The sequence below is a fragment of the Vibrio sp. THAF190c genome (assembly GCF_009363355.1).
In the GTDB taxonomy this organism is placed as follows: Bacteria; Pseudomonadota; Gammaproteobacteria; order Enterobacterales; family Vibrionaceae; genus Vibrio; species Vibrio fortis_A.
On record NZ_CP045339.1, the window covers coordinates 806,905 to 1,268,277 of the forward strand.

General features: G+C 45.2%; 413 protein-coding genes, 5 tRNA genes, 3 rRNA genes, 3 pseudogenes and 1 riboswitch (2 of these 425 cut by a window edge). Of the genes and pseudogenes, 229 read left to right on the forward strand and 195 right to left on the reverse strand.

The annotated features are described in order from the left end of the window. A protein-coding gene (locus tag FIV04_RS18600) for a helix-turn-helix transcriptional regulator (protein ID WP_152470062.1) crosses the window boundary here: on the forward strand, window positions 1-723 show its 3' portion. The gene continues 57 nt to the left of window position 1, outside the view; the window shows 723 of its 780 coding nt (coding positions 58-780); its start codon lies beyond the left edge, outside the window; the stop codon is at window positions 721-723. Window positions 724-834: 111 nt separating this feature from the next. Here the strand turns inward: FIV04_RS18600 and FIV04_RS18605 are convergent, their stop codons facing one another. The 5 genes from FIV04_RS18605 to FIV04_RS18625 all read right to left on the reverse strand — a co-directional run bounded on the left by FIV04_RS18605 (window position 835) and on the right by FIV04_RS18625 (window position 5,893). After that, complete coding sequence (locus FIV04_RS18605; protein WP_032553670.1) at window positions 835-1,569, reverse strand: PIG-L deacetylase family protein; 735 nt, start codon at window positions 1,567-1,569, stop codon at window positions 835-837. Between the two features lie 66 nt (window positions 1,570-1,635). Continuing rightward, window positions 1,636-2,640, reverse strand: a complete 1,005-nt coding sequence (locus FIV04_RS18610; protein WP_152470063.1) for an aldo/keto reductase — start codon at window positions 2,638-2,640, stop codon at window positions 1,636-1,638. An 11-nt stretch (window positions 2,641-2,651) separates the two neighbouring features. Further along, window positions 2,652-3,605 carry a Gfo/Idh/MocA family oxidoreductase gene (locus FIV04_RS18615; protein ID WP_128163205.1) on the reverse strand — a complete coding sequence of 318 codons (954 nt, stop codon included), beginning with the start codon at window positions 3,603-3,605 and terminating at the stop codon, window positions 2,652-2,654. Between the two features lie 30 nt (window positions 3,606-3,635). After that, window positions 3,636-4,559, reverse strand: coding sequence for a DUF1932 domain-containing protein (locus FIV04_RS18620; RefSeq protein ID WP_253895532.1), 924 nt, complete (start codon window positions 4,557-4,559; stop codon window positions 3,636-3,638). Between the two features lie 116 nt (window positions 4,560-4,675). After that, complete coding sequence (locus tag FIV04_RS18625; protein WP_150868301.1) at window positions 4,676-5,893, reverse strand: LysR family transcriptional regulator; 1,218 nt, start codon at window positions 5,891-5,893, stop codon at window positions 4,676-4,678. A gap of 424 nt (window positions 5,894-6,317) precedes the next feature. Here FIV04_RS18625 and FIV04_RS18630 point away from each other — a divergent pair, with 424 nt between their 5' ends. The 6 genes from FIV04_RS18630 to FIV04_RS18655 are packed head-to-tail and all read left to right on the forward strand — an operon-like array spanning window position 6,318 to window position 13,046. Continuing rightward, window positions 6,318-7,322 carry a DctP family TRAP transporter solute-binding subunit gene (locus FIV04_RS18630; RefSeq protein ID WP_032553664.1) on the forward strand — a complete coding sequence of 335 codons (1,005 nt, stop codon included), beginning with the start codon at window positions 6,318-6,320 and terminating at the stop codon, window positions 7,320-7,322. A gap of 60 nt (window positions 7,323-7,382) precedes the next feature. Continuing rightward, complete coding sequence (locus FIV04_RS18635) at window positions 7,383-7,883, forward strand: TRAP transporter small permease (protein WP_150868302.1); 501 nt, start codon at window positions 7,383-7,385, stop codon at window positions 7,881-7,883. Window positions 7,884-7,892: 9 nt separating this feature from the next. Then, window positions 7,893-9,158, forward strand: a complete 1,266-nt coding sequence (locus FIV04_RS18640; RefSeq protein ID WP_032553661.1) for a TRAP transporter large permease — start codon at window positions 7,893-7,895, stop codon at window positions 9,156-9,158. Window positions 9,159-9,167: 9 nt separating this feature from the next. Continuing rightward, complete coding sequence (locus tag FIV04_RS18645) at window positions 9,168-10,097, forward strand: AEC family transporter (protein WP_152470064.1); 930 nt, start codon at window positions 9,168-9,170, stop codon at window positions 10,095-10,097. A gap of 43 nt (window positions 10,098-10,140) precedes the next feature. After that, window positions 10,141-11,211 (forward strand): Gfo/Idh/MocA family protein, encoded by a 1,071-nt coding sequence (locus FIV04_RS18650; RefSeq protein WP_152470065.1) that lies wholly within the window; start codon window positions 10,141-10,143, stop codon window positions 11,209-11,211. An 11-nt stretch (window positions 11,212-11,222) separates the two neighbouring features. Continuing rightward, window positions 11,223-13,046 carry a bifunctional sugar phosphate isomerase/epimerase/4-hydroxyphenylpyruvate dioxygenase family protein gene (locus FIV04_RS18655; protein ID WP_152470066.1) on the forward strand — a complete coding sequence of 608 codons (1,824 nt, stop codon included), beginning with the start codon at window positions 11,223-11,225 and terminating at the stop codon, window positions 13,044-13,046. 97 nt (window positions 13,047-13,143) lie between these two features. Here the strand turns inward: FIV04_RS18655 and ahpF are convergent, their stop codons facing one another. The 15 genes from ahpF to FIV04_RS18725 all read right to left on the reverse strand — a co-directional run bounded on the left by ahpF (window position 13,144) and on the right by FIV04_RS18725 (window position 26,490). Continuing rightward, window positions 13,144-14,742 (reverse strand): alkyl hydroperoxide reductase subunit F, encoded by a 1,599-nt coding sequence (ahpF, locus tag FIV04_RS18660; protein ID WP_152470067.1) that lies wholly within the window; start codon window positions 14,740-14,742, stop codon window positions 13,144-13,146. A 281-nt stretch (window positions 14,743-15,023) separates the two neighbouring features. After that, window positions 15,024-15,581: an alkyl hydroperoxide reductase subunit C gene (gene ahpC / locus FIV04_RS18665; protein WP_032550722.1), complete on the reverse strand. Its 558-nt coding sequence runs from the start codon at window positions 15,579-15,581 to the stop codon at window positions 15,024-15,026. A gap of 267 nt (window positions 15,582-15,848) precedes the next feature. Then, window positions 15,849-16,370, reverse strand: a complete 522-nt coding sequence (locus FIV04_RS18670; protein ID WP_152470068.1) for a DUF3833 domain-containing protein — start codon at window positions 16,368-16,370, stop codon at window positions 15,849-15,851. Between the two features lie 15 nt (window positions 16,371-16,385). Beyond that, the gene (locus FIV04_RS26970) at window positions 16,386-16,946 is read right to left on the reverse strand and encodes a chalcone isomerase family protein (RefSeq protein WP_172974284.1); all 561 of its coding nucleotides are present in this window, start codon (window positions 16,944-16,946) and stop codon (window positions 16,386-16,388) included. 3 nt (window positions 16,947-16,949) lie between these two features. Then, a complete protein-coding gene (locus FIV04_RS26975) occupies window positions 16,950-17,474 on the reverse strand; it encodes a DUF2878 domain-containing protein (protein WP_172974285.1) in 525 nt (174 codons plus the stop codon). Then, window positions 17,452-18,732: a cyclopropane-fatty-acyl-phospholipid synthase family protein gene (locus FIV04_RS18680; protein WP_152470069.1), complete on the reverse strand. Its 1,281-nt coding sequence runs from the start codon at window positions 18,730-18,732 to the stop codon at window positions 17,452-17,454. The genes FIV04_RS26975 and FIV04_RS18680 overlap by 23 nt, the downstream gene beginning before the upstream one ends. 31 nt (window positions 18,733-18,763) lie before the next feature. Continuing rightward, on the reverse strand, window positions 18,764-19,657 hold the full coding sequence (locus tag FIV04_RS18685) for a DUF1365 domain-containing protein (RefSeq protein WP_152470070.1): 894 nt from the start codon (window positions 19,655-19,657) through the stop codon (window positions 18,764-18,766). After that, the gene (locus FIV04_RS18690) at window positions 19,654-20,907 is read right to left on the reverse strand and encodes an NAD(P)/FAD-dependent oxidoreductase (protein WP_152470071.1); all 1,254 of its coding nucleotides are present in this window, start codon (window positions 20,905-20,907) and stop codon (window positions 19,654-19,656) included. Before FIV04_RS18690 ends, FIV04_RS18685 begins: the two co-directional genes overlap by 4 nt. Before the next feature lie 2 nt (window positions 20,908-20,909). Then, a complete protein-coding gene (locus tag FIV04_RS18695) occupies window positions 20,910-21,623 on the reverse strand; it encodes an SDR family NAD(P)-dependent oxidoreductase (protein WP_152470072.1) in 714 nt (237 codons plus the stop codon). 1 nt (window position 21,624) lies between these two features. Further along, a complete protein-coding gene (locus FIV04_RS18700) occupies window positions 21,625-22,056 on the reverse strand; it encodes a nuclear transport factor 2 family protein (protein ID WP_152470073.1) in 432 nt (143 codons plus the stop codon). 28 nt (window positions 22,057-22,084) lie between these two features. Further along, entirely contained in the window at window positions 22,085-23,482 is a 1,398-nt protein-coding gene (gene phrB / locus FIV04_RS18705) for a deoxyribodipyrimidine photo-lyase (protein WP_152470074.1), read from the reverse strand. Then, on the reverse strand, window positions 23,479-24,426 hold the full coding sequence (locus FIV04_RS18710; RefSeq protein ID WP_152470075.1) for a DUF523 and DUF1722 domain-containing protein: 948 nt from the start codon (window positions 24,424-24,426) through the stop codon (window positions 23,479-23,481). The genes phrB and FIV04_RS18710 overlap by 4 nt, the downstream gene beginning before the upstream one ends. Before the next feature lie 72 nt (window positions 24,427-24,498). Next, on the reverse strand, window positions 24,499-25,215 hold the full coding sequence (locus FIV04_RS18715; RefSeq protein WP_152470076.1) for a ChrR family anti-sigma-E factor: 717 nt from the start codon (window positions 25,213-25,215) through the stop codon (window positions 24,499-24,501). Next, window positions 25,208-25,837, reverse strand: coding sequence for a sigma-70 family RNA polymerase sigma factor (locus tag FIV04_RS18720; RefSeq protein ID WP_032553635.1), 630 nt, complete (start codon window positions 25,835-25,837; stop codon window positions 25,208-25,210). Before FIV04_RS18720 ends, FIV04_RS18715 begins: the two co-directional genes overlap by 8 nt. An 83-nt stretch (window positions 25,838-25,920) precedes the next feature. Beyond that, window positions 25,921-26,490, reverse strand: a complete 570-nt coding sequence (locus FIV04_RS18725) for an LON peptidase substrate-binding domain-containing protein (RefSeq protein ID WP_152470077.1) — start codon at window positions 26,488-26,490, stop codon at window positions 25,921-25,923. Between the two features lie 297 nt (window positions 26,491-26,787). Here FIV04_RS18725 and FIV04_RS18730 point away from each other — a divergent pair, with 297 nt between their 5' ends. Next, the gene (locus FIV04_RS18730) at window positions 26,788-27,174 is read left to right on the forward strand and encodes a tautomerase family protein (protein WP_032553633.1); all 387 of its coding nucleotides are present in this window, start codon (window positions 26,788-26,790) and stop codon (window positions 27,172-27,174) included. Between the two features lie 26 nt (window positions 27,175-27,200). Here FIV04_RS18730 and FIV04_RS18735 read toward each other — a convergent pair whose 3' ends face one another. Beyond that, window positions 27,201-28,001 carry a DUF4344 domain-containing metallopeptidase gene (locus FIV04_RS18735; RefSeq protein WP_152470078.1) on the reverse strand — a complete coding sequence of 267 codons (801 nt, stop codon included), beginning with the start codon at window positions 27,999-28,001 and terminating at the stop codon, window positions 27,201-27,203. 178 nt (window positions 28,002-28,179) lie between these two features. Here FIV04_RS18735 and FIV04_RS18740 point away from each other — a divergent pair, with 178 nt between their 5' ends. Next, window positions 28,180-28,536: a YibL family ribosome-associated protein gene (locus FIV04_RS18740; RefSeq protein WP_032553629.1), complete on the forward strand. Its 357-nt coding sequence runs from the start codon at window positions 28,180-28,182 to the stop codon at window positions 28,534-28,536. 314 nt (window positions 28,537-28,850) lie between these two features. Further along, complete coding sequence (gene gltS / locus FIV04_RS18745; RefSeq protein ID WP_032553627.1) at window positions 28,851-30,077, forward strand: sodium/glutamate symporter; 1,227 nt, start codon at window positions 28,851-28,853, stop codon at window positions 30,075-30,077. Window positions 30,078-30,364: 287 nt separating this feature from the next. On the opposite strand, the gene norW is transcribed toward gltS, so the two are convergent. The 4 genes from norW to FIV04_RS18765 all read right to left on the reverse strand — a co-directional run bounded on the left by norW (window position 30,365) and on the right by FIV04_RS18765 (window position 35,151). Beyond that, the gene (gene norW, locus FIV04_RS18750) at window positions 30,365-31,528 is read right to left on the reverse strand and encodes an NADH:flavorubredoxin reductase NorW (RefSeq protein WP_152470079.1); all 1,164 of its coding nucleotides are present in this window, start codon (window positions 31,526-31,528) and stop codon (window positions 30,365-30,367) included. Between the two features lies 1 nt (window position 31,529). Then, window positions 31,530-33,047 (reverse strand): anaerobic nitric oxide reductase flavorubredoxin, encoded by a 1,518-nt coding sequence (gene norV, locus FIV04_RS18755; protein WP_152470080.1) that lies wholly within the window; start codon window positions 33,045-33,047, stop codon window positions 31,530-31,532. Between the two features lie 321 nt (window positions 33,048-33,368). Continuing rightward, window positions 33,369-34,025, reverse strand: a complete 657-nt coding sequence (locus FIV04_RS18760; protein WP_152470081.1) for an NAD(P)H-dependent oxidoreductase — start codon at window positions 34,023-34,025, stop codon at window positions 33,369-33,371. Between the two features lie 256 nt (window positions 34,026-34,281). After that, entirely contained in the window at window positions 34,282-35,151 is an 870-nt protein-coding gene (locus tag FIV04_RS18765; RefSeq protein WP_152470082.1) for a glycerol kinase, read from the reverse strand. 541 nt (window positions 35,152-35,692) lie between these two features. On the opposite strand from FIV04_RS18765, the gene FIV04_RS18770 reads away from it, so the two are divergent. The 3 genes from FIV04_RS18770 (at window position 35,693) to FIV04_RS18780 (ending at window position 39,461) form a co-directional block, all read left to right on the forward strand. Further along, window positions 35,693-37,585: a PTS mannitol transporter subunit IICBA gene (locus tag FIV04_RS18770; RefSeq protein ID WP_150868334.1), complete on the forward strand. Its 1,893-nt coding sequence runs from the start codon at window positions 35,693-35,695 to the stop codon at window positions 37,583-37,585. A gap of 140 nt (window positions 37,586-37,725) precedes the next feature. Beyond that, the gene (locus FIV04_RS18775) at window positions 37,726-38,874 is read left to right on the forward strand and encodes a mannitol-1-phosphate 5-dehydrogenase (RefSeq protein WP_150868336.1); all 1,149 of its coding nucleotides are present in this window, start codon (window positions 37,726-37,728) and stop codon (window positions 38,872-38,874) included. A 50-nt stretch (window positions 38,875-38,924) separates the two neighbouring features. Further along, window positions 38,925-39,461 carry an MltR family transcriptional regulator gene (locus tag FIV04_RS18780; RefSeq protein WP_191907534.1) on the forward strand — a complete coding sequence of 179 codons (537 nt, stop codon included), beginning with the start codon at window positions 38,925-38,927 and terminating at the stop codon, window positions 39,459-39,461. A 360-nt stretch (window positions 39,462-39,821) separates the two neighbouring features. On the opposite strand, the gene nagB is transcribed toward FIV04_RS18780, so the two are convergent. Further along, the gene (gene nagB, locus FIV04_RS18785; protein WP_032553615.1) at window positions 39,822-40,622 is read right to left on the reverse strand and encodes a glucosamine-6-phosphate deaminase; all 801 of its coding nucleotides are present in this window, start codon (window positions 40,620-40,622) and stop codon (window positions 39,822-39,824) included. Window positions 40,623-41,086: 464 nt separating this feature from the next. Further along, the gene (locus tag FIV04_RS18790) at window positions 41,087-41,440 is read right to left on the reverse strand and encodes a DUF413 domain-containing protein (protein ID WP_032553614.1); all 354 of its coding nucleotides are present in this window, start codon (window positions 41,438-41,440) and stop codon (window positions 41,087-41,089) included. A gap of 156 nt (window positions 41,441-41,596) precedes the next feature. Here FIV04_RS18790 and FIV04_RS18795 point away from each other — a divergent pair, with 156 nt between their 5' ends. Next, the gene (locus FIV04_RS18795) at window positions 41,597-42,487 is read left to right on the forward strand and encodes a LysR family transcriptional regulator (protein ID WP_150897003.1); all 891 of its coding nucleotides are present in this window, start codon (window positions 41,597-41,599) and stop codon (window positions 42,485-42,487) included. Window positions 42,488-42,615: 128 nt separating this feature from the next. Here FIV04_RS18795 and FIV04_RS18800 read toward each other — a convergent pair whose 3' ends face one another. Then, entirely contained in the window at window positions 42,616-42,819 is a 204-nt protein-coding gene (locus tag FIV04_RS18800; RefSeq protein WP_032553612.1) for a hypothetical protein, read from the reverse strand. A 230-nt stretch (window positions 42,820-43,049) separates the two neighbouring features. Between FIV04_RS18800 and FIV04_RS18805 the strand changes: the two genes are divergently transcribed. The 3 genes from FIV04_RS18805 to FIV04_RS18815 all read left to right on the forward strand — a co-directional run bounded on the left by FIV04_RS18805 (window position 43,050) and on the right by FIV04_RS18815 (window position 45,425). Then, window positions 43,050-44,441 (forward strand): DNA-3-methyladenine glycosylase 2 family protein, encoded by a 1,392-nt coding sequence (locus FIV04_RS18805; RefSeq protein WP_152470083.1) that lies wholly within the window; start codon window positions 43,050-43,052, stop codon window positions 44,439-44,441. A gap of 37 nt (window positions 44,442-44,478) precedes the next feature. Beyond that, complete coding sequence (locus FIV04_RS18810) at window positions 44,479-44,964, forward strand: methylated-DNA--[protein]-cysteine S-methyltransferase (RefSeq protein ID WP_152470084.1); 486 nt, start codon at window positions 44,479-44,481, stop codon at window positions 44,962-44,964. Window positions 44,965-45,053: 89 nt separating this feature from the next. Beyond that, window positions 45,054-45,425: a hypothetical protein gene (locus tag FIV04_RS18815; protein ID WP_150868344.1), complete on the forward strand. Its 372-nt coding sequence runs from the start codon at window positions 45,054-45,056 to the stop codon at window positions 45,423-45,425. A 94-nt stretch (window positions 45,426-45,519) separates the two neighbouring features. Here FIV04_RS18815 and nhaD read toward each other — a convergent pair whose 3' ends face one another. Next, entirely contained in the window at window positions 45,520-46,956 is a 1,437-nt protein-coding gene (gene nhaD / locus FIV04_RS18820; RefSeq protein WP_032553609.1) for a sodium:proton antiporter NhaD, read from the reverse strand. 166 nt (window positions 46,957-47,122) lie between these two features. Further along, complete coding sequence (locus FIV04_RS26980; RefSeq protein ID WP_172974274.1) at window positions 47,123-47,287, reverse strand: hypothetical protein; 165 nt, start codon at window positions 47,285-47,287, stop codon at window positions 47,123-47,125. A 536-nt stretch (window positions 47,288-47,823) separates the two neighbouring features. On the opposite strand from FIV04_RS26980, the gene FIV04_RS18825 reads away from it, so the two are divergent. From FIV04_RS18825 to FIV04_RS18840, 4 genes are all read left to right on the forward strand, one after another. Further along, window positions 47,824-48,561, forward strand: coding sequence for a nucleoside recognition domain-containing protein (locus FIV04_RS18825; RefSeq protein WP_032553607.1), 738 nt, complete (start codon window positions 47,824-47,826; stop codon window positions 48,559-48,561). Continuing rightward, a complete protein-coding gene (locus FIV04_RS18830; RefSeq protein ID WP_152470085.1) occupies window positions 48,561-49,028 on the forward strand; it encodes a YjiG family protein in 468 nt (155 codons plus the stop codon). The genes FIV04_RS18825 and FIV04_RS18830 overlap by 1 nt, the downstream gene beginning before the upstream one ends. A gap of 693 nt (window positions 49,029-49,721) precedes the next feature. After that, on the forward strand, window positions 49,722-50,108 hold the full coding sequence (locus FIV04_RS18835; RefSeq protein ID WP_152470086.1) for an MAPEG family protein: 387 nt from the start codon (window positions 49,722-49,724) through the stop codon (window positions 50,106-50,108). Between the two features lie 8 nt (window positions 50,109-50,116). Then, window positions 50,117-50,647, forward strand: a complete 531-nt coding sequence (locus FIV04_RS18840; protein WP_152470087.1) for a DNA mismatch repair protein — start codon at window positions 50,117-50,119, stop codon at window positions 50,645-50,647. Window positions 50,648-50,689: 42 nt separating this feature from the next. Here the strand turns inward: FIV04_RS18840 and FIV04_RS18845 are convergent, their stop codons facing one another. Further along, entirely contained in the window at window positions 50,690-51,316 is a 627-nt protein-coding gene (locus tag FIV04_RS18845; protein ID WP_152470088.1) for an START domain-containing protein, read from the reverse strand. A gap of 139 nt (window positions 51,317-51,455) precedes the next feature. Next, on the reverse strand, window positions 51,456-52,313 hold the full coding sequence (locus FIV04_RS18850) for a DUF2608 domain-containing protein (RefSeq protein ID WP_152470089.1): 858 nt from the start codon (window positions 52,311-52,313) through the stop codon (window positions 51,456-51,458). Window positions 52,314-52,644: 331 nt separating this feature from the next. Between FIV04_RS18850 and FIV04_RS18855 the strand changes: the two genes are divergently transcribed. Further along, on the forward strand, window positions 52,645-54,111 hold the full coding sequence (locus FIV04_RS18855; RefSeq protein WP_152470090.1) for a bifunctional NUDIX hydrolase/phosphatase PAP2 family protein: 1,467 nt from the start codon (window positions 52,645-52,647) through the stop codon (window positions 54,109-54,111). Window positions 54,112-54,199: 88 nt separating this feature from the next. Here the strand turns inward: FIV04_RS18855 and FIV04_RS18860 are convergent, their stop codons facing one another. Beyond that, complete coding sequence (locus tag FIV04_RS18860) at window positions 54,200-54,676, reverse strand: YHS domain-containing (seleno)protein (protein ID WP_152470091.1); 477 nt, start codon at window positions 54,674-54,676, stop codon at window positions 54,200-54,202. Window positions 54,677-54,786: 110 nt separating this feature from the next. On the opposite strand from FIV04_RS18860, the gene FIV04_RS18865 reads away from it, so the two are divergent. Next, window positions 54,787-55,611: an AraC family transcriptional regulator gene (locus tag FIV04_RS18865; RefSeq protein WP_152470092.1), complete on the forward strand. Its 825-nt coding sequence runs from the start codon at window positions 54,787-54,789 to the stop codon at window positions 55,609-55,611. An 84-nt stretch (window positions 55,612-55,695) separates the two neighbouring features. Here FIV04_RS18865 and FIV04_RS18870 read toward each other — a convergent pair whose 3' ends face one another. Both FIV04_RS18870 and FIV04_RS18875 read right to left on the reverse strand, forming a co-directional pair. Further along, a complete protein-coding gene (locus tag FIV04_RS18870; protein ID WP_152470093.1) occupies window positions 55,696-56,736 on the reverse strand; it encodes an acyltransferase in 1,041 nt (346 codons plus the stop codon). Between the two features lie 124 nt (window positions 56,737-56,860). Further along, on the reverse strand, window positions 56,861-57,817 hold the full coding sequence (locus tag FIV04_RS18875; RefSeq protein ID WP_152470094.1) for an AEC family transporter: 957 nt from the start codon (window positions 57,815-57,817) through the stop codon (window positions 56,861-56,863). Here FIV04_RS18875 and FIV04_RS18880 point away from each other — a divergent pair. The 3 genes from FIV04_RS18880 (at window position 57,790) to FIV04_RS18890 (ending at window position 59,596) form a co-directional block, all read left to right on the forward strand. Beyond that, window positions 57,790-58,035 (forward strand): hypothetical protein, encoded by a 246-nt coding sequence (locus FIV04_RS18880; protein WP_152470095.1) that lies wholly within the window; start codon window positions 57,790-57,792, stop codon window positions 58,033-58,035. The two genes, FIV04_RS18875 and FIV04_RS18880, sit on opposite strands and share 28 nt — an antisense overlap. Further along, the gene (locus FIV04_RS18885) at window positions 58,013-58,624 is read left to right on the forward strand and encodes a TetR/AcrR family transcriptional regulator (RefSeq protein WP_150868362.1); all 612 of its coding nucleotides are present in this window, start codon (window positions 58,013-58,015) and stop codon (window positions 58,622-58,624) included. The genes FIV04_RS18880 and FIV04_RS18885 overlap by 23 nt, the downstream gene beginning before the upstream one ends. A 126-nt stretch (window positions 58,625-58,750) precedes the next feature. Continuing rightward, window positions 58,751-59,596: an alpha/beta hydrolase gene (locus FIV04_RS18890; protein ID WP_150868364.1), complete on the forward strand. Its 846-nt coding sequence runs from the start codon at window positions 58,751-58,753 to the stop codon at window positions 59,594-59,596. Between the two features lie 123 nt (window positions 59,597-59,719). Here the strand turns inward: FIV04_RS18890 and FIV04_RS18895 are convergent, their stop codons facing one another. Together FIV04_RS18895 and FIV04_RS18900 are read right to left on the reverse strand one after the other, a co-directional pair. Further along, a complete protein-coding gene (locus tag FIV04_RS18895) occupies window positions 59,720-62,260 on the reverse strand; it encodes a glycosyl hydrolase family 18 protein (RefSeq protein WP_152470096.1) in 2,541 nt (846 codons plus the stop codon). Window positions 62,261-62,631: 371 nt separating this feature from the next. After that, entirely contained in the window at window positions 62,632-63,096 is a 465-nt protein-coding gene (locus FIV04_RS18900) for a DUF2850 domain-containing protein (protein WP_152470097.1), read from the reverse strand. A 326-nt stretch (window positions 63,097-63,422) separates the two neighbouring features. On the opposite strand from FIV04_RS18900, the gene FIV04_RS18905 reads away from it, so the two are divergent. Beyond that, complete coding sequence (locus tag FIV04_RS18905; RefSeq protein WP_032553586.1) at window positions 63,423-63,704, forward strand: pyrimidine/purine nucleoside phosphorylase; 282 nt, start codon at window positions 63,423-63,425, stop codon at window positions 63,702-63,704. Window positions 63,705-63,839: 135 nt separating this feature from the next. On the opposite strand, the gene FIV04_RS18910 is transcribed toward FIV04_RS18905, so the two are convergent. Then, a complete protein-coding gene (locus FIV04_RS18910; protein ID WP_152470098.1) occupies window positions 63,840-64,685 on the reverse strand; it encodes a pirin family protein in 846 nt (281 codons plus the stop codon). Window positions 64,686-64,941: 256 nt separating this feature from the next. Here FIV04_RS18910 and FIV04_RS18915 point away from each other — a divergent pair, with 256 nt between their 5' ends. Next, window positions 64,942-65,223 carry a hypothetical protein gene (locus FIV04_RS18915; RefSeq protein ID WP_150868374.1) on the forward strand — a complete coding sequence of 94 codons (282 nt, stop codon included), beginning with the start codon at window positions 64,942-64,944 and terminating at the stop codon, window positions 65,221-65,223. Here FIV04_RS18915 and FIV04_RS18920 read toward each other — a convergent pair. Next, window positions 65,220-66,377, reverse strand: a complete 1,158-nt coding sequence (locus FIV04_RS18920; protein ID WP_150868805.1) for a GGDEF domain-containing protein — start codon at window positions 66,375-66,377, stop codon at window positions 65,220-65,222. The two genes, FIV04_RS18915 and FIV04_RS18920, sit on opposite strands and share 4 nt — an antisense overlap. Before the next feature lie 281 nt (window positions 66,378-66,658). Here FIV04_RS18920 and FIV04_RS18925 point away from each other — a divergent pair, with 281 nt between their 5' ends. Continuing rightward, window positions 66,659-69,586, forward strand: a complete 2,928-nt coding sequence (locus tag FIV04_RS18925; protein WP_152470099.1) for an alkaline phosphatase family protein — start codon at window positions 66,659-66,661, stop codon at window positions 69,584-69,586. 40 nt (window positions 69,587-69,626) lie between these two features. On the opposite strand, the gene FIV04_RS18930 is transcribed toward FIV04_RS18925, so the two are convergent. The 5 genes from FIV04_RS18930 to FIV04_RS18950 form a co-directional block, all read right to left on the reverse strand. Then, on the reverse strand, window positions 69,627-70,097 hold the full coding sequence (locus FIV04_RS18930; RefSeq protein ID WP_152470100.1) for an N-acetyltransferase: 471 nt from the start codon (window positions 70,095-70,097) through the stop codon (window positions 69,627-69,629). A gap of 92 nt (window positions 70,098-70,189) precedes the next feature. Next, window positions 70,190-70,453 carry a YdcH family protein gene (locus FIV04_RS18935; RefSeq protein WP_032553577.1) on the reverse strand — a complete coding sequence of 88 codons (264 nt, stop codon included), beginning with the start codon at window positions 70,451-70,453 and terminating at the stop codon, window positions 70,190-70,192. A gap of 133 nt (window positions 70,454-70,586) precedes the next feature. Next, window positions 70,587-71,570, reverse strand: a complete 984-nt coding sequence (locus tag FIV04_RS18940) for a rhodanese-related sulfurtransferase (protein ID WP_150868379.1) — start codon at window positions 71,568-71,570, stop codon at window positions 70,587-70,589. Window positions 71,571-71,861: 291 nt separating this feature from the next. Continuing rightward, on the reverse strand, window positions 71,862-72,119 hold the full coding sequence (locus FIV04_RS18945; RefSeq protein ID WP_032553574.1) for a DUF2999 family protein: 258 nt from the start codon (window positions 72,117-72,119) through the stop codon (window positions 71,862-71,864). A gap of 105 nt (window positions 72,120-72,224) precedes the next feature. Further along, window positions 72,225-73,376, reverse strand: a complete 1,152-nt coding sequence (locus FIV04_RS18950; protein WP_152470101.1) for a PLP-dependent aminotransferase family protein — start codon at window positions 73,374-73,376, stop codon at window positions 72,225-72,227. A 116-nt stretch (window positions 73,377-73,492) separates the two neighbouring features. Between FIV04_RS18950 and FIV04_RS18955 the strand changes: the two genes are divergently transcribed. Together FIV04_RS18955 and FIV04_RS18960 are read left to right on the forward strand one after the other, a co-directional pair. After that, on the forward strand, window positions 73,493-74,362 hold the full coding sequence (locus FIV04_RS18955; protein WP_152470102.1) for a GyrI-like domain-containing protein: 870 nt from the start codon (window positions 73,493-73,495) through the stop codon (window positions 74,360-74,362). Between the two features lie 23 nt (window positions 74,363-74,385). Then, complete coding sequence (locus FIV04_RS18960; RefSeq protein ID WP_152470103.1) at window positions 74,386-74,634, forward strand: hypothetical protein; 249 nt, start codon at window positions 74,386-74,388, stop codon at window positions 74,632-74,634. 90 nt (window positions 74,635-74,724) lie between these two features. Here the strand turns inward: FIV04_RS18960 and lldD are convergent, their stop codons facing one another. Both lldD and FIV04_RS18970 read right to left on the reverse strand, forming a co-directional pair. Then, a complete protein-coding gene (gene lldD, locus FIV04_RS18965; protein ID WP_150868387.1) occupies window positions 74,725-75,867 on the reverse strand; it encodes an FMN-dependent L-lactate dehydrogenase LldD in 1,143 nt (380 codons plus the stop codon). Between the two features lie 238 nt (window positions 75,868-76,105). Next, window positions 76,106-77,800 (reverse strand): L-lactate permease, encoded by a 1,695-nt coding sequence (locus FIV04_RS18970; protein ID WP_152470104.1) that lies wholly within the window; start codon window positions 77,798-77,800, stop codon window positions 76,106-76,108. Window positions 77,801-77,983: 183 nt separating this feature from the next. On the opposite strand from FIV04_RS18970, the gene FIV04_RS18975 reads away from it, so the two are divergent. Both FIV04_RS18975 and FIV04_RS18980 read left to right on the forward strand, forming a co-directional pair. Beyond that, on the forward strand, window positions 77,984-78,892 hold the full coding sequence (locus FIV04_RS18975; RefSeq protein WP_032553566.1) for a LysR family transcriptional regulator: 909 nt from the start codon (window positions 77,984-77,986) through the stop codon (window positions 78,890-78,892). Between the two features lie 117 nt (window positions 78,893-79,009). Beyond that, complete coding sequence (locus tag FIV04_RS18980) at window positions 79,010-81,058, forward strand: prolyl oligopeptidase family protein (RefSeq protein ID WP_152470105.1); 2,049 nt, start codon at window positions 79,010-79,012, stop codon at window positions 81,056-81,058. Window positions 81,059-81,228: 170 nt separating this feature from the next. Here the strand turns inward: FIV04_RS18980 and FIV04_RS18985 are convergent, their stop codons facing one another. Both FIV04_RS18985 and FIV04_RS18990 read right to left on the reverse strand, forming a co-directional pair. Next, the gene (locus FIV04_RS18985; protein ID WP_152470106.1) at window positions 81,229-82,857 is read right to left on the reverse strand and encodes an ABC transporter ATP-binding protein; all 1,629 of its coding nucleotides are present in this window, start codon (window positions 82,855-82,857) and stop codon (window positions 81,229-81,231) included. Between the two features lie 13 nt (window positions 82,858-82,870). Then, the gene (locus FIV04_RS18990; RefSeq protein ID WP_032553561.1) at window positions 82,871-83,365 is read right to left on the reverse strand and encodes a hypothetical protein; all 495 of its coding nucleotides are present in this window, start codon (window positions 83,363-83,365) and stop codon (window positions 82,871-82,873) included. Between the two features lie 258 nt (window positions 83,366-83,623). On the opposite strand from FIV04_RS18990, the gene FIV04_RS18995 reads away from it, so the two are divergent. Continuing rightward, window positions 83,624-85,984, forward strand: coding sequence for a Lon protease family protein (locus FIV04_RS18995; RefSeq protein WP_152470107.1), 2,361 nt, complete (start codon window positions 83,624-83,626; stop codon window positions 85,982-85,984). A gap of 136 nt (window positions 85,985-86,120) precedes the next feature. Here FIV04_RS18995 and FIV04_RS19000 read toward each other — a convergent pair whose 3' ends face one another. Next, window positions 86,121-86,867, reverse strand: coding sequence for a flagellar brake protein (locus FIV04_RS19000; RefSeq protein ID WP_152470108.1), 747 nt, complete (start codon window positions 86,865-86,867; stop codon window positions 86,121-86,123). A 235-nt stretch (window positions 86,868-87,102) separates the two neighbouring features. On the opposite strand from FIV04_RS19000, the gene FIV04_RS19005 reads away from it, so the two are divergent. Genes FIV04_RS19005 through FIV04_RS19015 form a run of 3 tightly spaced genes read left to right on the forward strand, consistent with a single transcriptional unit; the run spans window position 87,103 to window position 89,648 of the window. After that, complete coding sequence (locus tag FIV04_RS19005; RefSeq protein ID WP_152470109.1) at window positions 87,103-87,387, forward strand: GNAT family N-acetyltransferase; 285 nt, start codon at window positions 87,103-87,105, stop codon at window positions 87,385-87,387. Between the two features lie 10 nt (window positions 87,388-87,397). Beyond that, the gene (locus FIV04_RS19010; RefSeq protein ID WP_253895450.1) at window positions 87,398-88,477 is read left to right on the forward strand and encodes an aminoglycoside phosphotransferase family protein; all 1,080 of its coding nucleotides are present in this window, start codon (window positions 87,398-87,400) and stop codon (window positions 88,475-88,477) included. Continuing rightward, the gene (locus FIV04_RS19015) at window positions 88,467-89,648 is read left to right on the forward strand and encodes an MFS transporter (protein ID WP_150897029.1); all 1,182 of its coding nucleotides are present in this window, start codon (window positions 88,467-88,469) and stop codon (window positions 89,646-89,648) included. The genes FIV04_RS19010 and FIV04_RS19015 overlap by 11 nt, the downstream gene beginning before the upstream one ends. Before the next feature lie 106 nt (window positions 89,649-89,754). Here the strand turns inward: FIV04_RS19015 and FIV04_RS19020 are convergent, their stop codons facing one another. The 7 genes from FIV04_RS19020 to FIV04_RS19055 all read right to left on the reverse strand — a co-directional run bounded on the left by FIV04_RS19020 (window position 89,755) and on the right by FIV04_RS19055 (window position 97,701). After that, window positions 89,755-91,101 carry an MATE family efflux transporter gene (locus FIV04_RS19020; protein WP_152470111.1) on the reverse strand — a complete coding sequence of 449 codons (1,347 nt, stop codon included), beginning with the start codon at window positions 91,099-91,101 and terminating at the stop codon, window positions 89,755-89,757. 86 nt (window positions 91,102-91,187) lie between these two features. Then, window positions 91,188-92,030, reverse strand: a complete 843-nt coding sequence (locus FIV04_RS19025) for a helix-turn-helix domain-containing protein (RefSeq protein ID WP_152470112.1) — start codon at window positions 92,028-92,030, stop codon at window positions 91,188-91,190. 275 nt (window positions 92,031-92,305) lie between these two features. Next, the gene (locus tag FIV04_RS19030; RefSeq protein WP_152470113.1) at window positions 92,306-93,223 is read right to left on the reverse strand and encodes a DMT family transporter; all 918 of its coding nucleotides are present in this window, start codon (window positions 93,221-93,223) and stop codon (window positions 92,306-92,308) included. A 313-nt stretch (window positions 93,224-93,536) separates the two neighbouring features. Further along, window positions 93,537-94,190, reverse strand: coding sequence for a hypothetical protein (locus FIV04_RS19035; RefSeq protein WP_152470114.1), 654 nt, complete (start codon window positions 94,188-94,190; stop codon window positions 93,537-93,539). 75 nt (window positions 94,191-94,265) lie between these two features. Further along, window positions 94,266-95,543: a hypothetical protein gene (locus FIV04_RS27195; protein ID WP_253895451.1), complete on the reverse strand. Its 1,278-nt coding sequence runs from the start codon at window positions 95,541-95,543 to the stop codon at window positions 94,266-94,268. Window positions 95,544-95,722: 179 nt separating this feature from the next. Continuing rightward, entirely contained in the window at window positions 95,723-96,658 is a 936-nt protein-coding gene (locus FIV04_RS19050) for a LysR family transcriptional regulator (RefSeq protein ID WP_152470115.1), read from the reverse strand. Between the two features lie 134 nt (window positions 96,659-96,792). Continuing rightward, on the reverse strand, window positions 96,793-97,701 hold the full coding sequence (locus FIV04_RS19055; RefSeq protein WP_152470116.1) for a DMT family transporter: 909 nt from the start codon (window positions 97,699-97,701) through the stop codon (window positions 96,793-96,795). A 125-nt stretch (window positions 97,702-97,826) separates the two neighbouring features. Between FIV04_RS19055 and FIV04_RS19060 the strand changes: the two genes are divergently transcribed. Further along, window positions 97,827-98,309: a MarR family winged helix-turn-helix transcriptional regulator gene (locus FIV04_RS19060; RefSeq protein ID WP_152470117.1), complete on the forward strand. Its 483-nt coding sequence runs from the start codon at window positions 97,827-97,829 to the stop codon at window positions 98,307-98,309. A 168-nt stretch (window positions 98,310-98,477) separates the two neighbouring features. Here FIV04_RS19060 and FIV04_RS19065 read toward each other — a convergent pair whose 3' ends face one another. Both FIV04_RS19065 and aceB read right to left on the reverse strand, forming a co-directional pair. After that, window positions 98,478-98,918 (reverse strand): heme-binding protein, encoded by a 441-nt coding sequence (locus FIV04_RS19065; protein ID WP_032553543.1) that lies wholly within the window; start codon window positions 98,916-98,918, stop codon window positions 98,478-98,480. A 92-nt stretch (window positions 98,919-99,010) separates the two neighbouring features. Then, entirely contained in the window at window positions 99,011-100,633 is a 1,623-nt protein-coding gene (gene aceB, locus FIV04_RS19070) for a malate synthase A (RefSeq protein ID WP_152470118.1), read from the reverse strand. A 314-nt stretch (window positions 100,634-100,947) separates the two neighbouring features. Here aceB and gcl point away from each other — a divergent pair, with 314 nt between their 5' ends. The 6 genes from gcl (at window position 100,948) to FIV04_RS19100 (ending at window position 108,572) form a co-directional block, all read left to right on the forward strand. Next, the gene (gene gcl, locus FIV04_RS19075; RefSeq protein ID WP_152470119.1) at window positions 100,948-102,720 is read left to right on the forward strand and encodes a glyoxylate carboligase; all 1,773 of its coding nucleotides are present in this window, start codon (window positions 100,948-100,950) and stop codon (window positions 102,718-102,720) included. Between the two features lie 89 nt (window positions 102,721-102,809). Next, window positions 102,810-103,586 (forward strand): hydroxypyruvate isomerase, encoded by a 777-nt coding sequence (hyi, locus tag FIV04_RS19080; RefSeq protein ID WP_032553538.1) that lies wholly within the window; start codon window positions 102,810-102,812, stop codon window positions 103,584-103,586. Between the two features lie 37 nt (window positions 103,587-103,623). Continuing rightward, window positions 103,624-104,520 carry a 2-hydroxy-3-oxopropionate reductase gene (locus tag FIV04_RS19085; RefSeq protein WP_152470120.1) on the forward strand — a complete coding sequence of 299 codons (897 nt, stop codon included), beginning with the start codon at window positions 103,624-103,626 and terminating at the stop codon, window positions 104,518-104,520. Between the two features lie 276 nt (window positions 104,521-104,796). Beyond that, window positions 104,797-106,107 (forward strand): glycerate kinase, encoded by a 1,311-nt coding sequence (locus tag FIV04_RS19090; RefSeq protein ID WP_152470121.1) that lies wholly within the window; start codon window positions 104,797-104,799, stop codon window positions 106,105-106,107. Window positions 106,108-106,241: 134 nt separating this feature from the next. Next, window positions 106,242-106,850: a TetR/AcrR family transcriptional regulator gene (locus FIV04_RS19095; protein WP_150868421.1), complete on the forward strand. Its 609-nt coding sequence runs from the start codon at window positions 106,242-106,244 to the stop codon at window positions 106,848-106,850. Window positions 106,851-107,135: 285 nt separating this feature from the next. Beyond that, the gene (locus tag FIV04_RS19100) at window positions 107,136-108,572 is read left to right on the forward strand and encodes an amidohydrolase (RefSeq protein WP_152470122.1); all 1,437 of its coding nucleotides are present in this window, start codon (window positions 107,136-107,138) and stop codon (window positions 108,570-108,572) included. A gap of 110 nt (window positions 108,573-108,682) precedes the next feature. Here FIV04_RS19100 and FIV04_RS19105 read toward each other — a convergent pair whose 3' ends face one another. The 6 genes from FIV04_RS19105 to uraH form a co-directional block, all read right to left on the reverse strand. Further along, window positions 108,683-111,079 (reverse strand): hypothetical protein, encoded by a 2,397-nt coding sequence (locus tag FIV04_RS19105; protein WP_152470123.1) that lies wholly within the window; start codon window positions 111,077-111,079, stop codon window positions 108,683-108,685. Window positions 111,080-111,208: 129 nt separating this feature from the next. Then, complete coding sequence (locus tag FIV04_RS19110) at window positions 111,209-112,447, reverse strand: alpha-xenorhabdolysin family binary toxin subunit A (RefSeq protein ID WP_152470124.1); 1,239 nt, start codon at window positions 112,445-112,447, stop codon at window positions 111,209-111,211. 728 nt (window positions 112,448-113,175) lie between these two features. Next, entirely contained in the window at window positions 113,176-114,540 is a 1,365-nt protein-coding gene (locus tag FIV04_RS19115; protein ID WP_152470125.1) for an 8-oxoguanine deaminase, read from the reverse strand. A 188-nt stretch (window positions 114,541-114,728) separates the two neighbouring features. Further along, a complete protein-coding gene (locus FIV04_RS19120; protein WP_225312938.1) occupies window positions 114,729-116,165 on the reverse strand; it encodes a solute carrier family 23 protein in 1,437 nt (478 codons plus the stop codon). A gap of 228 nt (window positions 116,166-116,393) precedes the next feature. Beyond that, window positions 116,394-117,737, reverse strand: a complete 1,344-nt coding sequence (locus FIV04_RS19125) for an NCS2 family permease (protein WP_032553527.1) — start codon at window positions 117,735-117,737, stop codon at window positions 116,394-116,396. A gap of 195 nt (window positions 117,738-117,932) precedes the next feature. After that, entirely contained in the window at window positions 117,933-118,286 is a 354-nt protein-coding gene (uraH, locus tag FIV04_RS19130) for a hydroxyisourate hydrolase (protein WP_150868435.1), read from the reverse strand. A gap of 397 nt (window positions 118,287-118,683) precedes the next feature. Here uraH and puuE point away from each other — a divergent pair, with 397 nt between their 5' ends. From puuE to FIV04_RS19160, 6 genes are all read left to right on the forward strand, one after another. Then, the gene (gene puuE, locus FIV04_RS19135) at window positions 118,684-119,598 is read left to right on the forward strand and encodes an allantoinase PuuE (protein ID WP_150868437.1); all 915 of its coding nucleotides are present in this window, start codon (window positions 118,684-118,686) and stop codon (window positions 119,596-119,598) included. Between the two features lie 77 nt (window positions 119,599-119,675). Further along, window positions 119,676-120,191 (forward strand): 2-oxo-4-hydroxy-4-carboxy-5-ureidoimidazoline decarboxylase, encoded by a 516-nt coding sequence (gene uraD, locus FIV04_RS19140; RefSeq protein WP_032553523.1) that lies wholly within the window; start codon window positions 119,676-119,678, stop codon window positions 120,189-120,191. A gap of 121 nt (window positions 120,192-120,312) precedes the next feature. After that, window positions 120,313-121,299, forward strand: a complete 987-nt coding sequence (gene alc, locus FIV04_RS19145) for an allantoicase (protein ID WP_032553522.1) — start codon at window positions 120,313-120,315, stop codon at window positions 121,297-121,299. 14 nt (window positions 121,300-121,313) lie between these two features. Next, a complete protein-coding gene (locus FIV04_RS19150; protein ID WP_032553521.1) occupies window positions 121,314-121,874 on the forward strand; it encodes an ureidoglycolate lyase in 561 nt (186 codons plus the stop codon). 14 nt (window positions 121,875-121,888) lie between these two features. Next, entirely contained in the window at window positions 121,889-123,220 is a 1,332-nt protein-coding gene (locus FIV04_RS19155) for a urate hydroxylase PuuD (protein ID WP_152470126.1), read from the forward strand. Between the two features lie 243 nt (window positions 123,221-123,463). Then, window positions 123,464-124,120, forward strand: a complete 657-nt coding sequence (locus FIV04_RS19160) for a hypothetical protein (RefSeq protein WP_367618263.1) — start codon at window positions 123,464-123,466, stop codon at window positions 124,118-124,120. 78 nt (window positions 124,121-124,198) lie between these two features. Here the strand turns inward: FIV04_RS19160 and FIV04_RS19165 are convergent, their stop codons facing one another. From FIV04_RS19165 to FIV04_RS19215, 11 genes are all read right to left on the reverse strand, one after another. Beyond that, complete coding sequence (locus tag FIV04_RS19165) at window positions 124,199-124,831, reverse strand: DUF3299 domain-containing protein (protein ID WP_152470127.1); 633 nt, start codon at window positions 124,829-124,831, stop codon at window positions 124,199-124,201. Between the two features lie 77 nt (window positions 124,832-124,908). Then, window positions 124,909-126,288, reverse strand: coding sequence for an amidohydrolase family protein (locus FIV04_RS19170; RefSeq protein ID WP_152470128.1), 1,380 nt, complete (start codon window positions 126,286-126,288; stop codon window positions 124,909-124,911). Between the two features lie 138 nt (window positions 126,289-126,426). Then, the gene (locus FIV04_RS19175) at window positions 126,427-127,305 is read right to left on the reverse strand and encodes an AEC family transporter (protein WP_152470129.1); all 879 of its coding nucleotides are present in this window, start codon (window positions 127,303-127,305) and stop codon (window positions 126,427-126,429) included. A gap of 274 nt (window positions 127,306-127,579) precedes the next feature. Beyond that, window positions 127,580-128,914: a guanine deaminase gene (guaD, locus tag FIV04_RS19180; RefSeq protein ID WP_150897046.1), complete on the reverse strand. Its 1,335-nt coding sequence runs from the start codon at window positions 128,912-128,914 to the stop codon at window positions 127,580-127,582. Between the two features lie 59 nt (window positions 128,915-128,973). After that, window positions 128,974-129,852: a xanthine dehydrogenase accessory protein XdhC gene (xdhC, locus tag FIV04_RS19185; RefSeq protein WP_152470130.1), complete on the reverse strand. Its 879-nt coding sequence runs from the start codon at window positions 129,850-129,852 to the stop codon at window positions 128,974-128,976. Between the two features lie 120 nt (window positions 129,853-129,972). Continuing rightward, window positions 129,973-132,363 carry a xanthine dehydrogenase molybdopterin binding subunit gene (gene xdhB, locus FIV04_RS19190; protein ID WP_152470131.1) on the reverse strand — a complete coding sequence of 797 codons (2,391 nt, stop codon included), beginning with the start codon at window positions 132,361-132,363 and terminating at the stop codon, window positions 129,973-129,975. Next, window positions 132,356-133,744 (reverse strand): xanthine dehydrogenase small subunit, encoded by a 1,389-nt coding sequence (gene xdhA, locus FIV04_RS19195; RefSeq protein WP_253895543.1) that lies wholly within the window; start codon window positions 133,742-133,744, stop codon window positions 132,356-132,358. Before xdhA ends, xdhB begins: the two co-directional genes overlap by 8 nt. Window positions 133,745-134,222: 478 nt before the next feature. Then, window positions 134,223-134,957, reverse strand: a complete 735-nt coding sequence (locus FIV04_RS19200) for a GntR family transcriptional regulator (RefSeq protein WP_032553512.1) — start codon at window positions 134,955-134,957, stop codon at window positions 134,223-134,225. Window positions 134,958-135,190: 233 nt separating this feature from the next. Then, entirely contained in the window at window positions 135,191-135,877 is a 687-nt protein-coding gene (locus tag FIV04_RS19205; RefSeq protein ID WP_152470132.1) for a DNA-3-methyladenine glycosylase I, read from the reverse strand. Window positions 135,878-135,942: 65 nt separating this feature from the next. Next, complete coding sequence (locus FIV04_RS19210; protein WP_152470671.1) at window positions 135,943-136,569, reverse strand: HD domain-containing protein; 627 nt, start codon at window positions 136,567-136,569, stop codon at window positions 135,943-135,945. A gap of 193 nt (window positions 136,570-136,762) precedes the next feature. Next, window positions 136,763-137,422: an HAD family phosphatase gene (locus FIV04_RS19215; protein ID WP_152470133.1), complete on the reverse strand. Its 660-nt coding sequence runs from the start codon at window positions 137,420-137,422 to the stop codon at window positions 136,763-136,765. 423 nt (window positions 137,423-137,845) lie between these two features. Here FIV04_RS19215 and FIV04_RS19220 point away from each other — a divergent pair, with 423 nt between their 5' ends. The 4 genes from FIV04_RS19220 (at window position 137,846) to trpS (ending at window position 142,437) form a co-directional block, all read left to right on the forward strand. Next, on the forward strand, window positions 137,846-139,174 hold the full coding sequence (locus FIV04_RS19220; RefSeq protein ID WP_150897051.1) for an anaerobic C4-dicarboxylate transporter: 1,329 nt from the start codon (window positions 137,846-137,848) through the stop codon (window positions 139,172-139,174). Window positions 139,175-139,404: 230 nt separating this feature from the next. Further along, window positions 139,405-139,869 carry a hypothetical protein gene (locus FIV04_RS19225; protein ID WP_152470134.1) on the forward strand — a complete coding sequence of 155 codons (465 nt, stop codon included), beginning with the start codon at window positions 139,405-139,407 and terminating at the stop codon, window positions 139,867-139,869. Between the two features lie 173 nt (window positions 139,870-140,042). After that, entirely contained in the window at window positions 140,043-141,140 is a 1,098-nt protein-coding gene (locus tag FIV04_RS19230) for a YadA C-terminal domain-containing protein (protein WP_152470135.1), read from the forward strand. A gap of 274 nt (window positions 141,141-141,414) precedes the next feature. Beyond that, a complete protein-coding gene (trpS, locus tag FIV04_RS19235) occupies window positions 141,415-142,437 on the forward strand; it encodes a tryptophan--tRNA ligase (RefSeq protein WP_152470136.1) in 1,023 nt (340 codons plus the stop codon). A gap of 110 nt (window positions 142,438-142,547) precedes the next feature. On the opposite strand, the gene FIV04_RS19240 is transcribed toward trpS, so the two are convergent. After that, window positions 142,548-143,195 carry a glutathione S-transferase family protein gene (locus FIV04_RS19240; RefSeq protein WP_152470137.1) on the reverse strand — a complete coding sequence of 216 codons (648 nt, stop codon included), beginning with the start codon at window positions 143,193-143,195 and terminating at the stop codon, window positions 142,548-142,550. Between the two features lie 115 nt (window positions 143,196-143,310). On the opposite strand from FIV04_RS19240, the gene FIV04_RS19245 reads away from it, so the two are divergent. Further along, window positions 143,311-144,147 (forward strand): LysR family transcriptional regulator, encoded by an 837-nt coding sequence (locus FIV04_RS19245; protein WP_152470138.1) that lies wholly within the window; start codon window positions 143,311-143,313, stop codon window positions 144,145-144,147. A gap of 32 nt (window positions 144,148-144,179) precedes the next feature. Here the strand turns inward: FIV04_RS19245 and FIV04_RS19250 are convergent, their stop codons facing one another. Then, complete coding sequence (locus FIV04_RS19250) at window positions 144,180-145,940, reverse strand: sigma-54-dependent Fis family transcriptional regulator (RefSeq protein WP_152470139.1); 1,761 nt, start codon at window positions 145,938-145,940, stop codon at window positions 144,180-144,182. A gap of 277 nt (window positions 145,941-146,217) precedes the next feature. On the opposite strand from FIV04_RS19250, the gene FIV04_RS19255 reads away from it, so the two are divergent. Continuing rightward, window positions 146,218-147,738, forward strand: coding sequence for an aldehyde dehydrogenase family protein (locus FIV04_RS19255; protein WP_152470140.1), 1,521 nt, complete (start codon window positions 146,218-146,220; stop codon window positions 147,736-147,738). Between the two features lie 156 nt (window positions 147,739-147,894). On the opposite strand, the gene FIV04_RS19260 is transcribed toward FIV04_RS19255, so the two are convergent. Next, window positions 147,895-148,641 carry a FadR/GntR family transcriptional regulator gene (locus FIV04_RS19260; RefSeq protein WP_152470141.1) on the reverse strand — a complete coding sequence of 249 codons (747 nt, stop codon included), beginning with the start codon at window positions 148,639-148,641 and terminating at the stop codon, window positions 147,895-147,897. A 237-nt stretch (window positions 148,642-148,878) separates the two neighbouring features. Between FIV04_RS19260 and FIV04_RS19265 the strand changes: the two genes are divergently transcribed. The 3 genes from FIV04_RS19265 to FIV04_RS19275 all read left to right on the forward strand — a co-directional run bounded on the left by FIV04_RS19265 (window position 148,879) and on the right by FIV04_RS19275 (window position 152,368). Continuing rightward, window positions 148,879-150,132, forward strand: coding sequence for an allantoate amidohydrolase (locus tag FIV04_RS19265; protein WP_152470142.1), 1,254 nt, complete (start codon window positions 148,879-148,881; stop codon window positions 150,130-150,132). Window positions 150,133-150,253: 121 nt separating this feature from the next. Then, entirely contained in the window at window positions 150,254-151,645 is a 1,392-nt protein-coding gene (locus FIV04_RS19270; protein ID WP_152470143.1) for a YfcC family protein, read from the forward strand. 21 nt (window positions 151,646-151,666) lie between these two features. Beyond that, on the forward strand, window positions 151,667-152,368 hold the full coding sequence (locus tag FIV04_RS19275; RefSeq protein ID WP_152470144.1) for a DUF1028 domain-containing protein: 702 nt from the start codon (window positions 151,667-151,669) through the stop codon (window positions 152,366-152,368). A gap of 85 nt (window positions 152,369-152,453) precedes the next feature. On the opposite strand, the gene FIV04_RS19280 is transcribed toward FIV04_RS19275, so the two are convergent. The 4 genes from FIV04_RS19280 to FIV04_RS19295 form a co-directional block, all read right to left on the reverse strand. Further along, window positions 152,454-153,191 (reverse strand): NUDIX domain-containing protein, encoded by a 738-nt coding sequence (locus FIV04_RS19280; protein WP_152470145.1) that lies wholly within the window; start codon window positions 153,189-153,191, stop codon window positions 152,454-152,456. Window positions 153,192-153,377: 186 nt separating this feature from the next. Further along, on the reverse strand, window positions 153,378-153,779 hold the full coding sequence (locus FIV04_RS19285) for a hypothetical protein (protein WP_152470146.1): 402 nt from the start codon (window positions 153,777-153,779) through the stop codon (window positions 153,378-153,380). A gap of 92 nt (window positions 153,780-153,871) precedes the next feature. Further along, a complete protein-coding gene (locus FIV04_RS19290) occupies window positions 153,872-154,195 on the reverse strand; it encodes a DUF4144 family protein (protein WP_152470147.1) in 324 nt (107 codons plus the stop codon). 140 nt (window positions 154,196-154,335) lie between these two features. Further along, the gene (locus FIV04_RS19295; RefSeq protein ID WP_152470148.1) at window positions 154,336-155,511 is read right to left on the reverse strand and encodes a quinone-dependent dihydroorotate dehydrogenase; all 1,176 of its coding nucleotides are present in this window, start codon (window positions 155,509-155,511) and stop codon (window positions 154,336-154,338) included. 126 nt (window positions 155,512-155,637) lie between these two features. Between FIV04_RS19295 and FIV04_RS19300 the strand changes: the two genes are divergently transcribed. Next, the gene (locus tag FIV04_RS19300; RefSeq protein WP_152470149.1) at window positions 155,638-156,282 is read left to right on the forward strand and encodes a hypothetical protein; all 645 of its coding nucleotides are present in this window, start codon (window positions 155,638-155,640) and stop codon (window positions 156,280-156,282) included. A 70-nt stretch (window positions 156,283-156,352) separates the two neighbouring features. Here FIV04_RS19300 and FIV04_RS19305 read toward each other — a convergent pair whose 3' ends face one another. Together FIV04_RS19305 and FIV04_RS19310 are read right to left on the reverse strand one after the other, a co-directional pair. Further along, complete coding sequence (locus FIV04_RS19305) at window positions 156,353-159,361, reverse strand: efflux RND transporter permease subunit (RefSeq protein WP_152470150.1); 3,009 nt, start codon at window positions 159,359-159,361, stop codon at window positions 156,353-156,355. Between the two features lie 2 nt (window positions 159,362-159,363). Beyond that, window positions 159,364-160,167, reverse strand: coding sequence for an efflux RND transporter periplasmic adaptor subunit (locus FIV04_RS19310; protein ID WP_152470151.1), 804 nt, complete (start codon window positions 160,165-160,167; stop codon window positions 159,364-159,366). Between the two features lie 198 nt (window positions 160,168-160,365). Between FIV04_RS19310 and FIV04_RS19315 the strand changes: the two genes are divergently transcribed. Together FIV04_RS19315 and FIV04_RS19320 are read left to right on the forward strand one after the other, a co-directional pair. After that, on the forward strand, window positions 160,366-161,055 hold the full coding sequence (locus FIV04_RS19315; RefSeq protein ID WP_150868486.1) for a response regulator transcription factor: 690 nt from the start codon (window positions 160,366-160,368) through the stop codon (window positions 161,053-161,055). A gap of 74 nt (window positions 161,056-161,129) precedes the next feature. Continuing rightward, window positions 161,130-162,383, forward strand: a complete 1,254-nt coding sequence (locus FIV04_RS19320; RefSeq protein ID WP_152470672.1) for a sensor histidine kinase KdpD — start codon at window positions 161,130-161,132, stop codon at window positions 162,381-162,383. A gap of 68 nt (window positions 162,384-162,451) precedes the next feature. On the opposite strand, the gene fghA is transcribed toward FIV04_RS19320, so the two are convergent. Both fghA and FIV04_RS19330 read right to left on the reverse strand, forming a co-directional pair. Then, window positions 162,452-163,291: an S-formylglutathione hydrolase gene (fghA, locus tag FIV04_RS19325; RefSeq protein WP_152470152.1), complete on the reverse strand. Its 840-nt coding sequence runs from the start codon at window positions 163,289-163,291 to the stop codon at window positions 162,452-162,454. A 182-nt stretch (window positions 163,292-163,473) separates the two neighbouring features. Beyond that, window positions 163,474-164,622 carry an S-(hydroxymethyl)glutathione dehydrogenase/class III alcohol dehydrogenase gene (locus FIV04_RS19330; RefSeq protein WP_152470153.1) on the reverse strand — a complete coding sequence of 383 codons (1,149 nt, stop codon included), beginning with the start codon at window positions 164,620-164,622 and terminating at the stop codon, window positions 163,474-163,476. 358 nt (window positions 164,623-164,980) lie between these two features. Between FIV04_RS19330 and FIV04_RS19335 the strand changes: the two genes are divergently transcribed. Further along, a complete protein-coding gene (locus FIV04_RS19335) occupies window positions 164,981-165,535 on the forward strand; it encodes an outer membrane beta-barrel protein (RefSeq protein ID WP_172974286.1) in 555 nt (184 codons plus the stop codon). A gap of 108 nt (window positions 165,536-165,643) precedes the next feature. Here FIV04_RS19335 and FIV04_RS19340 read toward each other — a convergent pair whose 3' ends face one another. Together FIV04_RS19340 and FIV04_RS19345 are read right to left on the reverse strand one after the other, a co-directional pair. After that, entirely contained in the window at window positions 165,644-166,666 is a 1,023-nt protein-coding gene (locus tag FIV04_RS19340; protein WP_172974287.1) for a GGDEF domain-containing protein, read from the reverse strand. 128 nt (window positions 166,667-166,794) lie between these two features. Further along, entirely contained in the window at window positions 166,795-167,409 is a 615-nt protein-coding gene (locus tag FIV04_RS19345; protein ID WP_152470156.1) for a hypothetical protein, read from the reverse strand. 256 nt (window positions 167,410-167,665) lie between these two features. On the opposite strand from FIV04_RS19345, the gene FIV04_RS19350 reads away from it, so the two are divergent. The 5 genes from FIV04_RS19350 to FIV04_RS19370 all read left to right on the forward strand — a co-directional run bounded on the left by FIV04_RS19350 (window position 167,666) and on the right by FIV04_RS19370 (window position 171,421). Continuing rightward, window positions 167,666-167,881: a hypothetical protein gene (locus FIV04_RS19350; protein ID WP_152470157.1), complete on the forward strand. Its 216-nt coding sequence runs from the start codon at window positions 167,666-167,668 to the stop codon at window positions 167,879-167,881. A 62-nt stretch (window positions 167,882-167,943) separates the two neighbouring features. Beyond that, window positions 167,944-168,696, forward strand: coding sequence for an EAL domain-containing protein (locus FIV04_RS19355; RefSeq protein WP_172974288.1), 753 nt, complete (start codon window positions 167,944-167,946; stop codon window positions 168,694-168,696). Between the two features lie 176 nt (window positions 168,697-168,872). After that, window positions 168,873-169,580 (forward strand): response regulator transcription factor, encoded by a 708-nt coding sequence (locus tag FIV04_RS19360; protein WP_152470159.1) that lies wholly within the window; start codon window positions 168,873-168,875, stop codon window positions 169,578-169,580. A gap of 13 nt (window positions 169,581-169,593) precedes the next feature. Continuing rightward, window positions 169,594-170,943, forward strand: a complete 1,350-nt coding sequence (locus tag FIV04_RS19365; RefSeq protein ID WP_152470160.1) for a HAMP domain-containing sensor histidine kinase — start codon at window positions 169,594-169,596, stop codon at window positions 170,941-170,943. 133 nt (window positions 170,944-171,076) lie between these two features. Continuing rightward, the gene (locus tag FIV04_RS19370) at window positions 171,077-171,421 is read left to right on the forward strand and encodes a multidrug efflux SMR transporter (protein WP_152470161.1); all 345 of its coding nucleotides are present in this window, start codon (window positions 171,077-171,079) and stop codon (window positions 171,419-171,421) included. A 60-nt stretch (window positions 171,422-171,481) separates the two neighbouring features. On the opposite strand, the gene FIV04_RS19375 is transcribed toward FIV04_RS19370, so the two are convergent. After that, window positions 171,482-172,402 (reverse strand): LysR substrate-binding domain-containing protein, encoded by a 921-nt coding sequence (locus FIV04_RS19375; protein WP_152470162.1) that lies wholly within the window; start codon window positions 172,400-172,402, stop codon window positions 171,482-171,484. A 113-nt stretch (window positions 172,403-172,515) separates the two neighbouring features. Between FIV04_RS19375 and FIV04_RS19380 the strand changes: the two genes are divergently transcribed. The 7 genes from FIV04_RS19380 (at window position 172,516) to FIV04_RS19410 (ending at window position 178,586) form a co-directional block, all read left to right on the forward strand. Next, window positions 172,516-172,998, forward strand: a complete 483-nt coding sequence (locus FIV04_RS19380) for a TRAP transporter small permease (protein WP_008079941.1) — start codon at window positions 172,516-172,518, stop codon at window positions 172,996-172,998. Window positions 172,999-173,000: 2 nt separating this feature from the next. Continuing rightward, window positions 173,001-174,299 carry a TRAP transporter large permease gene (locus FIV04_RS19385; RefSeq protein WP_152470163.1) on the forward strand — a complete coding sequence of 433 codons (1,299 nt, stop codon included), beginning with the start codon at window positions 173,001-173,003 and terminating at the stop codon, window positions 174,297-174,299. 13 nt (window positions 174,300-174,312) lie between these two features. Next, the gene (dctP, locus tag FIV04_RS19390) at window positions 174,313-175,338 is read left to right on the forward strand and encodes a TRAP transporter substrate-binding protein DctP (protein ID WP_152470164.1); all 1,026 of its coding nucleotides are present in this window, start codon (window positions 174,313-174,315) and stop codon (window positions 175,336-175,338) included. 65 nt (window positions 175,339-175,403) lie between these two features. Then, window positions 175,404-176,501: an FAD-binding oxidoreductase gene (locus FIV04_RS19395; RefSeq protein ID WP_152470165.1), complete on the forward strand. Its 1,098-nt coding sequence runs from the start codon at window positions 175,404-175,406 to the stop codon at window positions 176,499-176,501. After that, on the forward strand, window positions 176,485-176,784 hold the full coding sequence (locus tag FIV04_RS19400) for a (2Fe-2S)-binding protein (protein WP_150868498.1): 300 nt from the start codon (window positions 176,485-176,487) through the stop codon (window positions 176,782-176,784). Before FIV04_RS19395 ends, FIV04_RS19400 begins: the two co-directional genes overlap by 17 nt. Window positions 176,785-176,794: 10 nt before the next feature. Further along, a complete protein-coding gene (locus FIV04_RS19405; RefSeq protein WP_152470166.1) occupies window positions 176,795-178,246 on the forward strand; it encodes an NAD(P)/FAD-dependent oxidoreductase in 1,452 nt (483 codons plus the stop codon). Then, window positions 178,227-178,586, forward strand: coding sequence for a RidA family protein (locus tag FIV04_RS19410; RefSeq protein WP_152470167.1), 360 nt, complete (start codon window positions 178,227-178,229; stop codon window positions 178,584-178,586). The genes FIV04_RS19405 and FIV04_RS19410 overlap by 20 nt, the downstream gene beginning before the upstream one ends. 68 nt (window positions 178,587-178,654) lie before the next feature. Here the strand turns inward: FIV04_RS19410 and FIV04_RS19415 are convergent. Continuing rightward, a pseudogene (locus FIV04_RS19415) lies at window positions 178,655-178,855 on the reverse strand (murein tripeptide amidase MpaA); the annotation flags it as partial. Window positions 178,856-178,916: 61 nt separating this feature from the next. Between FIV04_RS19415 and FIV04_RS19420 the strand changes: the two are divergent. From FIV04_RS19420 to FIV04_RS19430, 3 genes and pseudogenes are all read left to right on the forward strand, one after another. Further along, a pseudogene (locus FIV04_RS19420) lies at window positions 178,917-179,141 on the forward strand (SMR family transporter); the annotation flags it as partial. 177 nt (window positions 179,142-179,318) lie between these two features. Next, entirely contained in the window at window positions 179,319-179,816 is a 498-nt protein-coding gene (locus FIV04_RS19425) for a hypothetical protein (protein WP_152470169.1), read from the forward strand. A gap of 223 nt (window positions 179,817-180,039) precedes the next feature. Continuing rightward, the gene (locus FIV04_RS19430) at window positions 180,040-180,540 is read left to right on the forward strand and encodes a hypothetical protein (protein WP_152470170.1); all 501 of its coding nucleotides are present in this window, start codon (window positions 180,040-180,042) and stop codon (window positions 180,538-180,540) included. A gap of 2 nt (window positions 180,541-180,542) precedes the next feature. On the opposite strand, the gene mpaA is transcribed toward FIV04_RS19430, so the two are convergent. Next, the gene (mpaA, locus tag FIV04_RS19435; RefSeq protein ID WP_152470171.1) at window positions 180,543-181,268 is read right to left on the reverse strand and encodes a murein tripeptide amidase MpaA; all 726 of its coding nucleotides are present in this window, start codon (window positions 181,266-181,268) and stop codon (window positions 180,543-180,545) included. Between the two features lie 121 nt (window positions 181,269-181,389). Between mpaA and FIV04_RS19440 the strand changes: the two genes are divergently transcribed. The 8 genes from FIV04_RS19440 to FIV04_RS19475 all read left to right on the forward strand — a co-directional run bounded on the left by FIV04_RS19440 (window position 181,390) and on the right by FIV04_RS19475 (window position 190,758). After that, the gene (locus FIV04_RS19440; RefSeq protein WP_152470172.1) at window positions 181,390-183,015 is read left to right on the forward strand and encodes an ABC transporter substrate-binding protein; all 1,626 of its coding nucleotides are present in this window, start codon (window positions 181,390-181,392) and stop codon (window positions 183,013-183,015) included. A gap of 165 nt (window positions 183,016-183,180) precedes the next feature. Then, window positions 183,181-184,065 carry a LysR substrate-binding domain-containing protein gene (locus FIV04_RS19445; protein WP_152470173.1) on the forward strand — a complete coding sequence of 295 codons (885 nt, stop codon included), beginning with the start codon at window positions 183,181-183,183 and terminating at the stop codon, window positions 184,063-184,065. 102 nt (window positions 184,066-184,167) lie between these two features. Further along, the gene (locus FIV04_RS19450; protein WP_152470174.1) at window positions 184,168-185,052 is read left to right on the forward strand and encodes a carbohydrate ABC transporter permease; all 885 of its coding nucleotides are present in this window, start codon (window positions 184,168-184,170) and stop codon (window positions 185,050-185,052) included. A gap of 24 nt (window positions 185,053-185,076) precedes the next feature. Next, complete coding sequence (locus tag FIV04_RS19455) at window positions 185,077-186,048, forward strand: carbohydrate ABC transporter permease (protein ID WP_152470175.1); 972 nt, start codon at window positions 185,077-185,079, stop codon at window positions 186,046-186,048. A 6-nt stretch (window positions 186,049-186,054) separates the two neighbouring features. Beyond that, the gene (locus FIV04_RS19460) at window positions 186,055-187,335 is read left to right on the forward strand and encodes an extracellular solute-binding protein (RefSeq protein ID WP_032553472.1); all 1,281 of its coding nucleotides are present in this window, start codon (window positions 186,055-186,057) and stop codon (window positions 187,333-187,335) included. Between the two features lie 107 nt (window positions 187,336-187,442). Further along, window positions 187,443-188,894 carry a CehA/McbA family metallohydrolase gene (locus FIV04_RS19465; RefSeq protein WP_152470176.1) on the forward strand — a complete coding sequence of 484 codons (1,452 nt, stop codon included), beginning with the start codon at window positions 187,443-187,445 and terminating at the stop codon, window positions 188,892-188,894. Beyond that, window positions 188,884-189,618: an HAD family hydrolase gene (locus FIV04_RS19470; RefSeq protein ID WP_152470673.1), complete on the forward strand. Its 735-nt coding sequence runs from the start codon at window positions 188,884-188,886 to the stop codon at window positions 189,616-189,618. The genes FIV04_RS19465 and FIV04_RS19470 overlap by 11 nt, the downstream gene beginning before the upstream one ends. Window positions 189,619-189,627: 9 nt before the next feature. Continuing rightward, on the forward strand, window positions 189,628-190,758 hold the full coding sequence (locus FIV04_RS19475) for an ABC transporter ATP-binding protein (protein ID WP_152470177.1): 1,131 nt from the start codon (window positions 189,628-189,630) through the stop codon (window positions 190,756-190,758). Between the two features lie 146 nt (window positions 190,759-190,904). Here FIV04_RS19475 and FIV04_RS19480 read toward each other — a convergent pair whose 3' ends face one another. Beyond that, window positions 190,905-191,645, reverse strand: a complete 741-nt coding sequence (locus FIV04_RS19480; protein WP_152470178.1) for an amino acid ABC transporter permease — start codon at window positions 191,643-191,645, stop codon at window positions 190,905-190,907. A 119-nt stretch (window positions 191,646-191,764) separates the two neighbouring features. Between FIV04_RS19480 and FIV04_RS19485 the strand changes: the two genes are divergently transcribed. Then, entirely contained in the window at window positions 191,765-192,541 is a 777-nt protein-coding gene (locus tag FIV04_RS19485; RefSeq protein ID WP_123305867.1) for a transporter substrate-binding domain-containing protein, read from the forward strand. Window positions 192,542-192,615: 74 nt separating this feature from the next. Here FIV04_RS19485 and FIV04_RS19490 read toward each other — a convergent pair whose 3' ends face one another. The 4 genes from FIV04_RS19490 to FIV04_RS19515 all read right to left on the reverse strand — a co-directional run bounded on the left by FIV04_RS19490 (window position 192,616) and on the right by FIV04_RS19515 (window position 198,262). Beyond that, window positions 192,616-194,043, reverse strand: coding sequence for a fructose-specific PTS transporter subunit EIIC (locus tag FIV04_RS19490; protein ID WP_152470179.1), 1,428 nt, complete (start codon window positions 194,041-194,043; stop codon window positions 192,616-192,618). Between the two features lie 13 nt (window positions 194,044-194,056). Then, window positions 194,057-194,497 (reverse strand): PTS sugar transporter subunit IIA, encoded by a 441-nt coding sequence (locus tag FIV04_RS19495; RefSeq protein ID WP_152470180.1) that lies wholly within the window; start codon window positions 194,495-194,497, stop codon window positions 194,057-194,059. Window positions 194,498-195,045: 548 nt separating this feature from the next. Beyond that, the gene (gene manA / locus FIV04_RS19510; RefSeq protein WP_152470181.1) at window positions 195,046-196,263 is read right to left on the reverse strand and encodes a mannose-6-phosphate isomerase, class I; all 1,218 of its coding nucleotides are present in this window, start codon (window positions 196,261-196,263) and stop codon (window positions 195,046-195,048) included. Window positions 196,264-196,357: 94 nt separating this feature from the next. Then, complete coding sequence (locus tag FIV04_RS19515) at window positions 196,358-198,262, reverse strand: fructose-specific PTS transporter subunit EIIC (RefSeq protein ID WP_152470182.1); 1,905 nt, start codon at window positions 198,260-198,262, stop codon at window positions 196,358-196,360. A 378-nt stretch (window positions 198,263-198,640) separates the two neighbouring features. Between FIV04_RS19515 and FIV04_RS19520 the strand changes: the two genes are divergently transcribed. Continuing rightward, window positions 198,641-199,480: a helix-turn-helix transcriptional regulator gene (locus FIV04_RS19520; RefSeq protein WP_152470183.1), complete on the forward strand. Its 840-nt coding sequence runs from the start codon at window positions 198,641-198,643 to the stop codon at window positions 199,478-199,480. A 16-nt stretch (window positions 199,481-199,496) separates the two neighbouring features. Here FIV04_RS19520 and FIV04_RS19525 read toward each other — a convergent pair whose 3' ends face one another. Further along, complete coding sequence (locus FIV04_RS19525; protein ID WP_032553861.1) at window positions 199,497-200,270, reverse strand: PTS sugar transporter subunit IIA; 774 nt, start codon at window positions 200,268-200,270, stop codon at window positions 199,497-199,499. Then, the gene (locus FIV04_RS19530; RefSeq protein WP_152470184.1) at window positions 200,270-200,578 is read right to left on the reverse strand and encodes a PTS fructose transporter subunit IIB; all 309 of its coding nucleotides are present in this window, start codon (window positions 200,576-200,578) and stop codon (window positions 200,270-200,272) included. Before FIV04_RS19530 ends, FIV04_RS19525 begins: the two co-directional genes overlap by 1 nt. Before the next feature lie 185 nt (window positions 200,579-200,763). On the opposite strand from FIV04_RS19530, the gene FIV04_RS19535 reads away from it, so the two are divergent. Beyond that, window positions 200,764-202,635 carry a fructose-specific PTS transporter subunit EIIC gene (locus FIV04_RS19535; RefSeq protein ID WP_152470185.1) on the forward strand — a complete coding sequence of 624 codons (1,872 nt, stop codon included), beginning with the start codon at window positions 200,764-200,766 and terminating at the stop codon, window positions 202,633-202,635. Window positions 202,636-202,695: 60 nt separating this feature from the next. Here the strand turns inward: FIV04_RS19535 and FIV04_RS19540 are convergent, their stop codons facing one another. Beyond that, the gene (locus FIV04_RS19540) at window positions 202,696-203,283 is read right to left on the reverse strand and encodes a TetR/AcrR family transcriptional regulator (RefSeq protein WP_152470186.1); all 588 of its coding nucleotides are present in this window, start codon (window positions 203,281-203,283) and stop codon (window positions 202,696-202,698) included. Between the two features lie 91 nt (window positions 203,284-203,374). Then, window positions 203,375-203,548 carry a hypothetical protein gene (locus tag FIV04_RS26985; protein ID WP_172974289.1) on the reverse strand — a complete coding sequence of 58 codons (174 nt, stop codon included), beginning with the start codon at window positions 203,546-203,548 and terminating at the stop codon, window positions 203,375-203,377. Window positions 203,549-203,889: 341 nt separating this feature from the next. Here FIV04_RS26985 and FIV04_RS19545 point away from each other — a divergent pair, with 341 nt between their 5' ends. Then, window positions 203,890-205,869 (forward strand): methyl-accepting chemotaxis protein, encoded by a 1,980-nt coding sequence (locus FIV04_RS19545; protein WP_152470187.1) that lies wholly within the window; start codon window positions 203,890-203,892, stop codon window positions 205,867-205,869. A gap of 86 nt (window positions 205,870-205,955) precedes the next feature. Here FIV04_RS19545 and FIV04_RS19550 read toward each other — a convergent pair whose 3' ends face one another. The 5 genes from FIV04_RS19550 to FIV04_RS19570 form a co-directional block, all read right to left on the reverse strand. Continuing rightward, complete coding sequence (locus FIV04_RS19550; RefSeq protein WP_032553459.1) at window positions 205,956-206,699, reverse strand: GntR family transcriptional regulator; 744 nt, start codon at window positions 206,697-206,699, stop codon at window positions 205,956-205,958. A 135-nt stretch (window positions 206,700-206,834) separates the two neighbouring features. Further along, window positions 206,835-208,055 (reverse strand): OFA family MFS transporter, encoded by a 1,221-nt coding sequence (locus FIV04_RS19555; RefSeq protein WP_152470188.1) that lies wholly within the window; start codon window positions 208,053-208,055, stop codon window positions 206,835-206,837. Window positions 208,056-208,119: 64 nt separating this feature from the next. Then, window positions 208,120-209,073: a PfkB family carbohydrate kinase gene (locus FIV04_RS19560; RefSeq protein ID WP_152470189.1), complete on the reverse strand. Its 954-nt coding sequence runs from the start codon at window positions 209,071-209,073 to the stop codon at window positions 208,120-208,122. Then, window positions 209,063-210,085, reverse strand: coding sequence for an ADP-ribosylglycohydrolase family protein (locus tag FIV04_RS19565; RefSeq protein ID WP_152470190.1), 1,023 nt, complete (start codon window positions 210,083-210,085; stop codon window positions 209,063-209,065). The genes FIV04_RS19560 and FIV04_RS19565 overlap by 11 nt, the downstream gene beginning before the upstream one ends. Before the next feature lie 86 nt (window positions 210,086-210,171). Next, window positions 210,172-211,470 (reverse strand): nucleoside permease, encoded by a 1,299-nt coding sequence (locus FIV04_RS19570; protein ID WP_152470191.1) that lies wholly within the window; start codon window positions 211,468-211,470, stop codon window positions 210,172-210,174. Window positions 211,471-211,828: 358 nt separating this feature from the next. Here FIV04_RS19570 and FIV04_RS19575 point away from each other — a divergent pair, with 358 nt between their 5' ends. After that, complete coding sequence (locus FIV04_RS19575; protein WP_152470192.1) at window positions 211,829-212,311, forward strand: hypothetical protein; 483 nt, start codon at window positions 211,829-211,831, stop codon at window positions 212,309-212,311. Between the two features lie 38 nt (window positions 212,312-212,349). Here FIV04_RS19575 and FIV04_RS19580 read toward each other — a convergent pair whose 3' ends face one another. Continuing rightward, window positions 212,350-212,616, reverse strand: coding sequence for a hypothetical protein (locus tag FIV04_RS19580; protein ID WP_152470193.1), 267 nt, complete (start codon window positions 212,614-212,616; stop codon window positions 212,350-212,352). A gap of 136 nt (window positions 212,617-212,752) precedes the next feature. Next, entirely contained in the window at window positions 212,753-214,168 is a 1,416-nt protein-coding gene (locus tag FIV04_RS19585) for a PLP-dependent aminotransferase family protein (protein WP_150897105.1), read from the reverse strand. A 119-nt stretch (window positions 214,169-214,287) separates the two neighbouring features. Here FIV04_RS19585 and FIV04_RS19590 point away from each other — a divergent pair, with 119 nt between their 5' ends. Further along, complete coding sequence (locus FIV04_RS19590; protein WP_152470194.1) at window positions 214,288-215,190, forward strand: DMT family transporter; 903 nt, start codon at window positions 214,288-214,290, stop codon at window positions 215,188-215,190. Between the two features lie 108 nt (window positions 215,191-215,298). Here FIV04_RS19590 and FIV04_RS19595 read toward each other — a convergent pair whose 3' ends face one another. Continuing rightward, window positions 215,299-215,727 (reverse strand): DUF3010 family protein, encoded by a 429-nt coding sequence (locus FIV04_RS19595; protein WP_032553447.1) that lies wholly within the window; start codon window positions 215,725-215,727, stop codon window positions 215,299-215,301. A gap of 240 nt (window positions 215,728-215,967) precedes the next feature. On the opposite strand from FIV04_RS19595, the gene FIV04_RS19600 reads away from it, so the two are divergent. Next, the gene (locus FIV04_RS19600; RefSeq protein ID WP_152470195.1) at window positions 215,968-217,605 is read left to right on the forward strand and encodes a methyl-accepting chemotaxis protein; all 1,638 of its coding nucleotides are present in this window, start codon (window positions 215,968-215,970) and stop codon (window positions 217,603-217,605) included. Between the two features lie 116 nt (window positions 217,606-217,721). On the opposite strand, the gene FIV04_RS19605 is transcribed toward FIV04_RS19600, so the two are convergent. Then, window positions 217,722-218,069: a DUF3316 domain-containing protein gene (locus FIV04_RS19605; RefSeq protein WP_152470196.1), complete on the reverse strand. Its 348-nt coding sequence runs from the start codon at window positions 218,067-218,069 to the stop codon at window positions 217,722-217,724. 260 nt (window positions 218,070-218,329) lie between these two features. On the opposite strand from FIV04_RS19605, the gene FIV04_RS19610 reads away from it, so the two are divergent. Continuing rightward, window positions 218,330-219,199: a LysR family transcriptional regulator gene (locus tag FIV04_RS19610; protein WP_152470197.1), complete on the forward strand. Its 870-nt coding sequence runs from the start codon at window positions 218,330-218,332 to the stop codon at window positions 219,197-219,199. Continuing rightward, the gene (locus tag FIV04_RS19615; RefSeq protein WP_152470198.1) at window positions 219,199-219,867 is read left to right on the forward strand and encodes an endonuclease III domain-containing protein; all 669 of its coding nucleotides are present in this window, start codon (window positions 219,199-219,201) and stop codon (window positions 219,865-219,867) included. The genes FIV04_RS19610 and FIV04_RS19615 overlap by 1 nt, the downstream gene beginning before the upstream one ends. Window positions 219,868-219,875: 8 nt before the next feature. Here FIV04_RS19615 and FIV04_RS19620 read toward each other — a convergent pair whose 3' ends face one another. Further along, complete coding sequence (locus FIV04_RS19620; protein WP_152470199.1) at window positions 219,876-221,537, reverse strand: methyl-accepting chemotaxis protein; 1,662 nt, start codon at window positions 221,535-221,537, stop codon at window positions 219,876-219,878. Between the two features lie 462 nt (window positions 221,538-221,999). Beyond that, window positions 222,000-222,365, reverse strand: coding sequence for an outer membrane protein assembly factor BamE (bamE, locus tag FIV04_RS19625; RefSeq protein WP_152470200.1), 366 nt, complete (start codon window positions 222,363-222,365; stop codon window positions 222,000-222,002). A gap of 442 nt (window positions 222,366-222,807) precedes the next feature. On the opposite strand from bamE, the gene FIV04_RS19630 reads away from it, so the two are divergent. After that, window positions 222,808-223,320 carry an RNA methyltransferase gene (locus FIV04_RS19630; RefSeq protein ID WP_152470201.1) on the forward strand — a complete coding sequence of 171 codons (513 nt, stop codon included), beginning with the start codon at window positions 222,808-222,810 and terminating at the stop codon, window positions 223,318-223,320. A 98-nt stretch (window positions 223,321-223,418) separates the two neighbouring features. Further along, complete coding sequence (locus FIV04_RS19635) at window positions 223,419-224,261, forward strand: SGNH/GDSL hydrolase family protein (RefSeq protein ID WP_152470202.1); 843 nt, start codon at window positions 223,419-223,421, stop codon at window positions 224,259-224,261. Between the two features lie 156 nt (window positions 224,262-224,417). Here the strand turns inward: FIV04_RS19635 and FIV04_RS19640 are convergent, their stop codons facing one another. Then, window positions 224,418-226,478 carry an alpha-amylase family glycosyl hydrolase gene (locus FIV04_RS19640; RefSeq protein WP_253895546.1) on the reverse strand — a complete coding sequence of 687 codons (2,061 nt, stop codon included), beginning with the start codon at window positions 226,476-226,478 and terminating at the stop codon, window positions 224,418-224,420. A 417-nt stretch (window positions 226,479-226,895) separates the two neighbouring features. Between FIV04_RS19640 and FIV04_RS19645 the strand changes: the two genes are divergently transcribed. The 7 genes from FIV04_RS19645 to phnE (FIV04_RS19675) all read left to right on the forward strand — a co-directional run bounded on the left by FIV04_RS19645 (window position 226,896) and on the right by phnE (FIV04_RS19675) (window position 235,542). Next, the gene (locus FIV04_RS19645) at window positions 226,896-228,860 is read left to right on the forward strand and encodes an ATP-binding protein (RefSeq protein ID WP_172974290.1); all 1,965 of its coding nucleotides are present in this window, start codon (window positions 226,896-226,898) and stop codon (window positions 228,858-228,860) included. Next, a complete protein-coding gene (locus FIV04_RS19650) occupies window positions 228,857-230,209 on the forward strand; it encodes a sigma-54 dependent transcriptional regulator (RefSeq protein WP_152470204.1) in 1,353 nt (450 codons plus the stop codon). Before FIV04_RS19645 ends, FIV04_RS19650 begins: the two co-directional genes overlap by 4 nt. Window positions 230,210-230,526: 317 nt before the next feature. Beyond that, window positions 230,527-231,747, forward strand: coding sequence for a glycerophosphodiester phosphodiesterase family protein (locus FIV04_RS19655; RefSeq protein ID WP_152470205.1), 1,221 nt, complete (start codon window positions 230,527-230,529; stop codon window positions 231,745-231,747). Window positions 231,748-232,027: 280 nt separating this feature from the next. After that, window positions 232,028-233,068 carry a phosphate/phosphite/phosphonate ABC transporter substrate-binding protein gene (gene phnD, locus FIV04_RS19660; RefSeq protein ID WP_032553435.1) on the forward strand — a complete coding sequence of 347 codons (1,041 nt, stop codon included), beginning with the start codon at window positions 232,028-232,030 and terminating at the stop codon, window positions 233,066-233,068. 106 nt (window positions 233,069-233,174) lie between these two features. After that, a complete protein-coding gene (gene phnC / locus FIV04_RS19665) occupies window positions 233,175-233,945 on the forward strand; it encodes a phosphonate ABC transporter ATP-binding protein (RefSeq protein ID WP_152470206.1) in 771 nt (256 codons plus the stop codon). After that, window positions 233,933-234,739, forward strand: coding sequence for a phosphonate ABC transporter, permease protein PhnE (gene phnE / locus FIV04_RS19670; protein WP_152470207.1), 807 nt, complete (start codon window positions 233,933-233,935; stop codon window positions 234,737-234,739). The genes phnC and phnE (FIV04_RS19670) overlap by 13 nt, the downstream gene beginning before the upstream one ends. Further along, window positions 234,739-235,542: a phosphonate ABC transporter, permease protein PhnE gene (gene phnE, locus FIV04_RS19675; protein ID WP_032553432.1), complete on the forward strand. Its 804-nt coding sequence runs from the start codon at window positions 234,739-234,741 to the stop codon at window positions 235,540-235,542. The genes phnE (FIV04_RS19670) and phnE (FIV04_RS19675) overlap by 1 nt, the downstream gene beginning before the upstream one ends. A gap of 210 nt (window positions 235,543-235,752) precedes the next feature. Here the strand turns inward: phnE (FIV04_RS19675) and FIV04_RS19680 are convergent, their stop codons facing one another. Both FIV04_RS19680 and raiA read right to left on the reverse strand, forming a co-directional pair. After that, the gene (locus FIV04_RS19680; RefSeq protein ID WP_150868545.1) at window positions 235,753-235,908 is read right to left on the reverse strand and encodes a DUF3012 domain-containing protein; all 156 of its coding nucleotides are present in this window, start codon (window positions 235,906-235,908) and stop codon (window positions 235,753-235,755) included. Window positions 235,909-236,107: 199 nt separating this feature from the next. Beyond that, window positions 236,108-236,464, reverse strand: a complete 357-nt coding sequence (raiA, locus tag FIV04_RS19685; RefSeq protein ID WP_152470208.1) for a ribosome-associated translation inhibitor RaiA — start codon at window positions 236,462-236,464, stop codon at window positions 236,108-236,110. 416 nt (window positions 236,465-236,880) lie between these two features. Between raiA and FIV04_RS19690 the strand changes: the two genes are divergently transcribed. Together FIV04_RS19690 and FIV04_RS19695 are read left to right on the forward strand one after the other, a co-directional pair. Beyond that, window positions 236,881-237,501, forward strand: a complete 621-nt coding sequence (locus FIV04_RS19690; RefSeq protein ID WP_152470209.1) for a hypothetical protein — start codon at window positions 236,881-236,883, stop codon at window positions 237,499-237,501. Between the two features lie 404 nt (window positions 237,502-237,905). Next, a complete protein-coding gene (locus tag FIV04_RS19695; RefSeq protein ID WP_152470210.1) occupies window positions 237,906-239,318 on the forward strand; it encodes a YfcC family protein in 1,413 nt (470 codons plus the stop codon). An 80-nt stretch (window positions 239,319-239,398) separates the two neighbouring features. On the opposite strand, the gene glgC is transcribed toward FIV04_RS19695, so the two are convergent. Further along, the gene (glgC, locus tag FIV04_RS19700) at window positions 239,399-240,616 is read right to left on the reverse strand and encodes a glucose-1-phosphate adenylyltransferase (protein ID WP_152470211.1); all 1,218 of its coding nucleotides are present in this window, start codon (window positions 240,614-240,616) and stop codon (window positions 239,399-239,401) included. A gap of 398 nt (window positions 240,617-241,014) precedes the next feature. Here glgC and ompW point away from each other — a divergent pair, with 398 nt between their 5' ends. The 5 genes from ompW (at window position 241,015) to FIV04_RS19725 (ending at window position 248,469) form a co-directional block, all read left to right on the forward strand. Next, entirely contained in the window at window positions 241,015-241,644 is a 630-nt protein-coding gene (gene ompW / locus FIV04_RS19705) for an outer membrane protein OmpW (protein WP_152470212.1), read from the forward strand. A gap of 288 nt (window positions 241,645-241,932) precedes the next feature. Continuing rightward, entirely contained in the window at window positions 241,933-243,678 is a 1,746-nt protein-coding gene (locus FIV04_RS19710; RefSeq protein ID WP_152470675.1) for a choice-of-anchor I family protein, read from the forward strand. Between the two features lie 215 nt (window positions 243,679-243,893). Further along, a complete protein-coding gene (locus FIV04_RS19715; RefSeq protein ID WP_032553426.1) occupies window positions 243,894-244,826 on the forward strand; it encodes a TAXI family TRAP transporter solute-binding subunit in 933 nt (310 codons plus the stop codon). 75 nt (window positions 244,827-244,901) lie between these two features. Then, on the forward strand, window positions 244,902-246,815 hold the full coding sequence (locus FIV04_RS19720; protein WP_152470213.1) for a TRAP transporter fused permease subunit: 1,914 nt from the start codon (window positions 244,902-244,904) through the stop codon (window positions 246,813-246,815). Window positions 246,816-247,500: 685 nt separating this feature from the next. Further along, entirely contained in the window at window positions 247,501-248,469 is a 969-nt protein-coding gene (locus FIV04_RS19725; protein ID WP_152470214.1) for a sensor domain-containing diguanylate cyclase, read from the forward strand. Between the two features lie 85 nt (window positions 248,470-248,554). On the opposite strand, the gene FIV04_RS19730 is transcribed toward FIV04_RS19725, so the two are convergent. Next, window positions 248,555-249,274, reverse strand: a complete 720-nt coding sequence (locus FIV04_RS19730) for an SDR family oxidoreductase (protein ID WP_032553424.1) — start codon at window positions 249,272-249,274, stop codon at window positions 248,555-248,557. A gap of 199 nt (window positions 249,275-249,473) precedes the next feature. On the opposite strand from FIV04_RS19730, the gene FIV04_RS19735 reads away from it, so the two are divergent. Then, a complete protein-coding gene (locus tag FIV04_RS19735; RefSeq protein WP_152470215.1) occupies window positions 249,474-250,379 on the forward strand; it encodes a LysR family transcriptional regulator in 906 nt (301 codons plus the stop codon). A gap of 81 nt (window positions 250,380-250,460) precedes the next feature. On the opposite strand, the gene FIV04_RS19740 is transcribed toward FIV04_RS19735, so the two are convergent. After that, the gene (locus FIV04_RS19740; protein WP_152470216.1) at window positions 250,461-250,799 is read right to left on the reverse strand and encodes a helix-turn-helix domain-containing protein; all 339 of its coding nucleotides are present in this window, start codon (window positions 250,797-250,799) and stop codon (window positions 250,461-250,463) included. Window positions 250,800-250,904: 105 nt separating this feature from the next. Here FIV04_RS19740 and FIV04_RS19745 point away from each other — a divergent pair, with 105 nt between their 5' ends. After that, entirely contained in the window at window positions 250,905-251,678 is a 774-nt protein-coding gene (locus FIV04_RS19745; RefSeq protein WP_152470217.1) for an SDR family NAD(P)-dependent oxidoreductase, read from the forward strand. Between the two features lie 138 nt (window positions 251,679-251,816). Further along, window positions 251,817-252,467: a cupin domain-containing protein gene (locus tag FIV04_RS19750; protein ID WP_150868557.1), complete on the forward strand. Its 651-nt coding sequence runs from the start codon at window positions 251,817-251,819 to the stop codon at window positions 252,465-252,467. A 121-nt stretch (window positions 252,468-252,588) separates the two neighbouring features. Here the strand turns inward: FIV04_RS19750 and FIV04_RS19755 are convergent, their stop codons facing one another. Then, entirely contained in the window at window positions 252,589-253,221 is a 633-nt protein-coding gene (locus tag FIV04_RS19755) for an NAD(P)-dependent oxidoreductase (protein WP_152470218.1), read from the reverse strand. Window positions 253,222-253,375: 154 nt separating this feature from the next. Here FIV04_RS19755 and FIV04_RS19760 point away from each other — a divergent pair, with 154 nt between their 5' ends. Then, window positions 253,376-254,269, forward strand: coding sequence for a LysR family transcriptional regulator (locus tag FIV04_RS19760; RefSeq protein WP_152470219.1), 894 nt, complete (start codon window positions 253,376-253,378; stop codon window positions 254,267-254,269). Window positions 254,270-254,403: 134 nt separating this feature from the next. Here the strand turns inward: FIV04_RS19760 and FIV04_RS19765 are convergent, their stop codons facing one another. Further along, window positions 254,404-255,252, reverse strand: coding sequence for a hypothetical protein (locus FIV04_RS19765; RefSeq protein WP_152470220.1), 849 nt, complete (start codon window positions 255,250-255,252; stop codon window positions 254,404-254,406). Window positions 255,253-255,502: 250 nt separating this feature from the next. Then, window positions 255,503-256,159, reverse strand: coding sequence for a 3,4-dihydroxy-2-butanone-4-phosphate synthase (gene ribB, locus FIV04_RS19770; RefSeq protein ID WP_152470221.1), 657 nt, complete (start codon window positions 256,157-256,159; stop codon window positions 255,503-255,505). 323 nt (window positions 256,160-256,482) lie between these two features. Next, a riboswitch (FMN riboswitch) is annotated at window positions 256,483-256,649 on the reverse strand. 409 nt (window positions 256,650-257,058) lie between these two features. On the opposite strand from ribB, the gene FIV04_RS19775 reads away from it, so the two are divergent. Then, window positions 257,059-257,814, forward strand: a complete 756-nt coding sequence (locus tag FIV04_RS19775) for a phosphatase PAP2 family protein (protein WP_152470222.1) — start codon at window positions 257,059-257,061, stop codon at window positions 257,812-257,814. A gap of 43 nt (window positions 257,815-257,857) precedes the next feature. On the opposite strand, the gene FIV04_RS19780 is transcribed toward FIV04_RS19775, so the two are convergent. From FIV04_RS19780 to FIV04_RS26990, 4 genes are all read right to left on the reverse strand, one after another. Further along, window positions 257,858-258,217, reverse strand: a complete 360-nt coding sequence (locus tag FIV04_RS19780) for an MmcQ/YjbR family DNA-binding protein (RefSeq protein ID WP_152470223.1) — start codon at window positions 258,215-258,217, stop codon at window positions 257,858-257,860. A 62-nt stretch (window positions 258,218-258,279) separates the two neighbouring features. Then, entirely contained in the window at window positions 258,280-259,005 is a 726-nt protein-coding gene (locus FIV04_RS19785; RefSeq protein WP_152470224.1) for a sulfite exporter TauE/SafE family protein, read from the reverse strand. Window positions 259,006-259,158: 153 nt separating this feature from the next. Further along, the gene (locus tag FIV04_RS19790; RefSeq protein ID WP_152470225.1) at window positions 259,159-260,379 is read right to left on the reverse strand and encodes an MFS transporter; all 1,221 of its coding nucleotides are present in this window, start codon (window positions 260,377-260,379) and stop codon (window positions 259,159-259,161) included. A 15-nt stretch (window positions 260,380-260,394) separates the two neighbouring features. Further along, the gene (locus tag FIV04_RS26990; protein ID WP_172974291.1) at window positions 260,395-260,616 is read right to left on the reverse strand and encodes a hypothetical protein; all 222 of its coding nucleotides are present in this window, start codon (window positions 260,614-260,616) and stop codon (window positions 260,395-260,397) included. 352 nt (window positions 260,617-260,968) lie between these two features. Here FIV04_RS26990 and FIV04_RS19795 point away from each other — a divergent pair, with 352 nt between their 5' ends. Further along, entirely contained in the window at window positions 260,969-261,589 is a 621-nt protein-coding gene (locus FIV04_RS19795) for a YitT family protein (protein ID WP_152470226.1), read from the forward strand. Between the two features lie 99 nt (window positions 261,590-261,688). Here FIV04_RS19795 and sigZ read toward each other — a convergent pair whose 3' ends face one another. Together sigZ and FIV04_RS19805 are read right to left on the reverse strand one after the other, a co-directional pair. Continuing rightward, window positions 261,689-262,273, reverse strand: a complete 585-nt coding sequence (gene sigZ / locus FIV04_RS19800) for an RNA polymerase sigma factor SigZ (RefSeq protein WP_150868567.1) — start codon at window positions 262,271-262,273, stop codon at window positions 261,689-261,691. After that, entirely contained in the window at window positions 262,260-262,553 is a 294-nt protein-coding gene (locus FIV04_RS19805; protein WP_032553409.1) for a helix-turn-helix transcriptional regulator, read from the reverse strand. The genes sigZ and FIV04_RS19805 overlap by 14 nt, the downstream gene beginning before the upstream one ends. A 234-nt stretch (window positions 262,554-262,787) precedes the next feature. Here FIV04_RS19805 and FIV04_RS19810 point away from each other — a divergent pair, with 234 nt between their 5' ends. Together FIV04_RS19810 and FIV04_RS19815 are read left to right on the forward strand one after the other, a co-directional pair. Further along, the gene (locus FIV04_RS19810; RefSeq protein ID WP_152470227.1) at window positions 262,788-263,873 is read left to right on the forward strand and encodes a permease; all 1,086 of its coding nucleotides are present in this window, start codon (window positions 262,788-262,790) and stop codon (window positions 263,871-263,873) included. A 313-nt stretch (window positions 263,874-264,186) separates the two neighbouring features. After that, a complete protein-coding gene (locus FIV04_RS19815; RefSeq protein ID WP_152470228.1) occupies window positions 264,187-264,489 on the forward strand; it encodes a hypothetical protein in 303 nt (100 codons plus the stop codon). 102 nt (window positions 264,490-264,591) lie between these two features. On the opposite strand, the gene trmY is transcribed toward FIV04_RS19815, so the two are convergent. Next, a complete protein-coding gene (gene trmY / locus FIV04_RS19820; protein WP_152470229.1) occupies window positions 264,592-265,191 on the reverse strand; it encodes a tRNA (pseudouridine(54)-N(1))-methyltransferase TrmY in 600 nt (199 codons plus the stop codon). A 244-nt stretch (window positions 265,192-265,435) separates the two neighbouring features. Between trmY and FIV04_RS19825 the strand changes: the two genes are divergently transcribed. The 11 genes from FIV04_RS19825 (at window position 265,436) to cqsA (ending at window position 274,857) form a co-directional block, all read left to right on the forward strand. Next, on the forward strand, window positions 265,436-265,960 hold the full coding sequence (locus tag FIV04_RS19825) for a DUF3087 domain-containing protein (protein ID WP_152470230.1): 525 nt from the start codon (window positions 265,436-265,438) through the stop codon (window positions 265,958-265,960). A 508-nt stretch (window positions 265,961-266,468) separates the two neighbouring features. Next, window positions 266,469-268,020, forward strand: a 16S ribosomal RNA gene (locus FIV04_RS19835). Between the two features lie 123 nt (window positions 268,021-268,143). After that, window positions 268,144-268,219 (forward strand) — tRNA-Glu (locus FIV04_RS19840). A 2-nt stretch (window positions 268,220-268,221) separates the two neighbouring features. Beyond that, window positions 268,222-268,297: transfer RNA gene (locus tag FIV04_RS19845), tRNA-Lys, on the forward strand. A gap of 29 nt (window positions 268,298-268,326) precedes the next feature. Then, a tRNA-Ala gene (locus tag FIV04_RS19850) sits at window positions 268,327-268,402 on the forward strand. Between the two features lie 41 nt (window positions 268,403-268,443). Beyond that, a tRNA-Val gene (locus FIV04_RS19855) sits at window positions 268,444-268,519 on the forward strand. 362 nt (window positions 268,520-268,881) lie between these two features. Beyond that, window positions 268,882-271,771, forward strand: a 23S ribosomal RNA gene (locus FIV04_RS19860). Window positions 271,772-271,864: 93 nt separating this feature from the next. Beyond that, window positions 271,865-271,980: ribosomal RNA gene (gene rrf / locus FIV04_RS19865) — 5S ribosomal RNA — on the forward strand. The 16S, 23S and 5S rRNA genes sit together here with 5 tRNA genes alongside, the layout of an rRNA operon. Window positions 271,981-272,064: 84 nt before the next feature. Next, window positions 272,065-272,155: transfer RNA gene (locus FIV04_RS19870), tRNA-Ser, on the forward strand. A gap of 214 nt (window positions 272,156-272,369) precedes the next feature. Beyond that, window positions 272,370-273,359 carry a zinc-dependent alcohol dehydrogenase family protein gene (locus FIV04_RS19875; protein WP_152470231.1) on the forward strand — a complete coding sequence of 330 codons (990 nt, stop codon included), beginning with the start codon at window positions 272,370-272,372 and terminating at the stop codon, window positions 273,357-273,359. Between the two features lie 316 nt (window positions 273,360-273,675). Further along, window positions 273,676-274,857: an alpha-hydroxyketone-type quorum-sensing autoinducer synthase gene (gene cqsA, locus FIV04_RS19880; RefSeq protein ID WP_152470232.1), complete on the forward strand. Its 1,182-nt coding sequence runs from the start codon at window positions 273,676-273,678 to the stop codon at window positions 274,855-274,857. Window positions 274,858-274,940: 83 nt separating this feature from the next. Here cqsA and FIV04_RS19885 read toward each other — a convergent pair whose 3' ends face one another. From FIV04_RS19885 to FIV04_RS19915, 7 genes are all read right to left on the reverse strand, one after another. Beyond that, window positions 274,941-276,986 carry a hybrid sensor histidine kinase/response regulator gene (locus FIV04_RS19885; RefSeq protein ID WP_152470233.1) on the reverse strand — a complete coding sequence of 682 codons (2,046 nt, stop codon included), beginning with the start codon at window positions 276,984-276,986 and terminating at the stop codon, window positions 274,941-274,943. 251 nt (window positions 276,987-277,237) lie between these two features. Beyond that, window positions 277,238-278,560, reverse strand: coding sequence for a CoA-disulfide reductase (locus FIV04_RS19890; protein WP_152470234.1), 1,323 nt, complete (start codon window positions 278,558-278,560; stop codon window positions 277,238-277,240). A 75-nt stretch (window positions 278,561-278,635) separates the two neighbouring features. Beyond that, a complete protein-coding gene (locus tag FIV04_RS19895; protein WP_032550165.1) occupies window positions 278,636-280,042 on the reverse strand; it encodes a cation:dicarboxylase symporter family transporter in 1,407 nt (468 codons plus the stop codon). A gap of 31 nt (window positions 280,043-280,073) precedes the next feature. After that, window positions 280,074-280,457: a RidA family protein gene (locus FIV04_RS19900; RefSeq protein ID WP_152470235.1), complete on the reverse strand. Its 384-nt coding sequence runs from the start codon at window positions 280,455-280,457 to the stop codon at window positions 280,074-280,076. A 25-nt stretch (window positions 280,458-280,482) separates the two neighbouring features. Continuing rightward, window positions 280,483-281,151 carry a transcriptional regulator gene (locus tag FIV04_RS19905; RefSeq protein WP_152470236.1) on the reverse strand — a complete coding sequence of 223 codons (669 nt, stop codon included), beginning with the start codon at window positions 281,149-281,151 and terminating at the stop codon, window positions 280,483-280,485. A gap of 479 nt (window positions 281,152-281,630) precedes the next feature. Further along, on the reverse strand, window positions 281,631-282,968 hold the full coding sequence (locus FIV04_RS19910; RefSeq protein WP_152470237.1) for an MATE family efflux transporter: 1,338 nt from the start codon (window positions 282,966-282,968) through the stop codon (window positions 281,631-281,633). A gap of 100 nt (window positions 282,969-283,068) precedes the next feature. Then, window positions 283,069-284,061 (reverse strand): AraC family transcriptional regulator, encoded by a 993-nt coding sequence (locus FIV04_RS19915; RefSeq protein ID WP_152470238.1) that lies wholly within the window; start codon window positions 284,059-284,061, stop codon window positions 283,069-283,071. A 120-nt stretch (window positions 284,062-284,181) separates the two neighbouring features. Here FIV04_RS19915 and FIV04_RS19920 point away from each other — a divergent pair, with 120 nt between their 5' ends. Further along, window positions 284,182-285,552: a serine hydrolase gene (locus FIV04_RS19920; RefSeq protein ID WP_152470239.1), complete on the forward strand. Its 1,371-nt coding sequence runs from the start codon at window positions 284,182-284,184 to the stop codon at window positions 285,550-285,552. A gap of 65 nt (window positions 285,553-285,617) precedes the next feature. Further along, window positions 285,618-286,403 carry a hypothetical protein gene (locus FIV04_RS19925; protein WP_152470240.1) on the forward strand — a complete coding sequence of 262 codons (786 nt, stop codon included), beginning with the start codon at window positions 285,618-285,620 and terminating at the stop codon, window positions 286,401-286,403. Window positions 286,404-286,468: 65 nt separating this feature from the next. Here FIV04_RS19925 and ppsA read toward each other — a convergent pair whose 3' ends face one another. Then, complete coding sequence (gene ppsA, locus FIV04_RS19930) at window positions 286,469-288,841, reverse strand: phosphoenolpyruvate synthase (RefSeq protein WP_152470241.1); 2,373 nt, start codon at window positions 288,839-288,841, stop codon at window positions 286,469-286,471. Window positions 288,842-289,019: 178 nt separating this feature from the next. Here ppsA and FIV04_RS19935 point away from each other — a divergent pair, with 178 nt between their 5' ends. From FIV04_RS19935 to FIV04_RS19975, 8 genes are all read left to right on the forward strand, one after another. Continuing rightward, window positions 289,020-289,853, forward strand: coding sequence for a pyruvate, water dikinase regulatory protein (locus tag FIV04_RS19935; protein ID WP_032550172.1), 834 nt, complete (start codon window positions 289,020-289,022; stop codon window positions 289,851-289,853). Window positions 289,854-290,498: 645 nt separating this feature from the next. Next, window positions 290,499-290,954: a hypothetical protein gene (locus tag FIV04_RS19945; protein ID WP_253895453.1), complete on the forward strand. Its 456-nt coding sequence runs from the start codon at window positions 290,499-290,501 to the stop codon at window positions 290,952-290,954. Window positions 290,955-290,963: 9 nt separating this feature from the next. Further along, window positions 290,964-291,464 carry a hypothetical protein gene (locus tag FIV04_RS19950; protein WP_152470244.1) on the forward strand — a complete coding sequence of 167 codons (501 nt, stop codon included), beginning with the start codon at window positions 290,964-290,966 and terminating at the stop codon, window positions 291,462-291,464. Window positions 291,465-291,503: 39 nt separating this feature from the next. Further along, window positions 291,504-291,914 (forward strand): hypothetical protein, encoded by a 411-nt coding sequence (locus FIV04_RS19955; RefSeq protein WP_152470245.1) that lies wholly within the window; start codon window positions 291,504-291,506, stop codon window positions 291,912-291,914. After that, complete coding sequence (locus FIV04_RS19960) at window positions 291,911-292,381, forward strand: hypothetical protein (protein ID WP_152470246.1); 471 nt, start codon at window positions 291,911-291,913, stop codon at window positions 292,379-292,381. Before FIV04_RS19955 ends, FIV04_RS19960 begins: the two co-directional genes overlap by 4 nt. A 189-nt stretch (window positions 292,382-292,570) precedes the next feature. After that, window positions 292,571-294,535: a CHASE3 domain-containing protein gene (locus FIV04_RS19965; RefSeq protein WP_152470247.1), complete on the forward strand. Its 1,965-nt coding sequence runs from the start codon at window positions 292,571-292,573 to the stop codon at window positions 294,533-294,535. Window positions 294,536-294,716: 181 nt separating this feature from the next. Next, window positions 294,717-295,523: an arylamine N-acetyltransferase gene (locus FIV04_RS19970; RefSeq protein ID WP_152470248.1), complete on the forward strand. Its 807-nt coding sequence runs from the start codon at window positions 294,717-294,719 to the stop codon at window positions 295,521-295,523. Window positions 295,524-295,525: 2 nt separating this feature from the next. Beyond that, a complete protein-coding gene (locus tag FIV04_RS19975; protein WP_152470249.1) occupies window positions 295,526-296,059 on the forward strand; it encodes an NADPH-dependent FMN reductase in 534 nt (177 codons plus the stop codon). Window positions 296,060-296,136: 77 nt separating this feature from the next. Here FIV04_RS19975 and grxB read toward each other — a convergent pair whose 3' ends face one another. From grxB to FIV04_RS19990, 3 genes are all read right to left on the reverse strand, one after another. Continuing rightward, window positions 296,137-296,769 carry a glutaredoxin 2 gene (gene grxB, locus FIV04_RS19980; RefSeq protein ID WP_032550180.1) on the reverse strand — a complete coding sequence of 211 codons (633 nt, stop codon included), beginning with the start codon at window positions 296,767-296,769 and terminating at the stop codon, window positions 296,137-296,139. Window positions 296,770-297,031: 262 nt separating this feature from the next. Continuing rightward, window positions 297,032-297,190: a hypothetical protein gene (locus FIV04_RS19985; protein WP_150868588.1), complete on the reverse strand. Its 159-nt coding sequence runs from the start codon at window positions 297,188-297,190 to the stop codon at window positions 297,032-297,034. A 159-nt stretch (window positions 297,191-297,349) separates the two neighbouring features. Beyond that, on the reverse strand, window positions 297,350-298,333 hold the full coding sequence (locus FIV04_RS19990) for a Gfo/Idh/MocA family protein (RefSeq protein ID WP_152470250.1): 984 nt from the start codon (window positions 298,331-298,333) through the stop codon (window positions 297,350-297,352). Between the two features lie 202 nt (window positions 298,334-298,535). On the opposite strand from FIV04_RS19990, the gene FIV04_RS19995 reads away from it, so the two are divergent. Next, window positions 298,536-299,018: a GNAT family N-acetyltransferase gene (locus FIV04_RS19995; protein ID WP_152470251.1), complete on the forward strand. Its 483-nt coding sequence runs from the start codon at window positions 298,536-298,538 to the stop codon at window positions 299,016-299,018. A gap of 119 nt (window positions 299,019-299,137) precedes the next feature. Beyond that, window positions 299,138-299,557, forward strand: a pseudogene (locus FIV04_RS20000) (murein L,D-transpeptidase family protein); the annotation flags it as partial. A gap of 19 nt (window positions 299,558-299,576) precedes the next feature. Here the strand turns inward: FIV04_RS20000 and FIV04_RS20005 are convergent. Together FIV04_RS20005 and FIV04_RS20010 are read right to left on the reverse strand one after the other, a co-directional pair. Continuing rightward, entirely contained in the window at window positions 299,577-300,293 is a 717-nt protein-coding gene (locus FIV04_RS20005; RefSeq protein WP_152470253.1) for a glycerophosphodiester phosphodiesterase family protein, read from the reverse strand. A gap of 190 nt (window positions 300,294-300,483) precedes the next feature. Continuing rightward, entirely contained in the window at window positions 300,484-301,086 is a 603-nt protein-coding gene (locus tag FIV04_RS20010) for a 2OG-Fe(II) oxygenase (RefSeq protein WP_152470254.1), read from the reverse strand. 250 nt (window positions 301,087-301,336) lie between these two features. Here FIV04_RS20010 and FIV04_RS20015 point away from each other — a divergent pair, with 250 nt between their 5' ends. Beyond that, window positions 301,337-302,119, forward strand: coding sequence for an MBL fold metallo-hydrolase (locus FIV04_RS20015; RefSeq protein ID WP_152470255.1), 783 nt, complete (start codon window positions 301,337-301,339; stop codon window positions 302,117-302,119). A gap of 122 nt (window positions 302,120-302,241) precedes the next feature. On the opposite strand, the gene FIV04_RS20020 is transcribed toward FIV04_RS20015, so the two are convergent. Further along, window positions 302,242-302,667, reverse strand: a complete 426-nt coding sequence (locus tag FIV04_RS20020; protein ID WP_032550185.1) for a RimK/LysX family protein — start codon at window positions 302,665-302,667, stop codon at window positions 302,242-302,244. 63 nt (window positions 302,668-302,730) lie between these two features. Further along, window positions 302,731-303,636 (reverse strand): 30S ribosomal protein S6--L-glutamate ligase, encoded by a 906-nt coding sequence (gene rimK / locus FIV04_RS20025; protein WP_032550186.1) that lies wholly within the window; start codon window positions 303,634-303,636, stop codon window positions 302,731-302,733. Between the two features lie 603 nt (window positions 303,637-304,239). Here rimK and FIV04_RS20030 point away from each other — a divergent pair. Further along, on the forward strand, window positions 304,240-305,997 hold the full coding sequence (locus FIV04_RS20030; protein ID WP_152470256.1) for an SgrR family transcriptional regulator: 1,758 nt from the start codon (window positions 304,240-304,242) through the stop codon (window positions 305,995-305,997). Here the strand turns inward: FIV04_RS20030 and FIV04_RS20035 are convergent, their stop codons facing one another. Further along, a complete protein-coding gene (locus FIV04_RS20035) occupies window positions 305,998-307,896 on the reverse strand; it encodes a methyl-accepting chemotaxis protein (RefSeq protein WP_301339527.1) in 1,899 nt (632 codons plus the stop codon). A gap of 317 nt (window positions 307,897-308,213) precedes the next feature. On the opposite strand from FIV04_RS20035, the gene FIV04_RS20040 reads away from it, so the two are divergent. From FIV04_RS20040 to FIV04_RS20055, 4 genes are all read left to right on the forward strand, one after another. Next, window positions 308,214-309,266: an MBL fold metallo-hydrolase gene (locus FIV04_RS20040; protein WP_152470257.1), complete on the forward strand. Its 1,053-nt coding sequence runs from the start codon at window positions 308,214-308,216 to the stop codon at window positions 309,264-309,266. Between the two features lie 197 nt (window positions 309,267-309,463). Continuing rightward, window positions 309,464-309,967 (forward strand): DUF6515 family protein, encoded by a 504-nt coding sequence (locus FIV04_RS20045; protein WP_152470258.1) that lies wholly within the window; start codon window positions 309,464-309,466, stop codon window positions 309,965-309,967. 99 nt (window positions 309,968-310,066) lie between these two features. Continuing rightward, window positions 310,067-311,443 (forward strand): Na+/H+ antiporter NhaC family protein, encoded by a 1,377-nt coding sequence (locus tag FIV04_RS20050; RefSeq protein ID WP_152470259.1) that lies wholly within the window; start codon window positions 310,067-310,069, stop codon window positions 311,441-311,443. Between the two features lie 138 nt (window positions 311,444-311,581). Beyond that, window positions 311,582-312,652 carry an AraC family transcriptional regulator gene (locus FIV04_RS20055; protein WP_152470260.1) on the forward strand — a complete coding sequence of 357 codons (1,071 nt, stop codon included), beginning with the start codon at window positions 311,582-311,584 and terminating at the stop codon, window positions 312,650-312,652. Between the two features lie 20 nt (window positions 312,653-312,672). Here the strand turns inward: FIV04_RS20055 and FIV04_RS20060 are convergent, their stop codons facing one another. The 3 genes from FIV04_RS20060 to FIV04_RS20070 all read right to left on the reverse strand — a co-directional run bounded on the left by FIV04_RS20060 (window position 312,673) and on the right by FIV04_RS20070 (window position 316,122). Continuing rightward, window positions 312,673-313,686: an alpha/beta fold hydrolase gene (locus tag FIV04_RS20060; RefSeq protein ID WP_152470261.1), complete on the reverse strand. Its 1,014-nt coding sequence runs from the start codon at window positions 313,684-313,686 to the stop codon at window positions 312,673-312,675. Window positions 313,687-313,805: 119 nt separating this feature from the next. Beyond that, the gene (locus FIV04_RS20065; protein ID WP_152470262.1) at window positions 313,806-314,195 is read right to left on the reverse strand and encodes a hypothetical protein; all 390 of its coding nucleotides are present in this window, start codon (window positions 314,193-314,195) and stop codon (window positions 313,806-313,808) included. A 214-nt stretch (window positions 314,196-314,409) separates the two neighbouring features. After that, a complete protein-coding gene (locus FIV04_RS20070) occupies window positions 314,410-316,122 on the reverse strand; it encodes an RluA family pseudouridine synthase (RefSeq protein ID WP_152470263.1) in 1,713 nt (570 codons plus the stop codon). Window positions 316,123-316,580: 458 nt separating this feature from the next. Between FIV04_RS20070 and FIV04_RS20080 the strand changes: the two genes are divergently transcribed. Further along, window positions 316,581-317,033 carry an NUDIX pyrophosphatase gene (locus tag FIV04_RS20080; protein WP_152470264.1) on the forward strand — a complete coding sequence of 151 codons (453 nt, stop codon included), beginning with the start codon at window positions 316,581-316,583 and terminating at the stop codon, window positions 317,031-317,033. Between the two features lie 29 nt (window positions 317,034-317,062). Here FIV04_RS20080 and FIV04_RS20085 read toward each other — a convergent pair whose 3' ends face one another. The 5 genes from FIV04_RS20085 to FIV04_RS20105 all read right to left on the reverse strand — a co-directional run bounded on the left by FIV04_RS20085 (window position 317,063) and on the right by FIV04_RS20105 (window position 320,638). After that, window positions 317,063-317,350 (reverse strand): putative quinol monooxygenase, encoded by a 288-nt coding sequence (locus FIV04_RS20085; RefSeq protein ID WP_152470265.1) that lies wholly within the window; start codon window positions 317,348-317,350, stop codon window positions 317,063-317,065. Between the two features lie 7 nt (window positions 317,351-317,357). Beyond that, window positions 317,358-317,804: a hypothetical protein gene (locus tag FIV04_RS20090; RefSeq protein WP_152470266.1), complete on the reverse strand. Its 447-nt coding sequence runs from the start codon at window positions 317,802-317,804 to the stop codon at window positions 317,358-317,360. Window positions 317,805-318,557: 753 nt separating this feature from the next. Further along, complete coding sequence (locus FIV04_RS20095) at window positions 318,558-319,415, reverse strand: hypothetical protein (RefSeq protein WP_152470267.1); 858 nt, start codon at window positions 319,413-319,415, stop codon at window positions 318,558-318,560. Then, window positions 319,416-320,270 (reverse strand): ABC transporter ATP-binding protein, encoded by an 855-nt coding sequence (locus FIV04_RS20100; protein WP_152470268.1) that lies wholly within the window; start codon window positions 320,268-320,270, stop codon window positions 319,416-319,418. Further along, window positions 320,267-320,638, reverse strand: a complete 372-nt coding sequence (locus FIV04_RS20105; protein WP_152470269.1) for a GntR family transcriptional regulator — start codon at window positions 320,636-320,638, stop codon at window positions 320,267-320,269. Before FIV04_RS20105 ends, FIV04_RS20100 begins: the two co-directional genes overlap by 4 nt. 166 nt (window positions 320,639-320,804) lie before the next feature. Between FIV04_RS20105 and FIV04_RS20110 the strand changes: the two genes are divergently transcribed. Further along, a complete protein-coding gene (locus FIV04_RS20110; RefSeq protein ID WP_152470270.1) occupies window positions 320,805-323,327 on the forward strand; it encodes an EAL domain-containing protein in 2,523 nt (840 codons plus the stop codon). Window positions 323,328-323,339: 12 nt separating this feature from the next. On the opposite strand, the gene FIV04_RS20115 is transcribed toward FIV04_RS20110, so the two are convergent. The 4 genes from FIV04_RS20115 to FIV04_RS20130 all read right to left on the reverse strand — a co-directional run bounded on the left by FIV04_RS20115 (window position 323,340) and on the right by FIV04_RS20130 (window position 329,118). Continuing rightward, a complete protein-coding gene (locus FIV04_RS20115) occupies window positions 323,340-325,082 on the reverse strand; it encodes an EAL domain-containing protein (protein WP_152470271.1) in 1,743 nt (580 codons plus the stop codon). 728 nt (window positions 325,083-325,810) lie between these two features. Then, window positions 325,811-326,293, reverse strand: a complete 483-nt coding sequence (locus tag FIV04_RS20120) for a type II secretion system protein (protein ID WP_152470272.1) — start codon at window positions 326,291-326,293, stop codon at window positions 325,811-325,813. Between the two features lie 246 nt (window positions 326,294-326,539). After that, a complete protein-coding gene (locus FIV04_RS20125) occupies window positions 326,540-328,486 on the reverse strand; it encodes a bifunctional diguanylate cyclase/phosphodiesterase (protein WP_152470273.1) in 1,947 nt (648 codons plus the stop codon). Between the two features lie 74 nt (window positions 328,487-328,560). Continuing rightward, window positions 328,561-329,118 carry a hypothetical protein gene (locus tag FIV04_RS20130; protein ID WP_152470274.1) on the reverse strand — a complete coding sequence of 186 codons (558 nt, stop codon included), beginning with the start codon at window positions 329,116-329,118 and terminating at the stop codon, window positions 328,561-328,563. 513 nt (window positions 329,119-329,631) lie between these two features. Here FIV04_RS20130 and FIV04_RS20135 point away from each other — a divergent pair. Then, complete coding sequence (locus FIV04_RS20135) at window positions 329,632-330,318, forward strand: response regulator transcription factor (RefSeq protein ID WP_032550209.1); 687 nt, start codon at window positions 329,632-329,634, stop codon at window positions 330,316-330,318. A gap of 31 nt (window positions 330,319-330,349) precedes the next feature. Beyond that, complete coding sequence (locus FIV04_RS20140) at window positions 330,350-331,675, forward strand: HAMP domain-containing sensor histidine kinase (RefSeq protein WP_152470677.1); 1,326 nt, start codon at window positions 330,350-330,352, stop codon at window positions 331,673-331,675. Between the two features lie 166 nt (window positions 331,676-331,841). On the opposite strand, the gene FIV04_RS20145 is transcribed toward FIV04_RS20140, so the two are convergent. Further along, a complete protein-coding gene (locus tag FIV04_RS20145; protein ID WP_152470275.1) occupies window positions 331,842-332,372 on the reverse strand; it encodes a GNAT family N-acetyltransferase in 531 nt (176 codons plus the stop codon). 225 nt (window positions 332,373-332,597) lie between these two features. Between FIV04_RS20145 and FIV04_RS20150 the strand changes: the two genes are divergently transcribed. The 5 genes from FIV04_RS20150 (at window position 332,598) to FIV04_RS20170 (ending at window position 337,272) form a co-directional block, all read left to right on the forward strand. Beyond that, entirely contained in the window at window positions 332,598-333,881 is a 1,284-nt protein-coding gene (locus tag FIV04_RS20150; protein WP_152470276.1) for an HD-GYP domain-containing protein, read from the forward strand. Window positions 333,882-333,998: 117 nt separating this feature from the next. Next, window positions 333,999-334,325 carry a hypothetical protein gene (locus FIV04_RS20155; RefSeq protein WP_152470277.1) on the forward strand — a complete coding sequence of 109 codons (327 nt, stop codon included), beginning with the start codon at window positions 333,999-334,001 and terminating at the stop codon, window positions 334,323-334,325. 605 nt (window positions 334,326-334,930) lie between these two features. Next, window positions 334,931-336,139, forward strand: coding sequence for a NupC/NupG family nucleoside CNT transporter (locus tag FIV04_RS20160; RefSeq protein WP_152470278.1), 1,209 nt, complete (start codon window positions 334,931-334,933; stop codon window positions 336,137-336,139). Between the two features lie 252 nt (window positions 336,140-336,391). Continuing rightward, the gene (locus tag FIV04_RS20165) at window positions 336,392-336,664 is read left to right on the forward strand and encodes a hypothetical protein (RefSeq protein WP_152470279.1); all 273 of its coding nucleotides are present in this window, start codon (window positions 336,392-336,394) and stop codon (window positions 336,662-336,664) included. Next, window positions 336,664-337,272 carry a trans-aconitate 2-methyltransferase gene (locus FIV04_RS20170; RefSeq protein WP_152470280.1) on the forward strand — a complete coding sequence of 203 codons (609 nt, stop codon included), beginning with the start codon at window positions 336,664-336,666 and terminating at the stop codon, window positions 337,270-337,272. Before FIV04_RS20165 ends, FIV04_RS20170 begins: the two co-directional genes overlap by 1 nt. A 110-nt stretch (window positions 337,273-337,382) precedes the next feature. Here the strand turns inward: FIV04_RS20170 and FIV04_RS20175 are convergent, their stop codons facing one another. Continuing rightward, complete coding sequence (locus tag FIV04_RS20175; protein ID WP_152470281.1) at window positions 337,383-338,528, reverse strand: DUF3541 domain-containing protein; 1,146 nt, start codon at window positions 338,526-338,528, stop codon at window positions 337,383-337,385. A gap of 312 nt (window positions 338,529-338,840) precedes the next feature. On the opposite strand from FIV04_RS20175, the gene FIV04_RS20180 reads away from it, so the two are divergent. After that, complete coding sequence (locus FIV04_RS20180; protein WP_152470282.1) at window positions 338,841-340,193, forward strand: diguanylate cyclase; 1,353 nt, start codon at window positions 338,841-338,843, stop codon at window positions 340,191-340,193. Window positions 340,194-340,343: 150 nt separating this feature from the next. Continuing rightward, window positions 340,344-341,945, forward strand: a complete 1,602-nt coding sequence (locus tag FIV04_RS20185; RefSeq protein ID WP_152470283.1) for a DEAD/DEAH box helicase — start codon at window positions 340,344-340,346, stop codon at window positions 341,943-341,945. Window positions 341,946-342,420: 475 nt separating this feature from the next. On the opposite strand, the gene FIV04_RS20190 is transcribed toward FIV04_RS20185, so the two are convergent. Continuing rightward, window positions 342,421-343,953: a DUF3612 domain-containing protein gene (locus FIV04_RS20190; protein WP_152470284.1), complete on the reverse strand. Its 1,533-nt coding sequence runs from the start codon at window positions 343,951-343,953 to the stop codon at window positions 342,421-342,423. A gap of 170 nt (window positions 343,954-344,123) precedes the next feature. Here FIV04_RS20190 and FIV04_RS20195 point away from each other — a divergent pair, with 170 nt between their 5' ends. Beyond that, a complete protein-coding gene (locus tag FIV04_RS20195; protein ID WP_150897190.1) occupies window positions 344,124-344,717 on the forward strand; it encodes a hypothetical protein in 594 nt (197 codons plus the stop codon). 195 nt (window positions 344,718-344,912) lie between these two features. On the opposite strand, the gene FIV04_RS20200 is transcribed toward FIV04_RS20195, so the two are convergent. The 6 genes from FIV04_RS20200 to FIV04_RS20225 all read right to left on the reverse strand — a co-directional run bounded on the left by FIV04_RS20200 (window position 344,913) and on the right by FIV04_RS20225 (window position 351,509). Beyond that, complete coding sequence (locus tag FIV04_RS20200) at window positions 344,913-345,929, reverse strand: GGDEF domain-containing protein (protein ID WP_152470285.1); 1,017 nt, start codon at window positions 345,927-345,929, stop codon at window positions 344,913-344,915. A gap of 300 nt (window positions 345,930-346,229) precedes the next feature. After that, a complete protein-coding gene (locus FIV04_RS20205) occupies window positions 346,230-346,442 on the reverse strand; it encodes a cold-shock protein (RefSeq protein WP_004740083.1) in 213 nt (70 codons plus the stop codon). Window positions 346,443-346,799: 357 nt separating this feature from the next. Then, the gene (locus FIV04_RS20210; RefSeq protein WP_152470286.1) at window positions 346,800-348,077 is read right to left on the reverse strand and encodes a cytosine deaminase; all 1,278 of its coding nucleotides are present in this window, start codon (window positions 348,075-348,077) and stop codon (window positions 346,800-346,802) included. A gap of 9 nt (window positions 348,078-348,086) precedes the next feature. Beyond that, complete coding sequence (gene codB, locus FIV04_RS20215; protein WP_032550224.1) at window positions 348,087-349,325, reverse strand: cytosine permease; 1,239 nt, start codon at window positions 349,323-349,325, stop codon at window positions 348,087-348,089. A 607-nt stretch (window positions 349,326-349,932) separates the two neighbouring features. Then, window positions 349,933-351,156 carry an HlyD family secretion protein gene (locus FIV04_RS20220; protein WP_152470287.1) on the reverse strand — a complete coding sequence of 408 codons (1,224 nt, stop codon included), beginning with the start codon at window positions 351,154-351,156 and terminating at the stop codon, window positions 349,933-349,935. Continuing rightward, the gene (locus tag FIV04_RS20225) at window positions 351,150-351,509 is read right to left on the reverse strand and encodes an MFS transporter (protein WP_152470288.1); all 360 of its coding nucleotides are present in this window, start codon (window positions 351,507-351,509) and stop codon (window positions 351,150-351,152) included. Before FIV04_RS20225 ends, FIV04_RS20220 begins: the two co-directional genes overlap by 7 nt. A gap of 156 nt (window positions 351,510-351,665) precedes the next feature. Here FIV04_RS20225 and FIV04_RS20230 point away from each other — a divergent pair, with 156 nt between their 5' ends. Continuing rightward, on the forward strand, window positions 351,666-352,673 hold the full coding sequence (locus FIV04_RS20230) for an AraC family transcriptional regulator (protein ID WP_152470289.1): 1,008 nt from the start codon (window positions 351,666-351,668) through the stop codon (window positions 352,671-352,673). A 12-nt stretch (window positions 352,674-352,685) separates the two neighbouring features. On the opposite strand, the gene FIV04_RS20235 is transcribed toward FIV04_RS20230, so the two are convergent. Beyond that, window positions 352,686-353,366, reverse strand: a complete 681-nt coding sequence (locus FIV04_RS20235; protein ID WP_152470290.1) for a pyridoxamine 5'-phosphate oxidase family protein — start codon at window positions 353,364-353,366, stop codon at window positions 352,686-352,688. A gap of 90 nt (window positions 353,367-353,456) precedes the next feature. Here FIV04_RS20235 and FIV04_RS20240 point away from each other — a divergent pair, with 90 nt between their 5' ends. Then, window positions 353,457-354,902: a PLP-dependent aminotransferase family protein gene (locus FIV04_RS20240; RefSeq protein ID WP_152470291.1), complete on the forward strand. Its 1,446-nt coding sequence runs from the start codon at window positions 353,457-353,459 to the stop codon at window positions 354,900-354,902. 36 nt (window positions 354,903-354,938) lie between these two features. On the opposite strand, the gene yjeH is transcribed toward FIV04_RS20240, so the two are convergent. Further along, a complete protein-coding gene (gene yjeH / locus FIV04_RS20245) occupies window positions 354,939-356,198 on the reverse strand; it encodes an L-methionine/branched-chain amino acid transporter (protein ID WP_152470292.1) in 1,260 nt (419 codons plus the stop codon). A 238-nt stretch (window positions 356,199-356,436) separates the two neighbouring features. Here yjeH and FIV04_RS20250 point away from each other — a divergent pair, with 238 nt between their 5' ends. The 3 genes from FIV04_RS20250 to FIV04_RS20260 all read left to right on the forward strand — a co-directional run bounded on the left by FIV04_RS20250 (window position 356,437) and on the right by FIV04_RS20260 (window position 358,540). Then, window positions 356,437-356,883 carry an Lrp/AsnC family transcriptional regulator gene (locus tag FIV04_RS20250; protein ID WP_032550377.1) on the forward strand — a complete coding sequence of 149 codons (447 nt, stop codon included), beginning with the start codon at window positions 356,437-356,439 and terminating at the stop codon, window positions 356,881-356,883. Between the two features lie 7 nt (window positions 356,884-356,890). After that, entirely contained in the window at window positions 356,891-357,838 is a 948-nt protein-coding gene (locus tag FIV04_RS20255) for a LysR family transcriptional regulator (RefSeq protein ID WP_152470293.1), read from the forward strand. Between the two features lie 87 nt (window positions 357,839-357,925). Continuing rightward, window positions 357,926-358,540: a LysE family translocator gene (locus tag FIV04_RS20260; RefSeq protein WP_150897201.1), complete on the forward strand. Its 615-nt coding sequence runs from the start codon at window positions 357,926-357,928 to the stop codon at window positions 358,538-358,540. Between the two features lie 83 nt (window positions 358,541-358,623). On the opposite strand, the gene FIV04_RS20265 is transcribed toward FIV04_RS20260, so the two are convergent. Then, on the reverse strand, window positions 358,624-359,805 hold the full coding sequence (locus tag FIV04_RS20265) for a carboxylesterase (RefSeq protein WP_152470294.1): 1,182 nt from the start codon (window positions 359,803-359,805) through the stop codon (window positions 358,624-358,626). Window positions 359,806-359,896: 91 nt separating this feature from the next. Further along, window positions 359,897-360,127: a hypothetical protein gene (locus FIV04_RS20270; protein WP_032550236.1), complete on the reverse strand. Its 231-nt coding sequence runs from the start codon at window positions 360,125-360,127 to the stop codon at window positions 359,897-359,899. Between the two features lie 279 nt (window positions 360,128-360,406). Here FIV04_RS20270 and hcp point away from each other — a divergent pair, with 279 nt between their 5' ends. Both hcp and FIV04_RS20280 read left to right on the forward strand, forming a co-directional pair. Next, window positions 360,407-362,068 carry a hydroxylamine reductase gene (gene hcp / locus FIV04_RS20275; RefSeq protein WP_150897204.1) on the forward strand — a complete coding sequence of 554 codons (1,662 nt, stop codon included), beginning with the start codon at window positions 360,407-360,409 and terminating at the stop codon, window positions 362,066-362,068. A gap of 94 nt (window positions 362,069-362,162) precedes the next feature. Next, window positions 362,163-363,212, forward strand: coding sequence for a hybrid-cluster NAD(P)-dependent oxidoreductase (locus tag FIV04_RS20280; RefSeq protein ID WP_152470295.1), 1,050 nt, complete (start codon window positions 362,163-362,165; stop codon window positions 363,210-363,212). A gap of 202 nt (window positions 363,213-363,414) precedes the next feature. On the opposite strand, the gene FIV04_RS20285 is transcribed toward FIV04_RS20280, so the two are convergent. Then, window positions 363,415-364,851 carry a glyceraldehyde-3-phosphate dehydrogenase gene (locus FIV04_RS20285; RefSeq protein ID WP_032550240.1) on the reverse strand — a complete coding sequence of 479 codons (1,437 nt, stop codon included), beginning with the start codon at window positions 364,849-364,851 and terminating at the stop codon, window positions 363,415-363,417. Between the two features lie 790 nt (window positions 364,852-365,641). On the opposite strand from FIV04_RS20285, the gene FIV04_RS20290 reads away from it, so the two are divergent. Beyond that, window positions 365,642-368,209 (forward strand): ATP-binding protein, encoded by a 2,568-nt coding sequence (locus FIV04_RS20290; protein WP_152470678.1) that lies wholly within the window; start codon window positions 365,642-365,644, stop codon window positions 368,207-368,209. A 39-nt stretch (window positions 368,210-368,248) separates the two neighbouring features. On the opposite strand, the gene FIV04_RS20295 is transcribed toward FIV04_RS20290, so the two are convergent. The 3 genes from FIV04_RS20295 to FIV04_RS20305 all read right to left on the reverse strand — a co-directional run bounded on the left by FIV04_RS20295 (window position 368,249) and on the right by FIV04_RS20305 (window position 369,698). Next, a complete protein-coding gene (locus tag FIV04_RS20295; RefSeq protein ID WP_152470296.1) occupies window positions 368,249-368,485 on the reverse strand; it encodes a hypothetical protein in 237 nt (78 codons plus the stop codon). Between the two features lie 165 nt (window positions 368,486-368,650). Further along, window positions 368,651-369,277: a D-Ala-D-Ala carboxypeptidase family metallohydrolase gene (locus FIV04_RS20300; protein WP_152470297.1), complete on the reverse strand. Its 627-nt coding sequence runs from the start codon at window positions 369,275-369,277 to the stop codon at window positions 368,651-368,653. A gap of 106 nt (window positions 369,278-369,383) precedes the next feature. Beyond that, window positions 369,384-369,698, reverse strand: coding sequence for a DUF496 family protein (locus FIV04_RS20305; protein ID WP_032550242.1), 315 nt, complete (start codon window positions 369,696-369,698; stop codon window positions 369,384-369,386). 195 nt (window positions 369,699-369,893) lie between these two features. On the opposite strand from FIV04_RS20305, the gene FIV04_RS20310 reads away from it, so the two are divergent. The 5 genes from FIV04_RS20310 (at window position 369,894) to luxQ (ending at window position 375,059) form a co-directional block, all read left to right on the forward strand. Further along, window positions 369,894-370,094, forward strand: coding sequence for a hypothetical protein (locus FIV04_RS20310; RefSeq protein ID WP_150897209.1), 201 nt, complete (start codon window positions 369,894-369,896; stop codon window positions 370,092-370,094). 60 nt (window positions 370,095-370,154) lie between these two features. Continuing rightward, window positions 370,155-370,808: a YceH family protein gene (locus FIV04_RS20315; protein WP_152470298.1), complete on the forward strand. Its 654-nt coding sequence runs from the start codon at window positions 370,155-370,157 to the stop codon at window positions 370,806-370,808. After that, window positions 370,809-371,132, forward strand: a complete 324-nt coding sequence (locus FIV04_RS20320) for a GIY-YIG nuclease family protein (RefSeq protein ID WP_152470299.1) — start codon at window positions 370,809-370,811, stop codon at window positions 371,130-371,132. It abuts the gene before it with no gap. A gap of 250 nt (window positions 371,133-371,382) precedes the next feature. Next, window positions 371,383-372,477 carry an autoinducer 2-binding periplasmic protein LuxP gene (locus FIV04_RS20325; protein WP_152470300.1) on the forward strand — a complete coding sequence of 365 codons (1,095 nt, stop codon included), beginning with the start codon at window positions 371,383-371,385 and terminating at the stop codon, window positions 372,475-372,477. Continuing rightward, complete coding sequence (luxQ, locus tag FIV04_RS20330) at window positions 372,477-375,059, forward strand: quorum-sensing autoinducer 2 sensor kinase/phosphatase LuxQ (protein WP_152470301.1); 2,583 nt, start codon at window positions 372,477-372,479, stop codon at window positions 375,057-375,059. The genes FIV04_RS20325 and luxQ overlap by 1 nt, the downstream gene beginning before the upstream one ends. Before the next feature lie 53 nt (window positions 375,060-375,112). On the opposite strand, the gene FIV04_RS20335 is transcribed toward luxQ, so the two are convergent. Beyond that, window positions 375,113-375,772: a PilZ domain-containing protein gene (locus tag FIV04_RS20335; protein ID WP_152470302.1), complete on the reverse strand. Its 660-nt coding sequence runs from the start codon at window positions 375,770-375,772 to the stop codon at window positions 375,113-375,115. A 248-nt stretch (window positions 375,773-376,020) separates the two neighbouring features. Between FIV04_RS20335 and FIV04_RS20340 the strand changes: the two genes are divergently transcribed. After that, window positions 376,021-376,365, forward strand: a complete 345-nt coding sequence (locus FIV04_RS20340; RefSeq protein ID WP_152470303.1) for a HopJ type III effector protein — start codon at window positions 376,021-376,023, stop codon at window positions 376,363-376,365. A gap of 76 nt (window positions 376,366-376,441) precedes the next feature. On the opposite strand, the gene FIV04_RS20345 is transcribed toward FIV04_RS20340, so the two are convergent. Next, window positions 376,442-376,750, reverse strand: a complete 309-nt coding sequence (locus tag FIV04_RS20345) for a DUF1289 domain-containing protein (RefSeq protein ID WP_032550252.1) — start codon at window positions 376,748-376,750, stop codon at window positions 376,442-376,444. 136 nt (window positions 376,751-376,886) lie between these two features. Here FIV04_RS20345 and yegD point away from each other — a divergent pair, with 136 nt between their 5' ends. The 4 genes from yegD (at window position 376,887) to FIV04_RS20365 (ending at window position 381,569) form a co-directional block, all read left to right on the forward strand. After that, window positions 376,887-378,239 carry a molecular chaperone gene (yegD, locus tag FIV04_RS20350; protein ID WP_152470304.1) on the forward strand — a complete coding sequence of 451 codons (1,353 nt, stop codon included), beginning with the start codon at window positions 376,887-376,889 and terminating at the stop codon, window positions 378,237-378,239. A 503-nt stretch (window positions 378,240-378,742) separates the two neighbouring features. Continuing rightward, window positions 378,743-379,807 (forward strand): porin, encoded by a 1,065-nt coding sequence (locus FIV04_RS20355; protein ID WP_152470305.1) that lies wholly within the window; start codon window positions 378,743-378,745, stop codon window positions 379,805-379,807. 258 nt (window positions 379,808-380,065) lie between these two features. Beyond that, window positions 380,066-380,698, forward strand: coding sequence for a fumarylacetoacetate hydrolase family protein (locus FIV04_RS20360; RefSeq protein WP_152470306.1), 633 nt, complete (start codon window positions 380,066-380,068; stop codon window positions 380,696-380,698). A 241-nt stretch (window positions 380,699-380,939) separates the two neighbouring features. Then, complete coding sequence (locus FIV04_RS20365; protein ID WP_152470307.1) at window positions 380,940-381,569, forward strand: LysE family translocator; 630 nt, start codon at window positions 380,940-380,942, stop codon at window positions 381,567-381,569. A 111-nt stretch (window positions 381,570-381,680) separates the two neighbouring features. Here the strand turns inward: FIV04_RS20365 and FIV04_RS20370 are convergent, their stop codons facing one another. After that, entirely contained in the window at window positions 381,681-383,423 is a 1,743-nt protein-coding gene (locus FIV04_RS20370; RefSeq protein WP_152470679.1) for a phospho-sugar mutase, read from the reverse strand. A 404-nt stretch (window positions 383,424-383,827) separates the two neighbouring features. Between FIV04_RS20370 and coxB the strand changes: the two genes are divergently transcribed. From coxB to FIV04_RS20390, 4 genes are read left to right on the forward strand one after another with little or no spacing between them, the layout of a single operon-like run. After that, the gene (coxB, locus tag FIV04_RS20375) at window positions 383,828-385,036 is read left to right on the forward strand and encodes a cytochrome c oxidase subunit II (protein ID WP_152470308.1); all 1,209 of its coding nucleotides are present in this window, start codon (window positions 383,828-383,830) and stop codon (window positions 385,034-385,036) included. Further along, window positions 385,033-386,679, forward strand: coding sequence for a cytochrome c oxidase subunit I (gene ctaD / locus FIV04_RS20380; protein ID WP_152470309.1), 1,647 nt, complete (start codon window positions 385,033-385,035; stop codon window positions 386,677-386,679). The genes coxB and ctaD overlap by 4 nt, the downstream gene beginning before the upstream one ends. Window positions 386,680-386,687: 8 nt before the next feature. Continuing rightward, the gene (locus FIV04_RS20385) at window positions 386,688-387,293 is read left to right on the forward strand and encodes a cytochrome c oxidase assembly protein (RefSeq protein WP_152470310.1); all 606 of its coding nucleotides are present in this window, start codon (window positions 386,688-386,690) and stop codon (window positions 387,291-387,293) included. Window positions 387,294-387,332: 39 nt separating this feature from the next. Further along, the gene (locus FIV04_RS20390) at window positions 387,333-388,217 is read left to right on the forward strand and encodes a cytochrome c oxidase subunit 3 (RefSeq protein WP_150868646.1); all 885 of its coding nucleotides are present in this window, start codon (window positions 387,333-387,335) and stop codon (window positions 388,215-388,217) included. A gap of 26 nt (window positions 388,218-388,243) precedes the next feature. Here the strand turns inward: FIV04_RS20390 and FIV04_RS20395 are convergent, their stop codons facing one another. Then, window positions 388,244-388,474 carry a DUF2909 domain-containing protein gene (locus tag FIV04_RS20395; protein WP_152470311.1) on the reverse strand — a complete coding sequence of 77 codons (231 nt, stop codon included), beginning with the start codon at window positions 388,472-388,474 and terminating at the stop codon, window positions 388,244-388,246. On the opposite strand from FIV04_RS20395, the gene FIV04_RS20400 reads away from it, so the two are divergent. The 9 genes from FIV04_RS20400 (at window position 388,473) to FIV04_RS20440 (ending at window position 395,454) form a co-directional block, all read left to right on the forward strand. Next, window positions 388,473-389,336, forward strand: a complete 864-nt coding sequence (locus tag FIV04_RS20400; protein WP_367618264.1) for an SURF1 family protein — start codon at window positions 388,473-388,475, stop codon at window positions 389,334-389,336. The two genes, FIV04_RS20395 and FIV04_RS20400, sit on opposite strands and share 2 nt — an antisense overlap. After that, the gene (locus FIV04_RS20405) at window positions 389,326-389,898 is read left to right on the forward strand and encodes a hypothetical protein (protein ID WP_152470313.1); all 573 of its coding nucleotides are present in this window, start codon (window positions 389,326-389,328) and stop codon (window positions 389,896-389,898) included. Before FIV04_RS20400 ends, FIV04_RS20405 begins: the two co-directional genes overlap by 11 nt. Window positions 389,899-389,950: 52 nt before the next feature. Then, on the forward strand, window positions 389,951-391,000 hold the full coding sequence (locus FIV04_RS20410; protein WP_152470314.1) for a heme A synthase: 1,050 nt from the start codon (window positions 389,951-389,953) through the stop codon (window positions 390,998-391,000). Beyond that, complete coding sequence (cyoE, locus tag FIV04_RS20415; RefSeq protein WP_152470315.1) at window positions 390,993-391,916, forward strand: heme o synthase; 924 nt, start codon at window positions 390,993-390,995, stop codon at window positions 391,914-391,916. The genes FIV04_RS20410 and cyoE overlap by 8 nt, the downstream gene beginning before the upstream one ends. Window positions 391,917-392,168: 252 nt before the next feature. Beyond that, complete coding sequence (locus FIV04_RS20420) at window positions 392,169-392,519, forward strand: helix-turn-helix transcriptional regulator (protein WP_150868652.1); 351 nt, start codon at window positions 392,169-392,171, stop codon at window positions 392,517-392,519. Window positions 392,520-392,617: 98 nt separating this feature from the next. Continuing rightward, window positions 392,618-393,289 (forward strand): DUF3313 domain-containing protein, encoded by a 672-nt coding sequence (locus FIV04_RS20425; RefSeq protein ID WP_152470316.1) that lies wholly within the window; start codon window positions 392,618-392,620, stop codon window positions 393,287-393,289. A 13-nt stretch (window positions 393,290-393,302) separates the two neighbouring features. Then, window positions 393,303-393,518: a DUF3820 family protein gene (locus FIV04_RS20430; RefSeq protein WP_032550272.1), complete on the forward strand. Its 216-nt coding sequence runs from the start codon at window positions 393,303-393,305 to the stop codon at window positions 393,516-393,518. 293 nt (window positions 393,519-393,811) lie between these two features. Further along, entirely contained in the window at window positions 393,812-394,864 is a 1,053-nt protein-coding gene (gene aroG, locus FIV04_RS20435; protein ID WP_150868654.1) for a 3-deoxy-7-phosphoheptulonate synthase AroG, read from the forward strand. A 176-nt stretch (window positions 394,865-395,040) separates the two neighbouring features. Then, window positions 395,041-395,454 (forward strand): hypothetical protein, encoded by a 414-nt coding sequence (locus FIV04_RS20440; protein ID WP_152470317.1) that lies wholly within the window; start codon window positions 395,041-395,043, stop codon window positions 395,452-395,454. A 104-nt stretch (window positions 395,455-395,558) separates the two neighbouring features. Here FIV04_RS20440 and FIV04_RS20445 read toward each other — a convergent pair whose 3' ends face one another. After that, on the reverse strand, window positions 395,559-396,674 hold the full coding sequence (locus FIV04_RS20445) for a mechanosensitive ion channel family protein (protein WP_152470318.1): 1,116 nt from the start codon (window positions 396,672-396,674) through the stop codon (window positions 395,559-395,561). A 269-nt stretch (window positions 396,675-396,943) separates the two neighbouring features. On the opposite strand from FIV04_RS20445, the gene FIV04_RS20450 reads away from it, so the two are divergent. Beyond that, complete coding sequence (locus tag FIV04_RS20450) at window positions 396,944-397,603, forward strand: TrkA family potassium uptake protein (protein WP_152470319.1); 660 nt, start codon at window positions 396,944-396,946, stop codon at window positions 397,601-397,603. Between the two features lie 8 nt (window positions 397,604-397,611). Further along, complete coding sequence (locus tag FIV04_RS20455) at window positions 397,612-398,979, forward strand: TrkH family potassium uptake protein (protein WP_152470320.1); 1,368 nt, start codon at window positions 397,612-397,614, stop codon at window positions 398,977-398,979. 70 nt (window positions 398,980-399,049) lie between these two features. Here FIV04_RS20455 and msrB read toward each other — a convergent pair whose 3' ends face one another. Then, complete coding sequence (msrB, locus tag FIV04_RS20460) at window positions 399,050-400,192, reverse strand: peptide-methionine (R)-S-oxide reductase MsrB (protein ID WP_152470321.1); 1,143 nt, start codon at window positions 400,190-400,192, stop codon at window positions 399,050-399,052. A gap of 218 nt (window positions 400,193-400,410) precedes the next feature. On the opposite strand from msrB, the gene FIV04_RS20465 reads away from it, so the two are divergent. Further along, entirely contained in the window at window positions 400,411-400,809 is a 399-nt protein-coding gene (locus tag FIV04_RS20465) for an OsmC family protein (RefSeq protein ID WP_032550279.1), read from the forward strand. Between the two features lie 86 nt (window positions 400,810-400,895). On the opposite strand, the gene FIV04_RS20470 is transcribed toward FIV04_RS20465, so the two are convergent. From FIV04_RS20470 to phnW, 4 genes are all read right to left on the reverse strand, one after another. Beyond that, window positions 400,896-401,975 carry an OmpA family protein gene (locus FIV04_RS20470; RefSeq protein ID WP_152470322.1) on the reverse strand — a complete coding sequence of 360 codons (1,080 nt, stop codon included), beginning with the start codon at window positions 401,973-401,975 and terminating at the stop codon, window positions 400,896-400,898. Window positions 401,976-402,374: 399 nt separating this feature from the next. Continuing rightward, window positions 402,375-403,193 (reverse strand): phosphonoacetaldehyde hydrolase, encoded by an 819-nt coding sequence (phnX, locus tag FIV04_RS20475; protein WP_152470323.1) that lies wholly within the window; start codon window positions 403,191-403,193, stop codon window positions 402,375-402,377. A gap of 77 nt (window positions 403,194-403,270) precedes the next feature. Beyond that, window positions 403,271-404,677, reverse strand: coding sequence for an aspartate aminotransferase family protein (locus tag FIV04_RS20480; protein ID WP_172974292.1), 1,407 nt, complete (start codon window positions 404,675-404,677; stop codon window positions 403,271-403,273). Beyond that, window positions 404,674-405,780 (reverse strand): 2-aminoethylphosphonate--pyruvate transaminase, encoded by a 1,107-nt coding sequence (gene phnW, locus FIV04_RS20485; protein ID WP_152470324.1) that lies wholly within the window; start codon window positions 405,778-405,780, stop codon window positions 404,674-404,676. Before phnW ends, FIV04_RS20480 begins: the two co-directional genes overlap by 4 nt. A 299-nt stretch (window positions 405,781-406,079) precedes the next feature. On the opposite strand from phnW, the gene FIV04_RS20490 reads away from it, so the two are divergent. The 12 genes from FIV04_RS20490 (at window position 406,080) to gntR (ending at window position 420,002) form a co-directional block, all read left to right on the forward strand. After that, window positions 406,080-407,090, forward strand: coding sequence for a putative 2-aminoethylphosphonate ABC transporter substrate-binding protein (locus FIV04_RS20490; protein WP_152470325.1), 1,011 nt, complete (start codon window positions 406,080-406,082; stop codon window positions 407,088-407,090). 141 nt (window positions 407,091-407,231) lie between these two features. After that, entirely contained in the window at window positions 407,232-408,653 is a 1,422-nt protein-coding gene (locus FIV04_RS20495) for an FAD-dependent oxidoreductase (RefSeq protein WP_152470326.1), read from the forward strand. Window positions 408,654-408,935: 282 nt separating this feature from the next. Then, entirely contained in the window at window positions 408,936-410,045 is a 1,110-nt protein-coding gene (locus tag FIV04_RS20500) for a putative 2-aminoethylphosphonate ABC transporter ATP-binding protein (RefSeq protein ID WP_152470327.1), read from the forward strand. Window positions 410,046-410,065: 20 nt separating this feature from the next. Further along, a complete protein-coding gene (locus FIV04_RS20505; protein WP_172974307.1) occupies window positions 410,066-411,775 on the forward strand; it encodes a putative 2-aminoethylphosphonate ABC transporter permease subunit in 1,710 nt (569 codons plus the stop codon). A gap of 77 nt (window positions 411,776-411,852) precedes the next feature. Beyond that, window positions 411,853-412,557: a phosphonate utilization transcriptional regulator PhnR gene (gene phnR / locus FIV04_RS20510; RefSeq protein WP_032550290.1), complete on the forward strand. Its 705-nt coding sequence runs from the start codon at window positions 411,853-411,855 to the stop codon at window positions 412,555-412,557. A 101-nt stretch (window positions 412,558-412,658) separates the two neighbouring features. Continuing rightward, window positions 412,659-413,561 (forward strand): EamA family transporter, encoded by a 903-nt coding sequence (locus FIV04_RS20515; protein WP_152470329.1) that lies wholly within the window; start codon window positions 412,659-412,661, stop codon window positions 413,559-413,561. A gap of 203 nt (window positions 413,562-413,764) precedes the next feature. Then, a complete protein-coding gene (locus FIV04_RS20520) occupies window positions 413,765-414,781 on the forward strand; it encodes a TRAP transporter substrate-binding protein (protein ID WP_032550292.1) in 1,017 nt (338 codons plus the stop codon). Between the two features lie 85 nt (window positions 414,782-414,866). Beyond that, a complete protein-coding gene (locus tag FIV04_RS20525; protein WP_032550293.1) occupies window positions 414,867-415,424 on the forward strand; it encodes a TRAP transporter small permease subunit in 558 nt (185 codons plus the stop codon). Then, a complete protein-coding gene (locus FIV04_RS20530; RefSeq protein ID WP_150868667.1) occupies window positions 415,417-416,739 on the forward strand; it encodes a TRAP transporter large permease subunit in 1,323 nt (440 codons plus the stop codon). The genes FIV04_RS20525 and FIV04_RS20530 overlap by 8 nt, the downstream gene beginning before the upstream one ends. A gap of 85 nt (window positions 416,740-416,824) precedes the next feature. Next, a complete protein-coding gene (locus FIV04_RS20535) occupies window positions 416,825-417,331 on the forward strand; it encodes a gluconokinase (RefSeq protein ID WP_152470330.1) in 507 nt (168 codons plus the stop codon). Between the two features lie 29 nt (window positions 417,332-417,360). Continuing rightward, complete coding sequence (gene gndA / locus FIV04_RS20540; protein ID WP_152470681.1) at window positions 417,361-418,854, forward strand: NADP-dependent phosphogluconate dehydrogenase; 1,494 nt, start codon at window positions 417,361-417,363, stop codon at window positions 418,852-418,854. A 146-nt stretch (window positions 418,855-419,000) separates the two neighbouring features. Then, the gene (gene gntR, locus FIV04_RS20545; RefSeq protein ID WP_152470331.1) at window positions 419,001-420,002 is read left to right on the forward strand and encodes a gluconate operon transcriptional repressor GntR; all 1,002 of its coding nucleotides are present in this window, start codon (window positions 419,001-419,003) and stop codon (window positions 420,000-420,002) included. Between the two features lie 97 nt (window positions 420,003-420,099). Here gntR and FIV04_RS20550 read toward each other — a convergent pair whose 3' ends face one another. From FIV04_RS20550 to FIV04_RS20560, 3 genes are all read right to left on the reverse strand, one after another. Then, window positions 420,100-420,885, reverse strand: coding sequence for a siderophore-interacting protein (locus FIV04_RS20550; RefSeq protein WP_152470332.1), 786 nt, complete (start codon window positions 420,883-420,885; stop codon window positions 420,100-420,102). A 227-nt stretch (window positions 420,886-421,112) separates the two neighbouring features. Further along, the gene (locus tag FIV04_RS20555) at window positions 421,113-422,591 is read right to left on the reverse strand and encodes a peptide MFS transporter (RefSeq protein WP_152470333.1); all 1,479 of its coding nucleotides are present in this window, start codon (window positions 422,589-422,591) and stop codon (window positions 421,113-421,115) included. A 410-nt stretch (window positions 422,592-423,001) separates the two neighbouring features. After that, window positions 423,002-424,372 carry an L-serine ammonia-lyase gene (locus FIV04_RS20560; protein WP_150897258.1) on the reverse strand — a complete coding sequence of 457 codons (1,371 nt, stop codon included), beginning with the start codon at window positions 424,370-424,372 and terminating at the stop codon, window positions 423,002-423,004. A 308-nt stretch (window positions 424,373-424,680) separates the two neighbouring features. Here FIV04_RS20560 and FIV04_RS20565 point away from each other — a divergent pair, with 308 nt between their 5' ends. Next, on the forward strand, window positions 424,681-425,544 hold the full coding sequence (locus FIV04_RS20565) for a YdcF family protein (RefSeq protein WP_152470334.1): 864 nt from the start codon (window positions 424,681-424,683) through the stop codon (window positions 425,542-425,544). A gap of 4 nt (window positions 425,545-425,548) precedes the next feature. Here the strand turns inward: FIV04_RS20565 and FIV04_RS20570 are convergent, their stop codons facing one another. After that, a complete protein-coding gene (locus FIV04_RS20570; protein WP_152470335.1) occupies window positions 425,549-426,238 on the reverse strand; it encodes a hypothetical protein in 690 nt (229 codons plus the stop codon). 227 nt (window positions 426,239-426,465) lie between these two features. Next, the gene (locus FIV04_RS20575) at window positions 426,466-426,720 is read right to left on the reverse strand and encodes a DUF333 domain-containing protein (protein ID WP_032550303.1); all 255 of its coding nucleotides are present in this window, start codon (window positions 426,718-426,720) and stop codon (window positions 426,466-426,468) included. Window positions 426,721-426,959: 239 nt separating this feature from the next. On the opposite strand from FIV04_RS20575, the gene FIV04_RS20580 reads away from it, so the two are divergent. From FIV04_RS20580 to FIV04_RS20595, 4 genes are all read left to right on the forward strand, one after another. Then, window positions 426,960-427,892, forward strand: coding sequence for an exopolyphosphatase (locus FIV04_RS20580; protein ID WP_152470336.1), 933 nt, complete (start codon window positions 426,960-426,962; stop codon window positions 427,890-427,892). Between the two features lie 197 nt (window positions 427,893-428,089). After that, window positions 428,090-428,608 (forward strand): NUDIX hydrolase, encoded by a 519-nt coding sequence (locus tag FIV04_RS20585; RefSeq protein ID WP_150897263.1) that lies wholly within the window; start codon window positions 428,090-428,092, stop codon window positions 428,606-428,608. A 324-nt stretch (window positions 428,609-428,932) separates the two neighbouring features. Further along, entirely contained in the window at window positions 428,933-429,439 is a 507-nt protein-coding gene (locus FIV04_RS20590; protein ID WP_152470337.1) for a DUF2059 domain-containing protein, read from the forward strand. Between the two features lie 83 nt (window positions 429,440-429,522). After that, window positions 429,523-430,128 carry a glutathione S-transferase family protein gene (locus FIV04_RS20595; RefSeq protein WP_152470338.1) on the forward strand — a complete coding sequence of 202 codons (606 nt, stop codon included), beginning with the start codon at window positions 429,523-429,525 and terminating at the stop codon, window positions 430,126-430,128. Window positions 430,129-430,133: 5 nt separating this feature from the next. Here FIV04_RS20595 and FIV04_RS20600 read toward each other — a convergent pair whose 3' ends face one another. Next, complete coding sequence (locus FIV04_RS20600) at window positions 430,134-431,033, reverse strand: LysR family transcriptional regulator (protein WP_152470339.1); 900 nt, start codon at window positions 431,031-431,033, stop codon at window positions 430,134-430,136. Between the two features lie 150 nt (window positions 431,034-431,183). On the opposite strand from FIV04_RS20600, the gene FIV04_RS20605 reads away from it, so the two are divergent. Beyond that, a complete protein-coding gene (locus tag FIV04_RS20605) occupies window positions 431,184-432,146 on the forward strand; it encodes an NAD(P)H-dependent oxidoreductase (RefSeq protein WP_152470340.1) in 963 nt (320 codons plus the stop codon). 380 nt (window positions 432,147-432,526) lie between these two features. Further along, window positions 432,527-433,900: a carbohydrate porin gene (locus tag FIV04_RS20610; protein WP_152470341.1), complete on the forward strand. Its 1,374-nt coding sequence runs from the start codon at window positions 432,527-432,529 to the stop codon at window positions 433,898-433,900. Between the two features lie 177 nt (window positions 433,901-434,077). Here FIV04_RS20610 and FIV04_RS20615 read toward each other — a convergent pair whose 3' ends face one another. Next, complete coding sequence (locus FIV04_RS20615; protein WP_152470342.1) at window positions 434,078-435,064, reverse strand: LacI family DNA-binding transcriptional regulator; 987 nt, start codon at window positions 435,062-435,064, stop codon at window positions 434,078-434,080. Between the two features lie 233 nt (window positions 435,065-435,297). On the opposite strand from FIV04_RS20615, the gene FIV04_RS20620 reads away from it, so the two are divergent. The 3 genes from FIV04_RS20620 to FIV04_RS20630 all read left to right on the forward strand — a co-directional run bounded on the left by FIV04_RS20620 (window position 435,298) and on the right by FIV04_RS20630 (window position 439,304). Beyond that, a complete protein-coding gene (locus FIV04_RS20620) occupies window positions 435,298-436,737 on the forward strand; it encodes a sucrose-specific PTS transporter subunit IIBC (protein WP_152470343.1) in 1,440 nt (479 codons plus the stop codon). Window positions 436,738-436,902: 165 nt separating this feature from the next. Further along, window positions 436,903-437,835 carry an aminoimidazole riboside kinase gene (locus FIV04_RS20625; RefSeq protein WP_152470682.1) on the forward strand — a complete coding sequence of 311 codons (933 nt, stop codon included), beginning with the start codon at window positions 436,903-436,905 and terminating at the stop codon, window positions 437,833-437,835. Between the two features lie 23 nt (window positions 437,836-437,858). Beyond that, window positions 437,859-439,304 (forward strand): sucrose-6-phosphate hydrolase, encoded by a 1,446-nt coding sequence (locus FIV04_RS20630; protein WP_152470344.1) that lies wholly within the window; start codon window positions 437,859-437,861, stop codon window positions 439,302-439,304. 109 nt (window positions 439,305-439,413) lie between these two features. On the opposite strand, the gene FIV04_RS20635 is transcribed toward FIV04_RS20630, so the two are convergent. After that, complete coding sequence (locus FIV04_RS20635; protein WP_152470345.1) at window positions 439,414-440,463, reverse strand: polysaccharide lyase family 7 protein; 1,050 nt, start codon at window positions 440,461-440,463, stop codon at window positions 439,414-439,416. Window positions 440,464-440,807: 344 nt separating this feature from the next. Between FIV04_RS20635 and FIV04_RS20640 the strand changes: the two genes are divergently transcribed. The 3 genes from FIV04_RS20640 to FIV04_RS20650 are packed head-to-tail and all read left to right on the forward strand — an operon-like array spanning window position 440,808 to window position 443,730. Next, complete coding sequence (locus FIV04_RS20640; RefSeq protein WP_152470346.1) at window positions 440,808-442,142, forward strand: dihydroorotase; 1,335 nt, start codon at window positions 440,808-440,810, stop codon at window positions 442,140-442,142. 36 nt (window positions 442,143-442,178) lie between these two features. Next, window positions 442,179-442,739, forward strand: coding sequence for a carbonate dehydratase (locus tag FIV04_RS20645; RefSeq protein ID WP_152470347.1), 561 nt, complete (start codon window positions 442,179-442,181; stop codon window positions 442,737-442,739). Continuing rightward, window positions 442,729-443,730 (forward strand): GTP-binding protein, encoded by a 1,002-nt coding sequence (locus FIV04_RS20650; protein WP_152470348.1) that lies wholly within the window; start codon window positions 442,729-442,731, stop codon window positions 443,728-443,730. Before FIV04_RS20645 ends, FIV04_RS20650 begins: the two co-directional genes overlap by 11 nt. 151 nt (window positions 443,731-443,881) lie before the next feature. Here FIV04_RS20650 and FIV04_RS20655 read toward each other — a convergent pair whose 3' ends face one another. Beyond that, entirely contained in the window at window positions 443,882-444,754 is an 873-nt protein-coding gene (locus tag FIV04_RS20655; RefSeq protein ID WP_150868685.1) for an aspartoacylase, read from the reverse strand. Between the two features lie 322 nt (window positions 444,755-445,076). On the opposite strand from FIV04_RS20655, the gene FIV04_RS20660 reads away from it, so the two are divergent. From FIV04_RS20660 to FIV04_RS20670, 3 genes are all read left to right on the forward strand, one after another. Then, window positions 445,077-446,840 carry an ABC transporter ATP-binding protein gene (locus FIV04_RS20660; protein WP_152470349.1) on the forward strand — a complete coding sequence of 588 codons (1,764 nt, stop codon included), beginning with the start codon at window positions 445,077-445,079 and terminating at the stop codon, window positions 446,838-446,840. Further along, window positions 446,834-448,618 (forward strand): ABC transporter ATP-binding protein, encoded by a 1,785-nt coding sequence (locus FIV04_RS20665; RefSeq protein WP_152470350.1) that lies wholly within the window; start codon window positions 446,834-446,836, stop codon window positions 448,616-448,618. Before FIV04_RS20660 ends, FIV04_RS20665 begins: the two co-directional genes overlap by 7 nt. Window positions 448,619-448,932: 314 nt before the next feature. Then, window positions 448,933-449,847 (forward strand): LysR family transcriptional regulator, encoded by a 915-nt coding sequence (locus tag FIV04_RS20670; RefSeq protein WP_152470351.1) that lies wholly within the window; start codon window positions 448,933-448,935, stop codon window positions 449,845-449,847. Window positions 449,848-449,878: 31 nt separating this feature from the next. Here FIV04_RS20670 and FIV04_RS20675 read toward each other — a convergent pair whose 3' ends face one another. Then, window positions 449,879-451,396: an arylsulfatase gene (locus FIV04_RS20675; protein WP_253895548.1), complete on the reverse strand. Its 1,518-nt coding sequence runs from the start codon at window positions 451,394-451,396 to the stop codon at window positions 449,879-449,881. Window positions 451,397-451,741: 345 nt separating this feature from the next. Here FIV04_RS20675 and FIV04_RS20680 point away from each other — a divergent pair, with 345 nt between their 5' ends. The 4 genes from FIV04_RS20680 to FIV04_RS20695 all read left to right on the forward strand — a co-directional run bounded on the left by FIV04_RS20680 (window position 451,742) and on the right by FIV04_RS20695 (window position 454,947). After that, on the forward strand, window positions 451,742-452,026 hold the full coding sequence (locus FIV04_RS20680; RefSeq protein ID WP_152470353.1) for a hypothetical protein: 285 nt from the start codon (window positions 451,742-451,744) through the stop codon (window positions 452,024-452,026). A gap of 51 nt (window positions 452,027-452,077) precedes the next feature. Continuing rightward, a complete protein-coding gene (locus tag FIV04_RS20685; protein WP_152470354.1) occupies window positions 452,078-452,500 on the forward strand; it encodes a hypothetical protein in 423 nt (140 codons plus the stop codon). A 201-nt stretch (window positions 452,501-452,701) separates the two neighbouring features. Beyond that, a complete protein-coding gene (locus FIV04_RS20690) occupies window positions 452,702-453,544 on the forward strand; it encodes a tetratricopeptide repeat protein (RefSeq protein ID WP_152470355.1) in 843 nt (280 codons plus the stop codon). 137 nt (window positions 453,545-453,681) lie between these two features. After that, window positions 453,682-454,947, forward strand: a complete 1,266-nt coding sequence (locus FIV04_RS20695) for a peptidoglycan DD-metalloendopeptidase family protein (RefSeq protein WP_152470356.1) — start codon at window positions 453,682-453,684, stop codon at window positions 454,945-454,947. Between the two features lie 73 nt (window positions 454,948-455,020). Here FIV04_RS20695 and FIV04_RS20700 read toward each other — a convergent pair whose 3' ends face one another. Then, window positions 455,021-455,341: a heavy metal-binding domain-containing protein gene (locus FIV04_RS20700; protein WP_032550331.1), complete on the reverse strand. Its 321-nt coding sequence runs from the start codon at window positions 455,339-455,341 to the stop codon at window positions 455,021-455,023. Between the two features lie 20 nt (window positions 455,342-455,361). Next, the gene (locus FIV04_RS20705) at window positions 455,362-456,267 is read right to left on the reverse strand and encodes a LysR substrate-binding domain-containing protein (RefSeq protein ID WP_152470357.1); all 906 of its coding nucleotides are present in this window, start codon (window positions 456,265-456,267) and stop codon (window positions 455,362-455,364) included. A 91-nt stretch (window positions 456,268-456,358) separates the two neighbouring features. Here FIV04_RS20705 and FIV04_RS20710 point away from each other — a divergent pair, with 91 nt between their 5' ends. Then, window positions 456,359-457,333: a DMT family transporter gene (locus FIV04_RS20710; RefSeq protein ID WP_152470358.1), complete on the forward strand. Its 975-nt coding sequence runs from the start codon at window positions 456,359-456,361 to the stop codon at window positions 457,331-457,333. On the opposite strand, the gene FIV04_RS20715 is transcribed toward FIV04_RS20710, so the two are convergent. Continuing rightward, window positions 457,305-460,208, reverse strand: coding sequence for an HD domain-containing phosphohydrolase (locus FIV04_RS20715; protein ID WP_152470359.1), 2,904 nt, complete (start codon window positions 460,206-460,208; stop codon window positions 457,305-457,307). The two genes, FIV04_RS20710 and FIV04_RS20715, sit on opposite strands and share 29 nt — an antisense overlap. Before the next feature lie 157 nt (window positions 460,209-460,365). Between FIV04_RS20715 and FIV04_RS20720 the strand changes: the two genes are divergently transcribed. Beyond that, the gene (locus tag FIV04_RS20720; protein WP_152470360.1) at window positions 460,366-461,112 is read left to right on the forward strand and encodes a phosphatase; all 747 of its coding nucleotides are present in this window, start codon (window positions 460,366-460,368) and stop codon (window positions 461,110-461,112) included. 130 nt (window positions 461,113-461,242) lie between these two features. Then, window positions 461,243-461,373, forward strand: the 5' portion of a protein-coding gene (locus FIV04_RS20725) for a cytochrome b562 (RefSeq protein ID WP_032550337.1). Its footprint extends 265 nt past the window's final position; only the first 131 of its 396 coding nucleotides appear in the window; its start codon is at window positions 461,243-461,245; its stop codon lies off the right edge, out of view.

Genomic DNA, 461,373 nt, shown 5'->3' on the forward strand with positions numbered 1-461,373 from the left:
AATGTGCGAGTCCACTCTCCAAGTATTATTCAGATCATGGCTGGGAGTAAGCGACTTTTTTGGAAAGACTCTGTTCAAGATCTCTCGAATACTGAGCTGTTGTTGTGTGAAGCCTCCGCTTCGTTGAGTTTTGAGAACCTGCCGCAGAAAGGGCGATTTCTATCTCGGGTATTTACGTTTCAATGCTCTCCAACCAAGGAAATGCTGGAACTGAGTTACGACAGAGCTTGTGAAGAAGTAGCGCCTTTTTTCCATTCTGATACGGCACTACAAAGTACGCTTAATGCGCTATTTTCGTTTCAATCCCAAACGATAAGTCATGAGACTCAGCGTTTTTGGGTGCTTGGTTTGTATCAGCAGTTGGCAGAAAAAGGCGTTTTACATCAACTTTTTCCAAGTATAAATACAAGCTTTCGTCAGCAGTTAAGTCGCTACTTAGCTCGCTCACCCAGTGATAAGCATGCTCTGGACGAAGTCGCGCAACAATTTGCCATGAGTCGTGCGACCATGATTCGTAAATTAAAACGAGAAGGCACTCAATTTCGTGAGGTGCTTACCGAAGTTCGCTTGGCTCATGCCTTGTATTTGATACAGAGTGGCTACAGCAATGTTGCTCAGTTAGCCTTGGCGTGTGGCTATCAATCTGAGGGGCGATTTAGCCAGCGTTTTAAGGACAAGTTTGGCCTAACGCCTACGGATTATTTCAGAACGATAACGGCTTAGTTTAGGTGCTTGCTGTGCTCAGCGAAGAGTAGGTGATTACCGATAATAAAAAGCCCCGCAGCGTTGCGGGGCTTTGCCTCGTTTATCGGTCGAGATAATTATTTAAAGGCTTCACAGCGAATCAACACACTGTGGGAAGATAGCTTGGAAGCCTTCAGCGTGTTGACAGCTTCTGCCGCCCGCTTGGCCACCTGAGTTACGTCTAAAGTGGTTGCCACGGTTTTCTGCTAGGTTCTCGTAGAAGGTCCATAGGTGCTCTTGACCTTGCATGCATTCAATGGCCGCTTTCTTGCTTTCCCATACTTCAGAGATATCTAGGAAGGTATTTGGTTTCCATTCCATCTGCTCACTTTGGTGCGGTTCGAATAAGTAAACCTGAGGTGCGCCGAGTACTTTCTCACCTGGGTTATGACCCCAAGCTTGTGCGATCATGCGGCACTGTAGAGTGATCTCAGTTGCGTACATGTGGTCTGTGTTGTACGGGTCCCATTTAGAGTGCGTCATGATGAACTCTGGTTGAATCTCACGGATCAGGTCGACGATTTGGTACTTACCTTCTTTGTCGATTTCCAGTGGGTAATCACCGAAGTCAAAGAAACGAATGTCACTTACGCCAAGCGCTGCCGCTGCTGCTGTCGCTTCTTCATGACGAATACGCTTAACGTCTTCAAGTGTCATGCCCTCTTGTTTCCATAGCTTTGCAGACTCGCCACGCTCACCGTATGAAAGACATGCAATGGTCACTTCGTAGCCCAGTTTTTGGTGAAGGGCGATGGCACCGCCACAACGCCATACAAAGTCTGCTGAATGGGCACTGATTACTAAAGCTGTTTTCTTTGTTGTCATGTTATTAATCCTTTATTTACTCTTGAGCTCTTCTTGATGAGCGTGTCTTCTATGTTCTTTATTCGGTTAAAATTGTTCGGTATCGATTTCGGCTTGTGTGGGCGCGTTGTAGCGACCGCCAACAAATGCCTTTTGCGGAACCGTGCGTTCAACCAGCTCTAGCAGGGCGTTCGAAACCGTGTAGTGCTGCGCGTTCAAGTTATCTTCTAGATGCTTAAAGTTAGTGGTGCCTGGTAATGCAATTGAGTGAGGTGCTTTAGCCAGCGTCCATGCCAAGGCAAATTGAGCCAGAGTTGGCGCTGGTAGTGATACATTCTCTTCAGCAAAAATCGGCAGCAGAGAAGCGAACTTGTTTACAGCCGACAAGTTAGCTTCAAAGTTTTCTGCATTAAATCTCGGCATCGCATTGCGAATATCACCATCGACAAATTGGTTGCTTTGCAGTTCGCCACTCAGGATGCCGCGCCCTACAGGGCTGAAAGATACAAAGGTACTTCCCAGCTCTTGGCATTTATCAATCACTGCGATCTCTGCGTTTCGTGACCACAATGAATACTCTGACTGAACCGCTGTTATCGGGTGGATTTGGTGTGCCTTTTCCAGCGTGGTTGCCGATACCTCAGATAGACCAAGGTGTTTGATTTTGCCTTCATCAACCAGTCTTGAAAGTTCACCAATACTCTCTTCAATCGGCACTGATTTATCCCAGCGGTGCAGATAGTAGAGGTCAATCACATCGGTATTGAGACGTTGCAGCGCCTCTTCACAGGTTTGACGAATGGTTTGTGGGCGACCATCAATTGCGCGTTTACCGTCAGGGCCTTTAAACATGCCGCACTTGCTGGCAAGGAAGAATTCATTGCGGCGATGACCTACTGCTTTAGCGAGTAGTTTCTCGTTGTTACCAAACCCATAAAGAGCTGCGGTATCCAGCATGTTGTAGCCAAGATCCAGCGCCTTATTAAGTAGCTTGATGCTGTACTCTTCACTTGGAGGTGTTCCGTATGCGTGAGAAACGTTCATACATCCAAGGGCAACTGGCGCGAGTGAGTGCTCACCTATAGTAATCATCGCCGGGCTCCTTACTCTTGCTCTAGCAGTTGTTCTAATGCGTGCAGTGTCTCCATAGCTGGTAGGCAACTTGCAACACTTGAGTTTGGTTCGCGGCCTGTACGAATCGCATCGAAGAACTCACGGTCGATCAGTTCGATGCCGTTGTTTGAAACCGCGACACCTTCCAGTGAAATCGGGTTCTCTTTGCCATCGAATAGATCGTCGTAGCGAGCGATGTAGGTGCCTTCGTCACAGATGTAGCGGAAGAAGGTGCCAAATGGACCGTCGTTATTGAATGAGAGTGATAGCGTACATAGCGCGCCAGATGGCGTTTTCATACCAATGCTCATGTCCATTGCGATATTTAGCTCTGGGTGAATCGGGCCTTGCAGTGCTTGAATCTTTGATGCCTTCTCACCGGTTTGGTATTGGAAAAGGTCAACAGTGTGACAAGCGTGATGCCATAGTAGGTGATCAGTCCAAGTGCGCGGTTCACCTTTGGCATTAGTGTTGGTGCGACGGAAGAAGTAAGTTTGAACATCCATTTGTTGAATGTTTAGCTCGCCAGCTGCGATCTTGTTGTGGATCCACTGGTGGCTTGGATTGAATCGGCGAGTGTGACCAGCCATAGCGACAACACCAGTTTTCTTTTGAGTCTCAACCACTTTGTAGCTGTCTTCAATGTTGTCTGCCATTGGGATTTCAACCAGAACATGCTTGCCAGCTTCCATACATGCGATAGCTTGCTCAGCATGCATTTGAGTTGGTGTTGCTAGAATCACAGCATCGACGTTGTCAGATTTCAGTGCTTCTTCAAGTGAAGAGAAACCTTGAGCTGTTTGATTGTAATCTGTGATGAGTTGATCAAGCTTGTCCGCTTCAGGGGCAACCATTGCTGTAACGGTAACGTCGTCGATATTACGCAGTGCCTCTAAATGTTTTTGGCCGAATGCACCCGTAGCGCCTACTACACACACTTTCATAATCATTCCTTTTGTATTCAAGCGATTAAACTATTGGATATTTTGTAATTTCGTTGCGGTCGATTCAGTATCCGCGACCTGCAGTTGTTCTATGATCTGGTCTGACAGTTGAGCTAGAGGTTGCTCTGACGCTTCGATGTTGAGTTCACCGAGCGATTGATGCCAGTTCATTGCACCCTCGACCATCGAGTGACTCATGCCTAACTCGTTTAATGTCGTAGCGACCTCTTTTAATTCTGCGTGGCGTCTCTGACCGTGGTTGAGCATGCGTTCCATGTGGTAACGACTTAGGTGACTCAGCTCTAACCCTGGGTAGGTGTGACTTAATGACTTGAGTACGTGATGTTCAACACCTGATTTACGAGCTGCCAGAACGCACTCTGTGGTTAGCGCCTCTAAGCCTTTGACCATGACTGAGCGCATCATTTTTATGCTTGATGCATCACCAACGTTTTCTGAGATAACCTCAACGTCGAAACCCAGCAGACCTAGGTATTCCGCGACCTTGTCGGCTTTTTGTCCGGATAGGTAGAGCGGAATATTAGGCTGTGATGTCAATACTGGCGCCATGATGGCAATGTCGATGTACTCAGCGCCTTGCGCTTTAACCAGTTTTGCCAGTTTTTGTTTGGTTTGTGGTGAACAAGAGTTGCAGTCGAGTACAACCTGTTTTTCAGTCAGAGAGCCTACGATCTGCTGCAGTGCTTGTTCAGCTTGGTCTGCGGTGACTAAAGAAAAAATAAATTGCGCACCGTGAATGGCTTCTTCAGGGCGAAATGTCCCTTGCACACCTTGGTCAATATATTCGAGAAGTTTATTTTCTCGGGTGAATACATTGTTTGTTTTTATATCAAAGGCGTTAATTATCTCTGGCGCTTTATTGTTCCAGCTTGAAATAAAGGTTTTGGCTGCTTCACCAAAACCAATAAACGCAATCCTACTGACTTTCACCATAACCACCTTTTTGTTCGTTAATTATCTTTGGCTATGGTCAAACACTATCATTTGGTATTGGGTGCGGATAATCAAATTAATTCAAAGGGTATTCAATTTTGAAAAAATTAGGGTTATTAAAGAGACATTTTTACCCCGTTTGTTCGCAATAATTTTAAGAAGTGAGTTTGTACAGAAGTGGCAAACCAGTTTTTACGTACCGTTAAACCAATGGGTCTGGATTGTTCTTCGCCTTCATAGGGAAGAGCAACTAAATGCCCCTCATCGAGATCGCGTCTGATTTGATGTTGAGAAAGAAGGGTTAATCGATCACTGCCCAGTAATAGCTCTTTGACTAGCATCTGAGAGCTTGCCTCAATCAAACGACTCGGTACTTCAAGTGAGGCCTTGGTAAACATATCTTCGAACATCTTGCGGGCGGGTGTTGCACTGGAGGAGACAACCCAGCTCGATTCTTGAAGTTCTTTGATACTGACTTTCTCTTTAGTCGCTAAAGGATGATCAGCTCGCGATAAAATGGTGTTCTTCGATTCAAATAGCGTTTCTTGGCGAATATCGGTACTAGGAACGGGAAAGCGCAGAGCGCCAATTAGAATATCAATTTCACCATATTTTAGATGGTTGAGGAGATCTTTATATGGGCCATCAATCACGTGTATTTGGCAGTCAGGATAAGCCTTGGAAAATTCATTAATGGTACTTGGAAGCAAGCAGGTTCTCGCGAGAGGTAAACAGCCTACTGTGATCACTGAACCGTGTCGGTTACTTAGTAGGTTTACTTCATCAAGCCCTTGTTTTATTTCAACAAAAGCAAGCTTGCTTGCCTTGTCTAGCGCCGCTCCTGCCTTCGAGAGGGCAATGCCAGTACTGGTCTTTTCAAACAGAGTAAACCCGAGTATTTCTTCAAGATCTTTTGATGCTCGATAGACTGATGATTGAGACACTTCAAGTAATCGGCTCGCCTCGGTAAAGCTTTGTCCGTTAGCGACAGCAACGAGCGCTTTTAGTTGAGTGGTGGTGATATTAAACAGATAACGCTGCACACTATTTTTACGTTGCTTTGTGGCAATCTTGAGCGCATTTGAGATGCCTTGGCTGATGTTTTCCAGCGCACGGTCAATTCGAAAAGCGAAAGCTTCGCCCTGTTTTGTTGGCGTCATACCATCACTGGTACGTTCAAATAGCTCACTATTCATACTCTTTTCAAGCTTAGAGATGGCTTGTGTAATTGCGGGTTGAGAGAGGAAAACCGTGTCAGATGCTTTGCTGATACTTCCTGTGTGAACGACTTCTGAGATCGCCCTAAGATGGCGCAAATTGGGGATATTAAACATACGGTTTCCTTACCACTGACTACCGGTTACAGTACGAAATATGAAATAAATCACACTTTGATGCTTTAGAGCTATAACTCTATTTATGATCTGGCTCGAAATAGCTGACGCCCTTATCAATGGACATATTAGTAACGGAATTCAAACGCTCTATGAAGTAGCGAACGATATATTGTTTCCAAAGTGTGACTTAATTCTCCAAAATTAACCAATTTGTAAAATATCAGATTTAACCATTTATTGATGGTGATTATGTTTATATTTTGGTTTTAAGTTTCTGATTTTATGTGTTTATTTATTATGGCTTTCGACCTTTTGATAACGAGGGTTATCTAATTTTTGAATAATGCTTTCAGTAAGTGAATTTTGTTTTGTTAATTCCTAGTGTTAGTTTTATCGGCAATGAAACAGGAGGTTCCATAGAATGAAAACTATAAAGACACTATCACTGGCTGTATCACTGGCATTTGCTGCAAACACATCAGCTGCGGATATCGATATCACAATAGGTCATGTCGACTCTCAGGATTGGACGATCTCTAAGAAAGGGGCCGCGACACAGGTATTCAAAAATATCGTAGAAGCGGAATCTGGTGGTCGTATTGCGGTTAACATCTACCCATCAGGTCAACTTGGTGGCGAAACAGAACTGCTTCAGTCAACGCAAGAGGGAATGCTGACCATGACGATGGTGTCTGGCGCTTACTCTAAATTGTGTAAAGAAGCCAATGTTCTTGAAATTCCTTACCTTTTCCCTTCAGCACCTGTTGCTTGGGAAGTGTTGGATGGCGAGTTTGGCCAACAACTTAATGAGCAATGTTTAAAACAGACAGGTCTGCGTAACCTGGCTTACGGTGAGACAGGCTTCCGTCACTTCACTAACTCGAAACGTGAAATCAAATCTCCTGATGACCTAAAAGGTCTGAAAATTCGTGTAATGACAACCCCGCTTTATGTTGAGTTGCTGAAATCTTTAGGCGCTGAGCCAACGCCTATTGCATTCCCGGAAGTACCAGCTGCTTTAACAACCGGTGTTATTGATGGTCAAGAAAACCCAGTGAGCGTTATTAGCGCGAATAAGTTCTACGAGCTGCAAGAGTACATCACACTGGATGGCCACGTTTATGGCACCGATTTTTTATTAATGAATGACGACTTTTACCAAGGTTTATCTGATGCAGACCGCGCGATCATCGACCGTGCAGCGCAAGTTGCAGGTACGGTTGGCCGAGCTGTTCAGCAGGTTAACTCTGCAGAAGGTCTAGAAACGCTAGGTAAGAAAGGCATGAAGATCACGTCATTGACAGCAGAGCAGCAGAAGCAATTCCGCGACAAAACTCAGCCTGCGGTAATCAAATGGCTTGAAGGCACTGTAGATTCGAAATGGATCGATGGCGCACTTCAAGCGGTTGAGACTGCAACGAAGTAACTCTGATGTTCGCAGCATTGATGGTCTCAATGCTGCGCTTTCCCAAGGAGATAGGGAACTATGATGGAACAATATAAAAAACTATTGGCATTCTGCGCAGGTTCGTCTCTGTTTGTACTGTTTGCAGTTATGCTGGTCACTACCATCTCGCGCTATTTTTTCAATACCTCAATTCTATGGGGTGAAGAGCTGTGTAAGTACTCAATGATCTACGGTGTGATGTTTGGTACGTCTCTCTGTTACCTAGAAGGGCTGCACATTAAATTTGCGGTTCTAGATTCAGTCAAGTCGGCCATTTTCCAAAAGGTATTGGCGATTGTAGTTGATATCGCAGTGCTAGTATCGGCGGGCATCATGACTTACTCAGGTTACCTATTCGTCATGAAACGCGGTGGTATCGAATCACCAGGTATTGGTTTGAATATGGCTTACTTCCAGTCTGCGTTAGTTGTTGGTGGTATCTGTCTGTTTGTTGCCGCTCTATTACGTCTCGCACAACACGTCACGCTCTCTCGACGCGCCAATGCGCCTGTCTCTTCTCTCACTCAAGGTGATGTATAAGGATCTACTATGCCATCAATAGCTTTAATGGGCGGTATGCTCGTATTTGGTGTTCCGTTAGTGTTTGCCATTATTTTGGCTATGTCGTTCTACGTAACGAGCACTCCAATCTCAATCAGCCTTGTTGCACAACGAATTTTTAGCGGATTAGATTCATACTCTATTCTGGCTGTTCCACTGTTTGTTCTGGCTGGTGAGCTGATGAACAAGAGTGGTATTACGAATCGTATTATCGATTTTGCTAACGCCTTGGTTGGACACTTCCGTGGTGGCTTAGCACAAGTAAATATTTGGTCTTCGGTGATGTTTGCGGGGATCTCAGGTTCCGCGGTAGCAGATACTTCTGCACTGGGCCGAGTGTTTATCCCTCAGATGGAAAAAGAGGGCTACAGCAAAGAGTTTTCATCGGCACTGACCGCAGCTTCTTCGGTGATTGGTCCTATGATCCCACCGAGCATTCCAGTGATCATCTACGCGCTTATCGCCAGTGGTGTCTCGGTTCCTGCTCTGTTCTTAGCGGGTATTGTTCCGGGTGTTTTGTCGGCGATTGCCCTGTCAGTGTTTGTTTTCTTTTATGCGACCAAGCATAAGATTGTGAATACCGGTGTGCGAACAAGCCGTCGTAAAGCGTTGGTTAAAGCCTTTGTACCGCTAACGATGCCAATCTTTATCCTTGGCTCGATTCTAATGGGTATCGTGACACCGACGGAAGCGGCCGCATTTGCTGCATTCTATGCGCTGTCGGTAGGTATGTTCATGTACAAATCAATCAAAGTCAGTGACTTACCTGAAGTGTTTATGCGCTCAATGCGTGACTCTTCTATCGTCTTGATTCTGATTGCCGTTGTCTCTGTAGCAAACTGGCTACTAACCTTCTCGCGTGTACCTCAATACATTAGCCAACAGGTGCTTAGCACGATCTCAGATCCGATTATGTTCCTAATCATGGTGAACCTAATCCTACTGGCGGTGGGCCTGTTCCTTGAAGGCATTGCAGCCATGCTAATCCTGATTCCAATCTTCCATCCGATTGCGATGAGCTTTGGTATCGACCCTGTTCACTTTGGCATTGTGGTTATCTTCAACCTAATGATTGGTTTGATTACACCACCAATGGGCATCTGTCTGTTTGTATCCAATACCATTTCCAAGGTCGGGATTGCTGCGATATCTAAGCAAGTGATTCCTCTATTCCTACTGGAAGTTGTGGTGCTGTTCTTCATCACTTTCGTACCACAAAGCGTGCTCTTCTTACCGAAGTTATTCGGCTACTAGAGAAAAACAATGTTTGTATTTGAAGTGTTGCTGCCACTGATTTTTATCGTGGCAGTAGGGTTCCTCACGACCAAAAAAGGCTTTTTTAGCCAACAATTCGTCGCTGAGGTGAGCAAGTTCGTGCTGTATGTATCGCTGCCAGCAGTGATCATCAGCAGCTTGAGTAGCATTGAGTTAGGGCAAGTCATCCACGTCAACTTCATGCTGGTGTACGCCATTGCGGGCTTGAGTGCGATGACCGTGGCGATATTGGTGAGCAAGGGCCTGCTTAAGTCCACTTGGACGGAAAGCTTTATCAATGGTCTGGGTAGCGGTATGCCAAACAGCGCGTTCGTTGGCTTTCCAGTGGTGCTATCACTGTACGACGGTCAGTTTATAGAAGCATTTTTAATGTGTGTTCTGATTGAGAATTTGGTGTTTATCCCGTTGAGTTTGATTTCACTGGAGTTTGCTCAAGGTCGTTCGTCAAGCATCAGTGAGCAGCTAAAGATTGTTGCGGGGCGTATTAGTCGCAACCCGATTATCTTAGCGATCAGCTTTGCCTTGATCGTGAATATCACGGGAATTCGCTTGCCAGAATTCGTGACTGAAGGGGTATCCATTTTTGCGAAAACATCGGTCGCATTGGCGCTATTTGCTATCGGTGGAGCGCTGGGGCAGTCACTGAGATTTGAACAGTTCAGACGAATCGCTTTTGTCTCTTCCATGAAGCTGGTGTTCTTCCCATTGGTGGTCGTTGCGCTGCTGATGACGCTACCCGTAGAGGGAGACCTCAAGTATGTCTTATTGATTTTTGCTGCGTCTCCTATGTTGTCTATCTACCCGATTTTAGGTGGGCTCTATCAACAACAACGCTTCTGTTTAAACACTCTAATTATAACGACGGTGGCCTCTGGACTCTCGCTGTCCGTCGTAATTGCTATCACAACATCATCATAAAAATAGACGCCTGTAGAGCGTGAATGAAAAATAAGGTCATAACATGGAACAAGTTAAAATTGCTGTCGCTGGGGCAGGTCTGATCGGGAAAACACACATCAAACTGGTTTCTGAAAACGCGCAATGTCAGTTGGCGTCGATTGTTGATCCTTCTCCGGGTGCCAAAGAGGTTGCGGAAGAGTATGGCGTTAAGGTTTATGCCAGCCTAGAAGAGCTGTTTGCACAAGACAAGCCGGACGGTGTGATCTTGGCGACACCAAATCGTCTGCATGCTATTCAAGCGCACGAGTGTATTAATGCTGGCGTGCCTGCCATTGTCGAGAAGCCTGTTACTGATTCGATCGAAGATGCCATTGAGCTTCTTAAACACGCAAATCGTGAAGAAGCAAAAATGCTGGTTGGTCACCACCGTGCTTACAGCCCACTGCTAGAGACAGCTAAGTCAATCATCGACAGCGGCGAACTGGGTAAGACGGTATCTATCATGGGCAGCGCGATGTTCTACAAACCTGATTACTACTACAACGAAGGCGAGTGGCGCAAAGTTAAAGGTGGCGGCCCGATCCTAATTAACATGATTCATGAGATTGGCAATCTACGTCATTTGGTTGGTGACATTGTTGGCGTTCAGGCTCTGAATTCAAGCGCGACCCGCGAGTTTGAAGTGGAAGACACAACTGCAATCTCGCTGCGATTTGCCAATGGCACACTGGGTTCATTCATGTTGTCTGATGCCTCGGCAAGCCCGCGTAGCTGGGAACAAACCTCGCAAGAAAACAAGACCTACGCGACTTACGAAACAGAAGATTGTTACCACGTGGCAGGTACCAACGGTTCGCTATCGATCCCGACAATGCAGATTAAGTCGTTTAAAGAGGGGGTGACGCCTTCTTGGTGGAATGCGATGGAAGAGCGCCAAGAGCCAGTAACGCGTGAAGATCCACTTAAGCGTCAACTTGAGCACTTCTGCGCTCTAATTCGTGGCGAAGAACAGACACCAAAAGTCAGCATTTACGATGGCCTGCAAAATCTGTTGGTGATCGACGCCATCATTAAAGCGACAGAAACGGAGCAATACGTTCCGGTTCAAGACGTTACTGCACTGGTTAATTAAGGGAGTTTAGGATGAAGTATTCAATCGCGACCGTTTGTCTATCTGGCACTCTTGAACAGAAGATGCATGCAGCGGCAAAAGCCGGTTTTCATGCCATCGAAATTTTTGAAAATGATTTAACTCAGTACCGTGGTTCTGCAGCCGATGTTAAACGCATCGCTGACAGCATGGGGCTTGAGATCTTGGTTCTACAACCTTTCCGAGATATGGAAGGGATGCCAAATGGCTTGCGCGAAAAGAAATACAAGATGATGGAGCGCAAGATGGATCTAGCGCATCAGCTGGGCACGAAACGCCTAATGATGTGCAGTAATGTCAATCCACTCTCGACCAATAATCTCGACCGTTGTGCTGAAGATCTGCACGCCCTAGCAGAACTTGCCAAGCGTGAAGATATGGAATTGGGCTACGAAGCTCTGGCATGGGGTCGTCACATTGCCGACTACGATGACGCTTGGAATTTGGTGAAGATGGTCGACCATCCGAATCTTGGTGTGGTTTTGGACACCTTTCACATGTTTGCGCGTGGCAATACGTTAGATACGCTGCGTGAAGATATTCCAGTGGAAAAGATTGCTTTGGTTCAGGTCGCTGATGCGCCAAAAATGCAGATGGATATTTTGCAATACAGCCGTCACTACCGATGCTTCCCAGGCCAAGGTGATTTCCCAGTGATCGACTTTGTGAAAACACTCAAAGATAAAGGTTACGATGATTACCTCTCTCATGAAGTGTTTAATGATGAGTTCCGTGCCTCTTCTCCGAAAGAGAAAGCGGTTGATGGCGTACGCTCGCTGAAATGGCTGGAAGATCAGACCAACAACTTGTTTGAGATGCCGAGCGTGTCTGATTTGAGCTTCATTGAATTTGCGGTAAAAGAGCGTGAAGACAATCCATTTACCGATGTGATTGAATCATTGGGCTTTAGCAAAACACACAGCCATAAGAGTAAGAATGTCGACCTATACCAAGTAGGTGATATTAACTTCGTCTTTAACTATGAGAAAAACAGCAACGCTCAGGCTTACTTAGAAGGTCATGGTGAATCTGTGTGTGCGCTAGGCGTATTAACCAAAGATTCAGATCGTTTGGTTGAACTGGCAAAGCGCTATAACAGCCCAGCAATTTTCCAAGCTCGTCAAGAGAATGAGTTGGATATTCCAACGCTTAAGAGTTCTAGCAATTTGATGATCCATCTTTTGGATGAGAACCAAGCAGACAAATTTTACGACGTGGATTTCAAGCCAGTAGAGCAGCAACCAGCTGCGAACGATAACTTGATTCGCGTTGACCACATTGGTCAGGTGGTGTCGCCGGAGACTTTGCTGTCGAATATGTTCTTCTATAAGTCGATCTTTGGCTTTGTTCCTGAAGAGAGCTTCGATCTTCCAGATATCAATGGCTTGATTACTAGCCGCACGATTAAGAGCCCGAACGAGAACATTAAGATCGCACTCAACAGCACCAGCGCGAAGCGCACTTCGGCTCAGCGATTCTTAAATGATTCCAATGGTGCGAGCATCAATCAGATTGCCATTGAGTGTCGAGACATCTTTAAAGCGGCGGCGAACCTATCGCCTATCTATCAATTGAAGATCCCGAATAACTACTACCTAGATATTCAGGCACAATTCGATCTGGAAGATGAGTCGATTGAACAGCTACAGCAAAACAACATTCTTTACACCGAAGATGATACGGGTGCGTTTTTCCACTTCTACACCAAGGAAGTGAACGGCCTGTTCTTTGAAGTGGTGCAGCGAGTGGGCGAGTATAAGAAATACGGTGAAACCAACGCCTTTATTCGTCTGGCTTCCCAGTCTTATCAGGATTAAAGAGAAGTTTTATAAACCAATTTTATTAATCATAAAAAAAGCCACCACTGAGTCCAGTGGTGGCTTTCTCTTTTGTTAGGCTTGCAGCGTTATTTGATTATGCTACTTCTGCCACTTTTTTAGCGACTGGCGCTGGGTTGCGAATTAGGTGGTCAAATGCACCTAGGCTCGCTTTTGCACCTTCACCCATCGCGATGATGATCTGCTTGTAAGGTACGGTTGTTACGTCACCTGCTGCAAATACACCCTTCATTGATGTTGCGCCGTGTGCGTCAATCTCGATCTCACCACGTGGTGATAGTTCAACCTTAGTGCCTTTCAACCACTCGCTGTTTGGCATTAGGCCGATTTGGACAAAGATACCTGCTAGGTCGATGCGCTTAATCTCATCAGTGTTGCGATCTTTGTACTCAAGACCCGTCACTCGGTTGCCATCGCCAAGCACTTGTGTCGTCTGTGCCATCTTGATGATTTCGATGTTTGGCGTTGCGTTCGCTTTGTCGATAAGTACTTGGTCAGCACGCAGTGTGTCTGCAAATTCAAGAACTGTTACGTGTTCAACGATGCCCGCTAGATCAATTGCTGCTTCAATACCTGAGTTACCACCACCGATAACGGCTGTTTTCTTGCCTTTGAACAGTGGACCGTCACAGTGTGGGCAGTACGCTACGCCTTTGTTGCGGTACTCTTGCTCACCCGGAACGTTCATTTCGCGCCAGCGTGCGCCTGTACTTGTGATTACGGTGCGAGCTCGAAGGGTTGCACCGCTCTCTAGCTCAACGTGGATGTAACCGTCTTCTGTATCCTCAGCGTCGATGATGTTAGCCGCGCGTTGCTCGGTCATCACCTCTACGCCGTACTCTTTTACGTGCTCTTCTAGGCTAGCTACCAGCTTAGGACCAGTGGTCGCTTTCACTGAGATGAAGTTTTCAATCGCCATTGTGTCCATTACTTGGCCACCAAAGCGGTCTGCAACCACACCTGTGCGAATGCCTTTACGTGCTGCGTAGATTGCTGCAGAAGAGCCAGCAGGACCACCGCCGACAACAAGAACGTCAAATGGTGCTTGCTTACTTAGGCTCGCCGCTTTTTTCTCAGCTGCGCCAGAATCTACTTTGTTTAGGATCTCAGCCAGAGACATACGGCCTTGGCCGAACAGTTCACCGTTGATGAATACGCTTGGTACCGCCATGATGTCGCGTGACTTCACTTCGTCTTGGAAGGCTGCGCCATCAATCATGGTTGTTTTGATTAGCGGGTTGATTGCTGACATCATGTTGAACGCTTGCACAACTTCAGGACAGTTTTGGCAAGAAAGCGAAATGAAGATTTCAACATTCAGTGGCTGACCAAGGTTTCTGATCTGTTCGATAACATCGTCTTCAAGCTTGATAGGGTGACCGCCACTGTGTAGCAGTGCCAATACCAATGAAGTGAACTCATGACCCATAGGTAGGCCAGCAAAACCGATGCTTGTGCCTTTCTCGGTGTTCAGCACTTGCATGATTGGCTTGCGATCACTCGCGCTATCGTCACGGATAACCACAACTTTGTCAGAAAGTTCTGAGATGTCGTTCGCCAGCTTCTCTAGTTTGCTTGCTGTTTCGCTTTCATCCAGGCTAAGAACGAGCTTAACGTCATTTTTTAGGAATTCTAAGTATGTTTGCAGTTGCTGCTTCATTGCTTGGTCTAACATGATATGCCTACTTTTCTTTTCTGTTCGGGGGCGCTCTTTTGCGCTGATGGAGCTATATTGCCTTGACCATCACAATTGGTAAATTCGGACGTTTCTATTAGTTTGGTAGGTAAAACCTATCGATAATTGGAAAAACTTATTAAAGCCATCAAGGCGACCCAAAGTATTGAATAAAAACAAAAAACCACATCGCATGGATGTGGTTTTGAGAATTAAAGCGGCGCGCCAAAGCCCTTTAGGAGGCAGGCTAAGGCACGCCTGTAGAACGGGTTAGCAGATGCTTAGATCTTACCTACTAGGTCTAGAGATGGCGCTAGAGTCTCTTCGCCTTCTTTCCATTTAGCTGGGCAAACTTCACCTGGGTTGTTTGCAACGTACTGAGCCGCTTTAACTTTGCGTAGTAGGTCTTCAGCGTCACGACCGATGCCTTCAGCAGTGATTTCCATTGCTTGGATAACACCTTCTGGGTCGATTAGGAACGTAGCGCGGTCTGCTAGGCCTTGACCTTCACGCATTACGTTGAAGTTGTTTGTGATAGTGCCAGTTTGGTCGCCTACCATGAAGTACTCGATAGTACCGATTTTGTCAGAAGTGTCGTGCCATGCTTTGTGAGAGAAGTGTGTGTCAGTTGATACTGAGTAAACTTCCACGCCACGAGACTGAAGCTCTGCGTATTTCTCTTGTAGGTCTACAAGTTCAGTAGGACATACGAAAGTAAAATCTGCTGGGTAGAAAAAGAATACTGCCCACTTACCTTTCACGTCTTGCTCTGAGATTTCTACGAATTCGCCGTTTTTGAATGCCGTTGCGTTGAATGGTTTGATTTCTGTGTTGATCATGATTTTACTCTCTTTAATTTGTTGTTTTGACGCTGCCTTGCGTCGATGGAGATATATTGCCTCGACAGGCTCAGAGGGTAAATTCGGACGTTTCTATTGTTCTAATAGGAGATAGCTATCAAGTATGAAAGGCAAAAGCTATTGAAAGGTAAATCTAGTGATAGGTAAGTTCAATCAGCGCTGTGAAGGTTGATTTGAGATGACGGAAACAGAAAGCCTCGACTCAAAGAGTGAGTCGAGGCTTGTGTAATCTGTTGCTATGGACGGCTAGCGTTTTTCGATAAACAGTATGACTTCGCCGACCTTGAAACCGAACTTGGACATTTCGGTTTTGTTGAACAGGCGCTTGTCGTCCATTAAAAACATCCAGTCATCTAGCGTGACTTCATACATTGAACCGTCGACTTCGATTTCTAGCGTGTATTTCCAGTAAAGGGCAGAGCCTTGAGTTTCACCATATGCTTCCCCTATTACGTCTCCTGCTGTGCCTGTGTAGGTGTTATCGCCAGTTTTAACCAGCTTCCAGACTCGAGTTGAACGTTCACCATCTGCGAAGCGAAACCACTCTTTGATTTCACCCTGTTCGCCTTGCCACTCTGCCACTAAATCCGCTTCAAAACGTCGCAGTAGATTACCAGAGCGATCGAGCACCATGCCATAAGCGATGAGGTCGCCGTCGAAGAACTGTTCGAGCTTGAGTTCAGGTGTGGTGCCCGTATGTTCGGATAAATTGGCAGAGCCACACCCTATTAGAAGAGAGCAAAGTAAAAGAAGCCATCCTGTTTTCATTCATTGTGTCCTGTTTTATTTATTGAGACCTAACAACTGCTGGCGGAGTTTCGGTTCCGACGTGTTTTCTGACAGCCAGATAGAGAGAAAGGCTTGTCCAAATTGGGTATCGGTAATGGTGCCGATAGGTTGTTCGTCGAAATAGAATTGGCTCTGCTGGTTTTCTGAAACGCGAATGGTCAGAGTGCTGCCCTGTTTTACGTTCGGCCACATTTCGTAGAGTGGAGCGATCCAGCTCTTAATTTTACTGTCTGAGTAGCCCAGTTTTTCCCACTGATCCTGCGTTGCATCGACTAGATCTTTGCTATCAATGTCGCGGTAGTATTCGATTTTCAGTGCTTGCTCTGAGCGAGTAGGTGTGGTGTACAGCTCAGCGTTGTAGAGGGTCCAAAAGAGATAAGTCATCTCTCCCTCGCCCTGCTTATTCAAATCACCGACGGGAGAGGCGTTAGCGGCGTTGTGGAAGATAAGTGCACTGCACGCAAACAGGGTTGCAAGCGCTGACAGTAAGTAACGCTTCCATTGCGAATGAGGGTGGCGCTGAGCTTTAGCACGACCCTGTGATGAATAAGCCATAAGTCACCTCGTTGTCTCCGCCATATTAGGCTTGTTTAGATACGAGTAGCCGACCACTAACAAGGGAATTACTAACCCCCAACTGACTGCAAGCGTGGATAACACCCACACATCTGGCCATGTGGACTGAAGCGCACCTGCCTTGATGCCGCCCCAGTAGCTACTAGTACCTCCTACGAAGCCGAGGAGAATGAGGATCACTTTCGGACATTTCATTAGCCAATTGAGGCTATGGTTAAAGCTGATTAAGAACATCACCCATAAGCAGGCGAGCCACACCGGGAACCAAGTTTGGTTAGCGATATTTGGGTGTGCTGAAAAGGCGCCAAGACCAATCATTAAGCTATCGAGAAGCAGACCGATTGGTAGCAAGAGTAAAACTCTGAGGTCGTCACGACGAGTGGGTGAAAGAAGAAAATGCAGCGCCACCAATAGTGGCGCTATAAAGACGGCTTGCTCGGTAAAGAAAGCACTGCTTACCCAAGTGGCTTGAAACAGAACAAGGTTAATAATCCAGAACCGTTTCATCTTTTGCTCCATAGTAGCGAGGCTTACGCGCCACAATGTGATGAGTGCTGATCACGCGTTCAAGGAAGGCGCCTTCGCAGTAGCAGAAATAGAAGGTCCACAATCGCTTGAACTCTTCTGAATACCCTAGGCTGTGCAGTTCATCCCAGCTCTGCTCAAACGCGACATTCCAATCGTTTAGCGTGCGCGCGTAGTGTAAGCCGATGTCGTCAATTTCTTGGACGACAAGATCGGTGCTCTGTGCAAGGTGACCCGTCATGACAGCAACAGAGGGTAGACAGCCGCCTGGGAAGATATATTTCTGAATGAAATCGACCCCTTTACGGTATTTCTCATAACGCCCATCTGCGATGGTGATCGCTTGTATCAACATCTTGCCTGTTGGCTTGAGAAGCTGAGAGCAGGTAGTAAAGAAGGTTTGTAGAAATTCATGACCAACCGCTTCAATCATCTCGATAGATACCAGCTTGTCGTATTGGCCTGATAGGTTGCGATAGTCCTCTTTAAGCAGAGTAATCTTGTCGCTTAGTCCAAGGGCCTCAATGCGCTGCTTGGCAAGTTCGTGCTGAGCATCAGAGATAGTCGTGGTTGTAACGTGGCAGCCGTAGTTTTGCGCCATAAATATCGCCAGTCCACCCCATCCAGTGCCTATCTCAACCACGCTGTCTTCTTCTGTTAACTCTAAGCGTTCACAAATGGTACGCATCTTATTTTGCTGAGCGTCTGCGAGCTGGGTAGCTTGTTCACTGTAAATGGCTGAAGAGTATTGCATTGATGGGTCTAGGAAGCGTTCGTAAAGCTCATTGCCAATATCGTAGTGAGCCAGGATGTTACGCTTCGAGCCTTGCTCTGTATTGGCGTTCTGCTTTCTCAAGAATAAGTTTTTAATCTTGGATAGCCACTGTGTCTTGTCATCTAGCTCGTCGAGTTGCTGTTGGTTGCGAGCCATGATTTGAATGACACGAGTTAGGTGTGGACTTGTCCATTTGCCGTCAATGTACGCCTCTGAAGCGCCAATACTGCCGTTGAGGACAACGTCTTTAAAGAAACTAGAATCGTGAATGACAATCTCGGCGTGAAGGTTGGCTTCTCGGTCACCAAATATTGAATGCTCATCTCCTTCGATGACTTCGAGCTGGGCTCCCTGTAAGCGTTCCAGAATAGTGAAAATAAGGCTTCGATACTTACAGTTTTTGTTCAGCACTGCGGTTTGAGGCTGCTGCTTGATGTTGTGATTTTGTTTGGCAAGCTGTTCCATGTAGACCTCGCTGAGAAAATTCTCGTCTTAGTTAATTCTTGTATTGTGGTGGCTTGGAAACTGAGTTTGGGTGCGAGATAAAGGGCACCTTTTTAATGAACAGTTTCAAAGCCTGATAATAAATGCCTAGCACAACCTTAGTGGTCATGGCCGGAGTTCGAATCAGTGTTTGTCGTATATCACTGGCTTTCATCGGTTGTTTTTCGAGTGCCAAAGTGGCGTCAAATACCTTCTTGTCTCCGGGATATTCCTCGTCCCTATGATTTTCAATGTGGACTAAAGTGCGGCGTGATGGAGGCTTGATCTTCCAATGGTACGTCATGTCTAAATCCATAAATGGTGACACGTGGAAGTCTTTCTTCGCCTTCAACTCTTGCTGCATGTCTATCAAATAATAGTGTCGTTCACGCCAAGGAGTGTTGCTTACCTCAGCCAGCATGTAACGGCACTCCAAATTTTCGTCAAAGCAAAAGAAGCAGTTGATTGGGCTAAAATAAATCCCGAAACAACGGCACTGTGCGAGCATGGTGACACGGTTGGATTCGCTCCATTGACCGCCCAGTGATTTCACTTTGAGAGCTATACGCTGCTTTAGAGTTTTTGGTTCAATGCTGTTTTGTGTTTTATAGCTATTTGACGTTTTATCATTGATTTGCGATTCATGATTGCCTAAAGACTCATCTCCGTTGAATGTCTTCTCCGGAACATAATCTGTCTCAACAAAGCGAATGGGGTTGAACCAACGGGTACCGAAGACCAAGCTACGCGCTGTTGTCTGCTCGATCTCATCCAAATCAAGTCCCATCATATACAGCTGATAGCTAAACTCGTGGGTAATGGCACCGAAACGGCGGTGCCTTACGTTGCCCCAGTAGATGCCACTGCGTTCGGTGTTTTCATCAAAGTGGCGAGTTACCGTGCTCATAGTTCTAGTCCAAAGCGTTTGGTCACGTCGAGTGCACTACGCACACCATCTTCATGGAAGCCGTTGTACCAGTACGCACCCGCAAAATGAGTGCGATTGTGCCCACACATGGTTTCACGCTGCTGCTGCGCTTGAACGGTATTGGAGTTAAGCACTGGGTGATGGTAGACAAACTGACGAATGATCTTATCTGGGTTAATGGCATCGCTCTGGTTGAGGGTGACACAGAAGGTGGAATCGTCTTCAATCCCTTGCAAAATGTTCATGTTGTAGGTGACACAGGCTGGTCGCTTGCTGTTGCCATCTAACATGTAGTTCCAACTCGCCCACGCTAGCTTGCGATCCGGTAGTAACTTAGTATCGGTGTGAAGCACCACTTCATTGCGGCTGTATGGGATTTCACCCAATACCGTTTTCTCTTGTTCAGTCGCGTCACCGAGTAGCGCCAGAGCTTGGTCAGAGTGACATGCGAAGATCACTTCATCAAAAATCTGTATGTCACCAGATTCAAATTCGATAGCGACTTCACTTTCATAGCGGGTCACCTGCTTGATGTGGCTGTTGAGCTGAACGGGTTTAGATAGGCGAGATAGAATAACATCGACGTAGGAGCGTGAACCTTTTGGAATCACATACCATTGCGGCCTATTGGTGATATCGAGTAACCCGTGGTTGAAAAAGAATTGGATAAAGAACTTAAGTTCGAATTGTTCCATCTCTTCTAGGCTGGTGGACCAAATAGCCGCACCCATAGGAAGTATGTAGTGTTGGCTGAAAAAGTCTGAAAAGCGGTAGTGATTTAGGAAATCGCCCAAGGTTTCATCTTCGGTAAACTGATGGTTTTGAAAGCGTTCCTTGCACAGTTTGTTGAATTTGATGATCTCAAGAATCAGGGTCCAAAACTGCGGCTTTAAGATGTTGCTGCGCTGAGCGAACAGTGAATTGATGCTGTGACCGTTGTACTCAAACTGAGTACCAGTGTTGTGAACACTGAAGCTCATCTCTGTTTCCTGACGATCGACGCCAAGCTGTTCGAGCAGCTTGTTGAAATTAGGATAGGTGCGGTCATTAAAAACAATGAAGCCAGTGTCGATAGAAAATGCCTTGCCTTGGTGTTCAATATCGACAGTGGCTGTGTGCCCGCCTACATAGTCATTTTTCTCAAAAACCGTGATGTCGTGGTGTTTATCTAATACGTGTGCGCAAGTGAGTCCGGAGATACCGGAGCCAATAATGGCAATCTTTTTCATTGTTATACCATCCTTGAGGCAAGCTTATGCCAAACCGACTTGGGTAAAAATCGCAAGCACTTCATGATGAAGATAAACCTGCGAGGAAAATCTACTTCGCTCTTTCCTTGTTCGAGTCCACTGATGATTCTTTGAACGGCTTGTTCGCTACTTATAATCATAGGCATAGCGAACGTATTTCGCTCGGTTAGTGGTGTATCTACGAAACCAGGATGAACGATAGAAACGTGAATATTGTGTGCTGCTAGGTCGACAGCCAGCGTTCTGCCTAAATAGGTCAATGCAGCCTTTGACGCTCCATAGGCTTCAGCTCTTGGTAATGGCAAAAAGCCTGCACTGGAGCTCACTAGAACGACTCTGCCCGCTGGCTTTATACATCTCAGCCAAGCCTCTAGGGCGTAGCCAATTGAGATCAGGTTAATGTTGATGACGCGTTCAAATAGCTTAGCGTCAAAGTTGACTGGGTCATCAATATACTCGCAATCCCCAGCGTTCAATATGACCATATCTAATGGTTCATCTGAAGTCAGGTCTGGGTAATTTTCGTAGTCCAGAAGATCAAAGCAAAGCGGATCAATATTATCTTGCTCATTGGTTAGCGAATCGAGCTTTTCTTGGCTACGACCACAAGCGATGACTGAATGTCCAAGTTGAGCGTATTTGATTGCTAGGTCTTGACCGATACCTGAGGTTGCGCCTGTGATAAGAATTCTCATGTTATTGACTCGCTCTGCGCTTGATGGACTTGATTGCACAGCCAAGAACTGGAATGTGCTCGTAAAGCATGGATCCCACGTCGAGATAGTCTCTGTGATAAATCACAAGGTCGTCTTTCATTTGAAGGTGAGAGTGTCCCTCAACGGTAATCGGCTTGCGTCCATTAAGCTGTTTGTGGGTAAATTCCATAGACCAGTAAACGGCGGCTTCTTCGCCAGACTCGAACGCACTGATGATCGTAAAGTTACAGCTGGCAACATTGGTGTAGATGTTCTCGAAGTAACGAGTTAGTGCGTCCAACCCGTTTACTTGATGAAGTGGATCTTTGAATTCAACCTGCTGGTGGTATACATCCTGTAATGCACCAAAGTCTTCAGTACCCAGCTGCCTATACATATCAAGAAAATTATCTAGCCATCGTGAATTTTCCATGGGTTCACTCTCACTTCCGTCTATCGTGCTATTTGTAAAAATCTAGGGCCCTTAACCGCGCTTCTTTGTGTTCAACGATAGGTCCCCAATAACGACTGTCATGTCCACTCTTGGTGATAAATGTGTGCGGAAAATGCACGTCTCTATCGGGAATGTTTTGCAGCTCTGGAAGATATTTACGGATGAAAACTCCTTTAGGATCAAACTTTTCACTCTGAGTTATCGGGTTGAAAATCCTAAAGTAAGGCTGCGCATCACAGCCGGTGCTTGCAGCCCACTGCCATCCGCCATTGTTGGCACTGTAATCACCATCAATCAGGTGCTCCATAAAGAAGCGCTCGCCCCATCGCCAATCAATCAACAAGTGCTTAGTTAAGAAGCTGGCGACGACCATTCGTAGACGGTTGTGCATCCACCCTGTTTCGAGTAGTTGGCGCATTGCTGCATCAACCAGTGGGTAACCGGTTTTCCCTTCACACCAGCGTTGGAAATCTTCTTGATTGTTGTGCCAGGTGAGTCCGTTGTATTTTTCTTGGAAGTTCTCGCCTTTCACTAACCTCGGATGGTGGAAGATCAGGTGTTTATAGAAGTCGCGCCAGATCAGCTCGTTGAGCCAAGAGAACTCAGCGCACTGGGTATCGACCAGAAGTTCTGGGTGTTCTTGAATCAATTGAATCGCCAACCAGCGAGGGCTAATCGCGCCAATGGCAAGATAAGGAGATAAGCCAGAGGTTCCCTTTATGGATGGAATGTCTCTATTGTTCGCGTATTGGTAGAGCTTTTCTGCAAGAAACTGAGGTACTACTTGACCTAGCACATCGTCGGCTAACGGCCAACGTGAAGAGTCTTCTCTCGGGAAATCAAAGTCGTATTCTCTCGAAAAGGTTTGTAGTTCTGGTTGCGGACTTTCTGAAGCAACCTTCGGATAGGGTGCGCAGTCTATACCAGAAGCTTGAACATACTTGAGCCACGCTTTTTTGAATGGGGTAAATACCTTAAACATCTCCCCCTGTTGATTGAGAACTCGTCCAACAGGAACAATGACGTCACAGTCAAAGGTGGTCAACGTGATGTCGAGGGCTCGTACTGCTTCATCTCTCTGTTGTTCGTCCACTTCTGGCTCAGAGTTAGCCAGTACTTGGGTGATGTTGTGCTCGAGGCAGTAGTTGGCTAGGGTGCTTGCTTGATCGTCAAAGTCGGAGGCTTTCAGGTGAACGAGCTCAATGCCAAATGACGCGAGTTGTTCTGATAGCAAGGTTAGGTGGCGGTATATGAAGTCAGCTTTGATCGGCGCTAAATGGTGTTGTTGCCACTGTTTAGGTGTAGAAATAAAAACGGCGTGGGTAGCGCCGTTTTCAATTGCAGAGACCAAAGCTGGATTGTCATGAACGCGTAGATCGCGTCGTATCCAGAGTAGAGTGCTCAATATCCGTATCTCAACTTAAGTTCTTGTGGGTGCGGGTTTAGATAAACCTGCGACTGTAAGTACTCGTTTGGGTACTCCATCAAATAGTGATTAATCAGCGTAAGTGGCACCAACAATGGGATAGTGCCTTCACGGAAATCGTTGATTTGTCGCGACAGCTCTTGCTTATGAGTGCTGCTAAGTTGCTTCTTGAAGTAACCTTGTAAGTGCTGAAGTGTGTTAGCATGCGTACCACGGTTAGCATGGTGTTGCAGTGCCGTCATTAGACCCTCAATATAGCGTTCAGCTAGCTCATTGATCTCTAAATCACTTTCACCCAATAGTTGGCCGAGTTCTTTGTAGCCTTCAACGTGGTGGCACATAACTAGGTATTTGTGAACGCTGTGGAACTGAATCAACTTGTGCTTAGTGATGCCTTCATCAACCAAGTCGAGCCATTTCTGGTACGTAAACACACGAGTCATGAAGTTTTCGCGAAGAATTGGGTCGTTCAAACGGCCGTTCTCTTCGATCGGCAACAATGGGTTATGATCCATTAGCTGCTTGGTAAACATACCAATGCCTGTCGATTCTGAGCCGCGACCGTGATGGTGATAGACCTTCACACGTTCCATACCGCAGGTCGGGCTTTTTTGACACACAATAAAGCCCGCAATGTGTTCGTTATTTTTTGCGTAGTTTTGCCCATATTCGATCAGCTCATTAGTGACATCACCAGTACCATCTGGGCGAGACACATGGATGACGTCGTCTAGCATTCTGGTCTGACGAATCGTTGGGCGAGGCGTTGGAAGCCCCACTCCCATTTCCGGGCACACTGGCTCTAACTCAACATAGTCAGCCAGATCGTCAGTGCAGAAACGAGAGCGTTTATGACCTGTATCGAATCTAACCTTGTGTCCTGCAACACAAGCGCTGATACCGATTTTTATTTTTTTGTCCATAGGTCAAATCCTTATAAACATTACTCAAGACGTTGTATATAAAATGGTATATTTATTAATGTTTTTCAATCACTAATAAATGAACTTGCCAATTGGGTTAAACAACTGACTCACACCTTTCGTAAAGTATAGAGCATCGCTTGAAACCGTTAGGCACACACAACCTTCCTTAGTAAAAGGTTGGTGCGTATGTTCACCATCTAACCAGATAAAATCGCCTTTATGATATTCGCCCATCTCGTCTTCAAAACTGCCTTCTAAAAGCAAGGTAATCTCAAAACCTTTGTGAGTGTGGCAAGGCACGGCGCCTTCTTTATCGATGTGCAGTAGGCTAGTGTGATGATCGCCATCTTCAAAGTCGAGACGTGCGCGGGAGATCTTGCCTAGATTGAGCCAATCTTTCCTCACCACTTGATTAAGTGCTCGTGGCAATTCAAATTCCGCGTCAGCGACTTTCACCAGCTGCGGTGAATGGTCTTCAGTAGCATCGATGCTAGCCAGCTGTTCATCAGCTGTGATCATATCGATAAGGCTCATGTCGAAGTCTGCTTGGATATCGTCATCGTTACCGTGAAGTACCGCATTGACCTGGTTCTCAATCAGCTCGTCAGCAATAACTTCTTCCGAGCCAAAGCTATCAGTTGCTGCAAGTTCGGTAAGGCGCATAACCTCAGCCTGGCACTGTTCACACATCTCTACATGGCTTGATACGATCAATGAGAGAGAATCAGGAAGTTCACCAGTGACGAAGTCTCTGAGTATTTCTGCTGTTGGGTGATGTTTAATCATGGTTCTGTTCCCCCATATGAAGCTTCAACTTGGCGAGTGCGAGTCTCAGTCTTGATTTCACTGTGCCGAGTGGCACTCCGAGTTGCTGCGCCAATTGTTCTTGAGACAGCTCTTGATAATAAACCCCTTCAACAATGGTTCGCTGCGCTGGAGGCAGCTTGTCTATTTGATTGCGTACATGGCGACTCATAAGATGGTCACTGTATTCGCTTTCATCATCGCTTGCTTCGGACAGTGCAGCATCGATCGGCCAGATATCGTCCGCGACATTCTGCTCTGCTTTGGCTTTCACTTTACGCAACATGTCAAAAGCAGCGTTGCGCATTACCGTATACACCCAAGTAGTTGCAGCGCCTTTCTCGCTATTGTAGAGATGCGCCTTTTTCCATACGTTAGTCATGGTGTCTTGTACCAGCTCGTTGGCGGAAGCTTCACTCCCCAGTTTGTTAATACCAAAACGTTTTATCTTGGGTGCGAAGAACTGAAACAGGCGCGTGAATGCCTGTTTGTCTCGATGAGATGCAACTAAAACTAGCCAGCTAGATAACTCTGGCGGCACTTTACTGTCTGGTACGATGACAGACTCCTTGGCTTTTTCGTTTTTTACTTTACCTAATTGCATAATAGACTAACCTTCATCCGGGTTTGAGCACATATACGGAGGAAAGTGATGATTAGATCAAACAAAAAGAAAAAAATTTTGAGCTAGTCGTTACCAGTAATTATTTGATTTAAAAAAGGAACCAAAGCTGGGAAGCTGGATGGCGAAGTGAAGCGCACTTTCTTCTCGATCGGAAGCGGCATCACCTCCAATAAACGTGCACAAATCCATTGTGGATCTTCGAAATTAGTGTGCGGGTAGAGTTCTCTGATCGCGTCGTGTTCTCTAAAAAGCTGAACTAGAAAATTACTGAATACTGGCGGAAGCTGACAATCCAGAGTCGGCCAATGAGGAAGTGTCTCAAAGTCTGCTTTCAAAAGGCCCGTGTCATCTCTTCGAGTGTTGAAGAGTCTAACCAATGACTCACCTTCCACATCGATTTCCAGTAACTTGTCGTCTGAGAGGTTGAAGTCGACGATTTTTACTTTAGTCCCCCAATCTTTAAGTGGACTGTTATTGCGGTTATCGTGGCTAGCTATGACAAAACCGTCTCCCTGAGCAGCGTGCGCTACCATGGTCAGATATTTTTGCTCGAAAATTCTCAGGCGTTGTCGACCGCCGGGGAGAATAAAGAGTGGCAATGGGAATATTGCGTAGTCGGTTTTTGTTTCCATAGAAAGTGTGCCCCAAAAAAATAAAAATGTATCAAACACCAAACTTTCTGTGATTCGTGAAGATTGGTTGTGATAGCTATACGCTACGCAATTTACTTTCGATCAAACTGCCACACGCTTCAGTTCATGAAGAGTTAAAGACAAATACGCTTTCTGTTAGAGCTGTCTAGAAAAACAACAATGGCACTCTCTATAGAGGGGAATTTTGAGTAGTATATGTAAGGCGGTTGATACCTATGCGTATCAAGTGAAAATTCGTTGAATGAGCTCAAATCATAGAAAACCCAAGGAATGGTCATGATTGTGATTTACGGAATCAAGGAACACATAAACCCAATCAAACAGCAGCTGTCGGACCTTTTACAGCTATGTTTAAATCGAGAGCTAGGCTTGCCAGATGACAAACGTGCCCACCGTTTTGTCCCGTTAGACAAAGAAGACTTCTTTTTTCCTCAAGGTCGTACCGAGGCTTACACTGTTATCGAGATCAACATGATGGAGGGGCGCACGGTCGAGACCAAAAAGCGCCTTATCAAAACGATCTTCAACGAAGCTGAGCGACAGTTGGGCTTATCACCGATTGATATCGAGATCACCATCAAGGAGCAGCCGTCACACTGCTGGGGCTTTCGCGGTATGACGGGTGATGAGGCTCAGGATTTAAAATACAAAATCAACGTTTGATGGTGCTCTTGCGAGAACGATAAATACTAAGCTTCTGGTTCTGCAACGCTTAGGTAACGATGCCAGTTTTCGCTCATGATTTGATAGTGCTCGACACAAAACTCTTTACGGTCTTTTAGATAGTCTTTTTCGACTTCATCAAGCAGGTTGCGGTGGCTGTCTGGATCGCTTCCGTACACCAAGCATAAAGTGGAGAAGTAGCGCTGTAGATCAAAGCTGTGTTCATCGATGTATTCGCCGAGGTCGTAATATTCAGGTCGATCTTCCGACTCATAAGCAAACAGGTCAGCGGCACTGATCGCAGCATCAGCTCCGTGTTCAACGTAATCAATCAATAACAGGGTCGCGAAGTTATCGGCCGCATCTTCTTCTTTTCCCAGAATCGGGATGTTTTGGTCAGCGATATAGGCGTGTGCCGCTTCGTGCAACAAGGTGTGAAGTACGGTGTCGACCGCGCCTGCTTCCGCTGTTTTGTCGTACTTCTCTTGATACTTGTTTTTCTCGAAATAGTTTACAGACTCAGAATAGAACTGATACGGCATGTGAATCGTATGCGTGCTGGGATCGTAAAGTGGGCCTTCTTCACCACCGTATTCGACCACAAGCGGAGAATTGAACGGGAAAAGCTGCTCAGAGAGGTCAACCAGAGTATCGTTTACGCCACTGTTTTCGATAGCCGTTTTTAGCTCAGATTCTAATGCGTTGGCTGGCGTTTGATATTTAATCGTTACGTTTTGAAGAGGCGTTGTTTCGGCTGACACATAAGTCGTGGCAAGTAATGCGCATGCGATACCACTGCTAATCACAGTCTTCCCAATGTTTTGCATAGTGCTGTCCTATTCTGGGGGCGTTTTAGTTGAGGATTTTGAGCCCATTGATCGTTTGTCAGTGTAGGCTATATTTAGCTTCGTGTGTATTTCGAAGATAAATTTCGGTTCGCGTTAACCCTTGTGCTATACTCCGCGCCCCAATCCGCATTGGCTTGCTTAATTTTAGGAAATTATTATGAGTGCTAAAAACGAACTTCAACAAATTAACAACCGTCTAGACAAGTGTCGCCACAAGTTAGCGGCTGCTAAGGCTCGTAATGATCGTCCAGTTGTTCGTCAATTTGAAGACGAAATCAAAAAGCTAACCAAGAAAATCGCACAGCTTAAACACAAGCAAAGCTACGATGTAAACAAAGAGCGTAAAGCACTGCTAGATATGCCTTTTAGCCGTGAAATTACTAAAGCTGAGCAAGCGGACATGGGTAAACTGAAAAAGTCTGTAAAGGGACTCGTAGTTGTTCACCCAATGACGAAGATCGGTAAAGAACTTCGTCTAGAGGTTATGACTGGTTACGCACCGAAAAAATTCTAATTACCTACGCTGGTAATGAAAGAGGAGCTATCAATAGCTCCTTTTTGCTTTTTTAGGTTTCCAGAACGATAGTTAACGTTAAAAGTTTCCAAATGTCATAGTGAATTTTTCGAGGTGATTGCGGTCACAAAATACCCTAGACCTCGCTTAAATTGACCTAGTACTAACATCTTGGTTGTCTTTCACACTATTGTGGAGCGTTTTCTAAACTCACTATCTCACCATTTGCATAAACACAGGTAGAGCAGCACCAAAACTACAGATAAAACTAGACTCATTAGGGAAGATGAGGAACGTAAAAATATAGAGGTGATATGAATCATTTAATTTCAATAGGGCCACTAGAATCTTTCCTAATCGCGATTAGCGTTTTGTTTCTAGGCCATTTTGTAAACGCAAAGCTCCCGGTTCTTAAAAAGTACAATATCCCAGAACCCATTGTCGGCGGCTTAATCGTAGCGCTTGCAATCACAGGCCTTCATTTCAACGGCATTGATCTAGAGTTCTCTCTACCGTTGCAAAACACATTCATGCTGATGTTTTTCGCAACCGTTGGTCTAGCTGCGAACTATACCCAGTTGATGAAAGGGGGCGCAAAGGTGTTCTTGTTCCTTGCTGTCGCGTCGGTGTACATCATTATTCAGAATGGTGTTGGCGTAACCTTGGCGACGGGGTTGGGGCTAGACCCACTGATGGGCCTCATCGCAGGTTCGATTACTCTATCTGGTGGACATGGAACGGGTGCGGCTTGGTCTCAAACCTTCGCTGATACTTACGGCATCGCTAATACGCTTGAAATCGCAATGGCATCGGCGACCTTTGGTTTGATCATCGGTGGTTTGATTGGTAGCCCAGTTGCACAGAAGCTTATCGATAAAAACAGCTTAGAGTCTGAGTACGGTACAGGCACTCATACCCATGAGCGTTTCCCTGAACTTGTGACGTACAACGAGTATGAAGAAGACAAAGTAACAGCCAAGAAGGTGATTGAAGTTCTGTTTATCCTTCTTATCTGTATTACTGGTGCTAAGTACTTAGAGCAGTGGGTATCGACCTTTGAAATCAAATGGCTGATGATTCCAGACTTTGTCTATGCGCTGTTTATCGGTGTGTTCATTACCAACGTATTTGAAGTCACTAAACTGCATAAAACAGACAGTGAAACGGTTGATATTCTAGGTACAGTGTCGCTTTCTCTGTTCTTAGCAATGGCATTGATGAGCCTAAAACTATGGAATATCTTTGACCTTGCAATCCCGTTCTTGGTGATCTTGAGTGTGCAAGCGGTCGTGCTGGGTTTGTTCTCGTACTTCGTAACATTCAAAGTGATGGGTTCAAACTATGATGCTGCGGTGATGTCGGGTGGCCACTGTGGCTTCGGCCTAGGTGCAACACCAACCGCGGTTATGAACATGGGCTCGCTGGTGAACCGATTTGGACCATCGCCACAAGCCTTCATGGTGGTGCCGATTGTGGGTGCGTTCTTCATCGACATCGTTAACTTGATCATCCTTCAAGGCTACATCTCGTTTATCGGTTAATGTAATAATTGCAGTCACTGTTTTAGACAGGCCTTTAAAAGAAAAGCTCCACGTTACGCGTGGAGCTTTTTTTGTAGGTCTGAACTTGGAGTTAGTAACAAAGTAAGGGATTGTTAAGTGCAGTGCTTACAGGCACTTACACCACAATATCGCCAGCCATGTTACCTTAGAACTTCATTAGATTTGTAACTCGGAATCGCTCTTCTTGAGTTAGTTGTGGGGCTGTTCGGCTTGGGTTTGAACAGCCCATTTTTTTATCTTCTTATTACTTATGTTGCTAGTTAGAGCTAGGCGATTTGTAGCTCGCGAAACAGGTTAAAGGAAGAAGATGAATCCTCACCGGTTACAACAAATCCCACTATTTTATCTTTGTCATCAAACGCTCGTGCAATGATGCCAGTTGGTTTGATGCTGGCCTCCCAACGCGCGTCTGTTGCGAACTTTCCAGAAAATAGGATCGGGTATTTAGGTGTTTTTACCTTGGTCATCATGTGCGGCAGTGCGAGTTTACTCGATTGACCAAGCAGTTGCTTCGCGAGCACGTTGGCCGACAAGATCGCTGGTTGTAAGTAAGCGCGTATTTGCCCTTCAATCTCGGCACAATCACCAATCGCATAGACATCAGCTGCGCTGGTCTGCAGCTGTTCATCCACCAAAATACCGCGTTGAGTCACGATACCCGCTTGCTGAGCCAACGCAATATTCGGTTTAAGCCCAGCAGCAACGATCACCTCATCAACTTCCAAGGATTGTTTCTGTTCATTGGCGGCCGATGTCGGAGACTCCAGCCACAATGTCTTGTTGGCTTCGTTATCCACTATTTCAGCTGCCTGCAAGTTGGTTTTAATTCGCACCCCTGCATCGTTTAGAGCGTTTTCCAATTCTCCAGCAATGAACCTAGGCAGCAAACTCGCCAGTAGTGATGGAGCAGGCTCTACAATAGTGACCTGTTTCCCTGATGATTGCAGATCGAGTGCGAGCTCGACTCCGATCAGTCCGCCACCGATGACCGCAACGCGATTAGCTGTTTGAAGCCTCTCGTGGCCTTGCGAGAACTCTTGCAAACTGTTCATGGTTAACAGCGAGGCTTTATGCTCTGCTAATGCTGGTGGCACAAAGGTATTCGCTCCGGTTGCCAGCACCAATTTGGAATAGCTATAGCGCTCGCCATGCTCAGTGATCAGCATGTGTTCGTCAGTATCCAGTGAGGTGACGCGCGTATTGGTGATCATGGATACACCATGCTTTTGCTCAAGCTGCTCTGCAGTATGTGTGACCAAATCACTTGGACACTGCTTTTCACTGAACACGTGCGACAGACTTGGTTTGTTGTACTCAACCCCCTGGTCTGCAGTGATGACCGTGATTGGCAGTCCGGTATCACTATTTCGTATCATTTTAATAGTTTGTAGGGCAGCGAAGCCGCTGCCGATAATAATGATGGGGGCCATGTTACACCTCTACAAACACTTCTTTGCCTAAGTGGCACTCTGGACACAGGAAGCTATCGGGTACCTGCTCCCAAGGTGTGCCAGGAGCGACATCTTGGTTGGGCTCGCCCTGTTTAGGATCGTAAACCCACTCACAAACCGTGCAGCGCCAGCAAGTACAGTCGTCGGCATGGGGAAGGCGCTGCTCTGTTTGCTCACCTTGTTCAGTTTGCTCAGACATAGGAGTGTCAACTTGCTCAGATGTAGGAGCTTCAGTTTGCGTGTCCGATGCTTCTAATCGAGTTACTTGCTGCTCGACGACTTTAGGCTGGTTGTACGATTCATCTTGGTTCCAGACCTCGGCCAGAGTTGCACCGTAATCAATACACTGACGCAGAGCATCGGTATCTGGCTTCCAATGGATGTGTTGTGGTGGGCTCACCTCAAAGTTTGCCTCACGCAAGCGATGGTCAATGCGCTTAACCGCACCACCAGTCCAGCCTGATGAGCCAAAGGCGGCGGCTTTTTTATCTGCAAAGCGCAGGCCATGCATCTCCTCTAGCAAGGCGGCGATCTGCGGCATCATCACGTTATTCATCGTCGAAGAGCCAATGAGCACGCCCTTAGAGCGGAAGATATTGGCGAGAATATCGTTTTTATCATGCTTCGAAATATTGAACACTTTAATCGCAGTGTCAGGGCTACCTTGACGAATACCCTTGGCGATAGCGTCGGCCATCATTCGAGTGTTGTTAGACATGGTGTCATAAACAATGGTGATGCGATCTTCTTTGTAGGCTTTCGACCACTCATAGTATTGCTCGACAATCTGCGTAGCGTTATCGCGCCAAATACAACCATGTGAAGTGGCGATCACATCGATCGGCACACCAAGGCTCAATACTTCTTCAATTTTGGCTTTTACCAGAGGGGCGAACGGCGTCAAGATGTTCGAGAAGTAGCGTAAACACTGTTCGTGTAGCTCTACTTGATCAAGTTGGTCGTTGAATAGGCGTTCGTCGCAGTAGTGCTGTCCAAAAGCGTCATTACTGAATAGCACTTCATCACCCGTGAGGTAGGTTGCCATAGAGTCAGGCCAGTGCAGCATTTTCATTTCAACGAAGATAAGCTGTTTACCGTTACCAATGTCTAGGGTATCGCCCGTTTTCACGGTGCGGAAGTTCCAGTCAGGCTGGTGGTGGTGGCCTACGATCGAGTTAACGCCCGCTTCAGTACAATAAACAGGTGTGTTAGGAATTTTAGCTAACAGCGCTGCGAGTGCTCCAGAGTGATCTTCTTCGGCGTGCTGACAGATGATGTAGTCGATCTCATTAAGGTCGATCTCCATCTCTAGGTTTGCGAGGAATTGATCTGTAAACCTGTGGTCTACGGTATCAACCAGCACGGTCTTCTCTTCACGAATCAAGTACGAGTTGTAACTTGTCCCTTTATTCATGTGGTACTCTTTGCCGTGGAAATGCTCTGTTTCCCAGTCGTGAATACCAACCCAGTGGACATTTGATTTAACGTGAATTGTCATAACGATAGTACCTTATATGAATGTTTCTAAGGTCTGTAGTGCATCAGTTGTGCCATGTTTTTAAGTCGTTGATAAATTTTGATTTATTAATTCTTTTGGTTCTATTTTGAGTCTAAATGACTCTGAGTGTTTTTGAGTCTAAATAAATGCTATATGTCTTTTAGACTTGGGGTGGGGATGCGATTTTTTCTTCATATAGCGTTAATGTATTTTGCCTTATTCTTTATTTCCTTTCTTCCAAATACAAAAAAGGCCAGACGTGTGTCTGGCCAAATAAAGCAGTGCAGTGTGCGATTTTTAATCGCGAGTCTTAAAGACGGATTATAGCGTCTCTACAACTTGTTCTAGTGCTAGGCGTGCCTTTGGTAGGCCGTGGTTGTAGTCTTCGCCATCTTTGTGGTAACCGATAGCCAGTGCAACGTCTACAACGTGACCTTCTAGCTCTTCAGCGAATTTCTCACCGATAAGTGCTGAATCCACACCTTCCATTGGAGTCGATGCAATACCTAGACGTGCTAGTGTGTGTAGGATGTTACCTAGAGCAATGTAAACCTGAGCTTTAGTCCAGTTGCCGTTGAAGCCTTCTTCGTCAGTATTCATGTCTGCGAATGCGTAAGCACCCATGAACATGTCGTACATGTCTGCAGGAAGGTGACCAGAACTTACTTCAGCGTCTACACGCTTAGCAAATTTCTCTTTTGTGAATTTAGGGTCGTGAGCAAAAAGAATTGTGTGAGATGCTTCTTTCGCATGCGGTTGGTTAAACTGGTGCATGTTCTCGAATGTATCATGGAAGCGTTGTTTTGCTTCGTCACTCTCAATGATGATGAATTTCCAAGGCTGAGAGTTAATAGAAGATGCAGATAGACGCAGCGCTTCTTTGATGATTTCCATATCTTCCGCAGAGATGCGTTTGTCAGCATTGTATTTTTTAGCAGTGTAGCGAGTGTTCAAATCTTTGATGATTGGATGAGTCATGTTGGCTCCTAGTATCTATATGAATAAATGTTTTAGGGTTTAATGTTCAGTAACGTCAACAATAAACGGACAACCTAACTGGTCATCGAACATGCCCCAATGATCGAGAATCTGCGGTAGCTCAAATCGATGGGTGTAAGATAAAGGAACTCTCGAAGGAGAAAAATAGCGAAGATCTCAAATGACTATGGACTATAGTGTCCATAATCATGTGAGCTATGTTGTGTTATGCGTGCTACAGAAAGCCGAAAGCGACTTAATAGGCCTTAATGCCGAATTGTCGTAGAAGCGGAGGGAGCACACTATCGAGGTTAGGAATATCTTCTGGGTAGATTTCTATTAGATCGAAGCCGTGCTCTTTATAGACTTTCTGTGTCGTTTCTTTTTGCTTGTTGTCTATGGCGCCTTTGTCACTTCCCCAAAACTGGATATAGACCTTGCCCGAGGGTAAATAGAAATCACTGACGATTTCGGTTGCGATAGGAAGCGGACGCTCATAAGCATGGACGACACCTGCCATATAAAGCCAGTTATCGATGATAAGCTCACCCTTTGAACGAACATAGTGCCCATCCAAGGTGCGATGCTTGGCTTCAAATTTTTGTCTAAAGCTAGAGAAAGAGACATCGGTTGAATGGCTTTCAGCATCTTTACCGAGAAACTCAACCACAGACTGTTTCAAGCGTTTGTTCTTCGCCACAGTATCGTGCCAAACCACAAAGGCGTTATTGGTGGCCTTGTCCTCTCTCTGTTCTCCGCCAACCTTTAGTCCGGTATTGGTAATGTGCCATCCATCGTCTTCACGGCGAATCCAGCCCAACTCATTGAGGAGTAGATTAATCTTTTTGGCACTTAACTGGAGGGACTGGCCCAGCTGCGTCGCTGTTAGGGTAGTTCCTGCTGTAGAAGCGGTATCGATCAATAGGTTTTGTGGCCAAACGATAAATTGCCCAAACTTTGTGTGATCGACATATTCGCCCCCAAACGCTTCACCACGTTCGGTCAATACCCATTTATCTCCACCACGCACAATATAACCAGCACTCTTTAATTGGCTAAAAAGAGTTTTAGGTTCTAGGTCTTTCAGCTTGGCAAGCGCTGATGTTGATAGCTTATCTGATGTCATAAAGGGCACTCTTGTGAACCGTCGGTATCTGAAGTGTTTAGCAATCCTCTTTATATCATTAATTGTAAAGAAGGAGAGTAGGAGTTCTGGTGAACTGTGGCACTAAATTTCAATTAGCGTTCAAAGTTACCCATACGCCAGTTGTGTAATTAAATTACATAAGTGGCAATTTAACTCACTTAGGTGCATATGAAATGAACTTGGTATGCTGTGTTTTTAATCTCTGAACTATGCTTAATTGAGCTCTCTTAATTAAAGTGTGATCATGATCGCTATTTATTTTTTGTTGCTCGAGGTTAAAGTGTGATCTATATCCTGTCTAATTGATATTTATTCTCATTAAGTTGGCGGTGTAATTTAGATTCAGCCTATTTTTGTGATCAAAGTCATTACTGATAACTCCTTGTTGTTTTTTGGGTGTGACCTAAATCACTAAATTGGCGTCAGCGTGCGTTTTAAAAATCTTGTGTTAGATTTTACTCAACTTTTGAGCACACACTTTCGGTCATTTGACCAACCAATACACAACGGGGTTCTACCTATGTTATCACCAGAAGCTAAGATCAAGGTTCAAAACTTTGGTCGATTCTTATCCAATATGGTAATGCCAAACATCGGCGCATTCATTGCGTGGGGTTTCATTACTGCACTATTCATTCCAACTGGTTGGCTTCCTAACGAAACGTTAGCGTCTATGGTTGGCCCGATGATCACTTACTTGCTTCCGCTACTTATCGGTTATACCGGTGGTAAAATGGTTGGCGGCGACCGTGGTGCGGTTGTAGGTGCTATCACAACTATGGGTGTTATCGTAGGTACGGACATTCCAATGTTCATGGGTGCGATGATTGTTGGCCCTCTAGGTGGTATCGCAATTAAGAAATTCGATGAAGCTGTTCACGGTAAAGTGAAAAGCGGCTTCGAAATGCTAGTGAACAACTTCTCTGCCGGTATCATCGGTATGATCTGTGCGATTATCGCTTTCCTAGCAATTGGTCCTGCAGTAAAAGTTCTTTCTGGCGGTCTAGCTGCTGGTGTTAACGCAATGGTTGAAGCTGGTGCACTTCCTCTAGCATCTATCTTCGTTGAGCCTGCGAAAATCCTATTCCTAAACAACGCAATCAACCACGGTATCTTCTCTCCTCTAGGTATTCAACAGTCTGAAGAGATCGGCCGTTCAATCTTCTTCCTAATCGAAGCGAACCCAGGTCCAGGTCTAGGTCTACTACTAGCTTACATGGTGTTTGGTAAAGGTAGCGCGAAGCAGTCTGCTGCGGGTGCATCTATCATCCACTTCCTAGGTGGTATCCACGAAATTTACTTCCCTTACGTTCTAATGAACCCACGTCTAATCTTAGCGGTAATCGCAGGTGGTATGGCTGGTGTATTCACGAACGTAATGTTCAGCTCGGGTCTAATCTCTCCAGCGTCTCCGGGTTCTATCTTCGCAATCCTACTGATGACACCAAAAGGTTCTTACATCGGTGTGATTCTATCGGTTATCGCAGCAACAGCAGTATCGTTCGTAGTCGCGTCAATTCTTCTAAAAACATCAGCGCAAGATGACAACGAAGATTCACTAGAGAAAGCATCAGCACAAATGAAAGACATGAAAGCGTCTTCTAAAGGTGCAACAACAGGTGCAGACATCAACCTAGCAGACGTGAAAGCAGTATACGTAGCATGTGATGCGGGTATGGGTTCAAGTGCAATGGGCGCAGGTCTACTTCGTAAGAAAGTAGATGCAGCGGGCCTAGATATCACAGTAACCAACTATGCGATTAACAACCTGCCAGCGGATTCACAAATTGTAATTACGCACAAAGATCTAACGGACCGTGCACGTAAAACAATTCCAGGTGCAATGCACATGTCTCTAAGCAACTTCCTAGATGGTGCGGTTTACGACAACTTGGTAGCAGAGCTTGTTGAGGCACAAAGCGGTGACGCAAAAGCAGCACCTGCAGCAGCGCCTGCGCAGGAAGAGTCAAAAGAAGAGGGTCTAGCACTAACTAGCGATGCAGTATTCCTTGGTCTTAAAGCGACAGACAAAAACCAAGCAATCAAGTTTGCCGGTGAGCAACTAGTAAAACTTGGCAACGTAGCACCTGAATATGTCGATGGCATGTTCGCTCGTGAGGAACTGGTTTCAACTTACCTAGGTGAGTCTATCGCAGTACCGCACGGCACGATTGAAGCAAAACAGCACGTACAAAAGACCGGCATCGTATTCTGTCAGTACCCAGAAGGTATTCAGTGGGGTGAAGACGAAGACGATATCGCGAAGATGGTAATTGGTATCGCGGCTCAAGGTGATGAGCACAACATGGTACTGATGGCTATCACGAATTCACTTGATGACGAAGAAGCAGTGGAACGCTTGCAGAACACCACTAACCCAGAAGATGTTCTGAAGATTCTAAACGGACAATAAGAAGCTTTAAGTCAAGCTCCTGAGTGAACCGAGGCCAGTCCCCCCTGGCCTCATTTTCCCAGTCTAGATAGCTCACGGTTTAGAAGTATGTTGTTGAACCGTCATCTATACAGATTACATAGTTAAAAGGTCTAAAAATTATGAAAGCGTTACATTTCGGTGCTGGTAATATCGGTCGTGGTTTCATTGGTAAGTTGCTTGCTGACGCAGGTCTTGAAGTCACGTTTGCAGACGTTAATGAGACTGTGGTTAATGCGCTAATCGAGCGTAAAGAATACCCAGTTAAGATTGTTGGCGAAGAGTGTGTTGTTGAAGTAGTTAAGAACGTAACAGCAGTAAACTCAGCGACAGGCGCAGTGGTTGACTGTATCGCTGAATCAGACCTAATCACAACGGCTGTTGGCCCTACTGTATTAAAGATCATCTCTAAGTCGATCGCACAGGGTATTGAGAAGCGTGCAGCTGCAGGTAACACTGCACCAATGAACATCATCGCGGCTGAGAACATGGTTCGTGGTACTAGCCAGCTTAAAGCGGCTGTGCTGGAGCACCTATCTGATGAGATGAAGGCGTTCACTGAAGAGAACATCGGTTTCGTTGATTCAGCGGTAGACCGTATCGTTCCGCCAGCAGAAGCGGGTGAAACAGATCCTCTAGCGGTAACTGTTGAAACGTTCAGCGAGTGGATTGTAGACGAGACTCAATTCAAAGGTGAGATTCCAAACATCCCAGGTATGGAATGCACAGATAACCTAATGGCGTTTGTTGAGCGTAAGCTATTTACGCTAAACACGGGTCACCTTGTTACGGCTTACCTTGGTGTACTTGCTGGTCTTGAGACAATTAAAGACTCTATCGAAAACGATGAGATCCGTGCGCAAGTAACAGCAACAATGGAAGAGAGTGGTGCGGTTCTAATCAAACGCTACGGCTTTGATCCAGAAGCTCACGCAGCTTACATCCAGAAGATTCTAGGTCGTTTTGCAAACCCATACCTTCGTGATGAAGTGGACCGTGTTGGCCGTCAACCAATCCGTAAACTGAGCCCACAAGATCGTCTAGTCAAACCATTGAACGGTACGCTAGAATACGGCTTACCAAATGAGAATTTGATTAAAGCGATTGCTGCGGCATTCCATTACAAGAACGAAGATGACCCTCAAGCGGTTGAACTTCAAGCAATGTTCGCAGAAAAAGGTTTTGCTGAGACATTAGCACATTATTCTGAGCTGAATATCGACTCAGAAGTTGTTAAACTAGCGGAACAAGCTTACCAAGCATTGAAATGATAAATCATCAAAGTGCCACTCCTGTGGCACTTTCTTATTACAGAGCCGTTATGCCGATACATCCTAGCCATGAAACAGAACTTCTAGAAGCACTTGCAGAGGCGACTACAGCCAATGCTTGTTTTATGGCGGCTTACGATGCTCTGGATGATACGGTCGATGCGGTTCTAAAAGGCATTTTCCAGAAAGATGACACAGCAGTGAAGTTTGTTGTCGAGCCTCTTCTTAATAGCGGAGGCCCGCTAGGCGAAATCATGGTTCGCGCGAAACTGCTGCTGGGTTTGGGTGTGATCAGCAAAGAAGTCTATGATGATCTGGAGATTTTTGTCACTTTGAAAGAGTGGGCGAAAATTCAAGGTGATGAGGTTTCATTTACTGACCCTAATGTTCTGTTTGAGTTGAATAAAACCCACGCTATTCAAAAGATCATGCCAATTGAATACGATGCTGAAATGGTTGAGTCGATGTCTGGTCCAATGCTCGATATGTTCATGGGTCGTCATAATCAAAAAGTTCAGTCGACTATCGTTTTGGCGATTACGGATCTCATCAACACTCTTTGCCGCGATAACGCATTGATTGTTTAGTCACATTCTGCATTTCAGCTGTCTATTTTCTGTGTTTTAACTAACTTTCTTCTTAGTTTTAACTACCTAATTGCACTGCTTTCCCTTTCTTTGAGTATTAGCCTTTGAGTGTAGTCAGCTCGGCTTAGATCAACCTTCCCCTATGGGTTGCCAACTTGAGTTAGGGAAAGCTCGCTTTCTTCATTATCTCTCTGTTTTAGAAATTCTTTTCCTTTTGACTACCGTATTCGACGTTCGCCAATTTGTTCCCCGCTATTATCATGAAGGCCAGTATTTGAGTTATCGATAGGCGTTACTTAATGAAATAGCAGGCACAAAAAAAGCCACCGAAGTGGCTTTTTATTTCAACAAGACCTCAGATTATAGGTCTTGGATGTTCTCAGCTTCTAGCTCTTGGAAGTAGCGTAGAGTCTTAACTTTTAGCTCTTGTTGAGCTGGCTCATCAGCAACGATGATAGCTTTACGGTGCATTTGTAGCGCTGTAACCGTCCACATGTGGTTTACAGAACCTTCGATAGCAACTTGTAGAGCTTGTGCTTTGTTGTGACCCATAGTCAGGATCATTACTTCTTCAGCGTCTAGTAGAGTCGCAACACCGATAGTTAGTGCGTATTTTGGCACTTGGTTGATGTCGTTGTCGAAGAAGCGAGAGTTCGCGATGCGAGTCTCTTCAGTTAGCGTCTTGATACGAGTACGAGAAGCTAGAGAAGAACCTGGTTCGTTGAATGCGATGTGACCGTCGATGCCGATGCCGCCCATGAACAGGTTGATTTTACCGTAAGAACGGATTTTTTCTTCGTAAGCTGCACAGTGAGCGTCGATGTCTTCTGCTTGGCCGTCTAGTAGGTTGATGTTCTCTTCTTGAATATCAACGTGGTTGAAGAAGTTTGTGTACATGAAAGTACGGTAAGACTCAGGGTGGTTAGGATCGATACCTACGTACTCATCCATGTTGAAAGTAACAACGTTTTTAAAGCTAACTTCACCCGCGTTGTATAGCGCGATTAGCTCTTTGTAAGTCGTTAGTGGTGTGCCACCAGTAGGTAGACCAAGAACGAATGGACGATCAGCTGTTGGGTTGAATGCTTTGATTGCGTCAACGATGTGACGAGCTGCCCATTTACCTACTTGTGCCGCGTTGTTTAAAGGAATAAGTCTCATTTTTGTAGCCCCTAAGATAAATAATTTATAGTGTGCTGAAACATTAATTCGCATTATAAAATAAGTGATCTGTTTCTGCCATTGTTTTAGGTCAAATTTTTAGTTTTTTAATGATATCTGTGACAGTAAGTCTCAAAATTGCACAATATGTATAGGGATATTTATCTTCGTTAAACAAGCTTCATCTGCTTGTCACAAAAGGAATTTTTGATGGAGTTGAGAGCTGTGAATTAGTGTGAATCTGGAGATATGAAAACGGTAAATTTTTTTGGATTGAAGATGGCGTTAATGAGTAGTGGATCTTGAAGGGAAAGCGTAGATGTGCAAAAGCCTGACAGCGAGCTTAATAACGCTATCATTATGAAATTTATAAAAATATTGTAAAGGTAGCCTTATTCGCTACACTTGTAGAAGGTGTGTTAGGAAGTAAGCTCAAGGCGCAAAAGCACCTTGAGCTCAGAAGATTAATCTTCCAACACTAACTCGCTGTCGTACTCTTCTCTTGGCACTTCGCCACGTTTGCAGCCATTAAGAGTGTGGAAGCGACGACGCCCGCGAGCAAGCTGGATGTATTTCAACCAAACACGCTCTAACTTAGACTTCGCCTTGTGAGGGTGCGATAACACTTTCACAAAGTGTTTTTCTTCAGCGTTGATCGGTGCAAGTTCACCGGATTCAAGTGCTAGCATGGTATCACCAAACAAGGTTAGGATTTCTTCTTCGACAAGAGTAAAATCACCTGACTTAGCAAACCCTCTTGGGAATTTATTGGTGTCATAAAAACGTTTTTTTCCGTGTCGGAATTCGGTCTCAGACATAACAGCCTCAGTAATGTGGTTGGATTGAAATTAGTGTTTTTGTTGCTCACGCGAAAATATTGTTAAAAGGCAAAAATGGAAAACAAAACGTTTTTGCCCTTACGATAAACAATCCTAGATCTGCTAGTTAGCAGATTTATTACAGAGATGTATTTGATGGATGTGAAAGTATTTAGAACCTTTCTAGAGGTTGCAAGGGTGCGCCATTTCGGTCGTGCCGCTGAAAACTTGTATTTAACTCAAGCGGCCGTGAGTGCCCGTATCAAGCAGCTTGAAGGCTATTTTGATACTCAGCTTTTTATACGCGATCGCAACAATATTAAGCTGACTTCCTCTGGTGAGCGTTTAATTGGTTATGCAGAAGTGATGGTCTCAACCCTTCAACAGGCTAAGTTTGAGCTCTCGTTGGAAAGTGGTAAGGCGCTGCAATTAACCTTGGGCGGTACACCAAATATCTGGGATGCGTACTTACAGAACTGTTTGAGTGTAGTGACAGACTCTTTCGGTGGTTACGGCTTTATGGCTGAAGTCATGGGTCGTGAGCAACTTAACCGCAATCTGCTAGAGCGCACGCTAGATATGGCTTTCGCTTTTGATCAGATTAAAGCTGAGGAGCTAAACTGTAAAAAGGTCGCGGATTTAGTTCTAGTCTTGGTGTCGACCGAGCCTGATGATCTTGAGAGCGTATTCCAAAATAAATATGTATATGTTGATTGGGGCACTCGCTTTGGTTCAGAGCATGCTGAGCGTCATCCAAAAGTTCCCGCTCCTTACTTGCGCACGTCAACAGCGCGTATTGCTTTGGACTTTATCCTCGAAAAAGGCGGCAGTGCTTACCTGCCAGTATCTTTGGTTGAGCCGTTCATTGAATCAGGGCAGCTACATAAGGTGAAAGGTGTAGAAGACTGGTATCGTCCTATTTACCTGAGCTACCGCAAATCGAGCACCTCTGTGGATGCAATCATGCAGGTGGAAGAGTTGGTGAAAGAGATTGATCCATCGACAGCTTACACATTGCAGCAAGCAGCAGACACAGCACCTGAGTAATCATCGTTGTTAATAACAATTGTTGATTGGTGAAAGCGAGTATCAAGCTAAATACAAAGAAATAATGGCTCCCGATTGGGAGCCATTATAGTTTTAAGCCAGCGAAGGCGAGTGACACATGTGAGATGTCATAAATTCATTAAGTTCTCAATGGACTCTTCTAACGAGTGAGACATGTAAGAGTGGATTTGATGACCGTCAGTGGCGTCGATCTCAATCATTGAGATGCCGCTCTGGGAAGTATCTTCGAGAAAGCCAAGAGACTGTTCGACAGACTGACAGGTGAGAACTTGCTTGTTCTTGAGAACAATGCGACAGGTGTGCAGATCCATAGCCAATTATTCCTTTTTATTCAGCCAGCCTCGGCATCTTATGCGCCAAGTGACAGCTGTGACGTTGCGAGAGAAACCTTTCTTTCTTTTTAAGGGTAGTTGAACTATGTGAAAAGCAAATTAAAAAATTCAATTTATTGCATATTCAGTTCCGGAAATGGCTAGCGTTCGCTCCGCTTGGCGGTACACTTTGATTTATCACTTGACGTTATAGGTTTAAAGGTAGGTATATGGAAGGCAAGATTCATCAATACAGCGATCTCAGCAGTGCTCAGTGTCAACAAGCGCGCCTGGCTAGAGATGCTCGTTTTGATGGTCTGTTTTTTATTGCGGTGAAAACAACGGGTATATTCTGTCGCCCTATCTGCCCAGCTTCACCACCGAAAGAGCAAAACGTTGAGTATTTCTCGAACCAAGCACAAGCATTGCAAGCGGGTTATCGCCCTTGTTTACGTTGCCGTCCCGATAGCGCCCCTTTTTCACCGGCATGGAAGGGCGTTGAGACTACTTTTCTGCGAGCGCAAAAGCTGATTGAAGAGGGTGGTTTAGCTGAGGGGAGCAGTGCGGCGCTTTGTGCTCGCTTGGGTATCTCCGATCGTTATCTACGAAGCTTATTTAGTAAGTACATGGGCGTGTCACCTAAGCAGTATGCGATCTATAACCAGCTTATGTTCGCGAAGCAGCTACTTCACAACAGTCAAATGAGTATTACCGATATCGGGTTTGCTTGCGGGTTTAATAGCACACGCCGTTTCAATGATGCCTTTGTTAAGGTAATGAAGTTGTCGCCATCGCAGATCCGAAAGTCTGGATCTGACAACGCGACGACTAACACTGTGCGCTTACCGATTAAGGGCTCGATTAATTGGTCTCATATGCTGAACTTTTATCGCAAACGTATGATTGAGGGTGTTGAAGAAGTTGGTGAGGATTATTACAAGCGCACAGTGACTATCAATGAAGCCACTGGCTGGTTTCGTATTCACTGCGCTAAAAATAGTAAGCAAGCAGGCAGTGTGTTGGAAGTGGAGTTTGAACTTAGCCAGATGAATCAGCTGCGCAATCTGATCCGCCAGATCCGTCGTATGTTTGATCTCGATGTCGACATTAATCGCGTTGAAGCGCACCTAGATAATGTAGATTCTACTCTAATTAAAGAACCCGGCATTCGCATTCCAGGTGTATGGTCGCCTTGGGAAGCGGGTGTGCGTGCGATTTTAGGGCAGCAGGTTTCGGTTAAAGCTGCTATCGGTCAGTTGAATTTATTGGCTACACAGCTATCACCGAAAGAAGGAACTCTCTACTTTCCAACCCCTGAACAAGTGTCGCAAGCTGACATCAGTTTTCTAAGAATGCCGCAGAGTCGTAAAGACACCTTGCACCGATTTGCGGCTTACATGGTTGAAAACCAGCATCAACACCCAAGTAAATGGCTTGATCTGAAAGGGATTGGACCATGGACAGTACAATATGCATTGTTGAGAGGGTTGAGCGAACCGGATCACCTGCTCACTGGCGATTTGATCGTGAAGAAATTTATTGATCAACACGCTAATATCACAGCGAACAAAGTCTCACCATGGGGCAGCTATGCGACATTCCATTGCTGGAGCCATTTCTAAACATTGCGGTTTAGTACTGAGACGAGGATAAATGACAATGATTAAACGATTTACTTACTACACTAGTCCGCTAGGGATTGTGACGATACAAGGCTGCGATGATGGGTTATTGGGTGTTTGGTTTGAAACTCATACCACTAAGCCAGAAGAGCTTGGCTTACAAGATGATGCGTTCCCACTGTTTACAGAAACTAAACGCCAACTCGATGACTATTTTTCTGGAAAACTGAACCATTTCTCAATACCTGTCGCGGCTGAGGGGACGCCATTTCAGCAGTCGGTTTGGCAAGCGTTAATGCGTATTCCTTTCGGTGAAACATGGAGTTACCAGCAGCTTGCTGATGAGATTGGTAATCCAAAAGCGGTTAGAGCTGTGGGTTTGGCTAACGGAAAAAATCCGGTTTCCATCATAGTACCGTGTCATCGTGTGATCGGTAAAAACGGCAAACTAACAGGCTATGCTGGTGGTGTTGAGAGAAAGTCAGCGCTGCTGAAATTAGAAGGTAATCTATCAATAAGTTGAATAAATGCTCTTATTGTTTTCTGGTGTTTCTATAATTCCGTGCTTATCATTTACAAATTACGGAAGAAATATAAAAGCAGAAAACCTCTATGAACCGACAAATGATTACGGCGATTGGGTGTAGCAGCGTTTTATTGACTGGGTGTTTGAGCGAAACAACGAAACCATTTGAGGTCCCTCAATTGGTCCTTTTCAGCGGTATGTACGAAAACCCAGAGAATGAGAGCTATTTGATCTTTGAATCGGGTAAAGTGCGCTACCAAACCATGGATACTAGCGTCACACGCGACTACAGCGTAGATGACGACTTGATAAGCATCGAACTGAACTCAGCGAGCAGCAAAATGGGGCCTGGCTTGGTGATGCGTATTCACAATGATGGCAAAAAACTGACTTGTAACGGTTGTCCAGGCATGCAGCTGAGCAACGTTTGGACACGCGTTCCTGAGTCAAAACAATAATCCGCCGAGTAGCCATTGAACTCACTCGGCGGTCATTTCTATTTCACGCGCTTTAATCCATTTTGACCCTGCCAATAACAGATCACTTTGGGTGTCAAAATAGGCTTGAGTTCATCGCGAGATGCACGGCAATACTCAGTGCATAACCAATTGCGATAACAGGCATCCACTTAAGATGACCAAAGAAGGTATACTTGCCGTGTGCTGCGCCCATCAACGCCACACCTGCGGCGCTGCCAATTGAAAGCAAGCTCCCTCCTACCCCTGCGGTTAATGTAATCAGAAGCCAGTTACCGATCGACATGGTCGGCTCCATAGAGAGCACCGCAAACATCACCGGAATGTTATCGACAATCGCAGACAGTACTCCCACCATAATATTGGCCCAAATCGGGTTCCATTGGCTGTACATGACGCCAGACGCTAACTCTAAGTATCCAAGTAGGCTTAGGCCGCCAACACACATTACAACGCCATAGAAGAACAGTAGGGTGTCCCACTCGGCGTGCGAAACGCGTCGGAATACATCAAAGGGGACCACTGAACCTAAACGCTTGAGTGCCGCTTCGTCGTGGTTTGCAATCGCAATTGCTTTCTTCTTGGCTAACGATTTAGGTAAGGTTTTGCGTAGGAAAAAGCCAAAGAACTGCAGGTAAGCTAATCCCATCATCATGCCGATGACCGGAGGGAAGTGAATAACAGCGTGGAAAGCCACAGCGGTTGCAATGGTCATGATGAATAGGAATACAATTCGTTTGGCACCGCGTTTAAGCTCCACGTGCTGGTGAACGGTGTCTGGCTGTGTGGTCGGAACAAAGTAAGACATGATCAACGCTGGCGCGAGATAGTTGACCGCCGACGGAATAAACAGCGGCATAAACTCGGAGAAGCTCACGTAGCCCGCTTGCCAAACCATGAGTGTCGTAATGTCACCAAATGGGCTAAATGCGCCGCCCGCATTAGCTGCAATGACGATATTAACGCAGGCGAGGTTAACAAACTTCGGATTCGAACCTGCGACTTTGAGCACCACGGCACACATCAGTAACGCCGTGGTTAGGTTGTCGGCAATCGGAGAAATGAAGAACGACAGAATGCCCGTAAGCCAAAACAGTGAACGGTAGTTGAACCCTTTACCCACCATCCAAGCCTGCAGTGCATCAAACAGGCGACGCTCTTCCATAGCGCTGATATAAGTCATGGCCACCAATAAGAACAGTAGTAACTCGGCATATTCCAACAGGTTGTGCTCTAGTGCTTGCTGAGCCACTTCGATTTGTTGGTAATTTTGATAGGTTAAGCCAATCGCAATCCAGATAAGACCAGCCGCGAGCAGGACCGGTTTAGACTTTCTCAATTGAAGGTATTCTTCCATCATCACAAAGACATAAGCGATGACGAAAATGGCAAGACACAGATAGCCGATGGAAGATTGCGTGAGGTTGAGCGAATGAGCTGCGCCTACCTCACTGGCAAAAGATAAAGAGGGAAGAATCGCCAAGAAAAAGGCGAAAATCTTTGTGCCTGCCATAATTTACGCTCCATGTAATTAGCTGAATCAGTACGCGTAAAAGCGTAGACCCAATTATTCGAGCGTAGTGTGATAGAACTCTTACTAATTCAATTGGTTAATGTTTGAAGTCATAAAAAGAAAAAGCTCTATCAACGATGGTTGATAGAGCTTGATCTTAATCGGCCTAAGCAGCGTTACATTCAAAGATAACGGCTTGGTCGACGGCACACACTTCTACTGGCCAGCCGTAAGACTGGTATTCTAGTGCAAGTTTGTCAGCAACAACGCGTGAAACGGTCGCACTGATCCACATGCCTTTGCCCATTACTTGGTACTTTAATGTTCTCATTTCCATAACAACCACTGCTCTCTTTCCTTCCGATTGGCTGATCGCAGTCTATAGCAGCTATCAAGGCTGAAATTTCGCATTCAGCTCAGATCTTTTCTATTAAAGCTCAGGTTTTGCTGTGCCTGATTTACCTAATTATCAGTATGAAATACTGTTGATTTTTGAACTAATATCACTAACTAAGTGACTGTATTTAATAACAAAGATAAATAGGGTGAAAATAAGCGTAAGAGATCTCTCACATCACTTTCAGAGATAATTAGAATGGGATGTTATATATTTTGAGGGATTGATATTTTTAGTGGGTGAATGTTGAGTTTTTGCGTTTTTATAAGGATTGGTTTTGTACTCTAAATATTAAATTATTAATGGTTCTAATGTCTATATTTAAAGCTTAATCACAGTTCTAAATGTTGCTTGATCTGTGATTGGTAATATTATCGACTAATTGATTTTGGTCATTAATCTCTACTGCATAAGTTTGCACTATCTATACGTGTTCTGTTCCACATAAAACAAGATGTATAGAGGCGATTATGACTAATCCTGTTCAAACCGATCGCAAAGTGACGATTGGTTGTTATATAGCTCTCGCATTCGCGATAGTGTTCTTTTCCGGGCTGCTCAAATCTAACGAGTGGTATGGTGTTTTTGATTTTACTACTCTAAACGGTTCATTCGGCAAGGTCGCTTATGATGTTAGCGAGACGGCTGATGGCGTTCAAGCCGCGACAACTTCCTTGCGAGGTAAAGGCGGTAGCGGCGCGCGTGATGGCTTCATTTTTGCGTTAACTTTGATTCCTACCGTGATGTTCGCGCTAGGGATGATCAATGTTCTTGAACATTACGGTGCGTTAGATGCTGCACGTAAACTGTTAACGCCTCTGCTGCGTCCACTGATGGGCATTCCGGGTAACTCAGGCTTGGCGCTGATCGCGTCTTTGCAAAGTACCGATGCCGGGGCCGCTATGACAAGGCAGCTCAAAGACGAAGGGCACCTGACCAAGCGTGAAACTGACGTCTTTACCATGTTCCAATTTACTGCGGGTGCTGCCATTGTGAACTTCTTCTCCTCTGGCGCCGTGCTCTTTACCCTAACCACTATCGATGGCTCACTTGCGGTCTCATCTTCTATCGGCCTTGCTGTTGCGGTGATGTTTGTCTTCAAGTTTGTCGGTGCCAACCTATTCCGTATTTATCTGAACATCACAGAAGGTAAAGAAGATAAATCGGACTCAAGTAAAAAACAGAATATGACTGAGGAGGCAGCGTAATGAGCGAAGTAAAAGCAAAGAAACCTATGGTGACGGATATTTTCGTTGAAGGCGCTAAAAAAGGCTGGGTGATCGCGACCACTTCGACGTTACCAAACGTGTTAATGGCGTTTGTAATTATCAAAGCGTTGCAAATCACTGGTGCACTCGATCTGATGGGCAGTGTGTTCGCCCCTATCATGGCTGTGTTCGACCTGCCGGGTGAAGCCGCTGCAGTACTCATCGGAGCTTGGATGTCGATGGGTGGCGCTGTAGGCGTTGTCATTACCCTATTTGACCAAGGCATCTTAAATGGTACCCATATCGCGATCTTAGCCCCTGCGATCTACCTAATGGGCTCTCAGGTGCAGTACATGGGACGTATCATGGGTCCTATCGGTACTGAAGGGCGTTACATTCCAGTGATGATTGCTATCTCGGTGCTGAATGCGTTTGGTGCGATGTTAGTGATGAATGTGCTTTTATAGCCACTTCATTGTTAGAGGCTGAAAGAGATTATCGACGGTTGAACACGATAAATAACGAAGTGCGACACTGGCGATGTTGCTTTGGTTTCTAAGATTCTGGTTTCTAAGATATTGCTCTGGTCTCTAAAAAGATAAACCCCGCTTGGTTTTCACCAAACGGGGTCTGTTCTTTTTCGTAGCCGTCCTGCTACCAACGTTGTTTCTTATTTATATTTAAATAAGGTAACGTATGCTCCCTGCATCGTTCCTTGACTTGGTTAACTCCATTAACCTATCCAATTCATCGCCTTCCTAGCGGTGTCCTTGACCTTATCATCCTGATAAGCAACTCTTCCTAGAGTACAACTTCCTTGCTGATAACCCATCCTGTGTTATCAAATCTTCTTCCTGAAGATACCTAATCCGTTAGGCTTTTTCCTGTTCCTGCCAACTCCCTGTCGACAACTTAATTAAACACCCTAGTGACTTCACTCGCAATGGAGGAAATTTATAATTTAGCTCAATAAATAGAAAGAATTGTGCGCTGATCATTAGAAAACAATAAGTTGAGTTTGTTTTTTGAGTATATTCTGCGAAGCTTATTTGAGATCTCTCACAGCGGTTGTGAGAGATCTCTTACAAACTGACGAGCAAGCTTGGTACCTCTCTAAGTTGCTCATTATCTATTGTTATCGCTTAGGAAAAGGAAACACCATGGTTACAGCGTTATACGCCTCTTTACTCGCCCTTATTATGCTTTGGTTAGCCATTGAAGTGATCAAGCAGAGAAGGAAGAATCAGGTCGCCCATGCAGATGGTGGTGTTGAATCGCTGCAAATCGCTCGCTCTGCGCAGAGTAATGCGATGGACTATATCCCGATAACTGTGATTCTAATGGCATTGTTAGAGTTCAATGGTGCCAATATCTGGTTGATTCATATTATCGGCATCGCTTTTATCGCCGGTCGTATTATTCACGGTAAAAGTATTCTGGCGCGCAGTCTAAAAGGTAGAAAGCGAGGCATGTATTTAACCTTTGGCAGCATGGTGTCTCTGGTTGTCCTAAACTTGATTTATCTTCCATTTGATAAACTCATGTAAGGATTGCCATGGCGTTACGCCTACCTCCACCATGGATGATTGTTTTAACTGGCTTGGTGCTCAATATTCTGGCCATTGTGGTGTCGAGTCTAGTACTCGACAAAATGGTGGTTGAGCAGGCCCAATATCGTGAGCGTCAGCAGGGTAACATCTACTCTATTCAGCTGGCGTGGAACACCATAGAGACCTTAGAACGTAAGCGCGAATCCATGCTGTTACACATGGACATCAGCACCTCATCCAACTCTGCGGTCACACCTGAGTTGGAGGAAGCGATGCGAGGTCAGCTAGGTGTGTGGGTGAGTGGGGATGTTCCCGAGATCACCGTCGAAAACCTTCCTCAAATCATGATGATGATTAATCAAGCTCAGCAATCTCAACGAACGCGCATTGACGATTTCTATCTTGATAATCTAACCCTATCTGAGCTTCTTCAGGCCCTTGAAGAGCAAATGACGTTATATAAAAACATCGCCCTTTTTCTGCAGATCTTTGGCTTGGCTTTGATTCTTGCTCGCGACTTGGCGAGGCGTAATTAAAGCAGTGGCTAGTAAATTCTCTGACGAATGAAAAACAACACTCTATTGGCTCAAATTGGGGTGCTGTTTCCCTTGGTACTTTGGTAACTGATTTTTGAGTTTTTGAAAGGTGCTAAAGGCGTTGTTCGCCGACAAGCGATTCATTAGCCAATCAGGCAGTATCCCACCTGCGTTTGCATAGGCGGTGTAGTTGATGTGTGTGAAACCGTTAGTGAGTGGCTGCAGAGTCCAGATAGCATCCACATCGCGAATACGAATATACCCAGATTCGTTTGCAAGGTAGTTCGACGCGTCTTTGATAGTCAGGGTAAATTGACCCTCTTCCACTTCGTATTTGGAGTAGGTAACCATGTCTCTATCACGGGCTGGCCAAGGGGCTTTGAATTGCGTATAGACAATGTTTTCGTTAGAAGAGATCTGCATCAGAACTTCACTGTGCGATACATTATCGATCCAGTTGGGCACATTGTCGCTGTCTTCAAGCAATAACAGGAATCCAGAGTAGCTGGTCTCGACTTGCATTTGAGCTCGTACTTCTACTAAGCCATTGCCGTGGTCGCGTTTATGGATTGTTATACCATCTTCACTTTTTACAAAAGTCCAAGGTGTGGCAAAAGCTAGCGTTGAATAGGCGAAAAGGCCAACGGCAATGATCCGAAGTAGTGTCATTCTTCTTCCTGAAAAACAGAGACTTATTAAGGAAGAGTATAGGATAAACTTGGCTGGAATCGCGAGGGTTTGGTGGTAGCAGATAAAGAAAAAGGTCGTGGAGCTCCGCGCCCCACGACCCTAAATGTAGCGGTCTAGATTATTGCCCCAAACACGCTTCCCCAAGTCGAGCTGGGGCAATTTTATCAAGAACTACATTTAATTCTTTCCAATCACTGGCCATTTTGTCTGCCTGCTCTTGAGTCAGAACAGAGCCATACTGTTTCATACGATCGTGTTCCACTTTGGTGTAGTGGAAGATTGTCATGTCGACAGAAGCATCATCTTTATAGGCTTTTTCCATATTGACGATGTTCTTTTTGCTGTCATCGATAAAGACAACACTGCTAAAGCTTTGGTCTGTCTTGTCTAGGATGTACTCCAGCATCGTGCCTTTGTTCATACCTGTCGTCATCATGATGCCGTTGATGTAGCTCAGAGGACGTTTTGGATTATCGATATAGATAGGCAGTTCGTCAGAGCCTTTCTCTTTCAATGCAGTACGTGTCATGTCGTATTGAGCACGAGCCATTTCACGTTCCGTTGCATAGCGGTAATTTGGTGAGCGTGATGTCAGTGCCATCACAGTCAGACCTTTGTCTTGCCAACCTTTTACGGTTGCAGGTGCGTCGTTTTCAATGACTTTCATTGGAACTAGTTCGTAAAGTAGACCGATAGAGTCTTCAAATAGACAGCCTACTTTGTCTTCCGCTGACGGTTTTACGTCTAACTTGCCGCGTTGCCATTGGTACCAAATGTCACCACCGATATCGCTTGTCGATGTAAGAAGCGTGTTGTCGATATCGATAACGATCAGCGGGCTTTCACCTTTCGCCGTAAGTTGACTGACTTTCTCTGCGACATCCTGGAATTTGTCTGTTTCTTTTACAGTAACGTCTGCATAAGCGTTACCAGCAATAGAGAGCGCACACAGAGCAGCGAGTTGTTTTAGTTTCATTATGTTTTCCTTTAACTCTAGTTCCCTTCCGAAAGGCACCACTGATAGCCTTAAATATTTCGGAAGCTGTGAAATGTTATAACATAACAATCACGATTCACTTCAGTATCAACAATTTTTGCAGTAAAAAACGTTGGTTCGATCACATTGGGATGGTTAGAAGGAAGGAAAGCAGTGTTTTAAGTGCGCAAGCAATTAACCAATAGGAATGGTGAACAAGTTCCAATGTTGTTTTGGTTCAGATAATAGAACTGATTCTTATTTTAACTGGATATTGAAGCAACAACATTCATAATGACGGCCATATTATTACAATTATGGGCGCCTTATTTTGCAACATGCGTTACTGCCACTTTTAGTCTTCATCAGCGTACTCAGTTCGTCGGTCTTTGCTCAACAAAACCAAGACTCGCAACCGATTAAGCCTTATCAACCCAAAGGCGCGACCTGTGTTATTCATAATGGAGAAGGTCAAGTCGTTCTGGTTCAAGATTACCTGACGCGCACGCTTTCATTGCCAGGCGGGTATATCGATAGTGATGAGACCTTTCAAGCTGCCGCGAAACGAGAAACGTACGAAGAGACAGGGATAAACGTCGATGTGGGTGAGCCGCTCGATATTGATGACAATCGAGTTGTCTTTGCTTGTCAGCCCAAGGGGAGCATTGGTTATATAGAACCCGCTATCGAGAATCGTTTTGGTGCTGAAATCATCCCGGCTCTTAACTCTAAGCATTTTGGCAAAGAAATCCGTCAGGTTTATTTTGCTCCTTTAACGCCAGCTGTCGTCGATAAGTACCGTTATCCAACGGATATCGACGCTCTAAAATCTTGGATCGAGACGAGCCACATCAGTGCTTTTCATGTGCTTGATGACTTGACCGATGGAGCAAGTGAGCTTCATACCAAGCAATTGCCGTTTATGGGCTCTTTCCAAGCTTGGGCTAAGTCGATGCCTATCATTCCTAGCTTGCTCACTTTTGGTAATGGTTTAGGTGAAGGGGCATTTGCGGTTGGATTGTTGGTACTGTTATTACTGCTGTTGCCTTTACGCTATGGTCTGACGTTTGCTTTTGCTTTGTTGGCGACGGCTTATTCGGTCAATCTCCTAAAAATGGGTTTCGCAATCCCACGTCCTTTCTATTTACTTCCAAGTTTGCAGCAAGCCCAAGCCAGCGGATTTAGTTTTCCTAGCGGCCACACAACTCAAGCGGCGGCAGTTGTTGGGCTGTTACTTGGTTGGATAACAAAGCGAGGTGAGCAGCATGGCTATATCAGTTTAAGTACAGCGATAGTTAGTTGGTTTGCACTGTCGCTTATTGCCGGCGCTGCTAGGGTTTGGTTGGGTGTTCATTACCCGACAGACATTGTCGTTGGAATCGGCTTAGGCGGCTTGATTGCTGTAATATCGCTGAAGGTTTACCTGTTTGGATATGCTAATCAGAAGCGTTTAATTGAATCAAAACGTTTGTGGCTGCTGTTATTGGTGGTCTATTTCTTTGGTACCTTGCAGTTGCTGCAACCCCTTTACGTGTTCTCATGGTTTGCTGCACTTGGGTTGTTCATTGCATTGTTGGTGCGTAGCGACCGATCGGAAACTTTGAAATTTAACCCTTGGCAACAGATTATTGCTTCGATAGTCGGTGTTGCGGTGATTGCGGGAACGAGCCTGTCTTTAGTCTCGCCTTCAACAACCAGTATCATGCTATTAGCCGTAAACGCACTGGCTATCTTGATTGGGATGCTCTGGATCTTGATTGGTGCACCTTATCTCACGCGACGCTTTAAGCGTGGATAAAGAGAGACGCTGATCGATATGGAAACAAAAAACGGAAGAGTCATACTCTTCCGTTTTTATTTAAGGGCAGGGAAACGGCAGTGCTCTTTTAAAGCTTGCTAGCCTCAACGGTCTTGATCGTTGTCCAGTTAGTGTTGGCATCTTGAATAAAGACTTGAGTATCTTCCAACCAACGCTTTTGAACGGATTTATCTAAGTTCAAGTAGAGCTTACCGTCTTCAATTTTCCATGCGTTAGGGTCTGTTTCGAATTTCTTACCCATTGCTACACCAAATGCACAGTAGCCGCCGTATTGAGGTGCATACGCTTGTGGATTTGCGCGGAATTGGTCGCGGTTTTCGCTGCTTGCAAACTGGTAAATGGCATTTTTATAAGTGGCCGTATATTCAGGTGAACCTTGTACTGCGCCTGCATCCGTAAAGTAGGCTACAGGATCATAACCTTTAATCGCCAAATCATTGCTATCGACGCTCATGTCGATATCTGCTGCCATCACTGAAAAACTTGCGCCAATGAGTGCTGCTGCAAGAGTGAATTTTTTACCTGCTGATTTGATAGGTGACATAGCGTATTCCTTGTCTCTGTTTGGTTAGCTTGTATGAATAAATTAGCGGACTTGTCCGGTCTATAGAGAGACAAAAGACCTAAAAAGTAAGCGAATCGTTCGGAGATGCTATGGACCTGTTGTCACAACTGATGGAATATTTTTCGATACGCACTGGTGTGTTTTACTCCGGCCGTCTTTGCGGGGTGTCATCTTTTAATGGAGAGCAAGGCACACAGGGGCATTTGCATGTCTTGACCCGAGGGGAACTCGTGTTAGCCCGAAATGGCGGTGAGCCTAAACAGCTTTCTGAACCCTGTATTGTGTATCTACCAAACAATACCTCGCATGCAATAGAAGGCGTTGGGGAGGGAGCAGAATTGGTATGTGCTAACGTCGAGTATCGCTCCGGACAGACAAACCCCCTGCTGTCTGCGTTGCCAGAGGTGATCGTGATTCCCTTTAAAAGTGCCCCGAATTTGAGCCATGTAATTGATGCGCTGTTTCGCGAGTCGACGCAGCAATCTTCGGGTCAGCAATATTTGATGGATAGGTTGAGTGATGCCTTAATGGCGCTGATTTTTCGACACCTTATAGAGGAGCAGAAGATCAACAGAGGGGTCTTTTCGGCACTTGCTAACCCGCGTTTAGCCTCCGTGGTTTCTGCTATACATCAGCTTCCCGCTCGTCACTATTCTGTGGCGGAGATGGCCTCTCTCGCTGCTATGTCTCGCACTCAGTTTATTGAAACATTCAAACGAGAAGTCGGGGAGACTCCGGGGGATTATGTCCAGAAATGGCGAGTGTCCGTTGCTCAGTCGTTGTTGTTGCAAAAGAAACCCATCAATTGGGTCGCTGATGAGGTGGGTTACACAAGCTATTCGGGGTTCTCACGCGCTTTCCAGCATGTGGCAGGTGTATCGCCAAGGCAATGGCTGAAAGAGAGCTCAGATTGATGAAAAGTGCGTTTGAAAAGGAAAACCCGCTCGTTGATTACATTGAGCGGGTCTGTTTTTGAATAGGTTACACCAGACAATAAATCAGCGAAGCAGCACACGACGCAAAGGGCTTTTTTCAAGCGCGACGACTAAGCCGAAGCTGAGAATTATCGTCATGCTGTAAGTGAGAATATCTTTAGACAAGCCTGTAATACCGAGCATTCCGCAGATATTAAACATCACGATGATCAGAAGTAGGTGGCTCACATAAATACCAAGCATGCGGCTGGAAATAGCCTGAATCCAACGCTTGTCACCAACGGTTGGGTTTGCAAGCAACCACATAAATACGCCAGCACCCCACAATGCGGTACCCGCTAAGAAATCATTGATGTTGAATGCGACATCATATCCCATCAACCAAGCTGCCTCGGCAAAGTGGATTGCCATTCCTAATACGGCCATCGCGATGGATTGCATCGAAGTGAGTCGCCAACTGTTTTGTCGAATCATAAAGCCAACGGCGACTAACAGTGTGCTAAAGAAAGGACCGTTGCGTGTGAAAATCGGCGCTTCCAATTCAGTCAAAGGTGCGTAGCTACCCGCCAAGATGCCATAGAGGTATAACACCAGCGCCAAAGGCAAAATAGCTTTGGTTAGCTTCATTTCGATCAGTACCGCGAGAATGGAGACGGCACAAATCAGTGCTGGAATGAACCATAAGTGCACTAAACCACCTTCGAATAAGCTATTCAGTGGTGTCGACATCAGGAAGCCCCAGTAGCCTTCTCGCTCAGCTAGGTAGCCAACTTCCATTACTTTACCGAGATTGAACGGCATCAATAAGCTGATGATGCTCCAAGCTAACCAAACCTTGAGAAGAGGCTTGGAATAACTCGTCAATGTCTCCCATGGCGAGCGCATGAGCTTAGGTTGAATGAGGTAACCCGAAATTAGGAAGAACAGCGGAACGGCAAAACGAGCCGCTTGGTTGAGGGTATAACCTACCCATGGAACCTCATCGATTAATGCATAAGAGAGGGCCATTTGGCAGTGTAAGCCGATGATCGCCAAAATAGCCACGACACGGCCTAACTCTAGGCTGGCGATATGTGTAGACGGTTTTGAACTAGCGGTAGACATAACAAGACTCTTAGAAAAATTTTCCAAGAAGTTAGCAGTGTTCTTGGGTCTTGCTCTAGCTTTAAATCAAAAGAAAGTGTGGTTTTTACCCAGTCAAAACCTGTTTATTTGAAGCGACTCGCAGCTATATTAATCCAGTTGCTTTCAAGGTGAATATACCCAAGGTGCAAGTGATTAGTGACATCACTGTTGTCAGTGCAATGATATTGGCAGCCAAGGTTGAATTTCCTCCCATTGCTCGCGCCATCACATAGCTAGCGGCGGCGGTTGGGGCTGCGCTCATCAGGAAGATCAGCCCGAGATCTTGCTCTTTAAAGCCAAAAAATAGCGCCGCGAGGGTAATGGTGAGTGGCGCAAGCACCAATTTATAGCTGGTGGCAAACCAAGTTGAGGCTTGGTCTTTCTTTAGAGAGCCGATATCTAACGACCCACCAGTACATAAAAGCGCCAGTGGCAGCGTCATATTGGCAAAGTACTGACCGGCATCAGACACCATTTTAGGGACGGGAATCGATAACGCATAGAACACGACTCCGAGTGCGATGGCGATGATCAAAGGGTTCTTGGTCAGGGTTTTCACGATAACTTGTACCGCTTGTTGACCGGACTCTTGGCCTTTTGGCGTTAGGGCAACTACAGCTTGAATGTTGTAGAGCACAGTTAAAGAGGCGACATAAATCGCAGCCAGTGCGACGCCGTCGTTACCGTAGATATTTGCCACATAGGCTAAACCTATGATGGCGGTGTTTGCTCTAAAGCCCCCTTGCACGATCACACCTTGATCTTTTGGCTCCGAAAAAGCTAAGCGAGTCGACAGCGTAGTAAATAGGAAGAATAGGAAGTTAGCGAGGACTCCGAATACCACCAACTTGCCGCTGGCAGCGAAGTCATGATCAGACTGAACGATACTTAAGAACAACATTGCAGGTAGGGTGACCTGAAAAACCACTTTTGAAGCGACGTCGATAAAGTTCTCATTGATCAATCCAATGCGCTTGAGCATGACGCCGAGCACCAACATCAGACAGATAGGCCCAGTGATCGAGGCGGAAAATGCAAATTGTTGCCAAAGAGAAGTCATGTGCAGTCCTTGCAGGAGGTGGAAAAAGAGCAAATGCAGCGTTAAGCGACGATGAATTTAAACGCATTGAGTACTGTTGCATTTTTCCACAAATCGAAGTGACACAGAAATTAAATTTTGAGCAGAACCAAATAATAATTGCAAAAAAGAACGAACGTGCTAAAAATAACAAGTCTCAATTTGATGTGATGAATGATGAGCAAAGGAAAAATTACTAAAGAGCATATATTAAGTCATGCATTTGCCCTAGCGAGCGAGAATGGTTTGGAAAGTCTGACCATTGGCGAGCTGGCGAAGCAATGCGGCATGTCGAAAAGTGGTCTTTTTGCTCATTTCAATTCTAAAGAGAACATGCAGTTAGCGGTACTTGAATACTCGAATCAAGTGTTCACAGAACGCGTCATCATGCCCGCTCGTGAACTGGGTGATGGCGATATTGAGGCGAAACTTAAACAATTACTCGACAACTGGCTTGGCTGGAATCACTCCTTTCAAGGCAGTTGTATGTTTATCGATGCATGGAAAGATGTAGGCAGTGACAAGTCGGTTATCCAACAAGCGTTGCAGAAAACCATCGCAGTCTGGATTGACTACCTGACGATTCAGATAACCAAAGCTATCGATAACCAGCAATTTCGAGCTGACTTAGAACCGAAACAGGCGATCTTTGAGTTGTATGGCTTGTACTTAAGCGCAAATTTATTTTACTCGCTGCATGGTCAGGAGGCGAGCCATAGCCACTTTTGGAGTGGAGTAGAGCGCTTAATCGCGAGTTGGAAGCGCGAAATCGTTACGGTAAGTCGTTAAAAAGAATACAGACAAACTGGCTCCCAATGTATGGGTGCCATTTTTTAGAATAACAAAAAGCACGGTCGTTCTTTTTCGGCTGAGCTAATAGGCCAACTCACTATAGAGTGGACAAAAGGAACGGTCATGAGTGACAAAATTTATTTCAATACCTCAACAAAATTCAGCATTAAACGCAGCCTGATTGGTGCGACAACTAACTTGCACTACATTCTTGCGCCAAGCCACGCCAAGAAAACCGCGCGTAAGCTGCTGCTAACGCCTGTGCGTTCAGAGCCGAAAAATAGTGAGCCACAAGGTTTGATTAAAGGTGAAGTTGCAACCCGCGACGGTGTGCTGAAAACCTATACACTTGGTAGTGGCCCAGTTTGGGTACTGACGCATGGTTGGTCGGGTACTGCGAGTCAGTTCTACCCTCTAATGGAACACATTGCGGCCAAAGGTTTTACCGCGCTTGCTTACGATCACCCCGCTCACGGCGGTAGTGATGGTGTTTATGGTCACATTCCTGCATTTGTGAACGGCTTGGAAGCGATTCTAGATACTGTCGAAGACGTTGCCGGTTTGGTTGGACACAGTATGGGTACCGCTTCGGCTCTAGAGTGTAAACATGCGAAGCTTGAGAACAAACCACTGCTTCTGATAGCACCAGTACTGGATTATTTAGACAACTTGTTCGGCAGCGTGGCTCGTTCAGGTTACTCCATGAAGTTGTTTGAAGCGGTGGTGGGTGAAGTTGAAGAGCAGTTTAACTACCCAATCCAATCGGTTGACCCTTACGGTAAACTGGCACTTCGCCAATCGAATACGATTATCGTGCATGATGAAAAAGATAAGTTCACCAAGTACTCTGTCTCTGAACGCGCTGCAAACGAGATGGAGCGAGTGACTTTGGTAACCACGCAAGGTCAAGGGCATGGTCGAGTGATGAAGTGTCCACAAGTCTTTGAAAGCTTCGACGCATTGATTTAATCGCGTCGCTCTAGATAAATGTTGTGAAGAAGGCCAATCTGCGATGAGATTGGCCTTTGGTTTTAATTAGGCTTGGGTTTTAATTGAGCCTAGGTTTTAGCTGAATTTGGGTTTTAAATGATCTTAGTTAGCACAGCTTGCTGGGCCAATCTCTTTCCAAACACCCCATTGACCAGATTGTGAAGGATCGTCTCCTTTCGTCCACCATTTTGCTTCCCAAAGTGTATTGCCTTGAGTTACTTGGTCGCCACCATTGTAGATGGTGTTTGCATCCCAAGCATTGCTACATGTGCCGCCGCCCGTTGTTTTCTTAAGAACCTTCACCGACGCTGAAGCCATAGAGGTTTCGCTCCCATCACTGACTGTAACAGAGAAGTTCAGTAGTGTGTTTTGAGTGTACTCAGCGGCAACGAAACTGACAGAGGCACCTTGAACCGTTGCGTTAAGCTCTGCGGGTACATCCCAAGTGAAGCTCAATGTATCGTTGTCCGCATCGGTTGAACCCGATGCATCCACGACCACAACATCGCCAGCATTGACTTCAGCCGGTGCAGAGATAGCAGCGACCGGAGCTGTGTTCACTGGACCAGTGTTCTTCGGTGTTACCGTCACAACCACAGTGTCTGTCGAAGTTGCGCCTTCGTTGTCCGTTACAGTAAGGCTAAAGGTGAGCGTCTCTTGTTGCGCCACTTCAGCAACATCGAAGCTTGCAACAGCGGCATTAGCGTTAGTCAGTGTTACTGCTGTACCGCTCACTTGAGACCAAGCGTAACTCGCAATGGTGCCATCGCTATCTTTTGAAGCGCTGCCATCTAGAGAAACAGAAGCTGGGCCTTCAACTGATTGGTCTGCACCTGCCGATGCGGTTGGTTTGCGGTTAACTGGGTCTGTCGTACCACCGGCTAAACCTTCGTGCATCGCATTTAAGATATCGCCATTGTCTGCATCAATCTCCCAAGAGAAAAGACCAGCTAAGCCAAGGCTACGCACATAAGCCCCTTTCGCTTTCACAGAGCGGTCGTCATCAAAGGTGATCAGCTTACCTGAGGTACGGTTCCAGACGTAAGGTGCTTCCGCTTGCTCGTCGTAGCCGTACTCAAAGCCATTAATGCCTTGATTGTTTGCCCCAAGCATATTGGCTTTAATGCCTTTGTAGTCGATAACGCCATCTTCCCAAACACCTTGTGCAGTGCTGCCCTTAAGCTTACCGTTACCCACGCCTGTCATTGGATCAGTCGGATCGCTCAGAGTCGATGGAATTACACCTTCCCAACCTCGACCATACATCGCTGTACCAACCACCAATTTGTTCGCAGGAACGCCTTGAGCCAGTAGTAACTGAATACCATTGTCTGTGGTGTAAGCTGGCCCTTTGTACGGTTCGCCATTTTCATCGATGCCACTGCCATCACATTGGCCAGGACGCATGAAGTTGCCACAGTTGAGTGCAGTTTGATGACCTAGCACGTTGTTCCAGCCGCCGTAGAAGTCGTAGGTCATTGCGAAGATGTAATCCATGTACTGAATCGCTTCGCCGTAGTTCACGTCTTCAATTTTGTCGTAACCAACACCAATCGCAGATGTGAGCTCGTAGGTACGTCCTGTTTCAGCTTCGAGCTCGTCTAGCATTGCGCGTAGCTCAGCCATTAAAGCAATGTAAGCAGGACCATCGTTCACTGGGTCGCCCAAATCAGCGGCAGCACCGCCACCACCTGGGAATTCCCAGTCGATATCGACACCGTCGTAGAACTTCCAGGTGTTTAAGAATTTTTTAACAGAAGCGACGAAAGTGTCTCGGTTGGCTTTGGTCGTAAAATCAAAGAAAGGATCAGACAGAGTCCAGCCACCGATAGAAGGGATGATTTTCAAGTCTGGATTGCGCTGTTTCAGAGCCATCATCATCGCGTAGTTGCCTTTGATAGGCGTGCTGTATTCATGGCCCGCTTGGTTAAAGCTTTTTTGGAATGCGGCCCAAGGGTCGTGAATTACTACCTCATAATCATTGACGCCTTTACACGCTGTCATGAGCGCGTTGAAGCTGTTGCCGCCGACAGATTTCACTGACTCGTTCGGACCACAGATTGGGATAAAGCCGTAAAGGATGTGGGTCAGATTATCAGCAGGTATGTTGTCGACAGTATAGTCTCGACCATAAATGCCCCATTCAACAAAGTAAGTACCCACTACCGTATTAGGATCAGTGTTGTAAGTCTTATTGTTTGGGTCAATGTTCATAGCGAGTGGAGCAAGGTGAGAACCATCGGTATCGGCAATGGTGATTTGTGCTGGTGCACTTTTGCTACACCCTGTTGCATCACAAGCCTCAATTTCCATCTGATACAAGCCACCTTGGCCGTATTCAAATGACGCGGTGGTTTGACTGCCAGTGATCGCGCCCGTCGCCACTTTTACGCCGTCAAAGTAGATGTTGTAAGTGTCGCCAGAGGTGCCACTCCATTGGTTAAACTTAACCGCGATCTTGGCTTTGTCGTGGTATTTAACCATGTCGTTGTAGCCAGAGGTTGTCTCCATCGCAAGTTCAATCTTAGAGAACTGCAGGTTATTGGAACCATACATATCAATGCTTGGTGCGGTAGGTGCGGCCAGTGCGGTGCCTGATAGCGCTAGTGCTATACCGGTCGCACACGTGTTTAAACGAATCATATTTTTCTCACTCCTTGAATGTGGTTGAAGTACCTAGCGATCAGTTAAATCGGTCGTTACTTCATGTCAGCCCCTAAGGTGGGGCGTCGAGTTCAGTATTCGAGAGAGTTTTAATTTCATAAGTGAAAATAAATCCGTTTTCGATGGACAACGAAAAAATCACAACTTGTTACAAAGTTGTTGCGCAGCGGGTGAGAGGTCGAGTCCATGTTTTATAAAATTATTGCAGCTAGTGGAAAAGTCTCATAGGTGAGCTTTTACGACACGACGTGATGCAATATTTTGAAGTTACATGTTTTTATGTTGAAAAATGGAAGTGATGTGGTGTTTTTGAAAGCCACTCATTGCTAAGTGCTAAACGGAAAAATGGCCTATTTGCTGAATTGTTCGGCCAAAGATGCGCGTCTTTGCTGCACGGCGCTGCTGTTTAGAGGGATAGCCGTGTGCTCGTATCCTTCTTTTACAAACTGTTGTGTTGGAATCTCGGGTACTAGACGTTTCAATTGCGGTGAATTGAAGGTACCACTTATCGCATACACGGTTTCGCCTGATCCGGTATTGATGGTGATGGTTTTGCCATTGAACTTGAAGTTGGTACTGATCAGGCGATGGTTCATGACCACACCTTGCTCTGATAGAGAGAGAACATCGGTGTCATAAGGGGGCGCACCTACCTCAATCCATGTGCCGTAGACATTGCTCGGATCGATAAACTTCTGATGAGTTTGATAAGCGGTATAACTGGCAAAGACGGCTGCGATAAGTCCGGCCAATAAAAGCAGATAAAACAGCGCCTGAGTCAATAAGTCCCTGCTTTTCGAATCCTTTTGTCCCATTTTGATGGCTGTTTCCTTCATCTACCAAAGGACGATTTTATTTATTGAATACTCAGTTTGCAATCAAAGTTGTCAAAGTTAGAAGCAGGATCGACATTGTGAAGCAAACTCACACTTCGGGTTAGCAGCCGTTTGCTTCAAGCTAAAACCAGTTTGCTACCTAAGACGATACTGGTGCGAGTTGATTGAACACTCAAAAGCACTAACTTATGACGATTAATTGCTTGTAGGAAACGGGTGAATTAGTTAAAACAATCAAGCACGTAAATTTGGTGATGAGGCATTTGATAAGCTCACGCCGTTCTGAATAAAGACAAGGAAGTACAATGATTAAAGAAAATACCTATTTCGATGGTGGCGTTAAGTCTCTTGGTTTTTCACAAGAAGGTGAAGACGTTAGTGTAGGTGTGATGCAAGCGGGTGAGTTTACGTTTGGTACCGCTGCCCCAGAAAGAATGACAGTAGTAAAAGGTGCGCTAACGATTAAACGTGTTGGTGAAGACGATTGGTCGACGTTTAAATCTGGTGATTCGTTTGAAGTGGCGGGTGACTCTTCGTTCGACGTTAAGGTAGCAGAAGCAACAGCTTACCTTTGTGAGTACCTGTAACGTTATTGGTTGCTGAGTTCTCTTAACGACCAAGAAAAAAGCCACGCTCTAAGTGAGCGTGGCGAATCAGTGAACGATATTCTTGGCAGTGGATAACGTCACGTTTAGCAGCCTTCCAACGAGAAGACAAAATTCTTAATAGGTTTCAAAGACACCATTGTTAAAGTCATGGATAGTCTGTTCTATCTCTTCCATGCTATTCATCACAAACGGTCCATAGTGAACAACGGGTTCATGAATGGGCTCTCCTGAAAAAATCAGTATACCAGATTCCTCGTTCGCGCTTATCGCCAGAATTTCAGCCTTACTCAATAACGCCAATTGTCCTGCAACCAAAGCTTGTGATCCCAAATCAACCGAACCTTTATAAACATAAACAAACGCGTTGTGATGGCGCTCTGTTGTGAGTGTCAGAGCTTGTCCTGATTGTGCTCGCCAGTCTGAAACATTGAGCGGTACCCCGGTGGTTTGAAGAGGTCCTGCTAACGGAGCGCCTTCAATTGATGTATTTCCGGCAATCAGACGCAGCAGTCCAACCTCTTGGCTACGGAACTCAGTCACTGCGTCACTCTGAAAATCATGGTATTGAGCAGGCTTCATTTTGTCGCGAGCGGGCTGGTTAATCCAAATTTGGAACCCGTGCAGTGAACCCTCTTCCATCATCGGCATTTCACTGTGAATAACACCGCGACCTGCCGCCATCCACTGAGCACCGCCACTGCGAAGCTCACCAACATTGCCCATGTGGTCCTTGTGTTGGAAGTGACCTTGAAGCATGTAAGTCAGAGTCTCGATGCCGCGGTGTGGGTGAGGTGGAAAGCCGCCTACATAATCTTTACTCTCGTCAGATTTGAGTTCATCAATCATTAAGAAAGGTGAAAAGTTAGCGTTGTTAAAACCCGCTGCTCGTTGGATCTTCACACCATCGCCGTCGGACGTTGCCTGAGCATTCATGATTTGGGTAATACGTCGATTTTCCATGGTTGTTGTCTCCAAACGTTTCAATACCCATAGTCTAAGCAGGATGCCCTGCTTCAAACAGAGAGCAAAATTGAAGAGCTTGTTTGAAAAATTCGAACAAGTGAAAAGGGCCGCAACATGAAGACCCAAAGGAACTGAAAGGGGTTTTAAACACTAGAGGCTAGGGCTAATGTGATATTCGTTCACTTGAATATCAGAAAATTCGCGATTACTGACTATACTTACAATAAGGGATAGTCTAGCCAAGGAGGCGACGATGGCTGTGCAATCTAAACACAACGATAGAAGTGGCCGAGTTGGTTTTGAGAACGACTTCACCACTGACCAACGTCAGCGTTTTACTGAGGTGGCAAACGCGGCATTTCGACGTAGAAAAAAGAAAGAAGAGCTTGATAGACCCTTCTTTCAATCAGCGAAAAACGCGGCTTTGAAACCCGTTCTAAAACCAAAGAAAATGAGCCCGAGTAAACAACGCCAAGTCGTTTGGATAGTGATTATCGGACTTGTTAGCTTATGGGCTATGTATATGGCTGGTTAGCTGGATTGTTGGTGTAATGCGGTGACATTACTTGGTATTGTCTCTACGGATTTGCACGGCTCAAAACACTTCATGTCTTCAATTAAAGGCGTTGTCAGGTCGTCTTGATAATAAGCGAAACGGTTTTTTCCAGAGTGTTTGGCAAAGTACATTGCTTTGTCTGCACAGCGCGTCAATTCAGCAAGATCTTTAGCATCAGTCGGGTACATCGCAACACCAATACTCAAAGTGAGTTTGCCGACTTGATTATTGGTTAAATTCTCGTTTTCAAATAGGCCGCTGATTCTCTGCAAAATACCATCCAAGTCCTGCTTGCTTCTTACATCATAAAGCATCAATACAAATTCATCGCCAGCGAAACGGGCAATCGAGTAATCGTGTTTATGAGTCGATCTGTCTTTGTTACGGACATTGTTTTTCAGGCGCTGGGCGAAATGCTGCAACACACTGTCGCCGACGTCATGTCCAAAGCTGTCATTGATGGTCTTGAAGTTATCAATATCTAAAAACACCAAAGCAGTGACACTGTTGTTGGGGTTGACGGTGTTGAGTTTCTCAATTGCCCAACGTTCAAAACTCCAACGGTTAGCCAGCCCAGTGAGTTGATCTCGATAAGCGAGGTCCTCAATCCCTTCTTGATATAGACGCTGAATATAACCAACGGCCTTGGTGTAGTAATAAGAGGAGACATGGCATACGGCACTCATGGTTACCAAACTAAGTGAAAATCGGTGAGTGCTGTTAAACGGTAGTGCGAACTTATGAGGTATCAGCGCCATTAAGCCACTAAGAAACAGTAAGAAGGTGACGCTGAGAATTAACCCCATGCGAAACTCGTTAATAAAGATCACTGCGGCCAAAATCGGATAGAGCCAAAGCATTCGCTCTGGGATGGTTCCGCTATAGAGAAACAGCACCACACCTTGAACCAGCAATACACAGCTCAGCAAGATCTCACAATAGTGCGGCTCTTGGACCTTTTTTATGTAGATGGCGTTAATAACGGCAATAACGGCGAACATCATTTCAAAGACGGACAGGGTGTAATAGCCATCTTGAAAATAAGCCCAGGTATAGAAAATGAATAACGCTGCAGAGGTAAGCGAGAAGGAGTAAACGATTTTCTGTTTTCGAGTCGAACGAATATCGGCCATCTCTTCTAAGTGTCTTCCGACCAACTTGTTCATTTTGGGTGCCGTAGTGGAAATCAATGTCCTAATCTTAGGTTAAATTGCTCCAATAAATGATACAAATAACAGCTAATTGTGTGATTAGTCTCTAAGTTTCATATAAATAAATCAGCAATTAAGTATTAATCTGCTCAATAACAGACAGCCTGTCATTTTTTCTCGTCGCAAACTAAGGTTGACTAATGAGTATGGAATGAAACAATACGCCGGTTTTATAAATCGATTGCTAAATCAAAGGATACCCAATGAATAAGCTTTTTCGTTCTCACTGTTCAGCGGCATTACTAAGTGCATTACCACTTAGTTTGGTGGCGGGAAGTGTGCATGCGCAACTTTCAGAAACGCCTGTGATTGGTGGTGTCTTCAGTTCAAGTGAAGTTTTGAAAAACCAGGTCGTTTCTGGTTTGAGTTACTCGGCAACTCTGACTCGTGATGCGGCTCTGTTTACTATCGCTGGTGTGACGTTAGATGCTTACATATTGGCGCTTCCTTTGGATGCGAAAACCAAGGCGCGCGTGATTGCTCAGTTATCAAATCCTGCTTATTCAATTCCGTTGGGGTACTTTCTTTATAGCTATTACGACCGCTACGCGGGCATTGGTAATGAAGATGTGTTCAAAGAGTATCTGGCGACGATTTACGACGAAACTACGCTAAAGGGGTTTGAGCATAGCTTGTACCACTTTGGTGATGCACCTGCAGAGAAAGAAGTACATTCTGAGAATCACCAACATCCTGATACTTCAACAGAAGCGACGGGACACCATGAGGGGATTCGAGTTGATGATAAGTTCATTGCCAATATGGTGGTGATCTACGATGCATTATTCGATATCGGTGTGTGGCGAGACATGGACACCTTGCCAGATAGCTATACCTATTTGACGGATAGTGAAGAAGATCTGGCGATCATCAATAAAATCCAACCAATAGTCGTGGGTTTGATTGATAAGGCTGCGAAAGGCATGGAGCCAAGCGACATTCGTTCAGCATTGATGACCATCGTTGAAGATGGCAAGCCTGAAAATGCCGATAAGCCAAACAACAAGGCGCAAGCGCTGACAGTTACCCTGATCGATTTTATTCGTCTCAACTTGCTTAAGGCCTATCGCCAGTTTGTCTTCAAAGATGAGAGAACCGAAGCGCTCGATGATTGGATGCAGCAAGCCTTCGACGACAATCCACAAGATTTGATTGAGTTTCTCTCTTCGCAACAAAACCGTCGCTTTGCGGTACAAGTGACCGTTGATGGTTTGCAGCAAGGTTTGATTGAGGGCTTGGTTGATCCTAGTGCGCCGTTTATCTCGGTTGCGAATCAGCATCATCAAAATCGTGAGCAGTATAAACCTAAGCTCGAACCGGTGATTGAACCGCCGCATGTGCAGCAGGTGAGCTTTATGGCGCAACTGACTGAACAAGCGTATCAAGACCAACACTACCTGCCTTTCTTTAAGAAGCTATATAGCGAACATAAAACCAATATTAGTCGAGTGGGCGTATCATCGACGCCGACCATCAGTGTTCGCAATCTACCGATCATCAAAACCGGAGCACGTGTCTCAGGTGAAGGCGGTACAGGGGTGCCGAACTTTCATTTTGTTGATCGAGACATCGACCGTGCTTACTATTTCTTTGGTAATGATGCGCTGCAGTTAGATGTGTTAATGGCGGACAATAAGGTGCAAACCATGTTTGACCGCCTTAACTACCTAAAAACATTAAATTGTAACGCTCAATACGATTGGAATGCACATACCACATACGATGGCCTAGTGAATCTTGGTTTTGGTGAATCTCTGCGTGACTACGGTGAGAAGCGCTGTTTGAAAGAACTAGAACAGCGTGCGGATGTAGAGCTGACTTTAACGGAAATGCGCCAAGCGTTAATCGAAGATATCCAATCTCACGAAAGGATTTCAGGCTTTGATCTTTTCACTAAGCTTGCCAAAAAAGCACAGGTTGAACAGGCGATATCCCAATACGCTGAGTTAGATGGGCAAGGCATGCCAGATTACACCTTGATCTATAACCCTTGGCCGGATCATTTTGCGCACTTCACGGGCCCATTCAGCGATGAGATCTTAATGCCGACCGGTGAACTTAACCGTTTGGATTACTGGCTGACACAAGTTGAGAATACCTACAAAGCAGCAGGCGTGTATTCGCGAACTCTTTGGGGTATGGCCGGAGACCACGGTTTAACACCGGTATTCTACGCACTGAACCCTGAGAAACAGGTACTAGAAGCTTTACAGCAAGAGCTTGATTACCCAATCGTGGTTGAGAAGATTTCGTCCGATGAAGGGGAAGGGCCGAAGATCACTAACGCCCTTAATTACCCAAGCCTTAAGGCGGTGGATGTAGTCGTCGCTTCTACCGCTGGTGGTAACTTTATGATGGACTTCTTCAACTCACAGCAAGGCTGGAAGGTTCAACCTGTTTATCAAGAGCTGACCGATTGGGCTCCACTAGCCTCGGCTAAAGGCACCAGTATCGATATCATTGATCAGATAGCGAAACGTCTGCCTGAATCGCTAGACTATATGGTCGTGCGCGAGGACACTTGTAATGCGGATAGTTGCTCGGTACGAGTGATTGGTAATCGTGACAAACAGCGTTTGGATGAGCTGATCACCCGTGAAGGGAACAAGCTATTCTATGAATCATTAGAATCTGGCCAGCGTCCGAAGCTTCTGAATACTCAGCAACTTAACCCTTACCTTCCTCAACCTACGGATTCTGAGTTTGCGGTTTATTCTCGTCTCGTTGATAAGTGTTTGAATCGCGCCGTTAAGTCTCAACTTACGACTTGGTGCAGCGCTAACGAATGGACACAATTGACTCGCTTTACGCCAAGGCCTGACTCAGTAAACCAGTTAGCTAATATCTATTTGGAAGACAGAGCCGGTACCGTGAACCTGTTCCCGAAAGAGGGAATTGGTTACAACACTAAGGTTCCAGGGAGACACGCTGGTGAAGATTATCTGGAAAAAGACGCTTTCATTGGCTTCTGGGGAGAGCCAATTGGCGAAAACTCAACCCCACTGACTATCGAAGCGAATGGCTCACTGGCACCGACCTTGTTTGAATACCTAACCGGTGAGCGGGTGGTGGCTGGAGAAGATGGTTGGGGCTTTCCATCTCTAATCGATAAGCTTGATATTCGAAAGTAATCGGTTGAAAAGCTTTCTGAGACGGTCTTCAGAACTGTCTCTACTTGGTGACACAAAGCGCTAGGCTGACAAAGTCCGCTTCGCTGTCATCGGTTATCTGATAGCCCAACCTTTGGTAGAAAGCGATCGCTTGCTGATTGCGCCTAAAACTCGAAAGGGTGATGGTTTCACGCTCTTCTTTAATGGTGAGCTCTTGGATATCTCTCATTACTCGATACCCTAGCTTTCGATTTTGGTACTGAGGGAACACGATCAACAAATGCACGTGATAGGCTTGCTGGTAAGGTTTGTAGCAGACTAATCCGACTCGCTCATCTTGGTCGTGTATCCAATAAAACCAGTCTGGTTGATAGTCATTGTTTATCCGCTGCCTCTGAAATTCATCATCCCATCCAAAGACGGCTTCAACATGGGAATAAAGCGCCTCTTTTATCACCGAAAACTGCTTCTCGGCTTCTGAAGGAAGAATGGGGGAGTAGTGTAATGGAAGTGATTCGACACCTTGTCTCATTGTTGAAAGAACATCCCTGTATCTGTGTAGCTATGTATCTATCTATGTAGTTACGAACCTATGTGTCGCTGTGACTTGAATTCGATTTCTTGTTATTTGGATTCTTCAGCAAGCTGATGGTGGCGAGATAGCTGCTTGTAGAGTGTGTCTTTCAGTTCCATGCGTTCTACTTTTAGATTGTGCATGTTGTCGTCATCGATTGGGCTACCAGAAACTTCAAGTTCGCGAATGGTGTAGTCGAGTTCGTGGTATTTCTGCATGTTATTTTTGAACTTCGGGTCGTCGTGGTTAAGCTGAACGATATCGAGTTTGAATTCAGGGAAGTCTAGGATAAAAGCGTGGTTTTCATTGAGCATTCTAGTGTCCTCATTAATGTATTTGCTTACCAGTATAGAAGCATAACCATTAAAGAAATGTGTCACTGAACGCAAAGCTCGAAAGCAATAAAAAAGGGCACCAAAAGTGCCCTATCTATCTCAAAAATAACAATTATTTATTGTTCGCTCGCTGTTGAGCTTTCTTTTCAAGTTTTTGCTGTTTTCTCTGTTCGATCAACTGTGCAGCATCACCACCGACGTGAGTTTCACCGCGAGCAGCAGAAAGCTGTACCTGCTTTTCACGCTCTCTAAAGCGTTGCTTCTGTTCTTCTGTGTGTTTGTCGATACACTTAGGGCAGCTTACGCCTTTTTCGAAATCAGCAGACTGCTTGTCTTCTTCAGTGATTGGTAAGCGACACGCGTTACACACGTCGTAGCCACTCTTTTCTAGCTGGTGGTTAACCGCAACACGGCCATCAAACACGTAGCAGTCACCTTCCCACATGCTCTCTTCTTCAGGCACTTCCTCAAGGTATTTTAGGATGCCGCCTTCAAGATGGTACACCTCTTCAAAGCCTTGCTCTTTCATGTAAGCCGTCGACTTTTCGCAACGAATACCACCGGTACAGAACATCGCTACCTTTTTGTGTTTAGCAGGATCTAGGTTGTCCTCAACGTATTGTGGGAACTCACGGAAAGTTTCTGTGTTTGGGTTCACTGCGTTTTTGAAGGTGCCGATATCGACTTCGTAATCGTTACGAGTATCGACCAGTACTACATCAGGATCTGAGATCAGTTCATTCCAGTCTTTTGGTTTCACATATGTGCCCACAACATGGCGAGGGTCAATGCCCTCAACACCCATGGTCACGATCTCTTTCTTGAGCTTAACTTTAGTGCGGTTGAACGGCTGTTGCTCGTTGAACGACTCTTTATAGACAACATCTGCTAGACGTTCATCAAGCTTGAACCAAGCAAGCAGCGCATCGATTGACTCGCGCGAGCCCGCAACTGTGCCGTTAATGCCTTCTTGGGCAAGCAGCAGAGTGCCACGGATTTGGTTGTCGAGAAGCAGTTGAGTAAGTGGTTGGCGGATATCTTGATAATCATCCAGTGCGACAAACTTGTAGAGTGCGCATACAACATATTGAGACATGATTTTTCCTTTCGCGAGCTGGAGCGTAATTCCAGAGCAATCTCACTTGTCAGTGAGGGATTTATAAATAGTTTTCGGCGTGAGTATAGCTAAGCTTGTCGAGCACAAAAACCAACCAAAGATAGGGCTATATAGCACTGCAATTCGTGTGGTTTTGATGTTTCTTCAGTTTGCCGAATGAATTGTCCCTAAATAAGTCATGTCGTTTTCGTGGATAACAGCAACAAAAAACGCGCCCAATAAGTTACGTAATAACCTGTTGGGCGCGTTTTGTATTGGGTGAAAGCTCTATTAGCCTTGCTTGTTTAGCTGCTCTTTTGCTGCTTCTACTTTTGAGAAGTCTAGGCCAAGCTCTTCTACTGCTTCTTTGATAAGTGCAGGGTTTTGCATTACTTGACCCATAAGAAGTTGTAGCTTCTCTTGAGGCAAGCCAAGCTGGCTAATGGTTGCCATTGCAGCTAGCGGGTTTTCAGTCAACGTCTTGAAAATGCTGTTGATCTGCTCATCACCGATGTTGTTCTCTTTTAATAGCGCAATAATTGGGTTCATTACCTTACCTTTAAACTAGCGACTGTTAATTTGGGGGCATTTTAGCACTGGCTGCCATTAGGATGAAACAGCAATTGCCCCAATCGTCATCAACTCTTCTAGAAGTTAGCTAATCGCCGCTAAGCCTTCTGCTAAGCGAGACACTGCTTCTCGCAGTTCATCTGGATTCGCATTAGTGAAGTTAAGACGCAATGCCGCTTTGGCACCATTTGCATCTGGGTAGAACACAGGGCTTGGTACCACCGCTACGCCGTTACCAAGTAGGCTCTTAGCCAGTTCAAACGTATCGCACTCTGGAATCTCAACCCAAATGAACATGCCACCATCAACAGGTTTTAATACACAACCTTGAGGCAGCTTCTGTTCTAGTTCAGAGAACAGCACCTCGTAGCGAGATTTGTATAGGTTGCGGATGTTCTCCATGTGCAGGCCAAAATCTTGGTGCTTAAGAAGACCAAGCAAAAGCGCTTGCATTGGCACACTTGAGTGCAGGTCAGCGCCTTGTTTAACCTTGATAAGTGGTTCAAGGTAGCTGCGTTTGCCAGTTACCGCGCCGATACGTAGACCTGGAGAAGCAATCTTAGAGAATGAACGCAGTACGATTGAGTGATCTGGGCAGAATGACGACACAAGTGGCAGCTCAGAACCCGTAAAACGCAGTTCACGATAAGGTGCATCTTCAATGAAAGCGACGTTGTATTGTTCACAAAGCGCAGCGACTTGTTGGCGGCTCTCTAGAGTCCAACATACGCCAGTTGGGTTATGGAAATCCGGTACCGCGTAGAACATTTTCGGTGCTTGTTGTTTGAAGCAGGTTTCGAGCTCGTCTAGGTTTGGTCCGAACTCAGTTTGAGAAACAGTCACAATGTTCGCTTGTACTAAACCGAATACTTGCATTGCACCTAGGTAGCTTGGTGCTTCCATCACAACCGTATCACCCGGATCAACATAAGCACGAGCGATCAGATCCAAGCCTTGTTGTGAGCCTGTACAGATCATCGCAGTGTGTGATTCTGGCAATTGGTAAGCATCGCTAAGATGATCGATAAGCGGGCCGTAACCTGCGGTTGAACCGTATTGAAAAACTTCTGGCATGTTCGCCAAGTTTTCTAGGGTTGGCTTCATCAGCTCAATCGGAAATGTTTGTTCATCTGGCAGACCGCCGGCCAACGAGATGACGTTTTTATCGCTCGCGGCGGCAAGAATCTCGCGAATATAGGAAGACTGGATTTGTTGTAATGATTTTGCGATTTCCATGTGTAGTTATCTCGTTGTGTCTGCTTTTTTTGTTTATCCAGTGATATTACATGGCATTGAAAAAATCGATGTGTCCATATATGCTCTTAAATATGTCCATTTATGCTATTTAGAGAATGTCACGCCAACACATATCCAGAATCAATGATGTGCTCTTCTACATTCACCAAGACATCAGTAAGGAACTCCCTGCTAAAGAATTGGCGGAAGTCGCCGCTTATTCGGAGCAGCATTTTCACCGAATCTTTAAGAGTGTGGTGGGAGAGTCGATTCATCAATACATCCGTCGTACCCGAATGGAGTATGCGGCGAATCAATTGATGTTTGATACCAGCTCTTCTGTTGCTGAGATAGCCAACAAGTGTGGTTTTAGCTCGCTCTCGTCGTTCAGCCGAGCATTTAAGGCGACCTTTCATATGGCGCCGGGGGAGTGGAGAAAGCACGATCTTCAGACAGCAGAAAAGCCCTATCTCAAAGATGCTGAGATTGCAGCGGGTTACCATCGTGTCGCACAAAGAGAACTGCCTGCTCCTAAGATTATGGAGGTGGCACCGCGTTTGGCGGCTTACGTTAGGCATACTGGATACAATCGTTCGATACGTAATGCTTGGCTTATCTTAAAGGCGTGGGCGAATGCTGAAGAGCGCGATTTTAGTCGCCAATTTGGACTGCATCACTCGAACCCTGCGTGGGTTGAAATGGATCAATGTCGTTATGTTGCCTGTATTGCGATTGATGAGCCAATTAAATATCGCAGTGTCGTTAATCAGATGGTGATACCGGGTGGTTTACATGCGGTGTTTCGTCTTACAGGTATTTATGGTGAACTGTTGCCTCAGATCAGTCAGGTTCTAGAGCAGTGGTTGCCAAGTTCAGGCTTTAAGCAGCGTTCGACACCGGCGTACGTTCACTATCATCAAAACCACTTTCTCAACAGTGAAGAAGCCTTTGAATTGGACTTCTATCTTCCTGTCAGTTTTTACTAATTTCAATTCGTTAAGGAAACGCGATGTATCTTGTTCTTTACTGTCACAACATCGGCAGCACCGACTTTTCATTTTTTGAAACAGAAGATTTTGACCCAGATGAGGGTTACTTAGTCCGTGGTAAATGGCCGAATGAGAAGGCGTTTCGTGACTACCTGAAAACGGAGTTTGGTGATATGAGTGACTACAAGGTGATTGATTTGATTGCCCAAGGTGCTCAGGCAGAAACGTTAGATGCGAAGGCGCTTGCAGATCTCGCTGAACAACTGTGATCGTCCAAGTTACAGGTATAAAAAAGGCCACACTCCGGAGGTAGAGGTGGCCCAAATGTTTTCTTAGGCTTCCGTCTTACTTATTGTCGCTTACTTGGTCAAGTTAACCAGTGAATCGCGGGTAAGATCTTTTATTGTTTTCGCGCCTGTTAGCGTCATCGCTACACGCATTTCTTTGTCGTAAAGGTCAAGAAGGTTCTCAACACCAGCTTGGCCTTGTGCTGCTAGTGCGTACACAAATGAACGACCTAGTAGAGTACAGTCTGCACCCAGTGCCATCATACGAACTACATCAAGACCAGTACGGATACCAGAATCGACCAGAATCTTAGTGTCACCTTTTACTGCATCGGCAATCGCAGGTAGGGCTTTTGCACTTGAAAGTACGCCGTCAAGCTGACGACCACCATGGTTTGAAACCACGATACCATCGGCACCAAAGCGAACTGCGTCTTTTGCATCTTCTTCGTCAAGGATACCTTTGATCACCATTGGGCCATCCCAGAAGTCACGAATCCATTCGAGATCCTTCCACGAGATAGATGGGTCAAAGTTATCACCTAACCAGCCGATGTAATCTTCTAGCTTGGTTGGTGTGCCACGGTAAGTGGAGATATTTCCAAGGTCGTGTGGTTTACCAAATACACCCACATCGAATGCCCAGCTTGGATGACGCATTGATTGGAAAATGCGACGTACAGCTGCGTTCGGGCCGCTCATGCCTGAGTGCATATCACGGTAGCGAGCGCCTGGTACTGGCATATCTACAGTGAACACGAGAGTGGTTACGCCTGCCGCTTTTGCGCGCTCTAGAACGTTCTTCATGAAGCCACGATCTTTAAGTACGTAAAGTTGGAACCACATAGGACGTTCAATCTTAGGTGCCACTTCCTCGATTGGACAAACCGATACTGTCGACATCGTAAATGGGATGCCTTTGTTGTCTGCTGCTTTAGCCGCTTGAACTTCACCGCGACGAGCGTACATACCTGTTAGACCAACTGGAGCAAGTGCGATAGGCATCGCCAGTTTTTCACCGAACAGTTCAGTGTCTAAACTCAGTTCCGACATGTCATTAAGAACACGTTGCTTAAGCGCGATTTCAGCTAGGTCTGCTGTGTTGCGGTGCAGAGTGTGCTCGCCGTAAGAACCACCATCAATGTAATGGAAAAGGAATGGAGGTAGCTTAGATTTGGCAGCAGCTCGGTAGTCTGTAGATGCGGAGATAATCATAATCTTTATCCTAAGGTTAGGGTTCGCCTCTCTTCAAAGGCTTACTCTGTCGAATGTGGTGCCAGTTGGAACAGGCGTTTGGAAATAAAATGGCGTCAACGTACACAGTAATTGCTAGGTTGCTGGCTTCCAGAAGGTGCGTAGTCAACGAGTAACCAGTACAAACGTTCGCGGTGTCGGGGAATGAACGCTGACGCCAAGTTGGGTGGCGGTGATATGAACACCGCCGAATTTAAGCTTAACGCATTAGAGCGTCAGTCACGTTGAATCCGTAGATAACCACAAGACCAATGATGCCTGTCATTACTAGGTAGTAGAACGTTGGGATAACTGTCTTACGTAGTGTTGCACCTTCGCGGCCTAGTAGACCTACTGTTGCTGATGCTGCAACCACGTTGTGAATCGCAATCATGTTACCTGCTGCAGCACCTACTGCTTGTAGAGCAACAACTACCGCACTCGAGATAGTCAGCGTTTGAGCTACTTCGAACTGGAATTGGCTAAACATCATGTTCGATACTGTGTTTGAACCCGCGATGAAAGCGCCCAGAGCACCTACTGTTGCACTCAATGCAGGGAAAGCAGAGCCTACAAGGTCAGCGGCGAAGTTTGCTGTTGTTACAGGCATACTCGCTAGGTCAGCTGCATTCACACCAGAGTTGATGAAGATACGAACCATAGGGATAGTGAACACCAGTACGAAACCTGCACCAATCAGTGTTTTACTTGATTCACCGAATGCTTTCGCTAGTGGCGCAGCGCTACGGCCTTGAATCAGAACAGCAACCAGAGCAACGAATACTAGGATACCGCCCGGTAGATAAAGAGGCTGAATCGCAGTGCTCACGCCAGTTTCACCAAGAATGTTGCTGAACGATAGGCTAACGCTCTTCAGGAAGCCTTTGAACTCAGGACTAACACGGCTAGCAACAAGAGTTACTGCAAGTAGTACGTATGGAGCCCAAGCGCGAGCCATGCTCATCTTCTGTGTGCCTTTGTTCTCATCAAGGTCGATTTTTAGAGAACCTAGCCATTCAGCTGGCCACTTGTCTTCGCTCTCGAAGTCCCACTTTGATTTTGGTACTAGGAAGCCACGTTTTGCTGCTGTAACAACAATTGCAAGACCAACCAGACCGCCAATTAGAGATGGGAACTCAGCACCTAGGAACACGCCTGTTAGTGCGTAAGGGATGGTGAATGCTGCACCTGCAAATAGTGCGAACGGTAGAATGTCTAGGCCTTCAGTCCAGCTCTTGTTCTTACCGAAGAAGCGAGTCAGCATCATTGCCATTAGTACAGGAATCATCACACCTACAGTTGCGTGAATCATCGCAACGCTTGATGTGATTTGTTGTAGGTAAGCGTCCCATGTTGAGCCATGAGCCGCTAGGCTTTCACCGATGTTATGTGTATCTAGACCCTTATTTACACCAACGATGATAGGCGTACCTACCGCACCGAAAGATACTGGTGTAGATTGGATCATCATACCCATTAGTACCGCTGCAAGCGCAGGGAAACCGATAGCAACCAGTAGAGGTGCCGCGATAGCTGCTGGAGTACCAAAGCCAGATGCGCCCTCAATGAAAGAACCGAAACACCAAGCGATGATGATGGCTTGTACACGACGGTCTGCTGAGATGTCAGTGAATCCGTTACGAATTGTTGTAATGGCTCCGGTGTGCTTCAAAGTGTTAAGTAAGAAGATAGCGCCGAACACAATCCAGAGAACCGATACAGTGATACCAAAACCTTGGAATACAGATGCCAACACACGAGTGCTCGACATGTCCCAACCAAATAGTGCGATAAGTACGGTTAGACCAAAGGCCACCGGCATCGCTTTCTTCGCTGGCCAATTTAGGCCAACCAGCAAGATAGCTGCCATAACTATTGGCGAAAATGCCAATAGAGCTAATAGAGTTTCATTCATGGGTACTTCCTCGTCCTTGCCTCAATCCATTTAGGTTTGAAGTGACTTACACGTTATTGTTTTTTGTTATTACAACGGCAGTGGTTGTAATGGGTTTGTTAATTTGGCGTGAATTTACCCCTTTATTTTTTATAGATATAGGGAAATAATGAAAATAATTAATTCCAAAATTGGCATAATAACATGCGTGCAGACGACTTAATCCTGTTTTCACAGGTAGTAGAAATGGGCTCATTTAGTAAGGTTGCAGAGCAAAATAACCTTACAAATTCGGTAGTTAGCAAGAGAATCGCTCGTTTAGAGGAAGAGATAGGTGTTCAATTATTATATCGCACAACGCGCAAATTAACGCTGACTGAGGCGGGCAAGGCGATCTTGCATGGGGCCAAAAATGTGAAGCAGGCAACCCAAGAGGCTATGGACGCTGTTTCAGGCTTTGGTGAAAATGTCAGCGGTCACATCAAAATGTCTGTCCCGAGTATTTCTGGTGATTTGATATTGGCCGACGCTGTGGCGGAGTTTTGTAACATGCATCCGGGTCTAACTGTCGATATGTCACTCGATAATCGCTTTGTTGATCTGGTGAATGATGGCTTCGACCTCGTGATTCGTACCGGATATCTGGAAGATTCAAGCTTGATTGCGCGCCATATTCTAGACTCGCAATGGGTAGTATGTGCTTCGCCCTCTTATATTGCTCGCAATGGTAAACCACTCATCCCGACTGATTTAGTCAAACACAACTGCTTGCAATACGCCTACCAAACAACCGGCGCAAGTGAGTGGCAGTTCATTCGAGAAGGACAAGGTGATAACAAGTACATAGTGCGCGTTTCAGGCTCGTTCTCCACCGACAACGCGACGGCTTTGAGAAAGGCTGCGCTGGGTGGGCACGGCATTGCCTACGTGCCGCGCTGTTTGGTGTATCACGATATCCGAAATGGCCAGTTGGTGGATTTGTTCCCAGATATCGTTGGTAAAAAACTGGGCATCTACGCGGTTTACCCTTTTACCCGTCAACCTCCGAATAAGATCAAGATGTTGATTGAGCATATTCGTGCCCGCTATTTGGCAATTTCGCACTACTTTTAATCAGTTGGTCTTTAGTTGAGGTTACGTTTTGGTGCAATTGGTTACTTGATTTAGCCGCTTCAATTCGTCATCTTATTTGCGAATTATTATCATTTGAAATCTAAGGAAGAGGGAAGAATGAACAACAACGCCTACCCACATACAAAGCAGCAGAGCGTCTCTGACGACTACTTTGGTACGCAAGTAAAGGATCCTTATCGCTGGTTGGAGGGTGATACCAGTGAAGAAACGGCTGCTTGGGTAGAGTCGCAAAATGCTCTTACCTTTGGTTATCTGTCTGATATCCCTTTTCGAGATGCACTGCGTGAGCGTATTGCTAAGGCACAGGACTACAAGAAGAGTTCTCAACCTTTTGTACGCGGCGAGTATACCTACTTCTATAAGAATGATGGGTTACAAAACCATAGCATTCTTTATCGCAGCAAGGATGGCAGCGAGCCAGAAGTTTTCTTAGATCCAAACACATTCTCGCAAGACGGCACTACTTCATTAGGCTCAGTGTCATTTTCCAAAGATTATAGCTTGGTGGCTTATAGCATCTCTGAAGGCGGCAGTGACTGGCGCAAGATTTTTGTAATTGATGTAGAAACCAAGCAGCAGTTAGAGCCAGAAATTGTTGATGCAAAGTTCACAGGCGTATCTTGGCTTGGTAATGAGGGCTTTTATTACTCTAGCTACGACAAACCCGATGGTAGCCACCTTTCTGCGCGAACTGAGCAGCATAAGCTCTATTATCACGAGCTAGGAACGCCTCAGAGCAGCGATAAGGTGGTATTTGGTGCCAAACCAGAACAAGCGCATCGTTACGTCCATGGATACACCACAGAAGACGACAACTACCTGATCATTTTGGCTCAAGAGTCGACATCGGGTAATCGTATGTTCTACATCGATTTACGTAGCGAGTCGCAATCAATCCACACAGTGGTCGATCACGTCGACAGTGATACCCATTTGATTGATAACCAGGGTAGCCAATTCATTCTATACACCAACCTTGATGCGCCAAACGGTCGTGTGGTGAGCCTAGATACTGAGACTCAGCAATGGAATGATATTATCCCGGAGCGAGAGCAACCGCTGGATATCACAACCGGTGGCGGTTACTTGTTGGCACACTACATGGTGGATGTGCTGTCGAAGTATGAGCAGTTTGATTACCAAGGTAACAAGGTGCGTGATATCGAATTGCCAGCGCAAGGAGCGGCAAGTGGACTCGGTGGTGAGCGAGAGCAAAAAGAGCTTTACTACACCTTTACCAACTATGTGACGCCGCCAACCATCTTCTCGTTTGATGTAGAGACGGGCGAATCTAAAGTGTTTGAAAAATCGCAAGCGCCGTTTGAGAGTGAACAGTACCAGTCAGAGCAAGTGTTCTACAGCTCAAAAGATGGCACACGAGTGCCGATGCTTATCTCTTACAAAAAGGGGACTAAGCTCGATGGCTCTGCACCAACGATTTTGTATGGCTATGGCGGCTTTAATGTCTGTCTCCCTCCTTCGTTCTCTGGCAATGTCGCGAGCTGGCTAGAGCTTGGTGGTATCTATGCTGTGCCTAACCTGCGTGGTGGCGGTGAATATGGTAAAGCGTGGCACAATGCTGGCACACAGCAGCAGAAACAGAACGTGTTTGATGATTTCATTGCAGCGGCTGAGTTCTTGATTGAGAACAACTACACGAGTTCCAGCAAATTAGCGATTCGAGGCGGCTCTAACGGTGGCTTGTTAGTTGGAGCTTGTATGACACAGCGCCCTGAGTTGTTCCAAGTGGCTCTGCCTGCAGTTGGTGTACTAGATATGCTGCGCTACCACACCTTTACTTCAGGTGAGGGCTGGGCTTATGACTACGGCACGTCTGAGCAAAGCAAAGATATGTTTGAGTACCTACTGGGATATTCACCGGTTCATAATGTTAAAGAGGGGCAATCTTACCCGGCTACATTGGTGACAACGGCGGACCACGATGATCGTGTTGTCCCTGCGCACTCCTACAAGTTTATCTCTGAGCTGCAGCTTAAACACCAAGGTGAGCAACCCGTGATGATTCGCATTGATGTGAATGCGGGCCACGGCGCAGGTATGCCGCTCAACAAAGCGATTGATCTATCGGCAGATACTTATGCCTTTACTCTGTGGAATATGGGGATTAAGGAGTTGAGCGTTTAGCCATCGCTCATTCTTTTGGTGTAAAAAAGAGGTACAAAAAAAGTCGCATCCGTGCGACTTTTTTCATTTTTGGCGGCCAAACCAATTTGCTATATCCACTCTGTAGCAATCCATTAATGCAAATTTTCAGAATGTATTTATATGACGTTGTTAATGTGAATTAGTTCCACTTACGCAGCATCTTTTTTTGGTTTTTCATCAAGATCGAACGATGCATCGATGAGTTTCTGCGTGTATTCATGCTGTGGATTTTGGAAAATGTCTTCCGCTGTACCTTGCTCCATTACTTCACCTTTCTGCATCACTAATACGCGATCGGATAGGGCTTTTACCACCGACAAGTCATGACTGATGAACAAGAAGCCAATATTGTGTTTGGCTTGAATGTCTTTCAGAAGATCAATCACGGTTAGCTGTACTGAACGGTCAAGTGCCGACGTTGGCTCATCCAACAAGATGAACGAAGGCTCAAGGATAAGCGCTCGTGCAATCGCGATACGTTGACGTTGTCCGCCCGAGAATTCATGTGGATAACGGTTGATTGAACTCGGTTCTAAGCGAACTTCAAGTAGTGCTTTACGTGCACGTTCCAAACGCTCTTTCTTAGTCAGATGAGGCTGGTGAACAGTCAATCCCTCAGTGATGATCTCACCGACCGTCATACGTGGTGATAACGAGCCATATGGGTCTTGGAACACCATCTGCACATCTTTCTTAAGGTTGTGGCGCTCTTTATCCGTTAACAGACTCACGTCTTGGCCTTTGTAAACAATACGGCCAGTAGATGGTAGAAGACCGATTAGAGCACGACCCAAGGTCGACTTACCTGAACCTGACTCACCAACAATACCTAAGGTTTCACCCTGCTTAAGCTTAAGCGAGATGCCTTTCACAGCCTCAAAGTATTGGCAACGGCTTTTAATAAAGTGCGGCTTAACGAGGAACTTAACGCGAATATCGTCCGCTTCCAGTAGTTGTGGCGCTGACTCTTCAATCGGTGTTTTTGAACCTTTTGGTACTGAGTTGATCAGCATGCGAGTGTATTCGTGTCTTGGTGCTTCAAACAGCGGGACAGTCTCGCCTTCTTCGACCAATTCACCCTTACACATTACTAATACGCGATCAGCGAAGTGTTTTACTACACCTAAATCGTGGGTAATGAACAGGATCGCCATACCCATCTTGGCTTGGATCTCTTTGATAAGAGACAGCACTTCGGCCTGTACCGTTACATCTAGTGCGGTTGTCGGCTCATCGGCGATAAGAATGTCTGGCTCATTAATCAGCGCCATCGCGATCATGATACGTTGCAGTTGACCGCCTGAAAATTCGTGTGGGTATTTAGTGTAGGCTTGGCTTGGATTCGGTAGGTGCACCAGATCAAATAGCTCCAAAACACGTTCTTTGGCTTGCGCTTTTGATACGTTGCGGTGACACATGATGGCTTCAGCCACTTGAATGCCGACACGTAGGTAAGGGTTTAGCGACGTCATCGGCTCTTGGAAAATCATGCCGATACGATCACCACGTACCGCTTGCATCTCACGCTCAGATTTATCGAGAATCGATTCGCCTTCAAACTCGATGTACGACTCTGGGTGGATGATAGCGTTATCAGGTAAGAGGCTCATGAGAGCATTAGAGGATACGGATTTACCAGAACCGGACTCACCCACAATTGCGAGGGTTTCGCTTGGGTTGAGCGTGAAGTTAATGCCCTTTACCGCATCAATGATTCCATCATTGGTTTTAAAACTCACGGAAAGGTTATTGACCTTAAGGATGGCTTTGTCTGACATGATACGTCCTTATTCAGTTTAAGACATTAGGTGATGGGTAGGTGTCGTGGGTCGACTTCAATTGTCCAAAGTAGTGATGCGCTCTTTGAAGTTGCTCTAGCTCTAGCATCCAGTGAGCGTTGCGTTGTGCGCTGCAAAAAGCGATCAAATGTCTGAGGAGTTCTTCGCTCTGCTGTTCCAGTAGCGAATGAGTACGCTTGATCAGAGAGTTATCTTCTAAAGAAATGAACTGCATCAAGGCGTAAGTTTGATTCAATGTGTCAAAGGCATCTTGCTGCTGACCCAGCTTATTGAGGATTTCTGCTTGAGAAATACTGGCGTCGCGCAGTCCTGTCAGTAAACAAGCGAACTGACAAGGTTTGACATCGTTTTGGAAAGCGGCATTTTGAATATGGTGTGGAAGCGAACTCAGAACATCGCCGTACAGACGTTGAGCTTCTGGCCAATGGCCCTGCTCCATGAGTTGTTCCGCTTTAAGGTAGTGCATCCAGCATCGTTCTAAATCCATCTTCTCAGCCTCTAAATTATAAGACCAAAGAATGTTAATGATATTTATTATCAAATGCAAACAAAAACCATTTGGTTTTGTTTCAAATGTTAAATCATTTTAGTGTCACTGATTCCTGTTAGTTTCATTGATTTACAACGAAATCGTTCGTTATTTGTTCAGTTGAACCGTGATGTAGCGTAAGTCACTAAATTTAGAAGAAATTACATCTACACTTATTTGAACTATACCCATAAGAAAAGGATTAAGGAGGCGGCGATGGCGATTCAAAGACTCAACTCAGAGCAACTGTATCAGGTAGCTGAACTTGAAAAGTTGCCTTGTAAGTCGACCAAGGAACTGGCTCCCATTGATGAGATAGTTGGACAAGAACGCGCGCAGAAAGCGGTCGAGTTCGCTATGTCGATCAAGGAAAAGGGTTACAACATTTATGCGATTGGCCGCAATGGCCTTGGTAAGCGCACCATGATCTTGCGTTACCTTAATCGTCACCCACAAGAGCCTGACCAGCTGTTCGACTGGTGTTATGTCGCGAACTTCGACGATATTCGTACCCCAAAAGTACTCAAGTTACCGAGCGGTGTGGGCACTAGCCTGAAGCAAGACATCGAAAAGCTGATGCGTAAGCTCCTAAAAGCGATGCCGTTGGCGTTTGATAACGAGATGTACTTTGGCCGCGCAGATACGCTGAAGAACCAACTTGCAAGCAAACAGCAGGTGGCACTTGAGGCGATCAGTCTAGAAGCGAAAGAGAAGGGTATTAACCTGACTATTACCTCGAAAGGTGATTATCAGTTTGTGGCGATGAACGGTGAAGAGCTGCACACGGAGGAGACCTTCGACCAACTCTCTGTTGAAGAGCAAGAACAGTTCGACAAGAGTATTGATGCACTCGAAGTAGGGTTGCGCACCATCTCTAGAGAGCTCACTGAGCTAGAGGAGACCTACACTGAGAAGATCCAGAAACTTAATGACGACACCACTCGTGATGTAATCACTCACTTTATCAAACAGTTGAAGCAGGATTACAGCAAGTATCCAGAGATCAAAAAGTACCTCACGGCACTGCGCAAAGACATCGTCGAGAATGCGGAAATCTTCCTAGAAGAGAGCAATGAGCAGGCTGAGATCGCCACAGCTTCTTTAGATAAAAAGCTACCTCGTCGCTACAAAGTCAACGTACTGGTCAGCCAGAAAGAGCAGCAACTGCCAATTGTTGTCGAAGACAACCCAAACTACCACTCGTTGTTTGGTTATGTTGAAACGGCGACGTTCAAGGGGACGGTATTTACGGATTTCTCTTTGATTCGTGCTGGTAGCTTACATCGTGCGAATGGTGGTGTGTTGCTGATGGATGCGGTGAAGGTGCTGGAGCAGCCTTATGTTTGGGATGGTCTCAAGCGTGCGCTTCGTTCTCGTCAGTTGAGCCTGACTTCGCTAGAGAAAGAGGTCACCTTAACAGGTGCGGTTTCGCTTGATCCTGAGCCAATCCCATTGGATGTGAAGATCATTCTGTTCGGTGATTACCGCACTTACCAACTGCTTCAGCATTACGATGCGGAGTTTGGTGAGTTATTCCGCGTGACCGCTGATTTCGAAGATGAAATGAAACGCACCGCGGATTCAGAACTGCATTATGCACGCTTCATTTCGAGTATTGTTCATGACAACGGCATGCTGCATTGTGACCGCAAAGCGATTGCTCGCATCATTGAACACAGCTCACGTCAGGCCGGTGATCAGAGCAAGCTGTCTCTACACTCGGCTCATATCGCGAATCTGTTGCGTGAGTCCAACTATGTAGCCAAAGGCTCAAACTCGAATCTGATTCGTGCAGGTCACGTTGAACAAGCATTGGCAAATCAGCAGCTGCGTGTAGGTCGATTGCAAGACAGCGTCATGGAGACCTTCACCAATGGCACCACTCTGATGCGTGTTGAAGGAGAAGCCGTCGGACAAGTTAATGCGTTGTCGGTGCTGAGTACGACCGACCACATGTTCGGCGCGCCAAACCGCATCACAGCGACGACTGCTTACGGTGATGGCGAGGTGATCGATATTGAGCGAAACGTTGATCTTGGTGGCAGCATCCACTCGAAAGGGGTGATGATCTTGTCGGCTTACCTCTCTTCTGTGTTTGGTAAAACCGCAAAAGTGCCACTAACCACCAACATCACCTTCGAGCAGTCGTATGGCGGGGTTGATGGAGACAGTGCGAGTATGGCCGAGTTCTGTGCCGTTGTGTCTGCTTTCTCAAAACAACCTAACCGTCAAGACATCGCGATTACGGGCTCGATGAACCAGTTTGGTGAATCGCAGCCTATTGGTGGCGTGAACGAGAAAATCGAAGGCTTCTTCGATGTGTGTGAAATCAAAGGGCGCAGTAATACCCAAGGCGTCATTATTCCGCGTTCTAACGTTCACAATCTGATGCTACGTAGCGATATCGTGAAGGCGGTAGAGAAATGTGAGTTTAACATCTGGGCTATTGAGCATGTGACTGAAGCGATCGAGCTGTTTACGGGTAAACCTGCAGGTGAGCCAAGTGACGAAGGTAGCTATCCGATTGATACCATCTTTGGTATTGCTCAAGCGAAACTCAATGCGCTGAGAAAATAGCGAGATAGATACAAGCAAAAGGTTAGTCTAGCTTGTGTCATCGTCCTTAACGAAAACAGCCATCAAATACGATGGCTGTTTTTATTTAGGTATACGTTTGGAAGCTTGGCACTTGGAAGATTGGTGCTTTGAGAGCTTAGCCTTGTCTTAGGCGTAATTTCGTCCCATCAAACTTCAGTTTGCTCAGCAGGTTGCGTGCATTAGCGCGTCCAACCTCGTCAAATTCGACACCATATCGGGCATAGTGGGTTGATTTTTGAAGGTTACAGATCACCCCTTTCAATGGCGGTAGTAAAGGACCATTGTAGTTGTCTGGCGAGATCTCAATCGAAACACGCTCAGCTACCTGAAGGTTTCTTGAGGTCGGTGACGTGACAAATCGACACCCACTCTTTGAAAGGTCGCGGATTTCACAATCAGTGCGTTGATCATTGATATTGATCTTACCAGCTAGGTTGACCTCATAACGAGTCTCTTTACGCAGTTGTGTTACCTGCATAGTACTTGGCGTTGACAAGATCAGTAGTGGGAAGGGTTCACCGATGTTGTGGTGAATCTGACTTCTAAAGTGGATCAGTGCGCCTTCACCTCGAAGAGAGTATGCGCGAACGGTCATCCAGAAGCCCTCTTGAAAGAAAAAGCCAAGATCGTCTGATGAGACTTCAGGAACTTCAATCAAGATGCAGTTTTCACTGTGGGTGCCAATGAATTTGGTGGTGGCTAAGAATTTACTGCCAACTGGGGTAGTTATGTTGAGAGTCAGTTCACTGCCGTGCTCAATCATCGCCAACGCATCCGTGCTGTTGATGGTTGATACGGTGCGATTTCGCGGATCTTGCAGTGATTGGTTCGGCTCCACAGGTCTCTTTAGTGGTGCGTTCATTGTGTTTTCTCCATGCGCCAACATGCGTTGTCTGACAATAGACGGTTCTTACGTGCTAGATTTAGGTAAGTGAGGTGATTGGATATTGAATCTGGTGTGGCTGTGTCCATTTCAGATTTATTTGTAATTCCCACTACATCGTTTTATTTATATGCACGTGCGTTAGTCTATTAACATCAATCCAAGACTTCAATTGTTTATCGTTTAGCATGTCGAATATTTATAGGAGTTGAGAATGCAGGCAATAAAATGGGATCAGGAAGCCCAAAAAATAACGGTAGAGCTAGCTCCCGAACAGTATGCTGTGGTGAAATACCAGCAACAAGGACAGGTGCTTCACATTACCTCAACTCGCGTTCCGGATGAGCTACAAGGGCAGGGCATGGGCAAAGTGATGATGGAAGCGGTACTTCCAGAGATCGAAAAGGCGGGCTTTAAAATTGTCCCTGTCTGCAGTTATGTTGTGCACTACATGGCAAGGCAAAAACAGTGGTCTCATCTACTTGCGGATGAGGCATAACGAGAAAAGTATGTCTTGTTCAACCACAGATTCAACCACAGATTCTACAACACGATTGTACAATGCTATTGCCCACTCTATTCATGGTTCTGAGCGCCACCAAGTCGAAGTGATTCAGCGCTTATGGGGAGGCTACGGAGAGCTAGTTCGCTTGCACTTCCCAGATGCAACGGAGGTAGCCAGTGTTATCGTCAAACATGTCGCACTGCCGGATAAAACCGAACATCCTAAGGGATGGAATACTCAGCTTTCACACCAGAGAAAAGTAAAGTCATATCAGGTTGAAACCTCTTGGTATCAAGGGTTTACTCAAGAATATGATCCACATTGCCCTGTTCCTGTTGGTTTGCAATGTCAACAAACTGAGGGTGAGTGGCTGATTGTTATGCAAGACCTCAAGACGCTCGGCTTCCCAAACATATCCAACTTTGATGTACTAGCGAGTGAAGTCGAGGGTTACAGTCTTGAAGAGGTGCAGCAGCGCAATGCTTGTTTGCGCTGGCTTGCGCATTTCCACGCGAAACATATCAACATAAACCCGAGTGATGTATCGAGTTTGTGGGAAACTGGCACCTATTGGCATTTAGCAACGCGACCGGATGAACTGAGTGTATTGGTTGATCAAGCTCTCAAGAGAAACGCTGAGAAGATTGATCATAAGTTGAAAGAGTGCCCTTACCCAACATTAGTGCATGGTGACGCCAAGCTAGCCAACTTCTGTTTTGATGTTGAAAATAAAAATGCGGCAGCAGTCGATTTTCAATATGTAGGGCTTGGCTGTGCCATGAAAGATGTGGCGCTGTTTATGAGCAGTGCGATTAGGCCAAGAGATTGTGCAGAGCTAGAGATCGAGGTGTTAAATGTCTATTTTGAGCAGCTTACTCACGCATTGGCACTCTATCAGCCACAATTAAATGCAGTGCAAGTCGAAGCGGCTTGGCGCCCTATGTTTGCAACCGCATGGGCCGATTTTCAACGCTTCGTTAAGGGTTGGAGCCCAAATCACTGGAAGATTAACCCATATACTGAGCAGCTAACGAAAAAAGCACTCAGTGAGATGAACGAACAGGAGTTTGTTGATGTTCGATAAAACTGCAAGTTGGAAGACGCCGCAGAACTTTTTATTGCTGATTTCGATTATTGTCCCGATCGCGTTTTCTAGCTGGATGGCGTTGTTGAACAACTTTGTTGTTGAGCGAGCTAACTTCGACGGTGCCGATATTGGGTTACTTCAGAGTGTGCGTGAAATCCCAGGCTTTCTTGCGTTTACGGTTGTGTTTGTGTTGGCCTTTATTCGCGAGCAGCGATTCATGTTGGTCTCACTGGCAATGCTGACAGTAGGCACCGCAATCACGGGATTGTTTCCAACATTGACGGGGCTTCTGCTAACAACGATTTTAATGTCGACGGGCTTTCACTACTTTGAAACACTGAAGCAATCGCTATCACTGCAATGGCTGAGTAAAGAAGAAGCGCCAGAGATGCTGGGTAAGATGATCTCAGTCGGTGCGCTGGCTTCTCTTGTTACCTACGGCTCAATTTGGGTGATGCTGGAGCAACTGAAGCTCGATTTTGTATGGGTTTACGGCATTACCGGTGGGATAGGCTTCTTACTCGTATTGGTAATGACCTTTGGTTTTCCTGAATTTAAAACTGAGACTCAGCAGAACAAAAAGTTGGTACTGCGTAAGCGCTACTGGCTCTACTATGCACTGACTTTTATGAGCGGAGCTCGTCGACAGATCTTCACTGTATTTGCTGGGTTCTTGATGGTAGAGAAGTTTGGCTATTCTGCAGCCGATGTGACGCTACTGTTCTTGATTAACTATCTATTCAACTTCTTATTTGCAAAACGTATTGGTAAGTTCATCGGAGTCGTTGGTGAGCGCAAAGCCCTGATGTTTGAATATGTTGGCTTGATTGGCGTGTTCGTCGGCTATGGCTTGGTGCAGAGCGCTGAGTGGGCTGCTGCGCTGTACGTGATTGATCATCTGTTCTTTGCATTGGCATTGGCGATTAAAACCTACTTCCAGAAGATCGCAGATCCAGCAGATATGGCTTCAACGGCAGGGGTTTCTTTCACTATCAACCACATCGCAGCCGTTGTTATCCCGGTGGTATTCGGTGTTATCTGGCTAGCTTCTCCAGCAACTGTTTTCTTTATTGGTGCTGCGATGGCGGGTGTCTCTTTGCTACTGTCTCTGAACATTCCTAAGATTCCGGAAGATGGTAATGAGGTACGTTACTTTAGCTGGCGATAGCAATAGATTGCTTTGATGAAGTTTGAATAAAACAAAAGCTCCAATGTCGCCATTGGAGCTTTTTTGTATTTGCCATGAATTAAAGGCGTTCACCTTAATTGATTGTTTATATTAATTGCTCTTTTAGTGAGTTTGAGAAGCGCTTTTTGTAGCTGCGTAACATACTGAAACTGCAGACCGCTGTCAGGGTTTCTGCAAACAAAATACTCGCCCAGATCCCTTGCTCGGGAAATAACTTAGGTAACACCAGAATGCCTATTGCAACGAACACAAAACCACGTCCAAGCGATATCAAAGTGGCTTGTTTTGGTTGCGCGGTTGCTTGGAATAGGTTTGCAATCACTAAGTTGATGCCCATTAGTGGCACACCAAAGAAGAAAAAGGTTAAAGCCGTTGCTGACAGCTCAATCAAGTCACTGGACTCTCCTAGGTAAAGCGCTGCGATTTCTGGAGCGAATAGGAAAACGATGAGCATAAAAGCTAAGCCACTGCCTACAGCACTCTTTAGACCCAACATGAAAATATCGTCTATTCGTTTGGGTTGGTTGGCGCCGTGATTAAAGCTGATGATTGGCTGACATGCTTGAGCGATACCGACCATCACAAACAGCGCAAAGACTCCAATGTTGGCAGTTAAACCGTAGGCGATAATATGACTCTCGCCAAACTGATCCAATAACACATAGTTGAACAACAAAATGGTCATTGCAGCCGTCACTTCAATGAAGAAGGTAGGCGTACCTATTTTGAGGATACTAGGCAATTTATTAAAGCCAATCCCTGTTAGGCTCAGATTTAAGGTGCCTTGTTTACGCACAAAATGGGTCAGTAGGATACAAGCGATAACACCTTGTGCGATCGCAGTGCCGTAGGCCGCCCCTTTCATGCCCCAGCCCCATTCTAAGACGAAGAAATAGTCTAAGACGAGGTTCACTATCGCACCAATCGACATCGCATAGGTGGCGAGTTTTGGGTTGGTATCATTACGGACAAAACAGGACATGACCCATGCGAGTGAATACAACACAAAGAATTGCAGCATTACTGATAGGTAGTCATGAGTCAGTTCCGCCATGTAACCAGAAGCGCCCATCAGCGCAATAATTTCATCCAACCAATAGAGAGCGGTGCTCACTGTGACGGTACTAAAGACTGCTGTGATCAGCATAGACTGATTAAACAGGGTTTGTCCTGATTTGAGATTGCCCTTGCCGACTTCAATCGACATTAAAGCGGCACCGCCAATACCGACCATCATGGCGATAGCGGTAAATATAGAGAAAGCAGGAATGGTTAAAGCTATGGCACCTAAGCCGTCAGCGCCCACGCCCTGTCCGACGAACCAAGCGTCCCCCATGATGAATAGAGACTTGATCACCATGCCAGTTAATGCCGGCCAAAGGTATTGATAAAAGGATTTAGAGACTGGATCAGTTTTTAAATTGATGGCCATTAAAAAAAGCTCGCGACAAAAGGGTGTTAACAATAAACGAGCATTATCGGAACTTAATTAGACGTGAAAAAGGGATTATCTGCGTATTATGTTGCACTATCTGCACATCGGGTTCGAAATTCTGCAGGCGACTCATTCATTTGTCCACGATAAAAGCGGCTGAAATAAGCGGGATCTTCATAGCCGAGTTCAAAGGCAATGGTCTTAATTGTTTTGGTTGAAAAGATCAGTTCACGGTTCGCCTCTAATATGATTCGGTCGTGAATTAATTGAGTGACTGTTTTCCCGCGCTCTGCCTTAACGATTTCGTTTATGCGCTTGTTGGTTATCGACAAGGCTTGAGCATAAAACTCGCAGGTTTTGTGTGACGTGTAATTCTGCTCAATCAGATCGATCACCTTGTTCACTCGGGTGTCACGCACCTCGCCCTTCAATGATGATTGAGTAGCAAATCGTAATATGTAGCGCAAAAAGCTATTGATGAGAGATTCCACTAAGTCCCAATCGCAATCTTCACGCTCACACTCTTCTTTCAGCATATTGAAGATAGGAAGTAGGTAGCGGTTTCCTTCTTCATCGCAATCAAGATAGGGAGGACGACTGTGGTGCATGGCGAAAACACTATCCACCAATTGCGTACTGCGGTGATTGGTTTCTACAAAGCCGGGAGTAAAAAGCAGCATACGAGCATGTTCCCCAACGGATTCCGAGCGGTGCACTTGACCGGGAGCGATGGTAAATATACGCCCGACCTTATTGTCGTAATCGACGAAATCAATGCTCTGACTGCCCAAGCCATCGACACACCAAACAAGCTCCCAATACTCGTGCCGGTGAGGCTCAAGGAAAGCTTCATCACTTTTCGTTAGCTCGGTAACACGACACGGTTGACCTTTAACAAGCCGCATGTGCTTTATGGGATTTTTCATGACGTTCCTTGGTTGAAAGGCTAGGGCAAGTCGGTGGATATTATGGATATTATGGATTCTAATGTAGTCGATTGTGATTTTTAAGTCATGTACTCGCTAAGTCTTGAGGCTGTTTTTGGACTGAGCGAATGGAATGTTGAGGAAAGCAGTTCGGCGATCTGAAGCGAGTCTTTGAAGAGTTCCATTGAGAAAATTCAACCAAAAATAAAACCCTAGAAGCTTATCAAGGCATCTAGGGTTTTCACATTTTGTTGCTGCGTTGTTTAGAGGTTCGCTTAGTTATTGCTCACTGTATTCAGTGAAGAGCGAAGTTTGAAGATACTCTTTGGTGCCTTGGTCAGCAAGATACCACCAAGCAGAGGAATCATCATAACCAGAGATTGCTCAGACAGCATTTCACCATTGACGTAGCAAGAGATCAGTAGCGCAACCACTGGGAAAATTAGGAAACAGATTGAAGCTTGGAACGGTGTCGACACTTGCCCCAGTTTGAAGTAAGCCACAATGCCACCGACACTTGCTACAAAACCTAAGTAGACAACGGCAGAGATTGAGTCCCAAGTAAATGCTGACACATCGACGTTTTCGCCAACAGCAGACACTACGAATAAGAAAATAGCAGCGATGAAGCTTGGTACTGCGTTGTAAGTCAGTACTTCAATGTCTTTACAATGCTTCTGAACCAATACGTACATGACTGAGTGAATCGCAACCGCTAGACCAAGAGATACAGTACCAATTAGGTAGTCTTCACCGCCCATTTGCATCTCATTCCCTAGGATTAGACATAGGCTGATTACGGCTGTGATAAGACCAAAAATCTGGTGCTTAGCAAGGCGCAAACCTAGGAACAGACCCGACATCAACATCACGGCGACAGGCATGTTGGCAAAGATAATGGAAGCGAGACCTGAAGAGATGTACTGCTCACCATAGATCATTAGGGTAAACGGAATTGCAAAGTACATCAGAGCGACAATTAAGATCCATTGACGCTTGCCTTTTGGAAACAGCAAAGGCTGGTTGAATACTTTGGCTAGTACGGCTAGCAGAGGTGCCGCCAAAAGGAAACGCAGTGCCGTAGCAAAGATTGGTGGGATAGAGTGCAAAGCAACTTCCATCGCGAACCAAGTGGTGCCCCAAATAAGACACACAGACAAAAAGAGCAAAACAGTAAAAGACTTCGAATTCATGGTGACTTCCTAATACTTATAATTGTAAATCATAGGCTTGTGCCGCCTAATTGATGTGCCACAGTATAAGGAGCTCGCGAGAGAAAAAGTTTGCCTTTTTATCTCTAATTTGTAACTTTTGTGAAATATTTTTCCTATTATTGCTTTGTTTTTGGAAAATATTTTCACTCAAGTAAGTTAATGTAATGTCATTGTTCTTTGTGAGGGTATGTTGAGTGTTTGAATGGAAAAATCCCCTTTATCCAAGATACGAAAATAAAGGGGTGAGAGTTACCAAATGAAACGGTAAAAAGGTTCAAATCTCAACAGGGTTCTAGAACCTTAAGTTAAACCCCAGTTCTACGCTGCCATCAGAGCGAAACACATCTCCAGGACTGACTCGTTTTTGCCCAAAGGTGTATTTCACATAAGGCTCTACCCACTTAGGTTTTAAAGTGAAAGTGATGTCTTGGCTGTTGTAATAGCTTTTTGTTCCCGTTAATTGGCGATCATGGCTGAAAGAGTAGGAAAAGCTCATGTGATCGGAAGGTGAATAGCTCGTACCGATGGTGTTCTTCCATTCGCGATTGGCATTATGAAGATCAGCAAGCGAGAATTTTCGCCACTCATGCGAGGTATTGGCAAACAACATGATATTTTCTGATATTGCTGTCCCACCAAAGAGTCCAACGTCATAAATATCAATAAGATCTGCACGACCATAGCTGACAAAGGCTTCAGTATAGAACTGGCCGAGTACTACGCCATAGCCTGTTCCAAGCTCTAGGTAGCCTTCACTGTCGATCTCTGCATTTATATTGATGGCATCTGTCGCTTGAATCACGCCAGATACAGTGCCGACCCATGTATCGCCAGCTTTGGCGGTTTGAAAGCTGAGGCTTGGTTCGTGATAGCTTAATTGTTGTAGCTGGTGGTCATTGGCGGAAACACTAAGCGTTACCAGCATAGCCAAAGATAGTCGTTTCATGTCACTCTCAACGCAGATTCAAACAAAAAGGAGCCACTTATAAAGCGGCTCCTTTGCTTCTGTTTACTGTTTCATTTAGCCGCGGCTTACACGGTCTTTTACAGCTTGTTTGATTTGTTGACGTTGCTCTTGAGAAAGCGATTGAACCTTTTGTTTTAGTTCTGCTTTTTGCTGTGCACTCTCTACTTCAGGTAAATTTGCATCAGGAGCAGGAACAAATGTCCAAGAACCATCACCACGGAAGATTTCAAGTTTGTTGCCATTCTCACCAGTGATAGTAATCATGCGGTCTTGTGGGTTTACTGCTGGGTTAAGTTCTACTTTCACTACACCATGTGCTTCTGTTGAAACGTAGATCTTATTGACTTGACCGTTTCGGTTGCGCTCTACGTGACCTAAGCCATTGCCATTAGCATCTACAACATGGTCATCTTCCGTGATGCTCGCAATTGTCTGTCCATCAACAACTAGCGCACCATCAATTACAGCGATGTCTTTACCGATAGGGTTCTCTACGTCATCGTAGATTGGAAAGTCAGGTGTACCTGCTGGGATAAAAGTCCAAGAGCCGTCGCCACGGAAGAGCTCTAGTTTGTTGCCATTCTCACCAGTAATCGTGATCATGCGGTCTTCTGGATTTACAGCCGGGTTCAGTTCAATTTTAACTTCGCCGTATACATTAGTTGATACGTAGATCTTGTTAACTTGTCCATTACGGTTGCGCTCAACGTGGCCAATCCCGTTGCCGTCTGCATCCACAATACGATCTTGGTCATTAATGCTTGCTACAGTTTCACCATTTACAACCAATTCACCATCAATAACAGCGATATCTTTACCAATTGGGTTCTCTACGTCATCGTAAATTGGTAGGTCTGGGTGACCTGCAGGGATGAATGTCCAAGAGCCGTCACCACGGAAAATCTCTAGCTTGTTACCATTTTCGCCAGTGATAGTCACCATGCGATCTTCTGGGTTGACTGCTGGGTTTAGCTCAACTTTCACTGTGCCGTAAGTGTCGGTGTGAGCATAGATCTCGTTTACTTGACCGTTGCGGTTACGCTCGACATGGCCCAGTGCATTACCGTCTGCATCGACGATTCTGTCGTTGCCATCGATAGAAGCAACAGTTTCACCATCAATTAGGAGCTGTTCGTCGATAACGATGATGTCTTTTGCAATTGGAGTGCTTGGATCATCAAATTCTGGGTTGTCAGGATTTTCTGGGGCAATCTCAACTGGGTTTGTTGGAGCTGGCGTTACTTGACCACCATCGTTGCTACTTGAACCAGAAGAAGAACAGCCAGCTAGGAAAGAAGCGGCGATTAGGGTACTCAGTAATTTTAGTTTCATGGATCTACTCTCAAAATAGTTAAGGAACTCGTGGTGCGTCTTGCAGTTTTAATGGCGTTCCTAGCCGATGAGAGAAGTATATGGAGTGGACAAAAAAGCCTCTAATCGCTTGATGGAATAGAGGCTTTAACGTTCGGTTATTAATGAGAGAGCAGAAACAGCGTGATAACTCAGGGTTATTATTGAATTTTTTGAGAATCGCCGTTCAGCAGATTCTCGAGGATCTTTTTCAGCCACAGTGTTGTTGGACTATTGCGGTTTTTGTGGTGGTAGTAGGCGCACATCGTTGGTTGTACATCTTTGCTGTCGAACAACAGGTTGATGGCTCTCAGTGATGTCTTTTGTTCAATCTCTAAGAACTTAGAGGCAGGGAAAAGCATGTCGGAGTTACGCACCACGTCGATTACTGCAGACGGCAGTTCAGAGCGGAAACCAATATTGGCCTTGTGACCCTTAATCTTCAGTATTTTCTCAGCCAGTGACTGGTGCGAGTTCCAGTCGACCGCGATAACAGAGGCCAGCTCGAAATTCACACCATCCTTTACCTCGATGAAATCGCCTTGATAAGGGTGGTCTTCGCGTACGTAACCTTTAAACGTATCTTGTGCAATGCGCTGTTGAAGTAGCTCTTTGGGTGCGTGGTTGATCTCATAGTTCAAGCCAATATGAACCTCATCATTGATGATGTCGGTCATGGTCGTGCCTGACCAGTTAAGAAGCTGAACCTGCACATGTGGGGCTTGCGCGCGAATCGCTTTAAAAAGTTTGCTAGAGAGGGAGCTAAGCAGATACGGCGAGAGTGCAACTTTAATTATGCCCTGCAGTTCTGCGGGGTTGAACTCGTTACTGTTGTTTAACGCACACGACAGTTCGTCCAGTATCGGAGAGATACTTTCTGCGAGCAGATTGGCATGTTCAGTCGCTCGTAAGCCGTGATGTGTTTTAACGAACAGTTCATCATCAAAATGATCACGCAGGCGCTGGAGAGCTTTACTTACTGCGGGTTGAGAGACAAAAAGGCGCTCTGATGCTTTTCTCATGTTACGCTCTTGGTGCAGTATGATGAAAGTTCTCAGAAGGTTGAGATCGAGATTCGCGAATAAGTCTTTTGCCATTTTGCCCCCTAACGTCACGTGTACTCTTTAATCATAAGACGACGATTCAGGTAGGACAAATTGAAACTTTGTATAGAGAAGAGACCAAATAAATAAAACCCGTGTGAAACGGGTTTTATTTAAGTTTGAAGGGGTTATCTTGCTTTTAGCGGCTTGTTCGGTGCGGGTACCGTTTTAGGCTGTCGAATCGCAAGGATGACTTGAGGGAGTAGTGACATCACAATCATACCTGTCATTAGCGAGTACTGAGCGGCAGTGAATGACTCACCCATCAGCAACATACCCATTACGATACCTGCGACTGGGTTAGCAATACCACCAAAGGTAAAGTCGACCACTGACATACGCTGCAGAAGCCAAACGTACATGCCGTAACCCAGTGCCGTATTCAAACCAATTACCCATAGCAGACCCATAAAGTTACGCGAATCGAAGTGGGTTACCGCGTTGACGTAAGGTTGCGGGTCGATGAAAGCGTGAACTGCTGAAGCTACAGACAAGATCACACCACCAAGAATCAATTGCCAAGTCAGTACTTTCCACCAATGCATGCGATCGCCGAGTGATTTAGTAATGCTGCTGCCCACAATGATACACATGATAGCGGCAAACATAGCACCTAACCCGATAGGGCTGAGCGAGATTTGACTTGGATTGAACAGCATCCATGCCAGTGAAATTAGACCGACACCCGACAGAGCTTGAATCAGGTTAGGGCGCTGCTTTTTAACAACCCAATGGAAAATCATTGCGAATACAGGCACTGAGATCATACCCACGCCTGAAATGGCAGAAGGCAAGGTGAGAGCCATAACAAAGATCAGACCGAAGAAGGTCGCAATATTGATTAAACCTAGTGTGAAAATGATCTGCCACTCGCCTTTTTTAGGTAGAGTAGGTTTCACGGCAAGCAATAATAACCCTGCAGGCAAAGCACGCAGAGCACCAAGTAGTAATGGTGGCCACTCCTGTAGCGTAAACTGCGTCACTGCATAAGTTGTACCCCAGAAGAAGGCGGGGATCATTGCTAATAATATATTCATCTAAAATATCTTTACGTTAAGATAACTCTTGGTGTGAAGAGTATACCCATAACTAGTGGTTGTAAAGTATCTTTATGTTAAACTAGTTTGAAGCAACTAAGACTAATAACGGAGCGTGATTGCAAATGGATGCTATTGACCGCGTGGTAGAACAATGGGCAAAGGAAAAGCCCGACCTAGAGACAGAGCCGATGGCGATTATGGGCCGAGTAATGCGTATCGCCAAATACATGGAGACACAAGTTGCCGACCTTCATAAACAATACGATATGAAGCTGGGCGAGTTTGATGTATTAGCGACGTTACGACGCTCTGGTAAGCCTTATCGACTCACCCCATCAGAGCTGATTGGTTCAATGATGTTGACCTCTGGTGCAATGACTAACCGCCTAGATAAGTTAGAAGCCAAAGGGCTTATCAGCCGCGAGCACAGCAAAGAAGATCGTCGCAGCGTGAGTGTTAAGCTCACAAGAAATGGCCTGACCCTGATTGATGAAATGATGACGGAACATGTGGAAATGCAGAAGAAGTTGGTGAAAACCCTCACTGCGAGTCAGAAGAAGAATACCAATCAACTGCTGAAAACATGGCTAAGTGCATACGAATAAGCTCTCTGGCACTTCACTATTGATGGCCGTTTAACTGTTTATAGCTGATTAAATATTGGTGTTTAACAAATGCCGCCAAGTTAAAACGAAAAACCGAAGCTCAGTGCTTCGGTTTTTTTATTGATTGTAGATACCCGTTTAAAGGTAACTCAATAAGTCGGTACTCCATTAGGCTTGCAGCATCTCATCGCTGTAAAGGTCTGCACAGCCAATTCCATTAATCGCGCAGCTTTCGTCGATATCCGAGATATCACCACTGACACCAATGGCACCGAGCACGGTTCGATCTTTATCTCTGATGAGTAGCCCCCCGGGTACAGGCACCATGTTCCCGTGTGCGAGTACGTTTACTGCGGAGATAAATGCTGGTCTGTTATCAGCATCTTGGGCGAGTTTTCTGGAAGAGCAGCCGAGTGCGAGTGCTCCCCAAGCTTTAGCAATGGCGATGTCTGGTCGCATCATGCTAGAGCCATCCTGACGTTGCAGGGAGATGAGTTTGCCGCCGCTGTCTAAAACCGCAACGGTTAGAGGCTCAGTATGGATCTTTCTGCCTGCTTTAAAGGTTCCATCTATGATGGTTAACGCTTGTTGTAGAGTCAAACTTCCCATGTTATCTCCTGTTTTTCAGGGGCTTAAACCAACTTGTTCCCGAGTCGTTTAAGGATTAAAGCGACACAAGTTCAAGTTGGCCAAGCGTCAGGTCAAGACGCTTGCAGTAGCCCATAGCTGGGTAAAGTTAGGAAGGCGGCGAACGCTTCTGCTGTAGACAGTTGATAGAAGAGATCGGCTGTCTCTTCGAATCGACCTGCAGCATAGCGAGCTTCTCCGACTTCTTGTTTAATGGTGTCTAGCTCTTGGTATAGCCAAGAGTGGAAGAGTTCTTTAGTAAAGGTTTGGCCATCGTCTAACGTGACGCCGTGGTGAATCCATTGCCAAATATTGGCTCTAGAGATCTCAGCCGTAGCAGCGTCTTCCATCAGTCCATAAATTGGCACGCAACCATGGCCTTGAATCCATGCTTCGATGTAGTAGAGAGCGATACGAATGTTCTTACGCACGCCTGCTTCGTCGCGGGTTCCCTCACAAGGCTTCAGCAGAAGCTCTGCACTGATCTCATGTTGTGGGCTTTGGAAGTCGATTTGGTTGACCTTACCATTTAGATGTTTGTCGAACTCAGACATCGCAAGGTCAACCAGTGCTGGGTGCGCGACCCAAGTCCCGTCATGACCGTTTTTAGATTCTCGCTGCTTGTCTTCAATAACCTTGGCGGTAACGCGCTCCATCTCGGCAGGATCTTTCGCTGGAATAAATGCCGACATGCCGCCCATCGCAAGTGCACCGCGAGCATGACAGGTTCTCACTAGCAGTTGGCTGTAGGCGTTAAGAAACTCTTGATCCATACCGATACCGTGACGATCTGGCAGAATACGGTCTTGGTGGTTCTTTAATGTTTTGATGTAGCTGAAAATGTAGTCCCAACGGCCACAGTTCATTGCAACAATGTGGTCACGCATCGCATAAAGAATTTCATCCATTTGGAATACAGCTGGAAGTGTTTCTATCAATACCGTTGCTCGAATCGTGCCTTTTGGTGCTTTGAAATATTGCTCGGTGAAGCTGAAGATATCATCCCACCATTGCGCTTCTTCCATGCTTTCAAGCTTTGGAATGTAGTAATAAACACCTAAGCCTTGCTCTGCACGTGATTGATAGTTGTGAAAAAAGTAGAGAGCGAAATCCATTAAGCAGCCAGCTATCGGTTGGTTGTTAAACTGGATAGACTGCTCTGGAAGGTGAATACCACGTGGGCGCGCGATCAACAGCGCAGGGTTATTCACCAGTTGGTAGTTCTTTTGTTTCTTTTCATCGTAGTAACTGATAGTGCCAAGGTTGGCATCTCTAAGGTTGATTTGACCGTCGACCATGTTCTCCCAAGTCGGAGATGAAGCGTCTTCAAAGCAACACATGAAAACTTTAGCGCCGGAGTTAAGCGCATTGATGACCATCTTACGTTCAATAGGACCGGTGATCTCAACGCGGCGGTCTAATAGTTCTGGTGGCGGTGTCGCGACTTTCCACGTTTTGTCGTCACGAATCGCTGCCGTATCGTCTCTGAAATCAGGCAATGCACCCGCATCGAATTGGGCTTGTTTAGCTTCGCGGTCAGTTAGCAGGTTTTGACGGCGCTCTCCAAACTTTTTCACCAGTGCTTCTAAGAAGATCAAAGCATCTTTAGACAGGATCTTTTTGTACTCAGCGTTGTCCATATTGCCAAGTACCTGCATACACAAAGCCTCTTCTCTCTCTTTTACGTCATTCATCATTGTCTGTCTCCTTTGAACAATACGATGTCATTTTGTATACAAAATTCCATTTTTAAGTTTATTTATATGGCAAAAACTGTAAACAATCAAAGCCTATTTAACATTTAATTATCATTCGAGATATTTGCAATTTATTTTTATGTAAAGATATTTTATGTAAAGCAATGAATTGTAAGCTTTTCGGGGTTAGTGCTCACTTAAAACGCGCGTTTGATGTAACAAAAATGTTTCAGATTGGACTTGATAAATGCTGAGAATGGCTCATAGTACACAAAAGTTTATTTAATTGTATACAATCTGAACTGGAGGTTCGAATGGCAATTATGAAAGCGATTGAAGCAGCGGTTGAAGTGCTTAAACGTGAAGGAGTAGACATCGCATTTGGTGTACCGGGCGCAGCGATTAACCCTATGTATGCGGCGATGAAAAAGCTTGGTGGTATTGATCACGTTCTAGCTCGTCATGTAGAAGGCGCTTCGCATATGGCAGAAGGATACACACGCACCAATCAGGATAATATTGGTGTCTGTATCGGTACTTCTGGCCCTGCGGGAACGGATATGATTACCGGTCTATATTCAGCCTCGGCTGACTCTATTCCTATCTTATGTATTACAGGTCAGGCTCCGCGAGCTAGGCTGCACAAAGAGGACTTTCAAGCGGTAGATATTGAATCGATCGCTCAGCCTGTCACTAAGTGGGCGACGACGGTACTCGAACCTGCACAAGTGCCTCGCGCGTTTCAAAAAGCCTTTCATTTGATGCGCTCCGGCCGACCGGGTCCAGTTCTTATTGATTTGCCGTTAGATGTTCAGTTGGCGGAAATTGAGTTCGATATTGATTCTTATGAACCGCTAGAGCCATACAAGCCAACGGCAACCAGACAACAAGTCGAGAAAGCACTCGCCATGATGGCGGAAGCGGAGAAGCCATTGATTGTTTCTGGTGGCGGCGTGATCAACGCAGGCGCCTCTGAACTTCTTCAGCAGTTTGCTGAGATCACTGGTGTTCCTGTTATACCAACGCTAATGGGTTGGGGTTCGATTCCAGACGACCATGAATTGATGGCCGGTATGGTAGGGCTACAAACCTCCCACCGTTACGGTAATGAAACCATGCTTAACTCGGATTTTGTATTCGGTGTTGGTAACCGCTGGGCAAACCGTCATACCGGCTCTGTGGATGTGTACACCGAAGGCCGAAAATTCGTGCATGTTGATATTGAACCAACTCAAATTGGTCGAGTGTTCTGCCCTGATCTAGGCATTGTTTCTGACGCTAAATCTGCACTAGAGCTGATGGTTGAAGTCGCTCGAGAGTGGCGCGACGCAGGCAAGTTGCCAAATCGAAGTGATTGGGTGGAGGAATGTCAGCAGCGTAAGGCCACCATGCTACGCAAAACCAATTTCGAAGAAGCACCGATGAAGCCAATGCGTGTTTATGAAGAGATGAACAAAGCTTTTGGCCGCGACACTTGTTACGTGAGTACGATAGGTCTTTCGCAAATTGCGGCGGCCCAGTTCCTACACGTGTACAAACCGCGCCACTGGATCAACTGTGGTCAGGCTGGCCCGTTAGGTTGGACAACACCTGCGGCCTTAGGTGTTCGAGCTGCCGATCCGAATCGTGACATTGTGGCTATCTCCGGTGACTACGATTTCCAATTCATGATTGAAGAGTTGGCGGTAGGTGCACAGTTTAATCTGCCTTATATCCATGTACTGGTGAACAACTCTTACCTAGGTCTGATTCGTCAGGCTCAACGTCAGTTTGATATCGATTACTGTGTACAGCTGGCATTTGATAACCAGAATGCGCCAGAGCTTGAAGGCTACGGCGTGGACCATGTTGCCGTTGTAGAAGGTTTGGGCTGTAAGGCGATTCGAGTTCGCGAACCAGAGCAAATTGCGCCGGCGTTTGAACAAGCTAAAGCGCTTATGAACAAGCATAAAGTGCCAGTAGTTGTTGAATTAATTCTTGAGCGAGTGACCAACATTTCGATGGGTGTTGAGATCAATGCCATCAACGAGTTTGAGCCGCTAGCGGAGACTCGCGAAGACGCACCGACTGCGCTTGCGCACAAATAATGTGTTTCCGTTAAGCCGATAGTCGCTTAACGGAACGTCAATGGGCACAGGCTTAGTGCCCAAAGAATACAGATAAGAAGGACAGAGTAATGGCGAAATTTGCGGCTAATTTGTCAATGTTATTCACTGAAGTGGATTTTATGGATCGTTTTGAAGCGGCTGCCGACGCAGGGTTTCAAGGCGTCGAATATCTATTCCCATATGCTTTTGATGCGCAAGCGATCAAACAGAAGTTGGTTGAGAACAACCTAGAACAGGTGCTGTTTAACTTGCCGGCTGGTGATTGGGAGGCGGGTGATCGCGGTATTGCGGTTGACCCAGCAAGAGTTGAAGAGTTCCAAGCGGGCGTGCCGAAAGCAATAGAGTACGCCAAAGCGCTAGGTTGCAAACAGGTGAACTGCTTAGCGGGAATTGTGCCGCAAGGGGTAACTCCGCAAGATGCGCACTCTGCGTTCGTGATTAACCTTCACTATGCGGCAAACGCACTGGCGGCTGAAGGAATAAGTTTAGTGATTGAAGCGATCAACACGCGCGACATTCCGGGTTTCTTCCTCAACACCACGGAACAGGCGAAAGCGATCATTAAAGAAGTCGGGAGCGACAACCTCTCGATTCAATACGACATCTACCACATGCAGATTATGGAAGGCGATCTTACGCCAACTATGCAGCAGAACATTGGTCAGATAGCTCACGTCCAATTGGCTGACAATCCAGGTCGTCATGAGCCGGGAACGGGGGAGATCAACTACCCATTTGTGCTCAACTACCTAGATGAACTGGGCTACCAAGGTTGGGTTGGCTGTGAGTACAAACCGAAAACAACCACTACAGAAGGCCTTGGTTGGCTGCACCAGTACCGTTAATTGTGTCTGGTTATCATAAAACGTTAAGGAGAACAACATGTCTAAAATTGCATTTATTGGTACAGGTATCATGGGCAAACCAATGGCGAGCAACCTTCAAAAAGCTGGCCACGAAATCCTTCTTTCAGACCATTTCAACCCAGCATCTGCTGATCTTGTCGCTGCTGGTGCAACGGTTTATCACTCACCTGCGGAAGTGGCAGAGCAGGCCGATGTGATCATTCTAATGGTGCCAAACACACCTCAAGTTGAAGATGTTCTGTTTGGTGATAACGGCGTAGAGCAAGGCCTTACTGCAGGTGGTGCGGCTGGAAAGTTGGTGATTGATATGAGCTCGATCTCGCCTATCGCCACCAAAGCGATCGCTGCTCGTATTAACGAGGGCGGCGCGTCCTATCTTGATGCTCCGGTATCAGGGGGCGAAGTGGGTGCTATCAATGCGACGCTGACTATCATGGTTGGTGGTGAGCAGGCTGCTTTTGATAAGGCGCGACCTCTATTTGAAGTGATGGGCAAGAACATTACCTTGGTGGGTGATAATGGCGCAGGCCAAACGTGTAAAGTCGCTAACCAAATTATCGTAGCGCTAAACATTGAAGCGGTCTCTGAGGCATTGGTATTTGCCTCTAAAGCGGGGGCCGATCCTGCTCGCGTGCGTCAGGCGCTATTGGGTGGTTTTGCTAACTCTAAGATTTTGGAAGTGCATGGTGAGCGCATGGTGGAAGGAACCTTTGACCCAGGCTTTAGAATCTCGCTTCATCAGAAAGACCTTAATCTTGCACTGACTGGCGCCGAAGAGTTGGGTGTATCACTACCGAATACGGCGACCGCTCAGCAGCTATTTGGTGAGTGTGCTGATATGGGCGGTGAAGGTTGGGATCACTCAGCACTAATTCAAGCCATTGAAAAACGTTCGGATCACTCAATCCGATAGTACCCAATCTAGGGTAAATCTATTCGTTACTCTGGTATTGAATGCATGGTTCATGAAACCAGAGTAACGAACTTAGGCTACCACTTCTCCAGGGTGGGTGGCCGACCCCACAGGCTCAAGCAGTTTGTTTATAAATCGCGTAGTTTCGTCTCCTTTTATGCGCGTTCCTAATATAAGGCAGAGGTTGAAGTTGTTCCTTTCCAACTTATTTCTTAGCAGGCACCTGTGTCCTTGTATTAGGGTTCTTTTTTTATTCCGTCGACTAAGGAGTGGCTGATGGACATCGATGCTAAACAGTTTTTACATACCCTTTTCTCTAGCGCAGTTAATGAAGCGCTACCGCGAAACCACATCGAACCTTTTCTTTCTGAATCTATTTTTTATCGCTCCTCCAATCAGGCTGGACGTACGGTGGTGATCGGTGCGGGTAAAGCGGCTGCGTCGATGGCAGCAGAGTTAGAAGCTGTATGGCGCGATAAGAAAAAGTACGACCTCGCACTTCGAGAGCTTGAAGGTCTAGTGGTTACTCGTTACGAACATACCGCACCTTGTGAGCATATTGAAGTCATCGAAGCGGCGCACCCAGTACCCGATGAAATGGGGCTAGAGGTGAGCCAGCGAATGCTAAAATTGGTCAAGAACTTAAGTGCTGATGACACAGTGATCTGCTTATTGTCAGGCGGAGGTTCGGCATTACTGAGTCTACCCGGTGGTGATATCACTCTTGCTGAGAAGCAGCAGATCAACAAAGCTCTGCTTAAGTCTGGCGCAGCAATTGATGAGATGAACTGTGTACGTAAACACCTATCGCTGATCAAAGGCGGGCGTCTTGCCAAAGCGGCCTACCCTGCAAGAGTAGTTTCATTGGCTATCTCAGATGTACCCGGTGATGACATCAGTGTGATTGCATCGGGTCCAACCGTTCCAGATACTACGACTCGCTTTGATGCACTCGCCATCTTAGAGCGTTATCGAATAGATATGCCAACATCAGTATTTGAGTGGCTCAACAATCCAGAATCGGAGACCATCAAACCTGACGACTCATGTTGGAAGAGCGCTGAACACCATATTATCGCGACCCCGATGTCAGCGTTAGAGTCTGCCGCTGCGGAAGCTGAAGGGTTAGGAGTTCCTGCGTATATTTTAAGTGATTGTATTGAGGGCGAAGCGAGGGAAGTCGCTAAGGTGCATGCTGCGCTGGCGAAACAAGTGGCTAGTCGACAGCACCCTTTCAAGACGCCTTGCGTATTACTTTCAGGTGGAGAAACGACGGTAACCGTAAAGGGTAATGGTCGAGGCGGGCGTAACTGTGAGTTTTTGCTAAGTCTATTCAATGAACTCAAAGGGCATGACAACATCTACGCACTGGCGGCGGACACCGACGGTATTGATGGGGTTGAAGATAACGCAGGAGCTTGGATAACGCCGAATACGTGGCAACAGAGTGAGGCACTGTCTTTGAAAGCGGAAACTTATTTAGATGCGAATAACAGTTATGACTTCTTTGACAAGGTTGCTGTGTTACTAACAACGGGGCCGACACTGACCAATGTAAACGACTTTCGAGCGATTTTGATACTTTAAAGTTAACCTCCCTCTCATTTATTAAAATATGTGAACCAATCGATTGGCCGTCTCATGCACAATAAAGGGGCGGTCAAAGTTATTTGTATCGTATAGGACACTAAAGCTAAATCAATCGGTTGTAGGGATATGATATGTCTAAGATCAGGCAGAAGAACCAAGACTTAATCATTCAAGTTGCGTGTGAGCAGTTCGCGATGCACGGTTATGCCGCGACCAAAATGGTTGATATTGCCAAAGCTGCTGATATTCCAAAGCCTAACGTATTCTATTACTTCAGTTCAAAAGACAAGCTTTACAACGCGGTATTGGAGTCGGTGACGCAACCCTTGTTGGAAGCCTCTCGTCCAATTGAAGAGCTCGATGATCCTGTCGAAGCTCTGTCTCAGTACATTCAAACCAAGTTAATCATCTCTCGTGATCACCCGCACGCCTCCAAAGTGTTTGCCAATGAAGTGATGTCGGGCGCCAAAGTATTACCAAAAGAGATTGGTGATGAGCTTTATAAACAATCCCAGATGATCATCGACAAGTTTGCTACTTGGTCTGCACAAGGGCTGATGGACAACGTGCCTGCACATCACCTAATGTTCACTATCTGGGCCGCGACTCAAACCTACGCTGATTTCGGCTGGCAGATTTGTAGTGTGATGAAAAAAGACCAACTCGATGACCAAGATTACGAAGACGCAGCTAAATTCATCACACAGTTGGTGATAAAAGGGTGTGGCGTAAAAAGCTAAGCTGTTTCAGTTTCATACAAGGCCTGCAATTGCAGGTCTTTTTCATATCGGTTCCAATATATTCAATTGCAGTGATTGCGCCTCGTATTTCCATAATTGTGACTTCGTGTGCAATAACGGATTTCAGTATCGGCTCGACTCGATTTAGTATGTCGTTTTATTTAATGGCAAGGTTGTCTTTGCTATCAAAAGTGAAAGTAGCAAAATCTCACGGGCAAGCTACTTTGACTTTATTAAGGAAGCATCTGCTCCCGATAAATGAACGCACAACTCAAAGGTACACGCATGACTCTCAAAAGCTTGGCTTACACAATTAGCGCCGTTCTTTTAACTGGCTGTGGTTCGACTATAGCGACGAACGATTACAACGCAGACTTAATGATTACCAATGGCCAAGTCTTGACGATTAACGCGACTAAGGACGTGATTGACGACGGGGTTGTTGTGGTGAAAGACGACCAGATCATCGCGGTTGGTAGTGAGGAGCTATTGACCCAGTATCGAGCGGAGAAAGTAATCGATGCTCAAGATGGTATCGTCATGCCTGGTATGGTCAATGCTCACAACCACCTTCCTATGATTGCATTTCGCGGATTGGGAGAAGAGGGGATCTCAAATCGCTTATTTGCCTACTTCTTTCCTCTCGAAGCGGAAAAACTAAGTCGTGAGCTCATCTACAATGCCACTAAACTCGGCAGCATCGAATTAGCGCAAAGTGGTGTTACAACCTATGCCGACATGTATTACCACATGGATGAAATGGCAAAGGCAACCAAAGAGGTAGGTCTACGAGCTGTTTTGGGTGAAACAGTGATTAAATTCCCGGTGGTTGATGCGAAAGAACCTTATGGAGGCATTGACTACGCAAAAGGATTTATCGAGGAGTACAAGAACGATGATTTGATCACACCTGCTTACGCGCCCCATGCCGTCTACACAGTGAGCAAAGATAAACTGCAAGAAATCAATAGATTATCGGCTCAATACGATGTGCCAGTGTTGATTCACGTTGCGGAATTTCCCAATGAAGAAAAGCGTATTAAAGATGAAACCACAGCCAATTCACCGGTGGAGTACATGGATGAAATCGGCGTACTCGATGAGCGTGTCGTGATTGCTCACGGTATTCATTTGTCTGAGAACGATCAGAGGCTTTTAAAACAGGCTGACGCTGGCATCTCTTACAATCCGATGGCGAATGCTAAAGGAGCGACGGGAATTGCGCCGGCATGGGATATGTACCGCGCTGACATGCGAATAGGCTTGGGTACCGACGGCCCAATGAGCTCTAACCAAGTGGATATCATGCGTACTCTGAGTTATGCAGCAAACATGCAGCGCTTGAAGCACTCAGACCGCACTATCATGATTCCTGAACAGGTGATCGAGATGGCAACTCTGGGCGGTGCAAAAACTCTGCATATGGAAGACCAAATTGGTTCACTAGAGGTGGGGAAAAAAGCCGATATCGTGATTGTAGAGACGCAATCCGCGAACATGATGCCGAGCTATGACCCATACGCGACCTTGGTTTACCAAGCGAACCCAAGCAACATCGACACCACGATCGTTAATGGTCAAATCGTGATGGAAAACCGCGTGATGCAGACAGTACAACTGGATGAAATCCGTCAAAGCGTTGATGAATTCGAAGCTGATATTGCTGAGTTTGCAAAGGAGTTAGCGAAGAAGGCGATCAAGTCAAAGAGTTTGATGGATTAGGGCATAACCCTGAACCTTAAATTGAACAAAACAAGGCCGACATTATGTCGGCCTTTTTATTAAGTTCTTGTGCGGCAACCAAAGCCTGTCTGGTTAAAGATGTGCTTTGGTTAGTGAGAACAACTGTTGCCATTGGGGATGCCACTACCTAGGAATTCAACGCGAATTTGTTCGACATCTTTTAGGTAGTGGTTATTGGTTTGATCCGTTTTATCAAAGTTGTTGAGTGTGATATTCCAAGACGAGAATGGCGTTGGTTGGAAATACGCATACTCGAACTTATTCGCCACAGAGCCATCGGTGATTATGCTTACGTCATTGGTCGTTGGGTCATCAAGGCGATAGTAGAATGCGCGCGATACTGGGTTAGAGCTGAATTGATAGTCCTGATTTTCGTATCGGTCAGCATAGTTACCTGAGCTAGAGACTCGCAAGTTGAGTTGTTTGCCGTAAGGTAAGTTTTCCCCCTCAAGGAACACACGCACCGTTGAAAGCCTAACGCGATCAAATGCGCAGAGTTGAACTTGCTCTAGTGGTATCGTGAAGTTCAATTCACCGGTGTTAGCAAAGCTCTCTAGCTGTTCTGGACTAGAAATGGTGTAGTTATCGATGGTGAAGTCTTGTGGTGCTGGCTGGAATGAAGACAGGGCATTCACATACTCACTTTCGATAGAGGCCAAGTCGAACTGGTAGTTTAGATAGCTCTTATTGAGAGAAGGGGTGATCTCACTTGGCTTCAATGCCCAGTATTCGTATGCCTGAACATAGTTCGATAGCGCAACGTACATCGGACGTTTGAAGTGCATTAAAACGCGAGAAAGTTCACGCTCAACGGAATCAAAGCTATCGCTGTCTAACTGATAACCCTCAATGGCAGTATTCAGTCGTTGTTGCTGATTGGTGGTGACATTATTGGTTAAAAGTAGGTCGACCAATTTAGCTTGCTCGTGAGCAAAATTGAGTTGTGTGATGTTAATAGCTTTGCCGAGTAACACCTGTTTTTCGAGCTCTAGCAGATATTGTCTTGCGCCTTTGATTCCCAAGCTGTCCGCATACCTGAGGTTGCTGCGAATCTCGGTGATCATCAGATCCCATGCAAGATTGCTCTCGTTGAGTGTTGGGATATTAAAGTTAAATCCATCCATCGCTTCCGATACCTTTTGGAATTTGATGGCGGATTTAACATCGTTTGTCAGCTGCGAAATACCAGAAATCGTTTTGGTTACGCTATCAATAATGCCAGTGACGGACTTGATGTTGGTAACGAGATTTTTTGCCTTTTCTAGCGCTTCAGGTGTTTTTGCTAGCTGCTCGGTTAAGTCATTTACCCCTGAGAGGTTACCAGTGAACACGCCACTGACCGCACTTCCGATTTCCGCTATCGCCTTGAATATCGCTAAAGCGGCATTGAGTTGTTGCTGGGTTTTCCAGTTCTCTACACCAACCAAATAAGTGGTTCGGGCATCAAGAGTAACGAGTTCTTGAGCTTTGTACTGAGCATCAATTTCAGTCAGGCTATCGCCAATCTTATCAATGTTGGATTGAGTTTGAGTGATGATCGAACCTTGAGCTCTAAGAACATCTTCAATGTTAGCAAGTGCTAACTTAGATGCCTCGATCTTGTCCTCAATAACGGTGTTTCTGTCTTGGATAATGTCCCATTGAGCTTGATAGGCGATCATGGCATTTAGATACGCTTCATACTTGTCTTGGTATAAGACTTTGTCCAGATACGGGACGTAGTTGCTCTCTTTAGTACTGAAGCTAATAAACTGTTTGAAAGCGACAGTTTGTAGGTAAAGGTCTGAAAGAATTGGGTCATCTTCAACCACTGAACCGGCGTGGCGCAAACTCTGTTCAATCCAGTTGATAAGGTCGAGGCTAAGCTCGGGATTGGTATCGAATAGTGTGGCAGCCATATCGAAAGAGCGGTTAACAATATCGGTGAAAGGGTCGGTTGCCAGTTTCATTTGTCCTGTAGTGTTGGAATCGATGGTGGTTCTTCGATAGTGCGAACCGGCCAGTACCACAGACGTGCCATTGCCTTCTTCACCAGAAACCGCATCTCGAGTAATACTGCCATCACTTTGGAAAGCTAATACGTTTATTGGCGTTTCTATCTCTCCTGCGATGACGGAAACGGATGCCGCAGAGCCTTGTTGTCCAAGTACAAAGGTTGGGGTGCCTGAACCAACAATCTTACGAGCAAAAATGAGGATGTTTTGGTTGTTGACGACTAAGTTGAAGTTCTCTGGAACCTCAATAGTATCTGCGAAGACGACGATTTTTGAAGGTTTGGTAACGTAAAGGTTCTGCTGTGCGATCCAATCACTAAGGTTAATATGTAAATCTGATGTAGAGCGAGATAATACGCCCACCTCAGAATAGGCTGATTGAACCCATGTTGGATATTCAGTGGAGTTTGCCAAGTTATTTAGCTCAAGCCAATCACTCGCAAAGGCTTGTTGAGAAAATGAAAGAGAAATAATAATAGGTAGAAGTCTCATAGAAAAATCCTGTCGAAAATGAGTATTACCAAATTTGGGATGAAAGAAGCCGCACCTTATTGCTATAAGGCGTGGCTCTATTATTTGGTTTTATTTATTAGGTCTTTGTTTTATCGAACTGGAAGTCGACTATTCCATCTTCTGAATATAGGCGTTGTTTGCAAATGCTTTGGCTTTCTCACTGATATTATTCCAGTTCATTTCAGCAACCGATGTATTGGCTAGAGCCCCGATTGCACCAAGCATTGCATCATCTTTCATTATGTCGGCATTATTCTGAGCTTCATCTAACGCAGCAAGTAGCGATGTGAAATCTGAATTCATTTTCTGCCAGTTAAGTTTCAATTCATTAATATGTGGAATGGCATTTTCAATCTGCTGAGAGATTATATCGATGCTTTCTGATGAACGGTGGTAAGAGTTATATATTTTCTGGGTATACGTTAATTGATCTTGTAGATCATCTACTTCTTTTTGTAGTTCATTGCGAAGCTTACGTGCCTTCTCTGCTTTATCACCGTAAACACCCATGATAGGCACCGCCACCATAGGGAACCATGCATAAGTTACCGCAGTAGAGGCGACAGTAACGTAGTGAGTGTAGTCTTTATTGAGCTGGGCAATACGCGCATTAATATCATTGACTCGCTGTTGCAGCGCGCTGCCATCATCACTGAGGTAACCATTGTGTGTGCCTTCCAATACATCCAATTGCAGCTTTTGAGTGTCTAGCGTGGCCGAGAACTCCAATAGGTTGTCGCCAACATCAGACACTTCTTGTTGGTATCTCATAGAAAAGTTTTGCAGGCTCTTTAGATAAGCTATCGCCATTTTTCTGTTGAGCTCAACGGCTTCAATATCTTCCGGTAGCGGTGAGAAGGCTTTAGCTAACATCTCGTTGAGCGCGTTGCTCAATGGGTTAAGCATGTAGTCTTTGATTTGTGCGTAGTTAGACAAGCTCAATGAGAGGTTAACAATGCTTGGGTAGAGGTCTTTTTTCCAATAGAAAGCAGTATCGTGAATATTAGAGTACTGCTCAACGAGTGCTTGGAAATTGGAGAAGGGAATATCATTGGGAATACCTAGCGTCGATTTCATGCTCGCTTCTGTTACGGGTAGTGCCAACGCGCCTTCGACATAAGCTTGGATCTGATACCACTCTTGCTGTTTTAAAATAAAGTTATCGGTATCCAAATCGATAAAGACGCCATTCTCGCCGATGATCGTATCGTAAGTCACCTGCGGTAGGTTTTGTTCTGCTGACGCTTGATTTGTTTGAATTGGAGCTGCTTGAGAAGTGAGAGCAAAAGAGGAAAGTAGCCCAATTGAGATCGAAGATAATACAAGTGTCTTAGTCATTTTTTTCATTTCTTAACCCTGCTTAATCTGTTATTAGATTTATTCAAAGACAATAATACCCCTACCATATCGATGGCATTTTTAAATACTTATAAGGTGTTATTGAATAATTTTCTGTTGTTATTACTTGTAGTAATTATGTGGTTTTTTAATCTCGCTCCTTTAATGTGAATATTGTTTTTATAAGAAGCGCTCAATCTATAGCAGATTTATAATGAAAAGTTCTATTTAGATCACATATTTGAATTCACATTGATTGTTTGTTGATCTATTGAATTAAATGATATTTAAGTCATTTGTTCTGCTGTTTTCTCTCAGGCTAGGTATATTAAGGATTTGAGAGGATTTTATTCTATGCATTTATGCTTTAAGTGATAAATCTATAATTATTTGTATTTTTGTACTTATTACTAAATCTGTTGGTGAATTTTATAGATTTATAATTAGAACGATCGTTTTAAACTTGATCTGTGCCAAATAATGAGTGTGTTATATATTAACAAAACTTTGAATTAGCATCTGTTAAATTAGGTAGGATTTAATTAGATTATTATTTTATTTCCATTATTAAGACGATAACCATTCAAAAAGATATAAAAGGAGAACGACTGAACGCGAGGATATAGCTAGAAATGAGGGAGAAATTAAAGACAGCAGCTGATGATGTTGAAGTAAGGTGTATATGTCCGCTGCCCATCACAGCCATGCATTTCGACTGTGATGGACGAAGAGTGACGCTAGTGGTTGTTCATCGCTAGCTTACCAAGTCTCATTGCGGCGGCGTGGTGGCGGTGCATGAGATGTTCCATATCGACACCTATCACTGCGCCATCGTTGACACGCCATTGTCCGGCTATCATCACTTTATCTGCTTGTTGGGCACCACACAAAAGCAGTGCGGCGAGCGGATCGTGACTGCCAGAGAAACGAATATCATCAAGCTTGAACATAGCGATATCGGCTTGTTTGCCAACCTCAAGAGTACCGATATCGGTACGGCCCATTGCGCGTGCAGACCCCGATGTTGCCCAGCGAAGTGCATCAAAGTGCGAGACATTGGCAGAGCCATACTGCAGTCTTTGCAGATACATCGCCATTCGCACTTCGGCAATCATATTGGAGCCGTCGTTTGAAGCAGAACCATCCACACCGAGACCGACTTTCACCCCAGCGGCTTCAAGGTCGTTGTTCTTACATATGCCTGAAGCAAGCATCATGTTCGATGTTGGGCAATGGCTGATACCAACGCCAGCCGCCCCTAGCCGTTTTATCTCTTCTGGGTTGAAGTGGATACCGTGAGCTAACCAAGTTCGGTCATTGAGCCAGCCCACATCTTCGAGATAATCAACCGGACGCAAGCCAAACTTCTCAATACAGAAATCTTCTTCATCAAGGGTCTCGCATAGGTGAGTGTGCATCATCACACCTTCACTTTCGCTAATTCGAGCGGTCTCCCTCATTAAATCTGTGGTGACCGAGAATGGTGAACATGGCGCAAGGGCAATTTGAATCATCGCGCCTTCATCCCGCTGGTGGTAATCACGGATCAAGCGTTGGCTATCGTCGATGATGGTTTGCTCAGTCTGGATGGTGTGCCTTGGAGGTAGTCCTCCTTCATCTTCGCCTAAACTCATTGAACCGCGGGTAAAGATAGCTCGAACACCGAGCTTTTCTGCGGCTTCGACTTGCAGATCAATCGCGTGTTCAAGCCCGTTAGGAAGCAGGTAATGGTGATCGGAAGCAGTGGTGCAGCCAGACATCATCAGCTCGACCAAAGCCAGCTCAGTGGCAAGGCTCATCATTTCAGCATCAAGGTTTGCCCAAACTGGGTACAAACTTTTCAGCCAATGAAAAAGCTCTTTGTTGAGTGCGCCTGGGTAGGCACGAGTGAGGGTTTGATAGAAATGATGGTGGGCGTTAATCAGCCCTGGAGTGACAACATGACACGAGGCATCAACACTATAGTCGACAGGGGTAGTCGGTTCTTGATGTTTGCCTACTAACTCGACAATGGTATTGCCTCTGACGACGAGTCCGCCTTGTGCATCGGTATTTGTGCCAGTGTAGATTGCGAGTGGATTCTTAATCCAGATGGTTTCCATTCATAATAGTCCTTAGCCATCTCAGCCTTTTCAGGGAAGAGGGTCTTTGGTTTTGTATTGTTAACGATAAGGGTTTATAGAGCAGCGCGTTTCTTCAACCCACTGCTGTATGCTTCTTTAACTGATGTAAGTCTTCGTACTTCTCATTAAGTCAGTTAAGCCTGAAATCACTAGCGAATGTAAGGCGTTTAGTTTGCCTTAACTTCTGTTGTTTCAGTTTGTTCTTTTTGCTGTAGTTCTGCGTTCTCTTCAAGTTCTGCCTGTTCTAGCATTTCAGCTTGCTCTTGCATCTCTAGCTCAACTTGAGCTTGGCTTTCGGCGAGTGCTTCTTGCTCTTCAGCTCGTGAAGATTTAGGAAGAATCAGGTTCAGTAAAACCGTCATGATTGTCCCGGTCGTAATGCCAGAGTGTAGGAAGTTCGCTAAATCATGAGGTAAGTGCTGTAGCAGTCGTGGTTCGAACGTTACCGCAAGCCCAGAAGCCAAACCAACACAGATCACTAGCGCGTTTCGTTTGGTGTCTGCAGCTTTTATCAACATACGAATACCCGCGTAAGCAATCATGCCGAACATAACAAAACCCACGCCCCCTAATACTGGTTTAGGAATCGTGACGGCAATGGCAGCGAGTTTCGGGAACAGACCACCGAGGATCAGCAAACCACCCGTTGCCGCAACCACATAGCGACTGGCAACCCCAGTAATACCAACGATACCTACATTCTGGCTGAACGAAGCGAGCGGCATAGCGGTGAGAATTGAAGAAAGCGTACTACCAAGCCCATCGCCTAAAAGACCACGTTTTAGATCTTTACCACTGACTTGGGTTTGACAGTTGTTGCCGAGCGCCATGAAGTCACCCGTAGCTTCAGCAATCACCACGATGTACACCAAGCTCATGCTAATGATGGCGCTCATTGAGAATGTGAAGCCGTATTTGAAAGGCTCAGGGCCGCCAATCCAAGCAGCAGAGCTAATTTGGTCTAGGTTTACCATGCCAAGTGATAGTGCCACGATGTAACCGCCAGCAAGGCCGATTACGATCGCTGAAGCAGCGACTGCGCCTTTACAGTAAACAGAAACGCAAACCACAATGCCTAAAGAGACCAGCGCCAAAAAAAGCTTCGGTAACGTGGCAAATTGTTCACTATTGGCAGGCGAGTCTCCGACCCAATTCATGGCAACCGGTAAAATGGTTAGTCCGATAAGAGTAACCACTACACCACTTACCACGGTAGGGAACAGTTTCCTCACCTTATCCATGTAAAAGCTGGCTGCAATCACCACGAAGGAGCCGATCAGGGCTGAGCCCATAATTGCACTTACGCCACCTTCATTACCAATAGAGATCGCGACACCGAGAAAGGCGAAGCTAGATCCCATCACTACGGGTAAGCGAATACCAATAGGGCCAAAGCCTAGACACTGGGCGACCGTGACGATCCCTGATGCCAGCAAGGCCGCGTTAATGAGCGAGACGATTTCCGTGTTGGGCAAACCAATGGATGCGCCAACAATCAGTGGTACTGCAACGATGCCGCCAATAGAGGCCAGCATATGTTGCAGAGCAAGTAGGAGGGTGAGCCCGTGAGGGGGTCTTTCATTTAGGGTATACAGAAGTTTCATTTGATATTCCTCTGCTTGTGTTTAGGTTCACAAGCGAATGACAGTCAAACAATGACTTCTACAAACTGCGTAGGGTCATAAAAAAGGTGCACGGAGGGAGCGCGTATGAACACGCCGTGGATTCCGTACAGTTAGCTTTCTTAAAAATTGATAGGAACGCTTGGCTTGATTGATAAACCAAGCGTTCAAGGTGCGTGACTCAATGGCGGTTAACTAACGAACCGAAAATTAGCCAATGAACACCAATTTAGCGATGAAGATAGCCGCTAAGAAGTACATCGAGATAGAGACATCTTTGGTTTTGCCTGTTGCCAGCTTTAATACCGTGTAAGTGATAAAGCCAAGCGCAATACCATTCGCGATTGAGAATGTGAGTGGCATCATTAACGCAGTGATTGCAGCTGGTGCACCGTTAGTGAAGTCTTTCCAATCAACGTGCTGCATGCTGCTCATCATTACAAAGGCTACGTAGATCAGTGCGCCTGACGTCGCGTAAGCCGGGATCATGCCAGCAAGTGGTGATAGGAAGATCGCAGCTAGGAACAGCGCGCCAACCACAATAGCTGAAAGTCCAGTACGAGCACCTGCTGCAACACCAGCAGCACTCTCGACGTAACTGGTTACTGGTGGACAACCCACACAAGCACCGGCAACACTCGAAATACTGTCGGCTTTTAGTGCCTTGCTCAAACCTTCAATCTTGCCTGTTTCTGGGTTAGTTAGGTGTGCACGCTCCGCAACACCCATTAATGTACCCGCGGTGTCGAACATGTTTACAAAGAGGAAGGCTAAGATAACGCTGATCATAGAAACGTTCAGTGCACCTGCGATGTCCATTGCCATAAAGGTTGGCGCTAAGCTTGGTGGTGCAGCGAAGAAGCCGTTGTATTGCACTAGGCCCAGCATCATGCCGATAAGCGTTACGCTCAAAATACCAATCAGTACTGCACCAAACACTTTACGCTCACTCAGTACCGCGATAATAAGGAATGCGATAGCAGCAAGCAGAGCTTCTGGTTTGGTGAAATCACCTAATGAAACCAAAGTTGCTGGGTTTTCGACGACAATGCCCGCGGTTTTAAGACCAATCAGACCCAAGAACAGACCAACACCAGCGGTCATGGAGTAGCGTAAACTCTCTGGAATGCTCTCTATGATCCATTGACGAACCTTGTAGAAGCTCATCCCGACAAATAGCACACCAGAGATAAATACCGCCCCAAGCGCTACCTCCCAGCTGTAACCCATTTCACTCACCACGGTGAATGAGAAGAAGGCGTTGAGGCCCATACCCGGTGCAAGGCCCACTGGCCAGTTCGCAAACAGTCCCATTAACAGACAGCCAATCGCTGCACCAATACAGGTTGCAACGAACACCGCGCCAGAATCCATGCCAGATGCCGCCATGATCTGTGGGTTAACGAAGATAATGTAAGCCATGGTTGCGAAAGTGGTCACGCCACCAACCAATTCATTTTTTACACTGCTTCCGTGGGCCTTAATTTTAAAAAACTTCTCTAAAATTCCGTTATTCGCATCTTGGTTGAGTATTTCAGTTTTACTCTCACTCATGTCAGCAAGTCCTTTTATGTTGTGATCCATGTATTGAATACAGCAAGATTTCAATATTAAGGTTTCATGTGTTTAAGGTGATTTCTCTTTTTTGGGCACGAACAAGCCTGACCAAGCTCGCTGACAGTAGTGGCCAGCGAAGGCCTAGCAAAAATTAAGTGCGGCTAAATTTCCTTTATTTGTAGTTTCTTGAGCTTAACTTCCGCGATATGTCGAGAAGCTGTAAGGGGATACTAAAAGAGGGACGTGGTAATGCGCATCCGGATCATCGAGTCCGAAGCGAATCACGACATCGTCTAAGAAAGGCACGCCATCAAGTTCGACGCCTTTGCTTTTGTAGTAATCTGCTACATAGAACACCAACTGATACTTGCCTGGGAGGAAGTTGTTACCAGCAAGAATTGGTGCATCGGTTCTACCGTCGGAGTTGGTCACAACCGTTGCCAATTTTTCAGTTGAGTCTTCATTTACCTTGTAAAGCTCTACCTTGATCTCTGCTCCAGGTAGGCCGTGGGTGGTATCTAAAACGTGTGTTGTTAATCTTCCCATAATCCTTCACGGCGCGTTGACGCGTCCTGTCCTTATTCTGTTTTTCATCTGCGATGTTTATCTGACAAAACGTTTGCTTGCTCACTTTGTCAGCACTAACTATGAACGAACTGTATACAATTAGTAAAGTCAATTGTAGAAAAAATGTTAACTTTAAGTCGGTTTTTTGATGCACCAAGTCTGTGCGTTATCAATAAAAACTTGCACCATGATTATTTAAACTGTTGTTATTAAAGGGTTGTTGTTGCTAAATTTAACTTTAATAACGAAATCTTTACATTAAGATAAATTATTGTATACAATGAATGTATGGGGTGAGGTTGCTCGTTGTTTCTAACTCATAGAGGAAAGCTGTGGGTGAGCGACTAAACCAAACACTAATGTTAGGAGTACTTGGATGAATAAGGATTATTCAAGAGATTTGATCGGGTATGGAGCTACCCCTCCAAATCCTCAATGGCCGGGTAATGCGCGTGTCGCGGTCTCCTTTGTATTGAACTACGAAGAAGGCGGTGAACGTTGTCTATTGCACGGTGATGATGAGTCAGAAGCATTTCTCTCAGAGATCCCATCAGCACAACCGATCAAGGGTGAACGTCACATCAGTATGGAATCGATCTACGAGTATGGTAGTCGAGCTGGGGTGTGGCGCGTACTTCGCCTATTTGATGAATATGAAATCCCATTAACTGTCTTTGCTGTCGCTATGGCCATCGAACGTCATCCAGATGTCGCCAAAGCGATGATGGAAGCAGGCCATGAGATTTGTAGCCACGGCTACCGTTGGATTGACTATCAATACATTGATGAGTCTGAAGAGCGCGACCATATGGTGAAAGCGATAGAGATCATCCAGCAAGTGACAGGCCAACGTCCACTCGGCTGGTACACAGGCCGAACGGGTCCAAATACGCGTCGACTTGTCGCAGAAGAGGGTGGTTTTTTATACGACTCTGATGCCTACGATGACGATCTACCATACTGGCATACCGAGACTGGGCGCCCTCAACTGGTGATCCCTTACACCCTAGATGTGAACGATATGCGTTTTTCGACAGCGCAGGGCTTTAACTCTGGTGAACAGTTTTTCCAATACCTAAAAGACACCTTTGACGCCCTTTATATGGAAGGTGAAACCGCACCGAAAATGATGTCGGTTGGGCTTCACTGTCGATTGGTCGGGCGTCCGGGTCGAATCATGGCACTGAGACGTTTTCTAGATTACGTAAAACAACATGACAGCGTGTGGCTATGTCGTCGTATCGATATTGCCAATCACTGGCATGAACACCATCCGTATAAAGCGGGATAGTGGACTAGGAAAAGCAGTAACAACTCACAACGATAAAAACAACACAAGCAAAGAGAGCAATAGCAAGGAGGCTAACAGTGACAGTATTTCGATCATGCCAACCCACAAAAATGGCTCGCGATGAATTTGTCGCCCATTTTGCAGATGTGTACGAGCACAGCCCTTGGGTGGCCGAAGCAGTGTATGACCAAGGCTTAAATGCAGAGGATGATCATATCGAGAATCTTCATTTGAAGATGGCATCCACGCTTTTGCAAGCCGACCACGGCAAGCAGTTGGCTTTGATCAATGCTCACCCAGACTTAGCCGGTCGAGCAGCAGTAAATGGCGAACTCACAGAGTCGTCTACTAAGGAACAAGCGGGGGCGGGCATCGATAAATGCAGCGCCGAAGAATTTGAAAAATTCACTTCTTACAACAACAGCTACAAAAGTCGCTTCAACTTCCCTTTTATCATGGCGGTAAAGGGAGCCAATCGTTACCAAATTCTTGAGTCGTTCGAGATGCGATTAGGAAATGATAGTGAAACTGAGTTTGCTACGGCGATACAAGAGATCAACAAGATCGCAATGTTTCGTCTCTGGGATATGTAGGTTAACGGAGTTAGCAGCTATTTCAGAATCACTTAATGCGTCGGATGCTGAGCAGTCAGCGACTGAACCTTTAAGTTCTCATTTTATTATTACTTGATTAATTTCATAGGATTACACGGACATGACCCATAAATTTGAACAGTACATAAACCTAGCAGACGAAAAACTCGGTGCGGAAGCGATCTTCGCCACGGACGATTTCTTTGCCGACAAAAGCCGCCTACTCAGCCACGCAGCACCAGTATGGAAAGATGACCTATACGATGACAACGGTAAATGGATGGACGGTTGGGAAAGCCGCCGTAAGCGTGGAGAAGGTTATGATTACTGTGTGATTCGTCTTGGTCTAGCAGGTACGATTGCGGGCGTTGATATTGATACTTCATTCTTCACAGGTAACTTTCCGCCTTCTGCATCGATTGATGCATGCTATTCACCACAAGGCGAACCAACAGACTCTACTGAATGGCAAGAGATCCTCCCTTCTATTGGCCTGCAAGGCGACCACCATCACCTTGAAGAGATTGAAAGTGACCAAGTATTTACTCACCTGCGTCTAAACATCTATCCAGATGGCGGTGTTGCGCGCCTTCGTGTTTACGGTCGCCCGAGCGTTGATTGGGATGCGATTGATGCACAACAGCAAATTGACCTTGCAGCGGTTGAACATGGCGGACGCGCACTAGCATGTAGTGATGAGCACTACGGTAATAAAGCGAACATTCTTGGCCCTGGCCGCGGTGAAAACATGGGCGATGGCTGGGAAACAGCACGTCGTCGTACACCGGGTAACGACTGGGTGATTGTTGCGTTAGGCCACCCGGGCAACATTGAACGTATCGTTGTTGATACTGCGCACTTTAAAGGTAACTTCCCAGACAGTTGTTCAATTCAAGCAGCGTATGTGAAAGGTGGTACCGACGACCAAGTAGAGACGCAAAGTCTATTCTGGCGTGAGCTTCTACCGGCGCAAAAACTGTCTGCCCACAATATTCATGAATTCATTTCCGAGGTGAACGATCTTGGTGCGGTGACACACGTACGTGCCAACATCTTCCCAGATGGCGGTATCAGCCGTTTACGTCTATTTGGTACCAAAGCGAAATAGGTAAGGAAAAGAGTATGAGTAATGGAATACGTCGTTTAGTGATCGAACCGTTAACCAAACAAGCGTTTGCTGAGTTTGGTGATGTTATCGAGTCTGATAACAGTGATTTTTTCATGATCAACAATGGGTCAACTCGTCGCTACCACAAGCTTGCGGCAACGGATGTGCAAGATCAAGGTGGAGAAGCCATCATCAGCATCTTCCAGGCCACTCCGCTGAAGTACCCATTGACTATCGAGATGCTAGAGCGTCATCCACTTGGCTCTCAGGCATTCGTTCCATTACTTGGTCAACCCTATTTAATTGTTGTCGCGCCAAAGGGCGAAAATCCGACATTAGCCAGCTGCCGAGCGTTTCTCAGCAATGGTCGCCAAGGAGTGAACTATCACAAAGGTGTGTGGCACCACCCCGTTCTCGCGCTTACCGATCAAGACCAGTTCTTGATCGTGGACAGAGGCGGTGAAGGCCATAACTGTGATGAAGTTTATTTTGATAGCGACCTCGTGGCACTGCACTTGGAAGACCTGCCGACGGACAACAATAAGGAAGAGCAGCGCGTTGAAAATGCGCTGTGATACAGGAGTTTATTATGGATCCGCATATTACAGAATGGTTGAATTTGGCGATTCGCTGGATTCACATGATCGTTGGTGTCGCATGGATCGGCGCATCATTTTACTTTGTTTGGCTTGAAAACAACCTTAATCGAGTCAACCCCAAAACAGGCCTATCTGGTGACTTATGGGCAATTCACGGTGGTGGTATCTATCACCTTGAAAAGTACAAGCTTGCGCCACCAGAGATGCCTGAACACCTTCACTGGTTTAAATGGGAAGCTTACTTCACTTGGATCACAGGTGTGTGTCTACTTGGAGTTGTCTACTACCTTAACGCCGAGATTTACCTGATCGCACCGGGCTCAGGCCTTGATTCGACTACCGCAATCGCGATTGGTATTGGTTCTTTTGTCGCTGGTTGGTTTATTTACGACCTGTTGTGTGACTCTCCATTAGGTAAGACGCCAGTACTGCTTGGTATTGTATTGTTCGTCCTGCTGGTGGCCGCGACTTACGGCTTGACCCAAGTGTTCAGCGGCCGTGGTGCTTACATTCATGTGGGCGCGATCATCGGTACCATCATGGTGGGTAACGTATTCCGCGTTATCATGCCTGCACAGCGCAACTTAGTGAAAGCGATTGAAGAGAAGCGCGAACCTGATCCAGCACTTCCAGCGAAAGGCTTACTGCGTTCTCGTCATAACAACTACATGACACTACCAGTGTTGTTCATCATGATCAGTAACCACTTCCCGAGCACGTATGGTTCGGAGTACAACTGGTTGATTCTAGCTGGTTTGGCGGTATTCAGTATCTTGGTTCGCCACTACTTTAATACCCGACATGGCAGTCAGAAGTTTGCTTGGACAGTACCAGTAGCCGCACTCGGTATGATCACGCTTGCGTTCGTGACCTCACCGTACGCGAAAAAGCAGATGACACCGACACCAGTCGCGAAAGCGCCCGTGGTTGAGCAGGTGCAAAGCAGTGCAGAAGCTACACCAGTCGTGGAAGAAATTGCGGCAGGAGTTGTGGAATCTGATAATGGCGCTCAAGTTCAGCAAACAGCTGCCACTAGTGCTCCAGCATCTTCGGACGCAGGTATTCGCTTTGAGACCATCAACCAAGTCATTCAAGAGCGCTGTTCGGTGTGTCACTCAGCTTCACCGACTCATGCTGCCTTTGCCGCCGCACCAGCCGGGGTCATATTGGATACACCTGAAGAGATCAAAGCCAACGTACCGAGAATCATTGCTCAAACCGTAACAACGAAAGTCATGCCACTTGGAAACCTCACCCAAATGACAGATGACGAACGTACTCTTATCGGTGATTGGGCAGCACAAGGAGCCAAACTTCAATAGCAGCATCCTTTACCTAAGAGCGTGAGTCTTAGGTGAGGCTTGGGGAGAGTTTGGTTATACGGGCACGCGCCAAACTCGTCCCACCCTGTTTCCCCGGTTCCTATACCGGGGCTTTTTGTATGCTTTCCCAAGCGTTGGTTCTTTTTTGAAGGTATTTCCCTTTTTTGACGCGCTGCTTACATTCTTCAAGCAATTGATATTTACTATCGAAACTCTCTTATTCATATAGGCAAGTGTCTAATTATGAAGCATTTCTTTGAAAGTGAGTTGATGCTCTCTAGCTCACTCAACTTTGTTCTATTGTCCGTTGGGCTGACTCTTCTGCTGCATATCCCAATTTGGTGTGGGTTCAACCTGAGCCGACGTAAATGGAAACTGATGGATTATTTATGGCCGTTTCTGGCAGGGATAGGCATGCTTGGCGCTGTCTCAGAGATTCGGGCTAAGGTTGCCGGTGATTGGGTAGAAACTGAACAGACAAGAGCTGTGGTGATTCTAGAATCTATTCAGCAGTTCTCTCTTGATCGATTGCGCGGTGATGTATGTTCGGGTCAGCCGTCGGCCAATGATCAAGCCGAATACCATCAAGCCTGTATGTGGTACCTCACAACCGCGAAGACCTTTAAAGATGTTGATTTCTCTCTGCTGCCGAGCGCTTCTACATTAATGGTTCCAGCACCTGATATTGCGTTACTAGAGAGCGACTCTGTATGGGTGAGTGGGATGCTGAATCAATACGAGAAGCAGAAAAATCAATACATCAAAACAAGGGAAGCGCAGCTTAAACAGCCAATAGAAAGCCTTTTCTGGTATGTGAGTCCTTACTTAGTCTGTTTTGCGATTGCATTGCGCCTGACTAAAGTGACGGCAGAGCTTAAGTTAGATAAAGCCTCTACATAGTGCTTTCGTGTATTGTAGTGATGAAAAAAGAGCCCATTGAAGGCTCTTTTTACGTATTGGGCTCAAAATCCAAATTGGTTAATGGTAGTTCACTACCATGGATGCGGTGAGATTGTACCCCATTGTCAGATCAGTATCGCCATCAACAAGGTAGACGCTACTGGTCTCCAGTTTTGATGAAATGACACCCTCGACCCAAACGGGATATTGAACCGTCTCTACTTGATAGCCTTGCGGGTATGAAACTCTCACGATTTGGTTTGCAGGGGGAGGTGGCATATGAATGCATGCACCTGCGGTGGGTACTAGTAGAAACTCGGTGGCAACGAGAGGCGCGGAAAATTCAATGGGCACGAGAAAGCCAGGAATGCGAACTCTTTGTCCATCGTAATGGGTCGTGACAGTATGGGCCGCGCGTTGTTGGTTTTCTATGTATTGTTGTCGCAGTTTAAAAAGTTCGTCGGCATCTAAGCCCTCGGATTTTAGCTTCTCTTTTAGAGCGGTAATCTTATTGGCAGATTCCGAGTCATTGTACTGACTTAACGTGAATATCTGCTGCAAGGTTTGTTTTTGTTGATAGGTGATTTCCGGCAAAGTCACTTGGCTGGAAATGGGTTCAGGCCTTAAATCTTGCCAATCGAGCTGAGTGGCTTCACCTGCAGAACTGCCAAACGAAGCTATCGACATCATGAGTATAAATAGTCTATTCAAATCACTGCTCCATCCATTGATGCGTGAAAAGGATAAGTGGCTCACCGCTTGGTATCGCAGTAAGCCACATGATCCCGCTAAAGCGTGTTTTTGTAGATAACGCCGTCTTTCATGATCAGTTTGATCGACTCTGGTGAATCTGGTCGTTTATCTGCTCCGAACCATTTGTCACCGGTACCGACTATGGAGAAGTCCTCCAACGGGTTGCCTTCAAGCAGTAAGATGTCGGCATAAGCACCGGATTCAATCACTCCTAACTTCGCTTCTGGGTACGGGTTCATAAAGTCCCCCGTTAAGGTCGCAATTTCACCACCAACGGAAGTGAGTGTTTTCAATGACTCATAAGGGCCGAAGAAATCATTGTTGAGTTTCTTCTCGTAAGCGATTTGGATGTTACACGCATCAACAGAGCCAACACAGTCAGTCTGGAAGCCTCTAGGTGCTGGACACTTCTTCATATTTGGGATGTAGTCTTTAAACGCCGCAGAAGCGGATTTGGCTTTGGCTAAGCTTGATGCAACGCTCTTAACTGCTGGAATCTCAAGAAGGTTAGGGTCGAACGCGGTAAGGTTTGTAGTGATGTATGCTCCTTTTTCTTTCATTAAGTCTGAGATTTCACAATCAAACATAAATCCGTGCTCGATGGATTTCACCCCTGCATTCAATGCGCCCAGAATGGCCTCTTTTCGATACGAGTGTGCCATTACATAGCTGCCATAGGTATCCGCTACTTGTACAGCAGCGCCAATCTCTTCAGGAGATCCCGCTAATAGTTGCCAAGGGTCAAATGCCGATACAACACCACCGGATTGCATGTATTTCAACTGAGTTGCGCCCATACGGAAGTTGTTACGCGCATACTTTTTCACATCGGCTACGCTATCAACCTCTTGCGCCATATTAAGCCTACTGAAGTTGGTCTCTTCACCGACAGGTGCTGTAAAGTTGGCAAAGTCAGCATGGCCGCCGCGAGTCCCTAAGAATGCGCCAGAAGGGTAGAAGCGTGGGCCGACAATCTGTCCTGAATCTATTGCTCGTCTCAAGCCACCATTAGCACCACCGGCATCACGTACCGTGGTAAAGCCTTGCATCAAGTACATCTCCGCCATACGCGTTCCGTGTATGGCGAAATCTTCCCATGTGGTGTTGGATTCCATAGTCGGTAGACTTGGTCCCATAAGCATGAGGTGGGCGTGATTCTCAATAAATCCGGGAGTGAGAGTTTTTCCTGTACCATCGATGATCACTGCATCATCACGTACTTTGATTGCCATTGCGGAGATGGATGCAATCTTGTTGCCTTCAACCAAAACAAAATGGTCTTCATACAGTTTGTTCTCGGTGCCGTTAAAAACATCGACGTTTTCAAAAAGTGTTTGGGGAAGTTGAACACTCTCTTCAGCCAAGACAAACGATGAAACTAGCGCAATAGAGGAAGCCAATATCGTTTTCTTCATTTTTATATCCTTATAATTAACACATGCCGGATGGCGATAAATTAATCACTGTAAGTCTAGGATACGAAATGAAATACTGCCGTGATTATTGGTTATTCACGAGCTAAGTCTCTTATAGCAAAGTGTTTCAACGGATTCTCACTCAAACGACAGGGCAAACGTCAGCAATATTGGTAGGGTCACGATACTTAAGAAGTTGCCAAACAGCACCATAGAGGCAACCTTAGGTGGCTCGACGTTGAAGCGTTCAGCAAACAAGTAGTTCATTACCGCTGGTGGCAGCATGGTGAACAGAACCATCATTTGAAGCTGCAGGGTTGGTAGCGGGATAAAGAAGTAGATAATGCCGAAGGCGATGGCTCCGGTGAACAGAGATTGCGCCGTGCATAGCAAACCCACCTTGAGGCCGCTAAGCCTTAGGTTGACCATTTGTGAGCCAAGAGATAACAGCATGATAGGCACGGCTGCTTGCCCAAGTAGCGATGTTGCTTCGTAAAGCGGATTCCAAACTGCGACGCCAGATAAGTTGAGCGTCATTGCTACGGCAGCAGCGAGGAAAATCGGCATCTTGAAGATCTGTTTTAGTGGGTTCCCTTCACTTAACAGCGCCAAACCCAAACTAATATGGATGCAGGCTGAAACCACGAACAGCAGTACTGCTGGAGCGAGCGCGGTGTCACCAAAGGTATAGGTGAACAATGGGATAGCAAGGTTACCGCTGTTGCGAAACATGTGCGGTGGTGCCCAAGCTTTGAAGTTGAGTTTAAAGATCTTACAGATTGGAATCATTAACACTGCAGGTACTAATACAGCAACTAATGAGGCAGTAATCAGTGGTACTTGCTCAGTATCGAGCGGCATGGTGGTGAGTGAGGCAAATACCAAAGCCGGGATACACACGTCCATATTGATGCGGTTGATAGGCTTAAAGTCCGGCTTGAGCCAACGGCCCACGGCAAAGCCAGCAGCAGCGAGCGCAAAAACGGGAAACAGAATGCCAACAACCTGCTCAAACATAGAATTCCTTTTCTAAGCGACGGGTAAATTTAAGGGGTGCTCAACATGGATTAGGAAGGCTGAGCGATTTGTATAATCGTCTTAAGTTACCAACATAAATCGCTTACGTCGCGGTCATTTAGCACACAGTAGAGATTTAATTATTGTTATTTGATGAGGATGCAAAAAAGACCAGAGGCTGGGGGGCGACTGGTCTTAGAAGGCTAAGCGAATCTGGACGGATTATTAACAACGATTGTCGTTGTTGCCTAGCGGGTGTTACTCGCTTTTAAGCCTAACTGACGAGTTTTTTATATTCTTTGAAATTAGCGTCGTACGCCTTTTCACCGTAGATGTATGTCTCGCTGACGGTTCTGTCATCTCCAAGACTCATCAATACAAACAACTTCTCTTCAAGCTTGGTTGCTTGCTCCATTCTAAAGCGCATTAGCTGAGTCGCGTGCATATCTAGAACCACGAAATCTGCCTCTTTGCCCACTTCCAGGTTACCGATTTTGTCTTCTAGGTGAAGGGAGCGTGCACCACCTAATGTGGCTAAGAATAGTGATTTCGCTGGGTGCAATTTCTTATGTTGAAGCTGCATGATCTTGTACGCTTCACTCATGGTTTGCAGAATAGAGAAGCTAGTACCTGCGCCGACATCGGTACCCATACCAACACGGATTCCGTGCTCTTCCATTTCAGGCAGTCTGAACAGACCTGAACCCAAGAATAGGTTTGAGGTTGGACAGAAAGCGATAGCAGATTCAGTATCGGCTAAACGCTTACACTCGCAATCAGACAAGTGAATGCCGTGTGCAAAAACTGAGCGTTTGTGCAGCAAGCCATAGTGGTCGTATACATCAAGGTAGCTGTCACGTTCAGGGAATAGAGCCTTCACCCACTCAATCTCTTTCTCGTTCTCTGAAAGGTGAGTGTGCATGTACACATCTGGATACTCTTCTAACAGTTTACCGACGGTTGCCAGTTGCTCCGGGGTACTCGTTGGTGCAAAACGAGGCGTCACTGCATACAGCAAGCGGCCACGGTTGTGCCACTTGTCGATCAGCTCTTTTGAGTCGGCATAGCCTGATTCTGGTGTATCGGTTAGGTAATCTGGTGCGTTGCGATCCATCAGCACCTTACCCGCGATCATACGTAGGTTACGTTTCTCAGCTTCTTCAAAGAACACGTTGACCGACTCTTTATGAACGGTGCCGAACACCAACGCTGTTGTGGTACCGTTGCTCGCCAGCTCGTCTAGGAATAGCTTAGCTACTTTGTGTGCGTAAACTGGATTCTTAAAGCGTTTCTCTTCTGGAAAGGTGTAGTTCTCAAGCCAGTCGAGCAGCTGTTCACCATACGATGCAATCATACCGGTTTGCGGGTAGTGGATATGAGTATCGATAAATCCCGAGGTGATCAGCTTATCTTTGTACTCTTTGACATCGAGGGTTTTCGGCTGACGAGCAAGCACATCATCGGCATTACCCAAATCAACCACATGGCCATTCTCAACCACTAAAATACCGTCTTCAAAATACTCATATGATTCTTCTAAACCGACATCCTTTGGGTCGGCCACGCTATGAAGAATACTGGCGCGATAAGCTTTGCGTTGCGTTGTCATGTTTACTTCCTTTTAATGCCCTCCAGTCACGTTATGGCGACTGGAGTCTGCGATTTGTGTTAGGCGATTTTCTCTTCCAGAGGGTGTTCGTCTACATCGCTTGTTTGCTTGGGATCGTTACGATCCTCAGTTTGATAATGTTGGGTAGGGCGCTTCTGTTCAAGCGCTTGTCCCTGATAGTGTGCGATTAGTTCACCGGCAACCGATACCGCGATTTCTGCAGGATGTTTTCCATTCACAGCGCTGATACCAATCGGACAAATCATGGTGTTGATCTGCTCTTGGCTATAGCCGCGTTGTTCCAAGCGGAAATCGAACTTCTTGCGTTTTGTTAGTGAGCCAATCATGCCGAAGTAACGACTGTCTTCGCGGTCAATGATGGCTTTAGCAAGGTCGAAATCGAGCTGGTGGTTGTGGGTCATCACTAGGTAGTAACTGTTTGGTGGCATCTGTTTCACTTCACCAACTGGGTCGTCAGTGACAAGCTTTTTAACGCCTTGAGGTAAGGTTTCTGGGAACACTTCTTCGCGTTCATCAATCCACGTTACGCGGAAAGGCAGAGTGGCGACAATGTGCAATAGCGCCTTAGCCACATGGCCAGCACCAAATAGCACCAAGTGATTCTGTTGAGTACCAATCGGCTCGAAGCTCAGAGTAGCCATTCCGCCACAACATTGGCCAAGGCGAGCACCAAGGTTGAAGCGTTCGACTTTGAGGGACTTTTCGCTGGCGATCAGCATCTCGCGCGCCATCTTAGTCGCAACATGTTCAAGGTGGCCACCGCCAATGGTCGCAATGATGCGATCGCGAGTGACCAGCATTTTTGTTCCGGCATCACGAGGCACAGAACCTCGATCTTCAAGAACCGTCACCATGACACACGGCTCGTAGTTCTCTTCCAATTTTGCCAGTTCGTGAATCCAATTATCCTTAAACATACTTCCTCCAAAAGCTCCAGCTTGATGCTTCTTACGCCAGTCTAAAGAGCTCCCTGCTCAATACTGCGGACTGGCGAGTGTCCTTGTTACTTGTTTGTCACAGCTTGATGATGTTAATCACTACGCCGTCTCTTGCTCAGTGTCGACCGACGTCTTCGCGGGCTCTGAAACAGCTTGAACGGCCATCAGAATGCGCTCTGGTGTCGCGGGTGTATTCAGCTTCGGAATTGCCCCATCGACGGCGACTGAGTTAATGGCATCTTTGAGTGCGCTCCATACCGACATCCCTAGCATAAACGGTGGTTCACCAACCGCTTTCGAGTTGAAGACGGTGTCTTCTGGGTTACTGCGGTTCTCCAATAGATGCGTTCTAAAATCGATCGGCATATCGGCAATCGCTGGGATCTTGTAACTTGCAGGGCCATTGGTCATTAGGCGGCCTTGCTCATTCCATACCAACTCTTCGGTGGTGAGCCAGCCAGCGCCCTGAACGAAGCCCCCTTCTACTTGACCGATATCGATAGCAGGGTTCAATGAAGCCCCGACATCGTGCAAGATATCGACGCGCAGAATTTTGTTCTCACCTGTCAGCGTATCAATGATCACTTCAGAACACGACGCGCCGTAGGCGTAGTAGTAGAACGGACGGCCGCGCGCTTTCTCGTGATCGTAATAGATCTTCGGTGTGCGGTAGAAGCCAGTGCTGGAGAGCGAGATTTGGTTAAACCAAGCCAGTTCGACAAACGCGTTGAAGGTCATGATCTCGTCGCGGATCTGTACCATACCGTTCTTGAACACCACTTCTTCTTGCGAGACTTTGAAGTGCGAGGCTGCAAAGTCGATCAGTCGTTGCTTAATCGTTATTGCGGCGTTCTGCGCGGCCTTACCATTGAGGTCGGCGCCCGATGAGGCCGCGGTTGGTGATGTGTTCGGAACTTTGTCTGTGTTTGTAGCGGTGATCTGGATACGTTCGACATCGACTTGGAACTCCTCTGCAACGATTTGCGCCACTTTGATGTTCAAGCCTTGGCCCATTTCCGTACCGCCGTGATTCAAATGAATACTGCCATCGGTGTAGATATGGATAAGCGCACCAGCTTGGTTCAAGAAAGTTGCGGTAAACGAGATGCCGAATTTCACCGGAGTGATTGCCAAGCCCTTTTTCAAGATAGGGCTCTGCTTGTTGAACTCATCAATTTCTTTACGGCGAGCGTGGTAGTCACTGCTGCGTTCAAGCTGTTCGGTTATCTCAGGAAGAAAGTTGTCTTCAACGGTTTGGTAGTAATGGGTCACGTTACGGCCTTCTTCGCCGTAATAGTTCGCCTTACGTACTTCCAATGGATCTTTTTTCAGGTAACGAGCGATCTCATCCATGATGTGTTCAATTGTCATCATGCCTTGAGGGCCGCCGAAACCACGGTAAGCGGTGTTAGATGCTGTGTTGGTTTTGCAGCGGTGTCCTACCACGGTTGCATCGCCAAGGTAGTAGGCGTTGTCTGAGTGGAACATCGCACGGTCAACAATCGAGCTTGAAAGGTCAGGTGAGTAGCCACAGTTACCCGCTACGGTAATATCGGCACCTTGAATCACGCCGTTGTCATCAAAACCGACCGTGTATTGGTTGTAGAATGGATGGCGTTTGCCCGTCTGCTGCATATCTTCGTTACGCAGTAGGCGCATTTTAGTTGGTCGACCTGTTAGGCTGGCGACGACTGCAGCGATACACGCAGGAGATGCCGCTTGAGTCTCTTTACCACCAAAGCCACCACCCATGCGGCGCATATCAATCACTACTTTGTGCATTGGCACACCAAGCACTTCTGCAACCAATTTTTGTACTTCGGTCGGGTTTTGTGTCGAGGTGTAAACAATCATCCCGCCGTCTTCAGTCGGCATCACGCTGCTGACTTGAGTCTCAAGATAAAAGTGCTCTTGACCGCCGATCTCAAGATCACCAGATATCACATGTTTGGCTTTGGCAAGCGCCGCTTTCGAGTCACCACGTTGCTGTGTGTGGCTCTCTGTGACGAAGTGCTCTTTAGCTAAGGCTTCTTTCACATCGAGAATCGCTGGCAGCTCTTCGTATTCAATGATGGCGGCGTGCGCTGCTTTGCGTGCCGTTTCAAGATCGTTGGCCGCCACAGCAATCACTGGCTGGCCGTAGAATTCGACTTTTCCATCGGCGAGTAGAGGATCGCCAGGAAGGATGGCACCGATATCCAGTTCACCCGGTACATCTTTAGCCTGAATCGCGATGGCGACGCCTTCAAATTCGTAACACGGCGAGACGTCGATCTTGGTGATTTTTGCATGCGCTTGAGTACTAAGGCGCGCGTAGACGTGCAGTTGGTTTGGAAACTCTAAACGGTCATCGATGTAGACCGCTTCGCCCGTTACTTGCTTTGGTGCACTGTCGTGTTTAACGCTTTTACCCACGCCAGTTTTAAGATCTTGTTTTGCGATAGTCACCATCTCTTCGTGGGTCATCGCCTGTTTGTTTTTGTTAGACATAAGACGTTACCCTTGTTTCGATTTGATTGTGCTTGTTCTGCTGTTCAATGAAGTAACGGCGCAACATATTGGCTGCCGACAATGAGCGGTACTCTTGGCTCGCTCGAAAATCAGAGAGTGGCTCGAAGTCTTGATACAGTTCTTGCATCGCTTCTTTAATTGTAGCGTCTGTCCAAGGGCTGCCTAATAACGTATTTTCACAACGAGCGGCGCGCTTAGGCGTTGCAGCCATACCACCAAAGGCGATGCGAGCATGCGTTACCTTGCCTTCTTCCACCTGAATGTCGAAGGCGCCACACACGGCTGAGATGTCATCATCTAGACGTTTTGAGAGTTTGTAAGCGCGGAAGTTATCGCTGCTTGGTTTAGGTATGATGATCTGCTCGATAAATTCACTCTCTTTCTGAGCAGTGACTTTATAGCTGATAAAGTAGTCCTCGATCGGCATGGTGCGCGACTCATCACCACAACGCAGTTTGATCTTGGCATCTAACGCAATCAGTAGCGGAGGCGTATCACCGATAGGAGAAGCATTGGCTACGTTGCCGCCAATAGTGCCTTGGTTACGTACTTGCAGTGAAGCAAAGCGGTGAAGCAGTTCGCCAAAGTCTGGGTAGTGCTTTTTCAGCAGTGAATAAGCATCGCTGATCGGAAGGTTGGCACCGATGATAAGGTCAGTGTCGGTCTCTTCACACAGCTTCATGTCTTCGACAAGGTTGACGCTGATAAGGGTTTCAATCTCACGGTGAAACTGCGTGACTTCCAGTGCTAGGTCGGTGCCGCCTGCAACCAGCTTAGCTTTCGGATGAGCGATATACAGTTTCGCAAGTTCATCAATACTTTTTGGAGAGAATGCGGTGAGATGACCTAAACGAAGGTTTGCTTCAGTGCCTTGAATGCTCTCTAACTTTTCAATGGTTTTGCGTTCAAGTTCAGCGAATTGGTCGATAAGAGGCTGGTCTGTAGACAAAGACATCGCAGCATCAACAATCGGTCGGTAACCCGTACAGCGACATAAATTGCCTGCTAGAGACTCCATTACATCTTCTTTGCTAGCGTTAGGCTTGTTCTTGCCAAGCGCGAACATCGACATAATGAATCCCGGTGTACAGTAACCACACTGTGAGCCATGAAAATCCACAACCGCTTGTTGTACAGGGTGTAACGAGCGATCTCGGTTCTGTAGATCTTCGACGGTAATTAGTTGCTTGCCGTGTAGAGCTGAAACGAACGTTAAGCATGAGTTTACCGAGCGATACTGTAATTGCCCGTCTACCACTTCACCTAACACCACAGTACACGCACCGCAATCGCCAGAACCGCAACCCTCTTTGGTACCTGTCTTCTTGACGTTAGTACGCAGGTAATTAAGTACGGTCATATTCGGCGACAGATTGTCTTCGTGTCTTATTTCCTGATTGAGCAAAAAAGTAATCAAGAGACCTCCTTGTATATCGACATATTCCATGTGTAATTTTTTTGACTTCTTGGTCAATAATTATCCATCCTGACCCTGTGGTCAACTATTTATTTACAAAAATGCAACAAAGAGGTTTTGGGTAAGATTGTATACAATAACTTTTTGATTTTAATTCGTTGTTTTTAATTGAGTAAATTTGGAAATTGAGGATTTAACAGGGTGAATGAATTTGCTTCTATGTATACAAATAATGTTTGGATAATTGGAGGGTTTTGGTGAGTATTCGGTCGTGGCTTTGGGGCAAAATCCGATAAGAAAGCGAACAAAAAGCACAGAAAATGAGTTGTGAGAGAGTATGACCTTTGGTTTCAGGCATGAAAAAAGCGAGTATAGAACTCGCTTTTAAAGAGGATTTTAAGTTGTTTAGCAAGCGTTCGAACTAGGACTTGCTCTTGAGAAGATCAGAGAAAACCACATGCAGATCGCTAGAGGCGGTGCTGCTGTCTAGGTTGAGCTTAGAGCGAATATGGCTCAAGTGTTCACGCATCAAATCAACCGCTTGCTCTTCATCACCGGATTCGATGGCATCAAGTAACTGCTCGTGTTCGTCTTGAGAACAGTTTGAATGAGTACCTGTTTCGTACTGGGCGATCAACAGGGAGGTTTGTGAAACTAAGCTACGTTGGAAAGCCAGTAGCGGCGCGTTTTCTGCCATTTCAGCAAGTTTGATATGGAACTCGCCAGACAGTCGTAGGCCAGAACCGTAATCACCCTGTTCAAAGGCGCAGTTCTCTTTCGCGACCAATTTTCTGCATTCGTCGATCTGAGCTTTGGTGGCATTCTTAACCGCAAGTTCAGTGATGGCCAATTCCATCACTTCACGTGCTTTGAAAATCTGTTTTGCTTCATCGACCGTTGGTGCGGCAATCACGGCGCCTCGGTTTGGACGAATCACCACAACTTGTTCTAACGATAGACGCAGTAAGGCACGACGGATGATGGTGCGGCTTACACCGAAGATTTCTGCTAATGCTTCTTCGCTCAGTTTGGTGGCTGGTGGCAGCCTTTGTTCTAATATCGCATCGAAGATATGGCAGTAAACAACGTCATCTTGGGTTTGACCCGTTACTTTCGTTTTTACACCTTTTGAGACAGAGTTTTTGAGAGCTGTCATAGAGATAAAGGCCCTTGTTTAGTCGAGTAGGGATTGTTGAGCATATTGCACTGGTATTAATCTATATTGTATACACTTATCCATACAATGCTACCGCCAGAGGCCAATAGGTTAGAGAGTTTGCGCATATCTGATAACAATTGAGACACAGTTTTCATCTTGCTTGAAAAACTGTGCCACCGAGTATGAAATCTTACCAATATGATTTGTCGAAGTAGAGGTTAGCTGTGCTGTTAAACGCGGTTATCTCCGCCACTGTAGGCAACAATTTGGCTTATCTCACTCAAGCTTCTTCCTGATTGTTGTTGCCACTCGTTAAACGCGTTACTTGCGGCTTGTTGAGCGCGTTTGGTGTTGCGTCCGCTATCGATAACACCAGTTGTGCGCAGGTGTGCTTCAACATCGGTCGATAAGATAAACGTATCTTTACCCATTTGACGCAGGGTGTAGGCACCTGTGTTACCGCCGAGTCGTTTACCGTGCTTTTTAAGGTGATCCCAAAGTTCGGTAATGCGCTCTGATGGCCACTCTGCAACCATTTGAGCGAAGCTGCCGTATTCACGCTGAGCGTTGCGGATCATCATCGCGTTCGCAGGGATCGTCATGACTTTGGTTAGGTGGCGAATAATGCGTGGGTCTTGTGCTTTTTGCTCCCACATTTCATTGGGTAGCATCAGCATTTTCTCAACATCGAACTCAAAGAATACCTCTTCGAATTGAGGCCATTTTTTCCTCACCACACTCCAAGAAATACCACACTGAAACACTTTTTCTGTAAAGGCCGCAAGCCAGCGATCATCACCGATCTGCATCAGTTCATCGTGGGTCAGTGGCTTGCGAACGATCTTCTCAAGTTCAGTTTCGCCACCCTTACGGTGAGCTGCTCTTTGATAAATGGTTTCAAACTTTTCTTGGGTCATGACGGATTCCAAATTACTTCGAGTTTTTAATGATATGGGGACTAATCTACAGATGAAAAGGGGTGCTACACCTCACTCGCCAATTGATCGAGGAATCCTCGCATATAGTTGGTGCGACGTTCAGCTTCTTGTTTAGCCGATTCGGTATTCATGGTCTGTGCGAGCTTGAACAGCTTCACGTAGAAGTGGTCAACGCTGAAGTGTTTATCATCTAAATCGCGCTCTTCAGCGAACGGATCTTCATGGTTATAGAGCTCAGCATCAAAGCTCTGACCGACAAACAAGCAGCGAGCAATGCCAATCGCGCCAAGAGAGTCCAGGCGGTCGGCATCTTGAACGATCTGCGCTTCAACGGTTTCTGGCGTGATATTCGCGCTATAACTATGGGTAACAATTGCATGGTGAATCGCATCTAAATGATGAGCGGGGTAGTTAATTGACTTGAGAAATGCGATTGCTTTGTCGGCCGCGACTTTTGAACTTGTCGCTCGCTCGGGGTGATTCTTCGGGAAGGTAAAACAGTCATGCAGATAGGCTGCAGGTAACACAACTTCAAGCTCTGCTTGTTCTTGGGCACACAAGGATTTTGCTGTTTTGACGACACGCTTGATGTGGCTGATGTCATGAGCGGCATCTTGGGTCATCTCTTGCTTTGCAAAGTTAAGCATCTGATCTTCAAACTGTTCGAGCACGTTCGGTTCTTTTTCTGATTGGTATTGAGTTGTCATGCTAATCATTTCTGACTCTGTTTCACAGCCAATCTTTTGGGCTTTGTACTGAAGCTCTAGTTTCTGAGGTTTGAATTTATCGAGTTCGGTTTTTTAAACACCAGATACAACAAAGCCGACTCAAGGCCGGCTTCAAAGTACGTTTGGTTGAAGGCTTCTAGGCTGCTTCTTTTTGCAGTTGAGCCAGCACATCATGTAGTGATGGGCTAATGGTGTGGCCGAGTGCTTTCACGTCTTCACATGGCTCGACCAAATCCGGGATCTGGAAGCTGATCATATTCGCGGCCATAGAAGCGCGGATGCCGTTGTTGGAATCTTCAAATGCCAGACATGATTCTGGCTCGACACCAAGACGTTCTGCCGCTAACAGGTAGATCTCTGGGTGTGGCTTGCCATTCGTTACCTCACAGCCAGTGCTTAGAGAAGTAAAGTAAGAATCTAACCCTGCTAATTCAAGTTTCTTCTTGGCGATATCCAGTTGAGTCGATGTGGCAACTGCAGCTGGAATGTTGTTCGACTTCAACCACTCTAGGAGTTCAATCACGCCCTCTTTCACTGGAATCGCTTGGTTCTTCACGATCGCGCTGTAGCGAGTACGCCACTCATTGTTGAGGGCTGGGTAGTCGAGGTCTTCACCATAACCGTTACGAAAAATTTGCTCGATGGTTTTAGCATTGCAGCCGATGATGCCGAGGTAAACATCTTTCAGGAAAGGGACCCCTTGTGCTTGGCAGGCTTCTTCGAATATCTGCATACACAGGCGCTCGGTATCGAGAAGTAGGCCATCCATATCAAAAATTGCTGCTTGGAATTTCATAGTTGCGGTTCTTGTACCATCGTCTTTGCTGAGGGCGGCTATTTTGACATACCCCAATAACTTAGGCGAGTTAAAGCTCTGTGAATAAACGTTCCAAACTATGACAACTCGGCTTAAGTTCTCCCTTAATCACCCAGAAAATTCATATGCATATCATTGCTTTAATAACGATTGGATCTGATGGGTGAATTTTATAGATTCCCGGGTTCTAAAAGAAACAATCAACATCAGCGTGCATAACAAATTGACCTTGTGATGAAGAGAAATGATCACAATCTAGATACTTATTGCTCTGTTATCGTGACCATAATCTGATAAAAAACAATCCGTTAGAATGGTCAATCAGAGTGTGACCTAGTAATAAGTAAATCATTGAACATACAGAGAAAATATCCCTATTCCATGTTTTAGGTAGGGTAGCTTATGTTGTATTTTGAGTTTCTATTTTTGCTAGTCGTCCTCTATATCGGTTCTCGATATGGCGGTATTGGTTTAGGTGTTGTTTCTGGTATTGGCTTGGTGATTGAAGTCTTCATTTTTAAGATGCCACCAACCTCTCCACCAGTCACTGTAATGCTGATTATTCTTGCAGTTGTGACCTGTGCTTCCATCTTAGAAGCCGCAGGTGGTTTGAAATACATGTTGCAAGTAGCGGAGAGGGTGCTAAGAAAGAACCCGAAACGCGTGACTTTGATAGCGCCATTTGTGACTTACTCGATGACATTTCTATTGGGTACTGGCCATGCGGTTTACTCAATTATGCCGATCATCGGTGATGTGGCGCTTAAAAATGGCATCCGTCCAGAGCGTCCAATGGCATCTGCTTCTGTAGCTTCACAATTGGCGATTACCGCGTCTCCAATCTCTGCAGCAGTGGTTTACTATTTAGCGCAGCTGTCTGATATTCAGCACTCGATTACTTTATTGTCTATCTTGCTTGTGACCGTACCTGCAACCTTGTTTGGTACGCTGTTGCTGTCTCTGTACAGCTTGAAGCGCGGTAAGGAGCTAAATGACGATCCTGATTACCAAGCGCGACTAAAAGATCCAGAGTGGAAAAAGCGCATTGAAAGCACCACTGCGACTTCTTTAGATGAAGTGCTACCAACGTCGGCTCGCAACGCAGTATTGATCTTCCTACTTTCAATTGTGGTGATCGTAATTGTGGCGATGGTACCTGAGATCAGAACCATTGTAGACGGTGAAAAGCCAATCAAGATGTCGGTAATCATCCAAATGATGATGCTCTGCTTCGGCGGTATTATCTTGCTGGCGACCAAAACTGACCCGCGTGACGTCCCAAATGGTGTGGTATTTAAATCAGGCATGGTAGCGGCGATCGCTATCTTTGGTATCGCTTGGATGTCAGATACTTACTTCCAATACGCGATGCCTCAGTTCAAGTCGGGCATCGTTGAGATGGTAACTAACTACCCATGGACGTTCGCACTGGCGCTATTCATTGTATCTGTCGTGGTTAACTCACAAGCTGCAACCGCACGTATGATGCTACCTGTAGGTTTAGGACTAGGGTTAGACCCAGCTTTACTTATCGGCTTGATGCCAGCGGTATATGGTTACTTCTTCATTCCTAACTACCCATCAGATATCGCAACGGTCAACTTCGATGTTTCTGGTACCACAAAGATTGGTAAGTGGTACTTCAACCACTCATTCATGTCTGTCGGTTTGATTGGTGTCGTCGGTGCGTGTTGTCTAGGCTACGTGTTAGCTAAGGTGTTCATCGGCTGATATAAATATCAATGAGTTAAAAAGAAAAACAGCGCTGATTAAGGCGCTGTTTTCGTTAAATGGTGGTCTAAATTAGAGAGCTCGCTGTTATATAAAGGCTAAAAAGAAACTCGGAGAGTGGCTGTTCTACGCCTAGTTTCTATTATTAGTTTGACCATGTTGAATTAGTGTCTAACATAAGGCATTGATTTTTAGATAAACATTATTTCATTTGTAAAGTTGGTACCCATATGGCTCGTATTAGTTCAGAGCAACGAGAACTTAATCGTCAGAAGTACGATAGTGTGATATTTGATATCTTCATTGCAGAGGGGTGGCATGAAATTACTTTCGGTCGTATTTCTAAAGAGCTTGGCATCTCACCTTCTTCTCTCCAACGATATTACCCGACAAGAATAGACTTTAGCAAAGCGCTTCAAGGCAAGATCTTCCCATTGGTTGTCGGTCAGCTTGACTTATCTTCCCCAAGTTCATTTGTCGCATCATGGGAGGCTGCACTTGAAGAGGGAGGTGTATTTTCTTCTATGATCTTAATGCTAATTCAAAACTCTACATCAACTCGCTCAAGCCCACATAGTGTACTAGGTATAAAGAAGCTAACTAACGCTTTATCTCAACATATGAGTCAAGGTGAGGCTGAAGAAGCAATAAAGCGCGTTTTAGGATTATCTGTTTTATTCTTTTTAAATCAATAGATTAATTTAATGGGTGTAATTTATCGTAAATAATATGGAAAAAGATCTTGCATTAATGCGTATATATACCCCATAATCCTCGCATCGAAACGGAACGTCATGTTGTGGCCAGTGATTGGCTTTTTTTAAAACTCTAAAGCGTATAATTACGCATTAATTTTATAGGTATCAAAATGAAAAAGACAATTCTAGCAACGGTTATTGCATCTGCTTCTTTCGGTGTATTGGCTACCGACTTGGGTGTGCCGACAATCGAACCTATCGAAGTTCCTCTAGCTGAGAAAGTTGAAATGGCAAACCAAGCTTTCGAAAAGTTGGGAGTTAACGCTTCACTCGAAATCGACAAGAATGGACAAGTTCACTACACATTTAACAATGCAACAACTGGTGAGCAACGCACAGTTACACTATCTAATATGTCTGAAGATCAAATTCAAACAGTTAAAGATGCTACTAAGCAGGGTGTAAAAGATTCACTTGTTGGCATTGACCCACAAGACCCAGAGTTAGGTGTTGACCCTATCGAAGATTTCATTCCTGTTGAACCGATTCAACCAATTGCTGGAAATCCAGATGCAATTCGTGAATATGCAACTGAAGCTGGCAAATCGAAGCTTGATAACTTTAAAAAGAATGCAACAGACTCGGAAAAAGCAAATGCGATGGCTACTGTTGCTGAAAACAATGGTTACGACTTCAATGCATACGAGAATGCAAATGGCGACGTAGTTCTGACTTTGACAGATAAAGAAACTGGAGAGCAAGTTGGCTTTACAGAAGAACAATTTAAAGAGCACATGACCGCTAAGCAAGCTGAACGCGCAGCTGAGCGAAAAGTAGAAGATGAAATGCCAATCGGTGGCGAGCACGGTACTAAGGTTCGTAATGCAGTTGAAAAGCTTGCTGAATCAGGACAGAACCTAAAAGAATCTGGTGAAAACCTGCGTCAGTCTGGTGTTGTCGCTGCTGCAACATTGGAAGAGCTGGAAGCTGGTCAAATGTTCTTGTTCAATGAAGTTGACCGTTTAGATAGCAAAATTGACGGTGTAGCTGCTATGAACCAAGCTGCTTTGGCTGCTCGTCCGTACCTATCTTCAGACCAAACTTCTTCTTTCGGTGTTGGTGTTGGTGGTGCAGGCTCTGAAGGTGCTGTTGCTCTCGGTTATGCTCACCGTATTAATGCGAACTGGACTGCAAATGCTAACGTAGCATACAACACTGGCGATAGCGCAGAAGCATCTTACGGTGCAGGCGTTTCCTACGCTTGGTAATAGATTACCTATAAAACAATAGTTTTAGCCCCTCGAAAGAGGGGTTTTTTGTTTTAACTATTAATGTAATGACTCAGACATTTGTATTTATAAGATGTTGTTGTTAGATTGAATGAATGCAAACGAATCCTACACCTTCATCATTCATTATCTGGTGGCGCTCTAATTAGAGCGGCGCGGGATTCTTACATTCTTAAGCTGCTGGTAGGTAGCTAAGAATGTCATCTCTTTTTGTATCTCCAGTAGCGGTTTATTTTTACTAGGAGATACTATTATGAAAACCAATCAACACACTGATACAAGAGATATTATCCTTACTGGTGACAGAGCCACAGGCCCTCTGCACTTGGGCCATTACGTGGGTTCACTCAAGCAGCGTGTAGCTCTGCAATCACAGCATGAGCAGACGATTCTGGTCGCAGACATGCAAGGCTTAACGGATAACGCGCATAACCCAAGTAAAGTATCTTCCAACATTCTAAACGTGGTGGCTGATTATCTAGCTGTTGGCATTGACCCTTCGCAAACCACCATCTGTCTTCAGTCACAAGTTCCTGCGCTTGCAGAGCTGACCATGTACTACAGCAATCTTGTATCTATCAGTCGATTAGAACGCAATCCTACAGTGAAAAGTGAGATTCAAAACAAGGGCTTTGAACGCTCTATTCCGGCAGGTTTCTTAACTTACCCAATCTCTCAAGCGGCCGACATTACAGGTTTCAACGCCACATTAGTCCCTGTAGGAGACGACCAACTGCCGATGTTAGAGCAAACCAATGAGATCGTGAGAAAGGTAAACGGCTTAGCAGGACGCACCATTTTGAATGAGTGCCGACCTCTGCTCAGTAATGCTCCGCGCTTACCTAGTACTGATGGTAAAAACAAGATGTCGAAGTCGATGGGTAATGCCATCAATTTGGGCGCGAGTGAGAAAGAGATCTCTACAGCCGTGAAATCAATGTACACCGACCCTAATCATCTAAGAGTGGAAGACCCGGGTACCGTAGAAGGGAATGTGGTGTTCACCTATCTTGATGCGTTCCACCCAGATAAGAATGACGTAGAGCAGCTTAAAGAGCACTATCGACGTGGTGGGCTAGGTGATGGCACGATCAAGAAAGTCTTGGAAGAGTGTCTACAAGAGATGCTTCGCCCAATTAGAGATCGCAGGGCCGAGTACCTTAATGACAAGGCTCAGCTGTTGGAAATCTTATCTATCGGCAGTCAGCGTTCGAGAGAAAAAACAGCCAAAGTTCTGTTCGACGTGAAGGATGTATTTGGGCTCAATATCTTCTGAAAGTCTCAAAGGTATCTTGATGCAATATTGAAAACTTGCTGCGTTGGCGGGTTGCGACCAAAACCAATGAGGCTCACACCGAGCCTCATTAAATTCAATCTTTTCAAGTCCTAAACCGGCTCTCCTGCTTCATCCTCTTCGACAATGTCTGTCTCTAGGCTTGCTTCTTTTAACCATCTAACAATGGCAGGGCTATTGAGTACACGCTCTTGGTAGCGAGTCGCAGCTTCTGAAAGTTCAATACCATAAGTTCTGAACCTTAGAGCAAGAGGTGCATACATGGCATCAGCGATAGACCACTCGCCGAAGAGCCAGCCATCAGGGTATTTTTCGCCTTGTTCGGACCACAGGGTATCCACTCTCTCAATATCTTTCTTCGCTGCCTCGCTTAACACCACTTTTCTACGCGCTCGACAGTTCATCGGTAGCTCTTCTCTTAGAGCAAAAAAACCAGAGTGCATCTCTGCGGATATCGCTCGGGCATGGGCACGTTCTGATGCAGACTGTGGCCACGCTGCACCATCGAGATGCGCTTCGTTGATGTATTCTAAGATGGCAAACGAATCCCACACTGTAATGTTGTCATCGACCAGTGTTGGTACTTTTGCAGTTGGAGTGACCTCAGAAAGCGTCTCGTAGAATTCTGGCGTGAATAGTGTCAGTTTGGTGATCTCGGCGTCGAGGTTGTGCTGAGCTAAAATCAACCAAGCACGAAGTGACCAGCTGGAGTAGTTTTGATTAGCGATGAAGAGTTTCATAAAGGCTTCCTTGCGTTAAGTTTGTCTGACTATCAGCTTAAGAGATTGTATTGCGCGCCACTAACGGATAATTTTGATGTAATACATTAATAAAAACGATGGGTACCAAATCGATATGGATATTGATGCGCTAAGGGGCTTTCTCGCCTTTGTCGAAACCAGCAGTTTCACTCGAGCTGCCAAACAGATAAACCGCACCCAGTCTGCATTTAGCGCTCAGATGCGCAAGTTAGAGGAAGAGCTCAACGTCACCTTGTTCCAAAAAGAGGGACGTAACTTGGTGCTAACCGAAGCTGGTTTAGCACTGCGTTCTCATGCTGAACAACTCGTGGCGTTACATAACACGGCGCTAAAACAGGTGAAATGTTACGAGAACAAGCAGCCGCTGCGACTGGGCTGTCCTGAAGATTACAACGACACCTTGCTGCCCAAATTTATTGAGGTGTTGATGGAAGCTGAGCCCACCTGTTCGATTCAGATATTCAGCCAACCAAGCATTACGCTACGTGAATGGCTTGATGATGGACGACTCGACGCGGCGATTGTTACGCGCGCACCTGATAGCGAAGAGGGTTACTGGCTCGCCAATGATGTTGGGGTGTGGATCGCGAGCCAAGTCTTTGATTTCGATGCTCATGAATCGCTGCCGTTGGCGCTGTTTCAAACCGATTGTAAGTACCACGCAGCCGCAGTGAATGGATTAACTAAGCAAGGCACTGCTTATCGATTACTCGCTTGCAGCAATACAGCATCAGCTCAAAGCGCCATCGTGAGAGCTGGCTTAGCTGTCGGGGCGATGGGTAAATTGAGCGTGCCACCGGAGCTTAGAGTTCTTGAAAACATGCCCTCACTGCCTGCTGTAGAGATAGCTCTGATATTGGGTACTCAACACCATCCTCTGTTAGACAAAGATCTTTTAAATCGACTGGGCGATCTCAACCTTTCTCATTAAGGCTATCAGAGCTCTCAACTCTACATAAGCGACTATTGCAAAATGCCCAGTCGCTTAAGCTTGCGATAAATGGTATTACGACTAATACCAAGCACCCGAGACGTTTTACTGATGTTGCCTTGGTTCGCTTGATAGGTTTGAACTAAGGTTTCTTCCACTGTGCTTTGCAGATCGTTATTAGATGGCGCTTGTGTGCAGGTGATAGGGCTTTGATTTGCCAGTTGCTCAGCTAGCTGTAAAGGAACATGCTCTAGTTTTAGTTGCGGCTCACCGCTCGACATTAAAGCGGATACCTTGAGTAGATTATCCAGTTCACGAATGTTGCCCGGCCACGGATAGGAGCAAAACAGAGACATCAGGTGCGAACAGATAGTTTGTTCTGACTCTGCATATTTGCGATAGATGGCTTTAATCAACTCCTGTTTATCTTGTCTTTGACTGAGGCTTGGCAGGGTGAATATCAAACCATTGAGACGATAGTAAAGATCTTGTCTGAATTGACCTGTTTCGATGAGCTGGTTCAAGTCTTTGTGGGTCGCTGCAATGATCTGGCAATCCACTTGATAGCTTTGGTTAGAACCAACTGGCACTACCGATTTATCCTGCAAGACATGAAGTAAACGACACTGAGCTTCTAACGGCATATCTGCTATCTCATCCAAGAATAAGATCCCTTTGTCAGCTTGACGGATCTTACCTTGGAAACCTTGTTTGTTTGCGCCAGTAAAAGCCCCCGGCGCATAACCAAACAGCTCAGACTCAATCAAATCTTTCGGTAGCGCACCACAATTTACTGCTACCAAAGGACTGTTGCTGCGTTGACTCTGCTTGTGCAGTGCTTTTACAAACTCGCCTTTACCAACACCAGTTTCCCCCAGTATCAGAAGGCTGATGCCTTTGTCTATGACTTTACTGGCTTGTTGCCACGCTTGTTCTATCTGTTGATCGCCATGGTGTAACTCGCATGAGGCAGTGATTGCGCGGCTGCGTTTTGGTGAGGGCGTGTTGAGGCTCTTTTTCTCAAACACAAAAGATGATTCAGATCGATTGAAGAGCTGATCAATGCTTTCACCAAGTATCGAGCCTTGCTCTAAAAGTTGTGAGGCGACTTGGTTGTGTGCCAATACTTCTCCCGCCTCGTTGGCGATAACAATGCCTTGCCAACCGCTATGCAGCAGTGACTTTTCACATGCGAGGTCGATGCGAGTGGATCCTTGGGGAATGTGATTAAGCAGTTGGTTCTCTACTAACTGCACCATATTCTGCACTAAGAACTGTACTGAGCTGTCGTATTGTTGCTGCTCACTGGTGATATCTAAAATGCCGACCATCTGCCCTTGATGATCAAAAATAGGGTTCGCTGAGCAGCTGATAAAACGATGCTGATGAATAAAGTGTTGTTCACCAATAATCGTCACGGGCTTGGCTTCAATCAATGCAGTGCCAATGGCATTGGTGCCCTTGAGTTGTTCCTTCCAGCAGGCACCAGAGCTCAATGCAATACTGGTGAGCTTCTCTTCAAAGCGCTTCTGCCCCCAACTCGCCAGTATCACCCCATCGGTATCAGTCAATATGAGCCGACTGTCACTACGGGCAAAAGTCTGGTTAAACAGCGGTAGGGCCATGCGCTGCACGGTTTCGATGAGCTGCGATGAGTGAAAACGACGCTCTTTGAGCATCGCATTAGGCAGTCGGATGTCGTCGGGTAGCTTTCTGGGTTTTAATCCCGCCTCAGTGCTGCGGTGCCAAGATGAAGTAAGCCACTCTGAAGGATTTGTGTGTTGAATCTGCATAACTGTTCCATGTTGTCACAGTAAAGGTGTACCAATTTGGAACAGTTGAACACTGGAGCAATCTCCGTACGACGATTCAATTCCAACTCACCACTGGTTGTAAACGTTTGGTAATCATAGTTTTACAAATTATTAACAACAAGATTTTCGATGTTGGCGTGTGACTTGCGTTGTTAGGTATGTGAACAAAACACGAAATGACAGTGTTTTAAACAGAAACCATGAACATGACATGGCGAATATTCAAATACTTAGACAATCACAGAAGGATCTCACTATGATTTACGCACAGCCTGGTAGTGACAATGCAGTAGTCAATTTTAAGGCTCAGTACGACAACTTTATTGGAGGGGAGTGGGTAAAGCCTACGTCTGGTGAATACTTTGATAATAGTTCTCCGGTCAATGGACAAGTTTACTGCCAAGTAGCGCGCTCGAAAGAAGCGGACATCTCGTTAGCACTAGACGCAGCACATGCAGCGCGTGCAAGTTGGGCGGCGACCAGTGTTGCTGAACGCTCGAACATCCTACTTAAAATTGCCGACCGAATTGAAGCGAACCTAGAAGAGTTGGCCGTTGCAGAGACTTGGGAAAACGGTAAGCCAGTGCGAGAAACGTTGGCTGCGGATCTCCCTTTAGTTGTCGATCACTTCCGTTACTTCGCTGGCTGTATTCGCGCGCAAGAAGGCAGTGCAGCCGAGCTTGATTCAAACACCGCTAGCTACCATTTCCCAGAGCCAATTGGTGTAGTCGGTCAGATCATTCCTTGGAACTTCCCAATCTTAATGGCGGCTTGGAAACTGGCTCCTGCACTGGCCGCAGGTTGTTGTGTGGTGATGAAGCCTGCCGAGCAAACACCAACATCTATCTTGGTTATGATGGAGAAGATCGCTGACCTTCTACCAGCAGGCGTAGTCAACATCGTTAATGGTTTCGGTAGTGAAGCGGGGCAAGCCCTAGCGACTAGCGATCGTATTGCTAAGTTAGCATTTACAGGCTCAACTGAGGTTGGTCACCATATTCTAAAATGTGCGGCTGAAAGTTTGATCCCATCAACGGTAGAGCTGGGCGGTAAGTCTCCAAACATCTACTTCCCAGACATCTTTGATCATGAAGATGAATACCTAGATAAGTGTGTTGAAGGTATGCTGTTGGCGTTCTTTAACCAAGGTGAGGTATGTACCTGTCCTTCGCGTGTGCTGATTCATGAATCGGTATACGACAAGTTTATCGCTAAAGTGGTCGAGCGTGCTCAAACCATCAAGCAAGGCAACCCACTAGATACTGACACTCAGGTTGGCGCACAAGCCTCTCAAGAGCAGTTCGATAAGATTCTGAGCTATTTAGAGATTGGCCGCCAAGAGGGTGCGAAAGTGCTAACTGGTGGTGAAATCGCGCAGCAACCGGACGATCTTGGTAGCGGCTATTACATCCAGCCAACGATGCTGGCGGGCAACAACAAGATGCGTGTCTTCCAAGAAGAGATCTTTGGCCCTGTTATCGCGGTCACTACCTTTAAAGATGAAGCAGAAGCGCTAGAGATTGCTAACGATACCGAATATGGCTTGGGTGCAGGTGTATGGACGCGTGATGCCAACCTTGCTTACCGCATGGGTCGTAATATCGAAGCAGGCCGTATTTGGGTGAACTGTTACCACGCCTACCCAGCACACGCGGCGTTTGGTGGTTACAAGAAGTCAGGTATCGGTCGTGAAACGCATAAGATGATGCTCGATCACTACCAAAACACCAAGAACCTACTGATCAGCTACGATACTAATCCGCTAGGCTTCTTCTAAAATAGATATTCTCTAGAACGCTTTATAAAGTATTCACTAGCAACGAGTTGGCTAAAACAATCTAAGTAAAGTGAAAAGTAAAACGCCAAGCTCTTATGAGCTTGGCGTTTTTTTAGTGTGTGTGAGATGTACTAGGTAAGTTGAACGTGCTCGGGCTTATTTTTCGGCGATAAAGCTGTTAGCGATTTGCGCTTCTTGTTTAATCATAAGTTGATGTGCTGTCAGCATGTGTTGCTGCATGATTTGTTTCGCTTTTACTGCATCACTTTTGCTCAGAGCTTGCACAAGGTCGCGTTGGCTTTGCACGCCGGTACGCCACAGTTTGTGGTTTCCTGGTTCGTAAAGCTTGTGATAAATCGTCAGCTCAGTGAGCATTTGCGCGGTAAAACGTACCACAAACTTTAATAGCTCATTATCTGAATAGCTCGCCAGTAAGCTGTGGAACTCTAGCGATGCGATATGGTGTTCGCGCTCTTGATAGATATCTTCTGGTGGTGTTTGATACTTGTCGATTTGGTCGCTCAGTGCCTGCAGTTGTGATGTGCTCAATCTCCCCGCGAGGGAAGCCGCAATCTCCGGCTCAAGCGACAAACGCATTTGGTACAAATCTGATATCGAAGTGTTCTTAAAAAACAGGTAGTTACTTAAGAGTGACTGCGCTTTGTTTTCGCTCATCTCACTCACGAACACACCGCCATTCGGGCCGGTTTTGGTCGACAAAATACCTTGCGCTTCCAAGATTCGCATACTTTCACGAACCGTTCCTTTTGAAGCGTCAAACTTCTCCATAACCTCAAGCTCGTTAGGTAAACGATCCCCTGGCTGAAGTGCTTGCTCGACGATCCAGTTCTTGATCGATTCTGCTAATTCTTGTGTTCTACGTCTCTTCGCGCTTTTTGCCACATTATCCTCGCTGGGGTGTTATCCGTACCTATTGAATTCTGACGGAATTCCTCTGAATGTCACCTGTTTTCTTGCCCTAAAAACCCCGGAAAAATCGGAGTGTTGAGTTATGAAACACTCCGATTATTGATCGAATCTTAGTCACAAAATATTTATTCATCATGATAAATAGCTTTAATTTGATATTTATCATGATAAATTGCCTGGGTGTACATGATCAGAATGGAATGATTTTAGATGGGTAAATTCGAAGAAACCGCCAGCTTAACGTGGGAATGGCTAGAGTCTATTGCTCAATGTAGCCAAACATCCGATCCCGATAACGAAGGGGTTACGCGTTTATGTGCGTCTAAAGAGCATGAAGAGGCAAACCGAAAGCTGCATGACTGGATGACAATGTCTGGTATGGAAGTTCGAATGGACAACGCGGCAAACTTAATTGGTCGTTACCCAAGTGCTAACCCAGATGCTAAAACACTGATCTTTGGCTCACACCAAGATACGGTGCCTAACGGGGGTAAATATGATGGGATCCTTGGCGTAATACTGCCAATCGCACTGGTTAATTACTTTCACAACAACCAGTTAGAGTTCCCGTTTCATATTGATGTGATTGCTTTTAGTGACGAAGAGGGCACGCGCTTTCAATCGACATTGTTAGGCTCAAAAGCGATTTCAGGCATCTTCGACCCTGCGATGTTGACAGCTGAAGACGCAAACGGCGTAAGCATGCGAGATGCTTTGGTGTCTTTTGGTTGTAACCCAGACCTCATTAGTGAAGACGCTTATGAGAAAGACAATGTGCTTGGCTTTGTTGAACTGCACATTGAGCAAGGTCCGCAGTTAGAGCAAGCCAACTTGCCTGTAGGGGTAGTGACGGCAATGACTGGGATTGAGCGCCACACCTTGTCGATCATTGGCAAAGCGAGCCATGCGGGCACAGTACCGATGAACCTACGCCAAGATGCGTTGGTAGGCGCTGCTCAAGTGATCCACATGTTTGATCAGCTTTGTAAGCGAGAAGAAGACCTAGTCGGTGTTGTAGGCAAAATTGCTAACTATCCGAATGGCGTCAATGTTATCCCTCAACAAACAGACATTACCATTGAGCTTCGTTCACCAAATGACGCTTCTCGTGTTAAAGCGCGAGAAGAGATGTTGGCAGATATCGATAGCCTGATGAATCAATACAACTTGACTTACCGTCATGAACAGACTTATGAGCAATCAGCCGTTACCTGTGCCGATTCTCTATCGTCAGTTTTAAGTAACGCGGTAAGTTTGTCGGGTATCACACCGAAACACCTATACAGCGGCGCAGGTCATGACGGCTTGGCTGTGAGTAAGCTTACCGATATTGCGATGCTGTTTATGCGTTGTACTGATGGCATTAGCCACCACCCAGACGAAGCCATTCTTCAACAAGATTTGGTTGCTGCAGTCGAAGTGTTAAACCACTTCTGTCTATTGATGAAAGCAGAGCAAAAATAAACGATTTGAGATTTTGGTAGCAGTCTTTAACGGTATCTGAACAAAGTTCTGGTTATTGCCTGCTACAAATACCACAGAGCGCAGCTCTCAGGCGCTCCCTATACTAAGGAGATATTTGGTTATGGATATGACAGAGAAAATGGAAACAGCAGAGAAGAGGGCATGGTATAAAAACGTACCAGACCCGATGGTTCTTATCTTTTTTATACTGGTAGCCACTTACCTTCTTACTTTTATCGTGCCGGCTGGTGAGTTTGAGCGCGTTGTCGTTGATGGCAGAACAACGGTTGTTGCTGGTTCATTTACTTATATTGAAGGTGTTCCATCGGTACATTTCTTCGATATCTTCGTCTCTATTCCTAAAGGATTGATTAGCGCAGCACCTTACTTGTTCATTGTGTTTATCGCAGGCGGTCTATTCCATATTTTGCAACGCACAGGCGCATTAGAAAATGCCATTGGTGTGGCTGTAAACAAAGCTGGAATTAAAAACCGTAACCTAATCATTACGATAGGCACGTTCATCTATGGTTTCTTTGGTGTAGCGGTTGGCTTTGAAAACAACATCGCTTTAGTGCCAGTTGCGGTCCTGATCTCAGCAGCGGTTGGATACTCGAGCTTAGTGGGCACTGTGATGGCAGTAGGTGGTATCGGCGTGGGTTTTGCTCTGTCACCGATTAACCCGTACACGGTTGGTGTTGCACAAGGTATCGCCGAGCTTCCAATCTTCTCTGGTGCTTGGTTACGTATTGTTATGGTGCTTTCTTCTTTGGCATTACTGTCTTACTACATTTGTTCTCGTGTGACTAAAATGGAGTTCAAAGAGCCTGAAACAGCTGGTGGCCTGAGCAAAGACATCTCTGAATACCAACTCAATAAGAAAGACAAAATGACCTTGGGCGTTTTTCTTATTGGCTTAGGTATCATGCTTTACGGAGTGTTTGCGAATGGTTGGTACATCAACGAGATCGCGGGTCTTTTCTTATTGATGGCGATTGCGATTGGTATCGTGAACGGCTTGGGTGCAAACGCTATTGTGAAGCAGATGATGGAAGGCGCGTCGGGCGTTACCTCTGGTGCGTTGGTAATCGGTGTTGCTGCCTCTATTCAAGTGATCCTTAACCAAGCCTCAATTATCGATACCATCGTTAATGCACTGAGTTCATTGATTCAAGATATGCCAATCGCGTTAGCGGCTATTGTGGCGAGTGTGGTTCAAGGTATCATCAACTTATTCATTCCTGGTGGTTCTGGTCAGGCGATGGTGACCATGCCGATCATGATCCCGGTTGCTGACTTAGCCGGTATGAGTCGCCAGCTGATGGTTACTGCATTCCAAGTAGGTGATGGCCTAACAAACCTTATTGTACCAACCTCTGGCGGCACACTAGCGATGCTTGCGCTGGGTCGAGTCTCTTACGAGCAGTGGTTGAAAGCGATTGTGCCATTTATGTTGGTGGTTTATGCCCTATGTTGGGTGGCGCTGTTCATTGGACAAATGATTGGTTACTAGTTTCTTTGGTGTTGAACATCTATGACAATTTCACTTATTCACGTTAACCCAAATACCGGCTTGTCGGCTTCTATCTCTGCGACAGGAGGTGTGTCAGTCGGCGGCTATGTGAACCATAGCTGGCGAGGCGTTGGGGCGTGTGCAACTCAAGGGTTATATACTAACCCTTGGTATGCAGACAAAGCGCGTGAGTTATTTATTCTCGGTAAGACGGCTAATCAGGTTGTCGAGTCTTTAAAAGCAGGCGATGCCGAATATTCAAAACGCCAATGTATGGTGATGGATAAAAATGGCGACAGCGCTTTCATTCATGGTGATGACAACATCCCTTACGTTGGCTCGATTGCTTACCCTACGATTGCCGTTGCTGGAAACATGCTAGAAAGTGACAAGGTTTTACAGGCCTTTTCAGACAGCTTTATCGCTCAAACGACGCAGAATCTAAGCTCAATCTTAGAAGGTGGTGCGCCTGTTTATAGAGATAACTATGAAGCAGAGCTACCAGAAATATTGATAACAGCATTGGAAGCCGCGTTGCAAGTGGGAGGAGACAAGCGAGGAACCTTTTCCGCATCACTCCGAGTAGAAAGCCTGACTAAAGCGCCGATTGATATTCGTGTTGATTGGGCTGATGGGTGCTTAATTAGTGAATTGCGAAAAGTACTGGGGCGTGTCCGCGAGGCAGGCTTTCAAGATTTTCTAAACAATCTACCAAACCAGTAAGGATGAAGGTTCAATCGAAATAAAAGCCAAGTGAGTTTCAAACCACTTGGCTTTTTTGTTTCGCAATCTTTGAGACGACTGTGCGTTAGTGCTTCGAAAAGAAGATCTCAGGCTTGTACGTAGGACCTTGGTTGCCTTCTAGCTGAGTCAGCTCCAAACCTTGCTTGCCCACCAAAGATTCAACCATATGACGGTTGAACGGGAAGTTGCTCATATCGTTGATAAACTCTTGGATATCGACCCATTTGGCTTCTGCAATTTCATCCGTGTCTTGAATCTCAATCTCTTGAGTCTGAGCAACGAGGTGGCAAACAAAGTAGAGGTTTGATTTGCCAAACTGATATGGATGGCGCGTTGCCATACCCACCACTGATACGAACTTGGCTTCGATGCCCGTCTCTTCAAATGTTTCTCGAACCACAGACTCTTCAATACCCTCGCCAAGCTCAATGTGGCCACCTGGTAGTTTGTAGCCCTTCATACCGTGCTCTTTGATCATCAGCACTTGGTCATGCTCATTGGTGATTAACGCACCAGCACCCAAAGTATGGGTTGGGATGAAAGGTACAAACTCAACGATTTCGGATTTGTGGATCAGCGTAATCTCATCCTCTAGACAGTTATGGAACACAAAGCCTAATTCAGTTGCGACTGGGATAAGATGCGACAGGGAAATAGGCAGACTAATCCAAATAATGCCTTTGTTATTTTGCTTTGAAAATTCAGTGATCTGGTTCAGTTCGGCATTGAATGTGTTCGCATCATGAGGGACGCTTGCTGGGTCGATGATGATGCCGTTAAATTTGTCGAGCGTAAATTCCACGGGTGATCCTCTATTGTTTTGATTTATTGAGAGTCTTTATAGAGGGAGCTTATAACAGATGTAGAGCTTATGACACCCGAAAAGCCAGTGACTCGAAGATTGCTTGGGAAAGCGGTAGGTAAGAAACAAAAACTGCGCTTGGAAACCAGAGCGCAGTCTTAAAGTCGGAGTTACTTAAGTTCGTATCTAACGAACGTAGTTCGCATCAACGCTGACATACCAGTGTTGAAACTTACCGTCAGATTTTTCAATCCACAAATCGTTGGTGTAGCTCTCTATTTTGCCGTTTACCGTTAACTTGAATGTGTTTTCGTCAAACTCACCCAATTTCACAAACTGATCGGTTGTGATTAGGAACGGGTCCATGTCGTCGACGTTGCTGATGTCTGAAACCACATAGTAATGATAGGTAAATGGCTTGGTCGCGTCATTTGGGTTACTGCGATAAGCGACCAACTTGAACGGTTCTGTCAGTGGAAGGTCGAGCGTTTGCTTGTCAATGGTGGCTGGAATTGGAATGAATAGCCAAGCGGTAAACAGGCCACTGAGCAGCACCATCAAAAAGAAAAGGGTTTTAATTGCTTTCATAGCAACCTTCAAAAATAGGGTGGATATAAGTGGGCTATGGTAGCCCGCAGTGCTGAAGATGCAAGTCCTCAAGTAGTGTATCGACCCGTTGCTTAACCTAGCTCAAACGCGAGCGACTCAATCGCCTCTTCGATGGTAACAAAATGTATTTTGGTCAAGCATACCTGAACCTTGTGAAACTCATGAGCACGAATCAGTTGGGTTACATCTTCTAAAGAGTATATACCTTGTTGGCGTTCTAGAAGTTCAGTCGTGGTGTAGGTGAGGAGGGAATAAGCATGCCCTTTGGCATCGATAATACAATCTTGTTCACCGACGATGAGATCATGACTTTCTGATTGCAGTTGTTCGAGCGACGCGATGTAAAGCAGTTCGTGGTCGCCATCTAGTTTGATAAATGCAGGCCAATTAATCATAGAGCAAGTATTCTATTTTATATCGAAGAAATCATCCTAATCCAACATTGGCGAGACAGCAAACCTTTGATAGTGATTCACCGTGTATTTGAAAAGACTCCAAAGAGGGGCAGGCAGTAGCCCCTCTCTGAAGTTTAAGGTTAAGCGACGTCTTTAACCTCTTCTTGCAATGGCTGTTGCTTTAGTTTTGGTAGAGGGTTGCGTGACCCCACCGCATCTTCAATAGAATTAAATCCATCCGCTTCCAATAGCTTAACAAGACCACGGTTGATTTCATTGATGCTCTGAGGACCGTCAAATATCATGGTGGTAATCATGTGCAGCAAGCTAGCGCCAGAGGTGATTTTCTCGTATGCATCTTTGGCGGTGAATACGCCACCCACACCGATAATCGTCAATTGGCCTCGGGTTCTGCGGTAGACATGACGAATAACATTGGTAGAGATACGCTGAAGTGGTAAACCACTCATTGCGCCTTTGTGATAAGGCAATTCATCTTTAACGTACTCTTGGTTATGAGATGGTTTTGCAAGGTTAGTGAGAACGACGCCATCAATCTTGTATTCAACACAAGTGTCAACAATCACATTGATCTCATCCAGCTCTAAATCTGCTGCAAGCTTGACGTAAACTGGTCGCCCTTCAACACGGTTTTCGTTCACAGCTGCCAATAGTGCACCGAGTTTTTCAGGATCTACAAAAGGTTCGCCATCTTGAGTATTTGGGCAACTGATATTGATCGTGAAGTAGTCGCCAATATCTTTGAACGCACGCAATGTTTTCACGTAATCATCGATAGAATCTTGCAGGTCAAACTCAGGTGTGATGTTTGACTTCGCCGCGTTAATACCGACACGTAGTGGTCCAAAGTCTGTGCCTCGCAGGCGTGAAGAGATCTTCTCTGCGCCTTGGTTATTAAGGCCGTACCATACTAAGATGGACTTAGACTTCAACATTCGGAACAGTCGTTTACCTGGGTTACCCGGACAAACTTCGCCTGTGAATGATCCCAATTCAGCTAAACCAAAGCCGATAGATGGGTAGATGCTGGTTAATTCCCCGTCCTTGTCAAAGCCGGCAGATAAACCAACTGGGTTTCTATATTCAATGCCATCTACTGTCGTGTTAAGACTTTTGTGGTCGTAATTGAAAAATAGAGATGTGAGGGAGCGGGTCAGGGAATATTTGCCTAAAAACACACCGACACGCTTAAACATGTAGTGTGCATCCTCTGGATCCATTAGAAATATAATAGGGCGGGCAATGCGGTACACAACTTTGAGCAAAAGGTTACGTATTCCTACGAGGGTACTCATTTCTTCTCTCTCCTAGATATTGGTTATTATAAAAATGAGGGGCTATATTTCACGCCGCCACAAATCTTAATGGTAATCATTCTCATTATCATCTATATTCTACCCAATGTGTGATGAGAGGCGACAATGAGAAAGATATTAGACCAGTTAGTACAGAGGAAGCCGGCGCAGAGTAAAGCACCTGAAAAATCTGAGCCACGAGCGCATTGGCAGCGCAGTGGCCATATCTATTATTTGCTTGATACTTTGAAACTCAGCTATGAGAGTCATTGTGGGCGAGTCACTTATGAGAAAATCAATGTAGACTCGTTGCATGATCTTTGTGATGAGCTTGTTCGTGGTCGTCAGATAGCGCCACGAGAGACGGCTCATGTTCCAGAGCTTTTTAGTCTTTCTGTATGCGGAGTTTGCTGGGAAGAACTGGGAACTCAAATACGCACTAAAGCGATTCCTGAGGCGGCTTGTCTACGTTTTGAAAACATTGAATACAGCGCATCTGAAGCTAAGTTTCAAATGGTTGATCGGATGACAGATGATGGCGTCACTCCACTCGCACATCAATTTGGTTTTGATAAAGCGATACGCCGCGTGAACAACATTTCAGTGGGTGAATTCATCCAGTTTCTGAAAAAATGCAATACGCACATTCCAGGTCACTTAGTGAATAAACTGGCCATTCGCAGTGAAAACTTCGATTCAGTTTTTACATTGACGGAATCGCACCTTCTTGACCAAGTCTTGGAACAAGGGCCATTGCTCAATGTTAAATAGATTTTGGTCATATGAGCAGTTTTAACCCTCATGTCGATAACAATATCAACATGAGGGTGTAGCCTTATGTCTAAGCTTTAGTTTTCGAAAAACACAGCGCATACATAGCAGGTATCACCAGAAGGACCACTGGCAGTGAGAACAACAAGCCGTAGCCTAGCGTGAGTGACATTGGTCCCATGAACACATCAGTGCCGCCCAGGCCATAAGCCAGAGGTAATAACCCTGCGACAGTCGTCAATGATGTCATCACGATAGGGCGCAGACGGCTGGTGGCAGCTTGTACTACAGCATCGATAGCCGCCAGACCTTGGTCTCTTAGCTCGTTGATACGATTAATCAAAACCAGTGAGTTATTGACCACAACCCCAGTCATTCCCAATACCCCAATCAATCCAAACAGCGACATTGGCTGCATGTGTACTACCAGCGCCATCAACGAAGCCATGATCGCAAATGGAATCACCACCATGATCAGCAGTGGTTGCAGCAGTGAGTTGAACATCACCGCAAGCACACAGTAGATTGCCAGCATAGCGGCTGGGAACACCACCATAAATCCACTCATGGTTTCATTGGTGCTCTCCGCTTCGCCTCCAACATCGATAGTCACACTCGCTGGGTATTGCCCTGCCAATTCAGTGAGTAGCTCTGAAGAGAGAGCGACTGGGCTGATATTCTCATCTGATAGCGCCGCCGATACCGTCACTTCACGCTCACCGTTATAGTGCTTAATTAAACGTGGAATCTGAATCTGCTCGACCTTGGCTAAGCGGCTTAGTGGGACTTGGTCACCGTCCGATGTGTAGATCTTGGTTGTCTTGAGCTTTTCGATATCTCGGAACTTTTCGTCAAGTACCACGCGGATATCCACCTCTTGATCACCAAGCCACGTCGATGTTACTCGGTTGCCATCAAAGCCTACGCGTAGGGCATTAGACAGATCCGTCACAGTTAGATTGTATTTCGCCAACCAGTGGTATTGCGGCACGATGTTCAGCTGTGGATCTTTTAGTGATTCACTGTGATTGATGCTGGTGACGCCTTGATAGCTCTTAAGCCAATTCATCACTAATTCAACGGTTTGATTACGCTCATCCTCTGTCCCGCCTAGTACTCGCACTTCGACAGGCTCACCCGGAGGTGGGCCACCGGCATCGACTGAAAATTTAATGAACATCTCATCAGATAAGGCGCTGAGTTGCTCAGTCAGTGACGCAATGATCTGTTCGGCAGAGCGATCGCGTTGGTCAAAATTGGTTAGGTTAATGACACCTTGAGACACTGGCGAAGAATAGGTCATCTCGTAGCTGACCAGTTCACTCTCTGGTAAAGCCTCAATGGCCTGTTCGATTTGTTGATGTGCACTTCGAACTTGATCCAGCGGTGTGCCTGCTTGGATTTCGGTATACACATCAATGTATTTACCCGCTTCAGTAGGGAAGATGTCTACCTTCAATGTCGAAACCAAAACAGCAGAGCCCGCGCAGGTCGCAAACGCAGCGACAATCACCGTCTTTTTGTATTTGAGTACGATGTTGAGTAAGGCTTGATATTGATTGGTCACCCACTCCAAGCGGTCTTTCTGTTCGGTCTCTTTTTTGTCCGCTTGCGCGGTTGAAAGGTGAGCTGGCAAAGTCAGGGTACATTCAATGAATGAAAACAGCAGCGCAGCGATCACCGTCATTGGAATCACAGCAACAGCTTTACCCATGGTGCCGAGAATGAACATCATTGGGATGAACACCAGCGCGGTAGTGATCAAACTCGCCATTAAAGGCTTGATGACTTTGATGGTGCCCGATACGGCAGCATCAACACCTTGCTTACCTGCTTCTTTTTCTTGGAAGATGCTTTCAGCAATGATCACCGAGTCATCAACGATGATACCGATAACCAGTAACAGGGCCGCTAAGGTAATGCTGTCTAGGTTAAGTCCCAAAATCGGCAATACGATCATCACGCCGAGTACGCAGAAAGGAATCGAAACCGATACCCAGAACGCCACGCGACGTTGCAGGATCAGGCTCAATATCAATAATACAAGCACTAAGCCGATCGCGCCGTTGGTTGCAACGATGGAGAACTTCTCATTCATATCCTTGCCAAGGTCGAGCCCGGTTTGGAAAATGAATTGCTCACCAATACGCTCGCGCTCTTTGTCTAAAACAGCTTCAATGATAGCGATGGTTGAGATGACGTCGGCACTGCCGCTGTTGGTGATTGAGAAAATCACCGCTGCTTTACCGTTCATTACCGGGTCTTCAGTCGCACGTGCAAAGGTATCAAACACGGTCGCGACATCGGATACTCGGATCACTTGTCCTGAATCGAGCGCTTTGATGACGATGTTTTCCACGTCGCTCGTTGACTCAACCTTAGTCATGGTGACGATCTTCTGCTCTTGGCTCCAAGACTCAACAAAGCCGCCTGATTGCGACAGGTTATGCTGCTCAATTGCGCTGCTGACTTGGTCGAAACTCAGTTTGTAGCGACGTGCTTTCTCTGGATCAACTTCAACCCAAAACTCGCGGTCATTGAAGCCTGACATCGTAATCGAGCCAACACCGCTTAGATTGTTGATCTTCTTTTCCAGTTGATACGCATAGTGCTGGAGTGAAGCCTCATCAAAATTGCTCTCTGATAGGCTAACACCAAAATGATACACATCGAGCGAAGAGGTTTTTTGCTGAGTCACAACAGGTGGCGCATCGATGTCTTTTGGCAGATTGCCTACGCGGTCAACGGCTTGTTGGATATCACGCAAAATGACAGTCGCGTCTTCACCGGGTTGGTACTCGACCTCGATGTAAGAGCGCCCCTCAGACGACTCAGATATGAAATAGGCGATACCATCAACAGAGCGTAGCTCTTTCTCTATTGGATTGGTGATGTTGAGCTCGACATCTTGCGCGGTCGCACCAGGATAGAAGGTCTCTATCTCGGCGGTATCCATAGCGACATCAGGATACTCTTGCAGGTTAAGCTGAGTGAGCGATACCGCCCCCGTAAATAGCACCATCACTGTGATGATGCGCGCTAAGAACTGGCGATTAGCAAAATACGCTAAGAAGTTCATGGTTACATGCCTTTGCTTAAACTAGGGTTAACGAAAGCGGTGTTCTGTTCGCTCAAAGAGAGGTCGGTCGATGCATACACAGACATGCCTGGCTTGAAGCTGTGAGCTTGGTTATCTACTTCAACAAACACTGGATAGGTGAGATTGTGCATCTCGACACCGATACGCTTCACTTGGGCTTCAGTCTTTTGTAGTGGGTTGGTTTCTGACCATACGAGAATGGTTTGGCCTACCGAAAAGTCTTTTAGGTCGTATTCACTCGCCATGAACGACAAGGTCACGGTGTCGATGTTCACCACTTCATACAGCAGTTCACCTTCATTTACCCATGCTCCAGACTGAGCCGCTTTGTTAGAGATATAGCCCGGCAGTTGGGCATTGATTTGCGTGCTCTCTAAGTCGATTTTCGACTGTTGGTAATCGATTTGAGCAACCGAAACAGAAGCTGATGCACTCAAGAACTCAGCGCGTGCAGTATCCAGCTCTCCAATCGATAAACTGTTCTTCTTAATCAAGGTTTGATAGCGCTGATAGGTCGCTTCTCTTAACGCAAGGTCGGCTTTAGCAAGGGCCAGATTTGCTTTGGCTTTGTTAACGATAAATTGAAAATCATCCGCTTTGATGTGAGCCAGTTGCTGGTCTTGAGCCACAATGTCACCGACTTCTAGGTCAGACATTTCAACTACGCCGGGTACTTCTGCAACCACGCTTTGTTTGTTTAAACCCTGAACATGGCCGATCAGCTCTGTTGCTTGGGTTGTTGATGCACTCAACAGTGCCAATAGAGTCAATAATTCAGTTTTCATGCTTCTACTCCACATTTTGATAACATCATTGTGAGGAGCGAACTGTCGAATTTAAGTCGAAGTCATAATCAAAAAAGAGGGAAAGTTTGGTTGATATCTCAAGGCTGATTATCGAATGTTTTGTTATTTAATTCGGGCAATTAGACATAAATTCGACTTATTTTGGATTAAGCTTTAGCTTTGAATAGGAGTTAACCGATGCTAGAGCGAAGCCGTATTCTTGTTGTAGAAGACAATATTGAACTGCAAGGCATTATTGCTGATTTTCTTGAAGTAAAAGAAGCGGTTGCTGATTTTGCATCCGATGGCGAGCAGGGCTTTGAATTGGCTCTGCATCACGACTTCGATGCCATTATTCTGGATGTGATGCTGCCTAAACTCGACGGTATGCAGGTTGCTTCTAAGCTTCGTCAAAGCGGTGTGAGTACGCCAATCTTGATGCTGACAGCCCTCAACGGACAGCAAGACCTATTAAGCAGCTTTGACTCTGGTGCTGATGATTTCGTGACTAAGCCTTTTCAGTTCCCCGAGTTAGAGGCAAGGCTCAGTGCTTTGATTAAACGTAATAGAGGGTTAGTCGCGCAAAAGACCTTAAGCTTTGGTGATGTGACGATTGATGAGAAAGCACATACCGCCTCACGACAAGGACAACTACTTTCATTAACGCCAATCATGTTTCAGATTCTGAGAGAATTAGTGAAAGCTCAAGGCGATGTGGTGACACGAGAAGCGTTAATTCATCTGCTTTGGGGAGACGATATTCCTGATAAAGATGTGCTGCGTAGTCACATTTACCTTTTGCGTAATGCGTTAGATAAACCGTTTGAAACTCCAATACTCAAGACAATCCCAAAGCATGGCTTTCAACTTGTTCTAACCAAATCTTAATATATTGAGCGAACGGTGTAATGAAGATTAGAACCAAACTTGGAAACTCAATTGAAGATGTAAGAATCCGCGCGATGCGGACCTTTGCGCTGATCGCTTTTGTCTCTTCTTTCGCTGTATTTTTAGTGTTCTCGCTCCGATTAGTGTGGCAAGAAGAGGCGCAAATTGAGCGTCATCTGAGGTCATTTAGAGGTGTGGCAGAACAGTTTTATGCAGCATCACCCACCTCTACTTTAAAGTTATCGGAGTATGTGACTGTCTACTACGGTGAAGAGGGGCTAACCGAGCAGTTGAAGCAACTCACCCCCATGAAATTAGATACGGTCGATAGACACCGTTTTGAGATCCATCTTTCCGAAGAGCGAGTGATAGTGCCGGGCGTGATTGTCTACTATTTCGCTTTTGAGCATCAGGGGAGCACTATCCCGACCTATATTGCGATCAGTTCATTCGAAATGGATCTTTGGGATGATAGTTGGGGCGTTCTGATGGTGATCGCGACACTACTGATGCTGTTTCTGATTATCGTGTTGCGCATCACTCTAAAGCGCGTGTTTGATCAGCTAGCGATGCCGATCACTAATCTCAGTCAACAGCTATTGAGTCATGACCAAGGATTCTCTGTATCAAAGAATTCGGTCGATGAATTGCAGCAGCTCACCGAGCACCTTAATAGCTACTCTGAAATGAAAGACCGCTTAGCTAAGCAGGAGCTGATGTTTGCCAAGTATGCCAGTCATGAGCTTAAAACGCCCATCGCGATCGTACTAGGTGCAGCAGAACTGCAGGCGATGAAGCCTAATGACATCGAATTTCAAGCCAAACAGCGTGAACGCATATTAAGTGCTGCCAATGGTATGAGTACAACCGTTGAGGTGCTGTTGAATATTGTGAAGCAGGAAAATGCCTCAATGGATTCGACATTGACTCCAGTCACTCAAGCGAATATCGACTTGTCAAAGTATCAAGCAATGTTGCCAGAAACAGTAGCATTGAACCTAGATGTTGCACCGCATACTCAGCTCAACATGCCGCTGCCAATTATCAATATGGTGCTCAAGAACTACATTGAAAATGCGATTCGATTTACTCAGCAGGGCAGTATTGATGTGACAATCAGTTCGGATGAAATTTCTGTGTCGGATACAGGCACAGGGTTACAGAACAACGCCAAAGTAGAGCACGGATTAGGACTGGTGATCGTTAGCCGAATAGGTGAAAGTTACGGTTGGACGTCAAGCCTTGTTAACCACTGCGATTTATCTGAATCGGCTCAATCAACTGGTTGCAAAGCCACTTTTACAAAGAACATCACACAGCCTGAATAAAAAATGCCAGTCGGGATATGACTGGCATTTAGATAGTTTACAGCGCTGGATTGGAAATTTGTAGGTGACTACTGTTTCAGATAAGCGGCATGGAACTCAATATGCTCATCAATGAAGCTTGAGATGAAGTAGTAGCTGTGGTCATAACCAGGCTGCATACGCAGATCTAAATCCGAGTTTGTTACTTTCGCTGCTTCAATTAGCTGCTCTGGTTTTAGCTGTTCAACCAAGAAATTATCGGCTTCGCCTTGATCAACCAACATAGGCAAAACTGTGCCCTTGGTTTTTAGAAGCTCAGACGCATCGTATTGTCGCCACTCTTCAATATTTAAACCTAAGTACTGGCTAAATGCCTTTTGTCCCCAAGGGCATTGCATTGGGTTGCTAATCGGGCTAAATGCAGAGATAGAGCGGTAGTTCTCTTGGTTTTTAATGCCAATGGTTAAGGCTCCATGACCACCCATGCTGTGACCCGAGATAGACTTAACGGTCGTCACAGGGAAGAAAGACTCGATAAGCGCTGGAAGCTCAGTTACCACGTAATCGTACATATGGTAATGCGCGTCCCATGGTGCATTAGTTGCATTCAGGTAAAAACCCGCACCTTGACCCATGTCGTACGCTTCGTCATCAGCAACGCCTTCGCCGCGAGGGCTGGTATCAGGAGCTACTATCGCAATTCCTTGTTCTGCTGCCGCTTTAAATGCGCCCGCTTTCTGCATGAAATTTTCGTCAGTACAAGTTAGGCCTGATAGCCAGTATAGAACAGGCACTGGGTTCTCTTTGCTTGCGTTTGGCGGTAGGAAAATAGCGAAACGCATATTGCAGTTCAGCGTCGCCGAGAAATGTGTGTATTGCTTGTGCCAACCACCAGCAACCTTGGCTTGGCTAATATTTTCGATAGTCATTAAATTGTGCTCCGTTCGGTTGTTGGTCTGGAGAATCATTAAAATTTTGCTCTTTGTTAAAGGACGTCTTGATTCGCGAATTAAGCTCATAAATCGACTCTTAACAAAGGTAATTCACCACTTCCCGGGCGAAAAGTGGTGAAGGCAATGTGTTGGCTCTCAAGCGAGAGCCAAGCTAGGTATTATCTATCCATGTGTAGAACAGTACGGATAGACTCACCTTTGTGCATTAGGTCGAATGCGTCGTTTACTTCGTCAAGGGTCATTGTGTGAGTGATGAACTCTTGAAGACCAAACTCACCCGCCATGTAACGGTTTACGATTTCTGGAAGCTCAGAACGGCCTTTAACGCCACCGAAAGCAGAACCACGCCATACACGACCTGTTACTAGTTGGAATGGACGAGTAGAGATCTCTTGGCCTGCACCAGCAACACCGATGATTACAGATTCGCCCCAACCTTTGTGACAACACTCAAGTGCTTGACGCATTACGTTTACGTTACCGATACACTCGAATGAGTACTCAACACCACCGTCTGTCATCTCAACGATAACGTCTTGAATTGGCTTGTCAAAGTTCATTGGGTTGATGCAGTCAGTCGCGCCAAGCTGTTTTGCTAGCTCGAATTTGCTCTCGTTGATATCAACACCGATGATGCGGTCAGCACCAGCCATGCGAGCACCAATGATTGCAGAAAGACCGATACCGCCTAGGCCGAATACAGCAACGTTGTCGCCTTTTTCAACTTTCGCAGTGTTCAGTACCGCACCCATACCTGTTGTTACACCACAACCTAGAAGACAAACTTCTTCAAGTGGCGCTTCTTTGTTTACTTTCGCTAGTGAGATTTCAGGAAGAACCGTGTACTCAGAGAAAGTAGAACAACCCATGTAGTGGTAGATAGTCTCACCGTTGATAGAGAAACGGCTTGTACCATCTGGCATTAGACCTTTACCTTGAGTTTCACGAACAGCTTGGCAAAGGTTGGTTTTACCAGACTTACAGAACTTACACTCGCCACATTCTGCTGTGTAAAGTGGGATAACGTGGTCACCAACTTCAACGCTTGTTACGCCTTCGCCAACCATTTCAACGATACCGCCACCTTCGTGACCAAGGATAGAAGGGAAGATACCTTCTGGATCGTCACCTGATAGTGTGAATGCGTCAGTGTGACAAACACCAGTAGCAACGATACGAACAAGAACTTCGCCTGCCTTTGGCAGTTCAACATCAACAGTTTCGCGCTTTAGAGGCTCACCTGCTTTCCAAGCGACCATAGCTTTAGATTGAATATGAGTTTGACCAGGTTTGATTTCGATAGTCATTGGATGCTTCCTATTTATGTCATTACAGCGGACTTTTTGATTCTCAATATGCTCAACGTATTAAGCGTAGTTGAGCATGTTTGTTTCCGCTCTCTCGTTTTGTTGAGCCTAGTATAGAGGTGGCCCCTTGGTTTGATAATCCCTCTAAATTGAAAATGATTATTACAAATAAGTAATAATAAAGAGTGGGTGACTTTACTGATTCGTATATTTGTATTTATTGTAATTGCCAAAATTTACTTATGTTACAGCGTCTTACTAACATTGTTTTCGAAGGTTGGTACTCTACTTCTTGAAATTAATACCTATGCTGGTGGCTTTGTTTCCGCAGCAGTTTTTTAGAATATTTGAGGTAACTATGAAGAAGAGTCTATTGGGTTTGATGTTGTTGGCTGCATCGGGAGCAGCAGTGGCTAATGATGGCTTCTATATTGGTGCGGCATACTCTCAGTTGAGCTACGGCACAGTGGTTTTTTCTGAGCAAACAGATAGCGATAATGGTTTCGCAGCGAACTTGGGCTATGACTTCGCTTTTGGTCGAGTTTTTACCTTGGGTGCGGAAGTTGAATATAAAGATCTAGGCGGTGTGGTTGAAAAAAGCAGTATGGGCAACTCAACGGTTGAGGCAGACCTATCGGCTTCATCAATTGGCATCAACGTATTACCTAAATTCTACATCGGTGATCGTTTTTATCTTCTTGGTAAGTTGGGTATGCACAGTGTGGATTACTCAATGAAAGTAACAACAATGGGCAAAACCACGCCAGTCGACAAATCTGCAACCGAAGTGAGCTTTGGTGGTGGCCTTGGTTATCACTTTGGTAACTTCACCGCACAAACAACTTATGAAGCGATGACTGTAGATACGACAAGCCTAGGTGCTATCAACATCGGTATGCAGTATCACTTCTAGGTAGTCAACACTCCCTAGCATAACGCGAGACATTTTGTGTCTCGCGATTTTTAGAATAACTCTACTCGCATCAAGATTGGGATAATATCGGCTATCTAGGGCGTATTGTTAAGAGAGCAAGCTTGTTTGGTTTTTGAAAATACTCGAAGGCCCACGACTGCGTGCCATCATAAGATTGCCTTCGGCTTCGTACCAAACGTGTTCGATGGTGTTGAACTTGCTGAGCTCCGCGATACCAGCACTCAGTGTCAATTTTACTTTTTGGTCGTTAACGGAAAATAGCGTGGATGAAATAGTCTGCTGAATATCGTTAACCAGTTGATACTCATTGACCGAACTTTCACGAAAGCTATCGCCTTTGACGAGCACAACAAAACGCCCTTCGCCTAAATAGTAAAGGTAGTCCTGATTAATAATGGTGTAGGCTCTTTGCACTACTTCTTTGATGAGCCTATCTGAATAGGCGTACCCATACTTGCTGCTCACCTTCTTTAGATTATCGATATCAAACATGATGAACGCGTTGTAGTTAGTGAAATCATTGTTCAAAGTTTGCAATAGTGAGTTGCGACTGAGTGCTCCAGTAAGCAGATCGTGGCTACCCAAATAGCGTGCATACAAATTAGAGCCCTCACGCTCTTTCTCGTACTTACGACTTACCGCAGTCACAACCAAGTAAACACACAGGAAGTTCACGACAGATAAAATGTACTCGTGCTTATTGTAAAGCGCGATTTCATGTAAAAGTATCGACAGTTGAACGAATAGCAGCGCGATGGAATAGGTCAGTGAGTTTCTGCTGCCCAAAAGCAAGTAAAAAAGAAGTGGCACACTACACGACCAGATATAGATCCCCTCTTCGATAGGCTTATCGTATTCAGCAAAGCAGATAGCAGCAGCGATGAAAAACACATGGATATGCGCATGTAGGGGGAGCTTTTTGTGGTCTTTTATTTGATAGAGTGTGTAAGCGCCTAAGAAAATGTAACACACCTCAATAATCGAGAGGGCATAAGACTTGTTGGGAAACACAAAACTATTACCTATCGACATCGGAACAGCCATGAGCATTAGGGTCACACATAGCGCGCTCAACACCTGTTTACGCATGGTTTCGTTGGAATCAATCATTAGATCTCTCTGGAGAAGATGGCAAGATTTGAGATGATTGAATTGTATCTTAGTCAGTATTTTGGGTCGTAGCATGTTTTGTAATGGTGTGTATGCAAGGCTGAGTATCACAGCCTTTGCTTTACTATTTACATTGTAAACTGAATACCGAAGTTAAACGTGGTTTCAGAATGCGTTCGTTTCGCTGTCTCGACTCCGGCTACTAAACCGAACACACTACCGAATTGGAAGACATTGTTCATTTTGAATGCTTCTTTACTTACATCTAGGAAGTCATGCTGGTAAGAAAGATCAATTAACCAGTGTTTAGCCGCTTGAAAGCGAGCTCCTGAACGACAGTAAACCGCTTGTTCACTGAAAGAGTCACTGTAATTACTGTCTGCGCGGTAGTTTACGACTCCACATGAAGTTGGAATCGAAAGTCGCTCATTCAGCACGGCATTGTAACCCGCGCCTAGCTTCCATGAGTCGACTTCTGAGCTAACTCGGGTAACAAAGTCTGCTTCACCTTCAAGATAAATTGACTCCGTTAATGACAGTCCTGCATTTAGGTAGAGGCCGCCAAGTGACTTGTCTTCGTCGTTAGAGTACTTGTCATCTAAATAGTCAGCAAGGGCGCCGCTCTCGAACGTAGAGTGTTTATAGCCAAATCCAATGTACGTTAATTCTTGGACAATATTGCTACTGGCGAAGCTAGGTGTTATTAACCCAGCGGAGAGAAAACAAATAATTAGATTACGCATTATATTAGCCTTGAAATATAGAATATCAGCTAAATACTAAATGGATTTTATATTCCAATCGACAAATGAGATGTAAGTTTTGTAATGACTTTTCTTCCTCGTTTCTCTTAATTAATCTATTCAATTACTCGACTTACCTTTGCTTACGTTATTGACAGCTCGTTACTGTAGGATTACTCAATAGTAAACAAAATCAATCAGTTGGTGTTTTGTCACGAACTGCCTTTTATCGTAGTTATTCTTTGGGAGTCTATCAGTGAATAAACACAAGATGATCGCTCCAATAGCGATGCTGTTAGAACTGGGCTTTACGATGTTAGCTGTCTATTTATTCTTCGGCGGATCTATGGCGTTGTCTGTTTTGTCAGGTATCAGTGCATGTGGGTGTTTGTGGTATCTAAAAGCATACAAAAAGCAGCATGGTTATCGCTATAAAACAGATATCGATATTGGTGATGATGCGGAAGTATAGAGGGATAAGTCGTGATAACTAACCATCCAACGGAGAGCTTTATATCCGTTCATCAGAGAGTGTTGCAACTGATTAAGAGAGACTGCAATGGTATCTACTATGCAGAACTAGGAGAGCTGAGGTTTGATAGTGTATTTCAGCCTATTGTCGACTCTGAACGTGAAATATACGCTTTCGAAGCGCTTGTCAGGATAAAAAATACCGCAGAAGAGGTAATGATCAACCCTGGTGAATACTTTAACTTACTGATAAATAATACAGAAGAGCTGCTTTTTACCACAACACTCTGCTCTATGATTCACATCAGGAACTTTTCGCAGTCCGGTTTTCGTACTAAGAAAATTTTCTTGAACACGCCTCCTATTGTTTTTGAGAGCTTGTCTAATTGCAGAGAGGCGATCGATCTCCTTTTACGCGCTCTACAGTCTATTGGTATTCAAACTGAACAAGTTGTCTATGAAATTATGGAGTTCGAAGGTGTCGATTTGACGGCGACACTGTCTGGAAAAGAGAACTTGAGGCGAAATGGAATATTGATAGCCATTGATGACTACGGGTGCGAATTTGCTACGGCTGAACGGGTGATATCTGTTGAACCTGACTATTTGAAAGTCGACAGAAGCATTGTTCAACAAGTCGAGTCAGATGATTTTGATGCTCTGCTAACCGCATTAAAGCTTGGGAAAGGTGCAAATGCTAAGGTGATTGCTGAAGGAGTCGAAACGAAACAAACATTTGAATGTTGTAAGTCTCTTGGGATTGAGTTATTCCAAGGCTACTATTTTGAACCTCCCCGAATGCTTAAGCCAAAATAATATATCAGGGTATATTACCTATTATGTAAATTTATTTTAACTTGTTAATGGTCTCTAAATTAATAGGTTATAACAGTTTTGTAAGTTATGTATTTACACCGTACTTTCTATGTCACTTTCCATTACAATCGCTGCGTATATTTTTATCAGTAAGCTTTATTTGTTTAGGTGAGATTTTGAGTAAAGGTAAGATTCTGATCGTTGAGGATGATTTGGAGATTTGTCGCTTGGTCCAGATGTATCTTGAAGCTGACGATTACCAAGTAAGTACAATCAACGACGGCGCCGAAGCGTTACAAGCTATTCAAGACATTGATCCTGACCTGATTTTATTAGACTTGATGCTTCCAGGGCTAAGTGGAGCTGATATTTGCGTCAAAGCTAAACAGTTCTTCAAAGGGATGATCATGGTTCTCACCGCTTCTGAAGAAGAGATGAGCGAAGTAAGCTTACTGAGATTTGGCGCCGATGATTACATGACCAAACCAGTAAGAGGTCATGTATTGCTAGCTAGAATTGAAGCATTACTACGAAGAAAAGAGGGGCGAGTTCTAAGAGCTTTAAAACCAGAGTATGTCTCTCATAACACCCCTTCAAATACCTTTCATATTGATGAGATTAACAAAACCGTAAATTGCCAAGGGCATAACCTTCAATTGACTGCTGCCCAGTTTGAAATTTTTCAGATCCTGATGGAAAACAAAGGAAAAATCGTCAGTCGAGAACAGTGTTGTCAGCTATTTAGAGGTGTCGAGTATGGGTTTAATGATCGCTCAATCGATATGCGCATATCCGGTCTACGTAAGAAGTTAGCACATGCACAGTGTGCGGGCACCATGATTCGAACCATTCGCAATAAAGGGTATATGCTTGTTGATTCGTGAACGATTTTCTAGCATGTTTTTCCGACTGTATATGGGTATTGCGATATCCATCGTTTTGATTGTTGGTTTTACATTCAGTGTCGGAGAAAACTATCTCTACAAAACTAATGCCGAAGCTTTCCTGCGTGACGCGCACTTGTACCTTGAGAAGTACAGCTTTACCTCTCAGAAGGCCACTGGTCTTTATAATGATCTTCAACAACAGAGAAAAATCCACTCTTATACCGTTGAGTTAGAGCTATTGTCTCAATGGGACGGTTCGCCGCCTTGTAAAGATTGTACAGAGGTTTCGAGGATTGATGGCTCCCCGATATACGAGAGCGAACAATATTACACATCTGTGATGACTATTCCCGGCAGTGTTGAGCACTTGGTCTTCTCAAAAGACAAAAACTATTTCGCCTATACCACGCCGTGGTTTCAAACTACCTCCGTCCTATTTTTGTTGTCGTTGGTGTGCGGGATCATTCCTATTTTTATCTTTGCTATCTACCTCCCAACCCGCCAGCTTCAGCATCAATCTCAAGAGTTTTTGGCGACTCAAACCCTGTTCGGTGATGGTAACTTTTCGAAACGCGCTGATTCTGATGTACCCAATCCAGTAGGGAGTGTGGCCAAGAACTTCAATCGAATGGCAGATGAGATAGAGAGCCGATTGGTACAAAGCCAAGTGTTTGCTCAAGCTATTCCCCATGAGGTGAGAACCCCTCTAAGCCGGATCCAGTTGGTGAGTGACCTCATCCGGATGAAGAATCCTTCGATTGATCCCAAGCTGCTTGATGATATTGATATGTATATTGAAGATATTAATACTCTGACTGAAGACATCATCAAATTGTCGCGACTTACTTCTAAAGAGTCCTCTTTCTATGAAGCGCGAAAGACAGAGCTCGAACTGGTTAGTTTCGTCGGTACGAGGTTAAACGCATTGCCTCACGGGATAATTGCCGTCGAATGTGATTTTGTCGATGAAGCGGCCATCATATGTGATCACACCATGGCTCGTTTGGTGGTTGATAATCTCATCAAAAATGCCCTGAAGTACGCCCATAGTAGGGTACTGGTAAGCATTCAAAAGCAAGGCTGTGAGATTCGAATGTCGGTAGAAGATGATGGCCCAGGGATACCGTCAGAGAGGCGGGATGAGATTTTCGTTCCTTTTTCTCGATTAGATAAAAGCCGCACGTCTCAAACGGGTGGCTTTGGGCTAGGTCTCGCAATTACAGATGCTGCTGCCAAGCGTTCTGGTTGGCATATTGAGGTAGGTGAGAGCCGCTATTCGGGCGCCCAGTTTACGTTCTTGATTCCGTGTCGTAACGAGCGAAGTGACGTTCCACAAGTACTAGTGACTACTGGCTGTTAGCTTCAGTTACGACTAGTGACAAAATCTAACTAGATTGGTTAATTTAGCTAATCAAAGACAACATCAAAACGACATATAATGTGGGTAGCCTTACCCGCATTTACTTTCCATTGTTGTATGTATGGAGCCTTTTATGCTGTTGTCACTTCCCCCTGCGATTATGCTGTCGCTTGCGATTGTACTTGAGGTCATCGCTACCTCGCTTCTTCCGAAAACCAATCAATTCACCTCAATACCTACGTCAATCGCTGTGCTAGTTGGTTACGGCAGTGCTTTCTATCTACTATCACTCACAGTGCAAACCATGTCTTTGGGTGTGGCGTATGCGATTTGGTGTGGTGCGGGCATCGTACTCGTTGCAGCCCTATCTTGGCTTGTCTACGGCCAAAAACTCGATATCTACGCAGTTATCGGTATCGCCTTAATTTTGGCTGGCGTGGTGATCATCAACCTGTTTTCTAGCTCGGTGAGTCATTAGTTGATGTTTGATACTTTGATTGACGATTACGTGTATTTGGTACCGCAGTGTTAAATCTATTTAATCAAAAACCGACACAAATGAGTTCACACTCTGCTGAATGTTTTCTGCGAACAATTTGGCTAACTCAGACATCGGTTTGTGTGCTGGCGTGAGAATAGCATGATCGAATGTCACTACTGGGGAGAAAGGGCGAAAGACAACTTTCCCTTGCTCACCTTTATAGAGCTTATAACTCGCGGCACTTATTGGATCACAGATACAAGCACATAACTGTTGTTCGACAAACTCAAAGCCAGAAATGTAGTTTTGCAGCTCGAACCTAGGGCGATAGGCGGCATTATGCTCTTCAAACAACGCGCGTAAGTGCTCACTTGCAGCGTGACGAGTAAAAAGAGTCGCAAGTGGGAAGTCATCGAGGTCGTTCGGAGTAATCGTCTGTTTCTTGGCAAGAGGATGATCAATGTGCAAGGCACAGACGCCTTGTAAGTGAATCGGTTCTACATGGAATGAGTCTCTATCTTTGGGTAACTCTGAGTAGCCGATATCGTATTGTTGGGAAGCAATCCAATCTTGAACCATGGTTGAGCTACGCATCATCATGGATACCTCAACCTCAGGCCTGTCTTTTACAAACTCCGCAATAACGTGAGGCATAAAGAATAATGCGGCGGCTGGCATGCAGGCGATCCTCAATTTGCCTCGCGTTAGGTTTTTCACTTCTGCCATTAACTGAGTCGCGCGTGAAAGCCGCTCTAGAATCGCATCGCTCTCTTCAAGTAAAAAATACGCCTCAGGGTTCGGCACTAGTCGACCTTTATGTCGTTCGAATAATGCAAAGCCAAGTTCTTTCTCTAATCCGACCAGCATTGCGCTGATCGCCGGCTGTGTTCGGCACAACGTTTTGGCCGCTAAGGTCACGGATCCAGAGCGCATCACGGTGCGAAAGGTTTCTAGCTGTTTTATAGAAAGGTTATTCATACGAGCCTATAAGAAAAAGTTATCAGATTAGAGAAATTTTAAATTTGTTTTTATTGCTTGTCATCATTAAATTAACGAGGTGTTTACAAATAAAACAATAAGGAAATAACAACGTGGAGCAAAAGTTTAGATATCTACTCACTTTCCTGATTGCATCTGTGGCATTGATGCAGTTTGTTCAGGTAGTGACACGATATGTCTTTGAAGTCCCAATTATGGGGCTTGAAGAGTCGATGGTTATTCCGACCTTATGGCTCTACATGCTTGGTGCGGTGAATGCGTCTAGGGAAGATACGCAAATCCGTGCAAATGTACTGGAAATATTTATCAAGACAGAGCGAGGTCATCAAATATTAGCCCTTATCAGTGAAACGATCAGCTTGGTGATTTCGAGTTGGTTGACCTACTGGGCTTGGGACTACGTCAAGTATGCGTGGCGGGTTTGGAAAGAGAGCCCAACGCTTTATATCCCAACTTTTTATCACGAGTGCTCGGTCTTTATCGGCTTACTCCTGATAACCCTCTTTATTGCAATGCACGTGGTCAAGTTGATTCGTCAACTGATGTCTCCTTCCTATCAAGTAAATAAGGTCTAATTATGGTTGAAGTAGCTCTGTTGGCAGTAGCCGTCTTGGTCATACTGCTGACCTTTGGTGTGCCGTTACCGTTCTGTTTTGGTGGTGCGTTAATGGTGATGGTTTTTATCGGCGATATGTCGATGAAAGGCAATATGATGTGGGGAGCAGGTCAGCTGATGAACCCTGTTCTGCTAGCTATTCCGCTATTTGTTCTGGCAGGAACTATCATGAGCAGGAGCGGCATTGCCGCCAGTTTACTCGGATTTGTGAACGTGTTCGTCGGTCATATTCGCGGCGGTCTAGGGATTGTTGCATCCTTCAGTTGTGCAATCATTGGTGCCATTTCTGGTAGTGGGTTAACCGGTGTCGCGGCTATTGGTCCTTTGTTAATCCCTGAGATGGAAAAGCGCGGGTATCCAAGAGCGTATGCGACCGCACTGATTGCAAACTCGTCCATTTTGGGACTGTTGATTCCGCCAAGCGTAACCATGATTGTCTACGGTTGGGTAACGGATACCTCTATTCTCGCCTGTTTCCTAGCAACGCTTGGCCCTGGTTTATTAGTGACCTTCAACTTCGCATTAATCAATATGTACAAAGCGCGCAAGTTCCCATTGATTTTGGATAATAAGCCGTCGATGTCAGAGTTGATTAAGCAAACCTCTAGCAAGACGTTTAATGCCGTACCGGCTTTATTAATGCCGGTAATCATCTTAGGTGGAATCTATGGTGGCGTGATGACGCCGACTGAGGCCGCAGCTGTAGCCGTTATCTATGCTGTTCCAGTGGGTTTTCTTATCTACAAAGGCTTGAGCTGGAAAACACTGCTTATCTCGGGGAAAGAATCAGCAACGGCGGTCGGGTCAATCATGTTCATGATTTTGTTCAGTTTGATTCTTAGCCAGATGTTCGTGGTTGAGGATATTCCTCAGCAACTGGTCGAAGCGATTTTCGGTATCACTGAAAACAAAGTCCTGCTGCTTATTTTTATCAACATTTTGTTGTTCTTAGTAGGAATGGTGGTCAATGACCTGACTGCAATCATTCTTATCGCTCCGCTATTACTACCTCTGATGACCGCTATTGGCATCAGCCCGATTCAGTTTGCAGCAATCATGGGTGTGAATACAGCAATGGGTGGTGTTACTCCACCATACGCGTCGATTCTATACCTAGGTGCACGTATCGGTAACGTTAAATTCTCCGAAGTAGTTGGCCCCGCAATGTCGCTGATACTACTTGGTTATCTACCTGTAGTGATTCTTACCTCTTTCTGGTCAGAACTATCACTCTTCCTCCCTACTGTGTTTGGTTACTAAAAGGAAATTACCAATGACAAAAACAAGTAAGTTTGCTCCTACTAAAGCACTGAAAAAATACACGTTGCTTGCTTCTCTTATCGCAGCTGCAGCGACGGTTATCCCTGCACAAGCGACGACGCTGAAAATCAGCCATGTTCGCCCACAAGGTACTGTAGTTGATAACGATATCAAACAACTCAGCGATGAACTGAAAGCGGCAACGGATGGCGATCTTAAGCTTCGAGTTTATGCAGCAAACGCTTTAGGTGACTACACCTTAGTTCAGGAACGTATCTCTGTTGGTGCGATTGACATGGCACTACAGCCTGCATCGACTTCAACGGATCGTAAAATGCAGATTGGCTTGCTACCTTTCCTTGCCAATAACTGGGAAGAGGCACAAAACATCTACGGTAGCGGAGCACCAGTCAGAACCGCAATGGAAGAGTTATTTGCTAAACAAGACATCACACTACTTGCTGCTTACCCAGTTTATTTTGGTGGTATTTCACTGAATCGTAATGCGGTTGAAGCGGGTAACCCTGATGTGAGTAAAGGCATTAAGCTTCGCGTTCCACCAATCAAGAGCTTCCAGCTACTTGCTGACAATGTAGGTTATATCGGCTCGCCACTACCGTTTTCCGAAGCCTTTACTGCAGTACAAACTGGGGTGGTAGATGGAGTGATTGGCTCTGGAGCCGAAGGTTATTATGCCTCGTTCCGTGACGTAACTAAAACGTACATTCCACTCAATACTCACTTTGAAATCTGGTATCTGATGATTAACTCAGAGCGTTTAGATGACCTTAATGAAAACGAGAAAAACGCCTTGGTGTCGGCGGCGGCTGAGTTTGAATCTCGACGCTGGGGAGCGGCGCAAATAGACCAGAAAGCTAACGAGCAAAAACTAGTTGATGCCGGCGCGACAATCGTCGAAATGACTCCGGTACAGCTGAAATTGACGGCGGATAAGGTTCGTACAACCGTATGGCCTCAGATCATTAATGATATTGGTTCTGACTGGAGCCAACCAATTCTAGACAAAGCGCTTAATTAAACTAAGCGCACCTCCAAGTAGGGGCGTTGTTGCGCCCCTTATTACAAAAGTCTGAAGAGAACGATATGAAACCGGATTACATAATTGTCGGTGGAGGCGTCGTGGGCTGCGCAGTGGCTTACGGACTGCTCAAAGCTGGCCACAAGGTAACAGTACTCGATGGTGGAGATGAGGCGCATCGTGCATCACGAGGGAATTTTGGCTTGGTGTGGCTATCGAGTAAAGGTTTAGGTGCCCCTCATTATGCCGCGTGGACACGTCGCTCAGTGGGGCTATGGCGCGAGCTGGCTGATGAGCTTGAAGAGATGACGGGTGAAGAACTCAATCTTGTTCAAAACGGGGGGTACGACTTTCATTTTTGCCAGCAAGAGATGGCAGAGAAAGCCAAGCAGTATGAGGTGCTTCGACAACAACTGGGTACGGATCATCCCTACGAAGTCTGGGATAGAGATCGTCTTATTGCTGAAGAACCAGACATTGGTGAAGAAGTTGTTGGTGCTATTTATGGCCCGGAAGATGGGCATGTGAATCCGTTAAATCTGCTTCGTGCTTACACTAAAGCAATCAATGAGTTAGGCGCAAATGTTGTCACTGGCGTTACTGTGTCAGAGATAAGCAAAAACGACTCACAGCGATTCGACGTCATACTGCAAGATGGAACGCGTTACAACAGCGCTAAAGTGGTTTTGTCTGCAGGTTTAGGATCGGCGGAACTGGGCTCTAAGCTTGGCTTTGTTGCACCAATTAGCGCACAAAAAGGTCAAGTTCTGATTACCGAAAAGCTACCTCCAAGACTGAAGCGTGCTTCAGGGATCATCAGACAGGTTAATGAAGGCGGTATTCAGATTGGAGACTCTAAGGAGAACGCTGGTTTTGATGATAGCGATACCTTAGACGTGACGGCGGCGATAGCTGAACGCGCGATTGCGGTTTATCCGTTTTTAGCCCAGACAAAGTTGGTTCGTAGCTGGGGAGCAATTCGCATTATATCTCCCGATGGCTTACCGATATATCAACAGTCGAAAACCAACTCAGGCGCTTATCTCATTAGTTGTCATAGTGGTATTACATTAGCCGCAGCGCACAGTTTTTTGCTCCCAGCTTGGCTAGAAGAAGCAGCGGATGCACCAACTTTGGAGTTATTCAGTGAAGACAGGTTCTAAGTTTCAACGAATGGTTGCGACAGAAAGGTCGCAACAGACGGTGGAGTTTTTTTGGGAAGGCAAGTCATACACAGCCTTTGCCGGTGACACCATTGCGGCTGCATTGTTGGCTGCAGGTGTTGACCATACTCGAGAGTCTCCACAGTCGGGAGCCCCCCGCGCCCCGTTTTGCATGATGGGTAGTTGCTTTGAGTGTCGTGTTCAAGTCAATGGTGAGCACAATGTCCAAGCATGTATGAATGTAATAGAAGATGGCATGACGATTTGCCGTCAGACAAATTAGTGGTGAATTCATGCAAGACGAAATAAAAAAACAAGTCGATGTATGTGTCATTGGTGCTGGCCCAGCTGGAATGAGCGCGGCAGTGAGGTGCGCAGAAGCAGGTGCCAATGTGGTTGTGATTGATGAACAGCCGGTCCCGGGAGGTCAAATATATCGAGCGCAGAAAGAACAAGGGCATCCTAACGGCTCTATCTTTGGCCCCGACTATCAACATGGTTCAAGCATAATCAAAGCCTTTAATCGAGCGCCGCTGACCCATATTACCAGAGCGACACTGTGGCGAGTCGACAGTGAAAACTGCGTCTACTGGAGCCAAAATGGTGTAGCCAATAAAACCGTAGCGAAACAAATCATCATTGCGACTGGGGCAACGGAAAGGCCATTTCCATTTGTCGGTTGGACTTTACCGGGAGCGATGACCGCGGGTGCATGTCAGATTATGATGAAAACCTCGGGCTTAGTTCCAACCAATGCTGTGCTTGTCGGTACTGGGCCACTCATCTATTTGCTCGCGGCACAGATGATCGATGCGGGCTCGCCTCCTAAAGCGATTGTTGATACCCAACAATCTAGCAGTTACGTCGAAGCAATTCGCTATTCGGGCGGAGCTTTAAAAGGTCGCAAGGTACTTTTCAAAGGTCTTAAACTGTTGGCTAAAATCCGCCGTGCTGGAGTTAAACGCTACACCGGTGCCACCGACATAGCCGCTTATGGAGAGCAAGCTGTCGAGCGACTCACTTTCACTGCTCAAGGACAGCCACACGCCTTAAATACCGATACTTTGCTCTTTCACATTGGCGTTGTTCCTAATGTTCAGCTCACGAGAGCAATGGGATTAGAGCACGAATGGGATCCGCTACAGATCTGTTGGCGACCAAAGGTTGATCAATACCACCAAAGCTCTCGCCAAGGTGTTTTTGTTGCTGGTGATGGCAGCGGCATTGGTGGAGCAATGGCTGCGCAATACCAAGGTCAGCTTGCTGCAGTTAGTGCTTTAATGTCACTTGAAAGTGATGGGGAAATGTCACTGACTGAAGAACGAGACAAGCTTAGATCATTGATTCATAAAGAGATTGGAGTGCGACCGTTTTTGGACGCACTGTACACGCCACCTAAGCAGGCACTGACACCAAGCGATCAGACTATCGTTTGCCGTTGTGAGGAAGTCACAGCAGGACAAATTCGTCGTCAGGTAGAGAGAGGTGCGCACGGGATCAATCAAATCAAAACCTATACACGTTGTGGTATGGGGCCTTGTCAGGGGCGCTATTGCGGTACCACGGTGGCTCATATTATCCAAGAGGAAGCAGGGATTCCGATGGAGAAGGTGGGCTATTACCGCCTGAGAAACCCGATTAAACCACTCAAACTGGGTGAGTTGGCTAGCTTGACCCCAATCGGCGAATCATTCATGCACAAATATAGAAATAAAGGAACACAAAATGACTCACATCCAGCGTAATCACACCAATCAAAGAATGAGCAAAATCGTTATTCATAATGATACTGTCTATCTTTGTGGTCAGGTCGGTGTGAAAGGCACCAGCGTTGCTGAACAAACCGCAGAGGCGTTATCCCGAGTTGAAAGCCTGCTAATTGAAGCGGGTAGTGATAAAGATCATGTGTTACAAACCACGGTTTGGTTGGCAGACATGCAGGACTTTGCGGAAATGAACCATGTCTGGGACGAGTGGTTTAAACCTGGTTTTGCTCCTGCGAGAGCATGTGGTGAAGCGAAGTTGGCAAGCCCTGAACTAAAAGTAGAGCTATTAGTTACAGCTGCCTTAAAGCAGACTAACTAAAGATAGCTATGTAATAGTACATCGCTCTAAAGGATTGTCTCTTAGGGCGATGTTTTATCCTTTAACATTCACATGGATTTCATCTCTAAAACCGCCACAAACGCATCCAAATACTCTTCTATAGCGAAGTTTGCTGAAACGGGCGGCAGTTCCACGGTTGTACACGGCAGGTTTCTTTCTTCACACCATGTGCCGAATGATCCCGGGGTTTCGTAATCGACATCTTCGACAACTGGTAGCTTGAACTGCTTTCCTAACCAAGAGGAGAGTGGTTTGTAGCCAAGAGTTTAAAGAGCGCTACCAAGAACAGCTCGACGCTCGCGACTTCGCTTCTACCTTCTATCATTCGCGGTACAAACCATGTCACTTGGTGTCGCATACGCAATTTGGTGTGGTGCGGGCATCGTGCTCGTCGCAGCCTTGTCTTGGCTTGTCCACGGCCAAAAGCTCGATATCTACGCAGTCATCGGTATCGCCTTGATTTTGGTTGGCGTGGTGATTGTCAACCTGTTTTCTAGTTCGGTGAGTCATTCAGACAGTTTCTATATGTTTTAGTTAGTGCTATGCCAATACAGTTCGATTTATCATTTTGAAAAAGTTTAACCTTTTTTTGACTTCAAGCTTTTGAACAGCAAAAAAGCTCCCCTTGCATGAATGGCATAATTGTTTAATCACACGCACTAGAGCTTAGAGCTCTAGACTACAATTGGTTTTGTTATAAATAGGAATGAAATGTCTTATTCAGAAATAGAGTGCGCAATTGAACAGTATGCTAAAGCTTATGAAAGACTTCAAGATTTGCAGGAAAGAGAGTCTTCTATTCCAAAGGGAGACCAAAAGACGGGAAGCATAGGTGAATATTATGCTTATCGTTATTTGTCATCTGCTTTTCCTGATAGCGAGCTAACATATGGTTCCCACAGTGAGAAAGGTTGGGATATTCATGTATCAGGAGTTGATATCAAGGTACAAGTCAAAACGGTCTCAGCATACTCAAAAACACGGACTATATCTCCAATTCATAGTGGATGGGATGTATTACATATTGTCTATGTTAACAAGGCACTTAGACCTGAAGGATTTTGGATCATTGAAGACAGTCGTTTAGTCAGTGGAAAATCACAATTGAAAGGTAAAAAGTGTAGACATCCAACGAACCCAAACCAAGTAGGTTCAAAAGATATTCCATTTGGTGAGAATCGTATTGATGAGCTTCTAATAGCGTTTTAGGTTTGGCGGTTTTCCGACAAACGAATTGTCGACGTGGTCGCTGTTAAAGTAAACCATACCTATCTTTGAGAGCTTTTGTTTAGTTATAAGCGATTAAAGCAACTTATGAGATTAATATTGAGTGTTTATATAGACACTTTGTGTCTCGATAGGGTTTGTTATCGTTTTTCTGTGTAAAGTAAAATAGACAAACTTATTATAAATGAAAGGAATCAGGGTAGAAATGCCAACAGGTGAAGTTGCAGGCTCTTTATTTCAGGATGCGTTATCTATCGCAACAACTTTAAGAGTAGAAGAAAACGAATGTATAAACATCGCCACTATTACTTACTTAGAACTATTAAATAAAGGTTACGTCCCTGAACTCATTGTCGGAAGCGTTGAATGTGGTGGGCATCATATATTTAAATGCCCTGCTCATTTCGACCAAACTCACTTGGTAGAAAAGAGTGAGTTTGATGGACACTTATGGGTTGAATGTGACAACTATATTATAGATATAGCTTTCCTTTTTACAGTAAGAAAGTCTCCAACTCTTCAGAAGTTCCTTTTTTCAAAAGGGACAGACCTAAGGCGTTTAAGCATATGCAAGCCAATAAACAAAGGTAGAACCCCTGACGGATTGAGTTACGACAAACGGTGCGTAATTATTGAACCTGAACTTATCACTACCTTAGAGTTAGGTGCACAAAATTGGCTCAATGGTTCAAAGAGGTTTGTTTAATCTCATGTTTTGTTTTTTCGGATGATTACTTTAAACCCCAACACCGCCACAAACGCATCCAAATACTCTTCTATCGCGAAGTCCGCCGAAACGGGTGGCAGTTCCACTGTTATACACGGCAGGTTTTTCTCTTCGCACCATGTGCCAAATGAGCCTGGGGTTTCGTAATCGACATCTTCGACAACTGGTAGGTTGAACTGCTGGCCTAACCAAGAGGCAAGTTCTGATTGTGCTGGGTCGTCAATGAGGGCGAGTGGTTCATGGAAAGAGATGACGAACTTAGGCTTCCGCTTTTCGATGAGGTTTATCAGCGATTGTACTTCTGGCTCAAGGCGGTTCTGCTGTCCGGTACTCACTTTTACATCTCTAACTGGAGTGTTTGAGCTCCAGCGATATACAGTGCCATCTTCTTTCCAATTTTGAGTCGGGAAGGCGCGGTTTAAGTCTACTTGATTAGCGTTAGCACGAGTGCCCAGTTGATTACCGTCTGGGTTCATCGACAAGATCACGTCGTGCCTTAGGTTGGCAGCTGGCAAACTTCTTAACGCACACGATAAGCCCGCGATAGACGCGGTTTCATCGCCGTGGGTGCCCGCTAAAATTAGCCCGCGAGCGTCGCTTTTGATTTGGGCAGGGAAATAGAGCAAAGGAGCCCCTAATATAGAACTTCCATACGTCAGCGGCTTTATTGAAAACGCAGCTCTTTCCGTTCTTGGAATTAAACTCACCTTAATCTCCTGATTGATCAAGTACTATCTATTAGATAAATACAACCGTCAAAACTCGTCAACTGTCGCATTGTTAATTTTATTACTCTGCTTCAAAGATAGGCTAGGAGAGCAAAAACATATGGATTTTAAGAAACAGTCAACGGCTTTACTCATCTCATCTTTATTGACCCCTTTTATAGCTGTAACAGCCGCAGCAGATACTCTACCTGCTGGAACCACTCTGGCTAAGGAACAACATTTAGTACGCGCCAATGATGCAGAAGCAGCGACGCTCGATCCTGCCAAAGCTGAGGGCTTACCGGAAATGCACATTTTACGAGACTTGTTTGAAGGTTTAGTGATTCAAGACCGCGATGGCAATATTACTCCGGGCGTTGCTGAGTCTTGGGAAACTGAGGACAACAAAACCTTTGTGTTCCATTTGCGTAAAGACGCCAAGTGGTCGAACGGCGATCCAGTCACGGCAGACGATTTTGTATATGCGTTAAGACGTGCTGTGGACCCTAAAACTGCATCACCGAATGTGTGGTATTTAAAGCTCACCAAAATCAACAATATTGCTGATGTAGCCGAAGGCAAAAAGCCGCTAGATGCATTGGGCGTGTCTGCTGTTGGTAAGCACACGCTTCGCTTCGAACTTGATAGCAAAGTCCCTTATTTTGTGGCGATGACAGGCCACACTTCGATGATGCCTGTTCACGAGGCCAATCTAGAAAACAGTGATAAACCTTGGAGCGATCCAAAGCAGTTTGTCGGCAATGGTGCTTTCCTTCTGGATGAGTGGGTGGTCAATGAACGTGTGGAACTGAAGAAGAACCCAAACTACTGGGATAGTGATGATACGCACTTAAATCAGGTGACATACATTCCGTTTGAAAACCAGAATGCATCGATTAATCGCTATGCGGTAGGTGAGGTCGACATCACTTCAGATGTACCAACACATATGGCACAGAAACTACAAAAAGAGTATCAGCAAGCGTATACCGCAGTTCCTCTGCTGTGTACTTATTACTATGCGTTTAACACCACGCGTGCACCATTTGATGACGTGCGAGTCCGTCAGGCTGTCTCCTATTCGATCATGCGTGATGTTGTCACAAATGGTGTCACACAAGTGGGCAACTTGCCTGCCTATACCTTTGCTCATGAGTACACCGCAGGCTTCGATGCCACTCAACCGGAGTACAGTCAGTGGACGCAAAAACAGCGTGATGAGAAAGCACAACAACTGCTGAAAGAGGCGGGATACGATGCGTCTAACCCATTGGATTTTAAGCTACTCTACAACACCAGTGAGTCTAACAAGTCGATTGCAGTGGCGATTGCATCAATGTTGAAAAACAACTTGGGTGCTAAAGTTGAGTTAGAAAACCAAGAGTGGAAATCTTACTTGGTGTCTCGCAGGCAGGGTGACTTTGATGTGATGCGCGCCTCTTGGTGTGGTGACTATAACGAAGCCTCTACGTTCCTAAGCCTGCTGCGTTCTGGTTCATCGGGTAACTTTGCGCGTTACAGCAGTGAAGCTTATGACCAAGCGATGGAGAGTGCGCTGTCGGCAACTACTGAACAAGAGCGTCAAACCTTCTATGACCAAGCAGAACAATCGCTAGCGGTCGATATGCCAATTGCTCCAATCTACTACTACATGCAAGCGCGATTGGTTCGACCAACCGTGGGTGGCTTTGCCAAGAATAATGTAGAAGGACGTATTTACTCGAAAGATCTCTACATTAAGCAGTAAGTTCGTGTCCGTTTAAACATTGGCACGAATGTATGACATTTAGAAAAGGGACGTTGATCATAATTTTCTGATCAACGTCCCTTCGTCATTAATCTGTAACGCGAACTGCAAAAAACTGAAACCTGATTGAAGTAATTTTCACTTTTATTTCAATTAGGTGAAGCCATGTTACCCCCTCTTCGCGCCCTTGTAGCATTCGAAGCAGTTGCCCGCCTTGGCTCAATTGGTGCGGCGGCGCGCGAGTTGTGTGTTACTCAAGCAGCGGTAAGCCAACAACTCAAAAGCCTAGAGACCTTTTTCGATACCACACTGTTTGAACGTAGCTCAAAGGGCGTACGTTTAACCTCGGCTGCGCAGCAGTATCAACCGATTGTTTCGGGATCACTTGCTCACCTAAAGCTGCAAACACAAATCTTATTTGGCGAGAAAGAGACCGACGTACTGAGCCTACGCGTCAATCACACCTTCTGCCATAACTGGCTACTGCCACGGCTTGCCTCTTTCTATCAAAAATACCCCTTTATTCGTTTGGATATTCAGCTGGTGGACTGGCCGTCGACCACGCCTTGTCAGAACGTTGATATCGAACTGACCAACGGCAAAGTCGAGAGCGAAGACACCCATTTTGAACGACTTTTCCAAGAGCATTGGCAATTGGTTTGCAGCCCAGAGTTTAAAGAGCGCTACCAAGAGCAGCTCGATGCCCACGATTTTGCTTCATTGCCAACAGTGCAAGTGAAAGGCTATCGAGAGAACTGGTTGCAGTGGCTTAGCCATAATCAGTTTGAGATGTCACTGCCGCAAGTTCAGCTAGAAATTAGTAACTCACTACACGCGCTAGAGGCGGTTAAGCAGGGCGTTGGTGTGCTGCTGGTGAGGTCGTTGGCGGTTACTGAACTGCTTAAGAAAGGGGAGGTGGTGCTCGCCAGTGACGCCTTTATGCCTGCTGAATCTGCCCACTACTTGATTACCAAGCATAGTCGAAGTGCCAAGGTGAATTTCTTCTGTGATTGGCTCTATCACCAAATTGAAAGTGCGGAACCTGAGTAAAGGTTTTCTTATGAGTGGCCATAAAAAAAATGAGGGGCGCTCTTACTAACCTGTCACATAAAACGCTTAGCTTAAGCACATACAAACAAGGATGAGGTCACCATGAGTGCTTTCTCACAACACATGACAAATCGACTGAAAGTGCTGCTGTTTACAGCGCCACTGTTAGTTCCACTGTTTACTTTTTGGTTAGTGCCGTTTGGCTACTCCATTTATATCAGCTTCACCGACTGGGATTATATTTCGTCAGATTACGACTTTGTTGGGCTCGAAAATTACCAATACATGGTGGAAGACTTTGAGTTTCTGCAAGCAGCGATGAACACCTTCTGGTTCTCACTTGGTGTCGTCGTGCCAACTATTCTATTGGGTCTTGTGTTTGCCATGTTGCTGCACAAAAACTTCAAAGGCAGCCAGTTTTATCGCGCGGTGATCTTCTCCCCTTGGATCACGCCAACGGTCGCGGTGTCGATAGTTTGGTCTTGGGTATTTGAGACCAAATCTGGCCTAGCGAACCATCTATTACAGTCGATGGGCTTTAACGCGATCCCATGGTTAGAGAGCGGAAATACTGCCCTAGTTGCGGTGATTATCGTAACAGTGTGGCAGGCGATTGGCTGGACGATGTTGTTCTACATTAGCGCCCTCAACAAGATCCCAGAGTCGCTTTATGAGGCGTCTTTGATTGATGGCTGTAGCAGCCTAACGCGCTTTTTAAAAATAACCTTACCGCTTATCTCGCCAACCACGTTCTTCTTAGTGGTCGTCAACATTATCACGGCGATGCAGGCGTTCGATCAGTTCCAGATCCTAACCCAAGGCGGGCCGGGCGGAGAGACACGCACCTTACTTTACCTCTTCTATCAACAAGCGTTTGAGCGCTATGAGATGGGACCAGCTGCAGCGACTTCCTTGGTGATTTTCCTCATCACAGGCCTGCTCGCACTGCTCAATACCTATATGGGCAAACGCTGGGTGTATTACTAAACCGGATTTGAAAAGGACAACATCATGACCACGCAAACATTAGATGCGAATCCGGTGATTCGCGCAACCAGACCACTAAAAGGCAGTAGTGCGAGAGCGCAGCGTTCTTCAGTGGCAATTAAAACTGAGAAACAACAATCGAGTACGGCGCCTGCAACTCGAGTTAATGCGCAGTCTATGGCGGCATTGAGTAAGCACCTGTTCTTGATGGTGTGCGGCACCATCATGGTATTCCCATTCTTGTGGATGCTGTCGGGCTCGCTGAAAAGCAATGATGAGATCTTCGCGAACCCATTAGATCTTATTCCTTCGCAGTTCCGTTGGGAGACATTCATTGAGACGTTCCAGAGCGCGCCTTTTGGTTTGTACATCTTCAATAGCTTTAGTGTGGCTCTGTTCACTACGTTATTGGTGATCATCAATTCGGCGATGTTTGCTTACGCCCTGACTCAGCTGAAGTTTCGCTCTAAAACTTTGCTCTACTTTGTGGTGATGGGGTGTTACATGCTGCCGGGTGCCGTGACCTACATCCCTTCTTACATCACCTTGGCCAAGCTAGGACTTTTGGATTCTCACATGGGGTTGATTGCGTCTAACGCAGCCTCAGTATTTGGTGTGTTCTACCTGCGCCAAGTGTTTATCAAGGTGCATCCATCCTTGGTTGAAGCGGCGCGTATCGATGGCGCAGGCGAGTTAAAAATCCTTTGGGCGATAGTGCTACCGCAGTGCCGAGCGGCAGTGGCAACACTATTCCTTATCACCTTTATCACCAACTACAACAGTTACATGTGGCCGAGTCTGGTTATCACCACTCAGGAATTGAACCTGATTGCGACTGGTATTCGTCACTACTTTATCGCTGAAGGCAACTACGGTTTGAACTGGTCGCAGATCATGGCGGCGAGCACCATTGCTGTAATGCCTTTGTTGATTCTATTCGTCATCTGTCAAAAGACGATTCTTTCAGGTATCGCCGATAACGGCGTAAAAGAGTAAACGGAAATGAAACTAAAAACTCTCGCACTAGTGTGTGCTGGCGCAGCAAGCGCTTCTATGTTCTCTAGCAGTGTTCTTGCAGCAACAGAGGTTAACTTCTGGTATTCCGGTGGTACTAAGCCTCAACAAATGATGACTAAGCTTATTGAGGAGTTCAATGCGAGCCAAGATGAGTACGTTGTTAAGCCAGCTCTACAAGGTAACTACACGGAAACTTACCAAAAGCTGCAAGCAGGTTTGGCGTCTCGAACGGCTCCTGAACTGGTTCTTCTTGATTCTGGTCGTGCAGAAGCGATGCATGGGCGTGGATTGAGCCGTGACTTAACGCCATTCATGGATGAAGAGTTTAACTTCTCTGATTTCATTGGTGCGTTCAAAGATCAAGTGACGGCAGATGATGGCACCGTGATTGGCTTGCCGGCTTACGGTACTACACAAGTGTTCTACTACAACAAGCAAGTGCTGGCTGAGCATGGTTTTACTGAGCAAGACCTAGCAACTTGGCAAGGTGTAGCAAAAGTGGCTGAGAAAGTGACGCAGCGTGACGACAAAGGCAACACCACTTTCTATGGTTGGGAGCCGATGTGGGGCCAAGACAACATGATCGATGCCGCATTCTCTAATGGCGCCAAGATCATCAGTGATGACGGTAAGAAAGTGCTGATCGACTCTCCAGAATGGGTTGAGGTATGGGACAGCTTCCGTCAATGGATTCACGATGATCAGATCATGCGTATTCACTACGGCGGTCAAGGTTGGGAATACTGGTACAAGACTATCGATGACGTGATGAAAGACAACGCGCTTGGCTACACCGGCTCTTCTGGTGACCAAGGTGATTTGGACTTCACTAAGCTTGCAGCGACCACTCAACCGGGTTGGGGCAACCACCCATCAGCGCCACAAGCAGGCGCGCTGGTTTACGTGATGCCAAAGGGTACAGACGACAAAGCAGCGAAAGGTGCATTTGAGTTTGTTGAGTTCTACACCAATGCGAAGAACACAGCAGCTTGGTCAATGTTTACCGGTTACATCCCAGTACGTAACAGTGTATCTGAGGTGCCAGAGTATCAAGCATTCACTCAAGACAACCCACAAGCTCTGATTCCATTGAAGCAGGCGAATACGGCAACTAAAGACTTCCTTGACCCAACCAACGGCAAGATCATGGATGCTCTGAAAGTAGCGGCGGATCAAATCCAAATTCAGAACGTGCCAGCAGAAAAAGCGCTAAAACAAGCTGCGAAAAAGGCGCAACGTGCTTTGGATAGAGCGAATCGTTCATAACGTCGGGTTCAAGACATCCCGTATCTAAAACAGTAGCCCATCAATGTGGTGGGCTATCATCTCATCGCTCTTTGTGATGTTTAATGTAGAGCAACTTGGTGAAAGCAATGAACCAATTTCAGGGTGAACTCTCTTTTGGCAGAGTGCGAATTCCCTTTCATGTCCCAGCGGATGTTGATGCTGTCAAGATTACCGGAACGACGGTAACCAAAGGCTTCTTATACGCTGCCGCTTACGATGCCAATCAAAACTTTCGTGGAAAGGTACTGTTTGAAAAAGACCATAAGTCTCTGGTGATTCAACGACAGGCATCAGGTTTAGGTGCGATTGACGGCCCACTAGAGTCTGGTGAGTGGTTTGTCGAGCTGTACAACCTTGAAGGTGAGTTTCGTCGTGAGCGAGCGATGCAATATCAGGTCGATATCGCCTTTCCTGAATCATCGAACGGTGAAGAGCTGGATCTTCAATCGGTGGTGACTCCGTCACACCAGATCGAATTTGATTACAGCCAGATGCTGAGTGCAGAGTCGCGTTGGTATCGTGGTGATCTTCATGCCCACACTCAGCTTTCTGATGGGCATAACACGCTAAGTGCCGGGAAAGAGATTGTTGAGTCGCAAGGCCTAGATTTTTTCTTTATTACCGAACACAACATATGCCAGCCGAAACTGCCACTTTCAAAGCAGTGCCTGTTTCTGCCTGCATTAGAAGTCACAACCGATCTTGGGCATTTCAATGTTCATGGTCCAAGCCATTCTTTGGATCTAACAAAGGTTGAACATACGAGTCGAGCCACTATGGAAGCGGGGCTACAGCTTGCTAAAAGTGGACACAGTTCCCTTGGCATTAATCACCCGATGATGAAGCCGTGGCATTGGCACTACGATGAAGTACTGCTGAGCCAAGTCTCGACCTTTGAAGTGTGTTGTGACCCAACTTGGTCAACGTCTCCAAAAGCGACTGAAGATGCCTTAATGGTACTTAATGAGATGTGGAACTGCGGCCAGCGTATTACCGCGATTGGTGGCAGCGATTCACACCTAGAACCTCACGAGCGCAACCCAAAAGCGACCGAGCCTTCCATTTACGGCGACCCTTCAACTTTCGTGTATAGCCACGGCTTGAGTGGAGAAGGGATTTTGGCAGGTCTGCGTAATGGACAAGTGTACCTAGAGCGCCGTTGCGGTCTGAAATTCGATATCAACCTCGGCGATCTGCTGCCAGGTGAAGACAGCAAGGGTCAAGCACTGACCTATCGATTATCCGTTCGCGACACGGAACATGACTATTACGCAGAGTGCGTGGTCGATGGCAAAGTGATCGAAAAAATCGACCTCACGGATGAAAAGCAAAGCCTTTTCGTTGAAGCGGGCTATCACTGGTGTCGTATCGATATTCGACGAGGTTCATCGTCTCAATATGGCTCAACATCATCAGAAAACGGTGAATTTGAAGGCTGTATCAACGCTGTCTTTGATGGCACACAACCACAATTTAACCAACCTCTAGTCGACACTTGGGGTGAACTTATGGAGCGAGTAAATAGTGATGAAGTTTAGAGCACTATTGTTTGATAAAGACGGCACCCTATTGGAATTCCACAAGATGTGGCTCAACGTTTCTCGTGGTGCAAGTGAGCAAGTAAAAGCCTTCAGTGATAACCACCAAGGTAATCAAACTGTCACGGTTACTGAGTTACTCTTGGCTATCGGAGTTGAGGGCGATGTGGTTGATAACTATGGACTATTGGCTTCTAACCCAGTTGAAGATACTGCGATTGCATGGTTCAAAATGTTAGAGCCTTCGGTATCTCTGACTGAGTTCACTCAAATCACTAAAGCGGCTTTCAACAACCAAGTTGAAGAGAACCCAGAGTGGGTTGAAGCACTGCCTGGTGTAACGGAAAAGCTGACGTCGCTCAAGCAGCAAGGTATGTATTTGGGCGTGGCAACGGCTGACACCAAAGACTCGACTGTTTATACGTTAGAGCAATCTGGCCTGAGCGAGCTGTTAGATTACGTCGGCTACTCTGATGGCGATATTGAGCCTAAGCCAGCACCCGCATTGTTGAATGCGTTCTGCGAGCAGTGTGGTATCGAGCCGCATGAAGTGATCATGTTTGGTGATACGGTATCGGATATGGAATTTGGTCGAAATGCTGGTGCTAAGAACGTGGGTGTACTAACTGGCACGGCAAATCACGCCGAACTAGAGCCAATGGCTGACTTGGTGATTCATTCGGTTGCCAACTTCGATCCTCAAGAATTTAACGAATTGATTTAAGGACTGGTTATGGCTGAAGTAACCTTGAGAGGCGTTGAGAAGACCTACCCAAACGGCTTTAAAGCGGTACACGGTGTTGATCTCAATATTCAAGAAGGCGAGTTTATGGTGTTTGTTGGGCCGTCTGGCTGTGCCAAGTCCACCACACTTCGTATGATCGCTGGGTTAGAAGATATCTCAGAAGGTGATGTCTACATTGGCGATAAACGCGTTAATGATCTTCCTCCTAAAGATCGTGGTATCTCGATGGTATTTCAGAACTACGCGCTTTACCCGCACATGTCGGTCTACGACAATATGGCCTTTGGATTAAAGCAGCAAAAACTGCCAAAGCACGAGATCGACGAGCGTATTTCAGAGGCGGCGAAAACGTTGGATATTGAGCATCTATTGAATAACAAGCCGGGTGAGATGTCGGGTGGCCAGCGTCAACGTGTGGCGCTGGGTCGTGCCATGGTGCGTAAGCCGGATGTGTTCTTGTTCGACGAACCACTCTCTAACTTGGATGCCAAGCTGCGAGTTTCGACGCGAGTGAGTATTGCTCAACTGCACGACAACCTAAAACAGGAAGGTCAAAACGCTACCATGATCTACGTGACGCACGATCAAGTGGAAGCGATGACTTTGGGCGACCGCATCTGTGTATTGAATCAAGGTGAGATCATGCAGGTCGATACGCCAATGAATCTTTATCATCATCCTGCAAACAAGTTTGTGGCGGGGTTCATTGGCTCGCCAGCGATGAACATCATCAAGGCTCGTATTGATGAGATAGACGGCGTGATGAACGTATTGTCAGAGAGTGGCGTTCGTTGGGAACTACCTCAAGATAAACAAGCCGTTGCGCGTGCAAAAAAGGGTGAATGGGTTTGGTTCGGCGTTCGTCCTGAACACATCAGCCTTGCGAATCACGATGCGCCGCTATCTGAGGTGAATACTCAAAACCATCGCTTGGGTGTTGTTGAGTCTATGGGTAATGAGTTGTATCTCTATTTCCAACTTGGTCATGACAAAATGGTGGCAAGGGTGCCTTTTGATGCTGACCGCACAGCGGAAAGCGGACAAGAGACATTGCTTCATTTCAATACCTCACAGTGTCACCTGTTTGACCTAGAGACAGAAGAAGCACTGATTGAATAACTTGATGTGTCGAAGAGTCAAAATAAAGAAATCCCCGCTCAGATGAGTGGGGATTTTTCTTAGGGGGGAGTATCAACAGGAGCTCGGGACTGTGCTCGAGGCTTTTTTGTTGGAGATAGCTAAACACTCTTGAGGGTTAGAACCATTTAATGGCTCGGAATTGCAATTCTTTTTTCTAGCCAACGAACCGCTTGTGATACGACCAAAATAAGAACAAGGTACTCCAAAACCAGAAACGTATAGATCTCTAAAGGTAAATATTCGTTCACCACCAGCTCATTTGCTCGTCTTGTTAAATCACTCAAACCAATCACACTCACTAGCGAACTCATCTTGAGGATATAAACAAACTGATTGCCCAAGGGCGGCAGTATCTGACGGAATGCCTGTGGTAGGATAACCAATCGCATTTTTTGCCAATAGGTCAATCCCAAGGATTCGGCCGCTTCATGTTGGCCACGATTAATCGCTTGAATCCCGCCACGGAACACTTCTGCCATAAAGGCGCTCTCGGCAATGGTCAATGCGATTACCCCTGCCCAGAAGTGGTTCAAAGAGACATCGAGTAATGTCGGCATTCCGTAATACACCCACAATAACAATACCAATACAGGGATAGAACGCATCACCTCTACGTAAAGTCGATTAATCCCCCTGAGTATTGGAGAACTGGAAAGCGCTGGAAAGGCGACCAATAGACCCAAAGCCATCGCAAAAAACATACTCAACAACGAAACCTGAATAGTCTCGCTAAAACCAGCTACCAAAAACTGAATGTTAGTTCGCCCCTGCTCCGTTGACGGGTCGAGTACATACCATCCCCATTGGTAGTCTGAACATCCTGTCAGAAACAGCAGAGAAACTAGCGATAAGTGACGATAGTTCACATTTACTCCCAAAAACTCCATTTGTTATTGCCATGTTAACAACCAAATCTGTTTAATGGTTAATAATTAAGAAGAATATCTCATCACTTAGAAATCAGCATTCTTTGAAGGAATAAAAAATGAAGAAAAGCTTAATTGCATTAGGAATGTGCTTACTTGCTTTTACACAAATTGCACATGCACAAAGTCGTTTGCAGGAGATACTGGATGCCGGAGTTCTTCGCGTTGGTACAACGGGAGATTGGAACCCAATGACAATGAAGGATCCAGCGACCAATAGCTACCGTGGCTTTGATATCGATGTCACGACTGAGTTGGCTAAAGACTTAGGCGTTAAAGTGGAATACGTTGCGACAGACTGGAAAACCTTGGTGAATGGCATCACAGCCAACAAATACGACGTGACCGGAAGCGCATCGCTCAACATGTCTCGTGCAAAAGTCGCTGGGTACAGCCAACCCTATTTCTATCTGGCTTTCGTCCCTGTCGTGCAAAAGAAAGACCTAGGGAAGTTCTCCGACTGGAGTGACTTTGACAAAGCAGAAATCAAAGTTGCTGCCACACTCGGCACAGTACAAGAAAAAATGGTGAAGGACTTCTTCCCATCGGCACAACACATCGTGATTGAAGCGCCAGCACGGGATTTCCAAGAGCTTTTAGCTCGCCGCGCCGATGTCTCAGTGACTTCAAACGTAGAGGCTGCAACCTTAGTAGAGAAGTTTAAACAACTTGCGATAGTACCGGTGAAAGAGCCACGGAAACCAACTCCAATTGCGATGCTACTACCACAAGATGATCAGGTTTGGATTAACTACATTAACCACTGGGTTGAATTGAAAAAGACGCAAGGTTTCTTCAAGCAAACCGCTGAGAAGTGGGGACTGAAGAGCATGTAACGAGCTCATAGAGAAGAGAAAATAGAGCCCTTAGGGGGGAGGGCTCTAGAGTTAGGAGCTAACTTGACGTTGGGTTATGCGACGACCAGTGTTGCAGCTTTCTTCATCGCTTCCTTAGTTGAACACTCAGTCACGTTCGCGTTGGCAAAACGGTGAGCGTCTTTCACTTGAATATCGTGAGCCAAGATAACCAGTTTCGCATTTGCTACATCTAGGTCAGTGATGCGGTTTTGAATGCCATTTTGACCTTGTGTTTCTACCTTAATCTTCAGACCTGCAGCCGCACCAGCCTTCTCTAGTGCTTTGGCAGCCATGAAGGTGTGTGCAACGCCTGAAGGGCAGCAAGTGACAGCTACGATGTCGTACTCGCCTTCGCCTGCTACTGGAGCGGTTTGAGCTTGTACTGGTGCAGCTTCAACAGTGTCTTCTTCTGTTTCAACGACTACTGGTTTCCAGAAGCCAACGATAACCGCTGTGGTTAGTGAGCCTAGTGCAATACCAACTACGTACATTGGGATGTTGCTTGAAACTGGCGCTGTGATTAGGCCGCCCCACGGTGCGTGAAGTAGGATGTCCGTCATGAAGCCGAACACACAGCCAACGATACCACCGGCAACGATTGAAGGAAGCACACGCATTGGGTCGTTCGCTGCGAATGGGATAGCACCTTCAGAGATACCGATAGAGCCCATGATTGCTGCAGCTTTACCTGCTTCTTGTTCTTGTTTAGAGAACTTGTTTTTGAATAGGAAAGTTGCCAATGCCATACCTAGTGGCGGTGTACAAATCGCGATGCCTACGCCGCCCATCAACCATGGTTGTGTGTCTACTTGAGTTTGAGCGAATAGGGTTGCCACTTTGTTGATAGGGCCACCCATATCGAACGCTGTCATACCACCAAGGATTGTGCCCAGAACCATCTTAGATGCACCGGCCATTGACGCTAGGAACTCGTTCATTGAAGCCATGAACAGTTTGATTGGCTCACCGATGCCCCACAATACGATACCTGCAGAGATTAGCGTACCAACAAGCGGGTAGATGAAGTAAGCACCTAGTGCTGTCATGTTGGTAGAAAGTGGGATCTTCTTAAGTTGAAGCACCACGCCACCTGCGATGAAGCCAGCTACGATACAGCCAAGGAAGCCGCCGCCCATGTCTGCCATGATGCCAGAAGAGATCATTGCTGGTGCTAGTGCTGGTTTATCAGCAATTGAGTAACCAATAAAGCCGCCAAGAATGATTGGGAAAAGAACAAGGCCCTTGATACCGATGTTAGAGATGTCTGCCAGCAAGCCATCAGCTGGAACGGCACCTTTACCCGATGCCATGACTGCTAGAGCTAATAAAACACCACCGGCTACAATGAAAGGTAGCATGTGTGATGTGCCGAAAAGCAGGTGGCCTTTCATGGTACTAAGGAGTTTTTTATAGTCGCTACTGCTATTTCTGTTATTAGAATTGCTACTGGTATTCGTAGCTTGATTTGCTAGGGTGCTCATAATTATCTACGCCTTATGAATTAATTAAAATATTAAGGATTTGATGTTCATCTTTTGCGTTATGGATATTTTGGATAAATTCATCACTGAATTTTCCAAATAGTTCTTGTAGTACATAAATATGATGGTCAGCACCGTTATCTGGTGAAGCAATCATAAAAAATACGGTTGGATTAATGCCGTCTTCATCGCCATACTCAATACCTTCGCGCTTAACACCGACCGCAATTGCAGGCTCTGTTACTGCCTTGCTTTTCGAGTGTGGGTAAGCGATGCCGTCCATTGAAGTGATGCTTTGAGATTCACGAATTTCAATGTCTGCCAAAAAGGCTTCTTTACTGCTGATTCGGTTATTCTCAAATAACATGCCTGCCAATTCTTCAAACAGTTCTTTTTTATTATTCGATTGAAGGTTGTTATTAATTAAGTTGACGTTGGTTAGCTGTGTGATCATTTATTAACTCATTCACTATTGAAGTTCTTGAATTAAAATTAATGGATTAACCTGATTCGCGAAATAGCAAATAAAAGCCCTTCACTGTACATTTGTACCAAGCAAAATTAAGTGTGATTTGCATCATTCATCCAGTGTGAGATGGGTCATATTTGATGGTGTATTTCGGTGTTGAAATAACTTTCTGTAGGAAGAAAAGAGCTGTAGAAACCAAAAAACTGTAGAAACAAAAATGCCCCGCAAAAGCAGGGCATGAAGAGTGTGTTGTGAGTTATTAGGGCGTGTTGACCTTTCGTGGTTGAATTTTGTTCGAGATAAAAGCGTTTTAATCGCGGCGAGGGAGAAGTAGCCTAGTCATTCTAAGCAAATCTCTCTCAACAAAGAGTAAAACGCTTTTAGCCGAACCCTTCGGGCAGCGTTTGCTGGTCATTTCTACTGCGTTATCGGCTTCTCATGTAGGCTAGCTAAACATCAAAACCTCTGCCTTGTATAAATACCCAGCAACTCGCTGCAAAAACCAGCTCGAAAGATCAACACGCCCTAAAGAGCTAGCTGTAAGCACGCGCTACTCGGCCAACACAATCCAGTTTGTAACTCTCAGCATAAGCAGGAATGAACACCGATTGGCCTTTCTCTATCACGCAGGTTTCGCCACATGAGTGAGTGAGCACCATGGATTCGTCGAGTGGCAGTAGGATCTCTGCGCCTTCGGTCGTGATCTTACGTTGATGTGAGTTTTGTACGATAGAGAACTTAAAATCCTCGACTGGAATTTCGTACTCCATCACATCACCTTGCTCAATCGGGCTTAGCAGTAATCTATCCGCAGGCTTTTCATTGAATCGAGTACAAGAAACCAGTTCATTCACGTCCATGTACTTAGGCGTTAATCCTGCACGCAGCACGTTGTCTGAGTTCGCCATGATTTCTAGACCTGTGCCTTTGATGTAAGCGTGGGGCGTTTCGGCATCAAGGTACATGGCTTGCCCCGGCTTTAGGGTAATCACATTCAATAACAGCGGAGCGAATAAGCCGACATCACCAGGGTATTGAGCTTCAAGCTCTGAAATCAATTGGAATACACGTTTATCAGAAAGCTTAGCCTTCATCAGTAGCATGGTTAACGCCATGCCTTTTTGCTCACCTTCCAGAGACAACAAGCTTGCAAAGAAACAGGCTAATCCATTGGGCGTTTGGTCGCCTGCGAGATCGTTGACCATCGAATGCAACTCTGGAATATCGAGGTAATGAAAATGCTCTAGGATCTCGCTTATCGATCTGAAACCATTCATCGCCGTGTAGTCGGTTAGGGCATATACCAATTCTGGCTTGTGGTTGGGATCCTTGTAGTTACGGTTGCCCGCTGTCATCGGAATGCCTTGCTGCTCTTCTAGTGCATATCCCGATTCCGCTTGTTGCTTGTTTGGGTGAACTTGGACAGACAGCGCTTTCTCTGCTGCTAACACCTTGAAAAGATATGGGAGTTCACCAAATCGACTCGCCACTTTCTCGCTTAAAAATAGGTTTAGGTTCTTAGAAATCAAGCTCGACAGTGTGGTCTGTTGCCCGTTGTCGTTCACCATTGAGCAACCATTTGGATGAGCGCCCATCCAGATCTCTGCTTGTGGCTCACCAGACTGGTTATCAATACCAAACAGTTGGTTGAACGAAGAAGGGCTACCCCATGCGTAGTTTTGAATCACGTTGGTCATCGGGTAGAAAAAGCGTTGTACGAACGAATCGTTCGCTAAAGAAAAATCAGACATCGAAATCACCATGAAAGGAAACATGGCTTGAGCTCTACTCGGTCTAATGAAATGTGAGAGTAGAGTGGGCTCAAGCCATTGGATTTGAAAGGGCTTAAGCCGTTGCTGTTGCTAGCTTGGCTTTGCGTAGATTTTTAAGCGCGATACAAGTAACCGCAGTTACGCTCGCACCAGATGCCATGCACACCAGTGCTAGCAGTGGGTAGTTCATTGCGCCAAGTAGAGCGACCACTGGACCACCGTGAGCAACGCTGTTGGTGATACCAAACGAGAACGCCATAACTGCAGCAGTCATTGAGCCAAGCACGTTGGCTGGGATAACTGACATTGGATCTTGAGCCGCGAATGGAATCGCACCTTCAGAGATACCCACCAAGCCCATCGCACCTGCTGCTTTACCTGCTTCAATTTCAGAAGATTCGAACAGGTCAAACTTACGGCCGATTCTGGTTGCGATAGCCATACCAAGTGGAGCCACAGGGATTGCACATGCCATTGCACCCATGAATTGAGTTTGACCGCTGGCAATCATGCCAACTGAGAATAGGAACGCCACCTTGTTGAATGGGCCACCCATATCAAAGCCAGCCATGCCACCCAGTACGATGCCAAGTAGCACCACATTACCTGTGCTCATGCTGGTTAGCAGTGCAGTAAGCGCATCCATCAATCCAGCAATTGGAGCACCGATTACGAAGATGAACAGACCTGCGATGAATAGAGAGCCAGTGATCGGAGCGATCATGATAGGCACAAGTGGTTGAACGAATTTGTGGTAGTTAAACGAGGTAATCCATTTAACGAAGTAACCCACTAACAGGCCTGCGATGATTGCGCCAATGAAGCCTGTGCCTGCGTCAGCGCCATAGAAAGAACCGTTGTTGGCAATCCAGCCACCGATAAGGCCAGGGGTTAGAGCAGGGCGGTCAGCAATCGCATAAGCAATGTAGCCGGCCAAGATCGGGATCATCAGGGTGAAGGCAACCACGCCCACTTCTAGGATTTGGTTCCACATGCTACCAGCAGGAATTGCCATGCCAGATTCGCTTGGCTCACCACCAATCGCTAGGGCTAGGGCAATCAATAGACCGCCCGTCACTACGAATGGAATCATGTGTGATACGCCATTCATCAAGTAACGGTAAAGGTCTGAACGCGCTTGTGAGGCTTTTTCGGCAACGGATTGATTGGTCGGCGCTTGTTCTGCTTGGTAGCTTGGCGCGTTGAGTGCTTGTTTAATCAAGCCTTGCGCGTCTTTGATTGGTGCTTTTACGTTGGTGCAGATAACGCGTTTGCCGGCAAAACGAGCCATGTCGACCTGCTTGTCACAAGCCACGACAATCGCGTCTGCACGTTCAATCTCTTCTTGAGTTGGGCTGTTTTTAACGCCGATAGAGCCGTTAGTTTCGACCTTAACATCGTAGCCAAGTGCTGCTGCGCCTTTCTCTAACGCCTCTGCTGCCAAATAGGTGTGCGCCACGCCAGCCGGGCAACCTGTGACACCAATGATGAAGCCTTGGGTTTCTGTCGTTTCTTCGGTTTGAACTGGCTCTGGTTTCGTCAGTAGTAGTTCCAATGCCGTTTGCTCGGAGTCGGCATTCATGAAGTTTTCAATAAAACCTTCTTCAATCAGTTTTGAAGAAAGTTCAGCCAATACTTCGATGTGGTGATTGTCGCCGCCATCGGGAGAGGCAATCATAAAGAACAGTTTTGAAGGTTGACCGTCATCGGCGCCGTAGTCGATGCCTTGTTTGTGCACGCCGATAACAACAGCAGGTTTGATTACAGCGCTGCTTTTTGCGTGTGGTAGGGCGATGCCTTCTTCAAAGCCGGTATTACCTTGCTCTTCACGCGCTTTAATATCGGCAAGAAACTGTGCTTTGTCTGAAATTCGACCTTGTGCGTACAGCACGTCTATCAGCTCTTTAAATACGTCTTCTTTGGAATTAGCGCTAAGCGAAAGCTTAATCAAATCTTGATTGATCAATTTTGTGATCATAATGGACCCCTACTCTTTTTTATTTTGTTAGGGATATTCTGAAATTGATTGCTTGCCTTCTGTAGTGAAGAAAAAACGCATTTACTGGATGATTGTTGCCTTCTAAATGGAGTGTGATTTTGATCGTTTAGGAGCACCATTTTAGGTGCGTATTGACAGCCTTTATGAGGTAATAAGGCTTTTATTGATAAGGGATTAGGGTGATTTTCTCATCGTGATAACGGTGTTCAAAATCTGGATTCAGACTGGATATTTATTTCCACTACTGGATTTTTGTAACATAGATCTCAGATTGTGATTTTGCTCAATAGCGCTATGTTTCACTAAGGAGTATATCTATTCCCGTAGCGTTATTGCTGCTTTTAAGAGTTCGAATAAATGATATTTCATGACCTAATCTCGTCGGTATTAAATGAGCGAGAACCATTTCATAACATCTGGTTTGCGGGGGATTTTCACACGCCTTCAGCATTCAGTTATCAGGTGAACTTTCCGCGTTTAGAGCTGGTGCTGGACGGTGAGTATATTAATGAAATGGAGAGTCATGATCGTAAGATCACCAACGTTGTCGCGAAAGCTGGGGATGCGATTTTCATCCCGCCTAACTGTTGGAACAAGCCGAATTGGGATACTGATTGTTCGGTGCTGAGCATGCTGTTTGGGCGTCGTCAGCTGGGTTTAAGCTTGGTGAGTAAGCGCAAAGGCGAAGAGAGTTTCTACGATATTCAAAAGCATAGTATTCAGACTCGTTCTGGTTTTGCCATTGACAATATTCTTGAGGCGCTTAGTTCATTAGCACGCGAGAGTAACAAACAACCGATGGATGAGTTATTGCTGCAAGCGCTGTTGCAATACAGCAAGACGATGTTAGATGCGCCCGTCGAGAAGTCTCACAGTCGAGTACAGGATGTGTATCAGGGTATTTGTATCTATATTCAAGAGAACTTCCACCGTCAGATCACCCGTGACAGCATCGCCTCGCGCTTTAGTATTTCCTCCAACCATTTGTCGCGAATGTTCCGCCAACAAGGCCATATGACATTAGCCGAGTACATCACTCGTGTCCGAGTCGACCGCGCCAAGTTCATGCTCAAGAAGTATAACTTTAAGCTCAATGAAGTCTCTGTGCGTTGTGGTTTTAAAGATGTGAACTATTTCTGCCGAGTTTTTAAAAATCGTACAGGAAGGACGCCGAGCGAATATCGTAGCTCTGTCTAATTCGGGGATTGAGTGCTTACAGTAAACGAGAAGTGAGGTACATCAGCAAGGCTTGCAGGTCGATGCTGCTTTTGGTTTTTTGCAAACGTTCGGTGATCTGATCATTGAGTAGGTTGCGTGTCAGATTGGTCGCTGCAATGATTTGCTCTCTCTGTGGTTTGGTCGGCATTACGAGTGCTATCGCGACATATACTTGTCCAATCTTGGATGCCCAATCAATCTGATCTTCGCTAACAATCACAGCTATCGACATTCTCTGGCAGTGCTCAAACATTACATGAGGCAGTGCAATTCCCGGTGCTACACAGGTCGAAGAACGCTCTTCTCGTCGAATGAATGACAGAATCAGTTCATCCGGATTCTCTGGGTAGATAAGATGCGCTAGGCCTTTCAAACACTCGAATTTGGTGAGCTGAGTTTGCGCTTTGGCGTGATGCCAATCAACCTCACACGGTGGGCTTATCTGAGGGAAGCGCTGCATCAAATCCGTAGAGAACTCATGATTTACCTGAGATCCAACCAAGACATAGTGCTCGGCAATCACATCTTTGAGAACAAAGCACGCCAACTCCGCATCAAGTCCGACTGCAGTAATTTGAACCAGATCGCCTTTAAGCAGCCCCACTTGTAGTAGAGCCACAGACTTAGAGAGATCCGCTGCACGACCCTGAGTGATGTTGATGATACGAATAGAGCTTTTGAACTTGCGAGCAAGACGGCACAGAGGTTGGGCTGCGTGCGCACTGGCAGAGGCGTTGTCGACAAAAAACGTCAGTTGATATTCTGGGATCATGAACAGTTGCGACAGTGTTTGATGAAGACCTTCTCTACGCTGAGCAACACGTCTTCCATCGCAATACGCACGGTCTTATCGGCATCGAAGCGATTCGGTTGTTCTATTTCGATATCAGAGACGATCAGCACACGGTCGGCTTGGGCAATATCATGCGCGCTGAGTTGGTTTTCGACGCCCATTGCTCCTTGTGTCTCGACCTTGATCGAAACATTAAATTTAGGCGCTGTTTTGGTCAGTGCATCTGCAGCCATGTAGGTATGGGCAATGCCTGTAGGGCACGCAGTTACCGCTACAATTCTCATGATGGTTCTCTGTGTAGATGAAGAAAGCCCTTAAATATTAGAGGGAGTTGTGTGGAATTCAAAAGTCTCACTTCACACTCTGATTTCTTAGTTACAAAAATCCAGTTAATGCATGTTTAGTGCTATATGATTGGGTGGTTTTGACCGCTAACCTAACCTTATATATTCAGTAATATCGAGCCGCTATGGACATCACACATTTCATTGAATCTGATACGATCTGCTTGGATCTCAAAGCAGCGACCAAACAGCAAGTGTTTGAAGAGCTGGTGGAGATGCTCGATGGCGCCGGTAAGCTTTCGAATAAACAACTCTTCCTTGAAGAACTGTGGGCGCGAGAATCAATAGGCAACACAGGCTTTGATGATGGTATCGCGATTCCTCATGCCAAGAGCAGCTCCGTATCTAAGCCTGCGATTGCGATTGGTATCAGCCGTCAAGGGATCGACTACGGAGCGGAAACTGGGGAGTGTTCAGACGTCTTCTTTATGCTCGCCTCTCCAGACAATAACGATGAACATCACATCGAAGTTCTGGCGCAAGTCTCCACCAAGTTCATTGAGGATGGCTTTGTTACAAAATTGAAGGCGGCAGAGTCAGCTGATGATGTCATCATGCTGTTTTCAGATATCGATACCAACTCCTCTTCTTTAAATACTGCGTATCAATCTATCGACGATCAGCTACTCGTCAGCAGTCCTTATACTCAAGCTCTCAACCGCGTTAAAGAGCACTTACTATACGGTACCTCTCATATGATCCCGTTTGTGGTAGCGGGTGGGGTGTTGTTGTCGCTTTCAGTCATGTTGACTGGGCAGGCAGCACTACCGCAGTCTGGCTTCCTGGCCGATGTCGCGCAAATGGGTGTTGCAGGTTTGACTTTGTTCACCGTGGTGCTCGGCGGATACATTGCCTATTCGATGGCTGATAAACCGGGCTTGGCTCCAGGCATGATCGGATCTTGGGTGGCGGTAGAGCAATATCAAACCGGCTTTCTAGGCGCGATTATCGTGGGTTTTGTCGCGGGGTATACCGTTCAATTGCTGAAACGGATAAAGCTGCCTGAAAGCATGACTGCATTGAGTGCAATCTTTATCTATCCGCTCGTCGGAACCTTTGTGACCTGTGGTGTGGTGATGTGGGGCATAGGTTCGCATATCGCCTCGTTTATGACGGAGATGAACCTGATGCTGACCGAAATGGCAGGGTCTGGCAAAGTATTGTTGGGTGCAGTACTCGGTGGGATGACAGCCTTCGATATGGGAGGGCCGATCAATAAGGTCGCCACTTTGTTTGCCCAAACACAAGTCAATACTCAGCCTTGGCTAATGGGTGGTGTTGGTATCGCAATTTGTACGCCTCCGCTTGGCATGGCATTGGCGACTTTCCTTTCGCCGAAAAAATTCAAACGTGATGAGCGTGAAGCAGGAAAAGCGGCGGGCATCATGGGTATGATTGGTATTAGCGAAGGGGCGATACCATTCGCTGCCGCCGATCCAGCGCGTGTGCTTCCAGCAGTTATTGCGGGGGGCATTGTGGGCAATGTGATTGGTTTTATGTTCCATGTGGTCAATCATGCGCCTTGGGGTGGCTGGATTGTTTTGCCAGTCGTTGATGGAAAAATCGCGTATGTTGCGGGCACTCTAGCGGGTTCTCTTACAACCGCTCTGGTTGTGATCTTATTAAAGAAAACCGTCGATGAAGACGATCAAGGTTATACTCATCAGGAGCTTGGTGGCTCTGTCACGGAAGAGGGTGTAGCCGATGTGTTGGCTGTCACTTCTTGCCCATCTGGTGTTGCTCATACCTTCCTTGCTGCTAAGTCTTTAGAGAAAGCGGCTCAGCAATTAGGCGTTCGAATTAAAGTAGAGACACAAGGTGCGAACGGGATTGGCAACCGAATTACGCAAAAGGACATCGACCGCGCGCGATTAGTGATTTTCGCTCATGATGTGGCGATTAAAGAGGTGGAACGATTCCGAGGTAAGAAGATTGTCGATGTTGGCACCAAAGATGCGATGCTTAACGGACAAGGGCTAATTCTTCGTAAGGTGTGATTGACTGGCAGATTGGCTCTTTGGTATTAGAGCCAATCCCACCGAAGTTATTAAATCACTCTATTTGAAAGGATGGTACTTAAAGATATCTTCAACCATGGTATTGAGCAGATCCAAGTCATCACAAGTTTTTGCGTAAGTACGCAAGCCTGCGATTTGTACCTGTACATGGCGAGCAAGCTGCTTGGCATCACGGCTCTGGTCTACTTCACCAAGTTTCTGCGCTTCAACAACCAGTTTGGCAAACTCACCTTCCATAACCACTAGGCACTTCTTCGCTTCATCCAGTAGCTCTTGGTGTTCGTTGGTCAGCTCTGCAACCGTTTTGGAAAGCATGCACATCCCATTGGGCGCACTCTGTTTGGACTCAACGACCGCGCGTCGAACAAAGCTCTCAAGTGCTTTTAGTGGCGAGCTGTTTTCTTCACGAGCACGCTTTAAGTTCGCTTTACCTAATTCGGTATAGCGAGCTAATGTCTCTTTAAACAGACCCTCTTTACTACCGAAGGTCGCGTAGATGCTACCTGGTCTCATGTCGATCACGTCTTGCAGGTTACGCATTGACGTGGCGTGAAAGCCTTTTTCCCAATAGAGATTGGTGGCTTTGTCGATCACTTCTTGTCTATCGAATTTCGCTGTATTTGCCATTGGGTAACCTTAAAGACTTTGAACACATGTTCAACATTTTAAGCATGGTCGGCGTGAGAGTAAAGGATCTCACGATCTGTAGCAGTGGCTATTAGCTATCAACCACTTCAACGGTTTTGTGTTCGGCTCCGTAATAGGTGCCTTCATCGATGGTGTACATCAAGGTTTCGCTGCACTCTGGGCATTCGAACTCTTCGTTGGGCTCAATAGCTTCATCTTCAATCCAGTCCCAACCAACATGCTCTTCACAAGAAGGACACTTCATACGTTTGCCTCGTTTATAGTTCATCAATTTTGTCAGCGGCGCATTATACCCATTCGGATCTCCACCGCAATACGCACCAATATAATGCAACTTGTTGTTTATTTGGGCATATACTTATTGTGTTGTATGTCACTTATAGACTTATTAGGTAGTGCCGAGCCTCTAGAAACCAGATAAAGCCCTATGTTTTATGAGCTTAGCTGTTATTTTTACCGGGTGATATCTCAGGGTGGCACATTTATTGATTAATTTGATAATTAAATGATCTCGGTAAAGGTGTACCAAGTAAGAAGTGTGCCACAGTCGGGATATAAAGATTCGTCAGCTGCTAGGAAAGGTTTATGAAACTAACGGACATGTCGTTCAAGCAAAAAATATTTGCCCTACTTATTCTACCCATACTTGGGTTTCTGTGGCTCAGTGCTTCAGCTATATCGCAAAGCGTCAACACATCGCAAGAGATGCAGACCCTTAATCAATTAACTCGCCTTTCTGTGGTGTACAGTGAACTGGTACACGAGCTTCAGAAAGAGCGCGGTATGACGGCTGGCTTCTTGGGAGCTAAAGGCACCAAGTTTGGCAAAGAGCTTAGCGATCAACGCAATCTAACGAACCAAAAGCGTTCTGCCCGTAACGACTTTTGGCAATCACAACACGTGGAATTGCCAGAGATCACACAACTTAATCAAACAATTTCTCAAGGCCTCAATCAAATTACAGACATTCGTCGTCAGGTTGATGCACAAACTATCCCTTTAGGGCAGGCGCTTGCTTATTACACCCAGCTTAACGCTAAGTTATTGAGTGTGTCTTCTTTGATTGCTGATCTAAGCAGTGATTCGGTGATCACTCGTGAGACCATCGCTTACTACAACTTCCTGCAAGGTAAAGAGAGAGCGGGTATCGAGCGTGCCGTTTTGAGCAATACCTTCTCTAAAGATGAGTTTGGTGATGGCATGTTGGTGAAGTTCATCTCACTGGTGACGCAGCAAGATACTTATTTCTCTAACTTTAGAGAGCTGAGCACACCACAAAATGTGGCGTTTTTTGAGCAGCAACTTAATGATAAAGCGGTTGATGAAGTAAAACGCTTAAGAGAAGTCGCTAAATCGACCATGAGTGGGTTTGATACAGACCCAGTCTATTGGTTTGCTCAATCAACAGGTCGCATCGTTAAGCTGAAACAGACAGAAAATCACCTTGCAGATTCATTGATTAACCTCACCGAACACAAAGCTCAGCAAGCGCAAACACAGATGTTGTTCAGTATTGCGCTGTTCGCGGTTGTGTCCTTGGTTGCTCTGTTCGTGGGCATCAAAGTGGTGAGAGACCTAACAACGCGAGTCAGTAATCTAACGTCGGTGATGGCAAGTGTTCGCGATAGCAATGATCTAACAGTGCGCGCTAAATACGAAGGAAGCAGCGAGCTTGGTCAAATTGCAGCGTCTTTGAATTCGACCTTAGAGAAGTTTAAAGACGTGATGGATCAGCTGTCTCACTCAAGTATGTCGTTGGCTTCTGCGGCAGAAGAGACGTCACAGACTTGTGATTACAACTCTCATGCATTGGTCGAGCAACAAGATCAAATTGGTTTAATCGCAACGGCAACGGAGGAGCTGTCAGCGACGGTTAATGAGGTGGCAGATAAGACTCAGCAAACGGCGGCTTCAGCACAAACGGCTGACCAGCAATCTAAGGTTGGTTTAGAAACGGTTCAAAATTCTTACCACTCAATCGAGCATCTGGCTAATGAGATTAATGGCTTAGCAGATAAGATCGCACACCTTAATGAGAGCAGCAGCAACATCAACAGTGTTATTGATGTGATTAAATCGGTCGCTGAACAAACGAACTTGTTAGCACTGAATGCAGCGATTGAGGCGGCTCGTGCTGGCGAGCAAGGTCGTGGTTTTGCGGTTGTTGCGGATGAAGTAAGAACATTGGCGCAGCGCACTCAAGAGTCGACGGCTGAGATCGAAGGCTTTGTAACAGCCCTACAAACCGATGTTCAAAGCGCATTTGACGTCATTGATAACAGCCAAAAAATGTCGCAAAAAGCGGTAGAAGATTCGCGTGATGTAGAGCAAAGCCTGCAAAGTATTTCCGATTCGGTCGGCGAGATATTCAGTATGGCAGAGCAGATTGCAACGGCTACTGAAGAACAAGCGGTTGTGACGCAAGATATCGCCAAGAATGTTATCTCTGTGGAACAGAAATCGACAGAATCAACCACAGGTGCCACTCAGATTGCCGTTACGGCTCGTGATCAGGCTGAGCTTGCGTCATCACTGAAAACGTTGTCTAACGTGTTTAAGCGATAGAGATTACTTGAAACATAGAGCATCAAGATAAAGAAAAGGCCCGTGATTCGTTAAGTCTCACGGGCCTTTTTCTATTTTGGATTAGGTTAGTCTTCGCTGACAAATACGTACATGTCACCACGACAATGGTTGATGCTGTACTCGATCGGCACACCTTGTTTGTCGTAAGCGGTCTGCTCGATGAGGAGTACTGGGACGTTATTGTCGATTGCTAACTTTTCCAGCGACTCTTGAGTCGGCATTTGCGCCGATACGCGACTCTGAGTTTTCGTTGGAGAGATGTCTTGGCTACGGAAATAGTCGTATAGCGAAAGCTGAATCTCATCTGGGTTCTTAATCAAGTGAGCAGGGACGTAAGACTCTTCAATCGAGACGGCTTGCTCGTCAATGTAACGAACGCGCTTAAGTAAAAAGACCTGTTCATTTTCTTTAATGGAAAGCTTGCTAGCAATCTCTGAAGAGCACTCAATGACATCTTTCTTGATCCACAAAGTGTCTGGTTTTTTGCCTTTTAAAACAGCCTGCTGCGAGAAGCCCGTCGCTTCTTTACCTGAGTATTCAACAGTTTCACTGATCATTGTGCCTAAGCCGCGCGAACGAACTATCACGCCCTCTTTGTCCAATACATCGAGTGCTTTTCTTACCGTAATACGAGATACGCCTAATCTGTCGCTGAACTCACGCTCGGTTGGAATAAAGTCTCCGCCTTTCAGAAGTTTTTGCTCAGTCGCCAGTTTGACTGATTCCGCAATCTTCAGGTAAAGCGGTGATTTATCTTTTTGCTCGATTCGGTTTTGAATGAGAGTTAGCAAAGGCTGGTAGGTGCTCATAAAGGTCTGTTTTCACTTTTATATTTGATAGAAGTATACCTGATTTGCGAAGCGCAGAAAAAGAAATGAACAATCTAAGGTGAAACCTGGATTCACCCTAGATTGTGAGTGCGAGCGAGATGTTCTCGTTGCCGATTACACTGTTGCATTCAGTGCCTTGGGTGTAAGGCTGTTAGCGGATATCGGCTTAACCTGAAAAGTGAGAACTACAGCGACAGAGACGAGCACCGCGCAAATGCCAAACGCTAAAGTGTAGCTGCCATACCAGTCAACAGAGATAGCCGCGAGCATTGGGCCGATAAAGCCGCCAATCCCCCATGCTGTGTAAAGCACGCCATAGTTTGCACCGAAGTTCTTTAAGCCATAGAGATCCGCCATGATCGATGGAAATACCGCTAACAAAGTGCCGTAACCTATGCCCGCTAAAGCAGCGCCGAACATCAGTGTCTGGCTGGAAACGAATTGGCTGAAAGCGAGCATATTGATGCTTTGCAGAGCTAAGGCAATCGCGAGCGTTTTGAGACCACCAATTCTGTCACTGAGTACACCAGAGACAAACCTGCCTGCAGAATTGAAGATGGAAAGGGTCACCACCAAATACGCTCCCTGCATGATGTTTGCTCGCTGCGCCGCAATAGAGGTGATGTGAGCGATGATCATTAAACCCGCTGCTGCTCCAAACGCATAGGTTAGCCATAGTAAGTAAAACTGCTTGGTAGCGAGCATTTCACGCCAAGCGTAGTTGTTTTGACTAACCGCTTGGTTCTTTTGAACCGTTTTTCCTTGCGCTTGATAGTCGGCTGGTGGATTGGTAATCGAGCAAGCCAACGGGAAGGCAATTATAATCAGCCCCATACCGAGATATCTAAGGCTGAGTTCCAAGCCATAAATGCCTATTAAATAACTGGTGAGTGGTGCCAAATAAATGGCTGCCAATCCGAAAGCGGTGGCGAGCAGGCCATTGACCATCCCTTTCTGAGACGAGTGGAACCATTTCATCGCCGTTGGGTTTAGGCAGGCGTACGCAAAACCGATACCACCGCCTGTGATCACACCAAAGCTCAAGTTAAGATTGATAGGAGTTAACGAAAGGCTGGCCAATACCATGCCAAGGCCAGCAAATAAGGTACCCGTCATTAACACTCGCTTGGGGCCTATTTTGTCCTGAATACGTCCGGCGATGAGTAAGGCAATCGACAACGTAATGATGGTGATAGTGTAGGGCATTGAGGCTTGGGTGTTGTTCCAGCCTTGTTCAACCAACGCATTTTTGAACACGCTCCATGTATAGAGCACACCAATACAGAGATTGATCCCGCAGCTAGCGAGTAAGATCTTTTTTGCTTTATTGTTCATGTTAATGACCAGAAGGGTATAAAAAAGGCTCAGCGAAACTGAGCCTTGTGAGTTGGATTTAGGCTTAATACTGCTCGAGGTATTGGGTGATTTGATTGACGTTAGGAGCACAGTCGCCCCCAACATGGCTCACCACATATGAAGCGACCGCGTTGCCGAGTAGAATGGCATCGGCCAGTTCCCAACCAGAGGCTAGCCCTGCAAGTACACCACCTGCGTGAGTGTCACCTGCACCGATTGTGTCGACGACAGTTGCTCTAAATGGCGCTACGTTGCCATAGCCTTCGGCTGTCGCGAATAGCGCACCATCACTATCGATACGTAAAATCAGTGGACACTCGTAGTTGCGGTACCACCCCTCTACAAAGGCATTAACCTCTTGCATACCGAGTATTTCGGCCTCTTGGCGATTTAATGAAACAATCGGTTTGAGTGCGATGAGTCGCTTAAACAGCGTTGGAGGCACGTCGCCAAGACGCGGACCGAAATCGATGAATAGGTCGATAGTGCTTGGCAGCGTTTCAAGCCATGAGATGAGTTGTTCACCGCATGCCGAAGAGAGCTGATACCCAGAGAGATAAATAATGGCATCATCTTCAAGGGATAGCTGATTGAGTGTTTCAGCGCTCCAGTTATTCTCTACGCCACTTACCGATAAGAAGGTTCTCTCACCATCAGGCTCGACAAGAGCCAGACACCAACCATTGTCTCCAGAGCTGTCTTTTAGGCTACGGTGAATGCCCTTTTCAGCCATGGAAGCTGTGATGATGTCTGCCCATTGACCCTGACCGATCGGTAGCGCGTTGGTTGATTCAACATCGAGTTGTTTAAGGGCGATTGCGATGTTCAATGCACAGCCGCCAACATGGATGCCTTTTTCTGTGAGTTCTACGTCGGTTCCGCGCTCTGGCAGGGCGGGGGTTTCGGTTACGATGTCTACCACTGCCGCGCCAATCAAACACAGTTGACGCTTGTTTTTAAGTGTTGGAATAAGCGAAATAAGTGCGTTATGAGGCATACTCTTTCTCCTTAATTTCTCTTAGTCGCGAGAAGGTTGCAGCGTAGCCAGTAAAGTCGAGCTGGTTTTCGTCATCAAGTTGTTGCTTGAGTTCGCTATCAATTGCTTGAATACCATTCAACGCACCACAGATCGCTGTTGCCATTGCTCCGATAGTATCGGTATCACCACCTAGGTTGGCACATAAGATGGCACAGCGGTTAGGATCAGTTTGCGCCAGTTCAACCATGGCAATAGCTGCAGGCACCGACTCAATCGTGCTCACGCCAGCGCCTACTAAGTTGTAAATCTTCTCCATGCGCTCTTCAATACCACTATTCTCAGAAGCCACCATAAGTGCGAGTTCAATTCGAGCACCCATGGAAGCACTGAATGTGGTGACGTTCTTAGTTTGAGCAGCATTGGCAATCGTAGGTAACTGGTCTTTAATCGCATTCCAGCTATGGCCTTCAATTGCTTTCGATACTGCCCAAGCGATAGCAACCGCACCAGCAATCGCAACATCCGATTTGTGTGTTGGGCTTGAGGCCAGTGCTACTTGATCAATGAAAGTGTCCAAGCTGGTGGTTGGGACTAAACAGCCCATTGGTGATACACGCATGGCTGCGCCATTGGTCACGCCATTGTTCTCTAGCTCGTCAATTGATGTGCCTTCTTTGATAGCGCGCATCGCTGCTTTTGAGCTTGGACCAAAGATGTTCTTATTGAAAGCATCAAACCCTTCTGCCCAGCTTAGAACGTTACGGGCAATAATGTCTGGGTTGATCTCGCCATCACACTCAATGATCGCATCTGCTAGAGCAAGCGCCATAGAGGTGTCATCGGTAAATTGGCAAGCATCAAAATAACAAGCGGCGTTGTTTTCTGCTGGGCCCGGTAAGAAGCGGTCAATCCAACCGAAGTGTGCTTTCACTCGGCTGCGTGGCCATAGCTCAGAAGGCATTCCCATCGAGTCGCCCAGTGCCTGACCATAAAAAGTACCCAGAATTCTGTCTTGTTTTGAAATGTTCATCTTACTTTACCAAAAATAGGTTATCTAAAAGCTACTCAGCCTCTAGTGATAAGGAAGGCTAGGATAGAGGCTGAGCAGGTATAAAATTATGCTTGAGCTTTTTCCGCTTGGGTCTGCTCGGATAGGTTATTACCCGCTTGATTGTCTATCTCGATCTCTTTGATATCGCCGTTTGGTTCACGGAAGAAGTACATGAAGATGACCAAGATGATGGCGATCATGATGGCACCGAAGCCCCACATACCTGCCCAGTCAAACGTGAGTCCATTTTGTGGTTCGTCGTAGGCAAACATTTTCTCCATCAGCACACCACCTAAGCGATAACCCAATAGACTACCGATGCCTTGGCAACCCAAAGTGATAAGACCTTGTGCCGCGGTACGCATGTGAGCGGGTGCTTTTTTGTCTACGTAAATGTAAGCGGTCACGAAGTAGAAGTCGTAGCTCACGCCGTGTAGCAAAATGCCGGCAAATAGCAGTGAGTATAGGTACCACGTTTCTGCACTACCGTAGACGAAGAAGCCGTAACGGACTGCTGCAGTGAAGAGACCAAGAAGTAATACCTTCTTAATACCATAACGTTTAGTAAAGAAGGGTAGAGCCAGCATGAAGAAGATTTCAGAGAACTGGCCTAGGGTCATCCAACCCGTTGCGTTGCTCATACCGACTTCAGTTAGGTAGCCGTTTGCAAAGATGTAGTAGAACGCCAATGGCATGCTGAACATGAAAGAACAAACAAAGAAAGCTAAGAAGTTTTTGTCTTTCAACAACACGATAGCATCAAGGCCAAGCATCACTTTAAGGCTTAATTTGCCAGTGCTCTTTGGTGGTGTATCAGGCAGCGTGAGTGCGAAGATACCAAGAGCAGCAGAAGCTAGCGCTGTCAGAATCAATGGGATGTTGCTCGATGAGATATCGCCGTAGCCCAACCATCCAGGAAGGAAACCGATCGCAATACCAGAAGCAATCCAACCGATGGTACCCATTACACGGATACGCGGGAAGTCACGCTCTACATCTTCTACATTCGAGAAAGCGATACTGTTGGTGAGCGCTATCGTTGGCATGTAAGTCAGTGAGTACAACAACAGAAGTGGGAAGAAGGTAGCGAACTCAGTTTGTTGCGCGGCCAAGTACATGAGTACTGCACCCGCAATCAACATAACAGAAAGTACTTTCTGCGCAGCGAAGAAGCGGTCAGTGATAGATCCAACAAGGATCGGTGACAGGATCGCAGCAATTGCCGTACAAGCATAAGACCATGCGATCTCCGTTGGGGTAAATCCATTGGTATTAAGTATTTGCCATAGGGGAACAAACCATGCGCCCCAGATAAACCATTCAATGAACATCATTGAAGAGAGTTTGATGTTTGTGAGTTTCATTATTTTGTCCTTTGGTACTGTAGGGTACGCATTGATGGTATTTTAAACTGTAATACCAATACAATACCAGGTGGGTTGTTTTGTGATCTATTTATCGCAATCGTTGACGATCTTTTGTCTCTTTGATCTTAGGTTAAGCCGCGCTCGGTGGTCATTTATTCGCTAACTGGTCGTTTTTCAAAGGAAAGTTTGCCTAGCTCTGACAATTAGATTGCTTGAGGCCTTAGAGTCTCTCGCGCTTTAAGTTGTTGCATAAGCTATTGGCTCTGTTGGTCTCTCTTTACTTCTCATTTTATTTTCCTTCAGAAGCCGTTATTGCAATCTGTAATTGAACGATGTTTTATATTTTGGAGGAAGAATGAAGTACTTTGTGGTCCCCGCTGTTATGTTGTCAGGCTTTGCGGTGAGTGCAGCGTTTGCGCTGAGTGATGACGTTGAACACTTTGTGAGTTTAGGTGTACTCGATGGCTATACCGCGTTGAGCGAGTCGGAGTTTACGCCTGCGGTCGGTTATCATGCCTTGATCGACGATAGGCATCGTTGGGGGTTAGGAGTGGCGCACAGTATGAAGTCAGACTACACGACTACGACTGGCTCTTATGATTATGTCTATAACCTCGACTCAAAGTGGGCAATTTTTGGAGGCGTATCGACAGGTTATAGCTTCGCCAAAAGGGATGATGGCGTGTTGGCTGGAGGTCAGTTTGGCTCAACTTTCGAACCGGTGGAGAACATGAAAATGGAACTCGGCTACCGAATTCACGACACATTGGAAAACTGGAAAGACAGAGATATGTCGCGAATTGAAGGGATCTACTTCGGATTTAGCATGAAAGTGTAATTACTGGCGACAAACTGGGTCGCCTGAAGGAGGGGCCTTTAAGGAACGTCGATACAGGAAAAGTTTACCGTAGTGGTTTGCATCTGCTCTTCAATGCGGTTGCTGATTCGCATTACCTGTGTTTCTTTACCCTGTGTCTGGCACAAACTAGTTGCTGTGAGCATTGCATCACTCTGAGAGAGGGACGACTTTTCAACATCATAGGTTTTACTGACGGCGATCTCATATTGAGTAGGGCTGTTGCCGTTACTGAAGGCTGTTGAAGAGGCGAAAAAACACCATGAAAGTAATGCGAGCCGGAACATAATAATCCTCTGTACGACGTTATTGACCGGCAAATTTTAATGGTGGCTTCACTCACTAGGGAGTAAGGCAGTTTAATGCTTATACATGGATAACGCTTAAACTGGCTTACGCGTAGATCAACTTATGTTCGTTCTATTAATCCAATTGTTTGGCAATCAATCTCGCCATTATCTCAACTCCTTCTCGCCACTCTTTGGTCTCTTCTAGGTTGGCAACACTGAATCGAACACAATGTTTGTATTGATCATTTGTACCGAAAACCGTTCCCGGCAGAATACCCAATTTGTGCTCTAAACAGTCTAAATAGAGCTCATAACTGTCGAACGAATCGGGCAAGGTTAACCAAATCAGAAACGCGCCTTCCGTGCGGGATAGGTGATAGCGCCCTTTGACTTGCGGGTATTGGTTTAGTGACTCCGTGAGCGCTGTATGAAACTGTTTATAGTTGGTTTGATAGAGGCGCTTCATCTTAGCGATATGACTACGATATCGACCTGAAGTTAAGAATTGCCCAACGGCAGACTGCATTAGATTCGAGCTGCCCATGTTGTCGCACAGAAGAAACTTTTCAATCTGTGGTTGATATTGTCCTGAGAGTAGCCAACCGATGCGTAATCTAGAATCGAGTGTTTTTGATAGTGAGCTCACATAGATCACGCGACCATCTTTATCGAGCTCTTTTAGGCTTGGCAGCGGTGCATCGTAGGCTAGGCTGCCAAATACATCATCTTCAATAATGGGAAGTTGTTTTGTGATTTCTAATAGCGCCTTTCTGTTGTTCAAAGGCATGCGAGAACCGGTTGGATTAGCAAAGTTGGGCGTTACCAGTACCGTTTTTACCGGCCACTTCTCAATTGCATCTTGTAGGGCGCTAATATCAATCCCGGAATGAACGCTAGTCGGGATCTCCAGTGCTTTAAGTCCTAATGACTCCAGCAGCAGTAAGTTACCAAAGTAACATGGTGACTCGACTGCCACGACGTCGCCCGGTTCGGTTAGTGCTCTCAGTGCGAGGCTAATCGCTTGTTGAGCACCATGCGTGATGGCAATCTCATTGGCGCTGGCAGGGACGCCAATGTCTTGGGTGATCTTAAGGATCTGTTTCACCAACTGGTCATCGCCGGGCGGCAACTGGTAGTAACCGGGTAACTGAGTTTGAAGACGGCTATGTCGGCCTATTTCGGCATAAAGGCTGCGTATTGCTGGGTTATTGACATTAGGGTGTGCGGAGCCAGTGAGGAGTTTGAGCTTGCCATCTGGGCGTGACAGCACGGAGCGAGTGACTGATAACAGATCCACCTTTTGTGGGCGGCTGTTTTTTTTGAGAGTAACGAGTTCGAGTTCCTGCACTCGATAACCAGATTTAGGTACAGAATAGATGAGTCCTGTCGCTTCCAGCTCTTGGTAGGCTCTAATGACCGTGTTTTTGCTCATGTTAAGTTGTGTGCTCAGCTGGCGAATGGAAGGGAGACGATCATGAACGTGTAAAATCCCATCCTCTATCTGATTCTTAATGTGTTGCTCTACTGCCAAGTACTTATTGATACCCACCTAATTCTCCCTAACCGCAAAAATCTGTAACCATCTAAAACATTCAAACTGTATCTTTAATCTGTATCTGTACCCAACTAAGGTAACAGTATTGTTGAATCGTTGACCAGAGTTTTGTCGTGTTGATTAAATTTATCCCCTTTGTTTTCGTTATTTTATGGTCGTCCGGCTTTGTCGGTGCGCGGTTTGGTTTGCAGTATGCGGAGCCTGCGACCTTGCTGTCTCTGCGTATGATCACCAATGTCTTGTTGTTCGTGCTTTTGCTTGCACTGCTCAAACGCAAAATGCCTCGTGGCAGTGCGTTCTTTCATAGTTGCGTGGTTGGCATACTGATTCATGGCTTCTATCTTGGTGGGACTTATCTAGCGATTGATATGGGCATGCCTGCTGGATTAAGCGCGCTTCTGGTTGGTCTACAGCCAATACTAACTGCCATTATGATTGTGACGTTTACTGTTGAACGCTTTAATTGGGCTCAATGGTTGGGTTTGGTACTCGGCTTTTCTGGCATTAGCTTGGTGCTGATGGGCAACATCGAGTGGCAGTCGGATACTCATAAAACAGAAGCGGTGTTGTTGTGTGTTCTTGCCTTGGTGGGCATTACGTTCGGTACGCTTTATCAGAAACGTTTCTGCCAAGGTGTGGATATGGTAGGCAGTGCGATGGTGCAGTATTTTGCATCAGCCATTTTGTTTGTGCCTTATGCGATGAGTTTTGAGACTATGCAGGTCAACTGGACCGTGGAATTTTCATTAACCATGGTTTGGCTAGTCGTTGTGTTGTCTTGTGTGGCGATTCTGCTGCTGCTCTACATGGTGGAACATGGTGCTGCGTCCAGTGTAGCTTCTGTGTTTTACCTTGTACCTCCAACAACGGCTATTCAAGCTTGGTTGATGTTCGGTGAGTCTTTTGATTTTTACGGTGCACTAGGCTTTGCGTTGGCTGCGATTGCGGTTTACTTAGTGGTTAAAAAGCCAAACTTATCATTGGGATTGAAGAGAAAGGTTCAAGTGAGACTGTAGACAAAGCGACCAAAGAAGAATGGATAGTATGCACCAACTAAAAGAGCCCGTCGTGGGCTCTTTTAGTTTCTAAGGTCGACCCAGGGGTAAACCTTTAAGAGGTTAGCGTTACGCTTTTCTCATTAAGCAAGCGTAAGCTGTTGTGAATGGCGCTTCTTGGTACTGCTTTAGGCCAGTCTCTTTGAACTTCATCATCAGTGGGTTGTGCTTTAGGCTCTCTTTGATTGCTGCTGGTGCTACAACTTCCACATCTAGGCCATCAATCAGTTGGATAGCCGCTTCTAGTTTGAAGCCGTGACCACCACCTGCAAATTTGCCTTTAGTTTGACGTTGGCGAATTACAACCTTCTCAACTTGGTAATCTTCCATCAGTTTTGCGAAAGAGAACTGGAAGTCTTTCATTTTTTGCGTGTCATTTGCGTCGCTGATTGCGACTTTAGAAACGCGGCAATCAGGGATGTTGAACACACCATCTGAAAGAGAAAGTAGACAAATGATCGCATCATTACCTTTGATTTCAACGCCACAAATTTTCATGTTTTTACCTATTGATTTAACAGCCGTACATTATGGGTTGAATTGCCTCATATCGCCAGTGAATTGCGGGAATTAGGTGTTGTTATTTGGTTTGCGTGTTTACATCTGGATGAGTTGTAAGCGAACGAATTTGCGACAACGTTTGCTATGAGACGAACTTCACAAATTCGTGGCGCGAATTAATCCGTATGCGATATATTATATGAATATCATTAAATATCGTACGGTTTAAGAGGACCAATGAGCATCAATAACCTTTCTATCCGCAGCAAGATCGCAATTCCGCTGCTGGTGATCGTCGCCGTTTTTTCTGCAGTCACCATTCTAAATGTGATTAAGTCGAACCAACAGGCCGCGATCAATCACGAACTTAACAATGTCGTGCAACCTGTATTGGAGAATCTAGAAGACGGCTATCGCGATATCTACCAGGTTATCTCTGCGGCACAAGGACTTTTGCTAGCGAAAGATCAGGCGTCGATCGATTACCAGACGTTTGAGTTCAAAGACAATGCTTATAAAGCTGTTCCACGCTTTGAGAGCGTACAGAAGCTGTATGATGCAGGCGTCCTCGATCGCTCGTCTCGAAACGAGTTGACCAAATTGGTCTCTTCAATGAGCCGTTGGGTTGATCTTCATGAGCCCATGTTTGCGGATCCAGCAAATGCCCACGCTTACAATCGCGAATTTACGCCTGTGCTTGATGCCGAGTTTGAAACTATCCGCAACCAGCTTTGGTCTGTTCGTTCGTTAATCGAGAAGAAACAAGCTGAGCTGCGCCAACAAGCGAATGATTCGATTGAATCCAGCAAGATTGTTATCGAAGTCGGTATGGGGGTCGCGATTCTGGCCGCATGTTTTGCACTGTGGTTATCAAACCGTTTTATCGTTAAACCGATTCAAGATGTTGAGAAAGCGATGAGCGAAATCGCGTCTGGTGATGGTGACTTGTCTCAGCGTATGAAGGTTGAAGGCAGTGATGAAATTGCGCGCCTGAGTGCTGCATTCAATGAATTTGTTGGCAAAATCCATGTAACGGTTGAGCAAGTTATCTTTGCTTCAAACGCGGTTCGTTCAGAGATGGAAAACATTAAATCTTTGACTCAGAGCGTAGCGGAGTTCTCGGCTAACCAGCAGCAAGAGAGTGAAGTGGTTGCAGCGGCGGTACATGAAATGCAAGCAACCAGTGCCGCGGTAAGTGGTAACGCTCTGGATGCTGCAACCGCAAGTAATACTGCGACGCGCGAAGTTGAATCAACGAACAGCACTCTAGCGTTAACTGTCGGTTCGATTGAACGCTTGGCAAGTGACATTGAGAATGCAAGTGGCGTGGTACATAACCTTGATACGGATGTGAAAAGCATCGCTTCGATTCTGGGTGTTATCAAAGGTATTGCCGAACAAACCAACCTCTTGGCTCTGAACGCAGCGATTGAAGCGGCACGTGCAGGCGAGCAAGGGCGCGGTTTTGCTGTGGTTGCAGACGAAGTTCGTGCGCTGGCAAGCAAGACACAAGACAGTACAGGTGAGATTGAATCGATGATTGAACGCCTTGAACAAGGTGCGAAGCAAGCTGTTAGCGTGATGAATGAGAGTAAAGAGAGTGGTGAGAAAACCATTACTCAAGCAGAAACTGCAGCAACGTCACTGGCTGAAATTAGCAGTTCAATTGGAATGATGAACGAGATGAACACTCAGATTGCAACGGCAGCTTCTCAGCAATCTCATGTGTCTGAAGAGGTGAATCAAAACGTTCAACGCATTGCTGAAAGTACCGCTCAGATGGTTGAAATGGCAAGCAGTGCTGAGAATGCATGTATGGCTCTGGCAGAGCAGTGTGAATCACTCGACCGATTAGTATCTCAGTTTGAAGTGTAGTTGTTGAAGAGACTTAACTGATAACAGATTAAGCGACCTGTTATGAAGGCCTAAACTAAAAAAGCCCGCACTTACTTTTCAGTAAATGCGGGCTTTCCTATTTAGTCTCAACAAACTTAGCTGCTGCGACCGTCTTTATAGGTGTAGCGATAATCGACAGTGATAGCCGCTTGATAATGCACATCACCACTCATATTGGTGATTTTCTTCACTTCCATATTGGCATCATCAATCTTAAACGAATTATATTTGGTCGTGTTTCTAAACTGAGGCAGTTCTCTTGAAAGTTCAAAAGAACTCTTTGTGCTTAACTCTTCCATAAGGTTAGCTCCTGCATCGTATGCTTCCGCTTCGGTAACAAATGTATCTGACTTAAGCGTTGTTTCTAGAATTGCTGTTTTAGTTGCTGCAAACGCTGTTGTGCTTAGAACAAGTGTTGATGCAAGTACGATTAATTTCTTCATAGGAATACCTTACTTTTTGTGAACACCAATGTTTCGGTGCAAAGCCAAGATACCAACGAAGTGGTAGGACAAGTGTCAGGGGAGATGCTGTATTTGTAAGACAAAAGTAAGGGTTGTTGGTCAATGTCAGAGGAGCGTCCGAGCAATAAATAGGCGATTGAAAAGCGGGTTATCGATAGTGTCGATGCGTGAATCAAGATGACTTAAATGGGTTAATTCAATAGACTTAGCAGTAGATAACATCAATAACAGGTAATCGTATGGCGAATTGGGAAGGGGTAAGTGAGTTTGTAGCAGTGGCTGAGCGAGAGAGCTTTACTGGAGCTGCAAGTAAACTATCGACCTCTGTTGCACAAATAAGCCGTCGTGTCGCCAGCTTGGAAGAGCGACTAGCCGTTAAATTGCTCAATCGAACCACACGTAAAGTGTCTCTCACTGAAGCGGGTCAGCTCTACTATCAACAATGTAAGCAATTGGTGGAAGGGCTGGAGTTAGCAGAGCTTGCAGTAACGCAGATGCAATCGACCCCCAAAGGTCTTTTGAAAGTCACAGCGCCTGTCACTTATGGTGAACGTCAGCTTGCGCCTTTGCTGCATCAGTTTTTGACTCAGTACCCTCAAGTAGAGCTTGAGTTGATGCTAACTAATCAAAAGTTAGATCTCATTGATTCAGGGGTCGACGTTGCTATTCGTTTAGGACGACTGGAAGATTCTAGCCTGGTTGCCAAACGCCTATCTCAGAGACAGCTCTATGTCTGTGCAAGCCCTGAGTACGTTGAGCATTATGGCGAACCACATACTTTATCTGAGCTTGCTAATCATCAGTGTTTGGTTGGTGGCTTCGAGCATTGGCGATTTAAAGAAAATGACCAGCCACGATCGGTACGTGTTAATGGTCGAATTAAATGTAACAGCGGTTTAACACTTCTCGATGCCGCGAAGCAGAGCATTGGTTTAGTGCAGCTGCCTGAATACTATGTTAGCGATGATCTAGAATCGGGAGAGCTGGTGGAAGTGCTGTCGGATTTCCGAGATGACAAAGAGGGGATCTGGGCGCTCTATCCTCAAAACCGTAACCTCTCTTCTAAAGTTCGCCTGCTGGTGGACTTTCTCGCTGAGAATCTAGATTGATGAAAACTCGCCAAGTCACGGAACAAGACTCGAGATTAATTCGAGACGTGTTTCGTGGTCTTGAAGAGCATTATGGTTGGTTTGACTGGTGGCCGACCAGCGATCCTTATCAGATCATGATGGGGGCGATTCTGGTTCAAAATACGAATTGGAAGAATGCTGAAAAGGCGCTCGATAACTTAGGTGAAACGATCACGCCACAACAGGTTGCCGCAATGGAACTTGATACGCTGGCACAAGCCATTCGTTCCAGTGGTTACTACAATCAAAAGGCTCTAAAGCTGAAGGCAATGACGCAGTGGTTTGCTCAATACGACTACGATATACAAACTGTACGGGCTCAAGAAACGGACGTTTTGAGACAGCAACTGCTTGCGGTGAAAGGCATTGGTGGAGAAACGGCAGACGCAATTTTGGTTTATGCCATTAAAAAGGCATCATTCGTGATTGATGCGTACGCGAGAAGAATCTTTGAGCGAAACGGTTTGGATGTTCCTAAGTCTTATGAGAGGTTTCATGATTTGATGGAAGCTGTGATTCCACCTGATACTAAGACCTACGGCTATTACCATGGCTTACTGGTCGAGCATGGTCAGCAGTTTTGCCACCCCAAGCCCAAATGTGAAAAATGCCCCTTAGCTATTCGCTGCAAAGGGGCACTGCTTTAGATAGTTGACTAAACAGTGAATCGATCGACTAAGTGGTACAACTCGTTTGCACGATCATTCAGGTTCTGGCTGCCAGCACGGTTTTCATTGGCTAGTGTTGCCGATTGAGAACTTGAGTCAGAGATAACTACCACGCGTTGGGAAATCTCTTGGCCAACAATATTTTGTTCTTCGGTTGCAGTGGCGATAAGCGAGTTCATGTCCATGATGGTATCAATCGACTCCTGAATTCGCGCCAGCGCCTCAGCAGCTGCGTTCGCTTCTTCTACCGTTTGAGCACTGCGGTTTTGGCTAGAATCCATCGCTTTAACTGCGGCATCCGAGGCTGCTTTCAATTGTTCGATCATGGTGTGGATTTCACCGGTACTCTCTTGAGTGCGGCTTGCAAGCTTACGTACTTCATCAGCAACCACAGCAAAGCCGCGACCCTGTTCCCCTGCACGCGCCGCTTCGATAGCCGCGTTCAATGCTAGTAGGTTCGTTTGTTCTGCAATGTCTTGGATAACTGCGAGAGAAGATGAGATGTTTTGTACATCACCTTCAAGCTGAGATACGACAGTGTTCGCTTCGGATACCTCAGAAGCCAAGCCAGCCACAGACTCTGCTGCCGCGTTTACAATCTCTTGTGCTTCACGTGCGTTGTTTTCTGCCTGCTTCGCGGAATTCGCCGCTTGGCTCGCGTTGCTTGAGATCTCTTGAGCGGTGGTTGTCATTTCTGTCATCGCGGTAGCAACTTGTTCAGTCTCTTCACGTTGACCGTTTGCCAGTTCATCTACTTGAGCAGCACGAGCTGACATACTATTGGTTTCGTTTACCACTTGTTGGCCAACATCACTCACGCTGCGAATAATGGTTTGAAGGCTTGCAACAAAGGCATTGAAGTTGTCACTTAGGCGAGCAAACTCAGGGGCTTTGAATGGTTCCATACGAGCAGTCAAATCGGCCTCACCACTTGCGAACGAGCTGATAGATCGATCCAGCTGTTCGATTGGCTTCATAATGGTTCGGTTAATACCTACAGCGAAGACAGCAACGATCGCAGCGATCAGGCCACAGAACAAGCTGATCGCTGTGATCGTGCTCTGAAGTGCTTGGTTAGAACTCGCTTCCATTTCAGCGATAACGGCATCAATGTCATCGGTGTAGAAACCCGTGCCGAGCATTAAGTCCCACTGAGGAATGAAGACGGAGTAGCTTAGCTTTGGTAGCGCTTCGGTCTCGCCTAATTTAGGGAAGTAGTAAGTGGTAAATTGTCCGCTCTTCGAGTTTCGGATCAGGTCTTGAATCAGGTAGTTGCCCTTTTTATCCTGCAGATTGAAGTAGTTTTTCCCAATACCATCGGTACTTTGGCCAACCACAACACGCACACCTTTGGAGTCGTAACCAAAGATGTAACCTGACTCGCCATACTCGAGCTGACGTAGAGTCGGTAGGGCCTCTTCTAGTGTCGCTCCTCGTTGTAAGAAGGGGGCGATCGATGATTCAGCCATTTGCAGATAAGACTTCAACTCTTTCTGCTTCATTTCCATCATATTGGTGCGAGTAGAGTTGACCTGCTCAGCGGTGAGTTCGGTTGTCTTTAGATAGCTTACATAGATCATCCCTAGTGTCATAAAGAGTAAAGGGATAAAAGACAAAATATAGAGGCGGTTTTTGATGGTTAGACTCATAAAGACTTCCTACTGCAGAGATATTGTTTTTTATTAGGTCACAAGACCGATTGAACAGATGAGCTTTGCGACACACTGCTCAAAAAATGGTACATATCGTTTTACAGTATTTGTCTGTTTAAAAAATGTAAATGCGCCATTGGTCTAAACGTTACGTTTGCATAGTTTTGTTCTATAAATTTGACAGCGGTTAACTTTTTGCTGAATGTGTGAGCAACATGTCACAAGAAATTGCGGGAAGTAAGGGAAAAAATGAAGAACTATTGGTAGAGCTTTTGTGAATAGATAAGCATATTTACGTGCGTATGCTCATAGCATAAGAGTTGATATAGATGCAGTGTGAACGGTTTATTTGAGTGAATTAAATGACCTTTTTCACTGTAGTTAAAATGATAGATAAAAATAATAAGAGCCAATAACTGTTATTGACTCTTAATTAAGCCAGCTGACGTTGTCGTCTAATTATAGTAAGCCAGTTTTAGTTTCAGTGCTTTGTTCGCTATATGTGTAGTCTGAAACTTTGCCTTTGTTATCCAGAGTGATGTAAAGCACCTGAGTTTCTGAATCGACACCAGAGAACAGGAACCCAACAAATGGGATGAAAGATGCTGGATTGCTAGATGCACTTGAATAGGTATAAGTCAGCTGCTTAGAGCCATCTGAAGAGAAACCTGTCGATGTTGGTTCGCCTAGCATGTCGATTAGTTGCTGTTCAGTCGTTTGGCCTTTCTCAACCTTGCTGATGGTCTCGTTGTCCATCTTAGTACCTTGTGAAGCACACGCTGTTAACATAACAGCTAGTAAAAGTGCAGAAGCTTTTTTAAACATAAATACCTCTCTGTGAATGTTTCGGGTACTTTCTTAAAAAATATAAAGTGCTTCAAGATACGAGAAATACAGAATAATCCATAAAATAATTTGAATATATTACTTGTAGTGTTGTATTGCCTTTTCATTTTATTTGTGAGTTTTGGTATTTATAACTTGAGTGATCAACAGTTGAGCACTTATCGTTTAATAAGTGTTCTTTATTAATCCGTTTGTTATTTATTGTATGGGTATGGAAAATGATTATTACAATTGAATAGTTAAGGTAAATGATTGGATTCGTGTAATTAAATTTAATCAGTAAACTGTTTGTTGTTTATTTGAGCATTTACCATAAATGCGACAAGGCTAAGAATGGCTTTTGATAGAGGTTGCGCTTTGCTAGAATGCGGCGCTCTGTGACAATCTAGTCACGCCGTTATTGATTTAAGTGAGTACATTCATGAAGAAAAGCCAGGTGACGATTGGTTTAACGAATCCTAAAAGCCCAACCAATGTTGGCGCTGTAATGCGAGCTGCAGGCTGTTATCAAGTGGATGAAGTTAAATACACTGGTCAACGTTATGAAAAAGCAGCCAAATTTCATACTGATACCAAGAGTGCAACTCGCAATATTCCACTGGTCGGGGTTGATTCATTTCTCAATGATCTTGATCCAGAGACAAAGATTGTGTGTGTTGAACTAGCAGAAGGCGCGACGCCGTTACCAAGGTTTCAACACCCAGAGAACGCTATCTACATCTTTGGTCCAGAAGACGGTTCGATTTCTCAAGACGTTGCAGATCGCGCTGATCATGTTGTGTATGTACCGACGGTTGGTTGTATGAACTTAGCGGCAACGGTGAATGTACTTCTTTACGATAGATTGGCTAAGTCTGATGATATGGACGAAAGCAACGAACTTATTAAAAAGAGCCGAGATAACCGCAATCACCTTCTAGTGAAAGAAAAATAGCAACAACTCGAGCTATTGTTGATTCATGTGTTATCTAAGTGATTTCCTAGCGGGTATGATGTGGTCACACTCTTCTCCGATGAAAGGCTAGATAACACATGGAAGATGAACAACTTCTTACGGCTTTAAAACACCAACCTGTCCTTGACCTCTATTCGCTCTATCAATCCCTCGAGCACAGAGGGACCTTATACTCATTGCTTGAAAAACTCGCTTCACTCAAAGACCAACACGCACTCGATACTCAGTTAAGCCCTTTGAAACCGCATATTGAAAAGGTTTTGGCGCAGTTTGACGACCAAACACCGGATGCTGTGATCTTGGAAGCCGTGATCAGACAATCTGAAATTCAACAGCGAGGACACAGCATGAGCCGCTATGTATTGACGTCGGATAACCACCGTCATTTTGCACCCGAAGCGGATTTGGTGGTATTTGGAGATTCGATTACTGAGTGGGCACCTTGGGCTGATATCTTCCGAGACGTATCTATGGTGAATCGAGGTTTAGCCGGAGATACAACCGCAGGCATGCTAAGACGAATAGACACGACCTTGAACGTTAACCCCAAGCTGATCTGCTTTATGGCGGGTATAAACGACCTTGCTCAAGGCTTCTCTGTCGATCAAGCTTTCGCAAACTATGTCGAGATCGTAGACACATGGCTCAAGCAAGGGATTAAGGTCGTTGTTCAATCAACGTTGTTTGTTGGTGAGAGTCTTCAAGGGTTGAATACCCAAGTTGAAGAACTGAACAGTCTGCTAAAAAGCTATTGCTATGAGAATGGTGTCCAGTTCTTAGATGTGAACGAAGTTTTGGCGCCCAATGGCGTGCTATTGGATGATTTCAGCTGCGATGACCTGCACCTGAATGCCAATGCTTATCAACAATGGTCGAGCCTACTTGTACCGGTTGTGCATCAATCATTATCCAGCGATTAAGCAGAAAACCTTAATTGTTAGCACATAAAAAAATCGGCTAACTCATGATGGCGGGGAACCATATTTGAGTTAGCCGATTCGTTTAATCAGCGTTACTAGCCAGTGATTAGCCAGCTAAATAGGCGCTAATACGTGTCGTCGATGCTGTTGTTGAGACTAGGGACACTTTGAAGCCATAACTTGCAGTGGCTTACCTGCATCGTCAAACTTCAAGCTCCAAACATACTTCCCGCCTTCACGGATGGTAACAGCGGTATCTTTACCATAACCGCCTTTGGTTAGCGCCGTCTCTTGGCCTAGTTTGATATTCAGACCATCAGCTGTGTACTGCGGAGACCAAGATTTAGACGCGTATTGCATGCGGTAGCTACCCGGTTTCTCTTTAGTTACAACTTGATAGGTATTGTCTCCGCGATAGGTAAAGGCTCTGCCTTCTTTGTGTTTCCAGCCAGAGTCAGCGAAGTTGCCTACAACGTATAGCTTGCTGCTTACTGGGCCCGCTTCAGATACGACAGGGTTATCACACTGAGCCATAAAGCCTTGGCCAGAGGTTGGCGCGCTCGCCATCGCCGCAGCGACAGGTCCTGCAGCACTTGGTTTATCTACGCTCAAGAATCGACCTTCAAATGGTGCTAGCTCAATTTGGTAGCTGTCACCGGATGCGGCGATTTTGTCTTGAGTGAGCAGGTCGCTCAGTCCAGCGTCAGAGCCATATTGTTTCTTAGTGAGCTCTAGTGTGTATGGCTTGTCAGTGACGTTAATGGCATAGATGATAGCTTCGTTGCCGGCACCTTTGTGGTCGACGTAAACGGATTCGTTAGCAAGTAGGTGAGTTCGCTTACCTTGAGACAGTGCCGGGTGGTCCTGGCGAAGTGTCATCAGAGTTGTCACATATTGCTTGAGATCTTGTTCGCGAGCATTAAGGTCAGCTGTTACACCTTCCACTTTACCGCTAGTACGCGCCACGTGGTCATCACACAGTCCTGGAATAGCACAATCTTCCCATACTTTGTCAGCAAATCCATCTAGCTGATCACCAATTTCATCACCGTAGTAAGTGGTGATTGGGCCTGTGTAAGCGGCTTGGAATGAGAAAGCTGCTTTGTATCGTTGCCAGTATTCATCATCTTCTGGTGAAGCGATATCGCCACGTTGCAGTAAGTCACCAAAGCGCACTAAGTCGTGGTTACCAATCATAAGGTTTGGTTTTGCGTGGTCTGGGTAAAGTGAGTGTAATGACATGCCTTCTGCTAGCCACTCACCGCCTTTGCCACCAACACCGGCTTCGTTTACAGCAAGCGTCTCTGTTAAGCGGTAACGCACAGGGAAGTCAAACGCAGAGCAGAGTGCCGGAGAGCTGTTAGTACCATAGCCTGTTTCGATAATGCGGTTTTCTCCCGCCCAAATTTCAGCAACCATGTAGCCCAGTGGATTAACGGTTTCACCCTCTGAGTTTACGTATTCAACTTCTGCAGAGGCGACATCGACACTCTCACGAATTTCCGCCCATGCGTCTTTTGGTACTTGATACGCTTGGTCAAGACGCCAGCCATCAATCTTAAGTTCTTTGATCCAGTAAGTCGCGACCTCTTTGTAGAACTCTAAACTCTCTGGGTAAGCGACAGGGTTGTTCTCGCCTTGTGGTAGTTTACCAGTAGGTGAGGGCGCAACATTACCTTTATGGTGACCGAATACGCCATCAAAGAATACGTATAAGCCGCGAGCGTGCGCCTCTTCTACTAGCTGTTTAGCTTGCTCTAACGTACCGAATCGTGGGTCGATACTGAAATAGTCAGTGGCGAAGTAGCCCGTTGCATCGAGTCTATCTGCCCAGTGATCTTGTCCAGCAACAGGCTCAGAATTGAAGATAGGTGTTAGCCAAATACCATTCATTCCCAGCGATTGAATGTAATCGAGTGAGTCGATGATGCCCTGAATATCACCTTTATGGTGGCTAGTGCCGTAACCGGTGCCATGACCGATAGAGTCATCGCCATTCACAAAGCTTTCGACCATTACTTGGTAGATACGCAGGTCGTTGATTTCTGCGCTGTGTGTGGTTTGACATTGGTAGGCATTGAGGTCGACCTGCTCAGAGGTCTCGGTTGTAGACTGGCATCCAGCTAAGAGTGCGAAAGAAACCGCTAAAGCCGTCGTAGTTAGGGTGCGTTTCACGTTCAAGTCCTTATTATTGTGTTTTGGTTCATTATTGACCAAGTGAAACAGAGGCAAATCATCCATAAATCAAAGGGCTGAGGATGAGAAAAAGGGCTGAGAGATCTCAGTCACAATAAATTTACATTTCACCACCCGGAATATGATTTGGTGCAAAATTATTCACCGATAAAAGGTATGCAGTTGAGTAAAAATAGTTTGTTTGAACGCTTTTCAAATAACCCTCGACCTAACACAATTTTGGTTCTGTCTACGAGGTCACTTTCTGTTATCGCAAAATGCACAGTCTGTACTTTATAAAAGAATTGTTATGGTGTTTTATGTGAAATGTTAATGATTGTGGGCGGTTTCATTGTTTCTCTAAAACAATACGCTTGGTTGGCGTGGCTTATTTAACATCCTAACTCTTTGAATCATTGACGCTTACTGTGGATTGTTCGATAAGAAAGAGTAAAGAATGTGAGTAGTGATTCTTCCCAATTTGTAGACGATGAATTTCGCTTTGAACCCACGTTGCGGGCGAAGTTTTCACGTCGAAGGTGGTTCAATTGGAAAGGCATTGAACTGCGTTTGGTGTTGGCTTTAGCGATGCTGTCGATGACGACGATCTTTCTTTCGGTCTTTTCTAGTTTCACTTTTGATATTCTCAATCAGCGCCTTGTTGAGCTTAAAGAGCAAGAGATCCCTGCGCTCGACAATGCGGCTCGTCTGAATGACAGAGTCAGAGAAGTCATCACAACCTCTTCCCAACTCAGTGGTGCTGAATCCAACCTAGAGCGTGAACAAGCGATGCTGCGAATTGAACAAGCCATTTCGGAGATGAAAAGCATCATGGTTCAATTTCCCGACTACCACTCTTACTTTAAAGATTTGATCTCGCAAGTCCACAATAGCTTGAGCTTGCTCTATCAGAGTGAAATAGAGTCGCAGCAGCTCAACAAAGAGTTACGTAACCTGCTGGAAGGTTTTTATCCCCTGCTTCAACAAGCCAGTGACGCACTCGATGATCTCCCTCAATCAAGTAAGCAGCAGATTGATTTCGCCCAACTAAAGGCACTGCTCTATTATCAATTGGGTTTGGTCGAGAAGCTCTACAACGATTCAAGTTTTAATGAACTGGACTACACCGGATACCGCCTAGAGCAGGTCGGTGAAGAGTGGTGGGGCATTTGGGCGAGTGGCGATCTAAGGAGTGAATTTCCTGAGCTGGATGAGCAATTGATGGTGATCTACAGCTTGGCCTCTAATACAAGCACTCTGTACGAGCTAAAAAATAAGGCGCTCGATCACCGTTATCAAGAGATGTACTTTCTACAAAATAGCCGAGAGCACCTAAACCAACTCACGGTTCAGATTGAAAGCCACACCAGCAAGGTGAATGGCAATATCGATCAATCCATTCAACAAGCTCAACAGTCTCTGCTTTCAAATCAGCGACTGTCTCTGTTTCTCTCCCTATTTAGCGTATTAGCCGCAGCGGCGATATCTTGGTTCTATGTGCGAAAGAGTGTTTTAGAGCGCCTCTTGCAGCTAAAAGACAACATGTTTGCTATCTCTACTGGGCATCTGGATACCGAAGTTGCGATTCGTGGTCGCGATGAAGTGACGCAAATGGCCAAGTATTTAAGAGTGTTCCAAACCACCGCTAAGGTTGTGAAACAGACCAATCGTAAGCTCGAAGCTGAGGTTATCGAGCGCACTATTGCTGAAGAGAAATTGCGCGTGACCCAAGATGAGCTGATTCAAGCAGGTAAGCTTGCGGCTTTGGGGCAGTTGAGTGTCGGCATTACACATGAAATCAATCAACCTCTGACTGCAGTAAACAGCCATGTTCGCAGTGCACAGTTGTGGTTGGAAAAAGAACGTCCGGATAAGGCGGCGAACAACCTGCAGAAGATCGAGACATTACTAGAGAAAGTCGCAGCTATCACCCGTCACCTGAAAGCATTTTCGCGTAAGAGCGATGGCAAGCTAACCAGTGTTGTACTGAACGATGTGATTAGCGATGCGATTGACTTGTTTGAGACTCGCCAAAGCGGAGTCAACATTGAGTATTCACCACATCGGTCATTGTTGGTTAGAGCCAATAGCATCCGCTTAGAACAAGTCTTGGTGAATCTAATTAGCAATGCGTTAGATGCTATCGAGCACAAAGAACATCCTAAGTTGACCATTTCTACTTCTGAGCACTCAGAGACCATCGAAGTATCAGTTAAAGACAACGGTTTAGGTATTCCTCAAGAGGATCTCCCGCACTTGTTTGACCCATTTTATTCACGAAAAAGCTCAGGAAAAGGGCTCGGACTTGGTTTGTCCATTGCTTACAACATCATAAAAGACTTTGGTGGTTCGATTCACGTGGAATCTCAAGAACACCAAGGTACAACTTTCATCGTCACTCTACCAAAAGGCACACACTCATGACCCAAGACAACCACATTATTTTGATTGATGACGAACTGGACGTTGTCGAAGCGGTGAGTGAAATGCTTGAGCTCGAAGGGTTCAACGTCACCAGTTATACCGACCCTAACCTGGCACTCAAGTCGTTGAAGGGAAGCAGCCAGTCTGTGGTGTTGAGTGATGTTCGAATGCCGAAAATCGATGGGTTGAGTTTGGTTAGCGCGATTCAACACCGAGCACCGAACGTACAAGTGTTATTGATGAGTGGTCACGGTGACATACCTATGGCGATTGAAGCGATGAAGCTGGGGGCGTTTGATTTCTTAGAAAAACCACTAGATACCAGTGAGTTGGTAGAGAAGCTCAATCTCGCACTAGCCCAATGTCAGAGCAGCAGCTCTCAAACCTTTGGTGAGAGTGAAGAGAGTGACCTACCAATCGAGTCTGTCGTTATCGGTCAATCAAAGGGCATGGAGAGTATTCGCAAACAGGTTCTCGCTTTAGCACACACAGGTGTGGATACCATAATTAATGGTGAAACGGGTACTGGTAAAGAGGTGATAGCAAGCGCGCTTCATCAATTTAGCCGACGAAAAGCCAAACCGTTTGTAGCGATTAACTGTGGCGGTATGACAGAGAGCATCATTGAGAGTGAGTTGTTTGGCCACGAGGCAGGGTCGTTCACCAGTGCCAATAAGAAACGCATTGGCAAAATAGAGCAGGCGAGTGGTGGAACCCTATTCCTTGATGAAATCGAAAGTATGCCTATCGCGGTGCAAATCAAATTGCTGCGAGTGATTCAGGAGCGAACCATTGAGCGTGTTGGCGGGAATGAACTGATCCCTGTTGATATTGTTGTGGTTGCGGCAAGCAAAGCCGATCTCGCTAGCCTGAGTGAGTCGGGTGAGTTTAGAGCCGATCTTTTCTATCGCTTGAATATCGCTAGTCTGAATCTGCCGGCTCTACGCCATCGTAAAGAGGACATTCAACTGCTGTTTCGACACTTTGTTGTTCAAGCTAGCCACAAATATAAGACTCGTCCCTCGACAATTTATCCTGAGCAGATCCAGCAGTTGTGTCGACATGAGTGGCCGGGCAACGTGCGTGAGCTCCGTAATGTCGCAGACCGTTTTGTGTTGGGTATTGTGGGTGATGGTTTCGATCTGCAATCGCCAAGCTGTGAATCGACCAGTGGTGAATTTGCATTTGAGAAACAGATGGAGCAGTACGAGCGTAACGTGTTAACAGAAGCTTTGATAGAGAGCGCTGGCAACATCAACGATGTGTCTAACAAGCTTAACTTACCGCGTAAAACCTTGTATCGAAAGATGAAAAAGCATCAGCTTGATAAAGAGAGTTTCAAAATATAGTTCGTTCTAAACATAGTCAGGGTGAAAAGGATAAAACTGATAAGACAGTAATGACCCATTTAATTAATCAATAAATTAATATCCACTTCAAGTGTTTGTAATATAAGGTTTTTAACATTTGGCACAATGCCTGCACTAAACCATTGCGGCTTAAAGCCATTGCTGCGTATAAGCATTATGGTTTAAGCCGCAGGCAGGCTATCAGTCTCCGTATTGCATCCGTATCTTTTATTGATGAGCGGAAGCGTTAAGGTGGAGACTGAATGGCCAAATTAAGGAAAGTAAAAAATAATTGCTTGTTGCAAGGAGATACAAACATGAAGCAAATTCTGAAAGGTTCAATTGCTTTAATACTCGGCGTGAGTTCGATGACAGCATGGGCAGCACAAGAGTCTGCCAACCTTGGACCTCGTCCCCTCTTTTTAATCAACAATATGGACGAAGGACCGCTGAAAACTAAGCTATTGAGTTGTAGTGAAGGGCCTTTCCAACGCAGTGACTTCTCGATTGGTCACCGTGGTGCGCCAATGCAGTTCCCGGAACATACTAAAGAGTCTTATCTCGCTGCGATTCAAATGGGTGCTGGCATCTTGGAATGTGATGTGACCTTTACCAAAGACAAAGAGCTAGTCTGCCGTCACTCACAAAACGATCTGCATACTACGACGGACGTGTTGGCTCATCCAGAGCTTGCGAAGAAATGTACGGTTCCATTTAAACCAGCTAACCCTGCAACGGGTGAAGACGCTCAGGTGGAGTGTCGCACTACAGACTTTACCTTGGCGGAGTTTAAGACTCTTAAAGGGAAAATGGACGGTGCGAACCCTAAAGCAACCACGGTTGAAGAGTACATGAATGGCACGCCTGGCTGGAGAACTGATCTTTATAGCCAAAGCGGTACCCTGATGACCCATGCTGAGAGTGCAGCGCTGTTCAAGCAACATGGCGTGAAGGTGACACCGGAGCTGAAATCAGCAGCGGTAGAGATGCCATTCAATGGCTTTAGCCAAGAGATGTATGCTCAAAAGCTGGTGGATGAAGTCAAGGCTGCTGGCTTTGATGCGTCTGAAGCCTACCTACAGTCATTCAACCTGGATGACGTTAAATATTGGATCAAAGAGAACCCTAAGTTTGGTGAACAAGCGGTGTATCTGGACGATCGTGTGTATGAACAAGCGGACTTCGTCGCTTCGATTGAGAACATGAAAGAGCTACAAAAAGCAGGTGTAAACATCATCGCACCGCCGTTGTTTGCTCTAGTTGAGCTTGATAAAGACAACCAAATCGTGGCGTCTGACTACGCTAAACTGGCGAAGCAAGCTGACTTGGACATCATTGCTTGGACACTTGAGCGTTCAGGTCCACTGGCACAAGGTGGTGGTTGGTATTACCAAAGCGTCAAGCAAGGCATCAACAACGATGGCGATATGATGAAGATGCTAGACGCACTAGCGCAAGACGTTGAAGTGTTGGGTGTATTCAGTGACTGGCCTGCAACGACGACTTATTACGCTAACTGCATGGCACCAAAAGCCTAAGTGAGTTGGTGAGATGGGCGGTATGAAGTGAACTGCCTGTCTCTATGATTGGACAATCTCAATCTATTTTTTAAGAGCCTTCGGGCTCTTTTTTTGGCTTGATAACTGTGGGACAAAAGTGACCCAAATTCATATCAATAGCTTGGACACAAATGACTCAAATCTAATCACCTAAAATGAGATTTGTTTTAAGTTGTTGAAAATAAATAAAATAATAGTTGGCACAAAGGGTGCAATAAGAGGTTCGACCCTCAACAAAAAGTAAAAGTAAGGTTTGAATATGAAAATCAGTGTTAAAGGACTGTTAATCGCTAGCTCCCTACTACTTCCTTCAATGGCTATGGCAAACGACTGCTCTAGCCGTGGTGTGTTAGACGATCGATACTGTGATGAAAACCAAGATTTAGTGGCAGACTCGCCTAAAAATCCAGATGAGTGGAACGATCCGAGTACGCTCGTGTTTACCTACACTCCTGTAGAAGACCCAGCCTTGTATAAAGATGCATTTGCTGATTTCCAAGCGCACCTAAGTAAGATCACAGGTAAGCGCGTGATTTACTACACCGTGCACTCAAACTCTGCACAAGTGGAAGCGATGCGCTCTGGTCGTCTGCACGTTGCAGGTTTCTCGACAGGTCCAACCGGCTACGCGGTTAACCTAGCGGGTTATGTACCAATCGCGGTGAAAGGTGATGAGTCAGGCTTCCAAGGTTACAACCTAATCACTATCGTGCGTAAAGACAGCGGCATCAAGACGATGGCTGATCTGAAAGGCAAAAAGGTTGCGCATACTTCTGCGTCATCAAACTCTGGCAACCTTGCACCACGTGCACTTTTCCCTGCAAAAGGCTTAGTACCAGACCAAGACTACAAGGTGCTTTACTCGGGTAAGCATGACCAATCTATTTTGGGTGTATACAACGGAGACTACGATGCAGCACCTGTCGCCTCTGATGTTTACGACCGCATGGTTGCAGCAGGACGTGTAGATGCGTCTGAGCTTAAAATTATCTACCGCAGTCCACGTTTCCCAACATCAGCATTTGGCTACGCTTACAACCTGAAACCAGAGCTTGTTGACAAGATCAACGAAGCGTTCTTTAGCTACCGCTTTACACCAGAAATGAGCGCTGCATTCAAAGGCGCCGACCGTTTCTCTCCTATCTCTTACAAAGAAGAGTGGGGTGTGATTCGTGACATTGCTCATGCAACCGGTACTGCTTACACCAAAGCGGGTCTGAAAAAGCTTGCGGAAAAAGATGCGGCGAAACGCGCGAAGAAAAAAGCAGCTGAGCTCGCGAAACAAGCAAACAGTCAGTAACTCCTCTCTAATACCCTTTTCACTTATTCACTGAATAAGTTGTTTTAAGTCGATGCCCTCACGGGTAGGGCATCGCTCATTTTAAATTTGCACAAGGAAACGCAGTATGGCCGTAGCTAGCTATGACGGAATTAAGATCAACGACCTGTATCACGAATACGTAGCAGGAAAGCCGATCCTTAAAGGAATTAACATTGATATCGATGAACCAGGGATCATCGCCATCATTGGCCCATCAGGTACGGGTAAAAGTACACTGCTTCGTTGTATCAACCGTCTAAATGATCCAAGTAAGGGTGAGATTATCTTTGATGGTTCTGACCTGACAAAACTGCAGGGACAAGCGCTGCGTAAACAGCGTCGCCACATCGGTATGGTTTTTCAAGAGTACAACTTAGTAGAGCGATTGACTGTTATTGAGAACGTATTGAGTGGCCGCTTAGGCTACATGACGGCTTGGAATGCGTGGCGTCGTAACTACTCTTCACAAGACCTTGCAAAAGCCTTCGAACTACTAGAATTTGTTGGCCTTCAAGACTTCGCTAATCAGCGTGCAGACAGCTTATCTGGCGGTCAAAGACAGCGTGTGGGTATTGCTCGTGCTGTTATGCAAGACCCATACATCTTATTGGCTGATGAACCAACGTCATCTCTTGACCCTAAAACAGCGGTAGAAATCATGGAGTTGATGGAAACCTTCGCACAGCAGAAAAACATCCCGGTACTAGTCAACATTCACGATGTGAGCCTAGCGAAGCGTTATGCGAAACGCATCATAGGTATGTGTAACGGTAAGGTGCATTACGATGGCAGCCCTGAAGGTATCTCAGAAGATGACCTTAAGATCATCTACGGAGGTGAGTCATGGCTGGATTAACCACAAACTCATCGACATCGCAGACTCAATATCAGAATCCGTTTAAGGCATCGTGGACAAACCGTGCGATTGTGGTGGCGATCGTCGCTTACCTTTTCTATAGCTTTTCGACCTTGGGTTTGACCTTTGACCGACTAATTATCGGTTTTGGCGAAAGTGAGCGTTTACTATCGCGCATGTTTCCGCCCGATTTTTCACGCACAAACTTACTGTTAAGTGGTTTGGCGGAGAGCTTGCAGATCGCGATTATTTCGAGCTTCTTCGGCATCGTTATCTCTCTATTCTTGGGCTTGTTAGCTGCGAGAAACATGATGCCATCGATTGTATCAACGCCAATTCGAGGCTTTATCGCGCTATGTCGCTCTTTCCACCCAGTAATCATTGCGATTCTATTCGTAAAAGCCGTGGGTTTCGGCGCATTGGCAGGGATCCTAACTCTCGTGTTCGCTTCAATTGGCTTCATTGCCAAGTTGTTTGCAGAAGCGATTGAAGAGATCTCTTTCAAACCAGTCGAAGCTATTAAAGCGACTGGGGCAAGCTTTGTGAGTGTGATTCTATACGCGGTAATGCCGCAAGTGTTCACTCGCTTTATCGGCTTTGCTAGCTACCAGCTCGACTCGAATTTACGTAACTCGACCATGGTTGGCATCGTTGGTGCGGGTGGTTTGGGTGGGACACTGTTCTCGGCATTCCAGCGCTTCGATTACGATTTTGTCGCGGCTATTTTGATCACCATTATCGCTTTGATTCTTGTAGGTGAGTTTCTTTCCAACATCGTTAGGAGAATTTTCTGATGACAACAGCATCTATTGATAGAGAGTGGCAGCGATTTACTCCTAATGAACGCATCGCTCGATTTGCCATTTATCTGAGTTTGGTGAGCGCGATTGTGTGGTCTTGGCAAACCGTGGAAGTGATTCCTGAGTTTTTGTATGACGCGCCTGCGCAGTTTGCGGATATGTTTCAACGGATGCTACCGATGGATTATGGGTTTTATCCAACGACCATTCATGATGCGATGATCGAGACGCTGCACATCGCAACGCTCGGCACACTGTTTACTCTTATTTTTGCGATACCTTTAGCGCTGTTGAATGCGCCAAATATTACGCCAAACAAAAGCTTGAATTGGATTGCTCAGTTCTTTCTAGTGTCTTCACGCTCAGTGAACTCATTAGTTTGGGCTCTGCTATTCATCGCCCTGTTTGGCCCCGGTGTTCTTGCAGGCATTATGGCAATTGCCGTCCGCAGTGTAGGCTTTGTAGGGAAGCTGTTAGCGGAAGCCATTGCCGAAGTGAACATGGGGCCAATTGAAGCCTTACGTGCGACTGGTGCGTCTTGGATGAGTGTTCTATTAAAAGGCTATTGGCCACAAGTCATGCCCGCTTTCTACTCGATTGTTCTGTTCCGTTGGGATATTAACGTTCGTGAATCTGCCGTGCTTGGCTTGGTAGGTGCGGGTGGTATCGGTGTGGTACTGAATGATGCTCAAAACTTGTTTGAGTGGCAGAAGGTATCAATGGTACTGGTGAGTATTTTTGCGGTCGTGATTATCGCGGAAGCCGTCGTGATTCATATTCGTAACAAACTGATCTAATAACGTATTCCCTAACGTAAAACTGTGTGATTGAGAGCTTTTGTCTAGCAATATTAAGCTCAAACGACCCTAGGAGTCTCGGTCTTCCTAGGGTCGTTTTTTTAGATTCATTTTCAGCGTTTTGTCCGTCCTGCTAGCTTTGTTCGAGTGCGATAAGCTTTGTTCTGGTGAGATAAGCTTTAATGCAAGCGGCTATCCTGATGACTGGTATTAGAATACGCAGTGCTTAGCAAAGTCTCCGGCTTCGTTTGCAGTCCAGTCGCCTTTTGGTTTCTCTTTCATATCGGTACACCAAGCTTCACTGCCGACCTCTGTACAGGCCATCAGTTGGCTTGCTAAGAAAAGTACCAGTGCGATCTTTTTCATAATAAACATCCTTTTATTGCATTGTTCCATAACGATAGTGGACTCCATACTACTTGCAATTTGTGATATCACCAACACTTTGTATGGTTTAAATTTTTGAGGCTATTTTCTTTCTCGATCAAAAAAGCCAGCACGTTGGCTGGCTCTTAATATTCTGTTTTCCTTATCCATTCACCTTATAAGATGAAAGAGTGCCGAGTTAAACTAGCTTCATCTCTTGAATGATGTCAGACGCGATTTCTGGCTTAGTGCTGGTCGGTTTAGCGTGAAGATCGGCTTTCAATTGCCCTTTTCTGTTACTCAGACCTGCTTCAAGTTTCTTGATTGCTGCGGTTACGGCAGGATACATAATATCGTCTGTCGCTTTGGCTGTTACACGCACACCTTCGTAATTTGTGAATACCTCAACTTGATGTTGGTTATGCTCTTTAGTGATGATGATGTCGCAGCTGATCAGTGATGGAAAGTGGTTAGCAATCTTATCGAACTTGCCTTCGATGTCTTTGCGTGAGTCGTCGTTAATTGATACGTGATGTGTTTGAACGTTTACTTTCATAAATCATACCTTTCCAATGACTGTGTCATTTAAACGTAGCAAACATCCGTTAGATTAACCAACAGCGGAAATACACATGTGTGATTGAGTTCAGTGTTATCAAATAATCTGTTGTTTGGCTCTTGAAACTCACCAAAACCGTGCGCATATTATGTCTCGTGATTTTGATACATGTTTAATTTTGCATCATGCCTGACGAATTACTCTAATTTGGTTCTCTGCCGCAGTAATTTATCCCTTCAAGCTAATTACTCCCAATATTAGTCACTTTTTATACAACTGCTTACTTTGCTCTTATTTCGAGCTCGAAAACCTTCAATCAATATCACAGCTCTTGATATTTCCCTCAGCAATCTGTTGACTCGTACTTTATGCGGTTTATCGTAGGCGCACTGTTCATTAAGGAGCTTCTGACTATGTCTATGCCGTTAAAACTTGCTGCACTCGCAGCTTCTATGTCCGTGTCATTTAATCTGTTTGCTGCCCCAGTAGAATTTCAAGCAATCCCTGAAATCATGCAAAAGTTTGAGACTGCTGAGTTGTACGTGAAAAAATCAGTCACCCTTGGTCGCTTACCTGCGGAGTCTGAAATTGGCGCGGATTTCCCGACTTATGTGTCAGACGGTAAGGGAGGTTATAGCTTGGAAACCAATAATGTCATGACAGATGGTGTTGTGATTGCAAGTATGCCTAAGCCGATTGTAGACGATGTTTATAATCAATGGTTGGTGCCAAAAGAGACTTGGGTAAGCAGTTATGGTGAACTGCCAACTTCAACCACAGAATTTAAGCCGTTCAAGCGTATTAAAACCATCAAAGCGATTAAAATTGATGCAGAGATGCTAAAGCTAATGGGCAGTGAAGATGGCACAACAGCGATCATCAAAGTGAGCTGGGATGATAAAGGCATGAAGGTGTATAAGGATGGTTTCCTAGCCGACTACGAATATGGAATCGCACCTCATGAAATGGCAGAGAATTATGAGTTGGTAAAGAGCGACGAATTGGTAGAGAGCGATGAACTAGCGCCGAAATAAAAGAGATTTCCTCTACTTTGAAGCCTCGCTCTAGCGGGGCTTTTTTGTATCGAGATAAAAGTTAGATGTATATCACATTTTATCCCATTTTACCGCTCGTTATGCTATTATGCGCCGCTTGTCTTTGTAATTGATAAATTACGCATTACTTACGCGGTCAATTCCGCCTTTATGGGTAATGTCCTCATTCAGTTTAGCTATCAGGCTGAACGTCTGCATTCTGCTCGGACGCAAGAAAGTAGCTCAGACTACTTCATTCATGTGCATTGAGAGCCCCATCTATCAAAGACCTTTATTAAACACTCCGCATTAGCGCTAACTTTGTTGGCGTGAAGGGTTTTGTTTTTCCAAAAAATAATCCTTGCTGCTAGGCGTTGCTAGTAGCTGACAAGTAAGGAGCTTATATGACATCTACGGTATCTTCATCCGTACCTGTATCTGCTGATGAAAAAGAGGTGAACCACCCGTTTTTATCTCTGGTCATCATGGTTATCGTTGCAGCGATTGCAACCTACTTTATCCCAGCAGGTGAATTTGAACGTGTAGTAATGAACGGTCGAACGGTCATAGACCCAGATAGCTATACACTACTTAGCAGTAACCCAACGACATTAGCCTCATTTTTCGAATCATTTTTTAAAGGCTTCAAGTCTGCCTCTGGCGTAATGGGCGTTGTAGTATTTGTGGGTGGTGCCTTCGGTATCATCAAGCATATGGGTTTACTCGATGCATCCGTTGTTGCTTTAACCAGTAAGTTGAAAAAGCAGGGTTTGTACGTGATCGCGCCAGTGATCATGAGCGCGATCTTTTTCAACGTGACCTTCACAGGTATGCGTGAGCTTGACGTTATCTTCATCTCATTGATGATCCCTATCTGTATCAAGCTTGGCTATGATGCGATTACGGCACTTGGCGTGGTTCTTTTGGCTAGCTGTGCAGGCTTTGCTGCAGCATTAGCGAACCCATTCTTTACCGGCATTGCACATACGATTGCAGAGCTGCCAATGTATTCAGGCATGTGGTACCGCTTTATTGTCGGTATGTTTATGCTCCTTACAGGTGCTTGGTATGTTTTGAACTACGCACGTAAGGTAAAGCAAGACCCAACCAAAGGGCTACTGCATGGTACGGGTTACCACTACGAGTCTAACGTTGAAGCGAAAACCCTAACCACGCGCGAAAAGCTGGCTGGTGTGGCGTTCCTAGGTGTGTTTGCTTATATGATTTACGGCACACTGACCATGGGCTTCGGTTTTACTGAAATCGCGGGTGCTTTTGTCGCAATGGCTATTATTCCGGGTTTGGTTGCTGGCCTTTCGCCGAATAAGATCTGTGAATATTGGACACGCGGCGTGAGCGATGTTCTTGTGGCTGTATTGATCATCTTCTTTGCTCGTTCGGTGTTGACGATCATGGAAGACGCTAAGATTGTCGATTCTATTATCTACTACCTAGCGCAAATCATCTCGGGTAGCTCGAAGCTGGTGGCGGCCGCAGGTATCTACTTTTCGCAAGCCGTGATCAACCTGTTCATCCCATCGGGCAGTGGTCAAGCGGTGATTACCATGCCAATCATTATTCCTCTAGCGGATATTGGTGAGGTAACACGCCAAGTGGCGGCGCTTGCCTCTCAATTGGGTGACGGTATTTCAAATTACATCTACCCAACCAACGGCGGCTTGCTGGCGGTACTGGCGATTGCAAAAGTACCTTACTCGAAGTGGGTTCGCTTTTTCCTACCGCTGTTCCTATTTTGGTCGGTGGGTGCTCTGATTTCTGTGGTTATTGCTCAGATGATTGAATTGGGGCCGTTTTAATCGGGTCTGATTTGATAGACAAAAGGCAGCTTAATCGCTGCCTTTTTCGTGTTTGAAGTACTTTGTTTACATTTTATGATCTAGTCAAAACGAAACGAGGAAGGCACTACAATTACACCCTCTTTTGAAATATGGAATCGCTCAGCATCGGCTTTACTATCGACGCCGATTACGGTTCCAGCGGGCACTTTAACGTGCTTGTCGATGATGCAGTTCTGAATGTGGCAGTTCTTACCAATCTCCACATTCTCAAACAGGATGCTATCGATAACAATGGCTGCATTCTCGACTTTCACCTTTGGAAAGAAGATAGAGTTCTGAGCAGACCCGCCTTCAATCACCACACCATTGGCAATCATTGAGTTGATAAAGATGCCTTGGTTGCCCTCGACAGAAGCTATGGTTCGAGCTGGGGGAAGCTGCGGTTCATAGGTTCGAATCGCCCAATCCGGTTGATAAAGGTCGATAGGGGATACTGGCTTAAGTAAATCCATGTTGGATTGGTAGTAGGAGTCAATTGTACCGACATCTCTCCAGTATGCGTCCTGGGTGACTCGACCCTCTTCGCTACCAAATTTATAGGCATAAACACTCTGATTGTTCACGAGTTTTGGGATGATATCTTTACCAAAGTCGTGGCTCGAATTTGGATCTTCCGCATCGTCTAATAGAGCTCGAGTCAGTACCTCTTTATCAAAGATGTAGATACCCATCGAAGCCATACTTCTCGTCGGCCTACCCGGAACACAGGCTGGGTATCTTGGTTTTTCGGTGAAGTTTTGAATCTGATGAGACTCATCAATCTCCATCACCCCAAATTCTTTCGCTTCATCAATCGACACTTCCATACACGCTACCGTTAGATCCGCTTCGGTCTGCTTGTGCTGCTTTAACATCGGCGCATAGTCCATGCGGTAGATGTGATCACCAGATAGCACCACAACGTGTTTCGCTTCACTGCGAGAGAGTAGGTACAAGTTTTGATAGATGGCATCAGCCGTGCCGCTGTACCAGCTGTCTCCGGTGCGCATTTGAGGGGGAACATTGGTGATGAACTCGCCAAGCTCTGGGTTGAGTACCGACCAGCCATCACGCAGGTGTTTCTGTAAAGAGTGGGACTTGTATTGAGTTAACACCAGTATTTGTCGCAAACCAGAATGTAAACAGTTTGCTAACGTGAAGTCGATGATTCGATATTTGCCACCAAACGGGACAGCGGGCTTGGCGCGGTTATCTGTAAGTGGGGAAAGCCGAGAACCTACGCCGCCTGCGAGGACGATAGTTAGAGTGTCTTGCATGTCAGAACCTCAATGTATTTATGATTATGCCAAGACTATTGCAAGCATTACGCCATATGTAAGTTGTTGAATTTTAGAGGTGAAAGCAGGTTGATAGGGTTTTGTGCACCAATACGGAACAGGTGATGGTAGCAAGGTGTGTTTTTGCACCAATATAGTGCACAAATCTAGCGAGCATAATTAATTAACAAAATGACGCACGGAAAAGTCGCATTACAAAAGTGTCAATAAATTGGGTGAATAGAGTGATCGAGGTTAAATAAATTTATATAAATACTCATAACTTTTCACAAATTGATTTCCATCAATAATGTGGGGTTATTGTGTGATACCTTGCACGCAAAATAAGAAATGATTACTGACTCATCAATAAGTAAGCCCTACAAAAGGAAATAATAATGAAAAAAACAGTATGTGGTATTGCGGTTCTTTCAGCCCTTATGTCTGCTAACGTTCTTGCTCACAGCGAAGGCGATTTCATCGTTCGTGCAGGCGCTGCAACGGTATCTCCAAACGATAGCAGTGGTGCAGTAGCTGGCAACTCAAGTATTGAATTTGGTGTTGATTCGGATACTCAACTTGGCCTAACGCTTGGTTACATGTTTACTGATAACATCAGCTTCGAAGTACTAGCAGCAACACCGTTCTCTCACAATATTTCTGCGACTGGTCTTGGTGAAATTGCTGATACTAAGCACCTTCCACCTACATTCATGGTTCAATACTACTTTGGTACTGCAGAGAGCGATTTCCGCCCATACGTGGGTGCGGGTATCAACTACACAGTATTCTTCGATGAAGGTTCTAAAATTGCTGGCCTAAGCGATGTATCTTTGGACGACTCTTGGGGCCTAGCAGCAAACGTGGGTATGGACTACATGATCAATGATGATTGGTTCCTAAACGCATCAGTTTGGTACGCAGACATTGGTACTACAGCGAAATACAACCTAGGTGGTACAAATTACTCTACTGACGTAGATATCGACCCATGGGTATTCATGATCGGTGGTGGTTACAAATTCTAATTTGACGCGCTTTTTAAGTCGTTATGATTAGTCCATCGCTTTAACTTTAAGCGCTCAAGCACCAGCCAGCTTGGGCGTTTTTTTGTTTGGTCGTTACTGAATAAATATATAACTGATCTATCAATGTAACCTTTTGGTAACCTTGCTGTCTGCGTTCTGTCATACAAGCCCTCTAGGATTGCGATTCTCGCTCATGGAGGATATATGAAAAAGCACGTGTCAAAACTCACTGGATTTAATCTCAATACCACTCAACTTTTCACTTCGGTCTCTGTTTCGCTTGCGCTGATGGGCTGTTCGCAATCAACCCCAAATCAAGATGCTGCCTTCTCGGCGCCTGCTTCTTTTGGTTATCAGTGCCAGACTCCGACGTCATCAACTTCGACTTCGGGTGAAGTGACAGGGCTTCGCCTTATCGGAACGTCAGTTGCCAATGCTCCTTTTGACACGTCTGCGGCTGAGATTGTGAGCTACGATGCGTGTACCGATAAGCTGTACGTTGTAAATGCACAAGCGAAAAAGGTTGATGTACTCGCTTTAGATGACAGTGGTAAGCCGACCAGCGAGGGTTCGATTGATCTACAGTCAGCTGCTCAGGCTTCTGGTATCAATATTGGCGCAGCAAATAGTGTCTCTACACACAACGGTTTAGTTGCGGTTGCTATTGAAAACGCGGACAAGCAGGCAAATGGCTTAGTCGCACTTTATCGCTCAGATACATTGGAACTTATCACTACGTACGGTACGGGCACTTTGCCGGATATGGTGAGCTTTTCAAAAGATGGTCGTTACATAGCAACCGCTAACGAAGGCGAACCGAACGCGGATTACACCATCGACCCTGAGGGTAGCGTGACACTTATCGATCTGCTCAACGGCCCACTAGATGCAGTGGTTACGCAGATTGATTTCAAAGACTTCAACCAAGGTCAAACGCGCCATGGCGAATTGAGTGACAAGGTTCGTATTTCTGCCCCGAATGCGACCGTAGCTCAAGACCTTGAGCCGGAATACCTGACTTTCTCTGACAACGGCAAGCTTTATGTTGCGCTGCAAGAGAACAACGCACTAGCTGCGATCGACGTTGAATCTGCAAGCGTTGATGCCATCTTCGGACTGGGCGGTAAGTCATGGGCTGAATTTGAGATTGATGCTTCTAATAAAGACAAGAAGCTCGGTCACTTCAAAAGCTATGAGATGCTAGAAGGTTTGTACATGCCCGACAGCATTGCGAGTTACAGCGTGAATGGTGAAACTTACACCCTGACCGCCAATGAAGGGGATGGTCGAGAATACGGCATCGATACGACACAAAAAAAGTGTGATGAGCTTGGTTATAAATGGGATGGTGATGACTACCAAAGCACTGCCGAGTATACGACTGAAGAAGACTTCTGTATCGCTTATGTCGATGAAGTTCGTGGTAAAAAGCTGGATGTTGCGGATGATCACCCATTGGCTGAAGCTCTTAAAGACAACAAACAACTGGCTCGTCTAAAAGTAATTAAGCCACAACAAACGTTGCAAGCTGATCAAAAAGTTCAAGCGTTTGGTTCTCGTTCATTCTCTATCTGGAATGAAGCTGGCGAGTTGGTGTTTGATAGCGGTGACGACTTTGCAAAAATCGTTTATCAACAACAACCAGAACATTTTAATAGTACCAATGACAACAACATGAGTGGCGATGATCGCAGTGACGATAAAGGTGTTGAGCCTGAAGCCATTGAAGTGGCTAACATCAATGGTAAGCACTATGCCTTTATCGGCCTAGAGCGTCATGGCGGTATTATGGTTTACGACGTTACCGAACCGAAAGCTAGCCGTTTCATTAGTTACCTTAACAATCGCGATTTCTCACAACCTGTATGTACCGAGGTTGATGAAGATGGGGATTGTGACAACGATACTTATAACTCTAAGGCTGGGGATTTAGGTCCTGAGTCTATCAAGTACTTCAGTCGTTCAGGCCAACATTTCATTGCAGTAGGTAACGAAGTGAGTGGTACAACATCGGTATTTCAAATCGAGTTTTAATCTCAAATTGTTATATTTGTTGAAAATAGAAGGGTGAGCTGAGGCTTGCCCTTTTTTATTGATAAGTGATCGATTTAACACTTGCTTCACATTTGCACTGTAATTTATTGCACAATATTCGGTCGCAGAGTAATGTTTTAAACGGTTCAAAAAACGATCGGTAAATAAAATCTGTAGCTAGGTTTAGATCTAATTACGGTTTAATAATCAAGGAGATGATTGTGCTTAAACGTAATTTATTAGTGGCTTTATTCGCGATTCTGCCTGCAATGGCAAGTGCCGAAAACTACTCAATCGGTACCGGTGGTCAAAGTGGTATCTACTATCCATTCGGCGGTGCGCTGGCTAAAGTTTGGTCTGAAAATGTGCCAGATGTGAATGCTAAAGCGGAAGTCACCGCAGCTTCAGTCGAGAATACGATTAAGGTAGTTCGTGGCGATATGATCGCAGGTATCGCTATGGGTAACGTTGTTCTGGATGCATACAACGGCGAGGGCAAGTTCCCGAAAAAAATGCCAGTGAAAACGCTGTTCGCTCTATACCCAAACCTAGTGCATACCATCACTCTTAAAGATTCGGGTATTGACTCTCTATCACAACTAAAAGGTAAGCGTGTTTCTCTAGGTGCGCCTGCAAGTGGCACGGCGGTAACGTCGGCAGCACTCCTTGAGTCAATGGGTATTGATGTTAAAAAAGACATCGATGCGGTTTACCTAAACTACTCAGAAACAACCAACGCATTGGCGAATGGTCAAATTGATGTTGGCTTTATCGTTGGTGGCCAAGGCGTAGGTGCGGTGACTCAGATTGCTCTGACTCATGACATTAAGGTGCTGTCTATCTCGGACGAAGAGAGCGCAAACTTCATGAAGCAGTACCCAGCTTACAGCGCTTATGACATCCCAGCGGGTGTTTACAATAAGGTTGACCCTGTATCAACGCTTAGCGTGTGGAATGTGTTGGTGGTTAACGCGAACATGAGCGATGACATGGCGTACAACCTAACTAAGGCTGCATTTGAGAACATTGGTGATATTCGTAAAGTGGTGAAAATGGCAGAAATGACAACACCAGAGAATGCATCTCGACTACAAGGCGTACCACTACACGCTGGTGCTCAAAAGTACCTAGATTCTGTTAGCAAGTAACTGAACTACCTCAGGGTAAGTGATCTCTCACTTACCCTTTTTTTATCAATTCGTTCTTATCCAGCAGGCATTAATATGGATATTACCCCTGATAATCAACACCCTTCTTCACAACCGCTTCCGTATGAAAAACTGGTTAATGTTATGGGCTACCTGACACTGGTTGTTGCGGTGGCATTGTCTGTTTTTCAAATTTGGCAGGGTGTTAGCTCAACCATTTCCGCGACCTATTTCAGACCTATCCACTTGTGTTGGGTGTTGGTATTGATCTTCCTTCACTATCCATTGATCGCTAATCGTGAGAACAAATTCTTTGTGGTCGGTAAGCTGATCGATGTCATCCTGTGTGGCGTGGTGGTATTTGCAGGATACCGCTTGTGGATCTTCGACTACAACGACATCAACCATCTATTCTATGGCCTTCAGTTTGCCGACATGTTTGCAGGTTGTACTTTGCTAGCATTGCTATTGGAAGGGTGTCGACGCACCGTAGGTTGGGTGATGGTGTTCATTGCGGCTCTGTTTCTTGCGTACAGTGCATTGGGCGATATGTTGCCAAGTGGTTTTGCGATTAAGGCATACAGCTTACAAGAGCTGATCCAGTTCCAGATTTATTCTGCGAATGGCGTATTTGGCTCGGCCCTCGGTATTGCAGCGACAACGGTATTCATCTTCGTGTTGTTTGGTGCTTTTCTTGAAGTCACGGGCGCGGGTAAGTTCTTTATCGATCTCGCATTCTCGATTGCAGGTAAATACCGTGGCGGCCCTGCGAAAGCAGCAGTATTGGCTTCGGCAGGTTTAGGTTCTATTTCAGGATCTGCGATTGCAAACACAGTGACGACTGGCTCTATCACTATTCCGATGATGAAGAAGCTTGGATATAAACCAGAGCAAGCCGCGGGTATTGAAGCTGCTGCCTCAACGGGTGGGCAGATCATGCCACCGATCATGGGGGCGGGTGCGTTCGTAATGGCGCAGTTTACCGGTGTGCCTTATAGCGAAATCATGATCGCCTCGATTGCACCGGCGATTCTCTACTTCTTCTGTACTCTGCTCTACGTTCACCTGATGGCGTGCAAACTGAATCTGCAAGCCGTGAGCAAAACCGAAGCTGTAATTGCAGTAATGAAAGATGGTGCGCACCACCTGATTCCACTCACTCTTATTACCGTGTTGCTTATGATGGCGTATTCACCACTGCTGGTGGGTGTTGCGGGTTGTAGTGCGATTCTCATGACGGCGGCACTTCGTAAGCACAGCCGTATCGGTTTGAAGAAGTTCATCGAAGGCATGAAGAATGGTGCGTTAATGGCGTTACCAATTTCTGCTGCTTGTGGTGCTGCTGGCATCATCGTTGGTGTGGTAGGGCAGACCGGTATCGGCTTGCAGTTCACTCAGTTTGTGATGGACTTTTCTGGCGGCTACATGCTTATCGCACTGGGCTTAATCAGTTTAGTAGCTTTAGTGCTCGGAATGGGTCTACCAGTTACGGCGGCATACATCGTACTTGCAGTTATGGCGGTACCAATGCTGACAGACTTTGGTTTGCCTCTGTTAACGGCTCACCTCATCGTATTCTGGTTGTCACAGACTTCTAACGTAACACCACCGATAGCACTTGCTGCCTTTGCTGGTGCAGGTGTTGCAAACGCGAATCCAATGAAGTCATCGGTAGAGGCGTTTAAGCTTGCCGGTGGTCTGTTCATCATCCCAATCATGATGGCATACACTAGTATCGTAAATCCGAACGATGGCATGCCAGCTCTGCTATTTTCTATCGTTCAAACGCTGACGATCATTGTCGCCATCGCTATTGCGATTGAGGGTTATCTGATTCGCTCACTGAACGTGGTTGAGCGCTTAGTGGCATTGCTTGCCATTCCACTGTTGCTCCTCAATCCATTCGGCTTAGGTCCTCTTGGTATCGTCATTATCATTGGCCTAATAGTGATTCAATGGCGCAGCCGCGAGGTCGCTCAACAAGCGTAACCTGTATTAACGCTATATAAATATGAGAAAGGGATCTGAATATTCAGATCCCTTTTTCAATGTCTGTTTATAAAGGCTGTTGTTTGTAAAATGCAGAATTAGATTAAATACAATCAGCTTTAGGTGTTAGATTTGAAAATAGAGTGATAAGCACTTAGGATAAAATTATCTAAGCAGGTTACTGTTTTTATTAAAGTTACTGTATCTGCATAATGAAGAATTAAATTAGTACAGATATTGGACAGGTGACCATGTTGAGAGTGTTTTTAGTAAGTTTGCTGATAGCTATAGGTTACCAAGCATTTTGGTACCTATGCAGAACGTTGGGTTTTGAATGGCACACAGTATGGAATCTACCTGGCTTTTTATTTGTGGCAGGTTCTATGCCTTGGTCGTTACCTGCAGTTAACAACATAATTGAGTTGAATCATTGGGTTGGACACACTGCACGCCATATTTTGGTCTTGGCTTTGGTTTGTATTGGCTTTGCAATCAATATAACAGGCTTATTTTTCTGTGTAACAAAAATCCGTAATCTAGTGAGTTCTAAATTTCGCCAAAGTACTTAGACTTTATTGTTTAAAGTTTGAGACTGTATAGATTAAAGGTTTTTCTAATCATAACTATCCATTTCTCTACTCTTTGATTTTGGGCTATTATTTTCTTGATAATACGAAGGATACGTATGACGGGGAAAATGGACATCTCTCTACCCAATGACTTCTTTGAATCGGTCTTGAATTCACTTCTTGAGCAAATCGCGATTATTGATGGCTCAGGAAGCATTGTGTTTGTTAATCAGAGTTGGAAAGATTTTGGTGCCGAGAACGATGGCGATAAAGAGATTATTTGGGAAGGCACCAATTATCTCGCTTGCTGTGGCTCATCAAGCGAGGATGGTGAACCGTCAGTCAAAACGGGGATCGAGAACGTGATCTCTGGAAAGATACCTAACTTCTTGCACGAATACCCTTGTCATAGCCCAGATACACAGCGATGGTTCTTAATGAGAGTCACGCCTTTAACCGAAAGCCACCTTCCTTACTTCGTCATTACCCATCAAAACATTACCGATAGAAAACAAGCTGAAATCATGGTGACGTTAGCGTCAGAGAAAGATCCGTTAACCGGTATTGCGAATCGCAGAAAGTTCGATTTGTTTGCGAACGAGCATTGGACAATTAACCTAAGAGACTCCACCCCAGTATCGATAATCATGATTGATATCGATTTGTTCAAAAAGATCAACGACACCTGTGGTCATACATTTGGTGATCAATGCTTGGTAAAAGTCGCGAACGTACTGGAACAGGCGTGCCGACGACCAACCGATTTGTGTGCGAGGTATGGCGGTGAGGAGTTCATTGTGTTCTTGGGGAATACCTCGCAGCAAGGTGCAAGAAAAGTGGCTGAGTGGATCATCTTTAATCTTCGTAATATGAAGTTGTTCGAAGACGTCGACATAGATATGCCGTACCTAAGCGTCAGTATTGGTATAACCACAAGTACCCCAGATGGTGATACTCGGTTACGTGATGTGATTCATGAAGCAGACGACTGTCTGTACCAAGCGAAACGCAACGGTAGAGACAGAATAGAGAGCAGTTCTGATGGAGACATAAAAACGTGTTTTCAACAAACAAACCGCAAATAAAAAGGGACCTGTAATCTATTTCTAGTTACAGGTCCCTTCTTTATTCAACGTCAATTATGACGTGATGTTTGTTGTCGCGTGAAGCTTATGGCTCTTGCTTAGTTGGTGCTAGAGCGATTTCACGGATACATACGTTTTGTGGTTGTTGGTAAGCGAATGATACTGCGCGAGCAATGTCGTCAGCTGCTAGTACGCCACCCATTTGCTCTTTCCACTCACCGTAACCATCTTTGATCTCTTGAGATGTTGTGTGAGAAAGAAGCTCAGTTTCCACCGCACCTGGTGCAATTGTTGTTACACGAACGTTTGCTGCAGCGACTTCTTCACGTACGTTTTCAGAGATAGCGTGTACAGCGAACTTAGTACCACAGTAAGCTGCGTGGTTAGGGAATGTTTTCTTACCCGCAATTGAGCTGATGTTGATGATTGTGCCGCTGTTACGCTCTTTCATTGGTGCAAGAACAGCTTGCATGCCGTTTAGAAGGCCAAGCACGTTCACATCGAACATACGTTTCCACTCAGATGCGTCTTGAGTATCGATTTGGCCTAGAAGCATTGCGCCAGCGTTGTTGATTAGTGCGTCAACAGGGCCGAACTTCTCTTCACCTTGTGCAATAGCAGCTTCAAATGATGCTTGGTCAGTTACGTCTACTTTTACTGCTAGAGAGTTTGGTAGGTTTAGCGCTTCAAGACGGTCAATACGACGAGCCAAAAGCAGCAGAGGGTGACCTTCATCGCTTAGACGACGAGCGATTGCTTCACCAATACCTGAACTAGCACCTGTGATTACGATTAGTTTTTTCATGTTTATTTCCTCTGTACCTTTATGTCGTCGTGTGACGACGTATTGTCTAAGTGCATTTGAAACAAGGCGTTATTGACGTGTTTCGTTGCGGTGGGGGTATATTAAGGAAAACAGCATTGTTGATATATAGCGCTTTACTTGAAACACTGTTGTCATACTGCAACAATAAAAGAATCTGTGTTCTGACTGAATCGCGACTATGCTCAATCAAATTAACCTGTCTGATATTCGTTCATTTGTTCTCATTGCACGCTTAGGCAATTTCACTAAAGCGGCAGAAGAGTTAGATGTCTCTCGTTCCCATGTCTCTCGCCAAGTAAGCAGCCTAGAAAAGCAGATGGGCGTGACCTTATTCATTCGTACTACTCGAACGCTGCGTCTAACTCATGCTGGTGAAGAGCTTTACCAACGCTGTGAGCAAGCCTTAGATAATATAGACCAAGCCTTGATTGCTGCTGTTGATGATGTTGAAGAAGTGCGTGGTGATATCAAAGTGAACTGCGTTGGTGGGTATCTTGGTGAGGTGATCATTGCCGACCTTGTGAATGAGTTCATGCAGCTTTATCCAGATATCAGTATCAGTTTAGATTTCAGTAGCCACCGTGTGGATCTTATTGAAGACGCCTTTGACATCGCCTTTCGCATGGGGAGCTTGGAAGATGCAGGCTTTATTGCCCGTAAGCTACTCGATATCGAAATGGGTACTCTTGCCAGCCCTGCCTACTTTGAACGCAAAGGTAAACCGGTTCACCCAAAAGAACTCACACAGCATGACTGTTTAACGGGCTCGGTTCGTAGATGGAGCTTTCAAGCTCTGGAAGACAGCAAGAAAACCGTAGATGTTCATGTGAATGGGCGTTTGCAGTGCAAGAATGGTCGAGTATTAGTTCAAGGGGCGATGGCGGGCAACGGCATTATTCGTGTGCCTACTATTTACTGTTTGGAAGAGCTGAACAACCAGCAGCTAGTTCAAGTGTTTGATGAGTGGGTTGTACCGAGCGTGGACTTTTCTGCAATCTATCATCGTGACCGCTACCAGCCGAGCCGAATCCGCACCTTTATAGATTTCGTTAAGAATCGTTTTGAAGAGATGTCGGTGAGCTAGGGATCACACCATCTATTTGAGGCTGCTGGCTGCCGTTTGCTAATAGATGGTTAGAATGCGCCAGCAGCATTGAGAACAGAGCTACATTTCATCTATTTCATTTTGTAGCTGTTCTAATTGCTCCAGAATAACTAAGAACTTCTCACCAAAAGGTGTGACTTGATATTCTACGCGCGGAGGTATCTCATTGAACATCTGCTTTTCTAGAATTCCAAACTCTACATTTCGCTTCAAACACTCATTGAGTACTTTAGTCGATAAGCCTTCGACAGAACGCACCATTTCACCCGGTCGATTGATGCCATTCGTCAGCAATTGATAAACCGTAAGCGACCATTTACAGCCATAGATGGTTTCTACCATGCGCGCCGAGCGTTCTGGAGCCGATTTTCTAGAAAAAAAGTTTTCCTGATTTTTCATAAAGATGTACCAAAAAGTACCTACCTAACCGATTTGTACTTACTATTCATAGTGTTAGTTCGAGGCCTAAGATTACCACGTTCACATGACTTAGGAGATAACAAAATGAACTTCACTAAAAAAGGTATTGCTGTCGTTATTGGTGGAACAAGTGGGATGGGCTTTGAAACAGCAAAGCAGCTTGCGGCTCAAAATATCCACGTGTTGGTGGTCGGAAACAACGCGACCAAGTTAGATAACGCGGTATCAGAGCTTAAAGCAATCGGTCATGCTTCAGGCTGGCAAGCTAACCTCTATGACGATGAAAGCACAGCTCGCCTTATCGAGCATTTAGCTTCGATAGAAGAAGGTATTGGTTATTTAGTCAATGCTGCGGGTTACTTTAACCCTCAGGCATTTGTCGATCACCAACCGTCAGATTACGACCAATACATGCAACTCAACAAAGCTACTTTCTTTATTACGCAAGCGGTCACTAAGAAGATGGTCCAGTCGGGTGGCGGTGGCGGCAATATTGTGAACGTTGGATCTATGTGGGCGAAACAAGCGATCAAAGCCACGCCATCTTCCGCTTACTCAATGGCGAAAGCGGGTTTGCATTCGTTAACACAACACATGGCGATGGAGCTCGCTGAACATAATATCCGAGTGAATGCGGTATCACCTGCTGTGGTTAAAACGCCTATCTACGAATCATTTATTATCCCAGAAGAGGTGGATGAGGCACTTGAAGGCTTCAATGAGTTCCACCCAATTGGTCGAGTAGGTTTACCACAGGACATCGCTAACAGCATTTCATTCTTGTTGTCTGACAGTTCCGATTGGGTAACTGGAGCGATTTGGGATGTCGATGGCGGCGTGATTGCAGGGCGTAACTGATAGGGCGAATTTTTAGAGGTGGCGATATACCGAACAAAATCGGAAATGGCCACCTCTTCAGTTATTCGCGTACAATGAAAGCAGTTAAATAAATCGCTACAAAACAATAATAACGATAGCAAGAGTAAGGTCACCATCATGTTAAACATGGATTTTTCGAAACGGTTAGTGATTGAAACTGACCCTATGGAATGGGTAGCAAGCCCTGCCAAAGGCGTGTGGCGAAAGCCACTAGAGCGCGAAGCCAAAGAGTCGGGCCACACGACCAGTGTGGTTAAGTACGATCCTGAATCCTCTTTTTCTGAACACCCTCACCCCAAAGGTGAAGAGATCTTTGTGTTAGAAGGTGTATTCTCCGATGAAACTGGAGACTTCCCCGCAGGCACCTATATTCGTAACCCTCCTGGTAGTGCTCACTCTCCATCAAGCAAGAATGGCTGCACGATTTTGGTCAAATTAAATCAGTTCGACGATAGGGATTTGGCTCAGGTGAGAGTCGATACCAACCATACCGAGTGGTTACCGGGTATTGGTGGCTTGCAAGTAATGCCGCTGCACGAGTTTGAACATGAGCATGTCGCTTTGGTTAAGTGGCCTGTTGGTGAACGCTTTCAGCCGCACCGTCATTTTGGCGGCGAAGAGATCTTCGTGCTATCTGGGACTTTTCAAGATGAGCATGGCGTATATCCAAAACATACTTGGATGCGCAGCCCACACATGAGTGAGCACTTTCCATTTGTAGAAGAAGAGACAGTGATTTTGGTTAAAACAGGCCATCTTCCTCTGTAAGTATTGTTCTATAAAGACTCTTTGCTAGAGCAGATACAAAGATTCCCGCTTGATACTGTTAGATGAGTAACAAGCGGGAGTTAGGCAAGGTTAGGCTTTGAGTATTTACAACCAATAGGCTTTAGTAAGCGACACCGATTCTTTTATTGATGTGTTCGCCGCCTTCAAGAACATCAAGCATCGCAATAGCGTAATCTGATACTGAAATCTTGCTGTTGCCTTCTGCATCCGTTAGCAGTTGATCACCACCAATGCGATATTGAGATGTTGTTTCACCTGGGAAAATCTCCGCAGCTGGGCTCACAAAAGTCCACTGTACATCGCTGTTTGATTCTTTGAATACTTCCAGCGCTTCACCTTGAGCGAGAGCTTCCGCTTTGTACTCTTCAGGGAAGTCCGGCACCGTAACTAAAGTAACGTTTGGTGCAACTTCCAACGAGCCTGCGCCGCCGACCCACATTAAACGACGACCGCTCGGCAACTCTGATAGTAGTTTTTCTGCACTCTGTTTTACCAACTCATGGTTACCAAGTGCACGCCCGCCAATTGAGGCAATCACCACATCAACATCAGACGTCACATCGTTGATTTTCGCTTGTGGATCTTGCAGATCGAAAGTACGCGCTTCGATGCCTTGCTGTTCCACTTTGCTTGTATCTCTCGCAATCGCGACAACTTCATGACCACGTGATGCGGCTTCTTGAGCTATGTGGCTACCAATCCAACCTGTTGCGCCTAATACTGCAATTTTCATAATGATTCTCCGTTAATTAATTCTGTGTTTCGACAACCATTGCAGTCTAATAGCTTGCTTAGATGTGATAAATATCGCCAGTTGATGTAGATTGTATCTATATAGGTTACTAATTGGCTCAAGTTCAGTGAAATGAGGTACGAGGGAGTTCACATTGGATAGATTAAATGCGATGCGCAGTTTTGTAGAAGTTGCAAACTGTTCGAGTTTTACTCAAGCCGCTGACCACTTGGGTATGAGTCGGCTTCAGGTTTCGAGGCATGTTCAAGAGATTGAAAACTGGTTGAAACAAAGACTATTACACCGAACGACTCGCAAAGTCAGTTTAACCACAGTGGGCGAGGCGGCGTTGATTCGATGTGAGCGCATCCTACACGAAGCTGCTGAGTTGGAGGTCAGTGCGCTTAATATGACAGATCAATTGTCGGGCGTGATTCGGATATCGGCTCCGATTGCACTGACTCAACATCTACTGCTTGATGTGGTCGAAGCCTTCACAGAACTTCATCCACAGGTGACGATTGAGTTGTTCGCTTCAGATCGCTTTACACAGCTGGTGGATGAGCGGATTGATATCGCGCTTCGTTACACTGACTCCCCAGACGAGAGCCTCATCGCGCGTAAGTTGATGAAGATTGATTCGGTGATATGTGCCGCGCCTAGTTATCTTGAGCTGAACGCACCGATTGAAACCATATCAGATCTTAAAGACCACAACTGCTTTCGTCACTTAGACGTGTCAAAGTGGCAGTTTGTAAAAGACAATCAGCAGCATTCGGTTGATGTATCAGGAACGATCACAGCTAACGATGTTGGGGTCTTGGTTCAAGCCACTTGTCGTGGTAAAGGGATCGCAAGGTTACCATGTGACATCGCCAACCCAATAATTGAACGGGGTCAACTGGTTCCGATTTTGACTGAGTATGTGGTACCAACAAGTACCTTGTGGGCTGTGTATCTTTCGCGAAGCTACCAACTGCCAGTGGTGCGTCAGTTCATTGATTTTGTGGCCGACACCTGGTCGCAGGACATTGCTCGACCGAGTTAGTTTGCCGTCATGCTCGTTAATCTGCTCTGCACATGGATCACTCTACAAAAACAAAAATCCGATACCAAAAGTGATATCGGATACGAACTCAATGTGGGGAGTTCTATAGGACGACGACTTTGAATGTGCTGCCTTTACACGGAACCGTGTACACCTTGATGGTCGTCTGCCAGCCTCAATGAAATCTCTGGAAGAGGTAGATAAAGCGTCTCAGTCATTCGAGACAAGATCTGGTCATACACTTGCGCGATAATGGTGGATATGTCGCTGGTTAACTCATACATAGCTGTGGCTGTGATCACGCGTTGCTCGCTGTCATGTATATCAGCAAGTGTCTGTAAAGCACGTGCTCCCGTTGGAGAGCCTAAGCTCAAAGGACAGATCAGCGCCAAGCGGTTTAAGTGTCTATGAATTTGATCGGCGTAGAACTTAGCACGTAGAAACTCATCTTGTTTATCCATATCAGGAATACACATTCTTAGCTTAGTGAGTGTCTCCATGGCATCCAAAACCTGTAGCCACTCCATGTGGTAATCATCAACCAGTTCAGTCTGCTCCGATTCCGTCAACCAAGTGATCATTAATTCATCCATCAACAACATATTGTGACGAATGGTTTTTCCATGAATGAACTGGTTTCGTACCAAGCTTCGAGTTTGCCAATCGTTATGCATCGCCTTAATTTTGAGCTGATAAATACGGTACATCGGGCGCCCATCAAATGGACTTTTTTGGATGAGCCTGTTTGATGCGGTGATCATGGATTGATACAGAGTGTTTACTCGTTGTACCGATTCAGTCGATAGCTTACAGGTCAGCGCATAATGAGTCGCCGCGCGGTGTTTTCTCGAAAGCTGCAACAGTTCTCGAAGCAAGACTAAGGTTTCGAATTTTTGATCGTTTGATTTTTGGCGTTTCTGTGAGTAGTGAAACAGAGCATAAACTGAAGCCAAAACCACGATAGTTGAAATAAGCATAAACATAACGCACTCCTTGTATGTGAATACCTCCTTAGTGGTATGCGCTAAGCGTGCCAAAATAGAAAGTTATTAATATTCAATAACTTAAGTTTTGGTGCGTATGCGGGGTTGTCTAACTTGGTGCAATTTAGCCCTAAAATAGGGAGAGTTTGATGAGATATATTTGGATATCAATGAAATAGGTGGTCGTTATAAACGAAAAAGCCCCACTCACAGAGCAGGGCTTGAATTGAACTTTAACGTGTTGTTTCGTTTATGCCAGTTTTAGGTCGAACTGGTTACGGTAAGCAACCATGTCTTCGATAGTCAATACAGGCATGTTGTGCAGTTTGCCAAAAGCAACGATCTCTGGCGCTTTCGCCATTGTGCCGTCTGGGTTAGTCACTTCACATAGTACGCCTGCAGAAGGCAGACCAGCCATTTGCATCAGGTCAACGGTACCTTCAGTGTGACCACGACGAGCCAAGACACCACCTTTACGAGCGCGCAGTGGGAATACGTGACCTGGGCGCGCTAAGTCACTTGGTTTTGCACTTGGGTTAGCGGCAGTTTTGATCGTGGTTACGCGGTCAGCTGCAGAAACGCCAGTAGTTACACCTACTTTCGCTTCGATAGTCACTGTGAAAGCGGTCTGGTTAGCGCTGTTGTTATCAACAACCATTGGCGGTAGGTCAAGTTGGTTTGCTTGTTCATCAGTTAGGCACAAGCAAACAATGCCGCTACATTCGCGGATCATCAGCGCCATCTGCTCATTGGTTAGGTGTTCTACTGAGTAGATGATGTCGCCTTCGTTTTCACGATCTTCATCGTCAAGTAGAAGTACGCCGCGACCTTCGCGTAGTGCTTGTAGTGCGTTTTCAACACGCTCAATTGGTTCGCCAAATTCGGCCAAAATTGAAGACTGATTCATGGTTTAACTCCTAAAATATCACCAGAATCAGGGCTTGTATGAGGGATGACAACCAAACGACGTCGCGAGCTATCACCAATACCAATCGTAGTAAATAATTGCTCACCCTAGCTTGTTAAAATGCTCGATAACTGCGTTAGAATTTTTGATTGTAGAATAACTACTTATCGAAACTCTCTGTTGAAAAAAGCTGCCTTGTTCTCAAGCCTTTTTCCTGCGCAATTTTTGATCACTTAATTACTGTGATTGGTATAAGACAGATCGTCGTTCGCATGGTTTTATCAAAAACGAAATGCACCAACTCAATAGTATGAGTGGTGTGTTTCCATTCTCTCTCATCCGGACTATAACCGTCGGCTCTGGCATCTCACCAGATCTGCTGACCTCGACGAATCGAGCGCTCGCGGGCTTATCTATAGTTTTGCTACGTACATAGTGTTACTAAGGACATACCGCCGGTGGGGAATTTCGCCCCGCCCTGAGAATAAAAAATAAATTTGATTGGCTTTTGAGCTTGGTTTCAAAAGCACAGGAATGGTAATCCTTTCATGGGCATATGAAAAGGATAGTCCGCAAACTTTACGCAATTAGCGAACAGTTTGCTGATTAATTACCCGTTTTCACGACATAAGTGTGTTCTACTGCAAAATTGATCACAGAGTAAATCACAGGATAAATAGGTAATAACGGCTATGTTTGCGGGGAAAAGAGATAATGGTTAAAAGCGTGTAGTTAATTGCATTCGGTGTGAATGTGGATGAGTGGAATAATACGCCCAAGACATTGAATTTAGGCCATTTATAGAAATATCACAGCTTACTAAGCTTTCTGACAAAAATTTGATATTGAGGGTGATAAGGTGAGCTAGCATTCGATTTTTTCAACGTTAGCCTACTTCTATGAAACTCATCTTCTCCAATAAATCCAAGGGCTTATTACTTCTCGCTCTGAGCCTATATTGTCTATTGCCATTCTTTTTATTTGGTTCTGATTTTAACTTCTCGAACAAGGTAGATGAGTTTGTCGGTGCGCTGATCACTTATGTTACGTATTCTGCAGGTAGTCAGGGATTCCTTATCACTTTGCTAGTGCTCGGTATTATGCTCTTGAGACTGCGTTTACCCGCTTCTAAGTTGGTCAGTGTTGGAGTTCAAATGGTGTTCTTGCTTGGTTTGAGCTTTGCCGCCAAGACTTACCTTAAACACGTGACCGAGAGTCCAAGGCCCTATGCTGTGTATTTAGCGGAGCAACAGGTCGTTGATTTACCAGAAGCATTTTATGAGTTGCCACTGCTCGCTAAGAATGACGCGATCGTGCAGATGTCGAGCGTGGTCAGTGATTGGCGAACGATTCATTGGCTCGGCGAAACAGACTATTCATTTCCTTCTGGGCATATGATCTTTGTTGGTATTTGCGTGGCGTTTTTTGGTGGTTTATTTTGGCAGGCGCGCAAGTTTATGTGGGTAGGTGCGTTGTTAATTTGGGCTGGAGGCGTGGCATATAGTCGCGTTTGGTTGGGTATGCATAGGCCAATTGATTTAGCAGCCTCGATTGCTTTTGCAGGTTTACTATATGGCTTAGTACCCGTGATATCAGCGAACAAGATAGAGCCCTATCTTCCAAGTTGGTTTAAGTCATTTAGGGCATTTGGTTAGCTGAAAGCGGTGAAAGTTCAGTGATGAAGTCAGTTGTGATTCATCACTGATTCAAGCCAAGTTCAGCCTGTTTCTTCTTAGTTAGCCCGAGAGAGACAATCTTATGTGACTGAACGAGATAATATTTGAGCTCTTCGATATCGAGCTGAGTGTCAGTACACTGGATCCATTTCATCCCGCGAGAAGCAAAGTAGGGCGCAGGTCGATAACCGGGGGCGTCTTTTAAGAAGTCATAATTTTGATTAGAGGCTTTAAAAATACAAGCAGGCTGATCATCTGGACCCCATCCACCAATCGCAAACACCTTTCCACCCACTTTCCAAACATGAGAATTGTTCCACTGCATCACATACGTGGTCGCGGGTAACGCTTTGCAGAATTCATTAAATTGTTCGTAATTCATTGAGTCATCCTTTCCTAAGATCTGCTTTCATTATTGTCATCGACGCTTTGCCGTTCGACAAGTTAACCCGCTAATCCTTGCCATATTGCTGTGACTCCACTAATTGAGCAGAGCAAAAGTGCCCCGATTCGAATTTGTTCTTTAGGCAGAGTTTGTGTAGTCATCAACGCCAGTTTATAGCCTAACCAAGCTGCTGGGAGCAGTGGTAAGGTAATAACCAAATGATGCAACGTAAAAAAGCCAATTGGGATCTGAACAACCAGCGAGATAATTGAGCTGAATACGAAGAAGGCAGACAGATTACCACGCAGTTGATTGGCATCTTGGTGTTGCAGCAATAGCGCCATTGGGGGACCACCAATGCCTGAACTGGTACCAAAGAAGCCAGAGAAGAATCCTGCAATGCCCATTTTCGCTGGTGTCGGCTCTAATCTGAATGGAAGTAGGCTCACGATGACAGCAAACACAACCAGCAGGCCTAGCCATAAAGATAAGACACTGGTTGATACCATCACCAACAGTGCACCGCCTGCGAGTGAACCCGGAATTCGACCTAGCAGCGCCACCTTGAGACCACCAATCGAAATATTGCTACGGTGCTTCATGGCATTGAAGATAGAGATAAACAAACCGACTAAACAGATTGGGGCAGGGACATAATCTGGTGAAACAAGAAATAGTAACGGAGCCGCGACAATAGCTAAGCCAAAACCGATAGCGGTTTGAACGAAAGAGCCAACAAAAATGAGTGCCATTGCGATAATGACTGTCTGATCGAACAGTTCCATGTGCTATCAATCTGCGAATTGGATAAGAAGATAAATACTATAAATTAAAATAGCGTTGCCTGTCCCATATGTCGGCAAAATTTCTGTTAAAAGAGTAGCTTGTTGAGACGGATAGAAAAACGGCCACTCACTAAGAGCAGCCGTTTACTTTCATTAAGCCATTGCCAACTTAAGACGTTCAATTGGCTTATCATTAATTGGTAAATGGATAAGCGCAGCAGCAAAAGCTAGCACGACTGTCGACCACCAAATTGGTTCGTATGAGCCGTAATAATCGTAAATTCGACCGCCAACCCAAGCGCCCAAGAAGCTGCCGACTTGGTGAGTGAAAAATACCAAACCATACAGAGTCGATAGGTAACGCGCACCGAAGATCTGTCTTACTAGACCTGAGGTAAGTGGCACTGTACCCAACCAACAGAAACCAATCGCAGCACCAAAAATCGCTGCTGTAGATTCTGTTACTGGCAGAGTCACAAATGCGCCAATAACTACTGTTCGCACTAGATAAAGAGCCGACATCACATGACGCTTGCTGAATTTATCGCCCATCACGCCCCAGAAGTAAGAGCCGAAGATGTTAAAAATACCGACATACGCAAGAGCCATAGCTGCGCTACTAGCGGGTAGATCTTTGTCCGCCAAGTAACTTGGTAAGTGAGTTGCAATAAACATCACGTGGAAACCACAAACAAAGAAGCCCGCGTGGATAAGCCAGTATCCTTTGTGCGCAAAGGCTTCAGACAATGCTTGTTTCAGTGTCTGTGAGTTTTCTGCATTAGCAGTTTGTGTTTTTGCTGCGTTTTTCGACTTAGGAGCCCGCATGAACAGAGCAAACGAAATCATTAAGCAGCATAGTAATGCGAATACTTGCATTGCCGACTGCCAATCAAACTCGTTAAGCATGTACTGCGCACCGGGAATCACTGCGAACATACCAAATGAACCTGCAGCGGTTGTTAAACCAAAGGCTTTTGCAGCGTGTTCCGCAGGGACGACTTTTGCGACAGCACCAAGAACAATCACATAACTTGTAGCACTCAAACCTAGACCGATCAGCGCACCTAGAGAGATGTATAGCATGCTCGATTCGGTAGAGATGGAAGTAAGAACCAGACCTACGCCATAAGCACATGCGCCCGCGATGATAATGCGTCGAGCGCCCCATTTGTCGGCAGCCATACCAACAAACGGCTGAAAAACACCAAACAACAGGTTTTGCAGTGCGATCGCAAAGCTAAAGAACTCACGACCCGTGTTGAAGTGCTCGGAAATAGGCATCATGAAAATGCCGAACGATTGTCTGATCCCTAGACTGATGATTAATGTGCCGATCCCAAGCCATACCAGTAAGGGAAAGCGGAAAATACTCATTCTAATACTCTTAAATTAATGATGATGTGAGTGATGTGCAGACATGTCATGTTCACCCATGTCGTGGTGGTGTTCGTGCCCAGAATGCTCATGCGCAGACTGCTGGTGGCACCCACTGCTTACAGCGTGCTGAGCCAAAAGATCGATCAATGGTTGGCTATGATGAACCACCACTAAACTGATGACCAAAAACAGAGTCATTCTGGCTAGCTGGGCAAAAAGAGATTGTGAAAACATAAGGGTTTTACATGCGCTCAATGTTGTAAGAAGGCGCGCATCTTAAAGAGAGTCTGCACATGAGACAAATGACGATTTGTGATTCAATCTATGCGTTTTGTGCATAGATGAGAGAACGATAAATTTGCTTAGTGAAGTCGAGTCTTTAAGCCTGTCGGCTTGTTACATAGAGTGATATATAACGCTTTGTAATCAATGGCTATTTATTGGGTTGTAAACAAAACAATACGATTTGAGTTACATCGATCACACTCTATAAACTCGACATATTCCTTAAAAATCGTGACCCTAGTGCCGAAATCGCTTCAGGATGAGCGAGAAAAGTTTCGGAATTTAAGGGAGAGTCATCCAAATGGACAAAGATCATAACCTCAGAGAGAACCTACTTGCATTAACCCTAGGTAGTGCATTGGTGTCGCTCGGTGTTATCTTTTTCAATCAAGTAGGGTTGCTGACTGGTGGTACTGCAGGGTTAGCTATCTTCATTACCAAGATCACAGAGCTTAGCTTTGGTCAGGTTTTCTTCGCGCTTAACTTACCTTTTTATATTTTATCTGTTACCCGTATGGGCTGGCGCTTTACGATCAATACCTTTATTGCTGTATCTATCGTTTCGTTCGCAGTTGATCATCTGTATCACGTTATTCAGATTGCAGAGATCAACAAGGTGTACGCAGCCATGCTTGGTGGCGGACTCATCGGTACAGGTATGCTGGTCATCTTTAGGCATAAGATGAGCCTAGGTGGCTTCAATATCTTGGCGTTGTACCTTCAAGAACGTTTTGGTATTCGCGCAGGTAAGGTTCAAATGGGATTGGACTGTACTATTGTTATCCTGTCATTGTTTATCGTCGACATTTCTTTGATTCTTCTGTCGGTAGTAGGTGCGGTGGTTACTAATCTGATTTTGGCTATGAATCATAAGCCGGGTCGCTACCAACCAGCGGCGCCACAGCCTGCAAGCAGTAATTAAACTGAATGCCTCAAACAGAAAAAGCCAGCGAGATTGCTGGCTTTTTCGTTTTCTACGTCTTGTTCTTAGGTGTATCTATACGTTGAATTAGAATTGTGATTAACACTTTCCACAACTGCTGTCTGGTTTTAGGTCACAGTCAATAACACTACCATGCTTATCTAAAGATAGGTGACAGCACTCTTCAAACAACTTCTTAAGTTCTTCTCGGCTTCTCTGCACTTGCGACTTAATGGTCGAATAGCTCTTGTTTTGGCTTAGAGCGAGCTCTTTCTGACTTTGTCCCTCAATATCGACCGCAAGCAGAAGTGATGCATTTTTCTCCGGAAGTGCTTGAATAAAGGGTTCAATGCACTGCGCTAGTTGCTGCTTAAATTCAGAGTTCTGATCAAGCTCTGCAAACCATAGTTCTTCCGCATCTATGTTGCTGTCACGTTGATCGCGAGCACGCTTGCGATAGAAATCAATGATGGTGCGATTTGCTAACTGAAACAGCCAAGCCTTGATACTGTCGGACTCTTTTACTGTCTCCAGGTTCTGGTATGTTTTCAGCAAGATCTCCTGCAGTAGATCATCCACATCATCTGGCTGGCTGACTTTTGAATGCAAGAAAGCCTTCAGCGCCTGTTGATACTCAGCCCAAACTTGTTCGAGACTCAGGCTCGCGACACTAGCACTGGTCATTGGCGCAACACTCATCTTTTAAGAAGTCGATAACACCATCAAGGCATTCATACTCTGCGACACAGAAAAGTGTGCGTCCCTCACGCCTTTGACTGATGAGTCCAGCTGATGCAAGGCTAGAGATATGGTGAGAAAGAGTGGACCCCGGGATGCCGAGCTCCTCTTGCAAGCCACCAACAGCGATACCGTGATAACCCGCTTTTACAACAGTCTTGTAGATAGATAAGCGAATAGGGTGGCCTAGCTCTTTTAATGCTTTAGCTACAGTTTCTAAGTTCATGATGGCTCCTCAAAATTTAATTCGATAATAGTCGAAATGAAGAACCATTTCAAACTACATCAGCTAGTTCTCACTAAGTCATTGATCTTCAATCGTTGGAAAATTTATTTCGATATTTGTCGAAATAATACTTGATCATTAATTTTATATTTCTATAATTCGAGAATATTCGAAATAAAGCGGGGTGAAGAAATCCAAATCTTCATTCTGTTAGTGCTCAACTTGGAGTTAATTATGAACAACGAAATACTCACCATGGCGAAAGAAGCCTTAGACATGTTTGCTTTCTTAGCAACCGAACTGATCATCCTTTTCTTAGCGATTAGCTACATTGTTGGTGTACTGCAGGAGTTTCTGACACCAGAAAAGATTCAGTCGATTCTAAGCTCACGCAAGGGTAAAGGTTATGTTGTCGCGGCACTGCTTGGTGCAATCACACCATTCTGTTCTTGCTCAACCATTCCTTTCCTTAAAGGTTTGCTTAGAGCGCGAGCGGGTTTTGGCCCAATGATGGTGTTCTTGTTTGGCAGCCCACTGCTTAACCCAGTGATCATTGGTCTATTTGTGGTGACCTTTGGTTGGAAAGTGGCGTTGTTCTACTTTGCGATTGCAATGGCAGTATCTGTTGTCGCGGGTTACGTTCTTGAGAAGCTTGGCTTTGAACGTTACGTGAAACCAGAAGCGTACGAATCAGCTGGCGCGTCAAGCTGTGGAACAACTTGCGGAGATTCAGCACCGAAAGTTGAGAAAAAAGAGTCGTCTTGCGGAACATCTTCATGCGGTGAACCGGCACCAGTAATGGCAAAAGAGACAGCATGCTGTGGCACCAAAGAAGAACCAAAAGTAGAAGTATCATGCTGCTCTGCAGATGGTACGGCAACTGCGAAAGTTGTAGAGAAGAAAGAACCAAGCCGTTGGATGCGAATCTGGCTATCGACTTGGAAAGACTTTAAACAAGTGTTCCCTTATCTAATGATGGGTATTGCGATTGGTTCATTCATCTATGGCTTTATCCCAACAGACTTGATTGCTGAGTATGCAGGTGAAGGCAAGTGGTACGCGATTCCTATCGCAGCGGTAATTGGTATTCCACTATACATCCGTGCAGAGGCCGTAATTCCTTTGAGTGCAGCTCTCGTACAGAAAGGTATGGCACTTGGTTCAGTAATGGCATTGATTATTGGCAGTGCGGGTGCAAGTTTGACCGAAGTGATTCTACTGAAATCTATCTTCAAGAATCAGATGATTGCAGCGTTCCTATTCGTGATTCTTAGCATGGCGATTGGCGCGGGTTACCTATACACATTTATGTTTGGTTAACGAGTTAGCTTAAATAAAAACATAACTGTCGAGATATAAAATCAATGTCGAAAGAGCTCACCAAGGTGGGCTCTTTTTTATGCTCAAGAAAGGTTATTTCTAGTCAAAATAAGCTTGCTCTATGTTTTCAACCAATTGAGATGGAATACTTGCGTCAAGCTGTATTGAACGGGAAATGACTTTACTCACCTCAATGTTGTCTCGAATCAAATCGGCGTTCTGTTTAGCGATTCGAACTCCCTTCTAAAGCTACACTTTATGTAGCAGTGCATTTTGTGCTTAGTTAGCTAGCGGTTTAGAGATAGGAGGAACTATGTTCGCAATACACAGGGAGTATGAGTTAAAGAACCAGCAAGATTGTCATGCACACATTCAGGTAAATCCAACAGGCAATCTAGAATTTGAAATTTTGGAATCTCATGAGCACCACAATACCGACTTCAACCATCTATCATTTGAATTTGAGGAAGGTAACATCAAAGTGCTAGGGCAAGATCAAGGTGGTAAGCATTGTGATTGGCAGCTGCTATTAGCAGAGAAAGATGCAAAAGAGTTGAATCATCTTGTTGTACTCGCGACGGAGCAGTATGAGACGCTAATGCGAGACTTGTTTTGAAAGCTTGTATCGATATGAACTGTATCAGTGAATTATCAACATGCTTAAAGTCAAAGCCCGGTGAAATACCGGGCTTTGTTATATGAAGGTATTGTAACGACGTTAGAAACCGCGGATATCCAATTCGTTATTAATCAACACAACACATTGGGAAGCAAACAGCATGTTAGGGCCTAGACTGATTTTCTCTGTCCCTAAGCGTTTTAAGCTGTTGTAACTCTTCTTTGGCATTGGGATGTGGTCAGTCAATAAGAAGCAAGGATTGTCTGCAATCTCGGCATCGCGGATAAATTCGCCTTTCTTATCCATCATATAAAGCTGGTGGTCTTCGGACAGTTCTTTTACTAGCTTCTCGAAACTGATAGTTCGAACGGTAATCCCCGGCTCAACTTGACGAGTCTCCTCTTTACCCATGCCTTGAGACGCATCAACAGCACGAACAACGGCGGCTAAGAGTGCGCTCTCGTGGAAACCACCAATATTGGTGATGGCGTTTGAATCTACGGTAATAGTACGAGAAAAGTCTTTGGTACTTTCCAACACAAGATGAACGGTAACATCTTCACGATGAGATTGAGCAACGAAGATGGTGTTCATCAACGTGTGTGCCAATATTTCTGTATGAGCTTCTTGACCAACGCCTTCTAAAATCAATTTGCTTTCAGTTGGTGCTGCACGAGCACGCAATACGAATGAACGCATGAAATGTACCTTTCTAGTTATACGGAACGAATCGAGTTCTCTAAGCCCGTATCAATGATTAACTAACTTGTCGCGGTATGTAACTCCTTTCTCTAAGCTAAGTCAATTAGCCAGAGCAGTTTTAAGTACCTTTATTGTTTTTATACGTAGTAAATAGATGGTTAACACATTTAAACATCTAACCAGTTGAGAACGTGTTAGGAGAAATAGAGAATGGCCATCATCTGATATCAAGGAGTTATCAATGGAACTGCAGAAAATCAATAAAGAAGAATATAGAAAGAAGATGAACGTACTGCTAATTGGATTAGTAGCGTCTCTTGCGATTAGTGCGATTGGGTTCGGTGCACTTTTAATTGAGCTGTTTGGTGTTAAGGAGAGCATTGCTGGCGAATCGACAGGTAACTTTCACTTAAACCTGTTTGGGGTCGTTCTGGCGATTGCGTTAAATGCCTTTATTGCATCGAAGATCAAAACCCACCCTTACCTTAATGAGGCCGTGTATGTTTGGAACTTAAAACAGATACACAACCAGATATATAGAAAGCTGAAGAAGATTAAAGCAGCGGCGGATGAGGGTAATCGAAACGCACTTACCGTTCTTTACTTCTACTATGTGACGCAAAAGCAAGTCTATGAACTTGATAACAACACACTTACAATGAATTCGGTTGATTCTTCGATAGATCATATAAAGAAAGAAGCAGAAAAATGGAGCTTTGAACTGAGTCTGTCTGATTTTAGAAAAGAATTAGTGGCCGAATTTTAGTTGTAGAGAGCGTTTTCGGTGGATGTATAGCCAAAATTAATGGCTTTTGAATTAAAAATAATCATGTAAGCACTTTTTTCGATTTTTTATTAAAAAAGGGGTTGCCAAGTTTTAGATGATCTCTATAATGCCGCCTCACTGACACGGCAGACGCCACAAGGCTTCAGTAGTAATCAGTAAGACGAAAATTCGAAAGAAATTAATTTTCAAAAAAGTGTTTGACACTGAAGATTAAATCGCTAGAATGCACGTCCGCTTTGAGAGGTTTCTTTGTAAAAAGAAAGTTTCAATAAGCAAAAGCTCTTTAACAATTTAAACCTATCAATCTGTGTGGGCACTCGTTGATGAATATCACTAAGTTTGTTTTCGCTTTTAAAAGCAAAGGCAAACAGATTCTTCGGAATCAAAATGATTTCAATGAACTGAGTGACCAATTAAGACTTCGGTCTTAGCACAGTCAATTCACTATCGTTAGATAGAATCAGTATTCATTGAGTCACAAAATCTTAAATTGAAGAGTTTGATCATGGCTCAGATTGAACGCTGGCGGCAGGCCTAACACATGCAAGTCGAGCGGAAACGAGTTATCTGAACCTTCGGGGAACGATAACGGCGTCGAGCGGCGGACGGGTGAGTAATGCCTGGGAAATTGCCCTGATGTGGGGGATAACCATTGGAAACGATGGCTAATACCGCATAATAGCTTCGGCTCAAAGAGGGGGACCTTCGGGCCTCTCGCGTCAGGATATGCCCAGGTGGGATTAGCTAGTTGGTGAGGTAAGGGCTCACCAAGGCGACGATCCCTAGCTGGTCTGAGAGGATGATCAGCCACACTGGAACTGAGACACGGTCCAGACTCCTACGGGAGGCAGCAGTGGGGAATATTGCACAATGGGCGCAAGCCTGATGCAGCCATGCCGCGTGTATGAAGAAGGCCTTCGGGTTGTAAAGTACTTTCAGCAGTGAGGAAGGGGGTGTCGTTAATAGCGGCATTTCTTGACGTTAGCTGCAGAAGAAGCACCGGCTAACTCCGTGCCAGCAGCCGCGGTAATACGGAGGGTGCGAGCGTTAATCGGAATTACTGGGCGTAAAGCGCATGCAGGTGGTTTGTTAAGTCAGATGTGAAAGCCCGGGGCTCAACCTCGGAACTGCATTTGAAACTGGCAAACTAGAGTACTGTAGAGGGGGGTGGAATTTCAGGTGTAGCGGTGAAATGCGTAGAGATCTGAAGGAATACCAGTGGCGAAGGCGGCCCCCTGGACAGATACTGACACTCAGATGCGAAAGCGTGGGGAGCAAACAGGATTAGATACCCTGGTAGTCCACGCCGTAAACGATGTCTACTTGGAGGTTGTGGCCTTGAGCCGTGGCTTTCGGAGCTAACGCGTTAAGTAGACCGCCTGGGGAGTACGGTCGCAAGATTAAAACTCAAATGAATTGACGGGGGCCCGCACAAGCGGTGGAGCATGTGGTTTAATTCGATGCAACGCGAAGAACCTTACCTACTCTTGACATCCAGAGAACTTTCCAGAGATGGATTGGTGCCTTCGGGAACTCTGAGACAGGTGCTGCATGGCTGTCGTCAGCTCGTGTTGTGAAATGTTGGGTTAAGTCCCGCAACGAGCGCAACCCTTATCCTTGTTTGCCAGCGAGTAATGTCGGGAACTCCAGGAGACTGCCGGTGATAAACCGGAGGAAGGTGGGGACGACGTCAAGTCATCATGGCCCTTACGAGTAGGGCTACACACGTGCTACAATGGCGCATACAGAGGGCAGCCAACTCGCGAGAGTGAGCGAATCCCAAAAAGTGCGTCGTAGTCCGGATTGGAGTCTGCAACTCGACTCCATGAAGTCGGAATCGCTAGTAATCGTAGATCAGAATGCTACGGTGAATACGTTCCCGGGCCTTGTACACACCGCCCGTCACACCATGGGAGTGGGCTGCAAAAGAAGTGGGTAGTTTAACCTTCGGGAGGACGCTCACCACTTTGTGGTTCATGACTGGGGTGAAGTCGTAACAAGGTAGCCCTAGGGGAACCTGGGGCTGGATCACCTCCTTATACGAAGATGTTCACGATAAGTGTCCACACAGATTGATATGGTTTAGAAAGTAAAAGAGACGAAGATATCCCAATATCTTCAACCAATTTGGTTCTGCTTTTTAAAGTGGAAACAAACTTAGTGTCCCGTTCGTCTAGAGGCCTAGGACACCGCCCTTTCACGGCGGTAACAGGGGTTCGACTCCCCTACGGGATACCATTGGGTCGTTAGCTCAGTTGGTAGAGCAGTTGACTTTTAATCAATTGGTCGCAGGTTCGAATCCTGCACGACCCACCATTTCTTCTTTTAGAAATGACTCTCAAGTTGGGGCTATAGCTCAGCTGGGAGAGCGCCTGCCTTGCACGCAGGAGGTCAGCAGTTCGATCCTGCTTAGCTCCACCATTCTTGAGGAATTCTTCTCCACGAGGAATTAAAACTAATGTGGGCGATTAGCTCAGTTGGGAGAGCACCTGCCTTACAAGCAGGGGGTCACTGGTTCGAGCCCGGTATCGCCCACCATCTTTAAGTGCATTAGCGATAGTGCTTTTAAAAATGGTTTTCATTAGCTAGTCATTAGCGAAAGAAACTTGCTCTTTAACAATTTGGAAAGCTGACTGATTTAAATAACAAGTTATTTAAATCAAATTAAAAGTTCTCAATGTTTTCTTTTAACTAAGAAAACACAACACAAACACATTCAAGTGTCTTGGCTTTTTGTTTTCACTTTTAAAAAGTGAAAATAAAGGGCAAAAATTGAGTCCGGCAAACACGTAATAAGAACTAACCCTTCTTATTGCAACCAAAAACCTTGGTTGCTGTTTTGTCTTCACTTTTTAAAAGTGAAAGCAAATGCCATACATAAAGACCTCTTCGGGTTGTATGGTTAAGTGACTAAGCGTACACGGTGGATGCCTTGGCAGTCAGAGGCGATGAAGGACGTATTAACTTGCGATAAGCCCAGATTAGGTAGTAAAAACCATTTGAGTCTGGGATTTCCGAATGGGGAAACCCACTTACATAAGTAAGTATCTTGTTGTGAATACATAGCAGCAAGAGGCAAACCGGGGGAACTGAAACATCTAAGTACCCCGAGGAAGAGAAATCAACCGAGATTCCGAAAGTAGCGGCGAGCGAAATTGGATTAGCCCTTAAGCTTTTAATGATGCAGGTGAAGAGTCTGGAAAGTCTCGCAATAAAGGGTGATAGCCCCGTAACCGACACATCATAATCAGTGAAATCGAGTAGGGCGGGACACGTGATATCCTGTCTGAATATGGGGGGACCATCCTCCAAGGCTAAATACTACTGACTGACCGATAGTGAACCAGTACCGTGAGGGAAAGGCGAAAAGAACCCCTGTGAGGGGTGAAATAGAACCTGAAACCGTGTACGTACAAGCAGTAGGAGCACCTTCGTGGTGTGACTGCGTACCTTTTGTATAATGGGTCAGCGACTTATATTCAGTGGCAAGGTTAACCGTTTAGGGGAGCCGTAGGGAAACCGAGTCTTAACTGGGCGTTCAGTCTCTGGATATAGACCCGAAACCAGGTGATCTAGCCATGGGCAGGTTGAAGGTTGAGTAACATCAACTGGAGGACCGAACCGACTAATGTTGAAAAATTAGCGGATGACTTGTGGCTAGGGGTGAAAGGCCAATCAAACCTGGAGATAGCTGGTTCTCCCCGAAAGCTATTTAGGTAGCGCCTCGGACGAATACTACTGGGGGTAGAGCACTGTTAAGGCTAGGGGGTCATCCCGACTTACCAACCCTTTGCAAACTCCGAATACCAGTAAGTACTATCCGGGAGACACACGGCGGGTGCTAACGTCCGTCGTGGAGAGGGAAACAACCCAGACCGCCAGCTAAGGTCCCAAAGTATAGCTAAGTGGGAAACGATGTGGGAAGGCTCAGACAGCCAGGATGTTGGCTTAGAAGCAGCCATCATTTAAAGAAAGCGTAATAGCTCACTGGTCGAGTCGGCCTGCGCGGAAGATGTAACGGGGCTAAGCTATACACCGAAGCTGCGGCTGCACATTTTAGTGTGCGGGGTAGGGGAGCGTTCTGTAAGCCGTTGAAGGTGGTCTGTAAGGGCTGCTGGAGGTATCAGAAGTGCGAATGCTGACATGAGTAACGATAAAGGGAGTGAAAAACTCCCTCGCCGGAAGACCAAGGGTTCCTGTCCAACGTTAATCGGGGCAGGGTAAGTCGACCCCTAAGGCGAGGCCGAAAGGCGTAGTCGATGGGAAACGGGTTAATATTCCCGTACTTCTTACAATTGCGATGGGGGGACGGAGAAGGCTAGGTGGGCCTGGCGACGGTTGTCCAGGTTCAAGTACGTAGGCGGAAGAGTTAGGTAAATCCGGCTCTTCATTAACGCTGAGATACGATGTCGAGCCACTACGGTGGTGAAGTCATTGATGCCATGCTTCCAGGAAAAGCCTCTAAGCTTCAGATTGTAAGGAATCGTACCCCAAACCGACACAGGTGGTCGGGTAGAGAATACCAAGGCGCTTGAGAGAACTCGGGTGAAGGAACTAGGCAAAATGGTACCGTAACTTCGGGAGAAGGTACGCTCTTATCGGTGAAGTCCCTTGCGGATGGAGCTGACGAGAGTCGCAGATACCAGGTGGCTGCAACTGTTTATTAAAAACACAGCACTGTGCAAAATCGTAAGATGACGTATACGGTGTGACGCCTGCCCGGTGCCGGAAGGTTAATTGATGGGGTTAGACTTCGGTCGAAGCTCTTGATCGAAGCCCCGGTAAACGGCGGCCGTAACTATAACGGTCCTAAGGTAGCGAAATTCCTTGTCGGGTAAGTTCCGACCTGCACGAATGGCGTAATGATGGCCACGCTGTCTCCACCCGAGACTCAGTGAAATTGAAATCGCTGTGAAGATGCAGTGTACCCGCGGCTAGACGGAAAGACCCCGTGAACCTTTACTACAGCTTGGCACTGAACATTGACCCTACATGTGTAGGATAGGTGGGAGACTTTGAAACCGCGTCGCTAGATGTGGTGGAGTCGTCCTTGAAATACCACCCTTGTAGTGTTGATGTTCTAACGTTGGTCCCTGAATCGGGATTACGGACAGTGCCTGGTGGGTAGTTTGACTGGGGCGGTCTCCTCCCAAAGAGTAACGGAGGAGCACGAAGGTGGGCTAATCACGGTTGGACATCGTGAGGTTAGTGCAATGGCATAAGCCCGCTTGACTGCGAGAATGACAATTCGAGCAGGTGCGAAAGCAGGTCATAGTGATCCGGTGGTTCTGAATGGAAGGGCCATCGCTCAACGGATAAAAGGTACTCCGGGGATAACAGGCTGATACCGCCCAAGAGTTCATATCGACGGCGGTGTTTGGCACCTCGATGTCGGCTCATCACATCCTGGGGCTGAAGTCGGTCCCAAGGGTATGGCTGTTCGCCATTTAAAGTGGTACGCGAGCTGGGTTTAGAACGTCGTGAGACAGTTCGGTCCCTATCTGCCGTGGGCGTTGGAAGATTGAAGGGGGCTGCTCCTAGTACGAGAGGACCGGAGTGGACGAACCTCTGGTGTTCGGGTTGTCATGCCAATGGCATTGCCCGGTAGCTAAGTTCGGAATCGATAACCGCTGAAAGCATCTAAGCGGGAAGCGAGCCCTGAGATGAGTCTTCCCTGGCGCTTTAAGCGTCCTAAAGGGTTGTTCAAGACTAGAACGTTGATAGGCAGGGTGTGTAAGCGCTGTGAGGCGTTGAGCTAACCTGTACTAATTGCCCGTGAGGCTTAACCATACAACACCCAAGGGGTTTTGATGGACTCAAAGATACAAACGCTTGAATGAGTTTGAAGAGAACAGAAACAGCTTTCCGAATTTTAAGAATTTGCTTGGCGACCATAGCGTTGTGGACCCACCTGATTCCATGTCGAACTCAGAAGTGAAACGCAATAGCGTCGATGGTAGTGTGGGGCTTCCCCATGTGAGAGTAGAACATCGCCAGGCTTACTTTACGTTTTCAGTTTTAAAAAACTGAAAGCAAAACTAGAAACAGCACACAAGTAAGACTGATTTTAGTAACAATTTGTTGGAGGGATGGCTGAGTGGTCGAAAGCACCGGTCTTGAAAACCGGCAACCGTTAATAGCGGTTCTAGGGTTCAAATCCCTATCCCTCCACCACCATTGAAAAGCCCGCTGAGAAATCAGCGGGCTTTTTTCATTTCTGTCGTATCTTAAACAATACCTAACTCTCATTATCGTTTCGCTCTTTGTCCTTCCATTCTTAACGAAAACTTAAAACTGATTCTGTGTCTTGTCGTCTTATAAACCACACAGTGCTGCCTATACTAGTTGCGTACAAACAACATAAAGCAATGGATAGGGGTTCTACGGTATGAAAGCGACAGTAATTCGTAAGTTTGGCGGCGCAGAGGTATTTGAAGTAGCAGATATTGAAAAGCCACAGGTTAAGGCTGGTCATCTATTGGTTAAGGTGGTGGCTTCTAGCGTAAACACCGTAGATATGATGCTACGTGAAATGGGTGAAGCGCTTCCCTTCCATCCTCAACTACCAGGTGTTCTCGGTATGGACTTTGCTGGCACTGTAGAAGCTGTTGGTGAAGGTGTTATAGGTTATGCGGTTGGAGATGAGGTATATGGATGCGCTGGCGGTTTAGGTGACCTACAGGGCTCATTGGCAGAGTTTATGTTAGCTGACGCCAATCTTGTTGCTCACAAGCCAAAGAACATCTCTATGCGTGAAGCTGCTGCCATTCCACTAGTAGGTATTACCGCTTATGAGGGACTAATACGAGCTGGTGTCACTGCAGGGCAGAAAGTTCTTGTGCATGGTGGGGCAGGCGGTGTTGGACATATTGCACTTCAATTAGCAAAACACTTCGGAACGGATGTTTATGCTACCGGTACTCAGGGTGTCAAGAACGACCTGATTGCTAAACTTGGCGCTACTCCTATCGATTACAGAAACGAGACAGTGGCAGATTACGTTGCCAAGCATACTGATGGTGTTGGTTTTGATTTGGTGTTTGACTCGGTTGGTGGTTTGAACCTCAATAACTCCATTGAAGCGACTAAGTTTAATGGCCAGATCGCGACAACAGTCTCGATGAATGAACTCGACCTCACTATGGTTCATCTAAAGGGTTTGTCGTTGCATGTTGTGTTCATGCTAATCCCGATGATCCACAACGTTGGTCGACCTGAGCACCACAAGATCTTAAAAGCTATTGCCGATATTGTCGAAGCCGGCGAGCTTACCCCGGTTGTCGATAGTCAACGCTTCACATTAGAAGAAGCAGGTGCTGCGCACGAACGTTTAGCCAGCGGTCAGGTTACCGGCAAGGTGGTTGTTGATATCTCATAATAGTGTGCTCGACCAGTAGTCTTCAACCAATTTACTATCTGAAAATGCTTTGAATTAATGCTCACGTTGTTACACCGCAGCGTGAGCATCATCATTTTGCGAGCTTGAAAAACATCGTGAATCTTTGATTTTTAGTACACCCGAGTAAAGGGTGTATTCCCGAATCCTAATGACTGTTCCCCCTCCTTAAATCCTTAAATTCCGAGTTTGCAAGTCGCTGCAAAAATATGCAACTCACCACTTAACAGGTGCGTTTTTTTCTTCAATATACAGCTGTCAGCGCTGGCGTTTTTCTGTATTACGAAGAGAACTTACTATGAGTGATAATTCTAAAACAAAACCATTACCTTCCTTTGTTGAGGAACGCCTTAACGACTTTATTCAAGATCTGATTACGCCAAACATGAATCAAAAGCACTTGGTACTGGGGAAACGCCCAGGGCCGGGCTCTGTTGTGATGCAAAGCAATGATTACTTAGCTTTGTCAAATCACCCAGAGATCCAGCAAGCACATAGAGACGCAATTAAAAACGATGGTCAAAGCGTCGTTATGTCTTCGATCTTTTTGCAAGATGAAGACTCTAAACCCGAGTTTGAGCAACAATTAGCTGAGCTAGTCGGAATGGAGAGTTGTTTGTTGTCTCAATCAGGTTGGGCGGCGAACATCGGTTTATTGCAGACGATATGTGCTGAAAACACGCCTGTCTATATCGATCACTATGCGCATATGTCGCTCTGGGAGGGTATACGTGCAGCCAATGCGGTTGCTCGCCCATTTCGACACAATAACATGACTCATCTACGCAAACAGCTTCAACGCCATGGCGCAGGTGTAATTGTGGTCGACTCTGTCTACAGCACTATTGGTACTGTTGCTCCTCTCGCTGACATCTACGAAATGGCTCAAGAGTTTGGCTGCGCATTAATTGTCGATGAGTCCCATTCACTAGGAACTCATGGGAAACAAGGAGCTGGTTTGGTGCATGAACTCGGACTGACTGAGCAGGTTGATTTTATTACGGTCAGTTTGGCTAAAGCTTTCGCTTATCGGGCTGGTGCTATTCTTGGTCCTAAATCAATGGCGGATTCACTGCCTTTTGTCGCGTTTCCTGCGATATTCAGCTCGACGGTTTTGCCTGAGGAAGTAAGTCGTTTAGAGAAGACACTGCAGGTTATTAAAAGTGCTGACGAGAGGCGTGACCGCTTATTTGAGCGCTCTACATTATTGAAACATGGCTTGTCTAAGATAGGGTTCAGTATTCGCAGTGGTTCTCAGATTATTGCATTGGAATGTGGGGATGAACGAAATACCGAAAGAGTTAGAGACTTCTTAGAAAACAACGATGTGTTTGGCGCGGTATTTTGCCGGCCTGCAACCGCGAAAAATAACAACATCATCCGCTTTTCTGTGAATTCTGACTTGAGTATGAGCGACATTGATCATGTGTTGACGGTTTGCCAACAGGCATTCAATCACAAGAATCTACAGTTTGCGTAGACGAAAACGGCACTCAATTAAGATAGGGTAGTCGTAAATACACAAATAGAGCTCAGTGAAATACTGAGCTCTTATTCAAGTGTTTAAACCCAGTTGGCAATCTTATCGAACAGACGGTTTTTATCCGCGGGCTTAACAATAAAGTCGGACATTCCTGATTCGCCAATCTGCTCAAGCGTGACTGGGGAACTGTCGCCCGTGTGTGCAATGATAGGAATCTTTGAATAAGCTTTGTTGGATCCTCGGATACGTCGAGATGCTTCAACACCATTCATGACTGGCATCTCAATGTCCATAAGGATTAGATCTACATTACTGTTGTCTAGGGCATCCAACGCCTGCTGACCGTCTTCTTTTTCGATGACTTCAAAGCCTTGTTTGGCGATAAGCATTGCAGTAAATCTGCGTAGTGACTCATTGTCGTCAACCACCATAATCGTGCCTTTCTTAGAGGTCTTAAGCGGTTCGAAGTTAGAATGTGGCGACAGTGTTTCGCTATCGAAAAACAGGCCGTCGACGGTTGATTTTGTATTGAGCAACCAAGCTTGGGTTTCTATCCATTTTACGTTAGGTAGCATAGAGTCGATTTGCTGGGTTGTTGATTGTTCATAAAGATAAGCAACTCGCGCCTCAGTAAATGACAGCAGTGACTCAATTGCTTTTAGCTGCTTGGGTTGTTTAACGAGTGCTTCAGAGTCAACAAAGATAACGTCAAACTCAAATTCATACTCTTTGCGATTCAGCGCTGATGCTGGGTTGATCACAGTTAAATCGAAGCCCATAAATCGGCTAATCTCAGTCATTCTTGTGGTCAGAATGTTTTGTTCGCAAATCATTAATACTGATTTCAGTTTGGTCAGCTCACTCTGGATCTCGGCCACAGTATTTGAACCTATCAATGGGAACGAAAGCGTGAACTGAGACCATTCTCCGAGTTCGGACTGGCACTGAATATCACCACCAAAAGCTTTCATCACTTTTTGGCAAAATGGCAACCCCAACCCATAGCTACCCGACTTACCTGTGGTGTAGAAGTCTTGGAAAATATTGCGCATGACCTCATTAGAGATACCAGAGCCGTTGTCCGTTACTGTTACGCTGTTGGTTCTGCCCTCATTATACATCGAGACATGGATATGAAATTCATCCGAACTACGGTGGTGGAAAGCATTCTTAAACAAGTTATACATCACATACTTGAATAAGGTGTCACTACCAAGAAATTCGAAATCACCTTGTACATTTAACGAGATAGCCTTTCTGTCAGTCGAGCGCTTGTAACTGAAGCTTTCGATCGCCTCGGTCACTACATTTTTCGCTGAGTGTTTCTTAAACGTTGAACGTGATATACGGTTCTCGTCAATTGACGTTAATAGAAGGTCTATCGTCTCGTTACCACTGCGAATGATGTTCATCGCATCGTCGCTGACTTTCTTAAGTAATACGACGTCGTCATGTTTTAAGGTGTACTGACCTTGTGTTTCCTGCTTCGGATTAGGAAGTACCGATTGAATAACATCAATCGAAGTGAGCAAACCACTGAGTGGGTTACGCATTTCGTGGGCAATACCAGCACCAAAAGATTTAGCAAGAGAGACTCTCGCTTCGTGTTCTACTTGGTTGCGAACATAGAACAAGTTACCGAACAGGTAGATGAACAAGAAGATAGGAACATGCGTCCAGTCCATAGTGATATCAAGGTGAAACCCTTGTGCTACCCATGCACACAAGCTTGCTAACCCAATTCCTGCAAAAGTTTGAGCGAACATGACTCTGGTGATGTGAACTAGCAGGATATGCAGGAATATTGCTGCCATGAACGACATTACCCACACGTTCGACCAACTGTTCATCAGCAACATGTAAAAGAAGAAGCCGGGTAAACAGATTGTTGTGACGACTTGATAGTACGCCGGGAGGTACTTTCTCCAGCGAAATGGGAAGCGATGTCGGTATATGATGCCGAAGAACAGTGTTGAGCAGAACACGCGCAATGGCAGGTTTTCATAGGGCTGCGGAAACATTAACTCCCAGACTATGTAATAGACTGGGAAGCCGACAAAGCCCATCCACCCGACAAGGGTCAGGTTTGGTTCAGCGTATTGATAAACCTTGCGAATAGCATCCATATTGAATATTTAGTTACCTAGCCTAAGACGTATAAGATTACTGATTTTATTTTTATATTTTCTTGGTGATTATATATCACTTGTTGTTTGTAAGCTTTTAAAGTTCGATCAAATATTGCACTAAGTCAGATTGTGGTACGAATTGATAGTTCCAATTTTGTTGAGAGCGTATAAACAAAAAAGCAGCCTGTGGTGGCTGCTTTGGATAAAGGTCAGAGATTGGACCAAGCTTGGTAGAGTGTAAACACAGATTACTTAGCTACATTGCCTGCCACGTTTAGCGCATCCCAAGTTCGTGCGAATGGAGGGGCGTAACAGAAGTCCATGTAGCCGATTTGTTGGGTGGTCATCTTCGCTGTGATCGCAACAGCTAACGCATTGATGCGGCCTACTGCGCCTTTTTTACCGACAATCTCGCCACCGAGTAAAACCTTGGTCTCTGGATGGTAAACCAGCTTCACCTTGATGTCTTCTTGCCCTGGGTAGTAATCGGTTTGGTTTTTATCTGAAATGGTTGACGTCTTCACCTCTAGATCGTGTTCTTTTGCTAGAAGTTCAGATACGCCTGTGCATGCTAGTTCGTAGTCCAACACTTTCAAACAAGATGAACCAAGGAAGCCATCCATATAAGTATCTTTACCTGCCAACTTGTCTGCCATCATACGTGCTTGTTTGTTCGCTGTGGTTGCGAGTGGGACATAAACAGGTTTTCCTAAAGCCATATGGTGAACGACCGCACAGTCGCCGACAGCGTGGATATAAGCGTCTTCAGTGGCACCGAATTCATTCACCAACAACGCTCCGTTGGCAGCTTTTGGTAATTCGAATGCTTCGGTATTTGGTTTAAAGCCAAGTGACATGATCACCACGTCAGCCTCAACACTGCCGTCGTCAGTTTCGATGAGGTAACCACCTTGCTCTGCACCGCGAATCGCAGAGACGCTGCAACTCGTTTTAAGTTCAGCGCCAGATTCACGAATCGCGCCTTCTACCACTTCAATCATATCTGGGCTAAATTGACGGCTCATCACATGCTGCTCACGCTCAATGATGGTCACTTGTTTACCTAATAGATGTGCGGCATCGAATACCTCAAGCCCAATAAAGCCTCCACCAATTACGCAAACGCGTTGTTTACTGTTGTCCTTAAGTGCTTCTTTTACCGCCAAGCCATCTTCCATGCTGGTTAGCGTGTATACGTGCTCTGAGTTAAACTCGCCGAACGATGGCACTATTGGACGCGCGCCCGTCGCAATCACCAACATATCATAATCGATGGTGCTTTCTTCTCCTTGGTGACGAACTTTAATCTGCTTTTCAATGCGGTCGAGTGCGATCATTTCAGTTTCAATGCGTACGTCTAAACCAGATTTAATTGCCTGTTCTGGCGTTCGAGAAATCATCCGCTCGGTGTCATCAAACATACCACCCGCGAAGTAAGGTAAGCCACACGCTCCGAACGAGATGTAATTGCGCTTATCCAAGACAATCACCTCATCAGATGGTTGATTACGTTTGTACTTTGCCGCGAAACTCATACCAGCAGCACTACCGCCTATAACAACAACTTTCATATTTACTACCTAAAAACCTGAATTCAGGGAGACAAAAGAGCACCCATGTTGAGTGCTCTTGATAAATGCTAAGAATTACACTGCTGCTTCTTTTGTTACTGTAGCAGCGGCATCAGCGTTGTATTGTTCAGTGTTTAGCGAGCCATTCTTCTTCGCGGTTAGAACACCAGACAACATAGAGCCTGAGATATTAAGCGCAGTACGTGCCATATCGATTAGTGCTTCAATAGAAACCAGAATCGCGACGACCGTAATGTCTAGACCCATGATGGTAAGTACCGCCACAGCTGCGAACGTTGCACCGCCACCAACACCTGCGATACCGAATGAAGCAATCGCGATAACTGCAATCAACTGTAGGATGAAGCCTAGGTCAACTGGCATCCCCATCACTTGTGCTGCCATAATTGCAAGCATTGCTGGGTAGATACCTGCACAGCCGTTCTGACCGATACTGGTACCGAATGTCGCTGACATGTTTGCTGTTTCTTCGTCGACACCTAGGCGTTGAGTTTGAGTTTCAACGTTGAGTGGGATAGCCGCCATACTTGAACGAGAACCAAAGCCGAATACCAATACAGGCCAGATTTTCTTCATGAACTTAGCAGGAGATAGGCCGAACATTGATACCATCACGAAGTGGATAGCGAACATCACGCCAATTGCTACGTAACTTGCTAGTAGGAAGCGACCCATCTCTGCCAGTGCAAACAAGTCGTTGGTCATCATGAACGTGGTCATCAGAGCGAATACACCGTAAGGCGTCAGCTTTAAGATTTCACGCACCATTGAAAGTACCACTTCTTTTGCAGAGTTGATGAAATCAACGAAGTTTTGCACTTTCTCAGGCTTACGATTTTTCACTTGCAGGATACAGTAGCCAAGGAACATACCGAACAGCACTGTCGATAGTGTTGACGTACGCTCTGATCCAGTCAGCATGTCGAAAATGTTGGTTGGGATGATAGACAACGCCATACCCGACAAACCGCTACTTGCCATAGCGTCTTGTGTTGCGACTAATGAGTTTCCACGTGCCTCAATAGCGCTGTTGGTGCCAATAGTGCTCACTAGCGCATTAGCATCGATACCAAATAGGTAAATGCTTGCGATACCTACTGCCGCTGAAATGGCACAAGTGAAAAGTAGAATACCGATGATTTTTGGTGCGATGCGTGACAGGGCACCACCACCTTCTACGTTCATGATCGAAGAGATCATCGCCACGAATACCAGTGGGATAACGATCATTTGTAGCAGTTTGATGTAGCCTTTACCGAACACTGAAATCAGTTCAGCAAAACCAGCCGTTGCTGCATTGCCGACACCAAACACCAGTTGAATCGCCCCACCGAATAACAAACCCGCTGCCAGTGCGCTTAATACGCGGAAGTTGAAACTTTTTTTCTGTTTCTTAAAGTTCGAAAGTAGTGCGTAGAACCCGAAGAACAGTATGCTTAATCCTAAAAATGAAACGCTCATGAGAATCTCCTATTGACCCCATTAAATTCGATTATTTTTTGTATGCGATGGCTTCAACTTCAACCAGGGCGTCTTTTGGTAATCTTGCTGCTTCAACACAAGAGCGAGCAGGTGCGTTCTCGGTGTCAAACACTTCGGTATACACCTCATTAAAAGCAACGAAGTTCTCCATATCTGACAAAAAACACGTCGTCTTCAATACTGTCTCGAGGCTGGCCCCACTTGCTTCTAGAACGGCTTTTAAGTTTTCTAGAGACTGACGAGCTTGTTCTTTAATGCCGCCCTCAACAAACTGCATGGTTTCAGGAACCAGTGGTAGTTGGCCTGAGGTGTAAACCATCTCTCCGTAAGCCGTTCCTTGAGAGTAAGGACCGATAGCTGCAGGTGCTTGTTCAGTGGTAATGATCTGTTTCACGATATAACTCCTAACTTATTAATTTTTATTCTGATTTAAATTCACGGATAAACTTGTAGACGGCCTGACGGCTTATCCCAAGTTGTTCGGATACTTGCGTGGTGGTTTCTTTTAATTCAAAGACACCGTTATCGAATAGGTTGCGAACAATGGCTTTGTTGTAGCCTTTTGTTGAGACGGTTTCGTCTTGATCGACTTCTTGAATCGCGGCGCTGAGAGCCTGTTGAATAACATCGTTGGCGTTGTTGCTGAATGTTTCGCTTACCAAGGTCTGAGGCGCGTTACACTGAGGCATCAAGGTCTTAACGATCTCTGGAAATGGGAATGACAAGTTCATGTTGATACAAAGCATGCCAATCGGCTTTTTATTTGGACCAGCTAGTATGCATGTCGTTGATTTTAGTAAAGAACCATCTGCTGCATTGGTGAAGTAGCTTCTTGGCGACACTTCTCCAGTTTTCTCGAATGTGCTCCACATACGTAAGCCTAAGTCAGTAATAGGCGAGCCGATTTCTCGGCCGGTATGGTGACCGTTGACGATCTTAACCACTGAATTTTCGAGGCTTTCAAAAGAGTGGATCACCACCTCGCAGTAAGGACCAATTAGGTCGGCGATTGTGTCCGCTAAGCGAAAGTAATTGCTCAAACACTCTCTATCTTCATCACTGAATCGAACTTGTTTTACACTCATCATTTCGGTTTACATTTTTGAACTCAATGACTGAAAGCTACTCCTTTAGTGGTAATTGGGCAATCCTGAGTAAACTTCTGTAAACCGAGAAAATGTGATGTAAATTCCAACAATATTTCCGTTATTAGTTGGCTTTGTGGGCGATATTTGAACAAGGTCACTAGAAAATGGAGATATGAGTTTAATTTCGTAAACCATATCAAAGTTTAATTATTTAAAACCAAAGATTGCGTTTTTGAAGGCTTTAATGATCTAGGACAACTTCTAATGAGCGCTGAAAAAACAGACCGATTTATTGAGTAAATGCATGATATAAATGCATTTATTATGCAAATAGAATGAGGGTTAATGTTAGGTGATCAAATTGAAGTTCAGAGCGTTTGGACTCTCAAAAAACGCTATTGATAGGGCAGGAATTTAGTCGTAGATATAAAAAAGCAGCCGAGGTGGCTGCTTTGTAATTGTGGAGAAGGTTAAGTGTATTATTCGGCTGCCAGCTTTAATTCAACTTGTTTAAGTGCGCGTTGAGATAGCAACCAAGCACAGGTTCCGGCAAACACATTACCGACCATGGCACCCCAGAACAGACCTTCAATTCCCGCTACTTGAGAGCCAATCCATAAACAAGGCAAGAAGAAAGCAAACAGACGCAGAGCTGAAATCGTCAGCGCGGTGTACGACTTACCTAGTGCGTTTGATACCGATACCATCAACATACAAATACCAAGAGGGCAAAGGCTGATTGGGACAATCATGAGGTGGTAGTTCAAGATTGTTGTTACATCACTATCGGTGGTCATTAACCCAGCTAATCCGTTTGAGAACAACCAAGTAACGAGTGCAATCACGACCTGAAAACCAAGCACAAAGCTAGCAGCTATCTTGATTAAGCTGCGAATGTCAGTCAGGTTCTTTTCACCTAGCATACGACCAACCATTGGTGGCATCGACATGGTTAGAGCCAGAACAGAAACGATAGAGAAAAACTCAAAGCGTGAGCCCAATGCCCAAGCCGCAACTGCAGCGGTACCGTAACTTGCTAGTAGTTTGGTTGCCAACATTGAGGATACTGGGGGTAGCAATTGGCTGATCATTGCAGGGCCCATAATATGACCAATAGAACGAACACTTTTGCCAATGTCCAAGTCTTGCCAATCGAAAGTGAGCCAGTGTTTCTTGGTTACCTTAGGTGCCACAATCAGAATACCCACGCCAAAGGCGATGATCGTTGAGATCGCCGCACCATTGATACCCAAGTCCAGAGTGAAAATGAAGATAGGATCGAGCACAAGGTTAATCAAACTGGTGGCAATCATCATAGTACCTGGAAGCATGGTATTGCCATTGGCACGACAGACGCTATAGAAGAAGTACAGCATTGCACCTGTCCACGAGCTGACGAGCCAGTAGATCCAGTAAGAATCAATGATTGGGAATACCGACTCTGGAGCGTCCAACAACTGCAAAATAGGACCGCGTATTAGGTAAATGATCACCGAAAATAGCGCGACACCCACACCGCCCATTGCAACAACCAGTCCCCCCAGTTGTTTTGCATAGCGTGTCTTTTTAGCACCAATTGCACGAGCTATCACGGCAGTGGTTGCGATCCCCAACCCGACTTGAATACCGATGATGATCATCTGTATTGGTAGCGTAAAGCCTTGAGCAGCAAGGGGCAAAACACCCAGTTGACCGATAAAAGCACTGTCTACAAGTTGGAAGCTCATTAGTGATAGTACGCCGAACAGCATCGGCCAGGTCATGGTAAAAAGTTGCCTGCTCAGGGAAGGAGAGGGTGTCGCAGTTGTTGAATTCATATCAGTCTTTGCATTATTGAGGGGACGGCTGTTCACCGTTCAATGTAGATTTGGCTAAAGGATAGCGTAATGTCTTGCGGATACCAATACGCGGTATTGTCTATTCTGTGTTGCGATAATTGCGTCGATACTGTGGTGCAGTGACATCTGCCCACTTTTTGAAGGCGCGATTGAAGTTACTTAGATCACTGTAGCCGACTTGCCAGCTGATCTCTTGTATTGATAAGTCGCTTTGCTCTAACAACTGTGTCGCTCTTTTATAACGCACTTTCTCTTTCTCATCTTTAAAAAGAATGTCACGGCTTTTTAGATTCCTTTGTAGGGTTCGTTTCGTCATACCGAGCATCTCAGCAAACCAATCTATGTTGAACCATGGCAGAGTGGCATAAGTGTTAATCAAAGTGATGACTGAATGATGCCAGTCGAACGATGCGCTTTTTTCCGCTATCGGTCGGTAATCTTCATTGAGTGGGATGACAATAGCTCCATACGGTTGTTGAAACTGTATGTTGGAGTAGTGAAAATGGTGAGGAAGTTTATCGGCATTTTGGCTAGATGAGACTAACTTCGCATGTGAAGGCTGCCAACGCTCTTCGATAAAAATTCGGCATAGGCTGATTATAGTGAGCGTTCTAAACCATTCAGCTTGTTCAAATCCCGCTGTTGAAGGGTGATAACAGCTGCGATGACATAGCCACCACAGCCCATCTTTGTGTTCAGTCCAAATGGTAATGTGGTTACTAAGGTTTTGAATCTCGACCACCAAACAACGTATCGCCTGCTCAAGAGAATCACATTGTTGAATCTTCTGATGTAAAGCAGGAGATAGTTGCTCAAGTGTCGCTTTAATGCCGACTTCAATACCAATGGCGTAACCAAATTTGCGCTCAAGTAGGTCGATAAAGCGGACTAGATCCTGAGTTGGCAGCCATTGATTGGATTTAGTCAATTCAAGAGACAAGCCGCACTCTGTTGCAATGCTGCGCCAATCAAGTGAGCGTCTATCACAATACTCAATGTAAGGAACAATATTACCAGCGGAGCTCAACAGAATGTTAGTAGTACTGGCAGTCGCCTTGTTCACGTTGGTCATAGCTCTTATCGATGAAGTGTCTTACTAAAGATAGCGTCGTCATATTCAAATGTCACCAAATGACCTAATTTGATTAGTGCTCTCTCCTTATACTCCTCTCAACCCAAAGAGGAGAAGCACATGAAACTTAAACCCCTTGCGCTAATTATTTCATCACTGGCCGTTTCATCATTAGCTACTGCATCAGACGTAGTGACTCAAAACCCAGTTGAGGCGGCGCTTCAAGTTGAAGGCGCTCAAGTGACACTGACCGTCAAAGACGCAGCGAATTCATTTACTCCAGAGTTTGTGGAATCAGCGCGTGAAAACTTCAACAACTTCCACTGGCAGATGGGTGGTGACCACAGCGTTTATTACAACATGCACATGGGGGAGTTTCTTCCGACTGCTCTAGCTGCGCCAAATGCGCACTACAAGCCATTGGTGAAGAACATCGATCCTCGTTTGACGAAGCTAACGGTCGAAACAACCGCCAAAGGTGAGCTGACGATGGAACAATACCTTGCTGATGAGCAGTTTAGAACTCAAGGTTTTATGCTGATTCATAAAGGCGAGATCGTGTATGAAGCATACCCAGGTATGAGCCCAACAGATACTCACGTATGGGCTTCAGCGGCCAAGACAACGGTTGGTGTCGTGGTTGCGATGCTGGTGGAAGAGGGCAAAGTCGACCCAGAGAAATCTATTACTCATTATGTGTCTGAGCTTAAAGGCACAAACTGGGATGGCATCACCGTACATCAAGTATTAAACATGTCAACGGCACTCGATAACGAAGAGACGCTAGCATCAATCCTTAACCCGGACTCCGATGTGGTGCGCTTCTTTGCGGCATCTTTCAACTCTCCTCGCGCAAAAACAGGCGAAATGGAAACATGGATGGAAGTGGCTCAAGGGGCACAAAAACTGGATGGCGAACAAGCAGGTGATCACTTCCGATATGCGTCAATCAATACCATGGTGCTGACGAAGCTTGTTGAGAACATCGAAAATAGAACTTGGACTGAAGTGTTTGAGGATCGCGTTTGGTCGAAGGTGAATGCTCGTCAACCAATGCAGTTCAATCTAACGCCTGACGGAATGGCAATCGCAGTTGGTTTGGTTTCAACAACGGTTGAAGACATGGCGCGTTGGGGCACCTTGTTCACACCAAGCTGGAAAGCCGTGGCGGAAGAGCCTGTGATTTCGCAAGCGGTGATTGATCGCATCCGTAACAGTGGCGATCCGAAAGCCTTTGTTGGTACGAGTAAAGAGACGAGCTCTCTACACGCTTTCCATGAAAAAGCCGACTACAACGCGTATCAATTCGACTTCATCTTCAATGATGGTGCAATGGCGAAAAGTGGCAACCTGGGTCAGTTCATCTACATCGACCCAGACCGTGACTTTGTTGGCGTGATGTTCTCGAACAATCCATACCACTCAGGTTTTGGTGAGAATAAAGGCCCTGCGTTAATGCGTTCTGCAGCGAAGCTGCTTGCTGACAAATAATTCATTTCAATGACATCACAGGGAGGTTTAGCTTCAAGGAAGAAGGCCATCAATTCGAGAATAGTATGAAAAAATTGGCTTTTTTGATCTCTGTAGGTTCAGTTTTGGCATTTTCCGCTCACGCCGATTCAGAGAGAGTTATTGACCCTGCAGACGTAACTAAGGTTTACACGCAATCTGCACTGATGTTAAGCGGTAGCTCGGATATTCAGTTCCAAGGTCAGATATCGGGTGGTTTAGAAAATGGTCAGCAGTTTGCGTTGCTGGCGGAAGCGACTTTTGTTGATGATAACGATACAACTCAAAGTGATCCGAACAAGTTTGGTTCTGACTACAGCAACTCGCGTATCCAATACTTTCATGTTTTTGAGCCCGGTATAGCAGCGACACCAAAGATTGGTATGTCACTGGACTACATCAACACCAGAACCAACATTAAAAACGATTTGCTTTCGCTGGGTGGTGTCGTTGCAATCAACCCTGCTTATACCCAAGGTTTCTTGGTGTTCCCAAGAGCTGGATTGATGACAGGAAGCATGGAGATAGATGGTGCAAGCGTCGGCAAAGATAACCTGACAGGCTACTCGTTAGGGTTGATCACCGCTAAACACCTTGGCGATTCCGGTGCGTATGTCTCTTTCGTACCAGAGTGGCAAGACCTATCAGGTGACGATATCAACATGCAAAACTTGTCGTTGAAGACGTCTTTGAATGTACCCATTAACAGTGCTCGCACATGGTGGTTGAATACTCGCTACGATTTAACCAAGGGTGATATCGACGTAAATGGTGTGAGTCTGGATAGTGATTGGCAATCTGAAGCGTGGGTTGGGGTTCGATACTATTTCTAGGGAACGGCTGAAAAACAAAAGCCAGTCGTAATGACTGGCTTTATTCATCTCTCGATTAGAGAAGGTTATGTGTTAGCAACATTACCTAACTTCAACCATGTATCGATAACCGTATCTGGGTTTAGAGATACAGAGCTGATGCCTTGCTCCATTAACCACTCTGCTAGGTCGTCATGGTCTGATGGGCCTTGGCCACAGATACCTACGTATTTGCCTGCTTTGGTTGCCGCATCGATTGCCATCTTCAGCATCGCTTTCACTGCTGGGTTACGCTCGTCAAATAGATGAGCAACATCACCAGAGTCACGGTCAAGGCCAAGCGTTAGCTGAGTCATGTCGTTAGAGCCGATAGAGAAGCCATCGAAGTACTTCAAGAACTCTTCAGCCAATACTGCGTTAGATGGCAGCTCACACATCATGATCACTTTCAGACCTTGGTCGCCACGACGTAGGTTGAATTTCGCTAGAAGATCGATAACCGATGCCGCTTCGCTCGGAGTACGTACGAAAGGAATCATGATTTCAACGTTCTTAAGACCCATCTCGTTGCGTACGCGTTTGATCGCTTGAGTTTCTAGCTCAAAGCAATCTTCGAATACTGGAGAGATGTAACGAGAAGCACCACGGAAGCCCAGCATTGGGTTCTCTTCATGCGGTTCGAACTCTTTACCACCGACTAGGTTGCTGTATTCGTTAGACTTAAAGTCAGACATACGTACGATCACACGTTTAGGCCAGAACGCAGAAGCGATAGTCGCGATGCCCTCTGTTAGCTTGCTTACGTAGAAATCGATAGGATCTTTGTAGCCACGGATACGCTCAGTGATTTCAGCTTTAAGCTCATCGCTCTGTGCATCAAAGTTAAGTAGCGCTTTCGGGTGAATACCGATCATCTTGTTGATGATGAACTCTAGACGAGCCAGACCAACACCTTCGTTCGGGATTTGAGCGAAGTCGAATGCACGGTCAGGGTTACCTACGTTCATCATCACTTTGGTTGGAAGCAGTGGTAGTTCGTCAACAGCAGAGCGCTTGATTTCGAAATCTAGTTCGCCTTGGTAAACGTAACCTGTTTCACCTTCTGCACACGAAACCGTCACTGTAGAACCATCTTCTAGGCGGCTTGTTGCGTCGCCACAACCAACAATCGCTGGGATGCCAAGTTCACGAGCGATGATCGCTGCGTGACAAGTACGACCGCCACGGTTGGTTACAATCGCAGAAGCCTTCTTCATCACTGGTTCCCAGTCTGGGTCGGTCATGTCAGTGACTAGAACGTCACCTTCTTGAACCAAAGACATTTGATCTAATGAATCAACCAGACGTACAGGGCCTGAGCCGATACGTTGACCGATAGCACGGCCTTCAACCGCTACGTCTGCTTTGTTGCTTAGTTCGTAACGCTCAATGACGTTTTGCTCGCTTTGAGAACATACGGTCTCTGGACGCGCTTGAACAATGTAAAGCTTGCCGTCGATGCCATCTTTCGCCCACTCAATATCCATTGGACGTTGGTAGTGTTTCTCGATGATCATCGCTTGTTTTGCTAGCTCTTTGATCTCTTCATCGTTCAGTGAGAACTCGTTACGCTCTTGAGTATCTGTGTCGATGATATCAACTTGCTTACCGATCTCTTGGTTAGTTGAGTAGATCATCTTAATCAGCTTAGAACCGAACGTTTTCTTAACGATAGGGTAATGACCCGCTTCAAGCATCGGCTTGTGAACGTAGAACTCATCTGGGTTCACCGCACCTTGAACAACCATTTCACCAAGACCCCAAGATGAAGTGATGAATACCACTTGATCGAAGCCTGATTCAGTATCAAGGGTAAACATTACACCTGAAGAGGCCTTGTCTGAACGAACCATACGTTGGATACCCGCAGAAAGCGAGATACCGCGGTGGTCAAAGCCTTGGTGTACACGGTAAGAGATAGCGCGGTCGTTAAACAGAGACGCGTATACGTGTTTCGTTGCTTCGAGAACAGCATCGATGCCTTTAACGTTTAGGAAGGTCTCTTGCTGACCAGCAAACGAAGCATCAGGAAGGTCTTCCGCCGTTGCCGATGAACGAACCGCTACAGACAATTCGTCATTGCCTTCGATTAGCTCACGGTAGTTATCGCGGATATCTTGCTCTAGGGATTCTGGGAAAGGGGCTTCAAGAACCCATTGGCGAATCGTTGCACCTGTCTTACGCAGCGCTTCAACGTCTTCAACATCAAGTTCATCAAGTAGTTGGTGAATGCGCTCATCAAGACCTTTGTAGTCTAGGAACTCGTTAAACGCATAAGAAGTGGTAGCAAAACCATTTGGTACAGAAACACCAGCATTGGATAGGTTAGAAACCATCTCGCCGAGTGAGGCGTTCTTACCGCCGACCTTGTCGACATCTTCCATGGATAGGCCATTGAACCATAGGGTATTATTTTGCATTTATTTCTCCAGAAACATAGCAAGTTTTGTAGGGATTTAAAGGCAAACGATTACGTCAGAATTGAAAAAAATGTTAAAAATTTTTCAAACCTGTGGGGAACGTAATAGTCAGCAGGCTTTTGTTATATATATTATGGTGTCCATCCTACTCAAAATAATTTTAAACATTAAATAAAAAATGCAAATTGATATTCAAAGTCGTGATGTATTCTATGTTTCTGATGGAACGGCCATAACATGTGAGACTTTAGGGCACGTTGTTCTAGGTCAATTTCCCTTCAAAGCTAACGAAAAAACCTTCCCGTTTGTGGAAAGCGAAGACAAACTGAGTGACCTACTCAAGGAGATCGAGATTTCCTACCAAGAGACGGGTTACGAACCACTGGTGTTTTTCTCGATTGTTATCCCAGATATCAAGAAAAAGCTGCTGGCAGCACCTGCGCACTGTTATGACGTGTTAGAGAGTATTGTGCAGAAGGTGCAAGACGACACCAAAATGGCACCCAAACCGAAGCTGCAGCGCTCGCGTAGCGTTAACAAGGATTCTGACAAGTACTTCGATCGTATTGCGGCGATCGAGTACACCTTAGCGCACGACGATGGAATTACGCTAAGGGGACTAGAAGAGGCTGATATTATTCTGCTTGGTGTATCTCGTAGTGGTAAGACCCCAACTAGCCTCTATATGGCAATGCAATTCGGATTGCGTGTGGCTAACTACCCATTCATCCATGACGACATTGCGAGACTGAGACTCCTGCCCGAGTTTGAGATCCACCGTCATAAGCTATTTGGTTTGACGATCGATGCAGAGCGTTTAACTGAGATTCGTGAAAATCGTCTAGCGGGAAGCGAATACGCCAGTGACTCGCAGTGTCTTTACGAGTTGCAAACGGTAGAAGGGCTTTTCCGTCGTGAAGCGATCCCATACATCAATACCTCTTCACTTTCGGTTGAGGAGATCTCAACACGCATTTTAGAGCGAACAGGATTGAGACGCCGACTGCTTTGATCTTTTGTTGATAAGACGATCTTGCCGTTTTGTTCGAGGCGGCAAGATCACCACTTGTCTAAACTTCTAACCACTTCTAACGTCATTCTTCTTCTTGAAGCGATCTCCCTGGCATAGAAAACCCACTTCTACTATTTGTTTTGCCCTCTCCTGTTAGAGGTTGTTCAAGACGGTGTCATTGCTGCGTAAATAAATACTCATTGTCTAAATAAAATAATTGAGTGGCGCAAAATGGTAAAAGATCGGGAATTATCTCCAATAGTCTAGCCGTAACCAATTTGATTGAGGTTATACCTAGATGAAAACCACCATATTAATTCTGTCTGCTCTATTAACAATGAGCCTGCCTGCTATGGCTAATTTACATGTGTGGGACCAAAAACAGTTTCAAGCATATTCCGATAAAACTGAAGTTAAGTTCACTTTAATAAATAAGTACAACAAAAAAGCGGACTATTACTTACGAATCGATAATAAGCCTTTTCCGAATAAATTGAGCTTAGGACCTAATCAAGACATCGAACTCAATATTAATGTGAAGACACCAGCTGGTCAGAAAACCAAGAAAAAAATATGTACGAGAATGGTCACTGATTCACCTAATAGCTATGAAGTGTGCACCAACATTAAATTCGAAAGGTATTGATGATGAGGCGAATTTTCTTATTGATTTTGACGTTATTTGTCCCCGCATTGGCGAGCGCTAACCCGATTCCGAGTGTCTCCAACCCATCGGGTACTGACCGTGTTCGAACTTCGGAAGGCGCGTCGTGTGAGCAAGCCATTTCGACCGGTAAAACCATTCAGTTTGGTACTTATGGTGCGACGGGCAATGAAGACAGTGACAACTATTACGGTGGTGATCCCAACAATTATTACCACCAAAACCAAGATGAAGCGGGTATCTATGCCGCCATCACCTTCCAATTTGGTGGAGAAGAGCGTGTGGATTGTTCTCGCTTATATGAATTTGAATTGAGAGAGAGGAAGAGAGAAGAAGAGTTAGCTCAAGCAGAACACGAGCTTAAATTACTGCAAATTGAAGCTGAGAAGTATCGTCTTCTCAAGATGAAACAAATGAATACAACCTTTTCGGAGTAAGTGATGAGTATGAGAAAACAGCTAATGTTCATGGCAACATGTGGTGTGTTGTCGGTGTCCACAGTATACGCTATGCCACCCGACCACGGAGATGATGAAGCCACTAGCGGCGATGTTACCTTTTCTGCCAAAGTGGAAAAGCAGTGCGGTATTGATGTAACGGCAGCCACGGCGGATCTTGCTTTTGGCGATAACTACCTCGATTCAACCGCGCAGGTAAAACTCATTAACAATGAGAAAGACGGCAAGATTGAGTTTAGAGTTGAGCCAATCAAAACAGAAGATCTCGGTGATCAAGTCACCAAGCATGATGTTCACTTCAAAGCAGAAAGTTCGGTGTCGGCTGATATGAGTGCCCCAGATTGGGAAGAGGGGATTGAATTTTCACGTGATGATCTTAGGTCGAATAATTTAGTTAATCTAGCCGCTCGAGTTTCCATAGATGAAAGTAACCTCGATGCTGATGACTATGAGTTGGTGACTAATTGGATCATTGAGTGTGATGATTAATCGTTAAAGCCCTCATCTGAGGGTTTTTTAGGTCTTGTTATGAAAACAATATTGTTTTTTTTCTTAGTACTGCTTCTTTCTCCTTATGCGCTGAGTCAGAAAAATAAAGATTATAAAAATGGAGAAGAGTTTAATAAACTTTGTGAGAGTGGGTCAGAATATCATGAGAATCGGATATTTGATGGGTTATCTAGCTCGGAATATATTAATTGGACTCAAGTAGAGCTAATGAATGTAAGTAGTCGTTATGATTATTCTTCTACCATGATTAATCATGCGGATGATGAATATATATCTTGCGATCTTATTGTAGATTACCAATACAACGACAAGCAGATATCCATTAACTCTACATATTTGTTGTCATTAGAGAATGATCAAATTAAAAGTACTGAAGCGTCTACCAAAGAAGCAGTTAGAGACTTTATTGTAAGGGTAATAGTTAATTGAAAACCAAGGTTTGTCTGCTCGCTTTTATGATGCTCCATGCGTCGCACGGGCTTGCAGCCACAGAGCACAAGAGCCTCAGATTTTCTAAGCATGTGCATGAGCAATGCGGCATAAAAGTGATTGATAATGCGGGAGAGCTCAATTTTGGGCATCACTACGATGGGCAAGCACTGAGCTTCGAGCTGACATCAAACAGAAAAGGTGGGCGTGTGCGATTGAAGCTGGTCCATTTTGATCTTGGTAGCTTTGAAGGCACGGTTGAGCTGTCACAAGTTTACTTTCGGGTAGATGGTGCTTTTCGCTACCAAGGTAATGTCGATTACTGGCGGCAAGGTATTGAATTAGAATCCGATTTCCTGCGTGAATACCCCAATGTCACAGTGAGTGCGAGAATTGAACTTCAAGATTACAATGCGCCGGCAGGTGAACATTTCATCAATATGGAGTGGGGGATTGAGTGTTATTAGTTCCTGAAAAATATGTTCGAACAAAACCTATATTTACATCTGTATACATATTTGATATGAGATAAGTGGCATTTATTCTTTGCCTGTTTGCGCAACGACTATCTATGCTTTTAAGTACGGTTACTGAAGTAATCGACAATTAATTACAAAGATAGACGTCAGGCTCACAAAGGTTAGGGAAAACTGCTTATGAAAATATCGTCACTTTCGATCCGAAATCGCTTGCTTATTGGCAACATGATTACCGTCAGTATTTTGGTTGTGCTGTGTGTTGTCGTTTGGAACTCCATCAAAACACTCAACAACACTGATGATATGGTCACCCACACATATCAAGTTATCGATCACTCCGACCGATTAGTTAACTCCATGGTCGACCGAGAAACCGGATTGAGAGGGTATGCGATTGGGGGGCAGGAAGAGTATTTAGAACCTTACTATTTCGGTCAAAAGGCTTTTGATGATAGTTTCACTACGGTCAGGAATCTAACTAGCGACAATCCTCCTCAACAGGCGCGATTTGATGAAGTTAAGCAACTCGCATTGGGTTGGCAGGCGTATGCAGAAGAGGTTATCTCACTTCGAAAAAGCATCTATGAAGGTGAGACTTACGTTAATGAGTTGCAGTCCCTGATTGCCAGTGGTGTCGGCAAACAAAAAATGGATGCCTTGAGAAAAGAAGCCGCCTCGGGTCAGTATCCAAATGGTGAGCGACTCATCAACCATATGATCAACATGGAAACTGGCTTACGCGGCTTTATGTTGAATCGCCAAGAAGAGTTCCTCGAACCCTATCACAATGGCTTAGAGCAAGTAGAACAAGAGCTCGCTTTTATGGGTAACTCCAAGTTAGCTCGAGATGTTCGCGCATGGATCGATGATTACGCGTCGCAAGCTATTGCCTTAGTCCGACAAGCAAACCGGTTTAATTCCATTGATGCTCTCTACGCCAAGTTGTCCAAAAAAGAAGGCAAGCAATTTATGGATGCTCTGCGAGGCAAAGTTGCAGAGATCATCGATATCGAAAAAGGCTTGATGGTTGAGCGTAAAGAAGCCGCGACAACAGCTTCAGAACTGGCGCTGATTGTGATTGTCGCTGGTGGCGTATCTTCAGCACTGTTCTGCTTTGGGTTTGGTGCCTTCATTTCAAGAAATATTACTGTGCAGATTCAGTATGTGATTGGTGTTGCCAAACAGCTGGCGAAGGGGGATCTCACGGTTAAGATCGAAAAGGGTGAGCATAATGAAATCGGCCAGTTAACCGACGCTCTGAAAGCTACGGCAGACAGCCTAAAAACCATTATTAGCAATATGATGGTCGCGAGTGAGCGTCTCAGCAGCTCATCTACCCAGCTCACCAACATCACTGTCGCTACCAACAAAGGTGCCAATGAACAGATGTTGATGACAGATCAAGTTGCAGTTGCAATGAACCAGATGTCGATTTCTGTTCAAGAGGTGGCGCGTAATGCGGTCGATACTGCTCAATCTGCAGAAGAGGCAAGCAGTGAAGCGAAACAAGGACAGGCGGTTGTAGAACAGACCACAGACAGTATCAATTCTTTAGAATCTGAGATTGATGGCACCATGAGTCGTTTAGAAGACTTGTCCCGCGAGGCCACCAATATTGGCGGTATTCTTGATGTGATTTTAGATATCGCGGCGCAAACCAATCTATTGGCTCTTAATGCAGCGATAGAAGCCGCTAGGGCTGGAGAACAAGGAAGAGGCTTTGCTGTGGTAGCAGATGAGGTTCGAAGCCTTGCTCAGCGTACTCAAGATTCTACCTCTGAGATTCAGAGCTTGATTGAGCGTTTACAAGCCGGAACCCAAGAAGTGGTAAGCAGCATGGGAACTTGTAGTGATATTGCTAAAGCAAGTGTCGTCAATGCCGAAAAATCAGGCCATGCGTTTGATGTGATCACTCAATCCATCAGTCGTATCACTGACATGAGTACACAAAGTGCGAGTGCCTCAGAGCAGCAAAGTGTCACGGTCGAGCAGATAAACCAAAATGTGGTTAACGTGAACCGTATAACCAAAGAGAGCGTTACGGGCGCGGAGCAAACCGTTGAGTCTAGTCAGGAGCTCGTCAATTTATCAGAGAAATTGCAGAGTATCGTCGGCCAATTCAAGGTGAAAAGCGCCAGCTAAACGGAATAGAGAGTCTTCAACCAAAAGCGAGCACTGAGCTCGCTTTTTTATTTTCTAAATGAAGTGAAAGCAATCTAAAAAATAAATGAAAAAAGTGCTTTACCTAAAGTTAACTTGAGGTTTTATGATGCCAACCAAGCGATAAGGAGAGAGGCTCTCCAACTAAATATAAAGGCATGATATGAATCCAAAAATGATTGAACAGTACTTCCAACGAATTGGCTTAATCCATCAACCTGAGATTAATGAATCAACACTAAGGCTTATCCACCATCATCAACACCGCGCAATCCCATTTGAGAATCTAGCAATCTTAAACGGTGAGTCGATTGATATCACGCAACAGGCGATATTCGAGAAGTTGGTTTTAAGCGAGCGAGGCGGTTACTGCCAAGAGCTCAACGGGTTGCTATTCAATGTCCTTTCATACCTTGGATTTACCATTCGACCTCTGCTTGCTCGTGTGCATTTTGGTGAGCAACCAACAGGACATGGTCATCGCATCAATTTGGTGACCATTGACGATCAACAGTGGATTGTCGACGCCGGTTTTGGCACCAGCACACCACGAGCACCGCTACCGCTGGTATTCAATCAAGAGATCAAAACCGATCTTCAAACGTTTCGTTTCATTAAAGACCCACTGTTCGGAAACATGCTGCAAACCTTGGAAGAAGACACTTGGAAAAACATGTACAGCTTAGATATGAACCATGTGGTTTGGAATGACTTGGAATACGGTAATCATTTTACCTCGACTCATCCAAGCTCTTTGTTTACTCAGAACTGTGTTGTCGCAAGACCAACTGATGAGGGTATTACGACTTTATTCAATCGAACATTAAAGATTCGACGAGGTGGTGTAGAGCAAGAGATCGAATTAGAGAACGAATCGGATTTTTATCACGCACTAAAACAGCACTTTGGTCTGGAACCTAAGATTTCTTACCAAGCATTTATTCCATTTTTAGACAAACCAGAGGCTTAACAATGAAGATATTAGCAATAGGCGCGACCAACAGCACGGAATCTATCAACAAACAATTGGCGACATATACTGCTGGCTTAATCACTGGATCAGCGGTGGAGACTCTAGACCTGAACGACTTTGAAATGCCGATTTACAGCGAACAGCGTGAAAAGAACCAAGGCATTCCAGAGTTGGCTCATCGATTCTTTAATAAGATTAGCGAGTCAGATGCCGTTGTGATCTCGTTTGCCGAATACAATGGGACTTATACGGCAGCGTTTAAGAATATCTTTGACTGGGTCTCTCGCATTAATATGAAGGTGTATCAAGGTAAGCCTGTCGTGATGCTAGCGACGTCACCCGGCGCGGGTGGTGCAAGTTCAGTGCTAGCTTCAGCAGTGGCTTCTGCGCCGTATTTTGACGCGGATGTGAAAGGGCATTTATCGGTACCAAGCTTTTACGATAATTTCGACGTAGCAGCTGGACAGTTAAAACATCCAGAGTTGGTACAAGAGCTTAAGTCCATCATGAGTAAAGTTGCTCAGGTTAAATAAACCGCGTATTCGTATTACTACACCCAATAAAAAACCGAAGCGCTAGGCTTCGGTTATTCATTGCGATTGGTATGAGCCTATTCAAGCAGTCCAACACCGAGTTCATGACTCTTTCGCTCCATCCAACGATCCAGTTTTGGCGGCCATTCAATACTTGGCTCAACATAGAAGCCACGGAGCATTGAGAAGTACACTGCTTGATCGATAAGAGGCAGAGTTGATTCACCATTCTCGAAGTTAAGCAATAACTCTGCATCTTTTAACAACGGATTGATCAACTGTACGAATTGAGGAGTCTGTTCAATCAGTTTGTCGAAGTTGAACTCTTCCGTCTCTTTACTCTCGCGCCAAGCTGCTTTGCTCTCTTCAGTGCGATATTCAGGTAGGTCTAGTTTCCACCAACGTGGGCGACCGATACGCTGTGTGAGTGGGAAAGCGCGAGTCTGGAACTGGGTTACAGGGTTTGCAGGCTCTCGAGGTTCATCGCTGTTCGCAAGATCCATAAAGTAACTGATGATGTCTAGGCTTTCCGCCATGATAGAACCGTCGTCTTTTTCAAGAACTGGCACCATTTTTTTACCAATAAGATCAATCAAGGTCTGTGCATCATGATAGTCGACTGACACCAGTTCCACAGTCAGCCCTAGCGAGCGTGCAACGAAAGCGACGCGGGCGCAGAATGGGCAGTGATCATAGATATAAAGCTTCATGGCTTCCCCTTAAATGTATAAGCTTTCCAAAGCATAAGATAACGCTAATGTATCAGAACTTATTTAAGACCATAAGTACTTGTATTGAAATGTAATAGAAATTTCGTAACCCGCAAGGAGCTGGGTGAAGGATCAAGTTGTAGTGGGTCGCAGAAATAGATAAGGCCCTGGTAATTCACTCCAATGCAGAAGAGTGTATTGACCAAGGCCCTAATTCGTTGATGTTTCTAATTGCGCGCTATCGCCAGCTAAAAACGTCTAATTATGCTTTTTTAAGATCTTGCATTGGGTAAGTTAGTGTTAGACCACCCTCGATAGTTGAAACGTGAACGTAGAAACCGCCAGAGCTTAGGCCTGTTACTACCATCTCACCTAGTTCGATACCCTTTGTTGCTACAACACGATCTTCGATTGAAAACATTTTAAACACCTTCAATAAATTAAAATTAACTTTGCTTTTCGAAGGCGGATTTAATCAGATGATCCAGTGATCGACTAATCAGGTAATTTGTCGTCAAGACAACGAAAGGTTATTCAAGATAAGTCGATCATTACAAATCATAGGGTTAGTGAAATATATTTAAAGTTCGTCCGCTGGATAATGCACACCAACCTGACGACGCATTTCTGTTATTAGCTCTGACACGGTGATCGCGCGCTGTTGCGCTTGTGATTGCGCTTCTTTGTTACCTTTCAGCACTTGAGCAAACATCTCAGCCTCGTAGCACATCGAGTTCTCGCGTTGTGGTTGGCTTAATTCTTCAACATCGCCATTTCGGTATTGAATTTTAACGTGAGTACATTCTGCAACATGGTCGATCAGAATCGCGCCTAGCTCACCCTGAATCTCGCTGTATGCGTAAGAGTCGCTGACCTTAGAGTGCGCTAGGGTCACGTCAAATTCTGGGTAGTAGAAGATGGCACTGCCGTGACCATCAACCCCTGATTCTAGTAGGTGTGCTGATGCTTGAACGCTCTTAGGTTTCCCAAACAGAGAAACAGCTGCGGCTACAGAGTAGAAGCCGATGTCCACCAAAGAGCCATTTGAGAAAACAGGGTTGAACGTGTTTGGGTTTTCTCCGTCCAGGTATCGTTGATAGCGAGATGAGTACTGACAGTAGCTGATGTGCGCTTTATGGATTCTACCTATCTTAGGCAACGCTTGTTGAACGGCTTGAAAGTTAGGGAGATACTGAGATTTGTAAGCCTCGAACAGAACAACATCATTGTTTTTGGCAACTTCAAACATCTTGGTTGCTTCACGAATGTTTGAAGCAATAGGTTTCTCGCAGATAACGTGCTTGTTGTGCTCCATCAGCATGATTGCTTGCTGACAGTGGAACGAATTCGGTGAGGCGATGTAAACAGCATCAATGGCCGGATCGTTAGCAAGCTCGTCTATATCTGTGTAGTGAGTCTCTACGCCAAACTCCTTGCCGAACTCAACTGCGCTCTCTAGATTTCGAGAATAGACGGCGGTTAATTGCATAGCGTTAACTTCATGTGCAGCCTGCACAAATTTTTGAGTAATCCAATTGGTGCCAATTACAGCAAACTTAATCATATCGGTTTTTCCGTCCTTCTTATTGGTGTGTTGGGATAGTAGCACTGGGTGTAAGCGAAAAGAGCGTTAATTGCGGAACAAATTATTGTTGTAGAGAGCCTAATATTATTAATGTTAGTTGGGACATGCTTACCTGATGTGAGTTGTGCAGTGAATGGCGGATTTTGCTAAGGTAATACTAATTGCAAACAAGGTAGTTATTATGCGTATACGCGCGGCCAAAGTGGCTGATATTCAATTCATATTAAAGCTTTCTCACCAGATCAATCGCCAACATCATCAAGGCGCTCCCACGGTTTTTAGTTCCCCTCAAGAAGCAGATGGTGGCTCTGAAGCGTATTGGCTAGGCTTAATGCTAGAGCCGGAAGGGCACTTCTTGGTTGTTGAAAAGGATGAAGAGGTTGTTGCTTTTCTGGCTGGAAAAATCACACAGAATAACGGCGTAAGCTTTATTCAAGACCATAAAGTCGCGCGAGTAAACACTATAGTGGTCGGGGACGACGTTCAAGGGCAAGGGCTAGGCAAAAAGTTGATGCGCGCGTTCAATCAATGGGCACAGTCTAATGGTGCGACAGAACTGCGTTTAGAGGTGATGGAGTTCAATCAGGACGCGCAACGTTTCTATGAGTCTCTTGGAATGGTGACCCAATCGCGAATCATGTCTATGCCGCTTGAGGATGTATGAGTTATCTTGCTTCAATCATGCTTGGGCTTATTTTTATGCTTCCTATATTTAGCTGGGCCGGTATCCCACTAGACGCAGTAAATAGTACTCATCAAGCATCGAGTATGACGCAACCCAAGGTCACTTTGGTTAGAGTCGACAAGTCGTTAAGGCGCATGTTTCTGCTCAATGGGGATAGCTTAATTCGGGAATACAGAATCGCACTGGGCAAGCAACCAAAAGGCCATAAGCGCTTTGAGGGGGACAATCGCACACCAGAAGGGCAATACCATCTAGATTACGTGTTGGAAGAGTCTCGCTTTTACCGTTCTGTTCACATTAGTTACCCCACGTTGTCAGATTTGGAGTGGGCAAAGAAGTATGACTTAGACCCTGGTGGGGATATCAAAATACACGGATTGAAAAACGGGGAACGACGCGCTTCGCGTTATATTCAGAGTTTTGATTGGACTGATGGTTGTATTGCTATTACTAACCGAGAGATGGATGAGTTTATAGAGCTGGTTCAAATGGGCACGCCTATCCATATTGAATGGTAGTTGTGCCCAGTGGCTCTCGTTATGACTCGATGAATCGAGTTGGAAAGTCAGTGAAGATAGCATCGACTTGATTGATATATTCAAAGTCTGCACTTTGGTTGACGGTGTAGCACCAGATCTCTTTTCCGGTCTGCTTAAGGTATTCAATGTCAGCTTGAGTTAGGTTGGCGTAATTCAAGTGGCAGCTGAAGGCGTTGACACACTCTACAGTCGTTTTATCTTCCTGTGCTAACTGCTCGGTGATCATGCCGACTCGGTATTGAGGCATGTGCTTTTTAACCTCTTCGACTACTCGATGGCTAAAACTAGAAATCAGAATGCGGTCGGTATCCATCGAACAACGGATTAACTCGTCGTGAAGCAGCTCAACAACATGCGCGGGCTGGTGGCGGGTATCGACTTTCACCTCCAGATTCACGCTTAGATCGAGTTCTTCAACCAAAGCCAACAGTTCTGCGAGAGTCAGAATTTTCTCATCTTCAAACTCTGACGACTTCCATGAACCAAAATCGAACTGTTTAAGCTCTGCTAAGGTATGCTCGTCGACGCGACCTGTACCGTCACTGCAGCGCTCAAGCGTATGGTCGTGACACACCACCAGTTGATCGTCCAATGTAGGCTGGATGTCGACTTCAATCCATTTCAGGCCAAGTTTAGCTGCCTGTTCAATACTTGCTTGGGTGTTTTCAGGATGCGTCCCTGCGACACCACGGTGACCAACAATCATAGGAGGCATAGTGTTTCCTTCTTCAACGCATTGTTATTCATGCATAAACTAAGTCTAAAGGATAAACGAGTTATCGTCGTTATCTTGATGCACAAATTGAGTTTGCATCGGATTGGTTAGAGTGCATGGGCATTGATGTTGATATGAAGAGTGTGAGAAGCACCTCAATTGAGGTGCATCTCAGGGTTTTGGTCGGCAATTAGTGCGCGATATCCAGTTGATTATCTTTCACGCCATTAATGCGAAACCATCCTGCGATACTAAACCGCTCGGTATTGGTTGGCAGCACTTCGTGCGGAAATTGCTCCGAGAAGAACACAAATAGACGTCCCGCTTTTGGGGGAATGGTTGCTACGTGGTTATCGTCTAAGTCATACACCACTAGCTCCCCTGCATCTTGCTCAGACCATTCATCGTTCATATAGAACACGGTAGTTAGGCGGCGGTTTTCATTGCCTTGGAAGCAATCGAGATGCTTTTGGTAGAAATCCCCTTTGTCGTATTTTGCAAAGTGCGCTTCATACTCAAATAACCCAAGGAAAAAAGCTTGGTTTGTCGCCAAACGGATCTGCTCCATTTTATCTAGAAATTGCGAAGCGGGTTGTCCCATATCTCGGCTCAACCATTGGATTTTATCGCTGCGAATGCTCGACTCGCGCATGACTTCTTCGTTACGGCCAATCCTAGCCTTTTTCCAGTTGTCTGGAATACAGTCCCTCAATGCCACAACTTCGTCATACGTAAGGAAGTCATCCCAAACAAAATAACCTTGGGTAGATAACGCGTCGATCAGTTGGTTCATATAAAGCACTCGGATAGTTGATTAAGGGGCACTTATATAGTCCGAATAACTCAAGCCAACAAATCAGTTTGTTTGTCGTCACGATAACCCAAAGTATGCAGGTATAACTTTAGTGACGCTGTCACTTTGCTTGGGGCGTTCGCTGTTGATTTCGTGTGTAACGACAGCCTTATTTAACAAAATGATCACATTTGTGGGTGATTTTGCTATTGTATAGGTCTGACCAGTTAGCAGTGAACAAGGAGTCGTTTTGCAACTGCACACTATTAAAGGGTATATCCAAGACATGTACTTGGTGGAGTACCCTGATCGTTTGTTATTGCTTGATGGCGCATGCCGAGCAGACATTCCACATCTAAAGTCCTTTATCGAACAAGACCTTGGGCGCGATTTCCATGACTTACATACTGTTGTGGTGACGCACATGCATCCAGATCATGCAGGGGCGGCACATAAACTGCGAGCATTAACGGGTTGTAAGTTGGTGTCCGCCGACCGGGAGTTCGATTGGTACGCACGTTGGGACGGAATGCTGATGCATCTGACGGATTTGGCGTTGGCACGTTGGATGGCAAACCGGTTAGGTAGGCCTAAAGCCAATCTTTGGTACTCACGCAAGTTAAAGCCAGATTATAAGTTGTCGGATGGTGAGACCATTCCCGGTTTTGAGGATTGGGTGGTATTGGAAACTCCGGGTCATACAGACAGAGATTTGTCTGTTTACTGCCCATCTGAGCGCTTGGCCTACGTGGCGGATTTGATGGTGGAAGTGAAACAGAAGTTGATTCCACCATTCCCTATCTTTCACCCTAATAAGTACCGTCAATCGGTAGAGCGGATCTACGATCTGCATCTGGATACCTTGCTGGTGGCACATGGAGGGCAGGTGGCTTTTGATCAACCTGCATTTGAGCATTTGTTGGTAAGTGCACCACGCAGACCCGTGACTCATTGGCGCGTAACTAAAATTAAATGCAAGAGTTTGCTGAAGTCGATTTGGCGGTTTGGCTTTATCGATAAAAAGAAACCTTAAATGACAAAGGCCAGTCGTAGTGACTGGCCTTTGTGTAGGACGAGTAGCAAATTACACAAGCGTATTCGGCAAAATAGCTTGCTTGGACTCTGCTTAAATTACGGTTTCGCGTAAGAGCAGGATCAGTTCAGTAAGAAAGACTCACTTGGGTCAACAATCACTTTATTGCTCATACCCTGACGCCCTAAAAGCATCATGTAAGTCATGTCTTGACGGTTACTCAACGTTAGGTCGATCAGCCATTGCTGACCACCCATACGCAGTAGCGTCTCAATCACGCAGCGTGTCTCTACTTCACCATTCGAAGACTTGATCTTCTTGCTCGCTTTTAATTTCGCGGTGCAACGCACGGTCTCTTCTAGGTGATACACGTCTGGGTGTAGATCGAATTCAACGTAACGTTGCCCATCTTCTTTAAAGCAAAGTAGGTTGTCTACGTGTAGAGAAGAGGTTTTTGCCCCTGTGTCTACGCGCGTGTGCAATCCTGTTATCCCTAACTCAGGTAAGCAAAGTGCTTCAGTGTTCCCTATGATCATTTTGTTGTTCATAATTATTCCAATCATCAGTTAACGGCTTACATGGTCATCTTAACCGTTTAAATATTTCAAATATCAGCCTTTACCGCGAGTACGGTTTGCATTTGGTTTTGCATTCTTTTCGATGAATTCGAAAATCATGTCAGCAACATCTTTGCCAGTCGCTTTCTCGATACCTTCTAGGCCTGGAGAAGAGTTCACTTCCATTACCACAGGGCCATTCTTAGATTGTAGGATATCGACGCCACATAGGTTTAGGCCCATGATTTTTGCTGCGTTGATCGCCGTTGCACGTTCTTCTTTAGTTAGTTTAACCAGTTGAGCAGTACCGCCACGGTGTAGGTTAGAGCGGAACTCACCTTCACCTGCTTGACGTTTCATTGCCGCAATCACTTTGTTACCTACCACAAAGCAACGGATGTCTGCGCCTTTTGCTTCTTCAATGAACTCTTGAACCAAGATGTTCGCTTTTAGGCCCATGAATGCTTCAATTACGCTTTCTGCTGCTTTGTTGGTTTCAGCCAATACCACACCGATACCTTGAGTACCTTCAAGTAGTTTGATAACCAAAGGTGCTCCACCCACGTTCTTGATCAGATCTTGGATCTTGTCAGGACGGCTAGCGAAGCCAGTTTTTGGTAGACCAACACCTTTACGAGACAAAAGCTGTAGTGAGCGTAGTTTGTCGCGAGAGCGGCTGATCGCTACTGATTCATTGATACAGAAAGTGCCCATCATCTCGAATTGACGAACGACCGCAGTACCGTAGAACGTAATGGAAGCGCCAATACGCGGGATCACTGCGTCGTATTGAGGCAGTTCTTCACCCATGTAGCGAATCTTCGGATTGTTACTCGCGATATCTATGTCACAGTGCAACGTGTCGATTACATCGACCTGGTGACCACGAGCTTCTCCAGCCTGCTTTAGACGAGCGGTAGAGTATAGATTTTCGTTGCGAGAAAGAATTGCGATACGCATGGCGTTTCCTTAGTAAATACCTGATTGGTATGTGCAAATTAGTAAGTTGTTTTTAGGTCCTCGGTCTATTTCCTGAGGCTCCTTGTTTGCTTCGGGGCGAACCTTAAGGCTTTTCGAACAACTAAGAAAACGAATTAAATTTGTCGAGTCGACAACAGAAATTTATGAAGGGTTTGAGTTATTGGTACATAAGGGATGCGAGGCCTTTTAGTGTGTAAAGCGAGCCGAAACCAAACTCTGATTGGGGGTAGGAGCTGTTTAAGTGGCGTTCGACTCGCATAACTTGGCGAGGAAATGTGTACTTGTTAGTGGATCAACATAGCTCTAAAAGTGCACGAAGCGTTTCTTTTTCAAGCTGACTGTTCGTAAGTAAAAACTGGGATAGATAGTATTTTCTCATGGCATATCACCTTCATTAGATAGGTTGGTGTTTGACACTGGGCTACTTGTTTGTGTAAAGCCATTTTTATCGATAATGGGGAAGTAATAAACAGACGGTTTATTTTTACGTTGTTCCTAGTTTTGGATTAAGTGGCAGATTTATTGTTGAAAAGCTCTATAATTGGGTTTATTAGGAAAACGAGTGAAACAAAGGTTCTGATTTTGTCTGATGTAAATATGATGCGTTACTACGCAAGGCTGACCTCATTTGATGCCAATACCCCTCATGCGGTCACCTTGGCTGAATTGGCCGATTTGATGTTTACTAGTGTTAGACATGCGCGAACCTTGCTAGGGCGAATGCATCAGGCGCAATGGGTAGTGTGGGAGCCCAAAGCCGGTAGAAACCAGCGTTCTAATCTAACTCTGCGCTACGATGTGCAAGGGCTTAATCGTCATATTGCGAGTAAATTGATAGCGGAAGGTAAGTATGAAAAAGCGCTGACGGTACTTGACGACGACCGCACCGTGTTTGGTTCCTTGTTGCAAGAGACATCCGGTGCAACCTTACGTCAAGGGTTACTGCACGTTCAACTGACTTATAAGCGTCGATTTGAAGCGCTCTTCCCTCACCATGTTCACCGTAGCAGTGAACGTTTTTTGCTAAGGCAAGTATTCAGCTGTTTGGTCAGTTGCAGCAGTGATGGGGTACTCAAACCCGAGCTAGCGCATCACTGGGGTTATAACGGGGAGACGCAAACTTGGACCTTCTATCTTCGTCCCGGTTTAACCTTCCATAACGGGCAGCTTATTGATGGTGAGCAACTGGTGCTGTTGTTTGAGCAACTGAAAGCGCACTCGTTCTATCAATCAGAGCTAGAGCATGTTGAACAAGTCTACAGTGACCAACCGCTTCGTCTTTGCTTTAAGCTCTCCAAAGCGGACACTGGTTTTGCGGGCTTATTAGCTGGTGTTAAATACTCCATTCAACCCGCAGCGCAACTGCAAGGGCTGATTGCTCCAAATATCGTAGGCAGTGGGCCATTTATGATTGCGGAGCATGATGCAGAGCGTATTAAGTTGAAAGCGTTTGAACACTTTTTCAGTACGCGTTCGCTTACGGATGAAGTGACGATTTGGCAATTTGAAGAAGAGCTCGCCAAAGTCACTAACTTCGACCAGAGTGAAATTCAGGTGGCCCCAGAGGAGGATGCTTCGTGCTTCCATCAGCTTGGTCGAGATGTGAATGCAACCGAAACAGACGAACAATACAGTCGTGTTGAAGATGGCTGTTTATTCGTGTTGTTCAACCACAATGCATCACTGCAAATGTTGACCATTGAACAAAGAAAGTTTCTCGCTGACTGCTTCAAGCCGAGCTTGGTACACGAACAGTTAGAGTTGAATCGCGGTATGTTCGGTTTGCAGCATGCTAAGAACATTTTACCTAGTTGGAGCCCTGTGTATCGCATGCCGAACTCGCCTTGTGCTTTGCCACGTAAACTCACCATCGCAGTTTATGATTACTACGCTCTGTATCGCTGTGCTGTGAGTATCGCTGACCTACTGAGATTTCAAGGTGTCGAAGTTGAGGTTAATACTTATAGTTTCCGCGATTTGACCCAGCGTTCTCAGGCGAATCAGCTCAATGAAGACCTAATTCTGTGTAACCTTAATCTCGATGACAACGCGCCGTCGTCTCTATTTTCATGGCTGATGAATGATCCTGTTCTGCATTCAGCTCTCGGACAACAGAGCAGCGCATGGCTGAAGTTGCAGCTCGATCAACACAAAGCATCGGTCGAGCTGGAAGATTACCTAGAGCGTCTTGAGCCGATTGCGACTAGCCTGGTCACAGACTACTGGCTGTTGCCGCTGTTCCATCACCTTCAAACGGTGAGGTTCCAAGGTATTCTCAAGAACGTAGCCATCACCAACTGGGGGTGGCCAGAGTTTAAGGATGTATGGTCGGTCGATTAGCTAGCACTTAAATTGAGAGACCAAACTGGTAAGGTGCATCGCTTTATCTCGTAAGTGAGTGCACTCTTGCGCGGTCTTCTCAACCATCATATCGTTCTCGCGAGCAATCTCTGAGATACCTGAAATATGAGGTGATATTTCGTTGATCACATTCGATTGCTCTCCCGTTGCTGAAGCTATCTGGATATTCATCGCATTCATCTCATCCACACTCAGAGAAATAGTCGACAGCTGTTGTTCTGAATTTGAGGCTTCGCTTTGGCACTTCACACCTAGCTGAGTACTGGCTTCAATCGCGTCCACGGCTTGTTGAGTGCGCTGTTGGAGCTGGTCGATAATCCCGCGTATCTCTTCGGTAGAAGCTTGGCTGCGTGAGGCGAGCGTTCTGACCTCATCAGCAACCACTGCAAAGCCTCGACCTTGTTCTCCCGCTCGCGCCGCCTCAATCGCCGCATTCAATGCAAGTAGGTTAGTCTGTTCCGATACTCCATTGATGACATCAAGCACGGTATCTATTGAGTTGGCATCGTCAGCGAGTTGGTTGATGATTGAAGTGGTATCGCTCAGTTGTTGATTCATCTGCTCGATGCTTTCGGAAGTCACCGTTACGGACTCTTGACCTATGTTGATCACGTTGGATGCGCTCGTGGCACTGTCGGCTGCAACATTGGCATTCTGTGCGATCTCATCCGAGCTTGCGCCCATCTCATGAATAGCGGTCGCGACTTGTTCTATCTGGCTGGTTTGTTGTTTCAGGTCTTGCTCCATCGATTGAGCCATCCGGTCAACACTTTGAATCGATTCTGATATCTGTTTGCCAGTATTGGATACATCGGTTAGTAGGTGACTCAAATACTCGACAAACTGGTTGTAGCCACTGGCAATTTGACCGATTTCATCATGACGTGAATCGTCTAAGCGGCGCGTAAGATCGCCACCCCCTTTACCAATTTGTTGAAGAAGCTCGGCAACCTCGACGAAAGGAAGTAGTAATTTGTTGGTTGCCCAAGCGGCGATAGGGGTATAGATAACCGCAATCAACAGCGCCATGAAAATGATGGTTTGGCTGAAGCCGTTAAGCTCTTCTAAAACATCGGCTTTAGGGATCTGAGTGATCAGCGTCCATCCTGTTCCAGGCATTGTTCTCGAACCTAATATTTGCGCTTTGTTGTTGATGGTACTTTCGGTTACAACTGTGTTTGTTTGGGCAAGTAACTGTGTTGCGTTAACACCTAACTCTTCAAGTGATGTCCCGACTAAGTTTGGAGTGGGGTGAACCTTAATCACCCCCTGTTGATCAACGAGATAAACAATACCTCCTTTACCAACACTATAGTGACTGATTAATTGAGTAATACTCTCCAGTGTTAGTCCAATGCCTGCCACACCAACACGTTTGCCCTCTTTAATGACTGCATAGTTAACAAATAGGGTAGGGGTGCCCGTTGCCCCATCAATATCAAGAGAAAGCTCAAACGGCTGGTTTGACTGAATAAATTGATAGAACCACTGATCTTTACTTTCGCTTTGCGACACTGTTTTTAAAACGCCATTGTGAGTATGGTACGCCCCCGTTTCTAATGACACAAAGTACGCACTGATGGCATTGAACTCATTTTTGATCGTTGTGAGATAGTTACTTAGGTCTCCTGTCGATGTAGACCTAGAGGTGATTAACGGAGACAGAGTCATCATTTTAGACGCAAGAATTGGTGTCTCTAACTTGAGGCTGATTTCATTACCAACTTCGCCTAACAATGCCGGGAGCTCTCTATCGAATGTTCTGTCGATCAAAATCGAGCGACTTGATTGAAACGAGTAAATGCCCATCAGGCTGATAATGGAAAGCGCTGCGATGATCGTCGCTAAGATCGCTTTCATTCGTATAGTGAGATTCAATTTAGACTCCTTTCCAAAACTCTCGGCTCATCATTTGTAAAGTAAATGTTAATTAAAACTTGACCTTTAGGTCAATAAATCAATCCTCGAAGTGAGAGTTGAGCGATATTTATACAGATAGGCCTCTGCCTTGAACTACATAGATGATCTGAGTGGTAATTTTAACCATATGATTTAATTTGAATTTTAGTTGTTTGATGAAAATAACACCAATAAAGTTACACTCATTGGTTTACTTTTGGCGATTTAAAGGTAAACTCATCGGTGTAGTTTACTTTTGGGTCGACGACCCAGAGCAAAAACAAACTGAGAGTTGAATGAAAAAATATCTATTACCGATTGTAGGAGTACTTGCCGTGGCAGCGACTGTAACCGCATATTCAAATTCAAGTGAGAAGCTTGATAACTTGCCTAAGAAGTTTGCTAACAGCGAGCTTGAATATAAATCAGGTATGTCAGATATCTTCTCTATCCTTAAAGCTTACGTCACTGTAGAGCGCAAAGAACCGGTGCCAAAAACGGCATTACCTTTGATGCCGATGACCAAAGCGCAACTGGTTGAAGAGCAAGAAGACGTTGTCTACCGTTTAGGTCATTCAAGTATTGCGATGAAGCTGGATGGAAAATTGGTCATGATGGACCCAGTCTTTAGCGATCGCGCGTCTCCAGTGAAATGGATGGGGCCAAAGCGTTTCCACCCAACACCAATTTCAATCGAGGAACTGCCTGATGTCGATGTGGTAGTGATTAGCCACGACCATTATGACCATTTGGACAAAGCAGCAGTAACCGCGCTAGCGCAAAAAGTGGAAACTTTCCTCGTGCCGTTACGAGTAGGTGCAATCTTGGAAAAATGGGGTGTCGAGAAAGAGAAAATCGTTGAGCTGAATTGGTGGGAGTCTGCAACTGCAGCAGGTATCGATTTTACTTTGACACCGACTCAACACTTCTCTGGCCGTGGTTTACTCGATCGCGACCAAACCCTTTGGGGCAGCTGGGTGATAGAGGGTAGTGATAAGAAAGTTTTCTTTAGTGGTGACTCTGGTTACTTTAATGGCTTTAAAGAGATCGGTGAACGATTTGGCCCTTTCGATCTCACTATGATTGAAACCGGTGCTTATAACTCACTGTGGGCGGATATTCACATGTTCCCAGAGCAGAGTGTTCAGGCTCACATCGACCTAAAAGGTAAGGTGATGATGCCAATTCACAACAGTACCTTTGATTTATCCATGCATGATTGGCAAGACCCGCTTGAGCAAGCATCTACTATCAGTAAAGAACGAGGTGTAGAGATCACCACACCGATCATTGGTGAGCGTCTACAACTAGCGGGGACGGCAGAAACCAAAGCGTGGTGGAAGCTGTAACTGCGTCTAAAATGACGGGCAGTAAGAAAACCGCTGCAAGTGATTATTAAGTATTTAAGCCACCGATTGGACTCAGTCGGTGGCTTTTTTGTATCGAGAGTCATAGCGCGTCTCTTTACGCACCTTTACGTTTGCTTTACGTAGGCTGATATTCGGATTGATAAAATGAACAGATGATTTAGTTCTTGGTGATCATTATGTTTAAAGCTCAAGCTGTAAGAGGCGCAACCCTAATTCTGGTAACGGCAGGTCTTATTTTCCCTTTGTCTGCAACCGCGAAACCTCACCCGGTTTACAAGCCGTCTAAGAAGATTGTGGTGGTTAAACCTGTTTATCGACCAATCAAAAAAGTGCCGAAACATCGCAGTTACTACTATTACAAAATGCCAAAGCAAACGAGTTATATTGTGTTGGCTGGCATCAGCTATGCGGTGATTGATAATGTCTATTACAAACGCAGTGGCGATCAATACATTTATATTGAAAACCCACCCGTGACTTCATCGTCGACGTCGATTACTACAACGACCACAACCACGTCCTCATCCTCAAACTCGGATGTTGGTAGCTTGGTTGATAAGCTGCCCTCAGGTACTACAACCGTAACCATTGATGACGCGACCTTTTATGTGAAGGGCGGTGATTGGTATGCTCCGATTGCTGGAAGTAAACAATTTGTTATCGTTGAGCCCCAGCTATAGCGTAAATCTACTTAAAATTGGACATTTAGACGTCTAGACGTTGACAAGTCTCAAGGGTGGGATTAGTCTTCGCCCTCCTGTTCTATAGTAGTTTGTTCCATGTCTAATTCTAAACACTCAAATGCGCAAATCGCTCCGAGTGCGGTTGCGCTGATCCCGCTCATTATCTTTCTTGCTCTGTTCATCGGAGTCGGGAGTTATCTCTCTTATCAAGGCGTTGATTTTGCGTTCTATCAGCTGCCAGCGCCTATCGCGACGCTGCCGGCGATTATGGTTGCTTTGCTGATCAGCAAAGAGAAGATCAACCGAGGCATCGAGCATTTTATGCGTGGTGTAGGACACCCAGATATCGTCGCTATGTGTATGATCTACCTACTAGCAGGCGCATTCGCAGCGGTGGCTAAAGCATCGGGTGGTGTAGACGCGACGGTTAACCTTGGCTTATCTGCGATTCCAACAAGTATGATTCTGCCGGGGATCTTTTTGATCTCAGCATTCATTGCAACTGCGATGGGTACGTCAATGGGGACGATTGCGGCGGTTGCGCCAGTTGCTCTTGGTATTGCCGACTCTTCTGGAATGAGCCTTCCACTGACGGCTGGCGTGGTACTGAGTGGCGCAATGTTCGGCGATAACTTGTCGATTATCTCTGATACCACAATCGCGGCGACGCGTTCTCAGGGCTGTGAGATGCGTGATAAGTTCAAAGAAAACATCCGTATCGCTCTACCCGCAGCGTTAATTGCAATCGTTATTTTTGCGATGAACAGCACAGCAACGCAAGTGCCGGACACGGGTGATATCGAGTGGCTTAAAGTAATGCCTTACATGGCAATTTTGGTATTCGCTGTCTCTGGGATGAATGTATTCGTGGTGTTGACCATCGGTATCCTGTTAGCAGGCTGTGTGAGCCTAGTGGGTGTCGATAGCTACAGCTTGACTGACTACGCACAAGATATCTATTCAGGCTTTGGTAACATGCAAGAGATCTTCTTGTTGTCGATGCTGATTGGTGGCCTAAGTGAGCTGATGCGTCGTCAGGGTGGTTTGGCTTACCTAACTAACCTAGTGAGCAGTGTGATTCGTGCCTTTGGCTCTAAACACTCAAAGCAAGCGAATGGGCGTGCTAGTGAGCTGGGCATTGCCGGCTTGGTTTCAATGGTGAATTCGTGTACTGCAAACAACACAGTGGCAATCATTGTATCGGGCAGTGTCGCTCGCCAATTGGCGGAAGAGAATGACGTTTCACCTCGTCGTGCGGCGAGCTTGTTGGATATTTTCTCATGTGTGATTCAGGGTGTTCTGCCATATGGCGCTCAGGTTTTACTGCTGGGGTCTGTTTTTAACCTTTCGCCACTAGAGATCGTATCGCACTCTTTTTACTGTTTTGCTTTGGCTATCGTGGCGGTGATTGCTGTGCTTATCAAACATCCGGCGCGCCAAGCTGCTCAATCTAATGGCAGTTACTCAAATTAAGTGACAATTGAATTCAAACGAAGGCTCCTTGATGGAGCCTTTATTACATATGGTGAATGGATTACCATGAGATTAAGTTGTCAACGCCATCTAGTCGTGGTCAAAACTTCGTAATTTGTTATTAACACTGGAATTTTGATGCTCGCCATTCCCTTACCATTTGTCGCAGCCCTGTTGTTATTGATGACAGGCGTGTTGCTTCGATACCGTTACCCACAAACCAGTCAAAAGCCATTTTGGTTTATCATTCTGTGCGCGTTAATGGTGACGGTGGTGGGACTGCGATGGACGGTAGACATTGCGCTGTTTCGCTTCTTGCAACCTATTCTTGGTGCGAGTGTTCCCGTGGCAGCTTGGCTCTGTTTTGCGGGAGCTCATCGAAGTCAATCTAGTACACATTTGCATTGGCTAGGCCCAGTTGCTGTTTTAGTTGGCTCACTCTTTTATGAGTATGTCTGGACGGGAACTCTTGATGTATTGTTGATCTTGCTCTACACCGGATATGGCAGTTTGCTGTTGAAGTCGTCGTTGTGCGTGCCAGAACAAGTTCGGTTAACCGATGTACCGAAAGTGTTGGTTGCTGAACGAGTTGCAGGTGTAATGCTGCTATTCTCGGCTTTGGTTGATAGTGCGCTTTCTTACGACATCTTGCTGTTGAATGCGCAGCACACCAATCTGATCTTATCGATTAGTTACCTTGTTCTTATTCCAGCCGTTGTTGCCGCCGTGATGGTGGTTAGCATAAGTACACCTGCTGAAGCAAATAACAAGCGCGCTCAGACCTCAACTTCCATGTCACAACGCATTTCTGAAGAGGTTGATACATCAACCACATCAGTGAGTTGTATAAATGACGACCAAGCTGAAGAAACCGCGCAGATTATCGCTAAGTTCGATGCATTAATGAGAGATCACCAAGTATTCAAGGATCCTGATCTGTCTCTCAATCGCTTGGCACGAAAGTTAGGCATTCCTGCTCGCAAGATATCGTCTGCGGTTAATCAAACTCACCAACAGAACATCTCAAAGGTGATTAACGCTTATCGAATTGAGCATGCTAAGACTCTTCTTAGACAAACTGATGACGCGATAACTGAGATCTTCCTAAACTCAGGTTTTCAGACCAAGTCTAATTTTAATAGGGAGTTTTCTAGGATAACTGGGCAAACTCCGAGTGAGTTTCGAAGTTCACCACAAGTGTTCGATTGAGTGTGTTTGCTTTTTGTTTATCAATTTAGAAAGCGAGCGATGTCATTGAAGAACAGTTGATGTAACTGGTCGCGTGATGTCCCAACGCCATCTTTACAAATAATGCCATCGCCTGGCACTTCTTCATTCAGTAGTGGTATGGCACCGGGTTTACAGCCTTGAATGAAACTAAAATGGGTCGCTTTTTCGTAGACTTTGTACCGTCTTACATTCAGAGGAATGTGCTCAGCAATGTAGCCAGACTCTAATGCTTGAGGAAGATCTCCAATGTCGACCCCAGCTGCCAGTATCAAGGTTGGCACTTTGATGTCTTTTAAGCTTCCGATTGAGAAGCTACGCGCAAGCCCTAAATCAAGGCTAACGACACGTTGAATACGAGGGTCTGAAAGGTCTTTTTTGCTTGGCTCCTTATCCTGTATTTTGTCTAGCCCTAGTTCTTCCGCAAGCCCACAAGTTCGTGGGTTGGGGTATGCCTGACAATTGGCCTCAAAAGTTGCTCTATCTATTTTCGCTCCCGCCAATTGCATCACGGTCCAACCACCTAATGAATGCCCGATTGCGGTAATATTGTCGACGTTAGCTGATTGCTTCCACGGGGTTTCGGATAACACGTAGTCCAGAATACGTGATACATCTCGAGGTCTTTCCCACCATTTCGCTGCTTGTTTTGGGGATTGGTCGAAAGAAGTGGTTCCCGGATGATCAACGGCCGCCACGATGTAGCCACGACTCGCAAGTTTGGTCGCCAACCAGTTTTGGTTCCGCCAATTTCCTCGATAGCCGTGTGATAACAGCACCAAAGGAAAAGTGCCTGATTGAATTTCCCCATCCTTAATGACTTGCGTGCCAATGAAGGCGGGGTTATCGCCAATCAAGGTTGTGTCTGATACATCTTGTGTCGGATACCAAATGGCAGTGTTTAGCGGGCGATTAGGGTCGTCAGTTAAGGTGACTTGAGTGAATCCGACATCAAACGCGACGGCTGAATTGCAAAGGAAAAGTAGGGATGTGAACAGTAAATGTGTCCATTTCATGGTATTAACTCCAATTGAGGTGATTGGAGTTAATATGCGGTGAGGCTAGGTATCACGCGACCTCAAACACGATCGAGGACGCCCTAAATTGTGTTTGATTACAGAATTTGGCGATTAGGCTATGCTTGTCTTCTTTTTGGGCGCTTCTCTACCAATCCGTTTCTCTCCAAGCCACGTCTTACGCTACTACACAACTTGCCAAAACGACGCAGTTCTTCGAAGTTGGGCCCTTGTCCCATTGAAATTTTGTGCTCCCAGTACATTATCTCCATGTCGACCATTTCGAGTAATTTCTTAGAACAACCCGTGCAATTCCCTTTTGGCCCGCAGATAAATGTTTCTGGCTCATACAAAGGGAGTTCGTTTTTCACTTCTTCAATCAAATTCAACATGGCCGAATTGAGGTCCGGTTTCTTGGTCTTTATTGGCTTTGCGTTTGTCGGTGCTCGCGCGGTGATCAAAGAGGGCGTCGGTGTATTTGGGTGCAAATTCAAAGCAGTTGATGGCATATCAAAGGCCTCTGGGAAAGAAGAAGGTGGGCATGCTACGGATAATGAAAAAACGAATCTTGATGTAGTGCAATAAGCTTAGCGATATATCCCAAAGGGGTAGATAAAACAGAGGAGAAAAGGTTAATGGGAGGCTCGAAAAAAGGAGTCACGGTGTTGTGACTCCTTGTTTAGAGTAGTGAAGCAAGCGATCGCAACTTACTCGAGATAGCCCTTAGAATTCGGCATCGAATTGGAACGTCATCCATTCATTGGTAATTGGGTGACTCAAACACAGCTTCTCAGCGTGAAGGTGAAGTCTGTCCGCCTTATGCCCATAAAGAACATCTCCGACGATCGGCATATTCAATCCTTCCTCATGAGAACAGTGCACTCTCAACTGATGAGTACGGCCTGTTTTCGGATGGAGATAAACCTTGGTTTTGCCATCACGACGCTCAATCACTTCCCATTTGGTTTCTGCAGGCTTGCCATGCTCATAGCAGACGATCTGACGTGGACGGTCATAAAGGTCACCGCGCAACGGCAAACGGATGTAGCCTTCATCTTGTTCTAGATTGCCTTCAATCAGAGCGACGTAACGCTTCTCAACTTCGCGAGTAATGAACTGCTTCTGTAAGCTCTTATTTGCTCGACGAGTTAACGCAAAGACCAATATTCCTGACGTTGCCATGTCTAATCGGTGAATAACGAAAGGTCCTTCAACATCAGGATGCATTTCCTGCACGCGAGTATAGGCGGAGTCTTTAATGGTTTTCCCCGGTACTGACAAGAATCCAGATGGCTTGTGCACCACAACGATGTGTTCATCTTGAAATAGAATATCTAGCTCTTTGCCCTCTGCTGGGTTCTCGAGTAACGGATTTGGATCGACTTCTAGCCCTTTCATCATGTGACCCAAGATCGGTACACATTTGCTTTGACAAGACGCGTAGTATTTCTTGTGTTTACGCACCTCTGATTTCGGTGAGCGACCCCACCAAAACTCGGCCATAGCCAATGGTGTATATCCGTGCAAGTAGGCGTATTGCAGCATCTTAGGCGCGGCACACTCCCCAGAGCCCGCTGGTGGTACAGGGTTAGTCAATGGCGCGAAGATATGGTTTAGATCTTCCGTTTTTCCTTCAGCATTTAGAAACGCGTATTGAGCGAAAAGCTTATGCTGCAGCTGATGAGAGATAGTTGCGCGTTGCTCTTTTAGTTGATCCAGTTGCTCGGTATAGACATCAATTTTCGATTGCAATTCAGCCAGACGTTTTTCCCAAGCGAGCTTAAGGTGCTTCTGTTGGTTCTTGTCTGCAACACTCGCTTTACCAAGTTCAACACTTAGCTGTTCAAATTCGGTTTCATCAAGCTCTAGCTTACCTTGTTCGCGCTGTTGTTTACGGATCTTACGACCTTCGATGACCTGTTGGCGCTGGGCTTCGTTCTCTTGTTCCGCTTGCGCTTTGTTTTGCGCCATTTGCTCACACAGTACTAAGTAGGTCTCATCTGATTTCAGTGCTTTGTACTTTGCATTCACCGCCATCATGTCGGCTGTATCTTGATGGAAGAAACTCTCGCTGTTCAACATATCAAATACAGGTGGTACGAAGTGAGGCAATAGATTTTGGTCAGCGATCTTGCCAGAGAATGCAGAAAAGTAGCCGATTTCACCTTGTGGGCTGCGAACGATAAGTACCCCAAACATTTTGCCACGGCCTTCTTCCGATTCTAGACCGAAATCGTGGTGCCAATCGGTCTGTGTTTCTAGATGAGCCTGGAGCTGCTCAGAGGCCAGCTCACAAAGAGGGTGGGGCTCGTAGTAAAAAGGAAACGTAAAACGTTCTGGAAGCGTGTATGACTCAATCGATTGGTTGAATCGGGTAAAGCAGTTTTCAGGTGTATGTAGAAATTCTGAAGCGTGCGAAGAAGTCGATGAGTGCATAGCGTGTCTTTTTATCTAATGGATGAAATCGCAGGGAGTTCGATGTTAGGCGGCAGATTCTACTCCTTATCGATACACGCCTCAAACTTGTTCAATGAGAACACTGTTATTTTTGTTGCTGTGGCTGTTTAAGTAGGGCGTGTTGACCTTTCGTGGTTAAGTTTTGTTCGAGATAAAAGCGTTTTAATCGCGGCGAGGGGGAAGTAGCCTAATCATTCTAAGCAAATCCTCCTCAACAAAGAGTAAAACGCTTTTAGCCGAACCCTTTGGGCAACGTTTGCTGGTCATTTCTACTGCGTTATCGGCTTTTCATGTAGGCTAGCTACACATCAAAACCTCTGCCTTGTAGAAATACCCAGCAACTCGCTGCAAAAATCAGCTCGAAAGATCAACACGCCCTAGTCACAAGTTGGAATGAACGTGATATGCTGCTGCGTTTTATATGAACAGGTAAGCTTATGATTCCGCTAAATACTTCGATTGTTTCCGGTGTGGCCCTTTCTGAAATCGATGGCCAGATGAAAATGCTATTAATGAAGCGCGTGAAGGGGGGCTTTTGGTGTCATGTGGCAGGTTCTATTGAGAGCGGTGAGAAGGGCTGGCAGGCGATTGTACGCGAGTTCAAAGAAGAGACAGAAATTGACGTACAAGCTTTGTATAACGCTCAGTTCTTAGAGCAGTTCTATGAGCACCATGTTAACGTTATCGAGCTGATTCCGGTATTCGCTGTAGTATGTCCACCAAATCAAAATGTGCAGTTGAATGAAGAACATACAGAGTTTCGTTGGTGCACGCTGGAAGAAGCGAAAGAGTTAGCGCCATTCCCAAATCAACATGCAGTCTATGATCATATCTGGGAGTATTTCGTTAACAAAGCGCCTAATCCGCTGTATCGCGTTAAGTTAGCTTAAATATCAAAAAGTACTTACCTCAACCCCACTCACGATGAGCTGCTACCAATGATTTGATAGTGGCGTTCAACCCCGTGAGTGATTTTTCCCCAACCAGAGCTTTTAACGCGTTGTTGGTGTGTGTCAAAAGCTTGTTGATCAACAAACTCTTCGTAAACACTGAATCTATTTGGGATATGTGGATCTTGAGTGACCTTGAAGACCAAGCAGCCTGGTTCTTGGTGAGTCAGAGCTTTATGAATTGGTAGTGCAGTGAGCACGGCTTCAAGGTCTTCCGGTGGAACCTCAATGTGCCCTGTTAAAACGATCTTAGACATAATTCACTTAACTCTTCCCTGTTACGCGTTCTAAATACCAATGGCCTCGACACGGGCCGTTAGTGAGATACCAATCACCTGTCACCTTATCAGCAGAGACTTTTCCTGAAAAGCGATAGTCCCATTGCTTGTTATTAGCGTACAAGGTGAGTATGTGCGTATCTTCGGCAACCCAGCCTTTAAGTGAAGTGCCATTGTAGGTGAGGCGCAATGTGGCTTTGCCATTCTCAATACGACCAGTGATGGTAGTGCGCTCGCAAAGGTTGTTGTTGGTGGTGTTTATTCGTCTGCCAGCCCATTCTCCGTCGAAGTTATTAGTGACGCTGTAACTTGGTGTCTCTGGGAACTTCGGGAAGGACTCTGAATTTCCGGATTTGAACCAACCTACTTGCTGTCCTACAACGACAAATAGAATAAAACCAGCGGTTGAGGTTAACAATAGAGGCTTTTTCATCGGCAGATCCTAGGGTATTCGAAAACTTAGGAAACTTACTAAATTTGATGTTGATAGGTGATTAAGCCGATAAATCCCTTACATAGCAATGATATAGCTGAGTTATGCGACTTGCCTTGCGAATTCGGAACAAAAAGGAGATCAAGGTCAATTCTGGTTTCATTAAATCGTATTGAGTTTGAAATATATTTGTCACTCAGCGAATTTAGTGTTAGATATGAAACTTAGCTCAAAGGAATGAACTGAGCTATAGTTGATAACAATGTCATGTTTTGGTGCAACAGGTACTCGCTACTCTTTATATTTTGTGATGTGTATCGTTGATCTGGCCATGAAACACAGTTAGATTCGAATAGTTGGCAAATAAAAAGGCTCATGAAGAGCAGTCAAACGGAAAGGATATAACCCTTATGAAAAAAATGAGAAGAGCACAGCTTCATCGCGTTCGTATTCAGTACTGGAAAGACACAGCGAAAGAAGCTTCAAAAAAATAAGCTTGTTAATGACAGCTTAAATTAGCCTTATTGGCATTTCCCCCTTGTGCGCAGATAGGCGACTCGTGACCTAAGCACATAACCAACCCAGAGCTGGTAAATCTCAATAAAGATTCAACACTGCCAGCTCAATTATCTCCCTTAACGATCATCTTACTTACCCATCCTAAAGGTCTAATTAACCGAACCTATCAGTTTAATCGTAAGCAAGAAAAAGCCCCTGAATTTCAGAGGCTCTACGTTATCGGTTAAAGACGATTTAGCGTTGAAAGAGATTTCTCCACGTCACATCTTCCGTCCTGTTCAGTCTAACGCTGGTTAGGTACGCGATAATCCCGATTGCAACATAAACTACCAAGGATAGTGCCGGTGCTTCTACGATCGCGCGGAACGGGTTCGGCTCAAACAACACATAGATCGGTAGGGAGGCAACGAGCGCTAAGAACTTGCTGATCCAATCGCTAGCAAATAGGCTCAGTGACAACCACTTGATTGCATAGCTACCAATAAACATAACCAGTAATGGCGAGTTTACGATTTGTGAAATCGCTAATGCGACCATAGCTAAGGGCAGTAGAACAATCGACACCAATAGCATTCTTGCTAGGAAAGCTAGCCAGTTAGTCAGTACATAGAAGATAGATTGCTGTTCGACCAAGAGCGCTAACTGTTTATCACTGAATGTTTGAATCAACCACAGCATTACATCAGTAAACAAGACCAATAGGGCACAAATCAGCGGAATAATGACCAAACCTACAGCGAGTTTTACTGCATGAGTCAGGTGGTTTGATACAGGCATGCTACGCCAAAACATCGAACTGCCTTCTTGGCGCTCTTTTCGCAGTGTTTTAGGTAGAAACAGTGTTGTTAAGAGCAGAGACACTGTTCCTGCAATAGCGAAGATCAGAGAGTTAAGGTCGCGCGCGATCTCTTGATGGATTTCGCTAATATCGCCGCTGACCTCCATTTGAAAGAAGAAATTATGTTGAGCTTGGTTATTGAACATTAAGCCTACGCCAAGCACTAAGCCACAAAGAGCAATGAACAAAGGGAGGCGAATGATCACCTTATGTTCGATGAGCTCTTTTTCGATCATGTAAACGCTAGGGTGCATTTAAATAGCCTCCTTCTGTGTTGCAAGGAAAAGGTCTGATAAACCGACATTGAATCTTTTGCCAAACTCTTCAGTTTGAGGTTTGTATTGGCTCTCTAGAAGCCACTTGGTGCTACCAAGGCTAGCTTGCGAGCTAAGAGGCTTGAATTGTGCAATGGTTGAGCTGTGTTCATTTGACGCATCAAGAATGAAGTAGTCGCTCTCAACTTGTTCCATACTTTTGTACAGAACAGGTTTGCCCTGCTTAATGATCAATACATCGGTCAGCAGGTGTTCAATCTCAGAGACTTCGTGACTGGCAATAATTAGGGCTCGCTCACCATCATGGAACCACTCTAGTAGATGGCGGTAGAAGGTATCTCGATAGATAAGATCAAGCCCTAGTGTCGGTTCATCGAGGATCAGCACCTTAGTGTCGGTGGCGATAATGATAGAAAGGTGAAGTTGTACCTTCATTCCTTTAGACAGCTGTTTGATCTTAGATGTGAGTTTGATGTCGGTGCTACTCAGCAGTCGCTCGGCGCGTGAACGATCGAAGCTTGGGTGAACGCCAGCAGTGTACTTGAGTAACTGTTTAACGCTCATCCATTCTGGGAGCACGTTAACATCAGAGATGTAAGAGAGGTGCTGCATCAGCTCGGCATGCTGTTCGATAGGGTGGCAACCATTGATCTCAATCTCACCTTGGTAGCGGTGTCCGCCGAGCAGCGATTTGATTAAGGTCGACTTACCAGCACCGTTGTGGCCCAACAGTCCTAAGACTTGTCCGGCTTTGAGCTCAAAACTAATTTCTTCTATCCCAGTGTTATTGGCATAGCGTTTGGTGACGTTCTTAGCGGAAAGTAATGTCTTCATGACTTTTCCTTTGTGTGTTGTTCTAACAAAGAGACAAGCTCATCGATGCTCATGTCTATATTCTTTAGTGTGTTTGCAATCTTGGGCACTGTGTGGGCGACAAAGTCGCTGTATGCGTTCTGCTTTAATTTTGCCTCCGCTCCCAGTGCGACAAACATTCCTTGTCCGCGTCTCTTTTCGACTAATCCGTCGTCCACCAATAACTGATAGCTCTTCATCACAGTAAGGTGGTTGATTTTGAGATCGGCCGCTATCGTTCTTACTGACGGTAGTGCTTGTTGATCTCTCCATACTCCCTGCATGATCTGCTCTGTGATTTTGCTAGCCAGTTGTCGGAAGATAGGTTGGTCATCTTTCCAATCTGTCATATCGCTTTCTGCATGGTGATATACATGTGTATAACACTAAACTTGTTATCAAAATAATCAACTGTTTTTTATAAATCATATCTATTTTTTATTTTTAGGGGTGGATGTTCAGTAAAAACAATGAGACTATATGGTATCTCGTACTAATAACTTTGTAAGTCTCTGAATGCTGCACATCAATGACAAAAAGCTGGTTTGGTTTACCAAGTATTTGCCGATCGTGGTCATTATCTCTTCTGCGATAATACTTAACTTGATCATGATGACTGGTGTCGATCATAAGGTTCGAGCATTGGTGGATTTAGTGCGTATGGATTACATAGCTGCGCAGAAACGATTGATTGAAGCTCAAGTTAAGCAAGTGTCACAACAGATAGAGAAGACGCAACACGTGGCCGAAGCTGAATCGATGAAAGCGTTAAAAAGGCGCATCGATCGTGCTTATACGGTCGCTCAGAATATCTACTCATCGAATCAGCATCTCTCTAATCCTGAGCTCAAGGTGATGATTCTCAATGAGATACGACGCATGAGCTTTGCGAACAAGCAGAGCTACATCTACGTCTATGACATGCGAGGGACGGCTCTTGTTCACCCTCTTATGCCTGAATTTGAAAGTACTAACAGGCTCAATGTCAGTAACGGTGAAGGGCAGTATGTGGTCGCTGAGCAAGTGGCCTTGATGAGAGAGAACTCCAGTGCATATATGCGCTATAAATTTAATCGACCTGGATATGGTGATGAAGAGTTTGAAAAACTGAGTCATATTCGCCGATTTGAGCCTTATGGCTGGTTCTTTGGGACAGGGGTTTATTTAGATCAAGTTAAAGCAACCAGTTACCAACGCATTTTGGATATTCTTTCCAATGTGACCATCGGTGACAATGGCTATCTGTTCGTATTCGAGGAGAACGGAGACACACTGCTGCGTCACAATCAGATACAAGTCGGTAGTGGACAGAATCTATACCAAGAGATTGGTGAGAGCTTTAAAAACCAAGTTTTGAGTCAGCCTGCGTCAGGTGGCTTTGTTGATTACATCACCAAAGACAGTGATGGGGTACTTGGGCCTAAAACCAGCTTTGTTAAGCGAATTGACGGTTGGGATTGGATCATAGGTACCGGTATTTATCTTAATAAAGTCCAAACGTCGATTGAGAAACGAAAAGAAGAGCTATTGATTGAATCGAGAAACGAGTTCGGTTTGGTATTGGTGTTCAGTGTACTGGCAACGTTGGCATGTATCTTCTTGAGTGCTTTGGTGAGTCGCAAAATTTCACTGCGCTTCAAGCAGATGGAACAGCGCATCGCGGAAGATTTCAATCGACTGAAAAACAGCCGGCGTCGACTGCAGCATATGGCGAGGCACGATTCTTTGACCGCATTACCAAACCGCACTGAGTTGGAGCGACAAGTGAATCGGGCAATCGCTAAGTCCAAACTCCAGGGCAAGTTAGTTGCGGTGGTGTTCGTTGATCTCGATGACTTCAAGCGTATCAATGATCAATACGGGCATGGCTACGGTGATGAACTCCTCAAGCAGATCAGCGAGCGCTTTGAGTTGTGTCTCGATGAATACGACATCGTATCTCGATTTGGTGGAGATGAGTTTGTTTTCTGCCTTCCAGAGCTCGATAAGCTGGCACAAGCTCAAGCAAAAGTGAAACAGATACAGAGCGTGTTTGATAAAGCGTTTAATCTGCACGGCGTTTCTGTGACGACCCAGTGTTCTGCAGGTGTCGCCATGTACCCCTATGACGGACTTGAAGTGGATGAATTGCTAACCAAAGCAGATATCGTGCTCTACAAAGCCAAAGAGAGTCGAAAAGGTGAATCGGTATTCTATGACGAGGCCATCAACAAAAAGGTCATCTATGACTTTCAAGTAGAGGAGCAGCTTAAGCTCGCGTTAGATAACCGAGAGATAAGTGTGGTGTATCAGCCTCAAGTTGATTCCCAAACTCAAAAAGTCAAAGGCATCGAAGCGCTGTGTCGTTGGAACAACGCAGAACTTGGGTTTGTATCACCAATGGACTTTATTCCCGCTGCTGAACGTCTTGGTTTGATTCAAGAGTTGGGAGAATATGTTCTAAAACAGGCGTGTGAGGACACACTCACGTTTATGCCAAATGGAAGAGACGCGATCGGTGTTTCTGTTAACGTTTCTCCTAAACAGATTCTCGATAGTGGGTTCGCAGACCGAGTTAAGCACTTAGTGAATGAAACCGGGCTTTGTGCCAGTCGCGTGACACTGGAGATCACGGAGAATATCTTGATTAAAGATCTGCATGTCGTGGAGCCTGTACTGAGACAGCTTAGAGACATTGGTTTTGGTATTTCTCTGGACGATTTTGGTACGGGCTTCTCTTCCCTAAATTATCTTAATTCGTTACCAGTCAGTGAGATTAAAATAGACCGTTCCTTCATCCGTAAACTGAATACCAGTCAACACAGCGCAACTTTGGTTAGAGCAATTATCGATATTGGCAATTCATGCCAGATGAAAGTCGTTGCTGAAGGGGTTGAGACTGATGAGCAAATGACGAAACTTCAGCAGTATGAATGCGATCTGTTACAGGGATTTTATTTCGATAAGCCACTCTCTGTAGCAGGTTTAATTGCGACTTATTTTCCTAACATAGCTGAGCGTACTCACTATGATAGTGAGCACGCTGAAGCTTATGTGTAGCAATTCGCAAGGCTAATCGGCAGCACGTTGAGGCCGGCTGTATAGGTAACCTTGATGCAAGTTATAGCCGAGTTGACACAGGATGTATTGCTGCCTCCGCGTCTCAACACCTTCGTAAATCATCGTCATTTTGGAGAGACGCCCGATCTCTGAGATGTTAAGTAACACACCTTGATGGTACTCCCCAGACTCAATGTCTTTTACAAAACAGCGATCCAGCTTGAGATAGGTTGGTGAGATTGCACTGATGATCTCGATATTGTTGTTTCCTGTTCCGAAGTCATCTAACGCAATAGTGATCCCGAGCTTTTTGATCGCCTTGATGTTGTCTATCACTTCGCCACCATAACCAATGTTAGAATACTCGGTGATTTCAGCGACAAATTCGTTGGCTTCCATGGCTGCTAAGTGGGGCTCAATTTTATCGAAGTTAGCGCCTACTAACGTACTTGGACAAATGTTCACGCCATATTTGTCATGACTATTGTTGCTCTTCGCGACTCTAACTGCCTCAATCATTAGAATCGTGTGAAAGGTCAGTAGATTTGAGCGGCGCATTGCGTTGATGAAATCCAAAACGCCAACATCACGTACTCTAGAGAGGAGCTCGTAATAAAGGACGCTATTATCCTCAGTGTTTATGATGGGCTCTTCCTCGAATGAGATCCTTCTCCAACGCAACATGTATACAACCACGCCTACAATGTATCGATGGTAAAGCAACACCGTAAACAAGAGCGTCAGCGTTAACCAAATCCAAGTGATGTTATGGCTATAGAAGCTAATGGTTGCGCCCGTTGCGAGCGAGTGGTCGTAAAGAGGTGGATGGTTCTCATTGTTGTGAAGGATAATATTGCCATGCTTTTGAATGGATACTGAATCGACGAACAGTGGCATTAATGAGTTTCGGTATCGTGCTTCAATCGATCGCTTTGGAATACGTACCGTGAGGAATATGTTCTCTTTGGGATAGGTAAACCCTGAATAGGTAAAATCTAAGCTGTCATAAAACTCGCCGATGTTATCAGGGTTCACTGATTTAGAGCGAGTCGTTGATATGTAGCAGGAGCCATCAGGGGTTGTCATCACCGCTGAATCGAGATTGAGTGAGTGTCTCAACGCATAGACGGCATCATCGTTGTTGCACCCATAATTCTTGAGCTCTTCGGTCACAATCTTAGTGTTTTCACTAAACTGATCGGCAATCTTGGTTGTGTAAAGGATTTGGAAAAAGTAGACAACGAACAAGATTAACGATGACGCAGAGAGAACGATAACAGTGCCTTTAAACCACTCTTTATAATAGGTGCGAGCCAACATTTTTAGCACGGTGATATAACTAGGTTTGAATTGGTTGATATCTAGCCTTGATTGTTCTTGATTAATGGGAGCTTTATCAAGGTCAATAAAATATCCCACTTTATAAAGGTTAGAAATGAGTTCGCTTTGAGAATCGATACCTGCCTTTTTTAACAGGTTACGATATTTCTTTCTTACTGATGCAATGGTGTTTTTTAGCGCATAGAGGCTAAACTCTTCATTAAAATTTGATTTGAATGATTCTTCAACCTCTCTTGCTGACTTTGGATTTGATATTGAAGAATTATCAATTAAGTACTTTATTACAAAGCTCTCTTTACTATTTAGCGTTTCCTCAGATATCTTGCAGTTGCTTTTTTTGATATATATTTTTTCTTCGTTATAAATTAGCTGTAATATTTCCCTTTCGCTATATATATTCAGAGAACAGTGCATAGCTTAACTCCTAAATGATAGTTGTTATAATTATTGTGTTAATAATCAATTGTTCCTACTCATTTAGCCCATACTTCTCTGTAAATAACGTCGACAAAACGTCACCATTTCTCTCAATACTTTGATATTAATCGCAGAATTTGGGCGGCAATGAGGGATTCTCGAGATGTTCATTCAAAAGTGGAATTTATAAATCAATCAAGAAGTTTTACAAGTTAGAAAGGGGATAAATCCATTTGTTTTGGTATTTATCCAATTGATATTGGCAAAATGTGGGTAATTTTGTCCCAGTTAGTTGCTTCTTGTTTAGTGGTTGCTAATATAATAAATGTTTATTGGTTTGGTGTGTTATATAGGTGATGGCTGAGTTTAGCGACTGCTAGGTTGCACGAGTAATAATATAATCTATAAATAAAACGCTTATTAATACACGTCTAAAAATTAGGTAGTGGAGAATACCTAAATATTTAACGAAAATAGAATATAAAGATACATAGTTTTGTATCTACTAATAATCATCGTTATGGTTATGAATACATTATGACTTGGTTATAAATTTACATCCAGTTTTGGATATGAGTCGAAGTGTTTGGTATTTTTAAGGATTAATATTGGCACTGAATGCTAATCGACAATGAACTAATTATGCTAGAGGATTGATGGCACATCATAGGATTAAATCAATTAATATTATTACGTGCCATCATCAATTGTTGTCTAGTCAAAGTTTAACAAGCGCTATCTAAAACAACGACTTGAGGCTCTTCCTCTGGTTGGTAGAGTACTTGGCAATAATTACCTTGGGGTTCATAAGTGTGTTCATACATATGAAAAGTAATGGCGGCACGCCTCTCTTCTTCAGGCTTTCCTGGGAAATTATCTTTATTGATCACTTTTAACTCGCTAGAGTCGATATTCATTAACCTTCGTAATGAATCCATATAAGCAATTGGGTACCCATGACAAACAAAATAGGATTCTACTTCTGTTTTGATTGTGTAATTACACTCTTTTTCTACACCTGCAAGAACAGATTTCGCATAGATAACGTCAATGCCATTACGTAGGTTAGCTGCAATGTCATGGATTTTGTTAGCACGAGCATCTGCTTGGATCTCCATAAACCTCACCATAGCTGTTGTTGCGATGACTGAGATGATGACCAAACAGACGATAAGTTCGAGGACAGTGAAACCGGATTTTTTAGGCATAGTATCTCTGTATGATGTGGTAGCAGAACTGGCTTTAATGTACGAAAGCCCCTTTAAAGTCCGAGGTTAAACCAAGCGGCATAGACAGAATAGATACCTGATGAAGAGCTGGATGATGAAGCCTCCCTTCATGCCAACAAAAAGTAATAAAAACAGTAAGTTAATCAACTGGCTTGTAAGCTTGTACAATGTAAGCCCGTGTAAGCGAGTGGTTTTGTTAACTATCTGATATTGTTGATTAAATCATTAATGGTAAGTCGGACTTAAAAAGTACTCTTCGACTTCATCTGGGTGAATTGGTTTGCTAAATAGAAATCCCTGAAAGTATTGATAGCCGCAATTCATAAGAAACTGTTTTTGGCTTTCTGTTTCCACACCCTCCGCCACCACTTTGAGCTCTAGCTTCTCACAAATGGCATGTGTCGCTTTTACAATGGCTTTGCTTCCTTGATGTGAGCCGTGAACAAAACTCTTATCTAGCTTTACGGTACTGATGGGCAAATCATGCAACATCGACAGAGAGGAGTAGCCAGTACCAAAGTCATCGAGGTGTAACTCGACCCCAAGGGCCGCAATGTCGTAAAGCGCTTGTTCGACTTCTCCATGTTTGAAGATCATCGAAGACTCGGTGATCTCAAGTGCGACTTTGTTTGCAGGTAGCTGATAGAACTTGAGCATTGCAGACAGTTGGTCGGCAAATGCTGAATGGATCTGTTTGCCAGAAATATTGATGCTCAAAGTGAGCTCAGGGCCGTACTTTTTGTGCCACGTCGCCAGTTGTTTAAGAGCTGCATTCAATACCCACCGCCCAAGCGGAACGATTTGACCCGTCTCTTCGGCTAAGCTGATAAATTCTCGCGGAGCGATTTCTCCCAGTTTATGGTCTTTCCAACGAAGTAACGCCTCAAAGCCTTTTATTTTATTGCTATCACTGTGAATGATCGGCTGGTAATGCAGTTTTAAATCGTCGTTCTCGATTGCTCCTGCAAGTCGATGTCGAATATTGACCTTTCGATGTAGTGCTTTGGCAAGATCTGGAGTGAAGGTTTGGAAGCGATTTCGGCCATTCGCCTTTGCCATGTGCATTGCCATTCCAGCCTGTTTAAGTAATGACTCTTGATCCATGGCGTTGTCGGGAAAGTGTGCCGTACCAATACTACATCCGACCGATAGGGAACCGATACCCGCGATGTGAAAGCTCTTGTTAAGCGCGTTGATGATACGAGAACAAAGTAGTGGGATATTTTGATTTCGACAAGTGTGAGCAATGACGATGAACTCGTCACCACCAAAGCGGCCAATCATACACGTATCATCAACCAACTCTTTTAGTCTTATCCCTACTTGTTTAAGGAGTTGGTCACCAACATTGTGCCCATAGGTGTCGTTAACTAGCTTAAAGCCGTCTAGGTCGACAAACATCAATTCAAATGGGGAGCGGTATTCAATACTCGTCTGCAATAGGTTTGTGATACCTCGGCGGTTATGGAGTTCTGTCAGGCAATCATGCTCAGCGTTGTATTTGGCTAATAACAGACGCTCTTTTTGGCGTGTGATACAGGTTAGATTGAGTAGCAGCTGATTCTTGTCGAACAACCATTTACCTTGTACATCAAAGTAATGGGTTTTATCGCCAATCTGACAACTCACTTCTTCTAGGATCTCTTGCCCACGCATGGCGGAGAAAAGCCATAGGTCGACAGTCTCCTCGTCTCCGAGAAAGTCGATCAACTGAGTAAATGGTTTGCCATAGCTTTGGTAGAAAGCCGTATTAACACTTAATATCTCGCCGGTTTTATCGAACAATAAAGAAAGGTTCGACCCGTCTGAGCAAGCCAAGTCATGCTTTAAGCTGTTTTCTTCAGCCACTACCTGAACCAGCATACCAGTGCGTCCATCTGGCAGAGGAATTCCTGAAAATTGACATAGTGCCCGTTTAGCGATGTGCTTGGGAGTAAAGTTCCACCAGGTTTTGATGGTCTGATTGAGATGGAATTGTCGTTGGTACTCTTCGAGTGTTGCCTCAATAGCCTCAGACATCTCTTTTCCAAGATCGCGTGAAGTGAGCTCTTGAATTGAATCGGCTTCCCAAAGTGGCAGTGCGCTGCTATTCGCCCAAACGATCAATTTATTGTCAATGTCGTACACCCAAATAGGGCATTTTAGATGCTCGAATGGTAAATAACTTTGCATATATCAAGGCTTAATGGATGAAGTGAAGTGGCTGTAGCAATCGTATGGGATTGCTACACGGGTTCAGTACTGCTTTATAGGTTTAGTGAACGAATCACTTTGGTAACGTGGCCCTTGTCATTGACCTTGATAACGTAGCCCTTCTTGTCATCAAAAATCTCTCCATCAATAAGGTGCCATTCCTTCTCTTTTTTAATGATCTCTTTCGCGTAGTTTTGGTCGAACATGGAATCGTTTGGATAAACGGTTTCGATCGCTTCAAACAGAAGTTGAGCCTGGTCTTGGTTAGTCACCTGGAAGCCGCTTTTGATACACAGTTGTAACTCAGGGAGAGGTTGTGTGGTGTAAGGTTCGGTCATTGAGCCCAACACACCGTCATGGGAGTAAAATTGATAACGTCCAAAACTGCTTTCGCTGCCATCCGGTGATTTGAGTACCGGCGTTGCACTGTAAAACTGGCAGTCAAAAACCATCTTCTGAATAATGCTGCTCTGCTTTACAACCTCTACGTTCATCCAAGATAACACTTGTTTCTCAACCATTTGAGCTGTCTCATCCGTTTGTGCAGCCATCGCTGAACCGAGAGAGAGTGAGCTAGTAACAAGCAACGCAGCAAAGTATTTTTTGTTCATAGGAAATATCATTCCATTTATGGTTTTGGTGAATAGGTAACTGGCGCCAATACTACTCAATCAATGAGATTAAAAACATAGGGCGAATCGAGTTGTGAGGTTGATTCCACTGCCAAGGCTTGTGGGTAATCGTTTTCGTTACATTGCTAAGTTAACTCAGTAGTTATTACAACTGCTAATTACATTTATGTTAGTAATATATAGGGCATAAATGCCCTTGGTAGAATGAATGAACTTTTGGCTTGTTGTAAATGATCGTTATGTAAGAGAGGGTAAGAAAATAAAGGAGATGTAAGGCGAGCACGTTACTATGATGTCAGTTTTATGAATAACATTTAAAGGATATTGGTAAAGGCGCAACAGGGTGCATTCAGAACGCGAAATCGTAAATATAGGTGTACAGAGATGAATACATTGTTTTGCATACTGTAAAATAATGAGTTCGGTTACAGTATTGATGATGTATTCTCAGTCTATATACTGCCCGCGCATTTATAAATACTGGTGATAGGAATGTCAAAAGCGAAAGTGCTCATAATCGAAGATGACCAAGAGATTGCGCGTCTAACTACACTTTATCTGGAAGCTGAAGGCTATGAGGTAGAGGTTGTTGATCAAGGTAACTTGGCGGTACAAGCTATTCGAGATGTCGAGCCAGATTTAGTGCTTTTAGATTTGATGCTACCAGGACTAAGTGGTGCACAAATTTGTCGACAGGCTCGTGAGTTTTACAATGGTATTATCCTCGTATTGACAGCATCGGCTGATGAGATGAGCGAGGTAAGCTTGTTTAAGTTTGGAGCCGATGACTACGTTACAAAGCCGATTCGAGGCCATGCTTTGTTGGCTAGAATCGAAGCGTTATTGCGCCGTGCGTCGTCTAGTTCTCCATTAGAGAGCAATGAAGAGAAGACATGCGATATTGTGGTCAATACAACAATTCAAAGTGCGACTCTTTATGGTCAGGACTTGCAGCTTACTTCTGCTGAGTTCGAAATCTTAAATTTATTAGTGAATAACCTTGGTGAAGTGGTCACGCGAGATCAATGTTGCCAGCTTTTCCGTGGTATTGACTATGCGTTCAACGATCGCTCGATCGATATGCGAATCTCTGGTTTACGCCGTAAACTTCGTAACCACGCAAAAGACAAACAACTGATTAGGACGGTAAGAAACAAGGGGTACATGCTTGTTTCGTAAAGATGTAATACGCAAGCTAAGAAACATCTCGATGTTTGCGCGGCTCTATATTGGGATTGTGACGGGGATGATCGCAACGATCTATCTGTTTCTCAGTTTAGGTGAAGGGCACATGCGTCGCACAGAGATTGAAACGTTTCTCAATGATGGAACCTATTTTGTTGAGCAGTATATTCACCAACGCAACCATCCGACGTCACTATACAGAGAGCTAGACAAAACCGGCTATCAGCAGTTCTACATTTTTAATCTTCGTCTTATTGAAAACTGGGATAGCCAAGCTCCATGTTCGAATTGTACTCACTTCACGACACTAAATGGTGTGCCGATCTACCTCAGTGATCGCAATCTCTACTCTGCGGTATTTCAGCTTCCTAACTCTAAGTACAGTTTTGTGTTTAGTGAGGTAGGTGATTTCTTTTCTCCGACTATTGAGTGGTATGAAGATTCAGAGAGACACTTCCTGATTGCATTGCTCATCGCCGTCATTATCGCGATTGGGGCGAGCATCTATCTACCAGTGCGCCGCTTTCAAGAACGGATAGAGCTGTTGGTTGAAAAGCAGCAGCAATTTGGCCGAGGTAGACTCAGCACCCGCTCTGATATGGATGATATTCATCCTGTATCGGAATTAGCTAACAGTTTTAATCTGATGGCGGAGGAGATCGAGAGTAAGGTAAAGCAGAATCATATATTTGCTCAAGCCATTCCTCATGAAGTTCGAACGCCATTGAGTCGGATTCAACTCGCGACCGATCTATTACGCAGGGGAGCGCCGGCTGAACAGCAAGTTCTGTTCGATGATATCGACGGCTACATTGGCGATATCGACCAGCTTACTTCTGAAATTATTATGCTCTCTAAGTTGAACGTTATCGACAGCGCATACTTCGATTTGATAACTACAAGCTGTGACTTAGTTGATCACTGCTTGGATCGCATTCGCTATTCAAAGATCGAGAATGTTGAGTTTGAGTCGTTGGTTATCAATAGCTTTGCAACCAAGTGCGACTGCACTATGGCGCGATTGGTGCTGGACAATATCCTCAAAAATGCAGGGAATTATACGCGTGATAAAGTTTGGGTGACGCTGGATGAGAACTCCGAGAGCTGGCTGATACAAATCGAAGATAATGGTGACGGAATTCCAGAAGATAAGCGCGATGAAGTCTTGTTGCCTTTTGCGCGTCTTGACCAAAGTCGAACCGCAAAAACGGGAGGTTTTGGTCTAGGATTGGCAATAGCCAATGCTGCGGCGAAAAAAATGCGATGGCAGCTTAAATTAGAGGACAGCGTTTATGGCGGAGCAAAGTTTATTATTATTGTTCCTAAACGTAAGGCAGACAGTAATTCCTGATTTAGAGTTAATATTCAAAATAAATGTTCTCGTAAGTGTTTTTTGAGTTTATTTTATACGTTTAAATGCCAGTTTTTGCGTTCGGAATTAATAATTCAATCTCAATAACAAAAAAGGAGGGGTAAATATTTCCCCTCCTTGTACTCTAATTATGCAAGCCTGTTTGTTATTTGCGCGTTAAACCGTAAATAGCATGGTCGATAATCCGTCCATTTAAGTTTTCGCCTCGAGTAATGATTCCTTCAAGCTTACAGCCAAGTCGTTCGCAAACCGCTCGACTCGCGGTGTTCTCGACCGCCGCTGAGATCTCCACTTTCTCCATATCTAACTCGTCAAACGCTATCTGAGTAAGCTTACGGACGACTTGCGTGACAATGCCTTTCCCTTGTTGAGGCTCTGATAGCCAATAACCTATCGTTACCTTTTTTAGATTGTGGCAGATCGTGTTGAAGCTACAATTTCCGACGATGTTATCTTGATAAACAATCGCGCAAGTCATGCTTTTTCCCTCGGCATAGTCGTGGAGCGAGCGCTGGATAAATATACGAAAGTCTTGTTCAGTTTTACAATGAGGTGGCCAAGCGAGCCATTGGCTTAAATAATCAGTTTGTGCTGATACCAGCTCTGCATAATGTGAAGCAAAGCTTTCTTGTACTAGTGCAATAGAAATATCGTCGTTGATTTTTACTTTAAACATCGTGTCCTCATTAACAGCATTAAGGTCATTATACTTTGGTACTAGTTTGCTCTTTATATCGTTATCTGTCTAATTTTTATGCAAACTGTGGCACGCAAAGTTCGTTATACGTTATTCATGTCACGAAACTCAATAAACCTTACATAATTTGTGACTATATACTCAAGTAATCGATTAGTATTGGCCTCCAATAAATATAAAAACGATAAAAACTAGGCTTAATTGATGAATTTGTACTGCCAGAACGTGACGGTAGATTTGCGCAAAGCGCTATTTGGTATTGCTAAGGCTCTGGATAATGTCGGTTTCGAGAGCAAGCACCATGGACAAAGAGTCGGGTACATCGCGTATCGATGTGCACTGAGTGTAGGCTGGGAAGAAGAGCAAGCCCAACTCGCATTTTCACTTGGACTGATCCACGATTGTGGTGTGTCTCAGATAGATGAACAGCTCAGCCTTATCGCTGGTTTCATCCCTGACTCTACGCATCACCATTGCAAGAAGGGTTATCAGATACTCAAAGAGTGTCCGGTACTCTCTATCTTTGCTAAACCTGTGTTGTATCACCATACACCGTGGAATGAACTGAAAGATTTACCTGTTAGTCAGCTAGAGAAAGAGCTAGCAGCTGTTGTCATGCTTGCGGATCGAGTTGACTACCTATGTGGTGTCGCATCGGCTGACCGCTTCGGTAACCTCACTCCTGCCGGCAAGGCGTACATTATTGAACGCTTAACTGAACAAGCAGACCTTCTGTTCGAAACTAACCTTGTTCAACATATGTGTGAGTTGGTCGATACCGATGATTTCTGGTTCTCTATGGATGTGTCATACATCCAGATCATGAGCGATAGGTTTAAACCAGTCCCGTTCTTTTCTCAGCAGATGTCACTAGATGAGACGGTCGCTTTCGCGGAGTTCATCGCTAACGTAGTTGATGCCAAGAGCTCTTTTACGTTTAAGCACTCATTGAAAGTAGGGCAGTTATCAGAGTATTTGGGTAAGCAGTTAGGTTACTCCTATACAACACAGAGAAAGCTCTATTTGGCTGGACTTGTTCACGATATCGGCAAGTTGCAAACGCCACGAGAGATCCTGCATAAGCCAGGAGCACTCACTCCTGAGGAATACTGCTGTATTAAACGCCATGCGACAGATTCGCGCTTTGCTCTGCATGAGCTATTTAGTTCACCACAAATCTGCGAGTGGGCGTCTAACCACCATGAGCGCCTAGATGGTTCGGGCTATCCCATGGGGAAAACGGCAGAGCAGCTCGATAAACCAAGTCGGATTGTTGCAGTTGTTGATGTATTTCAAGCGTTGACTCAGTCTCGTCCTTATCGTCCAGGAATGAGCTTAGAACAAACGTTGGCGATATTGGATGATCATGTGCAGAACCACAAACTCGACGCTGAAGTATTCAGCTGCTTGAAAAAACACGCGCAATACTGCTTTGAGTTGTCGACTGACAAGTGCAGTGATGCACAGGCCACCGCAGCTGAATATTAGTCTAGCGCGACGATGTTTTTCCGCACGCCTTACATATAAAAGTCTGTTCTTACAGCGGCTTACAGCTATTGTTGCTCTTTGATGGTAATCTTTACTATTCAGTTTAGGAGAGGTGTTGTGTTGAATAAAACATTGCTTGTGTTGTTGGCTCTATTGATGAGTGCGGTATGGGTTTCATTCTCTGACGAGCTGGGGCAACTCGTCGATCGCCCAAAGAATGTCGATTACACAAAACTTGAACAGCTTGTAGAGAAGAAAACGACCCGACAGGAAGTGATTGAGTTGTTGGGTGAACCGAAACAAAAGCTCAATAAAGAGTATTCGGTCTCCTATCTGTATGAATACAGTGATCAACTTATCGCTCTGACCTTTCATGAGGATGTGTTGTTGTTCGAAGAAAGAGCTGAAAACGATGGCCGCTATGACTTTGAGTTGGTTAAGTGAATTAAGTTGGTTAAGTAAATTAAGTTGGTTAAGTAAAGAGCCAAATTGGTTAAATAGCGGACCTAACTGGTTAAATGATGGAACATGAAAGTTGGAACAAATCGCGTAAAAACACAACGTGGACGTTATAAAGTCACGTTCTGCTACTTAATTATAGTTATTGGGATTGTTTTAATTCGTTGGACCTATGTGCCCTAATACGTATTCCTAAGAGAAGCGACAGTGCAAATTGTCGCTTTTTTTATTTCTGTTTTCCGATAAATCCCATCAAATTTGAGCGAATTGATGCATCTTTGACCGCGCGATCGTTTGCTTTTAAAAATGTGATGAAAGTCTCATTAAGTTGTTTATACTTCTCTTCCGGTTTTAAGCCGGTGCTTAGCCAATACAAGCCGTCACATGGATATGTGAATGACCCCACGGACCGGACCAGCTGCGTTCCACTGCTTGTATAAGGTGATCTTACATGAACAATTCGTTGTTACATCCGTTAACGTTGTTAACGCCCTCTTCGCGTAGCGTATTGCTTGCGATTCTTTGTCCTTTTCCTTTGATGTCATTCGCTTGGCTCATGTTCACTCTTTAAGGATTTCTAGGACAATTTTATGAATATTTTATTTGGTTTTGTTGGTGTTTTCGCACTAATTGCTTGCGCGTACCTGCTATCTGAGAGCCGTTCGGCGATCAACTGGAAAACGGTAATCCGTGCTTTTCTACTTCAAATTAGCTTTGCTGCACTAGTGCTGTATTTCCCTTGGGGGCAAATGGCATTAACTAGCTTAAGTAGCGGTGTATCAAGCTTGCTTGGTTTTGCAGATGCGGGTATCTCATTCCTGTTTGGTGGCCTTGCTACTGAAGGGTTTATTTTCGCAGTGCGTGTACTTCCTATCATTATCTTCTTTAGCGCGCTGATTTCTGCACTTTACTATCTGGGTGTGATGCAGAAAGTGATTCAAGTTCTGGGTGGTGCCGTTCAAAAACTATTGGGTACCAGTAAAGCAGAGTCTTTGGTTGCAACAGGTAACATCTTCCTTTCTCAAGGCGAGTCGCCACTTCTTATTCGTCCTTTCTTAAAATCAATGACTCGTTCAGAGCTATTCGCAGTGATGGCTGGTGGTATGGCATCGGTCGCTGGTAGCGTGTTAGGGGGTTATGCTGGACTTGGTGTTGAACTTAAGTACCTTATTGCAGCAAGCTTCATGGCCGCGCCGGGTAGTCTTTTAATGGCTAAAATCATTGTGCCAGAGCTGGGCACACCGAGTGACTACGATAATATTGAGCTGGACAAGGCTGATCAAAGTAACGTCATTGACGCGTTAGCAAGTGGTGCAATGAACGGCATGAAGGTCGCCGTTGCTGTTGGTACTATGCTGATTGCTTTCGTCAGTGTTATCGCAATGGTCAATACAGGCCTTGAGAGCCTAGGTGAAACGGTTGGTTTTACTGGTATCACGCTACAAGCTGTATTTGGTTACCTATTCTCACCATTGGCTTGGGTTATCGGCATTCCAAGCGATGAAGTGCTAATGGCAGGTTCTTACATTGGTCAGAAGATCATTATGAATGAGTTTGTTGCTTTCATCGATTTCGTCGAGAACAAAGCGTTACTTTCAGAACACAGCCAAGTGATCATCACTTTTGCATTGTGCGGCTTTGCGAACATCGGTTCTATTGCGATTCAGTTAGGTTCTGTCGGTGTTATCGCTCCTGAGCGTCGTGCTGAGGTGGCAAACCTTGGTCTTAAAGCGGTTGCAGCAGGCACATTGGCTAACCTAATGAGCGCATGCTTGGCGGGTATCTTTATCTTGCTTTAACCTGCGGTTACTCTTTCTCTCAGTTGACGCCTTTATGACAATGCGAGAGCAGTAGAGTAGAACCATATATGTATTTAACGGGCACTTGGGGCTTTTCTCCCTAAGTGCCCGTTTTTTGTTTTCGTGTTGATTGTTCTGGAAACTCAGTATCGCTCGTTAGGGGAATAGTGGGGTGAATCTATCTCGTATATACTTCTAAGGTGCGTCATCCCCAAAGCATTGTTTTATCGCGTTATTTAAGAAAGGCTTTTTATGAAAACAAGAGTATGTGTTGGTTTGCTGGTTGCTATTTCATTAGTCTCCGCTCTGATTTTTTTGTTGGCAGGTGATAGCCACTTTCCAGTGACGCAATGGCCGAAAGAAGCGTATCTAGGTTTGGTATTTAGTATTGTTTGGGGTGGCGGCGTGATGGCGAGTGTTGCTTACGTTTTCTCCGCGATGGTTTTTGTCACGGTAGCCGTGGTGGGTTATGCCATTGGTTACAAGATTGGCAGTTACTTACCGACTTCTAGCGATGCGAAATAATGCACTGGTTCGATAGACTCCGAATATATTGGTATCACCGAAAGCAATCGAAGCGCTGGCCTAAAGACGGCGCGCGTTCTCTTGGGTGGACTGACCGAGATTCACAGCACGCTCGTTTTTCTGCGATTGCGAATAATGTCGAGTTTGATGGAAAAACGGTACTTGACCTTGGTTGCGGTTATGGCGATTTGTATCCGTTCTTGACGGCACAATACTCAATACCTTCTTATCTTGGGATTGAGCAGCATGCGGCGTTTTATCAGCAGGCGAAAGAGCGATATCAAAATGCAACCTGTGCCTTTACACGTGGCGATATCAGCACGATTTCTTTGAAGCCATATGATGTGGTTGTGGCGAGCGGCTCGTTGAATTACGCATCTAAAAACGAACACTATCTGACTTCAATGATCACAAGAATGTATACGTTGGCGAACAAAACGGTGGTGTTTAATTTGTTAGACAAACATTACTATCCAGCTCGCCAACTGCTCGTCAGTTATCACCCGCAAGGGGTTTATCGATTTTGCAAAACGCTCTGTGAAGATGTCACGCTGATCGACGGTTATTGCGATGGTGATTTTACGATTGTAATGAACAAAGCGAAGTGAAGAGCAAGCGCAAATAACGGAAAAGTAATCACCCAATGAAACAAACCCAAGCAGAAGATACTTGGGTTTGTTGTATAGACTTGAGTGCTGAGCAACTGTAAGTCGAGTCCTTAATACGGCTTGTTCTCCACTAAACCGTAAGGCAGACTTTTGAATACTTCCGGATGCTTTTGGAAGTTTGGTGCTTCATTCACTTGTTGCCAATCGAGCAGCATAATCGCCAGTACATTTCGATGCTCACCATACTCTAAATCAAAATCGCCCGTAATGGATGGGATCATACCTTGCTGCTTATCGATAGATGCTTGTATTGCCAAACGAGTCTTCTCTACAACTGGATCATCTTCTAAGCCTGCTAATAAGAAGGTTAAACCAACCTCGGCAATCACATCTTCCTTGGCACGTAACAGTATTGTATCGATGTTTTCACGGAAGTAATCGTAGATCCATTGGTGCTCTTTTTCACTGACTTGATGTTGGTAGTATTCTGAATCACCAAAAATGATGTGTGTCATCCCGTAGATTTTATTACCAAACTGTTGTGTAGAGAGCTTTTTGTCCTGATCGTCAGGGTAAGCGGATTTGAATGTCTCGACGAACTCATCAACCACATCTTGTTCACCTAGTTGTCGTAACCAGTACACTTGATTTGCTAGCTGTGCAGCCCAAGCTTTTACCATCTCTTCGTTGGTTGCGTACTTAGAAAAATCGTAGCGGCGGATGACTTCTCTTAGTTTGGCATCGTTTTTATGTTCTAACCCGTACTCGTTAGCGCGAGCCATTGAGCCGAGTAGATCAACCCCTAAGAACAGATACTCTGGCATGTGCTTAGTGATGTTGTAGCGACGAACACTGCGCTCATCTTCTTCATCAACATACGACGCAATGCGCTTTTCTGAGTAGAGAACAATTTGTTCTTGGGTGTAAACCTCATTAGAAAGTCTGCTCAGCTTACTGGCAACGCGTGCCATGTCACTCCAAACTGCAGCAGCGTACTTTTCATCTTGGGTTTGTCGGAACATACGAACGCCATAGTGTCCCTCTTTAAACGCAGGGAGCGTGTAAAGTTGACTTTCGTAAGTATTTCGAATGATATCAGCAGAAGTTTTGAAGCTTTGTTGTTGCGATGGGTTGAGTTTGCTTTGGGTAGTATTTTGTTGCGTTGTATTCTCAGCTTTTGCATTAGACTGCGCATAGGCGCCAGCAATAGCGGAGGTCGATAGCAAAATACAGAGTGTTATTGTTTTTAGCTTCATATCAAAGGTACCGAGCAGAGGGAGAGAGCTCAAAAATAGCACTGAGCTATATAATGAATGTAAGTGTTTGGTCAGCTTGTTGTTATTTTTATAGCCCAAGAAAACCATTTAAAGCAAAGTGATAACTCCAATAAATGTTTATTGGTGATGAAAAGCTCACTATTCGCATGTCGTTTTTACAAGTTATAGATTTTTGGCCTGTTAACTGCATACTATGAGATAAACTAAAGCAAAAAGTAGTGATTGATGTTTATTGAGCCTCATTTTATAGCAGTAAACATACAAAAATAGACAAAGCAGGGGGAACGAATTATGACGAATCGTTCAAGTAAGCAGTGGTCTGCTAGGATATTATCTTGTTTATTTTTGCTAACGACCATCAGTGCGGTTGAATTTTTTCACCAAAAGCAGATAACTTTCTTAAAGAACGAAGCCTTTGCTGAGGCTCAGAAACAGCTAGCTGTCGTACGATCACGTATTGAAGCGGTGATTGTGACAGATATGTATCTTCTCAACGGTATGTCCACACAAGTTGCCATTGCCCCGCGAGGCAGTGTTGAAGAGTGGAACAAGATCGCAGACAGTATTATTCAAGACGGTTCGCATATCCAATTGATTGGTTTGGCACAAAATGATGTGCTGAGCTTTGTCTACCCAAGAAAAGGCAATGAAAGCATTTTGGGTATCGACTACCGAGATCATCCAGAACAGTGGCTTTCGATTGTTTTGGCTCGCCAACTTGGAAAAACTTTCATCTCTGGCCCCGTAGAACTCTTTCAGGGTGGTTGGGCACTGATCACTCGAACTCCAATCTTTATGGACCCTCCCTTTAATCGAGAGTATTGGGGAGTATCAAGCGCGGTTATCAGTTTAGAATCCTTGTTAAAAGACGCAGGTGCCGAGCAATTGGAGAGCCGTTATCATTTTGCCATCCGAGGTTTCAACAGTACGGGAAAAGACGGTGATGTTTTCTATGGTGATGAGAGTGTTTTTGAATCCGCATTTGCTACAGAAATGGCGAGCTTCCCATATGGCGGCTGGTTTTTAGCTCTGTCAGGCGAAGATAAGGTGTTGATGGATGTGTCATGGATACGCATAAACATTATGCGTATTATCGGCTATTCCGTACTGTTTTTGCTCTCTCTAGCCTTTTTTACTATCTATCGCCTCTATACTGTCGCTCACGGGCGTGCAATGCACGATGAGCTGACGATGTTGCCGAACAGACGTTATTTCATGTACAGCCTTAAAATGGCTTTCAGAGATGCTAAGAGTAGTGGCTCAGAACGTTTTGCGGTAATGAATATTGACCTCGATGGCTTTAAATCAATTAATGATACATACGGGCATGCGGCAGGCGATAAGGTACTGGTTGAGGTTTCAAAGCGTATTCGTGCTGTACTACGAAGCTCGGATATCGTGGCGCGAATGGGGGGCGATGAGTTCCTGATTTTACTGCCACGAGTGCATGATGATCAGAACCTACTTTCAATCCGCAGCAAGCTAGAACGAGATATCTGTCTAAGACCCGTAGAGTTCGATGGGCAGGAGATTGCTCTAAATGCCAGTATCGGCTGGGTAGCTTATACAGAAGCGTTTAATGATGTCGATGAGCTACTAAAAGCTGCAGATGAAAAAATGTACCAGAGAAAGCGCGCAAGTTAATACAAGTCGAATTAGAATTTAGTTGCTGAATTGGGTTAAAAGCCTCAGAATACCGCGCTTCGTAACGCGATGTTGGTCAAGATTTAGCGTTACACAGCCCATGCGAACCTCGCACTGAGCTTACCTTTTCGTTAACTGAGACATTATTCTATGAGTTTTACCTCCCTAGGCCTTTCTGCTCCTATTCTAAAAGCGATTGAAGCACAAGGTTATGACAAGCCATCACCTATCCAAGAAAAAGCGATTCCAGCCGTTTTGAAGGGAAAGGATGTGATGGCCGCCGCTCAAACTGGTACAGGTAAAACTGCTGGCTTCACGCTCCCTATCCTTGAGCTTCTTTCTAAAGGCCCACGCGTGCGTGCCAATCAAGTACGAGCTTTGGTCTTGACACCGACTCGCGAATTGGCTGCACAGGTCAACGGAAGTGTTGTGAAATATGGTATCAATCTGCCTTTGAATTCATCGGTGGTATTTGGTGGTGTGAAGATTAACCCGCAAATGCAGAAGCTGCGCAAAGGAAGCGATGTATTGGTTGCAACACCGGGTCGCTTGCTTGATCTTTACAACCAAAATGCAGTGCGTTTTGATCAGCTAGAAATCTTGGTGTTAGACGAAGCTGACCGAATGCTAGACATGGGTTTCATCCGTGATATTCGCAAGATCTTAGCTTTCCTACCTAAAAAGCGTCAAAACCTACTGTTCTCAGCAACATTCTCAGATGAAATTCGCAGCCTAGCAAAAGGGTTAGTGAACAATCCTGTTGAGATCTCAGTGAATCCAGCAAACTCTACGGCGAAAACGGTAGAGCAGAGTATTTATCCTGCTGACAAGAAAAAGAAAGCGCCAATGTTGGCCAAGCTTATTAAAGATAATGATTGGCAGCAGGTTCTGGTGTTTAGCAAAACAAAACATGGAGCAAACAAACTGGCTCGTTTTCTTGGTGACCAAGGTATTACTGCTGCGCCAATCCACGGCAACAAGAGCCAAGGCGCGCGTACAAAAGCACTAGAAAACTTTAAGACCGGTCAGGTGAGAGTCTTGGTTGCAACGGATATTGCTGCACGTGGTATTGATATTCCTCAACTACCTCAAGTGGTTAACTTCGACCTTCCTCATGTCTCTGAGGACTATGTACACCGTATAGGACGTACAGGCCGTGCTGGTGAGGTGGGTAAGGCTATTTCTTTAGTGTGTGCAGATGAAGCTTCAGAGCTATTTGGTATCGAGCGTCTTATCCAGCAAGTTCTAGAGCGTCGTGAGTTAGAAGGTTTTAGCCCAGTAAACAAATTGCCAGAATCTAAGTTGGATACGCGTCCGATTAAGCCTAAGAAACCGAAAAAGCCTAAGAAGCCAAAGACAGAGCATTCGGATGGCCAACGTTCATCAGATAATGCTCGTGGTCATAAGCCCGTGGGTAAGAACAAACGCCATGCGCCTGGCACAGGCCCTGCACCTAAACGTCAGCCGGATGCAGCTCATAGAGCGCAAGGTGGTGATGATGCTTCTGTTAAGAACAATGGGAGTAACTTTAAGCGTGGCAAAGGCAAGAAGCCGGTGAATGGTACGGGTTCAAACTCGAAGCCTGTAGGTAGTGGAAAGAAGCCATCATCAGCGAAACGCAGCGGTGGCAAATCTAACCAAGCAGGTCAAAGTAAATCGGGTTATGGCTCAAGCTATGGTCCTAAGGGATCTGCAAGTAAATCGAATACAGGTAGTCGCAGCAAGCCAAAAACTGGGGCAAACAACAAGTAATAAACTCTCAGACGACTTAGTGCTAACCTAACAAACAAGAACGCAAACTGATTTAATCATGTTTGCGTTTTTTTGGTCCTAAGAAAATAGGCTTTTGTTTTCAATATATTACGTATTACTTATGCTTTATTGGGGTTGTTGGACGTTGAAAAGCCGTTTGAAGAGCGCTTATTTACTCTCAGTAATAACAACATAATCACTAGCGTTATTAGTATTGATTGCAAAATGCAATTTCACATTGCAAATCATGAACTCATAAACGACCAATAAGTGTGCTGATGCGTAGTAAAGTGGGGTTTTAAAAGTTGGCACGCATAGTGCATTAATATAAATGACCCTTCTTAAGCCGAGGGTCACCTAGCCAACTGACGTTGTTAGTGAACCTTTATTGTTCACACAAAATATATAGCCAATCACGTTTATTGTGGTTGGTTTTTTTTTGCCTGCAATTTCTAAGTTGATGCTTTGGCGTTGATTAACTCTCACCACATTTTGAGTAACAGCTTGGCTGACGTGGACACTCTCCACCTCGGGAACAAATAAGTCTTGCCTCTGTTTCTATCCCACGTTCAATCCAGTTAATGTTTAGAATCTTCGCGATGGTCGTAAGATCCTTCTTGATATTGCGTGGAATAGCGACTGACCCGCCATTGTTTACACAGGAAGCTTTTAGCTGCTCTGCTATTTCTCGTGAATTACCACCTTGCGCATCAATTGCTGGGTTGAGGTCGATGCCTGCACACAATACGCGGTTGTTACCCGCTGGGTCCGTCATATTGATGGATTCGCAACAGTAGATTCGAGGCTCGTCACCCACATTCAAAATTGAAATCTGAGCAGAGTTGCCATCTCTAGGTTCTGATAATCGACGGAAAACTGCCCAGTGCTGACATGGGTCGGCTACCGTTCGCATGTTACCCCATGGAAGTGGGATCCCGTTGCCTCGATATACCGCCTTGAGCTTCCCTGGACCGTAAGCATCAAAGTAGTGCCAGTGAGGGTAGGGCGATACTACAGTCATTCTTCGCATCGCAACAGAGGGGGAAACCCCCGCTCTTTTGTGTACGTCGATTTCATAACCAGTTCTGTCCAGTAGTTGTCTGAACGGCACTTTAGGGCAGAGTAGGGCGCCAGCAAAGAAGCTAGACTCAAAGTCTCGCCACGCTTGTAGGATGTCTTGAGAGTTAAGCTGTGAAGACGTTTTGCTTTGGGCATCGTCCCAAGTGTTGTTATTGCCCACAGACAGCACACTCTTTAGCCCCTCTTTGCTGTGCAAAATACAATGGCCAATGTAAACAGCAAGGTCATACTTGAGACGGGTTGGGTACTCCTTGAGGATCTCATTGAGATAGATGGTACCAGGAGGCTCAAAGAATGACGTAACTAGCTGTTTTGCGTTTATCCCTAGTTCATCCACCACATCTTGCGGAGTGCGTGTTACCCAGCGAATCTGTATTCCTAACCCACGGGCTATATCGATAAGGTCTTCAACGCTTAAGTTGAGCCGTTTCAGTCCTACCTCTTCGGCTGCACGCTCCAAATCTGGAAAGTGGTTTTGGTTGCTTTCTTGATGCGCTCGAATGAGTAGGTGGGCAAATTGCCGTCCAGAAATGCCCGTTTGTGAGAGCATTTCTGGAATGGCAATCTGAAGAATGTCATTCGAGAATAGGAAACTTGGCTCCAACGCCATTCCGCTTATCCCACCACGATTGCCCTTGTCGGGGGTTATCGCTTGTTGTTCTGGCTCATCGTCCAAAAACCAAGTGGGATTTTTCTGAAATACTTCAGCGATCACTTCGAGCATATCAATACTCGGGACGCGCTTCCCTCGCTCAATCATAGAGAGATAAGAGACTGAAGGGGCGTACTCAGGATTCACTCTAATGCAACGAGCAGAGAGATCTTCCATAGTTAAATGGTTGCGTTTCCGTAGGTTACGTATCTTCGTACCCAAGAAATGAGACTGACGAACTAAACTTTTTGACAAGGCCATATTTGTAAAATTCACATTGTAAAATTTTTGTTGTGAAATTGTAGGCAAAAAAGCGCTAGTCTACAAACTAAGCAATTCACAAAATGACGAAGAAATTAAACGTTTGTTTGGAATAATTGCTCTAGGACACACATTTGCTATGAAAATCGATGATTTTTCATCGGACTGGTCAAGAGGGAAAGACTATGAATATGCTGACATTCGATAAAACAGAAATCCAAAAACAATCTAAGCCATTTATCGCTGAAGCTGTCTTTGCCGTAGAGACCATCAGTGCAAACCAACAAACTGAAAAACAGATTAAAGCAAAACAGCTGCTAGACCGTCTGTTTCCACTAGAGAATGGTTCACATCAAGACGTAACTAGCTATGTAATCGATTACCGTCATATCATGGCATATTTCAAAGATGGTCAACACAGCGGACTTAAACATCCTAAGCAGTTTGTTGCCTACATGGGCGAGAAGTGCGACCCAGATTCAATTTTGTTCCGTGATGGAAGCGGTAGTCACCTTGAAGTAATGTTTGGTTGCCACAAAGGTACAGGGCGTATCGAACTGGTTGATATTGATGATATCCAGTTGGAGACTTGTACGACTTTCGGTCAATCACCAATGGAAGCGACCCAATCTGAACAGCGCGAAACCGCTGCCTTACGTCACTGGATCAGTCTGGTTCAAGGTGATGAGAAGGGTAAGCCTAAGGCGTGCAGTGAAGACAAAGAATTTCGTGCAAAAAGTGGCGAAGATTACTGCTTAAATTACTGCTACAACATTTAAGTGCTTATAAGGGACACTGACAACGTTAAATGGCCAATGTGCTTTTAAGAAAAACAAAGCCCCGTCTATATTGACGGGGCTTTGTTGATTATTGATGCAAGCTTACATCGCTTTGGTTGTATACAACAGCTTTTCACTTATAGCTTGAGAGTGATAGTCATTAGAACGACGGTCATTCGAGCAATAATAAACGGCCTATAATGGCATAACTCGATTTCGCCCTAGAGACTTAGCTTCGTATAGAAGCTTATCAGCCCGTTCGATCAATGAATCGGCCGTCTCGTTTGGCTGCAGCTCGGCAACACCGAATGAAGCGGTGATGTTACCCACTTGCTCGCCACTGCGACGATCTTTAATCGAAAGCTTTTCTAGAGAGCGGCGACTCGTATCAGCGATCTGACGTGCGATACGCAATGACTTATTAGGAATGATCATCGCGAACTCTTCGCCACCAAAACGATAGGCTGAGATACCATCACGACAAGTCATCTTGAGTTTACGCGCAATGCCTTTTAAGACCGTATCGCCAAACAGGTGACCGTAGGTATCGTTGAAGGTTTTGAAGTGGTCGATGTCCAACAGTACCAAACACAGTGCCTGATCAGATTCGCACAACATCTGCAGGTCTTTATTGAAAGAGCGACGATTGTAAAGAGTGGTTAGACTGTCAAAGAGTGCATCTTTCTGAACCTCAACCAACTGACTTTTAAGTTTACTGATCTCAGTAGTTGCAGCATTTAATTGAGAGTTAAGGAATTGGGTAGAGTGACGAATGTTTTGTGATTCAGAAACTAACTGACGAACAAGAGACATTACTTCATCAATCGACATGCTGTTGTTATCGACTTGAGATAAGTCTTCGAAGCTCTTGTCGATCATTTCAGAGAACGCCGATGTATCGGTCAGAGTGTCGTTCATCGAGCTCGATACTTCAGAAACCAGCAGTTCTAGATTGGCACGCAAATCATTAATGGTGGTTTCTGACTTACTTGCAACGTAGTCGTTATACAGCTGCTCCCCAAGCGCTGGTGGACAGATACCATAATGTTCTAGCACGCCGTCCATATCTTTATTGAGTTGTGGAATGGCGTTGTCTACGTAGGTGTACCACAAGGCGTAGTTTGCAGGTGTGGTGGACACTCTATTTTTCATCATAAGTGGCACCGCTTTCTTTAAATTTGCGGTGGATTTCTGAAATTCGTCTTTCTTCATTATCTTACTTGCAGATATATAAACCAGCTAAATCTAACGTGAACTCAAGACTAGCGGATTTTCGCTCTATTTGCTTTAAAAATTATACGATTAATGGATGCGGGTTATATAAATTACCCCATTTTCTTAGGGTTTTTGTGTTACTAAGTATTTATTGGGCAAGATATCACCAAAAGAGACTTTATGAGCTATTGGTTTGGTGAATGAAATAGGGTGAGAGTGATAGGGAGTATTTGACGAGCAGAAACAAAAAAGCGCCGGTCGAAACCAGCGCTTTAAAATCTTTTTAGCTAGAAGCTATTATTGAGCAACAACGTTAGCTGCTTGTAGGCCTTTTTGACCGTTTTCAACTTCGAAAGAAACCTTTTGGCCTTCTTTCAGAGTTTTGAAACCTTCAGAAACGATAGCACGGAAGTGAACGAATACGTCAGCACCGCCGTTATCTTGAGAAATGAAGCCGAAACCTTTCTCTTCGTTAAACCATTTTACAGTACCAGTATTTGTGTTAGACATAATTTGTCCCTTATTCAAAAAATTACTAAATTGTTGATTGCATTAATGCAATGCGCTGATAATTGAATTATTTAATATTGCTAAGAAATAAGGAAAAACTACTTACAAAAACGGGTAACGATTTTACTTGTCAATTTTACTTTGGTTCTAACTTAAATAACTCCGGCTAACAGAGCAAGAGCATGTTAACACAGTCTGCATCTTTGTACACACATTCATTACGAATTTGGCGACTTTTTTGCCGCTTAGGGCAGAAAAAATAAGGGCTTGCTGATTTTGCAGCGGTTACGTTTTCACTCTAATCGACAAACAAAAAAGGAAGCTAACTCGCTTCCTTTTCTCTCAGTGTAGACGATACTAACGTTTAAAGTTAATTGCTTCTGATTTATCTAGGTTAATTTTGGTTTGCGCAGGCTGTGTTTCTGCGATCACCTTACCATGTCGCACAGAGTACTGAACGGGTACTTGTCGACGCACAGCATCAAAACCATTTTCAGCAGGAAGAATCAACAAGCTGCCCGGTTTACCCACTTCAATGCCAAACTTGTCTTGGATATTCAGTGTGCGAGCAGAGTTTTTGCTGATCAAATCTAATGATTGGTTGATTTGATCGTAACCCATCACTTGCGTGACGTGCAGACCCATGTGCAGGACTTGCAGCATGTTTGCTGTACCAAGTGGATACCAAGGGTCGAAAACATCATCATGGCCAAAACATACGTTGATGTTTGATGCGAGCATCTCTTTCACTCGAGTTACACCTCGGCGTTTCGGATAGTCGTCGAAGCGGCCTTGCAGGTGAATGTTTACCAATGGGTTTGCAACGAAGTTGATGCCTGACATGCGTAACAAACGGAACAGACGAGACGCGTAAGCACCATTGTAAGAGCCCATTGCGGTCGCGTGGCTCGCTGTAACCTTGTCACCCATCTCAAACTTATGCGCAAGAGCGGCTAAGGTTTCAACGAAACGAGACTGTTCATCATCGATTTCGTCACAGTGAACGTCGATTAAGCGGTCGTATTTACGTGCAAGTTCAAATACATAGTGAAGAGATTCAACGCCATATTCACGAGTGAATTCGAAATGGGGAATCGCACCGATGACATCGGCACCGAGCTGAACCGCTTCTTCAAGCAGCTCTTTACCATTCGGGTAAGAAAGAATGCCTTCCTGAGGGAACGCAACGATCTGGATATCTACCCACTCTTTCATCTCTTCACGAACTTCCACCATCGCTTTCAGTGCAATAAGTGTCGGATCAGAAACGTCAACGTGAGTACGAACGTGTTGAACACCGTTAGCAATCTGCCATTTCAGTGTTTGTTTCGCTCGCGTCTTTACGTCTTCAATTGACAGTAACTCTTTGCGCTCCGCCCAGCGTTCAATACCCTCAAAAAGCGTACCTGAGATATTCCAGTTTGGTTCACCTGCTGTTTGAGTTGTATCTAGGTGGATGTGCGGCTCACAGAAAGGAGTAACCGCAATGCCGCCTTGAGCATCAAGAGTGTCACCTTGATGATCAATCTGATCATCATTGTCTAGAATGCGACTGAATTGACCATTTTCAATCAGAATTTGTTTCAAGCCATCTTGGTCTTGAAGCTTCGCGTTCTTGATCAATAAGGTAGTCATAGTTTTTCCTTAAGCCGTCTGAGATTTCAGAGCGTTTTTATTCATAAGAGGGTTGAGCACTAAGTAGCTGATAGCACCTCCTAATACGGCGTTGATAGGAACAACACCTGGTAGGAAGTGACCTGCAGCAACACCAATTGCAACCGCGATAATGCCAGCCCAATTCACGGTTTGGAACTCTGCTTTTGCAAAATCTTTGTAGCGTTTACGGTTAGCAAAGAAATCGGCGATGATAACGCCACCGATCGGTGGAATCGCAAGCGATAGGAACGTTAGCCAACCTACAAAGTTGTTGTACAACCATAGCGCGAAAATCGTACCAATGATGCCGTTCATGATCGACATTAGTGTACTTGAGCGACCTGTAATGTTTGAGAAACCTAGGCCCGATGCGTACAGTGCGTTTTCGTTGGTTGTCCAAATGTTCAGACCTAATACGATAATAGCAGGAAGCAGTAGACCTTGAGCGATCATCACATCAGAGATGTCTGATTGGCCTGTCGCCGCTGCGCCTGCTGCGCCAAAGATGAACATTAGCGAGTTACCGATGAAGAAAGCGACCATGGTAACTAAAACTGCGCTCGCTGGTTTTTTACCAAAGCGAACAAAATCGGCAGTGAGCGTACCTGCACTAACGAAAGAGCCTACAACCATAGCTAACGCCATTGAGAAATCCATTGGGGTTTCTGGTTTGATAAGCTGCAGTTGTTCCAAGCCGCCAACGCTGTCTACAGCCGTCATCACTGAGTAGCCACCTAAGATTGCAATTGCAGGAACAGCAATCGCCGATAAGACCATCAAAGCTTTGATACCGAAGTACACTGTAGCTGTCATCAATAAGCCAGAAACAATAATTAGGGTGTTGGTATCAATGCCGGTCGCTTTTTGCACAGGAATTGCGAACATTGCTACGCCAACGCCGAACCAGCCAACTTGTGTGCCGCCAAGGAGAGCAGAAGGAAGCCAAGAGCCTTTAGTACCAAAAGAGAATCGAGCGAGAAGGTGGGTTGAGAGGCCAGTAGAAGAGCCGATGTAGCCAAGAAAAGAAGTGTAAATACCAAGGATTAGGTTACCGATGAGAACGGCGAGGAAGAAATCATTGAAGGAGAGACCAGTACCGAGTGAACCGCCTGTCCACATACTTGCGGAGAAAAAAGTCAAACCTAACATTACCATTGTTAATGAAGCGACTCCTTTCCTAGCCGATGTTGGAACCGGCCCTAGACTGTAGTTATTATCCGCAGCCATCTTTTACCTCCGCAATTGATAAATTAAATTAATTACGCCCGTCATATTTCAGACAAACGTGCGCATTATGGTGATATAAATCACATAGTCAATGTTATTTTTGTCATTAGCTTGCCTAAAAGTCAGTGTGTAACCCTTATTTTTAATAAAAGCAATTACTTAGTGTTTGCCATTTTTTTAATTTTTTACAAGGAAAACGTTTACTAATAGAGGTTATGTTTCTTTTGGTGAGGCTTGGCTATGAAAATTGGTTATTGCTCATATGAATAGGTGTCTGTAAATTGTTGCGGAAATTTAGACAAAAAAATAGCCAACTGCAAAATGGCAATTGGCTTATATATAGTGTGAACAATGTAGGTTCACTAACAACGTCAGTTGGCTAGGTGACCCTCGGCTTAAGAAGGGTCATTAGTAGTATTGCAGGTAGTGTGCCAACTTTTATAGGCCCATTTTCGGCTGTTTTATATCAATTTGATGCGTATTTGACCGTTTTTTTGCAATTTGCAATTCCAAATTGCGAATAGCACATAAATGCAATGTATTGAATAATAAAAAAGGCCAGCAAAACGCTGACCTTGTTGTTTCTTAGTTTGTTGGAGCGTATCCGTTATATCGAGTAGAAGAAGTACAGCTGAGATTTCATTCGAATAATGATGCCACGAATTACATCTAAGAATGCCATAAAGCTGATCGGCTTCTCACCACTTACCCATGCAAGACCAACTGAGCCGACGGGAATGTCATAGCCTTCGGTTTCTTCAATCTTCAAACGAACGAAGTGGTGTTTATTCTGTAAGTTCTTGCCTGTCGTTGCTCGAACTGATTCATCGATACCCAGTAGCGTTGCTTGCGCTTCACCTGTTGCCTCAACAATGCCTTCCACCGTTGCAGAGAAGATCTTACCCGGATACACCGCTGTTGCGAACTCCGCTGGTTGGCCCACTTTAATGTTACGAATCGCTTGGTGATTCACACGCATCAGTACGTACTTCTCTTCGGTGTACATCTGAATACGTGGCATCATCGATACACGTTGGCCTTCACGAAGAATGAAGTTGGTAACAAAGCCATCTGTTGGTGCGGTTACCTTAGTGCTCTTTAAATCCCATTCCGCTTGAGCCAATGTAGAGATTGCAGTGTCTACGTCAGTCTGCTTTTTAGTGACATTGGTTTCCGCTTTTTGAATGTTTAGTTTAGCGTTTTCGGCATCTACCTTTTTCTTGCTCAGTTCGGACTTTAGTGTCGTCAGGCTGTGTTGCGCCAAATCGACAGTAGCTGTTTGCTGATCGATGTCCGATTCCGTAATCGTATGCTCTACCACGCTGTTTTGACGCAAATAGCGTTTAAGTGTTTTCTCTTGCAGTACAAGATCTGTTTTCGCGGACTCAATTTTTGCTTCTGTCGAATTGATGTCTTCGAGTGATGACTTATACGAAATCTTCGCGATATCGACTTCTTGACGCGCTGTTTCTAGAGCCACTTGTGCTGAATCCAGCTGGATCTTTGCCTTGTCACGAGCAATGACATATTTGGTGTCATCAATTTCATAGATCAGCTGGCCTTCTTCTACATCTTGGTTCGGTGTGATGTGAACCTTAGTTGTTTTACCTGACACTGCTGTTGAATCTGGTCGTAGCTGAATATGCGGTGATTGGACTACTGAGCCACCTGACAGATCCATCGGGGTATAGTTAATCAATCCAACCCATACGAACAGCAACCACGATGTACCACCTAGGTAAGCGAACGCTTTGGTTCCTTTGTTCCAAGGCATACCGACTAATCTAAGCAGATAAATGAAAAGAGCCCAAATAGCTAAACCTTCTAACATGCTGGCTTCTCCTCGTTGTTATCACTCTCTTGAATTGCAGTAGTTGTAGTTTTCTCTGGCGAAGGTGCACGCCAAGTATCCCTGAGATTGATAATTGCCTTTTCCATATCGACAAACGCGAGAATCACAGCCAGTACCCATACCCAGTGCCAGATAAACCCTATCCAGGTGAGCGCGGTGATCAGCCCCAATTGGTGGTGCTCTTTGCTATGTGCTTTATTAATTGGCAATTCATGAACTCGCCAGAAACCGTAACCTGCAGCAGCAATAGTCGCGACAAGCACAATTCCTGCTACGACGTGAAGTGCTGTATCGGCACCGGTTCCAACAAACGGGACACTAAGAAGACTCATTGATAAACCCTACGTTAACTAAGAAACGCAATTGTGAGCTATGTCAGATGTTATGGTTGCAAAGGTACAGATTATTTCTAAATTAGGTCAATTTTGATGTGATCTGTTATTTGTGATATTAAAATTGTTTCGTTTCTATGATGAATGGGTGGTTTTGTGCATAACGTTAACTTTTTGCGGGCTCTGGGTATTTTCAGTATTTATCAGCAAGTCGCGGCTAGTGAGATGGCAAACATTGAGAGTTTGGGTATTCCAAGGTCGGTGTTTGATAACCCGATGAACTTGATACCTGTGACAGAAGTTGACGAGTGGTATCAGAACTTAGAGCAGCAGACACACAACCCAGACATCATTTTGCAGATAGGGCAAAAAGTTGATCTTGAGAAAGCGGGACCATTAGCGAATTGGTTCTTCTCCGGGCATGATCTCGCTTCTACCATTCGCAGAGTAAACTTAAGCCTCCATTGCTTGCAGTCTGGTGCCTATCTCTATGGTGCGGAAGTGGGGCCTCTGATTAAATGGTGTTATGAGAACCCGGCGTACAGCGCGAAAGGTAAGGTTCACGACTCCATTCGGGTCGCTATTTTCATGACTAAGATATTGCGAATGTATCTTGGTGAAGATTTCAAACCTGCTGCAGTGTGTATTGCGGGCCATCGTAAAAATGTTGAGGTTTACCAAGCGTACTTTGACTGTCCAATTCAATGGGGGCAACCGAGAACTGAGGTGTGGTTGCCGAGTAATTTGAGGCTATCCGTTAACCAAGTTCGATCTGCTGGGCGTGCCAACCTAGCAATGAATTACCACGATTTGGACAATTACCTAAATATGCCCGACGCAGAAGATGAGCATAAGGTGATCTACGAGATGATCAATTACAGCCGACATTTTGGTTTGCCAACGCTTGCCAAAGTTTCTTCTTTGCTTGGGTTATCGGAACAACAATTTCAGAGGCGACTGCATCGTCTTGGAGTTACATTCTCAACCATTACGGGTTACGCGTTGAGTAACGTGGCGGTTGAGTTATTGCGTTATTCCACGCCTATCGATGAGATCGCGACACGCCTTGGTTATACCAATACGGCGAGCTTCAACCGCATGTTTAAAAAACATAGAGGTTTAACACCTAAGCAGTATCGCGATCGTTTTCAGGCTCACTTCTAAGCGGCTTCAATGCTAAGCATTGTTGTTACTGTTTGGCGTATTACTCCAACGAGAGCCGTAGGCGGCAGAATAGTCCGGTATGTCAATCTTACCTTCTAATTCAGGCACGGTTTCGAGTGGGCCTACGACCGTTCTGTAAGATAGCACTCCCGCCCAAACAGGAATCTCGAGGTCAGCCTCATCGTCGTTAACACCGTGTTTGCCAACTTTAACGGAGGCCTCGCTTAACGGAATGGCCAGCAGTTCTGTGGCTGCTAACTCTCTTGGGCTACTCAGACGCACTTCTTTTGTTCTACCTGGTGCTATCTGCTCAATGAAATGATTGAGTAGTCGGTCTTTCTCGCCTGCATCGTCAACGATCTCAAATGAACCAAACACCACTGCAGAACGATAGTGAGCACTGTGGTGAAAAGCCGACCGTGCTAGCACCCAACCGTCAAACAAAGTGAACGTGAGGCAAGTCTGAGCACCTTTCTTTAATCCTTTAAGTAGACGACTGTTTTTAGCGCCGTGGATATAAACATAGTTATCAACACGCCACGCTAGCATAGGGATGACCACCGGACCTTGCTCCCCTTCTAAGGCGATATGGGCAATAAGGCTTTCATCAATGATGTCGTATAGCTTTTGCTGTTCAAACTCTGCTTTGTGGGTTCCTTTCTTAATCGTTGTTCTGTTGGTTCTCGATAACATAATGACATCTCCATGATTGCTTTTTACTCAATCTAACGGTTAACTGGATACATAAATAGAGCCACTTTTGAAGAGTGTTTGGATCCAGTTATGCAGCCAATTGATATCGGAGACCTGTTATTAGATCTCAGTAAAACAACACGTCAGAACGCCTTGTTTCACGCCATCAGAGAAAAGATCGTGCGTGGGTTTTGGCGTAAAGGGAATAAGCTTCCTTCTACTCGCAAGCTAGCTCTGGAGCTTGATGTAAGCCGTAATACAGTGATTTTCGCTTACGAACAGTTAGTGAGTGAAGGTTACATAGAAAGCCGAAAAGGAGCGGGCTATTTTGTTTCGATAGAACAGCCCGAATACTATTTAGGGACTTCAGAAGCTCAATCGGAAACGGTAGGCAAAGAACCTAATGATGTGAATGGAAAAGCGCCTTTTGATGTGAATCAGGGCTTTGCGCCTGGAGTTCCCGATCTTCAATCTTTCCCATTCGCTAAATGGCAGCGCTTACTGCAGCGGCATGTGACGCGGTTAAACCTTGCAGGAAACCAGCAGGTTCAAGGTTCCATTGCACTTCGAGAAGCTTTGAGTCATTACTTGGCGAGTAGCCGCTCTGTTCATTGTGATTCCAGTCGAATCATCATTACGGTTGGTGCACAACAGGCGCTCTCAATCGCGTTGATGGCGACGCTTAAGGCGGGAGATGAAGTCTTGATGGAGGAGCCCGGGTACCGTCAAGTTCATAAGATCATCGACCTTTTACAACTCCAAATGCAGCCTGTTCCGGTGCGTGAGAAGCAAGGGCTGTGTTTAGCTAAAGTACTGGCGAGTCAAGCTCACGCGCTCTATGTCACGCCAAGTAATCAATATCCAATGGGCACCACACTAACTACGGAGCAGAGGCTCAAGATCATTGAATGGGCAAAACAGAAACAGGCTTGGATCATTGAGGATGACTATGATAGTGAATTTCAGTTTGCTCATCGCCCATACACCAGTATGCAAGGGTTAGCGGGTAAGCTAGAGCAAGACGAGCGGGTCATCTACGTAGGCTCACTCAGTAAGGTGATGTTCAATGGTTTGAGAATTGGCTACATGGTAGTACCTAAACAGTTGGTAGCTCGTTGTTTAGAAATCAAAGACGCTATTACTGGAGACTCACCCACGCATGCTCAGGAAGCGTTGGCGGACTTTATTAATGAAGGTGACCTGTTAAGGCACATTAGAAAAATGCGACGCCTATACAAGCAGAAGCATGAAGCGATGCTAACAGCATTAGAGCGTGAGTTCGGCCAGGACCTTGAAGTGATAAGCCAAGCGGCCGGGTTGCATGTTACGGTGAAGTGGTATGGCGGGATTTCAGAACAAGATTGGAGTGAAAGGGCAGAGCGAGAAAACATTGTCGTGCGTCCGTTTAGTTTTTACGAATACACGAAAAACAGTAGCCGTAATTGGCGGGCCGTAGTTCTGGGCTTTGGAAACATTCCTTTGGAACAAATACCTCAGAAAATGCGCGCCATTGCTCAAGTTTTTTATCGTGAGTAATGGCGCATAAAGTATCTCATTGTGAGGCGTAGGTGATTATTCCAATGAAACGCGAGGTCGACCTAGCCAACGACGCCAAGGTAGCAGTAAGGCAGCAAACACGATGCATGCATAGAGCATTGACCAACTTAGGCAGATGAAGACTAAGGTACATAATAGCAGCGACAACATTGCTATGTATTGGCCTGAACCTGACAGCAAGCGACAGGCTGCGAGCATCGCCAATAGGTACACCAACACAAAAATTCCGTTGGCCAGCTTGAGGAAAAACTCAAGGTCTAATGAAGATAGTTCACCAATCACGCAAGATAGTAGTGCTACAACACCGATAGTAATCGTTGGATAAAGTGGTGCGCCGCGTGTATTGAGCTGAGCCATTTTACCACTTGGATTGTGTTGACGAGCTTGAGCCCAAATCATGCGTGATAGGCTCTGCGTGTATAGGTTGAGACTTGCAAAGCAGGCAAAGAAGCCGAGTATGCTGATTACGGTTTTGAAGCCTGCACCAAACAGTTGTTCTGTGACCCACGGAATTGCTGTCGCATCAAATTCAGCGGAACCATACGCGCCCAATTTTAAAATCACCACTGAGCAAGCCCAGTAAACCAATCCCGCTACAAAGCAACCTGCGATGATGGCGATGGGAAAGTCTCGTTGCGGGTTCTTAAATTCTTCCCCCATGTGTGCAAATGCTTCAATACCGACAAAACACCAAAACATCACAGCCAAGGCAGAGCCGATTGCCCACATTGAACTTGAATCGACGTTTGGAATCGCGACGTCAGCCATTCCGATATCGGCTTTCCAAATAAAAGCGCCGACGAGCGCGAGAATAGAGAGTGCAATGACAGTTTGCAGTCGACCTGAAGACTTGCTGCCTAAAAGATTCACAATGATCAGCAGTACGACAGTTAAAAACTGGGCACTGAGTGGTGCGTTTAGAGGCGCCGGAAGTAACTGCTGAGCAAATCCGCCAGCTAGAGCGATCGCCGCAGGGATGCCAACAGGAATCACACTTACAAATAGCCAAGCTACTGCCGTCTCCATACGTTGCCCAAATGCTTGGCGCACAAAATAGGCTGTACCGCCGGCATTGGGGTAGCGCTTTCCAAGTGCTGCGAAAGTGAGAGCAATGGGACAAATGGCAATGAACAGCAGCAACCAAGCTAATAACGATAATTGTCCTGCGATACCTGCGGCTATTGCGGGAATCATAAATAACCCAGTCCCTAGTAGGGTGGTGGAAAGCTGCCCTATACCGGAAAGCAGGGTAATTTCTTGCTTGAGTTGTGTCATTCGCCGTCCTTGAAGATTTTATCGTGGCTGGAGTGTTGTAAGGAATTCGCCAGCGCTATGTTTTATTGCAAAAGCATACTCCGTCATTGCGTAGATTGCAGCTAGCGAAACGTCGTAACTTGGTGTCATTTTAACGGTGTTTTGTTTTTTAGAAGTGAAAGTGTCGGCTGTTCTAACGTTGAAATTTGTGTCAAATTAGGAAGTTGAAATAACTAGAACAATGGAAGTCGTGAGCACAATGGATAAATTTGATCGTCAAATCGTCGATATTCTAAAAAATGATGGGCGCTGCTCGGTCAGTGATATTGCCAGAGAAGTTAATCTATCGCGCTCGGCGGTCAATGCGAGAATGAAGAAACTTGAGAATGACCAAGTCATTCAAGGCTATTATGCGCGAGTCGCAGATTCGAATGCTTCGAAGAATGTATGCGCTTATATCTCGTTAAAGTTCGATCTCTCCAGTAGTGACCACAGCTGCGAATCTTATGCACAGTCAATCTATCGAATTGATGGCGTTCAGTGGTGTCATTCTATTAGTGGTGAGACAGACATGATGCTCTATGTAGAAGTTGAAAGTATGGAACATCTCAATCGAATCAGAGATCAGCTGCACAACTATGCGGACCTGCGCCAGTTGATGACGCATACAGTGCTCACTGAATTTTTCAATAAGCAAACTCAGTAAGGCTCTCATGTTAGGCAATATTAATCTTAATCTGCTGCGTTCACTGCATGTGTTGCTTGAAGAGTGCCATGTTAGTCGTGCAGCGGAGCGACTGCATATCACTCAATCGGCGGTCAGTCGCCAGCTCTCTCAATTGAGAGACCTGTGTAATGATCCCTTATTGGTAAGAGACGGCAATAAACTCATTCCGACTTCACGTGCTTTGCTACTGAAAGATAAATTGGACGCGCTGCTCGGGGAATTTGACCACCTTCTTGATGATCAGCCTTTTGATCCTAAAGAGTGGAAAGGGGAGTTAGTACTGGCGTCGAGTGATTATGTTGCCCAGTACATCTTGCCCAACATTGTTGCCGACGTTTCTGAGGTCGCGCCGCATATTAATCTCGCCTATCGGCTGTGGGATCCCAGTTACCTTGAATGCCTTCATGATATGGGGATTCACTTGGCATCTAGCATGTTTCCAACTAAACCAGAGCATGTATCAAGCATGAAGTTGGGTGAAGACAAATCGGTATGCTTGATGCGAAGCTCACACCCTTTAGCACAACAAGAAACATTGAGCATCGATGATCTCGTTAATTTTGCGCATATTAAAGTGACGGGAGGCGGAGATAAAGACACTCAGGCTGACATCGCTTTAAAGCAGCTAGGGTACTCCCGAAGAGTGGCTTTGAAAGTACCGTTTTTCTCTGCGGCGTGTAACGTGCTAAACCAAGATGACTACCTGATGATTGTGCCCGAGCATATTGCTTACAACTTAGCTCGTCATCAATCATTGACCTACCGCTCATTGCCCTTTGAAACTGATAGCCATACCTACTGGCTGATGTGGCATCCTAAGTTTGATAATGATTCTGCTCACAAGTGGGTACGTGAGAAGGCGTATCTTGCTATGCAGAAATCCAGTTACAATATCAGTATGATTTCAAATCATAGCAATGATGATTATCTTTGATTTCAATTTATAGCTTGTTCAAATTAAGGTGACAACATAGTCAGCGAGGATAGTCTGCTCGCAGTAATTGAGTGTAGGAATGGAATAATGACAATAACGATTTGGTTTTCTTTATTAGCAATCTGCTTGTTGGGTGCGATGTCACCGGGGCCAAGCTTAGCAATGATTGCAAAACACAGCCTAGCTGGTGGACGAATGAATGGTCTTATCGCAGCTTGGGCACATGCGGCAGGGATCGGTATCTATGCGTTCGCCACTATTATTGGTTTGGCGGTTGTATTAGAACAGTCGCCAATGCTATTTAAAGGCATTAGCTTGGCGGGTGCTGCATACTTGGCGTATCTAGGTGTTAACGCGCTGCGTTCAAAAGGTGGAGTTGCAGCAAAATTAGAAGGTGGTGAGCCTGTCACGTACATGCAGTCTGCTCGTGAAGCCTTTCTTATCTCAATTCTTAGCCCAAAGATCGCGTTGTTCTTTATCGCTTTGTTCAGCCAGTTTGTCGCTTTAGGTAATGAACTGATGAACAAGGTCATTATCGTATCAACACCGTTGATTGTGGATGGCCTATGGTACACCTTCATTACATTGGTATTGTCGAGCCCGCTGATTGTTGATCGCATCCGCTCTCAAGCCCAATTGATAGATAGGCTATCGGGTGTGGTATTGATTCTATTGGCTGCACGTGTGGTATGGACAATCTAGAAAAGACGCTTTAGAAAGCAAAAGGCTCACCATGTATTGTGGTGAGCCTTTTTGTTTTTTGAATACGATAGCTGGCTATGAGCTTACTTTGAGTTTGCCATAACAGTGCCAGACGCCATCATCTCACTAAGTTTGTGCATGTTATCTTCAAAGTATGGGTTGAAGGTTAAGCGAGCGTGATTCTTGTTGGGCTCTTGATAACCCCATGCGGAATACCACGTCTCTTCACCGGCTTGGCACGCTTCTTCTAGTCCTTCTGCTTGACCATTAGAGCAGATCTTCTCACTACCGTTTACCCCGTAATATGGGTTCTGTGGAGAGAACAGTAGCCCCATATGAGAGCCATTAGAGATGCGTTGCTCTGGTAGCTTCATACTGTAACGCACCGCTCTTGGGTCACTTAACTCTTGCTCCCCTTGCCAGATCATCACGTTGCTTGGATTTGACATCGACTGGCTAAAGGCATTTTCCACATATTGCGTATCAATCACGCTGTCGCCTTCGCTCATCAATACAAATACAGGCTTGTCGTATTGTCCTTTCTGTAGATCGTTGCGCACAATCTCAGAGGTTTGGTAGTAAACCGATGCTCCGTTCATTGGTAACGAGTTGTAGCGTAGCATATTGTCTTCAGGATCTTGATCGGCCCATGTGACAAAGTAGCTTGCGAGCTCTGCAAACTGCACGGCTGAAGAGTTCGGTTGGAACGCTGGAGAGAACAGCAGTAGGCCGGAAATTGTATCGTCTTTCATCGCTTGTGAGGTCACTAGGTTGGCACCTGTTGAGTAACCTCCTAGCCACACCGAATCATACTCCTGTTGAAGCAGCTTGGTGTGATGAGCCACAACGCCTTGCCAGTCCTCTAAACTAGGCAACATTAAATCTGCAACACGGCTGCCGTGACCTGGTAGCAGTACAGTTCGCACCAAATAGCCTTGTTGAGCAAGGTAAGTCGCGACGTCGTGGAATGAGTATGGAGAATCGCCAAGCCCATGCACAAGGAGGACTGCTTCGCCATTTGGCTGATCTGGTTGATATTCGGTTGGAGAGTTTAGCTCAATCTCTTTTTGGTGGTCTTCTGAGACAAAGATACGGTGAGAAGCTAGCCATTGCTGTGTTTCTTCTTGGTAGCGATCAAAGCTATCTTGCTGATAAGTAGGGAGCTCACCAGACGCTTGATATGCGGGAATAACAGGTTCATGGGAGCAACCATACGTGCCCATTAATGTTAGCGTAAGCAAGCTTAATGTGATGATTTTCTTCATGTTGGGTTTACTAATCTAATTCTTTTATGGTGCTTGTTGAACAGTGGGCGCTGTGCCCACTGTGTTGTGCTAGTGCTAACTCGTCTGTGGCTTATCGTTTGTTCGACAAGTCTTCGTATTCGCCTTCAATCACACCAGCATCTCGGTTCGCTGAGTAGTGATTATTCATACGTGATGTAAAGCCTTGTTGGCTCATTTGCTTCTGAATTTTTTTCCCTGTGATTAGGGCCGCAATCGTTAGAGGGATAGCAAGCAGCAAGCTGGTAAATAGTGCGATAAGACCAGTGAAGAGTGCTGCAACAGTAACTAAGATATTTTTCATAATTCATTTCCTCTTTTTCTATGTTGTCACTTTAACAAAGCTTTTCTGAACGAAACATGAATGGTGTTCAAAAAAATCTTTGAAAGTCATATTGACCTAGGTGTGTTCAATTTTAGTCGTCTTTTGTAGTCATAAATACGCACTAAAAATATGGCTATGTAGCTTTTCTATTATAAAACAATGAGTTAAAAGTTGGCATGGAAGGTGCTCTAGGGAGTAGGAAAAATAAATCATTGTGAGCCAAGAACTTACAACAAACGACTATTACTGGAGCCCAATATGTTCTGTATTCAATGTGAACAAACTATTCAAACGCCAACCGTTAAAGGCTGCTCATTCGCACAAGGTATGTGTGGTAAAACTTCTGAAGTTTCTGATTTACAAGACGTGTTGGTGTACTCACTGCAAGGGGTTTCTTTTTGGGCCAACTTGGGCCGCGCTTGCAACGTCATTGATACGGAAATCGATGAGTGGGCACCAAAAGCGTTTTTCGCAACATTAACTAACGTAAACTTTGACCCTGAGCGAATCATTGAATTTGCTCAACAGTCACACGAATACAAGCAGCGTTTAGAGCAACAAGTTCGTGCCGCTGCGCTGGTGGTTGGTTTTGAAATTCCAGCACTGTCACCAGCAGCTCAATTTGATCTTCCGACAGATAGCACTCAGTTGCTTGCTCTTGCACCACAAGCTGCTGTTAACCGTGGACACGATTCTCAACACGAAGACGTAATTGGTCTACGTCTGCTTTGTCTATATGGCTTGAAGGGTGCAGCAGCATACATGGAGCACGCACGTGTTCTTGGTCAAACAAACCAAGATATTCACGCTGAATACCACCAAATCATGGCGTTCTTGGGTACTGATCCTACGGATCTGAAACAGCTGCTTGATACATCAATGCAGATCGGCCTGATGAACTACAAAGTCATGGAGATGCTGGACAAAGGCGAGACGGATACCTTTGGTCACCCACAACCAACGGCTGTGAATGTTAAAACGAAGAAAGGTCACTGTATTCTTGTTTCTGGTCACGACCTACATGACCTAGAAAAGATCCTGCAACAGACAGAAGGTAAGGGTATTAATGTCTACACTAACGGCGAAATGCTTCCAGCTCATGGTTACCCTGAACTAAGCAAATACCCACACTTAGCAGGTAACTACGGTAGCGCATGGCAAAATCAGCAAAAAGAGTTTGCTAACTTCCCTGGTGCGATCGTGATGACGTCTAACTGTCTACTTAACCCAGATGTTGGCGCGTACGCTGATCGTCTATTTACGCGTAGTATCGTAGGCTGGCCGGGTGTTGCTCATCTTGAAGGTGATGACTTCAGCGCTGTTATCGATTGTGCACTAGCACAAGAGGGCTTCAAACACGACGAGATCGAACAGATGATCACTGTAGGCTTTGGTCGTAATGCACTTATGGAAGCGGCTCCAGCAGTGGTTGAGCAAGTAAAAGAAGGTAACATCAAACACTTCTTCTTAGTGGGTGGCTGTGATGGTGATAAAGCTGAGCGTAGCTACTACACAGACTTTACTGCTCAAGCGCCTGACGACTCAGTTATCCTGACTTTGGCTTGTGGTAAGTTCCGTTTCAACAAGAACCAATTTGGTGACATTAACGGTATTCCACGTCTTCTCGATGTTGGTCAATGTAATGACGCATACTCTGCAATCCAGCTTGCCCTAGCATTGTCTCAAGAGTTTGATTGTGGGATCAACGAGCTTCCATTGACTCTAGTCCTTTCTTGGTTTGAGCAAAAAGCGATTGTTATTTTATTGACTCTATTCGCACTGGGTGTGAAAGGTATTTATACAGGTCCAACTGCACCTGCGTTCCTAACTGAGAATCTACTGAAGATCATTCAAGACGAGTTTGACATGCGTGCTATTTCTACGCCTGAGCAAGATCTTAAAACAATCCTAGCGGCTTAATCTCGCTAACCAAGCCTCGTGCCTAATAGACTGAATCTATTTAAGGCCCGAGGCTTTTGTCGTTCATCCCAAATTATAAAAAGTGAGTATTACTATGTACGCGTGGTCTGATAGCGATTCAATCTCTTTGGTTTGTCTTAAAAAATGGCATGAAACGCCTGATACGGTTAGCTTTGAGCTGGGCTCAATTCCACAAGATCTCCATTTCAACTTCAAGCCGGGTCAATTCATCACTCTAGGCTTGAACATGCCACAGAAAATGGATTATCGAGCTTATTCGATTGCCTCAGATACGGATGACAACCGTTTGAAGCTGACAGTAAAACGTGTCGATGGCGGGTTAGTGTCAAACTTTATTGTGGATGAACTGGACGAAGGTGATGAAGTCACGGTACTCAAGCCTGCGGGTGAGTTTAACTGCATTGATTGCAAGCCTAGCACTACTAAGAAGGTTACTTTGGTGAGCGCAGGCTGCGGTATTACACCAGTTATCTCGATGGTGAAGTACTGGTTAAAACATGATCCTGCGATTGAAATTGATTTCATCCACATGGCACGCAGTAAGCAAGAAACCATCTATTTTGAAGAGCTTAATCAGCTGGATGAAATGCATTCGAATTTTAATCTAAAGCTATTATTGAAAGATAACCAAGGGACCACAGCACCTCAAGGGCGTTTAGATAAGAGTTGGTTGGTTCGTCTGTCTCCTGACATTCTAGAAAGAACCGTGTACTTATGCGGTCCAGTTGGCTTTATGGAAGATGTTGAGCGTTATCTGACTGAGCTGGAATTTAATATGGCCAACTTCTACCAAGAGAGCTTCACTCCAACTTCAAAAATGGATACAGATAATCAAGCAGAAGGCGTTGAAGCGAGCGGATCTGTTGAAGTATTTGTGCCTGCGTTTGGTGCGAAAGTTGAAGCAGAACTGGGAACTCCGTTAGCTGACTCACTAGAGAAAGCGGGCGTTCCGATCATCATTGCATGTCGCAGTGGTATTTGTGGTTCATGTAAATGCAAAGTGACCAAAGGCAGCGTCAGTTCCAGTAGCCAAGAAACTCTCACGCCAGAAGAGATTGAGCAAGGTTATGTGCTGGCCTGTTCAAGCACCATTGATAGTGAGCTTGAAGTCGAACTTGGGTAGTTGGCTGTTTTATCTGCTTTATGCATTCAATGAGATGAATTACTAGAACGAAAAAGGCCACTTAGTTCGGTTAGAGAGAGCAGAACCAAGTGGCAACTTTCCAAGAATTGACCGTAAAGTACTCAAGGAAAGGGGGGAGCGAAGCTCATACGAACTTCGCCTATATGATTATTATGTTGTGGAGCTTGTAGTACCTAGAGGATTAAACCGCTGGGTAAGTTTTGTAGCGTACGCCCATCATCTGTTCCATACAGTGAACCACTTGGCAGCTGTATCCGAACTCATTGTCGTACCAAATGTATAGAACAGCGCGGTTGTCTTGCGCAATAGTTGCAACACCGTCAACAACGCCTGGGTGGCGAGAGCCGACTAGGTCAGTAGAAACAACTTCCGTTGAGTCTGTGTAGTCGATCTGCGCTGAAAGTGGAGAAGATAGCGCCATTTCACGTAGGTACGTGTTTAGCTCTTCTTTTGTAGTACCCGTCTCAAGGTTTAGGTTTGCTACTGCCATTGACACGTTTGGTGTCGGTACGCGAATTGCGTTGCCTGTTAGCTTACCTGCCATCTCTGGCATTGCTTTCGCTACTGCTTTCGCTGCACCAGTTGATGTCAGAACCATGTTTAGTGAAGCCGCACGGCCACGACGATCGCCTGAGTGGAAGTTATCAATCAGGTTCTGGTCGTTTGTGAATGAGTGAACAGTTTCGATGTGACCCGATGTTACGCCAAACTTGTCGTGTACTGCTTTAAGTACAGGAGTGATTGCGTTAGTCGTACAGCTTGCTGCAGAGATAATGGTATCTTCTGGCTTGATAACGTCTTCGTTAACACCAAATACAACGTTCTTGATGTCGCCTTTACCTGGAGCAGTAAGAAGTACTTTGCTCGCACCGTTACAAGCAACGTGCTGACCTAGGCCTTCAGCGTCACGCCATACACCAGTGTTATCAACAACCAGTGCGTTATCAATACCGTAAGCTGTGTAATCAACGTCTTCTGGCTTGTTCGCGTAGATAACTTGAATGAAGTTACCGTTAACAATGATCGCTTTGCGCTCGTTATCAATAACGATGCTGCCGTTGAATTGACCGTGTACTGAGTCACGACGCAATAGGCTTGCACGCTTCTCTAGATCACCATCTTTACCGCCACGAACCACGATAGCACGTAGACGAAGTGGGTAACCTGGACCACTTTTCTCAACAAGAATACGAGTAAGTAGTCGACCGATACGACCGAAACCGTACAACACAACATCACGAGGCTTAGTCATCGCTTCGCCTTCTAGAGACTCAATAAGAGCCGTTTGAAGGAAGTCATCCATTGCTGTTACATCATCGTGGTTTTCCCAGTATTGATGCGCTAGGCGACCAACATCAACACGGCATGGAGACAAGCGCATTGATAGTAGGTGTTGAATGATTGGTTGTGTTTGTGAAGGGGTAAGCGGGGAGCCTGTGTAGTGCTTTGAAAGTCGGTGAGCTTTGATGATGTCAATAGTTGTTGCGTTAACTAGAGTCTTTCCGAAAAGAATGACTTCAACGCCTTTTTGACGGTATAGCTGACCAAGAGTTGGGGCGATAGATTCAGCAATAGTTTGACTAGTTTGCCAGTCTAGGAGGTGCTTTTCAGGGCTCATCTTTACTTGGGACCTTTCACGTTAAGTTTTGCAGGCTTGGCGAGTGTAGGGTGCTTACCTGCTTGGGGGATAAACCGTTGTGCTGTGATCTTAAATTGTCACTTTTAGTGGCACGAATAGGCTTGTATTTAAGTTGTAATTTTTATGTGGCGGGATTGTAAGGTACGGTCTGTTATTCTGCTAGTAAAATTAAATCCAGCTATATTGGCTGATACACCTAGAATTATTGGTTATAACGTCGAGTTTTGTGATATGCAACACTATTGACTTTATCGATTTGTAGCACTTATTTTTCGTCGAAAAATACTCAGATCAAAAACAAAATGCAAACGGTTGCTTTTTGTGATTTTAAAATGTGATCTAAGTATGTAAATAAATGAAATGAGTTAACACCTTGATGAAAAAGTATCCACCTAAGTCTATTGCCTCTCTTAATCAGCCTATTTCTAATGAATCTTGGGAATTCAGAGAGAAAAACATTCGACTATTTTCCCATATAAATCAGTTTGTCGGGCCTTACCACTCTCAAATTCGATACTAATAATATTCACAATAGCAACCATAAGGGCGAGTAATTGCGATGAAATCTATGAATTTGGGATGATTTATAAATGATGCGTAAGGAGTGAGCGAGTACAAGTTGCATATTTGATAAGTTAAACGCCGTGAGTGTCCTATTATTAGTACGAGGCACCCGATGACTTTTAAGGAAGGGAGTGACTAGATAAAAATGATAAATATATCAATTAGGTGGCGGTTGATTCTGCTGTCATCTATTTCGATTCTGTTTATGCTCGGTTTTACTATTAATGAAGCATTGAACAACAGAAAGCAGGTAACAAACTTGGAGGCGACTCGAGTGAAGATCGAGGCGTTACAATCCTTTAGTGCGTTATCTGGTGATATTTATCGTTTGTTACGATTGCCTAACTCTTCTCCTATCAGAAAAAGTGCATACGCATCAGCCGCTAAGCAGTTTGGGAGCATCCTCCAGTATAACAAGCAACTTGAAGGGCTTTCAGCGCAATGGGATATCATTGATGAACTCGACGATCTTGACCAGATTCTGCAAGAGTTATCGAATCCGTCGGTAGAGCAAAGACCGTTTCTTGGTGTCTGGGCTTTTGATGTTTTACAAGAAATTCTGGTCGAGCTAAACGATGTTGATATCTTTCTTACCGACGACAACATCAATACGGCGGGTAAGATCTTTAGCGACCTTAACAACTTTGTGTTCTGGACACAGAAAGAGGCATGGGTTGGTTATAAGCTTTACTTGTACCCTGATTTGAGAGAAGACAACCTCGACCATTATTTGAGTACCATTCACCGACAATCACAATATCTGAATGCCTTCTTGAGAAGTAATGACTCCTCGACTCGATTGGGGCAGCTTCTTGATGTGTTCACGAGTCAAGAATATCAAGACAGCGTGGATTTTCGTGAGCGAATCTTCAAAAGGCAGTTCGACTCACAAGAGATCAAACAGTATGTCTCTGGGTTAGAGCAGCGCCATATCGTGACATTACAAGTGGTCGATAGCTACACCAATGAGCTTCAAGGTCAACTGGCTGCACGGATTAAAGCGCAAAAGATCAGAACGACCTTAACAACCGTGTTTGTAATTACATTTGCGACTTTAGTTTTTTGGCTGACTTCAACCACGTCATTAAGATTGAATCGAAATCTATCTCACATTCTAGATGGCATGTCAGATCAAAATCGAAATACTGATGAGCACAAGCCGATAGTCACAGAAGGCCATGATGAGTTGACGCAGTTTGCTGACAAAGTTAACGAGATTATGAGTGCTAATCAGCAGCACTACCAGGATTTGATTGAAGCTAAAGAGGACGCAATCTCTGCAAACCGAGCTAAGAGTGCATTTTTGGCAAATATGTCTCATGAGATCCGAACACCGCTTAATGGCATTATTGGTATGGCGGAGATTCTCTCGCAAAGCCAACTCAATGCTAATCAACAAGAGGTATTGGCAGATATAGAATCGTCTTCTCATACCCTATTGGTACTTCTTAACGATATCCTCGACCTCTCTAAGATTGAATCGGGTAACTTGTTGCTTTCACCTCAGGCAGCGGACCTGCGTGAGGTGGTTTATGACTCCGTTAGCGTCATATTATCTAAAGCGATCAGTAAGAATGTTGAACTCGATATCAACATTGATGCCAATACTCCACATCAGTTGCTGTTTGATGAGCATAGGTTGCGCCAAGTCCTAACTAACTTGCTGTCGAATGCGATCAAATTTACCGATTCAGGCGCGATAAGTACCAAAGTAACCTACACACCGGGCTCAATGAGCAGAGGTATGATCGAGTGTCACGTAGCAGATACAGGGATAGGCATTGAAGAGAGTAAAATCGATTCAATCTTTGAGCCTTTCACACAAGAGGATGGCAGCATAACGCGTCAGTTTGGAGGTACCGGACTCGGCTTAGCGATCTGTCGACAATTGATCGATTTGATGGATGGGCGTATCACCGCGCACTCTGTTAAGGGCGAAGGGTCTATATTTAGCTTTAGTTTTTACGTCGATATCGTAGAGAGCAAGCCCAAAACGTTCGAGAACTTAAAGGATGCTGTGATCGTTTCTAATGGGTTTAACTATGTGGCTCAATTAAGTAAAGAGTGTGAGCGCTTTGGTATTCAATCTGAGGTTGTTCCCTCAATTGACGATATCTCAAATGTTCAGCTCGATTGTGATGTCATGCTCTATTGTCATACGCTACACAAATCAATGGAACACGACCTCGCGTCTTTGAAACAGCGTTATCCGTTATCTAAGGTTATCGTTTGTCAGCATCATCTATTTAAAACCAATCAAATTACAGAATCTGTTCACTCGACACATACTGTTCCTTTCTTAGGTAAGCGCTTTTCGAATAGCCTGTTGGCTCTTGATACTGGGGCCAGCCAAGTATTAGAAAAACCGACGAAATCAGAAGATGTTCACGAACTAAATCGTCGGATATTGATCGTTGAAGATAATTTGATGAATCAGAAAATTGCGAGCTTCTTCTTAGAGAAGGCGGGTTATGAATACACCATCACCAGTAACGGCCAAGAGGCGGTTGATGTGGTTACTCAAGGTGAACGATTCGATGCAATACTTATGGATTGTATGATGCCAGTAATGGACGGTATCACGGCGACTCAGACGATTCGTGCCTGGGAGAAAGAGCAAGGTATCTCACCTCTGCCAATTATCGCTTTGACGGCAAGCGTGCTTGATGAAGACATCAAAGATTGCTTCGAAGCGGGTATGAATGCCTACTTGCCCAAGCCATACAAATCACATCAATTGTACGAGCTCTTCGATAACTTGGGCATTGTCTAAAAGGAACAAGCAGGGTTACCCGGTAAGACTCAAGTTTAATTAACGCACTTCCATTCCTAGATTGTATTGAGCAAGGCAGCGTCCGACATAACTCACTTTCAAGAATGCAGCGATCACAATAGTTCCGATATGTGCAGCTATTTGTGCCGCAAGGGAAAAGGTGTCAGCAAGAGGGTAGGCGATAATAATGCTGATGATCATAAGTAGTGTGGTGATGATCAACCCAGCATTGGAGACAGACAGAAGCGTCTTAAAAGTTGTTTGAGTTGGTTTCATAATGCGTCCTCATAGTCTTGGTTTACTATGAATAGAGCAAAAGGTGTTCCAACTATTTTGTTTATTTTAAATCAATGGTTTATTTTAGTTTTGGGTTTGTTTTGAGTCATATTGACTCTATGCTGATTGTTGTCATTATGACATCATGGTGTCTGTTTGATGTTGCTACCACTGCCTGAAACCACATGTGTCTATGTGAAAGCGTACGCCATCATAGAGCCCTAATCCGACAAAGTGCTCTTTGCCATACTGAGAGTGGATTTTCTTCAACTTCACGTGCAACTCTTCGCGTGAAATGTCTTCTGATGGCACCATGTCGAGAGCACAAAACTCAAGGTGCTTACTGCGAGGAGCGCCTCCCGCTTGTTGATTGTAGCTACTGGTTCGCTCACCAGAGACAGGAATAACGATACCGATTTCAGGCTCAATGTAGGTCTGTATAAACTTCAGCGTTTTGATCATTTTGGGCATGTGTTGAACATTTGGTAGGCTGAAGAGCGTGGTGTCACTCAAAACCCAATCCGTGCCCTGAAGCAAGATAAGGTGAAGAGGCATGGTTTCTTTAATACCCGCATCTCTAAGTTGCTGACCAATGTTGGCAACTTTCTTCTCTGCATTGTTAAGCAGTACCCAGCCTTGGAAAGCGGCTTTAGTGGGTACTTTGTAACCCCGAACATCTACAACAAGGTCGTCATAGCTGATCTCTCGTTCGGTTGTGTACAACTTTTCAAGTTCGTCGGTGTGTGGTTCCGTGGTAGATAAAAGGGCGGCAATCAACAGAGCGGTATACATGAGGCGACTCCAACGGTGGCAGTCATTTGAGTATAGTCGCTAAATCTAGGGTCAAAAAAACCCACTTAATAAAGTGGGTTAATATCATGCGTTGGACAACAAGGGATTATTTCTTGCCTTGAGTCTGCTTGTCTTCTTCCGTTAGCTCACGGATGCGACGGCTGATGTCACGACGAGCTTTAGAGATTTCTGCACTCTTGATGATGTGGTCATCAACACGGTCTTCGTAGTCCGCTTTCATGTTTTTGATGATACCTAAGATTTCATCGTGAGACATTTCTGGCTTGATGTAATCTAGTAGGTTGTCTAGAAGATCTACACGTTTGCGGTTATCACGAACTTTCTTTTCGTTGTCTAGAAGTTCACGCTTAAGTTTGTTCTTACGACGTGCCTGGTTAACAATTTCAAATACGCTACTCATAGATTCCTTTTCCTAATCGTCATATACGTTATCTGATTCTGATTAAAGCACATCGAATGCGGTTGTAACAGTCTTTAGATCAAAGCAAAAGTAAGGTTGTTTAATAATTCAGCACTCTGTTACTCAGCTGATTGTTTTTCTCAGACAGTTCACGATAGTATCTTGTATAGAAGCAAGCATTATATGAAATGTGAGATGAACCAGTCAGAATCGAATAATGAGGAATCGAACGAGATTTCTCAGGAAGCTTGTAGTGAGCAAGACAAGCTTCGAACCGCTTATGTAAAAGAGCGCACCAACCTAGAAGTGGTGGAAATTGAACTAAATCGTTCTAAGATCATGGTGATTGACGAACAAGGCCGAAAACGAAGAGTCCCGATACTGTCTGAACACTAGCCTGTTAGGTTAGCCTTGAATGTGTACAGACGGAATTGAAAATAATAAAAAGGAAAAATAATGAACACGCAACTTTCCGCAATAGAAGCTCGTATTATTGGTTGTTTAATTGAAAAAGAGGTAACGACCCCTGACCATTACCCTCTTACTCTCAATAGCTTAACAACCGCGTGTAACCAAAAGAGCAATCGTGAGCCTGTTTTATCCTTGTCTGAGTCAGAGGTGCTTGACGCCGTTGATGGGCTTATTTCACGCCGTTTAGTGAGCGATGAAAGTGGTTTTAACAGCCGTGTGAGTAAGTACCAACATCGCTTCTGCAATACCGAGTTCGGTGATCTGCAATTTACCGAGCAAGAACGTGCGATTATCTGTTGTATGTTGCTACGCGGAGCACAAACTCCTGGTGAATTAAGAACACGCACAGGTCGTTTGGCTAACTTCACGGATGTAAAAGAGGTAGAAGCAGTTTTAGACAAGCTAGCAGCTCGTGAAGAGGGTGCTCTTGTGGTTAAGCTACCTCGTGAAGCTGGAAAGCGTGAGTCTCGCTATCAGCACCTGTTGAGCGGTGAGGTTGATGTGGAAGCATTGGCATCCGCTGCGCCTGCGATGGTATCGGGTTCTAGTAGTGAGCGTGTCGAAGCACTAGAAGCTGAAGTAGAGAACTTGAAAAAAGAGCTAGCAGAGTTAAAAGCTCTGGTTGAATCTCTGATTTAGATGACAGACCAAAAAACAGATGCGGATTGGGTTGTGTACCTGATTCGCACTCGTCACAACGCCCTTTATTGCGGTATCACTAACAACCTCACTCGACGATTTGAACAGCATCAGCAAGGTAAAGGCGCGAAGGCTCTTAAAGGCAAAGGCCCTTTATTGTTGGAATGGAGCCATATTGTCGATTCGAAAAGTCATGCACTTCGAATTGAATATGCCATTAAACAACTCTCTAAACCACGTAAAGAGTCCCTTGTTAAAGAACAGCTATGCGTAGACATTCAGGATGATAACGTTGTTTATTTTGAACCAATGTTCAAGTCCTAGTTGATTCCCTTTGACAGCAGCTTTATTTTCTCTTTATTACTTGGGTGAATGTGTTTCTGGTTGATTCTGAATCCCTTTTATCATTTTAAAACCAAGTTCATAATTTTTAATGGGAATGATGTTCTAATTATTGTTTGAGCCTATCATTTTTCACGATTGTCCTACATAATATATAAAAAGTCATACAACGATATGACATCAGGCTAGGTAAAAAAATGAGCCAAAGTAGCTCATAAAAAATGAGAAAATAATGAAACGTTCACTTATGTTGCTAGGGGCTTCGCTATTGTCAGGGCCGGCCCTTTCTCACGGTACTCATGTGCTTAATGGCTATTGGGAATACCAAGAATTTTTGGATAAATTTCCAGCGCAAAAAGCCCTCACTGAACAGATGAACCAAGCCGTTCAAAAACATCCTGTTCCCCTACAAGTTAAACAACAAGCTCCTATCACCATATCGGTCGTTTATCCTGGCCAACAGATCTCAGATTACTGGGTGAGAAATATTCAAGCGTTCGAAAAGCGTTTGGATAAACTAAGAATCAACTATCAAATCAATCAAGTGTTTACTCGTGTGAATGCTGATTTGACGCAGCAAAGTATCTCTCTTCAAGAAGCGATAGAAAACAAAACCGATTATCTAATTTTCACACTCGATACAACTCGCCATCGCAAATTCATTGAGCATGTTTTGAGCTCAACTGATACCAAGCTGATTCTGCAAAATATCACAACGCCAGTTCGAGCGTGGCAAGAGCGACAGCCATTTATGTATGTCGGGTTTGATCATGCGACGGGCAGTCTTAAGTTAGCAGACTATTTTAAAAAGCACTCTGGAGATGAGAGTGAGTACTCAGTTCTTTATCGTTCAGAGGGCTACATCAGCGATGCCCGTGGTGACACGTTTATCCACGAAATCAGTGAAGAGACAGACTTCAAACTTAAATCCTCTTTTTATACCAAATCTGACATGGATAGCGGCTATAAAGCGGCCAAGATCAGCATTGCGCGCAATCAGAATCTCGATTTCATTTACGCATGCGCTACCGACGTCGCATTAGGTGCTGCCCAAGCCATTAAAGAGTCCGGTTTGGATATCAAACTTAATGGATGGGGTGGTGGTTCTGCTGAGTTGGAAGCGTTGGCTCGTGGAGAGCTAGATGTTACTGTGATGCGAATGAATGACGACACTGGTATAGCGATGGCAGAAGCCATTAAGTGGGATTTGGAAGGCTTTGCTGTACCTACCGTCTACTCTGGAGACTTTGAGGTAGTCACCAAAGAAGATAGCCCAGAACATATAGAATCGCTGAAACAGCGAGCCTTTAGATACTCAGGAAAATAATGAAGAAAAGCTACGCTAACACGCCACGTAATACACTCGCGAAACTCATCACTCGAATTATTATTCTGGTGATTGGTGTGATGGCAATTGGTGTGTTGATTCATAACTATGAAACCAGCAGTAGCATCGTAAAACAAGAAACCAAACGAACGGTTCAACAAACATCGAGTTTGATACAGAACATGTTTGATTACCGCTTGTCGGTACTTCAGATCCATCAAGATAGCAGCTCACACAGTACTATGCTCAAAGAGTACTTCGCGAGTGGGGACAAAGAGGAACTGAGCTACTTCTTCTTTGGTGTTGACCAACGAGAGCCCAACCACGCACCAGATATGCGTTTTGTCACCACGCATGATGGTGTGTCTTGGGATGATGGTAATGGTCAATTCTATGGCTTTGATGAGAGCAGCTTAGAATACATGTCCACCCAGGTTGCGTTCAGTAGCAATTGGCACTTCCTCGAATTAGATACAGAAATTGGCAAGCGCCACCTGCTGGCGCGTAAAACTCCTATCGTCGATAACAAAACGGGTGAAGTGCTCGGACAGCTCTACATCACTATTGTATTGGACAATAACTTCTCGCTAGCTGAGTCCATTCAGCAAGGCAGTAACTGTGAGAATATCGTCATTGAAGCGCATGGCGATCCTGTCACTTCGACATTCAGTGGTGACGAAACTTACTCTCTTGAAGACGTTCTCTCTTATCGTGTTCATGAACAGCTTCCTGAGCACTTCGTTACTATCGCTCGAATTAAGATCAACTCGGTCGATACACCTCTGACGATTCGTGCCGTTCAGAAAAACAGCAATTTTATCGCCCTCGAGGAGAACTATGAACGTGCTATTGCAGCGGTAATTGTGGTTCTTATTGCTATGTCATTCTTCGCTCGTGGTTGGATCCACAAGCGTGTGTCTAAAGAGCTGAACAAACTGATGGAATTTACTCGTTCAGCGAGTGACAACCATGAGGCTCATAAGTTTGATGGTTCGAATATCTATGAATTTCACCATATTGGTTGCACCTTAGAAGATACGTTTGAACGCCTTGCGGAGCAGAGCCAAAAATTCCAAGACCTTTTCAATTTTGCGCACTCTCCAATTTTGGTTTGGTCGGAAAATGGTGCTTTGATTCAGATGAACCCAGCTGCTCGTATGGCGATGTTTGCGGATGACGACTTCAAAGGTGTGCTAGCCAAAGAGTTCGAGAAGAAGATGCAACCTAATGTATTGATGGTTCTTCAAGGAGCTAAGCTAACTGGTATCAACGTGCCTATCGGTGACAAGGTATTTCGTTGGAATATGTCTGCAATACGCGTCGAGCATGGTATTACCGGTGTGGTTGTACAAGGCCAAGACATTACTAAGCTGGTGGAGGCAGAGCAACAAGCCGATCGCGCCCGCGAAGAAGCGGAGCACTTAGCCAACGTGCGCGCGGATTTCCTAGCTAAAATGAGTCACGAAATTCGAACTCCTCTGAATGGTATTTTAGGTGTGTCGCAACTCCTAAAACGCTCTATGACCAGTGAGGGCAATAGAGAGAAAGTCGATGTTTTGGTTAACAGCGCCGAACACCTTCTTGCTGTGCTCAATGACATTCTAGATTTTTCTAAGATCGAGCAGGGCCAGTTTAATATCCAGAAAAAAGAGTTCCGCCTTTCAGAGCTTATCAATACGTTAGATAGCATCTACAAGCCACTTTGTGTTGAGAAATCGATCAGCTTTGATATCGACAGTCGATTACCTGAAGAGCTTGAGATCTACACCGATCAAATCCGCTTAAATCAGATCATGTTTAATCTACTGAGCAATGCTCTGAAGTTCACCCACTCGGGTGGAGTGTCGGTCTCGTTTGACTTAGAAACCACCATTAATACCAATCAAGCAGGCTTAATTGTCACCGTCAAAGACAGTGGCATCGGTATCGAGCCTGAGAAGTTAGATGCGGTGTTTGAACCTTTTGTTCAAGCCGAGGAAACCACGACACGTGAATATGGCGGTACTGGGCTAGGGTTAGCGATTGTTAAGAACTTAGTGGATATGCTTGAAGGCGATATCAGAGTTAGAAGTCGCAAAGATGCCGGATCTGAGTTTGTTATTGATATTCCAGTCATCTATCGAACTGAACCAGTAACTGGGCCTAAGTTGGATGAATCTATCGCGCCAAGAGACCTGTTTGATAAATCATTGAGGGTATTGCTGGTTGAAGACAATCATACTAATGCTTTCATCGCTCAAGCCTTCTGCAAAAAATATGGAATGTCGGTAACGTGGGCCAAAGATGGCTTGGAAGCCATGGCATACGCCGAGCTTCAACCGTATGACCTTATTTTAATGGACAACCAACTTCCAAATTTGGGCGGGGTAGAGACTACGATTAAGCTCAGAGAAGAGTTGCATTTACAAACCCCAATCTATGCTTGTACGGCGGATGCGCAAATTTCGACTCGTGATCGCTTCATGCAGGCGGGGGCGAATTACGTGATTGTGAAGCCGATAAAAGAAGAGTCATTACATCGCGCGTTCATTCATTTCAAAGAGCATTATCAGCCGGCTGAACGCCTCGTTGGAAATGAATAAAATCAGTCAGTAATAAGAAAGGCGCATCATGCGCCTTTTTTATTGATATCGTGTTAGAGGTTACCCGTGTTAAAAGCCAGTTCTAGCAGAAGCTTTTTCAGCTCTTCGTCTAGCTCAAGGTGCTCAGGGAATTGAATGCCAAGAAGCCAACCTTGACCATGCCGCTTTTTACTCACCACTTTATAGGCCAGATCATTTGGCAGATGTTCATCTAGTATCGATGACACCTTAATCTTCATGCCAACATCGATGTCGGATTGCTGAGATAAGAACACGCCACAACCGGAAATTGAAAAATCGATCAGAGTAGCATCGAGCGTCAACGTGTCGAATGACGCTTCGCAGCTGAGGTTTATTTTGTAGCGCTCATGTTCGCGAATAGGCTTAGTCGCGAAATTAGATGGTGGCCTTAGAAAAACTAGGTGGGCTGGCTGAGTAATATGAGAAAGAACACTCGTCTTAAACGCGACGATATGGCCTAACTCGGTGTCGGTGATAGCTCGAATAATAATATCGACATTATTTAGCTTTCTGAGGGTCAGAGCTTCGGTCGACTTTTGAGACAACTCAAGCACCAAATATTGGTCTTCCTTGTGACCAATATAGAGAGTACTCACTTGGATAGAATCTTGTGGGCCAAATTCAAGAACACCTGCTGTACGCGTTCCTGGTTTCAGATATCTAAACAGTTCTTGGTTATTATCTTTTGGCATATTTCCGTATAAGCAGTGTGAAACAAGTGTTGAAACAATATAACGCCCTGATCGTGTTATGTCATCAGTTTCATTACGCTAATTAATGGAAAATAGAAGCCAACAAATCACGTTTTATGGTCTGATGAGTAAATAGGCAAGCTTTTGAAAATAGAGTTGATTTTATTGTTCGCGGACGAGTTACAGCCTTGCAGTCACGCGCAAACTCGATACACTGCTACAGAACGATATTAACGGAGATAAGAGAAATGGAACTATCAACTTTTTTGTATAAATTAGACAACGAGCCAGAAAGCGTTCAGTTTGAAGATACAATGCAAGTGATTGAAAACGGCTACGTGTTCACCGAAAGTGAATTTGCCAACGGAGATGTGGTGAATGCAGCAGGGCAAAACAACGGATCGTGCAAAATCTTTGCGTTTGGCCAATTGGAAGGGCTATCTGAGCAGCAAACTTTGACCTGCTTTGGCCAATACTACCGTCACGATGTTCTTGAGTTTCCAGAAAACGATGATCACCAAAACATTCGTAACTTCATCAAACACGGTTGGCAGGGCGTTCGTTTCTCAGCGCCGGCATTGGCTAAAAAATAGTAACTTATTATTCTATTGAGACAAACAACAAGAGGGCACTTTGAGCCCTCTTGTTATCTATAAACAATGCTTGATGCTATTCGATAGGCAATGCAGAAAGGCACTTGCGACACATACATAAGCCTTGCTTCGGCACACTGCTAGTATCTCTCTTCTCTAGTTCAAAACACCAACACGTTTCCTTACCGGCACTAATATCGCATTGTGCGGGCTTGCTGCACTGAGGACATTCGTGAGTTGCCCCTTCAGCAGAAAGGTTTTGCATCACTTGCTCTCTTTGCTCATCGGAAAGATTCTTCCAACCGATGATCTCATTCATTGTGCGATGGCAGCCTCCGCAAATACCGCCATTATTCTTACAAGCCGCGATACAAGGTGTTTTCATTTTTCGATTCCTGAAGCATTTGCGTGGCAATGTAACATACTGAGCCTAGATGTTAAGAATAGTTCTGTTTGACCTAGCGATTTATAGGTAATTCAGGTAGCATCTCGCCCCTTTTCTAGCTTGGGGGATATGATTGATGTTCATCGGATTTGATTATGGAACGGCAAACTGCTCAGTTGCAGCAATGATAGAAGGGGCTCCTCGTCTTCTGCCTCTTGAAGGTGATAACCACTATATCCCCTCGACGGTTTTTGCTCCAACACGGGAGAGTGTCTCTGAACACTTGTTTCGTCACCTAAACATCAAACCAAGTGATGCGATTGGCGAGCAAGTACTGCGTCGTGCAATTGCGGCGAACCGTGAAGAGAGCATCGATCTAGTACCAGAAGATATGGCATTTGGTCAGGCAGCTTTGGATCTGTATCTGGAAGACCCACGAGACGTTTATTACGTAAAGTCCCCGAAGTCATTCCTGGGTGCTAGCGGCTTACATGATGTCCAAGTGAGTTTCTTTGAGGACTTGGTGTGCGCCATGATGGCGAACATTAAACAGCAAGCTGAACGCTCTACGCAGTGTGCGATTGAACAAGCGGTTATCGGCCGTCCAATCAATTTTCATGGCCGAGGTGGAGAAGAGGCGAACCAACAAGCTGAACGCATTCTAACTCGAGCAGCTACGCGTGCGGGCTTCTCAGATATCGCCTTTCAGTTTGAACCCGTAGCAGCCGGGCTTGAATACGAGAGCACGCTTACTCAGAACCAAACCGTTCTTGTGGTCGATATTGGTGGTGGTACTACCGACTGTTCACTGCTTGAAATGGGCCCTACATGGGCAGGGAATGCGGACCGAAGTGCAAGCTTGTTGGCTCATAGTGGTCAACGTGTCGGCGGTAATGACTTGGATATCTATCTTGCCTTTAAACGTTTGATGCATCCATTTGGGATGACGAGCAAAAGCATTTCTGGGATCGATATGCCATTGACGCAGTTTTGGAACCCAATTGCTATTAACAATGTTGAGGCTCAGAAGAACTTCTATTCTCGAGAAAATCTCTCTGCTTTGAAATTATTGCGTAAAGAGGCGGCTGAACCAGCAAAGCTTGATAGATTAATGCGCGTATATCACGACACCTTGGGCTACAGCATTGTAAGGCGTGCCGAAGAAGCAAAGATTGCCCTTGCCGACAGCAGTGAGTATCGAACTGCAATTCAGGTAGCGTCCGAATTGGTCGAAGTGGATATCTCGGTTGAACAAATGGTTGAAGCCATCGATACGCCAAAAGCCAAGATGATTGAGTTGGTTAAAGAAGCGATACAACAAGGGCAAAAAACGCCAGGTGTTATCTATATGACAGGCGGTTCTGCACGCTCTCCAATTCTTCGTCAAGCTGTAGAGCAGGCTGTGCCGAATGTACCAATTGTTAGTGGTAACTATTTTGGCTCTGTTACCGCTGGGCTAGCGCGTTGGGCGGAGACCTGCTTTAAATAAGCGACAAAAAACTAGTCGGATTGAGAGTGAAAAAGCAACCTTTACCAGAGGTTGCTTTTTTTGTATCTGCATCATATCGCTTCTGGTTCAGATTCTAACGCAGCAGTTGCTTTCGATTGATATGGTGAACTAATAAATTACACGCCGCTAAAAAATTCGGTATGTTACATAATGTTGCGAAATGTTTCTTGGTGGAAAGTGAGATTGACAGGGTAAAATTCACTTTGAATTTTAATTCGTTTTTGTTGGGTTTTTAGTTAGATATATATTTTTATAACTATAAATATTTTCTAGGTTTTTGAGTGATTTTTAATTTTAACTATTTGTTTTTATTTTGCATTTTGTTTTCTATAGTTCCATTTGTTTTATTTTATATATTTTAATGCAACTTTTTTGTCATTCATCGCTTACGGTTGCCTCACTTGTTAAATGAAGGTAACAACTTCGGTTTCGACTAGAGGTTGTTAGTGAGTAAACACCCCAAGTTACAAATGGATATGACAATGAATAAGAAACTTTTAGCGCTTGCTGTTTCTGGCGCTGTATTTGGTACACAGGCAGTTGCAGTAGAACTTTACAACGAAGATGGCACAACATTCTCTGTTGGCGGTCACGTATCAGTTGCTGTTGGTGACGTAAACAGTGGCGATCGCATTAGCAATGACGACATTGGTGTTGAAACTGTATCTCCACGTATCAACTTCAACGCAACTCACGATCTAGGCAACGGCTTTACAGCTGATGCTAAAGGTGAGTGGGCGCTTAACATGCTTGACGGTGGCGACAATGCATTCTCTACTCGTCTTGGTTATGTTGGTCTAACTCATGACGACTTTGGTCGTGCAGCTGTTGGTACTCAGTGGGCACCATACTACAGCGTAGCGGGTGTTGCAGATATGCCAATCGCATTTGCAAACGACTTCATCTACGACGATCACGGTAACCTAGGTACAGGTCGTGGTGAAGAGATGGTGAGCTATTCCAACGCACTAGATTTTGGTGATGCTGGTTCATTAGGTCTTGGTGTTGCATGGCAAGGTCGTAAAGCTGATTCAGTTAAATACAGCGACGCTGTTACTCTAGATAACGAGTACGGCAACCGCGCTCAAATCGCTATAAACTACAACATCGCTGATTTCTCAGTGAACTACGCATACAACACTGGTGACGTGAACTTTGAAGGCATCTCTGGTTCCAAAACTGCAGACTCTAACGTTGTAAGTGCTACTTACGGTTCATACGGTTCAGGCCTATACCTTGCTGGTGTTTACGCAATGAACAACTACATGAACAAGACTTCTTTAGGTCCTTTAGAAGAGACAACAGCAGTTGAACTGCTTGCAGCTTACGCGCTATCTAACAGCTTAAACCTAAGCGTTAACTACGAAGCGGTTGAAGACGAGAAGCTAAACGCAACTGTGTTCAGCACAACTGCTGTACAAGCTGAATACAACTTCACGTCTCAGTTCGTAGGTTTTGCTGGCTACCAGTTCGATCTACAAGGCTCTGGTGTTTACAAAGACAAAGCTGACGACCAGTGGCTACTTGGTGCTCGTTACTACCTATAAGCCAACCATAATTCAGCATAGTGTTTACTCCCAAGAGTATTACCCCTCTTAGGATACTGTCCTAAACACTTGCTAGGCCCCTTCTAATCGAAAGGTTTGAAGGGGCTGCTTTATTTTACATCTCAAAAGCTTCCCCCTTACTCATCCTATTCGGACTGCGCTAAAGATCAGATATTTGAAACAAGGTGTTAGGTTGTCAAAGATTCTTCATCATTGATCAGTTAAACTCTTTGCTCGATTAATGGTCAGGGAAAGACAATGAGCAACACGCATGTAGAACAGCAGTGGCAGGACTCCAAAATTACCGCAACACCAAGCAAAGTTCTTTGCGTAGGTCGTAACTATGTTGATCACATTGAAGAGTTGAACAATGCCATTCCTGAACATATGGTGGTCTTTAATAAGCCTAGTACCTGTGTGACCTCTACCTTAACCTCTTTCCACCAAGAAGCACTCCATTATGAAGCGGAGATCTGTTTTATTGTCGAGCAAGGGCAATATGTTGCTGTCGGCATAGGTCTAGATCTTACTAAGCGTGAACTCCAGAGTTACCTAAAAGGAAAGGGCTTACCATGGGAGCGTGCCAAAGCATTCGATGGTTCTGCGGTACTCAGCCGTTTTGTACAGCTCGACGGAGTTGATCTGTCAGACCTTCATTTAGAGCTCTTTATTAATTGTGTTCGAGTTCAGAAAGGCCATGTATCGCAGATGCTTTACCCACCGCAAACTATCCTTGAGGAGCTGAGTTCGTACACCACGCTGCTTGATGGTGATGTGGTTATGACGGGCACACCAAAAGGTGTGGGTGAGGTTCATCAAGGCGACCTATTCTTGGGCCGCTTGAAGTGTGGTGAGCAGACTTTGGTCGAGATAGAGTGGGTAGCTAAGTAACGAAATAGCTAAACATACTATCGATTCAGACGACTCAGTTCCCCCGCTGTTTTGAGTCTACGGACAACAATTACCCCTCAAATATAGTTATCTTTAAGTTGGATTAACGAATTACGTTGATGAGTTGTGCTGCTTTGGTTTTTTATTCGTTAAATAATCAAAGTTTCAACTGATTGCATCTAGTGAAAAGTGTTTGGTTGATATAAAATCCGCCGTCTTTTTTGTATCAACGCACAATCTAATGATCGATTTAGCTATTCTTCCTGTTTACTTAACTGCCGTCGTTGCACTGCTTCTTCTTCCTGGTCCTGACATGTTACTGATCGCAAGCTCTAGTATGAGTTACGGGCGAAAAGTAGGCTTGTTTGCGAGTTTAGGTAATGCGACGTCTGGGATCATTCTGACGGTTTTAGCGGCTATGGGTGTATCGGCGTTGATTGCAATGAGCCCGCTTGCTTTAAAAGCACTTCATCTGTTGGGTGGTGCATATCTGCTGAAAATGGGGTGGGATTGCCTTCACTCTGATCAAGGTGATGCACCTGAACTTAGTGATAATTCGGCGGCCAAAGCATACTACCAAAGAGCGCTGATCAGTAATCTACTTAATCCCAAAGCATTGGTGTTCTTTGTGATGTTTCTCCCTCAGTTCGTTTCAACTAACATTGAAGCCACTTCGGGTGAACAAATGCTTGTGTTGGGCTTGCTGCTTAACTTATTGGGTTTGACCTTTAATTTCTTGCTGGTTGCACTGGCAGGAACTCTGGGCAAACCATTATTGGAAAACGCGAAGTTTAGAACGTATCAACAGAAAGTAATGGGTGGCGTGTTTGTGATCTTGTCGCTTTGGATGCTGTCTTCGTTTTTTGGTTAATCTAAGCTAAACTAAATTGAATAAAAATGGACGCCTGAGCGTCCATTTTTATATCGAAAGAGCTATTTTACCGAGCGTCTAGATTTACTCTCAAACGCCAGTTTAAAGCTGCTATTGATTGAGTTCGCTCTGATGCTGCTCGATGAGCAGATTCATGTATGCCTCACCTCGTTGAATCGCTTCAGAGTAGCTCTCACCCTGTTCGTAAGAGGTGACCGTTTCGTAGTACACCTTCACTTTAGGTTCTGTACCTGAAGGTCGAACGATAATGCGTGACCCGTCTTCTAAATGGTAAATAAGTACATCACTTGCAGGAAGGTTGATCGCTTCCGTAGCTCCACCGACCGTAACACGTAGCGATGATTGCAAATCTTCAATGACTTTTATCGCAATACCATTGATGGCAGTAGGCTGTTGGCTTCTCAATTTGGAGCCAATAGAAGGTGCTGTTGGGTCAAGTGCAATGCTACGCTGAGCGTTAGTGTATAGGCCGTGTTGCATGTAGATATCAGCCAGCAAGTCCCACACTGTCTTGCCTTGTGATTTGAGCTCTTCAACAAGTTGAGCAAATACCACTAGAGCAGATAGACCATCTTTATCGCGGACTAGAGTACCCATGGTGTAACCAAGTGCTTCTTCATAGGCAAACAGGAACTCATTGTTTTCATCTTCCAACTGCATACCAACGTTAGTCAGCCATTTGAAGCCTGTTAAGGTTTGGAAGTATTTTGCTCCATTCGAATTTGCGACTTTTTCCAGCAGGGTTGAAGAGACGATACTGTTACCGATAAGCTGCGTTTTCGCGTGCGCTTTGGCTGACAAGTACTGTGCGAAGAGCACGCCAACTTGGTCACCGGTCAGCATCTTATAGCCGCCTTCTGGAAGTTTGACGGCAACCGCAAATCTGTCTGCATCCGGGTCGTTAGCACAAGCGATATCGGCATCTACACTCTCTGCCAATTGAACAACCAGATCCATAGCTCCTTTCTCTTCCGGGTTAGGGAAGTTAACTGTCGGGAAATGCCCATCCGGTTCTCGTTGTTCAGCAACACTGAATACTTTATGGAAGCCATTGTCGTGGAGTAGGTCCTCAGCCATTTGCGCGCCGACGCCATGCATCGCTGTGTATGCAATAACCGTTTCCAATTCGGAGCCTTGTTTGCTGATAAAAGACGCTTGATTCACGGCTTGGCGGTAAGCTTGATAGTACTCTTCCGTTAGCCAAACCAGTTTCTCATCTTGTTCCGCATCACTTAAGCTCATTAGCGGGATGGGCTTGGTCGCTGCGATATCGATCTCTGCCGCGATGCCACTGTCGTGTGGTGGGATGATTTGTGCACCATTCTCCCAGTACACCTTGAAGCCATTGTACTCTGGCGGATTGTGACTCGCTGTAACAACAATGCCAGCGGCTGCTCCAAAACGTTCAATACCAAAGGCGACGATAGGCGTTGCGGCTACTTTACTCGTCAGGTAAACCTTAAAACCAAGTGCACACAAAACAGATGCGGTATCGGTAGCAAACTGCTTTGAATCCAGTCGTCCATCGTAACCAATAACAACACCACGTTGCAGTGCTTGCGGGACATGGTCAGCTAGGTAGTGGCCTAAACCTGTTGCTGTTTCTTGAATCACTAAACGATTCATTCGATTAGGGCCACAGCCCACTTTGCCTCGTAAACCCGCTGTACCAAACTCCAATCTTTGACTGAATCGGTCGCCAATTTCATCGTGGTTCTTTTCATCAATCAGCAGTTGAAGTTCATCGTGGTTCTTTTCATCAATCAGCAGTTGAAGTTCTTCGCGAGTTCTTGGATCTGGGTCTCTCGCCAACCAGTTCATGGCATCTTGCATATTCATTAACCTTCTCGTTATAAATCGGCTTTGCGATCAATGTAATTGATATTCATTCGCATTACCTTGAAGGCAATCGTAAAACTTGCGCAAACAGTGATAAAGGTTCGACTTTTTTGCTGAGGCACAAATTAAATAATTGAGCATTTAGTAACTAATGCGACCTTGAATATTTGAGTATCGATAACTAGCCTTTTACATAAATATAACAAAAAGTAACAACTTCGCTGTTTTTGAACCTTTTATCGAGTTTGCTCGTAGCTTTTAACAGACAGGTAGCAGTGTTGGCAATCTGTCATTGAGGATTGCTTGTCGGTCTGATTCCAAGTCTTTCATTTTTGAGACGGCGTTTGCCGTTTGATAGCTCGCACATATCCAATATGGATGGATAGAGGAGAGATCTTTTGAAACGATTATTGCTGAGGTATGCGCTACTAATCAGTAGTGTTATGTCGCTGTTAGTGGCTCCACTTGTTCAAGCAACGAGTGAATACAACATGACGCAAGGGGTAACGGAGATTAGTGGCAAAGTCTACGAGCTGCACATGCTGATCTTCTACATTTGCTGCGCCATTGCGTTTGTTGTGTTTGGTGTCATGTTCTATTCGATCCTAAGGCACAGGAAATCGAAGGGAGCAGTTGCCGCACATTTTCACGAAAGCACCAAAGTCGAAATCATCTGGACCATCATTCCTATTATCATCCTTATCGCAATGGCAATCCCTGCAACCAAAACCTTGATTGCAATGGAAGATACTTCTCAATCTGAACTGACAGTTAAAATTACAGGCTCACAGTGGAAGTGGCATTACAGTTACTTCGGTGAAGACGTTGAGTATTTCAGTTTACTGGCAACCAGTGACAAAGAGATTGAAGGTATCGAAGCGAAGGGCGCGCATTACTTGTTAGAGGTAGACAAACCACTTGTGCTACCGATTAATCGTAAAGTTCGTTTCTTAATGACCTCGGACGATGTGATTCACTCTTGGTGGGTTCCTGCATTCGCTGTGAAAAAAGACACAATTCCAGGTTTTATTAATGAAGCTTGGACAAAAATAGATGAGCCCGGCGTTTATCGTGGACAATGTGCTGAGTTATGTGGTCGTGCTCACGGCTTCATGCCGATTGTTGTTCAAGCCATGGAAGAAGAAGATTTCGATGTTTGGCTGGCTGACCAGAAGGCGCTCGCGATTGCTGAGGCTCAAGCCGCTAAGGAAGCATTAGATGCGTCACTTTCTTTGGAAGAGCTGAATACGATTGGTGAGCAAGTTTATGCATCTCGCTGTGCTGTTTGTCACCAAGCAAACGGCGAGGGTATTCCAGGAGCATTCCCTGCTATCAAGGGTAGCCCAGTGGCACTTGGAAATGTATCGGAGCATATTGATGTCATCGTCTATGGCCGCTCTGGAACTGCGATGCAGGCCTTTGATAACCAACTTACAGAAAAAGAGATCGCTGCAGTAATTACCTACCAACGTAATGCTTGGGGTAATGATACTGGTGATGTTATTCAAGCGTCAGACATCAATGCCTACAAGCAGCAAGTTGAAGGTGGAGGTGAGGATGCAGCCACCGACTCGAATGCAACGCCGAATAGCAAGGAGGCGATATGAGTTCACCAATTAACAAGCCGGTGAAATCTGCTCCGGCTGAAGATTTAGCGGCTAGTCACACTGCTGACGATTTAATCGATGTAACTGAGCATGACCATCATGAAGCTCCGAAGGGGTGGGCTCGTTGGCTCTATTCCACTAACCACAAAGATATAGGCACGCTCTATCTGTGGTTCAGTTTTGCCATGTTCCTAACGGGTGGCGCGATGGCCATGGTGATTCGTGCCGAGCTATTTCAGCCAGGGCTACAGCTGGTTGAGCCAGACTTCTTCAATCAGATGACAACCGTTCATGGGTTGATCATGGTGTTTGGTGCAGTCATGCCAGCGTTTACTGGCCTTGCCAACTGGATGATTCCGATGATGATCGGAGCGCCAGATATGGCTCTGCCTCGTATGAACAACCTCAGTTTTTGGATCCTTCCTTTTGCGTTCCTCATTTTAATCGGATCCCTGTTTACTGAAGGCGGTGGCCCAAGCTTTGGTTGGACTTTCTACGCGCCTCTATCGACAACTTATGGGCCTGACAGTACGGCGCTGTTCGTTTTCTCTGTTCATATCATGGGTATTAGTTCGATCATGGGTGCGATCAACGTGATTGTAACCATCGTCAATATGCGAGCTCCTGGTATGACTTGGTTCAAGCTGCCGATGTTCGTTTGGACATGGTTGATTACTGCGTTTTTGTTAATAGCGGTGATGCCAGTCCTCGCAGGCGCGGTAACTATGGTGCTAACCGATAAGTACTTTGGGACGAGCTTCTTTGATGCGGCTGGTGGGGGAGACCCTGTGATGTTCCAACACATCTTCTGGTTCTTTGGACATCCAGAGGTGTACATCATGATCTTGCCATCATTTGGTATTGTTTCAGCGATTATCCCAGCCTTCAGTGGTAAGCGTTTGTTTGGTTACCATTCAATGGTTTATGCAACGTGCAGTATTGCAATCTTGTCTTTCTTGGTATGGGCACACCATATGTTCACCACCGGGATGCCAGTCTTCGCCGAGCTGTTCTTTATGTATTGCACGATGCTGATTGCGGTGCCTACAGGAGTGAAGGTGTTTAACTGGGTTGCGACCATGTGGCGAGGGGCGCTGACCTTCGAAACTCCGATGCTCTTTGCGATCGCGTTTATTGTACTGTTTACTATCGGTGGCTTTTCTGGGTTGATGTTGGCGATTGTTCCAGCCGACTTCCAATATCACGATACCTACTTTGTGGTCGCGCATTTCCACTATGTTCTGGTTACCGGGGCAGTGTTCTCTATCATGGCCGCAGCTTACTATTGGCTGCCTAAATGGACGGGCAACATGTATGACCACAAATTGAGTTTGTGGCACTTCTGGACTTCGGTCATTTCCGTGAATGTTCTGTTCTTCCCAATGCATTTCCTTGGTTTAGCAGGGATGCCACGTCGTATTCCTGACTATGCGATTCAGTTTGCTGATGTGAATCAGGTGGTATCGATTGGTGGTTTTGCCTTCGGTTTATCGCAATTGATCTTCCTATGGCTGGTCATCAAATGCATTAAAGGTGGAGAGCCAGCAGAGAGTAAACCTTGGGAGAGAGCGGAAGGGCTAGAGTGGACAGTCCCAAGTCCTGCTCCGCATCACACCTTTACACACCCACCCAAAGTGGACTGAGGTGAGCTATGGACAAGCAATCGCGAGACGAACATACACAAACTCAAAATAACACCACAAAGCGGTCAACCAAAAAACTGACGGCCTATTTGGTATTGAGTGTGATTGGCATGTTTGGCTTTGGGTTTGCTTTGGTGCCGCTGTATGACGTGATGTGTGAAGCTTTGGGTATCAATGGCAAGACTAATACCGTGTCTGCAGTTCAGCCTCAGGGTATGCAGCCCGATTACAGTCGCACAGTACGAGTTGAGTTTATGTCGCATATTAAGCCCGACATGCCATGGCGATTTGAGCCAGAGAAGCGCGTGCTTGAAGTTCACCCTGGAGAAGTGATTCAGACCAACTACATTGCTACCAATATGTCTGGGCTGAATCTAGTTGGGCAAGCAGTGCCGTCGGTATCTCCCGGCAACGGTGCAACATACTTCAATAAGATGGAGTGCTTTTGCTTCAATCAACAACCGTTGAACGCCAAGCAGAGTACCGAGATGGGCTTGATCTTCTATATTGAGCCTAATATTCCAGAGTCGATTCACACTCTGACTCTCTCTTATACCTTATTTAACATTACCAATGGGACGTCATCAGAGCAGAATGTAGTCGCGAAAAACTGAGCCGTCGCAAGAACCTGTATCAACAAAAGGAGTTGAGCAATGAGTTCTAAAAAGGAAATCTACTTTGTTCCGCATCAGAGTCACTGGCCTCTAGTTGGCGCTGTCGCTCTCTTTCTTGTCGCATTAGGTTCAGGGTTAACTGTGCAGAATATGGGGACTGACGCAGCGGGTGGAGTATTTGGCAAAGTTACTTTGGTACTGGGTTTTGCGGTGCTGCTCTACATGTTGGCTGGGTGGTTCAGTAATGTGATTACCGAATCGTTAAGTGGCCTCTATTCTGAGCAGATTTCTCGCTCCTTCCGACAAGGTATGAGCTGGTTTATTTTCTCTGAAATCATGTTCTTCGGTGCCTTTTTTGGCGCACTTTTCTACGCGCGAATGATCTCAGTGCCTTGGTTAGGTGGTGCAGGGAACAACGAGATGACCCATGAAGTGCTGTGGCCGATGTTTCAATCGATGTGGCCGCTAACAACCACGCCAGATGGTGTGACTACTCAAGCTATGTCTTGGCAGGGGTTACCGCTGAAAAATACTGTTATCTTACTGCTCTCGTCCGTGACACTGCACATGGCTCATATCAGCCTTGAAAAGAACCAACGAATGGCGCTAACGGTTTGGTTGGAAATTACGATAGTGCTCGCAGGCTTCTTTCTTTTCTTTCAAGCAGAAGAATATATCCATGCCTACCAAGAGATGAATTTGACTTTACAGTCAGGCATCTACGGTAACACTTTCTTTTTACTAACTGGTTTTCATGGCTTGCATGTCTGCTTAGGGACTATCTTTTTGATCGTGTTGTTAGGGCGTGTAGCCAAAGACCACTTTACGCCTAAAGACCATTTTGCCTTCCAAGCAGGTAGCTGGTATTGGCACTTTGTTGATGTGGTCTGGCTGGGTCTATTTATCTTCGTTTACGTGCTGTGATTCCTCTAGCCATTGGGTTTGAACAGTTAGTAAGGGCGTGGATTAGGTGTGATAAAGCCTGTCGCCATCGCAAGCAGCAATAGGATCACCACAACGGCAGAGAAGAAGACGCGTCGCCCTAGGAAATGACTTAGCTGTTTGCCATTGTGTTTGCCCGATGAGAACTGAAATAACGCTTTCATGAGGTTGAAGGCAATAACAAACAGAAGGGCGACAAGAAGAACTTTAAACAAGATTACGGATGTCGATGAAACCATGGTGTTAACCCCTAATGAAGCAAATCATCAAAACAATCAACGTCGAAATGTCGGCGTTTGGGTGGTTGCTCTTTTAACTTTGGTTTCTGTCAGCTTATTAATCAAGTTGGGCTTATGGCAAAGAGAGCGTGGGTTTGAGAAGCAGCAGCTTGAACAACATCTGGCGATGAGAGCAACTCAACCAAGTAAGCCATTGGTGACTGTGCTAACTGATTGGGAAATTTGGGCAAATAGTATCGAAAGTAAGGCTCTCTCTATAACGGACCAGAGCAATAGCGCTGCAGGCAGCGAATACTTAAAGATGTTGAATGGAACCAAAGTAACGGTGAACTTTGCTGAAGATAACGGGTTGATGTTCTTACTGGATAATCAAACTCACCAAGGCAGTGTTGGGTACATCTTGTATCAGTTAATGCCTGTAATTGGATTCTCTGAGCCGAAGTACATCTTAGTGGATTTAGGTTTTGTCAAAGCCAGCAAAAAGCGTAGTGAGCTTCCGGTGATTGAATTGCCTTTAATGCCTCAACAAGTTTCGGGTCGTTTATATGTTCGTTCCACTAACCCATTAAGTTCTGATTTGGCTTTAGAAGAGACCACGCCGAAGCGTATTCAAAATTTAAATATCGCAGCGATATCCGATTATACCGCTACAGATATTCTACCTGTTTTGTTTCAACCGATTCAGGATGAGATGTGGCCTTATGAATTGCTATGGCGGCCAACAGCGATGAAGTCAGAAAAACACTTTGGCTATTCAGTGCAGTGGTTTGCGATGGCAGCGGTATTGTCGGGATTGATGTTGCTCTTGGGCTACCGTTTTTTCAGCAAGCGCGACAAAAGGGAGAATCACGATGAAAAGTGATGAGCAAATGGCATTTGAGAAAAGACGCCGCAAAGGGCGATGGCTACTTGTCGGGCTTGTTATTATTTTTGCTTTGCCAGCCATAATCGCGAAAACCGTTTTAGATCAACACTGGTACAACGAAGGGGCAACCAACACTGGTTTACTTATTGAACCAAGGGTGACGCTTAATGATCTCTCTATAGATTTTGAAGATCCAAATCAAGGGTGGCTTATTGGTTATGTTGCCCCTGAAGGCTGTAACCAACTATGCAAGCAGCAGCTTCATTATATTAAACAGAGCTATTTGGCCTTGGGTAAAAATCGCGAACGTGTGACGCCAGTGATCTTTGCTACTAGCGCTGAAGGCAACAGTGCTGTTGACCAAGAGGCTTTCACACAAGTAATGGGTAATCAACAGCTTACCAATAAACTCGGTGAAGCCTCTATTGTTGTCATCGACCCTCTAGGGCAGCTAGTGATGGTGTATGAGAGTGTTGCGGAGTCAGAAGAGCTAGTACCTCAATCAAAAGGCTTAATCCATGATTTGAGGAAGTTACTGAAGTTGTCTCGAGTCGGGTGAGTTTCTAAAAGAGTAGCGAGTTGTTTCACAACAGATAGGGAGATCGGTATTGATGATGAATTCAACCCCTAGATCATTGCTGTTACTAGTTAAAGTGAGCTTGATTCTGACGCTCATCGTGATTGTGTTGGGCGCATATACTCGCTTGTCTGATGCAGGACTAGGTTGCCCTGATTGGCCTGGCTGTTATGGCAAGCTCGTAGTGCCCTCGGGTGAGTCGGCTGTCGCAAATGCAAATTTAGAGTATCCAGAGAGAGCTCTAGAAGCGGATAAGGCTTGGATAGAGATGGTGCATCGCTACTTCGCTGGCTCGCTTGGTCTACTTATTTTTGCGATCGCTGCTTGGAGTGTCTCGAAACGTGTGACGCCAATAGGGTTGCCGTTACTCATCGCAGCCACCGTTATCTTTCAGGCGCTGCTTGGGATGTGGACGGTAACACTGAAATTGATGCCAGCCGTCGTAATGGCACATTTGATGGGAGGCTTCACGCTTCTGTCATTGCTGAGCTTGCTGTACTGCCGTTTAAACAAGATAGGGCAGGGTTTTGCGCCATTTAAATCATTGTGGTTAAGGTTTTGGGCGAGCATCAGCCTCGTGGTTGTGGTCGGGCAGATCTTGTTGGGAGGCTGGACGTCATCGAACTATGCAGCATTAGTCTGTACCCAACTGCCAATTTGTGAAGGTAACTGGTTCGCTTATCTGGACTTTGATAAGGCGTTTGATCTTTGGCAAAGCGGGCACGACAACTACGAGTTTGGTGTGTTGGAATATCCTGCTCGCTTGACCATTCATGTTATGCATAGGTTCGGAGCCATGGCTGCGGTGTTGGTGGTGTTAATTACGGTTTATCAGCTCTGGTCACAAGCTGGGCATGGGCAAAGAAAGCTCGGTGCCATCTTAGCATTTGTACTGTTGTGTCAGGTTGGACTCGGTATCAGTAACGTCTGGTTCCATTTGCCTATCTCAGTTGCCGTAATGCACAACCTAGTGGCGGCACTGTTGCTGGTCACATTGGTCGTTACCAACTTTTTGGTATGGCAGCGTCAGACAAGGGACTTTTTATTGAAGGGAAGCGCATTAGGCGGAGGTAAACATGGCTAGTAGAACGGATACTCATAATCAATTTGTACCATCGTCTAATACTGCTGTACGAGAGAAAGCAGTGTGGAGAGTCTACCTAACTCTGACCAAGCCTAAGGTTGTCGCATTAATGCTACTCACGGCGCTAGTTGGGATGTGCCTTGCCGTACCTAACGGTCTACCGATTCAACAAACTGTGTTCGGGATGCTCGGTATTGGGTTGATGGCTGGATCCGCTGCGGCATTCAATCACTTGATTGATAGAAGAATTGATGGGCAGATGAGCAGGACGAGTCGAAGACCATTACCTTCAGGAGAGTTAAGTAGTGCTCGTGTATTTATCTTTGCAGCATCGATCGGTGTTATTGGCTTTGTTGCTTTAGTTGTGTGGGTGAACGCGCTCACAGCATGGTTAACTTTCGCAAGTTTGTTGGGTTACGCAGTGGTTTATACCATGTATCTCAAACGGGCGACGCCTCAAAATATCGTCATAGCAGGTATTGCTGGTGCTATGCCACCTTTGCTCGGTTGGACGGCTGTCACTAACGAGTTGCACTCTCATGCTTGGCTGTTGGTGATGATTATCTTTATTTGGACACCGCCTCATTTCTGGGCGTTGGCGATTCACCGTAGAGATGAGTACGCTAAGGTGAATATCCCTATGTTGCCGGTTACTCATGGCATTGAGTACACCAAGACATCAATTCTTCTCTATACGCTTTTACTTAGTGTGGTGTGTATTTTACCTGTGTTGGTTGGTATGAGCAGTTGGATATACCTCAGTGCATCTTTAGTACTCAATGGCGGTTTTGTTTACCACGCTTGGGTTCTGAAGTATCGCAGCAATGCTGCAAGCGCAATGCAAGCCTTCAAGTTCTCTATCTATCACCTTATGGTGTTGTTTGCTGCGTTGTTGCTTGACCATTATTTGTTGTAAGTGCCAGCAGGTATGAAGATTACTTGCCTTAATCACTTCTCACGCATCAATCAAACTAATAAATCAGGTATGCATATACAGTGGGCATGCTTGACACTTTTGTTTGGGCGTAAGACTCATTTAGGTGGCTAAATTAGTACAAAATTGGGTTCATAACACAACCAAACCTTTGGTTTTCACTAACCTTACGTTGACATAATTTCTATAGAAAAAAGCACAATTAATAGGTCTGAATTATACAAAGGGAACCTCATGGAATTTACCGACCTAGATAGAGATGCACTATATCAAACTTGGATGTCACAGAAGTCGCGTATGCGTCTGACTCAAATGGAATTTTCAAAGAAGCTGGGTATGAATCAACTCGCCTTCTCAAGAGTCCTAAGAGGTGAAACCCCATTAACGATGTCTTTTGTCAGCCAGTTTTGTCGTTTGTTGCACCTCGAGCCAAAGAATGTTTTGCCATCTTTAAAAGAGGGTAGTGAAGGGCCAAAAGTCGTCTATTTACAAAGTAGAATGAGTGTTGATGGTGAGATCCAAAACGCTTATATAGAAGGTAATCAAGTCGTAGTAGAGTACGCACATACGGTAAAGCCAAATTAGCTTTAGAAATTGGTCGTATATCAACAACAAACTTTTCGACATATTTTTTATATATGGTATAGCATACTTATGTTATTCAGTTAATGATGAGTGCTAACATGACCTTTCTAAAATATTCCCTTCTGGCTGCCATCAGTGTCATCCTTGTCGGATGTGCTGGTGGGCCGATCCAAAAAGCCACTAAATTTACCTCTTACGACGATTTTACTCCAGGCCCTGATGGTGGTGTCGATTTGGTGTGGGCTCGTATTGGCCTGCGGGACGCAGAGCGCCTACAGAATAAATTAGAAGAGTATGATTCAGTCGTTATTGACCAGATCTTCGTGCTCGCGGAAGAAGGCTCGATTGATTCTGGCGATATTCAAGAGTTAACCGACCACATGAATGAACGGCTTACCGAGCGTATTTCTCAATACAAGAAAGTAGTGAGTGAGCCCAATGGCAGCAGCTTGAGACTGAGTATCGCATTAAGCAATGTGGAAACGCCGAATCCTATTTTAGCCGTAACGAGTAGCGTACTGCCGTTTGGCCTCGCGATGTCGACGATTTCCAAGGTAACCACGGGTGAGCATACCAACGTAGGCAGTGCGAGTATTGAGCTGTTGGTCAGTGATGCCCAAGATGGAACACCGCTGTTTGCTGCGATAGACCGTCAAGCAGGAAACAAAGACTTTTCGACCATGATTGACTCGCTTGATGACGCGAAAGACGCGATCAACTACTGGGTTGAGCGTTTAGGTGTTACCCTGACGAATAAGAATCAACTCTAAGAAAGATGAAACCATGTTAGACAAAGAGAACTTGATGAAGCTGGCACGGGTACAGATGCCATTTGGGAAGTACGCAGGACGAGTACTCATTGACCTACCTGAAGAGTATTTGCTGTGGTTTGACAAGAAAGGGTTCCCCAATGGAGAGCTTGGAGACCTGTTGAAGCTCTGCCTGGCATTGAAAATTGAGGGGCTGGACAGTGTTGTTAAGCCTCTGAAAAGAATGTAAAGCGTAAAACAGCTGGCAAAATGTCAGCTGTTTTTTTATTCGAATCGCGAAAAAATGAAGCTAACTTTGTGCTAACTGTTTGTAAAATTGACGATTTTATTGAGTGTAAATTTTTATATACAAAGTGTTTTTAATGTAAAACATAAAAAAAATTGCGTTTTTTTTAAATTAGTGATTGAAACTCTCGTTTTTCCTAGATAAGTTACAGGGAACAAGACGATAAGCGCTGATGTGAAAATTGTGCAAACAATATGCATACTCAGCTCAAGGATAGAAATAGGAAGAAGTAAGCAATGTTTCAAACAGATGATGTACGAATTAATAAAGTAAAAGAGTTATTACCCCCTGTTGCGGTACTAGAAAAGTTCCCTGCGACAGAAGTTGCTTCTTCTACAACTTTTGAAAGCCGTAAAGCGATTCACAATATTTTAGAAGACAAAGATGATCGCCTACTTGTGATCGTTGGTCCATGTTCTATTCATGATCCAGAAGCTGCGCTTGAGTATGGTAAGCGTTTGAAAGTACTGCGTGATGAACTGGGTGATCGTCTAGAAATCGTAATGCGTGTTTACTTTGAGAAGCCACGTACTACCGTAGGTTGGAAAGGTCTAATCAACGACCCGTACATGGATGATACGTTTAAGCTAAACGATGGCCTACGTATGGGACGTAAGCTGCTGCTAGACCTAACTGATATGGGTATGCCAACAGCAAGTGAGTTCCTAGATATGATCACGCCACAATATGTAGCGGATTTGATCAGCTGGGGCGCAATTGGCGCTCGTACTACTGAATCTCAAGTACACCGTGAGCTGGCGTCTGGTCTGTCTTGCCCAGTTGGTTTTAAGAATGGCACGGATGGCAACATTAAGATCGCGACAGATGCAATTCGTTCTGCAAGCTCGTCTCACCACTTCTTGTCTGTAACTAAGTACGGTCATTCTGCGATCGTAGAAACGGCAGGTAACCCTGACTGTCACATCATTCTACGTGGTGGTAAAGAGCCAAACTACAGTGCAGAGCACGTTGCTAAGATCAAACAAGAACTTGAAGCATCAGGCTTGCCTCAAAAGGTAATGATCGATTTCAGCCACGCAAACAGCTCTAAGCAGTTTAAACGTCAACTGAACGTTTCAGACGACGTTAGTGCACAAATTGCTGGCGGCGATGCTGCTGTCTTCGGTGTAATGATTGAGTCACACCTAGTTGAAGGTCGTCAAGATCTTGTTGATGGAAAGGTAGAGACTTACGGTCAATCAATCACTGATGCATGTATTGGTTGGGAAGACACAGAAACAGTATTACGCCAATTGGCTGATGCAGTTGAGAGTCGTCGTAACAAGTAACGTTACCTAACTCATTGAATAAAAACCTTGTTGTGCTGCAGCAAGGTTTTTTTGTTTTCTATTACAAGAACTTCGAGCCACTCTCTTTATAGGGATATAGATACCATAAAACATTGACTTACCGTATTGCTGATGGTTAAATTGAATGATGTTCGATAACTTGAAGGGTTTCATTCATGAAAACAAAATTCGTGCTTCCGAGCGTTGCTTTAGTGGTACTAGCGGTGTTCAACACTCTTACGGTAGAAGCTGCGCAAGGGTTTACTGCAGAGCAACTATGTAAAGCTGGTCTTGCTTTAGCAATCGATAAGAAACCTCGTGGTATTAAAGCGACTTCAAGTGCAAGTAATCAACGTATTCTACTTAGCCTGAAAGACGGTAAGAACGAATGGGATTACCGCTGTAAGGTTAACCGTGGCAACAAAACAGTAAAATTGGAAGCGCGTGAACTCAAGCGAAATGATAAGTTTCTAGGTCAAGCGATACGTTATGACGTCGCCGATGCAAAGCGTTCAGTTAAAGTGACGATGAAGAAACGTACAGGTAGTGGTTTGATCAACGAAACGTTTACTAGTATTCAACTGAAATAGTTTTACAGTGAATTAGTAGAGGAACCTGTAAGCCATAGATTCGTGAGCTGTGAAGAGCCCCAGAGAAGTAAAGAGCCATACATTAGGTATGGCTCTCTTTGTTTTTAAAGGCTGCTTTCTGGTGTGATTGGTGCTGCGTGCTCTGAGGTAGGGGCGACACCTTGCTGCAAATGAAGGGTTTGTGTTGGGAACGCGACATCAGCTTGATGGGCGTGCACAATCTCTAGCACTTTAAGCAACACATCCTGTTTTACCTCGTGAAAACGAATCCAGTTGACCGTTTTTGTGAAGGTGTAAATGAAGAAGTTGAGGGATGAAGGACCAAACTTATCAAAGTTCACGATTAGTGTTTGCTTGGCATCAATATCCGGATGGTTTTCTAGCATCGTCTTTACTTCATCCACAATCGCTTGCATCTTGTCAGCATCTTCGTAACGAAGGCCTATGGTCTCATTGATACGACGATTAAGCATGCGTGATGGGTTCTCCACTACGATATTACTGAACACCGAGTTCGGTACGTAAATCGGTCTTTTGTCGAACGTTCTGATGATAGTCATGCGCCAGCCGATGCGTTCTACTGTACCTTCAATCTGACGATCTGGAGATCGAATCCAGTCTCCAACTTTGAATGGGCGATCGAAATAGATCATCATGCCGCCAAAGAAGTTAGATAGCAGGTCTTTCGCTGCCAAACCGACGATTAAGCCACCCACACCACCAAAGGTCAGAAGGCCAGATAGACTTAAACCAAAGGTCTGCATGATGGTGAGTGCTCCCATCACCATAAAGAACAGACGGAATACTTTGGCTATGGCCTGAACCGTTGTCTCATCACGTTTCTTCTGCGCTAGGATGTACTCTTCACTGTTGGTGATCATTCTGAGCGTGAACCACACGAAGGTACAGATAATTAAGATGTGCTTGAGGGTACGAAGCCAGTTGATTTCGCCCCCAAATTCCCCTTGTAAAATCAATCCCAGAGAGACAGTGCCTGGCCAGCACCAAAGTACGGTACTGACTGGCGTTTTGAGCGCATCGAGCAGCAAATCATCCCAATGGAATGCGGTTTTCTTGGCTAATATTTCCAAGCGACTATGAAGGATTCGCCATGCAACCCATGCGAAGAAACTAGCAACAGTGATGAATAAAACACTGCTACTCCATTCATGATGGTTTGCATTTACGTAAGTCTGAACTTGTTGAATTAATTCGTTCATATTTTGAATTCACTCAGTGATAACGCGGATGTCATAGCAAGTGTTGTCCCCAAAAGAAATAGAATAGCTGCGTCTAGGTAGCTTTATGCAATTGTGTGCTATGACAGAAAAATAAGTGGCCCGAAATTAGCAGAAATCCAATTTGTTCTCTACCTTTAAAATCAAGAGATTAGGAAATTTTATCAGCGTAATGATGAATAATCTTATTCACTCAACGCTGCTGTTGAAGACTTGTTGTTTAACCTCAACCAATGAGGATAGAGGAAATTATGACAGATAAACAGTTTGCCGTGATTGGGTTAGGCCGTTTTGGGCTCGCGGTATGCAAAGAGCTTCAAGATTCAGGGGCGCAGGTGCTAGCGGTAGATATTAACGAAGAGCGAGTTAAAGAAGCGGCTAGCTTTGTATCGCAAGGTATTGTCGCAAACTGTACCAACGAACAAACCGTGAAGGAATTGCGATTAGATGAGTACGATATGATCATGGTTTCAATTGGCTCTGATGTGAACGCCAGTATTCTGACCACACTTGTTGTGAAAGAGGCGGGGGCTAAAACGGTATGGGTGAAGGCGAACGATAAGTTTCACGCTAAGATTCTGACTAAGATTGGAGCAGACCATGTCATACTTCCCGAGCGAGATATGGGTATCCGAGTCGCAAGAAAGATGCTCGACAGACGCGTGTTAGAGTTTATTGATTTGGGTAGTGAACTCGCTCTGACTGAAATTGTAATAGGACATAATCTACTTGGGCGACCGCTCTCCGACCTTAAACTGTGTCAACAAAGTGATGTGCATGTATTGGGTTTCAAACGTGGCCCCAACTTGGTCAAAGCACCTGAGTTGGATATTAGTTTGGAGATTGGGGACGTGGTCATCATTGCGGGCCCTAAAGAGTTATTGGCTAATCGACTTAAATCATTGTCATAAGGCGGTCTATGCATTCAGTTCAAAGAAGAGGGCTGTTCTACACCTTAAAGCCAGACAATAAGCCGAAGAAAGGGTCTGAACCAAAGATCATCCTCACCAGTTTTCTTGGTGTTCTTATTCCGTCCGCGATTCTTCTTACTTTGCCCGTCTTTTCGGTTACGGGCCTTTCATTCACTGACGCCCTGTTTACTGCGACCTCAGCGATAAGCGTAACTGGTTTAGGTGTCGTGGATACTGGAACCCATTTTACTCTGGCGGGTAAAGTCCTATTGATGTTCCTAATGCAGGTAGGTGGGCTCGGCCAAATGACTTTGTCTGCGGTGCTCCTATATATGTTTGGGGTGAGGCTTAGTTTGAAGCAGCAAGCGCTCGCTAAAGAGGCATTAGGACAAGATAAGCGCGTCAACTTGAGAAGTTTGGTCAAAAAGATCATCGCGTTTGCGCTTATCGCGGAAGTCATTGGTTTTATTCTGCTCTGTTTTCGTTGGGTACCAGAATATGGATGGGAAACCGGGAGCTTTTATGCTCTGTTTCACGCTATTTCGGCTTTTAACAACGCAGGCTTTGCGCTCTTTTCAGATAGCATGATGAAGTTTGTAGATGATCCTCTAGTGATCTTCACTCTAGCGGGGTTGTTCATCTTTGGAGGTTTGGGGTTCACTGTCGTCGGTGATTTAGCATCAAATTGGCGCCGTGGCTTCAATCACCTACATCTACACACCAAAATCATGTTAACAGCGACTCCGACACTGCTTTTAGTTGGAACCGTATTGTTCTGGTTGTTAGAGCGAAATAATAGTGAAACGATGCAAGGCCTCACAACGAACGGTCAGTGGCTGGCAGCTTTCTTTCAATCAGCCAGTGCTCGTACCGCAGGGTTTAATAGTGTCGACCTTACTCACTATACTCAGCCCGCTCTACTCGTCATGATCGTCTTGATGTTAATTGGTGCCGGCTCAACTTCTACGGGGGGAGGGATCAAAGTGTCAACGTTCGCAGTGGCTTTTGTGGCTACGTGGAGTTTTTTACGCCAGAAAAAGCACGTCGTGATGTTTAAGCGTACTGTCTCATGGCAAGCTGTTACTAAATCCTTAGCTATTATTGTGGTCAGTGGAGCCATGCTAACGACAGCGATGTTTTTGTTGATGTTAACGGAGAAAGCAGCATTTGATCGTGTCATGTTTGAAGTAATATCAGCCTTTGCAACCGTTGGTTTGACTGCAGGGCTAACTGCAAACTTATCAGAGCCGGGCAAATACATTATGGTAGTCGTTATGGTTATTGGCCGAATAGGGCCGTTAACTTTGGCTTATATGTTAGCAAGACCAGAGCCCTCGCTGGTGAAGTATCCAGAAGATACTGTGCTAACGGGATAATTCTTCATTGGATTGAATTGAAAAAGCCAGCGTCAATGCTGGCTTTTGTCTTCTAGTTCTCGAATGGCGATTAACCTTCAAACATCTCTAGATAATCTCCGTATCCCTCTTCAGCTAGCTTCTCGACTGGAATGAATCGCATAGCCGCTGAGTTCATGCAGTAACGCAGTCCTGTCGGCTTTGGTCCATCTTTAAACACGTGACCAAGGTGTGAATCACCAAAGCGGCTGCGTACTTCGGTACGTGGATAAATCAGCTTGTAATCGGTTGTCGTCACAATGTAGTTGTCATTGATTGGTTGAGTGAAACTCGGCCAACCCGTACCTGACTTGTACTTGTCTTTTGATGAAAAAAGCGGTTCACCGGTTACGATATCAACATAGATGCCTTCTTCTTTGTTATCCCAGTACTCATTATCGAAAGGGCGTTCTGTCGCGTCTTTTTGAGTCACGTTATACTGAAGCGATGTCAGCTTCTGCTTGATCTCGGACTGTGAAGGCTTAGTGTAAACTTTCACGTTTGCAGCTTGGTTTTTGCCATCTAATATCTGGCGAATCGTTTGTGGGTTTTCTTGGCGATCATCACCAAAGATTTTATCTAGGTACTGATCTCGACCTGACGCATAACGGTAGTAGTTGTAACGAACCTTACTCTTTTTGTAGTAGTCTTGATGGTAGTCTTCTGCTGGCCAGAATTTTTTAAACTCAATCAGCTCAGTTTTTAAAGGAGCACCAAATAGGTTTGCCTCTTCGATTTCATTCATGAAGTTTTGAGCAATCTCTTTTTGCTCAGCGTTATGATAGAAAACCGCTGGACGATATTGAGGGCCACGATCGACAAACGAACCTTTGTCGTCGGTTGGGTCAATATGACGAAAGAACTGGTCAAGAACTTGCTCGTAGTTAACCACGCTAGGGTCATAAACAACCTTGATTACTTCGATGTGCTCCGTTTTTCCTGATGCTACTTGTTTGTATGTTGGGTTCTCCAGCTTTCCACCTGAGTAACCCGAAACAACATCGATTACGCCATCGAGTTTTTCAAGATCGGACTCGGTACACCAAAAACAACCACCAGCTAAAGTTGCAACTGCAGTTTTACCAGAGTGTGCCTCTTTATCCATTGTATTGGCTGTGCCTGTTTGGCTAACAAATAGTGAAACCAGTGGTAATGCGACCACGAGTGAAACCAATATTTTAGATAATTTCTTCATAGATACCTCATCTTGACGTTTACTCATTCGATGCTGAATGTACGAATAGAGACAGGACTTTGATGGAAAAAATTACACTATTCACTAAAAAAATATTTTGAAATTAAATTGTGCGTGTTTAAACGGGACGACTTGCTCTCCGAAACGACCAGTAGTAGGGTGGCGTTTAAGTAGTTGTATAACCATGATGAGTGTGTGTCACTCGACTAAGGAATAGCATGAAAGCAGAAGTTAAATGGGTAGAAGGCTTTAAATTTTTAGGCCAATCTCAATCAGGTCACTCTATCGTAATGGACGGTAGCGGCGGTGCAACGGCTCCAAGCCCAATGGAGATGGTATTGATGGCTGCTGGTGGTTGTAGCTCTGTTGACGTGGTTGATGGCTTAAAAGAAGCAGGACAGGCGATTACAGGTTGTAATGCAAAGCTCTCGACAGAACGCCGTGAAACTGCGCCAAAGATTTTCACTGCAATCAATATTCACTTCGAAGTGTCAGGTGATAACTTAGATGAAGAGCTGGTTGCGAAAGTATGCGCTGATTCATTAGAAAAATACTGCTCAGTTTGTTTGATGTTGGGCGCAGGCGTTGAAATGACCCATAGCTGGGAAATCGTCTAACCAAAACAAAGGCCATGTATCTGAGATACATGGCCTTCAATTTAGTTTGTAATTACGTTAGAGCGTGTATGCGCGATAACAACTAATTACTGAGCTGACTCTTCAACCATTACTTTTTCAACCTGAACTTCTTCAGTGTATTCAAAGCCTGGAATAGTCGCTTCTACGCGTCGGTTCATCGCACGGCCTTCAGCCGTATCGTTTGATGCTACAGGGTTCTCTTCACCTTCCCCTGTTGCAGTAATACGACTAGCATCGATACCTTGCTCTTCGATGTACGCAGCAACAGATGCAGCACGTTTTTTCGACACCATCATGTTGTATTCTGCCGCGCCTGTAGAATCAGTGTGGCCAACAACTTCTACGCTAGATTCTGGGTGCGCTTGTAGCACTGCAATTAGAGGACCAAGTGCCGCTTTACCGTCTGCTGATAGCTCTGTACTGTTGGTAGCGAACATCTCTTGAGAGAAACTTTCGGTTTGCTCTTTAGTTACTACAACCGTTGTTTTCTCTTCCATCACCACTTCTTTTACTTCTGTAATTGGCTCTGAAGGAGCTTGAGTTACAGCTGCTGCAGCCACAACTGGCAGACCTGCTGCTGTTGTGTTACCTGTACCAAAGTTATAGCTTAAGCCCACAGTTAATAGGTTAGCGTTGACGTCTTGGATGTATTTGTCGTCAAAGCCATCGAAGTACTGATACTCAAGACGAAGTGCGAGGTCGTTAACAAATTCTTTCTCAATACCAATACCAGCTGAAAGTACGAAGTCAGTTTCACCGCCGTGAGAGATGTAAGCAGGACCTGCTTTAGCAAAGATATCGAACGATTGTTGAATTGGGAAACGGTAGGTTGGCGATAGTGCGATAGCAATCATTGGGTCGCTGAATTCTACTGCTGTAGAGCCGGGACCTTGGAAGCTTGTTTTAAAATCACCAATCATGTTTGAGTCTAGCTCAACACCCCATTGCTCAGAAAATTTATAACCAGAGTAGATACCCCAGCCTACAACACTATCATCACATTGAGCACCTGAGACACACGCGTTATCTAGCCAACCAGAACCAATCTTAGCGCCCACATATGTAGTGTTCGCCAATACTGAAGGCGCAGCTGCAAGACCAGAGGTCGCGATAAGTGCACACATGATTTTTGACAGTCTTTTCATAATCTTATCCTTGTGATTAATTTTTATTCTATCTGGATCTGCCATTAGATGGTCATCGACTGTTTGTAACACACTGCTTGCAGACGATAACTGGAGGCGTTGACCCAGTTGGAATCTATCTATATGAGCGGTAAATCTATTGTTAATCCTATTGCACATGAGAGTCAACAAAATTGTTAAAAATTATGCATTTAACTAATTTGTACTTGCTAAGTTATCAATAATGCTTGGCTATATATAAAGCTATAGCTCAAGGTTTTGATTTTACAAATTTTATTCAATAAAAGAGTTCAAAAGCTTGCGCTACTTCATGCTTATAAAATGAACAAACCCGAAGCCAAAAAATTGACATCGGGAATGAATTAGTGAGTGTCAGATTATAATTTTTCAGAGACCGAGTTAAGGACGCTCACCACGTAAGATACGAGCTTCGATCTGCTCGATAACGTTCGGTAGATCAGCAATAGTATCAACTAGATAGTGGGGTTTAGACTTGCCGAGTTTTTGCTTTGCTTTGTTACGAGCTGCGGCAAGCGTTGCTTCATCCGCTTGTTGGTACTCCTCGAAGGTTAAGCCCGCTTCATTTCCAGATAAAAGAAGACCAACTGTCCACATGCCTGCATTGTGGCCTTCATCGATCCCCGGAGCAGCATCATCAACCTTAATACATGAAGCGACATTGGTAACACCAAGGTCGATGACGTTCTTTAATGCCATGAATGGCGCAGGGCGCCCACCTTGCGGAAGATCATCTGTAGCAACCACGCAATCTGGATGATATCCGTAGTCCGCAGCGACTGGAACAAGCACATCCATTACTTGGCGCGGGTAACCTGAACATGAGCCAATCTTTACGCCTTGCGATTTCAAGTTATTCACCACTTCGATGGAATTTAAGATAGGTGCGGCGTGGTCAGCTACTTTCGCTTTCTGTAATGGCATGAATGCCGCGTATATCGCATCGATATCTTCAGAGTTCATGTCTCTACCGAACTGTTCATTCCAGCGAGCCTTTACAGAAGGTAATTGGCCCACAGCTTGAATGTGGTCCCATTTACCGAGCCCCATAGGTTCGCGAGCTTCTTCAAGAGAAATATGAAAATCAAATCCTTGTTTGAACGCTTCTACAAAAATGCTGGTTGGAGCGAACGAACCGAAGTCTACGATGGTACCCGCCCAGTCAAAAATTACCGCTTGGATTGTGGATGATTTCGTCATGATTGTTTGTCCTTTATAAACCTTGATATCAACGTCAAGGCTGTCACTAATTTGGTGGTGATTAATGTTTAATGAGGTTAAATCTGGTATCCAAAGTCTCGACATACTTTATCGATAGCCGCTTCAAAGATATCTAGAGCTGCATTGAGATCGCTGCGTTCGATGATCAACGGAGGGCTAAGTTGTGCGACATTGCCTTGTGACACTTTAAAGCTCAGACCTTGGTTTAAACACTGGTAAAGCAGCGCTTCAGCTTCATCGTATGCACGAGTCTTGGTTATAGGGTCTGTTACCAATTCGACTCCCCATAAAAGGCCAATTCCGCGCACATCGCCGATAACGGGGTAGCGTGCTTTCATATCGAGCAAGCGTTCTTTGACGAACTCACTGTCGTCTTTCACTTTTTGTAAAAGGTTGTGCTGCTCGATGACTTGCATGGTTGCCAGTGCTGCAGCGCAACCGATCGGGCTTTTCTCGTGGGTGTAATGACCGAGTGAGACTTGTGCTGCCGTGTTATATTTGTCTTTGGTTACCATTGCTGCCATCGGAACCAAACCACCGCCAAAGCCTTTTCCAATACAGAGAATATCTGGCTCGATGTCATAAGCTTGATGAGTAAACCATTCGCCACTGCGTCCCATACCATTAGGAATATCATCAATGATTAGCAGCAAGTTGTGCTTGTCGCAGATCTCTCGGATTCGTTTCCAATAGGCTTTGCTTGGCACTTGGACATCAGTGTTTCGAACAGCTTCAGCAATGAATGCGCCAATGCCTCCCTCTTTCTCAATAACATACTCAAGGTAGTCGGCGTAATGAACATCTGAGTTTGGGTCGCCATCGCGCATTGGGAAAGCACCTCTGTACGACACCGCTGGTGGAATACGCTCTACTCCAGCCATTAATGGCCCCATACCTTCACGAAAACATGCTTCACCACCGACAGAGATGGCATCTAGAGAGGCTCCATGAAAAGAGTCCCACAGCGAAACGACTTTAAAGTTGTTAGTTACGTGCCTTGCCAGCTTCAGTGCCATTCCAATCACAGAGGTGCCACCGGGTGCGAACAACACACGGTTGAGTTCGCCACCACAGATTTGCGTTAGCTTTTCCGCGCACTCGATGGCCGTCTCGTTAGTAAAGCGTCGCGGAGAAAACGGCAGCGAAGCCATTTGTTCGGTTACTCTCCTGATGACTTCTGGATGCCCGTATCCCAGTTGATGGACATTATTCCCATGGAAGTCCATGTATTTTTTGCCCGTTGTATCCTCTATGTAGATACCTTCGGCATGTTGCAACGTATCTAAGCACGGCGTGGACATAGCTTGGTGAAGAAACACACCTGAATCTCTCTTCAAAAGCGCTTGAGTGGCTTTATCGTCTAAAGATGCGTTCCACTCCTGTCGCGCTGGTGTTGTGTTGACGTCTCCTTCACTTCGAAAGTGAGTGTAAGAGAGGTTCTCTTTTGATTCACACTGCATCATGCGTTCACTTCCCAGTACTTTGCCTTGCTGATAGCACCGATTAGACGCTCAATGTCAGCAGGGTAAACCTCACCAATGTTGCCAATGCGGAAACAGTCTGCGTTGGACACTTTACCCGGATAGATAACGAAGCCTTGCTCTTTAAGGCGCTCATAGAACTCTTTAAATTGGTAGTCGCTATGAGTTGGAGAATAGAAAGAGGTGATAATAGGAGAGTGAAGATCGTCGCTCAGTAACGGTTCGAAACCCAGAGAACGCATTCCTGCCACCAGTGTTTTCTGGTTGGTTGAATAACGTTGGAATCGCGCGGCAACTCCACCTTCTTGCTCAAGCTCGATGAGTGCTTGATAAAACGCGCGCACGGTATGCGTTGGTGAAGTAAAACGCCATTTACCATGGTTCGCTTCCATACAGTGCCATTGGTCGTAAAGGTCTAAACTCAGTGAGCGAGCTTGCCCCTTACATTTCTCAAGTTCATCTTGTTTGGCAATAATAAAACCAAACCCCGGTACACCTTGAATACATTTATTCGCTGAGCTGATCATAAAGTCGATACCCAAGTCAGCGATGTCCATTGGGATACCACCAAAGCTCGACATGGCGTCGAGAATTACGATTTTGCCTTGTTGTTTAGCCAATTGAGCAATCTCTTTAATAGGATTCAACATGCCTGTTGTGGTTTCACAATGAACAATTGCAACATGGGTAATGCTTGGATCCATGGCCAGTGCCGTTTCCATTTCGTTCAAGTCAGGTTGTGATGTTTCGCCTGGTGAAACGACATGGCATGGAATATTTAAATACTGCGCAATTTGTGCGATGCGAGCGCCATAAGCACCGTTATCGACCACCAGTAATTTGCCTCCTGTGCCGATTACACTGCCAATCGTCGCTTCAACAGAAGCAGTGCCACTACCTTGCATTAATACACTTGTATAGCCTGTTTGTTGCGTTGCAAACTGAACCAGCTTGTGGCGGATGACCTGTACGATGTCTTTGTTGTATTCATCGTCCCATGTACACCAGTCTTTTAGCATCGCTTGGCGAACTGATTCAGAAGTGGAAAGAGGGCCAGGGGTTAAGAGCAAGTATTCGTTTTTCATCTTGATTTCCATTTGGACTATACCAATATTTGCAATTACTCTATCAATCGAATCTGATGGAGGTAAAGAGTAAAATCACCAGATTCACAAAAGCTTCATATTCAAAATTCTTGGTGGTCATCTCGTCAGTAGAGATCTTCAAAATGCCATTTTTTGTTCATTTAATCGTCACAAAACTCGAATAGGTTAATATTTGTCATCTGGTACATACCAATAAGGTGTGTGCTCATTAATGGAAATGAAAGAATGTATGTCGACTTGGCTGCATCCACTCTTGCTAGACAGTTCAACTGGAGAACATGATGAAAAACCGTTTTATGAAAGGATCACTTGCTGCACTTGTGTCACTACTGGCTACCAACGCATTTGCGGCCAAGGAAGTGACGGTTTATACAGCGTTTGAAACAGATATTTTGGCGAAGTACAAGAATGCATTTGAGAGCGAAAACCCGGACATTCGCATCAAATGGGTACGTGACTCAACGGGCATTATGACGGCTAAGCTATTGGCTGAAAAAAACAACCCAAGAGCCGAAGTTGTTTGGGGGCTTGCGGGCTCATCAATGGCTCTGTTGAAAGAAGAGGGTATTCTTCAACCATATACGCCTCATGGTGTTGATGCACTTCGCTCAAATCTGAATGATCCACAATCTTCTCAAGCTTGGTACGGTAATGACGCATTTTTCAATGCAGTTTGTTTTAACGAAGCCGTTGCAAAACAGTTGAACTTGCCTGCACCTCAATCTTGGGAAGACCTCACCAAGCCTATCTATAAAGGCCACATTGCAATGCCAAACCCGGCATCTTCCGGTACTGGTTACATGCAAGTTTCAGCATGGCTGCAAAACATGGGCGAAGACCAAGCATGGAATTACATGCAAAAGTTAGATAAGAACATTGCACACTACACACACTCTGGTTCTAAACCTTGTGTACAAGCTGGTATGGGTGAAGTTGCCATCGGTATTTCTATGGCAAGTCGTGGTGCTAAGTTGAAAACGCAGGGTGCTCCATTGGCGGTAATCACTCCTGCAGGTATTGGTTGGGAATCTGAAGCGGTTGGTCTTGTTAAATCATCAGAAGCAGCAAAACGTGTTGTGGACTGGTCGATTTCTAAAGCAGCAAATGAACTCTACATTGAGATGTACCCAGTCGTTGGTCATAAAGACGTAACAGCAACAGTGAAAAACTTCCCAAATGTTGAAAAAAACATGGCGAAGATGGATTTTGCTCGTATGGGTAATGAGCGTGCAGACGTATTGAAAACTTGGTCTGATAAGTTTGACGCGAAGTCTGAACCTAAATCTTAATCTTACCCCTCTAAATCAAAGGAAGGCTTAGGTCTTCCTTTTTTGATCAATCAGAGCAGTCCTTTAATGCTCGCTCTCTAATAATCCTCAATATTAATCACACCGCGTATTTTGGTGTCGATTTCGCTAGGTAACTCTTTTATGTCAAAACACTACTCATACTGGTTCAAACAAGCCTTGCAACAGGAGTTTGGTCAGGACACTCCGCCAAGTGATGCTGGTCAACCACTGACACAAGATATCGAAACAGACATCGCTATTGTTGGTGGTGGGTACACTGGGTTATGGACCGCTATTTTAATTAAACAGCAACAGCCAGAAGCGCGAGTTGTAGTTATTGAAAAAGGTTTGTGCGGCAGTGGCGCATCGGGTGCTAATGGTGGGTGTATGCTCACTTGGTCCACTAAGTTCCCAACTTTAAAACGCCTTTACGGAGAGCAACAAGCAAAATGGCTGGTGGAGCAGTCTGAAAAGGTGATTTTTGAAATAGAATTGTTTTGTAAAGAGCATGATATTGACGCTCACCTTTATCGCAGTGGTGCCTATTATACGGCGACGAACCAAGCACAGAGAGGCGGCATGGCCCCTGTTGTTAGTGAACTGAAAAAGCAGGGAATCAACAGCTGGCAGGAGTGTGGTGATAACCTAAGTCGTCAGGCGGGATCAGAGCGTCACATCGAAGGTTACTATTCCGAAGCGGCCGGTAGTGTTCAACCGGCATTGTTAGCACGAGGTCTCCGCCAGGTTGCTATTAAGTTAGGTGTCGAGGTTTACGAAAATACCCCGATGCTTGAGCTGAATTACGGTAAGCCCGCTGAGATCGTAACACCTTCAGCAACCGTTACGGCCGATAAAGTGGTGCTGGCACTTAATGCATGGATGCTCGACCACTTTAAAGCTTTCAAAAGAAGTATTGTGGTTGTTTCGTCGGATATGGTGATTACTGACTCGATTCCAGAAAAGCTCTTGGAATATGGTCCAGATCAAGGTGCAGCTGTGGTTGATTCGAGGATCTTTGTTCATTATTACCGAGATACACGAGATGGCCGGTTGATGCTTGGCAAGGGAGGCAATAAGTTTTCGTTTTTGAATCAAGTCGATAACATGTTTAACCAGCAGACGCAGTACCTGCCATTGCTTAAAAACTCATTTCAAACCTTGTTTCCAAAGCTAGAACAGCAAGACTTTGCTTACAGTTGGTCTGGAGGTTCTGATCGTTCCGTTACCGGGCTACCTTTCTTCGGTAACATTGAGAATCAATCGAACATCTTTTATGGTCTCGGCTACTCAGGCAACGGCGTTGCACAAACCCGAATGGGTGGAAAAATTCTCTCATCGATGGCTTTGGGGTTAGACAACGAATGGACAAGAAGTGGCATGACAAAAGGCCCACTAGGTCACTTTCCACCAGAACCTTTTCGCTGGTTAGGAGCGATGATGGTGCGCGATGCGGTGCGTCGAAAAGAACACGCAGAAGATGTAGGTCAAAAGCCGATGTGGATAGACAAGCAACTGGCCAAGTTGGCTGGTGCTGCAGGCAAAGCGGATAAAATTACTGGTTAGCCACATTGATTTTATAGTTGGATAGGTAACTAAGGATGAAAACCATGGTTACCTTTTTCGAGTTTAAGATTATGTATTGAATATTTGTTTCGATGGTTGATTTGGTATTTTCGAAATGAATTATCACGACCAAATTGGCTTGTTTCTCTTGTTTTAGAATCACGAAACCGAACTGTTATACAAACGCAATATAACTGTCATTTAGCTTCTATAAATTTGTCACTCAACTGAAATATTCAGAGCTTAGATTTGGTATATACCATTTAAAGAGTGCTGCAGAAAATGAGCAATTCAACCTATCTGAATATAGAAAACGTTGTAAAACAGTTTGGTCAATTTACAGCGTTAAAAAACATCTCTCTGTCGATCGAGAAAGGAGAGTTTGTCTGTTTCCTGGGGCCGTCTGGCTGCGGAAAAACGACCCTTTTACGTGCAATTGCAGGCTTAGACCTTCCAACCTCTGGACGTATTGAACAGAACCAAGTTGATACAACCTTTCTTCCACCTGAGAAACGTGATTTTGGCATCGTATTCCAGTCTTATGCGCTTTTTCCTAATCTGACCGTAGAAGAGAACATTGCGATTGGCTTAAAAAACCAAGGTATGTCGAACAAAGAGGCGCTGGAAGCGGTTGAAAGCTGGCTTGAGACTATTGGTCTGCCTGGATCTGGGCAGAAATACCCAAATCAATTATCAGGTGGTCAGCAGCAGCGAGTTGCTCTTGCTCGTGCGTTAGCACTTTCTCCAGGTCTTCTACTGCTTGATGAACCGCTTTCTGCGTTGGATGCCAAAGTAAGAACGCATCTACGAGATGAGATTTGCCAGTTACAAAGAAAACTCGGTATTACTACTATCATGGTGACGCACGATCAAGACGAAGCGTTAACTATGGCTGACCGCATTGTCGTGATGAATCATGGTGTTATTGAGCAAGTTGGGGCGCCACAAGAGATCTACCAAAAGCCCGCGACTCGATTTGTCGCTGAGTTTGTTGGATGTATGAACTTCATTGAAACATCAGTGATTGCGGATTCTAAGATGCGTATAGCTGAATCCATTCTAACCTTGCCAAAGTTAGATAACCTGGATACGAACGTCGGCGACCGATTTGATATTGCGATACGACCTGAGCAGCTTCAGTTCGTTGAACGTTTTAGTGAATCTCTTCCTGTTCGTATTGTGTCGAGCGAGTTTCTAGGCGCATTCTATCGTGTTGAGTGTGAACTTCAGCATGACCCAAGAGCAAAGCAGATTGTGGTTGATGTGCCAGTCAAAACCTTTAATGAAATGAAGCTGCGCCGTGGAGACATTCGTTATGTGGCGCTCGATCAGGATGGGCTGCGCGCATACTCAAGCAATGAGCGTCTTATATCTAAAGATGAGGCGGCGTAATTGTCATGGAATCGACACAAATGATGCAATCTAAGCGACGAATTCAGCAGCGCGTAACACCACTTCTCGCTCGACTGAGTAAAGACAATGTCATCCTGTTCAGCTTGTTGGCGTTCTTATCTGTAGTGATGGTACTGTTCATCTTGATGCCATTGTGGGCGATGCTTAAGAAGAGTGTTCAGAATGGCGAAGGGGAGTTTGTTGGCCTACAAAATTTTGCGACTTATTTCTCTTCAGCAAGTCTTTGGCAATCGGTGGGTAACACATTTACTCTTGGGTTACTGGTGACAGTTGTCGTAGGCTTGCTGGCATTTGGTTATGCTTATGCTTTGACACGCTCTTGCATGCCGATGAAAGGGTTATTCCAAGTACTCGGTTCTGCACCGATATTAGCGCCTTCTTTGCTCCCTGCGATAAGCTTAATTTTTCTGTTCGGTAATCAGGGCATCGCTAAAGAAGTGCTCGGTGGACACTCCGTTTATGGCTTGATTGGAATCTCATTAGGTTTGATTTTTTGGACCTTCCCACATGCCCTGATGATCCTGACAACCTCATTGCGCACGTCAGATGCTCGTTTGTACGAAGCAGCAAGAGCTCTTAATACTTCACCTCTCAAAACTTTTTTCATCGTGACTCTGCCAGCAGCCAAATACGGTTTGATCAGTACACTCATCGTTGTGTTTACGCTGGTGGTGTGTGATTTCGGTGTGCCGAAAGTAATTGGTGGCAGCTACAACGTTCTTTCCACTGACATCTTTAAGCAGGTGGTTGGCCAGCAGAACTTCTCAATGGGTGCGGTTACCAGTATTTTGTTACTACTACCAGCGGCTTTAGCATTCGGCGTAGATCGCTGGGTGCAAAAGAAACAGAAAAGCTTGTTCGATACTCGTTCTGTCGCCTATCAGCCACAACCTAGTATGGTTCGAGACAGTGTCTGCTTTATCTATTGTTTGATGATTTCTGCTGCTGTTGTGGTTGTTTTAGGGATGGCGATCTACGGCTCTATGGTGACGTTTTGGCCTTGGAACAAAGCGCTGACGCTTAACAACTACAACTTCGTTGAAATGAGTACTTATGGTTGGACGCCATTTTTCAACTCCCTAACACTGGGTGCTTGGGCGGCGATTATTGGTACCGTACTGATTTTCCTGGGTGCATACGGCATAGAGAAAGGCCGCGCATTTGCACCAATTCGCCAAGTCATGCAGATGCTGAGCGTAGTACCTATGGCAGTTCCAGGCATGGTTCTAGGTTTAGGTTATATCTTTTACTTCAACGACCTGAACAATCCACTGAACTTCCTGTATGGCACGATGACATTCCTTGTTATCAATACCGTGGTGCACTATTACACGGTTGGTCATATGACAGCCCTCACCGCACTAAAACAACTCCCTGCAGAGATTGAAGCGACAGCTGCCTCGGTCAACCTTCCTCAATACAAGTTGTTCTTTAAAGTGACGGTGCCGGTATGTTTGCCCGCCATATTAGATATCGCGACTTACTTGTTTATTAATGCATTGACCACGACTTCTGCGGTAGTATTCCTATATTCAACGGATACCATTCCAGCCTCAGTCTCGGTACTCAATATGGATGATGCTGGGCAAACTGGCGCAGCTGCGGCGATGGCGGTCATGATTATGCTGTCGGCAGCGAGTGCGAAAGTGGTGCACTTGGTTATCAATAAGCTGTTTGAGAAGCGTACACAGGCTTGGCGTAAGCGATAATTCGTGGTTTGGCGAGTAAGAATTAATATGTGTGGCCATGGAGCGGCTACCAGAAAGAATAATTAAAAGGAAAATTGGTGCAGTACGTAAAAATTAAAGATGTCATTGTTGAGCAGATAGAGTCGGGGATGCTTTCTCCAAGACAGAAACTGCCTGCAGAGCGTAAGTTAGCAGAGTCTTTCGATACGACTCGCGTTACGTTGCGTGAAGCCTTGTCTTCATTAGAAGCGGAAGGACGCATTTATCGTGAAGATCGCAGAGGTTGGTTTATTTCACCGGAGCCATTGCGTTACGATCCTACTCAAACGCTTAACTTTACCAACATGGCATTGTCTCAGAACCGTCAACCTAAGACGGAGTTGATCGCAGCTAAAGGAATACTGGCGACGAAAGAGGCGACTCGATTGTTAAAGTTGGCGCCTTTCTCTGATGTTTACCGAGTCGACCGAGTTCGCTATTTAGAAGACAGGCCAGTGGTGTATGTGACTAACTACATTCGTCCCGAGTTGTTCCCAAACCTGCTAGAGCATGATCTCTCTAAGTCACTTACCGATATCTATCGAGAGCACTTTGGTGTTGTCTACCAGACGATCCGTTATCGAGTGAGTACTACGTCATTGCTTGGAGAGACGGCTCAGGCACTTCGAGCGACATCAGGCTCACCGGCGATGGTAGTTGAAAGGATCAATTACAACCAAGATGGTGAATTGATTGATTGCGATATTGAATATTGGCGACATGATGCCATCAGTATTGAATCTGTTGCTCACCTAGAGCGGTAGAAGACTAGCATAGCGAGTCGATGCTTCTAGGTTAGTTACGCTAACCTTTTATTTAGGTCTCTACGATAGAGGCCTTTTTTATCCTTAAAATTGGAAAGAACATGGAACTGTCCGCCATTGTCATAGTGATAATTTCAGCTTTACTTCATGCTGGCTGGAATGTACTGGGCAAATCAAACCAGAGTTCTGGCTCGGCCTTTTTCTTGGCGTCGAGCTTTGCTGCTGCCACTTTGCTCACCCCTTATCTTATTTGGTACGTCAACACTGTCGGCTTCTCTAATATCGGCTTACCGTTTTGGCAATTGTTACTGCTGAGTGGAATCTGCCAAGTGATTTACTTAGTGGGGTTGGGTGTTGCTTATAAGCAAGCTGATATCGGCGTGATATATCCAATGGCTCGTGCACTGCCGGTATTGATGGTGGGATTCGGTACTTTGCTGTTGGGATATTCATTGACGTACAACCAATGGCTTGGGTTTGCGCTGATAACCCTAGGTTGTTTAGTGGTGCCCCTTAAGAGCTTCAAAGATCTAAAGCCACGAGCCTATTTGAACCTAGGTGTACTTTGGGCGCTAATCGCTGCGATTGGTACAACTGGCTATTCAATCATCGATAAAGAAGCCTTATTGCTGCTCGGCAGCATCGAATCCAACAGCGTAACAAATAGAGATGCATCTATCTTTTATTTGGGCATGCAGTTCTGGGCGATAGCTTTGCCGCTCAGTGCTTGGTTATTGCTTTCAAAGCAGAGTACCGAGTTTGTAAACGCATGGCGAATTCGCAAAAAAGCCGCAACTGCTGGAGTAATGATGGCCGCGACTTATGGACTGGTTCTGTTCGCAATGACCATGACTGAAAATGTCAGCTTGGTGGTAGCGCTAAGACAGGTGAGTATCATCTTTGGTGTTGTGATGGGGATCTACTTTTTGAAGGAAAAGTGGCACATAACTCGTGGTGTAGGTGTTCTATTTATTCTGTCAGGTTTGGTTATCTCATTGTTTTAGAATAACTATTATATGGTCAATCATTCTTAAAGTGTGACTTTTCGCACGCAATTCCCTTATTGATAGCAAACGTTTTACTGTTGTTAAAGATGTGATCTCTCTCATAGACAGTCTGGTAAAGTTACCGGTAACATCGCACTCAATGTTACCGGTAACATAAAATAACAAACCGGATTAAAGTGAAACCCATAAGGATACCCCGAATGAAAGCTATGACTAAAACGCTGATTGCTGCTTCCCTAACAGGTCTATTCGCGACTTCTGCAATGGCTGCAGACTTCAAACTGAAAATTCAATCTTCAGATCCATCTGGTGATCTGAACTTCAAAGTTCAACAGAACTGGGCTGAGCGTGTTGAGACTATGTCTAATGGTCGTATCGACATCGATCTTCTACCAGTAGGTGCTGTGGTTAAGCACACAGAGACACTAGGCGCGATCAAAATGGGTATCCTTGATGGCCAAGTAACTGCAACAGGTTACTTCTCTGGTAAAGATCCAGCATTCGGTCTTATTGGTAACATGGTTGGTGCTTGGTCTGATACAACACAACTGCTGCAATACATGAACTACGGCGGTGGTAACGAGCTAATGACTGAGCTTTACGCTCCTTACGGCGTTAAGTTTGTTGGTGCTTCGACTACGGGTGTTGAGTCGTTCATCTCGAAAGTACCAGTAGACGGTGTTGATGATCTTAAAGGTCTTAAACTGCGAGCTCCTGAAGGTCTAGTGCAACAAGTATTTGCAGCGGCAGGTGCGACACCAGTTAACTTACCAGGTTCTGAAGTATTTACTGGCTTAAGCAAAGGCGTTATTGATGCGGCTGACTACACAGTATTCTCTACTAACCAAAAAGCGGGCATGAACGACATCGCAACACACCCAGTTCAACCGGGTTTCCACTCTCTTCCTCTGATCGACATCTCTATCTCTCAGAAGAAGTGGGACAAAATGCCTGCGGATCTACAAACTATTCTGCAAACGTCTGTTCGTGACTTCTCTTACGACATGACAACTCAGTTGAAAATGGCTGACCAAGCAGCAGTGAAAGAAGCGCAAGCAAACCCAGAAATCACGATTCACAATTGGTCTGACGAAGAACGTAAGAAGTTCCGTGAAATCGCAAAAGGTCAATGGAAAGTATTTGCTGAACGTTCTCCAAATGCACAGAAAGTATACGACTCTGTAACTGGCTTCCTAGAGACAAACGGTCTACTTTAATTCACAACGATTATCCAGGCTAAATACCTATTTTAGCTTCTCTTTTGGAGGGCAATTGCCCTCCGTTTTTTTTGAGTAGTACGTTATGACAGATAAAACGCCTCATGCGCCCCAAGAGCAAGAAGAGCAACCAAGAAACATTCTCGACCGCGCAATAATCAAGGTCAGCAATGTTCTAAGCGGTTTGTTCATCTTCACTGTATTGATCTCTTTTTACGAAGTGGTGATGCGTTATGCGTTCGATGCCCCAACTACTTGGGTGCACGAAACCGCTTCTTTTGTTGGTGGCTCGCTATTTATCGTGGGCGGTATTTACGCCTTTGCTGCTAACAAACATGTTCGAGTTGTTCTTATTTATGATTCAGTTTCTTCTCAAACTCGAAAATACCTAAACCTAGTTCACCACTTAGTGGGCTTAGCGTTTGCTGGTATGTTGGCTTACGCCTCTTATTTTATGGTTCAAGAGTCTTGGTTTACACCCTGGGGTGACCTTCGTCTTGAAACATCAGGCTCGGTACTGAATGCTCCGTACCCAGCGCTTCTTAAAGGCATCATCTTTGTTTGTCTTTGTATTCTTGTTGTCCAGTTTGTATTGCACCTAATCCAAGAGATTGTAGGGCTAGGGAAGAAAGACGATGTTTGATTTATCTTCTATTGGCATCGCATGGGGCAGTATCCTCATGCTGGTTATGATGATCGGCTTGCTACTTACGGGTATGCAACTGGCATTCGTAACAGGTTTCGTTGCCATCTTTTTCACACTGTTTTGGTTTGGTCCAGACGCACTGCCTTTAATTGCTAGCCGTACTTACAGCTTTGCATCAGGTTATGTATTCCTCGCGGTTCCGATGTTTGTATTGATGGCTGCTCTGCTTGACCGTTCAGGCATTGCTCGCGACCTGTTTGACGCAATGAAGTCGGTAGGCCGCAGAGTTCGTGGTGGCGTTGCCGTACAGACTCTCTTGGTTGCGGTATTGCTTGCTTCAATGTCAGGTGTTATCGGTGGTGAGACAGTACTGCTGGGTATTTTGGCACTGCCACAGATGCTGCGTCTTGGTTATGACCGTAAGTTAGCTATCGGTACAACTTGTGCGGGTGGCGCACTCGGTACCATGCTGCCACCATCTATCGTACTTATCATTTACGGTATGACAGCAAGTGTATCAATTGGTGACCTGTTTAAAGCGTCATTCCTTCCGGCATTTATCCTAGCTGGCTGCTACATCGGTTATGTTCTAATTCGTTGTAAGTTAAACCCTTCTTTGGCTCCAATTCCAAGTGATGAAGAGATCGAAGAAGACATGGCAAATCAACCGAGCTACTTCAAGGCGCTGTTCTTCCCACTATTATCAGTAGCAACCGTTCTGGGCAGTATCTATACAGGTATCGCGTCAGTAACAGAAGCGTCGGCTTTGGGTGTTGTGGGTATCATGATTTCCGCTGCGATTCGTGGTGAGCTTAACTTCAATATGCTCAAAGAGAGTGCCATCGCAACGATGCGTACCTGCGGCATGATCATGTGGATCGGTATCGGTGCAAGCGCGCTGGTTGGTATCTACAACCTAATGGGCGGTATCGACTTTGTTGAAGAGGTGATTCTAAGCCTAAGTGGCGGTAGTCCGCTTGCAACACTGCTTATCATGATGGTTATTCTATTGGTTCTAGGTATGTTCCTTGACTGGGTTGGTGTAGCGCTTCTAACGATGCCTATATTCGTACCAATCATCACAAGTCTTGGTTACGACCCAGTATGGTTCGGTGTGGTGTTCTGTCTAAACATGCAGGTGTCATTCCTATCACCTCCGTTTGGCCCAGCAGCCTTCTACCTGAAATCGGTGGCACCGAAAGACATCAGCTTGGGCGAGATCTTCAGTTCACTACTGCCATTCATCGGCCTACAGGTTCTGGTACTCGGGATGGTGATTGCATTCCCAGAGCTCGCGATGTGGTGGAAATAATCCACCTCTTTTAAAGACCTAAAGAATCCCCAGATTATATAGACAGCCTCCAGTGTGAGTTGGAGGCTAAGGATAGTATTGTCCAATGAAAGCGAAAAAAATCTTAGTAATGGGCGTTTCAGGCTGCGGTAAAAGCTTGATTGGTAGCGAAATTGCTAACGCTCTAAATCTGCCTTTTCATGATGGTGATGATTACCACCCACAATCAAATGTGGACAAGATGGCAGAAGGCATTCCTTTAAACGACGATGACCGCCAAGGTTGGTTGGAAACTCTAAACAAGGTTTACGTAGAGAATGAAGCTGCAGTGATTGCTTGCTCAGCGCTAAAACCAGCGTACCGTGACATTCTGCGAAACAACAATCAAGAGTTAGTGATCGTTTACTTACAAGGCTCATTTGACACTATTTGGAATCGTCATAAGTCGCGTGAAAATCACTATTTCAACGGCGAAGCGATGTTAAAGAGTCAGTTTGAAGCATTGGTTGAGCCACAACAAAGTGAGGCGCTGTTTATCGATATTTCACAAGACGTCCAAGGTGTGGTTGCTGATGCGCTACGAGCAATTAAGCAGCTTGAGGAGAATAACTAGTGAGTACTTCAGATCTTTCTCAGTCAAGTATGTCTCAATCCAACATTGCGATGATTGGCCTCGGTGTTATGGGCAAAAGCCTTGCGCTGAATCTACTCGACCAAGGCTTCAACGTGACTGGCTTTGATATAAGTGAAGCACATCGTGAGCGTGCTGAATCAGAAGCAAAAGAACTCGCGCAAAAAGTCGATAAAGGTAGCTTCTTTAAAGCCGCTGACCTGAACCAAGTTCTCGACTCTCTGGTTAAGCCGCGCGTGATTGCCTTGTCTGTCCCTGCTGGCAGCATTGTTGAGGCAGTGATTGACGATCTGTTAGCAGCTGGCCTTGAGCAAGACGATATTGTTATTGATACGGGTAACAGCCTTTGGACCGATACAGAAGCTCGTGAGTTGCAATATCGTGGCAAACTACGATTCTTCTCAACGGCGGTATCTGGTGGCGAAGTCGGGGCGCGTACAGGCCCTGCATTGATGGCTAGCGGTGACAAAGAGGCTTGGAATTACGTTCAACCAATGTGGGAAGCTATCTCAGCTAAGGTTGACGAAAATGGTTTGCCTGTTGGTCAATTCGAGAAGGGTGAGCCTTGTGCGGCTTACCTAGGCCCCGCCGGTGCTGGTCACTATGTGAAAATGGTGCATAACGGCATTGAGTATGCGGACATGCAGCTCATTTGTGAGGTCTACCACTTTATGTCTGATGTGTTGGCTATGTCAGCACAAGAAATTGGTGAAGTCTTTGCCAAGTGGAACCAAGGCGTACTGAACAGCTATCTGATGGAGATCAGTGCTGATATTTTACAGACGTTAGATCCAACAACACAGAAGCCGTTTGTTGAAGTGGTGCTTGATAAAGCAGGACAGAAAGGCACGGGGCTTTGGACGGCAGTGAATAGTCTTCAGGAAGGGGCGCCAGCACCAACCATTGCTCAAGCGGTATTCGCTCGCGCTCAAAGTAGCCAGAAAGCGGTACGAGTACAGGGTGCGAAGGTGTTGCGAACGCACGTCCAACCAAACTGCGGCAAGGCCAAACAAGAGACTATCGAAGAGCTACATGATGCACTGTACTGCGCTAAGCTTTCGGTTTATGCGCAAGGCTTTGACTTAATGAAAGCAACCTCAATCAAAGAGGGTTGGGACCTCGATTTTGCTCATATTGCTAAGATTTGGCGTGCAGGTTGTATTATTCGAGCAGTGTTCTTACAAGACATCACTAAGGCATACCAAAGCGATGCTGAGCTGAGCAACTTGCTATTCGCAAATCGTTTTGTTGAAGAGGTTCATGAACGTTCTTGTGGTTGGCGTGCAGTCGTTGCAAACTCGGCATTAACCGGTGTTCCTATGCCGGCTATTAGCTCTGCTTTGGGCTATTTCGATTCACTTCGCTGTGAAGTACTACCGGCTAATCTGCTTCAAGCACAACGCGACTACTTTGGATCTCACACCTATTCGCGCGTTGATAGCGATGAGCAAAATAAGTTTCATATAACTTGGAGTGAAACACCACGCGTAGAAGTTGAAGCTTAGTTCTCACCATTTAAACGTCCTCATTATGGGGACGTTTTTGTTTGTGGTACTACATCAACATTTCGTTAGATAAGGCTTCAAATCCTAAGTCAGTTGGATACACTGTTACCAGTAACATAATCAATAAAAATAATAACTAATTTACTATGTCAAATAAGAAAAAACGCCCTACGTTACAAGATGTTGCCAATCTAGTTGGCGTCACCAAGATGACCGTAAGTCGCTGTTTACGAGACCCTTCACAGGTTTCTGAAGCACTACGAGACAAAATCAATTCAGCGGTTGAAGAGCTGGGTTACATCCCAAACCGCGCCCCAGATATCCTCTCAAACGCAAAAAGTAATGCCATCGGTGTGTTAGTCCCGTCGTTAACAAACCAAGTTTTTGCCGAGGTCATTCGTGGGATAGAACAAGTCACAGCGCCCGCGGGCTATCAAACTATGATTGCTCACTATGGTTATAGCGAGGAACTTGAAGAGCAGAGTATCGCATCACTGCTGTCTTACAATATAGATGCGATCATCCTCTCTGAAAATGTTCATACAGAACGAGCTCGTAAGATGCTGCAAACTGCATCAATTCCAGTTATTGAGATTATGGACTCGGTGTCACCGCGCATCGAGCAAGCTGTCGGTTTTGATAACTTTGACGCCGCGAGAGAAATGACCAAAGTGATGATTACCCGAGGCCGTCAAAATATCGCGTATCTTGCGGCTCGAATGGACGAGCGTACTCGCTTGAAGATGGCGGGTTATGAGCATGCAATGGAAGAACACGCACTCACGCCACTGACGATTCAAACCGAAGACGCTTCCTCATTTACTTTAGGTGCAAAGCTGCTTGGCGAGCTGCTAGAAACGCACCCTGAGGCTAACGGCATCTTCTGTACCAACGATGACTTGGCAATCGGTGCCTTTTACGAATGTGTTCGCCGTGGTATTCAAGTACCTGAACAGATGGCGATTGCGGGCTTTCATGGCCATGATATTACGATGACCATGACACCGCGTTTAGCAACGGTGATAACTCCAAGGGAGCAGATAGGGAAGGTCGCTGCTGAGCAAATCGTTTCGCGTTTGCAAGGCAGAACTGATTGGACGGCTAAGCTGGACTTAGGTTACGCCATTGAGCTTGGCGAAAGTATCTAACTGCTTATTCTAATCATTAAAAAAACGCCCTTACCGTTCTCGGTTAAGGGCGTTTTTTATGTTCAGGCTGCTAGTCACCAAAATCGAAAATCGGAATTTAAGCCTCGGCTTGCGCTTTCGCGTCTTCTTGCTTTAACACTTTATGGCCATCTTCACTCACACCACGTTTCCAGTAGCTGCTGATGTAGATGTTCTCTTTAGCCACTTCCTTCTCATTACGGAAGTATTGACGTAGTGCACGCATGTTCTCGAATTCACACGCTGTCCATACTGCTGCAGTACCTTCAAGCCAAGTGAGCTCTTGAACCTTATCGGACAGTGATGATGCTTGTTCTGATTCTATCAACCAGATGATCTCAAGCTGACTTGGTGCGTCCAATGGCTGCTTGTCCTGATCTGATTTGATTTGAATAACAGCATAACCTTTTGCATCACGCGGTAGGCTTTTCACTTTTGCAGAAAGAGCAGGTAGTGAAGTCATATCAGCGGCCAAGAAAAACCAATCAGCGTCTTTGTTTAAGCCTTGAATAAGGCCCGGACCACCAATGGTGATCGTTTCACCTTCTTGCACGTTCATTGCCCAACGAGCTGCGAAGCCACACTGTAGGTCAACGGTGTTGTGGCGAACAAAGTCGACTTCAATTGAAGGCACGTCTGGGTTGAACTCGCGAATCGTGTAAGTTCGCATGGTTGGGCGTTTGCCCTGCTCAAGAGTCGTCAAATCTGTTCCACCCAACTCATTAAACATCAACTTGATGTAACCACCTTCACAATCATTAGGAAAGCGACTTAGACCGTCACCGCTTAAGGTGATGCGTTGCATGTTTGGTGTGATGGTTTTGGTACTTGTAACAGTAACTTGGATAGGACTTGGCTTACTCATAATGGACTCTCTTTCTCTATAAGCTAACTATCATAGTAGCCTTCACTAAACGACTCAATAGTAATGGTTATCATTTACATGAATTTACGTCATGCATTTTTAGCATAAACTTATTTGCAAGAGAAAGGCGTGAGTAATGAGGGGAAATAAAAAACGCCCTAATCAGGTATTAGGGCGTTAGTGGCGTAATTACATAAAGTAATTACTGTGCAGGCTGGTGAGTGGAATTAGCTATTTGCTTCTTCTAGCTTAACCGCTTGCTCTGCATTTTTAGCTGCGTCTAGCATCTTACGAATAACAAACGACGCCGCCATTGCGATGGCAACCATCACAACCGCTAGTACTGTTAGAAGCTGGAAGTAGTCACCGTAAACCGTTTGAACGATCTCTTGAGTGATCTCTTGGCCTTTCTCTAACGCGATTGACGTAGAGAATACGGCACCAACGATACCAGATAGGGCGATAGCAACAGAGAATAGACTTACAGAGAAGTTTTCGATGTGCTTAGGTGCTACAGATAGGATGAAGGCAACAACCATAGAACCTACGATAACTTCTGCAATTGCTTGGAAGAAGTGAATCGCTAGGAAAATCTCTGGGCGGATAATTACGTCTTCACCAACTGTTGTTACAGCGAATGTTAGGATACCAAATGCAATCGCTGTTAGTACGAAAGCCAGTGCCACTTTAGTCGCTGTAGATAGGTGAATATCGCGCTTTTCTAGCATACCGAAGAAACCAGCAACGATAGGGCCACCAACCATACACCATAGAGGGTTCATCGCCATTGCCGCTTCAGGCTCAAGTGGAATGAAACCGAATAGAGAACCTTTAAGCGTGTTGATCGCAACCATGTTCATCGAAGTCATCATTTGACCGTAGTACACGAAGAAACATGTGGTTAAGAACGTGATGATTAGGATAGTACCCATCTTCAGAGACTCTGCCTTGCTCGCTTTGAACATCAGAGAAACGAAGTAAAGGATAGCCGCACCGCCGATTGCGTAAACGATGTTTTGGCCAACGTCCATGTTAGAGAACATGAAGAATACAAGACCGATCATCGCAATTGAAAGGGCACCAAACATTGCCCAGTTTTTTGCTGGAACTGGCTTTTGGTCTAACTCTGCACCGACTTCAACAAGGCCTTTGCGACTCATGAGAAGCATACCAAGTGCAGCTGCAGCCATAATGCCCGAGATAGCGAAGCCACCGTGGAAGCCAATAACCAGCACGATCATTGGGAATAGGTATTGACCTAGGAAAGCACCCACGTTGTTGATTGAGTAGTTGATCGGGTAGCCTTTCTCAAAGTCTTCTTGAGAGTTGAACGTACGCTTGTATAGGCTTGGGTAAGATGGTGACATCAAACCACGACCGTAACTTGCTAGTGCGATACCGCACATAGAAAGAGGAACGTTGGTTGCCGAAGCGCCTAGAACTAAAAGTACGTAACCAGACGCGAATGCTAAGAAACTGATGGTAAGAGAGCGGTAAGCACCAAGGAATTTATCGGCAATGAAGCCACCAGCGATAGCAAATAGAGGACCGATCGCGGAAAAGGCACCCACGATCATCATCGTATCTGCTTCGTTGTAGTTTAGGTCTTCAAGGAAGAAACGGGTTAAGCTAACGAGTACGCCATAGAATGATAATCCAAACATCATTTGGCAGAACATCATTGATTTATTTAATCTATTCCACATTATTTTCTTCTCGCATTTATATTTAGATATAGTGTAATCACCTAATTATAATATCATTACTAGCAAGACATAAAATGAAACATTTGTCTCATTAGAGCTTTAACTCGCCGTACCTTTTCTTATGTTGGCATTGATATTTTTCATGAATGAAAATTGCAAGGTAAGATTGCGCAGGGCGGTGTCTCACTACTTGAAAGCGGTTTCAATCTAAGTCCCCAGTTAATAAAGGGAATTTGGTTATGGATTAACCGTATGCATTTCACAAAGAGTGGTAGTGATTTATAAAAAGGTGTTTCCAAGTGAACAAAAAGCCAGCTCGGAGGCTGGCTTTGTTTTAAATTTGGAAACTTAGTTTACCGTTGTGAGGTGTCGCTTCAATTCAGGTTAATGAGGCTGACCATCAAAGTTATTTATTCACACGGTGGCGCCATATGAATCACAGCTAGACCACCTAAAGACGTTTCGCGATACTTTTTGTTCATGTCTTTGCCGGTTTGGTACATGGTTTCGATCACCTTGTCCAAAGATATTAAACACTTGCTGGTACGCTTCAATGCCATTCGAGAGGCGTTGATCGCTTTCATTGCACCCATTGCATTACGCTCGATACACGGAACTTGCACCAAGCCACCAATTGGGTCACAGGTCATGCCTAGCGAGTGCTCCATGGCGATTTCAGCGGCAATACAGATTTGCTCGTTGCTACCACCACGTAGTGCAGTAAGGCCTGCAGCCGCCATTGAAGAAGAAACACCAACTTCACCTTGGCAGCCTACTTCAGCGCCAGAAATGGAAGCGTTGGTTTTGTATAAGATGCCAATCGCACCAGATACTGCAAGGAAGTCCTTAAGCTGTTTAGTATCGAGCTCTTTGATAAAGCGATGGTAGTACATCAGAACGGCTGGGATAACGCCTGCAGCACCATTTGTTGGTGAGGTAACTACTTGGCCACCAGCAGCGTTCTCTTCGCTTACTGCGAAAGCAAACAGGTTAATCCAATCCATGATCTCCATCGGATCGTTTTCAATCGCGGCATTGGCTTCCAGCTTTTTCAGTAGGGCAGGAGCGCGTCGAGTTACCTCAAGGCCACCGTCAAGAATCCCCTCAGTTTCAAAGCCACGCTCCATACAGAGTGACATCACTTTCCAAATCTGCTCTGTGCGCTGATTGATCGCTTCCATGTCTTGGAATGAGGTTTCGTTACGCAACACCAAACCGCCTAGGCTCAGACCATTTTGGTCAGCTAGAGCAAGCAATTCATCTGCAGAGCTAAAGGGAAATTCAACCTGTGTTTCTTGCTCTTGCTTACCGTTTTGGAGCTCGTCTTCTGTGGCAATGAAGCCGCCACCAATCGAGTAATAGGTTTCCATATCGAGCAGTGTGCCATCTGCGTTAAATGCAGAGATGGTCATGCCATTTTCATGTAGGGGTAGGTTGGTGGTGTGAAACAGCATATCGGTCTCAACGTCGAAATGAACGTTATGGTGACCACTAACGGCAAGGCTCTTATCTTCAATGGCTTTTTGCATCGCTTGATTGGCACTGCTGATTTTAATCGTGTCAGGCTTATTACCCAATAGACCCAAAATCGTAGCGCGGTCGGTGTGGTGCCCTTTACCTGTTAGGGAAAGAGAACCATAAAGGTCAATTTGCACTCTCGCCACTTCTTCCAGTTTAGAGGCGATTTTTTGAGTAAACTGAAACCCTGCGATCATTGGTCCATTGGTATGCGAGCTGGATGGACCAACGCCAATCTTATAGATATCAAAAATAGACAGCATAATAACTTCCTGTGAAGGGTTCGCTTCGTGCGAACTCTGATGTAACTGTTTTTACATACCTCGCTTCTTATGAGCATAGTGTATGAATGATATTGTTATGTTTTATACTCATGGGCATTTGTTCCATGTGTCAGGGAAAAGGTGATAATTTCCTCTTCTCACTGCTACACGGTTGACTACCTATAAAGTTGCCATCAATAGAGAGCGTTATTGCGAGCAACTCATGAGAATTTAAAAATACTTTTGTTAACAACTATTGTATACATAATTCACTCTATCTAATTGCGAAAACGAGACTTGTACATTAAATGAGCATTAAAAACCTTGTAGTTGTTCTGGGTAAACGGCTAAATAAGAATGAATTGACTGCAGAAGGACAGGGGAGAGTTGAAGCTGCCATCGATTATCTGGTAAGTCGCTCAAATGACGAAGTAGCGGTCGCGTTTTGTGGTGGTGTAACACCGGGACAAACTCTGTCTGAAGCCGAAGTGATGTATGAGTACTTCTTGCAACTCGAGAGTCAGCTTGAATCACCTTTGAGCATTCAAGCGAGGCTATTAGAGAAAAAATCAACCAATACCATGGAGAACATCCAAAATTTGGCGTTGGAACTTATCGAAAGCGGCCTGTTTGAGAATGGTCAGCAGTTGAATGTGATATTTGTGTCCAATGATTACCACTTGCAGCGCATTTTTGAAATCCAATCATTAATGGATGCGCAAGGATTGCTTAAGGTGCTTGAAGAGCGTTGTGGGCAATTGGGTGTGTCTCTCAATATTGGACGAGACATCGATCAGCATGTTGTGGTGCCTTATCCACACACGACCGTACAAGGTCAGCTCTTTCTATTGACTGACAGTCTAACGACTTACCGAGTTTACCTTGAAGGCACAGTAGCAGGGCGTTTTGTTGGGCAAGAACAGCAGACTCGTAAAATACCTGCTCAGTTGGGGCTAGAAGCGATCGACAAAGCGACACAACTCTCAGAGAGCGGTCAGTTTAGTTTGCTAAATTCTTTGTTGCCTCTATTACTCAATTGTATCGAAGAGACGCCTGTAGGAACGGACAAAGAAAAAGTCAGGGAGTACCTCGCATTGCTGGATACCAACCTGACTTTACTGAACCGTTATCTCGATCCAGAACAAGATCTGGATACTCGCTGGTGGCGCTAATCGATTATGACGATTGCTTTGCCTTGTTTCTGAAACCGTTGACGGTTTTAACGCTAGCAAAGGCAATCAAACAGTAAGCCAATAGCTCCGTGCCTTCCTCAGCGATGATTTTGACTTCACGCACATAGTCAGCGCCCATAATGTTGTGCCAAAAGCTGCCCATGCCAAACAGACGAGAGAACACAAGCAGTAGCATCACACCAGTAATTAATAGGTTCATGTGTGGCGAGGCTAGGATATACGCAATTTGATCGAGCGTTTGTTTGCCATTTTTGATGGCGTAAAAAATAGCGCTACCGGCAACCAAGATTGCTGGATAGACCCATGCCCCGTGAGTAATCATATCAAACCAAAAGTCCAATTCGCGTATCAACATCACGGCAAAAAACGCGCTCATTAACAAGGCGGCATGCTTAATTTGGCTGGTGTGCTTCGCCATATATAAGAATGACAGTGAAGAGGTTAATAGTAGTAACTGTTCTAGGACTTCAGTGACAGACAGTTCACTCAACTCACCACCGATTAAGACGTAATCAATACGTAGCGCTAGGTTGACGATGATACCGATGGCAAGAACGATAAGCGCGGTTTGGCAGCGCTTGAAAATCACTTGAGACGTCGATTGAGAGATATTGAATTCAGGGATCTCTAGAGACATCGAGCTTTGGTCGCTGTTTTTGGTTTGGCTTTTCATAATGAACTATCTGTAAATAAATGTAACACAGAGCACATTTTATAGGTCGCAAGAGCGCCAATGTCAGAGGAATGTCAGAAATAAAACACTGTTCATTTGCGGTGCGTACTGTAAAAGCAAAGGCTTACAGTAAAAATAAAACAGATCTGTTTATAAGGTAGTCTTTATTTATCAATAAGATAAGAGGGAGTGTTCAAGTGGCATCCTGGCCACTTGAGATAGAGGTGTTAGCTTTCAGCCTTTTGCTCGTGGTTTTGGCGATAATATTCCCATTGCTCAACACGGTCGCCGTTTTCAAAGACACAGTAAGTCGTGCGCTGCTCATTTTCTGTCACGGTGTCAAGCTCTGCTCCCTGTTGAACACAGTACACGGCAGCAGGGTTAGCCACTGAAACTCGTTCTGACTCACTGTATTGGTCGTACTCGCTCGCACAACCCCCTAAAACCAAAGTGAACATTGCCATCAAGCCAATTGTTTTCATGCTATCTCCTTAGCAAGGTTAGGAAGCTCTTTTAATGAGTATATTTTAGAATCAGGAAAAATCCGTGATTATTTAAGCAACAGGTTGAATTAGTATGATAATCCGACAGATTTAGAGCTATTTTGAGTGTTGGATCAAGCTTACTTATATTGCTTGCATATGGGTTAAGTGAATGGCTTGATTATAGATATTCTGTGCGGTTATCTTAACTTAATATGTTTGATGACAAAGGAATGAAAATGTCAGACCAAAAATACCGACTCGTTACCCGTAGTGACTTTGATGGCCTTGTGTGTGCCGTACTTTTAAAGCAACAAGACCTCATTGATGACATCAAATTTGTTCATCCAAAAGATATGCAAGACGGCATCATTGAGATCACTGAGAACGATATTGTCACCAACTTGCCTTACGTTCCTTCGTCATATCTGACTTTTGACCACCATCTTTCTGAAACCATTCGTAATACGGGTGAGCGTACTAACCATATTATCGACCCTGATGCGCCTTCAGCTGCGCGTGTTGTTTGGGATCATTATGGTGGTCTTGCGACCTTCCCTGAAGAGTGGCAAGAGATGATGGAAGCGGTTGATAAAGGCGATTCAGCACAGTTCAACAAAGATGAAGTGTTAGATGCGCAAGGTTGGAACTTACTCAACTTCCTGATGGACGCGCGTACTGGTCTTGGTCGTTTCCGTGAGTTTCGAATTTCCAACTACGCCTTGATGATGGACCTGATTGATTACTGTAAGAACCATACGATTGACCAGATCCTCGAACTGCCTGACGTGAAGGAGCGTATCGACCTATATCGTGAACATGAGCAGAAGTTTAAGGAACAGGTGACCCGCTGTGCGCAGGTCCATCAAAATCTGGTGTTCCTCGATCTTACTGAAGAAGAAACCATTTACGCGGGTAACCGTTTTATGATTTATGCGCTGTTCCCAGAGTGCAATATCTCGATTCATAAGATGTGGGGTTTCCAGAAGCAGAATATTGTATTTGCGACTGGTAAATCTATCTTCGATCGCAGTTCTAAAACCAATGTAGGTGAATTGATGCTGCAATATGGTGGTGGCGGTCATATCGCAGCTGGTACCTGCCAGATTGCGATTGATGAAGCGGCTCAGGTTCAACAAGCTCTGATTGAAGTGATTACTGCAGACGGTTAAGTCTGTGTGAAAGCAGTACGCTGATTGTGAAAGCCTTACATGGAACTCGACAAGGGTAAACATGTAAGGCTTTTTTCATTTGAGAGACTTTAATGTTTATAAGCTTTGGCATTGTTAAGCATCGAATCATATGCTCGAATTCAATCTATTGGTGATTGTGATATGATGCCGCCAAATTTTGCAGAGCTATAACGACAATGAGACACCTAAAAACAACGATTCACCCTGACATTGAGCACTTAGATAACCAAACTGTGTACAAGCGTAACGCCGCTCGTGCAATTGTGTTGGATGGTGAGAACATTCTGATGCTATATACAGAGCGTTACCACGACTACACCATTCCTGGGGGCGGCTTAGATGAAGGTGAGGACGTTATTGCGGGTATGGTTCGTGAGCTGCAAGAAGAGACGGGAGCTCAGAATATTCATGGCATTAAACCATTTGGTATTTTTGAGGAGTTTCGTCCTTGGTATAAAGATGATGCCGATATCATGCACATGATCTCCTACTGTTACACCTGTAAAATAGATAGTGAATTGGGTGATACAGCGTACGAAGATTATGAAGTTAAGAACGGAATGAAGCCGGTGTGGATCAACATCCATGACGCTATCGCCCATAACGAAAAAACCATGGCAGAAAGCCCTAAGAAAGGCATGAGCATTGAGCGCGAGACCTTTCTATTGCATTTGGTTGCTAAAGAGATGCTGTAATTCACAAGCTTACTTGGGGTAGCAGTATCAGTGCTGCCCCACACATTACTACCTTTTTTATTGTGTCCCAACCCTTCTTATTGTCTTCCAGTCTATCTCCTGAACTCCTCCAATCTCTGTTCTCTTACTCCTCATGTCGCATATTTGTAATGTTTAGCGATATTTGCTCGATTTTATAACGTCAAATGATATAAGTTCTCAATATTGCCTTTTATGTCAATGAATTAAGTGAAAATCATCCGGTAACAAAGGGATGTTTTTCGTCAAGAAATTTTGGTTAGTACCGTTAGGGTTATGCGTTATTGCATATTGAGAGAGAATAAAATGAAAAAAGTCGTTATTGCGTTAATGTTGTTATTGCCGTTGCATTTATCAGCGAGTGATCTTTCCAAGGCAGAAAAAGTGGATGCGTTAGTTGAGGTTATGAATTTAGATGAGATGCTAGATTCGATGAACATCCAGATAAATAATATGATCGGTAGTATGCACACACAGTTGGAGGTCTCTGAGTCTGAACGTCCTCTCTTTGAAGAATATCATCAAGAGGTGCTTGCGATTATGCAAGCCGAGTTGAGCTGGGAGCAGTTTGAACCGATGATGGTCAACATCTACAACAAACATTTTTCTGAAGAAGAGATCACCGCAATGTTAGAGTTTTATCGTTCAGAAACGGGTCAAAGCATCCTGAGTAAAATGCCTGTTGTGATGCAAGAGTCGATGGTAACAAGTCAAGCATTAGCACAGCGAGTGATGCCAAAAATTCAAGCGCTTACGGAAGAGTTTCACAAAAACCTGAAAGAGCACCGCAAGCAAGAAAAGCAGACTCAATAATAACTTCTGCATTGAATTGATCGCCAAGAGAGTGAAACTTTTGGTAGGTATCGAAACTACGCCGGAAATAGCTAGGAGGTCATATGGATTTGGTTCTCTACAGTGCCGCTGGGTCGAACAGCTCTGAACGAGTGGAGTGGGCACTGAACTACAAAGGTATTCCATACAATAGGGTAGAAGTGACCTCACAAGAGTTACAAACGAGCTACTTGGCGATCAATCCGTTTGGATATGTGCCTTCACTTTCTGTCGATGGGGTGGTGCTCTCCGAATCAATGGCCATTATCGAGTACGTCGAAGAGGCATTTGACGGCCGTACTTTGCTGGGAAACGAGCCTTTGGTTAGAGCTGACGTGCGTCGGGTGTGTGAGTTCGTTAACTCGACCATACACTCTCCACAAAATCGCACGGTGTTGCGTTTCTTGAGGGCCGAACTTGAGGAAGATTCGAAACGAGCACTGCGCGGAGAATGGATCACTCGAAGTCTTGATAAGCTGAGACCGTCGATCTGCTTAGACTCAAGGTTTGCGATTGGCCGTCAATTCACTCTGGCGGATATTTTCATCGCTTCTATCTATAAAAAGGCGCTACAACACGGCTCTGCGCCTATCTCTTTTTATGACTCTCATTTGAATAATTTGAGAGGTATCGAACGCATTGCAAACGCGGAGCCAACAAGGCTCGATTAAGCGGCCTATTGGGTGATCTTTTCATACAAGAAGTCGATCAATACGCGTACTCGGCGGGCTTTTTGTGTGTTTCTATGGAAATAGAGATAGAGTCCTGCAGTATCTCCCCAATGCTCTTCTAAGACAGGAATTAACTCGCCTGACTTGAACAGAGGCTCAACCATTGGTGAGATAATACGCCCAATCCCCAATCCTTTTTTGGCCGCGTCAACCATGAGGTCAGTGTCGTTCACGGTAAGAGCTGTCGGGATTTTCACATGGACAGTATTACCATTGTCGATCATGGGCAGAGGCGCCACTTTCTTTGAAGTAATAAAGCGATACTGGATTTGTCTATGTTGTGACAGCTCACTGATGCTCTTCGGCATTCCGAAAGCAGCGATATAAGCAGGGGAAGCGAACACGGCTTCTTTAAAGTTTGGAGTTAGTGGCTTGGCGATCATACCTTCTTCGACCTTGTCACCAAAACGAATTCCCAGATCCATACCCTCTTTGAGAATATCGACCGTTCCATCAAAGATAGAGATTTCCAACTGTATTTCAGGAAAGCGCTGGCAAAATTCCGCGTATATTGGCTCAAGCAAGTACTGATAGACGAATCTGGGAACGGTGATTGAGACACGCCCTGACGGAGTTCTACTTAGATCTGCAACGCTTTCGACAGCAAACGAGAGATCGCTGATGGCATCCAAAGTTCTTTCATAAAGTGCATGGCCTGCCTCTGTGAGTTCGACACGACGCGTGGTACGGGTGAATAGTGGCAATCCTAGCTCACTCTCAAGAGACTTGAGTGCTTGGCTAACCGAGGGGGGAGCAACCTCTAACTGCCTTGCTGCGCCCGAGATTGACCCCTCTCGCGCAATCGCATGAAACATAAGTAGTTGATTATACGTTGTTCCCTTCATTAGTTGTCTCCTACATTCATATCAGATCTATTCTATTTTAGTTGTTTGTTAGTTTCTACCTAATAGTTAATTAAACATTAAGCCTCTAAAAATAAACAATAGCGACACGTATGATTTGCTCATCCACCAATGACGATGAAGAAAATGAATATGAGCAAAACAGTTGTTATTTCGGGTCACCCGAATTTAGAAGAGTCGTACACAAACACAGTTATTCTTGATGCTTTGCAAAATGGCCTGGATGACGTGTCTGTACGTCGTTTAGATACGCTTTATCCGGACTACAAGATCGATGTAGAAGCTGAACAGCAGGCGCTTATTGAAGCGGATGTGATCGTCCTTCAGTTTCCATTCTACTGGTACTCTGTACCAGCTCTGATGAAAAAGTGGCTGGACGATGTTATGGCGTTTAACTTTGCCTACGGCCCTGAAGGTGACAAGTTAAAAGGTAAAGAATTTTTCTTATCTTTCACTGTTGGTGGTCCGTCTGAGTCTTATGATCCACTGGGTTATAACCATTTCACTATCGAGCAGCTCGTGTTCCCTCTGCAGCAAACAGCGTACCTTGCTGGCGTGAAATACAATAAGCCAGTATACACTCACCGAATGGTATACATTCCAAATGTATACAACGAGTTAGAAGAGGTACAAGCGCGAGCGAATGACCATGCAGAGCGACTGATTGCCTCAATTCGCCAAGTAACAGAGTCTGACGAAGCTCGCCTGCACCGCTTCGTATCAGAGTGGTTTGGTCAATTTGATCAACTCCCAGAGCAAAGCGATTACTTCTTGGAGCATCTTAGTGAAAAAGTTGAGATGACGATGCCGGAAGGTAAGTTTATCGGTCACTCAGGGTTCGAAGATTGGTACGCGATGGCTCGCGCTACATTCAAACCAAATTGTGATCACGATGTAGAGCAGCTTGCGATTAAGAAGGTAGAACAGGGCTATCAGTTGGATTTACGAATTCGACTAAAGGCAGATACGTACTCAAACTCGTTATTAAAAGGCGAGTCATTAGAGCTTTCGGTCAATGAAACATGGCAGTTGTCTCTAGATGATCAAGGCAAGGTAACGATTCATGAGTACTTGGTGACGCCTCTAGTAAGTTAAATCTCTATCAATTTTCAATGAAGCAAATGGGCTGTAACGGCCTATTTGTTTCATTATCTGACATCACCCAGCGTATCAACGAAGGCAAATCTTCTTCGTTTGTGTCGAATTTCTGTGCTGTGGTTTATGTGCGCTTGCTACCAATCATATTTCCCTTTCTTATCTTTATCGTGATGCGCATAACAGAATTTAATAAATTCGGTAACGTTCCCGAAATTTATCGATATTATCCATTCCAAGGTTACAAGTCAGATGTTTTTATAAGTATGAATATGCATCAAAATATCGGCTTATCATCTGTTTTCTATTCTTAAATCGCCTATAAATTTTATTGGGAACGTTTGCAATAATTCTTAATATCATTACGTGGGACAAAGGACATGAAACGACATAATTTAGCAATGGCTGTAGCAATGAGTTTGGTAGCTTTATCAGCAATGGCATCAACAGAGGTCTCTGAATTAGAACAGCGAATCAACGAGTTAGAGAAAAGAATCGAACAAACTGAACAGGTCGCAGTGGCAGCCGATGAGAAGGCATCGACATTTGAGTTTCACGGCTATGCACGATCTGGGTTATTAATTAATGATGACTTAAATGGCGCGACGGGTACAGGGCCATACATGACAGCAGCGGGAGCTATTGGTGCACCAATAGGTCGCTTGGGAGTTGAGGACGACCACTACGTAGAAGCGAACTTGATTCATAAGCGCTTTGCGGATGATGGTTCAAGTGCGTTGTTTAGAATCATGCTTGCAGACAGCACTGAAACAAACAATGAATGGACGGCAAGTGAAAGCCAATTGAACGTACGTCAGGTTTATTCCGAATTGAAAAACTTAGCAATGTTCTCAGACTCAGAAGCATTTTCTGAGGCAACGTTCTGGGCGGGTAAGCGATTTGACAGAGATAACTTTGATATCCACTTCTTTGACTCTGATATCGTATTCTTGTCGGGTACTGGTGCGGGTGTTTACGATGTTCAACTAAATGAAAGCTGGAAGGCTAACTTCTCGATTTACGGTCGCGACTTTGGCGAAATTGATAGCTCATCAACTGATGTTGAAAACTACATTGCGACGATGAATAACCGCATTGGGCAGTGGCAATTTATGTTGAGTGCGATGACGTCAGCAGACAATAGTGATCGTACTGATGGCGCCGCTGATCACGGTGAGCACGCGATGCTCGCTTTCCACGCAGAGAGCTTCTACGGAATGAGCGAAGGCTTCTCAAAAACTGGATTCATTGTTGGTAGTGGTTTGGGTGCTGAGTTGAAAGGCATAGGGTCAAACGGCGATCTGTTAGATGACGCGAAAGCACTACGTCTATTCAGTTATGGTGTCACACGTTTCGCTGATAATTGGCGTATTGCTCCAGCGTTTATGGCTGAACGCAGTCAAGATCGCCTAAAGAAGAATGATGAATACACATGGGCATCGCTCAATGTTCGATTAGCTCAAGAGTTCAATGAAAACTTTGAGATGGTGTATGAGGGTTCATACCAATATATGGACCTTGATAACTCTGTCGAACAAGCGAGTGGCGGTTTTTACAAAGCGACCGTTGCTCCGACTCTGAAGCTTTCAACCAGTACAGGCTTCTTTGATCGTCCTGAACTACGTTTTGCTGTGAGCTACGTAGATTGGAGCGATGAGCTGAATGGTTATGCTATCAGCCAAGAACCGGATGCATCTACGATGGGGGATGGTGGAGAAGTTCTGTTCGCGCTTCAGATGGAAACTTGGTTCTAACATTAACTTTTAATTACTTAAGGTACAGTTAGTTACTAAGAAAAAGTTAGTTACTAAGATAATATTAATCACTAAGACAAAAATGCCAACTGCAGAGGTTGGCATTTTTATTGAGTATTTATTGAGAATGAGAAAAGAAGAGTAGCTCTTTCCTTGTTCTTGCCTTTGTTGAAGCGATTAACAAGACTGCCTGTCAATGTTTTGAAAGGTGAGTACCATCTTACTCATCTCAAACCCTTTATTCGCAATTCTATCTAACAGTAATTTTGCTCCATTTTCTCCCGCTTTATCAAACGCATAGTTGAACGTTGATAGGGTAGGAGTACAGACTGAAGCGAGTTCATCGTCACCAACACCAAGTACGAAAATATCTTTCCCAGGCTCAAGTTTGGCTTCTTGAATGGCCCTCATAGCACCAATCGCTATACGGTCTGTCGCACAGAATAGGCCGTCTAATTTCGGGAACTTCTCGAGGTGTTCTTTGGCCAGTTCGTAGCCCGACTCAATCGTAAAATCGCCTCGAGCATGGAATTTTAATTCTAGGTCATAGTGTTTGAGGGCATCTTCAAAGCCTTGAGATCTTTGCTTATCAACGGCGATGTCGTCGCCTTGAACGCCAATAAAGCCAAGTGTTTGACATCCTTTACTAACCAGACGATTTCCAGCTTCAAAGCCAACACGAGTATCGTCATGAATGATGCTAGGTATGTTGAACATCGAACCATCTTGACCGACCAACACCACTGGAACAGCAGAGCTTTGAATTGCCTTTACGAGCGTTTTGTCTAGGTGGGTGGCGTAGAGAATAATCCCTTCCACTCGCTTCTGATTAAAGATATGGATGTATTCCAACTCTTTTTGATGCGCTTGATGGGTACTGGCTAACAATACGTGCTTGCCTGCCTGCTCAAGCACTGCCGTTAAGCCGTCAACGCCTTGTGACGTAGCGTGAGAGGAGACGCGTGGGACAATCACACCAACAAGGTTTGTTTTACGAGATTTAAGGTCCTTTGCGACTTGGTTAGGAACATAGCCACACTCTTCTACGGCCTTGCGAACCTTGATCTTAGTGGCCTCTTTGACGCCATATTCATCATTAATAACACGTGAAACTGTCGACTTTGAGACGCCAGCTAGAAGTGCAACATCATGCAGACTTGCCATTCACACTATCCATTCATTTATTTTTGGGATTGTTTGCAAAGAGATGAGACTCGTTGCTTAAGTTAATGGGAATTTTAACCCTGTCGGAATCATTTAGGGAGATAATTTAAAGATCTTTCTCACACTCTTGAGCAGATATCTTTGATCATTTGTTAGTAATCAGCAAAAATTCTTTTTGCAAACGTTCCCGAAAATTTCGAAAGGCTCAAATTAATAATCCAATGGGGTATGAAATGAATTATCCAGCAGTAGCCAAAGAGCTGTTAACTCTATTAGGTGGCAAGAGCAATATTACCGCTCTCGCACACTGTGCAACGCGCTTGCGCCTTGCCATAGCCGATGAATCAAAAATTGACGAGCAAGCCATCGATAATCTTGATGGGGTCAAAGGTCAGTTCAAAGTAGCGGGTCAATACCAAATCATTTTTGGTTCGGGAATCGTTAACCAAGTTTACGCCGAGCTGGCGAAGTTAACTGGCATGAGTGAGATGTCGACCAATGACGTCGCATCTGCAGGTGCCAACAAACAGAATATTGTGCAAAGAACGGTAAAGGGACTCTCTGACATTTTCGTTCCGATTATTCCAGCAATCGTTGCTGGTGGTTTGTTGATGGGCATTTATAACTTATTGACTGCACAAGGTTTGTTTATTGATGGCCAATCTCTAATTGACGCCAATCCAGGGTTAACTGACCTTGCGAATATGATCAATACCTTCGCTAATGCTCCTTTTGTTTACTTACCTATTTTATTAGCGTTCTCTGCAAGTAAGAAGTTTGGCGGTAATCCATATCTAGGTGCAGCATTGGGTATGCTGATGGTTCACCCAGAACTGCTCAATGGCTGGGGCTTCGGCGGTGCTGCTGTTTCAGGCAACATTCCTGTTTGGAACATCATGGGTTTTGAAATCCAGAAGGTTGGATATCAAGGTTCAGTACTTCCGGTTCTTGTTTCAGCGTTCATTTTAGCTAAGGTTGAACTTGGCCTACGTAAAGTGATTCCGTCAGTACTGGATAACCTTTTAACACCGCTATTGGCCATTTTTATCACGGGTCTATTGACGTTCACCGTTGTTGGTCCGTTTACACGTGATATCGGCTTCCTACTAGGTGATGGCCTAAACTGGCTTTACAACTCTGCTGGCTTTGTTGGTGGTGCGGTATTTGGCTTTATTTATGCGCCGTTTGTTATTACCGGTATGCATCACAGCTTTATCGCAATTGAAACACAGCTGCTTGCTGATATTGCAATCACTGGCGGTACATTTATCTTCCCAATTGCAGCAATGTCTAACGTATCTCAAGGTGCTGCAGCACTTGCAGTTGGCGTCATGAGCAAAGACAAAAAGATGAAAGGGATTGCGATTCCATCTGGTGTCACCGGTCTACTAGGTATTACCGAACCTGCTATGTTCGGTGTAAACCTAAAACTGCGTTACCCGTTCATCGCCGCTGTGTGTGCAGCAGCTCTATCGAGTGCCTTTATTACAATGTTCAATGTGAAAGCGCAGGCACTAGGTGCAGCGGGCTTACCGGGTATTATCTCAATTTCTCCTGAGCATATTGGTTACTACATTGTTGGTATGATCATCGCGTTTATTACCGCGTTTGCACTGACTGTTGTTCTTGGTATGCGTGAACAGGTAAAGCAAAACCGTAAGGCTACGGCTTAGATTTGAACTCCTTAAGGGTGGGGTTCCCCCAATTCCACTTCTTTTCCTAAATTGTTGGGGCGCTAGCCAAGTATCTTATCTTGGCTAGCCTTTTTGTTTTTTCATTGATAGAGGCAACGAGACGTCGCCGCTTATTTATCAATATGTTTGTTTAAGGTAAGTATGATGAATCAAGTATGGGTAACAGGTGATGCTGTTGTTGACTTAATTCCCGACTCGGACTCGACGCTACTGAAATGCCCTGGTGGGGCTCCTGCTAATGTCGCAGTTGCCGTTTCTCGCCTCTCGGGCAAAAGTGCTTTCTTTGGGCGAGTTGGAGATGATCCGTTTGGTCGTTTTATGAAGACGACACTGACCAAAGAAAATGTAAATGCCGATTTTCTGGTTCAAGATCCGACACACAGAACATCAACGGTAGTGGTTGACTTGGATGATGATGGTGAGCGCAGCTTTACCTTTATGGTTAAGCCAAGTGCCGATCAGTTTATGGTCAACGATGATATTCCAAGCTTTCAGCAAGGTGATTGGTTACATGTCTGCTCTATTTCTCTGGCTAATGAACCAAGCAGAAGCAGCACATTTGAAGCAATTGATAGAATCAAACGAGTCGGTGGCTATGTGAGTTTCGACCCAAACTTGCGCGAAGAGGTATGGGCGAATCCGTCTGAAATAAAAAGTACTGTAATGAAAGCTGTGGCACTGGCTGATGTCGTCAAGTTCTCTGAAGAGGAATTAGTGCTTTTGACTGGTTCTCAATCGGTTGAACAAGGTCTAAATGCTATCGCTGATTTTGACAGCACGCTCATTTTGGTTACGCAAGGTGCCAAGGGAGTGTGGCGAATCTTTGAAGGTTCAGGAAAGCGAGTAACAGGTCAAGTCGTACAGCCAGTTGATACGACTGGTGCTGGTGACGCCTTCGTCGGTGGCCTGCTCGCAAGACTTTCTCAACAGCAACATTGGGATAATCTCGCCACGATCGATCAAGCGATCGAGTGGGCAAATGGCTGCGGTGCACTTGCAACAACGCAAAAAGGTGCCATGACTGCACTCCCTACCCAAGAAGAACTTATTCAGTTCATCCACTGCGCGCAGTCGTAGTCAACGAGACTAGAGAACAATGCATGAATGCAAATAGTAATTGGACTGTGGAACAAAGGTATCGCCGTTTAGAACAGATTACATCGCAAGAAGTGGCTGAAATGGAGAGAGCTCGCGTTACGGATGCTGGTTTTCCTAGTTATCACATTGCCCCAAAATTTGGCTTACTTAACGATCCAAATGGCCTTTGTTATTTCAACGGCGAACACCACATCTTCTATCAATGGACTCCGGTTGGCCCTGTTCATGGCATGAAATATTGGTACCACGTATCAACCAAAGATTTTGTCCATTTTACCGATCACGGAGTAGGCCTAGAGCCTGGTGATGATTACGACTCACACGGTGTCTATTCGGGCGGAGCGCTTGTCGATAACGAGCAAGCCTTGCTTTTCTTCACAGGTAATAAACGCGACCAAGATTGGATCCGAGAGCCTACGCAGTGTTTCGCAACCATGACGGCAGAAGGTACGATCGATAAGCAGGGCGTGATTATTGAAAATGATCACTACACTGAGCATTTTCGAGACCCTAAGGTATGGAAAAAGGATGACCAGTACTTCATGGTCGTGGGCGCCCAAACTCCAACTGAACGTGGTTCAATGGTGCTTTATCAAAGTCCAGATTTAAAAACTTGGCAGCATAAAGGGCCGATAAAAACTCGTTACCAAGACTTCGGTTACATGTGGGAATGTCCTGATTTTTTTGAAATTGATGGCAAGTCAACCATGCTGTTTTCTCCACAAGGTGTGTCATCCAGCAATGCTTACGATTTTAAAAATATTTACTCGGTCGCCTATATTGTTGGTGACAGATTGAACCTTGAGTCAATGGAACTTGAAGGACACCAAGATATTATTCAACCTGACTATGGCTTTGATTTCTATGCGCCTCAGACCTATTTAGATGAACAAGGTCGCCGTATTTTGATTGCTTGGATTGGGTTACCTGACATCGACGCGCCATCGGTTAAGAATCAGTGGGCAGGTATGCTGTCATTACCACGTGAACTACGTTTGGAAGAGGGCTACTTAATTCAATCACCTGTCGCTGAGATCGATAAGTTGAAAGGGAAGAAAGAAGTCTTCTCTGGAACAAACGTGCTGAATCAAACAAGTTTCATGCTTCGTTTGGAACTCGAAAGTGATGAGTTTGTGTTGGAGTTAAGAAATGAGCGTGGCGACAAGGTGACCTTTAGTGCCGATGAAAATGAATTTGCTCTCGATCGCAGCCAAATGTCTCAGAACTATGCTCAAGAGTTTGGAGATGTGCGAAAAGCGCCGAGGTTGAGCAAAAGACAAGTGATTGATGTCTATATTGATAATTCGGTGATGGAGATTTTCATCAATGGCGGTAGACATACTATGACCAGTCGTTTCTTCATTGATGATCTACAGTTGGTCTCTGAGAGAGGTTTAGAGCGAGCCTGTTACTACTCGATGCAACCTGTGACTGGGTTGTTCGATTAGAAAAGTACTGACTAACTCCTTCATCATCAACTCATATAGTCGCATTGATAATGACCTTCAAGCCATCGTGTTTGAAGGTCATTTCTGTTCTATGACATTAAAAAGATCGTTATTTTCCGTTTAATTTCAACGCTGAGAAGGTCACGCTGTTGTAGTCACCGTTTTTCTTATCTGTTGCGAAGTCACCTGTACCCGCACAACCCGGTCCCCAAATTGGGTGAGTGTCGTTCACGCTACATTGGCCATATGCGCCGGCTTTAAAGTAGAAGTCATCTTCAGCGTAACCTGTAGGGAAGTCTTTCTCATCAATCCCTTTACTTAGGTCAATTTCGTATTTCACCGTGTCATGACGTGCGGTTTCAAAGGTTAGATACATCATGGCCTCTTTCACTTCGACGCGGTAGCTAAACTCTTCACCTAACTTGATGCCTGCCTTGCCCGGCTCTTGTTGGTTCTCCCAAGTGTTCCCCCAAACTGGATAAGCGATATCAGTACGGTTTGGATCTTTCTTCGCTAGGTTACGCTCGTAGTTCCAGAATACAGAGCCGTACTCGTGGCCCGGAAATTTTTTATAGAAGATTTTTAATGGTTCGTTACCGTGCCCATAGCCTGTTTTTGCTTTGATGAGTTCATTGTGTTTCTTGGCGTGGATCTGACCCACTACCACAGAGTGGGCAGGGTACTTTTCTGGGTGTTTAGCATTGATGGATACATGATCAACTTTGAGAGTCGCCTCGAGTGTTCCGCCAACAGCACTGTATTTGTCTGCTTCTGGGTGGCTAGAGAGTGCCCATTGATTGAGTTTGTCGTCAGTAAGAATGTTGTCAAAGTTAGCGCCACGCGGCATTTGGCGTAGTTCTGAACGAGCGTTCTTTGAGTTCTTGGTTGTGATCGCCTTGTTGTGCACCTCAAACACAAGGTGACCATCCTCGTTCAGGAAGAAAAAGTCTTCATGAGAGTAGCTCATCATTGCGACGCCTTCGATCTCGTCGATGCGCCCATCTTCATTGATGTCAGAAGGAATCGTGATCTTCCAGTTTCGCATGTCAAACTTATCGGCAGGGACGGCGTGGGATACGCCATTGTTAATCACTTCAGCCATAGCAGCTAAAGGCATAGACAACAGTACAGATGCAGCAATTAGGGTTCTTTTGTTCATTATTGGCACTCTTATTATGTAATATTGTCATACATAATAGTTGTCATTGAAACAAGAGAAAGGCTTGATCGCCCTATGTGTAAATAAGATCACATTTTCTTGGGATTTAATGAGGTCACTGTGAGGGCTGTCTGACTGTCCATACTCTCGATAGCAATGACTATTAAAGCTCACTAACAAGCTAATCAATAAACCATGCAAAGAGTTACAACTCCATATTAGCTATGTTATAACGTAACATTAAATTGAGCGTTAGCACCTTTGTTGTCTTGAAGAGGGGCACCAATAGTCTAGTGGTCATTGCAACCTAACCTTTAACAATGACAAGGAGCTTGTTAAATACTATGTCTGCAACGCTGATCAAAAATGCCCAAGTGGTGAATGAAGGGGTGGTTATTGAGACTGACGTGAGAATTGTTGGTCAACGCATTGATAGGATCGCAAAGGGGATTGAGGCACATCCTGATGACTCAATTATTGATGCCAAAGGTCGCTACCTTATTCCGGGAATGATTGATGACCAAGTGCATTTTAGAGAGCCGGGTTTAACGAATAAGGGCTCAATCGCCACTGAATCTCGAGCAGCTGTCGCTGGCGGCATTACCAGTTATATGGAGATGCCAAACGTAAATCCTGCAACGACGACAATTGAAGCGCTGGAGAAAAAGTTCGCTATCGCAGAAGAGCGCTCGTTAGCAAACTACTCCTTCTACTTGGGTGCAACGGAGGACAACTTAGAGCAGATCAAGCGACTAGACCCAGCGATTCACTGTGGCGTGAAAGTGTTTATGGGTGCATCGACGGGCAACTTACTGGTAGAGGCTCCGGATGCTTTAGAAGCGATATTCCGTGATTCCCCTGTGCTTATTGTTACCCACTGTGAGAGTGGTCCGTTAATCCAGAAAAATCTAGATAAACTTAAGCAGTCAAAAGCGACATTAGAAATAGATGATCATCCAGTGCTAAGAGATGACGAGGCGTGTTATGCGTCTTCTTCTTACGCGGTTGATTTAGCTAAGAAGCACAACAGTCAGCTGCATGTTTTACACATTACGACTGAGAAAGAGCTCGCTCTGTTTGACAAAGGACCGATTGAGGGCAAAAACATCACCGCTGAAGCGTGTGTGCACCACCTTTGGTTCAGCAACGAAGACTACGCCACGTTAGGCAACCAGATTAAATGTAATCCTGCTGTGAAATACCCTAGCGATCGAGATGCGATCGTAGCGGCTCTTCAGACGGGCCAAATCGATATTATTGCGACTGATCACGCGCCTCACACTTGGGAAGAAAAACAGGTTCCTTATGAGCAAGCACCAGCGGGTTTACCGCTTGTACAGCATGCATTGTTGACCCTGTTCGATCACGTCAATAGCGAGCGTATGACGATTGCGCAGGTCGTTCAAAAAACGGCTCACAACCCATCTATTCGTTACGGCATTAAAGATCGTGGATTCATCCGAGAGGGGTACTTTGCTGACTTGGTGCTTGTCGATATTGAATCTTCAACAGAAGTGACCCACGAAAACAGCTTATATCATTGTGGTTGGACGCCTTTCGCTGGACACACTTTCTCTTCACGTATTGATGGCACTTGGGTCAACGGTCAACTTGTGTATGAGAACCAAACCGTGACTGACCAACCAGTTAAAGCGATGCGCCTAGCATTTGAGAGATAATTTAAGTTTCAAAACCTGTTGTTGTGAGTAAGTAGTATGTTAAGAAGAAATCCAAGCGGTCATATGCCGCAAGTCTCTGAAAAGGCATTTATCGACCCTACAGCCATCATCTGCGGTAAGGTTATTATCGAAGAGAATGTATTTATTGGCCCATACGCTGTGATTCGTGCTGACGAGGTGAATGAAGAAGGTGATATGGAAGCGATTGTCATCAAGCGCGATACCAATATCCAAGATGGGGTTGTGATTCATTCGAAAGCTGGAGCGGCGGTCACCATTGGCGAACGCTCTTCTATTGCCCACCGCTCAATTATTCACGGACCTTGTGAAGTGAGCGACGACGTTTTTATTGGCTTCAACTCAGTGGTGTTCAATACTGTTATTGGTAAAGGCTGTGTGATCCGCCATAACTGTGTGGTTGATGGAAGAGACCTTCCAGAGAATTTCCATGTGCCGCCGATGAGCAATATTGGTGCTGAATTTGACTTAAATAGTATCTCTAAAGTACCGCCAGAGTATTCGGCGTTTTCTGAATCGGTTGTCTCAGCGAATCACACCCTTGTTCAAGGTTATAGGAGAATCGCCAATGAGCTCTAAACAAGCTTCTATTTCAGGAGTGCCCACCAATATTATTACTGGCTTCCTTGGGGTGGGAAAAACCTCTGCCATTCTTAACTTAATGAAGCACAAACCGGAAGGCGAGAAATGGGCTGTGCTGGTTAATGAGTTTGGTGAGATAGGTGTGGATGGCAGCCTGATAAAGGGACAGAAGTCAGACACTCAATCGGTGTTTATTCGTGAGGTACCAGGAGGCTGTATGTGCTGTGCGGCTGGTTTACCTATGCAGATCGCGCTTAATCAACTGCTCACTGAAGCGAAGCCTGATCGTCTGTTGATTGAACCGACTGGTTTGGGTCATCCAAAAGAAGTATTGCAGGTTTTATCATCTGAGCACTATCGCACGGTACTATCGCTTCAAAAGAACATTACCTTGGTTGATGCACGTAAACTTGCAGATCCTCGTTACACTGAGCACGATACCTTCAATCAGCAAATTGCCATCGCTGATACCGTTGTCGGTAATAAAATTGACCTCTACCAAGACGGCGATAAAGAGAAGCTAGAGGCATACGTCGCTAAGGTGGCAAAACCTAACACCAGAGTCGTTTTTGCGGAGCACGGTGAGATTGCTCAGCATGAGTTTGATGGCGATACCCAAGCACACGCTCATGAACATCACCATCATCATCACGGCCACAGTAAGCCATTAGCATCGGAACTACCAATGCCAGAAGAGGGTGTTATTAAAGCCAGCAACAGTGGTGAAGGTTTTCACAGTGAGGGGTGGCGTTTCTCTGCAGATAAGGTATTTGAGCGCGAAGCCGTAGTTAAACTGTTGTTGACGATCGATTCAGAGCGTATGAAAGCCGTGTTTATCACCCAAGATGGCATTTTTGGTTACAACCAAACAGCAGATGGCCTGACGGAGACCGAGCTGGATGATTGTAGCGAAAGCCGTATAGAGGTGATAGCGACAGAAATGGATGCAGAACTAGAGAGCAAATTGCTGAGCTGCTTGACTGCTTAGAGCCAACGGTTTGCCAAATTGTCTATTGTGAGGTGGTTAAAAATGAGCCCCTTAAACGCTTCATAGTGTTTTAGGGGCTTTTGTCTTTAGAAGGTTCTGAGGCTAGCTAGCAACAGTATTCGTCAGAGTATCGTGTGGTTGGTACAAATTATTAGGCCACAATGACCTTTTTCTTTTCCGCCAATGCCATCGCGATGTTCGCTGCGCTATAGGCACTTTCGTTAATAAAGTGCGGGTAAACCTCTTTCTCGCTCTCCCAAAGTACATCGTATCCGAAGAAGGTAGCCAGTATCGGATCACCTTGCTTAACCACTTCAAAGTCACGCCCGCATATTGTTGGGTGCACCGTTGCTGCGCGCATGCCGTCGTGATCGAGTGGGATTTTAACTTCTTCGAGGTAGTAATAGGCGTCGTAGTTTTCTACTTCTCCAACCTGATCTAAATTATGTTTTTCAACATAGTCTAGTACCAGGGTCAGCATCTGTTTCATTAGCTCCAATGAGTTGTAGGTTAACGAACCATGTGCTTGAGCACCAACTTCAATCATGATGCCATGCTGACCGGTAGTGCAAAGGTATGGTTGATCCTGCCAGGGTTTGCGATCTTCAAACAGAATATTAGATTCTGGCATACGTTGTTTCACATACGCGCCCATCTTTTCATAGAAAGGGTCGTTTGAGAGCAAAATTAAGGTTGCTCCCATATTGCTGGTGGTGTTGTGAAGGTCAACAATCAGTTGTTTATTGTTGTCTGAATGCATCGAAGCGATTTTTTGCGCAAGTGTTTGTTCAGCATTCGCTTCGCTGTCATCGCTGTTCCTTACTGCAAACTGACGATTGAGATCGTCGTCGATGAAACGCACGTTCTTTTTAACGGCTTCTGGGTTTCCTGTCATCGATAGCACCGAAAATGTCGCGCGATCTGCGTTATATAAACGGTCTTTGATGAGCTTTTGTAGATAGATTCCTGTTAACTCGTTGCCATGTGTACCCGCAACCAGTAGAACGCGATTTAGTTTGTCCATGAGCGTGATGTTCCAAATGTTACTGCGTTTGAAAACAGTATTGACCAGTATAGCCAGCACTGTGGATAATAATATTTGGCAATGTTATATCATAACAATTAAGTCTTTTGTATGAGTTCAACGTTTGTTGGCAGCTGCTTAACGTCATTGCTGAATATGTAGCGAGGAAAAGCAGAACTTGGATCATCTTCAGCCTATTTGGGATTTTAATTATAGTTGACCTTGTCAACTAGTTACTTTTGGGTTACCTTTGTACTGTAAACGTTAACCCTCATCGACACTGGTTGATAACGCTCCCCAAAAGGCTCAAAGAAAGACCTATATGACTAAGTCTCAGTTTTTCGCGCACTACCTGCGTTTGAATCGTAAGTCTTACCTGCTTGCGATTGTTTTCATATTTCTTGTTAACTGGCTGCAGGTTGAAATCCCTCGCTACATCCAGTTGGCGATTGATCTTATCGATGATGCATCGGTAGCAGGTCATGATCAGCTGAAAACGTATATTGCGATCATCGTGGTGATGTCGGTGTCGATGATCATTGTGCGGATTTGGTCGCGTATTTATGCGCTTAATCCGGGGCGTATAACCGAAGCCTCTCTCAAAAATACACTGTTAGAAAAGCTCAATCGGTTACCAAATAGTTTCCACTCTCAGTTTGCGTCTGGACGTTTAATTTCAATCATTAACAATGACTTGCAAGGTGTACGCTTGTTGTTTGGTGTTGGATTTTTGCAGTTTTTCAACGCGTTGTTAGCGCTGTCTTTAACGCCGTTGTGGATGTGGCGAATTTCGCCCGAACTTACCATGTACTCCGTGATTCCGATCATGATTGCATTCGTTATCTTCCGCGTGGGTTTTGTGAGAATGAAATCACTGCATATGGAGCATATGAAGCGATTACAGAACTTGTCTGCACAGTTGATGAGTTACCTATCGGGCATCGATTTGATAAAGAGCCAACAAATGTCACCGTGGGTGAGAGCAGAGACTGAGAAGCTTAACCAGATGTTGTTGCAATGCAGAATCAAGATCACACGTATTCAAGTGTTCTTTATGCCTGTTTTAGATTATGCCAATGACCTAATGAAGATCCTGATTCTTGGTTTAGGTGGCTACATGCTTGTTAATCAAGAGCTTACGCTTGGTGAAATCACTGCTTTCTTAACTTATTCGGTACTGTTAGCCATGCCACTGATGCAGCTCGGGCGTATTGCGACCATTTACCAGCGTGGCATTGTGGGCATCACGAGTGCACAAACCATTTTGAATGCGAAGGTGCCTGAACGGGATGAAATGACGTTAACTACCGATGAAGTTGTAGCACTGAAAGGTCAAACGCTGTCAGTAAGACACCTCAGTTATCAATACGAAGGTGAAGAGCGCTTGGTGTTGGATGACATTAGCTTTGATATTCCGGCAGGTAAAAAAGTAGGGGTACTCGGTAGTATTGGCTCTGGTAAAACGACACTGGTTAACTGCTTGAATCATCATTTAGATGTGGCAACAGGGAGTGTGTTTCTGGGTGATAAAGACATCACTGAGTTTTCGCGTAACGATTTGCGCCGCTACGTTAAAACCGTGACTCAAGACCCATACCTGTTTTCAGCTTCGGTTGAAGAGAATATTCGATTTGGTAGTACTAAAACTGACATTGCTAAAGAACAAGTGGATGAAGTGTTGAACCTTAGCCAGCTGGCAAATGATGTAGCACGTCTTGAAATGGGTGACCAAACCTTGGTGGGAGAGAAGGGCATCATGTTATCTGGCGGGCAAAAGCAACGCTTGAGTATTGCGCGAGCACTATTAGAGCCTGCTGACCTGATCATCATGGATAACGTCCTCTCAGCTGTCGATTATGAAACCGAAAGAAAGATTCTAGAAGGGCTGTTTAAACGCTTAGAAAATCAATCGGTGCTGGTGGTTTCACATCGCGTCAACGCACTAGAGTATATGGACGAGATCATCGTCTTGAATCAAGGAAAAGTGATCGCTAAAGGCGATCATACAACTCTGCTAAAAACATGTCCTTACTACTATGAGACGTGGCAATTACAGCAAAATGAAGCGGAGGCAGCGGCATGTTAAAAGGCGTTGATATTCAATATCTCAAACACTTCCTGCAGTTTGCGAAGAAGTACAAACGCACCGCATTTATTGGTATTGCGATGTTGCCGCTCACCATTATCACGAGTTTGTTGTTTCCGTGGCTGATCATTCAAGTCATCGACGTTCAATTGAGTAATGGCAATATCGATGGCTTGCTGGAATACGTGTTTTACCTGGTCGCGGTACTGATTGTCAGCTATGTGGTCGATACGACTTACTCTTACAACCTCAGAAAGACAGGGCAGCGGACCATCACAGATATGCGCTCGGTGCTGTTTGCTCGTGTTCTTAAACTGCCACGTAGCTACTTTGATAACACACCGATTGGCATCACGCTGTCACGTCTAACCAGCGATCTAGAAACCATTGGTGAGACCTTCATTCAATCTGTGGTCGGTTTAGTAAAAGATACGCTCAATACGCTCGCTTTGATTGGAATGATGTTTTACATCGATTGGAAGCTCACTTTGATTGTATTAGTGGTGATGCCACCAGTGACGTATTTGACTGTGTTTGTCCGTAATAAGCTTCGTCAGATGCATCTTATTACTCGTTCGTCATTGGCTCGCGGAATTGGCTTTTTACAAGAAGCCTTGTTAGGCATGAAAACCGTTCAGTTGTACCGTGCCGAAGAAGCCGTCGAGAAAAGATTCAAAGGCTATACCGATGAGTTTTTAAGAGCACAGAAGAAGATCAATAAGTACGATGCGATTCTGTTTTCGGTGATCTCCGGTGTCACCTCGATAACCATCGCATTGATGATTTGGTTTGGTTCAGAACAGGTTCTGCAGGGTAGCTTAACTCTGGGTGTATTGATCGCTTTCATTAATACTTTAGAGAAAGTGTTTGTTCCGATTCGTGACTTTACCTCGCAGATCGCTTCTATTCAGAGCTCGTTTGCAGCCTTTGACCATATTGAAGAGCTATTTGTTGAGCCGACAGAGGAGCAGGGGAGAAAACTGCTGCCGTCACTCCAAGTTGAAGAGCAACTACGTGATTTCGTGAGTTTGGAATTCAAGAATGTTAGCTTCCGCTATAAGCCAGACGCGCCTTATGTGCTAAAGGATGTCTCTTTCGTTTTAGAGAAAGGCCATCAGATTGCACTGGTGGGCTCGACAGGCTCTGGTAAGTCGACGATCATGCGTTTGATTTCGAAAACCTATCAGAATTATGAAGGCAGTATTCTACTTAACGGCATCGAGTTGTCAGATATTTCAATGGAAGACTCAGCGCACCTGTTTTCATTGATGATGCAAGACGTACATCTATTCGAAGAGAGTGTTCACTTTAATATCGCACTCGGAAAAGGACATGTTTCTCGTGAACACGTTGAGCAAGCCGCGCGTTATGTATATGCGGACCAATTCGTTAAGCAATTACCTAATGGGTATGACTTCCATCTTGATAAGAACGGCTCGAACTTGTCAGTGGGTCAAACTCAGCTGCTCTCGTTCGCTCGCGCTGTGGCGCAAGGTGGTCAGGTAATGATGCTAGATGAGGCGACCAGTTCAGTCGATTCAATTACCGAAGATCTGATCCAAAAAGCGATGCAGAAACTGTTCAAAGAGAAGACTGTGATTGCTATTGCCCATCGCTTGAGCACCGTTCGTCACTCCGACATGATTTTGGTGCTGGAGAAGGGTGAAATCGTTGAACGCGGTAATCACAGACAATTGGTTGACCACAACGGTGTATATGCAGGGCTACTCAATGAGTCCATTGTTGAAACCAGCGAACCACAAGCGGTTGAAGCGTAATAAGCCTTAAAAATCGTAAAAATGCATGTCCAAAGCCTCAGTTAATTAAGCTGGGGCTTTTTCATTTTGAACTGACTCTGATTGGCTCTTATATTGCTTTTCTAGTTTGCAGGCAGGGGAAGAAGCTGGGGCATAACCGCGAGTTATACTCGATATAACTTAGCCATTGTTTGATATTGATAGGGGTGATGGGAATTCTACGTTGTTAACGTTAGAGAATATTTGTGAGTGCTTTCAATCTCAGTAACGGACTATCGAGGTGTGAGGTATCAGGTAACCCCAACGTTCTTGAAACAGAGCATGCGGAACAGAACATGAAAAATACAGACTTTAGCTTAATTCCCTATTTTGTTGTGATGATGGAAGAGCTTTCTATCTCCAATACAGCCAAGCGCTTTGGCGTTTCCCAGCCTGCTGTCAGTAAAGCACTAGGTCGACTCAAAGAAACCTACGATGATCCCTTATTTGTGAAAACCAAAGAGGGCTATCGACCAAGCCGTTTCTGTTACGACATCTATCCACAAATCAAGCAAGCATACGATGCCTTTGAATCGACATTTCCAAGCAAGCGTAAATTCGACCCAAGCAAAATTGACCGATCGTTTAATGTCGCGTGCATTAGCGGTGCGATTTACTCGGTCATGAAGCGAGTCTCAGACATGCTTTACAAAGAGACGCCTGATATTGGAATCAACATTGACCCTCTGTACACTGGTGATATCGCATTGGACTTACGCCAACATCGTTATGACCTCTGTATCGCACATGTGCCAACCAGTGACCCTGCACTGGAATGTGTACCGCTAGCTAGCGAACGCATGGTGGTGGTTTACGACAAGCACCATCCGCGACTAGGGGAGAGTATTACGCTGCAAGAGTACTTGTCAGAGAAGCACGTGGTGCACAGCATGTGGAATACTGAAGATTCGCCACTGATGAAAAACAGTAAGTATGCTCAAAAAAGAAAAGTCGCGCGCAAAGCGCCGGGGCCGTTCGAAATGCTCGACATGGTGAAAGGTACTGACTTGGTCTGTATTAGCCAAGAGTCAGTGATAGAGAAGTTTGGATTGTCACAAGACTTTCAAGTGTCACCGTTGCCATTTGAATCTGACTTAGGCATTGAATATCTGGTATGGCATAAGAGCCGCAATTCAGACATGGCGCACTCGTGGTTTAGAAAAAAGATAATTGATGCCTCACAAAAAAAGCCCCAGTGGGGCTTTAATTAGAGTCTGTTTTAGCAAGGCGTTTGAAGTTGGATTAATTCGCGCCTTGTTGTTGCATTTTCTGCACAAGTTTCTGAAGCTTCAACGTGTTGTAGTTGATGTTTGCAGCACTAAAGCCTTGGCCGGCTTGCATTGGGTAGCCCTCTAGAGACCCCATAAACTTCGCCACTTCTTGAGACATTGGCACAAACAGCCACATGTTGTCGATCATCCAGCGCGTGTACATGCCAGACTCTTTCGCTGCTGTTTCAAATGGGTCCATACGTAGGTTAGTAATTGATGCCCAAGCTGGAGCCTGACGCACGGCTGATTGCATGTCGCCTTCCATCATCGCAAAGCTCGCTTTCCAATCATTCCAACGCAGTGCATTTAGCTCACCGTTCGCCGAGAAATACAGAATTGTTTCGCGAGGGCCTTTTTCCGTTTTACCTTCGAAGAATGGTTTGAAGTTAGAACCGTCTAGGTGAACACGCCACTCTTTATCATTCAGTGTTACGCCTTCCTTCAGTTCGTCGATAATGTTGTCGTTACCCGCCGCTGCTGCCAGTGTCGGTAGCCAGTCTTCTTGAGACATTAGCGCGTTCACCGCAGAGCCCGGTTCGATAACGCCCGGCCACTTCACTATTTGTGGCACGCGCATACCACCTTCGTAAGTTGTGCCTTTTTCACCGTGGAAAGGAGACGTACCGCCATCTGGCCAAGTGAACTTCTCAGCGCCGTTATCGGTAGAAAGAATAACGATGGTGTTGTCCGCAACCTCTAGACGCTCTAGCGTATCTAATAATGCACCGACGTTGTCATCTAACTGGCGCATACCATCTGCGTAGATACCTTGACCTGTGATGCCATCGTAATGATCGTTGAGACGAGTCCATACGTGCATGCGAGTTGAGTTGTACCAAACGAAGAATGGCTTGTCTGCCTTCACTGATTTCTCCATGAAGGTGATTGCCGCTTCAGTGAAATCTTCATCGATGGTTTCCATACGAGCGCGAGTCAGTGGGCCAGTGTCTTCAATCTTGCCATCTGCAGTGGCTTTGATAACACCACGTGGGCCGTATTGCTTTCTGAACTCAGGGTCTTTTGGATAGAAATAGGTTTCTGGTTCTTCTTCAGCATTTAGGTGATAAAGGTTACCGAAGAATTCATCGAAGCCGTGGTTAGTAGGTAGGTGTTTGTCTTGATCGCCTAAGTGGTTCTTACCAAACTGTGCTGTCGCGTAACCCTCTTGTTTAAGTGCATCACCGATGGTTGGTGCCCAGTCAGGAATACCGTGGTCAGAGCCCGGCATACCAATGGTCAAAAGGCCGGTACGGAAAGGGTGCTGACCAGTGATGAATGCCGCTCGGCCTGCAGTACACGATTGCTGTGCGTACATGTCTGTGAAGATAGCGCCGTCGTGGGCGATACGATCGATGTTTGGAGTCTCGTAGCCCATCATGCCACGGTTGTAAGCGCTGGTATTGTAGTAGCCTAGATCATCTGCCCAGATAGCAAGAATATTGGGTTGCTCTGCTGCCGCAACACCTTGAGCGACAGTTAGGGCGCTCATTGCAAGTACGGATTTGGTGAAGGTAGTCAAGGTCGAGTCCTCTCGTTGTTCTGAATTTGGTTGAGAAGAAAGTAACAAAATGCAATTAACCTAGAGGACTACAGGGTATAAATTATGGTTAAATCGCGGAGTTGATGGCTGTTAACCGATAAAGTTGTCATTGATAAACAAGAAAAAAGTACGCGGTTTCGTATCAAGAGAATGGTCAAAATAAACATATTTTACTTCGGGAAATATGTTATCCTCTCGGTACTACTAAAGGGGTGCTTTTTTAAGCATTGAAATGTATACGAGCAACAGCACGATGCTCGTGTCAGTCACTTTCTGGCGAGTATGGAATAGAAAATGTTGTTGGAAGAAGTTGTAGAAATTATTGAGTTAACCGATTCAGACCATTTAGTTCAAGCAATGGACCTGTTTAATGAGCATGGCTTTGTTCATGCTGAGCAACTGCCGTTTATGAAGGTGGTATTTGAAACCGCTCCTGAACACCTGACCAAGAAGCTCTCCCAAATCGGCTTTAAAGGTAAAGTTGAAATTGTGAAAGCAGAAGGTGCATCTGATTATATCGTGTTTGATGCTGAACGTGCCGAGTCAGAAGGTGCAGTAAATTGGAGTAAGAGTGCTTAAGTCTTTTTGAGCGACTAAGCACGACTTTTATCATTATTTGAGGTTAACACAGTGACAACAGCTACCGCTTCATCAACAGAAAAACTGTCTAACGAACATGCGCTATTGGGCGCAGCACTGCTTGCAGCACAAAAGGTTGAGTTCTCACTTTATACGGTCATTGCTCAGTTGGTTACCACTGACAGCAATGAACATGAGCGCCAAGCGATAGAGCTAAATGCCGATACTTTTCTGAAAGGTAACAGCAGCGATCTGTCATTGGTTCTAGATCTTTACTACCAAGTATTTGGTAGCAAAATTCCGCTAACTAAGGCAGAAGTGAGCGATTTAGTTTTCAATCGTAATCTCATTTCTCGTAACTATTGGCGTGCTACTGGCGCGGATGTAAAAGGTGGGGAAAAGCTAGGTAATCCAGAGCTCTATTTATCCGAGTTCACGGCTAAGTGTGAAGCTTGGTTGCAAAAGCTTTCTTAATTTTGCTTTAAAGCCCATTTAAGCTAATTCAAATTAAAGAAAACCACGGTGCTCGCCGTGGTTTTTTTGTTTCTGGGGAGGGTTATTTTTACGACTACTTTAAGGCACACTTCAAAATTACTTTGACTTGGTTTCTCGACTAGCGAATTGCACAATTTCAATATAGAGTGACCTAATATCAAGATGTATAAGGAATATACGATGCTAAGAGTGGTTTGGTTAGTAATAATGGCAGTGTTACCTATGATGGGGGTTGCGTCTGAAGAGACTCGATATTCTGAGAAGGAGTACCTTGATAGGCCATTGATGGAGCGTTACATCTTGGATGAACTCAAGTCTCTGCGAATTGAACAGCAAGACCTTGAGCGTAGAATGACCATTCAAATCACCGACCGTGAGCTAGAAGTCGCGGACAAGTCACTGAACTATGCGAATGTTACGGTCACGTACTTCTTCTACATTATCGCTGGTGTGGCTTCTTTGATCGCGTTGATTGGTTGGCAATCGCTCAAAGAAATCAAACACAATACCAAAGAGATGGCTGACCAACGGTTGAATAAGATCGCTCAAGAGTACGAGAAGAAGTTTGTTGCCTTAGAGCGGGATTTAAAACGTAAAACTCGCATCATCTCGGAAAACAATCGCGAGATTGAGATCATTAACGAAGTACATAACCTTTGGCTGAGAGCTCAGAACCAACAGACTCCAGAGCAGAAGTTAGAGATCTATGACGAGATCCTTAAGATTCGTCCGGGTGACTTGGAAGCACTGACTTACAAAGCGGATGCAGCCATGGAGATGCAAGAGTTCCACTGGGCAATGAGCCTATGTAACCGTGTATTAGAAGTGGATGACCAAAATGCGCACGCCCTTTACCAACGTGCTTGTGCCTACGCACGTTTAGGCTCTGAATCTCAAGCGATTGAAGATCTGAAACGCTCAATAGAAGCAAGTGCCTCAATGAGAGACCTTATCTCTGATGAAACCGACTTCGAAATGTTAAGAGGTTTAGAAGGCTTTGAAGCGTTACGTGAGGAGCAATAGGTCTGCAATATAGGCCAGACAGTAACAGATAGAGCTGAGGAATAGCTCGATAGATTGTTACAAACACCGGTTTATCAACTCCAATTGTTATGTTATAACAATTGGAGTTTTTTACCTCTGCAAGCTCTATTCGACCTATGAAGTTTATTCGCCTAGGACTAGTGACTATCGCTATTGTTGCCTTTTCGCTAGCTGCCGTCCTTTCTATTGAGCCTGAACCGCCTCAAGAAATCGAAATCAAAGTCACACCTTATCAAGAGTTGGTAGAGAGTGAGGTTATTACCCCTCAGTCTGTCGAAGCTTCGGAGTCGAATAGTAACCTCGTGAGAGTGCATTACTTCGTTAAAGTCGGGGATACTTTGAGTAATGTGTTTGCTTCGTGGCAACTGCCATACGAAACCGCGCACAAGATCTTAGAAGCTGATCTGGAATCGCTAAAGTTAGATACCATCAAGCCTGGGGAGCATTTAGAGCTGCTTGTCGACAAGGACACCCGCCGTCTTGTCGAGCTCACGTATCATGAAAGCTTGATTGAGCGTTCAGTCTATTCACTTAATGACGATGGCAGCTTTGACTATCAGTTCATCGAAATGCCGGGTGAATGGAAAGAGAAGATGTACGCCGGCGAAGTGAATGGCAGCTTCTCGCTATCTGCACATAAAATTGGCTTATCGAGCCGCCAAATCGCCAATATCACTCGAACGTTAAGAGATAAGATCAATTTCGCCCGTGATTTACGAGCTGGCGATCGTTTTAGCGTGTTAGTCAGTGAACAGTATGCGGATGACCACTTAACGGGAAAAACAGAAGTCCAAGGGATCTCTATTCAGCTTCGCGGTCGAGAAGTTGCTGCGTTTCTTGCTGACGATGGTCGTTTTTACGATCGAGAAGGCAACAGTTTGGAACAAGCGTTCGATCGCTACCCGGTGGATCGCCAGTATCGCAGAATCACTTCAGCATTTAACCCTAGACGAAAACACCCGGTGACAGGGCGTATTACTCCGCATAACGGAACAGACTTCGCGACTCCGGTTGGAGCGCCTATCTATTCAACGGGTGACGGTAGAGTTGTCGCAGTGCGAAACCACCCATATGCGGGTAAGTACTTAGTCATTGAACACAACAGCGTTTACAAAACGCGTTACTTGCATTTACACCGATTCTTGGTGAAGAAAGGCCAGCAAGTGAAACGAGGTCAGAAGATCGCCCTTGCCGGAGCAACGGGTCGCATTACAGGCCCACACTTGCACTTTGAAGTGCTGGTTCGCGATCGCGCTGTTGATCCAATGAAAGCAAACCTACCGATGGCAAGCTCGATCTCTAAAGAAGAAAAGGGTGCCTTTTATGCACGTATTTCTGAGTTCGACAAATTGGTACAAGGTCATCAAGACCAAGCTAGCTAACCTTTAGAACCCCAGAACCACGAATAGACAAGAGCAAAGACCTTTGGTGATATTACCAAAGGGCTTTGTTGTATTAATCGACGACCACCGCTGTGCCACTGGCTGAAACCATCAGCATGCCGTTGCCTTGACCTAGTACTTCGTAATCAATGTCGACACCAACAACTGCATTGGCACCCAGCTCTTGAGCTTTTAGTTCTAATTCTTGAAACGCATAAGAACGTGCTTTTTCGAGCTCTTTTTCATAAGTACCAGAACGGCCGCCAACGAAGTCTCGAATGCCAGAAAACATATCTTTAAACACGTTTACGCCGAGGATGGCTTCTCCGGCAATCACACCCTTGTAAGCGACGATACGTTTGCCTTCAATCGACGGGGTTGTTGTCACGATCATAATGCTATTCCCTTATTGGTTTAATCTGGATGGTTCGAGGTAAATTGTGCCCGTAGCCATGCTCTTAGTTTTAGCACACTTTCATTTTTGAGTTTGTTATCTGAACAGACAAAGTAATAGTCTTGATGCGGGTTTGAAACAGGCTCGCTGATTTCAACCAAAGCTCCGTGTTTTATGTCGTCACGAACAAACAGTCGATGAGTGACAAGTATGCCAAGAGAGCGTGTCGCTGCTTGTACCGCCTGAATGGAGACATCAAAGGAGAGGTTGGTGCTGAAGAAGGGCATAGGTAATTGGTGTGCATCACACCACACCTGCCAGTCGTGCTCCCTGCGTGGGTTAAAAACACCGATAACGGGGTAGGTCTTGAGCAGCTCTTCCATTGATAGCGAACCTTGTTCACTGACTAAGTTGGGGCTCGCGACTAGCACTAGCTCATCGTCACCAAGCTTTTCACAGTAGTAATCTTGCCACTCTCGCGGTTTTCCATGTACTAACGCAATATCGACACCCTCTTGATCGAGGTCGAAGTAACCGATGCGGTTAGAGAGTCGAATATCTAAGCTTGGTGAGTCCTGTTGCAGCATAGGAACTCTAGGTATCCACCAGTGTAGCGCCAGCGAGTTGACCATATTGACGGTTAATCGGTTCTCCTTCGGTGTATTGGCTAATTGATCTGTTGCATCGACAATCTGCTCGAGAGCAGGTGCGACTTTTCGATAGTAGCGCTTACCATCAGCATTAAGAACGACACGTCGCCCGACACGTTGGAACAGGGGTTTATTGACTTGCTGCTCTAAAGATTTGATCGCTTGGCTCACTGCGGAGTGGCTAACAAACAGCGCCTTAGCGGCTTCGGTCATGCTCCCTGTCTCAGCAACAGCAACAAAAGCGTAGATTGACTTTAATGGAACGAGTTTCTTCATAAGTAAGTTTTCCTTACAGTTCTGGTTAATATTACTCGCTATTTTTTGTCGTGTCAGCCTTCTAGAATAAAGCACATAGGAGGTGATAATTATGTCTGATATTACCAAGGCCACCCTGTTTATGGTGGTGTCTACATTTAGCCTGTCAGTCGGCGGGCTTGCAGCGAAATACCTCGCTGAAATCATGCCAGTAACCTTGCTCGTTTTTTCTAGATTCTTCTTTCCTGGACTGATTTTACTGTCGATCTTAGTTTTCGTTCGATTGCGTAAACCTAGTCGCGCATTACTCAAACCGATTGTATCGCGAGCTTTATGCATGACGGCTTGTCAGCTCTGTTTTTTATCATCGCTACAGAGCTTAACCTTAGTTGAAAGTATCGTTTTGTTTAGTACCGGTCCATTGTTTATCCCAGTGTTAGAAAAATTAATATTTGGTGTGAAATTTAACCCAAGGATTTTGGTTTGCTTAGGGATGACGTTTACCGGTGTCGTGCTAATGGCAGGCAATCTTTCTGAGTTTGATTTTAAACCCGCGATCTTAGTTGGCTTAATGGCTGGTTTCTTTAATTCAGGCTCACAAGTGAGTTTATATAGAGCATCAAAGGGTGAATTGTCGCCAGCAGAGATGAACGCTTGGACCTTCTTGATCGCTGCTCTACTAGCGTCACCAATCATGATTTACAGCTTGCATGATATTGTGTCGCTCGATCAGGCACTCATTACCAATGTGGGAGAAGGGTTTACGTTATCGAATTATTATTGGGTAGGGTTTGTGTTGGCAATGTTTGCGGTGTTTACCATTAATACGCAAATATGTCGTGCCAAAGCCTACCGACTGGTGAGCAGTGGCTCTCAACTGGCTCCGCTGATTTTCACTACACTTTTGTTCAGTGCGATTTGGCAAGCTCTGTTGTTCGACGACACATTTTCGAATCAGAAGCTATTTGGTATCGGGCTGATTATTTTTGCCAGCATGGTCAATACCTTCTTGTCTCATCGAAAAAACAAGCTTGCTCTCAAGTTAGGCACCGAAAGTCCTAAAACAGTGAACGAATGTAGGCCCTAACTTTCTCTATATGTTCTGGCGTATCAACGTCACTGTGTTGCTCTGGTTCAAGAAAGGCATCGGCATAACGTTTGTAGATGTCTTTCTCCAAGAACAGCAAATAGAGCTTAGGGTCAATATGCCCAGTGGTCGCCATACGAGTCATAATTTTTAACGACTCTTCTAGCGTTTTACCATGTTTATAAGGGCGATCGCTTGAGGTCAATGCCTCGAACACATCGGCAATCGCGACCACTTTGGCTTGGATAGAGAGTTCGTCATCGTCCAATCCAAATGGGTAGCCTTTGCCATCGATTCGTTCATGGTGATAACTGGCGATTTTTGGAATCTCTTTAAGGTGCTCAGGGTAGGGGAGCTTATTGAGCATCACCGACGTTTGAATAATATGATCGTTAATCATAAAGCGCTCTTCTGGGGTTAAGGTTCCGCTGCACACCTTAAGGTTATAAAGCTCTCCTCGGTTGTATTTTAACTCTCCAGGTTTGAGTACATAGTCTTCTTGCCATAGGTCTTGTGGGCTTAGACCTTTCTCCCACGGCACACAGTGCTGGGGTTTGTCTGCGAGCAGTGGTTCCATTACAGGTAATTCGGGTTCGTCCTCATAACGAATCTTTTCTGTCCATGCGATACCAACTTGATCACTGAGTGTGCGTTTCCACTTGTGCTTAGCGATTTCATCGAGTCGAGCTTGATTCTCTTCCTCCATTCTCTCGGACCCGATGTTACATTGAGCGACAAACGCGAAATCTTCATCGAGTTGTTGATGTTTACTTTTCAGTTTCTCTAGCTCTTTTTCTGGAAGTGAACCATTGGCGACGGCTTTCCAGTAGTCGGTTTCTGCTTGCTGTTTAAGAAGCTCAAAACGCATTCTGATCTCGTGAATTCGGTCATAAAGGGTTTCGAGTTTGGTGGCTTTATCGACCACATACTCTGGCGTTGTTACCTTACCGCAGTCATGCAGCCATGACGCTAAACTCAATGCTTCCCACTGTTTTTTGTCCAGCGCAAACAGTGGGTAGTAGCGATCATCTTTGATTGCCGCTTCGGTTAACCATTGAGTGAGCTCAGGAACACGCTGACAATGCCCACCTGTGTATGGCGACTTGGTATCGATAGCCGAAGCAATCAGCTCGATGAAGGCGTTGAGCATCTCTTTTTGTTGCTGCATTTGGTCAATGTTGTCTTTGGCAATTTCAGCAAAGCTCAACAGCTCGCGAAGAAAGGCGTGTTTATCCGACTGCATTTCTGATATCGCACGTTCGTAACCGATGATCACAATGCCGACGAGTTGCTTCTCTCGATTAAGAAGCGGGAAGAAGTACAGATCTGAGTTGAAAATGGTCGCGTGATACTGGTTAAGTGCATTTTCGCTTCTATCGAGATGGACCACTTCACCCATTTTGAGTTTCGCGAGTAGCCAAGGCGTATCCTTAACAAACTCGTTGAGGTCAGCCTTGAATGGGATGATGGCGTGATTGGCCGCAATCTCAAACTGCTTTTTCTTGTTGTCGTAGGCATACAACAAGATGGTTTCGGCTTTAGTGATAAGGTAGCTCTGGTGGGCAATGGTCTTAGCCAAAACCGAGAAGTCTTGATTACCTGCGGTATCACGCAGCAGGGCAATTAGATCATGCAGCGTGTGCTCCATCAGTTCTATGGAATGGGCTAAATTCGCGACTTCGTTGATCATGCTCTTAGGGTAGTGGGTGCGCTTAAAATCGAAGCGCGCGATGTTATGCGTCAACTCCATTAGCTTTTTGATTGGCATAGAGAGGCGATTTGCGACAACCCATACTAACCCAAAACAGATGAACAGAAGAATAATGGCAACGGTGACCTGCCTATCCCTCATCGATATTAAGTCGGCAAGTAAATCGGTGTGAGGTGTCGCCTCGGCGAGAAACAGAGTGACATTAGCGGTGAGCTCTACAGGCGTTAGCGTTAATGCCCAGGCATTGAGGTTGTATTCCACACTCTGAATGCTCTGTTTGGTAGCTCTGTTATCGCTTAAAAGTGGTGCAAGTACTGTCTCTTTAAGGACATTATTCGCTTCGCGAGAATTAAATCGCATTGGACTGGTGATTGGCGCAACAGCATTGAGATCGAGTTGGTGATGCCCGAGTAAGTTCAGATGACGGTCAAACAGTGCTAAGCGGCTTTGTTCCGAGAAGGCGAGGTCTCCAATCTGAGCGGATAAGGAATTGAGGGTAAAATCTGCACCAATCACATACTGCTGGTCGCTCGATCTGCGAGATAGAGTAATCCCCGGCGTCTTGAGGAAAAAGAACTGATATGGTTCAGATAGCTGGATAGAACCGTCTCGCTTTGCATTGATAAACCAAGGTCTGGTTCTTGGGTCGAAGAGGTCTTGTCCTGTCTCTTGTTGGCTAATGACTTGGTGTGCGCCGTCTAGAAAAGTGATTCGAGTGAGTCCATTGGTGGCGGTTTCGGTCACCATCATAGTCGCTTTGGAAGGCGCACTATGCTCTTGACGTTGTTTGTTGGTTTTTATCGGGCGGAACAGTTTGAAGTCACCATTTTCTGAGCCGTAAAACAGAGCAACTAAGCTTGGGCTCTGCTGAAAGATAAGGTCCAGAGATGAGAGCCAAGCATGGTACTCATTTTGAGTCGTGTCATGGGTGATAAAGGGGCTGACGGCCAATACGTTGAGCGCTGTGACCACGGGTGCGACCGATTGTTTAAACACTAACTCAAGCTTGTTGCTGTGTTCTTGGCTGACCTCTTCAATGGTTCCAAGAAGCAGTTGTTGAGAGTGCTTGTAACTCATTGTGATTAATACCGTTCCGACAATACTGGTCATGACCAAAAACAGCGTCGTGATGTGAATGCTTAAGGGGTAGCGTTTTTTTCTCATTCGCAATTACCAATCAAGTGACTGGTTTAAGTATTGTTGAAGCTGAAAAGGTTGCAAAAAAATGACCTAACTAAAGCGTCATCGGTATGCTAATTGTCACTTTGAGCTGATAGACTGATTACAGCATCAAGATAAGAGTTCGGAGTGAAGCGCAAAGATGAAATTACAAGTTGATACCCACACCCATACCTACGCCAGTGGCCACGCATACAGCACTTTAATTGAGAATGCTAAAGCAGCCAGTGAGCGAGGTCTTGCGATGTTTTGTACGACGGATCACTCAGAATCTATGCCGGGCGCGCCTCACTACTGGTTTTTCAGCAACCAACGTATTCTTCCTCGCTTTATTGAAGGTGTCGCCATTATCCGCGGCGTTGAATCGAATATCATGAATACGGATGGTGAGATTGACGTACACCCGAGTGTAGATAAGAACCTCGATTGGGCTATCGCAAGCTTTCATGAACCTGTTTTCCGCCCTGCAGATAAAGCGGCTCATACTTTGGCGCTGATTAACGTGATCAAGGCTGGCCGTATTGATGCGCTTGGGCACTTAGGTAATCCAAACTTTGACTTTGATTTTGAAGCCGTGATTGATTGTGCGGTTGAGCATAATGTCGCTATCGAGATCAATAACACTACGCTGAAAGGCAATAGCCGTATTGGTAGTGTTGAGCGTTGTTATGAAATCGCCAAAATTGCCAAGGCAAAAGGGGCATACATTACAACAGGAAGTGATGCTCACTTTTGCGCGGATGTCGGGGGCCTAAACCTCGTTTCTCAACTGCTTGATGAAGTCGGTATGCCGTCAGAGCAAGTGATTACGCATTCGCCTAGCCAGTTTCTGCGCTTTTTAGCACTGCGTGGCCGTAATGAGATCCCAGAATATTCAGATCTTGTTTAAGAGAATGTCGGCGGGTTTGCATTTCGTCACAATCATTTTTTGTGTGTGCGGCATTTTTGTATAAACTAGCGCTCACAAATAAAGTCATAAGCACCGTAAACAAAAAGGTGTATCTTCAACTGGAGAAACAATGAAAACTCGCTCAATTCTTTTATCTGGCCTGATTGCGGCCTCGGTGATGTCGGCATCAGCGTTTGCAAGCGTAGACCTCAAGAAAAACATGCAAGAAATGAAGCTTGCATTCAAACAAGCAGCAGAAGC

Bases quoted from the DNA above. Each gene is read 5' to 3' on its own strand.
- FIV04_RS18605 (WP_032553670.1), bottom strand. From the start codon at position 1,569: ATGACAACAAAGAAAACAGCTTTAGTAATCAGTGCCCATTCAGCAGAC.
- FIV04_RS18610 (WP_152470063.1), bottom strand. From the start codon at position 2,640: ATGATTACTATAGGTGAGCACTCACTCGCGCCAGTTGCCCTTGGATGT.
- FIV04_RS18615 (WP_128163205.1), bottom strand. From the start codon at position 3,605: ATGAAAGTGTGTGTAGTAGGCGCTACGGGTGCATTCGGCCAAAAACAT.
- FIV04_RS18620 (WP_253895532.1), bottom strand. From the start codon at position 4,559: ATGGTGAAAGTCAGTAGGATTGCGTTTATTGGTTTTGGTGAAGCAGCC.
- FIV04_RS18625 (WP_150868301.1), bottom strand. From the start codon at position 5,893: ATGTTTAATATCCCCAATTTGCGCCATCTTAGGGCGATCTCAGAAGTC.
- FIV04_RS18630 (WP_032553664.1), top strand. From the start codon at position 6,318: ATGAAAACTATAAAGACACTATCACTGGCTGTATCACTGGCATTTGCT.
- FIV04_RS18635 (WP_150868302.1), top strand. From the start codon at position 7,383: ATGATGGAACAATATAAAAAACTATTGGCATTCTGCGCAGGTTCGTCT.
- FIV04_RS18640 (WP_032553661.1), top strand. From the start codon at position 7,893: ATGCCATCAATAGCTTTAATGGGCGGTATGCTCGTATTTGGTGTTCCG.
- FIV04_RS18645 (WP_152470064.1), top strand. From the start codon at position 9,168: ATGTTTGTATTTGAAGTGTTGCTGCCACTGATTTTTATCGTGGCAGTA.
- FIV04_RS18650 (WP_152470065.1), top strand. From the start codon at position 10,141: ATGGAACAAGTTAAAATTGCTGTCGCTGGGGCAGGTCTGATCGGGAAA.
- FIV04_RS18655 (WP_152470066.1), top strand. From the start codon at position 11,223: ATGAAGTATTCAATCGCGACCGTTTGTCTATCTGGCACTCTTGAACAG.
- ahpF (WP_152470067.1), bottom strand. From the start codon at position 14,742: ATGTTAGACCAAGCAATGAAGCAGCAACTGCAAACATACTTAGAATTC.
- ahpC (WP_032550722.1), bottom strand. From the start codon at position 15,581: ATGATCAACACAGAAATCAAACCATTCAACGCAACGGCATTCAAAAAC.
- FIV04_RS18670 (WP_152470068.1), bottom strand. From the start codon at position 16,370: ATGAAAACAGGATGGCTTCTTTTACTTTGCTCTCTTCTAATAGGGTGT.
- FIV04_RS26970 (WP_172974284.1), bottom strand. From the start codon at position 16,946: ATGGCTTATTCATCACAGGGTCGTGCTAAAGCTCAGCGCCACCCTCAT.
- FIV04_RS26975 (WP_172974285.1), bottom strand. From the start codon at position 17,474: ATGAAACGGTTCTGGATTATTAACCTTGTTCTGTTTCAAGCCACTTGG.
- FIV04_RS18680 (WP_152470069.1), bottom strand. From the start codon at position 18,732: ATGGAACAGCTTGCCAAACAAAATCACAACATCAAGCAGCAGCCTCAA.
- FIV04_RS18685 (WP_152470070.1), bottom strand. From the start codon at position 19,657: ATGAGCACGGTAACTCGCCACTTTGATGAAAACACCGAACGCAGTGGC.
- FIV04_RS18690 (WP_152470071.1), bottom strand. From the start codon at position 20,907: ATGAAAAAGATTGCCATTATTGGCTCCGGTATCTCCGGACTCACTTGC.
- FIV04_RS18695 (WP_152470072.1), bottom strand. From the start codon at position 21,623: ATGAGAATTCTTATCACAGGCGCAACCTCAGGTATCGGTCAAGACCTA.
- FIV04_RS18700 (WP_152470073.1), bottom strand. From the start codon at position 22,056: ATGGAAAATTCACGATGGCTAGATAATTTTCTTGATATGTATAGGCAG.
- FIV04_RS18710 (WP_152470075.1), bottom strand. From the start codon at position 24,426: ATGGACAAAAAAATAAAAATCGGTATCAGCGCTTGTGTTGCAGGACAC.
- FIV04_RS18715 (WP_152470076.1), bottom strand. From the start codon at position 25,215: ATGATTAAACATCACCCAACAGCAGAAATACTCAGAGACTTCGTCACT.
- FIV04_RS18720 (WP_032553635.1), bottom strand. From the start codon at position 25,837: ATGCAATTAGGTAAAGTAAAAAACGAAAAAGCCAAGGAGTCTGTCATC.
- FIV04_RS18725 (WP_152470077.1), bottom strand. From the start codon at position 26,490: ATGGAAACAAAAACCGACTACGCAATATTCCCATTGCCACTCTTTATT.
- FIV04_RS18730 (WP_032553633.1), top strand. From the start codon at position 26,788: ATGATTGTGATTTACGGAATCAAGGAACACATAAACCCAATCAAACAG.
- FIV04_RS18735 (WP_152470078.1), bottom strand. From the start codon at position 28,001: ATGCAAAACATTGGGAAGACTGTGATTAGCAGTGGTATCGCATGCGCA.
- FIV04_RS18740 (WP_032553629.1), top strand. From the start codon at position 28,180: ATGAGTGCTAAAAACGAACTTCAACAAATTAACAACCGTCTAGACAAG.
- gltS (WP_032553627.1), top strand. From the start codon at position 28,851: ATGAATCATTTAATTTCAATAGGGCCACTAGAATCTTTCCTAATCGCG.
- norW (WP_152470079.1), bottom strand. From the start codon at position 31,528: ATGGCCCCCATCATTATTATCGGCAGCGGCTTCGCTGCCCTACAAACT.
- norV (WP_152470080.1), bottom strand. From the start codon at position 33,047: ATGACAATTCACGTTAAATCAAATGTCCACTGGGTTGGTATTCACGAC.
- FIV04_RS18760 (WP_152470081.1), bottom strand. From the start codon at position 34,025: ATGACTCATCCAATCATCAAAGATTTGAACACTCGCTACACTGCTAAA.
- FIV04_RS18765 (WP_152470082.1), bottom strand. From the start codon at position 35,151: ATGACATCAGATAAGCTATCAACATCAGCGCTTGCCAAGCTGAAAGAC.
- FIV04_RS18770 (WP_150868334.1), top strand. From the start codon at position 35,693: ATGTTATCACCAGAAGCTAAGATCAAGGTTCAAAACTTTGGTCGATTC.
- FIV04_RS18775 (WP_150868336.1), top strand. From the start codon at position 37,726: ATGAAAGCGTTACATTTCGGTGCTGGTAATATCGGTCGTGGTTTCATT.
- FIV04_RS18780 (WP_191907534.1), top strand. From the start codon at position 38,925: ATGCCGATACATCCTAGCCATGAAACAGAACTTCTAGAAGCACTTGCA.
- nagB (WP_032553615.1), bottom strand. From the start codon at position 40,622: ATGAGACTTATTCCTTTAAACAACGCGGCACAAGTAGGTAAATGGGCA.
- FIV04_RS18790 (WP_032553614.1), bottom strand. From the start codon at position 41,440: ATGTCTGAGACCGAATTCCGACACGGAAAAAAACGTTTTTATGACACC.
- FIV04_RS18795 (WP_150897003.1), top strand. From the start codon at position 41,597: ATGGATGTGAAAGTATTTAGAACCTTTCTAGAGGTTGCAAGGGTGCGC.
- FIV04_RS18800 (WP_032553612.1), bottom strand. From the start codon at position 42,819: ATGGATCTGCACACCTGTCGCATTGTTCTCAAGAACAAGCAAGTTCTC.
- FIV04_RS18805 (WP_152470083.1), top strand. From the start codon at position 43,050: ATGGAAGGCAAGATTCATCAATACAGCGATCTCAGCAGTGCTCAGTGT.
- FIV04_RS18810 (WP_152470084.1), top strand. From the start codon at position 44,479: ATGATTAAACGATTTACTTACTACACTAGTCCGCTAGGGATTGTGACG.
- FIV04_RS18815 (WP_150868344.1), top strand. From the start codon at position 45,054: ATGAACCGACAAATGATTACGGCGATTGGGTGTAGCAGCGTTTTATTG.
- nhaD (WP_032553609.1), bottom strand. From the start codon at position 46,956: ATGGCAGGCACAAAGATTTTCGCCTTTTTCTTGGCGATTCTTCCCTCT.
- FIV04_RS26980 (WP_172974274.1), bottom strand. From the start codon at position 47,287: ATGAGAACATTAAAGTACCAAGTAATGGGCAAAGGCATGTGGATCAGT.
- FIV04_RS18825 (WP_032553607.1), top strand. From the start codon at position 47,824: ATGACTAATCCTGTTCAAACCGATCGCAAAGTGACGATTGGTTGTTAT.
- FIV04_RS18830 (WP_152470085.1), top strand. From the start codon at position 48,561: ATGAGCGAAGTAAAAGCAAAGAAACCTATGGTGACGGATATTTTCGTT.
- FIV04_RS18835 (WP_152470086.1), top strand. From the start codon at position 49,722: ATGGTTACAGCGTTATACGCCTCTTTACTCGCCCTTATTATGCTTTGG.
- FIV04_RS18840 (WP_152470087.1), top strand. From the start codon at position 50,117: ATGGCGTTACGCCTACCTCCACCATGGATGATTGTTTTAACTGGCTTG.
- FIV04_RS18845 (WP_152470088.1), bottom strand. From the start codon at position 51,316: ATGACACTACTTCGGATCATTGCCGTTGGCCTTTTCGCCTATTCAACG.
- FIV04_RS18850 (WP_152470089.1), bottom strand. From the start codon at position 52,313: ATGAAACTAAAACAACTCGCTGCTCTGTGTGCGCTCTCTATTGCTGGT.
- FIV04_RS18860 (WP_152470091.1), bottom strand. From the start codon at position 54,676: ATGTCACCTATCAAATCAGCAGGTAAAAAATTCACTCTTGCAGCAGCA.
- FIV04_RS18865 (WP_152470092.1), top strand. From the start codon at position 54,787: ATGGACCTGTTGTCACAACTGATGGAATATTTTTCGATACGCACTGGT.
- FIV04_RS18870 (WP_152470093.1), bottom strand. From the start codon at position 56,736: ATGTCTACCGCTAGTTCAAAACCGTCTACACATATCGCCAGCCTAGAG.
- FIV04_RS18880 (WP_152470095.1), top strand. From the start codon at position 57,790: ATGCAAATTGTTGCCAAAGAGAAGTCATGTGCAGTCCTTGCAGGAGGT.
- FIV04_RS18875 (WP_152470094.1), bottom strand. From the start codon at position 57,817: ATGACTTCTCTTTGGCAACAATTTGCATTTTCCGCCTCGATCACTGGG.
- FIV04_RS18885 (WP_150868362.1), top strand. From the start codon at position 58,013: ATGAGCAAAGGAAAAATTACTAAAGAGCATATATTAAGTCATGCATTT.
- FIV04_RS18890 (WP_150868364.1), top strand. From the start codon at position 58,751: ATGAGTGACAAAATTTATTTCAATACCTCAACAAAATTCAGCATTAAA.
- FIV04_RS18895 (WP_152470096.1), bottom strand. From the start codon at position 62,260: ATGATTCGTTTAAACACGTGTGCGACCGGTATAGCACTAGCGCTATCA.
- FIV04_RS18900 (WP_152470097.1), bottom strand. From the start codon at position 63,096: ATGGGACAAAAGGATTCGAAAAGCAGGGACTTATTGACTCAGGCGCTG.
- FIV04_RS18905 (WP_032553586.1), top strand. From the start codon at position 63,423: ATGATTAAAGAAAATACCTATTTCGATGGTGGCGTTAAGTCTCTTGGT.
- FIV04_RS18910 (WP_152470098.1), bottom strand. From the start codon at position 64,685: ATGGAAAATCGACGTATTACCCAAATCATGAATGCTCAGGCAACGTCC.
- FIV04_RS18915 (WP_150868374.1), top strand. From the start codon at position 64,942: ATGGCTGTGCAATCTAAACACAACGATAGAAGTGGCCGAGTTGGTTTT.
- FIV04_RS18920 (WP_150868805.1), bottom strand. From the start codon at position 66,377: ATGGCCGATATTCGTTCGACTCGAAAACAGAAAATCGTTTACTCCTTC.
- FIV04_RS18925 (WP_152470099.1), top strand. From the start codon at position 66,659: ATGAATAAGCTTTTTCGTTCTCACTGTTCAGCGGCATTACTAAGTGCA.
- FIV04_RS18930 (WP_152470100.1), bottom strand. From the start codon at position 70,097: ATGAGACAAGGTGTCGAATCACTTCCATTACACTACTCCCCCATTCTT.
- FIV04_RS18935 (WP_032553577.1), bottom strand. From the start codon at position 70,453: ATGCTCAATGAAAACCACGCTTTTATCCTAGACTTCCCTGAATTCAAA.
- FIV04_RS18940 (WP_150868379.1), bottom strand. From the start codon at position 71,570: ATGTCTCAATATGTTGTATGCGCACTCTACAAGTTTGTCGCACTGGAT.
- FIV04_RS18945 (WP_032553574.1), bottom strand. From the start codon at position 72,119: ATGAACCCAATTATTGCGCTATTAAAAGAGAACAACATCGGTGATGAG.
- FIV04_RS18950 (WP_152470101.1), bottom strand. From the start codon at position 73,376: ATGGAAATCGCAAAATCATTACAACAAATCCAGTCTTCCTATATTCGC.
- FIV04_RS18955 (WP_152470102.1), top strand. From the start codon at position 73,493: ATGTCACGCCAACACATATCCAGAATCAATGATGTGCTCTTCTACATT.
- FIV04_RS18960 (WP_152470103.1), top strand. From the start codon at position 74,386: ATGTATCTTGTTCTTTACTGTCACAACATCGGCAGCACCGACTTTTCA.
- lldD (WP_150868387.1), bottom strand. From the start codon at position 75,867: ATGATTATCTCCGCATCTACAGACTACCGAGCTGCTGCCAAATCTAAG.
- FIV04_RS18970 (WP_152470104.1), bottom strand. From the start codon at position 77,800: ATGAATGAAACTCTATTAGCTCTATTGGCATTTTCGCCAATAGTTATG.
- FIV04_RS18975 (WP_032553566.1), top strand. From the start codon at position 77,984: ATGCGTGCAGACGACTTAATCCTGTTTTCACAGGTAGTAGAAATGGGC.
- FIV04_RS18980 (WP_152470105.1), top strand. From the start codon at position 79,010: ATGAACAACAACGCCTACCCACATACAAAGCAGCAGAGCGTCTCTGAC.
- FIV04_RS18985 (WP_152470106.1), bottom strand. From the start codon at position 82,857: ATGTCAGACAAAGCCATCCTTAAGGTCAATAACCTTTCCGTGAGTTTT.
- FIV04_RS18990 (WP_032553561.1), bottom strand. From the start codon at position 83,365: ATGGATTTAGAACGATGCTGGATGCACTACCTTAAAGCGGAACAACTC.
- FIV04_RS18995 (WP_152470107.1), top strand. From the start codon at position 83,624: ATGGCGATTCAAAGACTCAACTCAGAGCAACTGTATCAGGTAGCTGAA.
- FIV04_RS19000 (WP_152470108.1), bottom strand. From the start codon at position 86,867: ATGAACGCACCACTAAAGAGACCTGTGGAGCCGAACCAATCACTGCAA.
- FIV04_RS19005 (WP_152470109.1), top strand. From the start codon at position 87,103: ATGCAGGCAATAAAATGGGATCAGGAAGCCCAAAAAATAACGGTAGAG.
- FIV04_RS19010 (WP_253895450.1), top strand. From the start codon at position 87,398: ATGTCTTGTTCAACCACAGATTCAACCACAGATTCTACAACACGATTG.
- FIV04_RS19015 (WP_150897029.1), top strand. From the start codon at position 88,467: ATGTTCGATAAAACTGCAAGTTGGAAGACGCCGCAGAACTTTTTATTG.
- FIV04_RS19020 (WP_152470111.1), bottom strand. From the start codon at position 91,101: ATGGCCATCAATTTAAAAACTGATCCAGTCTCTAAATCCTTTTATCAA.
- FIV04_RS19025 (WP_152470112.1), bottom strand. From the start codon at position 92,030: ATGAAAAATCCCATAAAGCACATGCGGCTTGTTAAAGGTCAACCGTGT.
- FIV04_RS19030 (WP_152470113.1), bottom strand. From the start codon at position 93,223: ATGAATTCGAAGTCTTTTACTGTTTTGCTCTTTTTGTCTGTGTGTCTT.
- FIV04_RS19035 (WP_152470114.1), bottom strand. From the start codon at position 94,190: ATGAAACGACTATCTTTGGCTATGCTGGTAACGCTTAGTGTTTCCGCC.
- FIV04_RS27195 (WP_253895451.1), bottom strand. From the start codon at position 95,543: ATGAAACTAAAATTACTGAGTACCCTAATCGCCGCTTCTTTCCTAGCT.
- FIV04_RS19050 (WP_152470115.1), bottom strand. From the start codon at position 96,658: ATGGCAAAAGACTTATTCGCGAATCTCGATCTCAACCTTCTGAGAACT.
- FIV04_RS19055 (WP_152470116.1), bottom strand. From the start codon at position 97,701: ATGAATATATTATTAGCAATGATCCCCGCCTTCTTCTGGGGTACAACT.
- FIV04_RS19060 (WP_152470117.1), top strand. From the start codon at position 97,827: ATGGATGCTATTGACCGCGTGGTAGAACAATGGGCAAAGGAAAAGCCC.
- FIV04_RS19065 (WP_032553543.1), bottom strand. From the start codon at position 98,918: ATGGGAAGTTTGACTCTACAACAAGCGTTAACCATCATAGATGGAACC.
- aceB (WP_152470118.1), bottom strand. From the start codon at position 100,633: ATGATGAATGACGTAAAAGAGAGAGAAGAGGCTTTGTGTATGCAGGTA.
- gcl (WP_152470119.1), top strand. From the start codon at position 100,948: ATGGCAATTATGAAAGCGATTGAAGCAGCGGTTGAAGTGCTTAAACGT.
- hyi (WP_032553538.1), top strand. From the start codon at position 102,810: ATGGCGAAATTTGCGGCTAATTTGTCAATGTTATTCACTGAAGTGGAT.
- FIV04_RS19085 (WP_152470120.1), top strand. From the start codon at position 103,624: ATGTCTAAAATTGCATTTATTGGTACAGGTATCATGGGCAAACCAATG.
- FIV04_RS19090 (WP_152470121.1), top strand. From the start codon at position 104,797: ATGGACATCGATGCTAAACAGTTTTTACATACCCTTTTCTCTAGCGCA.
- FIV04_RS19095 (WP_150868421.1), top strand. From the start codon at position 106,242: ATGTCTAAGATCAGGCAGAAGAACCAAGACTTAATCATTCAAGTTGCG.
- FIV04_RS19100 (WP_152470122.1), top strand. From the start codon at position 107,136: ATGACTCTCAAAAGCTTGGCTTACACAATTAGCGCCGTTCTTTTAACT.
- FIV04_RS19105 (WP_152470123.1), bottom strand. From the start codon at position 111,079: ATGAGACTTCTACCTATTATTATTTCTCTTTCATTTTCTCAACAAGCC.
- FIV04_RS19110 (WP_152470124.1), bottom strand. From the start codon at position 112,447: ATGAAAAAAATGACTAAGACACTTGTATTATCTTCGATCTCAATTGGG.
- FIV04_RS19115 (WP_152470125.1), bottom strand. From the start codon at position 114,540: ATGGAAACCATCTGGATTAAGAATCCACTCGCAATCTACACTGGCACA.
- FIV04_RS19120 (WP_225312938.1), bottom strand. From the start codon at position 116,165: ATGAAACTTCTGTATACCCTAAATGAAAGACCCCCTCACGGGCTCACC.
- FIV04_RS19125 (WP_032553527.1), bottom strand. From the start codon at position 117,737: ATGAGTGAGAGTAAAACTGAAATACTCAACCAAGATGCGAATAACGGA.
- uraH (WP_150868435.1), bottom strand. From the start codon at position 118,286: ATGGGAAGATTAACAACACACGTTTTAGATACCACCCACGGCCTACCT.
- puuE (WP_150868437.1), top strand. From the start codon at position 118,684: ATGAATAAGGATTATTCAAGAGATTTGATCGGGTATGGAGCTACCCCT.
- alc (WP_032553522.1), top strand. From the start codon at position 120,313: ATGACCCATAAATTTGAACAGTACATAAACCTAGCAGACGAAAAACTC.
- FIV04_RS19150 (WP_032553521.1), top strand. From the start codon at position 121,314: ATGAGTAATGGAATACGTCGTTTAGTGATCGAACCGTTAACCAAACAA.
- FIV04_RS19155 (WP_152470126.1), top strand. From the start codon at position 121,889: ATGGATCCGCATATTACAGAATGGTTGAATTTGGCGATTCGCTGGATT.
- FIV04_RS19160 (WP_367618263.1), top strand. From the start codon at position 123,464: ATGAAGCATTTCTTTGAAAGTGAGTTGATGCTCTCTAGCTCACTCAAC.
- FIV04_RS19170 (WP_152470128.1), bottom strand. From the start codon at position 126,288: ATGAAGAAAACGATATTGGCTTCCTCTATTGCGCTAGTTTCATCGTTT.
- FIV04_RS19175 (WP_152470129.1), bottom strand. From the start codon at position 127,305: ATGTTTGAGCAGGTTGTTGGCATTCTGTTTCCCGTTTTTGCGCTCGCT.
- guaD (WP_150897046.1), bottom strand. From the start codon at position 128,914: ATGACAACGCAACGCAAAGCTTATCGCGCCAGTATTCTTCATAGCGTG.
- xdhC (WP_152470130.1), bottom strand. From the start codon at position 129,852: ATGTTTAAGGATAATTGGATTCACGAACTGGCAAAATTGGAAGAGAAC.
- xdhB (WP_152470131.1), bottom strand. From the start codon at position 132,363: ATGTCTAACAAAAACAAACAGGCGATGACCCACGAAGAGATGGTGACT.
- xdhA (WP_253895543.1), bottom strand. From the start codon at position 133,744: ATGACCGTACTTAATTACCTGCGTACTAACGTCAAGAAGACAGGTACC.
- FIV04_RS19200 (WP_032553512.1), bottom strand. From the start codon at position 134,957: ATGACAGCTCTCAAAAACTCTGTCTCAAAAGGTGTAAAAACGAAAGTA.
- FIV04_RS19205 (WP_152470132.1), bottom strand. From the start codon at position 135,877: ATGACCCAAGAAAAGTTTGAAACCATTTATCAAAGAGCAGCTCACCGT.
- FIV04_RS19215 (WP_152470133.1), bottom strand. From the start codon at position 137,422: ATGAAATTCCAAGCAGCAATTTTTGATATGGATGGCCTACTTCTCGAT.
- FIV04_RS19220 (WP_150897051.1), top strand. From the start codon at position 137,846: ATGTTGTATTTTGAGTTTCTATTTTTGCTAGTCGTCCTCTATATCGGT.
- FIV04_RS19225 (WP_152470134.1), top strand. From the start codon at position 139,405: ATGGCTCGTATTAGTTCAGAGCAACGAGAACTTAATCGTCAGAAGTAC.
- FIV04_RS19230 (WP_152470135.1), top strand. From the start codon at position 140,043: ATGAAAAAGACAATTCTAGCAACGGTTATTGCATCTGCTTCTTTCGGT.
- trpS (WP_152470136.1), top strand. From the start codon at position 141,415: ATGAAAACCAATCAACACACTGATACAAGAGATATTATCCTTACTGGT.
- FIV04_RS19240 (WP_152470137.1), bottom strand. From the start codon at position 143,195: ATGAAACTCTTCATCGCTAATCAAAACTACTCCAGCTGGTCACTTCGT.
- FIV04_RS19245 (WP_152470138.1), top strand. From the start codon at position 143,311: ATGGATATTGATGCGCTAAGGGGCTTTCTCGCCTTTGTCGAAACCAGC.
- FIV04_RS19250 (WP_152470139.1), bottom strand. From the start codon at position 145,940: ATGCAGATTCAACACACAAATCCTTCAGAGTGGCTTACTTCATCTTGG.
- FIV04_RS19255 (WP_152470140.1), top strand. From the start codon at position 146,218: ATGATTTACGCACAGCCTGGTAGTGACAATGCAGTAGTCAATTTTAAG.
- FIV04_RS19265 (WP_152470142.1), top strand. From the start codon at position 148,879: ATGGGTAAATTCGAAGAAACCGCCAGCTTAACGTGGGAATGGCTAGAG.
- FIV04_RS19270 (WP_152470143.1), top strand. From the start codon at position 150,254: ATGGATATGACAGAGAAAATGGAAACAGCAGAGAAGAGGGCATGGTAT.
- FIV04_RS19275 (WP_152470144.1), top strand. From the start codon at position 151,667: ATGACAATTTCACTTATTCACGTTAACCCAAATACCGGCTTGTCGGCT.
- FIV04_RS19285 (WP_152470146.1), bottom strand. From the start codon at position 153,779: ATGAAAGCAATTAAAACCCTTTTCTTTTTGATGGTGCTGCTCAGTGGC.
- FIV04_RS19290 (WP_152470147.1), bottom strand. From the start codon at position 154,195: ATGATTAATTGGCCTGCATTTATCAAACTAGATGGCGACCACGAACTG.
- FIV04_RS19295 (WP_152470148.1), bottom strand. From the start codon at position 155,511: ATGAGTACCCTCGTAGGAATACGTAACCTTTTGCTCAAAGTTGTGTAC.
- FIV04_RS19300 (WP_152470149.1), top strand. From the start codon at position 155,638: ATGAGAAAGATATTAGACCAGTTAGTACAGAGGAAGCCGGCGCAGAGT.
- FIV04_RS19305 (WP_152470150.1), bottom strand. From the start codon at position 159,361: ATGAACTTCTTAGCGTATTTTGCTAATCGCCAGTTCTTAGCGCGCATC.
- FIV04_RS19310 (WP_152470151.1), bottom strand. From the start codon at position 160,167: ATGAAAACTGAATTATTGACTCTATTGGCACTGTTGAGTGCATCAACA.
- FIV04_RS19315 (WP_150868486.1), top strand. From the start codon at position 160,366: ATGCTAGAGCGAAGCCGTATTCTTGTTGTAGAAGACAATATTGAACTG.
- FIV04_RS19320 (WP_152470672.1), top strand. From the start codon at position 161,130: ATGCGGACCTTTGCGCTGATCGCTTTTGTCTCTTCTTTCGCTGTATTT.
- fghA (WP_152470152.1), bottom strand. From the start codon at position 163,291: ATGACTATCGAAAATATTAGCCAAGCCAAGGTTGCTGGTGGTTGGCAC.
- FIV04_RS19330 (WP_152470153.1), bottom strand. From the start codon at position 164,622: ATGACTATCGAAATCAAACCTGGTCAAACTCATATTCAATCTAAAGCT.
- FIV04_RS19335 (WP_172974286.1), top strand. From the start codon at position 164,981: ATGAAGAAGAGTCTATTGGGTTTGATGTTGTTGGCTGCATCGGGAGCA.
- FIV04_RS19340 (WP_172974287.1), bottom strand. From the start codon at position 166,666: ATGATTGATTCCAACGAAACCATGCGTAAACAGGTGTTGAGCGCGCTA.
- FIV04_RS19345 (WP_152470156.1), bottom strand. From the start codon at position 167,409: ATGCGTAATCTAATTATTTGTTTTCTCTCCGCTGGGTTAATAACACCT.
- FIV04_RS19365 (WP_152470160.1), top strand. From the start codon at position 169,594: ATGTTTTTCCGACTGTATATGGGTATTGCGATATCCATCGTTTTGATT.
- FIV04_RS19370 (WP_152470161.1), top strand. From the start codon at position 171,077: ATGCTGTTGTCACTTCCCCCTGCGATTATGCTGTCGCTTGCGATTGTA.
- FIV04_RS19375 (WP_152470162.1), bottom strand. From the start codon at position 172,402: ATGAATAACCTTTCTATAAAACAGCTAGAAACCTTTCGCACCGTGATG.
- FIV04_RS19385 (WP_152470163.1), top strand. From the start codon at position 173,001: ATGGTTGAAGTAGCTCTGTTGGCAGTAGCCGTCTTGGTCATACTGCTG.
- dctP (WP_152470164.1), top strand. From the start codon at position 174,313: ATGACAAAAACAAGTAAGTTTGCTCCTACTAAAGCACTGAAAAAATAC.
- FIV04_RS19395 (WP_152470165.1), top strand. From the start codon at position 175,404: ATGAAACCGGATTACATAATTGTCGGTGGAGGCGTCGTGGGCTGCGCA.
- FIV04_RS19405 (WP_152470166.1), top strand. From the start codon at position 176,795: ATGCAAGACGAAATAAAAAAACAAGTCGATGTATGTGTCATTGGTGCT.
- FIV04_RS19410 (WP_152470167.1), top strand. From the start codon at position 178,227: ATGACTCACATCCAGCGTAATCACACCAATCAAAGAATGAGCAAAATC.
- FIV04_RS19425 (WP_152470169.1), top strand. From the start codon at position 179,319: ATGTCTTATTCAGAAATAGAGTGCGCAATTGAACAGTATGCTAAAGCT.
- FIV04_RS19430 (WP_152470170.1), top strand. From the start codon at position 180,040: ATGCCAACAGGTGAAGTTGCAGGCTCTTTATTTCAGGATGCGTTATCT.
- FIV04_RS19440 (WP_152470172.1), top strand. From the start codon at position 181,390: ATGGATTTTAAGAAACAGTCAACGGCTTTACTCATCTCATCTTTATTG.
- FIV04_RS19445 (WP_152470173.1), top strand. From the start codon at position 183,181: ATGTTACCCCCTCTTCGCGCCCTTGTAGCATTCGAAGCAGTTGCCCGC.
- FIV04_RS19450 (WP_152470174.1), top strand. From the start codon at position 184,168: ATGAGTGCTTTCTCACAACACATGACAAATCGACTGAAAGTGCTGCTG.
- FIV04_RS19455 (WP_152470175.1), top strand. From the start codon at position 185,077: ATGACCACGCAAACATTAGATGCGAATCCGGTGATTCGCGCAACCAGA.
- FIV04_RS19460 (WP_032553472.1), top strand. From the start codon at position 186,055: ATGAAACTAAAAACTCTCGCACTAGTGTGTGCTGGCGCAGCAAGCGCT.
- FIV04_RS19465 (WP_152470176.1), top strand. From the start codon at position 187,443: ATGAACCAATTTCAGGGTGAACTCTCTTTTGGCAGAGTGCGAATTCCC.
- FIV04_RS19470 (WP_152470673.1), top strand. From the start codon at position 188,884: ATGAAGTTTAGAGCACTATTGTTTGATAAAGACGGCACCCTATTGGAA.
- FIV04_RS19475 (WP_152470177.1), top strand. From the start codon at position 189,628: ATGGCTGAAGTAACCTTGAGAGGCGTTGAGAAGACCTACCCAAACGGC.
- FIV04_RS19485 (WP_123305867.1), top strand. From the start codon at position 191,765: ATGAAGAAAAGCTTAATTGCATTAGGAATGTGCTTACTTGCTTTTACA.
- FIV04_RS19490 (WP_152470179.1), bottom strand. From the start codon at position 194,043: ATGAGCACCCTAGCAAATCAAGCTACGAATACCAGTAGCAATTCTAAT.
- FIV04_RS19495 (WP_152470180.1), bottom strand. From the start codon at position 194,497: ATGATCACACAGCTAACCAACGTCAACTTAATTAATAACAACCTTCAA.
- manA (WP_152470181.1), bottom strand. From the start codon at position 196,263: ATGTCTGATTTTTCTTTAGCGAACGATTCGTTCGTACAACGCTTTTTC.
- FIV04_RS19515 (WP_152470182.1), bottom strand. From the start codon at position 198,262: ATGATCACAAAATTGATCAATCAAGATTTGATTAAGCTTTCGCTTAGC.
- FIV04_RS19520 (WP_152470183.1), top strand. From the start codon at position 198,641: ATGATATTTCATGACCTAATCTCGTCGGTATTAAATGAGCGAGAACCA.
- FIV04_RS19530 (WP_152470184.1), bottom strand. From the start codon at position 200,578: ATGAGAATTGTAGCGGTAACTGCGTGCCCTACAGGCATTGCCCATACC.
- FIV04_RS19535 (WP_152470185.1), top strand. From the start codon at position 200,764: ATGGACATCACACATTTCATTGAATCTGATACGATCTGCTTGGATCTC.
- FIV04_RS19540 (WP_152470186.1), bottom strand. From the start codon at position 203,283: ATGGCAAATACAGCGAAATTCGATAGACAAGAAGTGATCGACAAAGCC.
- FIV04_RS26985 (WP_172974289.1), bottom strand. From the start codon at position 203,548: ATGAAGTGTCCTTCTTGTGAAGAGCATGTTGGTTGGGACTGGATTGAA.
- FIV04_RS19545 (WP_152470187.1), top strand. From the start codon at position 203,890: ATGAAACTAACGGACATGTCGTTCAAGCAAAAAATATTTGCCCTACTT.
- FIV04_RS19550 (WP_032553459.1), bottom strand. From the start codon at position 206,699: ATGAGCACCTACCAGCCTTTGCTAACTCTCATTCAAAACCGAATCGAG.
- FIV04_RS19555 (WP_152470188.1), bottom strand. From the start codon at position 208,055: ATGAACAATAAAGCAAAAAAGATCTTACTCGCTAGCTGCGGGATCAAT.
- FIV04_RS19560 (WP_152470189.1), bottom strand. From the start codon at position 209,073: ATGCCTCATAACGCACTTATTTCGCTTATTCCAACACTTAAAAACAAG.
- FIV04_RS19565 (WP_152470190.1), bottom strand. From the start codon at position 210,085: ATGAACATTTCAAAACAAGACAGAATTCTGGGTACTTTTTATGGTCAG.
- FIV04_RS19570 (WP_152470191.1), bottom strand. From the start codon at position 211,470: ATGAAACTCACAAACATCAAACTCTCTTCAATGATGTTCATTGAATGG.
- FIV04_RS19575 (WP_152470192.1), top strand. From the start codon at position 211,829: ATGAAGTACTTTGTGGTCCCCGCTGTTATGTTGTCAGGCTTTGCGGTG.
- FIV04_RS19580 (WP_152470193.1), bottom strand. From the start codon at position 212,616: ATGTTCCGGCTCGCATTACTTTCATGGTGTTTTTTCGCCTCTTCAACA.
- FIV04_RS19595 (WP_032553447.1), bottom strand. From the start codon at position 215,727: ATGAAAATTTGTGGCGTTGAAATCAAAGGTAATGATGCGATCATTTGT.
- FIV04_RS19600 (WP_152470195.1), top strand. From the start codon at position 215,968: ATGAGCATCAATAACCTTTCTATCCGCAGCAAGATCGCAATTCCGCTG.
- FIV04_RS19605 (WP_152470196.1), bottom strand. From the start codon at position 218,069: ATGAAGAAATTAATCGTACTTGCATCAACACTTGTTCTAAGCACAACA.
- FIV04_RS19610 (WP_152470197.1), top strand. From the start codon at position 218,330: ATGGCGAATTGGGAAGGGGTAAGTGAGTTTGTAGCAGTGGCTGAGCGA.
- FIV04_RS19615 (WP_152470198.1), top strand. From the start codon at position 219,199: ATGAAAACTCGCCAAGTCACGGAACAAGACTCGAGATTAATTCGAGAC.
- FIV04_RS19620 (WP_152470199.1), bottom strand. From the start codon at position 221,537: ATGAGTCTAACCATCAAAAACCGCCTCTATATTTTGTCTTTTATCCCT.
- bamE (WP_152470200.1), bottom strand. From the start codon at position 222,365: ATGTTTAAAAAAGCTTCTGCACTTTTACTAGCTGTTATGTTAACAGCG.
- FIV04_RS19630 (WP_152470201.1), top strand. From the start codon at position 222,808: ATGAAGAAAAGCCAGGTGACGATTGGTTTAACGAATCCTAAAAGCCCA.
- FIV04_RS19635 (WP_152470202.1), top strand. From the start codon at position 223,419: ATGGAAGATGAACAACTTCTTACGGCTTTAAAACACCAACCTGTCCTT.
- FIV04_RS19650 (WP_152470204.1), top strand. From the start codon at position 228,857: ATGACCCAAGACAACCACATTATTTTGATTGATGACGAACTGGACGTT.
- FIV04_RS19655 (WP_152470205.1), top strand. From the start codon at position 230,527: ATGAAGCAAATTCTGAAAGGTTCAATTGCTTTAATACTCGGCGTGAGT.
- phnD (WP_032553435.1), top strand. From the start codon at position 232,028: ATGAAAATCAGTGTTAAAGGACTGTTAATCGCTAGCTCCCTACTACTT.
- phnC (WP_152470206.1), top strand. From the start codon at position 233,175: ATGGCCGTAGCTAGCTATGACGGAATTAAGATCAACGACCTGTATCAC.
- phnE (WP_152470207.1), top strand. From the start codon at position 233,933: ATGGCTGGATTAACCACAAACTCATCGACATCGCAGACTCAATATCAG.
- phnE (WP_032553432.1), top strand. From the start codon at position 234,739: ATGACAACAGCATCTATTGATAGAGAGTGGCAGCGATTTACTCCTAAT.
- FIV04_RS19680 (WP_150868545.1), bottom strand. From the start codon at position 235,908: ATGAAAAAGATCGCACTGGTACTTTTCTTAGCAAGCCAACTGATGGCC.
- raiA (WP_152470208.1), bottom strand. From the start codon at position 236,464: ATGAAAGTAAACGTTCAAACACATCACGTATCAATTAACGACGACTCA.
- FIV04_RS19690 (WP_152470209.1), top strand. From the start codon at position 236,881: ATGTCTATGCCGTTAAAACTTGCTGCACTCGCAGCTTCTATGTCCGTG.
- FIV04_RS19695 (WP_152470210.1), top strand. From the start codon at position 237,906: ATGACATCTACGGTATCTTCATCCGTACCTGTATCTGCTGATGAAAAA.
- glgC (WP_152470211.1), bottom strand. From the start codon at position 240,616: ATGCAAGACACTCTAACTATCGTCCTCGCAGGCGGCGTAGGTTCTCGG.
- ompW (WP_152470212.1), top strand. From the start codon at position 241,015: ATGAAAAAAACAGTATGTGGTATTGCGGTTCTTTCAGCCCTTATGTCT.
- FIV04_RS19710 (WP_152470675.1), top strand. From the start codon at position 241,933: ATGGGCTGTTCGCAATCAACCCCAAATCAAGATGCTGCCTTCTCGGCG.
- FIV04_RS19715 (WP_032553426.1), top strand. From the start codon at position 243,894: ATGATTGTGCTTAAACGTAATTTATTAGTGGCTTTATTCGCGATTCTG.
- FIV04_RS19720 (WP_152470213.1), top strand. From the start codon at position 244,902: ATGGATATTACCCCTGATAATCAACACCCTTCTTCACAACCGCTTCCG.
- FIV04_RS19725 (WP_152470214.1), top strand. From the start codon at position 247,501: ATGACGGGGAAAATGGACATCTCTCTACCCAATGACTTCTTTGAATCG.
- FIV04_RS19730 (WP_032553424.1), bottom strand. From the start codon at position 249,274: ATGAAAAAACTAATCGTAATCACAGGTGCTAGTTCAGGTATTGGTGAA.
- FIV04_RS19735 (WP_152470215.1), top strand. From the start codon at position 249,474: ATGCTCAATCAAATTAACCTGTCTGATATTCGTTCATTTGTTCTCATT.
- FIV04_RS19740 (WP_152470216.1), bottom strand. From the start codon at position 250,799: ATGAAAAATCAGGAAAACTTTTTTTCTAGAAAATCGGCTCCAGAACGC.
- FIV04_RS19745 (WP_152470217.1), top strand. From the start codon at position 250,905: ATGAACTTCACTAAAAAAGGTATTGCTGTCGTTATTGGTGGAACAAGT.
- FIV04_RS19750 (WP_150868557.1), top strand. From the start codon at position 251,817: ATGTTAAACATGGATTTTTCGAAACGGTTAGTGATTGAAACTGACCCT.
- FIV04_RS19755 (WP_152470218.1), bottom strand. From the start codon at position 253,221: ATGAAAATTGCAGTATTAGGCGCAACAGGTTGGATTGGTAGCCACATA.
- FIV04_RS19765 (WP_152470220.1), bottom strand. From the start codon at position 255,252: ATGTTTATGCTTATTTCAACTATCGTGGTTTTGGCTTCAGTTTATGCT.
- ribB (WP_152470221.1), bottom strand. From the start codon at position 256,159: ATGAATCAGTCTTCAATTTTGGCCGAATTTGGCGAACCAATTGAGCGT.
- FIV04_RS19775 (WP_152470222.1), top strand. From the start codon at position 257,059: ATGAAACTCATCTTCTCCAATAAATCCAAGGGCTTATTACTTCTCGCT.
- FIV04_RS19780 (WP_152470223.1), bottom strand. From the start codon at position 258,217: ATGAATTACGAACAATTTAATGAATTCTGCAAAGCGTTACCCGCGACC.
- FIV04_RS19785 (WP_152470224.1), bottom strand. From the start codon at position 259,005: ATGGAACTGTTCGATCAGACAGTCATTATCGCAATGGCACTCATTTTT.
- FIV04_RS19790 (WP_152470225.1), bottom strand. From the start codon at position 260,379: ATGAGTATTTTCCGCTTTCCCTTACTGGTATGGCTTGGGATCGGCACA.
- FIV04_RS26990 (WP_172974291.1), bottom strand. From the start codon at position 260,616: ATGTTTTCACAATCTCTTTTTGCCCAGCTAGCCAGAATGACTCTGTTT.
- FIV04_RS19795 (WP_152470226.1), top strand. From the start codon at position 260,969: ATGGACAAAGATCATAACCTCAGAGAGAACCTACTTGCATTAACCCTA.
- sigZ (WP_150868567.1), bottom strand. From the start codon at position 262,273: ATGACCAGTGCTAGTGTCGCGAGCCTGAGTCTCGAACAAGTTTGGGCT.
- FIV04_RS19805 (WP_032553409.1), bottom strand. From the start codon at position 262,553: ATGAACTTAGAAACTGTAGCTAAAGCATTAAAAGAGCTAGGCCACCCT.
- FIV04_RS19810 (WP_152470227.1), top strand. From the start codon at position 262,788: ATGAACAACGAAATACTCACCATGGCGAAAGAAGCCTTAGACATGTTT.
- FIV04_RS19815 (WP_152470228.1), top strand. From the start codon at position 264,187: ATGTTCGCAATACACAGGGAGTATGAGTTAAAGAACCAGCAAGATTGT.
- trmY (WP_152470229.1), bottom strand. From the start codon at position 265,191: ATGCGTTCATTCGTATTGCGTGCTCGTGCAGCACCAACTGAAAGCAAA.
- FIV04_RS19825 (WP_152470230.1), top strand. From the start codon at position 265,436: ATGGAACTGCAGAAAATCAATAAAGAAGAATATAGAAAGAAGATGAAC.
- FIV04_RS19875 (WP_152470231.1), top strand. From the start codon at position 272,370: ATGAAAGCGACAGTAATTCGTAAGTTTGGCGGCGCAGAGGTATTTGAA.
- cqsA (WP_152470232.1), top strand. From the start codon at position 273,676: ATGAGTGATAATTCTAAAACAAAACCATTACCTTCCTTTGTTGAGGAA.
- FIV04_RS19885 (WP_152470233.1), bottom strand. From the start codon at position 276,986: ATGGATGCTATTCGCAAGGTTTATCAATACGCTGAACCAAACCTGACC.
- FIV04_RS19890 (WP_152470234.1), bottom strand. From the start codon at position 278,560: ATGAAAGTTGTTGTTATAGGCGGTAGTGCTGCTGGTATGAGTTTCGCG.
- FIV04_RS19895 (WP_032550165.1), bottom strand. From the start codon at position 280,042: ATGAGCGTTTCATTTTTAGGATTAAGCATACTGTTCTTCGGGTTCTAC.
- FIV04_RS19905 (WP_152470236.1), bottom strand. From the start codon at position 281,151: ATGATGAGTGTAAAACAAGTTCGATTCAGTGATGAAGATAGAGAGTGT.
- FIV04_RS19910 (WP_152470237.1), bottom strand. From the start codon at position 282,968: ATGAATTCAACAACTGCGACACCCTCTCCTTCCCTGAGCAGGCAACTT.
- FIV04_RS19915 (WP_152470238.1), bottom strand. From the start codon at position 284,061: ATGACCAACGTGAACAAGGCGACTGCCAGTACTACTAACATTCTGTTG.
- FIV04_RS19920 (WP_152470239.1), top strand. From the start codon at position 284,182: ATGAAACTTAAACCCCTTGCGCTAATTATTTCATCACTGGCCGTTTCA.
- FIV04_RS19925 (WP_152470240.1), top strand. From the start codon at position 285,618: ATGAAAAAATTGGCTTTTTTGATCTCTGTAGGTTCAGTTTTGGCATTT.
- ppsA (WP_152470241.1), bottom strand. From the start codon at position 288,841: ATGCAAAATAATACCCTATGGTTCAATGGCCTATCCATGGAAGATGTC.
- FIV04_RS19935 (WP_032550172.1), top strand. From the start codon at position 289,020: ATGCAAATTGATATTCAAAGTCGTGATGTATTCTATGTTTCTGATGGA.
- FIV04_RS19945 (WP_253895453.1), top strand. From the start codon at position 290,499: ATGATGAGGCGAATTTTCTTATTGATTTTGACGTTATTTGTCCCCGCA.
- FIV04_RS19950 (WP_152470244.1), top strand. From the start codon at position 290,964: ATGAGAAAACAGCTAATGTTCATGGCAACATGTGGTGTGTTGTCGGTG.
- FIV04_RS19955 (WP_152470245.1), top strand. From the start codon at position 291,504: ATGAAAACAATATTGTTTTTTTTCTTAGTACTGCTTCTTTCTCCTTAT.
- FIV04_RS19965 (WP_152470247.1), top strand. From the start codon at position 292,571: ATGAAAATATCGTCACTTTCGATCCGAAATCGCTTGCTTATTGGCAAC.
- FIV04_RS19970 (WP_152470248.1), top strand. From the start codon at position 294,717: ATGAATCCAAAAATGATTGAACAGTACTTCCAACGAATTGGCTTAATC.
- FIV04_RS19975 (WP_152470249.1), top strand. From the start codon at position 295,526: ATGAAGATATTAGCAATAGGCGCGACCAACAGCACGGAATCTATCAAC.
- grxB (WP_032550180.1), bottom strand. From the start codon at position 296,769: ATGAAGCTTTATATCTATGATCACTGCCCATTCTGCGCCCGCGTCGCT.
- FIV04_RS19985 (WP_150868588.1), bottom strand. From the start codon at position 297,190: ATGTTTTCAATCGAAGATCGTGTTGTAGCAACAAAGGGTATCGAACTA.
- FIV04_RS19990 (WP_152470250.1), bottom strand. From the start codon at position 298,333: ATGATTAAGTTTGCTGTAATTGGCACCAATTGGATTACTCAAAAATTT.
- FIV04_RS19995 (WP_152470251.1), top strand. From the start codon at position 298,536: ATGCGTATACGCGCGGCCAAAGTGGCTGATATTCAATTCATATTAAAG.
- FIV04_RS20005 (WP_152470253.1), bottom strand. From the start codon at position 300,293: ATGCCTCCTATGATTGTTGGTCACCGTGGTGTCGCAGGGACGCATCCT.
- FIV04_RS20010 (WP_152470254.1), bottom strand. From the start codon at position 301,086: ATGAACCAACTGATCGACGCGTTATCTACCCAAGGTTATTTTGTTTGG.
- FIV04_RS20020 (WP_032550185.1), bottom strand. From the start codon at position 302,667: ATGAACAACAAAATGATCATAGGGAACACTGAAGCACTTTGCTTACCT.
- rimK (WP_032550186.1), bottom strand. From the start codon at position 303,636: ATGCGTATCGCAATTCTTTCTCGCAACGAAAATCTATACTCTACCGCT.
- FIV04_RS20040 (WP_152470257.1), top strand. From the start codon at position 308,214: ATGAAAAAATATCTATTACCGATTGTAGGAGTACTTGCCGTGGCAGCG.
- FIV04_RS20045 (WP_152470258.1), top strand. From the start codon at position 309,464: ATGTTTAAAGCTCAAGCTGTAAGAGGCGCAACCCTAATTCTGGTAACG.
- FIV04_RS20050 (WP_152470259.1), top strand. From the start codon at position 310,067: ATGTCTAATTCTAAACACTCAAATGCGCAAATCGCTCCGAGTGCGGTT.
- FIV04_RS20055 (WP_152470260.1), top strand. From the start codon at position 311,582: ATGCTCGCCATTCCCTTACCATTTGTCGCAGCCCTGTTGTTATTGATG.
- FIV04_RS20060 (WP_152470261.1), bottom strand. From the start codon at position 313,686: ATGAAATGGACACATTTACTGTTCACATCCCTACTTTTCCTTTGCAAT.
- FIV04_RS20065 (WP_152470262.1), bottom strand. From the start codon at position 314,195: ATGCCATCAACTGCTTTGAATTTGCACCCAAATACACCGACGCCCTCT.
- FIV04_RS20070 (WP_152470263.1), bottom strand. From the start codon at position 316,122: ATGCACTCATCGACTTCTTCGCACGCTTCAGAATTTCTACATACACCT.
- FIV04_RS20080 (WP_152470264.1), top strand. From the start codon at position 316,581: ATGATTCCGCTAAATACTTCGATTGTTTCCGGTGTGGCCCTTTCTGAA.
- FIV04_RS20085 (WP_152470265.1), bottom strand. From the start codon at position 317,350: ATGTCTAAGATCGTTTTAACAGGGCACATTGAGGTTCCACCGGAAGAC.
- FIV04_RS20090 (WP_152470266.1), bottom strand. From the start codon at position 317,804: ATGAAAAAGCCTCTATTGTTAACCTCAACCGCTGGTTTTATTCTATTT.
- FIV04_RS20095 (WP_152470267.1), bottom strand. From the start codon at position 319,415: ATGCACCCTAGCGTTTACATGATCGAAAAAGAGCTCATCGAACATAAG.
- FIV04_RS20100 (WP_152470268.1), bottom strand. From the start codon at position 320,270: ATGAAGACATTACTTTCCGCTAAGAACGTCACCAAACGCTATGCCAAT.
- FIV04_RS20105 (WP_152470269.1), bottom strand. From the start codon at position 320,638: ATGACAGATTGGAAAGATGACCAACCTATCTTCCGACAACTGGCTAGC.
- FIV04_RS20110 (WP_152470270.1), top strand. From the start codon at position 320,805: ATGCTGCACATCAATGACAAAAAGCTGGTTTGGTTTACCAAGTATTTG.
- FIV04_RS20115 (WP_152470271.1), bottom strand. From the start codon at position 325,082: ATGCACTGTTCTCTGAATATATATAGCGAAAGGGAAATATTACAGCTA.
- FIV04_RS20120 (WP_152470272.1), bottom strand. From the start codon at position 326,293: ATGCCTAAAAAATCCGGTTTCACTGTCCTCGAACTTATCGTCTGTTTG.
- FIV04_RS20125 (WP_152470273.1), bottom strand. From the start codon at position 328,486: ATGCAAAGTTATTTACCATTCGAGCATCTAAAATGCCCTATTTGGGTG.
- FIV04_RS20130 (WP_152470274.1), bottom strand. From the start codon at position 329,118: ATGAACAAAAAATACTTTGCTGCGTTGCTTGTTACTAGCTCACTCTCT.
- FIV04_RS20135 (WP_032550209.1), top strand. From the start codon at position 329,632: ATGTCAAAAGCGAAAGTGCTCATAATCGAAGATGACCAAGAGATTGCG.
- FIV04_RS20140 (WP_152470677.1), top strand. From the start codon at position 330,350: ATGTTTGCGCGGCTCTATATTGGGATTGTGACGGGGATGATCGCAACG.
- FIV04_RS20145 (WP_152470275.1), bottom strand. From the start codon at position 332,372: ATGTTTAAAGTAAAAATCAACGACGATATTTCTATTGCACTAGTACAA.
- FIV04_RS20150 (WP_152470276.1), top strand. From the start codon at position 332,598: ATGAATTTGTACTGCCAGAACGTGACGGTAGATTTGCGCAAAGCGCTA.
- FIV04_RS20160 (WP_152470278.1), top strand. From the start codon at position 334,931: ATGAATATTTTATTTGGTTTTGTTGGTGTTTTCGCACTAATTGCTTGC.
- FIV04_RS20165 (WP_152470279.1), top strand. From the start codon at position 336,392: ATGAAAACAAGAGTATGTGTTGGTTTGCTGGTTGCTATTTCATTAGTC.
- FIV04_RS20170 (WP_152470280.1), top strand. From the start codon at position 336,664: ATGCACTGGTTCGATAGACTCCGAATATATTGGTATCACCGAAAGCAA.
- FIV04_RS20175 (WP_152470281.1), bottom strand. From the start codon at position 338,528: ATGAAGCTAAAAACAATAACACTCTGTATTTTGCTATCGACCTCCGCT.
- FIV04_RS20180 (WP_152470282.1), top strand. From the start codon at position 338,841: ATGACGAATCGTTCAAGTAAGCAGTGGTCTGCTAGGATATTATCTTGT.
- FIV04_RS20185 (WP_152470283.1), top strand. From the start codon at position 340,344: ATGAGTTTTACCTCCCTAGGCCTTTCTGCTCCTATTCTAAAAGCGATT.
- FIV04_RS20195 (WP_150897190.1), top strand. From the start codon at position 344,124: ATGAATATGCTGACATTCGATAAAACAGAAATCCAAAAACAATCTAAG.
- FIV04_RS20200 (WP_152470285.1), bottom strand. From the start codon at position 345,929: ATGAAGAAAGACGAATTTCAGAAATCCACCGCAAATTTAAAGAAAGCG.
- FIV04_RS20205 (WP_004740083.1), bottom strand. From the start codon at position 346,442: ATGTCTAACACAAATACTGGTACTGTAAAATGGTTTAACGAAGAGAAA.
- FIV04_RS20210 (WP_152470286.1), bottom strand. From the start codon at position 348,077: ATGACTACCTTATTGATCAAGAACGCGAAGCTTCAAGACCAAGATGGC.
- codB (WP_032550224.1), bottom strand. From the start codon at position 349,325: ATGGCTGCGGATAATAACTACAGTCTAGGGCCGGTTCCAACATCGGCT.
- FIV04_RS20220 (WP_152470287.1), bottom strand. From the start codon at position 351,156: ATGTTAGAAGGTTTAGCTATTTGGGCTCTTTTCATTTATCTGCTTAGA.
- FIV04_RS20225 (WP_152470288.1), bottom strand. From the start codon at position 351,509: ATGAGTCTTCTTAGTGTCCCGTTTGTTGGAACCGGTGCCGATACAGCA.
- FIV04_RS20235 (WP_152470290.1), bottom strand. From the start codon at position 353,366: ATGTTATCGAGAACCAACAGAACAACGATTAAGAAAGGAACCCACAAA.
- FIV04_RS20240 (WP_152470291.1), top strand. From the start codon at position 353,457: ATGCAGCCAATTGATATCGGAGACCTGTTATTAGATCTCAGTAAAACA.
- yjeH (WP_152470292.1), bottom strand. From the start codon at position 356,198: ATGACACAACTCAAGCAAGAAATTACCCTGCTTTCCGGTATAGGGCAG.
- FIV04_RS20250 (WP_032550377.1), top strand. From the start codon at position 356,437: ATGGATAAATTTGATCGTCAAATCGTCGATATTCTAAAAAATGATGGG.
- FIV04_RS20255 (WP_152470293.1), top strand. From the start codon at position 356,891: ATGTTAGGCAATATTAATCTTAATCTGCTGCGTTCACTGCATGTGTTG.
- FIV04_RS20260 (WP_150897201.1), top strand. From the start codon at position 357,926: ATGACAATAACGATTTGGTTTTCTTTATTAGCAATCTGCTTGTTGGGT.
- FIV04_RS20265 (WP_152470294.1), bottom strand. From the start codon at position 359,805: ATGAAGAAAATCATCACATTAAGCTTGCTTACGCTAACATTAATGGGC.
- FIV04_RS20270 (WP_032550236.1), bottom strand. From the start codon at position 360,127: ATGAAAAATATCTTAGTTACTGTTGCAGCACTCTTCACTGGTCTTATC.
- hcp (WP_150897204.1), top strand. From the start codon at position 360,407: ATGTTCTGTATTCAATGTGAACAAACTATTCAAACGCCAACCGTTAAA.
- FIV04_RS20280 (WP_152470295.1), top strand. From the start codon at position 362,163: ATGTACGCGTGGTCTGATAGCGATTCAATCTCTTTGGTTTGTCTTAAA.
- FIV04_RS20285 (WP_032550240.1), bottom strand. From the start codon at position 364,851: ATGAGCCCTGAAAAGCACCTCCTAGACTGGCAAACTAGTCAAACTATT.
- FIV04_RS20290 (WP_152470678.1), top strand. From the start codon at position 365,642: ATGCTCGGTTTTACTATTAATGAAGCATTGAACAACAGAAAGCAGGTA.
- FIV04_RS20295 (WP_152470296.1), bottom strand. From the start codon at position 368,485: ATGAAACCAACTCAAACAACTTTTAAGACGCTTCTGTCTGTCTCCAAT.
- FIV04_RS20300 (WP_152470297.1), bottom strand. From the start codon at position 369,277: ATGTATACCGCTCTGTTGATTGCCGCCCTTTTATCTACCACGGAACCA.
- FIV04_RS20305 (WP_032550242.1), bottom strand. From the start codon at position 369,698: ATGAGTAGCGTATTTGAAATTGTTAACCAGGCACGTCGTAAGAACAAA.
- FIV04_RS20310 (WP_150897209.1), top strand. From the start codon at position 369,894: ATGAACCAGTCAGAATCGAATAATGAGGAATCGAACGAGATTTCTCAG.
- FIV04_RS20315 (WP_152470298.1), top strand. From the start codon at position 370,155: ATGAACACGCAACTTTCCGCAATAGAAGCTCGTATTATTGGTTGTTTA.
- FIV04_RS20320 (WP_152470299.1), top strand. From the start codon at position 370,809: ATGACAGACCAAAAAACAGATGCGGATTGGGTTGTGTACCTGATTCGC.
- FIV04_RS20325 (WP_152470300.1), top strand. From the start codon at position 371,383: ATGAAACGTTCACTTATGTTGCTAGGGGCTTCGCTATTGTCAGGGCCG.
- luxQ (WP_152470301.1), top strand. From the start codon at position 372,477: ATGAAGAAAAGCTACGCTAACACGCCACGTAATACACTCGCGAAACTC.
- FIV04_RS20335 (WP_152470302.1), bottom strand. From the start codon at position 375,772: ATGCCAAAAGATAATAACCAAGAACTGTTTAGATATCTGAAACCAGGA.
- FIV04_RS20340 (WP_152470303.1), top strand. From the start codon at position 376,021: ATGGAACTATCAACTTTTTTGTATAAATTAGACAACGAGCCAGAAAGC.
- FIV04_RS20345 (WP_032550252.1), bottom strand. From the start codon at position 376,750: ATGAAAACACCTTGTATCGCGGCTTGTAAGAATAATGGCGGTATTTGC.
- yegD (WP_152470304.1), top strand. From the start codon at position 376,887: ATGTTCATCGGATTTGATTATGGAACGGCAAACTGCTCAGTTGCAGCA.
- FIV04_RS20355 (WP_152470305.1), top strand. From the start codon at position 378,743: ATGAATAAGAAACTTTTAGCGCTTGCTGTTTCTGGCGCTGTATTTGGT.
- FIV04_RS20360 (WP_152470306.1), top strand. From the start codon at position 380,066: ATGAGCAACACGCATGTAGAACAGCAGTGGCAGGACTCCAAAATTACC.
- FIV04_RS20365 (WP_152470307.1), top strand. From the start codon at position 380,940: ATGATCGATTTAGCTATTCTTCCTGTTTACTTAACTGCCGTCGTTGCA.
- FIV04_RS20370 (WP_152470679.1), bottom strand. From the start codon at position 383,423: ATGCAAGATGCCATGAACTGGTTGGCGAGAGACCCAGATCCAAGAACT.
- ctaD (WP_152470309.1), top strand. From the start codon at position 385,033: ATGAGTTCACCAATTAACAAGCCGGTGAAATCTGCTCCGGCTGAAGAT.
- FIV04_RS20385 (WP_152470310.1), top strand. From the start codon at position 386,688: ATGGACAAGCAATCGCGAGACGAACATACACAAACTCAAAATAACACC.
- FIV04_RS20390 (WP_150868646.1), top strand. From the start codon at position 387,333: ATGAGTTCTAAAAAGGAAATCTACTTTGTTCCGCATCAGAGTCACTGG.
- FIV04_RS20400 (WP_367618264.1), top strand. From the start codon at position 388,473: ATGGTGTTAACCCCTAATGAAGCAAATCATCAAAACAATCAACGTCGA.
- FIV04_RS20395 (WP_152470311.1), bottom strand. From the start codon at position 388,474: ATGGTTTCATCGACATCCGTAATCTTGTTTAAAGTTCTTCTTGTCGCC.
- FIV04_RS20405 (WP_152470313.1), top strand. From the start codon at position 389,326: ATGAAAAGTGATGAGCAAATGGCATTTGAGAAAAGACGCCGCAAAGGG.
- FIV04_RS20410 (WP_152470314.1), top strand. From the start codon at position 389,951: ATGATGAATTCAACCCCTAGATCATTGCTGTTACTAGTTAAAGTGAGC.
- cyoE (WP_152470315.1), top strand. From the start codon at position 390,993: ATGGCTAGTAGAACGGATACTCATAATCAATTTGTACCATCGTCTAAT.
- FIV04_RS20420 (WP_150868652.1), top strand. From the start codon at position 392,169: ATGGAATTTACCGACCTAGATAGAGATGCACTATATCAAACTTGGATG.
- FIV04_RS20425 (WP_152470316.1), top strand. From the start codon at position 392,618: ATGACCTTTCTAAAATATTCCCTTCTGGCTGCCATCAGTGTCATCCTT.
- FIV04_RS20430 (WP_032550272.1), top strand. From the start codon at position 393,303: ATGTTAGACAAAGAGAACTTGATGAAGCTGGCACGGGTACAGATGCCA.
- aroG (WP_150868654.1), top strand. From the start codon at position 393,812: ATGTTTCAAACAGATGATGTACGAATTAATAAAGTAAAAGAGTTATTA.
- FIV04_RS20440 (WP_152470317.1), top strand. From the start codon at position 395,041: ATGAAAACAAAATTCGTGCTTCCGAGCGTTGCTTTAGTGGTACTAGCG.
- FIV04_RS20445 (WP_152470318.1), bottom strand. From the start codon at position 396,674: ATGAACGAATTAATTCAACAAGTTCAGACTTACGTAAATGCAAACCAT.
- FIV04_RS20450 (WP_152470319.1), top strand. From the start codon at position 396,944: ATGACAGATAAACAGTTTGCCGTGATTGGGTTAGGCCGTTTTGGGCTC.
- FIV04_RS20455 (WP_152470320.1), top strand. From the start codon at position 397,612: ATGCATTCAGTTCAAAGAAGAGGGCTGTTCTACACCTTAAAGCCAGAC.
- msrB (WP_152470321.1), bottom strand. From the start codon at position 400,192: ATGAAGAAATTATCTAAAATATTGGTTTCACTCGTGGTCGCATTACCA.
- FIV04_RS20465 (WP_032550279.1), top strand. From the start codon at position 400,411: ATGAAAGCAGAAGTTAAATGGGTAGAAGGCTTTAAATTTTTAGGCCAA.
- FIV04_RS20470 (WP_152470322.1), bottom strand. From the start codon at position 401,975: ATGAAAAGACTGTCAAAAATCATGTGTGCACTTATCGCGACCTCTGGT.
- phnX (WP_152470323.1), bottom strand. From the start codon at position 403,193: ATGACGAAATCATCCACAATCCAAGCGGTAATTTTTGACTGGGCGGGT.
- FIV04_RS20480 (WP_172974292.1), bottom strand. From the start codon at position 404,677: ATGATGCAGTGTGAATCAAAAGAGAACCTCTCTTACACTCACTTTCGA.
- phnW (WP_152470324.1), bottom strand. From the start codon at position 405,780: ATGAAAAACGAATACTTGCTCTTAACCCCTGGCCCTCTTTCCACTTCT.
- FIV04_RS20490 (WP_152470325.1), top strand. From the start codon at position 406,080: ATGATGAAAAACCGTTTTATGAAAGGATCACTTGCTGCACTTGTGTCA.
- FIV04_RS20495 (WP_152470326.1), top strand. From the start codon at position 407,232: ATGTCAAAACACTACTCATACTGGTTCAAACAAGCCTTGCAACAGGAG.
- FIV04_RS20500 (WP_152470327.1), top strand. From the start codon at position 408,936: ATGAGCAATTCAACCTATCTGAATATAGAAAACGTTGTAAAACAGTTT.
- FIV04_RS20505 (WP_172974307.1), top strand. From the start codon at position 410,066: ATGATGCAATCTAAGCGACGAATTCAGCAGCGCGTAACACCACTTCTC.
- FIV04_RS20515 (WP_152470329.1), top strand. From the start codon at position 412,659: ATGGAACTGTCCGCCATTGTCATAGTGATAATTTCAGCTTTACTTCAT.
- FIV04_RS20520 (WP_032550292.1), top strand. From the start codon at position 413,765: ATGAAAGCTATGACTAAAACGCTGATTGCTGCTTCCCTAACAGGTCTA.
- FIV04_RS20525 (WP_032550293.1), top strand. From the start codon at position 414,867: ATGACAGATAAAACGCCTCATGCGCCCCAAGAGCAAGAAGAGCAACCA.
- FIV04_RS20530 (WP_150868667.1), top strand. From the start codon at position 415,417: ATGTTTGATTTATCTTCTATTGGCATCGCATGGGGCAGTATCCTCATG.
- FIV04_RS20535 (WP_152470330.1), top strand. From the start codon at position 416,825: ATGAAAGCGAAAAAAATCTTAGTAATGGGCGTTTCAGGCTGCGGTAAA.
- gndA (WP_152470681.1), top strand. From the start codon at position 417,361: ATGTCTCAATCCAACATTGCGATGATTGGCCTCGGTGTTATGGGCAAA.
- gntR (WP_152470331.1), top strand. From the start codon at position 419,001: ATGTCAAATAAGAAAAAACGCCCTACGTTACAAGATGTTGCCAATCTA.
- FIV04_RS20550 (WP_152470332.1), bottom strand. From the start codon at position 420,885: ATGAGTAAGCCAAGTCCTATCCAAGTTACTGTTACAAGTACCAAAACC.
- FIV04_RS20555 (WP_152470333.1), bottom strand. From the start codon at position 422,591: ATGTGGAATAGATTAAATAAATCAATGATGTTCTGCCAAATGATGTTT.
- FIV04_RS20560 (WP_150897258.1), bottom strand. From the start codon at position 424,372: ATGCTGTCTATTTTTGATATCTATAAGATTGGCGTTGGTCCATCCAGC.
- FIV04_RS20565 (WP_152470334.1), top strand. From the start codon at position 424,681: ATGAGCATTAAAAACCTTGTAGTTGTTCTGGGTAAACGGCTAAATAAG.
- FIV04_RS20570 (WP_152470335.1), bottom strand. From the start codon at position 426,238: ATGAAAAGCCAAACCAAAAACAGCGACCAAAGCTCGATGTCTCTAGAG.
- FIV04_RS20575 (WP_032550303.1), bottom strand. From the start codon at position 426,720: ATGAAAACAATTGGCTTGATGGCAATGTTCACTTTGGTTTTAGGGGGT.
- FIV04_RS20580 (WP_152470336.1), top strand. From the start codon at position 426,960: ATGTCAGACCAAAAATACCGACTCGTTACCCGTAGTGACTTTGATGGC.
- FIV04_RS20585 (WP_150897263.1), top strand. From the start codon at position 428,090: ATGAGACACCTAAAAACAACGATTCACCCTGACATTGAGCACTTAGAT.
- FIV04_RS20590 (WP_152470337.1), top strand. From the start codon at position 428,933: ATGAAAAAAGTCGTTATTGCGTTAATGTTGTTATTGCCGTTGCATTTA.
- FIV04_RS20595 (WP_152470338.1), top strand. From the start codon at position 429,523: ATGGATTTGGTTCTCTACAGTGCCGCTGGGTCGAACAGCTCTGAACGA.
- FIV04_RS20600 (WP_152470339.1), bottom strand. From the start codon at position 431,033: ATGAAGGGAACAACGTATAATCAACTACTTATGTTTCATGCGATTGCG.
- FIV04_RS20605 (WP_152470340.1), top strand. From the start codon at position 431,184: ATGAGCAAAACAGTTGTTATTTCGGGTCACCCGAATTTAGAAGAGTCG.
- FIV04_RS20610 (WP_152470341.1), top strand. From the start codon at position 432,527: ATGAAACGACATAATTTAGCAATGGCTGTAGCAATGAGTTTGGTAGCT.
- FIV04_RS20615 (WP_152470342.1), bottom strand. From the start codon at position 435,064: ATGGCAAGTCTGCATGATGTTGCACTTCTAGCTGGCGTCTCAAAGTCG.
- FIV04_RS20620 (WP_152470343.1), top strand. From the start codon at position 435,298: ATGAATTATCCAGCAGTAGCCAAAGAGCTGTTAACTCTATTAGGTGGC.
- FIV04_RS20625 (WP_152470682.1), top strand. From the start codon at position 436,903: ATGAATCAAGTATGGGTAACAGGTGATGCTGTTGTTGACTTAATTCCC.
- FIV04_RS20630 (WP_152470344.1), top strand. From the start codon at position 437,859: ATGAATGCAAATAGTAATTGGACTGTGGAACAAAGGTATCGCCGTTTA.
- FIV04_RS20635 (WP_152470345.1), bottom strand. From the start codon at position 440,463: ATGAACAAAAGAACCCTAATTGCTGCATCTGTACTGTTGTCTATGCCT.
- FIV04_RS20640 (WP_152470346.1), top strand. From the start codon at position 440,808: ATGTCTGCAACGCTGATCAAAAATGCCCAAGTGGTGAATGAAGGGGTG.
- FIV04_RS20645 (WP_152470347.1), top strand. From the start codon at position 442,179: ATGTTAAGAAGAAATCCAAGCGGTCATATGCCGCAAGTCTCTGAAAAG.
- FIV04_RS20650 (WP_152470348.1), top strand. From the start codon at position 442,729: ATGAGCTCTAAACAAGCTTCTATTTCAGGAGTGCCCACCAATATTATT.
- FIV04_RS20655 (WP_150868685.1), bottom strand. From the start codon at position 444,754: ATGGACAAACTAAATCGCGTTCTACTGGTTGCGGGTACACATGGCAAC.
- FIV04_RS20660 (WP_152470349.1), top strand. From the start codon at position 445,077: ATGACTAAGTCTCAGTTTTTCGCGCACTACCTGCGTTTGAATCGTAAG.
- FIV04_RS20665 (WP_152470350.1), top strand. From the start codon at position 446,834: ATGTTAAAAGGCGTTGATATTCAATATCTCAAACACTTCCTGCAGTTT.
- FIV04_RS20670 (WP_152470351.1), top strand. From the start codon at position 448,933: ATGAAAAATACAGACTTTAGCTTAATTCCCTATTTTGTTGTGATGATG.
- FIV04_RS20675 (WP_253895548.1), bottom strand. From the start codon at position 451,396: ATGAGCGCCCTAACTGTCGCTCAAGGTGTTGCGGCAGCAGAGCAACCC.
- FIV04_RS20680 (WP_152470353.1), top strand. From the start codon at position 451,742: ATGTTGTTGGAAGAAGTTGTAGAAATTATTGAGTTAACCGATTCAGAC.
- FIV04_RS20690 (WP_152470355.1), top strand. From the start codon at position 452,702: ATGCTAAGAGTGGTTTGGTTAGTAATAATGGCAGTGTTACCTATGATG.
- FIV04_RS20695 (WP_152470356.1), top strand. From the start codon at position 453,682: ATGAAGTTTATTCGCCTAGGACTAGTGACTATCGCTATTGTTGCCTTT.
- FIV04_RS20700 (WP_032550331.1), bottom strand. From the start codon at position 455,341: ATGATCGTGACAACAACCCCGTCGATTGAAGGCAAACGTATCGTCGCT.
- FIV04_RS20705 (WP_152470357.1), bottom strand. From the start codon at position 456,267: ATGAAGAAACTCGTTCCATTAAAGTCAATCTACGCTTTTGTTGCTGTT.
- FIV04_RS20710 (WP_152470358.1), top strand. From the start codon at position 456,359: ATGTCTGATATTACCAAGGCCACCCTGTTTATGGTGGTGTCTACATTT.
- FIV04_RS20715 (WP_152470359.1), bottom strand. From the start codon at position 460,208: ATGAGAAAAAAACGCTACCCCTTAAGCATTCACATCACGACGCTGTTT.
- FIV04_RS20720 (WP_152470360.1), top strand. From the start codon at position 460,366: ATGAAATTACAAGTTGATACCCACACCCATACCTACGCCAGTGGCCAC.